Genomic DNA, 461,373 nt, shown 5'->3' on the forward strand with positions numbered 1-461,373 from the left:
AATGCTAACACTCAAGGCTCTAGAAAGGAGGTGTTCCAGCCGCACCTTCCGGTACGGCTACCTTGTTACGACTTAGCCCTAGTTACCAGTTTTACCCTAGGCAGCTCCTTGCGGTCACCGACTTCAGGCACCCCCAGCTTCCATGGCTTGACGGGCGGTGTGTACAAGGCCCGGGAACGTATTCACCGGATCATGGCTGATATCCGATTACTAGCGATTCCAGCTTCACGGAGTCGAGTTGCAGACTCCGATCCGAACTGTGACCGGCTTTATAGATTCGCTCCTGGTCACCCAGTGGCTGCTCTCTGTACCGGCCATTGTAGCACGTGTGTAGCCCAAGGCGTAAGGGCCGTGATGATTTGACGTCATCCCCACCTTCCTCACAGTTTGCACTGGCAGTCTTGTTAGAGTTCCCGACATCACTCGATGGCAACTAACAACAGGGGTTGCGCTCGTTATAGGACTTAACCTGACACCTCACGGCACGAGCTGACGACAACCATGCAGCACCTTGTAAATTGTCTTGCGAAAGATCTGTTTCCAAACCGGTCAATCTACATTTAAGCCTTGGTAAGGTTCCTCGCGTATCATCGAATTAAACCACATGCTCCACCGCTTGTGCGGGCCCCCGTCAATTCCTTTGAGTTTCATTCTTGCGAACGTACTCCCCAGGTGGGATACTTATCACTTTCGCTTAGCCACTGAAATTGCTCCCAACAGCTAGTATCCATCGTTTACGGCGTGGACTACCAGGGTATCTAATCCTGTTCGCTACCCACGCTTTCGTCCATCAGCGTCAATCCATTAGTAGTAACCTGCCTTCGCAATTGGTATTCCATGTAATCTCTAAGCATTTCACCGCTACACTACATATTCTAGTTACTTCCTAATAATTCAAGTCTAGCAGTATCAATGGCCGTTCCACCGTTGAGCGATGGGCTTTCACCACTGACTTACTAAACCGCCTACGGACCCTTTAAACCCAATGATTCCGGATAACGCTTGGATCCTCCGTATTACCGCGGCTGCTGGCACGGAGTTAGCCGATCCTTATTCTTACGATACCGTCAAGCTACTTCACGAAGTAGTGTTTCTTCTCGTACAAAAGCAGTTTACAATCCATAGGACCGTCATCCTGCACGCGGCATGGCTGGATCAGGCTTGCGCCCATTGTCCAATATTCCTCACTGCTGCCTCCCGTAGGAGTCTGGTCCGTGTCTCAGTACCAGTGTGGGGGATCTCCCTCTCAGGACCCCTACCCATCGTAGCCTTGGTAAGCCGTTACCTTACCAACTAGCTAATGGGACGCATGCTCATCTTTTACCGTTGTGACTTTAATAGTGGCTTCATGCGAAGCTGCTATGCTATGAGGTATTAATCCAAATTTCTCTGGGCTATCCCTCTGTAAAAGGTAGATTGCATACGCGTTACGCACCCGTGCGCCGGTCTCTAGCACCGAAGTGCTATACCCCTCGACTTGCATGTGTTAAGCCTGCCGCTAGCGTTCATCCTGAGCCAGGATCAAACTCTTCATCGTATATTTTTTATATTATATTGCGATGTGTTCTCTAGTGGTTCTTTTCGAATCTCTCGATTCTATTACTCTTATTTTTTCTGTTTCTTAAGATCACTCTTAAAAAACGGCTGTCAATTCAATATGTCTACGAACGTGTATTTCTTATTTTCGCTTGTCTCTCAAAGCGGGTGCAAAACTACATCTTTATTTTTAACTGGCAAGAGTTTTTTGAAGTTTTTTTTTAGAAATTTTCGTTTCCAATTTTCTTCTTCTCTCAACCAATCTCTCAATGAACTTGCGCATTTTGCGGGGTGCAAAGGTAAGCAGCGTTTTCAAATCTCACAAGCTTTTTTGAATCTTTTTTTTTAATTACTTAAAATTTTTAATTCTTATTTTCTTGTCAGTATTTCAGCGAACGTCTGCGTTGTTGCGGGTGCAAAAGTAGTTTCTTTATTCGCATTCGCAAGCTTTTTTTCAATGTTTTTTGAATCTTTTTTTTGGGGTTTTCTTAATGTGTTGATAGTCGTGTTTTTAGGAGGTTTAGACTTTTGTTGTTTTTAGGATTTTTCTTGCTTTTGATGGTTTTGCTGAAGCGATTGCTCTTGCGCAGGGTCTTCGGCTACGCTCAGACTGACTATAGTTTTTTTAATTACTTTATGATATACCTTATTATATACAACAAACCCGACAGGTTTTGAAAACCTGTCGGGTTGTGGGGTAGTAAAAATACACTTCTAGATTATAATATCTGATTTAGAGAATCTACAACTTCTTTTGTAAACTGAATACTCTTTAGTTTAGCCTGATGATCATATATAGGACTTGTTACCATTAGTTCATCAATTCTTGAGTAGTCTATAAACTTTTTTAAATCGACAGCTAGTTCTTTTGGACTTCCGGCAAATGTACAGGCAGTCATTTGATTGACATGGAAACGTTCTTCTTCACTCATAATATCGTCTAAAGACGGAACCGGTGGCTGTAAACCTTTACGGTCATTGCGGATCAGATTTAAAAACATCTGATACAAACTGGTCGACAACAACTCTGCTTCTTCATCGGTGTCTGCAGCAATAATGTTTACACAAGCCATTGTTTTAGGTTTATCTAAAACGGCAGATGCCTGGAAGTTCTCCCTATAGAATTCAAAAGCTTGTATCATTTGACGTGGCGCAAAATGTCCTGCAAATGCATATGGCAAGCCATAGGCTGCAGCAAGGGCAGCACTTTCCATACTTGAACCCAAAATCCAGATAGGGACATTTGTACCTTCTGCAGGAAATGCTCTCACTTTTGCAGTACTATTTTCTTCGGAAAAATAATCCTGAAGTTTGCTTACATTTTGCGGAAATCGCTGTGCTTGTTCAAAAAAGTCCTTTCGAATTGCTTCAGCAGTTGGTTGATCTGTTCCCGGTGCCCTTCCCAAACCTAAATCAATTCTGTTTGGGTAAAGTGTTTCTAAAGTCCCGAATTGCTCGGCAACTATTAAAGGAGAATGATTCGGCAACATGATTCCACCGGAACCTACACGGATATTCTGCGTGTGACTGGCGACATAGCCTATTAAAACAACTGTTGCCGAACTAGCCACGTGAGCCATATTGTGATGTTCAGCAAGCCAGAATCGCTTATAGCCTAAACGATCTGCCAATTGTGCGATGTCTTTTGTTTTCTGAAATGTTTCCGGAGCGTTACTATTCTGAGTAATTATAGCGAGTTCTAATATGGAGACTGAAATTGATTTTTTCATTTAAATAATTGCTTTTTCACAAAATTACTTCATTTCTGTGAAGCCGTTTATTTTCTAATGTTAATAGAATTATAATCTTTTCTCGCACAAACTCAAACTGTCAATTGAATAATTTTTCAATAATTAATTATTGTTTTACGATAATTAATTATACATTTGTAATAATAAATCAAATTTCAATTCTAATGAAAACCACACATATCGTTTCAAAAATACTCTTTTACATCACCCGCTTTTTAGCTGTTCTCTATTTTTCATTAGCAACTTATTCTGCATTGACCTTAACAACCGGATGGTTTTTAAACTTTAAAGAGAATGGCAAATACTTTCAAATTTGCTACCCTTTTACTGACCACCCACTTATGTTAGGCGACTTTAATATACCTTATATCATTTTTGAATTTTTATCTCCGTTGAGTCTTTATGGTCTTTTCTTTTTATTGAGCAGCAATGTATTTAAAGTATTTTTTCAACCTAAATTATTCACTCAGAATGGAATATCTCATTTGAGGCGATTTTATTTAGCGAATCTATTTATACCCGGGATTATTATCTTTTTAGCCTCCATTTTTGTATCACTCGATAATGAAGTTGCCATTTTTATTGTGTTACATTTTATGTTGGGTATTTTTGCCTATTTTTTAGCTGCAATTTTCAAACAAGGATTAAACCTTCAGAACGAACAAGACTTATTTATATAATCATGCCAATAATTGTAAATGTTGATGTTATGCTTGCCAAACGCAAGATGCAAAGTAAAGAGTTGGCTGAGAAATTAGGAATTACTCCTGCCAATTTATCTATTCTTAAAACCGGAAAAGCCAAAGGAATCCGATTTGACACTTTAGAATCCATTTGCAAAATATTAGAATGCCAACCTGGTGACATTTTAGAGTACGTAAGCGAATAACATTTTTTTTTAAATCTTCATTAAAAAATCGGCTCCCCGAAGTCGACCGGAATACTATTGCCTATTTCTTTCGAAATAAATGATCACAATCAATCATCTAAATCAATCAAAAAATGAACAGTCTATCAATCAAAAACCTCAACAAAACGTATGAGAACGGTACAGCAGCTCTAACTGATGTATCTCTGGAAATTAAAAACGGAATGTTTGGCTTATTAGGACCAAACGGAGCCGGGAAGTCAACCTTAATGCGAACCATTGCTACTTTACAGGAACCAAGTTCCGGTGCTGTACTATTTAATGGTATTGATATTATTGAGGATCCGATGTTTATTAGGGAAAACTTGGGCTATCTGCCGCAGGAATTTGGTGTCTATCCTAAGATCTCAACTTATCGGTTGCTGGATCATCTGGCAATTTTAAAAGGAATTGTTTCAAAAAAAGAGAGACACGAACAAATTTTATATCTCTTACAGCAAACCAATTTGTTGCAACATAAAGATAAAGCCGTTCACTCTTTCTCCGGTGGAATGCGTCAAAGATTCGGAATCGCACAGGCTTTACTTGGCAATCCGAAAATCATTATTGTTGATGAACCAACTGCCGGTCTTGATCCTGAGGAACGAAATCGCTTCAACAACCTGCTAAGCGAGATTGGCGAAAATATCATTGTAATTTTATCGACTCATATTGTTGAAGACGTTCGGGATTTATGCACCAAAATGGCGATTATCTCAAATGGAAAATTGATTCTGGAAGGAAATCCTGAAAAAGAAATCCATTCCCTGAAAGACAAAATCTGGATGAAAGCCATCTCCAAAACGGAATTACAGGAATACAAAGACAATTTCAACATCATTTCTTCGAATTTAAATTCCGGGAAACTTCACATTCACGTTTTTTCTGAACAACAGCCTGATAACGGTTTCCACTTAACATCACCTGATTTGAGTGATGTCTACTTTAGTATTTTATCTCAAGATCAACTTAAAAAATAAAGTTATGCTGTCAAAATTAATACAATTCGAATGGCATACTTCTACTCGAAACCGTAGCTTTTATGCCACCTTTTTAATCTATTTAGTTCTGGGCTTTTTTGCGGGGGCTTTTGCCAATTTTTCGTTCTCAGGTGCTTATAAAAACAGTCCTTTTGTTCTTACGTACGCCATTGGTTTACTTTCTTTAACCCTTATATTCTCGGTTACACTGCAAGTTGCACAACAGTTCCTTAAGGAATATGAAACCCGATTTGATTCGATTCTTTTTGCAACTCCTTTATCAAAATTGTCTTATCTGGGAAGCAGGTTTATTGTTGCTTTTGGAATTTCAGTTGTTTCACTTGGAGCTTTAATCATCGGATTGTTTATTGGTCATCAGATGCCATGGCTATCAGAAGATCAAATTGGGCCTTTTTCACTTCTAAATTATATCTGGCCGTATTTAATTCTAGTGATTCCAAACCTCTTTTTATGTCTAACTATTTTAACCTCTTTTGCTTGGTTAACCCGCAACAAACTACTGATCTATGTTGGTGGCTTTATGGTTTACATACTCTATATCGCAGGATCTTTGTTCTCTAACTCCCCTATTTTTGCCAATGCTTCTCCGTCATCAGCTTCGGCCATGTCGTTTGCCGCAAAAATAGATCCTTTTGGTCTGGCAGCTTTTTTAGAACAAACCCGATACTGGACAGCCCTTCAAAAAAACAACCATCTGATCGATTTGTCCGGCAATCTTTTATTTAACAGAGTACTCTGGATTGGTTTCTCTATTCTATTGCTGATCATTTCTTATCGATTATTTTCCTTTCGAAAAGCAAAAACAAAAAAAGTAAAATTGGAGCGAACAGTAAAAAACGAAACTCTTATTTTTTCAACTGAAACTCCAAAAAGCATTGAATACAGGACTTTAAAGCATAACTTATTGGTTCTTAAAAGTTATATCAAAATGGATGTTTCTTTGATTTTAAAAGGAATTCCATTTCTGTTGATCGTGCTTTTATTTTCCGGATTGCTTTTAATTGAAATATCCGATGAAATTGACGGCGGTATTCGCTTAGCGCAAAACATCACCAATACCGCTCTCATGATCAGTACAATTATGGATCGTTTGCCTTTTATTTTACTTCTAGTTTTACTTTTTTACAGTAATGAATTAGTGAATCGAGGCGAAACGGCACGTTTTGAAATGTTCGAAAACACTACCCCCTATCTGCAAACTATAGCTTTGCTTTCTAAAGTAATATCGCTTTTTAGCATTCCGTTTTTCCTTATCACGTGGAGTATTTTCATTGGTTGCACTTTTCAAATCATTCATGCAAATGCGCCAATAGAATTTGGACTTTATGCCTCCTTATATTATTTTCTTGGCCTTCCGGTCTTATTGCTTTCGATCCTGGTTATTTTTATCCAAATAATTATCTCCAATAAATATTTAGGACTTTCGATCGCAACAATTGTGACATTCTTAATTAGTTCGGGAATCGGAGAGCAATTAGGCATTTCGCATCCTTTATTCCGTTTTGGAGATGCGTTTAAAAGAGAATACTTTGATCTAAATGGCTTCGGAAAATACACCCTTCCCTTTCATGTTTCAATGGTTTACAATCTTGGATTAGCTTTGATTATGGTTGTGGCAACAGGTATTTTATGGAAAAGAAATTCTACTATCTTAAAATCAATTCAGAGACATTCCTTTAATCGCATTCAAAAAGTTGTTCTTTCATTGGGTATTCTGCTTTTTATAAGTTTCGGAGGTTATCTTTTTTATAAAACCAACATCGAATACCCTTATCTTACAGAGGATGATCAAAACAACTGGAGCGAACAATATGAATTACACTTAAAAAAATTCTCTTCCTTACCTCAACCTACAATTCTTTCCGTAAAAAGTGATGTGGCTTTATTTCCGGAAGAAAACAGATACGAGGTAAGTGGTACCTATCAGTTAATCAATCATTCAAAACAACCCATTGACAGTTTGCTCCTTTACTTGGATCAAAATTCAAAATTAAAATCGATTACAATTCCAAACTCTAAACCCATTGGCGATTTCTCTAAATTCCATCATTATTGGTATCTTTTAAAAAAACCATTGCAAGCGGGGCAAAAAATGAATATTTCTTTCTCCTTCGAATCTTCCTGGTCGCCATTTAAAGGTCATACTTCATTTAATTCGATAATCGAAAATGGTTCTTTTATGAAGATAAGTCGCTACTACCCTGCTTTTGGATATCAGGATTCTAATGAGATCAGCAGTAAAAAAGAACGTGCAAAAAGGCATTTAAAACCTCAGACTCCACTTAAAAAATTAGAAGATAAATCTAAAGCAGAATCTGATTTTATTGATTATGAAACCACCGTTTCTACTTCAAAAAACCAAACTGCCATTGGCGTGGGAGATTTGATTGCAAAATGGGAAAAAGACAATCGCAATTATTTTCACTATAAATCAAAGGGAAAAATTCCATTTCGATTTGCTTTTTCTTCTGCAGCCTATCAAGTTCAAAAAGTAAACTATAAAGGAATTTCGATCGAAGTTTATTACGACAAAAGGCATCCGCGAAATGTGACCAAGCTTATTAAAGATGTAAAGAATACACTGGATTACTGCCAAAAAAACTTTGGAAAATATCCTTATAAAACCATTCGATATGCAGAAGTAGCTGCTTTTGCTAATGGTTTTGCCGCAACTTCCTATCCGTCAACGGTATTTATGAAAGAAAATTTCGGTTTCTACAGTGATCTCTCTCATCACGATAAAGAAGATGTGATCAATCAATTGACGGCCCATGAATTGTCGCATGAATGGTGGGGAAATGCCCAGATTAGTCCGGAGCAAAAAGAAGGCAGTTGGATTTTAACCGAAACTTTGGCACAATACACCGAATTAATGCTTTACGAAAAAGAACATGGTTTAGAGAAAGCCCTAGAAACCTTAAAAATTCATTTGGATTTGTATTTGAGCAGTCGAAGTTATGAGCCGGAAACACCACTTTACAAAACCAATTATGAAACACCGCATTTGCCTTACGATAAAGGAATGCTGATTATGCATCAGTTACGATTGTTAATTGGGGAAGAAAAAGTAAATCTTGCTTTGAAAAATTTCTTAAATCACTATCGCTATTCAAATCCCATTCCCGATTCTGAAAATTTACTAAACGAAATTTATTCCGTGACGGATAAAAAGTTACATCCTAAACTAGACGAAATGTTTAAGCAAATCATTACCTATTCTTCGAATATTACAAGTGTTGAAAGTCAAAAAAAGGATGAGTTTTATGAAGTTACTTTCCATGTCAATTCAAAGAAATATTCTGAAAATGCAACCGGAAAACAAACCTTACTTCCTAATGATCCCTCAATAGACATTGGTGTTTATGATGAAAAAGGGAAATTATCCAGTTATCCCTTTTTGATACAGAATAATAAGATCAGTGGTAAAATCAAACTCAAAAGCAAACCTCAACTTATTGTGGTTGATCCTTATCTGAAAAATATCGACACTTTTATAAAGGACAATGAAAAGGAAATTAATTAGACTTAAAGATACAATGAACCCGCAAGCTTTTACAGATAGGGTGCTGTTTTTGCTCGCAGAGGCGCAAAGTCGCAAAATTTTTCACGCAGATTTAGCAGATTATGCTGCTCTTTTTATTTTGTAGTTCCGACAAAAACAATCTAAATCAATCTGCTAAATCTGCGTGAAAAAAATACTCGGCAAACATAGGAGCACTCTGAGATTATTTTCAGAGTGCTTTTTTTTGCAAAATTTATCCGGAATCCAAATGTCAAATGATTTAAAACCTAAATTTGTATTTCGAAATTATCGATTCGATATAGCACCACTCCCAAATGACACATAAAATTTTAATTATAGACGACGAGGAAAAACTTAGAAGTCTGCTTGCCCGCATTGTAAAATCTGAAGGATTTGAAGTTCTCGAAGCCAAAGATTTAAAATCCGGTTTTAAAAAACTGGAACAAACCGATATTGATGTCGTTTTATGTGATGTAAAATTACCCGACGGAAATGGAGTTGACTTTGTGCAAAATATAAAAGGAAGCTTCCCTCTTACCGAAGTTATTTTATTGACGGCATTCGGGAATATTGCGGATGGTGTTCAGGCAATGAAAAACGGTGCTTTTGATTATATTGTTAAAGGTGATGACAATGACAAAATTATTCCGCTTCTCTATAAAGCTGTTGAAAAAGTACATTTACAGAAAAAAGTACAACAACTTGAGAAGCGCATAGGCGATAAATATTCTTTTGCGACGATTATAGGAAAATCAAAAGGCATCGAGCAGGTTATTGATCTGGCAAAAAAAGTCGCCAAAACAGATTCAACGGTTTTACTTACCGGGGAAACCGGAACGGGGAAAGAGGTTTTTGCTCAGGCCATTCACGAAAACAGTATGCGTGCCGGAAAATCTTTTGTAGCGTTAAACTGCAGTACTTTTAGCAAAGAAATTTTAGAAAGCGAACTTTTCGGCCATAAGCAAGGGGCTTTTACCGGTGCTTTAAAAGATAAAAAGGGTTTTATTGAAGAAGCTAACGGCGGAACTTTATTTTTGGATGAAATTGGTGAAATGCCAATTGAATTGCAGGCAAAGCTATTACGTGTTTTAGAAACCAGTGAATACATTCCGGTTGGAGATACGACTTCAAAAAAATCAAATTTCAGGTTAATTGCCGCAACAAACCGGGATTTAAAAACAGAGAGCGAAGCACATCGTTTTCGTTCTGATTTGTATTTCCGCTTAAACATCTTCGAGATTAACCTCCCTCCTTTGCGAGAAAGAGCCAAAGATATTGCAGCACTGACCCTTTCTTTTGTCAAACAGTTCTCTGAAAAAACGAATAAGAAAACGTTAACCATTTCTGATGACTTTCTTCAAAAATTAGAGAATTATTCCTGGCCCGGAAACATTCGGGAGCTTAAAAACATTATTGAACGTTCTGTTATTTTAAGTGATACTCTTTTAACAGCCGATGTACTTCCTTATGAAATGCAGCATCAACCTGAAAAAGCTTCTAAAACGATGTCGGCTTTTTCTATGCAGAGTATCGAAAAGCTACATATTCAGAAGGTTTTAAACTATACCAAAGGCAACAAAGCAGAAACAGCACGTTTACTCGAAATTGGAATCGCTACTTTGTACCGAAAGTTAGACGAGTACGGCATACAGTAATCTAACTTGTTGGCTGTGATTACTTAGTCAATTTGCTTCGCCCAGGTCGCAAAATTTATACTTAACACATAGAACAAACATAGATTTTACTTTTAAGAAGAGCGCAAAAAAAGGTACAAAAAAGAAATACATTTCTATCACATAGCCAAACCATAAACTCGATTGTTGAATAGTAACATCGGATCAGAAAAAAATCCTTTTAATCTGTGAAATCTGAGGCTATTCCTTTTTTGCCACAGATTGCACTGATTAAAGGGATTATTTCTTAGTTTAAAAAAATAATTCGCGAAAATTCGTGCCATTGCTTTGCCTGTTCGCTATCGCTCGAGTTGTGGCATGCTTTTTTTTTGTTACCAAAAACATAGATTAACCTATCATTTCAATAAAAGCTTATCATTTTGATAGGCTTTTTTTACGCCTGATTTTTGGCACACTACCTCAACACTTTTATTGACAAGGCCTTAGCTTATCTTGCCCTTTTTCGGAACAGCTTTTGGCATAAGAGGAGAGAACATTAAAATTCTTTCTAATGAAAAATCAAGTCAATACTATTTACAAACAAGCAGAGCGGTTTGCTGAGATTACCAAAAGATCTATTATTTCAGGTAATATCGTTCGGGCAAAAAAATGCTTAGCCCTTGCCGAGCGTCTGTTTGTGACCGGAAGTATAGAAACTAAAAACGCCATTTCGAATGTGTACGTTTTCTCGGTTTCTTCCTTTATGGAAATGCGTCACTGCAATATTTCACATCTTTTTCCTCAAACCCTTAAAGCCGAATATGTCAAACAAATTAATACTTCGGGGGTGTAGAGTTCTGAGTTGTGGGTTGTGGGTTGTGAGATGTAAAATGTGAGATGTAAGATGTGAATTATAAGACAACTTACAAATCTATTCATTTCATAACTAACTTTTTACAAACACATTTCACAAGTAACTTTTCGCAACTCAAAACTCACAACCCAAAACTCACAACCCAAAACCCAAAACCCACATCTCACAATTAAATCTAATACAATATGTTAACCACTACTCTCTTACTCGCATTGGCCGTTTTGCTATTTGCTATTTGTTTTAAATCAGTCGAATTTTTCGAAAAAATCTAAATCATGATCGCACTATTTATTGTCTCACTTGCCGTTTTCGCCTATTTGGTTTACGTCTTAATCAAACCCGAAAAATTTTAATAAAGTACAAATGTGAAATGGGGTTTTCAAAAAGTGAAATGTAAAATGTAAGATGTAAAAAACATTTCACTTCTTACTTATAACTTCTCACTTAGCGCCTCTCACATAAAAATAACAAACTATGAACACAGAATTATTTGGCATCATCAGTATTTTTATCGTTTCGATAGTTTTAGCAATTCCGATAGGAAGGTATATTGCTAAAGTTTATTCAAATGATAAAACATTTCTTGATCCTATTTTCAATCCGATTGAAAAATTTATTTTTAAAATTAGTGGTATTAATTCCACCGAAGAAATGAACTGGAAACAACATCTGAAAGCACTTCTAAGTGTTAATATGGTTTGGTTCTTTCTTTGCTTTTTCATTTTATTGTTTCAGGGGTCTTTGTTTTTAAATCCCGATAACAATCCATCAATGACACCCGACTTAGCTTTTAATACCGCTATTTCGTTTGTTGTCAATTGCAATTTACAGCATTATTCAGGCGAAACCGGAGTTTCTTATTTGTCCCAGATGTTCCTGATGTTTTTGCAATTTGTTTCTGCCGGTGTCGGAATGGCTGCCGCAGCAATGATTTTTACAGCAATGAAAGAAAGAGCTACGGATAAATTGGGTAATTTCTACAATTATTTCATCAAAAGCTGTACTCGTGTTTTGTTACCACTTTCAACTATCGTAGCTGTAGCGTTATTATTTAGCGGTACACCAATGACTTTTGAAGGAAAAGATGCGATTACTACTTTACAAGGTGATGGTATTGAAATTTCTCGTGGACCGGCTGCTGCTTTTGTTGCCATTAAACATATTGGTACAAATGGTGGAGGTTTTTTTGGAACCAATTCGGCACATCCGTTAGAGAATCCAACTTATTTTACGAATGCTGTTGAGTTGTGGGCACAATTAATAGTTCCGTTTGCCATGATTTTTGCCTTAGGTTTTTACTTAAAGAAAAGAAAATTATCCTACGTAATTTTTGGAGTAATGACCATTGGTTTTTTATTACTGGTTGTTCCGACCGTTATAAGCGAAATGAACGGAAATCCGGCTATCGAAAAAATGGGAATTGCCCAAACTACGGGAGCTATGGAAGGAAAAGAAGTTCGGTTTGGGCCTGCTATTTCAGGTTTCTGGAGTATTGCAACAACCGTAATTTCTACAGGTTCAGTAAACAGTATGCACGATAGTTCAATGCCGGTTTCCGGAGCTATGGAATTGCTTGCTATGATGATTAATGCTTTTTATGGCGGTTGTGGTGTTGGAATTCTAAACTTCTATGTTTTCATTATTCTTGCGGTATTCATCTCCGGATTAATGGTGGGACGAACTCCTGAGTTTTTAGGAAAGAAAATCGAAGCCCGGGAAGTTAAAATTGCCGCATTTATTGCTATTCTACACCCGCTATTGATCTTATCTGGAACAGCTTTAGCTTCTTATTTTGCAGCAAATGATACGGCAATGGGATGGTGGTTTAGCGGAAATGCTACCGGCTGGTTAAACAATCCGGGACATCATGGATTCTCCGAAATGTTATACGAATATACTTCGAGTGCTGCCAACAACGGTTCGGGTTTTGAAGGTTTGGGTGATAACAACCCATTTTGGAATATTACAACAGGAATTGTATTGCTATTGAGTCGTTTTATTCCAATCGTCGGTCCATTGGCAATTGCAGGATTATTGGCGAGTAAAAAATACATTCCGGAAAGTTCAGGAACTTTAAAAACAGACACTTCTATTTTTGGTGTAATGGTTTTTGCCGTGATCGCAATTATTGCTGCTTTATCTTTCTTTCCGGCGTTGGCACTTGGTCCTTTAGCGGAATATTTTACACTAAAATAACAATTCATTTCTCAATGCTGAGCAATACATTTTAACACATAGAAACATAGATCCCAAAATCAAAATAGACCATTAAAGAAAACTCGTTTTTTCACATAGCTATATGCATATGCAGCTATGCAAAGTGAAACGTCTTAGTCTCAAAGTAAAAATTCTATGTTTCTATGTGTTTAAAAAAAGTTTAGCTAAACAAAATAATATACTAAAATGACAACTAATAAATCCAATTCATTATTTGAAAGTAAGCAGGTAAAAGAGGCTCTCGTGCAATCTTTTGTGAAGCTGAATCCAAAAATGATGATCAAAAATCCGGTAATGTTTACCGTAGAAATTGGAACTGCCATCATGTTTGCTGTTTGCGTTTCCATTTTACTTGGCGCACAGGATCAAGGTAGTTTTATCTATAATTTAATCGTATTTCTAATTTTACTGGCCACGCTTTTGTTTGCCAATTTTGCCGAAGCTATTGCTGAAGCCAGAGGAAAAGCGCAAGCCGACAGTTTAAGAAAAACACGCGAGGAAACCCCGGCAAGACAGATTTTGCCTAACGGAGAAATTAAAAATATCAGTTCTTCCGAATTAAAAAAAGGCGATATCTTCATTTGTGAGTCAGGCGATTTAATTGCTACTGATGGTGAAATCATCGAAGGTCTGGCTACAATTGACGAAAGCGCCATTACGGGAGAAAGTGCTCCTGTGATTCGGGAGGCCGGCGGTGACAAGTCATCTGTAACCGGAGGAACAAAAGTACTTTCGGATAAAATTAAAGTAGTTGTAACCTCTGAGCCCGGCGAAAGTTTCCTTGATAAAATGATTGCTTTGGTTGAAGGAGCAAGTCGTCAGAAAACACCAAACGAAATTGCCTTAACCATTTTATTGGCTGCCTTTACCTTAATCTTCGTAATTGTTTGCGTTACGCTAAAACCATTTGCTGATTATGCCAATGCTCCCATAACCATTGCGGCTTTTATTGCACTATTTGTTTGTTTGATTCCAACCACAATTGGCGGATTACTTTCTGCAATTGGAATCGCAGGAATGGACAGAGCTTTGCGTGCCAACGTCATTACAAAATCAGGAAAAGCAGTCGAAACTGCCGGAGATATTGATGTCTTGCTTTTAGACAAAACAGGAACAATCACAATTGGAAACAGAAAAGCAACCAATTTTTATCCTGCAGAAGGCATTGTTGCTGAGGATTTTATTAAATCAGCGGTACTAAGTTCGCTGGCAGATGATACGCCGGAAGGAAAAAGTATTATTGAACTCAGTAAAACCTTAGATATAAATGGTAAAATACAGTCCGAAATTTCACTGCTTACAGACAACATTTCACATACCATAAAATTTACGGCCGAAACCAGAACTTCCGGAGTAGTTTTAAAAGACGGAACCAATATTAGAAAAGGGGCTCAGGATGCGGCAAAAAACATTGCACTTCAGGCCGGGAATAATTTCCCTGAAGATACTGCTCAAAGAGTAATTGCTATTTCATCTAAAGGAGGAACTCCATTGGTGGTCATTAAAAACAGCCAGGTTCAGGGTGTTATCGAATTGCAGGACATCATTAAAACGGGTATGAGAGAACGTTTTGAACGCTTGCATAAAATGGGAGTAAAAACGGTTATGGTTACCGGTGACAATCCGCTCACGGCACAATTTATTGCCGAAGCTGCCGGTGTAGATGACTTTATTGCCGAGGCGAAACCTGAGGACAAAATGAACTACATTAAAAACGAACAAAATCAAGGAAAACTTGTTGCCATGATGGGTGACGGTACCAATGATGCTCCGGCACTTGCCCAGGCGAATGTAGGTGTTGCGATGAACAGCGGAACACAAGCTGCCAAAGAAGCAGGAAACATGGTTGACCTTGATAATGACCCAACAAAATTAATTGAGATCATCGAAATTGGAAAACAATTATTAATGACCAGAGGAACGCTTACCACCTTCTCTATCGCCAATGACGTCGCTAAATATTTTGCTATTGTTCCGGCTCTTTTTATTACTGCGATTCCGGCTCTTGAAGGTTTGAATATTATGCGTCTGCATAGTCCTGAAAGTGCTATTTTATCGGCTGTAATTTTTAATGCGGTTATCATTCCAATATTAATTCCGTTAGCGTTGAGAGGGGTTGATTACAAACCAATTGGTGCAAGCGCCATCTTAAAAAGAAACCTGCTGATTTATGGTTTAGGTGGTTTGATTGTTCCTTTTATCGGAATTAAGTTAATCGATTTACTGGTAGCGCTATTTATGTAATTTAATAAAAAAAGGTTCTGAGTTGCTAAGTCTCTGAGATCCCAAATCTACAGATACTTTCTAAAACTCTGAGAAACTCAGCCTCTTAGAACCTTTAAAAAAAATAAAAAACTAAGCCTCTGAGTTCCTAAGTCTCTAAGTCCCCAAATCTATATGTCCAATCTAAAAATCTTAGAAACTTAGAAACTCAGTCCCTTAGAATCTTAAAAAAAAAGCTCTGAGGTTCTAAGTTGCTAAGTCACTAAGGCCCCGAATCGAAAAGTACTTTCTAAAAATCTTAGAAACTTAGAAACTCAATCGCTTAGAATCTTAAAAAAATAAAAAAACTCAAAATGAAAAATACATTTTCAATCGTAAAATTCACTCTTTTAATGGTGGTTTTATTAGCTGTTGTTTACCCCCTGGCTGTTTACGGAATAGCTCAATTTGCTCCAAATCAAGGAAAAGGAGAAACGGTTTCGGTTAACGGAAAAGTGGTTGGCTATCAAAAAATAGGTCAGAAATTCGATAAGTCAAACTACTTCTGGGGAAGACCTTCGGCTGTAGATTATAATGCCGCAGGAAGTGGCGCAAGTAACAAAGGAGCCAATAACAAAGAATACCTGGATTTGGTTCAAAAAAGAATTGATACTTTTTTGATTGTACATCCCTACTTAAAAAAATCCGAAATTCCTGCTGATCTGGTAACGGCCTCCGGAAGCGGACTGGATCCGAATATTTCTCCACAAGCTGCTTTGGTTCAGGTGAAACGTGTTGCCAAAGAAAGAAAATTATCCGAAGATAAAGTAAAGGCTTTGGTTGAATCTAAAATTAATACCCCTACTGTAATGGGAACTGCTACCGTAAATGTTCTGGAATTGAATGTGGCTTTGGATGCTTTAAAATAAAAACAACTTAATAAAACCGGACAGGTTTTGAAAACCTGTCCGGTTTGAATATCGAAATAATAAATTCTCTCAAAGTTCTAAAAAACACAAATACCAAATAAAAATACAAAAGAACAGGTTTTGAAAACCTGTCCGGTTTGAATATCGAAATAATAAATTCTCCCAAAGTTTTAAAAAACACGAATACCAAATAAAAATACAAAAGAACAGGTTTTGGAAACCTGTCCGGTTTGAATATCGAAATAATAAATTCCCCCAAAGTTTTAAAAAACACGAATACCAAATAAAAATACAAAATGAAAAAAATAATACTTACCGCTTTAATTGCTTTTGGCTTTACCAATTTACACGCTCAGGAAGAATCTAAAAGTCCGTTTACATTTTCCGGCTATGTTGATGTCTATTATAGTTATGATTTTGCAAAACCAAAAGATCATACACGCCCCGGTTTTATTTACAATTACAACAGAAGTAATGAAGTAAACCTCAATTTAGGTTTAGCAAAAGTAAATTACAGCAAAGATAATGTTCGTGGAAATTTTGCCTTGATGGCCGGAACATATGCACAATATAATCTGTCGGGCGAGCAGGATTTACTAAAAAACGTATACGAAGCCAATGTAGGTGTAAAAATTTCTAAAAGTCATGACTTATGGATTGATGCCGGAATTATGCCTTCACATCTTGGTTTTGAAAGTGCCATCGGAAAAGATTGTGCCAACTTAACGAGAAGTATTCTGGCTGAAAACTCTCCTTATTATGAAGGGGGTGTAAAAATTGGTTATACCTCAGCCTCTGGAAAATGGTATTTGGCCGGAATGTACCTGAACGGATGGCAAAGGATTCAGAAAATAGAGGGAAATCAAACGCCGGCTTTCGGAACACAGATTACCTACAAACCATCGGACAGAACAACCCTAAACTGGAGTACTTATGTGGGAAATGAACAACCTGATACCGATAAAAAATGGCGCTATTTTAATAACTTTTACGGACAATTTAAAATCACTAATAAAACAAACATAACAGCCGGTATTGATGTAGGTTCTCAACAATCGGCTAAAAACAGTAACAAATACGATACTTGGTTTGCTCCTATTGTAATTCTACAGTACAAACCAACCGATAAAATTCAATTGGCAGCAAGAGGCGAATATTACAGCGATGAAAAAGGAGTTATCATCTCAACCAAAACTCCAAACGGTTTTAAAACTTATGGATTTTCAGCTAACTTTGATTATCTGGTTACTGATAATGTAATGTTTAGAATAGAAGCCAGAAATCTTTCCAGTAAGGATGAAATTTTTACAAAAAATGACCTCCCAACGGATACGAATACATTTGTAACGACTTCGCTGGCAATCAGTTTCTAATATAGTGAAATGTAAAATGTGAGATGTGAAATGCATCTCACATTTTACATCTTACATCTTACATCTTACATTCTAGAGCAAACAGAAATGGAAAAAGAAAATAATGCACAGCACTTTCTCGATTTAATTCAGAAGTCACGAAAAGGAAAGTTTAAAGTCTATATTGGGATGAGCGCCGGTGTGGGTAAAACTTACCGGATGCTACAGGAAGCCCATTCGTTGTTGAAGAACGGAATTGATGTCAAAATTGGCTATATAGAAACACATCTCCGAAAGGAAACCCATGAGTTATTGTTTGGTCTGCCCGTGATTCCGAGGCGGACTATTTTCTATAAAGGCAAAGAGCTCGAAGAACTCGATGTACAGGCCATCATCAATCTCAGACCGGAAGTTGTAATTGTAGATGAACTGGCCCACACCAATGTAGAAGGAAGCAAAAATGAAAAACGCTGGCAGGATGTTTTAGAGATTCTCGAAGCAGGGATCAATGTAATATCGGCCGTTAATATTCAGCATATTGAGAGCTTAAACGAAGATGTAAAACGTATTACGGGTATTGACGTTCAGGAACGAATTCCGGACAATGTTCTGCGAATTGCCGATGAAGTTGTTAATATCGACTTGACTTCAGAGGATTTAATTGCGCGGCTGAAAGAAGGAAAAATTTATACGGCAGATAAAATTCAGACTGCTTTGACAAACTTCTTTAAATCCGAACAGATTTTACAATTACGTGAATTGGCTTTGAAAGAAGTAGCGAGTCAGGTCGTCCGAAAAGTAGAGAATGAAGTACCGCAGTTGCAAGCTTTAAAACATGAAAAGCTTTTGGCCTGTATTAGCAGTAATGATAAAACAGCCAAAATTGTAATCCGAAAGGCAGCACGTTTGGCGGGTTATTACAACGGAAGCTGGTATGTAATGTATGTAGAAACACCCAAGGAAAGCAGCATAAAAATTGCTTTAGACAAACAGCGTCATTTAATTAATAATTTTAAACTGGCCACACAATTAGGCGCAGAAGTAATTAAGATTGAACATAAAAATATTGCCGATGCGATTCTAATGACAGTCGAAGAAAAAAACATTACAACGGTCTGCATCGGAAAACCGCATTTGAATTTATTTAAAGTAATTTTGTCAACAACGATTTTCAGACGTTTACTAAACAGTCTGTCTTTATCGAATGTTGACCTTGTTATTTTATCTTAATTGTGAGATGGCGTTGTGTGAAATGTAAAAATGTTTTTTGTGAAATGTTTTTTCGCTTCACATCTTACAAACAACATTTTACATATAACAAATAACATTTTACACAAATAAAAAAGTCATGAGAATTAAAACCAAATTGAATTTAGGAGTTGGATTGTTATTTTTAATGATCATTATCCTTTCCTTAGTGAGTGCTTACTCTGTTTTTTTGATTAAGCAGGACACTGAGAACATTCTAAAAGCCAATTATAATACACTAGAATATTCCAGAAATATGATTTTGTCTTTAGATGAAATAACAACAGGTTCCGATAAAACACTTTTGGTTTTTAAAGAAAATCTTCAAAAACAAACTCAAAATATCACGGAACCCGGAGAAAAAGAAGCAACCTATAATCTAAAAAAGAACTTTGCTCTTTTAGAAAAAAACCATTCCGACAAGGCGATCCGGAAACAAATCAGACAGGATATCTTTATGATTATGAAACTGAATCTGAATTCGATTAAGTTAAAAAGCGATATCGCCAAACATACCGCTGAAAATGCCAATCTACTAATCGCTGTTGTAGGTACTTTATGCTTTTTGATTGCCTTTAATTTACTGATTAATTTACCAAACAATATTGCGAACCCAATTAAAGAATTAACCTTAAGCATCAGGGAAATTGCCAATAAAAATTACTCTGAGCGTGTTCATTTTACCAATCACAACGAATATGGTGATCTTGCCAAGTCATTTAATACAATGGCACAAAAACTCGAAGAATACAATAACAGTAGCTTATACACCCTTTTCTTTGAGAAAAAACGACTCGAAACGCTTATCAATAATATGCATGATCCCATTATTGGTCTGGATAACGAAGGAATTATTCTCTTTGCCAATGATGAAGCACTAAAAATTATCAATTTAAAATCGGAGGATATTATCGGAAAATCAGCTGCTGCTTTGGCTTTGTCAAATGATTTGGTGCGCTCTTTAATTCTTAAGGAGACCAATGATAATTCGAAGAAACTGCCGATGAAGATTTTCGCCAATGCTAAAGAAAGTTATTTTGACAAGGAAACGATCAATATTACAATAACGCCAACGGGTGAAGAAACACCAATTAATATTGGAGATGTGATCATTTTGCGAAATATTACCCTTTTTAAAGAGCTTGATTTTGCTAAAACAAATTTTATTGCCACCGTCTCACATGAGTTAAAAACACCAATTGCTTCTATAAAAATGAGTTTACAGTTACTTGAAAATCAAAAAACAGGTGATATAAACGACGATCAGAAACAATTAATCGAAAGCATAAAAGAAGACAGTCAGCGCTTATTGAAAATTACAGGAGAATTACTCAATTTATCACAATTAGAAACCGGAAATATTCAGCTGAATATCGAAAAAAGCAATCCGTACGCTATTGTACATTATGCTACAGAAGCTGTAAAAGTTCAGGCCGAGCAAAAACAAATTAAATTAGTGATTGATGCTGCCGAGAATTTACACGATGTAAAAGCCGACAGCGAAAAAACGGGCTGGGTTCTGATCAATTATTTATCAAATGCCATTACGTATTCTTCTGAAAAAAGTACCATTGTTATTCGCTTAAAAGAAGAAAACAACCAAATTATGTTTCAGGTCATCGACACCGGAAAAGGAATTGATGCAAGATACCAAGACAAGGTTTTCGATAAATACTTCCAGATCCCGGGAAGTCAGAAATCAGGAACAGGATTAGGCTTAGCCATCAGCAAGGAATTTATCGAAGCTCAAAACGGAACTATCGGCGTAGAGAGTAATTTAGGATTAGGAAGTACCTTTTGGTTTTCTTTAAACGTGTAGTTCTTGTTTTCTGCTATTGTCTGTCTGAGCGAAGTCGAAGACGTTTTAGGTACACCCTTCGACTCCGCTCAGGGGGACACTCGTTTATTATTTACCCTTAGTCAAACTAAACACTGTCAGTCTGAACGAAGCCGAAGACCTACCTTCGACTTCGCTCAGGAGGATACTCATCTATTACTTTCTCTACTTTTTTTGGCCTTAGAAAATACAATCTCATATTCAGTACATTTCTCTTTTTTATCCTTTTTAAAAATCAGAGAATCATTCCTTAAATAAAATTTTGCCCTTTTAAAATTTACAAATTCTTCGTCGTTTTTAACCTCGCAGCCTGCTTTTACTTTGGCAGATATACTATTTTCAATTTCTTCTCTGGAAATACACATTTTTCCAAATTCACTTAAATTCACACATTCTCCGGGAAATCCGCTATCCAAAATTAAAGTGTCTTTTTTTTCGATCCATTTGCCTTCTGAATTAAAACGAGCTGTACAAGCTCCACCAATAAATTTAAAAGTATGATCCTTGTTTATTGTTAGCCTTGCGGCATAAGGAATTACCATTTCTGTATCGTACCAGGTTTTTATAAAAGCAGATTTAGGCGCTATAGTTTCCTTTTTACAGCTTGAAAGTGAAATAAAAATTAAAAAAAGATAGATATACTGTGTTAATTTCATTGAATGTCTTTATTATTTTAAGCTAATATAAAACTAATTTCAGTACAACTAATTAAATTTCTCACCACTAAACTTCTGCCGAAACTCAGCATAAATACTCATAAAACACTACTAATCAAAACATTCAAAAACAAATCAACTAAAAAAATATTCAAAATTATTTGTGTAACTCAAAAGTTACATATAAATTTACGTAACCTTAAAGTTACCTAATTATGAAAACTGAAATTAAACACAAATGGTTTTACAACCAATCTCCCGAAGAAATCTGGCTTTACCTCACCGATGCCGATTTAATTGCACAATGGATTATGCCAAATGATTTTAAACTTGCTTTAGGGCATGACTTTACATTTCGCACAAATCCGATTCCGAGTTTAGATCTTGATGGCATTATGCACTGTAAAGTTTTAGAAATTATACCTCATAAAAAACTGGTTTACAGCTGGACAGCCGGCCCCGGAAATAAGGTAATCACGCTTGATACCATTGTAGAATGGACATTGGAAAAGAAAGATAACGGAACCGAGTTACACCTTCTTCATACCGGATTTAAAGAAGCCAATATCTCAATCCTTACCGGAATGACTGACGGATGGCTTAAAATCATGGAAAAATTGGTTAATGCTTTAAATACGAAATAATGGCACTACCTAATTTTGATGCTTTACAAGTAATTGCAGATCCAAGTCGCAGGCAAATTCTGCAATTGCTTACTAAAGAGAGTTACAACATAAATGCTCTGGCTGAAAATTTTAATATGAGTCGTCCTGCGGTTTCAAAACATATTAAAATATTACAGCAGGCCGGTTTTATTTCTATTCAGGAAGTCGGACGGGAACGTCATTGTATCTTAAATCAAAAAGGTTTTAATGATGTAAAAGCCCTCATTAGTCATTTTGATCAGTTCTGGGAAAACAAACTCAGTAAATTGGAGGCTATTTTAAACAAAAAGAAAGATTAAATTTAAAAATTACAATCATGCAAAAAGAAATTTTACTAGCTCTTTTAGATCAAAATCGATTTAATTGTCATGCTACATTTAAAAACATAACTCTCGAAAACAGCCATTTTAAACTGAACGAAAAAACAGCTTCGGTTGGATTCATCTACAGACATATAGGAGAAACTGCTATTATTTTAGGACAATCTTTTGGAATTGCAACAACTGTAGAAAACACAACCATAGGGCAATCAGACACAGGAAAAGAATACGATCTGCAAACAAGCCATGCGTATCTGGAACAAGGATTTAAAATACTTGAAGACACCATAAAGAATTCCTCGGATAGTGATTGGCTCGAAGAAACAGAAGCTCCTTTTTTAGGAACACTTTCCAGAATTAGATTATTCTCTATAATTCTGTTTCACAATTCGCATCATTGCGGACAAATTGCCTCTGCTATTGTAAAAGGTAATTAATTTAACAACCTGAATGCAATTATTAATCTAATGACCATAAATAAAAAAAGCTTGCCACAACTCGAGCGATAGCGAACAGGCGAAGCAATTGCACAAATTTCCACAAATTAAAATTTAAAATTTTAGAACTAATCCCTTTAATCTGTGAAATCTGTGGCAAAATGAAAAAAAAATAGTCACAGATTAAAAGGATTGTTTTTCTGATTTATAATTATTGTTCAACAATCTAGATCAGGTTAGAACATTATAAAGACCCGTTTAACTCCCGCTCAGCGTATTATTTTTAATTTCCAAAACCTCTCGTTTCACCTCTAAAAGTAAATCTTTCATACTTTGAGTTTCTGTTAAGGTATGGCGCTTATCGCTGCGGCCAATGTTGCATTCATACTCCCAGATTTCGAGAATATCAGAAGCTTTGACTTCATAATTAGGATAGAAACGATTATCGGATTCTAAAACCAAGGCGTTTTTTCTGTTTTTATTGAGACGTTTATAAACCATTCCTTCATTTTTAGTAATCAGGATATAGGTTCTTCCGTCCATCACCTGACCTAAACTTTCTACATAACGCCCAATAATAATGGAGCCATCTTCATGCGGCGGCATCGAATCGCCTTCTACCGGAAAGCCTCTGTGTTTTCCGGGACCTAAAAAAGGCAATGAAATCTGCTGCAAGTTTTCGATATATTCCGGATCTGAATAACCGTTCAGATAACCTGCTTTTGCTTTTTGGCTGACCACTTCAATAAAATTTTCTCCAAAGCGATCTACCTGAATGGGTAGAATAAGTCGGTTTCCCTCCAGCTCTATCAAATTTTCGATGTCTATTTTCCGTATGTCTACAGACAATAACAAATCGATGCTGGTATGAAAATACAAAGCTATCTTCTTTAAAATATCATATGGTGCTTCCGAGGTTCCGTCTTCGTACTTAACGTATCTTCCTCTTGTAATACTAAGGTTCTCAGCTAATTTCTCCTGCGATATTTTATGCTTAACCCTTAGTGCTCTGATGTTGTCTGAAAATAAGGACATAATTAATTTGTTATAATTTGGAACATCAAATATACAAAAAATTGTTATTATCTGTACTAATTTTGTTCTATACAAAAACAAAAAATGACACGGGCAATTGTACACATGGATTTGGACACCTTTTTTGTGTCCTGCGAAAGGCTCACCAATTCTCAATTAGAGGGTATTCCGTTAATTATCGGTGGTGGTGACCGTGGTGTGGTGGCTTCCTGCTCCTACGAAGCCCGTCGTTTTGGTGTTCGTTCTGCCATGCCTATTTATATGGCGATGAGACTATGTCCGCAAGCTAAAATTATTAAAGGCGATATGGAATTATATTCTCAATTGTCGCATGATGTTACTCAGGTTATTCAGGAAAGGGCGCCCATTATGGAAAAAGCCAGTATTGATGAATTTTATCTGGACATCACCGGCATGGATCGTTTTCATGGCAGTTATAAATGGACAAATGAGCTTGCACAAGCCATAAATAAAGAAACAGGACTCCCTATTAGTTTTTCTTTATCCATCAATAAAACCGTTTCTAAAATTGCAACCGGAGAAGGGAAACAAAAAGGAAATTTAGAAATTCCGGAACAGGATGTACAGGCTTTTTTAAATCCGTTATCGATTCAGAAAATACCAATGGTAGGCAATGTGACTTTTCAGCTCTTATCCCGAATCGGAATTCGTACGATACAAACACTTTCTGAAATGCCTGCCGAAGTACTTCAGCGTATGATCGGAAAAAATGGTCTGGACATCTGGAAAAAAGCAAATGGCATCGACAATACTCCCGTGGAGCCTTATTCTGAAAGAAAATCAATTTCTACCGAGCATACCTTTTCTCAGGATACTATCGACATTGCGAAATTAAAAAGAATCCTGATGGGAATGGTCGAAAAACTGGCTTTCCAACTCCGATCTGAGCAATGGTTAACCTCCACAATTACAGTCAAAATACGCTACGCCAATTTTGACACCGAAACCAAACAATGTAAAATCGGATATACTTCTGCAGATCATATTTTAAATAAAAATGTAAACGAATTATTCGACAAAGTATATCAGCGCCGTATGCGTCTTCGTTTAATCGGAATTCGCTTTAGCGGACTCGTTCGCGGTACCTATCAAATTGATCTTTTTGAAGACACTCAGGAAATGCTGTCTCTGTACGCCGCCATGGATAAAATGAAAAGCCGCTATGGTTTTGATGCCGTGATGCGCTGCGCCGGAGCGTCTATAAAACCCAATACTAAAAATGAAATTTTAAAACGTCATCCCTAATGTACCTCAACTGTCATTCTTTTCATTCGTTGCGTTACGGCACTATTTCTCTCGAGAAACTCCTTGAGCAGGCTGAAGAATGCCATGTAAAAGCGATGGCACTTACCGACATTAATACTGTTACCGGAATTTATGACTTTATAAAAGGATGTGAATTAAAAGGCATAAAACCCTTAATTGGTATCGAATTTCGTTCGGAACACCAATTGCGGTATATCGGTCTGGCCCAAAATACGGACGGACTTGCCGAAATGAACCGGTTTTTGACCGCACATAATTTCAATGGAACCGCTCTGCCTCAGATAGCACCTGAATTTGACGCTGTATTCCTTATATATCCCTTAGAAAATGCACCGGACATTCTTCGGGAAAATGAATTTATCGGAATTCGTCCGGAAGATTTACCAAAGCTGTTTCTTAAAGAATGGAAAAACAAAATCTCTAAAATGGTTGTCTTACAACCCGTAACTTTTCAAAGTAAAAAAGAATTCAATCTTCATAAAATTTTACGTGCAATAGATACTAACACCATTTTATCTAAACTTACGGAGGCTGATTATTGCAGAACTTCTGAAGTAATGCTCTCACTTCCGTCGCTTTTGTCAGCTTATGAAGATTATCCGGAAATCATTCTCAATACCCAAAAAATCATTGAAGAATGTAATTTTATATACGACTTTAAAGCTCCAAAAAATAAAAAGTTTTTTACCACCGATCGCAAAAGTGATTTTGCAAAATTAACCGAACTCGCACAAGAAGGCCTGATTTGGCGTTATGGCGAAAATCATATCGCGGCAAAAACACGTATCGAAAAAGAGCTCAAAATAATTGATGAACTGGAATTCAGCGGTTATTTTTTAATTACCTGGGATATTATCCGTTACAGCAATAGTCAGGGTTTTATGCATATAGGTCGTGGTAGTGGCGCCAATAGCATAATCGCTTATTGTTTAGGGATTACAGACATTTGCCCCATAGAATTGGATCTTTATTTTGAACGCTTTTTGAACCTCAACCGCAAAACTCCTCCCGATTTTGATATTGACTGGAGTTGGAAAGAACGCGACACCATTCTTCATTACATCTTCGACAAATACGGTCGCGATCATGTTGCTTTTTGTGGCATAAATGTCGAATTCAAATACCGCTCGATTTTTCGTGAGGTCGGTAAAGTCTTTGGTCTTCCAAAAGAAGAATTGGACAAATTGGCCAAAAATCCTATGAACCTGCACGAACCCAATTCAATTGTAAAACTCGTGCAGGAATACGGTACACTGCTCGAAAAATATCCCAATCAACGCAGCATGCACGCTTGCGGAATCATCATATCTGAAGAACCTATAACCAACTACACCCCTTTGGAAATGCCTCCAAAAGGATTCCCAATTGTGCTTTTTGACATGCACGTTGCCGAGGATATTGGCTTTGAAAAATTTGATATTTTAAGTCAGCGTGGCATTGGTCATATCGATGATAGTGTGAAACTTATTGAAAAAAACAGAGGCATTAAAGTTGATATTCGCAACACCTCAATTTCTAAAGACGAGGCGGTTTGCAATACCTATTTGGCTCAGGGAAAAACTATTGGTTGTTTTTATATCGAAAGTCCCGCCATGCGAGGTTTATTGCGACGTCTGAACTGCGATACTTATAAAATTCTGGTGGCAGCCTCTTCTATTATTCGTCCCGGTGTAGCACAATCCGGAATGATGAAAGAATATATTTTTCGTCACAATCATCCCAATCAGTTTGATTATTTTCATGATGTTTTTAAAGAACAGCTTGGAGAAACCTACGGCATCATGGTCTATCAGGAAGATGTGATTAAAATTGCCTTGCATTATGGAGGTCTTCCCGCCGCCGATGGTGATATCCTGCGACGTGCTATGTCCGGTAAAGGCAGATCTAAAACGGCATTACAGAAAGTAAAAGACAATTTCTTTGCCTGTTGTGCCCAAAAAGGACACCCTCAAGCGCTTAGTGAAGAAATTTACCGTCAGATCGAATCTTTTGCGGGTTATTCTTTTTGTAAAGCACACTCCGCATCTTATGCCGTAGAAAGTTACCAAAGTCTCTACTTAAAGGTAAATTACCCTATCGAATTTATGGTCGCGGTGATCAATAATCAGGGTGGTTTTTACAGAACCGAAGTCTACGTACACGAAACCCGTATGTCTGGGGCAACGATCGAGAATCCTTGTGTTAATAAAAGCGATTACCAAACTACATTATATGGTACCGCTGTTTATTTAGGTCTTATGCATCTGGAACGTTTAGAATCTAAAATAGCCTTACTTATAATTTCAGATCGTGATAAAAATGGGGATTTTGTTTCCTTGGAAGACTTTATCAATCGCATCCCAATTGGATTAGAGGGCATTAAAATTCTAATTTTTATTGGTGCTTTTCGTTTTACCGGAAAAACCAAAAATCAGCTTCTGGTTGTTGCCAGTTTGCTTTTAACCAATTTCAAACCCGAGAACAGAAACCTGATGCTCCTGCAGGAACCTGCCAAAGAATATAAACTTCCGACTCTGGAACGTTCCTTTTTTGAAGATGCTTTTGATGAAATAGAACTATTGAGTTTCCCCGTTTCCTGCACTCCATTCGAATTGTTACAAACCAAATATCGCGGAGACATCATGGCCAATGACCTTGTGAATCACCATAAAAAACAAGTCCGCATGCTGGCTTATCTAATTTCAAGAAAACATGTCCCTACTAAAAAAGGAGCCATGTATTTTGGAACCTGGGTTGATAATGAGGGGACTTATTTTGACACTGCACATTTCCCGGATAGTCTGGTGCAGCATCCTTTTCAGGGCGGTGGCTGTTATTTGTTATTAGGTACTGTAGAAGTCGATTATCACTTTCCGACTATTACTATTATGAAAATGGCCAAAATGCCTTTTATTCCGGATCCGCGTTACAGCAATTCAAACGAACATCAGTTTAAAACTCAAAATCAAATCAAGGAAGATGTAAGCAATACCCATCGAAAACCGTATCCGCAGGAACATGAAATCCATCTGCCCCGACATCGAATGAAATTTTAAAATAGAGCTATACACTTAAAAAAAGAATTATGACACTATTTAACGATACCGAATTATTTACCTCAGGTCTTCGCGGAAAAACCGTATTTGACCTGCCTGACTGCGAACTGATTTTGATTGATAATTTTTTCACCAAAGAAGAATCAGATCATTATTATGAAAAACTCCTTCATCAAACCAAATGGAGGGAATATGAAATGGAAATGTTTGACAAAACCGTTACGGCACCAAGAATGATCGCATGGTACGAAGATAAAGACAATATCGGAGCAGATCAAAACGGCCCCGATTGGACGTATGATCTGTTGAGCATTAGAAGCCGGGTAGAAAAAGAAACAGCACTTGATTTTAATAGTCTGTTGCTTAATTTCTACAGAAATGGTAAAGATAGCGTCGCCTGGCATAGTGATAAAGAGCACAATACAGGTGCAAATCCGATTATCGCCTCGGTGACTTTTGGAGAAACACGAATGTTTCGATTGCGTCATAAGTTTAGAAAAGACATTCCGCAGGTGGAAATTCCATTACATCATGGCTCTTTTTTATTGATGGCCGGAACAACAAATAGTTTCTGGCAACATCAGGTTCCGAAAACAGCCAAAAACGTATTGCCACGAATCAATCTGACTTTCAGAAGAACCTTCAGAAAGCGATGATTATGACCTTATAAAGTAAATAATACAGTTTTTAATTTGCGTCGTAGCGTAAGAGATACCTTCCTTCAAAAGTTAAAACACGCACTGTATGAAGCTTTTACTGGATAAAACCGATTTTTTTAGTACCTTTGCAACCCTTTTTTTATAAATACAATACCAAAATGGCTTATTCTAACAATGATTTAATGCGCTTTTTAGATGCGCAAAACAAACTTTATCTTACTGCTCTTTCTGAAATTAACAAAGGGAAAAAAGAAACCCACTGGATGTGGTTTATCTTTCCACAAATTAAAGGATTGGGTAAGAGTGATACTGCAAATTATTATGCCATTAACGACCTGAAAGAAGCTGCTGATTTTCTGGAGCATCCTATATTAGGAAAACATCTTATCGAAATTTCAGAACTGTTATTAACCTATAACAGAAAATCTGCCGAAGCTATTTTGGGAGACTTAGATGCTCGAAAATTGCGTTCCTGCATGACCCTTTTTTTCCTGGTAGAAAATACAAATCCTATATTTCAAAACGTATTGGATGCTTTTTTCTCCGGCGAATTAGATCCCTTTACTTTGTCTATTATTAATTCAACAATAAAATCGTCTGTTGAGCCTGAAGTAGTTTAAGCTGCTACAGCAATTGATCATTTGATTGAAACGACACTCTCTTTTTTAAGTAGTGTCGTTTTTTTTGTGCGCAGATTTTACATTAAATCATAGAGCCTGCAATTATTATTGCAAAAAAAAATGCCTTGTGGTGAACAAGGCATTTTATATTGTATTTTCTCGCAAAGACGCAAAGTTTTTTATTCACGCAGATTAAGCGGATATTTTTGTTCTAATATTTCGATAAAACAATCTGAATAAATCTGCCAAATCTGCGTGAGAAAATTGCTCGCAGAGTCGCAAAATCGCAAAGCTTTTTTTTGCACGCAGATTTAGCAGATTATGCTGATATTTTTGCTTTACAGTTCCGATAAAAAATAATCAGATTAAATCTGCTAAATCTGCGTGAGAAAATTGCTCGCAAAATCGCAAAGTTTTTCAACCTGAAACCTGAAACTTGAAACAAAAACCTCAGAATCTCAGCACCTCTACTAACTCTCTTTCGGCTTCGTTAAATAGTAAACCGGAATCCCGATTAACATAATTAAGATTCCCCAGCCACAGGTCGAGAATTTCGTGATTAACAACGAAATACAAATTGCGGTGGCGATCACAATATACAGCAATGGTAAAAACGGATATCCGAATGCTTTATAAGGTCGTTCTAAATCCGGCATTTTTCTACGCAAGATAAAGATTCCGTAAATTGTTAAAATGTAAAAAATTAAAACGATGATAATCACGAAGTCTAATAAATCCCCGTATTTCCCTGTCAGACACAAAGCCGAAGCCCAGAAACATTGAGCCCAAAGCGCCCATTCAGGAACGCTGGATTCGTTTAGAACAGCAGCTTTTTTAAAGAACAAACCATCATTTGCCATTGTATAATACACTCTTGCGCCGGCCATAATCAATCCGTTGTTGCAGGCAAAAGTCGAAATCATAATCATGATCGCGATGATTAATGTTCCAATGTCTCCAAAAATATAATCGGAAGCGACAACAGCCACACGATCTGATTTTGCTGTTGCAATTTCGTTAAGCGGAACTACAGCCAGATACATCAAATTGGTTAACACATAAATCGTCGTCACAATAAAAGTTCCCAGAAACAAACTTAAACCAACATTACGTTTTGGGTTTTTAATTTCTCCTGCAATAAAAGTCACACCATTCCAGGCATCACTAGAGAACAAAGATCCTACCATCGCAGCAGATATACCGGTAATCAAAGCCGTTCCACTAATCGGAAGCCATGAACCTGTTTCTGCATTATAGGAACGTGTTGTCCACGCATCTGCCCAGTTGGCATCCCAAATAGAAGCTTTCGCAGCCAGTGTTAATCCGAAAACGATTAAACCCAGCAATGATAAAATCTTGATAATCGTAAGTACCGTTTGCAGAATCTTTCCGTTTTTCACTCCACGACTATTGATATACGTCAATAAAATAATCGTAAAAATCGAAACAATCTGAGCAGCATTGAGTTTAAAAGCACCTAATGTAAACAATATGTTTTCGTCACTCAAAGGTTCATAAAGATAAGCTGCAAACTTAGAGAAAGCCACCCCTACTGCAGCAATTGTTCCGGTTTGTATTACCGCAAAAAAACTCCAGCCGTACAGAAACGCAATCAATTTGTTGTATGCTTCTTTTAGGTACACATACTGTCCACCTGCTTTTGGAAACATCGCACTTAATTCGCCATAACTCACCGCTGCAATAATTGTAATTAAACCTGAAAGGAGCCAGATCAATGTCAGCCATCCGGCAGATCCTACATGTCTGGTAATATCAGCACTTACTATAAAAATTCCTGAACCGATCATAGAACCTACCACAAGCATGGTTCCATCTAGTAATCCTAGTTCTCTTTTAAAATGTTCTTGGTTATCTTCTTGCATTATTTTAATTTTTGGTTGGTTAAAGATATACTTTTTTTAGAAATCTTATAATCTCATTGTGAAATTACAAATATTAATATGGACATACAGTTAAAGCCTCGTGTAAAAATGTAAAGTCTCAGTCTCAGTTTACAGTTTCGGTCTTAAACAGAACTTTAAAAAAACTTAGCAGCTTGGCGACTCCTATGTTTGCAGAGCAATTTTTTCACGCAGATCTGGCAGATTTATTCGAAATATTTTTTATCGAAATCAGAGAGTAAAAATATCAGCTTAATCTGCGTGCATAAAAAGAAACTTTGCGCTTTTGCGTCTTTGCGAGAGTATTTAACCGCAAAGAATTCTCAAAGTAGGGAATTATTTTTGCTCGCCAAGTCGCAGAGTCGCCAAGTTTTTTTTTAAAATTTTCAACAAAACAACTTTGCGTTTTAGCAACTTTGCCAACAAAAAAATAACCTCTCTTACACAAAACCCTGCGAGATTTGTGTTAAAAAAGTATATCCAACGAATTTTATATAATATGTTTTTGGTTTCAATAGTACTTTTCTTAGTACAATTTAATTCGTATTTTCGTTTAACAACTTAAATACAGCGTATCATGACCTGGGATCCAATCAAATACAATGAGTTTAAAGAAGACCGCTACAAACCCTTTGGGGATCTCACCAGCCATATCGTCGACAAACCCAATCTCAAAGTGATTGACCTGGGGTGCGGTACCGGCGAATTAACCCAAAAACTCTCTAATCAACTTACCAATCCTGTTGTGCTTGGTATTGACTCTTCTGCCGAAATGCTGGCAAAAGCACCCCAGCAGGAAAATATACAATTCAAGCAGGGATCAATTTCAGAACAATTGGAACAGGAAACCAAATGGGATTTGATATTTTCTAATGCAGCCTTGCAATGGGTCGATGATCATGAGACCCTTTTTCCCAAAATAATATCCCGTATTAATCCGGGTGGACAATTGGCTGTACAAATGCCACAGCAAACCGAAAATGTACTCAACAAAATTTTATTAGAATTGGTACAGGAAGAGCCTTATGCTTCTTATCTAAATAATTGGACACGTCCATCTCCTGTTTTGACTTTAGATCAATATGCCAAAATCCTTTTTGATAGCGGCGGAAATGATTTGGTTTTATATCAAAAAGTTTATCCGCTCGTTTCAACTCGCAAAGATTCTTTTTTTGACTTTATTTCGGGCTCTGCACTCACCGTATATCAGGAACGTCTGAATGACTCTGAATTTCAGGAATTATCGGATGAATTCAAAAAAAGAATTAATCACTATTTTCCAGTAGTACCTTCTATTTATGCATTTAAACGATTACTTATGTATGCCTCATTTTAATGAAATAATAGTACACTCTGCTACTATATTTCATTAAAAAAATATACTGTTTTTACATTCCTTTACTGTAAATTCGTACACTTTACAAAACCAATCCTAAAACTATTTAATTAAACCATGAAGAAATTACTTCTATTATTACTCGCTTCCTGCAGTATAACAACTGTTTTCGCACAAGATATCACCGGCCAGTGGAACGGAATCTTAAAAGTGCAGGGAGTTCAATTAACTGTTATTTTTAATGTAAACAAAAATGAAAACGGATTTAGTTCTACAATGGACAGTCCGGATCAAAAAGCATTCGGAATACCTACTACCTCAACCACCTATGAAAATTCAACTCTAAAAATTGCCTTAACAAATGCCCGAATTGAATATGAGGGTGTTTTAGGAAAAGACAATACAATTACAGGAACTTTTAAACAAGGCGGGCAATCTCTACCTTTAAATCTGTCAAAAGAAAAAATCGAAAAAGAAAAGCTGTTACGTCCGCAGGAACCTGTGAAACCATTCCCTTATTATACCGAAGATGTTGTTTTTGAGAACAAGTCAGCCGGAATAAATTTGGCAGGGACGCTGACGTTGCCGAAAAAAGAAGGAAATTTTCCTGTCGTAATTTTAATCAGTGGCAGCGGACCACAAAATAGAGATGAAGAATTACTGGGGCACAAACCTTTTCTGGTATTATCAGATTACTTAACCAAAAATGGCATTGCCGTTTTACGTTATGACGACAGAGGAACTGCTGCCTCAAAAGGAGACTTTAGATCGGCAACTTCTTTAGATTTTTCTGCAGATGTCGAAGCCGCGGTTCAATTCCTGCTTTCCAGAAAAGAAATAAATAAAAAGAAAATAGGGTTAGTCGGCCACAGTGAGGGTGGACTAATTGCCCCAATCGTAGCAAGTACATCTAAAAACATTGCTTTTATCGTGTTGATGGCGGGACCCGGATTACAAGGAGATCAGGTACTTTTATTACAACAGGAATTAATTGCAAGAGCCAATGGAGCTACTGATTCTGACATTCAAAAAACAAAAACCATCAATCAAAAAACTTTTGAGCTTGTAAATACATATAAGGATCCGCAAGAATTAAAAACTCAGCTAACAAATTATTTAACTGAAGTATCTAAAAACAATCCGGATATTTCTAAAAATTCAAGTCCGGAAGATTATATTAAATTGCAAATCGCCGGAACAACGAATCCATGGATGACTTATTTTATAAGATATAATCCACAGCCGGCATTAGAAAAAGTGAAGTGCCCCGTTTTAGCTGTAAACGGAGAGAAAGATTTACAGGTTGCTCCTAAAGAAAACTTAGACGCTATTCGAAAAGCACTCGTAAAAGGAGGCAATAAAAATGTAACGATAAAAGAGCTTCCAAACTTAAATCACCTGTTTCAGGAATGTCAATCGGGTTCTCCTGAAGAATATTCAAAAATCGAACAAACACTCTCCCCGACCGCAATGAATGAAATCCTGCAATGGATTAAAGTACAAACAAAATAACTTCCTCGACAAAAAACAAGAAAACTGCAACCTGAATAGTTGCAGTTTTTTTTTGACTATGCCTAAACAATAAAGCTATTTTTAAACAACGTAACCACTAATTAAAAAGATTAAACAAAAAAGCCCTAAATCAAGAATTTCTAAATATCTTCCTTTGCAGCAGTTTGCAATGCATCGCTCCTTCTTTAAATTCAAATTAAAACAAATAATTCATACACAAAACAAACCAAATCACTAAATACCAAACAATTACAAAATATACTTTTCATATAAATTTAACAAAAAAGAAATAATTCGTTATTTGTAAAACGTTTCTATTTTTTTACTAATTTTGAGAAGAGTGTCATAAAAGCCCTTAACCTTAAGATTTAATTAACAATTGTTTATTTCCATTTCAATAAACCACAAGCTTCAAAAAATTGTTAATAGAATGACAATGCCGTTAAATACTCATTAAAATTAGGTAACCGAATCAAGAACCTACAAATCACGAAATTATGTTGAAGGGCCAAGTTTTAAAGAATTTTCGTTTTCCAGATGTTTTTATACTGTTATTAATTGTGTTCATTTCGTGCGCTCTGTTAATTTGCACCAATTTTTTCACCATCAAAATACTATCTGCTAACAGAGCTTATGTCAACGGAGAATCTCATTATTCGAAAGGTCAGAAAGATGCTTCCCGCCACCTTATTACTTATCTCTATACCCGAGAACCTGAACAATGGAAATTATACAACGAAGAACTAAAAGTTCCGCAAGGAGATGGCATTGCCCGTGAAACACTTTTAAAATTAGGTGACGATACAGCCGCCCGAAATGGGTTTATAGTAGGTCGAAATCACAAAGAAGATATTGATGATATTGTGTGGTTGTTTATCAATTTTAAAGAAGTTCCTTTTTTAGCAAAAGCCATTCACGAATGGGAACAAGGCGATAAATTAATTGACGAATTGTTTATCATTGGAACAGAAATCAATGCCAAAATCAAGCGCAACATCCTTACTGTAGGGGATCAGCAAAAATACCTGAGTCAAATTAGCCAAATTAGCGACAAACTCACGATCAACGAACGCAACTTCTCGAATACACTTGGTGAAGGAACAAGGAAAATAAAAACACTTTTAACGATTACAAATATTTTTTTTATCCTCGTGATCATCTGTAGTGTGAGTTGCTACTATTCGATAATGGTCAGAAGGCTTCTTACCTCTAAAAAAGAAATCGAAGCTAAAAACGAAAATCTGCTGTTGGTAAATCATGAACTTGATCGTTTCGTTTATAGCGCATCGCACGATTTGAGATCTCCTATAACGTCACTACAGGGACTTATTGAAATTACACAATTAGAAGATAACATACACCAGATTAGAGGCTATCTAACTTTAATGCATCAAAGTCTCAGCCGACAAGACCAGTTTATTAGTGACATTATCGATTATTCTAAAAACAAACGCAAACTTGTTATTATTGAACCAGTAAGCCTTAGGGAATTGTTTAATGAAGCGATTGCACAATTAATGCATATCGAAAATGCCAACCGAATCAAAATCAAAAAAGAGCTCTTAATTGACCAAATTCAGAGTGATAGCTTACGCTTAAAAATTATTATTTCAAATTTACTTTCTAATGCAATAAAATATGCTGATAGCAGTAAACAGGAAATGTTTATCTCTATTAAAACCTATATTTCGGATGGTTATAATAAAATTGAAATCGCAGATAACGGAATCGGAATTAAAGATGAATTCAAAGAACATATCTTTGAGATGTACTTTGGAACTAATAAAAATAAAGGCTCCGGATTAGGGCTTTATATCGTAAAAGAAGCGGTCGAAAATATCAAAGGTACCATTTTTGTTTCCTCGGAAAATAGTATTGGAAGTAAATTTATTGTAACAATACCAAGCTCAAATGGAATGTAAACCTTTATTTTTATTAATCGAAGACAATTTGATCGATCAGCTGGTCATTAAGCAATTATTAAAAAAGTTTCTTGATGTGGCAGAGGTAAACATTACAAATAATGGTCTCGAAGCCATGCAATGGCTTTATAATCATGAAGACCTAAAGCAACCTCTGATTATTTTACTGGACATTCAAATGCCAATAATGAATGGCTTTGAATTTCTGGATGCGTACGATAAATTAAGCGCTGAATTAAAAAAAGAGATTCAAATTTATGTACTTTCATCTACCCTGGACCCCGATGAAATAAAAAGAATAAACAAAAACAATTATGTTAGCGGTTTTTTAAACAAACCATTACCGATTGAAGAATTCAAAAAAACAATTCAACTAAAGGTATAGACATAACAGTTATTACTATTTCAAAATACGGTTTACCTGTGAAAAATTTCTTCCGTAATAAGCCTCTTTAGTAGAAGAAATCATCACTCCGCCATGAGTTGCTGAGTGCACAAACTTAATTTCACCATCCGTGACTTCTACGACCATACCAACATGATTGATACGACGTCTGCCATTGGTTTTAAAGAAAATCAAATCTCCTCTTTGTGCCTCATCAGCACTGACTCTCATTCCGATACGTGACTGCTCAATAGAACTTCTCGGTAACTTAATATCAAAACCATTAAAAGTGGAGATCATTAAACCGGAGCAATCGTAACCTGCTCTGGTTGTTCCGCCTGAACGATACCGAATTCCGATATTCTGAGTAGCACTTTCAATTAACTGATTGATTAAATCAGAATGGTTACTAACTCTAATAACAGTCGATGTATCCTTTACAACAGTTGGATTTTCTGCAATCACCTCAGGAGTTGACGTTGGTTCTTTTAATTCCGGTGTTGTCTTTAAAGCCATTAATATCTCGGCTTTCTCTTTTGGAATACGCACTTTAAGCATCGAACCAACCTTTAATCTTTTTTTTATGGCCGGATTTTGTTTTTCTAATTCTTTAACAGAAATTCCGAATTCTTTGGCAATTGCATATTTAGTTTCTTTAGGCAAAACCTCTCTTACTACCTCTACTTCTTCCGGTTTCAGTTTTGCTTTTAGGTCCTCAATATTTTCAGCAGGTTTTGCCGACTCTGCAAGCGCCTTAGACGGGATATTAATTTGCTGCCCTTTTCTTAAATTTTCCGTATCCAAAATTGGATTTGCTTTTTTAAGATCATTAACCGAAACATTATACTTTTTAGCGATACCCCAAAATGTATCATTTGTCTCAACAACATACGATCCGGGAGCATTAGTTGCAGGGGTTTCCTTTTTTTTACTAGCGACTGCTTTCTGATTTTTATTTGGAATTAACAAAACCGATTTTAGTTTTAATATCTTCGGACTATTCGGATTTGCTTTGGTGATATCTTTAATTTTTACTCCGTATTTTTGTGCTATTATGGATATATTATCTCCCTCAGAAATAATATGTTTACTATACTTTTCCTGGGAAAAAACACTCAAACTAAAAAAAAATAATACAACAGTTAACCTAAAAATCATTATTTGGGGGATTTTTTATTCTCAATTTTGTGTTCCATTAGTAAAAAACACAATTCTATTACTTATAAGGCGAATTTAACTTTTTAAAACAAAAAAGCCTAGTTTTTAACTCTTGTTTTTACCAAAATTAACAATTCCGCAATAAAATCAATCTTACTCCTATTAAATTCACAAGAAATTTGAGTTTATTTAACCGCAAGGGACGCAAGGATTTTATCCTTTTAAAACACAAAGACGGAAAGTCTTTTGCACGCAGATTAAGCCGATATTTTTGCTTTGTTATTTCGATAAAACAATCTGAATAAGTATGCTACCCGAACAATAGCGAACTACTGAAGCAAATCTGCGTAAAAAAATTTCACTGCGAACTTCGCGTAAACCTTTGCGCTCCTTGCGGTTAAAAAAACTATACATTTCGGCATTAGAAAAACAAAAAGACTCTAGCCAAACCTTCAAAGAAGTTCGGCTAAAGCCTTTTTTTCACTACTCAATTCTTCCCCCTCGCTAAAACAAGAGGCAATTGATTATTTCTAGTATCTATTATGCTTTTCCGGCAGCAATTAAATTTAATGCAGAACCGGCAACAAACCATCCGATTTGTCCTTCGTTGTAGGTATGGTTTGCCAGAATAACATCTTTGATTCCATCGGCATGAACAAATTCTAATGACAATGGTTTTCCCGGAGCGAAATCAACTAAATCAATAAAATTAATCGTATCGTTCTCCTGAATTTTATCATAATCTGCTTCATTCGCAAATGTTAGTCCCAAAAGACCTTGTTTTTTAAGGTTTGTTTCATGAATACGGGCAAATGATTTCACCAGTACCGCTTTAACACCTAAGAAACGTGGCTCCATAGCAGCATGCTCACGTGAAGAACCTTCTCCGTAGTTGTGATCTCCTACAACAATAGACGGAACTCCGGCCGCTTTATAAGCACGGGCTACAGCAGGAACGGCATCGTATTCTCCGGTTAATTGATTTTTAACGGAGTTTGTTTTTTGATTGAATGCATTCACAGCACCAATCAACATATTGTTAGAAATATTATCTAAATGTCCACGGAAACGCAACCATGGTCCAGCCATAGAAATATGATCTGTAGTACATTTTCCGAATGCTTTGATCAACAATTTAGCCCCTGTGATATTTTTGCCATCCCAGGCATCAAACGGAGCCAGTAATTGCAAACGTTCCGATGTAGGATTTACCACTACCTGAACCCCTGAACCATCTGCTGCCGGAGCCTGAAAGCCCGGATCTTCTGCGTAAAATCCTTTAGAAGGCAACTCATCTCCTGTTGGAGCTTCAAGCATTACTTCTTCACCATCTTCGTTGATTAGTTTATCCGTTAGCGGATTAAAACTTAAATCTCCCGCGATAGCCATAGCAGTTACCAATTCCGGCGAACCAACAAAAGCTAAAGTATTTGGGTTACCATCTGCACGTTTTGAGAAGTTACGATTGAAAGAATGCACGATAGTGTTTCTTTCTTCTTTCTCTGCTCCTTCTCTGTCCCACATACCAATACAAGGTCCGCAAGCGTTAGCAAAAACGGTTGCTCCAATTTTATGAAAAGTTTCAATAAATCCATCTCTTTCAATAGTAGAACGCACTACCTCTGAACCCGGAGTAATGGTAAACTCGGCTTTCGTTTTTAAGTTTTTAGCAGAAACTTGTTCTGCTAAAGAGGCTGCACGCGCAATATCTTCGTAAGAGGAATTTGTACAGGAACCTATTAAACCAACCTGAATTTGCAATGGCCAGCCATTTTTGATTGCTTCCTCTTTCATTTTAGAAATCGGAGTCGCCAAATCCGGAGTAAACGGGCCGTTTAAATGCGGCTCTAATTCTGACAAGTTAATTTCGATTACCTGATCAAAATACTGTTCCGGGTTAGCGTATACTTCAGGATCTCCTGTTAAATAAGAAGCTACTTTATCTGCAGCATCCGCAACATCTGCTCTGTTTGTAGAACGCAAATAACGCCCCATAGAAGCATCATAACCAAAAGTTGAAGTTGTAGCTCCAATCTCGGCTCCCATATTACAGATAGTTCCTTTTCCGGTACAGGACATAGAAGTTGCCCCTTCACCAAAATATTCAACGATAGCACCGGTTCCACCTTTTACAGTAAGAATACCGGCCACTTTAAGAATAACATCTTTAGGAGCTGTCCAACCTGATAATTTACCGGTTAGCTTTACTCCAATTAGTTTAGGAAATTTCAATTCCCAGGCCATACCGGACATTACATCTACGGCATCAGCTCCACCAACACCAATGGCTACCATTCCTAAACCTCCTGCATTTACAGTATGGGAATCGGTACCAATCATCATTCCTCCGGGGAATGCATAGTTTTCAAGCACTACCTGGTGAATAATTCCGGCTCCCGGTTTCCAGAAACCAATTCCGTATTTATTAGAAACTGACGACAGAAAATCGAAAACTTCATTACTTTGTGTTTTTGCTCTGGCCAAATCGGTTGCAGCGTCTACTTTTGCCTGAATCAGGTGATCACAGTGTACCGTAGTAGGAACGGCTACTTTAGATTTACCGGCATGCATAAATTGCAATAATGCCATCTGAGCAGTTGCATCCTGACAAGCTACGCGATCGGGTGCAAAATCAACATAATCAACTCCTCTTCCAAACACCTTAGACGGAGTTCCGTCCCAAAGGTGATTGTACAAAATTTTCTCTGTTAAAGTAAGTGGATGACCAACAATCTTGCGTGCTGCATCAACACGACCCGGCATGTTGTCATACACTTTTTTTATCATTTCAATATCGAACGCCATAAGAATAATTGTTTTTTTGTTTTTTTTTGATCTCCACAAGATACAAAAAATAGAGTAGTTATAAAAGAAAAAGCCCGAGTTTATAACTCGGGCTTTTGAAGTATGATTAGCTAATCAGCTGCTTATTTTACCAATAGCTTGTGAGAAGGTGCAAATTGAGTTAAATTAATTCCTTGCACTGCCACTTTATATTCATCCATTGTTGGAGTTCTTCCCAAAATAGTAGACAAGACAACAACTGGTGTTGACGAAAGTAATGATTCCCCTTTTTTACCCTCAGCATCTTCAACAACTCTTCCTTGGAAAAGACGAGTAGAAGTTGCCATTACAGTATCTCCTTTAGCTGCTTTTTCCTGGTTCCCCATACATAGGTTACAACCCGGACGTTCCAAATACAAAATGTTTTCGTATCCGGTACGTGCTGCTGATTTAGGAGCATTATCGTCAAATTCGAAACCGGAATACTTTTGTAAAACTTCCCAGTCTCCTTCGGCTTTAAGTTCATCTACAATATTATAAGTAGGTGGCGCCACTACAAGTGGTGCTTTAAACTCAACCTTACCTTGCTGCGCATCGATGTTCTTAAGCATTTGAGAAAGAATTTTCAAATCGCCTTTATGAACCATACAAGACCCCACAAAACCAAGGTCTACTTTTTTCACTCCTCCATAAAAAGAAAGAGGTCTGATGGTATCGTGTGTATATCGTTTAGAAACGTCAGCATTGTTTACATCCGGATCTGCAATCATTGGCTCTGCAATCTGATCCAAATCAACAACAACCTCAGCGTAATACTTCGCATTTGCATCCGGAGTCAAAGCAGGTTTTTCTCCTGATCTAATCTCAGCGATTCTTTTGTTTGCTTTATTAATCAATCCTTGAAGAACGTGCTTGTCGTTATCCATACCTTTATCGATCATGATCTCGATTCTGCTTTTCGCAATCTCCAATGATTCGATCAAAGTATCATCTTCAGAAATACAAATAGACGCTTTTGCTTTCATCTCTGCAGTCCAGTCTGTAAATGTAAAGGCTTGATCTGCGGTAAGAGTTCCGATATGAACCTCAATGATTTTACCTTGAAATACATTCTCTCCTCCAAATTGCTGAAGCATCTGAGCCTGAGTAGCATGAACGACATCACGGAAATCCATATAGCCTTTCATATCTCCTTTGAAAGTCACTTTTACTGATTCCGGAATTGGCATTGAAGCCTCACCCGTAGCAAGCGCAAGAGCAACTGTTCCTGAGTCAGCACCAAAAGCAACCCCTTTAGACATTCTGGTATGAGAGTCACCACCAATAATGATAGCCCACTCGTCTACAGTAATATCATTCAAAACTTTATGAATTACATCGGTCATAGAATGGTAAACGCCTTTCGGGTCACGAGCTGTGATCAAACCAAAATCGTTCATAAATTTCATAAGTCTAGGGATATTAGCCTTAGATTTATTATCCCAAACTGAAGCCGTATGACAACCTGATTGGTAAGCACCGTCAACAATTGGAGAAATCACAGTAGCAGCCATAGACTCTAATTCCTGAGAAGTCATAAGTCCTGTTGTATCTTGTGAACCTACAATATTTACTTCTACACGAACATCTGACCCTGCATGTAAAACTTTACCCGGAGTAGTACCAACCGCGTTTTTATTAAATATTTTTTCTACTGCTGTTAAACCTTGTCCCTCAATAGAAACTTCTTTTGAAGGAGCAAATACAGGTACAACATCAACACCAAGTGTCTTAGAAGCTAATGTTTGAAGTTTTTTTCCAAAAACAATAGCATATGATCCACCGGCTTTTATAAATTCAACTTTCTGAGGAGTAAAGGCTTTAGCAATATCAATTAATTCCTCATCACCCTTATAAAGTTTCTTTTTCTTTGTATTAATAGTAAGAACAGTACCTGTAGCAACAGAGTACACTTCCTCTAAAATCGGATCACCACTTTCATTACGAAGAGGCTCACCATTTTCATCCAGTTTTTTTACCCAGTTTTTAAGGTCAAGACCAATACCACCTGTAACATCAACAGTTGTAAGGAAGATCGGAGAGATACCGTTTGTTCCTGCTACAATTGGAGCAATATTAATAAACGGAACATATGGACTTGCTTGTTTACCACTCCAAAGTGCCACATTGTTTACCCCTGACATTCTTGATGAACCTACACCCATCGTCCCTTTTTCAGCAATTAACATCACACTTTTATCAGGGTGCTGTGCTTGCAATGCTTTGATTTCCTCTTGTGCCTGAGGAGAAATCAAACATTTACCGTGAAGTTCACGATCTGATCTGGAGTGCGCCTGATTACCCGGAGAAAGTAAATCGGTTGAAATATCTCCTTCTCCCGCGATATAAGTAACTATTTTAATTTCTTCTGCTACGTCCGGAAGTTTTGTAAAGAACTCCGCCTTAGCATAACTTTCTAAAATTTCTTTTGCTGTTTCGTTACCACTTTTGAAAGCTTCCACTAAACGATCTGTATCTGCTTCGTAAAGGAAAACCTGAGTTTTAAGAACCTTTGCTGCTTCTTTTGCAATAGCAACATCGCTACCTAAAGCTAAATCAAGTAAGACCTTAATCGAAGGCCCACCTTTCATATGCGATAACAATTCAAATGCAAAAGCAGGTGTGATTTCTTTCACTACAGCTGTACCAAGAATAATTTCTTTTAAAAACTTAGCTTTCTCACCAGCTGCACTAGTAGTTCCGGGAACTGTATTATAAATAAAGAATTTAAGAGAATCCTCGCGATTGGCGTTATCCAAATCTTTAATTTGTGCGATGATTTCGCTTAGTAATTCAGCACCATCGATTGGCTTCGGGTGAAGTCCCTGACCTTTTCTTTCTTCGATCTCTTTAAGGTAATCGTTATACGTATTCATAATATATAGAAGTCTTTTTGTTTTTTTGTATGCAAATTTAAATATTAAAGACGAGAATTAAAAAAAATACAATAGAAGTCGGCTTTTCAAAAGTTATTATTGCTAAAAAACGATTTTGACTGCTGTTTTTTGCCGAAATTTCAATTTTGTATTAAAAAAATGATTTATTACTATTTTAAAATCCTTTCTTTATTAAAGTCGAAATCCGGTGTTACAGACTAAGGTCATTTTAGGGCCTTTTTAAGTAAAGAACCTTTCTAAATTAGCATTTACAACGTTATAGTTGGTTATTTAGCCCTCTCATTGTCTTTATTCTTCAAGGAGCAATACAGAAACTTTTGGAGGAATTAAAAACTCTTAGCTTTTCGTGTATTTAACCGCAAGGGGCGCGAAGGTTTTACGCTAAGGTCGCAAGGTTTTAATCATAGGATACTGTTTTTGCTAGCTGAGTTGTAAAGTTTTTGATCGTGTCATTTCGACGTAGGAGAAATCGCAACTGAAACTCCACAAAGAATGTCGCTAATCTATGTCGAATACTGGATGTGATTTCTCCTGTGTTGAAATGACAATTACAAAGGCAATTAAATAACAATTAAAAACAATATGCTCGCAGAGTCGCAAAGTTTCTCTCGCAGATCTAGCAGATTTATTCAAATTATTTATATCGAAATAACAAAACAAAAAAATCAGCATAATCTGCTAAATCTGCGTGCAAAAGACTTTTCTTTGCGCTTAAAAAAAAGCCCAAACCGGAAGTACTTATCAGTTTGGGCTTTTAGCTATTTTACAACTAAATTACATTAGTTTTTTTATAATTATCTCTTCTGTGATTCCTTCGGCATCAGCTTTGTAGTTTTTAATGATACGATGTCTTAGAATTCCGGTTGCGACCGCTTTTACATCTTCAATATCCGGAGAAAATTTACCATTAAAAGCAGCATGTGCTTTCGCAGCCAAAATTAGATTTTGAGAGGCTCTTGGTCCTGCTCCCCAATCCAGATAATTTTTCACAAAATCATTTGACAAGGCGTTATCCGGTCTTGTTTTACTAACCAAAGTTACGGCATACTCCACCACATTGTCTGCTACAGGAATTCTGCGAATCAAATGTTGGAAATCGATAATTTCCTGTCCTGTAAACAACGGATTAATATCCGTTTTACTATCAGAGGTCGTGCGTTTTACCACCTGTACTTCTTCTTCGAAACTAGGATATTCTAATTTTATTGCAAACATAAAACGATCCAACTGCGCTTCCGGCAACGGATAGGTACCTTCCTGTTCAATTGGGTTTTGTGTTGCCAAAACAAAATAAGGCAAATCTAACTTATGATTTTCACCGGCAATCGTCACCGAACGTTCCTGCATCGCTTCAAGCAAAGCAGCCTGCGTTTTAGGCGGAGTTCTGTTAATCTCATCTGCCAGAATAATATTAGAGAAAATCGGACCTTTAATAAATTTAAACTTCCTGCTTTCATCTAAAATTTCACTTCCCAAAATATCCGAAGGCATTAAGTCAGGTGTAAATTGAATTCTTTTAAAATCTAAACCTAAAGCTTGCGACAAAGTATTAATCAATAATGTTTTTGCCAATCCCGGCACACCTATTAAAAGTGCGTGTCCACCGGAAAAAATACAGATCAAAATCTGATCGATAACCTCGTCCTGGCCTACAATAATTTTCGCTATTTCTATTTTTAATTCATTTCTTTTTTGAACTAAATTGTGAATTGCTGTTACGTCAGACATTTAAATATATTTTAAAATTAAAAAGAGTTAGTTCTATGAATTCATAAAACTAACTCTTTTTATTTATTTAATAAAAATTATTTTTTCAACCAATTGTTTGTGAAAGTACAATCTCTATATTCTCCAATAATCTTAATATAGGTGTCTTTAATTTTGGTATCAAACCATTTGGCAATCGCGCTGATTTGTTTTTCTTTTAATGCTAATTCTTTAATCTTCGTATAATCTTTAGCATAATCAGCTGTATGCTCGTCAATTCTATTGGTAACGGTAATCAGCTTGTATGTCTTTTTACCTTTATCGTCTGTATTTAAAAGTGGCTGAGAAATTTCATCGTCTTTCAAATTAGAAACCTGGCTATACAAAGTAGGATCCATTTTAGTCAATTCGAAACGAGTATCCTGTGTATTAGGGTTCACTAACGTTCCTCCATTTGCTCTGGTCTCTTTTTCGTCAGATTCTGTTCTTGCAGCATCAGCAAACGAAATTTCTTTATTGATTATTTTGTTTCTAACATTTGTAATTCGCTCTTTAGCTTCTTTTAAAGCATCCTCAGATACCGTTGGTGAAATCAAAATGTGTCTTAATTCTACTTCCTGACCTTTAATTTTATCCACCATGATAATATGAAAACCAAAAGTAGTTTCAAATGGTTCAGAGATTTCTCCCTGCTGCAAACTAAAAGCAACGTCCTTAAATTCTTTTACAAAAGGTGTTTTTCTGGTCATTTTATAATAACCTCCATTTGGTGAAGATCCCGGATCCTGCGAATACAAAACCGCTTTGGTAGCAAAACTGGAACCCTCTAAAACATCTTTTCTGATTGCATTTAATCTGTCTTTCACTTTTTGCTTATCTGCATCTGACACTTTAGGCTCTACAACAATTTGCGCCACTTCCATTTCAGCTCCAAAAGTTGGCAACTGATCTTTTGGTATTTTTTTGAAGAAATTACGAACCTCTTCCGGAGTAATTTCTACAGCATCAACAATTTTTTTGGTCATTTCTGACGCTAATTTTTGCTCTTTTAAGATATCCGCAAAATACGTTTTAAATTCTTCTACCGAATTTTTCTTGTAATACGCTACTACTTTATTAATATCACCAACTTGTTGGGTCATATAATTCAAACGCTCTTCCATCATACCTCTTATCTCGGCATCACTTACAATAATACTATCCTGAATAGCCTGATGTGCATACAATTTATCTTCTAACAGTTTACCAAGCATCTGGCATCTGGTAATATCTTTTACAGAACCACCCTGAGCACTGATTTCCAAAAATCCCTTGTCAATATCTGAGTCTAAAACAATATAATCTCCTACAGTAGCAATAATACCATCGATTTTTCGCTTCTGCCCTGAAGGCACTTCAGCTGGTTTTTCAGCCACAACATCTTTAATTATTTCCTGTGCAGTAATGACAGAGTTGAAAAAAAGTAAAAAACACATTGTTAACCCAAACCTGTAATCAATCGTTTTTAGCTGTAATTTTTTTAATAACATTATTTTAAATTTAATTTGAATGTAAAGATCTTGCTTTAAAATTTCATTTGTAAATCGAGCCGTAATTCAATATCTATTACCTGAATTCTCAGACAATAGCACCTAATCAGGAGCTGATTTCTTTTAACTTATAACGAACAAAAATAACAATTCAATTACATAATACAACTATCGGCTATACTATTAACAAAAAATTATATGATAACTCTTAAATCCGACAAATAAAGTGCTGTTTATGAATATAAAAACCTTTAAAAAAAGAGCGCAAAAATTACCAATTACGAAATAGGCTTATACTTTCATCCAAATTATCTTTAATAATCCATAATTAACTATTTATCAGTGAAATAAAAAAAAGTTTTCAACACTACAACGTTTTCGCGATACAGATATTTCCGGATACTTAAAATCGGAGCAAAAAACACCTACTTTAGATAGGTAATCGATAATTTATACGCTTAAAAATTGCGAATATTTCTGTTTTTAAATCCTATAAATTACAATTGCAACTTTATTAACGTAACCAAACCAAATCCTTAATTATGAAAAAACCAATCCCAAAAATTTATTCTTTTTTGGCTATTACAGCATTTTTGTATTCCTGCTCCTCAAATGAAGCCAATGAAATTGACACCAAAGCAGAAAGCCAACAATTTAAAATCATCAATGTTACCAATCACGACGGAAAGCCTTTTAGTACAGGCGATTCAAAAGCTTCACTCACCGGAAAGTATGTAGATAATCCGGGTGGCGGTGTTATGATGCAGGCCTTCTATTGGGATGTTCCCGCGGGCGGCACCTGGTGGGATACCGTAAACAGCAAAGTAACTGCCTGGTCGAATGCCGGAATTGGCTCTATATGGCTTCCTCCCGCATCTAAAGCACAAAATGGTGCTTTTTCAATGGGTTACGATCCAACGGATTATTTTGACTTTGGAGATTACAACCAAAATGGAAGTACCGAAACCCGATTCGGATCAAAAACAGAATTAGTAAGTCTGATTACAAAAGCGCATGCCGAAAACATGAAAGTATATGCCGATATTGTGATTAATCATAATAGCGGAGGCCAGTCAGAAGCTAATCCGTTTACAGGAACCAATACGTGGACAAACTTTAGCGGAGTTGCTTCAGGAAAATTCAAACGCTCCTACAATGACTTTTACAAAAACAGCTACGGCAATAATGACGAAGGTGCCTTCGGTGGATTTCCCGATTTATGTCATGCCAATCCTTATGTACAGGACTGGTTATGGCTTAGAGCAGACGGAGTTGGTAAATATTATAAAAACACCATGAAATTTGACGGCTGGAGATTTGACTATGTAAAAGGTTTTGGTGCCTGGGTAGTAAACTCCTGGAATGCCAATGTTGGCGGTTTTTCTGTAGGCGAATTATGGGACTCTAACGTAAACACGCTAAATGACTGGGCAAACAATGCTAATAGTTCTGTTTTTGATTTCGCCTGTTACTACAAAATGAATGATGCTTTTGACGGAAACAATCTGGCTCTTTTAAATGATGATATGATGTGGAAAAGAAATCCGTACAAAGCGGTAACTTTTGTATCCAATCATGACACTGATGAGATCTGGAGCAAACTCCTTGCCTACTCTTATATTTTGACTCATGAAGGCTACCCAACCATCTTTTACCGAGATTATGAAGAATGGCTTGACAAAAACAAATTAAACAATCTGATCTGGATTCACAATAACAAAGCAACAGGAACCACTTCTATTTTATACGCCGACAATGATGAATATATCGCCAGAAGAAATGGTTACAACGGAAATCCCGGCTTAGTGGTTTACATCAATAATTCTGATACTTGGCAGGAAAGATGGATTCAGACGAATTGGGCCAACACTCAGATTAAAGACTTTACAGGAAACTCGAGCTGGTATCCGACCACTCAGGGAGATAAATGGGTTAAGATTCAATGTCCGCCTAAAGGATATTCTATTTGGTCTATTAATCAATAATTCATTTTAAATACCACTTTAAGGCTGTTCTGAAAAAGCAGCCTTATTTTTTTTGATGTGAGTTGTGAGTTGTGAGTTGGCTCTGATTTTAACTGGAGATTATTTAAAAACACACACAAAGGCTTTAGTCGAACCTTCAAAGAGTTTGGCTAAAGCCTTTTTATGATTAATTAATTCTGGACCTTCAGTTAAAACTGAAGGCAATTGATCTGAGCTTATCCTAAATTCTAAAAAAAATTACTGAGAAGAATCCAAAATGATATTGGAAGTTATTAGTTGCACAACTATTAGTCGAGTTCGAGCTATTAATAAATCATATATCATGAAAACCACCAACCAGTCTTTCCCTTCTCACATTTCAAACTTTCACATTTCAAACTTTCACATCTCACATCTCACAACTCACAACTCACAACTCACAAACAAAGACTTTCTAATTTAAGAACTGAATATTTTTATTAAGCCGTAATTAATAGTACTTTTGCAACCTATTTATACGAAATATGAGCTTTTTAAAAGAAATACAACGCAGAAGAACGTTTGGAATTATATCACATCCCGATGCCGGTAAGACTACTTTAACAGAAAAATTACTATTGTTCGGAGGGGCTATTCAAGAGGCTGGTGCTGTAAAAAACAACAAAATTAAAAAAGGAGCAACGAGTGATTTCATGGAAATCGAACGCCAAAGAGGTATTTCGGTTTCAACCTCTGTACTTGCTTTTAATTATAAAGATAAAAAAATCAACATCCTTGATACCCCGGGTCACAAGGATTTTGCTGAAGATACTTTTAGAACTTTAACTGCTGTTGACAGTGTTATTGTTGTAATCGACGTTGCAAAAGGGGTTGAGGAACAAACGGAGAAATTAGTTGCCGTTTGTAGAATGCGAAACATTCCGATGATTGTTTTCATCAACAAATTAGACCGTGAAGGTAAAGATGCTTTTGACTTAATGGACGAAGTAGAACAAAAACTGGGTCTAAAAGTTACTCCTTTAAGTTTCCCAATCGGAATGGGTTATGATTTTCAGGGGATTTACAATTTATGGGAACAAAACATCAATCTGTTCAGTGGAGACAGCCGTAAAAACATTGAGGAAACCATTGCTTTCTCAGACGTTCAAAGCCCTGAACTGGAAAAAATAATCGGTCAGAAACCGGCCGACAAATTACGTGAAGAATTAGAATTGATTGACGAAGTTTACCCTAAATTCGACCGTCAGGATTATCTGGACGGAAAAATCCAACCTGTATTTTTTGGTTCTGCCTTAAATAATTTTGGAGTTCGTGAGCTTTTAGATTGTTTTGTTGCTATTGCACCATCTCCAAGACCAAAAGATTCCGAAACTCGTTTGGTTGACCCGAAAGAAGAAAAAATGTCAGGTTTTGTGTTTAAAATCCATGCTAATATGGATCCGAAACACCGTGATCGTCTGGCATTTATTAAAATCGTCTCCGGTACTTTCGAAAGAAACAAACCGTACTACCATGTTCGTCAGAAGAAAAATTTAAAATTCTCGAGTCCAAATGCATTTTTTGCTGAGAAAAAAGAAATTGTAGACATATCGTATCCGGGTGATATCGTAGGTCTGCACGATACAGGTAACTTTAAAATTGGTGATACTTTGACAGAAGGTGAAATCATGAGTTTTAAAGGAATTCCAAGTTTCTCTCCGGAACATTTCAGATACATCAATAATGCTGATCCGATGAAAGCCAAGCAGCTTGACAAAGGAGTTGATCAGTTAATGGATGAAGGGGTTGCACAGTTGTTTACCTTAGAAATGAACAATCGTAAAGTAATCGGAACCGTTGGAGCACTTCAATACGAGGTAATCCAGTACCGTTTAGAACACGAATATGGTGCAAAATGTACCTATGAAAACTTCCCGGTACACAAAGCTTGTTGGGTAAAACCTAATGATCCTAAAAATGAAGAGTTTAAAGAATTTAAGCGTATCAAACAAAAATTCCTGGCACATGATAAATATGGTCAACTGGTATTTTTAGCCGATTCGGACTTTACCATTCAAATGACACAGAGTAAATATCCAAGTGTAAAATTATTTTTTACATCTGAGTTTGATTAATCTCTAATCAAAGTAAATAAAAAAGGCAGTCTAATTTTGGACTGCCTTTTTTATTGCTTAACCTTCAATAAGATGCATTTAGCCACCGCCTCTCAACACGCCAACCTCTATAAAAACTTGGCGACTTGGCGACTTTGCGTGAAAATTTAACCACAAAGATCGCAAAGGCTTGCGCAACTGATGCTGTTTTTTTGCTCGCAAAGTCGCGAAGTCGCAAAGCTTTTTTATAAGTAAAAACTGCGAGAGTGAACGATAAATTTGCAACTCCATGACTCCGTGAGAAATAAACAATATACTCTTACCAATTCTAATAAACAAGACCTACTATTATTCCCCAACGAAGACACAGACCGCATAAGCTCCCCCAAAGCTTATTGAATTAATTTGTTATCTTTATTGGAATAATTAATCCCCAGACCTCCGGCTATATAAATTTTTAAAAATTCATCTGCCGAAATACTGATATCCTGCACCAATACCTTATTCTTAACCGAATTAAAAGCAAAAGGAATTGTTTTTGAAAGGAAATAATCTCCACCTTTAATCGTAACCTCAAGTGTTTTGTCTGTTTTTAAAACACGTATCGGAACAGAAAATGCACCCGTTTCAGGATTTACTTTTATTGCACTCTCGAAACCATTAATACTAATTGTCAAATTTGGATAGGTAGCACCATTAAACGGTTTGTTTGTTTTTGTTTCTGTTAGTTTTCCTTTTATCAGTATCGCAACTTCCTTTTCAGCAGTGTGATTAACAGCCACCTTACCAAGCATATGCACTGTTGGTTTTGGGCAATTCACCTCCGTTTTAACTGGTGTTTTTTCTTGCGCGACCATATTTGACGTCAACAAAACTGATGCGGCTACGGCGGCATATTTTAAATTATTGATTTTAGAAATTTCATTGTGCTCAAATTCTTCTTGTAATTGTGTCGTTTTTAGTCGCGCGCAAATGTTTTTATCTTTATTTCCTGCGATGAATTTAGCGACTTCCGAATTTGATTTATTGCTCAGATCAATTACATTTTTCATACAGGAATCACAAAATGAACCAGTTGCATTAACAGTCATTTTATCAAAATTTTCAGAACAAGGGCTCGCTATCTCTAAGGTGAATTTCTTTTTCATACTATACTTTTTTTAAGTTAAAGTGCTTCTCAAATAATCACTTACTTATATAGAGTATATTTTTGACAAAAAGGTTGGGAAGGAGATTAAAAATATTTTCAATCTGAACCAATTACAGGGTAAAAAATTATAGATTACAAAAAAATATTCCTCCACCTAAAACAATAATCAGCGAAATAAATTGCCTCCTGCTTTAGCTGGAGGTAATTCTAGAAAGATAAAAAGGCTTTAGCCGAACTCTCTTAAGCGTTCGGCTAAAGCCTATTTGTCAATAATCAATTCTTAACCTCCAGCTAAAGCAGGAGGCAATTAAAAAAGCTTAATACAACATAAAAAAAGCGCTAAATAAATAATCTAGCGCTTTTCTTTAATTTGAATTAAACCAACCTTTTTTAGTTTTTATCTTCTAAAAATTAAATCTTTTTTTATTAAGAATCGCAATTTAAAACAATAGAACCGTAACAAGAAATTTACTCGACAAACGTAATAAAAATCAGTTAAACTGCGCTGTCATAACTCTTGATCTATGGTATAAAAAAAGCCCCATTACTGGGGCTTTTAAAATTTATGCTTGTCCCGCAGGACCAAAATTAAGCGGTATTGGTGCTTGTTCCGTCTCTTTGATCTCGCCGTGGGCTGCTTCAAAACGATGAATATTTTCACCAATTGCTTTTAATAATCTTTTAGCATGTTGTGGTGTCAGTACAATTCTTGACTTTACCTTGGCTTTAGGAATACCTGGCATAATGCTCACAAAATCTAAAACAAACTCTGATGAAGAGTGATTTATAATCGCAAGATTGGAATAAATTCCTTCAGCGATTGTTTCATCTAACTCAATATTAATTTGCTCTTGTTGTTGATTCGAATTACTCATAGTTTCGTTTCCTAAATTAATAAATATATTCTTCTTTATTAGCCATCATTTCATTGTAATCGTCTTTAGAACCTACAATAGTATTATCGTATTCTCTCATACCGGTTCCGGCAGGGATTCTGTGTCCAACAATTACATTTTCTTTCAATCCTTCTAAATCATCTACCTTACCGGCAACAGCAGCCTCATTAAGTACTTTTGTTGTTTCCTGGAAAGAAGCAGCAGAGATGAATGATTTAGTTTGTAGCGAAGCTCTTGTAATACCTTGTAAAACTGGTGTTGCAGTTGCAGTAATTACATCTCTGGCTACAACCAGATTTTTATCATTTCGTTTAAGCAATGAGTTTTCATCACGTAATTCACGAGGTGTAATGATCTGACCTGGTTTCAATACAGCAGAATCTCCTGAATCTTCAACTACTTTCATACCGTATAATTTATCATTTTGAACGATAAAGTCTTTAGTGTGAATCAATTGATCTTCTAAGAATAAAGTATCTCCCGGATCTTGAACTCTTACTTTACGCATCATTTGACGAATAACTACCTCAAAGTGCTTGTCATTAATTTTTACCCCTTGTAAACGGTATACCTCCTGAATTTCATTTACCAAGTACTGTTGAACAGCAGCCGGTCCTTGAATTCTTAAAATATCATCCGGTGTAATTGCACCGTCAGACAATGGTACTCCTGCTCTTACGAAGTCATTTTCTTGTACTAAGATTTGGCTTGAAAGTTTAACTAAATACTTTTTAATCTCACCAAATTTAGATTCGATAACAATCTCACGGTTACCTCTTTTGATTTTTCCAAAAGAAACAACACCATCGATTTCAGAAACAACTGCCGGGTTAGAAGGGTTACGAGCCTCAAGCAACTCTGTAATTCTTGGAAGACCTCCTGTAATATCGCCTGCTTTAGAAGAACGACGTGGGATTTTTACCAATACTTTACCTGCTTTAATTTTCTCTCCGTTCTCAACCATTAAGTGTGCCCCTACTGGTAAGTTATACGAACGAATCAATTCACCTTCTTTACCGTAAACCAATAAAGTTGGAATTAATTTTTTATTTCTTGCCTCAGAAATTACTTTTTCCTGGAAACCTGTCTGCTCATCGATTTCAACCATGAACGATTGTCCTTGCTCTAAATCTTCGTAAGCAATCTTACCCGTAAATTCAGAAACAATTACACCGTTATATGGATCCCACTTACAGATTACAGTTCCTTTAGCAACAGCTTCACCATCCTTAACAAAAATACTAGATCCGTAAGGAATATTATGTGTATTTAAAACGATTCCGGTTTTCTCGTCAACTAATTTTAATTCTGTTGAACGTGATACCACGATATCAACTGAATTTCCTTCGCTGTCTTCTCCTTTAACCGTTTTTAAATCTTCAATTTCAAGTCTACCGTTGAATCTTGTAATAATACTAGACTCTTCAGAAATACCTCCTGCAACCCCTCCAACGTGGAACGTACGAAGTGTTAACTGTGTACCTGGCTCACCAATAGACTGAGCTGCAATAACTCCAACTGCTTCACCTCTTTGTGTCATCTTACCGGTAGCTAAGTTTCTACCGTAACATTTAGCACAAATACCTTTTAAAGCTTCACAAGTTAATGGAGATCTAACTTCTACTCTTTCGATTGGAGAAGCTTCGATCACTTTCATAATTGCTTCAGTGATTTGTTGACCTGATTCAACTATTACCTCATTAGTAAGAGGATTAATAACATCCTGCAATGCAACACGTCCTAAAATTCTTTCTCCTAAAGATTCAACGATTTCCTCATTTTTCTTCAAAGCAGATACTTCAACACCTCTTAAAGTTCCACAATCTTCGATGTTTACAATAACATCTTGAGAAACGTCATGAAGCCTTCTTGTTAAGTACCCGGCATCAGCTGTTTTAAGAGCCGTATCCGCAAGTCCTTTACGAGCACCGTGAGTAGAAATGAAGTATTCAAGGATCGAAAGACCTTCCTTAAAGTTAGAAAGAATCGGGTTTTCAATAATCTCACCACCACCGGCAGTAGATTTTTTAGGTTTAGCCATCAAACCACGCATACCTGTTAACTGACGAATCTGCTCCTTAGAACCCCTCGCCCCAGAGTCAAGCATCATATATACAGAGTTGAAACCTTGTTGGTCTTCTCTAATATTTTTCATTGCTAATTCTGTAAGCTGTGCATTCGCAGAAGTCCATACGTCAATAACCTGGTTGTAACGCTCGTTATTGGTAATAAGACCCATGTTATAGTTTGTTGAGATACCTTCAACTTGCTCTCTGGCATCTGCAATCAACTTCGTTTTTTGCTCCGGGATTCTAATATCACCTAAAGAGAATGATAAACCTCCTCTAAATGCAAATTTATACCCCATGTCTTTCATATTGTCCAAGAAAGCAGCTGTAGTAGGTACATCAGTCACACTTAAAATGTGTCCGATAATATCTCTAAGGTTTTTCTTAGTCAATACGTCATTGATATATCCGGCTGCTTCAGGAACTACTTCATTAAACAATACACGTCCGGCAGTTGTTTGGATAATTTTGTATACCAATTCTCCTTCGTCATTAAAATCTTTTGCTCTAATTTTCACACGAGCATTCAATTCTAATCTTCCTTCGTTTAATGCAATATTTACTTCTTCAGCAGAATAGAAAGTTAAATCCTGACCTAAAATAATGTGGTCTTCTGTAGAAATACGCTCTTTGGTCATATAATATAGACCCAAGACCATGTCCTGAGAAGGTACCGTAATTGGCGCTCCATTTGCAGGGTTAAGGATATTGTGAGAAGCCAACATTAATAATTGTGCCTCTAAAATAGCCTCTGGTCCTAATGGCAAGTGAACTGCCATCTGATCCCCGTCAAAATCCGCGTTGAAAGCCGTACATACTAATGGGTGCAATTGGATTGCTTTTCCTTCAATAAGTTTTGGCTGGAAAGCCTGAATACCAAGTCTGTGCAACGTAGGAGCACGGTTAAGTAATACCGGGTGTCCTTTAATTACATTTTCAAGAATATCCCAAACTACAGGCTCTTTTTTGTCTATAATTTTCTTAGCAGATTTTACTGTTTTAACAATACCTCTTTCAATCAATTTACGGATAACGAAAGGTTTGTATAACTCAGATGCCATATCTTTTGGCAATCCGCATTCGAATAATTTTAATTCAGGACCAACAACAATTACCGAACGAGCAGAATAATCCACACGTTTTCCAAGTAAGTTCTGACGGAAACGTCCTTGCTTACCTTTTAAGGAATCAGATAATGATTTTAATGGTCTGTTTGATTCTGTTTTAACAGCAGAAGCTTTACGCGTGTTATCAAATAATGAATCTACCGATTCCTGCAACATACGTTTTTCGTTTCTTAAGATTACTTCAGGAGCTTTGATCTCCATTAATCTTTTCAAACGGTTATTACGGATAATTACACGACGGTATAAGTCATTTAAATCTGAAGTTGCAAAACGACCTCCATCAAGTGGTACAAGCGGACGTAATTCCGGTGGAATAACAGGAACCACTTTCATAATCATCCATTCCGGACGGTTTTCGCGGTTTAAGTTAGATTCACGGAAAGACTCAACAACTTGTAATCTTTTTAATGCTTCTGTTTTACGTTGTTTAGATGTTTCGTTATTAGCACTGTGTCTTAGTTGGTAAGATAACTCATCTAAGTCAATACGAGCTAATAAATCCATAATACATTCTGCTCCCATTTTGGCAACAAATTTATTAGGATCCATATCATCTAAATATAGATTTTCTTGTGGAAGCGTATCTAAAATATTTAAATATTCTTCTTCAGTTAAGAAATCTAATCTTTGTAAAGATTCTCCATCTGCATTTTTAGCAATACCAGCCTGGATTACTACGTATCTTTCGTAGTAAATGATCATATCTAATTTCTTAGATGGAAGACCAAGGATATAACCAATTTTGTTTGGAAGAGAACGGAAATACCAGATATGAGCAATTGGCACAACAAGGTTGATGTGTCCTACTCTGTCACGACGTACTTTTTTCTCAGTAACTTCAACACCACAACGGTCACAGATGATCCCTTTGTAACGAATTCTTTTATATTTACCACAAGCACACTCAAAATCCTTTACAGGTCCGAAGATTCTTTCGCAGAAAAGTCCGTCTCTTTCCGGTTTGTGAGTTCTGTAGTTAATTGTTTCCGGCTTTAAAACCTCTCCTCTTGATTCTTTCAAGATAGATTCCGGTGAAGCCAATCCGATAGAGATTTTGTTAAATCTTTTTACCTGATTTTTATCTTTATTATTGTTTCTATTATTCATCATAGTTTTTACTATTGATTTATTTGCTGTTAAAAATTGATTTTATTTTAGTCTAAAGCTGAATGTCATACAGTTTTTAAAGTCACAAATGACTCTTTATTCCGGACTTTCAAACTTTCGACTTAAACGCTGCCTCGGGTTACTTCTCTAAACTTCAAAACCTAATTTGAAGCGCTAGTTATAAAATGCCTCGCATTTGTATAAAAAATCGGAACGGGTTACGGGTATAAATCTTAAAAACTTTTATAAATGAGTAATCAGTTTTCAGATATTGCTATCCGAAAACTGAAAACTGCTTAATACTTCTTATTCTTCTAATCGAAGATCTAGTCCCAGACCTTTCAATTCGTGCATTAATACGTTGAATGATTCCGGTAAACCTGGTTCCGGCATAGTCTCTCCCTTAACGATAGCTTCGTAAGTTTTAGCTCTACCAATAACGTCATCAGATTTAACCGTTAAGATTTCTCTAAGAGTACTTGATGCTCCATAAGCCTCAAGTGCCCAAACCTCCATCTCTCCAAAACGCTGACCTCCGAATTGCGCTTTACCTCCAAGAGGTTGTTGCGTAATCAATGAGTATGGTCCGATAGAACGTGCGTGCATCTTATCATCAACCATGTGTCCTAATTTAAGCATGTAAATTACACCCACAGTCGCTTTTTGTGCAAAACGCTCTCCAGTACCACCATCATAAAGGTGCGTATGTCCGAAACGTGGTACTCCCGCCTCATCAGTCAAAGCATTAATTTGATCAAGAGAAGCACCGTCAAAAATTGGAGTAGCAAATTTTCTACCCAAGTTCATACCGGCCCATCCAAGAACAGTTTCATAAATCTGACCAATGTTCATACGTGAAGGTACCCCAAGTGGATTCAATACGATATCTACCGGTGTTCCGTCTTCAAGGAAAGGCATATCTTCATGACGAACGATTCTTGCAACAATACCTTTGTTACCGTGACGTCCTGCCATCTTATCCCCAACTTTCAATTTACGTTTTTTAGCAATGTAAATCTTAGCTAATTTCAAGATTCCAGATGGTAATTCATCTCCAACTGTAATAGTGAATTTTTCTCTTCTTAAAGATCCTTGTAAGTCGTTTAACTTAATTTTATAGTTATGAATCAAATCATTAACCATTTTATTAGTAGCATCATCAGCAACCCATTGACCTTTGCTTAAGTGAGCAAAATCTTCTACTGCGTAAAGCATTTTTTGAGTATATTTTTTACCTTTTGGTAAAACTTCTTCACCCAAATCATTCATTACCCCTTGAGATGTTTTTCCGTTAACGATCAGGAATAATTTTTCAACCAATCTGTCTTTTAATTCAACAAATTTAGTTTCAAACTCCATTTCTAAAGCGCCTAAAGCATCTTTATCCTGAGTACGTTTACGTTTATCTTTTACGGCTCTTGCAAATAATTTTTTGTCAAGAACTACACCATGTAAAGATGGAGAAGCTTTTAATGAAGCATCTTTTACATCTCCCGCTTTATCCCCGAAGATTGCACGAAGCAATTTCTCTTCCGGAGTTGGATCAGATTCTCCTTTTGGTGTAATTTTTCCGATCAAAATGTCGCCAGGTTTAACCTCTGCTCCAATTCTGATCATACCGTTTTCATCTAAATCTTTAGTAGCTTCTTCAGAAACGTTAGGAATATCGTTTGTTAACTCTTCATTTCCTAACTTCGTATCTCTAACCTCTAATGAATAATCATCAACGTGGATAGAAGTAAAAATATCATCACGAACTACTTTTTCAGAAATTACAATCGCATCCTCAAAGTTATACCCTTTCCATGGCATGAACGCAACTTTTAAGTTTCTACCTAAAGCTAATTCACCATTTTGAGTAGCATATCCTTCTGATAATACCTGTCCAAGTGCTACTCTGTCTCCTTTTCTTACGATTGGTTTCAGGTTAATACTTGTACCTTGATTGGTTTTTCTAAATTTAATTAAGTTATACGTTTTCTCATCAGCATCAAAACTTACCATTCTTTCATCTTCAGTACGGTCGTATTTGATAGTAATGATGTTAGCATCTACGTATTCTACAGTTCCATCTCCCTCAGCATTAATCAATACTCTTGAATCTGAAGCTACCTGACGCTCTAAACCTGTACCAACAATTGGTGCTTCCGGACGGATCAAAGGAACCGCCTGACGCATCATGTTAGATCCCATCAACGCACGGTTCGCATCATCATGTTCCAAGAAAGGAATCAATGAAGCAGAAATCGAAGCAATCTGGTTAGGAGCAACGTCTGTATAATGAACTGAAGATGGCTCAACAACCGGGAAGTCACCCTCCTCACGAGCAATAACATTGCTTGCTGTAATTTTACCTGTAGCATCCATTTCAATGTTTGCCTGAGCAATCATTTTTCCTTCTTCTTCTTCAGCACTCAAATAAATTGGAGTACTATCTAAATCAACTACACCTTCAGTAACTTTACGGTAAGGAGTTTCGATGAAACCCATTCCGTTAACTTTTGCATAAACACCAAGAGAAGAGATCAAACCAATGTTTGGTCCCTCAGGAGTTTCAATCGGACATAAACGACCATAGTGTGTGTAGTGAACGTCACGAACCTCGAAACCGGCTCTCTCTCTCGAAAGTCCACCTGGTCCAAGTGCAGATAATCTTCTTTTGTGTGTAATCTCAGCTAGTGGATTCGTTTGATCCATAAATTGAGACAACTGGTTTGTTCCAAAGAAAGAGTTGATAACCGATGATAATGTTTTAGCATTGATCAAATCGATTGGTGTAAACACCTCGTTATCTCTAACGTTCATACGCTCTCTAATAGTTCTAGCCATACGTGCTAAACCTACACCGAATTGTTGAGACAATTGTTCTCCAACTGTTCTAACACGACGGTTAGATAAGTGATCAATATCGTCAATCTCTGCTTTAGAGTTGATCAATTCGATCAAATATTTTACGATTGTAATGATATCCTCTTTAGTAAGCACTTGCTTATCCATAGGGATATCTAAATCTAACTTTTTGTTCATTCTGTAACGACCTACTTCACCTAAGTTGTAACGTTGGTCAGAGAAGAACAATTTATCTATAATACCACGAGCCGTTTCCTCATCAGGCGGTTCAGCGTTACGCAACTGACGGTAAATGTGCTCAACAGCTTCTTTTTCAGAGTTTGTTGGATCTTTTTGTAACGTGTTGTGGATAATAGCATAGTCAGCCTGATTGTTATCCTCTTTGTGTAACAAAATAGATTTAACGTTAGAATCAATGATCTCTTCCACATTATCTTTGTCGATAATAGTATCACGATCAAGGATGATTTCGTTACGTTCGATAGAAACTACCTCACCGGTATCTTCATCAACGAAATCCTCATGCCATGTATTCAATACACGTGCAGCAAGTCTTCTTCCAATATACTTTTTGATACCTGTTTTAGAAACTTTAATTTCTTCAGCAAGGTCGAAAATCTCAAGGATATCCTTATCTCTTTCGAATCCGATTGCACGGAATAAAGTAGTTACCGGTAATTTTTTCTTTCTATCGATATACGCATACATTACGCTGTTGATATCGGTAGAAAATTCTATCCAAGATCCTTTAAAAGGAATTACTCTGGCAGAATATAATTTTGTTCCATTAGCATGGAATGATTGTCCAAAGAAAACCCCAGGAGAACGGTGTAGCTGAGATACTACTACACGCTCAGCACCATTAATTACAAAGGTACCACTTGGTGTCATGTAAGGAATTGTTCCAAGATAAACATCTTGTACAATAGTTTCAAAATCTTCGTGTTCCGGATCTGTACAGTATAGTTTTAACCTGGCTTTTAAAGGCACACTATACGTAAGTCCTCTCTCTATACATTCTTGAATTGTATAACGTGGCGGGTCTACAAAATAATCCAGGAACTCCAATACAAAGTTATTTCTTGTATCTGTAATTGGAAAGTTTTCCATGAAGGTGTTGTATAACCCTTCGTTGCCTCTTTCGTCAGATTTCGTTTCCAATTGGAAGAAATCTTTAAAAGATTTAACCTGTACATCTAGAAAATCCGGATAGTCAGGAATATTTTTTGTAGAGGCAAAATTCAATCTTTCAGTCTGATTTGTTATCATCAATGAACAAAATTTTGATTAAAAAAAAGTAGTTTTTTGTGTAAAACACACTGTTTAATGTATACTTTCTTATTGTAATCAACACATCTTTAAAAATAAACCAACAGAATGCGGTTGCATTTTTTTTCTTCGTATTGATCAAAAACTTTTTCGTATTTTAAACTATTTGATAATAAAACTTGATATATTTTATTATACGAAAAATGGTTTAGGCCTTTGAGTTTTGACTCAAGACCTAAACCTAGTTCTTAAAACCGAGTGAACTTATTTAAGTTCAACTACAGCTCCAGCTTCTTCTAATGATTTTTTAAGACCTTCAGCCTCTTCTTTAGAAACACCTTCTTTAACGTTACTTGGAGCACCGTCAACTACATCTTTAGCTTCTTTAAGACCTAAACCTGTAAGTTCTTTAACTAATTTTACAACAGCTAATTTAGAAGCTCCAGCTTCTTTTAATACTACTGTAAATTCAGTTTGTGCTTCTTCAGCAGCACCTTCTCCACCACCAGCAGCAACTACAACCGCTGCAGCAGCAGGTTCGATACCATACTCATCTTTTAATATTGTTGCTAATTCGTTAACTTCTTTAACTGTTAGGTTAACTAATTGTTCTGCGAATTGTTTCAAATCTGCCATTTTTTCTATCGTTTAAAATGATTTGTAAAATTATAATTTATTTGTGTGTGCGAATTTTAGGAACACAGAAGACAATAACTGTCTTTTGTATTACGCTTCTTCAGTTGCTGCTTCTTCTCCAGCAAATTTGTTTTGAAGAGCTGAAATAATTCTTTGAGCTGGTGATTGTAACAATCCGATAAGCTCTCCAAGAAGTTCTTCTTTAGATTTAATAGTTGCTAATGCATCTAATTGATCGTCTCCAATGTAAATTTCAGAATTGATGTAAGCTCCTTTTAATACAGGTTTAGCTGATTTTTTTCTGAAATCTTTAATTATTTTTCCAGGTGCATTTGCAACATCTGAAATAAAGATAGCGCTGTTACCAGTCAATACTGAAGGTAAATCACCATAGTCATTTGCAGAAGCTTCCATTGCTTTTGCAAGCAAAGTGTTTTTTACAACCTCTAATTTTATACCTGCTTTAAAACAAGCTCTTCTCAAGTTTGAAGTTGTTTCTGCATTTAATCCAGAAATATCAGATACATAAATAATATTTGTACCAGCTAACTGCGCAGTTAAATCTTCAATCGCGATTGATTTTTCTTCTCTAGTCATACTAAAAATTATTAACTACCAATTATACTGCTTTAGGGTCCAATGCAATTGCAGGACTCATAGTGCTTGTAAGGTGAATACCTTTAATATAGGTACCTTTAGCAGCAGTTGGTTTAAGTTTGATTAATGTTTGAATAATTTCGTGTGCATTGTCATAAATTTGCTCAGCTCCAAAAGAAACTTTACCAATTCCTGCATGTACGATACCAGTTTTGTCAACTTTAAAGTCAATTTTACCAGCTTTAACCTCTGCAACAGCTTTTGCAACATCCATAGTTACAGTACCTGTTTTAGGGTTTGGCATTAAACCTCTAGGTCCTAAAATACGACCTAATGGACCTAATTTACCCATAACAGCCGGTACAGTGATGATCACATCAACATCTGTCCAACCATCTTTAATTTTTTGTAAATAATCGTCAAGACCTACATAATCAGCTCCAGCTTCTTTAGCTTCCGCTTCTTTATCTGGAGTAACTAATGCTAATACTTTAACGTCTTTACCAGTTCCGTGAGGTAAAGTAACTACACCTCTAACCATTTGATTCGCTTTTCTTGGATCAACACCCAAACGAACTGCGATATCAACAGACTCATCAAATTTTGCAGAAGCAACAACTTTAATCAATGCAGCAGCATCTTTCAAAGTGTATAGCTTGTTCTTTTCAATTTTTGAAGCAGCCTCTTTTTGCTTTTTTGTTAATTTTGCCATTTCTTTCTCTTAATTAAAAAGGAGCATCTCCTGATACAGTTATACCCATAGACCTAGCAGTTCCAGCAATCATGCTCATTGCAGCTTCGATTGTGAATGCATTTAAGTCTACCATTTTATCTTCAGCAATTGCTTTGATAACGTCCCAAGTAACACTAGCTACTTTTTTACGATTTGGTTCACCTGATCCAGACTTTAGCTTTGCAGCTTCCAATAATTGGACAGCAGCTGGAGGAGTTTTTACAACAAAATCAAATGATTTGTCTTTATACACAGTAATTTGTACTGGGCATATTTTGCCAGGTTTATCTTGTGTTCTAGCATTGAACTGCTTACAGAACTCCATGATATTAACCCCAGCAGCTCCTAAAGCAGGTCCAACCGGTGGCGACGGGTTCGCAGCACCTCCCTTAACTTGTAGTTTAACTACCTTACTAATTTCTTTAGCCATTTTTTAAAAAATTTAACACTATAATCATTGGAAGCGATTATAGTGGTTATTATAGATGTAACAAAAATTATACTTTTTCAACTTGCATAAAACTCAATTCTAATGGTGTTTTTCTTCCGAAAATCTTAACCATTACTTCAAGTTTACGCTTTTCTTCGTTTATTTTCTCAACTGTACCGTTAAATCCGTTAAAAGGACCATCGATCACCTTAACAGTTTCTCCTAAGTTGAACGGAATTGCACGAGTATCTGTATTTACAGCAAGCTCATCTACTTTTCCTAACATACGATTTACTTCAGAAAGTCTCAACGGAACTGGCTCGCCCCCTTTGATCTCTCCTAAAAAACCAATTACACTAGTAATTGACTTAATAATATGAGGTATCTCACCAACCAAGTTAGCTTCGATCATAACATATCCAGGGAAATACACTTTATCCTTAGACATTTTCTTTCCTTCTTTTACAGTAACTACTTTTTCTGTAGGTACTAAAACTTGGGAAACATAATCACCCATACCTAATCTGGCAATCTCAGTTTCGATATAAGCTTTGACTTTATTTTCTTGTCCGCTTACCGCTCTAACTACATACCATTTTTTCACATTATTATCTGCCATCACAAAAAAATTATCCTTTTAACCAGTTAAAAAATCCAGCTAAAGCTTTTGCAAAAAATTCGTCTGTTCCCCATGTTGCCAAAGCAAACAGTATCGAAAATACAGCCACAACAATTGTCAATTTCTGAACCTCAGCCCAAGCCGGCCAAGTAACATTTGACTTTAACTCTTCGAAAGCCTCTGATAAATAATTCGTAACTTTTGTCATTTGATATATTTTTTTATTGCACGGGCGGAGGGATTCGAACCCCCATCAACGGTTTTGGAGACCGCTATTCTACCCTTGAACTACGCCCGTAATTAAAAGCCAGTGATATCAGTTAAGAAAATCAACTGGCTTTTCTTTTATTATAATAGAATTACTCTACAATTTCAGTAACCTGTCCAGCACCTACAGTTCTACCACCTTCACGGATAGCAAAACGTAAACCTACGTTCATAGCGATTGGGCTTAACAAAGCAACATTGATAGTCAAGTTGTCTCCTGGCATTACCATCTCTACTCCTTCTGGTAAAGTAATAACTCCTGTTACGTCAGTTGTACGTACGTAGAACTGTGGACGGTAGTTATTGTGGAATGGAGTATGACGTCCACCTTCTTCTTTTTTCAAGATATAAACCTCAGCTTTGAATTGAGCGTGTGGTTTTACTGAACCTGGCTTAATAATAACCATACCTCTTTTGATATCAGCTTTATCAATACCTCTTAACAATAAACCTACGTTATCTCCAGCTTCACCTCTATCAAGGATTTTACGGAACATCTCAACTCCTGTAATAGTAGAAGTTAATTTTTCAGCTCCCATACCAATGATTTCAACAGGATCTCCAGTGTTAGCAACTCCAGTTTCGATACGACCTGTAGCAACAGTTCCACGACCTGTAATTGTAAATACGTCCTCAACTGGCATCAAGAATGGCTTAGCTACGTCACGTACTGGCTCTTCGATCCAAGCATCAACAGCTTCCATTAATTCAATAATTTTAGGAACCCAGTTTGGATCATTGTTCAATCCACCTAAAGCAGAACCTTGAACAACAGGACCATTATCTCCATCATATTCGTAGAAAGATAATAAATCTCTAATTTCCATTTCAACAAGCTCTAACAACTCAGCATCATCAACCATATCCACTTTGTTCATGAAAACAACGATTCTTGGAATACCAACCTGACGACCTAAAAGGATGTGCTCACGAGTTTGTGGCATTGGACCATCTGTAGCAGCAACTACTAAGATAGCTCCGTCCATTTGAGCAGCTCCAGTAACCATGTTCTTTACGTAATCCGCGTGACCTGGACAGTCAACGTGAGCGTAGTGACGGTTAGCTGTTTCATACTCTACGTGTGATGTATTAATAGTAATACCTCTTTCTTTCTCCTCTGGAGCGTTATCGATTTGATCAAACGATTTAGCTTGACAGTAACCAGCGTCAGACAATACTTTTGTAATTGCTGCAGTTAATGTAGTTTTTCCGTGATCTACGTGTCCAATTGTACCTATGTTTAAGTGCGGTTTGGAACGATTAAAATTCTCCTTTGCCATTTTACTTAATTTTTAATCTTAGTTATATATTAATTTTCAATTTCCTACTTACTTGAGCCAACTACGGGATTTGAACCCGTGACCTCTTCCTTACCAAGGAAGCACTCTACCCCTGAGCTAAGTCGGCAGAGAGTTCTGATTTTAGATTTTTGAATTTAGATTTCAGATTTTTAAAATCCAAAACCTACAGCCCAAAACCTTAACTTCTTTTCTTGTGGGGAGAGCAGGATTCGAACCTGCGAAGTTCACACAGCAGATTTACAGTCTGCCCTCGTTGGCCGCTTGAGTATCTCCCCAAAACAATTTTAGATTTCAGATTATTGATTTTAGATTCCTCTAAAATCAATCAACAAATCTTAAAATTTTGTTTTTTATTCCATTCTTTAAAAGAACCTGTTTCAAATCGCATTTGAAACCTTTTTTTGAGCCGGCGGAGGGACTCGAACCCACGACCTGCTGATTACAAATCAGCTGCTCTAGCCAACTGAGCTACGCTGGCAAACTCATTAAAAAAGTCCGCTATTTCTAACGGACTGCAAATGTAGCTAAATTATCCTTTAATCAAAGCATTTTTTGAAAAAATTTTCAATTATATATGTGTTCTTATTTTTTCTTTCCTTTTTACAAGCAATCGCTCTAAAGATTCCGCCGAAAGCTCAACCGCTTCTTCAAACGTTTTACACTGTTTTTTAACCAAAAAATCATCCCCAGGAACATTAATCTTTATCTCCACCACCTTATTCTCCTTATCACTTGTTCTTTCCACTTTTAAAAAAACATCTGCCGAAACCACTCGATCGTAGTATTTTTCCAACTTATCCATTCTTTCCTGAATAAAATCTACCAATTTTCTGTCAACAGTGAAGTTAACTGCATGAACATCTACCTTCATAATATAAATTTTAGGGTTAAACACTTAAGAACTACTATTTATTTCTCGGATGCGCTTCGCCATACATTTTTTTTAACTCTGCCAAACTGTTATGAGTATAAACCTGCGTAGACGCCAAACTAGAATGCCCTAATAATTCTTTAACTGAATTCAAATCTGCTCCGTTATTTAATAAGTGAGTCGCGAAAGTATGCCTGAGGACATGTGGACTTTTTTTCACCTTTTCAGAGACCCTACTAAAGTATGAATTTATTAAACGATACACAAAAGATTCACTCAATTTTAACCCTTTCCTCGAAATAAAAAAATAATCTTTATCCACTATTCCCTCAACAGAAGATCTTTCCTTCAAATACACCTCAAACTGTTCTAAAACAACAGGAATAATCGGAATTATACGTTCTTTATTTCTTTTTCCCAAAACCTTAACCACACCCGAAGACAAATCAACATTATAAATCCTCAAATTAATCAGTTCCGCCCTTCTGATTCCAGTCGCATAAAACATCTCCACAACAAGCTTATCCCTCACCTCTTCAAAACCAATCGGACTCCCCACCTCCTGCATCAAATCAACCAATTCTTTTTCCGAAAACGGAATTTGAACAATTTTAGGCGTCTTCAAAGCCTTATGCTTCAACATCGGATTCACCTCTATTTGTTTTGTCTTTAAAAGAAACCTATAAAAAGCCCTCAAAGAAGCCATCTTCCTATTGACAGAAACATTAGAAACACCCTCATCCACCAGAGAAACGATCCAACTCCTGATTTGACTATAATTAACCTGCTCCACACCCTCTTGCTCAAAGTGAAATTTATTAAACGTTTCAAAAAACAAAATATCACTCAAATAAGCATTAACCGTATGAAGAGAATACTTCTTCTCTAATTGCAGATAATCCCGAAATGCTTCTTTATTTGTTTTCATAAAAAATCAATTTACTCCCCACCAAAACCAAACTAAAACTTAAAATCCCAAATTTAAAAATCCCAAATTCCAAAAACGCAAATCAACACCCAATGTCATCCTAAGCGAAGCCGAAGGACAACCCTCATTGTCACTCTGAGCGAAGTCGAAGAGCAACATCCAATGTCATCCTAAGCGAAGCCGAAGGACAAATTCCAAAAAATGCAAATCAATACTCAATGTCATCCTGAACAAAGCCGAAAAACAACCCTCATTGTCACCCTGAGCGAAGCCGAAGGAGACCTCAAAATTAGGCATAAAAAAAAAACCGTTAGCATCAAAAATACAATTTTTGATCGCTAACGGTAATTATTTTAACAAGCTACTACTAACTTTCTAAACTATCTTTCATGTTTTGAATGTAAGCCGCTTTTTGAATTTGAGCTCTTTTGATTACAGAAGGCTTAATAAAAGCAGTACGTGCTCTTAATTGACGAACAGTTCCTGTTTTATCAAATTTTCTTTTATAGCGCTTTAATGCTCTATCGATATTTTCTCCGTCTTTAATTGGTATAATTAACATAATATTGACACCTCCTCTCGTTAAGGCTGCAAAAGTAATTATTATTTTTTAAATAAAGACTATAGAATTACATTTTTTTTATCAAAATGTGAAATGTGAAATGTGAAATGTGAAATGTGAGATGTAAAAAAACAAGACCTAGTCCAATCACATTTTACTTTTTACTTTTTACAATCTACATTTTACAATCTACATTTTACAGTTACCACGTTACTCTTTCAACAAGTTTCTTGAAATTACTACTTTCTGAATTTCGGTAGTTCCTTCTCCTATCGTACATAATTTAGAGTCACGATAGAATTTCTCAACAGGAAAATCTTTCGTGTAGCCGTAGCCCCCGTGAATCTGCACGGCTTCGTTTGCGATTTTCACACAAGCTTCCGATGCATACATTTTTGCCATAGCTCCACTTGTAGTAACCGGTTTGTGCTGCTGCTTTAAGAAAGCTGCTTTATGCAACAACAATTCCGAAGCTTCAATTTCTGTTGCCATATCAGCTAATTTAAACGATATGCCCTGAAAACTACTAATAGGTTGCCCAAACTGCTGTCTTTCTTTTGAATATTTTAATGCCGCTTCATAAGCTCCTTTCGAAATCCCAAGAGATAAAGCTCCGATAGAAATTCTACCGCCATCTAATATTTTCATTGCCTGAATAAAACCCTGTCCAACTTCTCCTAATCTGTTGGCATCGGGAACACGACAATTATCAAAAACCAGTTCAGCTGTCTCACTGGCACGCATTCCTAATTTATTTTCTTTTTTACCGGATGTAAATCCAGGCATTCCTTTTTCAAAGACAAAAGCTGTCATTCCTTTTGAATCGCCTTTTTCTCCGGTGCGAACAATCACAACGGCAACATCTCCTGAAATAGCATGTGTGATAAAGTTTTTAGCACCATTTACTACCCAAAAATCTCCATCTTTGACCGCAGTGGTATTCATTCCTCCGGCATCAGAACCCGTATTGTGTTCTGTTAAACCCCAGGCACCGATAAATTCTGCAGTTGCCAGTTTTGGCAACCATTTTTTCTTTTGCTCTTCATTCCCAAAAGTTAGAATATGATTTGTGCATAAAGAATTATGAGCGGCAACGGATAAGCCAATAGAAGGATCTACTTTTGAAATTTCCTCTACCACGGTAATATACTCATGATACCCTAAGCCACTTCCTCCGTACTCTTCGGGAACTAAAACGCCCATAAATCCCATTTCTCCTAATTCTTTAAATAAGGCAACAGGAAAAATTTGCGATTCATCCCATTCCATTATGTTTGGCCTGATCTTTTTGTCCGCAAATTCTTTTATCGATTGCGCAATCATTAATTGTGTTTCGTTATAATCAAAGTTCATTGTTGGTTAGTTTATTTTTAGAACTCCAAATATAAACTAATTATTTTTGCTTTATCAACAGGAAAACCTTTAATTTTTGCTAAATCCTCAATATTCTTAAAATCTCCATTCATACTCCTATAGGTAATGACTTGTTTTGCCAATGCATATTTAAAATAAGGAAACCGGGATAATTCTTTTAAAGTAGCCTCATTTATTGCAATCTTTTTAAAATTCGGGAGTTCGAAAATCTTAAAATGCGCATTCAATTCATAAATAACCTCCGGCGAAAGTCCCCAAACCTCCTTTAATTGTTCCATTGAAACAAAACCGCCTAAGATTTCTTTATGCTTGAGTATTCGCAGTGACAATGCTTCACCCACTCCGTAAATCTTAACTAAATCTTCCTGAGTCGCTACATTAATATCCATTACAATATTCTTCTCTTTTTTAACAAAAGATAGATTGGCCGTTTTTTTATTCGCTTTAAAGTCATACTTATTCTCAGCAACTCTTTTTTTATTGTTCGTCCATTCCGGAAATTTAAAAAGTGGCGAAATACTATTTAATAATGAATCCGATATTTTGGTGACCTGCTGAAACTCTTCGGCAGAGTTTACATATTTGTTTTCTTTTCGAAAAGCTATTAATCTATCGATCTCCTGAACCGACATACCCAATTTATAACCTTTATAATCTGAGATATAATTAGGATTGAACAAATAAACTTGTCGTTTATTCTTGAATCTTTCCTTTTTTAAAGAATCAATTTCAGTCTGCAAAGACATCCATTGTTCTTTTTCCGGAAGTATATTTTCAACTGCAGTGAAGTTCACCAAAAAGTAAATCAGCTGTAATCCTATAATCACCAAAAAAAGCAACAAAAAACCGGTTCGCTGCCGATTTGTAAACTTAAAATGTCTTTTTAACGCCATAAAATTTCAATTCAAATAAAACTTTATACTCTATTATTAGTTTAAATCAATTAAAAAACATTAAATTTATAAAGAAAAATCATACAAAATAAATTTTTCCTTCTTTTTCTGCTTAAACGACTCTGAGGAATTAATTACTGATTTCAAGCATTAACGGTTAGTTTAAGCCCATTTTATATAAATAGTGAAGATTTTACCACTAAATATTACATAATTGTTTTTATTTTTTATAAAAAACGATACATTTGGAACTTAATAACAATAAACCACGATAATAGTTATGTCAATTATGCGAGTTAAACCAATATCAGCTTTTGAAGCCGATATGAAGAAAAGTGATTTAAAAAGGGTCTTAGGAAAATGGAGCCTTACTGCCATTGGAGTTGGAGCCATTATTGGTGGAGGAATATTTGTTCTTACCGGTACCGGAGCTTACTATCATGCAGGTCCAGCCTTAGCCGTTTCTTTCATTATTGCAGGTATAGCCTGTGTTTTTGCAGCTCTTTGTTATTCTGAGTTTGCTTCTATTTTACCTGTTGAAGGTTCTGCTTATGCATATGCCTATGGTACAATTGGAGAAATTTTTGCCTGGATTATAGGATGGGGACTTATCCTCGAATATGCCATGGGATCAATGACGGTCGCCGTTTCCTGGTCAGGCTATTTTAATAAGTTACTTAAAATGTTTCATATTCATCTCCCTGAATGGCTTACTACAGATCCTGCCAGCTATACAGGAGAAGGTTTTTCTATGAATCTTCCAGCTTTCTGCATTGTTCTTTTTGTTATTTCTATACTTATTAAAGGTACAAAAGGTGCAGCAAAAGCAAATAATATGATTGTTATCCTTAAAGTTTCTGCTGTAGTGTTTGTAATTATTGCCGGACTTTTCTTTATTAATACTGCAAACTGGGATCCGTTTATTCCTGCAGCTACACAAATTATTGAAAAAGAAACCACACATAATGCCTACGGAATTGGAGGAATCGTATCCGGAGCAGCAGCAATTTTCTTTGCTTATGTTGGTTTTGATGCCGTTTCTACTCAGGCAGGTGAGGCTATCAATCCTAAAAAGGATGTTCCGTTTGCCATTATTGCTTCCCTATTAATATGTACCATCTTATATATTCTTGTTTCTCTGGTATTAACCGGAATGATGAATTACAAAGATTTTAACCCGCTAGGAAAATACCCTGAAGCGATAAAAGCTCCTGTTGCTTATGCATTTGATATTGCAGGACAAGGTTGGGCCGGTTTTATCATTACAATTGCTGCAACCGTTGGTTTGGTTTCTGTATTAATGGTAATGATTATGGGACAATCAAGAATTTTCCTTGGAATGTCTAAAGATGGTTTAATTCCTCCTGTATTCTCAAAAGTTAATCCAATTTCAGGAACTCCAAAAACCAATTTAATGATTCTTGGTGGTATTATTGCTATTGTTGCGGCTTTTACACCAATCAACAAATTAGCAGATATGACTAGTTTCGGTACTTTATTTGCTTTTACAATGGTTTGTATTGCGGTTTGGATTCTGAGAGTAAAACAACCTCAGTTAACCAGAACTTTTAAAGTTCCTGCTTTACCTATAATTGCTATTTTTGGTATTTCGATTAATACTTATTTAATGATCAATCTAAGCTTAGATGCACAATTACTTTCATTAGGATGGTTGGCTATCGGTATACTGGTTTATTTCGGATATAGTAAAGGAAGATCAAAACTGAACAAAACAGAATAATCTTCGACACCATATTTCATAAAAAAACTCCAAATCTAATTTGGAGTTTTTTTATGCTTTATAAAATCAATATAACAAAGTCAATCGTGACCCAGATTTAGGGCTATTATTTCTAAATTTACCTATAAATCAAAAACGGAAGTTCGTTTGGCTCTGATTAAATCTTTCAGCCTTATCCAAAAGGCCAAGGTCAGATAAACTCCAAAACCCAGTCCCACGGTTACAAACGAAATGTAGATAAAAAACAATCGCACACTTGTTACACGCATCCCTAATTTATCCGCCAATCTTGAAGAGACATGAAAACCATATTTTTCAAAAAAGAACTTGAGTTTTACTATTGCAGACATATTTAATTGTTGATTTTAGATTGCTGATTTTAGATTGCTGATTTTGGGCTTCCTGCCTAAACAGTACACTAAAATCTTTTAACTTTCGACTTTCGACTTTCGACTTTTGACTTTTGACTTTCGACTTTTGACTTTCGACTTTTGACTTTCGACTTCCCACAAAAATACAAAAATATCTAATGAACCTGTTTTCTATTTGCCTTTTAATAATTCCAATCCTATTGCGCATTTCAAACAGGCATTCTGATTACAGTATTCCTTTTTGAGCTGCAATAAGGCTTGTGTATCAAAAGCACTGCTTGAAACTACCCCAAAAGATTCAAACTTATCGATAATCGAGTTTTTCTCGGGACCTACTTCATTCATAAAATCAATTAGATCTTCTGAAATAAACTCCCCTTTCATTTGTACATAAGCAAACTGAAGCGGAATTATCGTATTGAGAATTATTAAATCGAGGAATGATTTTGATACTTCTTTTGACTTTTTTCGGCTTTTTTTATCAAACTGGTAATGGTTCTGCCAGTACAAACCACAGGAAACAGTAAGCAAGTCATAAACCTTCTTAACTGATTTAACTTCAATCAACTCTGTAAATAAATTTTGATGTTTATGGTACAATGCTGCCAATTGCGAAAGCCGAATGGTCGGAAAATTATCCGGGCGAAGTTTAAAAAACTGAAGTGGGTCAACGTACACTTTCGACAACTGATACTTATTTAAGAAGTAAAAGTATCTAATTTTTAAATCGATAAAATAAATGTCTTCTTTGTCCGCATCCAGTAAACCCGAAATCCCAAAAAATAAAGCTTCCAGATTTTCCGTTTCAAAACTTTCTTTTCTAATAATTGAAAACGGAATTGATTTGGCGATTTGAAAAAAAGCTTCCCCATTTACATTCAAACCAAAATTTTTAGCCAATAGACAAAACAAAGTGGCTTCCCAATCCTGATTCGTTTCTTCCAATAAACTAAAAATAAATTTAGATTTACGTTCCAAACGCTCAAAAAAAAGTCGTTCTAACCAATTTTTAAAAACAAAGTCATCAATGTGAGCAATATCTCTTTCACAGGGAATCCATGACTTAGTTTTTGTTAAGGAATAGTAATTATTTATTATCTCCTCCGAAACATACTCTTTTAATACCAAAACAGAAATTTCGGTATTATCTGCCCTAAATATTGCATTGTCATGCTCCCACACTACATGCAAAATTACATTTTCGTACGCAACATCTTTTTCATGTCCATGGGCATACCAATCTGATGATTTTAGATGGATTTCGACATTTCCAGCCCATTTTTGATTTCCAATTACAATTTGGGCATTAAAGAAATCAGGCCCGGAAAGCCCTAAATAGTCCCCTGACTTAATAATTACAACAGGCTCGTTTTGAGTTGTCTTTAAGTTCAAGGTTTCAAATTTCTTAAACTTCCACAGGTAATGAAGAAACTCTTCTTTCATTTTTAAGTCTTTATATTAATTGATAAACAGACTTAAAAATAAATAAAAATTAGTATTAATCTTACAAAAATGATTTAAATTATTTCAACAGATATAATTTAGCACAGGCACGTGCATCAGAAAGTGCTTCGTGATGTTGCAGTTGAATATTCATTTCCCGGCAACAATCACTTAATTTGGTTGGTTTTATTCCTTTTGCTTTATAAATTTTTACCGTGCATTCCCAACGTGTAGCAATATTGAGATCTTCATAATGCAAACCATAAAGCGCCATCGATTTGATTAAAACATTGCGATCGAAACTTTCGTTATGTGCTACAACTACTCTGTTTTTTAATCTTCTTTCAATTTCGGGATAGACCTGCAAAAAAGATTTTGCATTTACAGTATCGCGCGGATAAATTCCATGCACACGAATCGTAAACGGATTGTATTCGTTATTTGGAGGTTTTATCAAAGTGACAAACTCATCTACAATTATCCCGTTTTGTACCGTTACAATTCCAACAGAACACGGATGATAAGCAGTTGCCGTTTCAAAATCTATGGCAGTAAAATTCATATTTTTATTATTTTAACTCAGGTTCGTGAATAGAGAATAGAAAGATTCTAAGGCTCTAAGATTCAAGAATAATAAACTTCAAAAAATGAATGTTTAAGAATAAAACTTAGAAGCTTAGCATCTCTCTACCATTCCTTTTCATTTAACTTAACTACCGAAACCCTGATACATAATTTGGAATTAAAACTAAAAAATCCATAAATCTAATCTTTACAAATTAGATCTATGGATTACAAAGTTACGAACTACGTTCTTATTTTATAGATCCAATAATATCGTATTTGGTAATAATATGGTGATTGCCGTTTCCTAAATCAATCAAAACCGCATCATTTTCTTTGGTAAACAATCTGGAAACTTCCTCAATTGGAGTCCCTAATTTTACGATCGGAAATGGTTTACCCATTACTTCTTTAATTGGTTTTTCGGCAACATTTTTGTCCGCCACATAACTTCTGAACAAATCTGTTTCGTCGACAGAACCTACAAAACCATTAATATCTACAACTGGAATTTGCGAAATTTTGTACTTACGCATACGTTCAATAGCATGAGAAACCAATTCTTCGGTACGCACAACGATTAATTCCTTATCGATATGATCCTTGATAACATCTTCTGCTTTTGTTACATTTTCTTCCAAAAAGCCACGCTCGCGCATCCAGTCATCATTAAACATCTTTCCTACGTAACGACTTCCTGAATCATGGAAAAGCACCACAACTACATCATCCGGTTTAAAATGTTCTTTAAGTTGCAACAATCCTTTTATACAAGCCCCGGCAGAATTCCCCACGAAGATAGCTTCCTCAAGTGCAATTCTTCTGGTATAAACAGCTGCATCTTTATCTGTTACTTTAGTGAATCCGTCAATTAAAGAGAAGTCCACATTTTTAGGCAAAATATCTTCCCCTATTCCTTCTGTGATATACGAATAGATTTCGTTTTCATCAAAAATGCCGGTTTCGTGGTATTTTTTAAAAACAGATCCATAAGTATCAATTCCCCAAATTTTGATGTTCGGGTTTTTCTCTTTTAAGTATTTACCCACTCCCGAAATAGTACCACCTGTTCCAACTCCAACCACAAAATGCGTGATCTTACCATCGGTTTGCTTCCAGATTTCAGGTCCGGTTTGCTCATAATGTGCCAAAGCATTTGACATATTGTCGTATTGGTTTACGTACCAGGAGTTAGGGGTTTCTTCTGCTAAACGTTTAGAAACCGAGTAATAAGAACGTGGATCGGTAGGCTCTACATCTGTAGGACAAACTACTACTTTTGCGCCAACAGCCCTAAGAATATCCATCTTTTCTTTTGACTGTTTGTCTGACATCACACAAATTAGTTTATATCCTTTAATAATTGCTACAAGAGCAAGTCCCATTCCGGTATTTCCGGAAGTACCTTCAATAATTGTTCCTCCCGGTTTTAAGCGACCATCAGCCTCAGCATCTTCAATCATTTTTACGGCCATTCTGTCTTTAACAGAGTTCCCCGGATTAAAAGTTTCGACTTTTGCCAATACTAACGCATCAATTTCAGCAACAATTTTGTTGAGTTTTACCAATGGCGTATTACCAATTGTCTCTAAAATATTTTTTGAAAAGTCCATTTCTATTTAAATTTTATATTTGGTTTTAAAGTTGACACAGCGTCCTAAATACTATTGGAAGAAATTCCAAACTAAACCAAATCGGATTGTAAAATCACGGTATGGATTATTAGGTGCTGAATAATAATTACTCTGAGCAAATGAAGCATTAAAATGTTCTGCTTTCAAATAAAATCTCGTTTGACGAATTCTGGCGTTTACAAAAAAATCAAAGTTGGCATAATTTCCAATCTTTTTATTTTGCTGAACAAAAAATTCACCGATAACCGGATTATAACTATTACCGTAATACTCAGTAAAATAATTAAATGTAATTCCGGTCTGCATAAATAATGCTTTCTTGAAAAAATGTCTTGAATAATAAAATGTATTTCTGGTTACAAAATCAGGAACATTTAAAATTAAATCAGATTGTTCTACTTTTTGATACAATAAAGTATTGTCCAAGGCAAACGGTCCGAACTTAAACTCACGGCTGGCCTTTACAGACAAATAATTAATTGCGTTACCATATTGACCCGGTTCCACAATCTGAGTTTGAGCAGCGATTTCGGCAGCATTAGAAACATCTTTAAAATACAAATGATCTTTTAATACCGAATATTGCACCTCGGCATTTAACCACGGTGTAAAAACATTAGCACTAAGTGAATTTATTTTTTCGTTTTTAAAGTTATTAGACCAGTTGTATTTTATAAAACTACTTTGATACAAGTCATAGTTGTTATTAGGCAGTTTATTAATATTCTGATATCTAAAATCAAACTTAATTTTTTCATTTAAATCATATCTTAATTTGGCATCTAAATTAGAAAGTGACTGATTAGTGATCGATCTTGAATATAAAAAACGACCGTTCCATTTGTTTTTCTGATACTCGTACTGGCCTCCAACATTATTAATCTGTCTGTAAAGATTATTTGGAATTGCAATAACTCCCGTTTTATCAAGGATAACTCTGTTGTATTCATAATTTGAACGATAATCGTCAATAAAAAAATTAAATTTTCCTAAAAGCGAATTCTCATAAGCAAGGCCTACCTTATTGTATAATTTTTCAAAACGTGTCTGGTCTTTTACACCGCTTGTCACATATGACTCTCCAAATCTGTTCACAGGTCTGTTATCAACAGTAGAGGTAACACTTGCCTGATTGTATTCGTAAAATTTGTTTTCGTAATTAAACTGATGTGTCAGATAGGCATTATTATTTCCCTCCTTTGGATTAATTCTAAAAGCATGGTCAAAAAACAATCTTCTTCCTTTCAGAAAGGACTCCGCATCTAGCAAATAAACCTGCAATCTTTGACGGTTCTTGAAATTATTATCGCCACTTTCAAAATTTTCGGGAGTTGTGATTCCTCCATTTTCTTCATTCAAAATATCCTGATAGGTATAATGTGCATTTAAAACATATCTTTTATCAGTTGTAAAATAGCTGGTCGTAAATCTAAAGTTCCCTGTACTGGCTAATTGATTTATATAATTTCCTTCTGAACGCAATCCTCTGTAGGCAATAGAAAAATTAAGATTTTTTGAAGTATTTAATGTGATAAAGGAATCTACGTTCTGACCTTTATTAATAGTTGTATTAAAAAACAGTTCCGTTAATGGAGTTGCTACCGAATAATATTTAATTTGATTGGCTTCTAAAAAATTAAAATGTTTAGCCTTAAATCCAAATTCAGGATAAGGCGAAAAATCGGTTAAACTGTATTGCAAAGTATTATAAGTCTGTCCGATATTAGCAAATGGCAGGAGTCCAAAATTATCCTTTCTCAGGTAATTTTGTTTGTAGGCATTTTTTAAGGTTAAAGAAGTATCTGCATAAGTCGTATCATGCTCAATAGTAATAATCTGATACTGATCTATGGTAGCAATTTTAGCTTTTTTCTTTTTTACGGTATCGGTAATACTTGAATACTGGGTATTCATATCCAAATTGCTTTTGGAAACAGGTTTCGTCTGAGAAAACAATAATGCAGGTACAACTGACAGATACAGAAAAAAGAATATTCTCATTGGATAACTTTATAAATAATTATTTAGGCAAAAATTTGTGGAGCAAAGGTAAAAGATAAAACCGTATAAATAAAAAAACACTTGAAATTATAGTAATACATTAATAAAGAGAACAGAAAAAAAATCCAATTTTTTAAATTCCAAATTCCAAAAGTCAAGAAAGGTAGATCAACACTTGATATCATCCTGAGCGAAGCCGAAGGGCAATATTACCTTGAACGAAATATCAAAACTAATCAGATCAAAAAAAATCATTTGATCTGGCTTTGTCAACTAAAATTTAAAACATTTTACTTTTATACTTTAACAATAAAAAATTCCACAGCTCAACCTACCACAAAAAAAAACTGCCCAAAATAATTTGGGCAGTTCTTATTATAATCATTAAAACGGATTAACGTTCGTTTTGTTTAACTAATGGGTTTGCATTAATCTCCGCGATTGGGATAAGCCATTGCCATCTTTTATCTCCTGCAGGTACTGATAAAACACCTCCGGTAATTGTTGAATTATGATTTGCTCCGGTTCTGTCTAAAGCAGAATTAGTTCTCTTTAAATCCAAGAATCTAAATCCTTCTCCCCATAATTCAATTCTTCTTTGGAACCAAATTTCATCAACTAAAGCCTGACCTGTTTTTGTAGATAATACGTAAGCAGGATCTCTTTCTTTTACAAGACTGAATAAAACTGAAGCAGCATCTGCCTGTCCTAATCTTGCTTTTGCTTCAGCTTCGATCAAATACATCTCAGCTACACGCATATAAGGAACATCAACTCTACTGTCTGAAGCACTTACAGATAAAAACTTTTGACTTGTGTAAGGAAATTTAGCAAAAGAAGAAGCCAGTTTTAATGCTGTATGCGCTCCTGTTTTATCAAACAACAATGAACGTACGTCTGTCGTTGGAATCTGATCGTATAATTTACTGTTGATTGCTTTAGGGCAAGATCTGATTACAGTAGAATTAAAATTACGAGACATATAACCTCCGAAGTTTGCAAAAAGTTCAGTCTGTACTTCTACGATATGGCTACCCCACATCCACTCTTTGTTCTCATAATCATTAAATCCTTTCGTATAATCTTCTCTAGCCATTAACGATTTCCCTGCTCTTGCTTTCACAGCAAAATCTGAAGCAAGCTGCCAATTTCCTTGAACTAAATTAACACGTGCTTTCAATCCGTTAGCCACTGATAAATCTAAATGAGAATTATTAGGTCTGCCATAACCATTTAGCAATACGATAGCTTTATCAAGATCTGCATGTATTTGTTTGTAAACATCCTCTACAGAAGATCTTCCTACTCTGTCAACAGAATTAAGTATAATTGGCACACCATCTTGACTGTTTACTACTCCGTTTACATATCTTTTTGCGTAAACCTGAACTAATTGAAAATGAGCGAAAGCTCTATAAAGAAGCGCCTGACCTTTTACAATATCTTTATCTTCCTGATTCCCTACTGCAGCATCAGCATTGTTTATAATTGCATTTGCATTTCTAACCAATCTGTAAAACGTTCTGTATGGAAATCTAATCTCTGTCGCATTTTCGTTTGCAGGTCCTTGCCAGTTATAGATAGACAAATACCATCCATTACTTGCCGGATAAACCAAATCTTCTCCTGCAACATCCATTAATTGCATAAAACCTCCACCAATACCAGTCTCACCCTGATCTTCGAATCTGATATACATCGAACGGTGCATACCATTCACAGCACCATAAAGCGCCTGAGTAGTAGACAAAGCATCTTTCTCATTTACATACTGAGTCGGATCCTGATCTAAGAAATCACTTGAGCATGACCCTAACAGTACCATTGCAAAAGCTGCTACTATATATTTTGAAATATTAATTTTCATATTTTTTTAATTAAAAGTTTAAATTAAGTCCTAAAGAAACTGTTCTTGCAGGAGAAAATCTGTTTTGAGTTGTTCCGTTAAAGTTTTGTGTCGGATCCATTCCTTTTTTCTTAGTGAAAAGCATTAAATTCTCACCATTTACAAAAAATCTCATATTATCAACACCTAACTTATCAACTAAAAGCTTAGGGATATTGTATCCTAAAGTCACTTGTCTGAACGATAAGTAGTCTGAATCTACTAACCATCTGTCAGACGCAGCAGAAGATTGTGTATTTCTGTTCACATCTAATCTTGGAACATCAGTAACATCTCCTGGTTTCTGCCATCTTCTTAAGATATCAGTACTTAATGCTGATCCGTACTGATTACCTGTGTGCATTAACGCTGCATAGTTACTATCGTATGTTTTACCTCCTAATTGGTAAGTAAACAATAAACTTAACTCTAATCCTTTATATTTAAAAGTATTATTAAAACTACCAAACAAATCAGGTAAAGCAGAACCTGCATAGTGGTATAATGCTTTTGTTTGACTCGTTGTTACTCTATCACCGTTTACTACACGCTCATCAGTAGCACCAGGAACACTTAATTTCGGGTCCAAAGTATACAATGCAAAACCGTCTGTTGGATCTACACCATACCAGTCTCTTAACCAATAATCAAAAGCAGAACTTCCTACAGAATATTTCTTTGTTCCGTTAATAATTTCTTGTTGTGGTAAAGCAGTAATCTCATTTTTAATAGTAGAGGCATTAATATTAAGATCCCAAGAAAAATCTGCCGTTTTGATCAAAGTTCCATTTAACGAAACCTCAATACCACTATTGTACATAGATCCAATATTTTCAACCTTATTGTCTAAACCAAGAGACAATGGAAGTGGGTTTTCGAAAATAAGACCATCTGTTTTACGGTGGTAGTATTCAACACTACCACTGAATCTGTTTTTGAACAAAGCAAATTCAACAGCTACGTCTGACTGAGCATTCTTTTCCCATTTCAAACCTGGCGCACCAACAGAGTTAGCTATAAAACCTCCCTCACTAGCATTATCAAAACCTAAAGAATAAAGTGGTTGATTGATGTAAAAATTAAGACCATCATTACTAGTATGAGAATCGTTACCTACTTCACCATAAGACCCTCTAAGTCTTAAATCATTAATCCATGAACTGTTTGCTAAGAAACTCTCTTTTGAGATATTCCATGCAAGACCAGCTGACCAGAAATTACCCCAACGTGTATCTTTAGAAAATTTTGAAGATGCATCTCTACGGAATGAAGCCGACGCAATATATCTTCCATCATAATCATATCCTACTCTTGAGAAATAAGCCTCTGTAGTATATCCTCTATTGTAAGATGTTAAACCTGAAACAGTTACAAAGTTAATCAATTCTGTATTTAAACCAACATTTTGTTGTCTTTTGTCTCCAGAAGTAAATGAAGTTTTATACTCAAAACTTTCATGTCCTAACATTGCTGTTACATTGTGTAATCCAAAAGATTTTGAATAATCAAAAATTTGATTGAAAGTAACTCCAGTGAAAACTGTATTCTCTTTACCGGCTGCTCCTGCTCCTGCAGCATCACCAATAAGTCCATTTTGATAAGATGAATTATTTAAAGTACGCTTATCAATAGCATAATTAGTTGTAAACTTAAGATCTTTTGAAAGTTTAAACTCTGCAAAAGTTCTTGCATTTAAAGATACTGCCTCGTCACGATCCTGATTGTATAATGTTTCATATACAATATTACGTCCGTTTGATGCACCTGCACCTCTAAAAGTAGAATATATTTGGTTTCCTTGTTCATCTAACATATAAGAACCGTCTGCATTGTGATCAAATATTGGGTTAATTGGCCCCATGTATCTGATTGTTCTAAATGGGTTATTAAAAGATGATGTGTTATCAACTCCGTTAACAGCCTGCTTAGAATCAGTCAAAGCTCCAGATAAATTCAAACCTGTTTTAAACCATTCTTTGAATTTTGAATTAACATTAATACGAGCAGTAGTTCTTTCGAAATCAGAATTAATGATATTTCCTTGCTCATTTAAGTGGCTTAAAGACACAAAATAGTTAGAAGTTTCACTTCTTCCCTGATAAGAGAAATCAATATTTTTTCTTACACCAGCTCTAGTAACCGCTTTCTCCCAATCTAAATCCTCAGGATACAATAATTTAGCATCAGGATTTAGCTGACCATCAACTCCAACAACTTTATTGTTAGCTACGTTAAATGGGTTTATAACTAAGAAACGTGCTACGTTATCTGTAGCATATTGATTTGCAGCAGCAATCTGAGCTGGAGTTCCCATAGCTCTACTGTTTCTGATAGCTTCCCATTCTAAAGGATAGTATTGGTGAGCATTTACTCTGTCGTACTCAGGAATAGATCTGTTTGAAATACCAGTACTAATGTTTAATGTAAATTTGTCTTTTTTAGATTTACCGCTTTTAGTAGTAATAATAACTACCCCGTTTGCTGCTTTTGATCCGTACAAAGAAGTAGAAGCAGCATCTTTTAAGATACTCATACTTTCAACATCTGTACTATTGATTGTACTGATATCTCCCGAAAAAGGAACACCATCTACAATATATAGAGGTGTATTTGATCCGTTGATAGAACTAAATCCTCTAATTCTCACTTGTGGAGCTGAACCCGGCTGCCCCGCAGAACTTTGAATCTGGATTCCAGATGTAGCACCATCTAAACCAGATAAAACGTTCGTTAAAGCACGATCTTCTAATGCCTCTGCTTTTACAGAAGAAACAGATCCTGTGTAGCTTCCTTTTTTCGCTTTACCGTAAGCTACAACTACAACCTCGTTCATTACTTGAGCCTCTGACTCTAAACTAACATTCAAAGTATTTGAAGTTCCAACAGTAATTTGTTTGTTGCTCAAACCTACGTATGAGAAAACCAAAACATCTCCTGTTTTTGCTTTTATGGAATAACTTCCGTCAAAATCAGTATAAGTACTTGCTTTACTTCCTTTAACAATAACATTCACCCCCGGAATGACACCTGTATGGTCAGACACCTTTCCAGACACAGTTCTCTCTTGTGCGAAAGAAAACTGCATAGACAACGCTAGTAGCAGCGTAAAAATCCATTGTAATTTTAATTTCATTTCAATTTGTTTTGAATTAGTATGGCGCAAACATCTTAATTATTTCTTAAAATAGCAAAACATTTTTGACAAAAATTAACTACATCGTTTAACAATACAACAATATTGACCATAAAAAAAGCCCATTATACATACTTTTCACAAGATTATACCCTAAATATTAACATTATTTCATTTATAAAAAAACAAAAATTAACAATTTAAAAACACGTTCTATAGTGCTGTATTAAAAACCATCACTTATACACTACTCAAAACCAACAACTTACACTTTTGCCCTTTTTACCAAATCCCAACATTACTTGTAAAAGATTTTTTAAAAAAAATTGCAATATTTGCCATAGAAAAAAAATATCAAAATGCTTGAAAAAAATTTCTCAGGATTTACTTTCGAAACCGGTACAGACGAAGCCGGAAGAGGTTGTTTGGCTGGTCCCGTAACTGCTGCTGCTGTAATTTTACCTCTTGACTTTACTAATTCTGTTTTAAATGACAGTAAGCAATTATCTGAAAAAATCAGAGAAAAACTAAAACCTATTATAGAACAACAAGCCATTTGTTTTTCTGTAACACATTTACACCCGAAAGAGATTGATGAAATAAACATTCTGAATGCTTCGATGAAAGGCATGCAGGAATGCATCTTAAAATTAAATCAGACTCCTGAATTTATTATTGTCGATGGTAATCGTGCTCTGAATGCCAAACTGGGTTTAAAAAACAATTTCGGAAAACAATTTTCTAAAACGGAGATCGAATTGTTGAAATCAATTCCAAATCAAAGTATAATAAAAGGAGATTCTAAATTCTTAAGTATCGCTGCCGCCTCTGTGTTGGCCAAAACCTATCGCGACGAATATATGGATCAGATTCATGAAGAGTTCCCGATGTACAATTGGAAAAAGAACAGAGGGTATCCGACTAAAGAACACCGCGAAGCCATTAAAAAATACGGCCCAACCAAATACCATCGAATGTCTTTCAGATTACTGCCCGATCAATTGGAACTGTTTTAAGAACAGAACCTTTACCAGTCCGTATAGCAAGTGCAAGAACTTAAGCAAAAACATTGCTCAAAAAAGCTCAAAAAAAATAGAAAGACAGCAAACACCCTTAACACTAACTAACACTTTACTAAATAATTACATCATAAAAACAGCAAATTTAAAGCCTTATATTTTTGTTAAAATCTGATCGGTTTAGTATATTTGATTTTCAAAAAACGAACCAATATGAAAATCAAAACCTTAACCTTAGCCCTAATTGCCTGCATAACCCTTGCCTGCAATTCCAACAAAAAACAGAATGACACGACAGACAACACAGATTCTCTGGTCGCTGCCCCAACCTCTCCCGAAGCTGCTGTAAAAACTTCGGCCAGTAAATTCGATATTAATTCGGTTCCCATTTCTGACCGAACTCTTGGTGCCTTTCCTTATTTCAATCTGCCTGAAAATTACGAAGGCACTCCCAAAAACAATACCGCTGATTTTGACGTTGCTTATTTTTGGGTAAAAGACCATTTTGAAAAACCGGAAGGAAAAATCTTTTATGCCCGAATTACTGCCAAAGAAGGAAAATCATATAGCGATCTTGAAGTAGCACGAAATTTAGAAGAGATCATTAAAAGTGTGGATGGTGTAAAAGTATCTGAAATGAAAGTTCCTGTAGATTCCTCTCATACACTTCCAGAAAACAACCGTATAAAATATATGAACGGTTATGGCTTTATAGCAAATGCCGTCACCACAACTTATCTGATTCGTCGTGCTGACAAAAATATTTGGGTACAACTAACTCCGGGTGATGATGCTGTTTCGGCCGGATGGATGATTCTGGAAACAAAACCATTTAAAATGACCGCTTCTCTTATCAAAGCAGATGCAATAAAAAAAGAACTTGAGACAAAAGGTCATATCGCATTGTACATTAATTTCGACACGGATAAAGCCACTATAAAAACAGAATCGTTATCAATTGTCGATGAAATCCAGAAATTATTAACGAGCAATCCCAATCTCAAAATTGCTATTGAAGGTCATACCGACAACAGCGGTGTTCCTGCACGCAATAAAAAACTTTCCGAAGACAGAGCAAATGCAGTAAAAACAGCATTAACTTCTAAAGGAATAAGTGCAGCAAGATTACAAACAAAAGGCTGGGGAGCTGATAAACCTATTGCCGATAATACCAGTGAAGAAAACAAAGCAAAAAATCGCAGAGTTGAAATTGTAAAACTTTAAAATTATTAACCGTTGGGTACAATTAATAAAATTATACTTAACACATAGAAACATAGGCTATATCTATAAAAAAGAGTACAAAAAGAGAAACACATTTCTATCACATAGTTAATCTATGAGGTTTTAAATAAGTGAAATGCCTTTTTTCGCTCTCAAAACTATATTTCTATGTGTTAAAAAAAAATTACATCCAACAGCTGACTATCCCTAAAACTAAAAATGGAAGCAAAAAAGTTTTTGCTTCCATTTTTTTATACCTGCTAAAAAATTTTAAAATTGAAATTTATATCCGAAATCCGGTGAAAATCCAATTTGATCTTTTTGATTAACACTATTGGTCAATCGGTTGTATTCTTTAGTAAAAATATTGGTATGATTGGTTACGTTTTGAAAATCGATATAGAACTGATGAAACCTTTTTTTCGTTTTGCTGTTGAATTTGATTCCAAACTTAATATCCAACCTCAAATACGGATCGTACTGTTTGCTAAAGGCATGAGCATCATCTCTGATTTCATAACCCGCATCGTTTGATGCTACTAAATCGACCGGTGTATAATAACGTCCGCCTGCAGTGGTAAACTTGGTATCAATTGAGAAAACATTTTTCTTCGCCTTTCCAATTCTAAATTCTTTTCCGCCTAAAAGATTAATTACATAACCATTATTAAACGGAGAATTTCGCTCGATGCCATCACTGCCTTTATATTTGCTCTCAAAAAACGAGCTGGTAAATAAAGCATAATATCCTTCACTAAAGAATTTTTCGACCGTAAATTCGATTCCCTGATTGTGTCCTTTTCCTCTACTGATCAGCGAAGTTTTATCAATTGAATAACCAAAGTCTGCTCCTTCCGTTAAGGAAGAATAACTACTTGGAAAAGACTGTACAGCCGCTTTATTAATATCCTGATAATACACCTCTACTTTTCCTCTCCATTTTTTAGCCAATCGCACATCGTAGCCTAAGACATAATGTTTACTCTCTACTAAATCCAGATTTTTATTTGTCTGTACCTGATTTCCACCTACAAATTCATTCAGGAACAAAATAGGAGCCGGCACACTTTGGTGATGTATTCCAAAACCAAAACTAAATGTGTTTCGGGGATTTACTGCATAAGATAAAGCTGTTCTGGGCTCAAAAGCAAATTCTTTATTGATCGAAAAATACTGCCCGTGAATACCTGCATTAAAAGTCAGCTTTTCGGTCAATCGAAACTGCCCTTGAGCAAAAGGCTGAATAATATTGTAACTGCCATTATTATCGATAACCTGAACAAAATCAGCATATCCATCCCCATCTGAATCTTGCTGCCTGTCGCGGGAAGCCATTTTGGCATCGAGATTATAATGTTCAAAAAGCAAACCCGCTCTGAATGTTGTTTTCTTGTTTATTTTAGAATTAAACAAAGTTGAAAACGTAACTCTGTTTTCGGAATTCTTGATGTCTGTGAAGCGCAATTTGTTTTCATTAGGCGTTTGAAAACCATAATAGCGGTCATTTCGGTAGGAGTTCTCGGCATTAGACGCGCCAATAATCGTTTTTAAATAGGATCGTTCTCCAAGTTCTAAATTATGTTTTACTCCCAAAGAGGCGAATCCGGACTTCACAAAAGCATCCTCATCCTGCGCTGCAAAAGGGTCTTCCTTATCTATTTTACTCCCTAAAAAATCAATATCTGAAGTCCCGTAAATTCCGAAAACAGAAAAGTTTCCAATTTTGCTTTTCCCCAAATCAACATTAAAACTAATATCCTGATAATTAGGTTGCGCATCTGTTCCTGCCAATCCCAAAACACCTACAAAACCATATCTGGCCGAAGCCAAAAATGAACCTCCCTTTTTTCCTAATGGCCCCTCGGCCATAAACTCTACACCGGGATAAGCCCCTGCACTAATCATATACTCATAATTATCGGGATTCCCTTTTCGGAAACTAAGATCAAAAACACCACTGATCGCGTTACCATACTCAGCGGGAAAAGCTGAAGTCAGAAAGTCAGAATTAGCTAAAAGATTGGGATTTAATGCCGAAATTGGACCTCCGGTTGTTCCCAAGGTCGAAAAGTGATTTGGACTCGGAACGGGCATACCTTCTATTCGCCACAACATTCCCGACGGGGAATTTCCGCGAACTACAATATCGTTTCGACTATCATCTCCTGTAGAAACTCCGGCAAAATTAGAAACCAGACGGGCAACATCGCTTCTTCCTCCGGCATATCGATTTACCTCTTCGGTAGTAAATTGTTTGGTTGAAACTAATGCCATTTTGTTGATTGCTTTGGCTTTGCCGGAACCTGAAGAGACCACGATTTCGTCTAGCGTATTAAACTTTTCAGTCATCGAGATAGTCAGCAAATTATCTTTTCCGGTAGTTACATCAAGATCCGAAACGGAAGTATTTTCGTAACCCGTAAAACTGATTGTCAGATTTTGTCTTCCAATCGGAATATTCAATAATTTAAAGTTACCATTACTATCCGTTACCGCTTCAATACTTTCATTTCCAACTAAAGAAACAACAGCTCCAACTAAAGGTTTTTCAGATTGTTTGTCAATTATTTTTCCTTTTACAGCTCCGGTTTGAGCATAAGAAACAAGGCCAAAAAGACCAAAAATAATCAGGAATATACGTTTCATTTTTATTTTGCTTTACAGTTATTAAAGCAAAAATAGAGCGGCGAAATTTCTTAAAAATTGACTTAAGTTAAGATTTTACTATTAAGTGTTAATCGGGTTCTGATCCGGCTTAAACTCTCGGGTTTTATCCCCAAATAACTGGCAATATGCTTTAAAGAAACTCTCTCTACCACTTTGGGGCAATATTTAATAAATTTCAAGTAACGCTCCTCATGCGACAACAATGACATCGCCATATTCCTTCCTGTTAACCCTTTTATCGTTCTTTCCATCATGACACGCAAAAAAGAATTAAAAACCGGATATTCTGCTACCAATTTCTCAAAATCATGTTTGTATGCCAAATAAAACACACAATCTTCCAGAGCCTCAATATTTATTCTCGATGGTTTACCGTATAAAAAACTTTCAAAATCCGAATACCAATCATTCTCAAAGAAAAAATTTCCTGTAGATTCTACTCCATCAACCAAATAATAATAACGAATACAACCTTCCGCGACAAAAACTCCGAAATTACAAACTTCGCCTTCCACTAAAAGATGCTGGTTTTTTTTAACTTTTTTTAGTCTAAGTATATTTCTAAAAGCGATACTTTCTGTCTCATTAAACTCCATAAATCGCGATAGATCTGTGATTACATTTTGCATACTTTCTTAGGTTTTAGAAATAATAATTGGTTTTTAGGTCTCTAAAAAAGATAACTAAAATTATTTAAAAAAATTGTCTTAAATCACTATTAAACAGAAATATAACAAATTAGACTGCTATTGTATTTTCTATTAAAAGAGATTTTAACTGACTCTCCCATTCCGCAACATTCTCCAAAGTGGCTCTGTCTGATTTATCAAAATAAAAATGTTGTTGAATTTCAAGTCCGCAATACGTAAAAACCCCTGTATCAGAAGTTAAGGCCAAAGCTTTATCCATTCCTATTGCCTCATACTCTGCTTTCGATTTTCCATGTGAATTTACAATAATTGCCTTCTTCCCGGTAAACAATCCCTTCTGAACTCCCTGATCGTATCGGTAAGCAAATCCATAACTAAAAACGCGATCAATATATCCTTTCATTATTGCCGGCATTCCCGCCCACCAAATCGGATAAACAAAAATGATCTGATCTGCCCAGCTTATAAAATCCTGCTCTTTTTGCACTTCTAAGGCCACTTTCCCTGTTCGTTGTCCCTTTATGTCTTCTAAAGAAAGAACGGGGTTAAAATCGATCTGATTTAAATCGCGAACCTCAACCTCCTGCCCTGATTCCTGAAGACTTTCGACAATAACCTGTTTAAAAAAATGATTTAAACTATCTGAATTTGGATGTGCATAAATGATTAAATTTCTCATGTTTTCTATGTTTTTAAGATTGAACATGACAAATGTAGAGGAGAAGAAGGAGTACCAATTGTAAGAAAACGAAAAGCGGAATTTGATAAAAATTATTTGGCCTTAAAACCGCAAATATCCTGCTGGAATTTTAAGAATTTTGTTGGCGAAATATTCATATAATATTTAAAATCATGAATAAGCTGACTTTGATCGTAATAGCTACATTCTTCTACAATGGCAAGCCAGTCTACTTTTTCGGTAGTCTCCCCACTTTTTTGAATGTGCTCAACCGCTTTTAAAAAACGTTCGTAACGATTGATTTCTTTGATAGTATAACCAAAAGATTTCTTTTGATTGAGCTGAATGTTACGTTCTGTCTGATTGGTTTTGGATGCAATTGCTTTTATTGGGTTTAATGCCTGCTCTTTAAAATCAGCTAAAAGCATCGCAATTTCATTTTGTTTTTTTAAGTAAGGTTTGCAAAACGCCAAGATATAAGTTACACGATCTTTCACATCGGGAATTCGCTGCAACTCTTCCCATAAAACGGTAAAACAATTGTCGGAAATTAAAACATCCGGATGTATGGGCGAAGAATTTTTCGCAAGCACTTTTCCGAAGAATCTATAAAATGCATCTTCTTTAAAATTGGCAACAAGAATCTCAGAATCTGGAGCCAAAGTATAATCAAAAGCCTGTTTTATAGGTCCTAAAACAAGACATTTTTCGGTTTCAAGAGTATTATTTTGCTGTGACTTTAAAGAGACTTTTGCACCGAAAATAAACACCAGTATAGTCTGAAAGCCGGGCATTAAAGTTTTCGTTACAGGATGCTCTGTTTTGTTTTCTGCAAAATAAAAATGAGAAAAAACAGATTGAAATTCTGAAGGAACAGCCATTTTATAATTGTTGTTTTCTTCAGAATTTCTCATCTTTTTTTCTCTTTAAAATAGTATAGTATTAAATAAATTCGGTTTCAAACAAAGTAGTCAGATGTTTTAAGATTTTCGCTTTCACTTCCGCTTCATCGACTTTCTCCACGCCTAATTCTACGTTTAAAGAAGTGACCCCTTTTCCGCGAATTCCACATGGAATAATATTATCAAAATACCCTAAATCCACATTGACATTTAAGGCAAATCCGTGCATGGTAACCCAACGTGAAGCGCGCACACCAAGTGCACAAATTTTTCGCGCAAACGGAGTTCCAACATCTAACCAGACTCCGGTTTCTCCATCACTGCGCCCGGATTTCAAACCATATTCTGCCAATGTCAAAATAACAGATTCCTCCAGAAAACGCAAGTATTTATGGATATCGGAAAAGAAATTCTCCAGATCTAAAATCGGATAACCCACAATCTGACCGGGTCCGTGATAGGTGATGTCACCACCACGATTGATTTTGTAAAACGTTGCTCCTTTAGCTTCCAATTGTTTTTCGTTTAGCAGCAAATTTTCAAAATCGCCACTTTTACCCAAAGTGTACACATGCGGGTGCTCTACAAAAAGCAAATAATTTGGCGTCGGCAAATCGAGTTCTTCCCTTCTGTTTCTGATCTTTAAATCGACAATACCTTTAAAAAGCTCTTCCTGATATTCCCAAGTCGCTTTATAATCTTTGCTTCCTAAATCTTGAAGTTGAATTTTTTTATTCATTTTATATTATTTTTCAAACTCAACCTCGAAGTTCAGTTTTTCAGGATTCTCCATATAATCCGTAAAAGGGTATTGAATGGTAATTGTTTTTCGATCTTCACTAAATAAGGCATCCGGATTGGATACTTTTTTAATCTTTTTCGGAAAATGATATTTTAAAATGTAATTAGAGGATGAGAAAATCATTTTAGACATGTCTGTAGCACTGTCTTTTACTACTGCTGCTAATTTTTGCTTATCGATTATAGCTTTACGAATAAACTTTTTCCCGTCGTAAGAATAACTTAATTTACTGTTATTGTTCCCAAAATCACTTCCAAAAGGAGTTGCAGCGGCTCCGCCTTTCTCTAACTTCTGAAAGGTTCCTAACGTTTGTAATATATCCTGTAACTCACTTACATTTTTGAAATCATTCGAAAATGTCATCAAAAACTCTTTTTTTTCCGGGCTCATTTTAGTGCGAACTACAAAATTTTCTAATTTTTTCAACTCTTTCTGCGTTTCCGGAGAAAGCTTCGCAATACTGTCTTTTTTAGCTTCAAATAACTGTTTGAAAGTAAAGGAAGAATCGATCTCTTTTTTAGCCTCCGCTCCCATTTGACTTCCTATTTGATCACCTGCCATAGCCATTAAAGAAGAACCGTCGAGATCTACAGAAAATTTCCCGGTGCCATTGTCATTTACATAAATATTTTCTGTGAAAGTACAACTTGTAAGTGTTGCCAATAAAAAAGAAAAACTAAGTAATTTGTATAATTTCATTGTGGTTTATTTTTTATCAAAGATACGAAGTCTAATTTGAATTGCTCTGTCGTTTAATTCTTGATTTTTTTATCGGTTTTAAAGCGAAAGCTATTGTTCGAATTCGACTTTAAAGCCAAAATCTGCGCTGCTGTTTTGAGGGTCCTGTAACGGAATTTCAACAACAAAACTTTTTCTGTCCTGCGCTATTACGGCATTTTTAATTGAAATTGTTTTAATTTTTTTCGGAAAATGATATTCGGCAACATATTTACACTCTTTAAACATATCTTCCATTTTTTTTGAGAACGGATCATCTGCTTTTTCTTTCTTTTTTTCTTTTTTCTTCTTATTATTTTTACTCTCTTTAGATGGAGTAACTGTTTTAATAAAAACCTTACCGTCATAAAAAACAGTCGTGTTAGATTTCTCTTCCGGTTTAGGCACAGCACTCAGAGCTCCCAATCTTTTTTTATCTGTCAATGCCAGGGCTTCTAATCCTTCAGCAGGAGAGGTAAGATTCTGAAAACCGCTCATACTTGGAAAATCAAATGCCAAGGTATATTCGAACTGCTTTTTTTCTTCGTTAATATTGATACTAACTTTAAAATTCTCCAATACTTTAAGTTGCTCTTTTTCTTTCTTCAGAGCCTCGATTTTTTCTTTGTCCGCAGTGGGTGATTTGGCAATACTGTCTTCTATTTTATTTAGTACGTCTTTGAAAGTAAAAGAGGTGTCGACTACTTTTTGAACTTTTGTTGAATCCGTCTTTTTTAGCCCCATTTTAAACATGGGAGACATATCGAATCCGTACGAAAAAGTTCCTGAACCATCTTCATTCATAACCATTTTTTCCTTAAGCGTACAACTCGTCATAGCGAAAACGACAAATAAACAAATCACAATTTTTCTCATATTCTTATTCTATATATTTATTAAATTAATTTTATTTTTCAATGACTATTTCAAGATTTGACAGTTCAGGATTTTGCAGACAATCCGAAAGCTGTAAAACCAGCTTTAATGACTTTTTATCAGGGCTGACAATTGCCTTTTCATTAGAAACCGATTTTATTTCCCGGGGAAAATGATACTCCAGCGTATAGGTTTGTACTAATTTAAAACCGGAATTTTTTGTTTTAAACTTCTCAACCTGCTCTTGTTTTTTCTTTAACTCCTCCGGGTTTGTAATTTTTACAACTCTTTTAAAAGTAGTCCCGTCAAAAGTAAAACTCACATGGTAATAATGTTCCTCAGCACTTAATGCATAGTTATGTTTCAAATCATCAGCATATTCAGTCGTTTTATGTAAATCCGGAATAGCTTCTACTTTGCTAAAATTATAGGTAAATGTGTTTTTGACTTCTTTCTCGAAAGAACTTTCTTTGAGATGTACTTTAACCCCCTTGTACTGATTAAAAATAGCTTTTTCAGAAGCAGGAAGTTTAGCAAAATTCTCAGCATATTTTGTGATATAATCCTGAAAAACATAAGTAGTATCCCGAAATATTTCTTCTTTTGAATACTGTTCACCTGCCAATTGCATATAACTGTGCTCGTCACGAATTGCTGTGGTTTCTATCGTACCGCTTCCGTCCTGGTTTAGATTTATGGTTTCGGTAATCTGGCAACTTAAAAGAAGAAATAGTCCCAAAAAGGCAAGTAATTTTGTCATTTTTTTTAAAAGGCTCTGAGGTTTTGAGGTGCTAAGGTACTGAGTTTTTTAGTTGAATTCTTTTCAATTGTTTTATATTTTGTTTATGACATAAGTAACTAAATTTCTGGTTTAGCCCCGATAGCAGCGGCATCCTTTTTCCGGCTTCTTTAGCCGGGAAAAGATACAGCGAATAGCGGGACAAAAGGCTCTGAAAAACCGGATTATGCTGCTTCTGAAAAAACTGGAATTATTTTCAAAATTTGAAAGTGTCATTTTTTCAAAATTAACTATCTTTGCACACTTAAAAAACAGTATATAATGGCCTTATCTGAACAAGAAATCATCCGAAGAGAAAAACTTCAAAACTTACGCAACTTAGGAATCAATCCTTATCCTGCTAATCTTTTTCCTGTAAATCATACTTCAAAGCAAATAAAGGAGTCATTTGAAGAAGGTAAAAAGGTGATCGTTGCCGGACGTTTGATGAGTGTGAGAGATCAGGGAAAAGCTTGTTTTGCCGAATTGCAGGATAGCGAAGGACGTATACAATTGTACGTAAATCGTGATGTTTTATGCGAAGGTGACGACAAAACTTTATACAATACGGTTTTTAAAAAATTGACCGATTTGGGAGATTTTATTGGTATTGAAGGAGAATTGTTTACTACTAAAGTGGGTGCGCAATGTATTCGTGTAGACGGATTTACTTTTTTGAGTAAAACATTACGTCCGCTTCCTTTACCAAAAACAGATGAAGACGGAAATGTACACGATGCTTTTAATGATGCTGAATTGCGTTATAGAATGCGTTACGTAGATTTGACGGTAAACCAAAATGTAAAAGAAACTTTTGTAAAACGTACGAAATTGTTTAACGCAATGCGTGACTTTTTTAACGGTGCGGGTTATCTTGAGGTTGAAACTCCGGTTTTACAACCCATTGCCGGTGGTGCTGCGGCTCGTCCGTTTATCACACACCATAATTCGCTTGACATTCCGCTTTACATGCGTATTGCAAACGAATTGTATTTAAAAAGATTAATCGTTGGTGGATTTGAAGGTGTTTATGAGTTTTCTAAAAACTTCCGTAACGAAGGAATGGACAGAACACATAACCCGGAATTTACCGCTATGGAAATATATGTAGCCTACAAAGACTACAACTGGATGATGAACTTTGCCGAAGATCTTCTGGAGCATTGTGCTGTTGCTGTTAATGGCAGCTCTGACGTAGTTTTTGGAGAACATACCATTAACTTTAAAGCGCCTTATGCTCGTGTTACCATGACTGATTCTATCAAACATTTTACCGGTTTTGATATTTCGGGTAAATCGGAAGAGGAACTTTACGAGGCTGCAAGAGGAATGGGGATTGACGTTGATAAAACAATGGGGAAAGGAAAATTGATTGATGAAATTTTTGGAGCAAAATGTGAAGGAAATTACATCCAACCAACTTTCATTACTGATTATCCTAAAGAAATGTCTCCGTTGTGTAAAGAACACCGCGACAATCCTGAGTTAACAGAGCGTTTTGAGTTAATGATTTGTGGTAAAGAAGTAGCAAATGCTTATTCTGAATTAAACGATCCAATTGATCAAAGAGAGCGTTTTGAAGACCAAATGCGTTTGTCTGAAAAAGGAGATGACGAAGCAAACGGAATTATCGATGAAGATTTCTTAAGAGCTCTTGAATATGGTATGCCACCAACTTCAGGAATGGGAATTGGAATGGACCGTTTGATGATGTATCTGACTAATAATGTGTCTATTCAGGAGGTTTTATTGTTCCCGCAGATGCGTCCGGAGAAAAAACTGGCTCAGATTGAATTATCTGATGAAGAAAAAGTGATTATTACTTTATTAAAAGGTAACGAGAATAAAATGGAATTAGCCCAACTTAAAGTTGCTGCCAATTTAAGCGGTAAAAAATGGGATGCCTCCATGAAAAATTTATCTAAACATAGTTTGACCAAAGTTGCCGTTGAAGGTGAATTTAAAATGGTGGAATTGGTAGAATAGTTTTTTATTTAAATATAAATTCAAACCCGACAGGTTTTAAAAATCTGTCGGGTTTTTTATTAATTTTATCTACCTTTGATTATTCAAAATCAAATCGTTATGAACACTTCAGAGATTAAACTTGAAATATTTAACAAGTTAAAAAACATCGAAGATATATGTCTACTGGAAAAGATCAGAAATATTCTAAAAAGCGCAGATCCTTCCGAAACCTATCAGCTCGAAGACTATGAAATTGATATGCTGAATGAAAGTGAAGAAGATTTAAAATACAACAGAGTCATATCACAAGAAGATTTGGACAAAGAAGATTTAGAGTGGCTCTCAAAATAAAATGGACTGCTACTGCTGTCCTTCAAAGAAGAAAAATATTAATTTATTGGACTAAAAGAAACAAATCAACTTCTTACTCGAGAAAACTAATTGTAGAAATTTCGAACAGGACACTTTTTCTCGCTAATAACCCCGAGACTTTTATTCAAACGACTATTTCTGATATTCGAACATCAACTTTGGGGCATTACAATATTTTCTACAAAACAACTTCGGATGAATTGATTATAATGGCTTTTTGGGATAATCGTCAAAATCCGAAAGTACTAAAAAAACTTTTAAAATAATTTTTTATACGATTTAAACCGACAGGTTTTAAAAACCTGTCGGGTTTATTTTTTATTTTAAAACGAATATTTCTCCAACTTCCCGGAGTCAATATCCAAAATTTTATAAGCGCCTTCTGGAGTTTTTCCTTTCCAAACTTCCTGAACTGAAGGATTTGAAGGGTATTTACCGTTTTTCATTTTTACGAGATGAACTGCATTGCCACTGCTAACGATAAGATCCTGAAATTTTTCTGAAGAAGTCGATGCTGTAACAATTGGATAATTCGTTACTGTAAAATAGGTAATTACACTTCCGTCATTATTCAGAATATAACCCGAACAACCACCACTCCCACAAAAATAAGAATTGGAAAAACCAACAAAGTACTCGTTCTTCTTATCGTTATTTAAATCAAAAGCATCGTAATAAAAGAATCTATCCTCTTTTGTCATCACGTTAAGATCTTTTTTCAATAAGACCAAAAGTTGCTTTCTGATCATTTCAACTGCTTTATCATCTTTCGCAGGAACATCTCCCACAGCAGCAGAACCCGTTGCCGTTTTTGATAATGTATCTTCTGCAATTGTTTTAACGATATTTTCCTTCACTTGTTTTTCTTTATTCTGACAAGAATACAGCACCAGAATCGTACAGGCAATTAAGATTTTATTTCTCATATCTATATTTTTAAATTAACAATACTCGATTAAAAGCCAGTAAATACTAGATTTTAAATCTTAAAAACGACCATATTCTTGTTATTATTTCAAGCAACCTCAAAAATTATTTTGTTACCACTTAAACATTCTGGCATCAATCTATTGTTTATTTACAATCATAAATTTAATAATTAATCCCGTACTTTCTCAAAACATCCCCTTAAATCAATAAACCCTAACTTGTTAAATAAACCCTAATTATTTGCATTCCATTAAACCTAATAAATCTTATAAAGTCTAATGGGTATAACCTTTAAAAAACAAATTATGAAAAAATTACTTATCGCAGCTTTATTATTCGTCGGAATGATAAGCTTTGCACAAGATGCGGATCAATCGTCTAAGCCACAAAGAGAAAAAATGACTCCTGAACAACGTAACGACAAACAGTTAAAAAAACTAACATCGGAACTGAATCTGGATGCGAATCAACAAACTCAGGTAAAACAACTTTTAGCAGACAGAAGTGCCAAAGCACAAAGTTTTAAAGAAGAACGCCAGGCAAAAAAAGACAGCAACATGAAACGGACAGCAGAAGAAAAAGCCGCTTTCAGAAAACAAATGAAAGACGAAGTTGATGCCAATGACGCCAAAATGAAATCGATTCTAAACGCCGACCAATACTCCAAATGGAAAGCAATACAAGAAGAAAACAAGGAAAAATTTAAAGAAAAAAGAAAAGAAAGAAGAGAGAATCAATAATAAAAAAAGAGGCTTAAAAGCCTCTTTTTTTGTTCTCAAATCTATTTTACTGGATTAAATATCAAATCAATTCTTTTGATACAATCTTCATAATGATATTTTGTTTCTGTATTCCCAGCTGTTGCTTTTGCTACCGAAAGCGTTTTTCTTAACGCACTTAATTCACCACGAACTAAAGACCTAAGATCAGACTGAGACACATTATAGTATACTGTTGATCTATCTGTTGGTTTAATTTCTTCGGTCATCAAATACCCCATTCGGTCAATGAAAGCACGTTGTAAATTTCTTCTGTAAATCGTTACATTAGCTGCTGTACCCGCTTCTTTCCAAATTCCTTTGCGCATGTCTTTAAAAAAGTCTAAAGCCTTGTAAGTATCGGCACCCAGGATTTCATTGTCCATTAACCTTCCGATACGTCCTAAACTAAGCAAACTGTTCAACTGTCTAACCTGTATCCCTCTAAATCTTTCTGTATAACCTGCAAAATCTGTATTTTTAAGCGTATTTACATTTACAATCCATGTTGGAGAAGCAAAAGCGTTTGCCTGAAGCCAGTTCATTGCTTCTATTTGTTTTGCTTTTGGAACTACCTCATAAACATTCCCTGACTGATTTGGATTTTTAGTATTCTCATAAACACCTCCAACATTGGTAACCACATGCCCTACATAACGACTCCAAACATCTAACAATTCTTTATACAATTCATCTAAATCATCATAATTATTAGTAACAGTACTGGTCCATTCATTCAAATGAGCTGCCACAAATTCCAGGTTTTTCATTCCGTACGTGCTTGCTTTCATCGAATTGTTACCCACATCTTCTGTCTGGGAAGAAGGGTCGAATGAACTGCTTTGTTTCCCGTACTTATAAACCGGATTTCCTGCTTTTTCCAGAATCCATTTGTCTAAGGTAGGTAGTTCCGCTTCTGATGTTTTTGCATTAGGAATGACTCTGTACCCCCAATTTAATGCATAGTGATCGTAATCTCCCATTTTACGGATAAAACGAATATTTTTATCTCCCGGTTGCGCAATATAGTTGTAACGAGCATAATCCATTATACTTGCTGCAATACCATTTTTCTGTGTAAAATCTCCATTTCTGTAGCTTTCGGTATCATAAGCACAACTTGCTCCCATATTATGCGGAAAACCTAATGCATGTCCTACTTCGTGCGCAATAACCATTCGCATCATTTCTCCCATTTCCTCATCACTCGTTTGCAATGTTCGTGCCGATGGGTTTGCAGCTCCTGTTTCAAGCAAATATCTGTTTCTGTACGAACGCAAATGATTGTGATACCAAATAACATCACTCTCTATTATTTCTCCCGTTCTAGGGTCTGAAACGCTTGGCCCTACCGCATTTCTTGTTGTACTGGCCACATAACGTATTACAGAATATCGAATATCTTCAGGGCTGAAATCGGGATCTTCCTCTTTTGTTGGAGCATCTTTGGCTATAATAGCATTTTTAAACCCGGCCGTTTCAAATGGTTTTTGCCATTCTTCGATTCCTTGTTTAATGTATTTTCTAAGTTTTTCCGGAGTTGCCGGATCCAAATAATATACAATTGGTTTTACCGGTTCAACCAATTCTCCTCTTGCATACGCTTCAGGGTCTTTAGGCTCCATTCTCCAACGACGAATGTAGGTTTTAAGATCTGATTTTAGTTCGTTGCTGCCGTAATCGTATTGACTCATAGTAAACCATCCCACTCTCGGATCTGCCAATCTTGGTTTCATTGGAACTTCCGGCAACAAAATCATAGATTGATTCATCTGAACACTAATCGATTCTGTTTCTTCCAGCATGGATGGCTTAGATGCATTATAAGTCATATCCTGAACCACCTCGATATTCATCGGAAAGCTCTTCATTGTGTTCACAAAACTTCTCGATTCGTCTAATCCTTTTACTTTGTAGGTTTCTCTCATTTCCGGAGATATACCACTAATTGCTTTTACATCAGTGCTGTAAAATTTAGTCACATCAATAACTACATTAGCTGAATCTTTGCTAAAAGAAACAATGTCAAAGGCAAATAAAGTAGGATTATAATTGTTTGCTTTAACCGAAATACTTATCGGTAAACTGTCGTTTGCAACAGCATTGTAAGACTTTGATTTAATCAAAATCTTATCCTGAAAACGTTGCCAAACGATAAGCTGTTCATTTGTTTCTGAACCGGCATTTACATAACCACCGCCCAAATTAGAAGGCATTTTAGACAACCTGCTTACTAAGAGCATGTCTTTATCTAAGTATTTATTCGGAATCTCAAAGTAGTATTTCTTATCGACTTTATGTACTGTAAAAAGCCCTTCATCAGAAACGGCATCTTTAGTAATGACTTTACTATACTCTTTAATAGTTGATTCCGACTTTTTTTCCGGTGGAGCAACTGCCGCTTCGCCTTTCTTAGATTTCTCTTTTTTGGATTGCGCAAATTGGCTTACAGGAAACAGTAAAAATACTGTTGTTGCAGCAAAAATGTAAAATTTCTTCATTAATGGTAAATTTAATAGTGATTTGATAAACAAAAATAATTTTTGATGATAATATTTAAGAATTAATATTTAGTTTAACTTTTAATTAACTGTTAAAAAATAAAATGTCATTCCAAAAAAAAGGCTTGACTTTAATTAAAAAGCCAAGCCTTATGGTATATTTCACTTCTAATACTATGGTTTAGAACGTCTTTGAAACCTTATCAATTGCCTGAATCGTAAAATCTAAATCCTCATAGGTTAAAGCATCGGTAATAAACCAGGTTTCATAAGCAGATGGCGCAATATAAACACCTTCCTGCACTAATCCATGGAAGAATTTTTTGAAAGTCTCGTTATCTCCCTTTGCTGCTGTTTGAAAATCCGTCACAGGGTTTGCATCAAAATGAACAGAGATCATTGATCCCACTCTGTTGATGGTAAACACTACATTATTAGCCTTTAAAACCTTATCGATTCCTGCTTCCAAATAAGCCGTTTTTTCTTCTAAACGATCAAAGATAGCACGATCATTATTTAATGACTGTAACATGGCCAATCCTGCAGCCATCGCCAAAGGATTTCCTGATAATGTTCCTGCCTGATAAACCGGACCAAGTGGCGCCAGATAATTCATAATTTCTTCACGTGCAGCGAAAGCCCCAACAGGCAAACCACCACCAATTACTTTTCCGAAAGTTACGATATCAGCATCGACCTTAAACAATTCCTGAACACCACCACGAGCCAAACGGAAGCCCGTCATCACCTCATCAAAAATTAATAAGATTCCGTTTGCGGTACATAACTCTCTCAAACCTTGCAAGAAACCATTTTGAGGAGGAATACATCCCATATTTCCGGCAACCGGCTCGATAATAATAGCTGCAATTTCGTTCTTATTGGCTTCGATTAAAGTCTTTACATTCTCTAAATCATTGTATTTTGCCAACAAAGTATCTTTTGCAGTTCCTTCTGTAACACCCGGACTATTTGGAGAACCAAAAGTCACAGCACCACTTCCGGCCTGAATCAAAAACGAGTCAGAGTGCCCGTGATAGCAACCCGCAAATTTTATAATTTTATCTCTTTTTGTAAATCCACGAGCCAGACGAATAGCACTCATACAAGCCTCTGTTCCGGAGTTTACAAAACGAATTTTATCAATATTCGGAACCATTGAAACAGCCAAAGCAGCAATTTCTGTTTCTAATTCAGTTGGCATTCCGAATGAAGTTCCTAATTTAGCTTTTTCAATTACGGCATCCACAACAGGCTGATGCGCATGACCTAAAATCATTGGCCCCCATGAATTGATATAATCGATTAATTTATTTCCATCCTCATCATACAAATAAGCACCTTTGGCACTTTTAACAAAAATTGGAGTTCCCCCAACGGCTTTAAAAGCGCGCACTGGCGAATTTACCCCTCCGGGAATTACTTTTTCTGCTTCAGCAAAAAGCTGACTACTTCTTTTATAAATCATATTTTAGATTTCTGAATTTAGATTTTAGATTGTTTTTTTGACTGTTCTTATAAACTTAAACTTTGCTCTTTTATAAACTCATCAAAATAATTTTGTTCGATTTGTTCTTCTTCTGAAAGTTCTTCAATTTTCCTATCTGACATTCCTAAAGGAGAATAAAACTTCCATTTCCAAGTTGGGCGATGTTTTATAAAAAAGTGATTCTCTGCAAATTCATCATGATTATAAACTCCGCAAAATAATCGTATACTTAAAATTAAGGCAAAAATAAAAACTGCAACTGAAATTTTCACTTTGATTGACAATTATTTCACTTTCAACTTCTGCCCTATCGAAAGCGCATTATCAGTAAGATTATTTTTTTGTTTTAAATCCTCAACCAATAAGTTGAATTTTTTGGAAATCGAATACAAAGTATCGCCTTTTTGCACTTCATATAAGGAAGGATCATTGGAGTTTGACCCCGAATTTGTATTGGAGTTTGCCGTAGAAGAAGAATTTCTCACCGGAGCCGATTTATTAAAAGGAGTATAGGCCTTACCGGTAACCTGACAATCGTATTGATGCAGATTGTAACGCTCGATATAACTGATTAATTTATCGGGATAATTAGGATCTGTAGCATAACCTGCTGCGCGTAATCCTTTTGCCCAGGCTTTATAATCGTCTTTTTCGTAAGTAAACAACGTAGCATATCTGTTTTTCCCAACTAAAAACAAAGCATGATCCCGATACGATTCTGAAGGTTCTGTATATTTTCTGAAACATTCCTGAGCCGAATCATCGTCATGACGAACACTGTCTCCCACCCAGTCTTTGTGACATTTTATTCCGAAATGATTATTTGCTTCCAAAGCCAGATCTCCCCTTCCTGCACCCGATTCTAAAATTCCCTGTGCCAGAATAATACTTGCCGGAATACCATATTTCTGCATATTACCTACCGCAATATCTTTGTATTGCAATACATAATTATTGATTAAATCGCTGGTGACAACAGTTTTTGAAGTAGACTGAATGACTTCGCTTGTGTTATTTTTGGAAAGGTTTTTCGCAATTGGTCTGGAACTAGGCGTTTTTCTTGTCGATGCCGTTCTCGGTCTTTGAATTTCTGCTGCTTTTTTAGTTGTTGCAATAACAGGTTTGCTGGAAGAACAGCTTGCCAACGCAGCAATCAGGAAGAGTATTATTATTTTCTTAAACATTCGTTTTTAGTATTGGTAATTTTTTCTGCTTTAATTTTAAATTCATTCCATCAATTCCCTGTAATCCTCCGGTGTGAATAAGCAAAATTTTTGAATGTGCGGGAAAATAGTTTTTATGAATTAAATCTATAACGCCAAAAACCATCTTTCCTGTATAAACCGGATCTAAAGGCACTTTATTTTCTTCAAAAAAAGCATTAATAAATTCAATTAACTCCAAATTTATCTTGCCATATCCTCCAAAATGATAGTCAGAAATTAAATCCCAGTTCTCATTTTTGACAAAAATACGAATTTCATCCTTTAAAAAATCACCTTTTAACGCCGGAAAGCCTAAAATTTTCTGATTCGGGGATGCACTATTTATCAATCCCGAAATAGTTCCGCCTGTCCCAACGGCACAACAAACATAATTAAAAGCAGTATCATCGGCAGTTAAAATCTCTTCACAGCCTTTTACAGCCAGCTCATTTGTACCTCCTTCCGGCACCAGATAGAAATCTCCAAATTGCTGTTTTAGGTTTTCTAAAAACAAAATTTCATTTTTATTCCGATAGTCTTCTCTGGAAACAAATTCAAATTGCATTCCGTTTTCCTGAGCAAATTTTAACGTTGGATTTTCTTCGATTTTATCCAAAAGTTCTTCTCCCCGAATAACTCCGATTGTTTTAAAACCCTGCTCTTTTCCGGCATAAGCAACCGCTGCAATATGATTGGAAAAAGCACCGCCAAAAGTCAATACTGTTCCTTGACCTTCAGCTTTTGCCTGAAGCAAATTGTATTTTAGTTTTCTAAATTTATTACCGGAAACAAACGGGTGTAGCAAATCTTCTCTTTTTATGGTCAAAGAAATACTATTTGGAAAATCGATATGAATTTGTTGATTCAAAAGCTATTTTTGTTTTAAAGTTAAGTAGTGCCAATATTGAAAAAAGGAACGGCTTTTTAAATAATTTAAGTCTGCTTCGTTTGCATAAGCCTCTCTTTCAAAACTAATATTCAAATACGCTTTTTCTGCATTTTTATATTGAATGAAACGCACCAGATATTCTAAAAAATACCAGACAAAAAAAGGAATTACCAACATTTCGAGTTGTTGTCGCAAATGAATTTTTTCGTGATTTAAAAAAACTTTGTTTCCTTTATCCCCGTCATATTTAACAAAAACGAATGGAAATACGGTCATTCCACGGTATCCATTCGGAATTAAATATTTAGCAACAATCAGAAACATTAGCTGTAAAATTTATAAATTTGTAAAGGCAAAATTGTTTGTTTTCATTAAAACCATAATCAAAAATAATGGTTTAAAACAAACATCGCACCCAAAAAGGATTATGAAAGAGCAAAGTAATGAAAATAAATTAACCGAAGGAGAAGATTTTTATTATACCCCCGAAGGTTACAAATGCTTTACCGAAAAACACCACCTAAAACGTGGTTATTGCTGTAAAAGCGGCTGCCGTCATTGTCCTTACGGATATGACAAGCGAACAGGCGAAATTAAAAAAACGAGATAATGCGTTAATTTGAGAATGTCTCAATTTGATAATTCAATCTAAAATCAAAAATAAAAATATGGATATTCTCTTGCGAAAATTTAGGATTAAGATCCACAAATCCTATCACAGGTCGGATATTCGGTATCCCTAGTCGGCAATTTTAATCAGGAAATGTGCCAATTTGATTAGTAGATAATTCAAATCTAAAATCAAAAATCAGAAATCTAAAATAATAAAATTAATGACTTTTCAAGAACAAATACAACAAGGAATTCCCTCTATATTACCATTAAAAAAAGAATACGATTTAGCGATTAATCACGCGCCAAAACGAAAAGAAATTCTTTCTGCCGAAGAAAAAAAACTGGCCCTGAAAAACGCATTGCGTTATTTTGATTCCAAACATCACGCCGAATTAATTCCTGAATTCTCAGAAGAATTAGAAACTTATGGTCGTATTTATATGTACCGTCTGCGTCCGGATTACAGAATGTACGCCAGACCCATTGACGAATATCCGGGAAAATCAGTACAAGCAAAAGCGATTATGCATATGATTCAGAACAATCTGGATTATGCTGTTGCGCAACATCCGCATGAACTTATTACCTATGGCGGTAACGGAGCTGTTTTTCAGAACTGGGCGCAATATTTATTGACCATGCAATACTTGTCTGAAATGACAGACGAACAAACTTTAACCATGTACTCAGGTCACCCAATGGGATTATTTCCTTCGCATGCAGAAGCACCAAGAGTTGTGGTTACCAACGGAATGGTAATTCCGAATTATTCGAAACCTGACGATTGGGAAAAAATGAATGCCTTAGGGGTTTCACAATACGGACAAATGACAGCCGGAAGTTATATGTACATTGGACCACAAGGAATTGTACACGGAACAACCATTACCGTTTTAAATGGTTTTAGAAAAATAAAACAAAATCCGGAAGGCAGTTTATTTGTAACATCCGGTCTTGGAGGAATGAGTGGTGCACAGCCAAAAGCAGGAAACATTGCCGGTTGTATCACTGTTTGTGCCGAAGTAAATCCTAAAATCACTAAAATCCGTCACGAACAAGGCTGGATCAATGAAATAGTAACTTCTACCGAAGAATTGGTAAAACGTGTTCATACTGCAAAAGCGAATAAAGAAGTGGTTTCTATTGCTTATTTAGGAAATGTGGTTGATGTTTGGGAGTGTTTCGACAAAGAAAACATCAAAGTTGACTTAGGTTCAGACCAGACTTCACTTCACAATCCCTGGGCAGGTGGTTATTATCCGGTTGGAATTTCGTTTGAAGATGCTAACGAAATGATGGCTAATAATCCTGAGTTATTCAAAGAAAAAGTTCAGGAAACCTTACGTCGCCATGCAGCAGCAATCAACAAACACACTGCAAAAGGAACTTACTTTTTTGACTACGGAAATGCATTCTTGCTAGAAGCTTCCCGTGCCGGTGCCGATGTGATGGCTGAAAACAATATCGATTTTAAGTATCCGAGTTATGTTCAGGATATCATGGGACCTATGTGTTTTGATTACGGATTCGGACCTTTTAGATGGGTTTGTACCTCCGGAAAACCTGAAGATTTACAAAAAACAGATACCATAGCTTCTCAGGTTTTAGAAGAAATGGCAAAAACTGCTCCCAATGAAATTCAGCAGCAAATGCAGGATAACATCAAATGGATCAAAGGGGCGCAGGAAAACAAATTGGTAGTAGGTTCTCAGGCTCGTATTTTATATGCAGATGCCGAAGGACGTATTAAAATTGCTGAAGCATTTAATCAGGCGATTGCTAAAGGCGAAATCGGCACTGTCGTTTTAGGACGTGATCATCATGACGTTTCAGGAACTGATTCTCCTTACCGTGAAACTTCAAATATTTACGATGGTTCTCGTTTTACAGCCGATATGGCCATTCATAATGTGATCGGAGACAGCTTTAGAGGTGCCACTTGGGTTTCTATACACAACGGTGGTGGTGTTGGCTGGGGAGAGGTTATAAATGGTGGATTTGGTATGGTTCTTGATGGTTCTAAAGAGGCTTCAAAACGTTTGGCATCAATGCTTTTTTGGGATGTAAACAACGGTATTTCAAGACGAAGCTGGGCTCGAAATGACGAGGCTATTTTTGCTATAAAAAGAGCCATGGAAGTACAGCCTTTATTAAAAGTTACTTTACCTAATATTGTTGACGAAAGTTTGCTTTAATCTAGAGTTTCTTATTTTAAAATCAGAACATCAAAATTTTATAAATATGAAAACATTCAAATTAGTACCGATTTTTCTGCTTTTAATACTAACCTCCTGTAGTACTGTTAGTGTTTATTCTGATTATGATAAAAACGTAGATTTTGCACCTTATAAAACTTATGCTTTCTTTAAGCCCGGAATTGATAAGGTTGAAATATCTGATTTGGATAAAAGACGTATACTGCGTGCCATAGATGAGCAACTGCAAGCCAAAGGTTTTACAAAAAGTGACACCCCTGACTTGTTAGTAAACATTTTCACTAAAGCAAGAGAACAAGTAAATGTAAACCAATTTAGCGCCGGATGGGGCTATGGTTGGGGTTGGGGATGGAATCCATACATGATGTACGGAGGACAAACTACGGTTTCTACTTCTACTGAAGGAACTTTATACATTGATCTGATTGATGCCAAAAAGAAAGAAATGATCTGGCAAGGTGAAGGAATTGGAACACTGACTAAAAACGTAGACAAAAAAGACGAAAAGGTAGCCGAATTTGTCTCTAAAATTTTAGCTCAGTACCCACCGGTTAAAAAATAATTAATACATTTGTTTTTCAAACAACAAAAAATGAACAATTTAAATAACATTATTATCGCCATTAGCATTATTGCAATTACGCAATGATGGCGAGGTGTTATATAAATACGTAAACAAATACAATTTTATGAAACCTCCCAAATCGGGAGGTTTTTTATTTTAATAACGAATTAAAAGTCGCTACGAATTACACAAATTAGCACGAATTATTTTTCTTTTAACACTAAAAATTAGCGCCAATTCACGGAATTCGTGGCAAAAAACAACTATTATGAACATATTTAACGAAGTACTTGTTGCAAAAAAGCAACTCGAAAATGTAGTTGCTCCTACGCCACTAACGCAGAATCTGAATCTTTCGGAAGAGTTTAAATCAACTATATTATTAAAAAGAGAAGATTTACAAATTGTCCGGTCGTACAAAATCAGAGGTGCCTACAACAAGATTTCTTCGTTAAACGATCCCGAAAAAGCAGCAGGAATTGTATGTGCCAGTGCCGGAAATCATGCACAAGGTGTTGCCTACTCCTGCAATTTATTGCATATAAAAGGCAAAATTTACATGCCAAAAACAACCCCAAAGCAAAAAGTAAAACAGGTACAACTATTCGGGAAATCGTTTGTTGAAATTGTTCTTACCGGTGATACTTTTGATGATGCCTATGCCTCTGCTACTGCAGATGCTCTGGAAAGTCACAAAACCTTCATTCATCCTTTTGATGATTTAAAAGTCATTGCAGGTCAAGGAACAGTCGGACTGGAAATTCTGGACCATTACAAAAATCCTATAGATTATGTCTTCGTTCCAATTGGCGGTGGCGGACTAGCTTCGGGTTTGTCAGAAGTTTTTAAACATTTGAGCCCTGACACTAAAATTATTGGTGTTGAACCTCAGGGAGCCCCATCAATGAAAAATTCTATACAGGAAGGAAAAAACACGGCATTAAAAACCATTGATAAGTTTGTTGACGGAGCAGCTGTCAAACAAGTTGGCGATCAGACTTTTGATATTTGCCGTAAAAATCTGGACGATATCATTCTTGTTCCAGAAGGAAAAGTGTGTACTACAATTTTGAGATTGTACAATGAAGAAGCAATGGTTGTTGAACCCGCAGGTGCTTTGACAATCGCTGCCTTAGATTTTTATAAAGACAAAATAAAAAACAAAAATGTAGTCTGTGTGGTAAGCGGAAGCAATAACGACATCGAAAGAACGGCAGAAATTAAAGAACGTTCTTTACTTTACGAAGGATTGATGCATTATTTTATGATTCAGTTCCCACAACGACCAGGTGCTTTAAAAGAGTTTGTAAATAATATTCTTGGTCCCGATGATGACATCACTTATTTTCAGTTTCACAAGAAAAACAATCGCGAAGTTGGGTCTGTCGTTGTTGGTTTAGAATTAAAGAACAAAAAAGACATCAAGTCAATCCAATTGAATATGACCAAAAATGGTTTCGAATTTCAATATCTGAATGACAATCAGGATTTATTTACACAGCTGATAGGTTAAAAATAACGTTAAATGATAAATATCAGAAAGCAAACCCTTAGTTATACTGTATTTTTGCAAGCAAATTTTACTTTTACACCTATGGCAACTCAAGATATTTCAAGTTTAGGCGACATCAAACTTTTGGTTAATACTTTTTATGCAAAAGTGCAGGATGATGATTTAATTGGTCCCATTTTTAATCAAAAAATGTTAGGAAGATGGCCGGAGCATCTGGAAAAAATGTACTCCTTTTGGCAAACTATTTTATTGGAGGAACATACCTATTCCGGAAGCCCTTTTCCGCCACACAAACAACTACCGATAGATCAGGTTCATTTTGATCGCTGGATGGAAATTTTCACAACAACTGTCGATTTTTTATTTGTTGGAAAATTAGCCGAAGAAGCCAAAGCCCGTGCAGCCAATATGGCTTATATGTTCAACTACAAAATAGAATACTTTAGAAATTTAGAAGAACAGCAAAAAAAACAGCCCTAACGCAATGAAGATGTATGGACGAAACTTTATTAAAAGAAATCGTCCGTACGCTCCTGAGTGACGTAACACATAAATTGCGATAAACCTAATTAAAAAGATTTTTTAGGTAAAAATTTTGAGGCAAATACCAAAAAACGCATTCTAAATTCGTAATTTTACCATTCAAACTACAACGTTTTCGAAATGAACCCAACTATTGAAACAAATCCTTTATTAGAGCGATTGCCTAAACACTTAAGGCAATTCATTAAACCTCAAGACTATAGTGATTACACACCAATTAATCAGGCAGTTTGGCGTTATGTGATGCGTAAAAATGTAGATTATTTGTCTAAAGTAGCACATCATTCGTATTTAGACGGACTAAGAAAAACGGGAATCGAAGTAGATTCCATTCCAAGTATGTATGGAATGAATCGCATTCTGACCGAAATTGGATGGGCTGCAGTTGCGGTTGACGGATTTATTCCGCCAAATGCTTTTATGGAATTTCAAGCGTATAACGTTTTAGTTATTGCATCAGACATCAGACAATTAGAACATATAGAATATACACCTGCTCCGGATATCATTCACGAAGGTGCCGGCCATGCTCCTATTATTGCAAATCCGGAATATGCAGAGTACCTGCGTCGTTTTGGAGAAATTGGCTGTAAAGCGATCTCTTCTCATAAAGATTATCAAATGTATGAAGCGATTCGACTGCTTTCGATTTTGAAAGAAGCCGAAGATACGCCTCAGGAAAAAATCGACGAAGCCGAAAAAGCAGTAGCCGATTTACAAAACAATATGGGCGAATTATCTGAAATGGCCCAAATCAGAAACCTGCATTGGTGGACAGTTGAATATGGTTTGATTGGAACCGTAGAAGATCCAAAAATATATGGTGCGGGATTACTTTCTTCAATCGGAGAAAGTGCCTGGTGCATGACAGATAATGTAAAGAAAATCCCTTACGATATTTCAGCAGCCAACCAAAATTTTGACATTACACAATTACAACCGCAATTGTATGTAACCCCTAATTTCTCGCATTTAAGTTTGATTTTAGAGGAATTTGCCAATAAAATGGCTTTGCGTACGGGAGGTCTTTCGGGAATCAACAAGCTGATCCATTCGAATGCCTTAGGTACAATCGAATTAAGTACCGGCTTGCAGATTTCGGGTGTTTTCACTAAAGTAATTGAAGATGAAGGAAAACCGGTTTACATTCAGGCTACCGGAAAAACAGCTTTATCCTACCGCGAAAAAGAACTGGTAGGTCACGGAACACTGACGCATCCTGATGGATTCGGAAGTCCAATCGGGAAACTAAAAGGCTTTAATTTAGCTATTGAAGATATGAGTCCAAAGGACTTACAAGCTTATAGTATCGTTGAAAATGAAGCTGTAAGACTTGAATTTGAAGGCAATATCATTGTTGAGGGTGAAATCATTACCGGCTCCAGAAATTTACATGGAGAAATTATTTTAATCAGTTTTAGAAACTGCACCGTAACTCACGGAGAGGAGATTTTATTCCGTCCGGAATGGGGTAATTACGATATGGCAATTGGTAAAAAAGTCGTTTCGGCATTTTCCGGTCCGGCAGACGTAAACAGTTTTGATCTGATTAATAATGTTCCAAAAACAACTACTATTAAAGCGCTACATACTGACGAACGCGACGATCTGGAAGCTTTATATCAGACTGTACGTACGATTAGAGAGAACAAAACTTCTAAATCAGAACTAAAATCTGTGTTTGAGAGAGTAAAAGAAAACCATCCAAACGATTGGTTGCTTTCTGTTGAAATTGTGGAACTTTTGAAAGATTCACAAGAAACACAGTTATTACAAGAGGTTTTAGTACACTTAGATCAGTTGAAAACAAAACGTGCAGAAGTTGCACATTTGATTTCCGGCGGTTTAGATTTAATTTTTGACAAAGAAGCGGTTTAACTGCTTCTTTGTCATTTCGACTTTAGGAGAAATCGCACTAGTAATTCGACAAAGATTAACGACATTCTTTGCGGAGTTTCTGTCGTGATTCTTCATTCTTCGGAATGACAATTGGTTGTTCGACAAAGATTAGTGACATTCTTTGCGGAGTTTCTGGTGTGATTCCTCATTCTTCGGAATGACAATTGGTCGTTCGACAAAGATTAGTGACATTCTTTGCGGAGTTTCTGGTGTGATTCCTCATTCTTCGGAATGACAAAATCATTATAGATGATTTTGTAAACAGTTCTACAAAAAAAACTCTGTGCCTTTGCACCTTTGTACCTTTGCACCTCTCCCCCTAAAACTACAGCTTCAAATCCCGATTAAAATCTTTATCAGACTCAATCGTTTTTCCATTGTATTGCAGTTTCCATCCCATTGAATTTGTTAGAATTAAAATCTTTGATAATTCACTGATCAATCTGTTTTGGGCATTGGTTTTTAAAGATGATTTTTCGATTTTTTTGGCCAGATTTGCTTTTACCGATTTATTAATCTTATTGTAATCATCACCCGTAAACGGATTCAGTTTACTTTGTTCTACATCATAAAACTGAATGTCCGGATTGATTGTGATTTCTTCTTTTGGAATATTCAGAATCGTGATTGTTTTGTTCTTTTCATCTATATCGTATTTCATTTGATGCAAATCATACGCTACCGTAACATTTGCATTTACTACAATAAGCGCTTTTTTCTCAAAAGAAATCATGTCCATCAAATACTTCTGCTGGTTTTTATAGGTGATCACTTCAGAGAAATGCCCCTCGGTAACTACCAATTTCCCAACGTTTAAGATTTGTTGCTGGATTAAATTGGTATTGTACTCGATCGCAGAATCGTCTCCTTTTTTAAATTCGCAATATTTAAAAGCCAAAATCACAGCGACCACAGTCACCGTTAGCACCAAAATTCTTTTTATCAGGTTTTGCATTCTATTAAATTATTTAGACCAATTTACTGGTTTTTTTGCCACGAATTGCGCGAATTAACACGAATTATTTTTTTTAATCTGTTACGAAATAAAAAAACTGCCACAGATTGCACTGATTAAAAGGATTTGCTTCTGAATCAACAACATTATTAAGCAATCTAATTCAGGCTTTTAAATTGAATTTATCAAATCAAAAAATTAAACAATATACGCAAAAAACATATTCGTAAAATTGCTTCGCCTGTTCGCTATCGCTCGGGTCGTGGCAAAAAAACTTCTAAAACGGATATCCAATAGCGATATTAAAAATCAGATTGTCTTTTCTCCAGGAACCGCTTCCGAAATTGATATCGTCGATTACCCATCTTTGGCCTTCCGGCAGATATGGGATTCTTAACGGGAAAGCCAGGTCCATTCTTAAAACTAAAAACGACAAATCAAAACGTAATCCGGCTCCGGCTCCTACTGCGATTTGCTTCATAAAATCTTTGGTGATCTCTGCATTGGGTCTGTTCGGATCGGCGTGCAAAAGCCAAATATTACCTGCATCAACAAAAACTGCCCCTCTCACAATACTAAAAAGCTTTGCCCGATATTCGGTATTAAATTCCAGTTTTAAATCGGCAGACTGATCGGGTACATATGCACTTGAAGTTACTTCGGCTTTATAACTTCCTGGGCCTAGGGATCTTGCCCTAAAAGCTCTAATACTATTGGTTCCTCCCACGACAAATTGTTTGGATGTAGGCAGTGTATTTGAATTGCCATAGGCAAATCCGGCACCGAGAATGATTCGGCTTGCCAATTCACTTTCTTTCCCTAACTTTAAATAATGCCTGAAATCTGTTTTGATTTTTACGTATTGACTAAACGGAACATCAAATATTTTTATCGTATCGTTTTTCTTGATATTAGCTCCGGTTACTAAACCGGTAATATTCCCCGCCAAATCTAATTCTCCATTAAAATAGAATGTATTCTTTTTACGCTTCTGCATGGTATTGGTGTAGGTATACGAATAGGTCGGACCAAAAATCAATTGCTTTTCAATTACTCTTCCTAAGGATTGATCTTCTTTTATATCCTCCAGATATTCCGGTGTCACATTATTTGGACTTACATAGGTAATATCAACTATATTGAGCTGATGTTCTTTACGAATATTTTCTTTCCATAAATATCCGAACGATGTATTAAACGAATTCAAGGCATATAATTGTGTTCTTTTTTGATATTCGTATCGCAAAGTGGCTTTTGTTCTGGGAACAAATTCACTGTTTCCTTCTATATGAAATGGCGTTATAAATCTTGGCCAGGTCAAACTGGTTTCTGTTCCCAGTTTATAAATGTTTTTTCCGCTGTTTTGCCCTGAAAGCTGGAAATCCGCACCACCAAAAATTGATACAGTAAACAGTTCAGCACCACGAAAAAAGTTCCTGTTGTTCCAATTGGCATTAATTTCTGTTCCGGTGTAACTCGCCGAATTGGTTTTACCCAAAACCTCAACCCGAATAAACTTTTTAGGCAAAAGCGTCAGATAATAATACGAGTCTAAAGCGTTTTTTATACTGTCTGATTCTTTAAATTCATTTTTCACAAAATTAAAAGTCCCCAGATTCACAAAACGATTCAGTGTAAGATTATGATCTTTTCTGTTGTATAAATCGCCTTTTTTGAAATAGATCGTCCGATCAAAAACTCTTGGTTTAAAAGTATCTGCTGTATCAATAATGGTAAAATCGTTGTATTGTTTGCGGTCTTTTGCACGATACACCACGCTATCGTTTGATAAGGAATAATTAGGGTACACCAATATCTTATCTATTTTGTAAGCCACAGTAGCTTTAGCAGGGGTTTCTTCTTTGATTTTCAATCTAATTTTGACCTCATGATCGCCTTTGCTGCTATCTACCTGAGCCAAAATATAATCCGGATTAAAATAATAATATCCTTTTTCTTTTAGTCGGGCATCAATTCGTTCTCTTTCTGCTTTTATAACATCCAAATCATACGGATTACCAACTTTCAGCAAGCTTCTGCGACTTGTTCTACTCATCACTTTTGCAATTTCGGAGGAGTCTTCGGGAAAAGTAACGCTTTTAATTTTATATTGTTTTTTAGGAATAACGGTATACTCAGCCGTTACTCTTTTATCACTAACGGTAGAGTCGCTGCTGACTCTCGTCTTAAAATAACCTCTGTTTTCTGCAAAATTTCGCAAAACCGACGCATTGTACTCTAAATCTACTTTGCTGAAAAGTACGGGAGCTTCCCCTACTTTGTTCCTGAGCCAATATCTGATTCCTTTCTGTTTTTTAGGCTCACCGGCCATATTATAAAACCATAATTTAGGTCTTAGTCCCAGAATTTGTTTGTTTGGTTTAGGACGTAATAAAGCTTCTAATTCACTCTCCAGCGCTTTTCGTTCCTTCTTATTAAGTATAGTGTCTTTTACAGTCACAGATCCTCCCGTGTACAGCAAATCACCTTCGGGCAGGTATTTTGTATTACTGCATCCGAAAACAAAGAATAAGGACAGCATAATACAACACTTCATGTAGTATGTTTTGATATGGCTATGTTTTTTGCTCATTTCCCTCAATTTGGTTTTTCCCTTTCTCCTTATCTTCTTTTTCTTTTTGTTTCCTTTTCTCTTTACGGGCTTTTTCTTCTTTAAGTAATTTTTTTTCAGCCTCAGTACGATGGAAGAGTTCACGGAATTTATTATAACTCATGGTAATAACAAAAGCGACTCCCGTCTCTATCACCTGGCCTTCAACGGCTACCTGATATTGGTTTTTTCGATACGCCCGAACCATATAACGTCCGTCTGTGGTAAGTTGATAATCTAAAGCAACATCTCCGGCGATATTGGTACTTTCTTCATTGGCACGCTCCTGTCCTTCTACGCCAAAACTGCTTCCAACTGTGACCTTCAATCTGTCGTTTAGCAATTTCTTAGAAACCGCAACATTCAGATCGGTTCTGTTTTGCATGGTTCCGGAAGTATAATCTTCTGTAGATTCTAAACCAAATTCTAATTGAACACCTGTTATCAATTCACCCGCAAGATCGTTTAATTGCTGTGACAGAATTTTACTCACACTTTGTCTTGCCAGTGTTCCGGCATTTGTACCGCCGCTTTCGCTTGCAAACGGGTTTTCACCCACAAATCGATTCAATAATAAAAGGGCGAAAACCTGTTTGTTTAATTCTGCAGGTTCTTGTTGCAACTGTTTCAGTTTAGTTTGCGTAAGCGATACGACATCGGAAGAAACATCATAATTGCCGTCCGGCAGTTCAATACCAAAAGAGATTTCCGGCTTCATCAGTTCTCCATTCATCTTTAATAAAGTCTGAAAAGGAAGCTTTTGCTTATAGGTGTTTTTTTCTGCTGCCGTTTTGCCGGACAATTGATTTCCTAATAAGTCTATTGGTGCCGTATTTACTTTATAAATAGCTGTAATATTCAGGTCGGCCATTGTTGGTTCTCCATTCCAGACGATATAACTTCCTTTTTTGATATCAAACTTTCGTCGGATTCCGTTAAAATTCATTTCATAAGCGCCCTCATTGAACTCATATTTACCCGTGAGTGTTGTTTTTCCGGATGGATCAATTCCACCGACTAACTGCGCCTCTCCTTTCAATTTCAAATAATCCCCATTTCCTTTGTCGATGACCAAAGTCAGTGCTGCTTCTTTGTCTACGGTAATTGCAACACTTACATCCATGCCTTTTAACTCCGATTGATTCAGCTTCTGCTGCATGGCAATTGTTTGTTTCAGGTATTTATTATCTTCATCAACAAACTCCACCACTCCTTCTCTGTCGGCAATTGAAGGGTCAGATTGTGGCATGACAGCCGTAAATTTTGTTTCTTTATTTATTTTGATCGTTCCGTTAACCACCGGGCTATCCAGATTTCCTTTGATGTTTAATTTGGTATCTAAAAATAAATCCCCATAGAATAACTCATTATCGATTTCTTTTGAATGGATGGCCCTAAAATCATTTGCCTGCACTACCAATGCGAAATCAAAATTCCTGAAATCAGCAGATTTGATGTTTCCGTCTACAAATAATTCATTGTCATTTTCATCAAATAGCGAGAATTTATCAAATGAAATAGTTTCGTTATTAAAAGTAATTTTCTCGTTGTTTGTTTTAAAATAAGAATTCAACTGGGGCACTCTGAATCCGGTATCGTTAAAATTCAGTTCTCCGTTAACTCTTGGTGCAGCAGCATTTCCGGTAATTTTAAAATTCCCTGTTAAAAAACCGGTTCCGTCTTTGATATTCCCCATGCTGAACCCTTGAATGCTTTTTAAATACAGTTTAGTAAGCACTACATCAAAATCAAAACTGCCTTCCTCTATTTTATAATCACCGCTAAGGTTTACGTCATTTCCTTCTCCGGTTAGATTTACATTTGCGTTTAAGGTGTTTTCGGTCTTGTTGTCCACTTTAACGGTAATATCACCAACCGGCTCTCCTTTAAAAGCAAAATCATCAATTTTTAAGTCAGAGGTAAAAGTGGGTTTGGTCATTACATTCTCGGCGAGCACAGATCCATTGATTAAACCCTGCATCAATAATTCCTCTTTTTTGACCATATTCAGTATCGTCTCGATCTTGAAGTTTACAAACTCCAATTTTAAAGGCGCATTATTCCGAGTCCCTTCCGATTGTATTTTGAGTTCGTTCCCGGCATTTTCCAGATAAAACTTATTCACATACAGTTTCTTGTCTCCAAATTCTATCACATTTTCCGGGTCGATATTCCACTTATCATAATTTAGGACAAAATTATCGGCATCAAATTTCAATACATTTTTATCCTTATCATGATGCAATTCTCCGGCAATAAAATACTGTTGTTTTTCTTTCGGGTCTTTTACTTCGAGTGCATAGGACAGTATATTATTCTCTACTTTTCCTGCCAAACCGGTAAACGGAATTTTTAATGAAGTACTTTCTACTCCTGCTACAGAAATTTGATATTCTAAAGCATTTTCTTTGGCTTCAATATTAATTCTTCCATCAGAAATGGTGTTTTCTGCATATACAATTCTTGGAAAAGTTCCTTTTATTTCTAATGAATCAACAACATTGTTGTACTTTCCGGTGATTCTAACAGGTTCTAAGCTGGTCAGATTAGGAACCAATTGAAACAGAATCGGGTCATTTTCTACACTCAGGTTAAATGTTATATTTTGCTCGTCTAAAACCGCTTTTGATTTTGGCGTTTGCAGATCAATGTATTTTGAAAGTGACTTTTTCAGACTGTTAGAAAGAGTCGTCAACCTGTACTTCCCATCCATTTCAGCCTTCAGGAACTGAGACGAAATTTTAATGGTATTATGATTCTCATCTGCAACTGCTATTATTTTGATAGAATCCAAAACAATTGGCGCTGCCTTTTGCAGAATTTGGATGTTCGATAAGAAAACTTTACCATTCAAGAAATCAGGATTACTATTGGCAATATCGGCATCAACATTTCCTCTAAGCTTCATTGGCCCGGCATGCAGATTCAATTTTTCAAGATCGGCAATATCAAGGTTTAATTTTATCTGTCCGGTTGGATATTTGTCTTTAGTACTTCCGTTGGCCACCAATTCAAAATTCAGGTTGGGATCTTTCATTCCGGATTTAACTACAAATGCGCCTTTTTTAATTTCACCATTTAAGGCTAAATCACGATACGTATATTTATTGAATACTGCTTTTTGAATAATTCCATCTAAATGTGCCTGTGCCGTTTTGGGATCTAAACCTTTTCCTTTGACTTTCGCTTTAAGCGTAATTCTGCCAACCGAATCATTTTTGATTAATCGACCTAAATTGAAATCCAACAAGTAAATCGAAGCATCATATTTCTCTGCTTTCTTTATCCTTTGATCAAACAGCGCATCTACCTTAGCATTTCCGTAACTACTGTTTAAAGTCAGATTTGTTTTGAAATTCTGAACAGCCCCTTTAAATTTCCCCTGAACATTAAATTGAGGAGGTAATTGAATGTTATTCGGAATTGTTCCTTTCGGTACAAAAGAGGCAATGTCTTTAGAAGAACTTGACATTTTTTTGATATTCAGATCAAAATAAGCTTTGTCTGTATTGGGCATTCCTTTGATTTTCCCGGAAAGCGAAACTTTGGTTGTTCCCAGTCCGCTCATCTCAAATTGATTGATAGTAAGGTCATTTACTTCTCCGTTCAGACGGGCATTCAAAAGTAAAACCGCATTTGGATTACTTTTAAAAATAGGCTGCTTTTGCAAATCCGGAACAAACAATAGAATGTCTTTAAAAGCCAATTTGGATTGATTCAGATGGGCATCCAAACTAAGCGTTTCGATATTTTTAGAGACTTTTGCAATTGATGGATATTGCACTTTTATCCCGTCTTTTAAAAGGGTATACGGAGTTTTCACATACAACTTATTCAAATAAGCCGCCGTGGGGCCGTAAAAGAAATCGGTTTTAAAAGACTGAAGTTCTAAACCACTTTTTTCGCTTACTGTAAACGTTTTTATATTTCCCGAAATGGTATCACTTGTATAATACAATTTCTCTGCTTTAAAATTTAATTTACTCAGATCAAGGTGACTATAATCGATTCCTTTCAAAATAGGTTTTGACTGCAAATCATCATATTTAAAAGCTACATTACGGATATCGATATGCTGTAACTTTGCTGTCCAGCCCTTCTGAGCAATAGCAGTTGTGTCTAAATCGGGGGTTTTTATTTGCTTCTCTTTTACTCCTAACTGCAAATTCCCCTTTAGATTTTTTAATTCAAAAGTTTCAAAATCTAACAGTTGATTTTGCATATCGATTTTGTTCACTTTCAGATCGAGATTTCCTAAACTCAATCCGGATGCTAATTTTGAATCTTTATTATCGTACAAAACATCAATTTTTGACAAACTGATTTTGTTTAATTTTAAATTAAAATCGTTTCGTTTTGCAATCGTGTCCGCTGTCTTGACAGAAACCTCAGCAATTTTTTCTACTAAATCCTGATTCAGTACTAGTTTAAATCCGTTTAAGTTGATATTAGGGATATCAAAATCCATTTTATCTAAATCGAATTTCTTGAATTTAGTATCAAAATGAGTAAGTTTTATGCTGACATCATTTTTAGAAAAATCATCTTTAAAATTAAACTTAACATTATCAAGATTTACTTTTACAACAGCAATTTTAAAAGGTTCGGCATTAGGATCTGCGGGTTTTTCGTCCTTTGATTCGAATGCTTTTAAAATATAATCAAAATTAAAAACACCTTCTTTACTTCTTGAAATATTAGCGGTCGTATTTTTTAGAGAAACGGCGTTTATCTCGAGCTCACTGCTAATCAGTTTAAATAAGTTAATATCGAGTTCGAGGCTTTTGCCGCTCAATAAAGTGTCTTTCTTTTGGTCTTCAAAATAAAAACCTTCCAGAACCACTTCTTTAGGGAAATTAATCGCAATCCGATCCAGCGAAACTTTGGTTTTTATCTTTTTATGCAGATAGGTAATCGCTTTCTCTTTTGCATAATTCTGAACGGATGGAATCTGAATTAAAATAGTAAGAAGCAACAACAATGCAATGATAGAAACCATGCACCAAAGAAGTACACGCAGTGTTTTTTTTAGAAAATGAATGGGTTTCTTATTCATACGTCAATAAAACACGTTAGGCAAAAGTGCTACAAAATTTGTTGTCTTATATAGTTTACAAAATTGCGAAAAAAACACCCCAACAATTTACACAATTACTGGCAATTATTTTAAAATTTCGGTGATAAATAATTATTTCGAAATAATCTCTTTAATTCAAATTACCAGTTGTGAAATGTAAATTGTGAAATGTCAAATGTCAAATGTCAAATGTGAAACTGAAGAGCGATACGTTTTGTTTAATTGACTTTACTTACAAACATTAAGTATGATAGGATTTACATAAATCACCGAAGCTAGAAACTAATGACTAAAGACTAAGGACTAATTACTTAAAACTTGACACAAGGTACTTTCTCCTCTAAACCTGCTATTTTCTGACGTAGTTTTAGCAAAAAAGCCTGATGCTGTTCTGATTCGGGGTTAAAACTTCTGTGGGTTAATCCTTTTTGAATTTCTGAAACTTCTTTCATTATTGGAAGACTATTCTCCGTTATGAAATTTTCACTAAATCGTTTCCAGATATAATCAATTGCCACCTGATTTGGATGCAACATATCTTCATTGTAAAAACGATAATCACGGAGTTCATCCATCATGATTTCGTACGAAGGAAAATAATCTGATTGTAGCTTGTAGCTAGCAGTTTGCAGTTTTTTGTAGAGCGCTGTAAATAAATGCGATTTACTCAATTGATTTTCTGCAAAACCATCTTTTATGTGACGCACGGGCGAAATGGTAAAAATGAATTTCACATTTGGATTTAAAGTCAGAATCAGATCGATTGTATTTTGAATACTTTGCTGCATCACTTCAACCGATAGTAATTCTTTTGAAAACTGCTTTTGCGGTACTTTATGACAGTTGGCAACAATTTCGCTGCTCTCATTATAACGATATACCCAGGAAGTCCCGTAAGTAATGATGATGTGCGTGGATTCGGTTAGTCGCTGCTTTGTTGATTGGAGCATCTGATTTAAATTTTCCAGTAATTGTTCTTTATTAGAAGCACTTAAATCCGAATGAATCTCAAAACAATGCCAGCGTTCGTTGTGGAAGAAAATATCCTTTTCGCTAAACAATTCCTGTTCTGCTACCCTTTTTAGCAATCTCTCAATCGAAACGGGATTGAATATAATCCCAAATGGGTTACAACTGTTATCAAACTTAAAATAGTCCAATTTCTCCGCCATATTCACCGCAAAACAAGACCCTAAAGAAATAATTTTGGAGTTATAATCAATTGGATTGTTTGTTTGCGAAATTGGAATCTGGGTTCTGAATTGCATCTGCTTTTAATTTAAACACGAATTTCACTAATTTTCACCAATAAAAAAACCAAATACAGAAGTATTTGGTTTTCTATTAAAGTTTTAAAGCTAATATTCATATTCTATTTCATATTCTATTGTCTTACCATTACCAGTTAGTGATGTACTCTTAATTGGATATCCCTTATCATTGTAAATATGATTTGTTAGGAAAATTGCAGGATTAGGAAAACCATCTCGTTCTAAAATTGTTTTTATTACATTATTTTTTCCAAAATCCCCGATTTCGTCCAGTAATAGATTAAACCCTAAAATATTCTTAAGAGGATTAATTTTTGTATCATATTCATAAGATCTGCTTTCTGACGAGTTACTTCCGCCACCAAAGGCACCACCAACTTGTGTCCTTTTTATCAGATTACCATCTTTATAGGTTAAAATTCCTGTACTCCTCTTTTTTTCTACATTCGTATCCACATCGACGGAAGAAAAAACATAGGAAATCTGAGCATCAGTCTCATGTGCATAAACTGTTTTGTACATGTATTGCCCTTGAGGATAATCACTTGAAAATATCTCTTTCATGATTCTTGTTTTTAACTTCCCATTTTCATAGGTATATAAAACTTCAATACTTTTTGACTGATTCCCTTGAGCGTCTATCTTAAATTTTTCTTGTTTTATTATTCTATTCCCATCGTAAGTGTATACTATCTTTGATTTTTCGTCAATACTAGTAACAATTTTGTTTCCATTATATGTCATTTTATCTTTACTATTATCCCCTGGAAATTCCGGATAAGTATAAGAAACTGTTTTAGGAAAAATTAAATTATTTCCATCAGGTAAATTATCGTCAGAGGCGCAAGAAGAAAGTAGTAGTGCAAAAACACCGAAAAGAAATAAAATTTTTCTCATTTTAGGGAATTAAATTAATCAATTAAGTTTTCAAATGTACTTTAATTAAAAGCTTCAATCAAAACAAAATATTAATTTCTTCTTCAACATTTCGTGAGGACTTTTAATTAAAACACGAATTTCACCAATTTTTTCCAATAAAAAAACCAAATACAGCGGTACTTGGTTTCTTTACTCATTTTATAATTTTAGTTCCTCGTAACCAAATTCTACAGTCTTATCTATTGATTCATCTTTAACTCCCAATAGTATACTCACCACAGGATATTATATGATTCATTTTATCTTTTAAGACAGCTGCAGGTTAAACAACAGGTTCAAATCTCTTAATAAAAATACTTTGTTGTTTGATATACATTTCCTTTATCATCAAAATGTTTAGCAACTGTTGGAAAATTATTTTCATCATATTCATAAACATAAGAAACACTCCAAGGAGAACTATAAATACCATTGGTAGTCAATTTTGATACATTATTCACTGAAAAATCAGAATCATAATAGCCTAACACTAAGTTAAGGCCTATAATATTTTTAAAAGGATTGTTTTTTGTATCGTAATCAAGAGTCATAGATAAATATCCTGTAGGATCATCAAAACGCTGATCTTTTACCATATTACCATTAACATAAGTTAGTCTTCCTGTTCTCGAAGATAGAATTTCATGGGTATCTTTATCAATCTCATCAATTACAAAAGAAACTGATCCGTCAAGATTATAGGTATAAGTCTTCTTTTGTATGTAGGGTAACCCTGTAAGTATATAATTTCTATTTCCATACAAGGTTTTCAATTTACCTTTTTCATAGGTTAAATCAGTTACAAAAGTACTTTTTGGCCCCCAGATCATTTCATACCTAGTGATTAAATCTCCCGTATAATAAAATCTTTTGGTGTAATTAAAGTATCCCGAACCTTTTTGTTCCACTAACTTCTTTCCATCGTAAGTAAAATTAATTTCAGTAGTACCTTCCTTAATGCTTTCTATTATGATTTTTTTTATTAGCACATTTGAAGAATCGGAAGGATTTGCAGGCGAATCATCATTAGAACAAGATGTAAGTACTACCATTAAAGCACTTAACAGGAATAAAAGTTTTTTCATATTTAATAGGTATATTTAACATAGAGTGATGGTGAGCCGGCTCCAGAAAATCCTTCTGTTTTTGATATTGCATACCCTTTATCATCATAAGCATATTTAGTTGGAACAATTACCGATCCTGAATGTTCTGGATTCCAAACAGTTGTTCTTATAATGTTATTTCTTGAAAATTGACCATATTTACTAAGAATCAAACTATATCCTAGAATGTTTTTGAAGGGATTATTTTTAGTATCATATTCAAAAGTATAAATTTCTGTGATTATAGTTCCTGTATTTAAAATTAAACGAAAATGCTCGCTTCTTATAAGATTTCCATCTTTATATGTCAAAATACCTTCAGCTATTTTTGTCACTATTTTTGTATCTTCATTAGTTGAATAATCCACATAAGTATACACATTATCAGAGGTGGGCGTGTACACTGTTTTTACATTTACTTTCCCCTGAGGATAATCCGGAGTGAATTCTCCTCTCCAAGTACTGGATTTTAATTTCCCCTTTTCATAAGCATATAAAATTTCGAAAACTTTCTTTTCTTTTCCATTAAAATCTACAGAAAATCTCACTTCATTTACTATAGTATTTCCCTCATAGGTATACAATGATTTTGAATTGTCTCCAACCATACTTACTATTTTATTCCCGGAATAAGTAAAAGTAGTTTTCCATTTTGAAGAGTACATAGATATTCCATTTTCCTCTTTAGGTAAAATAAAATTGTCCTCGGGAGCAGCGTTAGAATTATCATCATTAGAGCAAGATGTAAGTATCACCATTAAAGCACTTAACAGGAATAAAAGTTTTTTCATTTTAACAGGTTATATAGTAATAATAGCTGCAAATATATTGGATTCAAATAATTGCCTGCAATTAATACATCTTCTATTTTTTAATACCGAAAAACTGAATGTTGCAATTCGCAAATCGGATCGGATTGTAATAAAAACTAACCCTCTAAAAAACAAACTTTTGAAAAATAAAAGCACCTTCACCTATCTCTGAATTTAAAAAGATCCACCTACTTCCATTACTAAAAAACAAGTAGGATTATTCGTTATTTAAGAATTTACATTGTATTAATTTCCACTTCTAAAAAAAAGCAAAATCAAAAAATAACTTTTTAATATATTTAATTAAGTTTAGTAAATCTATCTATTCCTTACTTTTGCATCTGTCTAAATTCAAATCAAACTATGAAATTACTGTATTCTTATATAATCAAACACAAACTACTTTTATTCTTCGCTTTAATTATGGCGACCATAAACATTTGCTTCAGTTTATCTGACTCTATCATTACCGGTAAATTAATGCAGGATTGCGGAGTTGGATTGGCTAAATACAAAGGAAACGAAATTGGTTTTATAAAATCGTTGTCCTTTTGGTTAGCTCTTTCACTTGGGGCAGCCATGATCTCAAGAATCACCAAAAACTTTCAGGATTACTTCACCAATGTTGTTATTCAGAGAACCGGAGCGCAAATGTATACAGACGGTATTAAAAAATCACTCGATTTGCCTTATGCCGAATTCGAAGATCAGCGAAGTGGCGAAACCTTAAGTAAACTAACCAAAGTACGTTCTGATTCTGAGAAATTAATTACGCTTTCGATTTCTTTAATCTTTCAGACTATTATTGGTTTTGTTTTTGTAATTCTCTACATATCCCGAATTGATTACCGCATTTCTCTAATTTTTCTGGTTACAGCCCCAATTATTGCTTTAGTCAGTTCATATTTGGGTAAAAAAATCAAAATCGTTTCTAAGAAAATTGTAACGCAAACCAATGCATTGGCCGGCTCTACGACTGAAAGTTTAAGAAACATTGAACTTGTAAAAAGTCTTGGACTAACCTACCAGGAAGAAAAACGTCTGAACTTAAATACCTTCAAAATCCTTCAACTTGAACTGGAAAAAGTTCGTTTCATCAGAAGTTTAAGTTTTATTCAGGGTACTACGGTTCACTTTTTAAGAACCTGCGTTGTTTTCACACTCTATTACTTCTTATTTGGAGGAAAAATTATAGTGGGAGATCTATTGACTATGGTCTTTTTTACGTTCTTTATCTTTGGTCCGCTTCAGGAATTGGGGAACTTTATCATTGCCCTTAATGAAACAAAAGTCTCTATGGAAAATTTCCGAGTGCTTTTAAATGCTCCGAAAGAATTCCGTCCAAAAACACCAAAACATGTGGGAGTTATTCAGTCCTTACTTTTTTCTAATGTAAGTTTCAAACATAAAACAGCAAAATTCAAAGCGGTAGAGAACATTACTTTTGACATCAAACAAGGGCAAACTGTTGCTTTTGTCGGCCCATCCGGCTCCGGAAAGACTACTTTGGTGAAGTTATTAGTTGGACTGTATGTTCCCGCAGAAGGTCAGGTACTTTACAATGATATCGACTCAACCGAAATTGATTTGTTGGATTTAAGAAAACAATTGGGTTTTGTAACTCAGGATGCACAACTATTCTCCGGAACAATTCGTGAGAATTTATTGTTTGTGAAACCATCAGCAACAGACGAAGACTTATACGATGCCTTAAAAAGAGCGAGCTGTGAAAAACTTCTAAAACGTGCCGAAGATGGTCTGAACACCACAATTGGCGAAGGCGGAATCAAAGTTTCCGGTGGAGAAAAACAACGTTTATCAATCGCCCGCGCTATTTTAAGAAACCCGAATTTATTGATCTTTGATGAGGCAACCTCGGCTTTAGATTCTATAACCGAAGAAGAAATCAATGCCACAATCCGAAACATCTCAGACAAAAACAGAATCACGGTTTTAATCGCACACCGACTGTCTACGGTTATGCATGCGGATAAAATATTCGTTTTAGAACAAGGTAAAATTATCGAACAGGGTAAACACGAAGATTTAATTACCGAGAAAGGTTTGTATTATGCCATGTGGCGTCAGCAAATTGGGGAGCGTAAGTAAACTGTTTATGGAAAGAGAATCTCGCAAAGTTATTTGTTTGAAAATTAAAAAAACTTGGCGACTCTGCGACTTTGCGAGAAAAAATAATCCACTACTTTGAGAATTCTTTGCGATTAAATGCTCTCGCAAAGTCGCGAAAGCGCAAAGTTGTTTAGTTTAAAACTCAAAAAAAAAACTTGGCGACTCTGCGACTTTGCGAGAAAAAACAATCCACTACTTTGAGAATTCTTTGCGATTAAATGCTCTCGCAAAGTCGCGAAAGCGCAAAGTTTTTTTTCTTTATGCTTACTTTTCTAATTTTTAAAGATTGGATACCACTCTTTTAATACCAAACTTGATTATTGGAACATTGAAATTTATCAACAGTCCCAATTTCATTTTTGTGATTTTGAGATATGTCAAAATCTGTTTTGCATGAATATCCGAAATTTCTGCGATTGATTTGATTTCCAAAATCACCTTATTTTCAACTATTAAATCAGCTCTAAAACCAATATCCAGTGTGATCTTATCCCAAATCACAGGCAGTGGTTTCTGTCTTTCAACATTTAATCCTCTTTTCATTAGCTCATGATAGAGAATTGCTTCATAAACAGACTCTAACAGTCCCGGCCCAAGTTTAACGTGAATTTTATAACAAACATCTACTACAACCGCTGAAATTTCATTTTCTGTCATCTTGTATTTTTTTACAAAATTAAAGAAAAAACCTACATTTTTAGTATTTAAATAAAAAAATCTCGCAAAACCGCAGAATCACAAAGTTTAAAAAATAATAAAGAAAACTTTGCGACTTCGCGACTTTGCGAGAAATATATTTAGCAGCTATAAACCCTTACTTCACAAACTCAATTGCCTTAGCCAGAGCCTCTGCGATTCCGTCAGCATTTTTACCACCGGCAGTTGCAAAAAACGGTTGTCCTCCGCCTCCACCTTGGATGTATTTCCCTAATTCACGAACTACTTGTCCGGCATTTAGGTTTTTAGCAGCCACTAATTCTTTAGAGACATAACACGTTAACATTGGTTTTCCTTCTTCGGCTGTAGCCAAAACTAAAAACAAATTATTTGCTGTGTTTCCAAGTTCATAAACCAGATCTTTTGCACCTTCAGCGTTCAAATCAACTTGTTTGGCAAGGAATTGTACTCCGTTTATTTCTTGTAGCTCCTTAGCCAATTCTCCTTTCATGTTTTTAGCTTTGTCTTTCAATAAAACTTCCAATTGTTTTTTCAATTGAATGTTCTCCTCTTGCAAAGACTGAATGGCTTTAACAGGGTCCTGAGCATTTTTTAAGGTCTCTTTAATTTCATAAAAAGAATGCAATTGAGACTCGAAATAATCTTTTGCAGCATCACTTGTAATCGCTTCGATCCTTCTGATACCTGAAGCAACAGCTCCTTCAGAAACAATTTTAAAATGCCAGATATCTGAAGTGTTCTGTACGTGAGTTCCTCCGCATAATTCGACAGAATCACCAAACTTAATCATACGAACCAAATCACCGTATTTTTCTCCAAACAAAGCAATAGCTCCTTCTTCAAGTGCCTGCTCTTTTGGAATTGCTCTTTTTTCGATTAATGGCAAACTTTCGCGGATTCTTGCGTTTACAAAATTCTCTACTTCTTTTAACTCTTCATCTGTAACTTTAGAGAAATGAGAAAAGTCAAAACGCAAAGAAGCATTACGAACCATCGATCCTTTTTGCTCAATATGAGTTCCTAAAATCTTACGCAAACCTTGGTGAAGCAAATGCGTCGCCGTGTGATTTGATGACGTTTTAGCTCTTTGATTCGCATCAACAACAGCGTTGAAAGTTCCCGTTAAGTTGTCCGGCAATGATTTTGCCAAATGTATTGTTTGGTTGTTCTCTTTTTTGGTATCAATAATATAAATAATATCACCATTTTGAGATTCTAAATATCCTTTGTCTCCCGTTTGTCCTCCACTCTCTCCGTAAAAAGGAGTTGCATTGAAAACCAATTGGTAGATTTCACCGTCTTTTGCACTGTCTACTCTACGGTATTTTGTAATTTTTACCTGGTGTGCCAATCTGTCGTAACCAACAAATTCCTGAATATCATCTTCCACAATTACATTCCAGTCTCCGGCTGTAACTTTCGACGCAGCACGTGAACGTTCTTTTTGCAATTGCAATTGTTCCTGAAACCCTTTTTCATCTAATTTCAATGCTTTTTCAGAAAGAATCAAAGCCGTTAAATCGATTGGAAAACCATAGGTATCATACAATTCAAATGCTTTTTTACCATCAATGGTATCACCTGCATTATTTAAAATTACAGCATCTAAAAGTACTAATCCCTGATCTAATGTACGTAAGAAAGAATTCTCTTCTTCACGAATTACATTAGAACAAAGCGCTTTTTGTGTTCTGATTTCCGGGAAAGAATCTCCCATTTGTTGGCTTAATGTGTCTACCAGTTTATAAATAAATGGCTCTTTGATATCTAAGAAAGTAAAGCCGTAACGAATAGCACGACGTAAAATTCTACGAATTACATACCCTGCTCCCGTGTTAGAAGGCAACTGACCATCGGCAATAGCAAAAGCTACCGCACGAACGTGATCTGCAATAACACGAATCGCAATATTTACTTTCTCTTCTGCCTCATTAGCAGCTTTAATAGTGTATTTAGTTCCGGTAATTGTTTCGATTTCTCTAATTAGCGGTGTAAAAACATCTGTATCGTAATTAGATTGTACGTTTTGTAAAACCATACACAAACGCTCAAATCCCATTCCGGTATCTACGTGCTGTGCAGGCAGCTTCTCCAGAGAACCATCGGCTTTACGATTGAACTCCATAAATACGTTATTCCAGATCTCTACTACATGAGGATGGTCATTGTTTACCAAATCTTTCCCCGGAGTTAGTGCTTTTTCTTCAGCAGAACGAATATCTACGTGAATTTCAGAACATGGTCCGCATGGCCCCTGATCTCCCATTTCCCAGAAATTGTCTTTTTTATTTCCAAGCAAAATTCGGTCTTCAGAAATTAAAGTTTTCCAGATATCGTAAGCTTCCTGGTCAAATGGAACATTCTCTTCTTCACTTCCTTCAAAAACAGTTACATACAAAATATCTTTATCGATTTTGTATACTTCTGTCAATAATTCCCAAGCCCAATTGATGGCTTCTTTTTTAAAATAATCACCAAAAGACCAGTTTCCTAACATCTCAAACATGGTGTGGTGGTACGTATCGATCCCCACTTCTTCAAGATCATTATGTTTTCCTGAAACACGAAGACATTTTTGAGTATCGGCAATTCTTGGGCTTTTTGGAGTTCCGTTTCCTAAAAAGTATTCTTTAAACTGGGCCATCCCCGAGTTGTTAAACATAAGGGTTGGATCGTCTTTAAGTACAATAGGCGCAGATGGCACTATGGTGTGTCCTTTACTTTCAAAAAAGTCTAAAAATTGTTTACGTACGTCTTGTGATTTCATATTTTAATTAGAAATGTGATAATTTTATAATTCGAAAATGTGTCAATGAGATAATTAATCAATCTGAAAATAGGACAATTAAATAATTCTTAAACAAAAACTTAAAGTCTAAAACAATAAATTTCACTTTAAATACATTATCTAATTATCAAACTGACACATTATCTAATCTTTTTAATTCTTGAAAAAAAGCTGGAAACAACTGAAACATTTATTAAATTTGTTCCACTAACTATTTTACAAGCTGCAAAAATAGGGTATTTTAAAATATGGCGAAAGTAAAATATTATTACGACTCAGAAAATCTGGCTTATACAAAAATAAAAACCAGAAAGAGGATCAAAATTGGTTATGCATTATTGTTTTTGTTGGCCTCAGCGCTGTTTGGATTTCTAATTTTTGTTCTTTTAATCAACACTCCTTACTTTGAAACTCCAAAAGATCGCTTACAGGCACGTGAAATTGAGAATCTAAAACTGCATTATTCGATTCTGAATAAAAAAATGGATCAGATTAATGAAGTAACAGAAGCCTTGGAAGATAGAGACAATAACATTTACAGAGTCTATTTTAACAAAGCAGAAATCCCGGATTCTATACGAAAATCAGGTTTTAGAGATTTAAACAGATACAAAGAATTAGAAGGTTACAACAATTCGCAATTGGTACTGAATACAACCAAACGAATGGATAAACTGTCCAAACAATTGGCAATTCAGTCCAAGTCATTAGATGAGATTTTAAAATTGGCTAGTGTCAAAGGAAACCTGTTATTGGCAATTCCTGCCATTCAGCCAGTTCGGAATGAGAATTTGAAACGTATTGCTTCGGGTTTTGGTTATCGAATTGACCCGTTCACAAAGGTGCGAAAAATGCATAACGGTATGGATTTCACCGCCAATACGGGAGCGCCAGTTTATGCAACGGGCGATGGCGTGATAGCCAGAGCTGACAATACCGCGTCAGGTTTTGGAAATCATGTAGTCATCAGGCACGGTTTTGGATATGAGAGTTTGTATGCCCATTTAAGCAAATACAACTGCAGACCCGGACAACATGTGAAGAGAGGCGATATTATTGGTTACGTTGGAAGCACCGGAAGGTCTGAAGGACCACATTGTCATTATGAAGTACATAAAGATGGGAAAGTCGTTAATCCATTAAATTTTTATTACGGAAATATTTCAGCAGTAGAATACATTGCCATTTCACATATGGCCAATCAGGAAAACCAGTCATTAGATTAATACTACAAAATGTAGTAAGTTTGAAGTAAAATCAGAAAAATATAAATCATGCATATTGAGCTTTCTAAAGATAAAAGATATTTCAGCATTGGCGAGGTTGCCAAAGCTTTTAATGTCAATGCCTCTTTGATCCGATTTTGGGATAGCGAATTTGATATTCTGAAACCCAAAAAGAATGCGAAAGGCAACAGAATGTTTACTCCGGAAGATATTACCAATTTACAATTGATTTATCATTTGGTAAAAGAACGTGGTTTTACACTCGAAGGAGCCAAAACCCATTTAAAAGAAGGACAAAAGAAAACATTAGATAAATTCGAAATAATACGTAAATTAGAGTCCATAAAAACACAATTAACAGAAATCAAGAACGAATTATAACATCATTTTAAAATTACAAACAAATTTAAATCGAAACAAATATGAAAAAATGGTTAATCCCCGTAGGAATTATTGTAGTACTGGTTGCTATTATAGCTTTCTGGTCAATTGGAATTAAAAATACCGGATTAAAATACAGCCAGGCTGTAAACAAAGAGTGGGGAAATGTAAATACAGCCTACCAAAGAAGAAATGACCTTATCGGAAATTTAGTAAACACTGTAAAAGGTGCTGCTGATTTTGAAAAATCAACTTTAACAGCGGTTATTGAAGCTCGTGCAAAAGCTACATCAGTAACAATTGATCCTAGTAATGTTACTCCGGAGCAATTGTCTCAATTCAATCAGGCTCAAAGTGGTGTTTCTTCTTCTTTATCAAGATTATTGGTTTCTGTAGAACAATATCCAACATTAAAAGCAAATGAAAATTTCTTGAAATTACAAGATGAATTAGCTAGTACGGAAAACCAAATTTTAACAGCCAGAACACGTTTTAATGAAGGTGTACAGGAGTATAATGGTTATATCTTATCTATTCCGAACAAATGGTTCTTAGGTGAATACAAAGAAAAACCATACTTCGAAGCGGTTGCAGGTGCTGAAAAACCGGTTGAAGTAAAATTCTAAAAAAATCACTATTTTGATTATGGGTTCCAGACAACAATTACATCTGCAATCAACAATCTAAACTCTAAACTAATTCAAATGTCACAAGTAGAAGATTTTTTATCCAGAAATGAAGAACAAGAAATTGTTGCAGCTATTGGTATGGCTGAAAATAATACTTCGGGCGAAATTAGAGTACATATAGAACAAACTACTTCTAAAGTTCCTTTTGACAGGGCTTTAGAAGTTTTTCATGAATTAAGAATGGATGAAACTCAGCTTAAAAACGGAGTTTTATTCTACTTTGCTGTGGCAGATAAAAATTTTGTCATCTGTGGAGACAAAGGCATAAATGATCTTGTTGCTACAGACTTTTGGGATTCGACCAAAGACATTATGGTCGCTCAATTTAAATCCGGAAACTTCAAACAAGGCATCGTTGATGGTATTCTAAGTGCCGGAGAACAATTAAAAAAATATTTCCCAAAGTTGGCTGAAGATACTAACGAATTATCAAACGAAATCTCAAAAGGATAAACAATGAAAATTTCCAAAAACAAAACCTCTAATGCTAAAGGAATCTTTCATTTATCCTTTCTGTTAATCGCTTTTTTTACTGTTAATTGTGCTTTTGCCCAATTTACTATTCCCGAAAAACCAAGTTTTCAAACTTCTGTTTACGATTATGCAAACGTACTTAGTGCTGCTGAAAAAACACAGTTGGAACAAAAGCTGATTCGGTATTCGGATTCTACCACTACGCAAATTGTAGTGATTACAATAGAGAGTTTACAAAATGAAGATGTGAGTCAACTTGCTACCAAATGGGGGCAAACCTGGGGAATTGGAGGAACAGCAAAAGACGATAATGGTGTTGTTATTTTATTGGCCAAAAAAGAAAGAAAAATTGCCATTAATCCCGGTTATGGTTTAGAAGATCGTTTGACGGCAGGAATTGGTGGTGAAATTATCCGAAATATTATTATTCCCGAATTTAAAGCCGGAAGTTATTATAATGGACTTGACAAGGGAACAGACGCTTTATTTGATGTTTTTAAAGGAAAATACAAAGGCGAGCGTAAGCAACAATCAAAAGGAAAAGATTTTCCTTTACTCCCTTTTATTGTTATTGCAGTAATTGTAGTAATTTTGATTTCCCGAAACAAAAGAGGCGGTGGAGGAAATTCAGGCCACAATAGCGGTGGAGGCCCTAGCCTTATGGATATTATTATTCTGAGTAGTTTAGGCCGCAGCGGAGGAGGCAGTGGTTTTGGAGGAGGCTTCGGCGGCGGATCATCCGGTGGCGGAGGAGGCTTCGGCGGTGGATTTGGAGGCGGAGGTTTCTCCGGTGGAGGTTCCAGCGGAGGCTGGTAAGTGTTTAGATTGGTTGTTTCAAGTTTCAAGTTTCAAGTTTCAAGTTACATCTAACATTTTACATCTGACATTTCACATTTCACCCAAATTAAAAGTTATATTTACAATTCATAATTCAATTTAAATGTTATCACATAAAGCAAAATACGCCCTTAAGGCCTTACTTTATTTAGCAGAACAAGACGAAAATCACATTTCTAAAACAATAGAAATCGCTGATGGCGCCAATATTCCTAAAAAGTTTTTAGAACAGATTTTATTAGATCTGAAACGTGGCCGTTTTGTAAGCAGTAAGCAGGGGAAATTTGGCGGATATTATCTGATAAAATCTAAAAATGATATTACTTTGGCCGAAATTCACCGTTTATTTGACGGTGCAATTGCTCTTTTGCCTTGTGCTTCCCTAAACTTTTACGAACCCTGTTCTGATTGCAAAACAGAGTCAGAATGCAGCTTACATCACGGTTTAGTCCTTATTAGAGACAAAACTTTGAAAGCTATGGAAGGGATCACTATCGCTTCATTGGTGAAGTCATAAAAAAATATTTCTTAAATTCTACTATATTTATAGAATTTATATATATTTGCAAAAAAAATTAACAAACCAGTCCAAAATTAAAACCTTATGAAAGTACATTCCAAACGATCAGGTGGATCAAGAAGTTTTTTGCAAAAAAATAAAAACAGTCAATTCACAGCAGTGAAAAACAGTTCTAGTATGATGTGTATGTGTTGGTAAAAAAAATTTAATTTAAATTCTACTAATCACATATACTTAATATAAAAATGAAAACATCTATAAAAAATATATTTACAATACTTTCTTTTTTAACTTTCTCTATCTCTTTCGCACAAAATATAGAAGGTGTCGTAACAACCGATGAAAACATCCCTTTGGAAGCCGCCAATGTGGTGATAAAAGGAACAACTTTTAATACCACTACCGATGCCAGCGGAAAATTCAGCATCGATACTCAGGGAAAACTTCCTTTAACGCTATTGATTCAATATGTAGGTTATACTACTGCTGAGTTTGCGATCACAACACTACCCTCATCTCCTCTACTCGTAACACTAAACGAAGAAAACAAACTTATAGAAGTTGTGGTTTCGTCAAGACGCCGTATCGAAAAAGTGCAGGATGTACCGATTGCCGTTTCGGTAATTACCGGTAAACAAGCCGAGCAAACAGGTGCTTTTAATGTGAATCGTATCAAAGAACTCGTACCTTCTGTACAATTATACTCTTCAAACCCAAGAAATACAGGAATCAACATCAGAAGTTTAGGTTCTCCATTTGGACTTACCAATGACGGAATTGATCCGGGAGTTGGTTTTTATGTTGATGGTGTTTATTATGCACGTCCTGCAGCAACAACTCTTGATTTTATCGACGTAGAGCAAATTGAAGTATTACGCGGACCACAAGGATCTTTGTTTGGTAAAAACACCACTTCAGGAGCTTTTAACATTACAACTCGCAAACCAAGTTTTACTTCAGGTGCAAACTTTGAAGTTAGTTATGGAAATTATTCTTTTTTACAGGCCAAAGCCTCTGTAACCGGAGCTTTGAGTCAAAAATTAGCCGGTCGTTTATCTTTTTCAGGTACATCACGCGACGGATTAATTGACAATGTTGCCACAGGAAGAGCGACAAATACTTTAAACAACCAAGGAATTAGAGGGCAATTGCTTTATACACCAACTGCCAACACCAATATTACATTTGCAGCAGATATCACAACACAACGCCCGGACGGATATGCACAGGTTGTAGCAGGTGTTGCTCCTACTCAAAGAGCAGCATACCGTCAATTTAATGCTATCATTGCCGACTTAAACTATCAGCTTCCGAGTCAAAACGCATTTGATCGTAGAATCGACCAGGACACTCCTTGGCGTTCTAATCAGGATTTAGGTGGTGTTTCGCTTAATATTGATACCAAAATCGGAGGCGGAACGCTTACCTCAACTACGGCTTGGCGTTTCTGGAACTGGGATCCGTCAAATGACAGGGATTTTACAGGACTACAAGTACTTGCTAAATCACAAAACCCAACCAGACAGACCCAATTTACGCAAGAAATACGTTATGCTGGTCAGCTTAGTTCAAAATTGAGCGGTGTTGTAGGTGTGTTTTTTATCGATCAGACTTCAAAAACCAATGGTACTGAAGAATCCGGAAATGCACAATGGAGATTTTCGCAAAGCTCGACAAGTTCGTTATGGAAAACTCCGGGTCTTTTTGAAGGCTACGGTATCAAAACAGATGCTCGCATAAGATCATCCAGTGCTGCTATCTTTGGACAATTGGACTGGGTGATAACAGATAAATTACACGTACTACCTGGTTTACGTTATAACTTTGATAAAAAAGATGCTGATTACAGCCGTACCACTTACGGAGGACTTCAGACTACTGACCCTGCCTTACTTGCCTTGAAAAAACAAGTTTACAGCGATCAGGCTTTTACATCAGACACAGATGATACCGATTTCTCAGGAAATATAACCGTGTCCTATAAAGCTACAGACAAAATCAATGCTTATGCTACTTTTGCAAAAAGTTACAAACCGGTTGGGGTGAATGTTGCAGGACTTCCAACAAATTCAGCCGGTCAGCCTTTGCTTAACCTTTCTGTAATTAAACCGGAAGAGGTAAATCACTATGAGTTTGGTATAAAAACGTCTCCCTTTAAAAACTCTATTTTTAATCTGACTTTCTTCAATACCGATATCAGAAACTTCCAAACTAATGTTCAGGCAGCTGAATTAGGAGTAAACAGAGGTTATCTTGCCAATGCCGATAAAGTTCGTGTGAGAGGTTTTGAACTGGATGCCAGTTTTGTAATAAATCAAAACTTAACCATAAATGGAGCTGCAACTTATACAGACGGTAAATATGTTAAGTTTACCAATGCACCACTTCCACTAGAGGAAACCGGAGCTTCTGTAGCTTATATAGATGTGTCCGGAACTGATCTGCCGGGCGCATCGAGATGGGCTGGATCTTTAGGTGGTGAGCTTTCTGACCATGCTAAATTCTTCGGAAATGCCGGTAAAGTATTTTTAGCTATCGATTCTTATGCTCGCTCTGAATTTTCATCAAGTCCTTCTGCTTCAAAATATTTAGTGGTACAGGGTTATGCTATTTTTAATGCTCGTTTAGGCTTCCGCGCTACCGAAGGTTTGTCTGTACATTTCTGGGGACGCAACCTTTTAAACAAAGATTATTATGAGCAATTATTACCTGCAGGAGGAAATACAGGACAATATGCGGGCGTATTAGGCGACCAAAGAACCTATGGAATCACCTTAAAATATTCTTTATAAAAAACTACTATTTAATTAAATAATTCAAGTTCCTAGTTGATGACTTTGTTTATTTATAATCCGAATAAAAATTGCACAAGTTTTATTTGAATTGCCTCCAGTTTTAACCGGAGATCACTAAAAAAGACACAAAGCAAAGGCTTTAGCCAAACCTTCAAAGAGTTTGGCTAAAGCCTCTTTATTATCAATTAATTCTTCATCTCCAGTTAAAACTGGAGGCAATTGATATAGGTCAGTCAAAAAATCAGAAAAGGCCTTGCAATTTTGAAATAATTTATACAAAAGTATCCTTCTCTTATTTGCTTAGTTGTGGCAAACTAAAATTCTCACTTTTGTTGTTTACTTTTTATCTAACAACTTGAATTAAATAAACACTGAAACGAGACACACTATCTAAAGCATGTCTCGTTTTTTATATCAAAAAAGAATTCCCGAAAATCACAAAATTACGCTCAAAACAGATTTAAAAATCAATCTCTGTTTCAACAAATTAGTCCCGATTTGCCTATATTCGCAGCCTGAATTTAGACAGATTAGATGAAAATCCTTCAAATAGTATTCTTTTTAAGCCTTACAAGTCCATTTTTACAGGCTCAGACAAAAACGGATCAACAAACCCTAACCTGGATTCGATACTATAATATTTTCCCTTTAAGCGAAAAATGGTCTATACATTCTGAACTGGACAACAGAAGTTTTGTCAATCCCATACATGAAAATCTTTTTGTTCTTCGCATGCAGGGGCGTTACAGAACCAATAAAATAATCGATTTAGGCGGAGGATTTGCCTATTTTAATGTCAATACACAAGATCCGCATTTTGATCCAAATTTTTCGGTTCCGGAATACAGAGGTCAACAGGATATTACTTTTATCAATGATATTGCAAAAATCACTTTTCACAATCGCTTTCAGATTGAGGAACGTTTTATGCAAAAGGCCAATAAAACAGAATTACTCGATGATTTCTCTTTCTCATGGCGCTTTAGATACAGACTACAATCTACCTTTACTCTTTGGGAAAAAGAAAAACGCAGCCTAAAAGGGACTATTTCAGACGAAATCTTACTCAATTACGGAAAAGACAACAAAAGAAATACTTTTGATCAAAACCGAATTTACGCAGCCTTACGTTATCATTTCAACCCCAATATCGGATTGGAACTGGGGTATATGAAAAGTTTTCAGAGACGTGCCAGTGGTGTCGATTTTTATGACCGGGATATTATCCGATTTACGATTTATCATCGGATTAACCGTAAAACAAAAGCTTAATCTCTTTCTCTTCTTCGGGATTTTTTTTCTTTAGCTGCAAAATTCCCAATTTTATAGGCTACCGAAAACATCAAATAGCGTTTTAAAACCGTATTTTCTTCATCTCGAATCGAGGTTGCCGAAATGGTTCTTATCGCACTCTGATTCTGATTTAAAACATCGTATACTTTTACTTTCAGGTATAATTTTTTCTCCAAAAAACCATAGGATAAACTGGTGTTCCAAAGAAAAAAGTCTTTCTTGAAATCATCCGAAATATTCGAATTATAAGTATATCCGAAGTCATTTCCAAAAATCAAATTGGCAGGCCAATATGCCGTGGTCTGCAAATTAATTTTATGAATTACGTTTGAAGTAGCATCTCTGGAATAGTTCTTATATTTTGTTTCATTATAAGTCAAATCATAAGATGGAGCAATAGTCAATAAATCTCCATATTCGTAACTTAAATATACTTTTGGTGTTATTCCGGTTGCTCTTGCTTCGTACATCACCGCATCTGTAAACCCTTTATCAAACGAATAGCTCGCATTTAATCCTAAACCATAGCGTAGAACACTGGCGTCTTTTTTTACAGATTGATTCCAATTGGCACCAAAAGAAGTCATATACGTTCCCGAAATATTGGCGTAAGTGGTGTTTCTTTTACCACTGTCATCATAAAGAGAAGTTGAAACCACATCATTGTTGTAATAATCTGTTTTAGCAAACACACTATAACCGGAACGCGTACGGAAATCAAAATTCCTGAAATTAATACTTACACTATTTTTTTCTATCGGATTCAGATTTGGGTTACCAATAATACTATTCAATGGGTTTGACAAATCGAGTACCGGCAATAATTGAGTTGCGGTCGGCAATGCATTGGAATAATCGTATCTGAAAGTCAGATTTTTAGAACGACCAAACTTATACCTAAGCTGTAAATTACCCATTGGTAATGCATATTTTTTGTTTAAATCAGTCTCCTTATTTAGATATAACGAATGATTATCATAATCGACAAGTGCCGTCTGCGAATTTAAATTAAGAGTAAATTTTCTTTTTTGCCAGGTAATACCAAATTTAGGACTAATACTGTTCTGACGTGAAGAAATATAATTTGTTAAAGACAAATCCTGATCTGAATAGGAATCTGTACCTGCATTATAATTAAAGGTATTCTTATCGTTTACAGTCTTTTCCCAATCAAAATCGGAACCAAACCTAATTCTCAGGGAATCCGTTATCGGCTCTGTATACTCAATATCTATCGTATAAGAATCCGAAGCAACCCTATTTTTACTGTTTTGATTTCGCTCATCATTTGGTTTGCTACCCTGATAAAAAACAGTTTCAGAACGATTTAAAGCATCCGAATCAGTTCTGGTATTACTATTATTAAAAACCAAACTGAAATTACGTGCCTGCTTTTCAAAGGTTTTATTAAAATTAATACTGTTAGAAAAACTGGTGTTTGTATTTTCACTATTTGATTCCGAGTTACTGCTATTTAAAGTCTGACCGTCTTCATCTTCGGAATGACTTGAAGAACCCGAACGATTGTTAGAGCGTGTTTGATTTAATCTTGGAGCAACAATAACCTGCATCGTGGGGTTGATTTTGTATTCTATTTGAAAGTTGGCTTTATTACCCGTATTTGCATTTCTTGTTACAGCATCCGATGAAGTCCGAATAGTTCCATTCGGCAAAAAACTGATCTGATCTGCTTTACTGTTATTGTTCGTAACTGAATTAGAGAAATCATAACTTCCCATTGTCAGCAATTCTTTAGACCAATCATTAGAATAGTTTATTCCAACCAGATTAGACTGGGTAATTCCTTTACTGGTATTGCCGGAACTGTTGCCTGTATTTCTTCCGTTACTGTTTCTTCCTCCTCCCATAGTATCAAAAACATCATCCATAGAAAATCCGGTAGCATTAATATTATTCGAAGAAGCCAAAACACTAATTTTCTGTTTATTATCGAAAAAATTCATCATCAGGCTACTTTCGTAACGCTCATCAGAACCGTATCCTCCAAGTATTTTCCCAAAGTATCCTTTATTCTTTTTCTCGTCGATTGTCAAATTAATACTTGAATAATCTGAAGTAGCTTCTTGTTTTGACAATTCTTCTTTTTTAGTTTTAAAATCCGAAACCTGAACCTTTTTTATAATTTCTGCCGGTAGATTTTTCAAAGCAATGGCTCCGTCTTTATCAAAAAAAGTTTTTCCGTTAACCAAAAACTGCGTTACTTCTTTTCCGTTGACGGTCACTTTCCCGTCGTTGTTTACATCAAAACCGGGTAATTGTTTCAATAATGTTTCTACATTAGAATCTGGGCGGACTTTAAAAGAAGTAGCATTAAATTCCAACGTATCTTTTTTGATGGTGATTGGGGCCGCTTCACTTTTTACCACCACATTATTAAGTGCATTTACACTTTCGAGCATATACAGTTTCCCAAAGTCTTTACTCTCTGTAAGCCCTTTATGTTCCTCCAAATAAGTTTGGTATCCGATATAATTCACCTTTAAAAAAACCGGTTTATCGTATTTTTTAATGTTCAGGCTAAAGAAACCGTTTTTATCTGTCGTAGTATATTCAATTACCGCAGAATCTCTAACAGTCGTAAAATAAACCGTAGCTAATTCCATCGGTAGCTGTGTATTGATGTCAATAACAGTTCCTTTCACAACAATATCGCTCTGTGCGCTGGCAGTATAACAGAAAAACAAGAGCAGAAAAAAAGAATACAATTTGGTCATAGGGCAATTACTTATAACAATAAGACCTCAAAAATAGCAAAAGGTTTATTTGCAATTCGGTACGTTTTATCAAAAAAACACAAAAAAAGGGGAAATATCCCCCTTCAAAAACGGTCTTTATCCTGACTTCTTTTACATGTAAATATGAAACCTTTGTAGTATGTAATTAGAAAAACAAAAGGAATTCAGAAAATCCTAAAAAGAGTTTGACAGAAAAACCAAAAATCGATTAGCATAAGCAATTTAAAACGAATTATCATGAAAAATATTTTTAAAGGTTCCTTAAGAGGATTTATATGTGAAGATTGTCTGGAGTCTATCTCTGACGTTGAAATTTTACTGTATCATCCGTACAGAAAACAAACAGTTGCAGAAAATGCAAACCTAAAAGACACATTCCGTTATGTTTCTAAAGAAGAGGCAAAACAAAGAGAGCAATTGTTTATTACCAGAAAAACAACAGACAAGGATGGGAATTTTGAAATTGAATTGGATGAAAGATTGACCATTGGGGATTATGATATTGATTTTGTTTGCGGCACTGTACCTTTCAAATTTCCAAAACCAAAACGAAATGAAACGCTTCAATTTCACCTTACCTCTATTTCAATGCCATCTGAGCTTGAAAGACAGGAAAAAGACCAAAATTACAGATGGAGATACACCATTGCACACAAATGGTGGTGTTATATACGAGGACACTTTTTTGACGCCTGGACAATCTGTGGTCATTTGATGAACTGCAAAACCAATACACCAATTGCCAATGCAAAAGTAACGGCAATGGATGCCGATTTCCTGACCGACGATACTTTAGGAACCGCAACAACCGATTCACACGGGCACTTTAGAATTGATTATTCATCAGCCGATTTTAAGAAAACCTTTTTATCTCCGTGGATCAATATCGAAACTGACCCTTCATTTCTCTCTTTCCAGAGCGGACCGGATGTTTATTTTAAAGCAGAATTAAGCGGAACAGTATTAGTAAATGAAACCAAATCGGATGCACGAAAAAATGTCGGACATTGTTTGTGTGTCAAATTATGTTCTGATATTATCGTAACCGACCCGGACAATCCTTTTCCTAGTTCATGGACAGGAATCGGATCTCAATTCAGCGCTTCTTACGGTTTAGGTGTTCACGATTTTGATGCCAATGGTTTTGCAGGTTCGGGGAAAAATGTACTCTATTCTGTTATAAGATTAACAGGACAGGCGGCCTTAAAATCTGTGGCAGGAAACCCGATTGAATATCGTTTCAGAATTAGTGAAACAACGGCGTTAAACAATACACCTCCTTTAGATGAATCAAATTTCACTAAAACTGTCGGCAAAACAGATAATAACTTATTTGTTCCAAGTACCGTTTCTAAACTATCCCGAAAAATTCCTATTCTATATCTTGATGATCTTTATGTAGACAGTGCTCAAAGTGATTTTGATTCCGATGGCTGGTTTGATGTCAACCACGCTATTGAGCGAACTTTAATCGCTAATGGTTTAACTCTTGCTGATTTACCTTTATATAATGTTATTGAAGAAGATACCCTGATTTCGATAAATACAACTGAATTAACCAACGCCGCAGATGTTCCGAATATCTTTAGTGCCGGGCAAGCCATTCCGCCAGCAAACGATATTCCGCTTGAAAAATTTGCTATTCGTTTTGAAATCAGAGAGGTAATCAATAAAGCCTTAAATCAATTTGGCACCGTTGGCGGAGACGGAAAAACACTTAATTCTGTTGTCATGAACAACAATCCGATTTATCGAAAACTGGCCATTAAAGAGCTGGAAGAAAGTACGCTTTGCAGCCCGATTAATGGTACGATACACGCTAAGTATACGCTGTATCATCCGTATTTAGCTTCCGGTAGTCTGCATTTAAATAATAACAGTCTTACGATAAGCAGATACATTTCTGATGGTATAATCGATTCAGCCTTACTAAAAAGGATAAACAATAATTCACCACTTAACGCACCACCGGATAACAACCTGACACGTTGTACCTATACGCTAAAATTGGCTTCTTCAACCCGAAAACACAACGGGGACACTCCAGATCCCGACGGAACTTCAGCTTTAGAACAACTGTTCTTCTATGATCAGAACCAACCTTAAAACATACTTTTTGAATTAAACTAAAAAAGCAACATTTCGAAATTTGAAATGTTGCTTTTTTTATTGTTTGAATAGAAATTATTACTTCTCTCTGATATAGATATCGATTGGCACTCCTGTGAAATCCCAATTTTCTCTGACCACTCTATACATAAAAAACATCCTTTTAACCAATTAAATCTGTTTTACAGTTGGTTCTAGTGATTTAAAATCCGGAACTAATATTGTTGCTTGCAATTTATTAGCCGCAGGTATTTTATCTGAATGAATTGTATATATAGTATTAACACTTTCGCCTTTTATTGCATTTATCGCAACAGCATACTCAGCAACTTTTACTCCCTTATCATTAAAAATAGCAATAATATGCTTTAGTGGCGCAGTAGGAATAACGTCATAACCATCAAGATTAGTTATAGCATTACGGCTTTTATTAACATCTATCGGTCCCGTACTATTTCCTCCTTCAGCTAATGTTCGCACTTTTGCGCTATAATTCCAAGCCTTTAATTCATCCGATAGTTGAAATACTGATAGTACACGTCCATTCATTGGATTTAAAATAAATGAAAGTGGTGTATTTACTCCCGCTATTACATCTATTATCTGATTATTAGCTCCGTAATTAACAGCGACAGGCTTCTGTTCCCACTTTATAAACAAATCATTCACGGACAATGTACTAGATTCTCCCAGCCAAGAGCCGTAAACATATTCTTCATCCGAAGTCCCAGAATTAGCAAAAACTTGAAAACTTGAAATTCCTGTACTAAAATTTCTTATTTCAAATCCATCAGCCGCACTAACATTATCATTAGAAACAATACCGAACTTAAAAATACTTGCAAGTCTAGTATAATCAGGCGCCCCTAATCCATCATAGCCTGCAGGATCCCAAGGCTGAACTTTTATTGTGACATTATTAACAGTAACAGGGAGCGTTCCGCGTTTTACATCTTTTCCTGTGATATTTGTCTTTTGCGAATTAAGATGAATATTCATCGACGTTTCCTGGCTAACCACCTTATCCTGTTCTACATCACTTTCCGAGCAACTTATTGCACTAAACAATACTAAACCTACTAATATAATTTTCTTCATATTTATTTATTTTCAGTGCAAATCTCAAATAAAATAACAGTAATTACAACTTACAAAGTTTAATTTTTGCACTATTAGTATCTTTTTTTTCTATGAAGAATCAATAAGTAATATAGTCATACCAAAGTCTTCAAAAGCTTATGATTTTAAAAACAGCTAGTTTTATAAAAACAAAAATCGCTCATCTCTGAGCGATTTAATTCTATTGGTTTGAAGATTACCTTCTCAGCTTGACCTTTTACTTTTGAAGTTAAGTTGTCAATACTGAATTATCATCTTTCTATTTCTCTCTAATATAAATATCGATTGGCACTCCCGCGAAATCCCAATTTTCTCTGATCTTATTTTCAAGGTATCTCTTGTATGGTTCTTTAACATATTGTGGCATGTTAGCAAAAAACACAAACTGAGGTGTTAAAGTTGGTAACTGCATGCAATATTTAATTTTCACATACTTTCCTTTAGTTGCCGGTGGCGGATAAGCCTCGATAACTTTCAACATATATTCGTTGAATTTTGAAGTTGCAATTCTTTGTTTTCTATTTTCAAAAACCTGAACTGTCGCTTCCAGTGCTTTCAATAAACGTTGTTTCGTTAAAGCAGAAACAAACAAAATAGGCACATCAGTAAAAGGCATTAATTCTTTTTTGATTTTCTCTTCGTAATCTCTTGTAGACATCGTATCTTTTTCTACTAAATCCCATTTGTTTACCAAGATCACAACTCCTTTACGGTTTTTCTCTGCCAACCAGAAAATACTCTGATCCTGACCTTCAAATCCACGGGTTGCATCAATAACCAAGATACAGATATCGGCATGCTCAATCGCACGAACCGAACGCATTACAGAATAAAATTCTAAATCTTCTTTAACTTTTGCCTTACGACGGATACCCGCAGTGTCAACCAAGTTAAACTCGAAACCAAAACGGTCAAATTTTGTATCAATAGCGTCACGTGTAGTTCCCGCAATATCAGTTACTATATAACGATCCTGACCAATTAAAGCGTTGATAAAACTGGATTTACCAGCATTTGGACGTCCTACAACAGCAAAACGAGGTAAATCTTCTTTAACCTCAACAACAGGTTTCTCCGGAAATGCCTCAATTAAAGCATCTAACAAATCTCCTGTTCCACTACCTGAAATACTGGCGAAAGTAAAATAATCTCCTAAACCAAGATTATAAAACTCAATCGCATCTTTCTCACGCATCGCGTTATCTACTTTGTTTACAGCCAATAAAACCGGTTTTGTTACTTTACGCAACAATTTAGCCACCGTTTCATCCATTGGTGTAATACCTTCTTCAACATCTACCACAAAAATAATAACATCGGCTTCATCAATAGCAAGCTCTACTTGTTTACGGATCTCCCCTTCAAATACGTCATCACTTCCGCGAACGTATCCACCGGTATCAATTACAGAAAACTCTTTTCCGTTCCACTCGCTTTTACCGTAGTTTCTGTCTCTGGTAACCCCGGAAACTGAATCTACAATAGCTTCTCTTCTTTGTATCAGCCTATTAAAAAGGGTTGATTTCCCTACATTAGGTCTTCCTACTATCGCAACAATGTTATTCATTTTTTTCTATTTTAGATTTCAGATTTTTAGATTTCAGATTCCGGTTTCCCAAAATCGTGACTCTTATAAATCAAAAATACTGTATTTTAATTTTTTGCAAAGGTAGGTAAAAAAGTGACTAAGTCGCTAAGTTTCTAAGTACCTAAGATTTTTAGTGTTTTTAGGAGTTGTTTCAGGTTTCAAGTTTCACGTTGTAGAACCGAACCTGAAACTTGAAACAAAAGAAACTCCCCTACTGGTTGTATCCGAAACGCTTCAACATATTCGCGTTGCTTCTCCAATTCTTATTCACCTTAACATAAAGTTCAATGTGAATTTGTTTTCCGAAAAACTTCTCTAGATCAGTACGGGAATCCATACCTACTTTTTTCAAAGCAGCACCTTTATGTCCGATGATAATTCCTTTTTGTGTATCACGCTCTACCATAATTACGGAACGGATACGGATAATATTTTCATCTTCAAGGAATTCTTCCGTCACAATTTCTACGGCATATGGAATCTCTTTACTGTAATTCAATAAGATTTTCTCACGGATGGTTTCGTTTACAAAAAAACGTTCCGGTTTATCGGTCAATTGATCTTTTGGATAATAAGCAGGGGATTCAGGAAGTAACTCAATAATTCTGGAGAAAACTTCCGGTACATTGAAATTCTGCAAAGCCGAAATTGGGAAGATTTCCGCATTTGGCACTTTTGCTGTCCAAAATGCTACTTGTTCTTCTAATTGTTCCTGGTTTGAATTGTCAATTTTATTCAACAATAATAAAACCGGAATTTTAGCGTGGATGATTTTATTGAAAAAGGCTTCGTCTTTTAAGTCCTGCTCTCCTATTTCGACCATATAAACCAAAATATCTGCATCTTCAAAAGCCGATTTCACGAAGTTCATCATCGACTCCTGCATTTCGTAAGCCGGTTTGATGATCCCGGGAGTATCTGACAATACCAATTGAAAATCTTCACCATTTACGATTCCAAGAATACGATGACGTGTTGTTTGTGCTTTTGATGTAATGATGGATAATCTTTCTCCAACAAAGGCGTTCATCAATGTTGATTTCCCAACGTTTGGATTCCCGATGATGTTTACAAAACCTGCTTTATGTGACATTTGTGTATTATTTAATTTTACTGCGTACAGTTTGACCTATTGGTCTCGAGTGCAAAGGTAGTCATATCAACTCAATACAGAAAATAAAACATTTTTTTAAGTTTTCGTTGTTTTTCTCAAAAATCGGCGTATCTTTGCACCCGAAACATCGCGGGATAGAGCAGTAGGCAGCTCGTCGGGCTCATAACCCGAAGGTCACAGGTTCGAGTCCTGTTCCCGCTACTAAAGTAAAAGCTTCAGATTTCTCTGAAGCTTTTTTGTTTTAATCCAACAGAGTGTAAAATTCCAATTTTTCTAAAAACATTTATTAGAAATATAACTTATAGCATGGAGGGCTCATATCCGCCGCGGCGGACACAGGTTCGAGTCCTGTTCCCGCTACTAAAACAAAAGCTTCAGAGAAATCTGAGGCTTTTTTGTTTTTAATCCAACAGAGTGTAAAATTCCAAATTTTTTAAATTCCAAATTCCAACTTTTCTAAAAGTGTTTATTGGAAATCTAACTTATCGCATGGAGGGCTCATATCCGCCGCGGCGGACACAGGTTCGAGCCTTGTTCCCGCTACTAAAATAAAGCCTCAGAAAAAATCTGAGGTTTTTTGTTTATATTTACTTTTGATTCTCTTTGCGGGCACAGATTACAAATCTGCGCGATCGTTGTCTACATATCGGAGCGATCGGATTCGGGTCCTGTTCCCGCAACTAAAATAAAGCTTCAGAGAAATCTGAGGCTTTTTGTTTATATTTACTTTTGATTCTCTTTGCGGGCACAGATTACAAATCTGCGCGATCGTTGTCTACATATCGGAGCGATCGGATTCGGGTCCTGTTCCCGCAACTAAAATAAAGCTTCAGAGAAATCTGAGGCTTTTTGTTTATATTTACTTTTGATTCTCTTTGCGGGCACAGATTACAAATCTGCGCGATCGTTGTCTACATATCGGAGCGATCGGATAAAAAAGTGTCAGCACACTGCCGACACTTTTAAGTTTTGAATTTGTGTCAGCAGACTTAACACAATTAGAAAATATCGATAATAAAAAGCAATAGTATCTAAACAGAGAACTCAATTGAGACCTGTTAGCGCAGATTTGTATTCATAAGTATTCGAAACCTTACCATTATATAAAACAAAAGGCCCAACTAAAAAAGTTGGGCCTCCATTATAACAAACAATAAAACCATTATTTATTGATTAATTTTTCAAACCTTTGCATCATTTCATCTTTCTCTTTCAGCATTCGTTTTTACTAATTCTCTATCTTGTCAATTTCTTTTACAATTTCTCTGGCTTCCTTAATCGCTTTTTCATAAGATTTTTGATTGTATTTGGTAAAATTATCAATACCCGACAAAATAATCTTTGTTCTCTTTTTCATTAAATTCGTATAGATATCTTCATCCTCTTTTCCACCTATCAACAAATCTACATATCTTGAAGTAATTTCTTTGTATGATTGTTCAACAAGTCCTATCTGTGGAATAGTTTGCTGATAATAACTCAAAATCATATTCCTTATGTTTTGATTTTCTATAGTGTTTATTTTACCACTAGATTTAAAGCCTTCATACCTACCATTGTTTACCAATGTATTAATGAAATTTGTACCTGAATTAATCTGTTTGTGATTCGCTTTAATACTGTCTATTTGTTGTTGCGTAAGATGTAAAGCAAATGAGATTTGTTGTTGCGTTTTATGAAATGTTTTTTTCGTGTCTTCCAGGTTTGCAATATCTTTTTGTAAATCTTCTTTCAATCCAACTAAAAATGTTTGCGCATCCTTCTGCTGATGTTTTTCTTCGCTCCAAGAGTGAAGCCAAATAGAAAGTGAAACAGCAAATACAATAATTAAAATTTCAACAAGTACTTCTTTTACTTTTTCTTTGAAAGAATGGTTTTTATTGTTCATCTCGGAGTATATTTTTTTTGAGTGTTTAATTATTTCGTCTTGCATATTTTGTTTTGTAATTTTAACTTTAGGTCCCTGTGGCAGTTTATTTTAGTACGTTATTTAATTCAACGAGCTCAAAGTCGTCGTTATTCTGTAGTAAATGTTTTAATATAGGAATATGTCCTTGTCCAAAAATTAAAATAACATATTTGTCCGAAGGCCCAACTTGATTTATAATATTTGAATAAATAGCCAGATTTCTCAAATACCAATCCGATACAGACTGTGCTCCTGCATAATTTTTACCTGCTCCAATCTTTGCTACAAATTTTAAATAAAGTGATAAATTTCTTTTTAATTCTTCGGGCTTATTTAAGTATTTTAAAACTTCGGTTATCGTGCCTTTTTTCACTTTATTACCATAATCACTCATCATTCCATTCGCCACAGCCCCCAGATCTTTTAACAAATAAAACTGATTATTTTCTTTTGCAGTCACCCCCACTAAGCTATCGTGTACCATTCCGTAGAATTTATCGATACAGTTTACTTGCTTTAATTTTAATTTCTTAGCTAATCTAAAACCAATTTGCTCTCTTTCTGAAACTGTAAGTTTATATTGATCTGCTAAATATAAATTATACAAACTATCTATAGAACGTTGGTTTTCAACCGGTCTTTCAATCATCACTTTAGACGCTTTTGTTTGAGACAGTACATTAGCTAAGTCTTCTAATTCATTTTGTCGCTTAGCACTAAAAAAATCATCTACTTTTAGTTCAAATTCATCTTTATGCGGAGTTTCAAAATGAATAGTTCCAATTAATAAAATTTTTGTTTTCTGAGTCTGGCCGAATGTTATAAGGCCAAAATTCAAAACAAAAATTAACATTATTCTTTTCATATAATTTATTCTGTTTTGGTTGTTTCTTTTTTGGTTCTGAGGTATTAATAGTCGCTAATTCATTCATATGTGTGATAATTATTACACATTATTTATTTTCAAATATATACTTTTTTCAATATAAATCATCAAGAAGATTATTATTGCGATGGATGTTTTTGGTACTTACATAGAATGCGTATATGCAAACAAGTAGAAGAGAAAAAGTTAAGCTGTATTTTTGTAATTAGTGAGCTTATTTTTTTCTAAATAGTTTTATATCTAATAAAGAGAACTTTACTATTCTTCAAAAAAGTTATTGCAATATTTCAAAATTAAATTTTAAGATTCATATTCAACAATACTATAATAATCCTCACCAATCTGGTTAGCTATTTGAATGGTTCCCGCCACTGAGTAAAAGCTTCGGAGATATCTGAAGCTTTTTTTATTTTACAAAGTTTCACTCATAAAGTCGGAGACTTTTGAAACATTTATAATTCTTATATAAACAAAAAGCGCAAAGTCAGAATAGAGACATTTGCGCAGCTTTTCATAAACCCCTTTCAGAGTACCGGGATTCAACTTTGATCAAAAAGCTAAATCCTAATCTTTAAACTTTCACTCTTCCGGTACAGTGTTTTTCATCGTTTATTTTCAAGCTTTTCTAAGCGTTTGTTTTGTTCCAAAATAAGATTACCTTGTTCTAAAATAAAAGCTTTTAATTTATCCGATTTCTTCTCTTGTTCAATCACATACAGCGTAAGCTCCTCTATTTTCTGAAGCAGTTTTGAATTCATCTCTCCAAGATTAATTCCGTTTTTCATAACTTCTTCTTCACTTGGAATATTTTCTAAATACCCTTTTTCAGCAATATGTTTTTCGACTTCTTTTAAAGTTGGCAGTTTGTAGTCTTTTTTGAAAACAAAATCTGACCAACCGGTTGCTTGTACTTTTATTTCCCTTGCACCGATTGATCCTTCGACTGCCAGTTTATGACTTCCCGTAGTTGTCGTACCAATTCCAACATTTCCTGCCGCCAATATAGTTAAAAGTGGAGTTGTAAAATTGTAAACACCTAAAATTGGCCTATTTGCCACCATTGTAATTCCTGCAAAAGCATTACTACCTGCTCCTGATGCCTCAAGTTTTATTATTGGCTCATTTCCTGTATCTGATAAAGGAACAGTTAATGCTCTGGTACCTGTTGACTCAAGTGGATTCCTCATATACCCAAGTACATTGTTCCCAAATGTTCCATTAGTACCATTTCCAAACGGAACGGTTGATAAAGTAAGCCCTGGACCACTCGCAATTCCCGGTGTAATAATTGCATCTTCCCTATTAATTTCTAAAAGCCTAACTGCCCCAGAACCACTTAAATTTAACTTAGAAGTTCCAAAAGAAGTACTACTATTTAACCAAGTTCGAGAAGTACTAAGCCCAATAACAGTATTACCATTTCGCATAACATCCATTAACACAGTAGCAAATCTGGCAAACCTAAAAGCAGGAGTTGTCAATGTTGTAAAATCAGTACCGTCATTTTTACGAGCATTAAACATTATATCACCACTAGCATTGAAGTCATTAACCCCTGCTTGTAATTGTAGCCCAACATTATTGTTACTTCTCCCAAGTATTGTAGGAACTGCTGTTGACGCACTTCCGTTTCCAAACGAAATTGTACCATTTGGTATCAGGTTTACATCAACTGTACCTCCGGAAAGTCCCGTATTTATATCTAACTTACCAATCGGCGTAGTTGTTCCAATACCCACACTTCCTGTCTCCGGAAATGGAAATGTATTTTGAGCAAAATTTGTTTGTGAAACAAATATGACAAACAATAAAAAAAACTTTTTCATAATTTAAAATTTTAAAAGAGGGAAATAGTAATATATACTTTCATATGAAAGCTAAAAAAATGTTATCAAAATAAAGATTTGATTCTCTGCAACAGCATCTCTAGAAGCTATTTTTTACTGTGCTATTAAAAATGGAAAGACATTCTTAAGAATACAATGGAAAGGTCAGACCTAAATAATAATCTTTAATTACAAACATTTGTTAAAAAAATGCAAAATAAAATAAAACAAAATGGCAATACAACTCTTTAATGTTAAAATTGAATTATAAACTTATTAGCGGAATGTCCAATAAAATTGACTATTAGCCAAATCGTCTTATACCAAAGTAAGATCATGTTTTTTTCTAATAACTCTGTTAAACAACGGGAAAAAGTTAAGCTGTATTTTTGTAATTAGTTTCTTTTCTAATCCTTTCAATAATTTTATATTTCAAAAACAGAGAGGCTTTTTTGATTTTTAATCCTAACATAGTGTGAAATTCCAAATTAGCCGATTATACGGATTTGTTTTTCTAATCTAAAAATAAAAACACCTCTAAAATCTAAAGTTAAAAAGGAAGTTCAATGAAAAATTCCGTAAAAAACCATACGTATATTCTTTCAAAACAAACTTTTCTAAATTTTATTAAAAATTATTTATCCTAATAAAAAGAAGAAAAAAACATATTTACACCTCCCTTACGCCCAAAACAAATTGCTACCAATCAAACAAATACAAAACACTTAACCAAATACTTTTTACAATTACTCATTCCTAAACGGGGCATTTCATGAAAAACTAAAAAAATAAATTTCAAAAATATCATTGCGTATCTCAAAAACAGTTGTACATTTGCACCCGCAACAACAAAGCAGGCCCGTTCGTCTATCGGTTAGGACGCATGGTTTTCATCCATGTAAGAGCGGTTCGATTCCGCTACGGGCTACTAAAATAGAGCTTCAGAGAAATCTGAAGCTTTTTTGTTTTTAGTAGTTTTTATAAATTAAATCTATTTTTTTTTTTAAGGTAAAAATTCTCACGCAGATTTAGCAGATTACAGATCAAGCTCAAAAGATTACGCTACTATTTTTATTTTGTAACAAGTTTAATTTACGTGTCGATTCCAAAAATTTAGGTAGACAATTAAAATAAATACAAGTACACGCTAGGCCACTAACACAAATCTTCCGAGAAATCCTCATTTTTTTTGCTTAAAGTCTTCTTTTTAATACGCCAGAAATGCAAATTTTCTACCCTAAAATTCAAAACAATTCTTAACAATTAAATAATATAGTATTCTTAATAATTGAGTTTGTATTAATAAATGTTTTTATAAATTTGCGCACTTCAAACAACAACCTACATTACCAACCCAAAACACTGATTTACAATACAATAAAACAAAAACAACAACCTACAACCTTATTTAAAATTAAATTAACACACAACTAAATCCAAATGTTTAAGAAAAACAAATCCCAAATTCTAATTTTTACTCTTTTAAATTTACTTTTTTCCATTAACTCATTTGCTCAAAAAAATGTTTATGCCGGAATTGAAATCGGACGAAGAGCTATAAAAGTCTCTGTTCTGGAAATAAATAACATTAAAAAAGCTGATTACAAAATTCTTTACTTTGCGGAAGAAAGAATTTCATTTGCCGACCATATTGCCGCTACCGGTGAAATCCCTCAGGATGATATCAACAGAACCAGTATTACAGTTGTGGATCAGTTAAAAAAAATAAAAACTGAATTTAAACTTTTAGAACAAAATATTTTTATAGTGGCTGCCAACGCTTTTGCTTCTGCCCGTAATATTGACGTTTTAAAAAACAAAATCACTACACTAACTGACAAAAATCTTGATGTACTAAATTCAGAAGAAGAAGAAGCCAGAATGTTAGTAAAAGGCGCCATCCCACCTGTTGATTACCCTAACGCCTTACTACTGGATATTGGCGCTCAAAGAACTAAAGGCGGGTACATTGATGAACTTGAAGATGACAAACTGGAATTCATCCCTTTAGAGCTTAACTTTGGTACAATGACACTTACTGATGCCGTAAAAAAAACGGTTGCCAATCAAAATCAGGTTAACGATATGTCGACCTATCAGCAAAAATCTTTTGATTATACTACTGTACTGCGCAAAAAGATAAAAGAAATGCTGGATACCAATCCGCTGTTATTAAAAAAGGAAAAAATTTATCTATCGGGTGGAGCAGTTTGGGCCTTTGCCACTCTATACTACAATGAGAGCACTAAAGAACATTATGTTCCCTTAACCCTTGAAGACGTAATCAATTACGACGCAATCCTAAAGAATAATTTCAACAAATACAATTCGCTTGCTAAAACCAACCCGGATGCTGCCAGAGTTCTAAACACCTACAATCAAACTTATCTTATCTCGGCCAATAATATCCTGACGAGCTGTCTGGAAAGCATTCCAAATTTAGAAACAAAGAAAATTTTCTTTGTAAAGGAAGGAACAATAACCTGGCTGCTCTCGTATATTGTAGATCGTTCTAAAAAAGTAAATACTAATTTTTAAAGTATTTCTATTCGTCTGACAGCATTATCGGCTTATTCGATTAATTTATCAGACGAAGAATAAAAAATTGCTACTTAGTTTGTCATTCCAAATAATAAGGAATAACAAACTAAGTATTTTTTTTTTACCTAAACGCAACTAAAACATTATTAACTAAAATCCCGGTCTTTCTAAACCACTCCTCACCAAGTCTTATTCTTTTTTCTTTAGCCGAAGACTATCCTTTTTTATAGAATCTTTTTGCTGTTCTGTACTTTCTACTTTATTATTAATTTCATGTTCATTTATTGTATCGGTAGTACTTATTGCCGGCTCTCCATCTATGACTGCTTTTCCCATGCAGCTTGTTAAAGTGAAAACAAAACTCAATGCAAACAACGCCATTATTTTAATTGGCTTTACTCTAATTTGATTAAATCTGTTTCTTAAATTATTGTATTTAATACTTTCTGCCGTTTCAACTTGATTCGATTTAAAATGTCCGCAAATAGATTCTTTATTTGAATTTTCAACGAAATATTGCTGAATTTCCAGAGTATTCATTTTCGTAAAATCAATAACTGTTTTACTGCAAGAATCACAAAATCTGCCTTTACTATTAGGTGTCATTGAATTCCAGTTTTCACTACAAGGCTTTGGTATATTTATTTTATTTTCCATATTGTTTCTAATTGACAAACCATTTAATTTGACTAAAATTATTCTGTATTATTTAAATTTTGGAATCTCAATAAAACAATCATTGTGCCACTTAATTTCTAATGGTTTCTTTACCGTTAATTTTTAAATACTTCTCAAATTCTTCTTCTGAAAAGCTTTTAAGAAAAGTAAATTTAAATTCAAGCAAAACCTTTATTGCATGCTTTTTTTACACTTCAATTTGATAAATTCTTGACTCTTCTTCCCAGGGATGATAACCTTGTCCGATATACTTAAATCCATATTTTTCATAATAACCTATATGGTCAGTACATAAATTTAAGTGCTTAAATCCGAATGTTTTTGTATCTTCTTTAGCCTTTTCTATCAATAATGCTCCGTAAGCATTCCCTCTGTATTTCTCGTCAATATAAATAGCACAAATCCAAGGATACAAATCCATTCTACTTACAAAATCGTTTGTTATTAACCCTGCACAGCCAATTATTTCCTCATTTAACTCTAAAAGATACCATTGTGGTAAAGGCTGTGTTGCCTGAATGCTATGTGAAATACAATTTTCATAAATCACAGGGGAAATTTCAGACCAACTTTCTTGTAAATACATTACAGCTTTTTCTTTATATTCCGGATTTTGCCTAACCGATATTATTCTCATTTAATTTAATTTATTTTTTTTACTGTATCCTTTTCCCAAAAAGAAACATTACGTCCGGCGGTTTTAAACTAGTTGGAAAATTGAAGCAAATTATTTCTTACTGCCCGAACGTAACAAATATAATAAAACTAACCACTTATATTCTGAAACTTCCTACTTTCTGAATCCTAGAAAAACCTGAAACCAAATTATTTTACCCCGTTAGGTGTACTTATTTTTGAACATATAAAAACATCGTTTTGAGAACGAAAAAAGGCGTTTCACTTATTTAAATCCTCATAGTTTGACTATTTGATAGAAATAAATTTCTCTTTTAAACTCTTTTATACTCTTTTATAAGCAAAGCCTATGTTTCTATTTGCTCAAAAATAACTACACCCAATAGCTTTAACTATTTAGAGAATAACATCACTTATTTAAAATCCGTAGCGGTAGTTTAGAATCCAATCTCCATATATAACCAATTTGGAAATTCCCTGAGGCCAAACCAATACTATTACCATTACTGCCAGTATTACCCGAGGTATTACCCGAGAAAGAAGAAAATATCAGATTATTGATGTAGTACAACCCAAGAGACCATTTTTCTTTATTGTATCCTAAAGACATTCTGGGGAAAAAAGTAGGATAGATTTCTATCTTTTCTTTTCCAAAATCATTTATTCTTTCGGTGCCAAAGTTGACTCCCATTGTTGCCGACCCGCTGGCAAACCATCTTTTGCTGATGGCCCAGGTATACGCATACCCTGCGCTTACACCAAACTGAAAGTTGCGCAAGGAGTTTCTAGATTTGTGTACAAAAGAGCTGTCGGAGCCTATTTTTGTAAAATAAACGCCCCCTCCCGCCAAAAAACTTCCGGCAGATTTTAATTGCCTTTCGTTTTGATTAAAAGCAGCTTTGTAAGAGAACTTTTTATTGTTAAAAATATATTGCCCAAAAGCTCCATACTGCTGAATATTCAGATCAGGATATAATTGTATGTTTTTATCGGACTTATCTGCGCTATAAAAGCCTCGGTATTTTTGAATGAAAAGATCCACCGTAAACTTACGCCCATAGTGATGAATCTGAAAATCGAAGGCTTTTGTTCTTCCTTTTTTATCATCTTTCAGAAAACCCAAACCATAACCGTAACTAAAATTGATTATGGTATTGTGTATCGAAACTCCCAAGCCCAGATTCATTGGGATATTGGGCATGAATTTTTTCATTTCTCCATCGGTTTCCTGTTCCAGTGAAATAAATTTCATAGACAGATAGGACGTCACAGAAAGGGTATTATCGTAGGGTTTAATATAGGTCGTATCAATTTGTGCATTGCAAAAAAGAGGAACCATTAAAAGCAATAAAAAAGAAAAATAGGATTTCATTATGTTGTCAGACAGAAAATAATTGTGGCTATTACTTCGGGCATTACTGTTAAAACAAAAATATAAGTAAAAACAGAAGAAACCTCTTTTGATGAGTAGTTTTTTGTACGGTTATTATTTTATATATTCGTTCAGCACATAAAAAACTACTTTAAAAATCAAAATCAACTAATAATCAGTTAGTTAATTTTAAAACTAACACAAAAACTAAATTAAGTACTACAATGAAACTAGCATCGATAGATAACAACACCAGAGACGGAGAATTGGTTGTTGTAAATAAAGAACTGACAAAAGCCATTCGGGTTCCTGAAATTGCTTCAACTATGCAACAAGCGATCGATAATTGGACCGCTAATGAAAACAAACTTCAAACTATTTACGAGCAATTAAACTCAGGTAAACTGACAGACGGTATCTTCGATTTTGACTCTGTACGTGTTTTAGCTCCAATTCCAAGAGCGTATCACTGGGCAGACGGAAGCGCTTATGTAACCCATGTTGAACTTGTTCGAAAAGCAAGAAACGCAGAGCTTCCGGAATCTTTTTGGACAGATCCTTTAATGTATATGGGAGCTTCAGATGCTTTTATTGGAGCTCATGATGCGATAGAAATTGAAAATGAAGAATGGGGAATTGATTTTGAATCGGAAGTTGCTGTGATCACAGATGATGTTCCGGCTGGTGTAAGTGCTGCAGAAGCCTTAAATCACATTAAATTTGTAACCATCATTAACGATGTTTCGTTAAGAAATCTAATTCCAAACGAACTATCTAAACAATTCGGATTCTATCAATCTAAACCTTGGACTTCTTTTGCTCCGGTTATCGTTTCTGTAGACGAATTGAAAGACGAATTTATCGACGGTAAACTGCATTTACCATTGATATCCACATTAAACGGTGAAATTATCGGGACTCCAAATGCGGGTATCGATATGACATTTGGTTTTGGAGAATTAATCGCTCACGCAGCAAAAACCCGTTCATTGATGGCCGGTACCGTTATTGGTTCGGGAACAGTGGCCAATCAGGGAAGCCCGACAGGGTCCAGCTGTATTGCAGAAATCAGATGTCTGGAAACCATAAAAGACGGAAAACCTTCTACTCCTTTTATGAAATTCGGAGACCAAATTGAAATCGAAATGAAAAACGCTGCCGGTGCTTCTTTGTTTGGTAAAATCAATCAAAAAGTAAAAAAATACGAAAAGAAATAATTTACAATTACAGTATTTAACATTAATGAGCCCTATTTGATTTATTCAGATAGGGCTTATTTTTTTACATCTTTCTTTAAATGGCACTATACTTCAGTAATTCTATTGCAATTCACCTTCGGATTATTTGATTTTATTGCTTTTAAATTTGGTTTCTTTTTTTGTTTTCAAAACTATGTTTCTATGTGTTAAAAAATAATTACGTTCAATAAGTTAAAACTTAATATATTAGCTTAACATTCTAGACACTGATTCAAAATCATTTATCTAAAAAACCAACAACCAAAGAAACCAAACTCCCATGACTAAAAAGACAATTATTTTAATTGGGTTCATAATTCTAAAATTTGTTTTGCAATATGTTTTACTAAGTCCGGAGTATGACTTACAACGTGACGAATACCTCCATCTCGATCAGGCACATCATTTGGCCTGGGGTTATTTATCGGTTCCGCCTGTAACTTCCTGGTTTTCTTATATCATCTTTTTACTCGGAAATACCGTTTTCTGGGTAAAGTTTTTCCCTGCTCTGTTTGGTGTTTTAACGCTTGTCGTAGTCTGGAAAACGATCGAAACTCTAAAAGGGAACTTATACGCCTTACTTTTAGGTGCTACTTGTATTTTATTTTCGTCATTATTGCGAATCAATATGTTGTATCAGCCTAATTCGTTAGATGTATTGTGTTGGACTGCATTTTATTATGTTGTCATTCTGTACATCACCACCGAAAACAGTAAATGGTTTTATATTGGTGCTATTGTATTTGCTTTTGGGTTCTTAAACAAATACAATATTCTCTTCCTGCTAATCGGTCTCTTGCCTGCTCTTTTGCTTTCACATCAAAGACGAATTTTGACACAGAAAAAACTTTACTTTGCCCTGATTCTTGGATTGCTTCTGATTCTGCCCAATCTTTTATGGCAATACAACAATCAGTTTCCCATTATCCATCATATGAAAGAACTAGCCGAAACACAGCTGGTCAATGTGGATCGTATCGGATTTTTGAAAGAACAATTGCTGTTTTTTATCGGCGCTTTTCCCGTGATTCTTTTTGCTTTATATGCCTTGCTATTTTATAAGCCGTTCGTAAAATATAAACTCTTCTTTACCTCTATAATTTTCACTCTTATCGTTTTCCTATACTTCAAAGCCAAAGCCTATTATGCCATTGGTCTCTATCCTATTTATATTGCTTTTGGAGCTGTTTTTCTTTCGGACATACTGAAATCAGGATGGAAACGGTATTTACAACCTCTGTTTATTCTAATTCCGCTATTGTTTTTTATACCAATGTACGATTTGGCTTTTCCGAATAAGAGCCCGGAATATATCGTAAAACACTCCGAAAAATATAAAAAACTGGGCATGCTGCGTTGGGAAGACGGAAAAGATCATGCGCTACCCCAGGATTTTGCCGATATGTTAGGCTGGAAAGAACTCGCCCACAAAACCGATTCGGTATACACCACTTTAGCAAACCAAAAAGAAACGCTTGTCCTATGTGACAACTACGGACAGGCCGGAGCGATTAATTATTACTCCAAAAAAGGAATCAAAGCCGTTTCTTTTAATGCCGATTATGTCAATTGGTTTAATCTTGACATAAAGTATAAAAACCTCATCAGAGTGAAAGAATACGAAGAAGATAATAACGAGTTTAAAGAAACCGGTCCGTATTTTAAGACATCACAGATTGCGGGTAAGATAACCAATCCATATGCTCGTGAGTACGGAACCACTATTTTTGTATTTACTGCCGCAAAAGTCAATATCAACAAAAGAATAGAACAGGAAATTAAAGAGGAGAAAGATTATAGTAAGTAAAACACTAATAACCGCCAATAATCAACATTTATAAACCGCTAAAGACTAATCAACTATCTCTTTTCTCCAAATAAAAACAAAAAAAAGCACTAATTCCTTTGCATAACTGTATTTAGTGTGTATCTTTGCACCCGAAACATCGCGGGATAGAGCAGTAGGCAGCTCGTCGGGCTCATAACCCGAAGGTCACAGGTTCGAGTCCTGTTCCCGCTACTAAGAAAAACACCACTTTATAAGTTGGTGTTTTTTCGTTTATAACACTTTTTACTATGGAAAATTTTGTTGTTTACATTCTTTATTCTGAAAAATTCAATAAAAGTTACACGGGTTTTACATCTAATTTAATTCAAAGATTTAAATCTCATAATCTTCTTGAAACAAAAGGATACACTCTAAAATTCAGGCCTTGGAAAGTAATCTATGTTGAATTTTTCAATTCCAAAGTTGAAGCAATGAAAAAAGAAAAGTATTTAAAATCAGGTATAGGAAGAGAATTTGTTAAAAATTTAATTCAAAACTTATAGACCGGAGGGCTCATATCCGCCGCGGCGGACACAGGTTCGAGTCCTGTTCCCGCTACTAAGAAAAACACCACTTTATAAGTTGGTGTTTTTTCGTTTATAACACTTTTTACTATGGAAAATTTTGTTGTTTACATTCTTTATTCTGAAAAATTCAATAAAAGTTACACGGGTTTTACATCTAATTTAATTCAAAGATTTAAATCTCATAATCTTCTTGAAACAAAAGGATACACTCTAAAATTTAGGCCTTGGAAAGTAATCTATGTTGAATTTTTCAATTCCAAAGTTGAAGCAATGAAAAGAGAAAAGTATTTAAAATCAGGTATAGGAAGAGAATTTGTTAAAAATTTAATTCAAAACTTATAGTCCGGAGGGCTCATATCCGCCGCGGCGGACACAGGTTCGAGTCCTGTTCCCGCTACTAAAAGTAAAGCTTCAGAGAAATCTGAGGCTTTTTTTTTACTATAGTTTGATTGTCAAAAATCACAAACTTTTTAGAAATTCATGTTTCTGCGGAACTAAAACAAAATTACGCAAAGTCAGAGACATTTGCAGGTTTTTCAAAATACAGATCATGGGTATATCATGGAAACAGAAGATTGAATTACTATTAAAAGAAAAAAAAAAATTGCTTATTGTTATTTGAAAATCTAATATTACATAATTTATTATAAACTCATTAAAATAAACTTATGAATTTGAACTGTACTCTTCTAAAAATAACTAATAATGCCAAATACAATGTGTATTTTTTGTTTTTTTTCTTGCTTTACAGCAATATGCAATGTTGTGCTCAAACTTTTGACAATGGAGAACTAATTAATGGACCTGGTTTCGGATTTGGTCAAGTTAAAACTTTTGATGCTGACAGAGATGGAGATTTGGACCTATTAGCTTTTCCATACTTATATTTCAATGATGGGCATGGTAAAAAACAAAAAATGGTGATTATTGGAGATAGCAAAAAAGAGCATGAACACTATAGCATTGAAGATATTGATGGCGATAAAGATTTAGATATTGTCGTACTATATAAAAGTGCTGAAATAGCTATTTTTATTAATAGCCCGAAAGGTTTTTCTAAAAAAGAGCAAAAAAACAAAATTACCTATTCACCTTCTGAGTATGCAAAATTGTATTTGTACGATGCCAATTCTGATGGTGTTTGTGATATCATTATCTCTGGCTTAAGAGGGGTGCCAGTCGCTTACACAGGAAATAAAACACAACAATTCAGTTATTTCAAACCCTTTAATGATAACTTCCGGGATTTAAATTTTGTTTTAGGAATTGATATCAACAAGGATAAGATTCAAGAGCTACTTGTGCCAAGTTATTCAAATAAAAATGAAGAGAAACGCTCTTTAAAAATTTATTCTTTCAAAGGAAATAAATATGTTTTAATAGATACTATCGTTCTTACAACTTCCGGAATGGACAATATAAAATTAATGGATATGGATAAAGATGGTGATCTGGATTTAGTATATTCCGAAAGCTACAGAAATCCAGGTATATATTGGTTAGAGAGAAATAGTAAGGGTGGTTTCGGAAAAACACATACATTAATTAGTTCACTTGAATTGCAGAATTTTCAACTTGAAGATTTTGATTCAGACGGCGATCTTGACATCGCTTATTTTACACAACAAAACCAATACACTTTTATCAACTGGGCGGAAAATAAAGGGAGTAATGTTTTTATTAAAAATCAGAAAAGTCTCCTACCAAATAGCAGCGAATCTAAATCATTCTTTTTTGAAGATTTTGATGGTGATAAAATAAAAGATGTATTGTTTTACGATGATGATAAAGAACAAATAAGACCAAGATACACAATGGTGTTACAGCAAAAAGATGGAAAAGTAAAAGATAAGAACAATTGGGTTGTTAAATCAGACTGTTCTGGCTTTCTTTTTACAGATTTGAATAATAACGGTACTAAAGACATTGTAGGCTATTATAACAATGAATTATTCTATACTTTGATAGACAGTAAAGGAAAATATTCTGAAACATTAGAACTTGCACGAAGTCCTTTTAAAATTAAAAACCTAAAATGTGCCGATATTGATAATGATGGAAAAGACGATTTAGTACTATGTTCAGATGATAGCGAAAATGGAAAATTAGGATGGTTTAAAAATGAAGGAAATATAAAATTTAATCATTTTACCGTTATACATGACGAAAGGCAAAGACTTATAAATTATGAAATTATTGACTATGATCATGATGGAAATAAGGATCTAGCTGTAAATTACTGGACAGATGAAATACGAGGTTTTTATATCTACAAGAATAATGGAAATGGCGTTTTCAACAAAACAAGAACTATAGTTACAGAAACTAAAGATTCATACCCTAATATTGCTTTATGGGATGTGGATGGAAATAAAAAAGACGATTTAGTTGACTTGTCTTCAAAAACTTGGTTTAACTATCTCGGGAGTGAAAAATGGGAAAAAAAGACAAGTCCTTTTGAGGATCAATTTATTAAGGACATTTATAAAGCAAAAGTAGATGACAACAATTCGTCTGACTGTATAATGCTTTCCAGTGGAAATCCCAAATGGTTGAAGTATAACAATGGACAATGGCAAAGTAAAATCATTCCTGTTGATTTTGGCATCGATATGATAAAAGTTGGGGATATTAATGGAGATGGTTATGACGATATTATATGCATGGCTAATAAATATGATTTGGCTGAAGGATTTAATCAAGATCTTGCTTTTAGCTACAAATATTCTATAATCTGCCTATTAAACGACAAATCGGGCAATTTTACCTCTAAAACATTGTGTCCAGTTCCAGATTTAAACTCCATTGAACTACAGGATATTGATAATGATGGTGATCTTGACGTTTTGGCTTCTGTCAAATGGGGAAAAGCTGGCATTGAAGTATGGAAAAATTTACGCAATAATTAATAGTACGATTTGTATTTACACAATTATTTGTGAACCTGACGGGATTTAAACCAAGTCATATATTAGTTTTTTTTAATTATTACTTTAAGATCCTAATGCAAAAATCGCATAATAATCTGCAATAATCTGGTTAGATATTTGAATGCTTCCCGCTACTAAAATAAAACACCTCTTCAACAAGTAGTGTTTTATTTTAGTAAAAAAATTCAGTTATGTTAGTCTCATTTCCGCCGCGGCGGACACAGGTTCGAGTCCTGTTCCCGCTACTACATGGGATAAAGAAGAAAAAGTCTTCTTTGTCCCTTTTTTATTTGTTGATATTCTATTATTAATCAAGTAGATAACTTGCAAAACTTCATTGATTCTTGTGGTTCGAAACTGATTTTCTAAAATCGTGAAATTCTCAGGATAAATCGAACCAATCAAATCTCTTGATTGAGACCAATCCCCACTATCATAGTATTCATTGAGCTTCAAGAGGTTTTCTACACCGACTTTTAATATTTCATCAATATCTTGATCATCTACATTAATACCTTCTAATTTTAACTCCAGTCTGCTAATTACTGCCCCATAATCAGATTTCATATCTCTATAATCTGAAGCATCGATTTGCTGTGTTGCTAATAAATCTCTTGCGTGCGAAAGTCTCTTTTCATAATCTTTGAGCTGAGCTATTATTTTAAGCTTTTCTTCATATATTTCTTTGGTCTGCTCTCTATAACATTCTGATAAAACTGTGATATAAAGATTTTTTATCTCCGGTATGGGAACATACTGTTTTAAATTCTTTATAAATACCTCGTTAGCCGTATCAGAATTTATTCTGTATTTACAGCCTGCACTACAATGATAATAAGGATAATATTTAGTACGACCTTTGGAAATACTTGCCGTTAATATCTTTGCGCATTCTGGACAAGTAAAAAATCCACGCAATGGAAACGGCTTAGTAGTAATTGCTTTTGGCAAATATGTTTTTGATCTTCCGTCAAGTATGTCCTGCACTTTATAGAATAGAGTCTGCGATATTAAAGGTTCATGCTGGCCTGTTACATAGGTGAGATCTTCATCTTTATATTTTGGAATCACGATCTTACCACAATAAAGAGGATTACGAATAGCTCTCCAAAAATTATTTTTGCTTGCTTTAAGCCCTTTTTCTTTTGCCATGCAAAGAACTTGCTCTGTATTAAAAATCCCTTTTGAAAGCTCTTCAAAAGCCCATTTCAAAATAGATGCCTCAGGCTGGTCAAATGCAATATACTTAGTCCCATCTTCTTTAACCCTGTTAACATATCCCGCTGGAGCATATCCCATATACCTTCCCTCTTTCCTTGCTCTACGCATACCATGAAAAGTATTAAGTGCCCTTCTGTCATTCTCTACCTCAGGAGCAGCAAGATAAAAAGCGAGCATCATTTTATTCTCAGGAATAGTCAAATCAAGTGGCTGTTCAATACCTTGCGGCTCTACACCAAGTTTCCTGAGGATATTTATCATTTGATAAGCATCTCCAGCATTACGGCTGAACCTATCCCATTTAGTGAATAAAACAAGATCAATTTTGTTTTTGTACTTTTTTAAATTTTGCAAAAGCTTATTCCATTTGGGTCTGTTAAAGGTCTTTGCCGAGTGATCTTCATAAATCACGTCCCTTATCTCAATGGAGTTAATTTCACAATATTTACGCAGTACTTCTTCCTGATTTCTTTGGGAATATCCCCTATCTGCCTGTTCGTCGGTACTCACTCTTACATATAAGTCTGCTATCATTTTCATCCTCTTCTTTTTAAATACTTAGTTACTGTAATATTTGCTAATTTACGCAAAAAATCCAAAATATTCTTAGCTTGTTCAAGCGTTACATCCAGTCCTTCAGACCTTAACATTTCCAAGGCTTTCTCCGGAGTAATTCTTCTCTTCTCATTTATCTCTTCATTAACTTCTTTATTTCCCATACTGCTTTCTTTAATGTTCACCATCCTTTATCATTCGCTAGTAACTTTCATAATGCTAAGATAATAAAATGTTTTTATAATTTTATATTTTATAAAAACTTTATCTATATTTGTACCGCTTTTAAGTATATTATATCCACTATCCGATCAAAGAATTCCGTAAAACAATATGAACAAACTATCTAAAATAAGCTATAAAACTTATTTCAACGAAAAACTGAAACAAGTTCCATTGGGCAAAATCATGACACAACCTTTGTATGTGCAGGTTACTTTTGAAAGAAAGACGCTATTTTTTAAAAGCAATTTTTTTGAATTGTTTTCCAAACCAAAATACATTATAGCTGTTGCGGGACTCGTAGGAAGCCCTTCTCTTGAAAAGATTATTGCATTAGAAATGGAAGTAATTGAATTCATCGAAAATAAGCATTCCAGTAATTTTTCGCTAGAACTATTCAAAGAAGAATATGCTTTTTACAGCCAGGATCTCTGTGATATCATGGAAGAGGAATTTCGCAATTATCTTTATACTTTTTTTCAGGACAAAAGTATGTGTGTCTTCGCAACAGCAATTCGCGAAGGCAGCAAACAGCGTATGCCTTATGAAATTATTAGAGATCTAAAAAAGGCTTTTACAAAACCTTTCTATGATGAACTTATTGAGAATTCATTGTATTACGGACCTCCCTATTTTGCATTATATGAATTTATGCAACAGACCAAAAAATGGCCAATGCTTTATCTTAGTGTTATGGAATGGGAAACGGGTAATACTAAAACAGAATTTTTTGAATATGTAAAAAAACACTATCCAAAACATAATGCAGTTGAAATAAAAAATGAAGTAGAAAAATGGATCAGTTATATAAAAAATAAAACTATTTAAAAACATTACTCTTTAAATAACACTGTAAAATAGACTCTTATGAAAATGAAGTAGTTGTTTTACCTGCTCCATTGCATCCGGCAATTATATAAAGATTTTTACTCATCATTACAAAGATAATAAATTACACTTTTAGTTTACTCTTCAAATAATCCGACAATAAAGATTAAATCAATTTACACTTTTCAATGCAACTGCCACCTTAATATGTTTCTAGATTATGGAAAACCGTAAAAGCAACATTACTTTAAAGTCGAACTTTACATATCTGAGTGCAGCCAACAGCCATTAGTAATTTCAAATTAATCTTATGCTAAAACGAACTATTTTAATTGAAAATAAAATTTCAATAACGACAAAAAATAATCAGCTAGTACTAAAATCAGAAGTAAAGGAGAGTTCTGTTCCAATTGAGGATATTGGTTTTCTTGTTCTAGATCATAATGAAATCTACCTCAGCATTCCTGCTATGAATTTACTTGTTGATAATAATACTTCTATTGTTATCTGCGGAAAGAATCATCTTCCTAATGGGATGTTGTTAAACCTTAACAGCCATCATATTCAGCAGGAAATATTCAAAAATCAAATTGAAGCTTCTATACCATTAAAAAAGCAATTATGGCAGCAAACAATAATTGAAAAAATCAAAAACCAAGGACAACTACTCGAAAAAATAACTGATTCAAAAAATAGTTTTGTTTTTCTAGCCAGTAAAGTATTAAGTGGAGATTCATCTAATATGGAAGGAGTTGCAGCGCAACAATATTGGAAATATTTTCCTCAACCTAATCTAGAATTTGATGGAATTAAACGAGAAAGATATGGCGACTATCCTAATAATTTCTTGAATTATGGATATGCAATTTTAAGAGCCGCAACTGCAAGAGCTCTTTCCGGAAGTGGCTTACTCAATACATTAGGAATTCACCATAAAAGTAAGTACAATGCTTTTGCACTTGCTGATGATATCATGGAACCGTTTCGTCCCATTGTGGATGAAAAAGTATTTGAAATTATGCAGCATTTTGATGAACAAGAATTAAACACTGTTATTAAGGCTGAATTATTACAAATATTAACTAGAACGGTTTATTTTAAAGATGAGAAAAGTCCTTTAATGATAGCTCTACAAAAGACTGCAAGTTCTCTCCAGCAATGCTTCACAGGAAATCGAAAAAAAATTAAATATCCTGTATTATGGAGCTTAACGGATATCGAATAATGTGGCTATTTGTTTTTTTTGATCTCCCCACAGAAACAAAAAAAGATAGACGAAATGCATCTGGATTTAGAAACAATTTATTAAAAGATGGATTTTCTATGATGCAATATTCTGTTTATGTACGACATTGCGCAAGTAGTGAAAGCGCAGATGTTCATGAAAAAAGAATCCACAAACTACTACCTCCTTTAGGAAAAGTAAGCATACTTCGAATAACCGATAAACAATTTGGTCATATTTTAAATTTTTGGGGAAAAGCGGCCTTACCATCAGCACCTCAACCCACGCAACTAGAATTATTTTAATACTTCTGTATTTATAATTATCAGTAACATTTCAACGCCCAAAACCTTATATTACAAACCGTACGATAGAAAAAATGCCGCAATTATGGGTTATCAAACCATAAAAGAGGCATTTTTCTGAACGATATTCACATCTAAATCCTTATATATCAGAAGGAAACAAGCCAACTAATATCGTGTTTTCTAATCTTTAATCAAACCACAACATTAATTGATTATAGTACGATATTCGAACAAATATCGTGTTTTCTAATCTTTAATCAAACCACAACATATTATAATTTAGATATCAGGGCTTTTGAAATATCGTGTTTTCTAATCTTTAATCAAACCACAACAAAAAGCCTTAAAGAGACTCAGGAAAAAGAATATCGTGTTTTCTAATCTTTAATCAAACCACAACATAGGCGCTGTGCCCACCAAACAAATAACTAATATCGTGTTTTCTAATCTTTAATCAAACCACAACCAAATGGAAAGTATATTTTGATTCAATTGAATATCGTGTTTTCTAATCTTTAATCAAACCACAACATGTCAATGATTATCTGCTCGGCTCTCATAAATATCGTGTTTTCTAATCTTTAATCAAACCACAACAGCTTTGTCAATGATAACTTGCATTTCCTCAATATCGTGTTTTCTAATCTTTAATCAAACCACAACATTTAGATCCTGGGGTTGCTGAAATGGAAAAATATCGTGTTTTCTAATCTTTAATCAAACCACAACATAGCAAGTTTAACAACTGAATTAGAAAGAAATATCGTGTTTTCTAATCTTTAATCAAACCACAACATTTCACACTCGTGTTCATTTCCTATAACAATATCGTGTTTTCTAATCTTTAATCAAACCACAACTATACGGGTGAAGACAATGAAATTTATATCAATATCGTGTTTTCTAATCTTTAATCAAACCACAACTAGGTATCAGCCTCCCATGCTTGCGAAAATAATATCGTGTTTTCTAATCTTTAATCAAACCACAACTATGAGCAAAGCTATCGACCCAGTAGCGTAAATATCGTGTTTTCTAATCTTTAATCAAACCACAACTTACCGCCCTCCTATCCAAACCCAAATAAAAATATCGTGTTTTCTAATCTTTAATCAAACCACAACTGATAGTATTTCGGCTGTTTATGGACATAAAATATCGTGTTTTCTAATCTTTAATCAAACCACAACCACAGCAGAGCATTATAGAAACAAAATATTAATATCGTGTTTTCTAATCTTTAATCAAACCACAACCATAGAAATAGAGTAGGAAAAGAATGTCCGAATATCGTGTTTTCTAATCTTTAATCAAACCACAACAATAGTGGTGCGTTATACGTTCAAGATACCAATATCGTGTTTTCTAATCTTTAATCAAACCACAACTATTCTTGCTGACTCCATAGCATTACGATTAAATATCGTGTTTTCTAATCTTTAATCAAACCACAACAAAGGAAGTATTGACAACGATTCTATTCAAATATCGTGTTTTCTAATCTTTAATCAAACCACAACACTAAGCAGCTTTTTGATGTTCCAATGTTTAATATCGTGTTTTCTAATCTTTAATCAAACCACAACTATGCTGAAATAACTTATTTGATTGCCATAAATATCGTGTTTTCTAATCTTTAATCAAACCACAACACTTAACTTCTTAAAAACAGCATAATGAAAAATATCGTGTTTTCTAATCTTTAATCAAACCACAACTATTTGTATTTCAGTATCTTCATAGTATAAAATATCGTGTTTTCTAATCTTTAATCAAACCACAACCCTAGCAATTCTTTTGATTTTTGTTCGTCAAATATCGTGTTTTCTAATCTTTAATCAAACCACAACTGATTTATTGTGATGTTTTCAGGCAAAACTAATATCGTGTTTTCTAATCTTTAATCAAACCACAACTTGCAACGTATGCATTACTGGTATGCTGCAATATCGTGTTTTCTAATCTTTAATCAAACCACAACTATATGCGATTCACTATCCCAAAAACTGTGAATATCGTGTTTTCTAATCTTTAATCAAACCACAACTTACAGAGAACCTATAAGAACTCAATTAATAATATCGTGTTTTCTAATCTTTAATCAAACCACAACTTAGATTCATTCAAACCTTCAATAGTTTCAAATATCGTGTTTTCTAATCTTTAATCAAACCACAACCAAACATACCTTACAGTGATAACTTAAGAAAATATCGTGTTTTCTAATCTTTAATCAAACCACAACAGTCAAAGCTTCATTACTTATTAAACCTAAAATATCGTGTTTTCTAATCTTTAATCAAACCACAACCCGTGGTCGGTTGACATGATTTCATTTGTTAATATCGTGTTTTCTAATCTTTAATCAAACCACAACGAATTCCACTTGAAGGAAATGATACCAAGTAATATCGTGTTTTCTAATCTTTAATCAAACCACAACCCTATTCACAGAATAGTTAGTATTCTAAGAAATATCGTGTTTTCTAATCTTTAATCAAACCACAACACTTCTCCAACAATTCATACTTTGGAAAAAAATATCGTGTTTTCTAATCTTTAATCAAACCACAACCCTACAAACATCTTCGCGTATTCTGCTGCTAATATCGTGTTTTCTAATCTTTAATCAAACCACAACATCAACTTCCTGTTGCGCTCTTCTTAATCTAATATCGTGTTTTCTAATCTTTAATCAAACCACAACTCGTCCGGCATAATTCTTTTAGCTATTTCAATATCGTGTTTTCTAATCTTTAATCAAACCACAACTGTTTGGAAAAGATAGCGACGGTAAATCGCAATATCGTGTTTTCTAATCTTTAATCAAACCACAACTTAAACGTTAATACATCGTTTATACAATCAAATATCGTGTTTTCTAATCTTTAATCAAACCACAACCACTCCAAATAGAATTATTAGCTTCTTTTTAATATCGTGTTTTCTAATCTTTAATCAAACCACAACTATTAGACCCTGTAGGCGGACCAAGTCAATAATATCGTGTTTTCTAATCTTTAATCAAACCACAACAATGCTAATGGAACATCCTCTATAAACTATAATATCGTGTTTTCTAATCTTTAATCAAACCACAACTGAAAGCTACTGCATTCCTGCTGGGCGAATGCCATACCTTTCAGTTGTGGTTTGGATGTTTAAGATTGAATGGCTTATGTCAAAGAACTGCTATCAAAATCTTGCCTTCCAATAATGGTAATAATCTCTATCCTCTTATGTCCATTGATTCGATAGTAAATAGTATCAACACCACAAACACAATACCGATATCCTTTCTTGATGTGGTCGGCAGATGGAAATAAAAAAGGATTCCCCTCTATTCTATCAAAACAATCATAAAACATATTAAAATATTTATCAGCTTGATCAATGCCAAACTTTTCAAAATAGAATTACATTTTAGAAATTTTTCCAGTTGAAGAAATTTTAAAATCGAATCCTTCAACTATTACATTTAATGCTGATTTTGAAAGCCTTAACTTCTCTTTAGCAATCTCAAAATTAATTTCCGATGATTTTTCTAATTGTCCATCAGGTTTTGAAGTTGAATGCAATCTAAACTGAATCCTGCCATCCGCTTCAATAGCGACCGTTTTATACAATCTTTTCGCTAAATCTAAATTATCTAATTCCCATATTTCATCTTTAAAATTTTTATAAAACAAGACTAAAGTTCCTGTTTTTAATAGAAATTTTAACTCTAATACATTTTTGTTTTTATCTTCTACATTAAACTCTAATGGAAATTTGTGTGTATTAGCTTTTGAATTATAATATTTTCCTGCTTCATAATTATTCACAACTTTATATTCCGTAATAAATTTATCTTTTTTATCTTTTCCTTCATATATTGCAAAACAATAATTCCCATCATTCTTTGCAAAATAATGTTGTTTATGTTCGTGTCTTGATACATCTCTATGCTTTTTTATCAATAATGGATTACTTACATCATTAGTAAAATAGCGTATTTTTTTTATTGGAACTGGAGAGCCGTTTTGATTCGGTAAAACATACAATTCATTTTTTATTTTGCTTTCAAGAAGTTGTATAGCGACTTTAAATTGCTGCTCTTCCTCTTCTTTTACGTTTTTCATTTGCTTTTTCAACTCCTCAATGTCTTTCTTGATTTGTTTTTCTTGTTCTCTACCTTTCTCAACAATCTCTTTTATTTTATCATCTACTATGTTTTTTAAATCGGTATCTTTAAACAAATCAATAGATTGACGTTTTACATATTTTACAACTTCTTCCGTTTTCCCTGTTTTTTTATCCAACTCTTCTCTTAAAATTGCACCATAAAAACTTTCTTTATGCAATGCTCCACGAACACTATCTCCCCGCTTGTATTTGATTTCACCCTTTTCGTTTCGCTGAATTATACCTCTTTTTCTAATGGCTTTTTTACTTTGCGTCGAAAAAACATCTGGCGTATGATGACTTATTAATATATTTTTATCAAACTCTTTTACATCATCATTAAATCCTTTCCATGGAATTCTATGAGAGAATGATGGTTTTGGCTTTCCGTAAAATTCAAACTGTTCTAAATCATGATAATAATTTGCTAAAGCATCATTTATATCTCTTGTACAACATGCGACCACAACTGCATCTTTTGCATGATGGGCGTGATTATCCCTTGTTTTTTCTTCCAATCCCCACATTTGTCTCAAATTGGCTGTGGTTTTTCCTTTTACTGCATATACTTTACTAAACGCTGTTTTTAAAAATAAATTCCCATATTTGCTAATAATACCAATATCTACAGATTGACTATTTTTAAATCCTTCTGGAATTTCTTCAATAGTAAACGACTTATATTTTTTATAATAATAAGTATGCTCAAATTTTAATTTCGTTCTTTTAATTATATTTTTATCTCTATTTTCTTTGGTTGAAGCTACTTTTATTTTTTTAGAAACATCTTTAATTTGATCTTCCAATCCTTTATATTTAGCATACCAATGACTAATCCTTAATAAAATTTCATCATTATTTCCGCACTCGAAAGGAATTTTATCTTTTTTTACTTCTCTATTGTAAATCGAACAACATAATGTTTTATTGGTTTGAGAATTGTCTAAACTTCTACTTCTAGGAATAGTATGCTCTATATCAAATTTAGGATTGCTTCCTATAAAATCTGACAAACAAATAGTTTTACCCGTGTAAAGACAAACTTTATCTTGTTCAATCCATAACTGGTATTTTAAAATATCATTTTCAGTTGGCTCATATTCTAAACTTTTAACATCACTACAGTCATCCGTTTTAATATCACCTCTAAAAATTGATTTAATTTCTTCAGCATATTTATTCCTTCTGTTTTTTAATTCTTCTTGCCATTGTCGTATTGACACTCTTTCATTAGCAGAATTTAATTCTCTTGGCATTTCGATATGAATTACCGTTTCTTCATCAATTAAATCATCTTTAATCAATTGATTTACTACTTTTTTCAATTGATGTAAAGAACGCATAGCCATTGGATTTTTGATAGAAGAAATTAATGGACTTCCTAAATATAACTTCCCATCATCTTCACTTCTTTTTGCTTTTTTATAAACTTCAATAGCTGATGGATGGTATAGCTTTTTTAAACCTCCCTCATCTACATTAAAATTATCATTCAAAAATTGTTTTAAAATCTCATCAATTGTTTTCTTCTTTGCGAATTCTCCTCTTCCTGATTTCAATTGCATCTGAGTTGAAAAAAGTTCAAAACATTCTTTCAAAATTGATGCTTGATATGCTATTGGTGTTTCATTCCATTTTTTGGTGCCAACAAAATCTTTGACTTGTTTTTCTAAATCCTTTTTATAAATCTCAGCAACAAATTTATTGTCTGAACTCCAAGTCCCATTCTCTTTTTTAATGTTATTAATTAATCCATTAACAATCTCTATATTATTACTGTAAACTTTATAGTTTTCTAAAATAGAATTAATTTCATTATTGATTACCCTTTTATTTTCTTCATTATTCCAAATTTCAGCTGGCAAAATATTTTTCATATTTGCAAGAAAAACGGAATGAGAATAAATTAAATTTTCTCTTAAGTAAGGCAAAATATTACGAATAGCCTTTAAACTCAAGGATCCATAATCTTGTTTTAACTTTATTTTAGAGAACTTATTGGCCGTTTTTTCATCACAACTAAGATTATCAATAGCAAATTGCTTCAAAAGTTCTTCTTTATCAAAACGAAACAAAACGTGCCATATATCCTCAATTATATCTTCTTCTGTCTTTCTAACTACTTTGTTATTTTCGGTTTTAGTATTTTTCAAGAAATTAGAAGATAAATATACCTTCCAATCTTTACCAAAAACCTCTCTAAGATTTGCAATTGTTGGACAACCAGCTACATTGCTGCCTAAATTATAATTAAATAAAACATCATACTCTTTGCTGTTTTTGTCTTTGTAGTATCCTGGTTTTAAGTTTTTAGGAGTTAGTTTTTTTGCTATTTCGGCAAAGTCAAAATTAGCTTTTGATTTTCTGTAAAATAAAAAATCTATTTGTTCTCTTTCATCAGCAGTTAGCACTCGAAGTTTATCGTCATTTAAAGTTTTTATTTTAATATTATTCAAATAACTATACAATCTAAATTCTTCATAATCCGGATGCGAAATAGGAACACATGCCTTTCTATTCTCTAAAGGACATTTAGCAACCAATCCTTTTTGGGTTTTTAAAGGTCTTTGAAAAAATATTGCTTCTTTAATTTTATCTTTTAACTCACTTGCAATATTCTGCCTACTACAAATAGTTTCAAACTCTTTCAAGTAATGATCTTCTCTGTGAGTATATTCTCCTCTAATTTTTTCTCCTTTTTCATATAAGGTGTAAAAATATTCTCCAAGTGTTAAGCATTTTGCATCTTCAATTTTTTCAGATAAATCGCTTATAGCTCTCTTTACCGGACCAAGAAATTCTTTCTTATTCAAACGTTCTATTAACTTTTCTTTTAATTCATTATAAACCAATGTAGAATTATCCTTAATTATTGTATTAAATGCCCTTGATAACGTAAATAAAGGTTTATCAAGAGCCTCATCCTTATCGAATAAAGAGAGAAAATCAATAAATAATTCGGAAAATTCAGAGATTGAATGAGATTCATTAATTATAGAATTTATGTCAAATTTCTTTTCTTCAATAATTGAATTATCAGAACTATCTAGTCTATTACTCAAAAAACCTCTCCTTTGAGCAATATGGTAAAAAGCTCTTCCTACATAATATCTATCTAGTTTATTACTTAGATTAAGTGAGTTTTTAACCGAAATGAATCTAAAATAATAGGGATTATCTTTTTGCTTTTTTCTTTCATTTTCATTATCCTGATTATCCGTACTTAACCATCTTCTAAATTCATCATTTTGAGGGTAAATCTTTTTGTAACGCCAATCAGATAATTCTCTATCAGATAATTTTGGGCACAAATTATTATCTGACAAAATTTTAAGCAAATCAATCTTTCTAACTTTTCTTCTATATTTTAGTTTTCTAGCACTTCTATAACCTGTTCTTTGAGCTGCCTTTGAACTTTCACTATTTGTTTTTGCTTCAATATTTACACCTTCAGAAAATATCCGAACTCCTTTATCTACAAGAGAAAAATTGTTATTATCTTTCTTTACAATTGCCCATCCAATCGAGTTAGTTCCTAAATCTAATCCTAAAATCTTTGCCATATTTATTAAATTTAATCTGCATGGAATTTACTATAAAAAAAATTAAGACAATTACGGTTTTCCTTTTTCTAATCATAATGTTTTTTCTATATATTTGTGACTGATTAAAATTTCTAATCTTTAATCTTATCACAATAAGGCTATATGCCGTAGATGAAAATCTTTAGTCCTGCTTCGGTGGGACTTTTTTATTTACATTTTGAAGAGAACAATAATTATAAAAGCTTCTGTTCTCAGAAAACTATAAAAAAGCCTTCGTATGAGAGCTTGTAGTATGATATTAATTAAGGTTAAATTGCTTCAACTAAATTACGGTAATCATATTTTTATTGACTTTAATATTGACTTCTTCCCTCTCCAGTTTAATCATTTCATTTTTCAGCTGAAACTTAAGAATAAATAACAAGAATTGGATCTCTGTTTTACACCTGTGTTCTTTTGTACATACTTCCCTTTATACTCACGCTCATGTATGATTGCGCTAAGTCCTACATACCTATATTTTTACATACCTGCGTCCCTGAGTACATTCCTTTATACTCAGTTACATGCGTGCGTTTTTGTACGACGATAACTGTTATAATCCTGAAATAAAAAGAACTTATTATCGTAGTGGTTAGTTTTTAAAGTTAGTTATAGAATTACATTTAAACTCAATGCTTTAATAATTCAGCTTTTTACACTGTAAATGGATTTTTCAAATTGTTTTATTATCAGCACACCTCTACAAATCCAGCAAAAAATAAAACAGCATAAAGCTGTTTTTTCCTATTAACCTTAATCCGCCTGAAAAGGCGAATTCTTATATTCGCAAAATATTACCACAAAGGTAATGGCAAGATACTATTATGAAAACCTAATTTTTTTCTCATTTTTTTTAGCAGCCAGACCATTAACACCCATTTTGTTTGTCAGAGGTCTTAAATGACATCAGAAGGCACTCTTTGGCAAGACTTCATATTACAATATTCTTACTTTCTCGCCTTTACTTTGTAAAAGATTTTATTCCGTTTTTAATATGTTTTGAAAAAAGCAAGCGGGAGTTGGGCAGAGCCCTACTCGCTTGCCCCTTTGCTGGGGCTTCGGGGGATTTAGGTATACTCCGAGTATACTAATAGTCTTTGAGGCTGTCTGCAGTAAGACATAAGGTATACTGCCCGGTATATCGGTATTTAAAAAATGAGTGATGTTGAGTTAAAAATATGATGTTATGAAACCCAGAGATACCAACAGTATCCGTTATCCCAAAGAAACAGATGACAAAATGGAGAAACTGGCTAAAGCCCTTAAGCGCAGTAAGAAAGAGCTGTTCTGCCAGATGGCGGATTACTTTTACCGAAGTAAAAAAGATCCGGCAGACCCCGGTGATGAAATACTCAAACGCGAACTGTCTTCCGGTATCAGCCGTATTCTGTCTTTTATCCGCCAGCAGGAGAAGGATTTTCTCCTGCCGCTGTTTACCGCTACCGGTAACTTGAAAACCATTTCTTCCAGGCAGATGGAAATTCTCGAAGGAATAGGCAGGCATCTTTTAGCTGAAAGTGATAAAACTGCTATTCTTGCCAAACGGAGTGATCAGCTTATAAATGGCATTAAACACTTGCTTTCAAAGCAGAAAGAGAAAGAACTGCTCAAAGAACAGTTCAGCCAATTGTTGGACTATTACATTGCCCAGCGTGAAGAAATGGGCTGGACTACAGCTGGCACAAAGAAAGAAGAACTTATCGCACACGTAAAACAGTCACTCAAAAACCTATAGTATCATGTACATCAATCTTACCGATTCTGAGACTGGGAATAATAAAGGAAGCTCCGGAAAACTGGTAAACTATCTGGAAAAAGAGAATCGGGTTGCGCCTGAAGAAAACCATGTAAAGGAATTATGGTTCAATACTGAAAACAGGGAGATCATGCCACAAGAAGTCAGGGTAAGAATAGATAACAATATAGCTAAGATGGGCCGCCGTGATGCGAAGTTCTTCCTTGTCAACATAAGTCCCAGCCAAAAAGAAATTGTTTTTCTAAAAGAACGTTTTGGGGCCCAGGGTGCAGAAGAAAAACTAAAACAATACGCTGTCTCGGTAATGGATGCCTATGCCCGTAATTTTAAGCGCCCCGGCATCCAGAACAGTAAAGATCTTTTATGGTACGGCAAGCTCGAACATTACCGTTATTACAGCTTTAGTGATCCGGAGGTAGAACAAGGAACTGTAAAAGCAGGAGAACCAAAGACAGGGGAACAGATGCATATACAGATCATTGTCAGCAGAAAAGACATCTCCAACAAAATCAAGCTCAGTCCCATGAACAATTCCAGAGGCAGCAACAAGGAGCATTCCCAGAGACTTGGCCAGTTCGACAGGGTTTCTTTTAAAAATTCAGGGGAACTGATTTTTGATCAGACGTTCGGTTTTGACCGATCATTAAAAGACACAATTAACTATGCCCTGACCATGAAAAATGGTACTGTAGAGCAGAAACGGGCAATTAATTTACTGGATCAGCTCCAAAGCAGACTAACCGATCCAGATACGCAAGGTTTTCCTGATACAGCAAAGGATATTTTCCAAAGCCAGAGTTCAGAACCCGAACAACTCATCGGTGGCATTGGTTTCTCCTCAGCAGGTCTATTAAATATTCTTTCTTCTCCAGATCCTTTGATGTATGAGAATATGGAAGATCAGATTACTGGCTTCAATAAGAAAAAAAAGAAAAAAAGACGTCCGCCCGGAGGATGTTTTTTATTAATCTTTGGTATAATTATTTTATATAATCAATCTTCAGTACCTCTGAACTCAAAACTCTAGTTCCGCTTTCATTCATAGTTTGCTTTACGGTTACTTTAATTTTATCATATTGAGGAGTAGGGAACTTCATCAGGTCTGAAATATTTTTATACCCGAAAGCCTTCGCCAATAGTGCAATATGTCGAGTTGAGTATTTGTGTCGTTGAGTAAATGATTCAACATTACTTACAAAACTTTTGGCGACTCCCATTTTTAAACTGAGCTCATCTTGTGACCATTTTTTATCTCCACGTAAATTTTTTACGTGATTTATTAAGTCAAAATCAAATTGAGTAGTATCGAAAATAATATTTTTTATCATAATCCACAAAAATTAACAACCCAATAGGTTGGGTTGTAAATAGTTTTTATTATATTTGTTCAAGCGAATTGATTATAAGCCTCAAATAAGGTATAATTAAACGATGTTTTCTCGTTCCGTAAAGTCCTATTTAGCAAACGAGAGTATCGTGGAATCGCTCCATGTCAAAAAGTTTTTTACTTTTGCAACGGCATGCGAGCGGTTCTCACATATGCTTTCAATTGCAAACAATAATTATTAATTATTGATAAGGGTCGTAGGACACCCACGGATTGAAAGTGTGAGGCCGCTCCTTGCTTTTTTCTGCAAGAACCCTTTATACCTAGAAATACATCGTTCCATAACCATAAACTTATGAGAACGTTTTTTTTATATATAACCGTTACCAAACCACCTTAGTGATCTGCTAAAAGTGAGCTACCTTTTGTTGTTCCAAAACTAGACAACCATTATGTTAGGATAGGGAAATACCTAGAAGTACTCTTATCACAGACACTTCTACCGTCAGAATTTTAACTCTACCTTGATATAAAAAGGAATTATAAAATATAATATCCTGTATATCTAACCGCACCCCAAACCTAAAATGCTTTTGGCACTTATATTTAAGCTTTTTCTCTTTAAACTCGCACTTTAAAGGTATTGCCTTTATTTCTATTTTCCAAAAGGCATATTAAAATTTTTAGAGTTTGTTTGGGAAAGATAATCAAGATGAGTTTTTTAACACCTAAATCCAAGCATCTATGATATAGTAAAAAACATCATCCCTAAAGACTTTCAATCTGATGTCTTTAAGACTAAAAAAAGCCCTCTAACTGGCGATCAAACAAGTATAGAGAGCTGAATTAATAAAAACTTTCGTTTCAAATTAACTAACCCCAAAATTATGAAAACTATTTCATTAAGCAATGGGTTGGTGGCACTTTGGTACCCGTTTATTTTCGGTTTCTACCTCTTTTGCACACCAGCCTTAGCACGGAACACATTGACTTTTTTCCCTACACAACAAACACAAATCACCGGTATCGTCACCGATGGTACACTTCCACTTTCCGGAGTCAGTATTTCGGTAAAAAACCAGAAAAATACTGTACTAACCGACTTTGATGGCAAATTTTCCATAACAGTATCATCTGATGCGAATCTTATTTTTACATATCTCGGTTTTAAAACAGTTGAAATTCCTATTGCTGGGCGGTTGACAATCAATGTTAAGATGCAGCAAGACGCAACAACACTTCAGGAAGTAAAAATCAATGCTGGTTATTATTCAGTAAAAGAAAGCCAGCGTACTGGCAGTATAGCCAAAATCACAGCAAAAGATATCGACAACCAACCCGTTACGAACGTTCTCTCCGCCATGCAAGGTCGCATGGCTGGAGTCACAATTACCCAAACTACCGGCGTACCTGGAGGTGGATTTGATGTACAGATAAGAGGAACTAATAGTTTACGCGCTGATGGAAACCAGCCTCTTTACATTATAGACGGAGTTCCTTATGCTTCAAATTCTATATCTAACAATAATATTTCCTCCATTATAATCCCAAGTGCAAATGTAAGCCCTTTAAGTGCCATCAATCCTTCTGATATTGAAAGTATTGAAGTACTCAAAGATGCCGATGCCACCGCCATTTACGGATCTCGTGGTGCCAATGGAGTTGTACTGATCAGTACCAAAAAAGGCAAAGAGGGAAAAACAAGATTTACCATTAATACCAATACAGCTCTTGGAAATGTAACCCGCTTTATGGATTTAATGCATAACGATGACTACCTGCAAATGCGAAAAGAAGCCTTTGCAAATGATGGAATTGTAAAATATCCCGCAGCTGCATATGATGTAAATGGCACTTGGGATCAAAATCGATATACCGATTGGCAAAAAGTACTCACTGGAGGCACAGCTCAAATAAGCGATGTTCAGGCATCCATAACCGGCGGATCAGCTCAGACGCAGTTTCTTATCAGCGGTAACTACCACAATGAAACAACCGTTTTCCCCGGTGATTATAAATATAAAAGAGGCGGGGCAACCTTTAATCTCAACCATCAGTCAGCAGATAATACCTTTAAGATAAATTTCTCTGCTTCCTACTCTTCTCAAAATAATAATTTACCCGGAACTGATTTTACAAGAGAATCAAGATCACTCGCTCCTAACGCCCCTGCTATTTATGATTCGAAAGGAAACCTAAATTGGGAAAACGGAACATTTAATAATCCTCTGCGTAACCTTGAGGCTATTTACAAAGCCAAAACAGGTAATCTTATTGCCAATACAATTTTATCCTATCAAATAATACCCGATTTAGAAATAAAAACAAGTATCGGATTTACCAATCTACATTATGATGAGACCAGAACCTCGCCTTCTACAATATACAATCCTTCGCTTGGTCTTGGGAGCGAATCCTCATCACTTTTTATCAATAATAGCACGAGAGAATCTTGGATCATTGAACCTCAGATCAACTGGAATAAAAAAATAGGGAAAGGTAAAATTGAACTATTAGCCGGAGCTACATTCCAACAACAAAAAACAGGGCAACTCGTGCAGGAAGCAGACGGCTTTACAAGTAATAATCTAATTTATGACTTAGCTTCAGCCACTTACCTTTATGTATTTACAAATCAGCAGACACAATATAAATATCAGGCATTCTTTGGTCGTGCCAACTTTAGTTGGAAAGAGCGTTATATTGTAAATCTTACAGGTCGCAGGGATGGCTCAAGCCGATTTGGTCCGGGAAATCAATTTGCCAATTTTGGTGCCATTGGAGTGGCTTGGTTATTTTCAAAAGAGCCACTGCTAGAGAATAAAATCATAAATTTTGGAAAGCTCAGAGGTAGTTACGGAACTACCGGAAATGATCAAATTGGAGACTACAACTTTCTGGATACCTATAGTTCTGCCGGTAATAATTATCAAGGGGTAGTTGGTTTGCAGCCAAACCGTTTATATAATCCAAATTTTGGATGGGAAACCAATAGAAAAATTGAATTAGCATTAGAATTAGGCTTTCTTCAGGATCGCATTTTTCTAACCACTGCCTATTACCGCAACCGGTCTTCCAATCAATTAGTAGGCGTTCCATTACCGGGCACAACAGGATTCAATTCGATCCTAGCCAATCTAAATGCAACAGTAGAAAATACAGGGTTTGAAGCTACCCTTAGAACTGTAAACATTCAGAAACCAAATTTCAAATGGATAACCAATCTGAATTTAACTGTTCCGAAAAATAAATTGATTGCTTTTCCACAATTAGAGAACTCAACCTACGTCAATCAGTATGTAATTGGAAAATCCATTAACATTCAAAAGGTGTACAACTATACCGGTCTTAATAACCAAACCGGAATCTATCAATTTGAAGATGTCAATAAAGACGGAAAAATTTCATTTCCGGATGACCGTCAGGCTGTCAAAGATTTCAGTCCAAGATATTACACAGGCCTGCAAAATCAAATCAACTTTAAAAGATGGCAGCTTGATTTTTTATTCCAATACGTTAAACAGGATAATTGGAATTCCATAAATATGCTGGGACTACCCGGTGGCATGGCTAATAAAACGGTTGAAGTTTTAAACCGCTGGCAGAACCCCGGAGATTCAGGTCCTTATCAAATGTACAGTTCGGGAACAAACTCTTCGGTCGTAAGTGCCAATAGCTGGTATACAACCAGCACTGCAGCCATAACTGACGCATCCTACCTCAGGCTTAAAAACATTTCAATATCCTATGATCTCCCCCAGAACAGCCTAAAAAATATGAAATGCCGTATCTCGCTTCAAGGTCAAAACATACTAACATTCACTTCTTATAAAGGAGCCGACCCTGAGTTTATTGCATCAGGTTTTTTACCTCCGCTGAAAATATATGCGCTGGGAATTCAACTTAGTTTTTAACACTAAAAAATAGATCATGAAAAATCATGTACAACAACTGAGGCTTCTTTTTTTTAAAGATAAAAAAATGAAATTAACCTATAACTTCATTCCTCTGAGCGTGCTTTGTTTGATAATGTGCGGCTGTGATAGTTTTGTAGAAGTAGACTTACCTACTTCCCAATTAACAGGAAACACCATCTTTGACGATAAAAACACAGCCAATGCTGCGCTGGCCAATATTTATGCCCAGATAAGGGATAACGGACTTATGACCGGAAAATCAAACGGAATATCCAATCTGTTAGGAAATTACGCCGACGAATTAACCTTTTATGGTGCAGATGGCAATTCTGCCAAAGATTTTTATAACAACACTATCATACCATCCAATACCACCGTTACAGGATGGTGGAATAATAGCTATAAGCAAATATATGCCTCTAATGCTATTATTGAAGGTGTTTCCAATACTACAAAACTGGCAGAATCAGACAAAAATCAGTTATTAGGCGAGGCTCTTTTTATCCGGGCATTACTTCATTTTTATCTGGTAAATCTCTTTGATAATATTCCTTATATAACTACAACTTCCTACGAGGTAAATGCTGTTGTTTCTAAAAAGTCTGTCCCTGAGGTATATGCTGCTATCATCACTGATTTACAAAATGCAATAACACTACTGCCTGATAATTACATTAGTTCGGGTCGTGTTCGTCCCAATAATTCTACAGCAAATGCTTTACTGGCAAGAGTTTATTTACAAAACAATCAGTGGGATGCCGCGGAACAAACTGCCACTTTGGTGATTAAAAACACTAATTTATACCCTTTAGAAAATAATATCGATAAAGTCTTTCTAAAAGAAAGCACTTCAACAATTTGGCAGTTAATGCCTTCAACAGCCGGTAAAAACACCGATGAAGGAACTGTTTTTATTTTTAACAGTGGACCGCCAACACTTGTCGCTTTAAATACTGATTTGGTTACTGCTTTCACTACTGATGACTTGCGCAGAACCCATTGGATAAAAGCAATTACCAGTGGTACTTCAACTTGGTATCACGCCAGTAAATACAAACAAAGAATTCCAAGCGGAACTTCCCTTGAGTATTCAATTGTGATGCGCATAGAAGAGCAGTATTTAATTCGCGCCGAAGCCAGAGCACACTTAAACAAATTAACAGAAGCCAAAGAAGATTTAAACAAAATTAGAAAACGTGCAGGTCTTCAAAATACAACTGCTAATACAACATCTGAAATACTTGAAGATATTCTCGGCGAGAGAAAACTTGAATTCTTTACCGAACACGGGCACCGTTTTTTTGATCTCAAAAGAACAGGTAATCTGGACAATATACTCTCGGGTAAAAAATCCGGATGGAACACCGCTGACAGGCTTTTTCCGATTCCCGATTCAGAATTAAGAGTAAACCCAAACCTATTGCCCCAAAATGAGGGATATTAAAAACCACATATACTTTCAAATGAAAATCTATAACACAAGACTAATACTGGCCCAGTCATTTTTAGCCCGTATTCTATTTTTAATTTTTGTTTTAGTAGCCTGCCCTTTAACGGGGCAGGTAAAACAAAAGAAGACCCTTCAGCAGTCTGACTATCATCTCTGGCAAACCCTGCAATCCGATAAGATTTCTGAAAATGGAAATTGGATCAGTTATAAACTAGCTTATCCAAATGGACAAGACACTCTATTTATTAAAAATACACAAACCCATAAACAATATGTTTTTCCACGGGGCACTAACGGGAATTTTAATGCCGAAGAAAGCTTTGCTTGTATTAACCCCAAAAAAGGACTGCAAATGCTTACGTTAAAAACAGGTGAGATAAAAACTATTACCGGGGTCACACAATATCAATACACAAAGAATAAGAAATATATTATCACCTACAGCAAAACAGCTGATCCTATTCTGGAAATAAAAAACACTTCAGGGGAAACGCTAATAAAGATCAATAATGTTCAGCAGTACAAAATAGCCCCACAGGAAAACACTGTTCTTTTTAGTGCTGATCATAATATCGGACTTATCTCTTTAAATAAAAAAGTGCAGAAAACCATGATTATTGAAAATGCTTCAGCACCGTTTTATAATCTAATTTGGCGAAACAACGGCAATGCAGTTGCTTTTTTGCAAAAAGGTACGGATTCTCCTCAGAATAATTTATTTTTTTATCAGCTCAATGACAACAAACTTTTCAAATTTGAGCCTGAAAATTTTTCAAATTTTCCTGCTGATTTCACAATTAGTCCTACTGTATCAACTAAACTATCGATTTCTGATGATGGGCAGAGCGTTTTTTTTGGGATAAAAAAAAGAGAATCTAATGAGAAGGCAATAGATACAACTGGGGTACAGGTATGGAATGCCTCCGATAAATTGTTATACCCCCAACAGGAAGAAATTGGACAATGGGAAAAAGTAGCCAAGCTGGCTCTTTGGAAGCCTTTTGAAAATAAATTTAAGCAAATAACAAATAACCAGCTTCCAAAAGTGATCTTGGCAGGCGAACAAAAATTTGCCCTTACCTTTAATCCGGCACAATATGAACCCCAATATAAACAACAAGGGGATAGGGATCTTTACTTAGTAAACCTTACAACAGGAGATTCTACCAGAATACTCACCAAACATTCCGGAAATAAAAATCATACCGTTATCTCCCCAACAGGGAATTTTGTAACCTATTTTAAAGATCAAAAATGGTGGGTATACGATATAAGAAAAAAAGCGCACTTTAACTGCTCTGCAAACATACATCAGCCCCTATTGGATCAGAACTTTAACGCGGCAGGTGAAGTTCCACCTTATGGTTTTTTAGGCTGGACAAAAAACGATGATTCATTCTTGTTGTATGACCGGTTTGATATTTGGGAAGTCTCCCCTGATGGAAAAAAAGCCAATCGATTAACTCATGGGAGAGAGAAAAACATACAATTTAGAGTAGCCAAACAATTCTATGATATTGTAAAAACAGCCTCCTACGATGGTTTTTATGCCTTCGAGATTGATCTTTCCAATGACCTTTTCTTAGAGGCAAATAATGACGATGAAAGTGGTTATTTCATTTGGAACAAAACCAGTGGAGAAAAACCTATGGTTTTTAATACGATGCGAAATAATTATCTTATGAAGTCCGAGCAAGGTGAGAGTTATGCTTTTCAACAGCAGCATTATGATAAACCGCCTTCGCTTTGGTTCAAAAAAGATAAAAATAACAAGGCGAAATTAATTGTTCAAAGCAACAAACAGCAGGAAGATTTTTACTGGGGTAATGCTGAAAAAATTCAGTATTCTAATGCCAAAGGCATACCCTTAACGGGAACCCTTTTTTATCCTGCCAATTATAAGTCTTCTAAAAAATATCCGATGATAGTAAAGATATATGAGTTAAAATTGTACGAGTCGAATCAATACATTAATCCATCATTGTATGATGAAACAGGATTTAATGTAACCAGTTATACTTCTGAGGGCTATTTTGTTTTGTGTCCTGATATTATCTATGAAATTGGCAATCCCGGAATTTCGGCAACTAATTGTGTGGTGGCAGCAACACAATGTGTAATCGAAAAGGGTATTGTACAAAAAGATAAAATTGGTCTTATTGGGCATTCTTTCGGAGGCTACGAAGTTAATTTCATCATTACACAGACCAATTTGTTTGCCACAGCGGTATCGAGCGCCGGTGTAGCAGATTTGACAAGCTGGTATTTAACAATGGGATGGAACACCGGTACCGCGGAGATCTGGCGTTTTGAAAATCAGCAATGGCGTATGGGCAAATCACTTTTTGAAGATAAGGCAGCCTACAACCGAAACTCTCCACTGGAATATGTAACCAATATCCAAACTCCGTTACTCTCCTGGACTGGTAAAGAAGACCGGCAGGTACACTGGTACCAAAGTATAGAATTTTATTTGGCGCTGCGAAGATTGAATAAAGAACATATTATGCTCGTATATCCGCAGGAAAAACATACAATTATGAATCCGAAAAATCAAAAAAACCTAAGTGAACATATCAAACAGTGGTTTGACTATTACCTTCAAAATCATAATGCACCTTCCTGGGTTACTACTGATTTAAAATCATTATAAACAAAAACAATGCAGTTCCAATTATAAAATCCGGAACTGCATTGTAAATGAACCCAGCACTCTGGCGTAAGTTCTTTAAATTAATTCAATTTGTACAATACTCTGTTACAAGTAGTACCACTGGCATTCAAACCAAAAACTTGCTCATTTGTACTTTCAATGGTACAAATTACATCTCCTTGATTATCACATTCAACAGATTCAGTACATGGATCCGGATTATGAATATATCCTTGTTCAGGAGCACTCACATTTGCTGTTTTGCCATTTGGATTTGAGGCAAAAGCACCTACAATTGCTAAAGCAAACGCAGCCGTTGGCAAAAGCATTTTTACATTTGATCTTTTCATTGTAATAAAAATTAAATTTAAAAAAAATATCTACTTTTTTCTACAGGTGTTCGATTACATTCCTGATACCCGGGCCCTGGTATATTATCATCATAATTCACTCTTATAATGTTCCCAAAGTGAATTACTAAACTCGTAACAAACAATATGATTGCCAATAAGGGCATAGAGATAATTCTCATGCACCAGTATGCTTCTTATTTTATCATCTCCAATGTTATAGACATAAAAGCTTGAGACATACGAAGCATCATTCAAATTATAAACGTCAACAGTACTTGCCTGGCTCCACAGATCTTTGGGCTCATATAAGCCATGAGCCGGCGAATGAATAAAAAGTAAATTTTTATAAACAATACTGGTTTTATTAACGATAAGCGGTGGCGCTGACATTTTCTTTTGATTGCGATCTGAGAGATAGGAAACTTTAATTTGAGCCTTGTTTGTAGTATCAATAGTTTTTCCTATATATTTTAAATCAAGCGAATCATTAGCCACTACAAATTCATTGCGGTATAAATAAACATAAACAATACGTTTTAGACCCAAACTGTAATGCAGCATCCCATCAGTATCAAAAACACCATCAATTTGTTTTTGTAACAAATCCGGGTTTAATTTTACATTTACAGTTTTCCCAACTGCAATAGATCCAATAATATTTTCATTGTTATTTACAGCTTGTCCCCTAAAGGCAAGCCTGCTGGAATCCATTGGTGTGATCCGTGAAAAATAAGCTTTATCATGCATAAAAAGTGAGGCTTTCCAATTGGATAGTTCCCCTCTAAACAAACAGGGAACATTCCCGTCAGCAACAAAAAAGTAGGGTGGCAAAATACTAATGGTAACCGCTTTAAATCCAAAACTATTTTTGTCCAATTCTATTTGGAATATCTTCTTGTTTTTTAATATGCTATCGAGTGTCACAATATGTAATGGCGCTGTAGTATTCCCTAAATACAAATTTCCGTTTGCTGCCCCGGCAAAATAGTATGAATTATACCGTAAATCAACTTCGCTTATTTTTACTGCCTGATGATGTGGAAAACGGCGTATAAAACTATTGCGATGATGCATGATATCCTCTGATAAAATAAACATTACTACAACAATTCCAATACTAAAAAGAACGCTTCCCGAAAAGGAACTGACAAGAACAGCGGGTTTTGAAATCAGGGATACCTTTGGCATCCCACCGGCCAATATCAGGATACCCGCTGCTGCCAGCATTATGAAAACAAAATTAAAAAAAAGATGTTCCTTCCATCCCATTTTCTCCAGGATTCCTCCACAGGAACACGGAACAAAGGAGCTGTAATTTAAAATAATATAGATATATGTCGTAAACATAACCATCAAACTAAAGGCTGCAAAAAGACCACTTAATCTGCATTTTTTAAAAATAATAAGTACGGCTATGAGTAATTCAAGTGTCGGTACAATCCATGCAATTGATCCTGCAAAAGCGCTCAGTAGCGGGGATTGTCCAAGCTGCACACGAAAGTTCTCAAAATCAAGTAATTTACTCAGCGCCGCATATACAAATAGAATTACATACAACAGGCAAATTATCTCCAGAATTGCATTTTTGATTTTTATATTTAGCTTCATGTTTTCTAATCTTTAAATTGATTGAATTATGAAATATCAAATCATATATAATTAGTATGGAAATTTTTATTTCAGTTTTCAATTTTTGCTATTATTCAAATAGTAAATTGTACTCACTAAATCAAATTCCATTAAACTCAAAAAGAAAAACATTTTAATCCTTTTTCTTTTTTTTTAGAGTTAGATCAAAACAAAACTACAATAGATTGTTTTACAAAGTGTTGGCAAAATCCTTCCAAAGTTTTTACTTTTCCTGCCATTTTTATTGCCAATAATTAAAAAGAAATATTTTTTCTTATAAAAAATATTATAAGTTAAATTGTATCCAATTAGTGTTTTAAAAAACATTCTTATTTCTAACTTTTTTAGATACCGATACAATAATTTTAATGCCTTTTTTTAAATTCTATTTGCGATTGCTGCTGAAACAAAATTACAACAGGCTCTTTGATTGCTTGTTATCCAAAACGGAGTAAAACTTGTCAAAAAAGATTTTTTTTAGTTATAGTTTGTAAAAGATGGAATTCAAAATGTCTGAGGTTCGTGTTTTGAAAAAAAACAGACTATTTTTTTCTATTTTATTATACAATAGATTTCGACATCCAATTCAAATTACATTTAATAAAAAAGTTTTTTATTGCTCATTTAATTATTTATAATTCTGATGAAACAAAATTACAGTAGCCTTTTTGATAACATGTTATCAAAATCCGGCATCAATTTGTCAAAATCCGATATTTTAGTTAAAGTTTTCAAAAAAACATTCTTAAAGTAGAACTGAGCATCAATATGTTCAATAAAAAAATGACTAAGTACTAGGTTTAATTTCTGATAAGTACCTCGCAATTATGATCTTGCCTCTAATGAAAAAACAAACTGAAATAGTAAAAAAAGATGTTGTAGTTTCAGTTAATAAAAGAACAAAAATTGATCCTCTGCTTATCTAGGACGCAAGTTGATGGACACAAACAGACTTTCTGTCTCTTTTTTGTTTTGGAATACTATTTGATTTACACCAAAGAACTACCAAAAACTGACACCATGGATAAAACTATAAAACTCCGAGTAAAAAAAGAAATTGACAGAAGTAACGAGCTTAAAGTATTGAAACTGAAAGGCTCTTTAATCACAAAAGGCTACACTGAAATTATTCACATTGCAGATGAAAATGAAGATTTTTATCTCAACTCCTTTTCGACTTCTGTTGAACATAAAAAAGAAGCGGAAGATTTTGTATTGGATTATATCTCTGTTAATAATCTAACTGACACAATTACTTTACTGTAAAGAGATAATTTCAGATTGTATTTATGTTTTCAGAACACCCACAAAAACCTTCATAAAAGCATTCAGAATTTTGCGGATTATAAAAGTGTTATGGTTTGAAAAAGTACACTTCTTCTTTTGTTATTTTTTGATTGGTTTTAAGAAGCGTACACTTTCAAAAGACTTTTTAAAACTTTTCAAAAAAGAATAAAAAGCAAGCGAATTTATTGGACATCGGCAAAGGAAGTGCGCATAATGACACGCCTCGTTCCTCGCCATGTCACCCTTCGGGACTTATAGCACTTCCTTTGCCTGGCTGTCCCATTTTTAGATTGCTTTCTTTTTTTTCGTTTTTTTCTTTTGAAATGTAAATTTAATCTTCAATTTTAAAAAACATCTACTTTAAAACACTTGAATTTAACACCATAAAACTTTAAATTTAAAGCAATAAATAAGAACCTTTCTTCCGGAAATACAAGTTCGTTAAAAAGTAACGCAAAAGAAATAAACGCAACAAATTAGAATGATTAAAAAAGTCCCATACAAAGTAAAGATAATTCGTTTATAACGACGATCAATTTTAGCCAACTCAAAACTTAATTTGGCTTTTTCCCTATCGACTATATTTTGGTATCTGTCTTTCATTATTCCAAAGATATTAAACTTGCAAAAGATATTCTTACGGATTCCCGTACCACATCCTTTTTATTTATATCACATAGATTTCCTTTTGAATTATTTAATTTTTCGAAGTAAAATTTAGCTACGCTAATAGATGATTTTTTCCTTGATCAATTCTTTCTTTTAAAGAAAAAAACTAAATATGACCTTAGCTTTTTTCCAACTATCAATAGATGTCATGGTCAAAATATGTCCATGTTGGTCTAGTTCCAAATATTCTATTTAATTTAGTGCTTACCTTTTAAAAGTCTAAAATACTGCCATGTTCCTGCAGTCAGCAAGATGTATGGTTGTCGGACAACCACCTATCTTGCCACCTATTACCTCGGAACTCGGTGGTGGAGACACTAAAAAGAAAAAGAGTTTGATAACAATGAAAAGGAAAGATGATGGAAAGAGAAAATTCAAACAGAACACGCAAAATTACTTTGCGACTGACAACAGAAGAATATGCAAAAATTGAGCAGAAATACAAAGCCAGTACCTGCCGTAAGTTAAGTGATTATCTTCGCAAGAACCTATTCGACAAGAATATTACCACCACTTACAGAAATCAGTCGTTAGATGATTTTACAGAAGAAACAACACTACTTCGCAAAGAATTAAATACTATTGGAAGCAACCTGAATCAGGTCGTGAAAAAACTGCATACCCTGCAACAAATTCCGGAATTTAGAGTATGGATTATCAGTTTTGAAATAGATAGAAAAATCATAAATGATAAGATAGAGGGCATTAAAAATCACACCTGTAAAATTACCGACAAATGGTTGCAATCATAAAATCAAGCCATTCAATCCGTAGTATTTTTTACTATAATGAGAACAAAGTAAAGGCAGGTACCGCAGAGTGTATTGCAGCTGGTAATTATCCTGTAGACATCGATAAAATGACTGATATTATGAAGCTAAATCGGTTCGTAAAACGAGCAGAATTAAACGAAAATGTAAAATGCAATGCGCTACACATTTCCCTTAATTTTGACCCATCGGAAAAACATTCCAAAGAAAAACTAATTGCCATTGCGGATACTTATATGGAGAAAATCGGCTTCGGTGAACAACCTTATTTGGTGTATCAACATCACGATGCCGGACACGAACACCTACACGTGATTTCAGTGAATATAGAAAAGGACGGCAAACGTATTGACCTGCACAATATTGGTTTGAGAAAATCAGAACCTGCAAGAAAGGAGATTGAAGAGCAATTTGGACTGGTAAAAGCAGAAGGAAGAAAAAAGGAAGAAAAATTTAGTTTAGAGCCTATTTCAATGGGCAAGGTTCAATATGGAAAGATTGAATCGAAGAAAGCTATATTTAATGTTCTGAATACTGTTCTGAACCATTACAAGTACGATAGCTTTGCTGAGCTTAATGCCGTTCTCAAACAGTACAATGTCATTGCAGACCGTGGCAGTGAGAATTCAAAAATGTTTTTAGCAAAAGGATTGGTATATCATATATTAGATGCAGAAGGCAAACCAATAGGTGTTCCAATTAAATCCAGCAGTTTTTACAACAAACCGACTTTGAAGTTTTTAGAGGAAAAATTCAAGAGTAACCAGGTTAGAGCACCTCGTGATAAAACACGAGTGAAAAATGCCATTGATATGGCATTATTAAGAGAGCGATCAATGCCGATAACCGAACTTGCAAGACGATTGGAAAAAGAGGGCATCAGCACCATTTTTAGAAAAAGTGATGAAGGTTTACTCTATGGCATTACCTATATTGACCATACAACAAAAAATGTTTTTAATGGCAGTAGCTTGGGTAAACAATACAGTGCAAAAGCTATCGAAGAACGATGCGGATTAAAGGTTACTGGTGAAGAAAAAAGAAATCAGATTTATGAAAAGCTTCGTTCTAAAGAATCACTAATTACTATTTTGCAACAACAGAAGAACACATTCACTATTCCTGATATAGTAAAAATATTGGATGTGCTTACGTTTGAAGGGAAACAATACTTTGAAATGTTACCAAAATTAGATAAGATTATTGATAATTTAATGCAGGCTGAACAGACAATTGATTATTTACCATATCAATTGAAAAACAAAAAAAAGAAACAAAGGAGAAGAGGATTCTCAATGTAAAATGTAATTACTCACTAATATTAATTGGAATTTTACAGATTTCTCTCAGCAGCGCTGAGAGAAATTACTAAGACCATCATTCTTACTAAAAGATAAGGATTTTGTTCCAACGGTCTTACTAATATAAAAACACTTTTATTACAAATAACAATTTAAATTACAACGAGTTATCTTCTGAAGGTGTATTATTTTGCAATAATTACGTTGAAGCAAGTTTCTTTAAATAGTGTGAAAATGGTTCGTAAACGGTTCCGTCTGGACCTCCATTTTATTATTGATTTCGTGGTCGATGAGGAATTCGAATCTTACTAGAAATTGTTTTACCTAAACCTGTTCGAAAATACTCTTGAACTGATATAGAATTCTCTCGAGTAAGCGTAAATCCTCGGTTACAATCTCAGCACTTCCTTTCATTTCTTGCTGGAATACAATTTGTTTTTTATATGAGGTTTGTAATCCGTTTGGCAGAGCAACATCCAATAATAAATTTCCATCTTTGTCAGGAACTAAAGAAATATTCTGAATTTTACCGTACAATACACCAAATTCCCTGTCAGGAAAATTTGCCAAGCGGATATTCACTTTTTGCCCCACTTTTATTTTTCCAGAATTTAATGCCGGAGCTTTTACTTTACCAATAAAACCATTTTTAGCATCCGGAATAATCGAAAAAACATTATCTCCTGTATTTATCGTTTGATTTTCTGTCCAAACCTGCAAAAAAGTTACAACGCCACTAACGGAAGATTTCAAAGTATAATTTAGTTCCCAGTCTTTTATCACTTTTTTAAGCTGATAAAATGATTGCGCCATGTTGCGTCCTAAATTAACTTCTTCTTTAGTGCTGTTTATGTGGGAATTCTGACTAGATTTTGTATTATCAATCAAAGACGACCTTAATTGAGAAATAGAAGATAATAGACTCTTATAATTTTTCTGTGCCTGAAGATAACTCAGTTTTTTAGCTTCCATTTCCTGAGTGGAAACAATTCCCTTATTAAATAGTGTTTCAAAACGGGTAACTTCATTTTTTTGAAGTTGCAGTTCGCTTTCGTTAATTACTTTTTGCTGTTGCAAAATATCCAATCGTTCTTTGATTTGAATATTTTCAGAATTCTGAGCTCTGTTTTCTACTTCAAAAGGCTGTAAATTCTTGTTTAATTCCTGTGCCTGATAATCTTTTTGAAAAATAGCAAATGCGCTTTCAATTTCTCCAAATTGCGTATTTTTTAGTAAAGCAAACGGGAAATCTTTTTTTGAATCATTTATATTATAACCCTCAACTATACTTTTTAATAAAAATACATCTTTGTAATTCGCCGTATTTTCAATAATAGCCAATGTCGTATTCTTTTCTATTATTGATTTATTTTTTACCAAAATCGCTTCGATTCTACCGGAGGATTTCGAAACTATTTTCTCTGGAGGAATATTCGTTGTAATCACTATTTCAGTATTTACAACATCCGGATATTTAATAAACCACGACACAAAAAAGAGCATAAAGAGAATTACGAAAATCAAAACTGTTCCCCAACGGATCATCCAGTGTGGTACTTTAGTGAGAATATCTTGAACTTCTTCACTTCTTAATTCGAATGTAGTATTATCTTCAGCCATGATTAATTTCCTAATTGTAATTGATTCTTAACCAATTCAAAATAATTTCCTTTTTGTTCTACTAAAGATGAATGTGATCCTATTTCGATAATTTTTCCTTTATCCAAAACGACAATCTGATCTGCATTCATAACCGTACTTAATCTGTGCGCAATAACAACAACAGTTTTATTTTTAAAAAAAATATCGAGTTTTTGCATAATTTCTTTTTCGTTATTTGCATCCAAAGCGGATGTTGCCTCATCAAAAAACAATATTTCAGGGTTTTTATAAACTGCCCTTGCAATGAGTAGTCTTTGTTTTTGTCCCGTACTCATTCCTAGTCCTTCAGAACCTATCTTTGTGTTATATCCAAGAGGTAAACCGCTTATATATTCTTTAATATTAGCGACATCAGCAGCATAAGCCAATCTTTCTTTATCAACCTTATCAACACCAATAGCTATATTATTAGCAATAGTATCACTAAAAATAAAACCCTCCTGCATTACTGTTCCAATGTTTGATCGCCAAGCTTTTTGGGAAATATTTTTTAGTTTTGTGTTCCCAATATTAACTTCTCCGCTGTTTGGTTCGTAAAATTTAAGAAGCAATTTCATCAGCGTTGTCTTTCCACTGCCACTCGTCCCTACAATTGCTGTTATTTTCTTGGCTGGAATTATTAAACTAAGATCTTTGAGAACAGGAATATCAGAACCTAAATAACGATACGAAATATTTTCAATCTTAATGGCATCATTAAAAGGTACATCATTGGTTTGCAGAAATTCTTGATCCGTTTCATCTTCTTTATCATGAATCTCAGATAATCTGGACAATGCTATTTTGGCATCCTGAAGCTCTCTGACAAACTCTATAATTTGTATAATTGGGCCATTTAAACTTCCTACAATCGAGCTGATAGCCAGCATCATCCCCAGCGTAATTTCACCTTCAATAACCAATTTAGCCGAAAGAAAAATTATTAAAATATTTTTCAATTCATTAATGACAGACGAGCCAATAGTCTGAGTCTGCTCTAAAATCAAACCTTTTATCGAAACCCTAAAAAGCCTAGCCTGCACATATTCCCAGCCCCAGCGCTTTTGTTTTTCAGCATTATGCAATTTGATCTCCTGCATTCCATTAATAAGTTCCATAACTTTGCTTTGTTCTTCTGAAACTTGCGAAAATCGCTTGTAATCTAAATCCTTTCTCTTCTCTAAAAATAAAAGAATCCAACCGAAATATAGAATACTCCCTGCAAAAAAAACAAAAAATATTTTAAGATTATAATAAGCCAAAACACCACCCATAACGAACATATTAATTACAGAGAACAAAACATTTAAGGATGACGAAGTAAGAATCTTCTCAATCCTACGATGATCATTAATGCGCTGCATAATATCTCCTGTCATTCGGACATCAAAAAACGAAATGGGCAAATTCATTAATTTAATGAAGAAATCAGAAATCAAAGAAATATTTATTCTTGTGGAAAGGTGTAATAATATCCAACTACGGATAAGTTCCAAACCAGTCCTTCCCGCAAAAAGAAATAATTGTGCGAAAAGAATTAAATAAATAAAATTTATGTTTTGATTCTGTATTCCAATATCAACAATACTTTGGGTTAAAAATGGAATAATTAATTGTAAAACACTACTAGCAAACAACCCGATACCTAATTGCACTAAGAATGATTTGTATCGCAAGACATATTTCGACAATATTTCAAATCCGAAGCCTTTACGATCTTGTTCAAACTCTGATTCAAAAAATTTTGGCGTGGATTCAATTAATAAAGCGATTCCTTCTTGGGTAAAATCAGTAGCATTATTTCCAATCCAAGATTTGGTAAAATCTTCTTTATTATATTCCAGTAAACCACGTCCGGGATCTGAAACTTTAAATACCTGACCTGACGACAAATCAAATTTAAAGCCAATCCTACCTAACTTTTTTTTGATTTTTTCAAATTTCGGCTTCTTTACTTCATATAAAACTACATAGTGACTATTGTTCCAATGTAAAATGCAAGGCATTGGCATTTCATCAAGTTCAGCTACTGATAATTTAGCTCCCAAAGTTCTAAATCCAATCTTCTCTGCAGCATCACTTAGCAGTAGCAAATTACTACCCTCTCGGGTAGTCTCACTGTAGTCCCTCAATTCCTGAATGTTTACATTTTTACCATAGTACTTGGAAATTATTTTTAAACAAGTTGGACCACAATCCTTAGAATCTGCCTGAATAAAATTTGGAAATTTATTTAACATATCTTATAAATGATGCCTTCTTGTAATAATAAATAAAGTAATTCTTCAGATAATTCTTCTTCAAAATGAACTTTCATATTTTCTAAGTTAAGAGTAGTATTAGTATTGACAAACAGCTTTAAATTAGAAAAATCACCTTCAATTTCAACTTTTTTAGTTCCATATTGAATTAAACTTGTTCCCTCAGAATAATTAATCTCTGCATATTTTCTAAACTTAAAATCCGTTTTCTTAAAATCAATTTCTTCAAAAATACTATTTATAATATTCTTGTATTCGTAAAGTTCACTATATCTATTTTTACTGGCTAATGTTTCTAAAAAAAGCGTTAGTTGAGTTTGATCTAAACTATCTGTAAATAATTTTTTGATCTCCGATACAGAAGTCTGTTTAGTAATATTTTTACGAAAATTACTATCATTATTTTTGAGCGTTGTATGCAGTAATTCAAAGAGATCTACGAAAGTCTGAGGAAACAAACTAATAGTAAGATGGAGTGAGGGTTCATCATTTGTATATACTTTGTGAGATACACCCCGAGGCATGTAAATCATATCTCCGGGCTGTAAGGTAATTTTACTGCCTGAAGTGTTTTCCGGAAGGCTATGATTTATAGAATTCTTCAAAGGATAAACTTCTTTAGAATACTCATATAACTCCCATGTTTTGGTTCCCGCTAATTGAATAATAAAGATTTCGGAAGTGTCATAATGGAGAGGGAAAGCCTGACAATCTGAAGGCGTGAGGTATAAATTTGATGAAATGTTTTTAATATAGCCTATTTTTTTGCTAATCTCTATTTCAAGATCGAGGATGTTACGACTGAACTTGGATATGTTATCAATAATAACGGAAGCCCCATCATTGAAAAGTTCCATCACCTTACCGATATTAATTTGATCCTCATTGTAAAATTCATCATGGACACTGTATTCTTTCTTAAAAATCTGTTTATCAATTTTGGAAACTCTCAAATTCTTTTCAGTCAAAATAGAAGATGTCAAAATTTCATCTAAAATTGAAGCAGATATTATCGAATCATAATAGCTACTGTTATTTCTTTCAATGTGCAGTGTCTTTTTGCCATAATAGTTCTCCATAAAATCCTGTAAACTAGACGGACTTATAATTTTTTCTAACAAATTATCGTTTATCATTGCTGTATGTTTATAGTTGTATGTTTTAATTGGTTTAAATAACATTTTGCTAAATAGTATATTTTAAATTCATGAAATCTTTGATTCTCATTAAAGACCCTGTTCATAGACATATGCATAATAGCTGAGACGTAACTGTATCTTACCAGATAACTATTATCCAGAGCATTGTTAAGAACTGTTTTGAATTCTGAATCATGTAAGAAGTTCTTATAATTAAACAGATCTATTTCGGATTTAATTTTAGAAAAGTCTTTATTAAAAGATTTTCTCATCTCTGCATTTAAATTAAACTCACTAGAAAAATAGAGTATATTACTCTCACAAAACAATATCATTTCCTCCATGCTAAGATCAAAAAACTCCAGATAATATTTTAGTTTCAGTACTGAGAAAATAAATATTCCTTGTATCTCTAAATCTACCTTTAAAACATTTTCCATAGTATCTATACTATCGAGAGTAAAAATTTTCTCAGTAAGCAACATTAAACCAGTTCCACCATACCTGTAAAGTTCCTGCTGGTACGGGAGTATCTGATATTTAAGAATCCAATTCTGAATTTTTAATTGATCCATTTTTGAGATAATGAATTTCTTTACTGCTGTTGATTTAGTTTTAAATCGTACTCTTAAATGATTGTCAGGATTATTATAACGAACAAAAAAGAATTGATCCACTTTATTTTTCGAAATGATGTGATCATATATATAATTTAAGATTTCATTTTCTGCATAGGTATTGCAATACAACTCAAAATACAGCCAATCTGCTAAAATTGGAGTATTATTAAACTCTGATACATCTTCTGAAAAATTCAGCTTTGAATCTTTATTTACGTATCGAGTATTTTTAACACTCACCATAAGTTCATGTGAAAAATTATCATTATCTCTAGTAACAGCAGGAACAAACGAATCATACAGAAATTCTGTAACGTATAATTTTCCAGTCTCTTTTAACCTTTCGAATAATAAGACCGCATTATCTTCCCTTTCTAAGTCTATGATTATATTTCCTTTTGAGTCCTGCAGACTTACTTTTGAACTAAATGAATATCTTTCAATTAAGGCTGATAAATAGTCTTTAAATTCTTCAAGATTCCAATTATCATAAACAAGCAGAATTTGGGCAGGATGCATTAGTATATCATCCTGTAGATATATCCTGGGAACATATTGCAATAATGAATCTTTGTACAAATTGAAATCAAAACAAACAGAATAAACCTCACTATCCTGTGATCTTAACTCATTTAAAAATTTATAAATTTCAGAAGACGATGTTTTGTGGTTAATTGCCGATGTAACTCTAGGAATAATCTCCTTCTCGTATTTTTTTGAGATAAGGATAAACTTTTTTCCATCAAAACGTATAAAGATATCAGACAAAGGAATACTATTTGAGTTTACAGTACCAGAGGTGTTTAAAGGTATATTATAATCATAATACTGTCGTTCTGCAAAAAGATTAATACTCCTTGAATTAGAAATCATATTAACCTCTGCAATAATTTTCCCTTCATTAATTTTTTTTTCATAATTAACAATATCTTCAATCACCTTATCAGTAACGTGACCAAATCTTGCTATTAAATTTATTGCAGAAGCTTCACCTAAGTGTTTAAAATAAATTATTTCTTTTCCTGTTTCCTTACAATACAGAACTTCAAAAACAACTGTACAAGTTGCAGGTAGCCTTATTCTGTTGTTTTCTATTTCTTCGCTAGATTTTTTTGGTAATGAGAGGTGAACCCCATCGGTATTGGCTAGAATAATTTTAGTAAGTAATTCCGAATTTAAAGTTTTATTTTTTTTATTTTTAATTGAACTGTAAGTTAGACCTGAATATGGATTAAATACCTTACTCAGGGGAACAAAACCATCATTAAAATTATGATAAAATACACTGCCAAACTCAGCCAGATGTTCATTAATTGTATTACTTGCATTATAATGGAGACAAAAATCAATGTAGTTTTTTATTTTATTTTTTATTTTTGAATCCAACTGTCCCAAATTTTCTTCAAAAGAGGTTACATTATGCAATTGAGATCCTATATTATCTTCTTTTAAATCAGCATCCTGCTCCTTTACATATTCTTGAATAAAATCATCAAGATCATTAGGCATTTTCAAATGATGAACATTTTCACTGATTAAGGCAGAATTTACTCCCTTGAAATTAATTTTTAATTTCTTGTTATATGGAAAATAACTCACTTCATTAATTATAAGACCAGCATTAATTATTTCTAAAAGGAAATCATCTATCTCAGATTCTAAGAAACCGTTTTCTAAAAGATCTATTACAACTTCTGTTATTTTAGCTCCTAGTTCAAATTTATTTATTAACCATTCTATATTTTCATCATAATCAATTTCAACAAAACTGGACTCAAAAAGTCCATTTGATTTAATCTCATATTTATAGAAACTGATCTTGGACTCGCTTAAAAAGTGAATAGAAGGATTAGTGAAAAAAGAGTAGTTTCTCCAGTCCTCTTTTAAGGAATTCTGAACCTTCTTTAAATAATAAAAATTATCAAAATCAACCTTTAATGAAAGAAAATCAGATTTGGTGATATTTGTATTATCACCCCAACTCAAACAGCTAACGCTACTAAAAGTACCGAAAGGGACTGGATTAAAATGCGCTCTGGAAAAATATTTCCCAAGTGTGGATTTAATCTTAGTTGTTTTATTTTTTTTAATGTCTTCGTATAATGTTCTGGAAGAAACCAAAAGGGATAGATGAAACAATTTATTTTCAGAGAAAAATTTAATCAAATCATCTCTATTTTTTTCATAAGACTGAATTGGTAAAGACACTGCCCTTATAATTATGTGATCGAAAAACTGCATTTATATTGATTACTGATTTATAATGATTTTGTGTCAATGGTTTCTCCATGATAAAATACTACAAAGGAATGTTTAAAAAATATCCTTATTTTCATCAGTAGAGATTTAAACAGTTGAGCCAATCCGGTTTTATTTTATCTTCCAATGAGAGTAAAACCAGACCTAGTCCAGCTGATCCCTCTAATATATTGGTCTCCACTGCGTAACCTTTATGATTCATAGCAAGAAAACTGCTAAAATCATTGGTTTGATCTCGTAAAATATCAAGCCATATACTGATGACACCTTGGTAATCTGACTCACTTCTTTTACCAGCCAGATAATACTGCATTATAATTCCAGTAGCTCCATGGCAGATCCCAAAATCTTTAACACCTGAATCGCTTAAGGAGATTTTTTTTGTAAATTCAATTAATTCAGCACCTTCAATCTGCAATTTTACATCTTTAAAAAACAACCCTGCATTATATAGTGCATTTCCTATTCCAAGATCTCCTTGGCACCAAGATAGTCGAGATTGAGCAAAAGTTTTATTTTCTGTCAGGTAATGATTCGGATAAAATTGTTTTGATTTATCATTATAGTTTTTGAACTTATTTAAATAATCGATACATGTTCTAATTGACTCATCAAAATTATTTATTTGGACATCTAAATTTTGTTTGATATAAAGCAATATATTTATTACTCCTGCAACACCATGTGCTATACCAAAATAAATATAATGACACTTGTCTACACCATCCTCTCTAATCAATACTCCTTCTAAATTTGCAGATATTTTTCCAATTAATTCTGTAATGTAATCAGTCAAAATCCCTTTTATACTCTCATCTTTTGTTTGTTTAAATCTTTCAATAAAGTACATAGAAATCCCTAAAGACCCATGCAGAAAATCATAGTCATCTTCATTAGCCTGTCCTGTCAATTCCTCTAGCAAAATTTCATCAAGCGACAAAAAGTAATCTTCATCTATATCGATTATCTCCTTATTGATTCTTAACAAAATCCATCCGTAACCTGCTAACCCTGAACAGAAAGATGGCAGACAGACGTTCTCTGAGACGATATCATTAATCCTTTCGATAATTATTATTAATTTTTCCTGAAACTCTTTACTATTATCAATTTCTAAAAGTGAATTATAAAATAATGCAATCCCTGAAAGACCATTAAGTATACCTATTCTGTTCTCTTTAGGTACTGTTGCCCAAATTTGTTTTTCAATATCAAAAACTATATTCTGCATTTCTTTATAAATGTTAAATATTAATTATATACCTAAAACTTGATATCTCCATCTTCCAAAAGAAAATTATTATAATTCAAATACTCGGAATTATCTTTGATTTCAGCATCTAATTTCAGACGGTCAATCGGGCGGGAAATTATCTCAACATTATCTGTTGTTATATCGACCGACATCAAATCATAGTTAGTATTCAATTCGCTCAAAAATTTCTTATCTTTTTTGGATAAATATTTATTTTCTACTTTTTCATTACAGTAATTAATAAAATATTTTCCATTCACTAATTTAAATGTCTCGGTAATCTTATGTGTTGATTCTATTATCACATTTTCCTGATCATTAGGTTGATCCGGATGTAATACCACAAAATGTTCGAATTTCAATATAGCGAAGGATATTACATCTATATAAATATATCCTGTAGCTGACTTAGGGGGAGGGTTTCCAAAGCCAGTTGAAAATACGTCGGGAGCTTTATTGATAAAGCTAATTACATAAACTTTTCTACCATTGTATTCTATGATTTTTTCCTTTTGCAGATCAAAAGAAGACGTTTTATAAAGTACATTTTGGTTGCTTAATAAGATACTTCTAAAAACCATTACTCCTAAATAACCTATTCCTTTCCAATTTTCCTTTGATTCATTATTTGCAATATTCTTGTATTGAAGTATCTCTCCAAAATAATTACTTGCAGGATCTTGCGAGACTTTAAAGCCATTTGGATTATAGGTATTTATAAAAGCTATTTCATTAAAAGTGAGATCGGTTTCTTTTCTAGTTTGAGCCCTAAAAAAGAATTTTTGATTAAAAGGTAGCTGGTAATAATTATCCTGAATAGCCGATTTTGCTCTTTTTAAGATTGCCTTAGCGGATAAAGTATTCATTTTCTTTTTTGCAGACGAAATCAACACCTCATTTAAAGAAAATCCTACATCCGTTTCTTTCTTGAGCTTAATTTTCAATAATTCCTTATTGGATTTTTCTAACTGTGAAACCGATAGTGTATCAGAATAATAACCCATTGCTGAAATAATCAGTTTATCATTAAAACTACTTTTTGGTATAGTAAAACGGAACATCCCTTTGTCATTGCCCACTACACTTTTATTACAATTCATTAGGTAGATATCAGCATTTGGAATAATTTTATCACTTACAAATTCTGAAATTTCACCAGAGATCGAAAAATTCTGACTATCAGCAGAAGAAATGTCTTGGCTTTTATATGAGTTTAATGGTGGAGCAAATGCTGTTTTTATAAAAAACAAACCATCAAAAATGGAATTCCAATTTGCTTTTAAAGGCATATTCCCAAGTGCGGAACAATAATATTTCCCCATAAATTTTTTATCAAAATCAAGAAAGACTTTATTGTTGTTACCCTGAGCAAGTGTTTGCTCTATACTATTTGATGGTGGTGTTAAAATAGGGAAAGACTTGCCTGCAGCAATTCCGTATTCCCCTTCAAAACTCGAAAAGGCAATGCTGTATATTTTACTTTTGAAATGATCCTTTAAAATTTCACCCATCGGATGTGCATCTCCCAGCATTTTTACATCTTCAAAAGTCGAGATAGAATTAACTGAATTTGTTTGCTCCAATGCTAATTGTCTCTTTAAATAATCTTCGGTTATATCTGTATAATCAAAATCCTTGATACGATTTGAAAAATGGTAAGAAGCTCCCCAACAAACCATTTTTTCGTTGGGATATAACTCCGTTAAAAATATAAGATTTTTTGCCATTTGCGCATCTCTGGGATTTTGAAAAGCAATTTTCTGCCCCTGTAAAATCTTGATATCAAAATCAACTTGTGCAATCTGACTCAGTACCACCTGCTTGATCATTTTCTCATCTGTACTAAGATTATGCATCCTCTGAAATGAACTTAAAAGCAATTCATATAGTTGATATAAATAAATAGAATCTTTTTTATTAGCAGCAAATTCTTTCAAATTCTTATCAACAAAAACTTTTTCAATTGTGTTATATGTTTGATCATCAATAATGATTTTACGATCATTAAACGTTTTTTTTAAATCATCAATAAAATATTTCTTAAACAATTCTCCTTTCTCCTGACAATCAAAACCAATAATTTTAATTGTATCTTTTAGAATCGCTTTTCGATCAATATGATCTAATAATTTTTGAAAGGATTGCGTTGTTGACCATAATGAATAAATACTTTCATTATAAATTGATGAAGTTGCCTTCCCTGCCGCATATAACTTCCAAGCCTTATAATTTTCATACATCCCGCTTTCAAAAACAATCGTATTAAATTTTAATTTATTTGTAAGGTATTTTACAATTTTTACTTTTTCTTCGAAAGTAGCACCATCACCATGAGTTTGTTCTCCCAATAAAACAACTCTCTTATTTTCTAGAATTTTTGCTAAAAAAGAATAGTCATTTTTTTCACTCATCGCATATGATTTGGCACCAAAAGACTCTTGGGAAAACATAAATGTTGAATTCATCACAATAACTGTATAAATCATAAAAAGCCTCATACAAAAAGTATATGGCAAAACCAATCTAATTTTCTGCCATAAATTAGTACCGAAACAAAGAATATTCATAGAGAGAACTTTAAATAAAGTATTTATAAATAAAGAAACTACCTAATTAAAGGTAGTTCCAATAAATAATCAGGTTTTTTATATGTAATTGCTTTATTTACAAAACATTAATAAAAAAATTAATTAGTCTGCTTGCTCTATATCACAACTTGAACAAGATAATGTAACTGTTTTTTCGTTCCAACATTGAGTAGAATCACTACAGCTCCATAAAGATAGAAAACCACCTTTAACCGCTTTTTGCTCTTCTTTAGAAACTTTTTTAACTTTTAAATTTTTTAATGCTAATTTTTTCATCGTTACTTTTTTAGATGATTAATAAATAATTTACATTTCTAAAATATTCACATTTTTTATCCAATTTTGATCACGTGCACTTGATTATTATTAGGAAGACTAAAGTGAGATTATTTTTACCAAAAGTAAAATTATAAATTACATAAAAAAATTTTCCAGAATAAAAATTTTAAGAAAATACACTATATTTTCTTAAAATCAAGAAAAAAATCATTTTTTTTAAATAAAAACTTAATAATCAATAAGTTGTATAAAAAAACCTTGCAATTACATTTTAACAAAAAAATGAAATATTCATAAGTTTTAAATTGCTCTAACAGTAGTTAAGATGAAACATTAAAAACTTTAGACTTTAATCTTATTATTTAATCCCGAAAAATCTTAATTACATTAAATTGGGATAAAAATATTTTCGGGAAAAAGCAAAACAAAAAACCCACAAATACCTGTTATATTTCTAGTTTTGAACTAATAAAAAAGTGCTAATAAAATATAAATGATATGGAAATCTAAATAAACTTTATAATCTTACCCTAAAAATTAAATCCCTTATTCATACCGTTGAATTTAAGAAAAACGATCACATATAGATTAAAAAAGATAGTACCTCTATCATATTAAGGTATATGTAAGATTAAATATTATCCCTTTAAATATTTACATAATTTAACTTTTTATAAATGCATAAAAATAATTTGAAATGAAACTTAAAATTGAGAACTGGATTTCTGATAATAATTTTTCAGAAGATGTGAACGTGCTTTTCGTGGATGCCGTAACCTGCTACAAGGCTGGTGCAAACAGGGCTTCTTTACTTTTTTCCTATGTTGCTTTTCTGACTATCCTTAAAGAAAGAATAATCAGCGGTACCAAACCAAGCTTATTCCCTCAGGGTGAATGGGACAATTTAACCGCAAAACTGCAAAATGAAAACCTTTGGGAAGCATTAGTTTTTGAATCGGTATTACGCCAAGAAAAAATTGATCAGACAACCAAAACAAGAACAAAAGATCCAATATTCAACATTAACGAAAACCTCAGACAGCAGATTAGATACTGGAAAGACAGAAGAAATGACTGTGCACATTACAAAGACAATATTATTGATAATTCGCACGTTGAGTCATTTTGGTCTTTTATTGAGAGTAATTTATCCAAAATAACAATTGAAGGTGGTATGCAGTCGCTGCTTAATAAAATCATAAATCATTTTAATCCTACAGTCACCCCTCCTGACAAAGATATAACTCCGCTTATCCAGCAAATTGAATTTTCAGTTGAAAGGACAAAATTACAAGAATTTTGGAATAAACTTTTAAGTGACGGACCGTACTCTTACAGCCTATCTTCAAATAAACAAAAACTGATCAGCAGAAGTTTAGAGGTTAATAAAAGTTTTATAAACACAAATCTAATTTCCATTATAAAAGAAAATAAATTTTATCTAAGAGAATTTTTTTCCGGCAATCCTGATAAGGTTTTGACATTTAATTTTTCTGCGGAAGAGGTTAGAAAATTTTGGATGACGGAATTAGATTCATGTAGTAATAAAGCAGTACTGCTTGCATCTTTTTTAAGAAATGGTTTGATACCTCCTAATGAAATAACTGAAGTGTTAAAATTATTGATAGGCAATTTAAATGATTATCCGACTTCATATATCGATCACCATATTTTAAAAGAAAATGGTTTCTTTAATATTTTTAAAGAAGAAATCATAGAAAATTCACGTTTTATTAAGGGAAATTCATATTTATGGGTAAATGGAAAAGCGGATATTATCGCAGGAGTAATAAAAAATTACCCTGCTGATGAAGATTTAATTATGAAATTGGTTGAACATTACAATCAGCAGGATAATTCAAACTGGCTACTTGAAAGATTTAATAGTATTTTTACACCCGCTACTCCCCTAACTCTTGAATATAAAAAAATCCTACAGAAGAAAGGTGTCGCAGTACCTGCGAAACTGCAAAGTTATTTCTCATAGAATATCAATTAAAAAGACCAAATTATTTTAGCATTTTCTGTTCTTTATATAATTCAAACTGTACTTAATTTATTTAAATCCTCATGAAAACGGTTCGAGAATTGTCCTGTTAGGGCTACTAAAAATAAAGCTTCAGAGAAATCTGAGGCTTTTTTTGTTTTTAAGCTAACTTGTGGGAAATTCCAAATTTTTAAAACTGCTTCGCCTGTTCGCTATCGCTCGAGTCCAAATTACGACTTTTTATAAAAACATTTATTTTTTTAACTCGGGAGGCTCGTATTGTTTTATATTAACATCGCTTTATATACAACTTTTGAAATTAAAATCTAATTTTGAAAAAGTAATCTTATTTTGAACATGAAAGCTGAATTAAACATACAAAGCAAAAAGCTAGAACTTATTCAATGGTTGTCAACTATTGAGGATTTAGCTATTCTCAATAAAATTATCGATTTAAAAAAAGAAGAAAATAAAAAATGGTGGGATTCAATTTCTGAAAACGAAAAACAATCTATTGAAAAAGGATTACAGGATGCTGAAGCCGGAAAATTAAATTCACATTCGATAGCAAAACAACTTTATGACAAATGGTTATAAAATACTGTAGACAGATTTTGCTTTAAGTGAATTAAAAAACACAATCGAATATCTCCAAGAAAACTGGGCAAACAGAGAGTTAAAAAATCTTGCATTAGAGATTGAAAAGACCGTAAACTTACTTTCTCACGACCCAAATTTATTTCAAGCTTCAGATACTAAAAATGAAATCCGCAGAGTTATTGTTGCAAAACACAATACTTTATACTACCAAGTGAAAGACAATACAATTGAAATTATATCATTCTTTTCAAATCGTCAAAGTCCAAAAAAGAGGAAGTTAAAGTAGACCTAAATATCTAATTTAAATTATTTACTTTCTTCGATTTAATTAAATCTCCTTGAAAATGGTTCGAGAATACCACGTTATAAATACAAAGACAAAGCTTCAGAAAAATCTGAAGCTTTGTCTTTGTATTTACTTTTTTGATTCTCTTTGATTTCCAATAGAAACACAATTGAATATTATTTTTGTTGAGCATTTGAACAAATTGTTCTTCCAAATAATATTAAGGACAACTATTTTTTCGTAGTTGTTATTTTAATTTTTGCTCGATTTGAGATAATCTATCAAGAATAGATTTAATGGCTTTGTTTTCTTTTTTTAACATTTCAATTTCTAAACTTTGGTGATTATTTTTTTGTTCTTGTTGAATAGTATAAAGTGTTAATTCCTCAATTTTCTGCAAAAGCTTTATATTCATTTCTGATAAATTAATTCCGTCTTTTTTCATTTCATCAGCAGAAGCAATTTCTGGCAAATGTTTGTTTTCTTTGATGTATCTGTTAACCGAGTCCAAAGACGGCAAATTGTAATTGTTTTCAAAAACAAAATCAGCACCTGCATCTACGCTTACTTTAACCTCGCGTGAGTTAATGTTACCGGCAACTGTAAACAGAGAAGTAGGATTCATTGTTCCTATACCTACATTTCCAGAAGTATTAATATAAATATCAGGAGTGGTTCCTGATAATTGGGCGCTAATTAATAATGGTTTTGGAGTTACCGGGGCAACTGCTGTTGACTTAAGTCTATTATAAGTAGCATTTACTCCATCAAAGAAAATTCCACCATTTGTGTCAACAATATGAAATTTTGCTATTGGTAACGAAGTTCCAATCCCAACATTACTATTTGTAGACGTTTGAACTAAACCACCTGGGACGTAAATTTGAGCATTTACAGAGATTACAAAGAGAAAAAAAAACAACAATAGTGACTTAACTTGCATAATAATTTTAATTTAATTTTTTTGATAGTCTTTCAAATAGTAATTTGAAATTTTCATTTTTTAATTTAGTGCGCGAAATTAAGCTTTTAATTTGTTATGTAATTATAGTTTACCACATTTAGCTTAAACATCACAACAATAACAAAAATATCCTCCATTTTTAAATTATTTCTTATTATTAAAAAATTCATTTGCCATGTTCTTTAAAAGATTCTATGTAATATCAATACTATTGAAATTTTAGTCTATTCTCTCCTAAAGAACAAAAACACTTTACTAATTTAATTCAAATCAATTAAAAAATGATTGAGAATTACCTGCTTCAGACTACAAACGAAAAAAGCTTCAGATTTCTCTGAAGCTTTTTTCGTTTATTTTAATTTTATAAAACATCTAATCTGAAACACTTCTTTTTCTCAATTTCTTTATTTCAGAGAAAAGATAGCTATCGAGTATAATTTAAATCACAATTTAATACATACCCGGCACCAGAAAAAGTCCCTTTGATATAACCTCCTTCTGTCTGATATGCAGTCCATTTTTGACCATCGACATTTCTAAGTGTACTACCGGTACCTGAAGGATATTGCAGAATAAAGGCAAAATCTGCTAATGGATTATCTCCACTTTGTGAAAACCCCGCTATAGAGTTTTCTGTTACTGTATAAGTAGTCGGGGTTGCTACATGCCCTTGAAGAGGATCCATATAATATGCTTTAAATTCAGTAAAATATCTAAAAAAAGTACGGCCAAAAGTATCTTTATGCTTTTGCCTTCCAGCTACATAAACAACTTGAAAACGCCAATCTGGCGAAAGTGCTGCTTGGCCTTCCTTGACTAATTCATCATTCAAATATCTTCCTGTCTGGCTTCCGTTTTCTGATTTTTTTAAATCAACAATTTGTCCATTAATTAAAATTTTCCCATTTTCATTTATTACATTAGATGTTTCATTTTTAAAAATAGTTGTAACTTCAAATTTATCTCGGGTTAAGAATTCTTTATGTGCAGTAAATAATTCATTTGATTTAAGTGGATTAATAAGTTTCAAAGAATTTATTTCATCCGCAATACTTTGTATACTAACAAAATTAAGTTTTTTTCTTAACGAGTAAATATCATTTATACGATCAGTATGATACTTTTTCAGATTGATTAATATTGAACCTCCTGATTTATCTATTTTGTTGGAATATCCTACAGAAGTATACTTACTTGCCGTATTTGTCTCCATTTCTCTTTTAAGTAAAGATATTTCGCCTATCTTTTCATCCATTTTTTCATATGAAACGAAATTAAGAATTTCTCTTTTTTCGCTTCCCGCTTGCTTTTTTTCTACAGCTGTTTCGTCTTCGCTACAAGAGATAAATGCCATGCAAATCATAGCAACTACTAAATAAGTTTTTTTCATTATATCAGGTTTTAAGTATTACTTCTTTGACGTTTATATAGTGACAGTTGAAAATATCAGAAATCACTTTTGATAAAAAGTAATACAAATAAATGTGTTTTTTTGAGTTTATTCTTTAAATTTTACTTTTAATTAATTAAAACTAAAGTTTTTTTGTAATACATTGCTGTCAAATAAATAAACTATGACTTTAGGAACTAAATTGCTGAAATTAAGAATGAACAAAAAAATATCCCAAAAAAAAATTTCACATATTTTAGAAGTCTCTCAAACAATATATGGGAAATGGGAAAGTGATATTTTCTATCCGACTTATAAAAATTTAAAAAAAATTGCCGCTTTTTATAATATGGATGTAGAAAGCCTGACTACAAACAATGTGAATAATAGCACCAATAATTTCAATAATCAGATTTCAAATTTTCCATCATCAAAAAAAATAATAACGTTGCTGGAGAAAATTGAAATACTAATATTTGAAGTTAGAAAAGAAACGGAAATTTTAGAACAAAAAATAGAAATTAATTCAAGTTGTAAAATGTAAACCGTAAGTCTGAAAGGTCTTGCGGTTTGTTTAATTGCTACTCATACTTACAAGACACTATCATATCTGTAAGCGATTGGCTACTATAAACAAAACTTATCCGTTAGCGCAGATTTGTAATCTGTTCCCGTAAAGATTAGTAATTTCAAAATCTCTTAAAAACATAAAAAACTGTGCTTTTAAAATTCAAATATTACAAAAATTTTTGTGGGCACAGATTACAAATCACAAGTGTTCGAAACCTAAATATCGGTCAGAACAAACAAAAAAAGCCGTCTCAGTTCTAATTCTTTAAGACGGCTTTTTAATGATTCTGCGTATTCTTTTTTTACATTTCCGCAGCTTTTCACAACAACACTATGGAAATCTAATATATTACCAAATTGTAATTCTATCTTTCTTTGGTAAAAACATTTTATCTCCTGGTTGTACATTAAAGGCTTCGTAAAAAGGTGTCGTATTCATTAGTGGACCATTAACACGCCAATTTGGTGGAGAATGCGGATTATTGTTTATCCACAAACGCAGGAACTCGTCTTTCATTTTTACTCTCCATATTTTAGCTATAGAGATAAAAAAGCGTTGGTCCGGGGTAAAACCGTCAATTTTTGTATTTCCTTGTCCTTCTTTGGTCATTTTAAAAGCATCATAGGCAACTGCTATTCCGGCAATATCTGCTGTGTTTTCACCAACTGTCATTGCGCCATTAATGTGCAGATCACCTAAAACGGTAAAGGTACTGTACAAATTGGTAACCTGTTGTATTCTTGACTTAAACTGTGCATAGTCCTCTTTTGTCCACCAGTTTTTTAAGTTGCCATCTTTATCATATTGAGCACCTTGATCATCAAAAGTATGGGTTATTTCGTGACCGATAACCATTCCTATACCTCCATAATTAAGCGCATCATCTGCATTATTATCAAAATATGGGGGTTGTAAAATACCCGCAGGAAAAACAATTTCATTTGCTGTAGGGTTATTATATGCCGTAACGGTTGGAACTGTAGTATACCATTCTGATTTATCGACCGGTTTACCCAATTTTGCCAATTGAAATTGGTATGCGGCTGTAGCGGCCGAAACCATATTCTCAAAATAGGTATTTCTGGCTATGTGTACATTCTTATAGTCTTTCCATTTATCCGGATATCCTATTTTCTTAGTAATTGCAAACAATTTTTCTTTGGCTTTTTGTTTCGTACCGGGACTCATCCATTCCAGTTTATCAATTCTTTTGGCATAGGCTTTTTGCAGATTATTCACGAGGATTAACATTCGTTTTTTAGCATCTTCCGAAAAATATTTCTTTACATACAATTCACCCAACGCTTCGCCTAAGTAATTGTCAACGACATTAGCCATTTTTTCGCCACGAGATTTTTGAACAGCCTGACCCGAAAGCACTTTGGTATACTCAAATGAAGCATCTACAAAAGGTTTGCTTAAATCGTCTGCATATCTTTTTATAGAATTTGCCTTCAGGTAAATTTTCCAATTATTAATCGGTATGGTTTTTAAGAGTTTATTTAGGGCATCATAATAAGCAGGTTGAGATACATTAATAGAATCGGTTTTAGCACCTAATTTATTCAAAAAAGTATTCCAGTCTATGTTGGGATGTCTTTTTACAAGATCAGTTACAGCCGTTTTATTATAATTTGCCTGCACATCCCGAAGTTCAACTTTTGTTTTATGCGAGGTGGCGAGTTGTTTGTCAATATCGTAAACCAAATTAGCATTCTTTTTAGCCTCTATGGCATTGCTACCGGTTTGTTGAAATAATGTCGTAAGGTATTTTTTGTACGATTCCTGTATGGCAACAGTTGATGAATCTGATTTGAAATAATAGTCCCTGTCTGGCAAACCAATACCCGTTTGATAGATTAGAGCAATGTTCATACTGCTGTTTTTTTCATCGGATGACACTCCAAAACCTATGATAGAGGAATTGTCCACTTTTACTTCGTTAACTACAAAGTTCATTAAGGACTTTAAATCGCTAATTGCCTCAATTTTGGTAAGCAAAGGTTTGATAGGTGCATAACCGCGTTTGTCAATGGTTACAGTATCCATACCTGATGCATAGAAATCACCTACCTTTTGCGCTATACTTCCTGCCGGATTCTTGCTTTGCGAAATACTGTCCAATATTCCTTGAAGACGTATTCGTTGTGGGTAATTCATAAACATATAAACACCAACTCCGGCTTGAGATGCAGGTATTGACACAGAATCATACCATTTGCCATTTACATATTTAAAAAAATCATTCCCAGGTCGTAATGTGGAATCTATTCCGGTGATAGCAGTATTCTTTTTTCCTTCCTGTTTTGAACACGCTGTAAAAGCTAAGAATGCAATGAAGAGTATTAATATTTTTTTCATAAGCTGGACTATTTCTATTAAAATGAACTGAAAAACGTTTAAAGACAACTATTTTAAAATGTACATGCTTGGTATAGCTAATTTTAGCAGAACAATATACGAATTCAGTTTTTAATTTTAACATTTTTGTTAGAATTACTGCTTATAAAAATCAGAAATATTAGCGGTTATTTGTTGTTGATGTAATAACTACTTCTGTTACTAAGACAAATCTTTAGAGAGGTCTGAGGCTTTTTTGCTTTATATTTACTTTTTTTAATTCTCTTTGTGGGCGCTATCGGGAGTATTTCATTCTTAAACCATATTAATGAAACAACAAAAACCAAATGAAAATAAAAAATAAAGAAATTTTAAAGTTGCTATTTTTTTCAATAGCAACATCAATAGTAGTCAGATATATTTCCATATTCGTTATTTTGGAAGGTATGAAAATTACCAACAATGATTTTCATAAAAATCTAATAACCTTAAATACATATCAGCAAAAGACAGTTGAAAATCTATATCTTCAAATAGTCACTCTGTTTGTTTTACCCTATATTGCCGCAATACTATTTTATTTTTTTATAAAAATTAATCTAAGACCAAAAAATAATTTCTTAGTGTTTATATCTGCATTTACACTATTATTTTTTTCATCGTTTATTTTAATCGGTTACAGTTATAAATTTTTAAAATAAATCCCTGACAACCAGAATATTCACTTAAAGTTACTACAATAAATATCTCTGGCTTTAAACTCTAAAAATAATATTCCATCTATAAAAATAATACTCATGGGTTTACAGTAGCACATAGACGAAGTAAATCGTACACTAAGCTCCGTAAAAAAATTCCCAATCTTTGTCGAATTACTGGTGTGATTTCTCCTTCGTCGAAATGACAGCAAAACGTTCGTGATTTCTCCTTGCGTCGAAATGACATGCAAACCCCGCTCCACAAAAAGTCCTTCACAATAAGCAAATTCCTTTTCCAAATCATGACTTGTGTTACTAGCTGGGATCATCACACAAAAAAAGGAGCAGAAAAATTTGGTCCCCACTCCTTTTCATCAACAATTAAATCTTAAAAGACTCTATCGGTACTCTCCAATCAAAAAATTGCAGTGCTGATTGTCATTACAACCTTAGCTTACAAGTCTATACTTCCAAAGCTGACAACTGTTATTTCCCTTTTTTAACTAATTCTACTTTAGCACTCAAGCTACCTCTTGTTAAGATTACAACGGTTGGTTTTCCTTCACTGAAATCGAATTTTAAGCCGTTAGGATAATCTGTAATCTTAAATGATCCATCTTTTAGATAGCACAACTCATTATCATTTTTTCCTTTAAAAAATTCCAGAAGTTGAGATTCAACATACAGACGATTATTCCTTTCTACAATTTTAGTTTCCATTTCCTGTCCGTAAAGGAAATCGTCATAAGTCCCGATTAGTTTTTCTTTTAAAATTGCCGGTATTTCCTGAGTGTCTTCATTAGCTATTTTGTTGTCCCAATTCATCAATGTCAGAATCTTTTCTCGCGTATGGTTCATTACAGGAAAACGATTTGGTTTTTCGCCGTTGGCAAGATAGATAATACCATTTCCATCTGTCATAGTAGCAAGGACATTACCTCCAACTCCGGTATTAGAGCCATTACAGGAAAACCAATCGTAGTTGTTGTACCCAAACGTTTTTTGCCAGCCATAACTCCAACCTCCAACGGCATTTTTTAAAGCAGTAACTTCCGTTACTTTTTTTGCAAGGTTATGAGAAAACACTTTGTTGTTTTTATTGCGCAGGGCATTTTGCATTTCAATAGCAAGTTTAGCCAAATCTGTCGGTGTCGACCACATCCCGGAAGGCGCAACCTGTGGTGTGATAGGCAATCCTGTTCTGATCACTTTTCCGTCTTTATCATGAACTAAAGCCACATTGGATAGAAATCCCTTTTCATTGGGCTGAATCATAGTAGTGTTTTTCATATCAAGTGGAGAAAAAATATACTCTTGTGCCAGTGCTGCAATAGATTTATTAAAAGTATCTTCTAATGCCATTTGAATAATTACATAACCGCCACCGCTATATTGCCAATTGGTTCCCGGCGTAAACAAGAAGTCGATTTCTTTATCATATCTTGGTATTTGCCCTAAAAGACTTTGTTTTATTGTCGGAATCGTATCTCCTTCATAATAATCTTCAAATCCTCCTTGAGTGGTACCAGCGGTATGGTTTAGGAGTTGTTTCCAAGTTGGACTATTGTTTTCAATAAACTTACTTTTTGGTAAATGCCAACGTTTTAAATATTGGTCTATTGGATCATCTAAATTTATTAATCCTTTTTCTTCAAGCATAAAACAAAGAATTGCCGTTATTGGTTTTGAAATTGATGCGGTAGAAAAAGCAGTGCTCTGATCGATCTTTTCTTTAGAATTTGCTGATTTCACTCCAAATTGATTGGAATATACAATTTTGTAGTTTTCAAAAACAACAAGGCTAAATCCCGGTAGTTTATGCTTTTCTAATTGTTGTTCTATATTTAAACTGTCAGTAAGAAAACTATAGTCTCTTTGGCTTGTCAGTACTTTATTGCTTGTTTGACAACTTGAAATTAGTACTGTAAAAATTAATAAATAGATAGTGGTTTTCATTGTATCGTGTTTTAGGTTAAAACTTATTTCGATACAAATATGCGAATGACACAAACCCTATGCGACCGAATAAAAACACTCGAACGCATTTGTTATGAAAAATAAGTACGAGTAATAAAAACAACGCGTACGAGTAATTACAAATTACTACATTACAAATACTTAACACACTAAAAATATATTTCCTGTGCGCTTTTCAAACTGCACCAAACTTATTTTTATTAAAAAAAAGAGACCGCTATTAAACGGTCTCAACAAAGTAAAATTAGTTAGAAGTAATCCATTGAGTACAATTCTTAAAATTATACCTAACACATAGAAACATAAATTTTATCTAAAAAAGAACGCAAAAGAAAAACTCATTTCTATTACATAGATAAACTACCAGGTCTTCGACTTCGCCCAGACTGACAATTTAAATTTTAAATAAGTGAATCGTCTTTTTACAGTTTCAAAACTATGTTTCTATGTGTTAAAAACAAGTGCTTCTAATGGATTTAGAATTAATATTTTATAAAATGAAATCTATCAACAAACATAAGTCCAATAAAAGGTATTGGTTTTCTTTTTTGGTTTATCGCATTTAATACGCCAAAAATCAAAACGATTAGGATCCCTGCACTTAATATAGTAAAAATCGTTGAAATTAAAGGATCTATCGGAATTATTGGAATGAACATAAGCCCTAATGCCACACCCAAAATCCCCAATCCAAAAGACTGTTTTAAATGGTACTGTGCAAATGAGGATCTTCCTCCATTGTGGTAAATAATAAAAGATATTAACCAGCCTACGATAGTCAGGTAGCTGATAAGTGAAATCGTTTTTTTGTTCATTTTGGTTTTCTTTTGGATTAATTATTTGTTCTTTTCTACAAGTGACTTGCAAAAAAAATTACATAGAAGTAATAATAAATTCACTTCTTCTGTTTGCCTGGTGCTCCTCCTCGGTACATTTTACACCATCTGAGCAACGGTTAATTAGCTGGGTTTCTCCGTAACCTTTGCCTGTTAGTCTTTTTGCAGAAATACCATTCTTAACCAACCACTGTAGCGTAGATTGAGCTCTTCTATTAGATAATCTTTCATTATACTCGTGCGTTTGTCTGCTATCGGTATGCGAACGAATGTCCAGAGTCATTGTCGGATACTGCTTTAATACATCTAATATTTTTTCTAAGTCTAAAGCCGCTTCTGTACGAATGTCAGCTTTATCCAAATCAAAATAAATCATTTTGATACCAAAACATTTCCCTAAATCATCTCCTACCGCTACTTGACAAGTTGTCTTATCTAAAGCAATTGGCAAATCTGTTTTACCATTTTGTGATGCAATAGTGATACTGACTTCCTTGGTTGTATAATCTGTTTTCTCAGCTCTTACCTGATACATTTTAGCACATTCTACAGGAAAACTATAATATCCGTTTGGGTCAGATATAGTAATGCTTATTAAAACCTGTTCTTTAGTATACAAAGAAACTTTTGCTCCATTAAGAATAGCACCCGTCTGGCTATCCGAGATTATACCGCTTAATTCCTGAATGCATTGAAGTTTTCTGGTTTCTAAAAACTTGTAAATATCGTCAGATCCCATACCTCCCTCTTTATTTGAAGAAAAAAAGCCTCTTCTTGATGCCGTATCAATTACATAGGCGAAATCATCTGCGGGTGAATTGACATCTGCTCCTACATTTTGAATATTATTAACACCGTTCTCCTCTATTTTGCCCACAAAAACATCTAAACCTCCAAGCCCGGGATGCCCGTCTGAAGCAAAATAAATTTCATTTTCGGCAGTAATAAACGGAAAGGTTTCTTTTCCTTCTGTATTAATTGTTGGCCCCAAATTTTCGGGAGTTCCATACCCACGACCATTATTATTGATGCTGACTTTATAAATATCAGACTGTCCGATTGTACCCGGCATATCAGAAGCAAAATACAATGTTTTCTCGTCGGGACTTAGTGCGGGATGCGCTGTGCTGTAAGTATCACTATTAAATGGCAGCTCTGTTATGTTGTCCCACTTTTCATTTTCAAACTCCGCTTTATAAATTTTAACTAAAGTAGTTTTGTTACCATCTTTTCCTTTTTTACCATCAATAAAGTTATTTCGCGTAAAGTACATTGTCTTTCCGTCTTTTGTAACTATTGGAGTCGATTCGTTAAATTTAGAATTGATTTTAGATTTGATCTTTTTGGGTTTGTTGGGAACGAAATCCTGATCTAATTCAGACTCATAAAGATTGGTAAAATGTTCTCCTGTCCATTTATGGATTCGTTTTGTGAAATTACCTGTATCTCTTGCCGAAGTAAAAACGATTTTATTCTGATAAAATGAAGTTCCATAGTCCGAGAATTTACTGTTTATTCCTGCATCTTCAATCTTGTAACGACCTGAATTTGCTTTGATTTCTTCGAGGTAATTTCGATCAGATACATAAAGTCGGGCTCTTGAATCATTTTTAGTTTTTTGATTAAATAGATCCAGAATTTGATTGGCTTTTACTAAATCTCCTGTTGATTTTAATGCTTGTGCATACCTGTAATAATATTCGGAATCTTGTTCTTTATTCATAGCAAATAACTCTCCATACCATTTTGCCGCCTGATCAAATTTAGAGTTGAAGTAAAAGGAATTCCCCAATTTTCTGAACATATCTTCAGATTTGTATCCCTTTTCAGCTATCCTCTCATAGGTTTGAATAGCATCTATATACGCATAATTGTTGTATTTTTTATCTGCAGATGATGTTTTCTGTGAATAGCCATTAAATGAAAACACACTTATTAGTATGCTAAAGAGTATATATTTTTTCATCATCAATATTTTTAGAAGAAACGAGGAGTTGTAATTTTACCGTAGTTTTTTAAGAATTCGTATCTCAGAAATATTTCGTGAGATCCTGAATTATATTGTCTTAGGCGAGTAGTTTCGTGATCATAACTGTACCCCATATAAAGACCATCTGTTATTTGAAATCCAACTGTCGCGCTTAAGGCAGCACTCCATCTGTAAGAAACACCAACAACAAATTTATCATTAAACATAAAGTTAGCTGAAGCATCTACCTGCAATGGCGCCCCCTCAACCATTTTAGCAAGTACCGCAGGCTTAAACTTGAGGTATTGATAATGGTCTAAATTGAATACATAACCCGCAATTAAATAATAGTTGATTTTGTCTCTATAAATAGCGATATCATCACCATTAACCCGATTGGTTTCGATAAAATTTGGAACCGACAGCCCTACATAGGCTTTATCAGAATGCAAATAAATCCCCGCTCCTATATTTGGAGAAAATTTATTACGCAGGTCTTGAAATTGAGGGTCACCCTGATTTTCCGGATTTAATTTATTCATATCTAAATTGAATAAATTGGCCGTTCCTTTAATACCAAATGAAAGTTTATATTCTGCCGATGTTTGGATGGTATAGGAAAGATCTGCTGAGAAATTATTTTCATTTGTTGGACCAATTTTATCATTTACCAATGAAACACCGATTCCTAAATTACTGCCGTTTATTGGTGTGTTAACAGAAAAACTGCTTGTTTCCGGTGCTCCGTCAAGTCCAACCCATTGCGTTCTATAGAGACCAAAAACACTTAATGCTCCTCTTGATCCCGCATAAGCAGGGTTAATAGTTATCGTATTGTACATGTATTGTGTGAACTGAGCATCTTGTTGTGCAGAACACAAATACCCTGTAAGAAATATAAATAGGGTCAAAAAATTTATTCTCATGTTTATATTTTTAATTATAAATAATCGACAGCATGTTGGAAAAAAATCGTTTTTATGCTGTTTTATTTTTAGGTTATTCTTAAAATTAAAGCCCTCCTAAAAAGATTAATCCCTGCTTAAATACAGGTACCCGGATTTTTTTACCGTCTGAGTTTTAGTTCCCGGATATTTGAAGTTTAAAATGTAAAAATAAGTTCCGCTTGGTAGCATTTTGTCTTTTGAAACCGTCACCCTGCCTTCAGAATAACCTCTGAAAACATTTCCCTTAGAATCATAATTACTGGTTTCAAAAACCTTTACTCCCCATCGGTTATAGATTTCCACTGTGTTATCTGCCGAACATTCTGTTAAACCGTCGATTTTGAAGTAATCGTTTTTATCGTCTCCATTTGGAGATACGGCGTTGTAAACTGTTAAAGTGGTACAGGCCAATACAATTCCGTCATCAACTCTTGCCGTCGTAAATACTCCATATCCCGCAACATTTACAGGTGTAGTGACTGTTTTTCTATTGCTGTCTACAACACCTCCTTCATCAATCCAAAGTTGCTGCTTATCATCCCAGCGTACTATATGTATCGAACTTTGCGGCGATACCAGCACGTCTGCCGGAGTAGTTGATGTTTCATCCCAGCTTAGAGTCAGCATTACATCGGAACTTCCACCGGTTTTATCCAGTGTCCAGTATTCCTGATTGTTTATGAGCTTTATTTCAGCTGCTTTTTGGCTGTGTGAATATAATGCATCCGAATTTTCATAAAAGTATTTCCCCGTAAAACTGCTCAATACCTCAGTTGGTGCTGAAATCCCTGCAAATCGGTATTTGTTTTGATCTCCAATAGGATAGATAAAATCTTCTTTCCCATTCTTTTTCACTTTTCCGTCAGCATGACTGTTATCGCTTACATTAACTGCTTTAGAGCCACTTTCGAAAACTAACAAACCGCCGAAATTATCATTATCTATAATTCCGTTTTGAAAATCAGCTGTACCGTTAATAGTCACTTCGTTAGAAAGATGAAACGCAGGTTGTATAGTACCGTTTTTAAACTCAACATGATTCCATTGCATTGGTAATGTTCCTGATATTTGTTGAGCCCCGGTTATTCCGTTCATTCGTGTTATTCCCGTCTGTGTGCCAGGAGAAAAAGTTACCAGTCCATCATTATTGTAATGACTGTATAAATAAAACTCCCCATCATTAAAAAGGTTACCACTACTTTGATTATCCATCGCACCAACAGTAGACATAATGGTTCCTGAAGTAATATACAGGTCTCCAACATTTACTGTTTGTGCTGCTACTATTCCACTACCGAATAACAAAAGAGTTCCTAAAATATTTTGCTTTTTAAATTTCATATGCTTTGTTTTTTAGTCCGATTTTATAACTAAACGTTTGAGATGAAACATCTAAAAATCTTTTTTTTAATATTTAGCATTAATCTTTGACGGCAGCATTGGATTAGTGATTACCTGACATTTTTTCACATCAACAGAAATCACTGCTTTTGTTGAACGAAATCCCTCATCTCCATAAGGCTGAAAAGTTCCTGCCGGATATGTTTTACCTTTTATATTGTAGGAGATTTCAGCCTTACCTGTAAATCCTTGTACCGGTTTAAAGGTTACAATTCCGGAAGTCGAGTTGTATGAAAAAGTCCCTTGACTATTGGTAACCAAAAAAGGATTACTCGCTGTGGTTCCGTCACTATTAAGAAATCGAAATTGGCTGAAATCAATATTGCTGGATGATGCTGTTGGTGTTCCAAAAGTTGGTCCGCTGTACGCAACATCATTTTCATAAGGATTAATAGTAACCGAATTGTTTTTACAAATTGTTGCGTTATCCGGTAAAGCTTCAGCAGCATAAGGCAAAATTACCTGCAAGCCCCATATTTTATGTACATCATTTAGACCTCCTGTAGAAGCTCCGAAACCAACTTTAAAACTGTTAGGAATAGTCGTATTTAAAGTATGAGTTGTTGTATTTCCCTCAGCGTTCGCTGTATTGAAATCTGTAACAAGAGGATTTGAATTTTCAGTATAAACAATCGTTGGCTGATACCAATAATTATCAATTATCGTTGTAACGGTATTTTGATGCTGTATTTTTACGGTAACATTATAACCTCCAAGGGCATTTGGAAAAAGATCAATAAATGCTTTTCGATAGGCACTATTATTAGGATCCGTAGTAAAAGCCCCTGATCGAAGATTAAAATTATCTGCGATACCCTTACTAAAAGTATATCCTCCCAAAGCAGTAAGCGTTCCTCCTCCGTTTGATGTTGCTAATGGAGTCAAAGTACTTTGTGTTTTAAGTACTGGGAATCCGGAGAATCCTGCCGACTTACCATTAGAATCTAAAAACCCTCCTGCAGCTCCTCTTAATGTAACGTGGCTGGATCCTGAATTTGCCCAACCTCCTGAAGGGGCATCAATTCCGTTAACCCTTGCATCGGTCTGAAAGGGGCTCCCTTTAAAGTTACCGTAAACATCTAACGCAATACCCAAATAGGCTCCCGAAAGACCTTGTTTTCTAAGTGAGGCATAGGTGTCATTGGCTCTTAAATAGGAATATCCCATTCCTCTACCTTTAGCTCCAATTACCGGAGTAACGGCTGCATCAAATAAAAATACACTTATACCATCTGCTCCTGTTCCTCCATAAATGGAATATTCAAATGAAATTTTTATCCCAACTGCACTATTAAATTTTTTATTATCAATAATGATAGCTCCAAACTGGCTGTTAGTTGCCGGTGTTAATTCTACTCCTGTTGTTGTAAATACAGCTGCATTTGTCCCTGAACCTGTTGGCAATATTACTTCTGCTGGTTTGGTAGTAGAAGTAAAACTTTGACTGTATGGAAAATCACCATATAATTGTGCACTTACTGTCTGAATAAACAGTAGAGGCAATAAAAAGGTTAGTTTCGAACAGACTTTCAATACTATATTTTTCATATTTAGTCTTTTACTTTAAATACAATATTCATAAACGAAGCTTCCGTAGGAACGGCAGTAGATTTAACTGTGTACGTAATTACCCCGGCTGCTGAAACAGTTACGGTATTGAATACATTTGTATCAAAATAAGTTACAAAATAATCTAAATCAGCTGCCGACAGTACCGGTAATGATGATGATGAATTACTTCTGGCCTGCCCTGCTGCAGCGTTAAATCCGAATTGTTGTGTGTAAAAAGTATAAATATTTAAAGTCTGAGATCCTGCTAATACAACTCCTGACGAATTGTGAGTTGGAACTACAACAGATGGTGCATAAAAGAATTTTGGCATTGCTGCTTTTACTTGTTTTAGCATACCCGTTGATGGATCAGCCACTACAATACGATCTGCTGTTGATGTATAAGTACTTCCATTAAAAATGTTGGTGTTATTACCCGTTTGCAAACCTGCTACTGCCAACGTATTGGCAGCGGTTGTAGTAACAGTTGTTGCTTTGATTAATGACCCGCCCAATTGTACATTACCACTAGTCATTGTTAAACCATTGTCTGCTGTTATCAAACTAGTGATTGCCGGAGCCAAATCTAAAGCTGTACCTGAGATTCCATTTACAGTTGTTGTTAGTTTAGTTCCACTCAATCCGTTTGCCACTGTATTTACTGCCGGTGCACTAACACTTACTCCATTTACAACTGAAGTAATTGTATTAACCGGATTTGAGAATGTATGAGTAGTTGCCGGTATGATCGCATTTACTACATACGGGCTTGCTGTACTTCCAGCTCCAGTTATAGAAATATTAGTACCTGCTGTAGTAACACCTCCTTGGCCTGCTGGTCCCGTTGCACCAGTTGCTCCCTGGGCACCTGTAGCTCCTGCAGGTCCTTGTGCACCTGTTAACCCAATTGGTCCCTGAGCACCAGTAGCTCCCTGAGCACCTGTTAATCCAGTTGATCCTTGCGCACCAGTAGCACCTTTTGGTCCTGTTAAGTCAGAAGTTACAAAAGTGGTTCCGTCTGTGTAAGTAATTGTAAATGTACCGTTACCGTTATTGGTTGTACTGGTAATTCCTTTTCCATCAGCTCCTTTGGCTCCCGTTGCCCCTTGTGCACCTGTTAATCCTATTGGTCCCTGAGCACCTGTAGCTCCTTGAGCGCCTGTTAATCCAGTTGGTCCTTGTGCTCCAGTATCACCTTTTGGTCCTGTTAAGTCAGAAGTTACAAAAGTGGTTCCGTCTGTGTAGGTAATTGTAAATGTACCGTTACCGTTATTGGTTGTACTGGTAATTCCTTTTCCATCAGCTCCTTTGGCTCCCGTTACCCCTTGTGCACCTGTTAATCCTATTGGTCCCTGAGCACCGGTAGCTCCTTGAGCGCCTGTTAATCCAGTTGGTCCTTGTGCTCCAGTGTCACCTTTTGGCCCTGTTAAGTCAGAAGTTACGAAAGTTGTTCCGTCTGTGTAGGTAATTGTAAATGTACCGTTACCGTTATTTACTGTGCTGGTAATTCCTTTTCCATCAGCTCCATTGGTTCCGTTAGTACCATTGGTTCCTGCAATTCCTTGTGGTCCTGTTAGGTCAGAAGTTACGAAGGTAGTTCCGTCTGTGTAAGTAATGCTAAATGTACCGTTACCATTATTGGTTGTGCTGGTAATTCCTTTTCCGTCTGCTCCGTTGGTTCCGTTAGTACCATTGGTACCTGCAGTTCCTTGTGGTCCTGTTAGATCAGAAGTTACGAAAGTGGTTCCATCTGTATAAGTAATGGTGAATGTACCGTTACCGTTATTCACCGTATTGGTAATTCCTTTTCCATCGGCTCCATTAGTACCGTTGGTACCTGCAGTTCCTTGTGGACCTGTTAAATCAGAAGTTACGAAAGTGGTTCCGTCTGTGTAAGTAATCGTAAATGTACCATTACCGTTATTCACTGTGCTGGTAATTCCTTTTCCATCGGCTCCGTCGGCTCCATTGGTTCCGTTAGTACCATTGGTACCTGCAATTCCTTGCGGTCCGGTTAAATCAGAAGTTACGAAAGTGGTTCCGTCTGTGTAGGTAATCGTAAATGTACCATTACCGTTATTCACTGTACTAGTGATTCCTTTTCCATCAGCTCCATTAGCTCCGTTAGTACCTGCAGCTCCTTGTGGTCCTGTTAGATCAGAAGTTACAAAAGTGGTTCCGTCTGTGTAAGTAATCGTAAATGTCCCGTTATCGTTATTTACTGTGCTGGTAATTCCTTTTCCGTCGGCTCCATTAGTTCCGTTAGTACCATTAGTACCTGCAGTTCCTTGTGGACCTGTTAAATCAGAAGTTACGAAAGTGGTTCCGTCTGTATAAGTAATCGTAAATGTACCGTTACCGTTATTTACTGTGCTGGTAATTCCTTTTCCATCGGCTCCGTTAGTACCATTGGTACCTGCAATTCCTTGTGGTCCTGTTAGATCAGAAGTTACGAAAGTGGTTCCATCTGTATAAGTAATGGTGAATGTACCGTTACCGTTATTTACTGTACTGGTGATTCCTTTTCCGTCTGCTCCATTGGTTCCTGCAATCCCTTGTGGTCCTGTTAGATCAGAAGTTACAAAAGTTGTTCCGTCTGTATAAGTAATGGTGAATGTACCGTTACCGTTATTTACTGTACTGGTAATTCCTTTTCCATCAACTCCATTGGTTCCATTAGTACCGTTGGTACCTGCAGTTCCTTGTGGTCCTGTTAGATCAGAAGTTACAAAAGTGGTTCCGTCTGTATAAGTAATGGTGAATGTACCGTTACCGTTATTTACTGTGCTGGTAATTCCTTTTCCATCGGCTCCATTCGTTCCGTTAGTACCATTGGTACCTGCAGTCCCTTGTGGTCCTGTTAGGTCTGAAGTTACGAAAGTAGTTCCGTCTGTGTAAGTAATGGTAAATGTACCATTACCGTTATTTACTGTGCTGGTAATTCCTTTTCCATCAGCTCCGTTAGTACCATTAGTTCCTGCAATTCCTTGTGGTCCTGTTAAATCAGAAGTTACAAAAGTGGTTCCATCTGTATAAGTAATGGTGAATGTACCGTTACCGTTATTTACTGTGCTGGTAATTCCTTTTCCGTCGGCTCCATTAGTACCATTGGTTCCTGCAATTCCTTGTGGACCTGTTAGATCAGAAGTTACGAAAGTGGTTCCGTCTGTGTAAGTAATTGTGAATGTACCGTTACCGTTATTCACTGTACTGGTAATTCCTTTTCCATCGGCTCCATTAGTTCCTGCAGTTCCTTGTGGTCCTGTTAGATCAGAAGTTACGAAAGTTGTTCCGTCTGTATAAGTAATCGTAAATGTACCGTTACCGTTATTCACTGTGCTGGTAATTCCTTTTCCATCAGCTCCATTGGTTCCGTTAGTACCATTAGTGCCTGCAGTTCCTTGTGGACCTGTTAAATCAGAAGTTACGAAGGTAGTTCCGTCTGTGTAAGTAATGGTAAATGTACCGTTACCGTTATTTACTGTGCTGGTAATTCCTTTTCCATCAGCTCCATTGGTTCCGTTAGTACCATTAGTTCCTGCAGTTCCTTGTGGCCCTGTTAAATCAGAAGTTACAAAAGTGGTTCCGTCTGTGTAAGTAATGGTGAATGTACCGTTACCGTTATTTACTGTGCTGGTAATTCCTTTTCCATCTGCTCCATTGGTTCCGTTAGTACCATTAGTTCCTGCAGTTCCTTGTGGTCCTGTTAGATCAGAAGTTACGAAAGTGGTTCCGTCTGTGTAAGTAATTGTGAATGTACCGTTACCGTTATTTACTGTACTGGTAATTCCTTTTCCATCTGCTCCATTGGTTCCGTTAGTACCATTAGTTCCTGCAGTTCCTTGTGGACCTGTTAAATCAGAAGTTACGAAAGTGGTTCCGTCTGTGTAAGTAATCGTAAATGTACCGTTACCGTTATTTACTGTGCTGCTAATTCCTTTTCCATCAGCTCCATTGGTTCCGTTAGTACCGTTGGTTCCTGCAGTTCCTTGTGGTCCTGTTAGGTCAGAAGTTACGAAAGTGGTTCCGTCTGTATAAGTAATGGTGAATGTACCATTACCGTTATTTACTGTGCTGGTAATTCCTTTTCCATCTGCTCCATTGGTTCCGTTAGTACCATTAGTTCCTGCAGTTCCTTGTGGTCCTGTTAAATCAGAAGTTACAAAAGTGGTTCCGTCTGTATAAGTAATCGTAAATGTACCGTTACCGTTATTTACTGTACTAGTGATTCCTTTTCCATCGGCTCCGTTAGTACCATTGGTACCTGCAGTTCCTTGTGGACCTGTTAAATCAGAAGTTACAAAAGTTGTTCCGTCTGTATAAGTAATGGTAAATGTACCGTTACCGTTATTCACTGTGCTGGTGATTCCTTTTCCGTCTGCTCCGTTGGTTCCGTTAGTACCATTAGTACCTGCAATTCCTTGTGGTCCTGTTAAATCAGAAGTTACGAAAGTGGTTCCGTCTGTGTAAGTAATGGTGAATGTACCATTACCGTTATTTACTGTGCTGGTAATTCCTTTTCCATCTGCTCCATTGGTTCCTGCAGTTCCTTGTGGTCCTGTTAGATCAGAAGTTACGAAAGTGGTTCCGTCTGTGTAAGTAATCGTAAATGTACCGTTACCGTTATTCACTGTGCTGGTAATTCCTTTTCCATCAGCTCCATTGGTTCCGTTAGTACCATTAGTTCCTGCAGTTCCTTGTGGTCCTGTTAGGTCAGAAGTTACGAAAGTTGTTCCGTCTGTATAAGTGATGGTAAATGTACCGTTACCGTTATTTACTGTGCTGGTAATTCCTTTTCCGTCGGCTCCATTAGTACCATTTGTTCCTGACAAACCTGTTTCTCCTTTTAATGCTGCTAAATATTCTGTAACTGTAGCAGTAGTATTGTTAGTCGTTTCTTTCCAGATTTCGAATGCTGATTTTCCATCAACTCCATTGGTTCCTGCTGTTCCATTAGTACCATTAGTACCTGGTAAACCTGTTTCTCCTTTTAATGCTGCTAAATATTCTGTAACTGTAGCAGTGGTATTGTTGGTTGTTTCTTTCCAGATTTCAAATGCTGATTTCCCATCAACTCCATTGGTTCCGTTGGTTCCAGCAATTCCTTGTGGTCCTTGTGGTCCTTGTGTTCCTGAAGCTAAATTTATGGTTACCGGTATCCCTTTTTCGTTTGTATACGTAATAGTACCGTTATTATTATCTACTAAAGTCGTAATAGTTTCAGTTTGAGCTGAACCCATTCTAAACCATTTATCAACATACCAATAGTAGTAACCTGGCATGATGTCATTAATGGTCTGTGTATTAAAAACCAAAAGACTATTTACATTTCCCTGTGTAATAGTTGTCTTATCTGTAGTACTTGTTAATGAAACTCTAGGTATAAGTATACCTTTGTTTGTAGCAGTAATGTCAAGCTGACTTGACGCGTTGGGCATTGGGGTTCCCACACCAACCTGAGCATAACTCCAAAAACTAAATCCTGTTAAAAAAAGCAGTAAGTAATAATTTTTCATACAAAATGTTTTAAAAAAAATTAATTTTAATAGAGATGGATTATCCAAATTTAAAATGAATAAATTCTCGATTCCAAGAACTTTAAGCAGCTAAGTTTGTGTTAGATTTGGGAGTCTGTAAAAAAAAGCTTTAGTAATCCTCGATAATTAATTTGACGGGCAAATGTAAAGTACTCAAAATCAAAAACATGTAGAATATCTGACGGTCGTTTGTAGAACTTGTTCTACAAAATACGCTGTTTTCATTTTTGCTAAAAGTGAATAATATGTCTTGTTAAAATGTACTAATAAGCCTCTATAATTTATAAAAGAGCATAGAATTGGTAAACCTTTACACAGGATATGACAGGATAATAGGCTTAAACATTATAAAATATAATTAGTCTCAATATTTTATCTAAGCTTATTTCTAAACCGCAATACCATAAGAAGTTGGCATGTATAACATTTTAATTGATTGTCTCGATCTGTCTTCAATTACAGCACCGGGAGCTTTTTTTCTCAGGGAATCTATTCCTTTATCACGCGAAAATCTGTCTTTAAACATTTTACTTATTCCGATAATTTTACCATTGAAGGCTTTTAGTTTAAAATACATTTCATCGTTTAAAGTGGTCTTTCTAAAAAACTTTACATCGTCCTGCGAATTACGTTTCACAGATTCAATTCCTTTCAAACACATTAATTTTCTTGTATATCCTCCACTGCTCAAAATAATCTTCCCTCTTTTATCTCTAAAATCAAATTGAAATTCTCCATTTGCCTTTTTATTAATTACAAATTTTTCCATTTTAAAATTTATTGTTTTGTAAATTGATATTATATAGATTGTTAATGATGGCCCTCTAATCGTTAAAAATGATTTTAAAAGTCGTTCCTTTTCCTACCTGGCTTTCTACGGTAACATAACCGTTCATAGATTCAATCTGATTTTTTGTAATATATAGTCCAATGCCATTTGCCCTCTCATGTTTATGAAATGTCTTGTACATTCCAAATACCAAATGGCCATATTTCTTGAGATCAATCCCCAAACCGTTATCTTTTATTGTCAATACCTTTTTCCCTTTTTCGAGGAAAAAATTAAATTCAATTATTAAAAACTTTTTCGGGTTGGCATATTTTATTGCATTTGTACATAAATTCTGCAAGACACTTTCGAGATAAGCGGGATTAAAATTAATAGTCGCTTCCTGCGGTATATTATTGATAATAGTCGCATTATTTTCATGACTGTAAGCACTTATTATATTGAGAACCCGACTTAAATAAACATTCAAATTCAATGGTTCAACAATAATGTCTGTATTGTTTTCGATGTTTACAATCTGTGATAAATCTTCAATTGTTTTATTGAGATCGTTAGAAACAGTTCTTAAATACTTCATTGTTTCCCGATTTTCAGCAAAATTTTCTTCTAAATCAATCATATCCAGCAGCAGTTTAAAATTTCCTGCATGCGAATTTAAATTGTGGGATACGATATGGGAAAAATTCAGTAATCTGCTATTTTTTTTACTGTATACTTCCATCTTTCTGATCAATTCAAGCTCTTTTTCCTTTTGAACTGAAACATCAGTATGCGTTCCTATTACTTTTAAAGGTTTTCCGTTAGTATCACGTTCTATTACTTTTCCTCTGTTAAGAACCCATTTGTACTTTTTATTTATGGTTAACACACGGTGGAAATTTTCGTAAAAAGCCGTTTTATTCTCAAAATGAGCATAAAGTCCCTCATAATATTTTTCCAGATCATCCGGGTGAATAATCTCGTTCCAACGCTCCGGAGAATCTAGAGAAGAAGAAACATCCAATTCTAATATTTTTAAAGATTGTGGCGAATAATACACTTTATTCTTCTTCAAATCCCAATCCCAAACACCTGAATTTGAAGCCTCTAAAACAAACCTAAAACGTTCCTCTGAAATTTTAAGTTGCAGTTCTTGCGCCTTTAACTCCGATACATCCGTAATTCGACCGTAAAACGAAATACTTCCATCTAAGTTCACTTCTCTCTTAGATTTTATCTGAAACCAACGCAATCCTTTCATTGGCAAATACGCCCTGAAAGTGGTATTCCATTTTTTTCCTTTTTTTATTGAATTAACTAAAGATTGTTTGACGCTACTTTTATCTTCCTGATCAATTCGGCTGTAAACAGAAAGTATGGTATTGGTGAACATTTCATCCGACAAAACTTCAAACATTTTATATGCTGCATCATTTATAAAAGGTACATCGTAATCATTGTTGGCCGATATTGTCAATACAAAAAGTGCATCCTGAATTTCATCAAACAATTTGGCTTTCAAATTATCGATGGTATTGTCTTTTGTTGGGTTATAAAAACTGAATTCCATACTCTTATTTTTTACAACTTTTTTATTAATTTAGGATATAAATGAGGTCAAAACCCGGGCGAAGTCTTTTTGTAATCTGTCGTGTTCCATAATGGAATGCTAGGGACCGCTTCTTGAAAATAAAAATGCAACTGATTTAATATTTCTGATCGGATTTTCGAAGTGTCCAATAAAAAAATACCATCCAAATCACTCAAAACTTCTACTATTCTATTATTAAAAGCGCAAACCACAAGCGGAACACCGCTACCGTATATTTTAAAAAAATCAAGCAGATTGTCTTCTGTATAAATCACAAATACTATTACAGAATAGGTATCAAATTCACCATTTAAACATTTAAAGTCTTTACAAACATCAAATGTAAATTCTCGATTAAATTTGCATTTTAAATATTTCGAAAAGCATTTTTGATTGCCGTATATGAGTGCTCTTTTCTTCATCATCTTCCATTTTACAATCAAACCTTTATTGCTAAAAGTTACTTCAGCGCTAAAAAGGTTTTGTTTTCTATAAATTATAAAGGAGAGATTCCATAAAATGCACTATACTAAATCTCAATTCAAACATTCTCTCTCCTTTTTTTTAACCCCCACGGTTTTAGTAAAAACAAAAACTTTTTTGCTGATCAGACGGCCACTTCAAAGAAAATTGACACGGCATATATAAAATCCAAAAACACATACTAAAGCCGTCTGTAACAACAAAAAATCAAATAGAAAATCATCCTTTAATAATCTTAAATTAAGTTCTTCTCTTTTGACATTTCAAAAATACTACCAATAAAATCAATACTTTATAGAACATCAGACCTTCTTATGTAGAATTATTTCTACATAAAATTCCAAATTTTTTAAACCCCAAATTCCAAAAATAAACGGATCTATACGAAAACGGATCAGGTGTAAAAATCTTCGCAAGTATTGTGTTTGTTTAACCGCAAGGGTCGCAAAAGTTCTGCGCAAGATTCGCCAAGATAAAAAATAACAGTTCCGATAAAAGCTTTGCGGGCTCCTATGTTTGCGAGGTATTTTTTCACGCAGATTTAGCAAGATTGTTTTATCGGAATTACAGAATAAAAATATCTGCTGAATCTGCGTGAAAAACTTTGCGCACTTTGCGATCAGTAAAAACAAAATTCTTTGCGAACTCTTTGCGATAGCAGCTAACAAAAAATCCCTGCGCTCCTTGCGGTTAAACAAACTGCACATTTTGACATAAAAGCCAGTCTTTAAAAAAAAAGCCCACAACTTTTGAGCTTAATCTCATAAAATAGACCGAAAAACGAAACGTTTATTACAAAAAAAACAGGAACCTATAGATTCCTGTTTTTAGTATACAACTCTTAAATGCCAATTATCAGTCTGAGCGAAGTCGAAGATGTCATAGTTTGACTATGGGATAAAAATGTGTTTCATTTTTATACACTTTTTTAGAAGTAAAATCTATATTTCTACGTGTTAAGTATATTTTTTACCCGTTGCTCTCAAAAATTTAATCATAATACAATTGAAAAAATTTAATTAAATCGGCGAGGTTATTTATTTCCAGCTTTTCAAAAATTCTGCTTTTATAAGTACTAACCGTAGTTTTTTTAATACTCAACATCTCTATAATTTCCAGATTCCCGTAACCTTTAATCAATAATTGCGCAACTTCAATTTCTCTATTTGATAATAGACTTAAAGGATTTGTTGGCTTTTTTGTAATATAAGAATCTAAAATTTGATCTTTTACATTTTGAGTAATATATTTCCCAGATGAAATCATCGTACTAATGGCATTCTTCATTTCATCTTCTGTCGTTTCTTTAGTTAAATAACCTGAAGCTCCGGCATTTAAATAGCGCATCGCATAGATATTTTCATCATACGCTGAGAAGATTAATATTTTAAGATCGGGCTGAATTGCCTTTATTTCTGCCAGGAAATTAATACTGTTCCCGTCGGGAAAATTCACATCTAAAATTAATAAATCAAATTTTACTTCTCTTAATAATTGAAATGTATCTTTAAAATTCCCTGCCATATAAATCGAAGCATTCGCGAAAAGTTGCTTTATAATTAAAGAAACGCCTTGTCGCACTACGCTGTGATCATCGGCAATTAAAAAACTATAGTTGGTTGATGATTTCATTTGCATTTAAATAAATTAAAATTATTATAAATCGTTATTTAACTTATTCCCCTTTTGGATTCTCGAAGAATTAGTCCCCAATTAACACGATTGCTGTTTTAAACTAAATTTAAAAACAAATTAAAGGCAATCTTTGTACCATTCCCTTCTTTACTTTCAACATTTATTTGTCCGCCAAATAACTCTACTATTTCTTTACAGAGATTCAGCCCTAATCCAACGCCCAGATCGTTAACTTTTCCGGAAACTTCTCCCTGGTAATACAACTCAAATATGTTTTTCAGGTCGTGTTCTGAAATCCCGATTCCGCTATCCCGAATCTCTACTTTTAAATTTAACTGCTTATTTGTAACTTTTTCATGATTAATTACAATCGATATTAACCCGTTTGTAGTAAATTTATTAGCGTTACCTATAATATTGTAAAAAAGCTGATGAATTTTTATTGCATCAGAGTTCACCTCAACATTTGAAAGCAGACTGGAATTCATCTCAATTTTATTCCCTTTACTTTCTACCAGTGAACGCATCGAAGAAATAATTTCATTGATTTCTCCTTTCAGCTCAAATTCGTGGCTTTTTAATTTAGGCGAACGATTTTCGTCTTTAGAATAGTCCAGGATCTGATTAGCCAAAAGAAGCAACGAATTTGTTGTAAACTGAATTGACTTAAAGGTCTCTTTTATTTCAAGATCTTTAATCGAAGAGCTGATCATTTTACTGTAAATAGAAATTATACTTAGCGGTGATCTGATTTCATGACTTATCATCCCCATAATTCTATTTTTGAAATTCAGATTTTGACGAATTTGATTTTGAGCCACGATCAGTCTCTTCTCATATTCAAAAGCCATTCTTGTAAAACTTAAAATGATAACAGATATGAAAAGCATCACTACAATTAAAATTGCTATTGTATAATTTCTTGCCGCTTTACTTGAAATATATTGATTTTGAATTTTTTTCTGATCATCGCTTTGAAGCGCACTTATAGAATTATTATAAGTAGGAATTATTTCTGCTTCTAATTCTAAAAGCTTATTATTAAGATTCGTTAGTTTTGAGTCCTGTTCTCTTAAACTGATAAAAGAATTTTTCAGGGTTTTAAACTGATTTTCGTAGTACTTATTAGTTGTCTTAACTAAATTAGCCATCTGATCTTCGATACTTCCCGAAACTATTTTATCGTTGTATTTCATCGTTACAGTTACATTCAACTGCTCTTTCTGCACATCCATTCTTCCGGCTAATGCATCTCCTAGTCTCGAAAACAATCCTTTTTTAGATACACTGTCTACTTTAATATAAGAATCCGTTTTTACATCATCTAAAATCTTTTTATATTCAAATCTGTTAAGTTTAAAATCTTCTGAAATTTTGGTATTATTTGTATTTAGCTGTGCATTAATAATAGAATCAATACTCGATTTTAATGCTAAAATTTTTAATTCCGACTGATTCTTTTCTTCCAGAATCTTAACAAAATCTTTATTACCTCTGCTAATTAAGCTCAGGCTGTCAATTAAATCACTTATTTCATTTAAAGAAGCCGTGTATTTAGCAAGCGAAATCGAATCCTTATTACTTGTATAAGCATTGAAATTGCGTTGTGAATCAATAAATGAATTGTTTATTTTACCTGTAAAATGTGCTATTTTATTCAATGAATTCAAAGAATCCAGCGTTTTCGAAATTTCAGATTCTTGGGCCGATTGCCTGTACCAGATAATAATTACAAGTAGCTGTAGCACTATTACAGCAGCTATTAAGGTATACTGAATAATTTTTCGATACTTGAGTTTTAGATCTAAGTCATTGGACTTATTACTCATTAAATATTTTCTAATCAAAATTTTACAATTTAAGATGATAAAAAATAATGAGTTATAAATTACTAACCCATTAATTGTTTTTAAATAGGTATACAGTATTATCACAAATGATGTACTACAATTCAAATAAGTATTTTTTTTAGCTAGTTAATTAGATTAAACTAATTAAAATCTAAAACGGAAAAGTTACTTATAGTTTAAAAAAACAAAAGCAGCTTACATAACTTAATGAAGCTCAGCCCTTGTAAAACCAAAAGTAACTATATCGACAATACCTATTTAAACGAGATTTGGGGGAATCTTTTTAGTCGAGTAAAATGCCTCTAACAATTTACATATTATAATTCATTTTTTGAAATATATTTTTATTTTATTTAAAGGAGCAGCGAAAATACCTACCTTATGCAAAATATCATGTAGAACAATAAAAAATCAAGTGTAGAACTTGTTCTACAAAATACCTTTTTTTATTTCAACTGACATTTCGAAAAAATAAATTAATTCACAACTATTTTTCCATCAAAATAAGGCCGGCAACCAATTAATTATAGAAGTTTAACATTTCCGAAAAAGTAAAAACACAAACAATTAATTTCCAAATAGTTGCCATTAAAAACTTACTAATACTTCCTGTCAGTTGGTCCTCTAAAATACCACAATTAATTACTGCCCATTTTTTTGATGAATCATTGTCTGCTAGTTTTGCCAAAAATTTTAAACATTAATAAAATGAAAAAATTCATAATTACATTAGTTTTTGCTTCGGCGGTATCTGCCATAAATGCTCAGGTAAAAAATGAAAAAAGTACAAAAACAACCGACTACAACAAATGGTCTATCGAATTGGCTGGTGGAGTAAACAAACCTCAAAAACCAATGACTTCTGGTTATTTTACCTCTACGCCAAGCCCGTATGTTGTTGATTTGGGAGTTAGATACATGTTTAATAACAAATTTGGTTTGAAAGTTGACGCTGGTTACAATAGTTTTACAGACAAAAACAACTCTAAAAGTTTTGACACCAGATATTACAGAGCAGATCTTCAGGCAGTTGCTAACTTAGGACGCATCATGAATTTTGAAACATGGACTAACACAATTAATGTTTTAGGTCATGCCGGTTTTGGATTAGCACAGTTAGAAGATCAAAATTCTGCTTTAAAAGACAGAATGGGTAATTTTATTGCTGGTGTAACCGGACAAATTAAATTATCGAATCGACTTGTTTTAACAGGTGACTTTACAACTATTGTAAATTCAAACCAAAATGTAGCTTTTGATGGTGCAAGTGCGGTAGAATCAAGAGGATTTTCGGGAGTTGTCTTTAATGGTACAGTAGGTTTGACTGTTTATTTAGGTAAAAACCAAAAACATGCTGACTGGGTTATCGATAACGGAAATGAAATTGATGATTTGAAAAAAAGAATCAATGACATTGAAAATTCTATGTTAGATACTGACAAAGATGGTGTTCCGGATTATTTAGATGAAGAACCAAACACTATTTCTGGTGTAATGGTAAATACAAAAGGAAAATCTATCGACTTAAACAACAACAATGTTCCTGACGAATTAGAAAGCTATTTGTTAAAAACTTACGGAAGTAATACCGATAAATCTCCTGTATTAAACAACAATGAGTTGATCAAAAATCTAATCAACGGTGGTTATGTGTGTACTTATTTTGATTTTGGAAAATCTACACCAACAAATGTTTCTACAGAAGGTATTGACTTTATCTTAAACTACTTAAGAAACAATCCAAATGCTTCAGTAGATATTATTGGTCACGCTGACGAAATTGGTAAATCTGCTTACAATGACAAATTATCTGCTTCAAGAGCCAATAGTGTTAAGAATGTTTTAGTGAAAGCTAACATAAAAGCATCTCGCTTAAATATTGTAGCTGATGGTGAAGATAATTCAGTTGAAAAAGATTCAGATGCTGCTCGTAAATTAGTACGTAAAGTAACCTTTAGAGTTAAATAAAAGCAACTTATAGAATTCTAATAGTAAAAAAGCTTCGGAGAAATCCGGAGCTTTTTGTTTTAATACTACTTATGTTAAATTCCAAACTTTTTAAATTCCAAATTCCAATTTTAAATTGCTTCGCCTGTTCGCTATCGCTCACGACGAAAATCTAAATTTCTAAAAACGCTTTTTTTGGAGGTTGCTTTGGTATTTTTTCAAAGTATATTATCTTATTCTCGTACCCTGCGGTCCTGGAAAACGAATGTCTAAATGAGAATACAAATTTCTCACTTTACTACGCCAGTCTATCTTTGAAACTGCCCACTGTTTGCTCCCTTCAACTATATGTATAGTATCGTGAGAATGAGACGGAAGTTTTATTGTACTCTGGACTGCGTCAAATTTTAAAAACAACTGGGGATTGTTGATTGGTGAAAGATGTTTATCTAAATCAAAAATAGTTCTGTCATTTTCGCTGCTAAACTTAGACATTTTAACTTTTAATTCTTCATAAAGTTTAACCAAAGAAATTTCATTAGTTATAAAATCAAGGTCATAAATATCTTTCTTTGTTGTCCGATTCGCCGCACTTACTAATTTAAACAAACCGATATCTATTTTAGATAAAAGACGAATATTTTCTTTCATTTCAATCGGGTAAAGGTTCTTCATATTTTGTAGCAGTTCAACTTTTACAACTAATTCTTTAGAAATAACAACGAAAAACCTTAAGAAAACAAACTGGTCATTAATATCACACGGCCTATCAAATCTAATAGCTTTATCTCCATAATACTCAACAACTTCTTCTGCTATTTTTCTGAAGCCCTCCCGTCCAATTATATCAGGAGAAAACAAATCAATATCATCAGAAATTCTGTGATTAAACTGCAAAGCAAGATTAGTCCCTCCTCCCAATGCAAATCCTGAGAGAGAAGGCAAGTTCTGTAATTCTGAGATCACTTTTAATATTTCAGGAGATACAGCACTCATAAAATTAAACCCTTTGGTTAGTAAATCTACAAAGCAAAACGACTGAAAGCCTCTACATTATACCTTTTGGCAACACTTTTACAGACATTATTACTAATGTTCTCTGTAGTTTGTTTTAAATATTTTATAATATCCGAAGAAGAATAGAGACTTTCTAAAAGCACAATATCTGATTCAAATGTATCAGGTGTAGTTGCATAGAGTGCCCTTGGAATTATGACGGCCTTATCTTTTATAATATCAAGCTTATTATAATCCATGTCCCAAAATAAATATTTAGGAAAAATGTCCGCTATATTAACTTTTTGTCTCATACTGCAAAGATACAATTAATAAGACTGCCATTCTTCTTTTTAATTTTACTTTATTAACTACTAACACTTTATAACAAAGTTTACTTGTTTTTAACAATATCTATTTTACTTTAAAAATAAGAGCAATGTTATCAAGATAAAGCTTCGGAGAAATCCGGGGCTTTTTTGTTTTTAATACTACTTATGTTAAATTCCAAAATTTAAATTGTTTCGCCAGTTTGCTATCACTCGGGTAGCAGATTGGTTCAGATTACTTTTATCAGATCACAAAACAAAAAAATCAGCCTAATCTGCAACCCGAGGGATAGCGAGCTGGCGGAGCAGATCTGCGTGAATAAAAAAAACTTGTCAAACCTATAAGTAACATAGAGATTTGACAAGTTTCATGAATTATTCCCGACAAATTAAACAGGTATCAATTTGTCTTTCTTAAACTATTCCGGACAAATAAACGGATAGTGTTTTTCATCGATAATAGGTTCGATACCAAAAAAGTCATTCAGAACAGATTCGGCAGTACAAAAAGCACCTTCCACCCATGCCTGATCGTTTGAGTAGGTCTCGCCAACGATAAAAATATCGCAATCTGTTTTCGGAATAAGCTGTGATGGCTTTCTGATCTTTCTTTGCACATCGCCTAAGTCATAGTGTGATTTATAGGCATGATAACCGGCATTAAAAGGAGGCAACGACCAATCCATATATTTCGTTTCTAAAGGCTCCGGCACGGCAGAATAATCGGTTTGTGGTCCGAAATGCAATGACGCTAATTGCGAGCGAAGCATTTTTACCATAACAGGTGTGGCAGTTCTTGGCCCTATAAGCGGTTGACAATCTCTGGACTCCGGAATCTTACGTGTCGCTTTTGGGCCTAATTCTAAAGCTTTCCAAAAGGTTGTATATTGAATATCATCGTAACTGGCCAGAATACCATATACTTTTTCTCCTTTTTCTTTTAGGGCATTATCTCCAAAATAAACCACTTGTCGGATCGGCATATCGGTAATACTTGGACCAATAGTGTCTAATTCGGCCACTGTTGAGATTTGACTTTCCTGTTTATACGTTAGACGCTCTTGTATGGCATTTTCTACAGCAGCTATAAAACTACCTTTATCGTTGAACGAATTACCAATAATCTCCGGATTTTTAGATTCTTCTATTCCTTTAAGATATTCAGGAGGGAAACCTTCTTTTTTTAATTTTACTATTCCTTCTTGTGTCAAAAAGTAACTCGTTAGTTTAGCCGGATACGTTGGACCTCCCTCGGGCGTTTCTCTCCACCATGGTGTCTTGAAAAACATTCCTATTTTGTATGAAGGTTCCATAATTACAGATTCCAGATACAATTGTACTTTTTCGTGATTTAATACATCCAGGCCATCTTTGTCGCTGTATCGGCTTGCCTGAGCTACCAAATCTATAGCCGCTCTTGGCATAGCAAGAAAGGCTGCATCACATGTTTTACTTTCTGCCAGTTTATCCGGTGCCAGACGTGTTGCTGTCGTAAAATGTATTTTGGACTTGATATGCACAATAGAACGCAGTCTGATATTTGGGAAATAACTCAACGTAATCCCTTTCTGTTTCGCCAGTTTTTCGACTTCATTAAACAGAGCATCAAATAAACTGGAATATCCTTTTATCAAAGTTTTGTATTGTGTTCCGGGTGTAAATTCGTCATTGACATTAAACGACTGGGCGCTGTTGCTGTTTACTACGTTTGAGCTATAGCCATTTCCATCAGACAAATAACTAAAACCTTCCTGTCCAAGCATATCATAACCCAAATTCCAATATCCGATTTCTTTTAGTAAATCTCCTTTTTTAAAGATCGAACTCTCCGGCATTTCAATATTGATTCTTCCATCATCATAAAACTTACACCATTCTCTTCGGGTGGTAGGCCCTGATGTCTGTGTAATCGCTACCGATTGTATGGTTGTAAACCCATCATCCGGCGGAGCATCTTCGGCGTAATTGTTTGCTGCATAAGGTGCGGGCTGATTAGAATTGACACTGGAGACATACATGTTTTTGGCACGCAAAGACATTAAGGGATCAGCCGACTCATTAAAGGAAATAGAATCTTTTTGCAGATCCAGTTTTTCTATCGTTTTAGTCACTACACGATGTCCGGCTCCCATTGGAGTGCCGTTCCAGTAGGAATATCTCATACCTCCCAATTCCAGATACGAATTGTCTTTATTGTCCTTATAGTGCCAAGTACAAACACGTGCTCCCGGTGCTCTTGTACCCGGATCTTTTTTAGAAAAATCGTATTGTCCCCAATCATAGAGTTCTAATACATCGCCTTTCACAAGCATTTTTTCGTTTTTTTTGTCTTTGGAAGTTCCATCAAGCAACCTCCATGCCGTATAAAGTCCGGCAGCACCTGCTCCAAAAATAGAATATGTTTTCTTTGCCATGATTTATGTTTTTAAAGTTTTTTATTTGTTTGTTGAGGAATTGTTTTTATTCACTACCGAGTCTTTTCATTTGTCGGGCGAGGTCTTTTTGCGGAATTACAATTTCTACCAAAGTCGGAAGAGTTGTTTTTTTCTTAAGTTTCAGAAGTACTTCATCCAGCTCACTAACAGTTTCAGCTCGATAGCTGTTTGCTCCAAACGCTTTGGCAAGTGCCTGATAGTCCCATTTTGGAAGAATGTCAAATTCATCAAACTTATGAGTAGGTCCGGGTTCAAAGGCGTCCATATCTACATATACTTGCTCTATGGCATAAACTCCATTGCTCATCACGAATATCACAGAATTGATATTGTATCTCGCAAGAGTCGAAAGTGATTGTGCAATCATCATAAAACCTCCATCGCCGGCTACTGTCCAAGCCTGTTTACCACTTCCCAACTGAGCGCCTGAAGCGGCACCGGTTTCAAAACCAATACACTGCCAGGCAGCCGAAGAGATATAGGCATTTTGTGATAAACCATAAATATTAGTCGCCACATACATAGACGTACTTACACCAAAAGTCATCACAATATTGTCCAGCATTTTCTGCTTTTCCAAAAAAGATACGGTATGCTCAAAAAAGCGGTTAAAGGTTATAACCTCCGGGGTTTTATCATATTTCGGATCAGAGTTGGACTTCCAGGGCTCCGGAAATTTAGGTTGCGCCGGTGCTGTCACTTTTAAAGGATATCCCGTCGTTTTTTTGAAACGTTCTGTTAGTGCTTCAATAAAATCTTTCAGAGTAACTCCACTATAGGTAAAATAACCCGCTCGCATTTCCTGCGTCGTGGACAAAATCATGTCTGAAAATTTGTTTTCTACCAACCACAAATAATCATCGGTAATGATCGTTCCTAAAGAAATTATACAATCAGAGGCTTCCACCAGTTTGATTACTTCCGGAATCGAGGCCTGATCAGAGTATGTTCCTATAAATTTATCTCCTTTTTCATCCAGTACCGTTTTTCCTAGAGAAGTTGTCGTGTACAACATTCCACTCTCTTTAATAAGTGCCTCTAATTGCTTGGTTAAATCATGCCGCAAAAGCTCTACACCTGCCAAAATCAAAGGGGATTTGGCCTGAGTAATCTGACTCCAGGCTTGAGAAACTGCATTCTCAAGAGCCAACGGTTCACTCTTCGGTATTTCAGCTTTTAGTTTTTTAGCAGGAGGTTTAGGACACGGTTCACCCCAAACCTCTTTGTAACAGGCGATATACACAGGGCGTTGGTATGTAAGTGCCGCAATGAGTAACTTATCGATTTTTTCGGGAGCATCTACCGAGCTGCTCAACGTCTCTGCCGCTACAGTTACTCGTTCATACACTTCCTGATCTGTGTTGAGGTTTCCCGTAGAGTGATGGTACAGTACATTGTACATACTTCCAATTTGTCGGGCATCTGATCCCGGAGTAGCACTAATAACAACCACGGGGCTACGCTCTACATAAGCTCCGGCAATAGCATTTAATGCACTAAAAGTACTCACTCCATATTGCAAAGACACTGCCGATAAACCTCGGGTACGGGCATAAGCATCCGCTGCATAGGAAGCATCGAGTTCGTTAGTCGTTCCAATAGTTTTAATCCCTTCAAAGTCTTCCAAGGCTTGTGTAAAATGTTTTACATAATCTCCCGGGATCTGAAAAACTTCCGTAACATTTAATTGTTTGAGTCGGGTGAGCAGATAATCTGCAACTGTAAATTCTTTTGTAGGTTTCATATTTTATAGTCTAGGTTAGAAATTGTTTATCAAGCTAAAAGCAGTTCAAAAAGCTTTTAATACTCTATAAAATTACAAGGGCGTAAAAGTTTAAATTAGAAAAAAGGTATGAGTAACTATTTTTTGTGCATGGGGAACCAAAACAATGATATAAGATTATTTTTTGCATTTTAAGCAGCAGAGCTTACTTGAAAATAAGCTGTTTATTTGCAAAATGCCTTCTAAAGTATACATCAAAAGCAAAAACAAACAAAACACTAACTATCAATTACTTATATCAAAAATCAAATATAAACGAAACAGTAAATATGACACTAAGTATAATTACCTGTTTCCTTTGAAAGAAGCTTGCAACCAATTGCACGAATTCTCACGAATTAAAATTTTAGAGATAATCGATTTAATCTGTGACATAATGAAAAAAAAAAATGCCACAGATTTCACTGATTAAAGGGATTTGCTTTTGATTTATAAGTATTCAGCAATCGAGCAGGAATAAAAGTAGCTTACCGCAAATTGCAAATCCGTGATTCACCCCGAAGTACATCCTTAAAAATGAACACTTTAGATTTTTTATTGCTTTATTTTTTAACGCTTATTTTAAATTCTGGCGTTTATTTTTTTACAAAAATTAAATTAAAAATCCACAACAAAACATAATTTACTGATTATCAGTATTTTACTTAAATATAATTAAACAAAAAAAGGGTAAAAATACCCTTTTTTGATACCCTTTATTTTTTCTAACTTCGATATAACTATCAGCCATACAATTCGTTACAAGTTTAAAACAAAACCAAAAGTCACTCCTTTTATTTTTCTGTCTACAACTTAGAACGCGTTCATTTTAACCAGATTATATATCGTATTAGCATAAACGAAAGGCCGTAAAAAAAGCCAAAAAACACTTATTTGATTTCTAAAATAAGGGAGAAAATCAAAGAGTAGAACATCATTATATCTAAAAAAAGCAGAGTCAGGATGTGCATATAAACACTGCTTTTAAAAAAACAAAACAGGAATCATACTTTACTTAAAGTAGGTTTATGCAGAAGGCAATCAAATTAGCAATACTGTAGAATGTATTAAATTTTATCCCAAGATGATTTTTGAAGTTATTCAGATAATTACGGAACAAGTTAACAGCTATCTCGAGGAAATTGGACTGGAGAAAACGATTGTGGCCGAAAATATCGCTTTTTTAGAGTCTCAAAACGAAAGCATAGCCACAAATTTAGACGATAAGGTCGCACTTACCTTAATTAATCTCGACGAGGAGACTACTTTAAAAAACGTTCCCAATCATACTATTGAAAATACCAAAACCATCTATAAAAACAGCACCATCAATTTAAATCTGTATTTGCTTTTTAGTGCCAACAGAACGAAATACATCAACTCCCTTAATGATATTTCGAAAATCATCGCCTTTTTTCAGGGAAAAAAACTATTCACACAAGCCAATACGATTTACAACCGAAATAATGTAGCCATGGCCAATATTGACAATTTCAAATTTACGGTCGAACTCTACACCCCCACTTTTGAAGAGCTAAATTATATCTGGGGAACCTTGGGTGGCAAACAACTTCCATCGGCTTTGTACAAAGTGAGCATGATACAAATTGAACGCAATATTGCGCAAGGCGAAGGAGAACTGATCAGCAGAATTAAAGGTATAACCAAAACAAGCGAGCCATCATGAGTTTTCTCCTTACATATGGATTGTTGTTTGAAGTAACTGTTTTACACAATTATTTTCTGAATAACGGCGAAGAAACCTTTGCAAGCATGTCAACCGATGATAAAGAAAAAATGCTGCAAAAATACAACACCAGCGCTTTTATGAACTTGGTGCCTACTTTGGAAACCGAAACCCTACTCAAAAACTACAAAATGGTATTCAAAAAAACCACTGCAGGTTTTAGAGTATATATTAAAGTCAAAGAATTAGATGAAACCGATCCGTTTATAGCAACTCCTATTGCTTTAAACTTAAACTTTTTAATCACTACCAACGACTATCAATTTGAGAATTACACCGATCTGGACTTTGCCTTTAATCAGGTATTCTTATTTAGCAATGTTAAGCCTGCAAGCGAGCCGGTTACATTTGAATACTTACCCAAAATAAATGACAACAAGTTAATTACAAATGATTATTTAGTATCCGAAGAGACCACTATAGATTTAATTTCGACACTGCATCCATCAGAGAAACAAGGTGTCTTTGGACTTGTTTCACTGACCCTGCAAGGCGACAATAGTCCGGAAAATATTGTAGACAATTTTGGCAAACTCTTAAGCCCAAATTATAAAATTCATTTCGACAATCGAAAAACGCTTTGGAAATACATCAACCGGAAAGCAGCAACCGAAATTGAAACCAATACAGCAAAACCCTTAACACGTTCGGGTTTTGTTGAAATTGACCCACTTACCGATTTTACACCGGCGGAACCGGTTAACAGCCACTATCCTAACCCATCTGTAAGATCTATAACAAAAAGCAATGGTGATTACTATTCGGAAATATTTATTTAATAATTAAAAACAATTAATCATGGCAACAACTTACAAAACACCTGGGGTATATGTTGAGGAAATCGTAAAATTTCCTCCTTCCGTTGCCCAGGTAGAAACAGCGATTCCCGCTTTTATTGGCTATACTGAAAAAGCTACGAACAAGATTAATGGAGATTTGAAATTAAAACCGACAAGAATAACATCTCTCTTAGAATACGAACGCTTTTTCGGCTTTGCAAAACCGGAAACAACCATTAGTGTTACCATTAATGATGTTTCGACTGATAGTGGTGACACCAGATCTATTATTGTGGACCAACCAACTTCAAAACAACCTTTCCTGATGTATTATTCAATGCAGTTGTTTTTTGCAAATGGCGGCGGTCCTTGCTACGTTGTTTCGGTAGGTCGTTATGGAAATGATTTAGATGATGCCGACACTCCTGTTGTCGCAATCAACAATAGCGTAGCGCTGAATGCCGGGTTATTGGAATTAGAAAAAGTAGACGAGCCAACACTAATACTCTTTCCTGATGCAACAAAAGTAAGCGGAATAACCATCACTGATTTCTACGGATTATACAACAATGCCTTAACGCAATGTCAAAATCTGCAAGACCGTTTTACCATAATTGATACGCTGAATTATGATGAAACAAGTCCAACAGATACAAATATAGACGATTTAAGAAATAAAATCAGTTCTGAAAAAGACACTGTTAAATATGGAGCAGCTTATTATCCGCACTTGGAAACAATTCTGGATTATGCTTTTGATACCAGCAAAATCATATTAAAACATTACTCTTATACCGCAAAAGCCTATGATAAAATTGCGGCAGGACTGGTACCTATTGAAGCGCCTGTTACCGGAATTAATGCAACCGTAACCAAACTGGTTAACGAACCTATTGCAGGAGATATCGCCGGACAAATAAGCAATATGTTTTTACAGATGTACAGCAACAATGCGACCGGTTTTGATTTGGGCGGAACCTTTGTCAGCAACGCCACAAAAAAAACTGCTTTCTTAAACAATCTGAATCTTGTGCTTGCTACTTTAGAGGAATTATCGCTTTTGAGAGATGCACTAAACGATGAGGCAAATGCAGCTATCAGCACAATATCTGATGAGGATATGGTCATTGCAGGTACAATTTCAAGTACTTTGACTGCATTTAATCTGCTTTTTACAGCCAACAATAAAATTGATTCTGTCTATAAAAACTTAAAAACATTAAAGAAAAAAATACAGGATGAGAATGCTACACCTAAGCTTCTTAAAATTGTACAAACCGACAGTGTAAGTTTTGACAAAGAATTAAAAAAACTGGTAACCTATACCCCATTAAATGCTCAGACCGGAATTACCGGACTTGTTAACAACTTTTCCGGCATTGCTGCAGCGCTGACTGCACTTTTAAATGCCATTAAATCTGTAGATGGAAAAGATGTGAATAATGGAGAATTAAACGGAAGAAAACTAAGTGCTTTAGAAAGTGTTGACAACGCTACTTACAATAAAATCCTAACAGAGATTTATAACCTGCCAATAACACTTCCGCCAAGTTCTGCTATTGCCGGAGTGTATGCCAGAGTTGACAAAGACAGAGGGGTGTGGAAAGCTCCTGCAAATGTTAGTTTGAACTATGTTATAAAACCTACCGTTAAAATCACAAACACGATTCAGGACAATCTAAATGTTGATACCGTTGCCGGAAAATCCATAAACGCCATCAGAAGTTTTACAGGAAAAGGAACCTTGATTTGGGGATCAAGAACCTTGGCTGGTAACGATAATGAATGGCGTTATGTACCGGTACGACGTTTCTTTAATATGGCCGAAGAATCCATCAAAAAAGCATCCGAACAGTTTGTATTTGAGCCTAACGATGCTAATACCTGGATCAGAGTGAGAGCCATGATCGAGAATTTCTTAATCCTTCAATGGAGAGCCGGAGCATTGGCGGGGGCAAAACCCGAACAAGCCTTTTATGTTAGAGTCGGACTCGGACAAACCATGTCAGCCATAGACATTCTCGAAGGTCGAATGATAATCGAAATCGGAATGGCAGTAGTGCGTCCGGCAGAATTCATCATTCTACGTTTCTCTCACAAAATGCAGGAATCTTAATTAATAATCAACATTAAAAAAATATAGATCATGAGTTATCCGCTACCAAAGTTTCATTTCTCAGTTGACTGGGGTGGAACAAAAATAGGATTTACAGAAGTTTCTGGACTAGATGTAGAAACAGAAGTTATTGAGTACCGCCAAGGAGCGAGTCCTGAATACAGTAAGATCAAAATGCCCGGCATGCAAAAATTCTCGAACATCACACTAAAACGAGGAACCTTTGCAAGCGACAATGAATATTACGCCTGGTGGAATACCGTAAAACTAAACACCATAGAAAGAAGAGATATTACGATCAAATTACTGAACGAAGAACACGCTCCTGTGATTATCTGGAAAGTAAAAAATGCATGGCCAACCAAAATTCAATCGACTGATTTAAAAGCCGACGGAAATGAAGTGGCTATAGAATCTATGGAATTGGTACACGAAGGTTTATCCATTCAAAATGACTAGTCATGGCTAACTATTATCCACCTGTCGGTTTTCATTTTTTAGTTGAATTTGAAGGTCTTGGTTCGAAAGAAAAAGACCATCAGTTTCAATCGGTGTCCGGCTTGTCTGTTGACATTGAAACCGAAGAGATTGCCGAAGGTGGAGAAAATAGGTTCAAGCACAAACTTCCCGTAAAGACAAAATATCCAAACCTGACTTTAAAGAGAGGAATGCTGATTGATTCTGTGGTGATTGACTGGTGCAGAGATGCTATAGAAAATTTTTCTTTCAAACCCGTCAACCTGACCATCAAATTGCTCAATCCAGAACATCAGCCTTTGATATCCTGGAATGTGGTGCATGCCTATCCGGTAAAATGGTCGGTGGAAGATTTTAATGCGCAAGAAAGCAAGCTCGTTGTGGAAAGCTTTGAGCTTACCTACAATTATTTCACCTTAATCAAAAGTTAGTCATGCCCATAGAAATAAAAGAGCTTCACATTAAAATAAACGTGAACGAAGGAGCATCAAAACCATCAACTTCTGCAAGTACTCCAAAAAGTACAGATGAAGATGCGGTAGCCGAATGTGTAGAACAAGTACTGAAAATCATCGAACGTAAAAAAGAACGCTAAGTCATGGCAGGGGAATTAGAAAAACTAAAAGTCGTTGCTTATAGTGACCCGGAATTTAACAACAAAATTTCCGATGGTACATTTTCTACGCTTATGAATCCGGAAAAGTACACCTATCACTATAAAATTGAAACCAATAAAACGCAGGCTTCGGGAACGAGCAGTGTTTCGCCAAAGTTCAGCAAAAAGTTGCCTGAAAATCTGGAACTCGATTTTGTTTTTGACCGATCCGGAGTAATCAACGGTTTCGAAAGTTCTGACGATGGCATCATTGATGACATAGAGAAATTTAAAAAAGTCGTTTTAAATTACAACGGAGACAAACACAAACCCAATTATCTGGTGATTTCCTGGGGAACATTGCTTTTTAAAGGAGCCCTGACCGAAATGGATGTAGAATTCAAACTCTTTAAACCCGACGGTACTCCAATCAGGGCAATTGCAAAAGTAAAATTTCAGGGTTTTGTTGAAGACAATTTAAGAGCTGCACAAGAAAACAATAAGTCGCCCGATTTGACCCATTACAGAACGGTAAAAGATGGCGATACATTAGCCTTGATGTCTTATCAGATCTACGGCGATTCCAAATATTATCTGGAAGTCGCCAAAGCCAATAACATTGTCAATTTCAGAAAATTAAAAACCGGGCAAAAACTATTTTTCCCTCCTTTACAAAAACAATCCTGATGAACAATAGCGGAGTCATACAAACCAGTAAAAGTGCCGATTTAGTAACACTTAAAATTTTAATTGAAGGGGAAGAATTATCTAAAACCTATCAGGTAAAAAGTATAGTGGTACAAAATGAGGTCAATCGGATTCCTATGGCTCAAATTGTTCTGGTAGACGGAGAAGCCTCTGAAAGAGAATTTAAACTGAGTAATGAAGATTTATTGATTCCGGGCAAAAAAATCGAAATACAGGCCGGTTATCACAGTGATGAAGAAACCATATACAAAGGAATCATCATCAAACATTCGATCAAGATAAAAAGCAGTGCTTCTTTACTGATTATCGAATGTAAAGACGAAGCCGTAAAACTCACTATTGGAAGAAAGAGCAAGTATTTTTATGAGGTAAAAGACAGTGAAGCATTTGAATCAATTATTGGCACCTATGGATTAGAAAAAGACGTTGAAGCAACTAATTTCAGCCATAAAGAAATCGTGCAATACAATACTTCCGATTGGGATTTTATCGTTTCGAGAGCGCAGGCCAATGGCAAACTGTGTTTTGTCGAAAATGGAAAAATTACGATCAGCAAACCCAACGTATCGGCAGCTTCTGTTGAGACCATTACTTTTGGAGCCACTTTACTTGATTTTGATGCCGAAATCGACGCTCGAAATCAATTTGCCAAAGTGTCTTCCTACAGCTGGGATTATACCAATCAGGAGTTAGTTGAAATTGAAGCCAGTGATCCGGCAGTAAGCCTGAACGGCAATCTTTCTGCCTCTGATTTGTCTGAAATTATCCAACTTGAAAACCTGGAATTGCGTCATGGCGGTACCATTACCGAAACGGAACTTCAGGATTGGGCCGATGCCAAATTACTGTTTCAACAATTGTCAAAAATCCGTGGAAGAGCTAAATTTCAAGGCATTCCTGCCGTGAAACCTAATACCATCATTACACTTGAAGGTGTTGGGGATCGATTCAACGGAGACGCTTATGTCACCGGTGTTTTTCATGAACTGACAGAAGGAAACTGGACAATCGATGCACAATTCGGATTAAATCCCGAATGGTTCTCTGAAACGTTCGACATTCATACGCCGACCGGCTCCGGAATCATCCCGGCCATAAAAGGTTTACACGTTGGAATTGTCACCCAATTAGAGGGAGATCCCAATGGTGAAGATCGCATTTTGGTAAAAATTCCCATCATCAATAACGAAGAACAAGGCATTTGGTGTCGTGTTGCTTCACCCGATGCAGGGGAAAACAGAGGTGTTTTTTTCAGACCTGAAATAGAAGATGAGGTGATTATTGGTTTTGTCAATGAAGACCCAAACAATGCCATCGTTTTAGGAATGCTTCACAGCAGCGGAAAACCCGCTCCGATTCCCGCTTCCGATGACAACCATCAGAAAGGAATTGTAACCCGAAGCGAAATGAAGGTTTTATTTGACGATGAAAAAAAATCCATCGGAATTGAAACCCCCGCCGGAAAAAAAATAACAATCGATGAAGACAAGGGTGTGATTGTAATCGAAGACGAAAATTCGAACGTAATCACCATTGACAGCAAAGGAATAAAAATGGAAAGTGCCGGAAACATTGAGTTAATCGCATCAGGTGATGTAACTATTGAAGGCACGAATGTTTCTTTAAAAGCAAAAGCGCAATATAAAGCAGAAGGAAACGCCGGTGCCGAAATGTCATCGAGCGCCGTTGCTATTGTAAAAGGAAGTATCGTACAAATAAACTAAGACTATGGGAGCACCAGCCGCCAGAATTACAGACATGCATGTTTGCCCGATGGTTACCGGAACGGTTCCTCATGTGGGCGGTCCGATTTTACCTCCCGGCGCCCCAACAGTATTAATTGGTGGAGTTCCGGCTGCCTGTGTAGGCGATATGGCAACTTGCACCGGGCCACCCGATACGATCGCTGCAGGTTCTTCAACAGTTTTAATTGGTGGCAAACCCGCCGCACGAATGGGGGATTCAACCGCACATGGCGGTACAATAGTAGCCGGATTAACAACGGTATTAATTGGTTAATTATGGAAACGGAACAAGATTTTTTAGGTATTGGATGGAGTTTCCCTCCTGAATTTAACGTAGGCAGCAAAACAGTAACCATGCTAAGCGATGAAAACGACATCAAAAGCAGCCTGGAGATTTTGCTTTCCACCAAAATTGGCGAACGCATCATGCAACCCAAATATGGTTGTAATATGGATGAACTGTTGTTTAATCCATTGAATCAAACTTTAAAAACGTTTGTTTCCGAACTTATCAGAACGGCCATTCTTTACCATGAACCAAGAATTGACGTTGAAAAAATTGACATTACAAAAGGCGACGATTTGAGTGGAGAATTATTAGTACTGATTGATTTTAAAGTACGCGCTACCAATTCGAGAATAAATATGGTTTATCCATTTTACAAACAAGAAGGAACCGACTTATAAATTGTTAAAAGATGAGTAATTGTACCACTATAGTGAGTGTTTTGACTTCTAATGGCAGCGACCAAAAGCAGCGCTATATCAATGCGTTGCAACCTGAAAACATTCGTCTTAATGATTTTGAACTGACCGACTGGGTTTTGTTTGCTTATAATTTTTCTGAATATGTAAATTATTTTGACACTGCCAATCCCAAAAAACCTTCAAGCGACTGGAAGCCTTTTTTCGATTTTTTTAATTTGAATGGTCAAAAACCATCCGTAGAAAATCAATTGAAACTCGACCGTATTAAAAAAGAACTGGTTGATCTGATTGCAGAAACAACGCAAGAATCTGCCATTACTCCTCATTTGACATTATTCCTTACTTTTTTGATGTTGTTAGAAAACAGCAAAAAAAGATACAATACACTCACAAAACGTCATCTTGATTTTTATTACAATCAAGTATTACAGATTGACAAATTACCTGCCACACCGGATAAGGTGTATCTTATTTTTGAACTGGCCAAAAATGCTGTTCAGGAAAAAATTGACGCCAAAACCGGTTTCGACGGAGGCAAAGATGCTACTGGAAAAACACTAATCTATTCCTCAAACAACGAATTGATCGCCAATAAAACGGTCGTTTCTTCCTTGAAAAATGTCTATAACGACGTCCTTTCAAAAAAGATAACAGCCAGTCCAATCGCTAATTCTTATGACGGTTTAGGAAAAGCATTTCCGGATAAAAACAACACCCAATGGTGGCCTTTTGGTTACACCAACGCCGATGGCTTTCCTATTGCATTGCCCGATGCGACTCTGGGATTTGCAGTGGCCTCACCTATTCTTTTTTTAGCAGAAGGAAGACGAGCCATTCAGATGATTTTTACCTTTCAAAACAACATCACTCCTATTACTTATACTATTCTCAAAGACTGTTTAAGCCTTCAGTTAACCACGGCAAAAAAATGGCTTGAAATTGATAAAATTTCAGAAACAGTATCCATAAAAACAGGCGACCCTTACAAAACTTCCGTTAGCGGAAAAATCATGAAAGTTGCTTTTCTGCTGGATGAAAACACAGACGCCATTACGGGCTATATCCCCAAAATACACGGCGACGAATTTGCTACTGATTTGCCTCTAGCCAAATTCTATCTGGATACTACAAAGGCCAATGGATATGACCTGTACAAATCATTCGCTCAAAACAAATTAGAAAACATTACCATAAATATAGATGTACAAAACATTCGCAATGCTGTTTTAGAGAACGATCATGGCACTATCAATGCTACAAAACCATTTTTCCCTTTTTCGACACAACCTGTTGAGGGTTCTAATTTTTACATCAGATACAACGAAGCTTTTATCAAAAAATGGAGCGGCTTTAACATTGATATTCTTTGGAAAAATATCCCTTCTAATCTGGTAGAATATTACAAAGCCTACAAATCGTCTGCTCTAAATACCATCAGCCTGACCGAATTTGAAACCAGTATTGTAAAAGATAACGGAACCTTTAATCCCGCGCTGCCCATTGTAGACGCTAACGAGTATTTTAAATATAAATTAGCCGTTTTGTCTAATAATGTCTGGAAGGATTATGGTCTTGAAGCATCGCTTTTTACTACTGCAAATGTACTTAAGACCAACTTTACCGTAAGCAATACCGATTTCGTTACGAATAAAAACGGCAATCTGAAACTCACATTGACCAAACCATTTCTGCATAATTTGTATCCCAAAATATATGCGTTGGCGCTTTCCAGCAAAAACAAAAATGTAGTAGTCCCAAATGCGCCTTACACACCACTGGTTGAAAGTGTTACCCTGAATTATACCGCCTCAGAAACGACTCGTTTTATCACTTCGGGAGTGCAGACAATTGAAGGGGTTTATAATCAAAACGTGGCCAAATTATTCCATATACACCCTTTCGGATATGCAGAAGAACACTCTTATCTAAAATCGAAGCTGGATTATGTAGAAAATAAAAATTCGTATCTGCTTCCTACCTATTGCAAAGGAGGAGAATTGTTTATTGGTCTTGAAAATGTGCAGGAATTGCAGCAAATTACCTTGCTTTTTCAGGTGTTGGAAGGAAGTGAGAATCCAACGATACCCTCCTTTACCGGAAAACAAAAAATAGAATGGTCTGTTTTGGGGAATAATGAATGGCGTATTCTTAACTATTCTGATATTTTACTGAATGAAACCGACAACTTATTACAATCGGGCATTCTGAAATTCAACTTACCAAAAGAAGCCACTCAAAACAACACCAAACTCCCTAAGAATTATATCTGGCTTAAAGCCAAAATGCATAAAAAATACGATGTGGTTTGCAAAATGATCGGCATTCATTCGCAAGCCGTTCTGGCAACTTTTCAAAACAACGCTAATGAACTGTCGCATCTAAAAACCGGATTAGAGGCCGAAACCATTTCCAAACTAATTCAGAGACTCAGTAATGTAAAATCGGTTACCCAACCTTACAACAGTTTTGATCATAAACCTGAAGAGTCCAACGAAGATTATTACAGAAGAATCAGCGAACGCCTTAGACATAAAAACAGAGCAATTACCATGTGGGATTACGAACATATCGTCCTGCAGAAATTTCCGGAGTTGTACAAGGTAAAATGCCTCAATCATACTTCTGAAACTTCCTATCAATCACCCGGTAATGTGACTCTCGTAGTGATTCCGGACACGGTAAACAAAAACGTATTTGACATTTACCAGCCACGAGTGAGCACGGCGACCCTTAACAAGGTCAAAAAACATATTGATCAATTGAACTCGCTGCACGTAACTACTTTTGTGATCAATCCAAATTATGAAGAAGTCAAGGTTGATTTGAAAGTAAAATTCAAGCCCGGTTTTGATGAAAATTTCTACTCGCAGCAACTCAATATCGATATTATCAAATTTTTATCACCCTGGGCACTCGACAAAAATAGTCCGATCACATTTGGAGTCAGTATTCACTCCAGTCTGCTCATCAATTACATCGAAAAACTAGGTTATGTTGATTATCTGCAAGATGTGAAACTATTAAAAAATGGAGCCTTGTCTGATAAAGTCGCAGTTCCATCTAATCCGAAATCGATTTTAGTTTCAGCCAAAAGTCATTTCATCAGCACCGACATCAAACCATGTACTGTTAAAACCATAGAACCCAAAGAAGAATGTCAACTGTAAACCAACATATCAGCATCCCGAAAAACGTCAGTTCCAATGATGACATGAGTTTTGACTTCCTTCGAAAAAAGGGAATCGAGTACATTGAATCGTTAGGAAGCCAGTTTTGGACCGACTACAACACGCACGATCCCGGAATTACAATTCTGGAAGTGCTTTGTTATGCGATTACCGATTTGGGTATGAGAATCAATTTGCCTATTGAGGATTTGCTAAGCAATGCTTCCAACCCCATAGACGAACAATTTTTTACCGCCGCAGAAATTCTGCCAACGCAAGCGGTTACAGCTCTTGATTACCGAAAAATTATAATTGATATTGATCCCGCAAAAATCAAAAATTGCTGGCTTCAAAAAACAACCAAAAAATTATTTATCAATTGTAAAAAAGGGAAAATCTCGCTCAAAAAAGAAGATTTTGCCGACACCTTACCCACTTTTATTAAAGAGTCTGAAATTAAAGGTTACTACAATATATTAGTTGATTTTGAAGAAAGTACAGTTGCCGAGAAAAAGCTGCTTAAAACTAAAATCATCGAAAAATTTCATGAGAACAGAAACCTTTGCGAAGATGTTTTAGGAGTACAGGAAGTAGAAATTCAGCCCATAGCGGTTTGTGCTTTAATTGAAATTGTTCCCGAAGCCAATGAAGAATACGTTCATGCCGCCATCACTTTAGAACTCGAAAAATACTTCTCGCCAACCATCCGATATTATTCATTGGCCGAAATGTTTGAGAAAGGATATACAAGCGATGAAATTTATGAGGGGCCTTTTCTGGATAACGGATTTATTGATACTACCGAATTAGAAAACTCTTCTTTAAAAACCGAAGTACGCCTTTCAGACATTATGCAAATCATCATGAATGTAGAAGGTGTATCGGTAATCAAAGACATCTCTTTAAACAATTGTGACGCTATAGAAGCCGAAGGAAGCGTTTGGAACATCTGTATTCCTGCCAATAAAAAACCAAATCTTTGCTCCAAAAGCACGCTGAACTTCAGCAAAGGGGTTTTGCCTGTTACCGTCAACAAAGTAAAAGCAAAAAAATACTTAGACGACTTAAAAGAAGATCTTGCCTATTCGCAAAAAAAAGCGGCTAAAAACAGAGAACTAAAAATACCTCAGGGCAGAATTGTAGAGTCTGATTTTTATACTAGTGTTACCAATAATTTTCCTGAAAATTATGGTATTGGCGAAATCGGCCTGTCAGATTCCGCCAGTGTAGAACGAAAAGCCAAAGCCAAACAGCTCAAAGGCTATCTGCTGTTTTTTGATCAGATTCTGGCCAGTTATTTCAAACATCTGAGCAATATCAAAGAATTGCTTTCGATCAACAATAGCTTACCCAATACCTATTTTACTCAGGCTATTTCGGATATGACGGGTTTTAAAGAAATTGTAAATCCAACGTATCTGTCTTCAAGTGAAGAGAAACTGGACGAATCTTTGTTTGGTCATTTAGACGATGCTATTAAAAGACAAAACGAAATAAAAGACCATCTTATCGCACGATTTGCAGAACGATTTGCAGAATATGCTTTTTTAATGAAATCATTGTACGGCTCCTCTTCCGAGGAAATTGTATTGCAAAACAAATCCGATTTTTTAATCAATTACAATACCATAAGCGGTCAACGAGGCAGCGGGTTTAATTACTTTAATCAGCCGGTGGCGAATTTATGGAATACGTTTAATGTAACAGGATTAGAAAACCGAATTGCCGGTTTGTTAGGAATTAAAGGCGATAGAAATCCTTACACAAACAAAAGAGGAATCAGAAGAAAAAACATCTCTAATTTATTTGTTCAGATTTATGATCCGAGTCCGGCTGTGCTTCCGAATCTTTTTAGATGGAGAATCAGAAACAGTGCCAATAAAATAATCCTGACGGCAACCGAAGATTATACGAATCAATCGACTGCTGTGAAGGAAATGTATTTTTCAATTCTTAAAATTTACGAAACCAGTGAGAAAGAAATTGAGAAAGCATTTGAGAATCTTATAAAAGACAGAGAGAATGGAGTTCCATTTAAAGATACCGTTATCGATACTTTTGAGGTGATTGAATCGGATACGCATAAATATTCGTTTCACATTATCAATCCGGAATTTGTTGATGACCCCGACAATCCCGACAGAATCATAGCCCGTCAGTACAAATTGTATCTGACTTTAGAAGACGTAAGAGCAGCGATGCTTGATTTACTGATTTTCTTTAAAGAAGAATTCAGCGATGAAGGTATTTTCCTTGTAGAACACATTCTTCTGGTTCCCGATCCAACCAAGGTAATTGACGAAAGTTATTATATGCCCATCTGCATAGAAGACTGTTCAGAGGATTGTTGTATCCCCAATCCCTATTCGTTTAAAATCAGTGTGGTTTTACCGGGTTACACCTATCGTTTTGCAGATGTTGACTTTAGAAACTTTGCCGAAAATGTAATTCGGCAAGAAATTCCGTCCCATATTTTAGGCAAAATCTGCTGGATTGGGTACCGGAAAGATCATATTACCCCCAAAGACAATGATTTACTTGATTTTGAAAGAGATTTCAAAAATTTTCTAACCGATAAAACACAAACCAAACAAGATGCTTTACCGGACTTCATTAAATCATTATCAAAATTAAATTCTATTTATCCAACAGGAACCTTATACAACTGTGTCGACGAAGAAGAAGAGATTTCAGGAAAAATAGTTTTAGGAAGAACAAATTTAGGAACATTATAAAAATACAAGGTCATGGCAACAAAACTTACCACCATTACAGGGCATTATCATAGTTACGTAGAAGATCAGGTGTTAACCCACTATCAGCTCAACGAAACTATTGATTATTTTGATGACCAAAATCGATTAGACAGAATCTTTCTTACCGGTACAGGAATTGTTTGTGGCTTTAAGATTTCAGCCGATGCTGCCTTTTCTACCGTAACCATAACGCAAGGAAACGGAATTACAACCGACGGCGATCTGATAAAATTAAAAAAAGAGATTGATAAACCTTTATCAACCCTCCTTAAACAAAAATTGTTTACGATTGATTTTGCCCAGATCAATTATAAATCCTATCGACTGTTTGATAATGACAAAGGCAAATATGCTCCTTTTAAAGACATCAACAATGTGATTCTGCCAATATGGGAATTACTGCCTGAAAAACCAATCGGAACGCCTTTGGAAAGTGGAGAAGCGCTGTTGACAAGTTTTGTTAATCTAAAGGATTATGTTGTGATACTGTATCTGGAGAACTATACTAAAGATGCCTCTTTATGCGATGAAATTGATTGTTCCAACAAAGGTGGTGAAGAAATTTTCAATTTACGTGTACTTGTAACAACTCAGGCAACGGCTAATATCATTATTGACAAAACCGGTTCTCCGGGAAGAGATCCGCTTTACAAGAAATATGATGTATTTCAAAAATACAGTGCACTGGAGGAATTGGGTGTAAGAAAAGTAATTCCAACCTTCAACAGTACTTCAACAGCCATTAAAACCAAACAACTTTTCAATACGGTTGTCAGTGATGTTACGTTTAAATCTGAATTACTTCTCAATTTAGCGACTGTCCTTATCCCTTTTGGTTATATAACACATATTTCAGATATAAACGATCGTTTCAATGCCTTGTTTACCATTGACCCAAACAATATCCCATCTGATATTCATTATCGATATGATTTGTTAAAAGATGTTGTGGCAACTTACAAAGAGTTGAAAGATCTTTTCATACAGCTCAAATCAGAATGTAATCCGCCTATTAATTCATTTCCAAAACATCTGTTGTTAGGCGTTCTGGGAGATCCGAATCGTTTTAAAAACTACAGACATCAATTTTACAAAGCGGCAACTTTAGATCAGAATAAAACGTTTCATCATTTTGACTCTTTGGTAAGAAGACTTAAAGGCATTTTAGATAACTATCTGATAAGTGCCAACAGCATTAAAATTACGCCATCTAAAACAATGGGAAAATTAGGTGCCAAATCGGTTCCTTACTATTATAATGTCGATGACAATTTATTGCATGCCTGGGACTTTGAAAAAAGCAGTCTTTATATCCACCAAGCCAATTTCAGCTACCACACCACAAATCTGTTGAATGACGACTACATCAAAGCACCACTAAATTATTGCCTGGACGATTACGATTTTTACCGAATAGAAGGGTATCTAAACGATAGTATAGATGATGTAAAAACGTTTTTGAACGCTAAAAAAATAGAATACGGATTGGATTTTGATTTTTATATCCTGGATATCCTTGACAATGCGGCCGATTTAAAAGTTTTATTCAATACCAATTATTCGTTTGAGCATAAAGCCGGTGTAAAAAAGGGAGGTACTTTATTACTGCTAAAATCAGACAACGTTTTTATAACCGATTTCGCCATTGACGGAAAAATAAGTCCCGACAGCGGATTGGGCTGCTGCACCATTACAGAATGTCTGTATCCTTGGATCAGCTCTTTAAAATACATCAATAATTTATCCCGAAGCCTTAAAGGTACGCAAAGTAACATCAAAGCGATGCCAACGCATTATATTCTTAATGTTCGAAAATACAGCATCAATGGAGTTAACCTCATCAACGCCCCTGTTATTATCCGGGTTCCATTGACTGAGGTATTCTTGCGTCGACTTCATGTAGTGATGCAAACCCTCAATACACAATTCCCAACCGGTCTTTTGTTTGATTTTATCGAAGAAGAAAAGAAACTCAAAATCATGAAATTAGACAAGGATAAATTTGAATTTGAAATACAGGACATCACTCAAAAATCGACCAGCCCTGTCTATAAATTTACAGAAACCGGAATTACAAGAAATGGCAGAATATATCGTGCCACGGGTATTACCTGCTCTATCCTTAACGCGCACAATCAGAATGTGTATCGCAAAATTCACAATAATTACGATCCGATCAATAAAGACGATGACAACTTTGGCAGATTTGATGAAGACTGGAGAAAATGGGAGATCCTGAAAAAACGATTAATCCATCATGAAACCACATCTAATTTCCGCAGGTTTATTGACAATTTTGAACAGTTTGAAAATATTCCAAGTGCCGAAATTAATAAAAGTGTAGGACAGGAATTACGCGAAATTTCCCGTGCCATCCGTGCTGCAGATTCCAGACTTACCGATATTTATATTGGAGGCGACTGGACCAACGGAAACTGGGTAAACAGTACCATGTGCAATTACTTTAACACCAAATCATGGAGCACCAATGATGATGTGGTTTTATTCATCAATCTTAGAAAAAAATTACACAATGAAGATCGTGTCAGCAAATACATGATTCATATCAATACCAGTCTAAACATCAATGTAAGTCAGTTAGCAGGAATAATCAGTCAGTATGCAACAAAAGCGGAGTTTTATTTTCAGAAACCGGCAGAAGGAAATTTCATCAAGATACCGTAATAAAAAAGATAAGCTTCAGACCTAATAAAGCTAGCGGGTCTGAAGCTTATAAGGGGCGGGCCATCGAAAACACATGAAAGAGACGAGATAAAAGGTATACTGCTACACCACACGAAACCAACACAGAAACAACAGACAATTTGCCCAGTATTCCCACTCGGGAATAGTAAAGGTAGAAAAAAAAATTAAATAACCAAATAAAAATGAATAAAAATAAACATAGCATCCAAAAAGTTTTTTTAGAGATAGATACTCCTTCTATGGGGATGGCTAATTCTATTAAAAACAATCTTGCTGTGTTTATAGAAAATGAGTTGGTTCCTATCTTAGAAAAACAATTTGAGTATATTGAAAACAATGACAATCAGATCATTCAAATAGAAAAACTGGAAATTTCTATACAGTCTGATACCGGAAAAAATGATGTTTCCTTTTTCAATAGCGAGACAAAAAACGATATAAAAAACCGAATCGAAAAAGAGATTCAAAAGGCTTTACAGGAAGTGCAAAAAACTTCTGAAAACAAAATCGGAGAAGAACCGGAAATACGCACCCTTTCTTCAGAAGATAAACAAATCAAAACCTTGCTTTATTTTATAGAAAACGGAAGCATGCCCTGGTGGACTAGCAGTGAAGAAGAAAAAGTGTTTTTTGAAATACTGAATTCCAATACGCTTCAAAACAATACTTTTAAACGTTCTTTTCAGCAATTAATTCATCAAAAAAAAGTTCAAAAACGAATTATTAATCAATTCTCAAATTATGAAATTGCGCTTTTGAGTGCTCGTTTTTTAAGTCCGGAAGTGAGTCAAAAAACAATTTCAGAAAACAGTTTATTAAAAGTACTCCTAAAGCAGTCACACGAATTTAAAGCTTCGTTCTGGCAATTGATTTTTAAGATTTGGACAGACAAAAAAGAAGCTTCCCTTATTCCGTTTTATTACCAGAAGCAAGCTCTTTTTTTATCAGAGAGCATCTCTCTTGCCCTTTTTATTCAAAGTATAAAAGCCTTCTTTCCGCTTGATCTGAATGACGAAGAGCTTATAGAAATGAATACAGCTTATTTGATTTCTGAAAAAACTAAACCGGTTATAAAACCTGAGGCTTCAAAAACCGATAAAGAAAAAAACATTCGTGACGTAAAAGGAGAAACAAAAGAAACAGAGCAGTCTTATTCTGATCCCAATAAAGAAGATCCTTTAGAAGTAATACCAAAGTCGGAACCGGAAATTCCGTTACTGAAAGAGGAATTAATAATTGAAAAGGAGGAAGATGATTTACAGGAAGATCCTATCAATTTCAAATCGTGTTATGTTCAAAATGCAGGTTTAATTCTTTTGCATCCTTTTTTAAAAGAAATGCTCAAAAGCTGTCATTTAATAGAAGACAACAACACGCTTTTAGACAGAGAACAGGCAGCACATATTTTGCACTATGCCGCTACAAAAAGAGAAAATGACTACGAACATACAATGCTTTTTGAAAAGTTTTTATGCGGAATCCCGTTGCAGCAGTCGATACGGAGGGAAGTCAAAATTAGTGATGAACACAAACAACAGGTAGAAGAAATGTTAGACTCCGTTGTCTATCATTGGTCGGCTTTAAAAAATACTTCTACCGCTGTTGTAAGAAGCGAATTTCTTCAAAGAGAAGGCAAATTAGATTGGAGTGAATCGAATCCAAAATTGACTATCGAACGAAAAACGCAGGATCTTTTACTCGAAAAAATTCCGTGGAACATTAGCATTGTCAAAATTCCATGGATAGAAAAATTAATCTATACCCAATGGTAAAAATTTATAGTTATGAGAGCATTTGAAAAACGAAAAAAAGATATCCCCTCCAGCACTACTTTTTTTAGCTCTAAAATTCAGAAAAAGCTAAAAACAGGAACGCCAGGAGACCAATTTGAGGTGGAAGCAGATAAAGTAGCGGATAAAGTGGTAAACAAAAATTCTTCTGACGGTGGTCTTTTACAGTCGAAAGAAGAAGTACAGCAAAAATCTGTTTCAGAAACCATTTCTTCTGTTCAAAGCAAAGAAATGAAAGAAGAACCGGTACAGAAGAAAGCAGAGGAAAAAGAAGAACCTGTTCAGAAGAAAGCGGAAGAGAAAGAAGAACCTGTACAGAAAAAAGCTGAAGAAAAGGAAGAACCTGTTCAGAAGAAGGCAGAAGAGAAAGAGGAACCTGTTCAAAAGAAAGCGGAGGAAAAAGAAGAACCGGTACAGAAAAAAGCTGAAGAAAAAGAAGAACCTGTTCAGAAGAAGGCAGAAGAGAAAGAAGAACCCGTTCAAAAGAAAGCAGAAGAAAAAGAAGAACCTGTACAGAAAAAGACAGAAGAGAAAGAAGAACCGGTTCAAAAGAAAGCTGAGGAAAAAGAGGAGAAAAAACCGGCATCCCACGTTGAAAATAATCTGAAAAAAGGAGGTGGAAATCCATTAGGAAAGGACATCAGACTGGAAATGGAGAATGCGTTTGGGGTTGATTTTAGCGCCATAAGGATACATACGGACGAAAATGCCGCTAACATGTGCCAAAAAATGGGCGCACAGGCCTTTACCAATGGAGCCAACATCTATTTTAATAAAGGAAAATACAACCCAAACTCCGGCGAAGGCAAAAAACTGTTGGCTCACGAACTCACTCATACCATTCAGCAAGGAGCAACACGCCAAAAGAAAAAATAAACAACAAAATGTACTGATCATGAATTCCTTTTCCAAAAGAAATAGTTCTTTCTCCAATCGCGCCGTTCCGGCAAAGGAACAGGGTGAGGAATCTTTTTTTGGAGTTCAGGCAAAACTGAACATTGGGAAATCAAATGATAAATACGAAGTTGAAGCCGATGCTGCTGCTGACCGCATAGTTTCAAACAGAGAAAGCCAATCTAAAGGATTCTTTCCTCCTACCCAAACCTCTTTTGTTCAGAAAAAAACAGCGAAAGAAGATAAAGAAGTACAAACAAAAGAAGAAAAGGAAGAAAAAGAACCCGTTCAGAAAAGTGCCACAACAGATGCCACTGCAGCAGACACAACCAACTTAGAAAGTAAACTCCAAAGCAGTAAAGGTGGCGGTTCTCCATTGGAAAATAAAACAAAAAAAGAAATGGAATCGGGTTTTGGGGCCGATTTCAGCGATGTAAAAATCCATAACGACGCTACTGCTGTCCAAATGAATAAAGAATTAGGGGCACAGGCTTTTGCCAGCGGAAACGATGTTTACTTCAACGAGGGAAAATACAATCCCGATTCACAAAGTGGTAAACACTTACTCGCTCATGAGCTTACCCATACCTTACAGCAAGGCAATAAACCCAACATTCAAAAACAGGATTTGCCCAACCATTTAAATCGTTTAAATGAAATGCTGGATCGTTTTGATGTGCCCGAAGAGGAGGTTATAGCAATCTGTGGGCAACTTAATACATCAGAAAAAGCAACTGTTTTAAGCGATCCTACTTATAAAAGCAGAATGGCCAGTGCTCTTGACGTACCCCAAATGATCCGAGCAGTCAACAACTTAGGATGGACTCTGGATAAAAAACTGGAGTGGGTAAAAGCCGCTACCTACTTCGGAACTTTCTTTTTGGCCTACAGTGAGATTAAGGCCATGATAACCTCGGCAGATCAGCCTCAGAGGGAGGCTTTAAAAACCAATACCTGGAAAAACTTTTTTATTGAAGTTTGTACCGATGCCACTATCGTTGAGGCTTTAAACGATCTACAATTTGATCTGGTAACCAAATTAACCTGGCTTAAAGAAGAAGTGAGCATTACAGGCTGGGAAATCAGTTATAGCACCATAAAACCCTGGATTACTCATGCCAACACCACTCAGACTGAAAGAGATTCACTAAAAACAAACAGTACTGTTGGTATGAACTTCTTTATTGATGTCTGTGATAATACCACTATGATTGAGGCATTAGATGACCTGCATTTTGATCTCATCACAAAATTAACCTGGCTTAATGCAGAAGTACACATCACCAGTTGGGAACTCAATTATGCTACTATTAAACCCTGGATCATTCATACCAATACCTCTCAGGCTGAAAGAAATTTGTTACTGACAAATACGACTGTAGGCATGAATTTCTTTGTGAGTGTCTGTGATAATACCACAATGGTTGAGGCATTAAACGACCTCCAATTTGATCTGGTAACCAAATTAACCTGGCTAAACGCCGAAATGACCGTAACCAGTTGGGAGCTTAATTATGCCACTATAAAGCCTTGGATCATTCATGCCAGTACCACGCAGGTACAAAGAGACGTTTTAAAAAACAATACGTGGAGAGATTTCTTTACAGCTGTCTGTACAAAAGACAACATCATAGAGGCTGTAACCGATTTAAATTTCGACGTCCCGACCCAATTGGCATGGATTAATGCAGAAGGAGGTGTTGATTTTGTGATTAAACTTACCTGGATTCTGAATCATACCACCGATTACGATACCATCCGAAATGAAATTACGAGTGCTACTATTACCGAAAGGCAAACTGCACTGGCCGATACTTCTATTCGAACTTTAATAAATACGCGACTAACGGCACCTGTTTCGGTGGCTGTTTTCTCGCATCTTCTTTTAAATTCAATGTTTTGGACAAACCCTCCGGGCAATGATTTTTTTGCTCACTTTGTCACCAGCGGCGGAAGTGCACCACTGCCACCAGCAGCCTCAATGAATTGTTGGGAAAGTATTATTTATGCAGCATTTTTAGCCAATAAAGTCAATGCTGCATGGATTCAAAATTTTTACAATACTGCTTTTGGTGGCGGTAATCCAAATGCACTGATATGGAGTCAATTGGGCTGGAATAGCGCCTTGCCTACCTATCCGGGTACTACACCAACAGTAGGGCAATTGATTTTTTATACCGATGCCGGCGAACCTTATCCGGGACACGTAGCTATGGCAATTGATAGTACCCATGCCATAAGTCTTTGGTCTCAGCCTCATAATGATTATTTTATACAACGAATAAACATCACCGATCTGACTGCAACATTCATTCAGATTTCAAACCCGCCATGGTAAAATAATCCATCATGAAAAAGACATTGTTATTATTCTTATTTTTAATATTTACTAAATGCATAAAACCCGATAAAATGAATATTCAAGCCAAAAATGAACTTACTTTTCAAATTGTCTACCACCAACAGGCAAAAGCAATTCCGGTCTTATCCAAAGACAATTCCGGGGCTGCAAATGGCATTGAATATTCCCGAATCGACATCCCTAATCCCGGGCTTTCATTTCCAAAAACCTATCTCGAACTCTTTGGTTCTACTGATCGTCTTATTGGCCGTTATGCTTCTGAAAACGGTAAAAAAGACAGTCGCTTTTTCTCTGTTTCCGATAGCGAATTTAAGTATGCTGTAACCGATTCTGAAATTATTGATGTATTGGTAACTGAAACAGGAGATTGTTTGAAATTAACTCCTGACTTTATTACTATTGAAAAAAAGGATGCTTCCAAAATTCAATATTCGCTAAAAGGAATGAAAATCATTCCGTCTGAGAATAAAGACATTTGGGTAATTGGTTTAGACCATGCCTGGCTAATCGATGCTGATTTTAAAACTATAAAAAACTTTGAATGGACGGGTGGCATAAACACCATTTCGTACAACAATACTCTTATTTGCTTTACCAAATCCCGAGATGCTATTCTGTCACTGGACAAAAATGGTGTAACAAAAACAACGAAAACGATCACCAATTATGGCTTTTTTGAAAATTTAGTCGCTTACTGGGGAGCCCAATATATCACTTTAGAAGGCACTACTTTCAGATGGTATGAAGGTGCAGAACTAAAAGGAGAACTTCCATTGCAATCCGCCGGTGTTTTGAATAATGGTGATGTTTTTATTTCCTATACTAAAGACAAAACCACCTATTTAATTTCGAACTCACTATCACAAAAATGGGCACTCCCGGAAAATTTCAACAATCACATTCTCCCTATCGTTTTTGAAAAAGAGAATGCCTATTTCGGATACAATTTAGACCGATATTGTGAATTCAATAAAGAAGCAACAACAGCGGAGCAAATAGAAACGATTAATGAAAATGAATACAAAAAGAGTATAGCGCCTTTCAGATGGAAAATTGGACAAAATCATTATTTCAAAATCGCTACTTACAACAGGCTAATTCTATCACTGACAGGTCCTGAAGAAATCATTTTGGTTGAAATAAACAACTCTTTTTAGATTATGAATTAAAAAATGAACAGCAAAACTTATGAGCGTCTTTCCAAAAAAGCTAAATTCTAATTTAAAACATTCCCCTTCGACAGAAGAGAGCGGAAAAGAATCCTTTTTTGGTGTACAGGCAAAGCTCAACATTGGAAAATCAAATGATAAATTTGAAACTGAAGCTGATGCTACTGCTGATAAAATAGTCTCTAATAAAGAACCCCGTTCCGGAGGGTTCTTCCCTCCTACCCAACCCGCTTTAGTTCAAAAACAAACAGCCAAAGAAGATAAAGAAGTACAGACAAAAGAAGAAAAGGAGGAACAAGTTCAAAAAAGTGAAACCGTTGATACCACACCCACAAATACATCAGCATTAGAAAGCAAACTTCAAAGTAGTAAAGGCGGTGGTTCTCCAATGGCAAACCGTACAAAAGAAGAAATGGAATCGGGTTTTGGAACCGATTTCAGCGATGTGAAAATCCACAGCGATTCTAATGCCATTCAAATGAATAAAGAATTGGGGGCACAGGCTTTTGCCAACGGAAACGATGTTTATTTTAATGAAGGAAAATACAATCCTGATTCGCAAAGCGGCAAACATTTACTGGCTCATGAACTTACACACACTTTACAGCAAGGTGCTAAACCCAACATTCAGAAACAAGATCCTCCGAACCATTTAGACAGTTTAAATGAAATGCTCGATAGCTTTAATGTTCCTGAAGATGAGGTTATCCTGATTTGCGGGCAACTTGAAGAATCAGAAAGAGCAACTGTACTGGCCGATGGCAGTTACAAAAGACGTATGGCCAATGCGCTAAATGTCGCAGAAATGACCAGCGCTGTCAACAATTTAGGGTTTAATCTGAATACCAAACTGGAATGGGTAAATGCTGCCGCTACTTTCGGAACCTTCTTTATGACTTATAGCGAGATTAAAGCTATGGTCATTGCAGCAGACCAACCCCAAAGAGATGCTTTAAAAACCGATACCTGGAAAAGTTTTTTTGTCGGCGTTTGCGACAATACCACTATGGTTGAGGCTTTAGACGATTTACAATTTGATCTCATCACAAAACTAACCTGGCTTAAGGCAGAAATGACCATAACCAGTTGGGAACTCGATTACACCACCATAAAACCGTGGATTACACATGCCAATACCACCCAAGCAGAACGGGATTCCTTAAAAACAAATACTGATGTTGGTATGTCTTTCTTTGTGGATGTCTGTACCAATATTACTATCGTTGAGGCATTAGACGATTTACAATTTGATCTCATCACAAAATTAACCTGGCTTAAAGCAGAAATGACTATAACCAGTTGGGAATTGGACTATGTCACTATAAAACCCTGGATAATTCACACCAACACCACACAAGCTGAAAGAGATTCTCTAAAAACACATGCTGATCTGGGCATGAGTTTCTTTGTAGCAGTCTGTACCAATGCCACCATGGTTGAAGCATTAGACGACCTGCAATTTGATCTGATCACAAAATTAACCTGGTTACACGCCGAAATGACGATAACCAGCTGGGAACTCCATTATGCTACCATAAAACCATGGATCATACATACCAACACCACACAAATTGAGAGAGATTTACTGAAAACAGAAGAATGGAAAGCCTTTTTTGGAAGCGTTTGTACTAATGTGACGATCATTGAAGCCCTAACCGATTTGCAATTTGATTTAAAAACTAAAATCGAATGGACGCGAACAGAAGCCGGTCTAGAGGAAGTCAAACAGATTATCGAACTGGCTACAAAAGCAGACCGTGATTTGGTCTGGAATGATGCCGCCTACCTTGCCTCCCTTCGTTCAGAAGTTGGAGACGACTATTATTTATGGGTCATCATCAAGTTAAGAATGCTGTTTGTTGGAAGTATAGCACATACTTCTGCCGTAGATGCAGATGCAGCCATTCAAACACATCTGTCTTCATATGTGGCCACGGCTGTTGCCGCAGGACGCCAGATGGAAGGATTCGTAGCCGTTGTAGACACCCTAAACTGGAACATCGCCGGAGAAAACCATTATGGTGCATCGGTATGGGCCACGAAAAGTTTAAGCGGTTTTGTAGATGACGCACGCAGAGTGTGGATCGAACAGGATAGCGGTAATGCAGGCACGATGGTACATGAGGCGACACACAAATATTCTTCACCGGGATTAAGAGGCCTCAGCCAACCGTTAAATGAAGGAGTAACCGAATATTTTACCCGAATGGTTTGCAACGCAGCCGGAATTAACATTGCAGGAAGAACAAATTATCAGGACAATTGGACTACAGCAACAAAATTAGTCACCTTAGTAGGAGAAGCTGTTGTGGCTTCTGCCTATTTCGATGGAGATACAGCCACCTTAGAAAGTACTTTTATTACTTCCGGAGGCGGTTCAAACTGGAGTAATTTCATAAGTGAAACAGAAAATCAAAACTGGGCTGCTGCTGATGCGTATTTATAAAAAAATAGGGATTTATGGACTTGTGGGTTTACTACTAGCTACCTGTTCACAAAGAGATAACACAATTAATAACCAATTAAAAACAACTGGCATGTCAGATTATTTAGAGCGTGAAAAAAATAAAATAGATCGTTTAATGCAATCCTTTTCGAAGCCGCTTCAAAAGATTTCCCCGGCTCCAACGGCAAAGGAAGCTGCTGCTTTTTACGCAGTAGGTTATAAAGTTGTTGACGAAAACGTTGACTGTATGATCTATATTTATGAAAATCAGCAAAAACATGAAGCCGCTCGAAAATACTTTACCGATAACCCAAATGTCAATCTGAAGAATTCATTATTCAGTTCTAATGGACGACTCTTTTTTTGGGGATATCAAAAAACAGACGATCCAAAAGAAAGATACACTTTAAATGCCTTAGCATCAGCTTTTGCAGGTGAAGAATAAATAATCACAGACAATACGATAAGGTTCATGGGAGCATTTCACCAAAAAGCAAAAGCAAATCCTTCAAACTCTTCCGGATTGAATTCCAGAAAGAGCGAGGATTTTTTTGGTGTACAGGCAAAACTCAACATCGGAAAATCGAACGATAAGTTTGAAGCTGAAGCGGATAGTGTAGCCGAAAAAGTGGTGTCTAATACAGAAAAAAATGCTTCGGCAGAACCTTTTTTCAGCCCATCCCCTATTGCTCAGAAAAAATTAAATGACGTTCAGAAAAAAGAAGAAACGGAAAATACTGCTCCAGAGAAAATAGTCCCAGAAAAGGCAGTCGCAGAGAAAACGGTTGCAGAAAGTATTAGTCCGGTTACTCAGTTAAAATCAGAGAAAGAAGAAACTATTCAAAACAAAACGGAGGTTCCAACTCCGGAAGTAACCCCGGCTATTGAAAGCAGTCCTTCTATAGTCCCTCCGGCATTAGAGAAAGAGGAAACTGTTCAGAACAACACCGAAGTTGCAGCTCCCGAAACAACCTCAACTTCTGAAAACAGTACTTCTCTTATTCATTCGAGATCAGAAAAAGAAGAAACCGCTACAAACAAAACCGAAATTGCAGCTCCGGAAATAACTCCGGCTGTTGAAAACGTATCAACTCTAAAACCGTTGATTCAACAAAAGAAAAACGAAGAAGAAACGCAGTCCAAAGAAGAAGAGGAAACACAATCTAAAGAAGAAGAAAGTGAACTCCAGATGAGCGCGGGGGCTGATGCAGATCCAACCGACAATTCTGATCTTGAAAACGATTTAAACAACAGCAAAGGCGGTGGTTCTCCTCTGCCGGAAAATACCAAAACCGAAATGGAATCGGGCTTTGGAGCCGATTTCAGCGATGTAAAAATTCACAACGATTCTTCTGCTGTTCAGATGAATCAGCAACTGGGATCTCAGGCATTTGCCAACGGAAATGATATTTATTTTAACGAAGGAAAATTCAATCCGGATTCTCAAAGTGGAAAACAGCTGCTCGCCCACGAACTGACGCATACCATTCAACAAGGCGCATCGGCTCCTGCTGTTCAAAAAAAGGAGGAAGAACCCAATTCTTCTACCACAGAGAATACAAGCAAGGACAATTCAGGAACCCAAAACAGTTCTTCTGCAGACAGTTCTTCCGGAAATACTTCCTCTGAGCAAAATCAATCTTCCCAATCCGATACGGGAAGTTCAACTTCTGATAGCACCGCAGCCAATCAAAGTACAGCGAATACCGATTCGACTGCGCAATCAAGTACACAATCGAGTACTGAACCAAATAGTAGTCAAAATCAATCGACAACAGGGACAAACTCAGATTCAACCAACCAGTCCACCTCAAACGCAGGAGGAAATCAGGAAGCCAACCAATCGACCGATACGGGAACAGGAGGTCAAAACAACCAATCAACCAGCAGTGACTCTTCGGGTGGTGGTACGGATTCAACTTCTTCTGAAGCTACCTCGACTACTTCATCCGGAGGTGCGGAAACAGGCGGCGGTTTTGCCAGTTATGATTTGTTTCTTGCTTTTGTAGAAGAGAAAAAACAAGCTTCTATTACTTATTTCACAGACAAAAAGAAAGAACTCACCGATGGTATCAACGAGGAAAAAAGAAAAACAAAAGAGGCTGTTCAAACAGAAATCGACCGACTAAAAGAAACCAAAAGAGCCACTCTTGAAAAAATCGATAAGTCGTACGAACAGGCAAGCAATGCCATTAAAGAAAAACGAGACACCGAAATACAACAAGCAAAAGATACAGCCACTGAAGAAATTGCAAGGGTTGATGATGTAATCTTAACCAAAAAAGAACTACTGACTTCTATAGCCGAGGACAAAGCAACGAGTGTGATTTCCAGCGGAACGGAAGAATCTACCAATGCGCTTAAAACTACTTCTGCCAACATCAGGCAAGTGGACGCCATTATTCAGCAAAAACAAAGTCAATACAGCGGCAAAGACAATGCCAGTGACATTGTTGAAGCTGCTTGGGCCAGTAAGCCCGATACCATTCAGAAAATTCAGGAAGCGGGTGATGTTATTTCCTCCGAAGTTATTGCGCATTCTTTAAAATTAGCAGGTAATTATCGCGAAGATGCAACGAATGTTTGCTCCGAGTTTGGTAACAAAAAAGAGGAAGCGATAAAGGCCATCAATGACAAAAAAGACGAAATCATCAAGGCCGTAACTGAATCTGCAGAAAAATCACTTACTTCTTTAACCGAAGAAACAACCAAATTAAAAACCGAATTAGGAACCAGTATAACTTCTCAACTTGCCGTATTAGAACTGATCCCGGCAAAAATAGATACAGAATTAGACGATATCTTAAAAACCGGAATTTCAAACACAGATAAAAATCAAACTACCACATTAGAGGAAATTGATAAATTCAAAACCGATATCAGCGAAATTTACTGGTACAACGAAGAAGTAACCGAAGCACAAAATGATTTAGGCAAAGCTATTGACGAACATCATAAAGACGTAGACAAATACATTAAAGACGTCATCAAAAAAGTGTCTGATGTTACAACCGAATTCAAAACGAAATTTATTTCAACTCAGGATACCATTAATACTTCTTTATCTGAAACAGCAGGCGGATATGAGGAATCTGCAGACAAGCTAAAATCAGATACCGTAAAAGAAATTAACGGAAGCGCCAGAGAAGCCGAAACCGATACCAAAACCGTGGCAGATGATTTAGGCTCCGGTTTACAGGAACAAATTGACAAAAGCGAAACAAAATGGAACAGTCAGCTTACCGATGACGTCTCTAACATGCACGAAACGGTAAGCAAAGGTCTGGAACAACAAACAGAAATACTAAACCAGTTTACCGCCAATCTCGACAGAGAATTCAATCGTTCCAGCTCCTGGTGGGATACCTTCACTGATTTTATCTCCGGAATGGCAAAAGGTTTTGTAGAAGGTTTTACCACTCTAATCACTACCATAGGAAAGGCAATGGGAACTTTAATTTTCTGGATCATTGTGGCTATTATCGTAATCATAATCCTTGTCCTGATCTTTAAATTCGGAATTGCTTTGGCAGTCATTCTGAAAGTGTTGTTAATTGCCGGAATTGTTATAGCAGCTCTTTTTGCCATTTATTACATCTACAAAGCAGTCACTACAGAAGGTTTAAGTCCATACGAAAGAGGGCGATTATTCGGAAGAGCTCTTTTTGAAATTGCTTTAGCCCTGATCGGAGCCGGTGTTTATTCCCGATTGGTCGGCTGGTTGGCACGAATCGCAAGAATATCGGCAATTATTGCAAGAGTTGGAGGTCTGGCACGATTCCTCAGAATTGTAGTTTTAGTGGGAGATGTAAAAGCCTTTATTGCCCTGATCGACAGCATGGCCAATATTGAAAGATTGCTGATCTTAATGGAAAAAATTAAAGACGTTACCGGACTGATTAAACTATTGAGCGGCGCCGATGATGTAGCGCGAATAATTGAGGCATTACTCGCCGTTGGAAAAGCTGACGAATTGCTTAGTATACTCACCAAGGCAGATGATATAGGCCGGGTTTTAGCTCTAGTTGAAAGAGGAATCGTAGCCGGTCGTGCCGAAAGTCTGATAACCGTATTAAGCAAAGCAAAAGAATTAGCCAAATTAATCACTGTACTGGAACGTTCGGGCGATGACATCGGAAGGGTTATAAGAGTATTGGACAAAGCAGTTGACATGGACAAAATGATCATTGCTATGGAACGTGTCGGAACATCCAATTTAGGAAGGTTAATCACTTTGATTGAAACAGCCGATGATACTGCTGCATTACTCCGAATTGTGACTAAAGCAGCTGATTTTGCTACCTTACTAAGAATCGTAGAAGAAGCAACCGAAGTAAATAAAATAGTAGCGTTATTTGACAAAGTGGCCGAATTGGATAAATTGGTTATCGCCTTTGATCGATTTGCAGACACCGATCGCTTATTGGCTGTATTCAACGGGGTAACCGAGTTCGACAAGTTAGTTACGCTACTGGGAAGAAGCACAGCCCTGGATCGTTTGGTTCCTTTCTTGGAAGGATTATCAGATATCAACAAAGCGATACCAAAACTGAATGGCTTAGCTAATGAACTGGACGATTTTGTACGATTCCTCGATGAACCGGGAATGACAATTGCCAAACTGGAAAGAATCCTCCATATGGAGAATCTAACCGTAGCAAAATTAAGAAATCTACTCACTCAAGCCGGTGGTGTTGTAGACGATTTGATGAAGGTACTAGATGAAATTAAGGATTTTGATAAAGTTGCCAACTACATCACTCATTTCGGAAACTTCCCTGATGTCAAAATATTAGTTGATAAAGCAGTCGATTGCGGTTTATCGGGCTCCCCTATTATTGTTGAATTCTTTGAAGACTGTGTTTCATTAGGATACAAATCAAAAACACTACTTCTGGAATTCTTTGATATGGTAAACTCAAGTGGTGCTGCGGGAAGTAAATGGAAAGATGCCTTACAATATGGAAGAAACTTTGTTGCGGAAAGTATCGGTAATATGACAAAAGCCAATCCAAGAGGTGTAGCCGGTACCGGACAGGTAGGCCGAAAAGTATTTACAATAGCCGACGGCTCAAGTGTAACGGTTACCATTGAAAACTCAGACATCGCCCACGTTGCAAGCGGACATACCTGGAAATATTTTTACATGACCAAAGGAAATGCGGCTTCTCCTACCGTGAGTATGTTTGATCTTGGTACCGAGGTCGCTGACTTGGAAAATCTTGCCCGTTCTATCCTAAATTCAACCGAAGTGGAAACTTTAATAAACTCATTAACCCGTGCTGATGTCAACAAAGGCACTATGGCACTTGGAAATAAGGCATGGATAAGCTTAAACAGTATTGACGGGTTACTTTCATTCTACCCGCAAGGAGCACTTGGAATACAAATCGAGAAAAAAATCATGAAAGGAGCCATACTTTTATGGCAGAGTTTATAATTAACCTAAAAAAACTATTTTTACTAATCAAAACTGCTTAGTTGCAATTAAACCTCTTTTACAAATGTTAACATTCTATATTTACGATCCGGATGATGATGATGGTGATTTTTTACCATCAACCGCTATGACCTTAAAAGAGTATCTTCAAAACCCGCCATCGTGGAAACCGCAAATTGAAAACACCATACTTACTTTTAGCGGACTGCCCATGTTGATTAATGACGACATTAATAATTTTGGAATATTGCCTCATATTTTGTCTCAATTGGAAGAAGTAAAAAAAAGACTTTTGGAAGATCAATTTGCGTTATTGAAAACATCGAATTACAATGAATCGCTATTTTTCATCTTTGAACCAAAGGAAGATAACACTTATTTTTCGTTATTGGGTCTTTTGCCAAGTCCATACTCGGCGTATTATCCAATAAGTGACTCACCGTTTTATTTCAAGGATATCGATCAGCAAAAAGAATTGTACACTTTTATTGAGACAACAACTGAATTCAACTGGGCCGATAATTTAATCGGGAACCTCCAAAAAATCAAAAACATTGAATACAACACAGCACAACTCGTTTCCTCCATCGAGGAACAAGTAACACTGGGAAATGAATTAATTGAATTTTTAAGATAACCGTCATGAGAACACTATTTGAGATTCTAAAAAACCAATTTATCTTTCAGCTTGACACTCTTTTTCAGGTTGAAAATCCAACGGAGAAATTTGTTATCGGAGAACCCGACTCTATAGGATTTGTAAACGAATTTATTATCGAAAATAATGTATCCGAAACCGATACCCTGTTACTGGCCTTGGCCTTGGTTCCCAATATTCATCCCGATTTTTTAAGTTCCATCATGGCCGAATACCTGCCTAATGGTGGCGAATTACCCGAATTTGGCGGAATAAAAGCAAAGAACCATCGTGGAATTTTGCCAACTGGCGAAACGGCTCAGTTTTTAATTGCCGGAAACAATCTTAATGACCGAATCTCCTTTTACAATTACCTGCACAATGAATCTTTTCTTTATCAAAAAGGAATCATCAAAATAGACACGGTTAGCAATGGCGAACCTAAACTGAGTGGTTTGCTTATTCTGGACGATGAGTATGTCGAAAAATTCATTACCGGAAAAATTCTCAAACCTCAGCTCAGCAGCATTTTCCCCGCACAATTAATCGAAACTCAATTGGAATGGGATGACTTAATACTCAATGCTACTACTTTAAATAACATAAAGGAAATAGAAACCTGGTTGAAATTCAACGACATCATCCTCCACGAATGGAATATGAAGTCCAAAATAAAACCGGGCTACCGGGTCATGTTTTACGGCGCACCCGGAACCGGAAAAACGCTCACCGCTTCACTCCTCGGAAAATACACCAAAAGAGATGTTTATCGAATTGATTTATCGATGGTAGTTTCAAAATACATCGGAGAAACCGAAAAGAACCTTTCCTCCTTATTTGATAAAGCCGCCGACAAAGACTGGATTCTCTTCTTTGACGAAGCCGATGCCGTTTTCGGAAAACGAACCAACGTACGCGATGCCCACGACAAATACGCCAATCAGGAAGTTTCGTATCTGCTACAACGCATCGAAAACCATCCTGGACTGGTGATTCTAGCCTCTAATTTTAAAGCCAACATTGATACGGCCTTCACCCGAAGATTTCAATCTATAATCGAATTTGAAGTTCCTTCCTACAACGAACGCCTACTGCTTTGGAAAAATAACCTTCCCAAAGGAATCCAAATTGCCGAAGATGTAAACCTCAACGAACTTTCAAAAAAATACGATATTACCGGTGCTAACATTGTCAACATCATTCAGTATGCCTGTCTCAAAACACTGGAGGATGAAAACGAAAGTATTAACCTTAACCATCTTCTTCAGGGAATTAAAAAGGAATATGCTAAGGAAGGGAAGATGATGTGAGTTAGGCTGGTACGGGAATGAAATTTCCTTATGAAAGTTGCACGAATAAGACATTTACGCAGCGACTTTGATAGAATACTTTAAAGAGCAGAGAAGTAAAAAAGTTACCGAACAATTTAATAAAGATAATGGATTATAAGAATTTAATTTATGGCATTTTACTTGCAATAGCAGCATTCAGTTATTATAAAATACATAAATGGTGGTTAAAAGGAAGAGATAGTGATACACTCAATTATAAACCTGATACTAGTCTTAGAACTTTTAAAAACTGGGTTATAATTATTGGATTAGCTATAACATCAATTGTTTTTTTTCTAAAAGCATTATAAATATGTAATCGTTCTGCAAAAAGTTCTTTTATAAAAACTGCGCAAATGTCTCCGACTTTGCGCTTTTTTATTCCCTTAATAATTCAATACGTTATAAAAGTCTCCCGGCTTTTTACATTCATACCTTTTAAAAGTAAGTAAAAACTTATATTTTTGTAAGAAATTTAAGTCATATGAAAGAAGGATATGTTATAAGAGATCAAACAATACCACACTTTTTGACGTCAACAGTCGTAGATTGGATTGATGTTTTTACACGTCAAAATTATCGTGATATAATAATCGAATCTTTAGATTATTGCATCAAAAATAAAGGAATGATTTTGTACGGCTATGCAATTATGAGTAATCATATACACCTGATTGTGCAGTCTAAAGACGGTAAATTATCAGATTTGATACGGGATTTTAAAAAATTTACGGCTAAATTAATTTTAGAGAAGATCCAGAATAGTCCGGAAAGCAGAAGAGAGTGGATGTTGGAACGCTTCAAATTAGCATCAGAACAGCATTCAAGAAATAAAGTTTTTCAGTTTTGGCAATACGGAAATCACGCTGAAGAAATTTATACAAACAAATTTATGTGGTCCAAACTTCATTATATACATTTAAATCCTGTAAAAGCCGGGTTAGTCAACAAAGCTTCAGATTATATTTATTCAAGTGCATCCAATTATGTTAAAGATTGTGGTTTATTGGATATTGAAAAAGCCGAAAATCCTATTGTAAATGTTTTAGATTCAAAATCATTTTTTAGATTTGATCTTTATTAGTATTGTTTAAAGTCGGAGACTTTTGAGAAGTAAACGTTACTAAGAGACTATAATTTAAAAAAGCGCAAAGTCGGAGACATTTGCGTAGCGGTTAAATACAAAAATATGATTACTGAAATAGAACAACAATCTTTAGATATTGATTGGTTTTTTACAGATGGGAAATACGTAGCATTTGTTGCTTCAGGTGGTGGAAGACTACCTAAATCAATTTCAGAATCACTCGATTATAATTTGCTATCTTCCTATTTTAGAAACTTAGCTGAAAAATCTGAGATAGAAATTAATGGCAATTTAAGTGATGTGTTAAAAATGGAGCCAGATGAAAGATACTTGGAAGATTTTACTTTGATGGCGAAAAGAGGACTTTATTCATTTGACAAAACTATATTAAATAATTTTTTAGAACTAAATTATCATTTAGTAGCCTCTCCTCTCACTCCGTTAAAATTATCAGATTTACCTCCGGAAATTATTATTATATTACAAAAAACTAAATATAACAATGGTTTACATTTGATGTTAAATATCGATACGTCTAATATTTCATAAAAGTATATTATATAAACTTGCCCCGCAGTTCCGCAAAGAGTTCTAATGAAAAGCTGCAAATGTCTCATTTGCGCAGCGGAACCGAAAATTGAATTCTAATAATACTTTTTATTTTATTATTATTGTATTGCCTTTTTTAATTTACAATTATGAAATCACATGAAATTCTTCGTCTATTGCTGCCAATTATGTTGATCGTTTTGGGTACTTACGCCCGGAATAGTAATAGTAAATTAGCCAAAGATTCGCCTGGAATTCATAAGAGATGGTACTTTCTTGTGCTATTAGGAGTTCTATTATTGTTATTTAGATTACGAAAACATATTTAGTTAAAAACTAAGTAGCAACAGCACCCCCGCTCCGCAAAGAGTCCCTCATGAAAAGCTGCGCAAATGTCTCCTACTTTGCGCTTTTTTATTCCATACATAAAAAAATCTCCCAACTTCCTCCTATTTACCCCCTTAAAAACAACAAGCAAAAAATTACAATTTCACAAACAAATAAAAAACACATTTCCATACATACCGATCGGTATTTACTTCGTATATTTGCTCCTAGTATTATTCTCAAAGTCAACAGTCCCATGAATACTTCAGAATTTATATTAGATAAAATTGCGCCTCTTTTTAACAAACAGGGCTATATCGGAACCAGTTTGTCGGATATTACAAATGCAACCGGTCTTACCAAAGGAGCTATTTATTGTAACTTTTCGAACAAAGAAGATTTGGCTTTGCAGGCATTTAAACTCAATGTGGATATTGCTATAATACCGTTGTTTAAGTTGGTTGCGACCGAAGAGGGGGCTATAAATAAACTGCATACCATAACCCGGTACCATCGTTCTTATTATGATTTGGTCAAAGACAGAGGTGGGTGTCCGATGTTACGGGTTTCTGTGGATACAAAATTTGTGAATCCTCTATTGTTTGAAGCCGCCGAGAAATTATCTCAAAAGTTCATTAACGGACTAACCGATATTATCAAAGAAGGAATCCACAAGGACGAAATCAAACCCGATACCGACGTAGATAAATACGCCCAGCTTATTCTAACTATGATCGAAGGTAGCTCTCTTTTGGCATTTACACACAATGACAGCTCCTATATTACTCATGCAATGGATTTTATAGATGACATATTAATTAAAAACATAAAAAAGTAAAAAAAATTTAATCACACATATACCAATCGGTATGTACTAATTGAACTCAAATGGAAAAAGTATTAAAAACAAAAAGAAAAATCAGATTTCAGGATTGCGATCCTTTTAATCACTTAAACAATTCGAAATACCTCGAATATTTCATTAACACCCGCGAAGACCAAATTGCAGAACACTACAATCTTGATATTTTTAAACTGATGAAAACAACGGCACTGAGCTGGGTTGTGGCCTCTAATCAGATTAGTTATTTGAGACCGGCCTCTACAATGGAAACAGTCGTAATTGAGTCTCAATTGATTCAATACACTGATAATGTACTATTAGTAGAAATGAAAATGTGGAACGAAGATGAAACAGAACTAAAAGCATTGCTTTGGATAAAATTCATTCATTATAGTCTTCAGGCCAAGAAAGTTGCCAATCACTCCAATGAATTGATGCAATTATTCCAAGCGGTTGTTGTTCCTGTTGAGCAAACGGTCTTCGAAAATCGCTATATGGAGATTGTTCAGAAAATAAAAAGTTACGATTAATCTGGAAATTATTAAGTAGTTTGTCTGCTATTAGCAGCATAGCAAATACAAGTAAGAATCAATAAATAAATCCTTTAAATCTGTGAAATCTGTGGCCATTTTTTCCGCCACAGATTAAATGGATTTAAAGGATTTATTTTGAGTTTGAAAAATAGCCCTCTTTAATTCATTCTGGCACTATTAATGCATATGTATTGGTCATTCAATTAGTTATAGAAAAACTCTAATTTTCGACCAAAAAACGTCCACCCATGAAAGAAACTATTTTTAAAAACTTAGTTTTATCGTTAATTTCAACTAATATTTGGACAATTTGCGCTTTCTTTATTTACTTTTTTAAATCTCCTGGCTGGTTTGGTGGATTTGAAGTTTTAATATTTTATATGTATAGTTGTTACATTTCTGGTGGAATAGGGATAATTCTAATACTATTAAGGTTATTCTATTTTAAAAAAGACAAGAAAAACAAATTGTGTTTAAGCTTTACTTATTCCTGCATCGCAACATTTAATCTGCTTTTATTCATAATTTTTTTAATATTAATCTTTTCTCAAATTGCGAAGGGAGGCTTTTTAGAGTTATTCTTCTTTATCAACCCAATTATTGCAGCTTTCACTTGCGTTGATATTTTTAAAACTACAAGACAAGTAGCTATTCAACCAAACAAATAACAAACGTAGTCTTGCCATCCTGATTTCTAAAATCCAGATAACCGCCATGAGCTTCGATAATGCTTTTGGAGAGTGTTAACCCGATTCCTGCACCTTCTTTGCGGGTGGTAAAAAACGGAAGGAATATTTTGTTTTCTATTTGTTTTTCAATACCGTTTCCGCTGTCGGTGATTTTTATAAAAATTCTGTTTTCTATGGCCTCGGCGGTAATCAGAATTTGCTTCTCCTCTACTTCCTCAAGCGCATGCATGCTGTTGGTTAAAAGATTAATCAACACTTGCTCGATTTGCTGATGGTCTACCAACAACCAATGATCTAAAGTAATTGTATTAACGACTTCGATTTGTTTTTCTTTGAATAAAGGATTCATGATCTCAAAACAATTCCGAATCAGTTGCTGCAATTCTATTTTTTCTTTTTTGGGAGACGGCAGCATTGCCAGTTTTCGGTATCCTTCTACAAACTTCTGCAAAAGATCACTTCGCCTTAACATTGTTCCTACACCACTTTTAATATCTTCTAAATCTTCAGCCGAAATAGCATCCTGTTCGACCAGTTCCTGCAAATTCTGAGAGATAGACCGAATGGGGGTTATCGAATTTAAAAGCTCATGAGAAATAACTTTCATCAAATTAACCCAGGCCTCTTTTTCTTTTTTCTCGACTACATTCTGAATCGAATCGAGTAAAACAATAAAATAATCCAATTCGCAGATTTCTGTTCTCGAGGTCTGCATGACAAAAGTTTGTGCATTTTGCTGGTTGACACGTATTTCCAATGCCGTTTTGATTTCCTGAAAATCCTGCTCTTCAATAACCTCACATAACGATGGAAGCTGGTTTCTAAGCAATTTCCATTTTGAAACTTTGGGCACATCAAAGTGTTTAGAGAAATAATCATTCATCAAAAAAACATTCCAATCGTTGTCTTCTTTTTTGAGGATAATGATTCCGATTTCGATGTTGTTTAAAATAGAAGTGTAAATAATATCTCTTGAAACCTGCTCGTTCTGTTTGTTCTTTAAGATATCATACAATTGAAACAGATCATTCTGATTGGATTTATGCTTTGAAAAATCGGAAGTAAAATCATTTTGTACAATCGACGCAATTGTTTTATCGTACACCAAAATGACACTTTTCACATACAAATACAATTCGATAATCAGAAAAAAAACAATCAAAAAACCAAAAACAGGCGCGAATACAAATTTGACTTTGTTCAGATAAATTGAAAATTCAATTCCAGCCACAATCAAAATTAATCGCAGAAAAATAAGGTTATAGGTCTTTAACGATTTGAGCATATTAATTGGTGCTAATGTTATATTTCTCTAAACGTCGGTATAAAGAACCTCTCGACAGCCCAAGTTCTTCAGCAGTTTTACTGATATTGTTGTTATGCTTCAGCAATGCTTTCTCGACTGTTGCTTTCTCAACTGAAGAAAGCTGAATGTCATCCGGATTTTCTTCATACAACGTAATTTGATCCAAGTCTAAATCTGACACTGTAATGGTATTGTTTTCGCAAAGGATAACAGCTCTTTCGATTTTGTTTTCCATTTCGCGAATATTTCCATTCCAGGCGTGTTTTTCGATTTGTTCCGCTACCTTTTTATCAAAAGAAATGGTATCTCTTCCGTACTTTTCTATCATTCTTTCAAGAAGATATTCCGCCAACGGAATTTTATCCTCGTAGCGCTCCCGTAGCGGAGGCAAAACAATCTCCATGGTATTGATACGGTAATACAAATCTTCTCTAAAATTTTTATCGGCAACTTCCTCTTTCAGGCTTAAATTGGTCGCTGTAATAATGCGAACATTCAGAGGTCTTGGTTTTGATTCTCCTAACCTTGTAACCGTTTTACTCTGAATAACCTGCAACAGTTTAGATTGCAAATGCAACGGAACATTTCCGATTTCATCTAAAAAAATAGTACCATTTTGCGCCATTTCAAAACGCCCCGGAGTATCTGCTTTAGCATCTGTAAAAGCGCCTTTTGCATAACCGAATAATTCGCTTTCAAAAATATTAGCGTTGAGAGAACCTAAATCAACTGCAATAAAAGGCTGATTTTTCCTTTCTGACTGTGCATAAATATGATGCGCCAAAACAAACTTTCCTGTTCCGTTTTCCCCTAAAATCAAAACATTTGCATCTGTTTTTGCCACTTTATCTGCCAGCGCATACGCTTTTTTTATAATCTCGGAATTGCCGATAAAAAATGCCTCTTTAACTACAACATCTTTACTCTTTCTTTGCTCCTTACGGCTTTTGTCGACAGCCTCTTTTACCGATTCGAGTAACTTTGTATTTTCCCATGGTTTTAGGATATAATCAAAAGCGCCATTTTTTAAACCTTCAACAGCCGTTTCTAGTTTTCCGAAAGCTGTCATTAAGATCACAACTGTTTTCGGCGAAAGCGTTTTTATTTCCCTCAGGACATACAAGCCTTCCCTCCCATCTTCGAAACCTATTCTGTAATTCATATCGAGCAAAACAACATCTATGGTGTTTTTCGCCAATAATTCGACTATGTTTTTGGGATTTGTGAGCGTATAAATATGCTCAAAATACTTTTTCAGATACAATTTCGACGCAAAAAGAATGTCTTCCTGATCGTCTATGATTAATATGGAGGCATTTGTCTTTTTCATTTTTGTTCGGTTTTGGACGAAAGCTGTCCAATTATGGACAGTATAACTTTTCTTTAAAAAATAAAAATGTAGAAACCAGTCAGTTATAATTTTTAAATTTTCGGCACGGAAATCACATTAGTACCAGTAAATCATTAATTATTTAACACCTTTCGAAAGTAAAAATAGCAAAATAAATAGCGCTGACACATTGTTAATTATCTTAATTTTCGGTTGTGTTTCTTTTACTTCGAAAACTAAAATCAATCAAAGAAAATCAATCAACATCAAAAAACAACAATCATGATTACCATTAAAAAACTTTCGAAAATTTTCAGAACAGAAGACATAGAAACCAACGCACTGGCCGAAATCTCACTTACCATCAAACAAGGCGACTTTGTCTCTATTATGGGACCATCCGGCAGCGGAAAATCGACTTTATTAAATATCGTGGGATTGCTGGACAGCGCTTCGAGCGGAAGTTATCTCCTATTGGATCAGGAAATGATCGGACTAAAAGAGAAAGCAAAAGCAAAAGCCCGAAAAGAAAATATCGGATTCATTTTTCAGAATTTCAATTTAATTGATGAATTATCGGTTTATGACAATATCGAATTGCCTTTGATTTACAACAATGTTCCTCCTTCCGAAAGAAAAATAAGAATTCAGGAAATCGCTGCTAAGCTAAATATTACGCATCGTCTGAAACATTATCCGCAACAGCTTTCGGGAGGTCAGCAGCAACGTGTGGCTGTGGCAAGAGCATTGATCAACAATCCGAAAATAATTCTTGCCGATGAGCCTACAGGAAACCTGGACAGTAAAAATGGCAATGAAGTAATGGAATTATTAACCAATCTGCATGCCAACGGAGCAACAATTCTAATGGTAACCCATTCTGATTATGATGCTTCTTTCTCTCAAAAAACAATTTTGATGAAAGACGGAATTATCCTTTCTGAAAAATTGAATCACAGAAATGTAGATGTTTTAGTAACTACTTCTAACAACTAGGATCATGCTAAAGAACTGGATCAACATATTTATATACCATATCAAAAACAACAAATTCTTTACGACTTTGAATGTTTTAGGATTGAGTATTGGGATAGCGGGATTAATTTTTGCCATCTTGTATTGGAATGAGGAGCATTCTTACGACGAATGGAATCCTGAAAAAGAGAAGATTTACGTTGTCATGAATGACCTTGGAGGCGGTAATGTCTGGGCTACAAATTCACCGGTAACCGGCCCTGACTTAAAAGCCAATACTTCTTATCTCGAAAATTATTGTTATTTAAACCCTTATTACACTAAAGAGAATATTGAATATAAGGGCAAAGCACAATTGATAGACCATATTTTTTCGGCGCAAAGTGATTTCTTTTCCTTTTTCCCATTTGAATTTATCCGTGGAAACGGTAAAACAGCCATTCAGGATCGCAATAGCATCGCACTATCAGAAGAAACGGTTTCACTACTGTTTAAAGACGAAAATCCGATGGGGAAACAGGTCAAATACGCCGACAAAATCTTCGTAGTACGAGGTGTATACCGTTTATCTCAAAAGTCAGCGGTAATGCCAGCAGCGGTAACCAGCAGTATTCAGGAAGATCTGGAAAAAAGAAGAGAAGACTGGGGTTTTAGTTATGGTTTAATGGTAAAACTAAAAAGACAAAGTGATACTACTGCCGTCATTAAAAATCTGGACGAGATTTTTATGGAGAAGAACTATAAGAAACAGGCAAAAGAGGAAGGTTTATCGCTAAAAGCGTTTACAAAACTTTACGGAGAGCCGGTTAAAGCTAAACTACTGCCATTTGCCGGATCAAGACTTTCCACGGGAAATTATCCTTTTCCGGAAGGAACAGGAAACCTTCAATTCTTGCGAATCCTAATGGGGTTATCAATACTTATTCTGCTACTGTCTATTGCAAATTATATTAATCTCGCTACTGCAAATGCCATTAAACGAGCAAAAGAAGTGGGGATCCGAAAAATTATTGGTGCCTCAAAACTGCAAATCATTACTCAGTTTGTATTTGAGACTACTCTCATTACGCTTTTCTCTGTCTTTCTTGCATTGGTAATCGTAGAAATATCATTGCCAGCTTATAACCAGTTTCTAAATAAAAATCTGATTATGGTTGGTACGCAATTTTATGTGCAACTCATTTTTATCTTTTTCCTTGTTGTTATCGTTGCAGGCGTTTTTCCGGCCATTTACATTTCAAATTTTGAAGTTTTGAAAGTGCTGAAGGGAAATTTTTCCAGAAGCAAAAATGGGGTCTGGCTCCGCAATGGAATGCTGATTTTACAGTTTGCCATCGCTACCTTTTTTATAATTGGCTCTTTTATAGTTTACAAACAAGTAAATTATATGTCAAACAAAGATTTAGGCTTTAAAGGAGCACAGGTTATTGATATTACCTTTAAACCGAAAAAAGGTCAGAATCAGTTTGAAAGATATCAGACCATTAAACAGGAAGTCTCCAAAATAAAAGGAGTAGAAGCGGTTTCTTCGGGTTTATTTTCGATAGGAAGCAATGATAATTCCTGGTCCGGATTACACTACAAATCAAACAAAGAAGTCATCACGCAGCAAATGGGTATTGATTTTGGATTATTGGATCTTTTAGGAATAAAAATAGTTAAAGGACGAAATTTAACCGAAAAAATGGCATCAGACAGTATCTCAAATGTTTTACTGAATGAAACCGCTGCAAAAGCATTGATGGAAAAAGATCCGCTCAACAAAGAAGTAACGTTCAACAACAGAAAACTTAAGGTAGTCGGTATTGTAAAAGACTTCAATTATGTGGGACTGCAATTTAAAGTTGCCCCTATGATTTTCTTTCACATCAAAAGTGAACAATGGATGAAAGACAATATGCGTTATATTTCGATTAAAGTAGCACCACAGAACATCCCCGAAACAATAGCTGCTCTGGACAAATTCTGGAAAACCAAAGTCGATTCAGAGTATCCGTTTGAATATGATTTTGTCGATAAAAATTTCGCCAGAACGTATAAAAATTATAAAGACCAAAGTAAGTTGTTTTCTCTTTTGAACGCAGTAGTTGTTTTGATCGCCATTTTTGGACTATTTGCCTTGGCGTCATATTCTATGGAAAGAAGACTGCGTGAGATTGCTATCAGAAAAACACTTGGCGCAGAAACGACTCTTTTGCTACGGGAATTATCCAAACAGTATCTGTTGTTTTGTGTGCTGGGTTTTGCAATCGGAATTATTCCGGCCTATCTGTTATTGCAAAAATGGCTTGAAAACTTTGCCTACCGTATCGAAATTCCGGTTCTGCCATTTGTCATTGCTTTTGTGTCTTTATTATTTCTCACACTAACAATAGTTTTAGCCAAAGCCTATCAGGTAACAAAAGTTGACATTTTGCGCTATTTAAAATATGAATAAACCACTTGCGTGTAATTCGCAGCAAGTTTTTTTGCCACGAATTGCACGAATTTTTACGAATTGTTTTTTTTTTAAATCTGAACTCGATTGTTGCATGGTTACTATTGAATCAGAAAAAAAATCCCATAAATCTGTGAAATCTGTGGCTACTTTTTTTTTTGCCACAGATTAAAAGGATTAAATTGATTATTTCTTAGTTTTAAAAAATAATTGAGTAAAATAATTCAAATCATATATAGTTCAAAAAAAAGAGGCTGTCCCGGACAGCCTCTTTTTTCATATTACAAACGAAGGTTTTTGATACCCTCGATTAATTTAAACAGATAAATAATATTTGAAATCTAATAAACAAAAACCATCAACTGAAAAGCTTCCATACGTCTGCTTTCACCAGTAGTACCGGCTATCTGATCACCGCTAACCCACGGCAACCAACCGTAATCTGCCACATGAGCTCTGTAATAATTTGGAGTAGCTAACTTAATGGCCTCCATTCTTCGGCCTAAACCAACAGTTCCTAACAATCTGGAACATCCCTGATCGTACCAACCATATCCTTCTACATGTGCCGTTCCAACTCTGCAAATCGGACTAGGTATGCCTCCAAATTCAATAGCCTCCAATTGTCTGCCTTCTCCGGTTGTTCCTATTGCCGCTCCATACGATGTCCATGGCAGCCAGCCTTTTCCTGCCACATGCGCTCTGTATCCGTTTATTGCGGCTGTTTTACCAGTTAGTTTTTTTTCTGCAGCCAGTTCTTCCAATTTTTTAAAGTAAGCATCACTTCCTGCAGCTTCTTTAGTTAGATTTCCTGTTTCAAAATCATAGGAATTTTTAAGAATTTCGATTTCACTTTTTTTATTCGCTACTTCAAACTTCTTTACCATTAAGTTTAGAATTTCGGGTGGTATGTTTTGTAAAATCTTCCCATCGGGATCGACAGCAAATTTTAATTCTTTGTTTTGCTCTGCCGTTGATGGCTTCTGAGCAAACTCATCTGTTTGACAAGAAATAAAAAGGGATACTAAAAAAGCAACTAAAATAATTTTTGTTTTCATAATAATAGGTTGTTAATTAATGGTTTATAATAAGGATTTGTTCTACTGAATTTTACAAAAGCGCACTCTTTATATATTTTTAACCAACCTCTTAACTGTGTAACTAATACAAACATTACACTGCTAAAAGAAACCAATTTATGCCCCGTTGGGGTAATTACTTCGTCAATTCACTTCGCTCGGGTCGTAAAAACTATACTTAACACATCGCTCATATGAGGTTTTAAGTAAGTGAAATGTCTTTTGCGTTTTCAAAACCATGTTTCTCCTATGTTTGCGTAGAATTTTTTCACGCAGATTTATTCAGATTGTTTTATCCAGCCAAAAAAATATCTGCCTAATCTGCATGCATAAAACGAATTTTTTGCGACTTCGCAACTTTGCGTGAGAATTTAACCGCTAGACTCGCAAAGTATTATGCAAGGTTCACAAAGATTTTAAAAGAACATTTTTTAGATAAAGCTTTACGAATTATATGTGAAGAATAATTATAGCCAACGAATTATTCATAATCATTATACTATATCAAATGTATATAAATAATTTTAACATCATGAGAAAATTCGTGTTATAAAAAACTCAAAAAGAAAGTTTTTTGTACAATTTATCTGAATGGATCATAATAAGAATTAAAAAAAGTATCTGTCTTTTTTCTGAAATTAATCCTCGAAGCATCGAAGAGTTTATTTACATTTGTACTCGCAATGGTTGAGCTTCATTTTTCGGTGTAGCTGATTAAAAGGGAATTAGGTGTAAATCCTGAACAAGCCCGTTACTGTAAGTTTCATACAACATTTTGACAGATTGTGGTCGATTTTTTAAACTTCCAAAATCTAATCTTTTACCACTGCATTTTTTAGAAATGTGGGAAGGTTGTTCAAAATGGGAACAAGTCAGGAGACCTGCCACTGCTTAATAGTTTAAAGTTTTCGTGGACCAAAACTTTAAGGTCGGACATCAAATTTAAATTCGGCTTTCGCTTTTTAAGCAAACAAGAATAAAAAATAATACGCTTTCGTTTATGAATAAAATTTTATTTGCATTAGCCACAACGATATTCCTCTCCGGATGCTCCAGTGATGACGCCCCTAGCGAAGTAATCTTACCAGAAGTAACAATTACAGAACCTGCAAATGGTTTTACAATTGATAAAATGCAATGGTTTCACCTCGAACCTAAAGTAAAAAACACAACCGACGTGACGTACACCTGGTTGATAAACGGAAAAATAGTTGCCACCACAGCAGATTTACTGCACGTTTTTGCGCAAGCCGGAACCTATACAATTGATTATAGAGCAAAAAACAATTCCGGTGAAATCTATAAAAAACTCACCCTTGTTGTTACGGAAAAAACCTATCTGAACGGAGTTAAAAATGTATTTGAATTCTTTCCTGCACCCGGTCAATTTACAAATGCCTTACCCGAAGCAACTGCAAAAGACACTGACGAAACCATGCGAAAAAAAGCAGAAACGGCTCTTACAACAGGAAGCCTGGTAAGCCTTGGCGGATTTGGCGGCTATATCGTAATGGGATTTGACCACACCATCATCAATAAAGAAGGTAAAGATTTTATTGTTCTTGGAAACGCATTCAGTAATTGGTCCGAACCCGGTATCATTATGGTGTCCTCCGATACAAACAAAAATGGAAAACCAGATGATGAGTGGTACGAAATCGCAGGCTCAGAACACAATAAACCGACCACTATTAAAAATTACGAACTGACATATTACCAACCCAAAAACGAACCTGAAAACCCATCGGAACCCAATTATATTCGTTGGACCGACAATCAGGGACAAACGGGTTATATCTCTAAAAATGCTTTTCACAGCAACTCTTTCTATCCAACCTGGAAAGGCGCCAGCATTACCTTAAAAGGAACCTTTTTAAAAGCCAACATATTCGATCAATCCGGAACCGGTACCTATTGGGTAAACCCTGCCTATGACTGGGGTTATGCAGACAACTGGCCCAATGCCGACGAGAAAGCACAAATCGATATCAGCTGGGCTGTAGACAAAAAAGGAAGCCCCGTAAAACTACAAGGAATTAACTTCATCAAAGTCTACAATTCAAACCGCGCCGAAGGCGGATGGCTAGGAGAAGTTTCTACCGAAGTTTCCGGTTTTAAGGATTTGAATTTATAAAAACACCCGTTTATTCTGTCACTCCGATAATCCTAAACGACAAATCTGACAGGTTTTAAAAACCTGTCAGATTTAATTTTAGTAGAAATTAATGTATTTTAAGTACGAACAGCTATTTACACAATATTGTTAATTCCGAAGAATGGCAAATTGCCACTTAATTCATTCAGCGTGTAATTTCGACGTAAGGAGGAATCACACACGCAATTCAACAAAGATTCGTCGCATTCTGTGCGGAGTTCCTTGTGTGATTCCTCATTCTTCGGAATGACAAATTGCTGCTTATCTGCGGTTAAACCCGCTCCTACAAGTAGCCAAAAAAAAGACCGCTCAATTAAGAACAGTCTTCTATACTATTAAAAAACAAAAATACCTAAGCCATAAACAAAGCATACTTATTGTAGTTGTACAAAACCTTATCATAAGGCACTAATTTCGGATTTATTTCTTCTGAAGAAGCATCAAATACAATCCCGTTATGTTTTCTAAACAAGTAAATTTCTTTCAGACAATTAGATAAACTCTGGTGAATTGAAGTCGTAAAAGTGGGTAATTGTTTATCGCCCACTAATAAATCTATCTGATAATTAGAACTGCTTTTAGAAAGGTTATTTCCAATGATTCTTATCGTAAACTGTGTCGCTTTTCCGTATTGTTCGCCTTTATATTGTATGACCATAATTTTATAATTAAAAGGGTTAAAGTAAGATTTTATTCCGTTTTATTTTTCATTTCGATATTGATAATTTAAAGTTATGAAAAAAAGCCACAAATTGCACGAATTTGCACGAATTTATTAGTGGAGATCGTGTAATTCCTAACATAAAAAAACCGCAACTAGTTACAGTTTTCAACAATTAACTGCATATAAAGCCACAAATTGCACAAATTCACACGAATTAATTAGTGGAAATTCGTGCAATTCGCGGCATAAAAAAAACCGTAACGAATTACGGTTTTCGACAATTAACTAAATATATTTAATCAACTTGTTAACGAGAGTAAAATTCATTCATAAGCACGATTAATTTGGGGTTACAATTGTGTTTCTTTTTCAGTATTGATTTCTAACAAAACAGGATCTCCGTTTTCGTCAAACATAGTCATATTCAGTGCGTCTAATAACACCAGGTTTTTAGAAACGGTTCCTTCAAATTTATTATAGGAGAGATTCATTTCAGATAATTTATGCAGTTTTTCCAGTTCTTTTGGAACTTCACCTCCAAAACTATTATCAAACAAACTTAAATTTTCAAGAGCAGTAAAATTAAGTATTTCATTACTGAGATTACCGGACATCTTATTATTATTCAACAGCAACACTTTCAATGTTTGAATTTTATATAAAGAACCCGGCAATTGCCCTTCCAGTTCATTATTAAACAATGACAGTATTTCTAACTGATTTAATTTCCCAATCTCTATTGGTAATTCTCCTGAAATTTTATTGGCATAAAGCTCCAGATTTTTCAGCTTTTTTAGCTCGCAAATCGAAGCCGGTAAAGTACCCGATAGCTCATTTAAGGAGACATCCAAAACTTCAAGCTCTTTCAGGTTTTGAATCGCAACGGGAAGTTGTCCTTTCAGATCGTTTTCGTGTAGATCAACAGCAACCAGATTTACTAAATCGTAAAACTCAACGGGTAATTCTCCCTTCAAATTATTGTTGGACAAATTAAGTCCGACAACTTTTCCATTTTCAGCTGTTACTCCATACCATGTAGCTACCGATAACGACAAATCCCATTTTATTTTCCATTGTGATCCATTGGTAGCATGGTACAATTTAATAAGGGCATCTTTTTCTTTGTCCGAAACAGTATCTGCAAAAATATTTAGAGAAAAAACAAATGCTAAAAAAAGAGTAATATAACTTTTCATAACAGATTTGGGGGTTTGTTTTCGGCAATAAAATTATACATTTTACTGCTATAAAGCACAGAATGTCGATAAAGTGTTAATAAATAATTTATTAACGTTATTTATACTACTTATTACAAATTAACAAACGTTTTACTTTTTTGCTTAAATTTGATTAACTAATCATAAAAACCTCATATTATGGAAATTAACTTTATTGCATTGCTACTTGCGGCTATTGTGCCTCTTGTAGTTGGTTTTATCTGGTATCATCCCAATCTTTTCGGAAATGCATGGATGAAAGAAAGTAATCTGACTAAAGAGCAGCTTCAAACCGGAAATATGCTTAAAATCTTTGGTTTAACGTATCTTTTTTCTCTCATGATTGCTATGATCCTAATGGCATTGACGATACATCAGTCCGGAGCAGTAGGAATGATTGGCGGTCCTCCAAATATAAACGGTGCAAAACCTTCCTTTGCCGCTTTTATGGCAGATTACGGGACAGCTTATCGTACTTTTAAACATGGTGCGCTGCACGGTTTTATGTCGGGCTTGTTTTTTGCTTTACCAATAATCGGAATCAATTCTCTATTCGAAAGAAAATCATGGAAATACATTTTGATTCACACCGGATTCTGGCTCATCACACTGACCATAATGGGCGGAATTGTTTGTGCCTACGCCTAATACTATAAAATACAAAACCCGTTTGAAATTAAATCTCAAACGGGTTTTTCTTAATAATTACTTAAACCGAAATTGGTTCTTCTAAATATTATCTAATTTTGACAAAATTAGCTTCCACTTTTGAGTACAACTTATTCTTTCCAGATTTACAATAGCGCTTCATTACTGCCTTTAGAATGGGATGCGCTTACCACCGAAAATATCTTTTTGACACGGAAATATCTCGAAGTACTCGAAAAATCTTCTCCGGTGAATATGTTATGCCATTTTATCGGGCTTTTTAAAAATGATACCCTAATCGGAATTGCTTTAACTCAATTTATTTTCGCAGAAAAACTGGAATCTTTTGGCGAGCGGGATCAATGCTTAAAAACATCTGTTCGCAATTTTGCGTTCAAGAATTTTGCTTCACACGTTTTATTTGTCGGGAACAATATGCTTACAGGTCAAAATGCTTTTTCAATTTCAGAAAATGCCAATCAGGCCAAAGCGATTAAAACACTCCATAAAGCCATCACTGAACTTAAAAAAGATTTTAAAGCAAAGGGCAGAAAAGTTCATATTACCAGCATAAAAGACTTTACAGAAAGTGAAATAGAACCTTTGAAAAGTGAATTCAAGAATAATTTTACCTTCTCCACACAGCCCAATATGGTTTTTGAGATCAATTGCGACTGGAAAACGGAACAGGATTATATTGATGCCCTTTCTAAAAAATATCGGGACCAATACAAACGTGCCCGCAAAAAAGCGGAGGGAATTGAAAAACAAAAAATGTCGCTTGATGAAATCATAAAATATGAAGATGTTATATATGACCTCTATTTTCATGTGGCAAAAAATGCTCCTTTCAATACTTTTTTCCTGGCCAAAAATCACTTCCGGACTTTTAAAGAAATCATGAAAGAAGATTTTCTTTTTTATGGTTATTTTTTAGATGGAAAGTTAATCGGGTTCAATACTTTGATTCAAAATGGTGCCGTAATGGACACTTATTTCCTAGGGTATGACGAAAGTATTCAGCGCGATAAAATGTTATACCTCAACATGCTTTACGACATGATAGCCTATTCTATCAATCATGGCTTTTCGGAAGTTATATTTGCAAGGACTGCCCTCGAAATAAAAAGTTCTGTAGGGGCAAAACCGGTAAAAATGTATGGTTTAATCACCCATAGCAATGCTTTAATCAATAAAAAAATAGGTAAACTGTTTGATTACCTAGAACCTAAAACGGAATGGAAGGAAAGAAATCCGTTTAAGTTGTGAGTTCTCAGTTGTGGGTTTTGAGTTATGAGTTATGGTCCGTTTTTGTTAAAAATTACTAAGGCAAATTCAGAAATAAAAGTCCGAAACCTAGGTTATCATTGACTTTGTACTATTCTGAATGTATCTGGCAATTCTGTTATTTCTAATTATGAATTACAAAAAAAACTTCATTCTGAATGCCGCCATTAGTTGTCGAAATACTTGTGTGACTTCTCCTTCGTCGAAGTGACAAAGAAAGTAATTATTTCTTATTTTTAGTATGAGACTCGAGCGATAGACAATAGGCAAAGTAAATCACATACGCAATTCGGTAAATATTAACAACATAAAGTATTGAGCTTATAGTGTGACTGCACTTATACAGCATTCACAATTCATACAAATTCTTTGATACTATATACCTAAAAAAATGACCCAAAAATCAATCAAACAAAACACACCGATTTCCTGACTCACATTTTACATTTTACAACTCACATCTCACAACCCACAACTGAGAACTCACAACTCAGAACTGGCAACCTGAATTAAAAAGTCTAAGGAATCGCTATCTTCATCTGTTTGTGCAAAATATGGATATCCAAAGAAGTCTGTGCGCCACAATACTCCCCATCAATCTGAAAATTAACCGGGTAATTGGTTTTAATCGTGGCTTTATCTGTTGAGATAATCACAATATCATCGGAATCAATGGGCATATTTCCGGTAATAATTTTCCCGAGTAATAATAAATCCAGGCTTTTAAGAATTACCAATTCAAATTTACCATCGTTCATGGCTCCATTAGGATTGATTGTAACACCTGTTCCGTATTTCTGAGAGTTTGCAATAACAATCATTCTTGCCGTATGTTCGACTGTTTCTTTATTAGCGGTGATTGTAGCAACAAATGGATCACTGGAATCAACCAGCGTCGTGTAGGCCTGCAAAGCATAACCCCAAATCCCACGCCAGTTGCTTTCTTCGTAGTTTTTTACCAAATCGGCATTGATTCCGATATCACTCAAATGGATGCTTTTTTTCCCGTTAATAGAAATCATATCTATTTCAATATAAGGACGCAAAAAAGCTATGTTTAGGTTCTCCTCTATTGAATCCGGCAAATTCAAATCAACAGACAGTCCGTTGGCAGAACCTGCGGGTAAAATACCAATAACAATATCATACTGTTCCATTGCTTCGGCTACCATTTTTATGGTTCCGTCTCCACCGGCAACAACAATTCTTTGTGGACTGCATTCTTCATAAAGCGCTTGTATTGCTTTAACATCAGACTCACCTGTTGTTTCATACACTACTAAATTAAAGTTATTTACATCCGAAAACTCATAAACAGCATCCATTAAATCTGATTTGTCCAGATCTCCGGAAATAGGATTTACAACAAAAACGATATTCTTTTTCAAAATTTAATTTCTAAAACCGATTAAAAATAATTAATTTACAACTTCATATAAAAGTACACAATTAATGAAGCCAATTCTACAATTATATCGGGGTTATGCCAATGATCAGGAACTAATCGTGATGGGACATGTCTTTAAAACCTTGTATAATTATGATTTTCAGAAGAAAAACTTCAAAAACGCTACTTCTATTGTCAACTTATTTCGAATAAAAACCATTCGAAATTTTGATGTTTACCTAAAATTCGGTCATCAGGAAATTCATTCGAAAACGATGGATGACGGTTATTTCAAATTTTGTATTCCACTTCAGGACGAACCCAATTTTGGGTGGATGGAATATGAAGTCAGCATCAAATACAAATCTGAAACCTTAACCGCAAAAGGCAGTTTTATAAGACCTCACGAAGGAAATCTCGGTATCATATCCGACATTGATGATACTTTTCTGATTTCGCACACCCGAAATGTCTTCCGGAAAATATATATCCTTTTATTTAAAAATGTAAATGACCGAAAGGTTTTTAATGATGTCGTAACGCACTATCAGGCTTTAAGTTCTGCCGGAAGAAACAATAAAGAAGAAAAAAATGCCTTTTTCTTTGTTTCGAGCAGTGAATGGAATTTGTACAATTTTATTGTAAAGTTTACTAAAATACATCATCTTCCCAGAGCTGTTATCTTATTGAAGGATATCAAAACCGGAATTACTGATTTTTTCATGAGCGGCAGTGGCAATCACGATCACAAATTTGAAAAGATAAAACATGTTTTGCAATTCTATCCCAATCTTCAGTACGTTTTGTTGGGAGATGACTCGCAACAGGATCCCATTTTGTACGAACGGATTTGTAAAATATTCCCAATGACTGTAAAGGCTGTTTATATCAGGCAAACCGGTAAACATCAAAAAGAAACTACCAAAGCCATTCTCAAAAACCTGGAAGATTTAAACATCCCTGTTTGTTATTTTAAGGACAGCAGCAAAGCTATCATGCATTCTAAGTCTATTGGGATTATTAGATGATACTGTTGCGTTGTTGTTGCGTTGAATTAACCGCAAGGGGCGCAAAGTATTACGCAAGGGGGCGCTATTTTTGCTTGGGGAGCTTATGGTTTTCTCTCGCAAAGTCGCGAAGTCGCTAAGTTTTTTTTTGCGTAAAGCTGATTATTTGTTTCGCTATAATCAAGATTATTGAAGTTCTTTTATCCTGTGTCAACAACAAAAAAATCAATTTCTTTGCGACTTCGCGTCTTTGCGAGAAAATCTACCTGCAAAGATTGTAAATAATTTTTGCGCGTTTTTTTGCTTTCTCTTGTAAAGACGCAAAGTTTTTTTTAGCTGATGTTTCAATAAAAATATAGGAGTACAAGCACTTTCTCTTTTACCCCAAAATGATCAGATTTTCTATACTACAGCCAAAAGAACCATAATAGAGAAAATCTGAAAACTAAGACCAAGACTGAGACTAAAAACTGCGACTAAAAAAACTAGACACTAAAATTATCAATCTCTTCCTGAACGATTTCCCAATCTAATAGTAACTGATCCAGATCTTCTTTCTTTTTATTATAAGCTGTAAAAAAGGAAGCGTCTTCTATATGTTTGTCATAATTAGAAGCCAGCATCTTATCGTCGTGCTGAATGTCTTTTTCTAATTGGCTGATCTGACTTTCGATTTTACTCAATCTGTTTTGCAGTGCTTTTCCTTTTTTCTGATCTTCGTAAGAAGTTTTATTGGTTTCTTTTGGAGCTGTTACTTTTGCAACGTCTTTTTTCTCAACTTCACGCATGTTTTCAAGATTGCGTTGTTCTAAGAAATAATTGATGTCTCCGAGATATTCTTTGATTTTCTGATCTTTAAATTCGTAAACAATATTCGACATTCCCTGAAGAAAATCTCTATCGTGAGAAACCAATAATAAAGTTCCGCCGAACTTTTGAAGTGCCGCTTTCAGAACATTTTTAGACTTGATGTCTAAGTGATTCGTTGGCTCATCCATCAACAAAACATTGATTGGCTGTAACAGTAATTTACAAAGAGCCAAACGGTTACGCTCACCTCCTGAAAGTACCTTTACTTTTTTCTCCACATCATCGCCACGGAATAAAAAAGAACCTAACATATCACGAACCTTAGAACGATTACTGTCCATTGCTGCATCTTCCATGGTTTGCAGTAAAGTAATCTCACCATCCAGGTATTCTGCCTGATTTTGGGCGAAATAGCCTAATTGAACATTGTGTCCTAACTTAATTGTTCCCTGATATTCAAACTCGTCTACAATCGCCTTGATAAAAGTCGATTTTCCCTGACCATTCTGACCCACAAAAGCAATTTTGCTTCCGCGTTCCACCAATAAGTTAATGTCTTTTAAGATCACCTTCTCGTCATAGGCTTTGGTCACATTTTCGGCTTCTACCACTACTCGTCCCGGTTCTTTTGATACCGGGAAAGAAATATTCATAACCGAATTGTCGTCTTCATCCACTTCAATTCGCTCTACTTTATCTAATTTTTTAATCAACGATTGCGCCATCGAAGCTTTTGAGGCTTTCGCACGGAATTTCTCAATTAATTTTTCTGTCTCTTCAATCTTTTTGGCCTGATTCTTTTGTGTTGCCAATTGCTTCTCACGGATTTCATGACGCAACTCCAAATACTCTGAATAAGGTTTATTAAAATCGTATGCTTTTCCTAAGGAAATTTCAATGGTACGATTGGTCACATTATCTAAAAACATTTTATCGTGCGATACAATTACCACAACTCCCGGATAATTACGAAGGAAGTTTTCTAACCAAATGATACTCTCGATATCTAAGTGGTTGGTAGGCTCATCCAGCAACAATACATCATTGGACTGCAATAACAACTTAGCCAATTCGATACGCATTCTCCAACCACCCGAAAAGGTTTCCGTCTGGTTATTGAACACTTCTCTCTTGAAACCTAAACCTAATAGAATTTTTTCGGTATCTCCCACATAATTGTAACCCCCTAAAAGATCAAAACGATGAGTGTAATCCGATAAATCTTCAATAATCTGGCTGTATTCTTCACTTTCATAATCGGTTCTGGTCACCAATTGATGATTGATCTGCTCTAATTTTTTCTCAACAATTTTAATGTCTGTAAAAGCTTCATAGGCTTCTTCCAAAACGGTTCTTCCCTGCTCAAAATCAATATCCTGACGCAAAAATCCCATTCTGACTTCTTTTTCAGTAGCAATTTGTCCTGAATCCGGTTTAAAATCTCCGGCAAGGATTTTTAACATGGTCGACTTTCCTGCACCATTTTTCCCCACAAGTCCAACACGGTCTCCCGCGCCTAAACGAAAAGTAACTTCTTCAAATAAATATGTTCCTCCAAAAGAAACCGACAAATTGTGTATATTAAGCATAATGTATGACTATTGCTGTACGCGATAATGGTTTACGAGACCATTGTTATTTATTAAATTAACGTGTAAACGGGCAAAAAACAGCCCTTTTCACTGTACGTTTTGAAAGTGCAAAAGTATAACAATTAATTGAAGTTTCTATGCTGAAAAACAATAGCTTCTGCAATATTCTCCGATACAAAAAAACGGATTGAAAATTACATGTAATTTCCAATCCGTTTTATTTATCAGCTTAAGCCGTTGGAGGCAATTATTTTTTAACACATAGGAACATAGTTTTGAAAACGAAAAAAGGCGTTTCACTTATCTCAAATTTCAATTGTCAGTCTGAGCGAAGTCGAAGACCTCATAGTTGGACTATGTGACAGAAACGAGTTTCTTTTTTAGACTCTTTTTCATAAATAAAGCCTATGTTTCTATGTGTTAAGTATAATTATGCACAACCGGTTAAGCTTGTGCTTTTTGCGGTTTTAAAAACCTCTTCTTTAAATTAAGCTTCTTTAACTTCCGGCATCATGATAGAAGCCACAACTGAAATTACAAGAACGCTTCCAATTACCAATAAAGAATAAACAGAATCTACGTGGTAGAATGGAGAAATGATCATTTTTACTCCGATAAAAGATAAAATGATTGCCAAACCGTATTGTAATTTACTGAATAAGTGAATAAAATTATCCAATAAGAAAAACAATGCTCTAAGTCCTAAAATAGCAAAAATGTTTGATGTATAAAGAATAAACGGATCATTTGAAATAGCAAAAATTGCCGGTATAGAATCTACTGCAAACAATAAATCGGTAAACTCAATTACGGCTACCACTACTAAAAGCGGTGTTGCTAATTTTTTTCCGTTTTCATAAGTGAAGAATTTATCTCCGTCGTATTTATCACTCACGCTGAAAAACTTTCTGATAAGTCTTGCTCCTCTGGTATTGTTGTAATCTTCATCCTCATCCTCATCTCCTGAAGACCATGATTTGATCCCTGCATAAACCAAAAACAATCCGAAAGCTGTCATGATTAGGTTAATATCGTATTTAAATCCTGGGATTCCGGCAAAACTTAAAAGTTTATTCAAATACGTAAGTTCGATTAAGAAAGCTCCTGAGAATATAAAGATGGCTCTTAAAACCAAGGCTCCAACAATTCCCCAAAACAAAACTTTATGTTTATTTTGATTGGCCACATCAAAAAACTTGAATACTAAAATGAAAACAAAAAGATTATCAACAGAAAGTGCTTTTTCGATCCAGTAGGCAGATTGAAATTCATAGAATTTTGCCGATCCGGCGAAGTGGTACACTAAACCACTAAAAATCATCGCTAAACTAATCCATACTAAAGACCATGTTACGGCTTCTTTATTGGTTACTACGTGACTTTTTTTATTGAAGATTCCTAAATCCAGCAATAGCATGATAAGTACTGCTACGGCAAAAACGATAACCAGACCAGGATGTTCTGAAAAAATTGGGTGTTGATTCATTTTAGATATTAATTAAGTTAAATTTTAAAATTATGTATTAGCCATTGTTATTACGATTACTCTTCCTCCTTCTTCATTAGAAAGGAGTATTTTTTTCCCATTGGTAAGTTCTACCATAGTACCTATTGGTATTTCCTTATCTTCTGTCAAATCTTTCAACGAATTTAACTTCTGATTGACCAATACCCACTGCCCTTTGAAAAAAGTAAAATACCCCACCGGTACCTTTTGTTCGGGGGTCAATTTCTCATTTCTGGCAATATTACGATTAACGTGCCATAGAAACAAATATTGATCCTTATAAACCATCAATCTATGATTCTCGGGCTTCCAGACGGTATCCTGAAATTGATAGTACAAATCTAAAACCGGAAGTGTGCCTTCATGAGCTGTTCCGCAAAACGGACATTTTGGACGATTTGTATTGTCAAAAACATACCATTTTTGTTCGCAGGCCGTGTTATGGCATTTCTGCATTAAATCGGTTGTTTTTAACAAGGCAATTTCCCATTCTTCTGCATTAGGTCTTTGCATCGGATTATGCAATCCGTCTATAAAAACTTTATCGAACAGTGCTTTCAAATAAGGTCCCGTGATGGCATACGGCAATTTAGCAATATCAGCCCATGGCAAATCCCATTTTGAAACCTGATCAAGTTTGGGTCTGTTTGTAGCATCTGTTGGATGCTCGATAAACATTGCCTTCTCTCCCATTGACAACAGATCGTCTTTTTCGGTATCTAAGTCGTGTACTTTTCCACCTTTTAATGGATGCCTGTGTAGCAAAAACATATAAATAAGAACCGGCAGTGCATGCAGATCCGTTAGCCTGTTTGGCAATTTTCGGTTTGGATCTGCTTTGTCCAGATGTTTGGTCGCAAGCACTTCGGGTGCAATAAATTCTGCAGTACCAATTACTTCGGCCTGAAAAACACCCGGTACGACTAATCCGTCCAGATCAATCATACAGGCCGATCTTTCTACAGGATCTATCAGCACATTGTTATAAGACAAATCAGAATGCGCCAATCCCATAGCGTGCATCTTTTTTACACCACGTGAGAGATTTACACAAACCTGAAAATAACTCAGCCAATCTCCCAACTCGGAATTGGCTACTCGTAGCGGAAAATGAGGGTTTCGGAACTTAGGCCCTGCAAACCATTTTCCGTTTTTTTCTTTTCCTTGAATTAAGTCACTTGTCTGATAGCCTTTCCTAAAGAAAAACTTCGAATGGTAAACCGGAACAATTATGCCTGTTAAACTCTTATATTCAATAACATCTGTAGGCCATCTGAAAACTTCATTTAAATAATAATCAGCCGCTTCTCCATTTTTGATTTGAGCAAAATATTTATTCGTTATTCTTTGCAATCTTTCTTTTTGATTCGCATCTAACTTATCTCTAAAAATAGCGACCACATATTTTTTGTCGGGACTAAAATAAACGTCTTTTACGCCACCACGCATGGGTTCTCCGCTATCCACAAACTGATAGGAATTGGCAGGGTCATTGATTGATCTTACGGTGACTATACTCATATCTGGTAAATTATAGCAAGCGTTCTGTCGTCATGATTTCCGGGACTCCAAAAATCCATCCAGTTAGAGAGCTGTGCTGCAATAGCGGTATTATCTTTCTCAAAATCGACTTTGGCTTTTTCTTCATTATTTCCTTGCAGATCGGATAGAAATTCAATCCATTTTTCTGTTTTTTCCAGATTAGCCTCCACTTCAAATTTGGGATCGTAGATGCCATCGGTCATCAACATCAGATAAGCGAAATCATCTACTAATTTGAATCCGAATCGGGAAGAAAATTTCTCGTTTTGAAAGATTTCGGGCATCGTTATAAATCGTGTGCCGCCACCAAACTCTCCTGCATCTATATGATTCATTAAGCTTACCTCCATCAAATCTTTACTGACTAAACCTATCGGACAATCTCCAACTCCAAAGCTCAAAATTGCATAACCAAAATCATATTTTTTAACTAAGGCAAAAATTAAAGTAGCATGAAAACTTTTCAGTTCTTCGCCCTGCTCTGTGGCAAATTCTTCTATTTTTTGATGGGCATAATGAGCCGCTTTCGACAAATTATTACAAACAAAATCGTTTATTTTTTGAGTTGATTCAGAATCTGTTTTAGCATAGTGCTTTACTGCCAGCGTATCAAATTCGTTCCAAATTTCAGTATCTAAATTGGTTTCAAAATATTCAATTACGGTTTCACAGGCTAATTTTGATCCTTTTCTCGACAACGATGCAGAACCGGCACCATCGGAAACAGCCAAAATACTCCATCCGTTTGATTTGAAATTTTTAAATGCAAAATCATCCTCTCTAAAAGATCCCACATTAGCATGACTGCGTCCTCTTTTAGACGCTACTACAATATTTTTATCTAAAAACACATCAGAAACCGCTATATGATCTTCTTTGCTGAAAAGAGCATTTTTATCGCTTTCTATGTTTTTCCATAATGACTTTGGATCAGGATTTATGATGACCGTAAATACCTTTTCATTCAATTGTGTTTCTTGTGGTTCTCCTTCTACTTTAAAACGCAATTTTATTTTTAAGTCTCCACTTATTTTTGGGAACCCAAAAAGCTTTTTTTCGTTAGAGTCAAAATAAAGCCCTGTCTCTTCTGAAATTTCAAACTCGTAAAAATTAATAGTATCCCAATCCAGCTTCATAAAGTCCATTTTTAATTCGTATGCTTTATTCACCGTACCGTTGGGCAAGAAAGAAGCGTGCTGCATAATATCGTCAATTCTATTCTTTAACATCCAATTATCCATAATCAACTGCTGCTTTTCTTTTATTATTTTTACTGCTGCATTATTTGTTTCATCACTAATAAAATCCTCAAAAAGCGATTCTTTACTTTTTGGAATATCGATTTTATGCTGAAATAAAAAAGACTGAAGATATCTTTTGGTCTCTTCCATAGGTATTATCCTTGCGTTCTGTTTACATCAAAACCACTGTCACCGTAACCATAAGATCCTTGATTATTACACCACGGACAAGTACTGATATCTTCGTCACCAATACAATGTATTTTATCGCAAATACAAACGGCAAAAGCAATTTGATTGCCACAGCAAGGGCAAGTCGGACTACCAATAAGCTCTTCTGTATTTACTTTAGTTGTGAAAGTGGTATCGTCTGCCAATTCAAAATAAGCGTTATCAACCTGATAAGCGCCCACCAGTCTGTAATTTTTTGAAGCCAACTCAACCCCTGCATAAATTGATGGTGCAAGTGTTTTGCGGTATTTCATTAAATAAGGCCTTTTTGAATTTTGACATTTACCGCTCAGCACGACAAAATTATCATCAACATATTGTTTAATAGGCTCTGCTTTTGTCAGATCTATTTTAGAAAGTGTTTCCCCATCTAATTTTGCCAATTCAAAACCTGATGCATTATTTTCTACACTAATACTACTTGTTTTGATAGAATCTGTAACCCATCTGAAAAATTCTTTATACGATTGTACATTTGTATTTTTAAAATGCAGCACATTTTCGGTCAACTCTCCCAATAGTTTTGTATCGGTTTCATTGCCAAAAGAAACGGCAATCAAATTGGCTGTTCGCTGCCAATTTTCTTTCCATTCTTTTATTGCGGCCTGACTGTCATCTGTTGGAACTCCATCTGTAAATAGAAATACAATTGGTTTCCAGTCTCCTTTTACTTCATAAGTCGTTTTTACAATATTATTTCTTAATTCGAACATTAAATGTCCTAACCCCTTACTCAATGATGTTCCGCTTCCTACCGGAAATTTAGGAGGATAAAAACTCGCTATTTCCTGCAGAGGCACCAATGTTTTGGGCTGACCTGCAAAAACGATAATCGAGACAAAAACTGTTTCCAATGCATAGGGATCTGTTTTTAAGGCCTGGATTATGGTCGCTAACCCTTCTTCAACCTGCTGGATGGGTTCTCCAACCATTGATTCCGAGATGTCAATCAAAAAATATATAGGTAATCTTCTCATTTTAAAGGGATTTTAATAACATTAAAAAATAATTACAAGTACACATTGTATCCTAATCACCGATCAATCCAACGCCAACCCTAAATAGATTTGATAAGGATTTAAAAAAAATAAAGAGTAGCAAAAACATACCGTTTAAAAAATAAAAAAATCCCTTTAATCAGTGAAATCTGTGGCTGATCCTTTTTTTAGTTTACCACAGATTAAAGGGATTAAACTGATTATTTCTAAATTTTTAGAATTCAATTCGTGTGAATTTTTGCCGCGAATTGCTCGAATTTGCACGAATTATTATTAAAAATCAGGTCAGGCAAATCAGATTGATACGAACTAAATGACTACTGTTATTTCGCTTGGCGGTGGGGGCAATAGCACACTTTCTCCTGTTCCCTGGCTTTTGTTGCCTTGTTCGATCGTTTCAGAAACCCATTTGAAAAATTGCTTTAAAGTCGAACTGTCTGCTGAAGCTAAATGAACCACATTGGGAGTAAGTTCTTTAAGAATACTGTCATCTGCCATATGACCGGCTGCACAGCCTACAACTGCACCAAAATTTAATGCTTTAATCTCTTGTATTTTTTCTCTGTAGAATTGAATATCTGAAGGTTTTCCATCGGTAAAAACAAAAAGCAAAGGTTTCCAGTCTCCTTTTTGAGTTGCCGAACCTTTTATCACTTCTGCATTTACTTTCCGGATTACAAAATCTAATCCGGCTCCTGTATTGGTAGGGCCACTTTGAGGGCAGCTAATCTCCGGAAGCTGAAAATGAACCAGCTCGGTTAAGGGCACAATTTCCTTTACTTCCCTGTCAAAAGTTACAATACTGATCCAAAGCGAATCCAAGGCTTGTGCATCTGAACGCAGGTTATTAATCATTCCGTTCAGTGCATTATTTAAAGCCTGAATTGGTTCGCCGTACATTGATCCGGACGTATCTAATAAAAAATATACTGGTAATCGTCTCATCGTACTATTTTATTTATACTGGAATACTATAGGCCTGTGTTTCTGCCATGTTTGCATCTGCAATAGAACTGATACTGTGGTTCCATTACAACTACTGTATGAACCTCATTTAAGAAACACTTAGCCTGATTTTTGATTTTGTACTATAGGTAAGAGGCTACAATTTTGTGAATCGTCTGTCCTAAAAAAGTATCGTTTGTCGGATCACCAATGGCACTAAATTTCCATTCGTTATTTCTTTTGTATAGCTTACCCATTATGATCGAACGTTTGTTTACGTATTGCGAATCGGCAGCAACGTTATAAGAAGCAAACTCAGAAGCAACTCTTGTTGGTGTTCCTTCGTACATTCTGATTTTAGCATAAGGAATCTGAGAAAAATCCTCATTCCCGGCATTATTCAGGAAGAAAAATATCTGATTTACATTTGAATTCACTTTTGATAAATCTACTGTGATAATTTCGTTATCAAGGCCATCATCTCCTCCGGTATCTCCGGCAAGATCATCACCGGTATGTTTTAAAGCCCCGTCAGAAGTTAATAATTTACCTTGTGGCAAACCAAATTGCTGCAAAGCTTCTATTCTGTATAAAGGAGAATACAAATGGTCACAAACTTTATTCTGGTCGTCAATAAGTACACAACTTAAATCTAAATCGACCTCTTTTACGTTTTTAGATAAACCTAAAAACCCTTTGGTCTCAATAGCTCCCCAGTTTACTCCAACACAGAAATTAGTTAGTGTTTCACCGCTTGATTTTCTTAAATCAATTTTTTGTCCTTTGGTTAAGTTAATTGCCATGCTTGTAAATACGGTTTAGTTATATTTATTTAAGTAATCTTGCAAACCACCTTTCATTCCGATTCCAACTGCTTCAAACTTCCACTCTTCGTTTCTTTTGTAAATTCTTCCAAATTCAACTGCTGTTTCGATAGAGAAATCCTCATCAAGCTCGTATTTAACCAACTCCACATTAGATTGATCTAAAATTCTAATAAACGAATTTCTGATCTGTCCAAAATTCTGTCTTTTTGTATCTGCGTGATGAATGGTAACCACAAAAGAAATTTCGTGAACATCCGGCGAAATTTTAGACAAGTCTATTTGTATTTTTTCATCATCACCATCTCCGGCACCCGTTAGGTTATCTCCAACATGAACAACAGCCTGATCCGGTGACTTTAAGTTATTGTAATAAACAAAATGATTGTCATTTGGAATTTTTCCATTTGCACCAACTAAAAATACTGAAGCATCCAAATCAAAACTTGTCCCGGTATTGCTTGAATTACTATCCCATCCCAAACCTACAGTAAATTTAGGAGCACCAATACTTTGTCTTTGTCCTTTCTCTAAGTTAATTGCCATTTTATTTTTTTAATTAATATTAATATTCAACATTGTTTTTAAAATATTTGTTTGCTCATCAACATTCTGTAATTCGTCCAGAAAATCTACTGATGAAATTTTTTCGTGGTAATCTTTCAGTACCTCCAAAACCGTTTCGGGCAGCGTTGTTTTTATGGTGCTGAGTTCTTTCTTCAACTCGGCATTTTTAGTTTTCAAATCTCTCAAAATACTTTCTTTGGCAGAACCATTTTTCGAAATATCAACTCCCAACGTCACTTCTTCATTCCAGAAATAAAACGATTTTTCGTTCGTGACAAAAACAAATTTATCGTTAGAGTCCCTAAACTCGTAAATTTCTATGGTCTCGTTGTTACAGACCAATCCACACAAAAACTTAATTTTAAAATTCAGGATATTCAATCGTCCTAAAAGTTTCTTTTCAAATTTAGCATGTGCATTTTCGTATACACTTTTATTAAACTGCGAAAGCTTTTCATACTGTTCAATTGTAATTTCTCTGTAGTATTCGGCCTGAATACTTTGCGAAAAAGTCACTATCTCATTCCAGCTAAAAAAACTGTCTGTCTCTGAAGCAAACAACTGATAGAGCTCTTCTATCTTTTTAGACATGTTTTGTGAGTGAACCTGCATTTGTTTGGCAAACTTCGTCTCACCGATTTCTAATTTTAATTTTGATACAATATCATCATTAATATAAATCTCGTCCGTAATTAAAAGATATTGTTGCTCTTTTGATTTTTTAATTTTTTGAAACAAATCGATAAGACTGTTTGTAAACTGAATATGAAACAATTCCAGTTTATTAATGTCCAGTATCCGATTGTTCTGAAAAAGAGTATGAATGATTTTCGTTCTTACCAAAACCCCAACAAGATCCTTGTGATTAAAGAAATTGGATAACAATTCTAAAATCACAAGTTTTCTGTTACTGTCTTTTATTATTTGAAGATATCTCTCCTCTTCCTCCTGCATTTATCTAATTTCAAATATTCAATTCTCTAGCTTATTACGCCTTTTTTCAATTCTTGCTCCAGGCTTTGTAAACCGGCATCCAATTGTCTTCTGGTTTCTGTACCTTGATCGTGTATTTGTTTTACTTCTGTCAGGGTATCGATCAAAGATTTTGTCGTCATTTTAAGTGTTTCAAGAGAAACGATAGTATTCTCGTTTTCTCTGGCCACTTCAATACTGTTTTGTTTCAGCATTTCTGCATTCTTCTGTAAAATAGTATTGGTCGTTTCAGATACTCTTCTTTGAATTTCAATGTTCTGTTTTTGTCTTTGTAAAGCAACTGCCAATGTAAGCTGGTTTTTCCAAACCGGCATAGTAGTCGTCAAAATAGACTGTGCTTTTTCTGCAATAGAAGTGTTGTTGTTCTGAACTACTCTAATTTGCGCCAAAGATTGCAACATAATAAAACGCACGATTTTCATATCGGCAAGACGTTTGTCTAATCGATTAATGAAAGTTCTCTTATCCGAAATTTGATAATCCTGATAATCCGCACTTTTTCCTTCCATTACAGCAAGCTCTTCGTTCAGTTCTTTAAAACGAATCTGTCCCGCAATAATGTGTTTTTCCATTTCTTTGATCAGATTCACATTACCATCAAACATCGTTTGAAGTGCGCTGTTATCTTTCACAGAATTGATCATTCCCGCTTTTACTTTATTACTGATTTTATCAATATTTACAGTAATTCTGTCGTACTCCTGGAATAATTTTTTTACATCTGTAATCAATTTATTCAACACCGGAATTTTAGACAAAAATCTTTTAAACGGCCCCTGATCTAACTGATCTACGTCTACATAATTTAATTCTGTAAGCAAATCATTAATCAAAGTTCCTACCTCACCTGAATTGTACGTTCTGACATTGGTTAAGAAATTATCACTTTGCTTAGCGATCGAATTTTGAATTTCGGCACCATAATTCAGAATCGAATTGGCATCGTTTTCATTCAATTGATTAGAGATAGACTTGTAATTATTTACATCTGCTTCTGTAATTGAAGCCAAATTTACATTTCCGTCTTTGTCAATTAAAGCTGTATTCTCCTGAGTAACTAATTGGTTTTCCAGCATGATTTTATAAATGGTTCTGTTGAATGGTAACTATCGTTTGCTCCAGTTTTTTATCGTTTGTTGGTACACCAACTGCGCTAAATTTCCAGTCGTCATTTCTTTTGTAAAAAACACCTAAAACCATAGATACATTTCCGGCAAAAGAAGCATCGTTTGCGATATCGTAACGTGCGAATTCTTCACTTACTCTGGTTGGAGTTCCTTCGTAAATTCTGATAGAAGCAAAAGGAATATCTTTAAAATCCTGACCTCTGAAACTGTTTATAAAAAAGGCAACGTGGTTTGCAGCCGGTGATAATTGAGAGAAATCCAAAGTAATTACTTCGTTATCTAATCCGTCATCGCCATTTAAATCTCCTGTTAAATCGTCTCCACTGTGTTTTACAGCACGATCATTAGAAATTAGTTTTCTAAAGTTTACAGAATCAATGTGATTTTTTTTATCGTCGTAAATAGCACAGCTGGCATCTAAATCTACCGCTTCTTTTTTAGAGCCAAAAAATCCTTTTTTCTCGATTGCTCCCCAGTTTACACCTACGCAAATGTTTTGCAATTTTGTACCGTTACTTTTTTCAAGATTAATACGTTGTCCTTTTTCTAAATTAATTGCCATATCTTAGTTATATTTATTTAAGTAATCTTCTAATCCGCCTTTCATTCCAACACCCTTCGCTTCAAATTTCCATTGACCGTCTTTGTTGTAAATTCTTCCAAATTCAACTGCCGTTTCAATAGAAAAATCTTCTTCTAATTCGTACTTAACAATTTCAGTAGCATTAGAATCATCTACAATACGAATGAATGAATTACGCACCTGACCGAAATTTTGCTTTCTGTTGTGCGCATCATGAATGGTTACAACAACACAAATTTCTTTTGCCGTTGTATTAATTTTGGTTAAATCTATTTTTATCTGCTCATCATCTCCGTCTCCGTCTCCTGTCAGGTTATCTCCTGTGTGAATAACCGCTTCATCCGGAGATTTTAAATTATTATAGAATATAAAATGAGAGTCTGATAATATTTTACCACTATCACCTAGAATAAAAACAGAAGCGTCAAGATCAAAACCCGAACCTGTACTGCTGTTGTTTGTATCCCATCCTAAACCAATTGTAAATTTTGGCGCATTTATATTTTCTCTTTGTCCTTTTTGCAAATTGATAGCCATAGTTTAATCTATTTTTATTACGTTAATATTGCTTTTATATTCTAAAATTTGATGATAGTTATTACTGATTGCCAGGTGAAATAATTCGTTACTTTTTGCAGTCGGAATATTGGCCGCTAGAAAAGCAAACTGCTCTTCATTCAGGCTTAAAATAAATTTCACAATTCTGGTATTGTACTGAAAATGCTCACTGTTTATAATAGAGACAATATCTTCTACATTATGAACAGCAAAATAATTATAATGATTTTCGATATTGGGATGAATGTCTTTGTTTATTAATTCTGCGAAATAAACAAACACAAAATCGCCTTTAACATCGTATTGGTTCAGAATCTTTTTAACCGTGTGTTCGTGACTACCGGTTATCTTGATGTCATCAACAAAAATGCAAAGTTTGCCTTCGATAAAATTGCGATCGATGTAGTACGTATCGTTTGATATTAATTTGACTCTCTGCTCAAAATCTAAATTCCCATAATCGGTAACATAAGTTTGATTTCTGTAAATTTTAGATTCAATACAGGATTTTTTACCATTTTTAAACAAAAAACCATTAAGTTCTTTCTTAAAATAGTAGCATAAAAAATTGGATGCGGTTGGAATTGACAAATAAGGACTTGGTAAAATGACAATCTCTGTATTAGACAAGATCAGATCTTTAAATTGAACAGCAAATCCTTCAAACAATTCTTTTGCAAATCGCTCTGCATAGAATTTATCTCCAAATTTAAATCTGCTATAGGCCGCTTCCTCAAAAGGGCAGTTGTCTCTTTCTGTTATTTTGTGTAAGCTGTAACTTTTATTCACTTTTAATTTTTTAATAAATGTGCACTAAAACCAAACTTTAATGCGCCATCGTAATCGGCAATGCTGTTATCTCCGATATGTAAAACCTCTTTTTTTTCTATTTTTTTATAGGTACTAATTTCATCCAACACCAATTGAAAAATCTCCTGGTTTGGTTTTGAGAAGCCTACTTCGTCAGAATAAATCTGAAATTTAAAATAATCGATCAGCTCGTAATGCTGCAATACCTTTCTTAACGTTCGTCCTTTAATAAAAGCCGTGTTACTCAAGATATTAATCGATTTACCCTGATCGGTAACGTCTTTAAACATTTTTTGTATCTCCGGATAAATCAAAACCGGTTTGTACTCCAAAAACAATTCTTCTGTATGATCATAAAACTGAGACAGGCGATCTGTTCCGTTTTTATCCATATCTACATCTAAAGCGCTTAAAATTAAATAATAAATTTCGTATGTATCTAAATTTAAACCTGTTTTTTCGTTAATATTATTACAGAGAACATCATAATATCGAACTACTTCATTTACTTTTTCAATTCCGTGATTAATTTCAAAGAAATCCTTAAATAATAAGTTTCTTCTTTGTTTGAATTCCGGATTTGACTTTATTAAAGTCAGCCACAAATCAAAAGAAAGGTGGCTGTAATTTTCATAATTTATATTCAAAAGTCTTTATTTTAAAATGCATACTATAAACTGCATCGTTTACTCAATCAACACCATAATCGATTCACTCAGAATCAGCGTTTTTATTTAATTATTTCTCCTGAGTAATATTTCTCCAGAAAAAAACCTAAATCGGCTCTGTAACCGATACCTGAAGCTTCAAATCTCCAATTGCCATTTCGTTTATACAACCTGCCAAATTCTACTCCCGTTTCTATCGAAAAATCTTCATCTAATTCGTACTTGGCAATTTCCTGACCGTTTGCATCATCTACAATTCTAATATAAGAATTTCTCACCTGTCCGAAATTTTGCTTTCTGCGTTCAAAATCTTCAATAGTCACTACAAAAAGAATTTCTTCAACGGCAGCATCAATTTTACTCAGGTCAACTTTTATTGCTTCGTCATCATCGCCATCGCTATTCCCTCCTGTCGGATCATCTCCTGTGTGTTCTAATGCTCCGTCCGGAGAGTTCAGATTATTATAAAAAACAAAATATTCTTCTCCTAAAAGTTTGCGGCTGGCATTAATCATAATAGCCGAAGCATCTAAGTCAAAATTGTGTCCTGTTCCTTCATTCGGGTCCCATCCTAACCCAATTGTAATCTTAAACAAGCCAATATCTATCTTTTGCCCTTTTTGTAAATTTATAGCCATTACGATATTTTAATTAGAATTTGATAAACTATACAATGATACAAAAAAGCCCATCATGAAAAATGTGGGAGTACGTAAAAAGCGAAATATTTATCAACAAAATCAACAAATATCATGCAAAACAGAACTATTCCGAATATTCTTGCACAAACATATTCAGAGCCAAAGCACTACGAAAAAGAACACAAAACGCGAACAAACGAGATTCTCAAATCATTTAAAAAGAAAAACTTTATTAGTATATTTACAATAAATTCGAAGCAATCAAAAAATGATTATGCCTTGCGGAATTAATAAAACCCTAAATCAAATCTCTACTTTTCACTAATACTGCTCGTACCAAATGTTTAAAAAAGGATCCAAAATAAAAAGTATTTTCACAGGAAGTTGTCCAAAATGTCAAAATGAAAGCATGTATTCAGACAGTAACCCGCTTCATTTGACCAAAGTTCTTAAAATGAATGAGAATTGCAGCCATTGCGGGTTTAAATACCTAATTGAACCTTCTTTTTTCTATGGCGCTATGTATGTGAGCTACGGATTGAATGTTGCGGTCGGAATTGCCGCTTTTATCATTTCATTCGTCTTTTTTGACTGCAGCATCGAAGAATCTTTTCTGGCTATAATTATTACATTAGTACTATTGTTCCCTTACGTATTGCGTCTTTCAAGAAACATTTACATCAATATGTTTGTTTCTTATGACCCGGAAGCAGATCCAAAAGCAAAAAAGAAATAAAGGAGCTTATCTTCTTTTTTTATAAAAACGATAAATATCTATAACCGGATCTAAAGATGTTTGGTCTTCAATATAGGCAAACAGATCTTTTGCCATAGCGGGTCCAAGCATTACACCTCGTGTTCCCAGACCATTTAAAATGTGCAAAGATTTATGCACATTATGAGTCCCAATAATAGGCCTTCTGTCTTTTACGGTTGGCCTTACTCCGCCAAAATGTGATACGATCTCAAAATCGCAATTAATGATTTCCTGTATACGTTCTGTTAACTCTGCCCTTCCTTCTTCTGTTGGAGCAGCTGTTTTGTCCTGCCAGTTGTAAGTAGCCCCGACTTTATACAAATCGTCTCCCAGAGGTAAAATAAACACGCTGGTGTTTACAATAACATCTAAATCAAGATCCGGCGCTTTTATAATAAACAGTTCTCCTTTTGTACCATCAAGAGGTAAATCCTGAAAAAACGGATTGGCATGCAAACCAAAGCCTTCTGCAAAAATTACGTTTCGCGCCTGAATACCTTTGTATGTAACCAAATCATCCCCAACAATCAATTTATCATATTCAAATGACTCCTGAAGCAGCCATTTGTTTTGAATTAAATACTCCTGATATTTATCCAATAATAATCCTGTATCGACATAGCCGGTATGCAATACTTCGCCATAATCAAAAGGGGAATCAATTCCTGTGTATTTTTTAAAAATCAACTTTGTAGAAAGGAAATTAGTCAATAGGGGTTTATCAGAAGCTGAGAACCAATTGTTCTGCTCTTCGATAGAAAAAAACTTCCTTAAAATAGGCAGTCTAAAATTAAACTTCGTTTGCAGTTTAGTTTCCACCTGATTGTAGAATTTATCCATCAAATCTAATTGCTCTTGTGCTTTCCAGACTTCACTAAACCTCTTTAAAATAACCGGATTGTACAATCCTCCGGCAACTCTGGATGATATCTGTGATTTATCATCAATTACTAAAATGGTTTTATGGTTTGTAAGTGCCAGTTCAGCAAACGAAATTCCTGCTAATCCCGATCCGATAATCAAATAATCAATCATATATATTGTGGTAGATAAAAAAAACTCTTACTACAAATATAGTAAGAGTTTCTCTAAAATTTAATTCGGGAATCTTAGTAATTCCACATATCTTGCTCCAAATTACGAATCTTCTCTTTTACTCTTTCAGATTCTAACAACTGATTCTGTGCATTGTCTTTCATGTATTGTTTGATCTCACGATCTCCGTATACGTTTTCGTCTTTGTAGATAACAGCATTAAAACGTCTTGAGTTCAAAATCTGATCAAATGAAATTGGAACAGCCGAGTTATTATCATTAAAAGCTTTTGCTTCGTTCAATGTTTCTCTTGCATCCGGAAAAAAGACCCAAAACAACTCAATATAATCCTTTTCATCACTGTTCATGGTATAAACATCAGGAGTTACCGGGCAGATACCGATAAGACGGTACTTTAACTCACTCACACGCCTGTCAAAATACCAATAGCCTTTTATTCTATATTCACTGACATCTGCAGCTGTAAGATCCTGTTTTAAGATATATTCTGCAGGGAGAGTTCTCGTAGGTCCTACAGTTTCGTTAACATAAGTTACTACTTTCTTTTTACCTTTACCTGTAACCACTTTTTTCTTCACAACACGTGATCTGTAGTCGTCCGGATATTGATTAATTAACTCTCTACCGGCATCAGTTGTATCGACACGTAATAATGATCCTTGAATGTCTTTTAGAGATTTTTTGGTATTAAAATAGCTGTCCGTGTAAACCTCTGTAATTTTCCCCTTTCTGATCGCTTTGGCTAAAACATCATAAAGTGAACGCCTGTCAGAACCAATATTAACTGAATCAACCGGAAAATACAACGGAAAGTTGATTTTTTCAGTTAGATCAATAATCTCCCAAACCGTCTTCCCCATCAAGACATCTCCATCATCAATATACCCATAGGCCAGAGGCTTATCATTGTCCGAAATCTGCTGTGCCGCACTCTTTAGCCCAATCTGATCTGCTGCTTTTGCATTCAATAAATTAGATTGAGCATTAGAAACAAAGCCTACAGCGACAAAAACAATAACTACTAAAAAAAAACTTTTTCTCATCACAATACTTTTTATAGGAAATTTAACGCATAAAAAATACTTATATTGTCATGCTTACAATATTTTCTTACAATATTTCTCAATAAAAAAATATAAGTGCTACTAAAAAGCATGAAATAAAAATCCCTTACTGTAAAATACAGTAAGGGATTTTAAATTATTGTGTAATGTAACACCTTAGTAGTTCCACATATCTTGTTCTAAGTTACGAATCTTCTCTTTTACTCTTTCAGATTCTAACAATTGATTCTGCGCATTGTCTTTCATATATTGTTTGATCTCACGATCTCCATATACGTTTTCTTCTTTGTAGATAACAGCATTAAAACGCCTTGAGTTCAAAATCTGATCGAATGAAATTGGAACAGCCGAGTTATTATCATTAAACGCTTTTGCTTCGTTCAATGTTTCTCTTGCGTCCGGAAAAAAGACCCAAAACAACTCAATATAATCCTTTTCATCACTGTTCATGGTATAAACATCAGGAGTTACCGGGCAAATTCCCAATAAGCGATATTTCAAGTCGCTTTGACGTTTGTCAAAATACCAGTATCCTTTAATTTTATATTGTGTAACATCAGCAGCGGTAAGATCTTGCTTCAAAATATATTCTGCAGGGACAGTTCGTGTTGGTCCAACTGTCTGCTCCACATACGAGACAACTTTCTTTTTACCAGTACCGCTAACTACTTTTTTCTTCACAACACGTGATCTGTAGTCGTCCGGATATTGATTAATCAACTCTCTACCGGCATCAGTTGTATCAACTCGTGATAATGATCCCTGGATGTCTTTCAGAGATTTTTTAGTATTAAAATAGCTGTCTGTGTAAACCTCAGTAATTTTTCCCTTTCTAATCGCTTTGGCTAAAACATCATAAAGCGAACGTCTGTCAGAACCAATATTAACAGAATCAACGGGATAATACAACGGAAAATTAATCTTTTCATTCAAATCAATAATCTCCCAAACCATTTTCCCCATCAAAACATCTCTATCGTCAATATACCCATAAGCCAAAGGCTTATCATTGTCCGAAATCAGCTGTGCCGCACTCTTTAGTCCAATCTCATCTGCTGTTTTTGCATTCAATAAATTAGATTGAGCGTTAGAAACAAAGCCTACAGTGATAAAAACAATAACTACTAAAAAAATTTTCACTTTCATAATAATATATTTTCTAGTAAATATAACGAATTTAAATCGATTTTGTTGTGATTTTCCTACACTGTTTTTCCAATCAGGCAATAGTCGGTAAAATAAAAAGCCCTTACTGCAAATACAGTAAGGGCTTTCTGATTATTATGTAAGGTAGTACCTTAGTAGTTCCACATATCTTGTTCGAAGTTACGAATCTTCTCTTTTACTCTTTCAGATTCTAACAACTGATTCTGTGCGTTGTCTTTCATGTATTCTTTGATCTCACGATCTCCGTACAAGTTTTCTTCTTTGTACAAAACAGCGTTAAAACGTCTTGAGTTCAAAATCTGATCAAAAGAAATTGGAAGAGCTGAGTTATTATCATTGAAAGCTTTTGCTTCATGCAATGCTTCCCTTGCGTTTGGATAGAAAATCCAGAATAACTCAATATAATCCTTTTCGTCACTGTTCATTGTAAAAACGTCAGGAGTTATAGGGCAAATTCCCAATAAACGATATTTCAATTCACTTTGACGTTTATCAAAATACCAGTATCCTTTAATTTTATACTGTGTTACATCTGCAGAAGTAAGATCTTGCTTCAAAATATATTCAGCAGGAACAGTTCTTGTAGGTCCTACAGTTTCGTCAACATAAGTTACTACTTTCTTTTTACCTGTACCGGTAACTACTTTTTTCTTCACCACACGTGATTTGTAGTCGTCCGGGTATTGGTTAATTAACTCTCTACCTGCATCAGTTGTATCGATACGTGATAATGATCCTTGGATGTCTTTCAGAGATTTTTTAGTATTAAAATAGCTATCTGAATATACTTCAGTTATTTTGCCATTTTTCATAGCTTTAGTCAAAGCGTCATAAAGAGAACGTCTGTCAGGGCCAATATTAGCCGTATCTACCGGAAAGTACAATGGAAAGTTAATTTTTTCATTTAAATCAATGATTTCCCAAGTAGTTTTCCCCATCAATACATCTCTGTCATCAACATATCCATAAGCTAATGGTTTGTCATTGTCGGAGATAAGCTGCGCAGGAGTCTTAAGTCCTATCTGCTCCGGTGTTTTTGCATTAAGCAAATTCGATTGCGCATTAGAAGCAAAACCTCCAGCGATAGAAACAATAGCTATTAAAAAATTTCTTACTTTCATCATGATACCATTATAAGATATTGAACGTAGTCTTACCTACTTTATTATTGTATTTCGTAAATTACCGGAGCAGTTCTTGGTAATAAATAACTACCAGCTCCAACAAGTTTAGTTTTAATTTCAGAAATAGTAACTTGATCTCCTTTACCTGCTCTTGAAAGAATTTGTTTGCATTGTGCATTTAATCTGTTACCACTAACAACAACTGTAGGTTGTCCGGTAATTTTTAAATTAAATCCAACAACATCTAAACCAACTTCAAAATCAAAATCAAGTAATTTAGCACCAATAGTAGCAATTTCTAAGTTAGATTTAGGTCCTTTAACAACACCCATCTCACCTCTAATTGTTCCTGTTGGTCCAGGAATACCTTTAATTCTGAATGTTTTCTTATCTGTTACTTTATCACCGTTTGGTAATGTTCCTGTAACAGAAATAGTAGCTTCAGTACCTTGACCCGGGCTCATGTTATATTTACCTGGTTTACCAGCAGAAACTAATCCTGGAGCACTTGCAACAATTTTGTTAGCATCAACACCAGCGAATGATACAGAGATTGGGTTAACAACTCCTCTATAAACCACATTCATTTTATCTGCAGAAATAGTAGCAGCATTTGGTCTTGGAACTACAACATACTTCCCGGCAAATTTAAGCGGAATGTTTTTTCCGTCTTCCAAGAAAGTAAATTGACCATTAATATCTTGTTCTCCAACACCACCGGCAGTTAACGAAATAACCGCTTGTCCGTTAACGATTTGCCCAGGACCTTGGAATGAAGTTGGTTTTGTGTTTTCGTCATAACGACCTAAAACTACTTTACCTGTAACTTTTTCTCCTTGGAAGTAAGCATTTTTGTCCAAAACAACAATTGCTTGGTAGTTACTGTAAGAAGCAGCAGCAACAGCCGCTTTTCCTAAAGCACTATTGTAAACATCTGTTTCCAATTTTGTAACGTCATTCTGCCAAGCTGAAAGTTTAGCAGCAGATGCAATTGCAGGGAAACCTTTAAAATGATAAGCTAAGTATTTTTCTTTTATACCGTCTTTGTTTTTAACATCAGAAACATCAAATTTTTGATCGATCTCTGAAATAATGTTAGCGTATTTTTTATCTGTTCCTAAAGCAGCTTTAATGTCTGCTTTGTACTTTTGAATTTTTGCGATAATCTCATTTCCTTTAGCAGTATATCCGTCTCCTGTAAACCAGTCGTCGATATTATCTCCTCTGTCCATAGACTCGTAAGGCAATTTTCCAGTTTCTTTATCAGCTTCAAATCCTTTTACAGATTGTGCTTTTAAAGTCCCGATGTAAGCGTAAAAATCTTTCGAAATTGCTTCAATTTTATGAGCTGTAACTGCAGCAATAGCAAATTCTCCTTTTGCCTCAGCTGCTTTTTGATCTAAAGCGGTTAATAAAGAGGTATTATTTGTAGTTGCTGTAGCGTTAGAAGCTTCAAATTTTTCGTTAAATAAACCAAAACCTGATATTACTTCTTTCGACACGTTCATTGCTAACATTGCGATGAAAACCAGGTACATCAGGTTAATCATCTTCTGTCTAGGGGTTAATTTTCCTCCTGCCATTTTTCTCTAATTAGTTCTTATTAATAATTTTAATATAGTAGTTAAAAACTAATTATCCTTTGTTACTCATTGCAGAAAGCATACCACCGTAAACATTGTTTAAAGAAGCAATGTTTGCAGTCATTGATTGCATTTGTTCTTTTAATTTAGATGCATTGTCAGCGATTTCTTTGTTAGCATCTGCATTTCTTGCAGCGCTTTCTAATTGTACTTTGTATAAGCTGTTTAATGATTCCATTTGTGCAGCAGCCATAGACAATTCTTCGCTGTATTTTTTAGTAGAAGCGATAGAATCTACAGTAGGAGCAATTCCTTTAGCAGCTGATTCGAAATTTTTGATGCTGTTTCCTAAACTTGACATTAATTCACCGTCAATTTTAGCTTCTTTCAACATAACGTCTAACTTTTGAGACAACAATCCTTGGGCATCAGAAGGAGTTTCAACTTTATCCGCTTTTTTTCTAGCTTGTCCATTAGCTAATTCAGGGTAAACAAGAGTCCAGTCCAACTCTTCGTCAACAGGTTCGAAAGCAGAAAGTGCAAAAATTAACGCCTCAGTTAACAAACCAATTGATAACATTAGTGTTCCTGTTAATGGCCCAATCTCAAAGTGAGTAATTTTGAATAATGCTCCAACGATTACTACTGCCGCTCCCATACCATAAGCGAAATTCATTGCTTTTTTACTTAATAATGCCATAATACTTTTTTTTAGGTTTTAATTTGAAATAGATTTGATTTGGATATTTAATTTAAAAAAATTACTTCTTTTTGCCGGTTACTTGAGTTCCCATATAATCTTGAACTGTTCTGAAACCAATATAACTTCTGGCTGAATCCGCATATTCGTGATCACGAGTACTTACCTGTAGGAAGTAAGCAACATCTTTCCATGATCCACCGCGAACTACTTTTCTTTGATTGTTTCCGTCAATAACGTTAGGGTTCATTGTAGAAACATACTCGTATGCATTTGGATTGTAAGCTGAATCTGTCCACTCTGAAACGTTTCCTGCCATATTGTACAAGCCGTAACCGTTTACTTCGTAAGATTTAGCCTCAACTGTATACAAAGCTTCATCAGCTGCATAATCTCCTCTGCTTGGTTTGAAGTTTGCTAAGAAACAACCTCTGTCACTCTTAGTATAAGGACCTCCCCATGGGTATGTAGCAGATTCCAGACCTCCTCTTGCAGCATACTCCCATTCTGCCTCTGTTGGCAATCTGAATGCATTTACTAAGTCACGTCCTTTTTTCTTAGATTTAATATAACTGTTTTTGTTCAATGTTCTCCAAGCACAAAATGCTTTTGCTTGTTTCCAGGTAACACCTACTACCGGATAATCTCCATAAGCTTTGTGCCAGAAATAATCATTGTGCATTGGCTCATTATAAGAATAAGCAAAATCTTTAATCCAAACTGTAGTATCCGGATAAACGCTTACTTGTTCTGTTTTAACGAAATCTTTCCTTTTTCCAACTTTAGCTTTTGCAGCAGCCTGAATATCCATCCATGAGTAACGGAATTTCAATTTATTTACATCAATTGTTCTTAAACCATTGTAAGACTCTTCGATTGGTAAATACATAGAATCCATTACTTCAGTGTAATACTCATCCGGATACGCTTTAGTATCTTTAATTAATTTTACTTTTTTGTTCAGCTTTCTACCAGCATAAGGATCATCTTTTGTTCCTACGCTGTAGTAATTATCATACATATACTTATCGTAAGCTGTCATTTTTTCAGGATCAGAGTCATTAAATGCATAATCAGCAATACTACCTGCTTTTTTACCTTTACCGTCTCCTGCACCTTTTTGACCTGTTTCGTCAGCCAAAATAGCCAAACGAACTCTCATTGTAGAGTCTTTTACCCACTCTACAAACTGACGGTACTCACTGTTGGTAATTTCAGTTTCGTCCATATAAAACGAACGGACTGTCACTGTTTTAGTTGGAGCATCTTCCACATTAGCCAAATCAGCATCTGATTTACCCATAATAAAAGACCCACCTGGAACCAATGTCATTCCATAAGGTTTCTCAGGATGCCATTTTCCTCCTGTAACACCAACTAACTCACCTTTATCACCTGATTTTCCACAGCCGACAACTAGGGTTAATATTGTTGCAAATGCAATAAACTTCTTCATATAAATTTGGGATTATCTATTCATTATTATAAGTCCGTAAACGTATTTATTATTTAGCTAAAAAACAATACTAGTCACGAAATTTATTTCAGCGTTCAAAAATAATGTTAAATAAAATAAAAAAAAAATATTTCATCGATAAACTAACGCAAAAAACCGACGTAAAACGTTCTTTTTTATAGTGTATAACTTTTTTCCTACTAATGTTTCTTAATTCTTTTTCAATAACTTTAAAAAGTTATTATTTTAATTAAAATTTCCGTCTACAAAGCGTTTTTTCGTTGCGCTTTCCACCATCTTTCCGGCAATTCCTGATTACAAGCAAGCAAATATTCGTCATAAGAACAGGGTAATAACGTATTTCTTTTTAGTTTATTGTGCCCGTTAGATTCGTACGGAATCTCAATCCACCAACGATCTGTTTTGTCACTTTTATAAAAGATCAACTCTTCCTCCTCTAAAGGAACAATATACTTTAAATAATTCGCCCTGCTTCCAAACGGGTACTCTTTGGAACGGTAATGATACCCCTCAATAAAATACCAAACGATCTGACCAATAATAGCCGCTTCCTGTACCGTACTATTATGATTAAAGACTCCAAAAGAAGAGACCTTATCACTAATTCCGGCATATCTCGCCAAAGCACAAATCTCTTTTCCATTAAAACCATTAGGCTCAAAAGAAACCATATTCCCTGAAGCTGATGATTTTACCGAATTTAAATCGATACTAACCAAATCTGCGTCTCTGAAAACAGGTTCAGCCAAAGCAATTTTATTTGAAATCTCACCCAAACGGTAAGCGTCAAAAAACAGTTTTTCAATTAAATCAATTTCTTCCTGAGAATTGTAATACGTCTGAAATCCAATATTACAATAATTAAAGAGATTATTAGGCTCATCAATAATAATTTTTGTCAAATATGAGTTAGCAGAAACCGCTTCGTCGTCTTTACCAAAATCAAATTTATTATCTACCGAAACCATATTTACCATCTGCTCTAAATCGTCATAAGCACGATACATAGCATAGGTTAAATCCTGTGAACCTCCTAAAACTATCGGAATCACTTTATTCTTAATTAAAGCTGATGTTACTTTCTTAAGTGCGAAGTAGGTATCCTCTACAGAATCTCCTGCAAGAATATCTCCTAAATCTGCTATAGATGCATCCCAATTACCAGGAAACATGCCATAAAATTTCTTTCGAATAGCTGTCAGATTTACCTCATTAATGACTCCACTCTTACGGCGATCTTCTAAAACACCAACAATAGCAATACTAACTTTACTAATATCGGGAAACTGATCCTGAGTGTGAAAAACAACCTTACTGCCTAATTCCTGAGAAGACAACGAACTAATGAATTTTAATATTCCGTCATTAACCGGTTCTAGAAAATCAAATTCCATTTTTTATTTCTTTTTAGCAACTGGTTTTTTAGCCGGTGCTTTTTTTGTTGCTGTTGCTTTTTTAGTTGTTGTCGCTTTTTTAGCCGGTGTTTTCTTTGCCGGTGTTTTTTTGGCAATCATTTCCTGAACCTCAGCCAATGTAAGCTTTGTAGCATCAACATCTTTGCTTAATTCAATTTTAATCTTACCTTTTGTGATCACCGAGCGACCCCAACGTGCTTTTTCAACTAAAATTCCTTCATCCTCCCAATTATGAAGAACTTTATCTATATTTTTCTGTAATTTATCTTCAATCAGTTCTTCAACATCTGCTTGTGATAAATTATCAAAGTTGTATTTTTTATTCACGTTAACAAAAAGACCGTTCCATTTAATGAAAGGACCAAAACGCCCCACCCCTTTCTGAACAGATTCTCCTTTGTAAACAGCAATCGGTGCATCAGCAAGTGCTTTTTCATCAATCAATTCCTGAGCTCTTTCTTTAGAAACCCCCAAAGGATCTTCTCCTCTTGGCAAAGAGATAAAAACACTTCCGTGACGTACGTAAGGTCCATAACGTCCATTACTCACCTCTACTTCTTCTCCTTTGTATTCTCCTAAGTTTTTAGGCAATAAAAACAAGTTAAGTGCCTCTTCTAATGTGATGTTTCCGATATTTTGATCCGACATCAAACTGGCGAATTTTTTATCTTCATCGTCCGCTTCTCCGATCTGAGCCATTGGGCCAAATTTTCCTAAACGAACAGAAACCTGTCTTCCGTCTGCATCTTTTCCTAAAATTCTTTCTCCGCTTTCACGTTCCGCATTCGCCTCCACTTCTTTTACATTCGGGTGAAATTTATCGTAGAACTCCTTCATCATGATCGCCCAGTCAATATTTCCTTCAGCAATCTCATCAAAATCCTGCTCTACTTTTGCGGTAAAATTATAATCAAGGATATTTCCAAAATTCTTAACAAGGAAATCCGTTACAATAGTTCCGATATCTGTAGGAACTAATTTTCCTTTATCAGAACCTGTATTTTCTTTTAACAACTTTTCACCAACTTTACTGTTTTGCAAAGTAAGTTGTGTATAATTACGTTCCTGACCCTCAAGAGTTCCTTTTTCAACATAATTTCTGTTGATAATAGTCGAAATAGTTGGCGCATACGTAGACGGACGTCCGATTCCTAATTCTTCCAGTTTTTTCACCAACGATGCTTCCGTATAACGTGCCGGTGGTCTTGAATATCTTTCGGTAGCGGTAATATAATTGTTTGCTAACTTCTCGTTTACTTTTAATGCCGGAAGCATACCTTCCTGCTCTTCCTCATCGTCATCATGTCCTTCTAAGTACACTTTTAAGAAACCTTCAAAAAGTAAAACTTCTCCTGAAGCTGTAAAAATTTCGCCATGATTATCGGCTTCGATTTTTACGTTTGTTCTTTCCAGTTGTGCATCGCTCATTTGAGATGCCAATGTTCTTTTCCAGATCAAATCGTACAAACGAGCCTGATCACGATCAATATTTACGGTATGACGTGACATATCTGTCGGACGAATTGCCTCGTGCGCCTCTTGTGCTCCTTTGCTTTTAGTTGCAAAAGTTCGTGGCTTAGAGAATTCTTTTCCGTATGATTTTATAATTTCTGCTTCTGCAGCATCCATCGCATCTTTAGAAAGATTTACGCTATCGGTTCTCATATACGTAATAAGTCCCGCTTCGTATAAACGCTGTGCTAATTGCATGGTAATACCAACCGGTAAATACAACTTTCTGGCCGCTTCTTGTTGTAAAGTCGAAGTTGTAAAAGGTGCTGCCGGTGATTTTTTGGTAGGTTTAGTTTCTAAATCCGCTACCTTATATATAGAACCGATATTCTGTTTTAAGAAATCTTCGGCTTCTTTTTTCGTATTGAAATTTTTTGGCAGTTTTGCTTTGAATGCTTTTCCGGCTTCATTAACAAATTCTGCTACTACGGAGTAACTTGCTACGGCGCTAAAATTCTGAATCTCGCGTTCTCTCTCAACGATCAAACGAACAGAAACAGACTGTACACGACCGGCAGACAGCCCTCCTTTAATTTTTCTCCATAAAACCGGTGATAATTCATACCCCACCAAACGGTCTAAAACACGACGCGCCTGTTGAGCATTTACTAAATTATAATCAATTTCTCTTGGATTGTCAATTGCCTTAAGAATGGCACCTTTGGTAATCTCGTGAAAAACAATTCGCTTTGTCTTTTTGGTATCCAGTTTCAGTTCTTCCGCAAGATGCCATGAAATAGCTTCCCCTTCGCGGTCCTCATCACTCGCTAACCAAACCATTTCGGCATTTTTAGATAGTGTTTTCAGTTTACTTACTAAAGCTTTTTTATCAGAAGAAACTTCATATTTAGGTTTAAATCCATTTTCTACATCTACCCCTATTTCCTTTGATGGTAAGTCGGCTATGTGCCCATAACTTGACTCTACCTGAAAATCACTTCCTAGAAATTTCTCTATCGTTTTCGCCTTTGCAGGTGATTCCACTATTACTAAATTCTTTGCCATTGCTCTATTTTTCTGCAACAAAAGTATCTATTTTTTTTAAATATTAACCTTGCTTATTGATTTTTGAAGTATTTTAATAATATGTTTCTAAAAATTACAGATTTATCTGTAAACATCACGATTACATATATAGGTATAAGTTTTAAGAGTTTATACTCCAAAAATGTGTGATTTTTAACACCAAAAATCTCATAACTCTTATCAAAACTGCGGTAATTCTTAACCAGTCCTTAGCAAAAATCACATTGCTCTCCATTTTCTCCAGCTTCATTTGGTTTCGTTATATTTGTTATTCACAATGACCCTAAAAAAGAGTAGCATGAAACGAACAGAACAGCTAACCAAACTAAAACAAACCCCGCAATGGGATGTTATCGTGATTGGAGGTGGCGCAAGCGGACTCGGGACTGCCCTTGATGCCGCAAGCAGAGGGTACAAAACCGTTTTGGTTGAAGCAGTAGATTTTGCAAAAGGCACTTCCAGCAGGAGCACTAAATTAGTTCATGGTGGTGTTCGTTATCTCGAGCAAGGCAATATTCCTTTGGTACATGAAGCTTTAAAAGAAAGAGGTTTACTGGCGCAAAATGCAGGTCATTTAGTCAAAAACCAGTCCTTTGTTATACCCAATTACAATTGGTGGGGTGGTTATTTCTATACCATCGGTCTTACGATTTATGATCTGCTGGCCGGCAGACTAAGTTTAGGACGCTCTAAATACCTCTCAAAGGAAAAAACCGTAGCATTGCTTCCTACGGTAGAACCAAAAAGTCTCAAAAGTGGCGTTATTTACCAAGACGGACAATTTGATGATTCTCGTCTGGCCATAAATATTGCACAAACTGCCGTAGAACAAGGAGCCTGCGTTCTCAATTATTTTAAAGTCATGAATCTGCTAAAAGACGATAACAATCAGGTCACAGGTGTTCAGGCGATTGACCATGAAACGGGTGACAAATACAATATAAAAGGCACAGCGGTCATAAACGCAACCGGTGTTTTTACCAATGCGATCATGAAACTAAACGATACCGTGTACAAAAAATACATTGTTCCAAGTCAGGGAATTCATTTAGTATTTGATCATTCCTTTTTACCGGGCGATCAGGCATTAATGATTCCAAAAACAAGTGACGGCAGAGTATTGTTCGCAGTGCCCTGGCACAATAAAATAGTAGTAGGAACCACCGATACTTTAATTAGAAAACACAGTCTGGAGCCCATTGCACTGGAAACAGAAATCGAATTTATTTTAGAAACCGCGCAACGCTTTTTAACAAAAAAACCAACACGCGCAGATGTCCTCTCTGTTTTTGCAGGGCTAAGACCATTGGCCGCACCAAAGGAAGAAGGAAAAAGTACCAAAGAAGTATCCAGAAGTCACAAGATCATTGTCTCTGAAACCGGATTGATAACCATAACGGGAGGAAAATGGACTACTTACAGAAAAATAGCAGAAGACATTATAAACAAAGCCATCGCCGTACATCGTTTACCTAAAAAGAAATGCAAAACAGAACAACTCTCCATTCACGGAAATTTAAAAACAGATTCAACAGCGAGAGCCAATCATTTATACATCTACGGAACTGACATTCCTAAAATAGCAGAATTACAAAATAACGAGCCTGAACTAAAAGAAAAACTACATCCGAATTACGACTATACTATAGCAGAAGTTGCCTGGGCTGTTCGTTACGAAATGGCCAGAACGGTAGATGATGTACTGGCAAGAAGAGTTCGTTTGTTATTTTTAGACGCAAGGGCAGCCATTAGCTGCTGCGAAAAAGTAGCTCAATTACTGGCAAAAGAACTTGGTCATGACGAAAAATGGATTCATAGGCAAATAGCCGAGTTTAAACATCTTGCCAACGGATTCTTATTGTCCGAATTTCACGAAAAACAAACCTAACTGACTTAAATTACCAACTGTAAAATGTAAAATGTAAAATGTGAAATGTGAAATGTGAAAAGCAAAATGTAAAATGTGAAAAGCGATAAGTTTTGTTTAATTGATTACTATCTTGCATTGTACGAACATATAGTTGTGTCATATCGCTGAAATACAGTAACAATACACTTAAATTCTAACGCTTCGCTTAAAAACAAGAAAATCAGTTAATTAAATTATTTATCCTTTCAAACTAGCATATCACATTTTACATTTTACAATATACATTTTACAATATACATTTTACAACTAGCAACTTAAATTAACCACATACCAACCACTATGCAAAATAAACTAATCTTAACATTGGATCAGGGAACCACCTCCTCGAGAGCGATCGTATTTAATCATGATGGCGAAATTGTGAGCATTTCTCAAAAATCCTACGAACAAATTTTTCCAAAACCGGGATGGGTAGAACACGATCCTAATGAGATCTGGTATTCGCAAATCAGTGTTGCAGCCGAAGTTATTGCAAAAGTGGGAATTTCAGGAAGAGAAATCGCTGCAATCGGCATCACCAACCAACGCGAAACTACTATTGTTTGGGACCGGGAAACCAGCGAACCCTTGTACAATGCCATTGTTTGGCAAGATCGCCGAACTGCCAAATATTGCGATGAACTAAAAGCACAAGGCCATTCTGATATGATTCAGAAAAAAACAGGTCTGATACTGGACGCCTACTTTTCAGGAACTAAGTTAAAATGGATTTTAGACAATGTTGAAGGGGCACGCGAAAAAGCAGAGCAAGGAAAACTGTGCTTTGGAACTGTAGACACCTGGCTCATCTGGAAACTAACCCGAGGTAAAATGTTTATGACAGATGTTTCTAATGCCAGCAGAACCTTACTCCTAAATATTCATACCCTGGAATGGGATCCCGAGTTATTGGAATTATTTGACATTCCAAGAGCCATGTTACCCGAAGTAAAACAAAGCAGCGAAATATACGGGGAAACGAGTACTACTCTATTTTCTACAAAAATTCCCATTTCGGGTGTAGCCGGAGATCAGCAGGCAGCACTTTTTGGACAATTATGCACCGAACCCGGAATGATGAAAAATACCTACGGAACGGGTTGTTTTATGTTAATGAACACCGGAGATCAACCTGTTTATTCTAAAAACAATCTACTGACTACAGTCGCCTGGAAAATAAACGGCAAAACAACTTATGCCCTGGAAGGAAGTGTTTTTGTAGGTGGAGCAGCGGTACAATGGCTACGAGACGGTGCAAAAATGATTAACTCCTCAGACGAAATCGAAGCCTTAGCGGCAAGTGTTCCGGACAATGGTGGTGTTTATTTTGTCCCTGCACTGACAGGATTAGGTGCCCCACATTGGGATCAATATGCCAGAGGAGCCATCTTAGGGATTACCCGTGGTACTACAAGCGCACATATAGCACGAGCCACTTTAGAAGGAATCGCTTATCAGGTATTTGATTTAGCAAAATCAATGGAAGCCGACTCCGGAAATGCAGGAAAAGAATTAAGAGTAGATGGCGGAGCGGTAGTAAACAATCTACTGTTGCAATTTCAATCGGATTTATTTGGCTTTAAAGTTATACGTCCCAAAACTTTGGAAACAACAGCCCTGGGCGCCGCCTATCTGGCCGGATTAGCTGTCGGGTATTGGGAAAGTGTAGACGAGTTACAAAAACAATGGTCTGTAGACAGAATATTTTCGCCTGAAATGCCAAAAACAGAAGTAGACCAACTTGTACACGATTGGAACAAAGCCGTCGGACGCACTACAAAATGGATTGAGGATTAGCTCATTAAGCACATTTTTTAACAAATAGAAACATCATTTTTAAAACTGCATAATAGGCGTTTCACTTGCCACGAAGATTTTTTTTTCACGCAGATTTAGCAGATTATGCGGATCTTTTTGTTTGCGGTAAAACTCTTCAAATAAATCTGCTGAATCTGCGTGAAAAACTTTACACACAACTATATATTAAATACAATTCAAAAGAATCTCCCTAAGTTTATTAACCTAAAACATACAAAAATGACTCCATTTACAGCTGAAATAATAGGAACCATGCTTCTTATATTACTAGGAAACGGCGTAGTTGCAAACGTAGTTTTAAAAAATACTAAAGGCAACAATTCAGGATGGATGGTAATTACTACAGCCTGGGCTTTAGCTGTTTTTGTTGGCGTTCAGGTTGCAGGCCCGGTTAGTGGCGCGCACTTAAATCCTGCCGTAACTGTTGGCTTGGCCATTGCCGGAAAATTTTCATGGGCTTTGGTCCCTTCATATATTATTGCTCAAATAATTGGTGCTATGGCGGGAGCGTTTTTGGTTTGGCTCTTTCACAAAGATCATTTTGCTGCCACAGAAGATGAGGGCGCCAAATTAGCTTGTTTTAGTACCAGTCCGGCAATCAGAAATCCATTTTCAAATCTTATCAGCGAAATAATCGGAACATTTGTACTTGTCTTTGTGATCTTTTATTTTTCCGATCCAAGCATTACACTGGCTGCCGATCCATCTGCAAAAATAGGATTAGGTTCAGCAGGTGCTATTCCTGTTACCTTTTTGGTTTGGGGTATCGGTTTGTCTTTGGGGGGTACCACAGGTTATGCAATTAATCCGGCTCGTGATTTAGGCCCACGAATTATACACACTCTTCTTCCAATCAAAGGAAGCAGCGACTGGAACTATGCCTGGATTCCCATTGCAGGACCGCTGTTAGGAGCCGCTTTAGCTGCCATTTTATATGGAGTTTTAAGCTAAAATTTGCCACTAATTGCACGAATTTTCACGAATTACTTTGTTTTTACTCCGAACCCGGTTGTTTAATTGCAATCAATTCAAATTGCTACTTGATCACTTTATTTAATTGCAATCCGAATACAAATAATAAAAGTCTTATTTGAATTGCCTCCAGTTTTTAACTGGTGGTTGTATAAGAAAGACACAAAGGCTTTAGCCGAACCTTCAAAGAATTTGGCTAAAGCCTATTTAATTATTGATCAATTCTCTACCTCCAGTTAAAAACTGGAGGCAATTGATATAGACCAATCAAAAAAAAATCTGTGAAATCTGTGAAATCTGTGGCTATTCTCTTTTTTGCCACAGATTAAAGAATTAAAGGGATTATTTATAAGTAAAAAAACAATTCGTGAAAATTCGTGCAATTGCTTCGCCTGTTCGCTATCGCTCGAGTCGCGGCAAGCATTTTTTGAGTCCAATTCACGAAAAGGCAGCTTGTTTTGCCTCCAGAAAAAACTCAAAAACAATGTTAAATCTTCATCTGACATCTTGTCATAATCATTCAAATAATTGTACCTTTGCCACCTTATTAAAATTCACTTCTGAAAGTGCTTATGGAAAAGATAATTGAAGAAAGCAAACAGGGCGAAAGTCTTGTTTTAGAAAATAAACCTGAGAATACTAAAAAACTTTTTATAGAGAGTTACGGTTGTGCGATGAATTTTTCGGACAGTGAAGTCGTAGCTTCCATTTTATCTGAAGGCGGATATAACACTACTTCTGTTTTAGAAGAGGCTGATTTGGTTTTAGTAAACACCTGCTCCATCAGAGACAAAGCAGAACAAACGATCCGCAAACGTCTGGAGAAATATAATGCTGTAAAACGTATTAATCCGAAAATGAAAGTAGGCGTTTTGGGCTGTATGGCGGAGCGTTTGAAAAGTCAGTTTCTGGAAGAAGAAAAAATAGTCGATCTTGTTGTTGGCCCGGATGCTTATAAAGATTTACCAAATCTATTATCTGAAGTTGAAGAAGGTCGTGACGCTATCAATGTCATTTTATCAAAAGAAGAAACGTACGGAGATATTTCACCCGTTCGTTTAATGAGCAACGGAATCACCGCTTTGGTTTCTATCACACGTGGTTGCGATAATATGTGTACCTTTTGCGTAGTACCTTTTACTCGTGGACGCGAGCGCAGCCGTGAACCGCAAAGTATCATGAAAGAAATTCAGGATCTATGGAACAATGGTTTTAAAGAAATTACTCTTTTAGGACAAAACGTTGACAGTTACCTTTGGTACGGCGGCGGTTTGAAAAAGGATTTTGTAAATGCCTCTGAAATGCAAAAAGCAACAGCCGTAGATTTTGATCAATTGCTTGAAATGGTTGCTGTTGGTTTTCCTAAAATGCGTATTCGTTTTTCGACTTCAAATCCGCAGGATATGCACGAAAGCATTTTGCACGTTATCGCAAAATACCCGAATATCTGTAAACACATTCACTTACCGGTTCAATCGGGAAGTAACCGAATTTTAAAAGAAATGAATCGTCTGCACACACGTGAAGAATACATGACTTTGATTGATAAAATCAGAGCAATTGTTCCGAATGCGTCGATTTCACAAGATATGATTGCCGGTTTCCCAACAGAAACGGAGCAAGATCACGAGGATACGATGAGCTTAATGGAATATGTGAAATATAATTTTGGTTATATGTATTCGTATTCTGAACGTCCGGGAACTTTGGCCGGAAGAAAAATGAAAGATGATGTTCCGGAAGAAACCAAAGCACGAAGATTACAAGAAATTGTCGATTTACAACAAAAACATGCCTGGTTCCGTTCTGAAGAGTTTATTGGTCAAACGGTAGAGGTTTTAGTCGAGAAAGTTTCTAAAAAGTCTAAAGAAGAGTTCTCAGGTAGAAACTCACAAAGTATCACGGTGGTTTTTCCAAAAGAGAATTATAAAATTGGAGATTTTGTGAATGTAAAAATCACAAACTGCACCAGCGGAACTCTAAAAGGGGAAGCTGTAGGATTGAGCAGCATGAATTAAAAAAGTTTCAAGTTTCAAGTTTTCTCTGTAAATTGAGGCCTTACTATTGGGTACATAAAAAATTATCTCGAGTCTTAAATTTCAAAATAGAAAATAAAAAAACATTTCAGATAAAAATTCATCAATCTCAATTACCCAAGAATACCTATAAAGTGATAAAAATATCGAATAAAAAAGAGTTTAAAAAGTTAAGTTTCTAAAGTACGTATAGTAAACCTGAAACAAATAAAAACTTGAAACAAAAAGCAAATGGAGACCGTTCAAGCAATAAAACAACGTTTTGAAATTATTGGAAATGATCCAAAATTAAACCGCGCTATCGAAAAAGCAATTCAGGTTGCTCCTACCGATATATCAGTAATGGTAACGGGAGAAAGTGGTGTTGGTAAAGAAAATATTCCGAGGATTATCCATTCGCTTTCACACCGAAAGCATGGTAAATATATTGCCGTAAACTGCGGAGCTATTCCGGAAGGAACAATTGACAGTGAACTTTTTGGACATGAAAAAGGTGCTTTTACAGGAGCAACCAGTACCCGTGAAGGCTATTTTGAAGTGGCTGACGGTGGAACAATTTTCCTCGATGAAGTAGGTGAATTACCCCTTACCACTCAGGTTAGGTTACTGCGTGTACTTGAAAACGGAGAATTTATAAAAGTAGGTTCTTCTCAGGTTCAAAAAACAAACGTGAGAATCGTTGCTGCAACAAATGTCAATTTATTTAATGCCATTGAAAAAGGAAAATTCCGCGAGGATTTGTACTATCGTCTGACAACTGTTGAAATTACTTTGCCGCCATTACGCGAAAGAAACGACGACATCCATTTGTTATTCAGAAAGTTTGTGGCCGATTTTGCACATAAATACAAAATGCCGCCTTTGAAACTGGATGATGATGCTGTTCAGCTTTTACAGAAATTCAGATGGAACGGGAACATTCGTCAGCTACGAAATGTAGCCGAACAAATTTCAGTTTTAGAGACCAATCGCGATATTTCCTTATCTACTTTACAATCTTATTTACCTGTGGAAGGGAGTAATTTGCCTTCCGTAATCAGCGATAAGAAAAAAGAAAGTGATTTCAGTACCGAGAGAGACATTCTGTACAAAGTCCTTTTTGACATGAAGAGCGACCTAAATGACCTGAAAAAGCTGACTTTAGAATTAATGAAAAACGGCAGTTCAAAAGTTCAGGATATCAATCCCAATTTAATTCAGAAAATATACGGTTCACAGGAAAATGAGAGCGAAATAGATTTTGAAGAAGAACCAAGAACAGCGGTCATGACACCTGCAGCCCGCGAAGAGAATTACCGCATACAAGATGACAACAATTATCTCGATGCCGAAACAATTGAAGAAGAGGAAATCTTGCGTCTGGAACAAAAAGAAATCGAAATGATCAAAAAATCATTAGAGAAAAACAAAGGAAAACGCAAAGCGGCTGCTGATGAACTTGGCATCTCAGAACGAACTTTATACCGAAAAATTAAACAATTCGATTTATAACAACAATAAATTCCAAAAAAAGAAAATCCCAAATTCCAAGTTTGGGGAGTTCGTTTTAAAAAACAAATTCCAAATTTCAAATTAGTATATTTGAAAAAATTTGGAATTTGGAATTTCAAAAAATTGGAATTTTTCAACTATTATTATGAAAAAAATATATTCTTTATTTGCCTTTATCAGCCTCTTTCTATTAAGTGGTTGTAGTGTTTACAACTTTACAGGAACAGGAAAAATTGATGCAGAAACTTTTCAGGTTAACTTTTTCCAGAATAATGCAGCTCTGATTGAACCGGGAATCGACAGGGATTTTACTTTGACTTTGCAGGATTTAATTCAAAACCAAACCAATCTAAACTTAGTCAGCACCGGTGGGGATTTGGTTTATGAAGGAGAAATTGTAGACTACAGAATAACTCCAATGACGGCTACCGCTGACCAACAGGCAGCTCAGAACCGTTTAACGATTCGTATTAATGTTCGATTCACTAACAAAAAGAAGGAAGCGGATGATTTTGAAAGAACATTTGAATTCTACAAAGACTATGCAGGAGATCAACAATTAATAGGTTCTGCTTTAAATTCTGCCATAAAAGAGATTTACGAGAGAATTACTCAGGATATTTTTAATGAGTCATTGGCCAAATGGTAATTTGTTAATCATCGAATCAACACAAAACTAAAGGATTAAACCAAAGCATAAAACAATGAATGTAACTGATTATACATACCTAATAAATAAACCCGATGCTATTACCGAAAAGCAAACGGAAGGATTAGGCAATGTTCTGAATGAATTTCCGTATTTTCAAAGTGCAAGAGCATTACGATTAAAAGGACTTTACAACCAGAATAGCTTTAAGTATAATTATGCTTTGAAAGTTACCGCAGCTCACACTACAGATCGCTCTGTACTGTTTGACTTTATCACTTCTGAGACTTTTGTCTCCATTCAAAATGACTATTACGATCAGAAACTACTGGACCTTTTGGACATTACTGTTTTTGAAAGTGAAATTGTTTTACCGGAAATCCAAAAAGTTCCCGAGATTAGAATCGATCCGATCGAACAATCTATACTAACTTCTATCAAACAAGCCACAACTGTTGTTTTTGAAGAGTCTATAAAAACAGAAGAAAAACCTGTTGCTCCTGTTATTATTCCGATAAAAATAGAACCTGAGGTCGTTTTTGAAGAAGTCATAAAAGCCAAGGAACAACCTGCCGACATTGTTACTGAACAACAACCTGTTGTTCTGCCTGCAAAAGAAGAAACAGAAGTTGTTTTTGAAGAATTAATCAAAACAGAAGAGCCTGTAACCGGCACTCCAATTGAACAAGCTTCTTCAACTTATATAAAGGAAGAAACCGAAGTTGTTTCGAAAGAACCAACAAAAGCCGAAGAACAAACCGTTGCTCCTATCACAGAACAACCTATTATTGTTCCTATAAAAGAAGAGGCAATTACTGCTTTTGAAAAACCAATACAAACAGTTGAGCAACCTGCTTTAACTTCTACACAAGAAGAAACACCAATTGTTGCTGAAAAAACAGTAACAACTCCTGACGTTCACATTGATCCTATTGAAGAATCAACTTTTACTTCTTTAAAAGAAGCTACATCGGTTGCTTTTGAAGAGGCAGCAATTACGACAGAGCCAAAAGAAACTGACACTCAGGACAACTTAAAAATTGCAGAAGAAAATCTGGAAATCGGAAAACCGCTGGATTTTTCTGTTAGTGAAAAACACTCGTTTCAGGAATGGTTACAATTGTCCAGAACAGAACCTATTGACCGAACGAATGAAGGCCCGCAAGAAAACACGGTAGCTGTAAACGAAGTTGAGAAGACTCCTGAACCTGTTATTGAAGCCATTGCTCCAATCGAGCTAACGAATGAAGCTCCGCAAGAAAATACGGAAGCTGTAATCGAAGTCGAGAAGACTCCTGAACCCGTTATGGAAGCCGTTGCTCCAATCGACGAAACAGAAGCAATAGAGGACGAAAAAAAGAAAAAAGCGGAACTAATTGATAAATTCATCGAAACAAATCCGAAAATCACACCGGTTAAGTCAGTCGCAGCAACTACCACAACTCAATTTGACATCAATAAAGAAGAGAATCCGTACTTGATGACAGAGACTTTAGCCAGAGTATATTTAGAACAAAAGAAATATACAAAAGCAATCCAGGCATATGAAATATTAATTTTGAAATATCCAGAAAAAATTAGTTTCTTTGCAGACCGCATATCGGATATAAAGATTTTACAACAAAATAACAATAACAATTAAACAATGAGCACATTTTCAATTTTTTTAGTTTTAATCACAATAGTTTGCTTTCTATTGATCGTAGTAATTATGGTACAGAACCCTAAAGGAGGCGGATTGTCTTCTACAATTAGCGGAACTCAAATGCTAGGTGGAGTACAAAAAACAACAGACTTTTTAGATAAAAGTACCTGGACGTTAGCTACTATTTTGATCGCTTTAATCTTACTTTCAAGCTTAAGCTTTACAGGATCATTAAGTGATACTGACTCTAAACTTATCGAAAAAACCGAAGCTCCGGCTGCTAAAACACCAGCTGCTCCGGCTCAACAAACTCCTGCTCCGGCAGCTCCTGCAACAAAATAATAATTTTGATATAAAATTGAAATGCCAGCCTGTCAAAGCTGGCATTTTTTTTAGGAAATAATGGCAGTTTTTTAAGCATGGCATAATTTCTGAAAGTTTCTGAACATTAAAAAAGTATAACCTAAAATATAAATAAAATTATGGCTTTAAATATTAAACCGCTTTCTGACCGCGTACTTATCGAGCCTGTTGCAGCTGAAACTAAAACTGCTTCAGGAATCTTTATTCCAGATACTGCCAAAGAGAAACCTCAAAAAGGGACTGTAGTTGCAGTTGGAAACGGATCTAAAGATCACACTATGACTGTAAAAGTGGGTGACACTGTTCTTTATGGTAAATATGCCGGAACAGAATTAAAACTGGAAGGCACCGATTATTTAATCATGCGTGAAGATGATATTCTTGCGATAATCTAAAAATAATTAAGTATTAAGTTATGTGTATTAAGAATTAAGACCCAATAACTTGAAACTAATCAAACTTTAAACAAAATTCAAAGAAATGGCAAAAGATATAAAATTTGATATTGAAGCACGTGACGGACTAAAACGTGGTGTTGATGCATTAGCAAATGCAGTAAAAGTAACTTTGGGACCAAAAGGTCGTAACGTAATTATCGGGAAATCATTTGGTGGACCAACTGTTACTAAAGACGGTGTTTCTGTTGCAAAAGAAATCGAATTAAAAGACCCATTAGAAAATATGGGCGCACAAATGGTTAAAGAAGTGGCTTCTAAAACCAATGATTTAGCAGGAGACGGAACTACAACGGCTACTGTTTTAGCTCAGGCTATCGTAAAAGAAGGTTTGAAAAACGTTGCTGCGGGAGCAAATCCAATGGACTTGAAACGCGGTATCGATAAAGCTGTTGAAGCTATCGTTGCTGACTTAGCAAAACAAGCTAAAGTAGTTGGAAGTGATTCTGATAAAATCAAACAAATTGCTTCTATCTCTGCAAACAATGACGAAGTAATTGGTGATTTGATCGCTACTGCTTTCGCTAAAGTAGGTAAAGAAGGTGTAATTACTGTTGAAGAAGCTAAAGGAACAGATACTTACGTTGATGTTGTAGAAGGAATGCAATTTGACAGAGGATATCTTTCTCCATATTTTGTTACCAATCCGGAGAAAATGGAAGTTGAATTAGACGCTCCATACATCTTATTATACGATAAAAAGGTATCTTCTTTAAAAGAATTATTACCTGTTTTAGAGCCGGTTGCACAATCAGGAAAACCATTATTGATTATTGCTGAAGATGTTGACGGAGAAGCTTTGTCTACTTTGGTAGTAAACAAATTACGCGGAGCCTTAAAAATTGCTGCTGTAAAAGCTCCTGGTTTTGGAGACAGAAGAAAAGCAATGTTAGAAGATATCGCTATCTTAACGGGTGGAACTGTAATTTCTGAAGAAAGAGGATATACACTTGAAAACACTACTATCGAAATGTTAGGAACTGCAAAAAGAGTTTCTATCGATAAAGACAACACTACCATTGTAAGTGGTGCCGGTGAAGCTGATATCATCAAAAACCGTGTGAACCAAATTAAAGGTCAGATGGAAACAACTACATCTGATTACGATAAAGAAAAATTGCAAGAGCGTTTGGCTAAATTAGCAGGTGGTGTTGCTGTTCTTTATGTTGGAGCTGCTTCTGAAGTAGAAATGAAAGAGAAAAAAGACAGAGTTGATGATGCTTTACATGCTACTCGTGCTGCTGTTGAAGAAGGAATCGTTGCCGGTGGTGGTGTAGCTTTATTGAGAGCTAAAACTGCTTTAGCTGACCTAAAAGCTGACAACGCTGACGAGGCTACAGGAATTCATATTGTTTCCCGCGCTGTTGAATCTCCATTAAGAACTATCGTTGAAAATGCAGGTCTTGAGGGGTCTGTAGTTGTAGCAAAAGTGGGCGAAGGTTCAGGTGATTTTGGATACAATGCAAAAACTGATGAGTATGTAGATATGCTAAAAGCAGGAATTATCGATCCTAAAAAAGTAACTCGTGTAGCACTTGAAAACGCTGCATCTGTTTCGGGAATGATCTTAACTACAGAATGTGCTTTAATTGACATTAAAGAAGAAAACGCTGGCGGAATGCCAATGGGTGGCGGTATGCCGGGAATGATGTAATCATTCTTAACTTCTTACGCTATAAAACGCCAGATAGAAATTTTCTATTTGGCGTTTTTTTTTGCCACAGATTTCACTGATTTAAAAGATTTTTTTGCCGCAACTCGAGCGATAACGAACAGGCGAAGCAATTGCGCGAATTACCACGAATTATTCTCTTTTAACTGAGAAATAATCATTTTAATTCTTTTAACCTGTGGCAAAATAAAAATGCTGCCACAGATTTTACTGATTTAAAAAAATTCTTTGCCATGACTCGAGCGATAGCGAACAGGCGAAGCAATTGCTCGATTTATCACGAATTATTTTCTGATTATTACCCGGACGCGGTTAATTGAAATTTTTATAATTCTTGAGAAGTTTTCCTTAGTTTAACATTGTGTTTTTCCTTTAAAAACTCTTTATTGATACCTTTGTAATGCTATAAAATTTACAAAATGAGAAAATTCACCGCCTACGTTTTATCTTTTACATGCTTACTTCTCACCTCTTTTTTACATTCACAGTCCAATAAGGACAATTATGTAGTATTGGTTTCTATGGACGGATTTCGTTGGGATTATGCCGAGCGGTATAAACTTCCGAATCTTGAAAAAATAGCACAACAAGGTGTTCATGCCAAATCAATGCGCCCCTCCTATCCCAGCAAAACTTTCCCTAATCACTATGCTATTGTTACGGGACTTTATCCCGATCATCACGGCATCATAAATAATGCTTTTTACGACAATACATTAAAAGAATCTTTTTCATTAGCAACAGCAGCAAAAAATGATTCTCGTTTTTATGGTGGCAACCCTATTTGGAATGTTGCCGAGCAGCAAGGGGTAAAAGCAGCTTCGTTTTTCTGGCCAGGATCCGATACAGATCAGAAAAGACCCGGTATTTATAAAAAGTACGATGCTAAAATCCCTTATGAAACCCGAATTGACACTGTACTAAAATGGCTGCAACTTCCGGAACAGCAACGCCCGCATCTCATTACTTTATATTTTGACGAACCTGATCATACAGGTCATAACTTTGGCCCCTCTTCTCCCGAAATTGAAAAGACAGTTCGAAGAATGGATGCTGTTATGGGACAATTGTCCACAAAGCTCGATCAATTACCAATTGGAAAACAAATTAACCTGATTATTGTCTCAGACCACGGAATGGCAAAAATCAGTGACGATAAAAAAGTAGTTCTTTTAGATTATCTCAAACCCGAATGGTTAGGCTACAAAGAGGTCATTAACCCGATTATGAGCTTACAGGCAAAACCGGGTTGCGCGGATTCTATTGCCCGTGCCTTAAAAAAAGTTCCCCATATTAAATTCTGGAAACCGGCCGATATCCCTAAAAGACTTCATTTTGGAACCAATCCAAGAGTGTTGGATTTTGTCATCGAGGCTAAAAAAGGATATAGTCTGGCAAAAAATAAAACACAAACTACTAATGGCGGAACACATGGTTACGATAACAGAAATAAAGACATGCAAGCCATCTTTTATGCAAAAGGCCCCGCTTTTAAAGTTGATAAAACAGTCGGATCGTTTCAGAACATTTCTGTTTATCCTTTAATTGCACATCTATTAAATTTAAAAATCGATGAAGTAGACGGGAAATTTAGCGAAGTAAAAAACATGCTGAAAAAATAAGCCACGAATTGCACGAATTTACACGAATGTATAATTTTGGGCCGCAATAATTTGTGTTAATTCGTGCAATTTGTGACAACTTTTTTAAAACCCAATTAACTCACTACCTTATAAGTTGGATCTTCGATTACATTTACTTTGATAACGGCATCTGCGTTTTTAAGTATTATTCTGCAGTCCTCACTTAAATGTTCTAACTGAATCACTTTACCTAATTCGCTGTATTTTCTAGTTAGATTATTTACTGCTTCAATCGCTGACATATCTGCAATACGGCTTTCTTTAAAGTCAACAATCACCTTATCGGGATCATTTTGTATATCGAACTTTTCCATAAAAAGCTTTGTAGAACCAAAAAATAAAGGACCGTAGATTTCATAATGTTTCACTCCTTCAGCGTCAATAAAATGTCTCACACGGATTCTTTTTGCACTTTCCCAGGCAAAAACCAAGGCCGAAACAATCACCCCAATCAATACCGCCAAGGCCAGATTGTGCAATAAAATAGTAATTACGGCGACCAGAATTCCAACAAAAATATCGTGTTTTGGCATCTTGTTTATAATCCTCAAACTGGACCATTCAAATGTTGTAATCGCCACCATCATCATAACCCCAACTAAGGCAGCCATTGGCAATTTTCCGATTATCGGAGCTCCAAAAAGAATGATTACTAAAATGGTTATCGCCGCAATGATTCCCGAAAGTCTGGCTCTGGAACCCGCCGAAAGATTTACCAAAGTCTGAGCAATCATGGGGCATCCTCCCATTCCGAAAAAGAAACCATTTAGAATATTAGAGCTTCCCTGTGCAATACATTCTCTATTGCTGTTACCACGTGTTCCGGTAATTTCGTCTACTAAATTAAGTGTTAACAAACCTTCTGTTAAACCCACCGCTGCAACGATTACTGAATAGGGAAATATCACTTTAAAAGTTTCAAAAGATAATGGAATAACCGGGATATGAAATGGCGGGAACCCTCCTTGAACAGAAGCAATATCCTGAACGGTTTTAGTTTCAATATTAAAAACTAAAACAAGGACAAAAACTACCAGTATTGCGATCAAAGAGGCCGGAACTGCTTTTGTAATTTTAGAAAACAGCAATACAATACCAACTGTAAGTGCCGTCAATCCTAACATAACATACAGAGAAGTTCCCTGAAGCCAGGTTACTTGTCCGTTTACAACCGTTTTAAATTGCTCTAACTGCGACATAAAAATAACTACCGCAAGACCATTTACAAAACCGAACATCACGGGCTGTGGAACCAGTCTGATAAATTTCCCGAATTTAAAAAGTCCAATACAAATTTGCACCACTCCCCCTAAGGCTACGGCTGCAAAAACATATTCTATCCCATGTGATTTCATCAAAGCGATCAAAACAATCACCGTAGCTCCTGCTCCGCCCGAAATCATTCCGGGTCTGCCACCAAAAACGGCTGTCACCAAACCTGCTATAAAAGCGGCATACAATCCGGCCAAAGGAGGAAATCCGGCAAGAATTGCAAAGGATAATGATTCTGGAATCATCGTCATCGCCACCGTTAAACCTGCTAAAATTTCGTTTTTATAATTAACCTTTTGCGAAAAGTCAAAGAGGGAGTGTTCTTTTTTCATAAGAGCACAAATTTAAAAAATTATGCACAGAAAAAGCAGAAACTCTTTCACAACAGAAAAGAGCCTCAAAAATTCACACTTAAGTCTGTCAGCCCTTTTTTAATTGAAAGCACAAACCTTAATAAGATCGTTCTTTTAGATGTTTAGATTTTTTTTCGAAGAAATAAAGTTGCGTTTTATCACCCTTTTCAAACTTAAAAATAATCCCCTTAATCCATTTAATCTGTGACAAAAAGCAGTCGCGGATTTCACTCAACAATCGAGTTCAACTACTCAATCTAACAGTACACAAATATATCCGAGACAATTTACATAATCTATTATGTTTTTGGGTTCTAATTCGACGCCCTCAACTCTTAATATTTTATCACAATCCTCCAGATCAAAATTGATCTTGTAATCCGGAAACTGAGTCTGGATCACCGCGATTATATAATTTTTGTCTGATTCTTTCTGAACATTTGTTTTAAAAACCTCAACAACCATAACGTTATTTTTAATAATAAAAAAACTGGAATTTTTAATTTTGCCGCGAATTACACTAATTCTTTATGCAGAGCGTTCTATCGTACATTCGCAAAAATTCGTATAATTCACGATAACTTTTTAATCGGAAACATTCGGTTGGTTCATTCACCTTTTACTGCCTTTGAAACAATACTGACATCGTTTTATTAGCTGAGGCGTAATTCGATATTCATACGCAACACCGGATTTAAAACTCCAGCGGATTTAACTTATAAATACCTTTTAAATTTGAGGTGTTTAAAGTTAAGAAAAAAAATCTCAGACTCCGATTCGGTTCCAAATTGTTTTTTTTTTTGCAAGGATCAAAAACCGAAAACAAATGCAAATGAGAAGCACTTATTACAATAGCATAATTAAACCAACGCCGTATCATTTACACCAATAGTGTTCGTATAATTCTTGTTCGACAAGCCGTTGTACATTATAATATTGATCTAATTTTGTCCTTATGACGATTCTCAAAATTTAGTGAACACGATCTATCTTTTATTACTACTAAAATTGCTTTAGTTTTTTTTAAATTAATACTAAGCTTGGTCATAAAAAAGCCTTTTTTCCGCTGAAATACTTACAATTAAATATTGTAATTTTGAAAACTAAGACAATTAAAACAATACTTCCATGGAAATTTTTAAAATTCTGAAATCCTATAAAACCCAATACGAGAATCCTATTGTTTTGCATTCAGGTGAAATTGTGAATCTGGGAGAAGAGGAAAAAGAAGAAAAATGGAAGGGTTGGATTTGGGCAGAAAGTAAAACCAATAAAGGCTGGATACCAATCCGGATACTTAAAATTTCAGATGATAAAAAGACCGGAAAAGTTTTAGAATATTACTCCGCTAAAGAACTTGATGTTGAACAAGGTGATCACATTGAAAAAATCAAACCTTTAAATGGCTGGACATGGTCCCGAAATATAAAAAACAATGCCGAAGGATGGATTCCCGACGAAATCATAGAATAAAATCATAGGATGCAAAACTTAAACATTTGCTTATAACCTTCCAATTATTTTATCCTAATAAACTTATAAATATATTTTTAAGGAGTTAGAAAAAATGTTTTTTTTACATTGTCAAATTGCTAATCACACAGTCCAAAAAATACTTCAACCCCTTAAATCTTTGTGACTAAAGAAAAACAAATACTGCTCAAAAAATTAATTTAGCACATTAGCTGCCTTTTTTCTTAAAAAAGTTAAGGAGCAAAAATGCCAACTATTAGTCGATTTTTATAGCTTTGTAAAATCACTTTTTTCCTAAAAAATAATTAGGGAGACAATTATAATTTTTTGAGAGAATGAAGTCTATTACTTTAACTTTTTTATTTTTCCTGTTTATTTGTTTCACTTCTTACTCACAAATGAGTTCAGATGAGATATTCGACAGCTTTAAACAGGGCGAACGTACAAACTGTTCCTCGATTGCCTTTATTAAAGCTTCTTTAAATGTTTATGGTCTTGATAACCTTTTTGTAACTGAAAAAGTAAACGATAATGGGTATAAAATAACATTAAAAAACAAGGCTTCCTTTACTTTAAAAAATGAAGAACTTGATAAAGCAAGTTTCTCTGCCGGTTTTGTGCTAATTAAAGAAAATGAGGAAACCATAAAAATAAAAGACTACGCCGTATTGACTTACGCGGTAATGGCAAAATACAAACAAATTATTGACAGGGAAGCAACTTTTGACAAAGCATTGGAGGATTTAGAAGATGGAGAGGTCTATACACCAACCATTTATAAATATTTAGGATTCGAAAAAGACAAACAAGTACTGCCTTTAAAGCGTTTATCAGGAAATGAATATTGTGGTGTTGTGGCATGGTCAACTGCGCATGCTGTTTTTGTTTGCGAAGAATATATGGACTATTATGGCAATAAAAAACACATATGGGGCAAATATCCCGGGCGTTTCAGAATCATTAATACGGATTCTATTTCCAAACACTTAGAAAAACCGGATAACGCAAACTTGTAATTCTACCAAAGAACGGCAAACGGTTTATCTTTAGTTCCGGAATTCCTTTTAATTGATTTTTTCGTTGCGTAAATTGTAATAATCAATCTCTCGCAAAGTCGCCAAGTCGCTAAGTTTTTTTTGCACGCAGATTTAGCAGATCGGGCTGATATTTTGGTTTTGCAATTAGATAAAAGTAATCTGCAAAATCTGCGTGAAAAAATTTCTCTGCAAAAAATAGGAGTCGCAAAGAATTAAAATTAGTCCCCATACAAAATACCTGATTCAAGCCATTTGCATAACCAACCCTACAAAATTGACCTAAAATAAATACTGAGATTAATACATTATTTTACAGTCAAAATACTTTGCACCTTTGTACCTTTGAACCTTTGCCACTAAAAAAAACTAAAGCTCCAAATTGAAATATGACACGAGAACATTATATTCCCTTCAACAAGGAATTCTTACTCGAGCAACAAATAAGTGCTTTCGCTGAAGACGAACAAAAAAAAGAGACTTTTAAAAAGTTGTTTGACATCGTCGAACATTATTATCATTACGAAGCCTTTAACCTAAACCGTAATCTAAAACAAAACTACGCTTTATTCGACCCCGATTTGAGTCCGAAAGAACGTGAAGCTTTTGTTGGCAAAAGTGATTTTTTGATTTTTAAAGAAACCCTTCATAAAGTTTTAGCGCATGGTAATTATACCCGTATAGATCAGGAAACTTTAGATCGGGCCTTTAAAGAATCGGACTTAATTGGTTTAAATCTTTCTATAGATTTTAACGCTTTTAAAGACTACGAATTATACGTTCGCGGACATCACCAAGCAACAGAAAAAGTTTCTAAATTTATTTTCTGGAAAAAGGAAATAGAAGTAGAATACTACGATCGTGTAATGATTTATCTGAATTACAACGAAGCCGATTATCTAAAAGAGAAAAAAGTCAAATTAGGAAAAATGCCCGTTGATCCGGGTTCTATTGGATTAAAAATCTTCAAACGCGTTCCTAAAAACGACCTTGAAACTATATTTCCGAATGCGATTCCGAGAATGTCAACACGGGATAAATTATTCTTTTGGGTACCGGGAATCGGTGGTGGTATTTCGTTGTTAAGCACAACGGTAATTCCGGCATTGATTGGCATGTACGCCGCCTATAAATCGGGAGAAACAATTGATTTGTTAAACAGTAAAGCTTCCTTAAATCAGGGGTTAATTGCATTGGGAATATTGTGTGCTTACTTGTTCCGTCAGTACAGCAACTTTATCAACAAAAAAATCAAATACGGAAAAATGCTTTCCGACAGTCTTTACTTTAAGAATCTCGGAAACAACAGTGGTGTTTTTTACTCGCTTCTGAACTCTTCTGAAGAAGAAGTCCTTAAAGAAACCATATTAGCCTACGCTTTTTTATACAGAAGTCCTGTTCCGCTAACAGAAGACGAACTCGATACTCAAATTGAATCCTGGTTCCTCACACAGCTCCATACCGATCTGGATTTTGATGTAAAAGATGCTTTAGAAAAATTACAAAATATTGGTCTTGGTATAGAAAAAAACGGAAAATGGGAAGTTATCGGACTGGATCATGCCCTTGTCAAAATCGACAAATTATGGGACAGTGTTTTTGAATACAATCAGGAAGTTAAAGAATATTAAATGCCGGATTTTAAACGTAATTCAATTTTGATTGCTCCATTGTATATAGGAAGTTTTATTTTATTACAGATATAATAAAGTTAACTAAACAAAAAAGAGGACGAAATTGTCCTCTTTTTAATTGTATAATTTTACAAGTAGATTCTTTTAAACTTCCATAAGATCGTCTACAGTCTCCCCCATGTCACCAACGGCAACCAATGCAGGTTTTGATGCTTTTAAGGTATTGAATCTTTCCAATTGCGCCATTTCTCCTTCTTCACCACTAAAGTACGGGAAAACGTCCATAATTGGCGATTCTGAAATAGCAGGAATGGTATAATCTCCCATAGTGTTTTTCATTACCGTAATCGTATTGTCGTAAGCTTCTTTTACATCATTTGCCTGAACCAAAAGATACATATTGGTTTTTCTTTCTTTACCGCTTTCTTCGTCATAAGCCATTAAAGTAACTTTTGATTTAAACCAACGGTCGGCATTTTCAAATGGGTGTATCTCGGCAAAATTTGCCACTTTTATATTCGTGATTTTAAATTCTTCACTAATGTAAGCAGCCATTTCTTCATTGATTCTGCTTTCTGCTTCTGTGTAAGATACCGCATCTACCAAATAAGGCTCCGAAGTCACTTTTTGCCCTCCGGTCTCATCCGTTTTTCTGTATTTTACTTTGCATTCGTACCAAATTGCGCTCATTTCTTCTGTTTTTAAGGATGCCAAAGATAGATTTTAAAGGGCATAAAAAGCGACATTTCAGAAAATAGATATTCACAATTTCAACTGCTCTTTGAACTTACTTTTTACTTTTCACAGATTACTATTTTCGAGACACTTAGAACCGATTATTCCTATTTTAAATTATAAAAAAATAAATAATATTTAATAGATTTGTTATATACCTAAATCCAAAACTATGAGAACATTAGAGCAATGGTTTGAAGAATATGCCGTAAGTCATCAGAACCCCAAAAACAAAGCAATACATTACGTCTGTGTTCCCGCAATCTACTTTTCGATTGTAGGTTTATTAATGAGTATTCCAAGCGATTTTATTGCGCGCACCTTGCAACTCAATGCTCCAATTGTAGAAAATTGGGCAGTGGTAGTATTACTTTTTGTACTGCTTTTTTACATTCGTTTGTCTGTCGCGATGGCATTTAAAATTGCTGTTTTCTCCACGCTTTGCCTAATCGCGAATTATTACATCGGACAGGTTTTACCCTTATGGTTGTTCTCGATCGGTGTGTTTGCAATCGCCTGGATCGGGCAATTCTACGGACATAATATCGAAGGTAAAAAGCCTTCTTTCTTAAAAGACCTTCAATTTTTAATGATTGGTCCTGCCTGGGTCGTGGAGAATTTGTTTTCGAGGAAATAGTTGTTTTTTTAGTCGCAGTTTTCAGTCTCAGTCTGAAACTGAAAACTGAAACTCAAAACCGAACAATACCTATAATTTTCAGCCTATTAACGTATCCAAGCTTATAGGCACGGGACAAATACGCGCTATCGTGGACTCCTTATTTTTACAATATTACTCATCAGATCTGGAATCGGATAGTGTCCCTCCTTTACCTTTAGTCAAAACTAACAGGACAATGATTTTAGATTCGTCATTTACTATAAAAGGTAGTATGATTTCTTTATTAAATTTAATATAATATAACCTCTCGTTGTTCTTAAGCTTTATCTCATTGTTATTCTTATCGTTCTGATATTCTTCAGCAGAATAAACGACTATTTCGTCCTTTTTTTTATATTGTTGTCTTATTGTATTCAAAACATAGAGACTGGTTTGTTTCCCTTTTTTGGTATATTTTACTGAACTTTCAACAATGCTATCGATAGAAATAGATTTATCTACTATTTGATTTGCGAAATCGTTAAGTAACTTTATATCACTTTTCACATGGTTATGAAAACATCCCCAACAAAAAAACAAAATTAAAGCAACCGCTATTATTTTTTTCATTTTTATTTCTTATTAATTACACGTTCCTCTATTACTTGCTGAATTTGCACCGGTAGTTTGTTTAGTGCCATTAACAGGAGTGGCCATATTTCGTATGTTTTCTCCCAATTGTCCGGGATTACTTCCTCCTCCTCCGGGCCATGTCCCATATGAATCATTTAAATTTAATCCGCCCAATCTAGCAACTGCAATACCAAAATCAGTACAATTATAGGTGTTTAAATTATAAGTCTTTGGCACTGTATTATTAGTATAGTTTATAATATTTGCTAACTGACTTGGATTAATACTAGTCGATATGCTCACGTCAAAATAATGGTTTTCATCATTACCAAAGGCTTTTGTATCACTAGGTGATGTTATTGGATGTACAGATGTGGCAGGCCAATACCCTATTACTCGTCTAATATTACCTTGCTGAATAGCTATAAAAGTATGCCCCACATCTCCTGTTAAAGTATAAGCATCTGGCTTATTGGGCTTAGGTTGATCAACATAAATTACTATTTCTGCACTTTTAGTCAGATCGAAGCATTTTAAATATTCTTTTATATTAGTTATTACTTTTGCAGGGCCAACGATAACTATTAAATTTGTCGAACTACCACCACCACTGCCACCACCGCCGGGTGAAGTATAACCGTCGGGAGTTGTACCGCCGCCACTTGTTGGCATTGGTATAACAGGACGCGGATTATATACAACCGGAGTTCCTTTACCTGGCCCCGTTATAATAACGGGTCTTAGCGGGATTGCAGGACCATCACCGTTTCCTAAACCACCACATCCACCATCACCAAAATCAGCGTAAACACAGGGAGGATCAGGTGGAGCTTTAGCGGTCTTATTTCTAGCAATCGAAAATTCGGCAACTCCTTCCTCAACCAACCGGTTATCTACAAATTTAGCGGCTCGCACCGGACCTCTTTTTAAGTCCCAAACCGTTATATAACCCGTAAAATCTCCTCCATCTACAGATCGACTCTCCGGTTTCACATTTTTATTGGAATAAGATTCAAACACAAGAGCTTTGTACTTGTTGTTGTCTAATTTATAAATATACAATTTTTGCTCCCACAATTCCCGCTCCTCTTTTTTGAGCTCCAAAACTGGTACAATAATAGTCGGCGTACCGTCTTCTGATTTTGTAAGTTTTGCTTCTTGCCAATCGTAATTTAAATTTTGAACTAATTCATAATTTTTGCCATTGGATTCATACTCCTTAAACCATGTTTTAGCTGATAAAAATGTTTTAGTCTGATCTGCTTGTTCATCAGGGGCTAACTTTTCGGTTTCACAACTGATCGTCAGGATAGTCACACTAAAAATAAAAGCAGCTATAATCGCATTTTCTCTTTTCATTGTTCTGCTTTTTACCATTTCATTTCGCATTTTGCCGGGCTGAATTGGATTTGGTTTATTCCCATCTTTCATTTAAAATCATCCATCCATTATTTTACTAATGCAATTGCTCAACAAATTCTTTAATTTTAAATAATTACTCATTGTTATTTGTTTTTCGCAAGCTTATCGTTTTATGTAGTGCTTTCTGTAGTAATAAATATATAAGTTTTTTCTTACTTTTAAGCAAATGTATGCATTTTTTTCAATTGAAAGTAATTGTAAGATTTTTTTAACACAAAAAAAAACAGACTTAAGTAGGTTCTAAAACAAGAGAGCTTTACCCCATTGCAGAACTTTGACCCCGATAGCGCAGATTTCCTGACAATTAAATAGAAATTTCAGCCAAATACTAATTCCATAAACTGTTTTATCCTACACTATTTTTATAAATTAGCCATTTAAAAAAACTTCCGAATCTCCTTTAAAACCTTTTATATACACATAAGTATATTATAAAAACATATTACTGGAAATATCGAATATAGAATTACTTAAAAACAGAAAAAAAACTAAATGAAAATATATTCTGCAATACAAATTGGAGATTATCATAAAAATAATTGCGAAGATCATTTGTACGTTGGAGAATACGGGAAAAACAAAATTCTTTGTGCCGTTATGGATGGCTGTACAACCGCACTGGAAAGTCATTTCGCTTCAACATTAGTTGGAAAAATTCTAAAGAAGATTTGTATTGAAAAAGGGTATAAAGAATTCATTGAAAAAAATGAGATTCAACTAAATATCGAAGACCACTTAAAATCAATTCTACAAGAATTAATGGTTGAGCTCAAGACGGTAAAAAATCTATTAATGCTTGACACTAAAGAACTATTAACGACTTTAATTATCATGCTGCTCGACAAGAGTACTGAACAAGGAATCATTCTGGCAATTGGCGATGGATTTGTAAATATTAATGGCAAAATAACTGAGTTCGAACAAGACAACAAACCCGATTATCTGGGTTTTCATTTAGCAGAAGATTTTGAACTATTTTACAATTCTCTGGAGCAGAAAATAGCGTTTAACAAAATAGAGGATTTGAGTATTTCGACCGATGGAATATTTACTTTTGAAAAATTGGTCCTGGCAAAATCTAAAGAAGAAATCAACGTATCGGAGTTTTTAACCACAGAAAAAACATTTTGCGAGACAGACGAAATGCTTAACCTAAAACTAAAGAAATTAGAAAATGATTTTGGATTAAAACCTACTGATGATCTTTCCATGATTAGAATTATCAAATAAAAATCAAACTACCCCAAAAAAACTATCGCACGGATTTGAAATCCGCGGGATCGGGGGCATAAAAAGCAATTTTAAATTTATTACAATCTTTTTCTTTACCTACAGAATCTTTACGTTAGTGGTTCACAGTACTCTTTATTTACTACTTTATCTCTTAGGACAGCTTTGTTGTTAAAGTTTCGTGTAATATTCCTTACGATTTCACTATAGTTATCGTCATTTTCTCTTTTATGATAGAATGGTTTTATTGAGACACAATGTTTATGCTCAAAGAGGGTACTTAGAAGCGTTCTATCTGAATTCCCGCAGGAATGCCCAAAAATAAATATTTGGTAATCATCACTATTTAAAAATTCTAACAGTTTTTTATAATTATCCGTTTCCAAATATTTAATTGATTTTATATTTTCAAGGTAAATATTGTCATTTAGATTTTCAATTGATTTGTAATCTTCATCCAGTTCATCCCCAAATCCAAAAATAACATTGTTATTATCTTTCTGGTCTGTAGTTCCATGAATGTGAATTACACTTCTTTCAAGATTTTTGTTATTTATAATATTCCTTGAAAGGTCAAGCCATGCAAGATTAGAATACAGTCCTTCAGTAAATGTATAGTTGAAATTCAAAAATAAAATCTCAGATGGTTGCAAATCATAGTAATTAGAAGCCGAATCGGAAAGCAATCTTTTTCTTATTTCATTTGGAGATTTGTTTTTCTCCATTGATTTAGAAACTAGTGCATCCCTCTTCTCCTTTGTATGCCATATTTTATAATCCAAAGAATTCATGCTTTTATCAAGCACATCCTTAATTTCCTGATACTCAAGTTCAACTTTTTTATTAATCGATTCTTCGCTAAAATCTTTGAACTTAAAATTAGAATAAACTTTATGAACGATTGCTTCTTTTAGATTGCTATCCCTAGTATTCTTACCAAAGTCATTTTTGAAATTGCTTTCTATTTTTTCCAAATATTTTTCTAATAGTCTTTGTATTTCAGTAAAGTCAGAATTTAGTTGAGAAATTTTATATTCACATTTTTTATCTTTAAATGATTCTTTTAAAAGTAAGTAATACTCATTTTCAATGTCAACCCAATTTTGAGTTTGCTTTTTTTTATTTATTTTTTCAAGAAATTTATTTTTAAAAGTCAGTGTACCTCCTCTCGATTCTATTATGTCATATAATTCCTCAAATTTAGTGATTGAGATAAAGAATGCGTTTAGAGGCTTTTGAGTAATTTTAAGTTCTGAATTTTCAAATGAACTTCCAGCGCTTTTCTTAATATCTGATATTATGTTGAGCCAATAATCGTTGATGAAATCACTATAGCTTGTTTTCATGCCATGAGCTAAATCAAAGCCATTCCCAATAAGTATTATTCGATTCATTCTTTTCCTTTTTAATCAAATATATAGATTATTTTGTAGAGTAAGAAAATCCAGAGCAAAGGATCTGATTGACAAAAATCTACAATTATTGTTTAGCAAATTGGCTATTACTTTAATCACGAGTAATAAATTTTAATAGAAAACTTGTTCTTTAAATTTATTATCGTAATATTGCGATATAATTTAGTTGAAATGGGAGCAACCAAGACAGAACATTTTACGGATGCACAAAACCAAATAGCAAAAATTGCTAAAGCATTGGGACATCCTGCAAGAATTGCTATTATTGAGTATTTAATGAAAACTAATGAATGTATCTGCGGTGATATTGTTAATGAGCTTCCTCTGGCTCAGCCAACAGTTTCACAACATCTAAAAGAACTTAAAAATGCCGGGATCATAAAGGGAAGCATTTCCGGAAATGCAATCTGCTATTGTATCGATGAGAAAACAATTGAAATCTTAAACTCCTATTTCTTAAAAATCATCCAAACCACTTCTAAATCAAAATGTTGTTAAAACATTTTTTTTGAGTATTTATATCGCAATATTGCATTAAACAAATAAACTAAACGCTATGAAATTATCGGAAATAAAACAAATTTTGCCAACATTAGAAAATGTTGAATTTCAACTAGAAAATGGGGCTTTTGTGCCGGAACATTTTCATGTTACCGAAGTTGGAATAATAACCAAGCATTTTATTGATTGCGGAGGAGTAATTAGAGATGAAAAAGTTGTAAACTTTCAACTTTGGAATGCTAATGATTTTGAACATCGCCTGAAACCAACCAAATTATTACATATCATCAAACTCTCTGAAGAGAAATTAAAAATCGAAGATTTAGTGATTGAGGTAGAATATCAAAATGAAACAATCGGAAAATACGATTTGGAATTTAATGGTAAAAATTTTGTTCTTCATAATAAAACAACTGCATGTTTGGCGCAGGACTCTTGTGGGATTCCAACTGAGAAACAAAAAATTAATCTTGTTGAATTAACTAGTGATTCCTCTTCTAGCTGTGCCCCAAATTCAGGATGTTGTTAAAGCAAAAGAAAGAATCATAAAACACAAAAAAACAATTATCATAACAACCTCTGTTATTTTGTTACAGTTAATTTTTGGCTATGAACCAAAATTCTGCATTATAAATATTACTTGGTTATTCGTTTAAGATATGAAAAAGAAAATATTAATACTTTGCACGGGTAACAGTTGCAGGAGTCAAATTGCAGAAGGTTACTTGAGATATTTTACAGATAACAAAGCCGACGTTTACAGTGCAGGAGTAGAAACTCATGGTGTCAATCCAAAAGCTATTTCGATAATGCAGGAGGATAGTATAGACATTTCAAATCACACATCCAATAACATTGATGAATATAAGAATATTGATTTTGAATATGTAATAACAGTCTGTGACAATGCCAAAGAGCGATGTCCTTTTTTTCCGACAAAGGCACTTAAGTTTCATCACAATTTTCCCGACCCTGCAAAAGCAACAGGAACAGAACTTGAAATAAACGAACAATTTAGGAATGTAAGACAGTTAATAAAGGATTATTGCAGAAAATTTGTTACAGAAAATTTAATTAAATAATCCGTTTCTATAAATTTTAAATTCAAATCAAGGCATTAAACTGAATCGTTCGTAAGTGTTAAAACATTTACTATTCGTTTTGATTTAATGCTTTTTTGATTTTTATCCGATCGTGCAGGTTTACAATCCGTCTTCACAATGTCTGTAAATTTCAACTTATTATTGTGTTCAATCTTTATGGGCATGGATTGCAAATCCATGCAATCGGGTTTAGACACTACTTTATCTATCCTTTTTTCGTAGCCGGTCCACAATATAACATAAATTTTCGCGACAAATTTCTAATCCAGTATTTTTTGCTTCCAACATTTTTGTTAAATAATTCTTCATTAACTATTTTGATTTCAAATAAATAATATTTTTGTTCAGATATTTTTAAGTCCCAAATTTTATCGGGGTTAAAAACACCATCTTGGGGATAATCATGACAAATGTCCATGGCATAAATTCTTTTCCCAAACCTTTTGATATCAACATCGTTAATTACCTCAAATTCTGCGACAAAACCTATCCGTTTAGAATTTGTTGTATCACTACATAGTATTTTATTAAAGTCCGATTTTATTGCCCTTACTTTGATTTCATAATCTTCAAGAATAAAAGGCTTATCCTGAGCATAATTTATATAGGAAAATAAAGAAAGAATCAGCACTAAAAAAATATTTTTCATAATTGTGGTTACTATTAAGTTTATAAAGGTGAATATTCTTTTCATCTGTTATACCATATTAAGTGATACCTAAAAACAACTGCTTCAAAATTAAATTCTGAAGCAGTTTATTTCTTTTTATTGTTTTACCATAATATATTCACCAGCCCTAATAACTCCATCCTTCGGCATTGGATCGCCTTTTTTAACGGCAATATATCTATACCAAATTTTTACAATAATTGCATCTTTACCGCCTACTGTTGTTTTTCTAATATCAATTTCTCCTCCGTTAGGAGATGTCGCATCTGAAAAACCAAGTCTTAATCTTTTTTCATCAGGTCTACAATCTTTACAACCCAATTTTGCACCTGTTAAAACTCTTGATCCTCTTATATTATTTAAATTGCTTGTGGAAGTTAATTGGTTTAAGGTATTTACTTTTTCAACTCCATTTTCCATTAACTGATATTCTCCTACGATCAAGTCCTCATAATAAGCACCATTCATAGAAGTCATAACATTTTTTTGCAATTTTATTTTAAATAACGTCGTGCCACTGGTATAAACGTAAGTACCATCATACCCATTTAAGATATTTTTGGTATCTTTATAATAAGCACCACTCGTACCAAGAAACCCTTCTTTTGGTGTTGATATGTCAATTATTGGACTTTGTGCTACACAGCTGTTTAAAAGAATAAAAAATACAGCGAAATTAATATAGTTTTTCATCGTTATTTGTTATTTAAGTACAAGGTACTGTAGTTTTTGTTTGTGTTGTTTTGTCAATTTCTATTTTTTCCCATTTATTTATTGATTCATCAACTTCGTAAAGGGCAATCCCAAAAGAAGCAAATTGTTGAAGGAAAGTCTTCTCTAAATCTGAGCTATTCTCATATTCTCGCCCTTGTTCAATATGAATTATATCAAGCTTTGTTTTTTCGCCCAGACCGCTAAGTTTTTGATCATTCCAGACTGCGTTTACTTTAGCGTTTAAGGCGTTGATGTCATTTACTTTTATAGCGTAAGTGTGTACTTTGTCATTATCATCTTTAACCACTATCATTGTGAAAACATCTGCTTTTATCTCAGGGTTTGCTTCATTATAAGATTGACTTAGTAATCTTACATCCTGAAAAGAAAACATTGCATAACCATCTTCCGGATGTGAATGTGCAGTACCAATAATATTGCCGCCGTAATTCAAATTAACTGAAAATTTGTCTTCCGACGATTTCTGAGTGAATTCGAGTCTATAAGTCTCATCGTAATTCATTTTTCTTTCTACTTCTACACCGTGCTCGACCTCATTAACAGAAGCCATCACTTTTCCTTTTAACCAAGCAATAGAGAGCATCATATTCCCAGTCTTTTTAGTGTCTAAAAGGACTTTTAACTTTTCACAAGGATTTGTAGCAGTAGGTGGAGGTGTTCCGCCATTGCTGCTACCACCACCCGGATTTGTATAACCGCCCGGAGTCGTACCGCCACCCGTCGGTGTTGGTATAGTAGGACGCGGATTATAGATCACCGGAGTTCCTGTACTTGGCCCCGTTATAATAACTGGTCTTAACGGAATTGCGGGGCCATCGCCATTTCCTAAACCACCACACCCGCCATCGCCAAAATCAGCGTAAACACATGGAGGATCAGGCGGAGCTTTACCTGTCTTATTCCTATCAATCGAAAATTCCGCAAAACCATTCTCTACTAACTGATTGTTTAAAAATTTAGCGGCTCTCACAGGACCCGTTTTTAAATCCCAAACCGTCATATAACCCGTAAAATCTCCTCCGTCTACAACTTGACTCTCCGGTTTTACATTTTTATTGGAATAGGCTTCAAATACAAGAGCTTTAAACTTGTTATCATCTAATTTATAAATATACAATTTTTGTTCCCAAAATTCTCGCTCATCTTTTTTGAGTTCCAAAACTGGTACAATAATAGTGGGTGTACCATCTTCTGATTTTGTAAAGCTTGCTTCTGCCCAATCGTAATTTAAGTTTTGGACTAATTCATAATTTTTACCATCAGATTCATACTCCTTAAACCATTTTTTAGCTGATAAGATCGTTTTAGTTTGATGTGCAGATTCATCCATTGCCAACTTTTCGGTTTCGCAATTGACCGTGAGCATTGCAATACTAAAAATAAAAACAGCTTTAATCGCATTTTTAATTTTCATTCTTGTGCTTTTTTACCATTTCATTTCGCTTTTTGCAGGGCTGAATTGGATTTGGTTAGTTCCCGTTTTTAATTCAAAATCATCCGTAAATTATTTTACTAATGTAATTATTCAACAAATTCTTTTATTTTAAATAATTACTCATTACTACTTGCTTTTTTTCAAGCTTGTAGTATTAAGTACTATTTTCTGCAACGGACGGGGCACTACATTACAGTTTTTTCTTAAAAAATGACGAAAATATATATTTTATCCTACGAAAACAATTGTAAGAAGATTTTTATTTAAAAATAGTAGACTTTGTATATAAATAACAATTTCAATTATGAACTTCATTAAAAAGCTATTAGAAAATCAAACAGAAAAACAAAGGGTAGGTAGAAGCTCTTTGTATGGGTATAGAAAGGCTATTGCAGATGAGTGTAGAATATGGTGTAACCGCACTGTTCCAAATCTATCAAGATCCGGAATTGAAAACATACAAGCTTATTGCTTGAGCTGTGGCCATTATTGGCACAATTAAAATACCAATAAAATCAATACCTGAGTTTACTTTCTCCACAGGCGTGGAAACAAAAAAAGCTGCCCAAATACGAGCAGCATTTTTTTAGTTTTATAAGGCATTATCTTTTTTTAGGTAAAATCCGGGAAATTGAGTAATTATACGCGTTTGTATTTGAAAGTAAATTGCCCATCATATCCGTCAGAAAATGAGACTACCCAAAGGCCGTCTTTGTCTATTTCTAGTGGAAAAATATAAACATATGGGATTGCAATTACTTGACTGCTGTCTGTGCTTCCGCCATAAAGCGTAAAGCTGATGCCTATTTTGCCTTCTGCTATTTGATAAGTAGCATTATTAACAGCAGTTAAATAAGTGGTATTAAAAGATACTTTGTCACTACTGGTAAAGTTAAAAAAGTCTTTAGATGCGCTGTAAGATTTGACAGCTCCCGTTTTTGTATTAACTCTTTCAGAGCTTACATTTACCCATTTCCCAATCATATCAACGGATGGCTTTGTGGTGGTGGTAGTGGTGGTTGGATCGGCAGGCTTTGCTTTAACTACAATAGCCTCTTCTTCTTTTGGTGGTATTTCTGAATCACTTGAACAACCAGCCAAAGTAATTACACTAAATAGTGTCATAAGTAAAATTGTTTTCTTCATGGTAAAAAATTAAATAGTTATACAAAAATTTCATAGTTATTACCACTAAAACAATTGAAATTCAATTCTCCCTACTTTTATAAATCAATTTTATTTTATAACGAGCAAAATAGTTGTTAAAAGGATGAATGCAGTATAAGACATACTCTACGCCATCAACCCAAATCTAAGCTTTTCCTAAAAAAGTTTCTGCTTATTTGTTTCAAAGACGGGCTTAATTTTTGATTTGCTGTTTTTAAAAAAAGGCGACTAGCTTATGGTAAATACCATAGACTAATCGCCTTTTTAATATTCTAGTTTGTGACCGCGGAGGGGTTCGAACCCCCAACCCTCAGAGCCGAAATCTGATATTCTATCCAGTTGAACTACGCGGTCGGTATTATTTTAGATTGTTGATTTTAGAGTTTAGATTGAATCTAAAATCAACAATCTGAACTCTAAAATTATTTATGACAATAGTTTCTTCACTATTGTAGAAATCGTTTTTCCTTCAGCAGTTCCGCCTAATTGTGCAGAAGCTAATCCCATAACTTTACCCATTGAAGCGATTCCTGACGCTCCGGTTTCAGCGATAATTTTAGCCACTACAGCTTCTACTTCTTCTTCGCTTAATTGTGCCGGTAAGAATTTCTCGATTACCGCTACTTGTGCTAATTCAGGCTCAGCCAAATCAGGACGGTTTTGCTCTGTGAAAATTCTCGCGCTTTCTTTACGGGTTTTAACTAATCTCTGAAGTAATTTTATTTCATCATCTGCTGATAATGCTTCACCTGATCCGGATGTTGCAGCCAATAACAGTTCAGATTTAATTGCTCTTAATGATTCTAATGCTACTGTATCTTTTGCTTTCATGGCCGTTTTGATCTCGTCCATGATTTGTGCTTGTAAACTCATCTTATTTTTTTATTTGAATAAGCTATGCTTATATATTGCTGTTTAGGTCTGAAAATTTAACTCTTCAGGAAATTCAAAATTCTTTTATAACCCCAAAAGAAAGTCAAATTTCTAAATTCTGTGCGAAGATAAAAAAAATAACCCGAAAATTAAATCCAATTTTCGGGTTATCCTATTTATTGTGATTATAAAATTAATCTACGTTGTCGTGCAGGAATGAATTATTCGAACGCAACTGCAAATCATTATTACTATCTGTACCAACAGAAATCCTTGAATTGGTTGTATTTGACTGAGTATTTGAAAGATCGATCCCTAATCTCTTATAAGCAGGCTCTTTTTCAAGTTCATCAATTCTTGCAACGTTATTATGGAATTTATAATTAAATTCTTTTAATTTTTTTCTTCTTTCTTCGGCTCTCATGCGCAACGTTTCCTCAATTGTCAATTCCATCGGAGAAACAGAGTCTGTTGTTGTGAACGCTTGCTCCTGAGCAAAATCAACTCTTGGTTTCAACGTGATATTCAACTCTTCAGGAACAACCTCTTCAACTGCTTTTTGTGCTGTTTTTGAAGCTGCCAAATCGTTTTCCATCTCCATGTATTCTTCTAAAGAATATTTGATAATACCGTTATCTGACAATTCTGTTACCGGAACAAATTGTACCGGCTCGGTAACTTTCATGTTACGTGTCTCATTTGTTAACTCAAACAAGATCTTATTATCCTCTACAACCGGCTCTCTTCTTACTTCCGGCTCTGCTCTGAAAAGAGGCAAATCAAAGGAGAAAGTCGTTTGTTCTTCTTTTTCGATACTTCTTTGCTGAACAGGTTTTATTTCCTGAAAAGCCTGAGTTTGCGGACTAGTAATCGTAAAATCGATGTCTGTAATTGGCGAAACAATTTCGAAAGTTACATCCAGATTTTTGATAAATTCTGACATGACCACCAATTCTTCCTGATTGATTGCCGGAGCTACCGGAGTAGCTGCAACGGGTGTAGGCATTACGGGAGCAACCGTATCCTCCATCAAATCAAAAATAATTTTTTCTTCTGTTTTAGGTGTAACTGTTTCCGCATTTACATCAAAAGAAGTAAGTGGTTTATTCGTTAAATTATGAACACTTCTTTGCTCATCTTCTAACGTATGAATGATTTTTTTAGGTTCTGTATTTACAATTTCATTTTGTTGTTCCACATCAAAACCAGTCGCAATGATTGTAACAGCAATAGCCTCACCAAGAGTTTCGTCTTCACCAACTCCCATGATAATATTGGCATTAAATCCGGCTTCTGCCTGAATGTGATCATTGATTTCTCCAATCTCATCAAGTGTAATCTCATTTGACCCAGAAACGATAAGCAACAATACGTTTTTGGCACCTGTAATTTTGTTGTCGTTTAACAACGGAGAATCTAATGCGGCAATAATAGCGTCTTTTGCTCTGTTCTCCCCTTCGGCAACAGAAGACCCCATAATAGCTGTTCCACTGTTTGATAAAACAGTTTTAGCATCACGTAAATCGATATTTTGAGTATAGTGGTGCGTAATTACTTCGGCAATACCTCTTGAGGCTGTTGCCAAAACTTCATCCGCTTTAGAGAATCCGGCTTTAAAACCAAGATTTCCGTACACTTCTCTTAACTTATTATTATTAATTACAATTAATGAATCGACCTGCTTACGCAATTTTTCGATTCCTAAAAGCGCTTGCTCCTGACGTACTTTCCCTTCAAATTGAAAAGGAATTGTTACGATACCTACAGTCAGGATCTCTCTTTCTTTTGCCAATTGCGCAATAACCGGAGCGGCTCCCGTACCTGTTCCTCCACCCATACCGGCGGTAATAAACACCATTTTAGTACCACGATCCAACACTTTTTCAATTTCAGAGATACTTTCGATAGCAGACTGTTGTCCTACATCAGGATTTGCACCTGCCCCAAGACCTTCTGTTAAATTTACTCCTAATTGGATTTTAGTTGGTACGCCACTATTTTGAAGTGCTTGTGAGTCTGTATTACAAACGATAAAATCTACCCCTTTAATACCTTGCTTAAACATGTGGTTTATAGCATTACTTCCGCCTCCACCTACACCTATTACTTTGATTACATTTGACTGATTTTTTGGTAAATCAAATGAAATACTTCCAAATTCTGAGTTGCTCATCATCTTTTTGGTTTTGAAATTCTTATTAAATACATTTTTTACTTCTTGACTTGGGGCAAAAAGTAATTCCTCTTCTTTTTATTACTCTGCGTTGTCTAAAAAATCCTTGATTTTATCGACATATCGGTCAAAAAATGATCTTCTTATTTTTGTCTCTGTAGACTCTTCTTTAGCTACGTTATTTCTGATCTCTTTTGGTTCCTCAAAAGTTTCTTCTCTATCAACGTAATTCTCTTCTACTTCGTATCGTTGTTGTACCTGCTGTTGCACTTGTTGTTGTACCTGAGGAGCTACATTTCTGTAAACTACCTTTGGCTGCTCATTAACTAATTCCATTCTAACGGCACTTTGCGTACTGTTTTCAATGCTGTTCATTACCAAACCTACCGCAGTAGCAAACAATGGACTTGAAATTTCTTCTCCTGAATTTCCTGCTAAATGTTCGTTAGGATATCCGATTCTGGTATCCATTCCGGTAATGTACTCTACTAACTGCTTGATGTGTTTTAGTTGAGCTCCACCACCTGTAAGAACAATTCCTGCGATCAATTTTTTACGGGGATCTTCGTGTCCGTATGCTTTAATTTCTGCAAAAACCTGTTCTACAATTTCCACCACACGTGCATGAATAATTTTAGATAAGTTTTTAAGCGAAATCTCTTTTGGTTCTCTGCCTCTTAATCCCGGAATAGAAACAATTTCATTGTCTTTATTTTCTCCCGGCCAGGCCGATCCGAATTTTATTTTTAAAAGCTCTGCCTGTTTTTCGATAATCGAACAACCTTCTTTGATGTCTTCTGTAATTACATTTCCTCCGAAAGGAATTACGGCAGTATGACGAATGATTCCGTCTTTAAAAATCGCTAAATCTGTTGTTCCGCCACCAATATCAATAAGAGCTACACCTGCTTCTTTTTCTTCCTGACTTAAAACGGCATCTGCAGAAGCCAGGGGCTCTAAAGTCAATCCTGACAATTCTATCCCTGAGCTCTGAATACATCTTCCAACGTTTCTGATAGATGAGGCCTGTCCTACTACTACGTGAAAACTGGATTCCAGTCTTCCGCCGTACATTCCGATTGGTTCTTTTATTTCGGACTGTCCGTCAATTTTAAATTCTTGTGGCAAAACATGAATGATTTCTTCTCCCGGTAACATGGCCAGTTTATTAACCTGATCAATCAAAAGCTGAATATCATTTTCGCCAATTACTTCTTCCGGATTATTACGGCTGATGTAATCTGTATGTTGAATACTTCTGATGTGTTGTCCTGCAATACCGACCACCACATCATTAATTTTATAACCTGAATTATTCTCTGCTTCAACTATCGCTTGCTGGATAGACTGAATGGTTTGTGTAATGTTGTTGACAACACCTCGGGCAACACCCAGACTTTTGGATTTTCCAATACCCAAAATTTCCAGTTTACCATACTCGTTCTTCTTGCCTATCATGGCAACTATCTTTGTCGTTCCAATATCTAGACCTACTGCAATGTTATCTTTTTCCATTTTCTATTATTTTGTGCAAACTACTTGTTCCGTAAACCTAAGGTCAATCTTTTTGTATTTGTATAACGAACTATCTAAAACTGCTTTTTGAAAAAAGGCTTTATAGTTTCTGAATTTTTTATCAACATTCATCGTTCTGCCAAAATCGATGAAGTAATTGTAATTTCTATTAAACATTTTTAAGCTACCATTAGGCATAATTTGTATTGCAATGATGTTTTTTTTCAAAAACGCATCGTCATAAATTGTGCGAAATAGGGTAGCTAAATCTTCGTTATTTTTTTCATTAATTGCCCCGGAAACAAGCGGAACATGCGCTGTAAAATTGTCCGACAAAGGCATTTTATTTCCCTCATAGTCAATATAAAAAGACCTCTCACCATCGTAAATACGGGCAATCGGGGTCTTCTGTTTTACTACCGCTTTCAGAACGCCATCGATACTCACAAAAACATCTGACTTCTCAATCATGTCTTGCGCATCAAGGTTTTTCTCTATCTTATTCAAATCTACTTCATCTTTTCGGATACTGGAAGCATCTTTTTTATTTTCTATCAACAATTTATTAACCGCCTCAGGCCTTATAAACAGTGTGTTTTCTCCTACAAAAACAACAGTAGATTTCTTTAAATTTCTATTCTCATTTCGATGCTGCGCGAACGAATACAAAAAAAGTACCAGTCCTAAAATGAGAATTAACCGAATATCTATCCAATTAAATCGTTTCATTTAGCATTTTTTTGATTGATGGAACCATTTCACCAATATCACCAGCTCCTATTGTTACAATTATTGGCGCATCACTGGATTTGATTAACGCTAATAGTTCCTCTTTTGCAACAATTCTTTTGTTCGAATTCGTCATTTTACCCAACAACCATTCTGACGTAACTCCCTCCATAGGAAGCTCTCTGGCCGGGTAAATATCCATCAAAAACACTTCATCAAAAGCCGATAAACTTTCAGCAAATCCATCAGCAAAATCTTTAGTTCTACTGAATAAATGAGGCTGAAAAACGGCCAAAACTTTACGACCGGGATACAACTCCCTAACGGCCTGATGCACTGCATTTATCTCAGTTGGATGATGTGCATAATCGTCTATATAAACCAATTGATCGGTTTTGATCTGATACGAAAAACGTCTTCTTATTCCGTTGAATGAGCCAATGGCTTTTGCAATGGAGTCGGTCGGGGTGCCAAACGTTTTAGCCATTGCAATAGCCATCAATCCATTCATTAAATTGTGTTTTCCGGGCAATCCGAAACGTAAATCCTTCATTGTTTCTGTTGGCGTCTGCACATCAAAAACATAACTTGCATTTTCTATACGAATATTAAACGCCTTGTATACAGCCTCTTCATTTATAGCACATTGAACTCCGTCAAGAGGCAATTCTTTGGTTATAAACAAATTATTCTTATTCTCTACCTTATCCGCAAATTCTACAAAAGAAGCCTCAATAGCTTCACTTGTCCCGTAAATATCCAGATGATCCGCATCCATAGAGGTTACGCAGGCAATATCCGGGTGCAAATGCAGAAACGATCTGTCAAATTCATCTGCTTCAACTACAGTTACCGTTTTTCCGTTTCCAATTAAATTAGAGTTGTAGTTTTCTACAATCCCTCCCACAAAAGCTGTAACATCAGCACCACTTTCGTATAAAATATGTCCTAAGATACTAGACGTTGTTGTTTTACCGTGCGTTCCAGCAACAGCAAAACAAAAAGTATCTTTGGTAATAATTCCTAAAACTTCAGCACGTTTTTTAATCACATACTGTCTTTCTGAAAAATAATTCCATTCTGCATGTGATTTAGGCACAGCCGGTGTAAAAATCACCAAAGTATTCTCTACATAATAATCACTTGGAATCAAATTAATATTATCTTCAAAATGAATGTCAATACCACTTTCAATCAACTCATTTGTTAGTATTGACGGGGTTTTATCGTAACCTGAAACCTGTTTCCCGATGTATTTAAAATAGCGGGCCAGAGCACTCATTCCGATGCCTCCAATACCAATAAAATAAACGTTTTGTATTTGATTTAAATTCATTTTCTTATACTATAACTGTTCCTACTACCTGATTAACTTAATAATCTCCGCTACGATTGCCTGTGTTGCTTTTGGCATTGCCAATCGTTTTATATTTACACTCAATTGTTTTTGTTTTCCTTCGTCTTTTAGTAAAGCTTCAAAAACAATACTAAACTGACTGTCTAATTCTGATTCTTTTAATAAAATAGCGCCTTTTGCATCTACAATCGCCTGAGCATTTTTGGTCTGGTGATCCTCGGCTACATTGGGTGACGGAATAAAAATTACCGGTTTCCCAACAATACACAATTCCGAAACGGATGATGCTCCTGCTCTTGAAATAATCACATCGGCTGCCGCGTACACAAAATCCATTCTTTCAATAAAATCAACCACTTTTACACGGGGCTGATTGTACTTTTTATAATCCTCAAAATATAACTTTCCACATTGCCAGATCACCTGAACATCTTGCGAAAGCATACTTACTAATTCTTTCTCAATTAACTGATTGACTCTTCTCGCCCCCAGACTTCCACCCAAAACCAACAACGTCTTTTTGTTCGGATCTAAACCATAGAAAGCGATTGCTTCGTCTCTCTTACTTTGAATATCAATTAAATCCTGACGAACCGGATTACCGGTCAGAACAATTTTTTCTTTAGGAAAAAAGCGCTCTAAATTTTCATAGGCCACACAAATTGCATTCGCTTTTTTACTCAGTAATTTATTAGTTATTCCGGGAAATGAATTCTGCTCCTGAATAACCGTCGGGATTCCCGCTGAACCCGCCGCCTGTAATAAAGGCCCACTGGCAAAACCGCCAGTTCCGATTACCACATTTGGTTTGAACTTTTTTATAATCTTTCTTGACTCTAACAAACTTGTTGCCAATTTTAAAGGAAACAACATATTTTGCAAAGTCAGCTTTCGTTGCAATCCGGCAATCCAAAGCCCTTTTATTTCGTAACCCGCCTGAGGTACTTTTTGCATTTCCATTTTGTCTTTAGCACCAACAAAAAGAAATTCAGCATCAGGAAATTGTAACTTTAACTCATTTGCAATCGCAATTGCAGGATAAATATGTCCTCCAGTCCCACCACCACTTAGTATGAATTTATACTTTGTCATATTTTTTTAAAAGTTACAACGCTTTAAAAACTATTCTATTTTACTTACTTATCTGTTTAATACGGCATTCATCGGATTCTTAGAATTATCTTCTATTGAATACATTGGTTCTCCACCGTACATTTCTTCACTTTCATCCGCAACTGCATTTTCTTCAGCCAATTGTTTGTCTATTAGTCTCTGCAAGGCTTCTTTTCTTCTTTCTTTTTCCTCCTGAACCTCGGCAACTTCTTCTTCTTTCTTCGTCACACTGATAATAATTCCAAGAGAAAAACAAGTCATCCAAATCGAACTACCTCCACTACTAATCAACGGTAATGTTTGTCCTGTTACTGGTAATAATTCAACGGCAACCGCCATATTGATCATCGCCTGAAAGATCATCGGAAAACCAAGCCCGACGACGACTAATTTTCCAAATAAGGTAGTCGCTTTATGAGAGGCGATAACAAATCGGAACAACAGCAACAAATACAAAATCACTATCGAAACGCCACCCACCAAACCATATTCTTCTACTACAATAGCATAAATAAAATCTGAAGAAGACTGCGGTAAAAAGTTTTTCTGAACACTTTTACCAGGGCCTAGACCTCCAAATCTTCCGGATGCAATTGCAATTTTTGCTTTCTCAATCTGATAATCATCTTCATCAGGTTTATCTGTCGTAAAGTTTTCGATACGACTTCCCCATGTTCCTACCCTGCTAAAGAATCTTGATTCCGGAAAGGCTTTTGCTATCAAAAGGAAAAACAATAACATCGCAATCCCCGAGCCTATAATAAATGCAATATATTTAATTGGATACTTCCCAATAAAAGTCAACATAATTACCATTGAAAAAATCAAGGCCGTTGTTGAAAAGTTGGCCGGTAAAATTAATGCCAGCGTAATAAAGACCGGAATCCATAATTGTATAAATGAAACCTGAAAAGGTTCGCTTTCGTCTCTCGTTTTAGACAAATAACGTGCCACATAGATAAACAATACAATAGATGCTAATGTTGATGTCTGAAATGTAATTCCGATAAACGGCACCTGAATCCATCGACTTGCATTCGCTCCTGCAATAACTGTTCCTTTCAACAAAGTATAAAGCAACAAAATCCAGACTACCGGCAGCGCTATCTTAGAAATGGCTCTAAAATAATGATACGGTACTCTGTGAACCCAATAGATAATCAAAAATCCGATACAAATGTGCGCCAAATGTTTAACCAAATACCCCAAAGTATTTCCGGTTCCATGACCTATATACGCCAGATTACTACTCGCACTAAAAACAGGCATAAACGAAAACAACGCCAATAAAGCCACGAATGACCATATTACCCTATCTCCTTTTAATTTGTTAACCAGCTCTTTCATAATCAATATTTTACTTTTAACGTTTTTTTTGTTTCAAGTTTCACGTTACAAAACCTGAAACCTGGAACTTGAAACTGATAACTTTTACAAGTTATGTACTGCTTGCTTAAACTGCCTTCCTCTGTCTTCGTAGCTTTCGAATAAATCGAAACTTGCACAGGCCGGAGATAATAAAACAGCATCTCCTTTTTCAGTCAAACGTTGTGCTGTTTTTACAGCATCGTTCATGGTGTTTACTTCAACCATGATGTCTACAACATTTCCGAAAGCTTCTATAATTTTTCTGTTGTCAATTCCCAAACAGATAATAGCTTTTACTTTCTCACGAACCAATGACATCAATTCGTTATAATCATTTCCTTTATCTACTCCACCAACAATCCAAACTGTTGGAACAGTCATACTGTCTAAAGCAAAAAAAGTAGCATTTACATTAGTTGCTTTTGAATCGTTGATATATTGAACGTTCTGAATTTTTAATACTTTTTCTAAACGGTGTTCAACACCCTGAAAATTAGATAAACTTTCGCGAATCGTTGCATTTCTTATTTGCATCAATTTCGCTACAGAGCTTGCTGCCATTGCGTTTTTCATATTATGTTTTCCTTCTAACGCAATGTGTTCTGTTTCCATTGTAAACTCTTCTTGGTTAATCTTTATCTCCATTTTGTTGTTATTTATAGAAGCTCCTTCGTCCACTTTTTTAGTCAATGAAAAAGGAATTAATTTTGCTTTTGTTGTATTGTTCTTTAACCATTCTGTTATTGCCTCATCGTCTGCATCGTAAATAAGGTAATCGCTTTCGGTTTGATTCATTGTTATTCGAAACTTCGAATTGATATAATTCTCATACTTGTATTCGTAACGATCTAAATGATCAGGACTAATATTTGTAATTATGGCTATATCGGGCCTGTAATCTATAATTCCGTCCAACTGAAAACTACTTAACTCAAGCACGTAAGCATCAAACTTATTCTCGGCTACCTGCCAGGCAAAACTTTTTCCGATGTTACCGCCTAAACCAACATTTAAACCAGCTGACTTAAGCAGATGATGTGTTAACATTGTTGTGGTGGTCTTCCCGTTACTTCCCGTAATCCCTATCGTTAAGGCTTCCGTAAAAGGTTTTGCAAATTCAATTTCCGAAATCACTTTAACTCCTGCTTCAACAAGCTTTTTTACGATCGGCGATTTCTCCGGAATTCCCGGACTTTTCATAACCACATCGGCATTCAAAATCAGGTCTTCTGTATGTTTCTCCTCTTCCCAGGCAATTCCATTAATGACAAGAACTTCTTTATAACTTTCTTTTATCTTTCCAAAATCAGATACAAAAACCTCGTATCCTTTTTTCTTACCCAGAATAGCAGTGCCGACACCACTTTCTCCTCCTCCTAATACTACCAGTCTCATCTATCTTAATTTTAAAGTAACGATTGATAATATGGCCAACATAATCGCAACAATCCAGAATCGGGTCACAATTTTACTCTCGTGATATCCTTTTTTCTGATAATGATGATGCAAAGGCGACATCAGAAAAATTCTTCGTCCTTCGCCGAAACGTTTTTTCGTATATTTAAAATAAGTTACCTGTAGAATTACCGAAGCACTTTCTGCAAGGAAGATTCCGCAGAATAAAACAATCAATATTTCTTTACGAACAGCAATTGCCAAAACAGCAATGATTCCACCAATCGTTAAACTCCCTGTATCTCCCATAAACACAGATGCGGGAAAAGAATTGTACCACAGAAATCCAATTAACGCCCCCACAAAAGCAGAAATGAAAACCGTCATTTCTCCCGAATTAGGGATATACATAATATTGAGGTAATTGGAGAAAATAATATTACCCGAAACAAACGTAAATATTCCGAGCGCGAGCACGGATATTGCCGAGGTTCCTGCTGCGAGTCCGTCGATACCGTCGGTTAGATTGGCACCGTTTGAAACTGCGGTGATAATAAAAATTACAACCGGAATAAAAATAAGCCAAGCCCATTTTTCATATCCGTCACCCATAAAAGACAATACTTCAGCATAGTCAAACTCATTGTTTTTAACAAAAGGAATTGTTGTCGCTGTTGATTTCTCTTCAACCGGACTTGGTAAAACTACCGTCGAACTCACATTCTTGTAGATATCAGTTCTTCCGGTATCGGTTCGCACAGTTACTGCAGGATTAAAATACAAAACCGCTCCTACAATAATACCTAAACCAACCTGTCCGATCACTTTAAAAATTCCCTTTAGCCCTTGTTTGTCTTTTTTGAATATTTTAATATAATCATCGACAAAACCAATTGTACCCATCCAAAGTGTCGTTACAATAAGCAATACGATGTAAATATTATGCAAACGTGCAAACAACAAAACCGGAACAAGTGTTGCAAAAATGATAATCAGTCCCCCCATTGTCGGAGTTCCCGCTTTTTCATTCTGACCTGCAAGACCTAACTCACGAACAGTTTCACCTACTTGCTGATTACGTAAAAAATTAATAATTCTTTTTCCGTAAATCGTGGACAAAAGCAATGAAAGCATCAATGCCAAAGCCGATCTAAAAGTGATGTACTGGAAGACTCCCGTTCCCGGTATGTCTAACGTTTTGTCTAAATATTCAAATAAATAGTACAGCATATGTTTTTGTTTTATTTTCTAATTTTCAAATCCTTCTTTGGTAACATGGTATTTGGATTTTAAAAATTCGTTGTTATTTATTTAATTGAACCAGAATTTCTTTTACAGTCTCCATATCATCAAAATGATGGCGTACACCATTTATCTCCTGATAGGTCTCATGCCCTTTTCCTGCAATCAGAATAATATCGTTTGGCTGTGCCAATTGACAAGCGGTTTTAATGGCTTGTTTACGATCTGTAATTCTTAATATTTTTTTATAATTATGACCTTCAACCCCTTTTTCCATCTCATCCAAAATCACTTCCGGATCTTCATTTCTTGGGTTATCTGACGTTAAAATTGCTTTATCACTAAGATCCGCAGCAATTTTAGCCATAATAGGTCTCTTTGTTTTATCTCTGTTTCCGCCGCAACCCACAACTGTAATCAGCTGTTCGTTTTTAGTACGGATATCGTCAATGGTTTTTAAAACATTTTCTAAGGCATCCGGCGTATGTGCATAATCTACCACTGCCGTAATATTCGTCTCAGAAACAATATACTGAAAACGCCCCGAAACACTTTCTAAATCAGACAGTAAGCGTAACGCTTCAAGACTATCCATTCCCAATTCTATCGCAGTTCCGTAAATCGCTAAAACATTATAGGCATTAAAAGTTCCGATTAGTTTTACCCAAACTTCATTGTCGTTTACTTTTAACAGCAAACCGGACAATTGACTTTCTAAAATCTGTGCTTTAAAATCAGCATACGATTTTAAGGCATAGGTCAACTTTCTCGCCACTGTATTCTGTAACATTACAGATCCGTTTTTATCATCTATATTAGATAAAGCAAAAGCTGTTTTAGGCAACGAATCAAAAAATGATTTTTTTACGTCTCTGTATTCAGCAAAAGTCGGATGGTAATCTAAATGATCGTGTGACAAATTGGTAAAGATTCCTCCAACAAAATGCAACGCCTCTGTACGCTTTTGGTGAATTCCGTGTGAACTAACCTCCATAAAACAATGTGTCACACCAGCTTCTGCCATTTCATTCAAATAATGATTAATGGTAATAGAATCCGGAGTGGTATGCGTTGCTTTATACTCTGTTTTGTCAACCATGATTTTTACAGTTGACAATAAACCAACTTTAAAACCGGCTTTTTCAAACAATTGAAACAATAACGAAGCAATCGTGGTTTTTCCGTTAGTACCGGTTACTCCGACTAATTTTAACTTTGCAGAAGGATCTCCAAAATAATTAGCTGCCATAAAAGCCAGTGCCGTATTTGTGTCGGGCACTTTTATATACGTAATTCCTTTATGAGGATGCTCCGGCAATTCGTCACAAATAATCGCAACAGCACCTAATTCAATAGCTTTTTCAATAAAATCATGCCCGTTAGACAATGATCCGCGAATCGCCACAAAAACATCGTTTTGTTCAATTTTCCTTGAATCAAACTCGATTTTATGTATATCAATTTCTGTCGAACCTGTTACAGATTCGATAGCCACTTTATATAATATGTCTTTCAGTATTTTCACGATAATTCTAATACTATTGTTTCGTTTCTACTAATATTCTTTCCAGCCTGTAAAGACTGTTTTTTTACTTTTCCTACACCATTTACTTTTACTTTCAAACCTAAGTTTTCCAACAAAGCAATGGCATCCATGCCCGGCATTCCTTTTAAATCGGGAATTTGTTTTATTTTCTTCTCCGCTTTTGCGTAATACTCATTATAACTGTTATCCTGTTTTGGAATTCCGGAATCCAGTTTTTTGATTTTATTTGTTGAAGGCGCGTCTGTAAATATTTTTTGGGCAATTCGTGTAAAAACCGGCCCCGCAACATCTGCTCCGTAATAATTATTTCTTGATGTATTGGGTTTATGCACTACCACAATACAGGAATACTTAGGATGATCTGCCGGAAAATAACCCACAAATGAAGAAGCATAATACATTCCTTCTCTTCCTGCATTACCATAATTTACCATCGCAGTTCCTGTTTTTCCTGCCATCGAAAAATCTTTGGAGTACAACTTAGAACCTGTTCCTCTTTTAACCACATTCTGCAAAACTGCTTTTACTTTTTTTAGCGTTCCCTCAGAACATACTTTTGGATTGATTACTTCTGTATCAAATGTTTTTATCGTTTTATTCCATTCTTTAATTTCAGAAACAAATTGTGGTTTTACCATCACACCATTATTGGCAACGGAATTATAAAAAGTCAAAGTCTGCATTGGTGTAACTGAAACGCTATAACCAAAAGCCATCCATGGAAGTGTAACTCCTGACCAACTTTTATCTCCCGGATGTGGGATAATTGGTCTTCCTTCTCCTTTAAAATGTAATCCTAAAGTTTTATCCAATCCCCAACCTCTAATATGATTCACAAATTTTGACGGATTGCTTTTGTAATTTTCATAAACCGCCTGAACCATAACCGTATTTGAAGAAAGTTCGAATCCACGGGCCAGAGACACTTTCCCATAACCTCCTCTGTGTGAGTCACGAACGCTACGCCCGTAATATTTTATTACTCCTCCATGGCTGTCATAAACGGTACTGGTATCTGCTACTTTATCTTCTAAAATGGCCATTAAATCTACCAGTTTAAAAGTAGAACCAGGTTCATGAGATTCAGCTACCGCATAATTAATTGTTTCATTATAAGTACCATCTTCTTGTCTTCCTAAATTTGAAATCGCCTTAATATGACCGGTTTTGGTTTCCATAACCACCACACAACCATGATCTGCTTCATAATCTTCCAGCTGTTTCAATAAAGCATGGTGCGCGATATCCTGAATAAAAACGTCTATTGTTGAAATCACATCATAACCGTCAATTGGATCCACTTCGTTGATATCACGAATTGGTTTCCATTGTCCTTTTGCAATTTTTTGTTTTAAAATTTTACCGTCTTTTCCGTTCAGGTAACTCTTAAAAGCCCACTCGATTCCTTTACCAACCTCTATTCCTGTTGCCGGATCAATTCGGTCGTAACCAATTGTTCTTTCCGCGATTTTTCCGATTGGGTGTTTTCGTACGGTTTCCTGTTCAACAATAATTCCACCTTTAAAGGCTCCCAAATTAAACAACGGAAATCCTTTTATCTTTACGTACTCTGTATAACTCAAATTACGTGCAACCAAATAATACCTGTTTTTATTGGATCTGGCTTTTCTTAATTCTTTTTCAAAATAGCTGCCCGGCTTCCCTAAAATAGTTGCCAAAGAATCCGACAATGCCTTTACATGCTTTTCAAAAGTTTCTGCCTTTGGTGTTTTTGCATCAAATCTGATCTCGTAATTAGGAATTGATGTTGCCAACAAACTTCCGTCTGCCGAATAAATATTTCCTTTATTCGCCGGAATTACAAAATTTCTAACCGTACGCTGCTTGGCTAACTTTCTATAATAATCGCCCTCAACCCATTGAATATTGGTTAATTTAACAACAATAGCAATCGCCATCAAAAAGATGAAAACTGCTACGAGGTAAATTCTGTAGGATATATGTTTATCGTCTACTGCCATATTCTTTTAAGGAAACTTTTTTCTTCTTCTTTTTTAACTTCTATTTTCACAGGAGGAACCGTTGATGGAAAAATTTGCTTTTCGAGCATTTTATTCGATATCGTTGACTCCATTTTCAACTTCATTAATTCGGAACGGCGATCTACAAATTCTGATCGCAATTCTTTTACATCGTTATTGAGCTTCGCAATCTCAAAAACCTTCTGTTCGTATCGTTGCGTATTCGCAATCATTATTATGGCAAGCAGTATAATAAAGACAATGAACCTCCAGTTTTTTATGGCATCATCATTTATAAGAAACCTTGCTTTTAATATGCTAAATACTCCACCTCTCATTCTACCTATATATTATATCTTTTCAGCGATTCTCAATTTCGCGCTTCTTGCTCTGTTATTCACTTTAATTTCAGCATCATCAGGAACAATCAATTTTCCGATTGTTTTAAACGGAACTGAAAAATTTCCGTAAAAATCACGTTCCGGTTCTCCTTCAAACATTCCGTTTTTGATAAACCTTTTTACCAGCCTGTCTTCCAGTGAATGATAAGAGATTACCGAAAATCTACCCCCCGGATTTAAAATTTCCAACGACTGCTCGATAAACTCTTTCAAGACATCCATTTCCTGATTTACCTCGATTCGAATCGCCTGATACATTTGAGCCAAAATTTTGTGACTCTTATGTGCCGGTAGAAATCTGCCTAAAACAAATTTCAATTGTTCTGTATTTTTAATCGGCTCCATTTCTCTTGCCTCCACAATAGTTCTGGCAATCGCAGGAGCATTTTTCAATTCTCCGTAATCATAAAAAACACGACGCAAGTCCTGTTCATCATATTCATTTACCACCCGATACGCGTTCAAATCATTTTTCTGACTCATTCTCATATCCAGTTCAGCATCAAAACGTGTTGAGAAACCTCTTTCCGGAACATCGAACTGATGTGACGAAACTCCTAAATCTGCCAAAATCCCATCCACTCCTTTAACACCATGAAAACGCAAAAACCTTTTTATAAATCTAAAGTTCTCATTAATTAAGGTAAACCTTTCGTCCGGCAATGCATTTGCAAGCGCATCTTCATCCTGATCGAAAGCAAATAATTTTCCGTTAGGCCCGAGTCTTTTCAAAATTTCTTTTGAATGACCACCACCACCAAACGTAACATCCACATAAATACCATCAGGTTTAATATTTAAACCATCAACTGTCGGATGAAGCAAAACCGGATTATGATATTCCATTGTCGTCGTCATTAATATTTCCCATTACTTCTTCGGCCAGATCTGCAAAATCCATATCTTCGCCGCTTATTGATTTTTCGTATAAATCTTTATCCCAAATCTCCACTATATTAACCGCCGATGAGAACACTACATCTTTAGAAATACTTGAAAAAGCTACCAAATCCTTTGGAACCAGCAACCTACCCAATGCGTCAATTTCTACCACTTTAACTCCGGCTGTAAATCTTCTGATGAAATCATTGTTCTTTTTTACGAAACGATTCAGTTTGTTGATTTTTTTCATCATCAAATCCCACTCTTCCATCGGATACAACTCTAAACACGGCTGAAAAACAGAGCGCTTCAAAACGAACCCGTCCTGAAGAGAAGAAGCCAATTGCTTTTTTAAAGGAGCAGGCATCATTAGCCTACCTTTTGCATCGACTTTACACTCATATGTTCCTACGATTGTGTTCAAAAAAAATACTCACTATAGTTATACAGCAAAAATATAAAAAAAAATACCACATTCTACCACTTTGTACCACTTTGTTAATAAGTTTAACCACTTTCACCCCCCGACAATTAATCGATAGACAATCAATACGTTAGATATAAAATATTTTACAGACGCTATTGTTTAACAATTACAAAAAATACATAGTCTTTATCTTAAAAAACTAATTATTCTGCAAAGATTTCAGAATTCGACTACCTCCCCAAAAACACCTCTAAAAGCTGGTTCTTAGTCACTTAATAATCCGACAAAAATTATCTAGTTAAAAAAGGCTGGCAAAAATCCATATTTATTTATTTAACCCTATATTTGTCCAAATTGAAATTGGCATTAGATTAAATGGACAAAAACTACAAAAAAGAAGGCAAGTACAGCTATTATGAAGCTGGAGAAGGAACTCCTATCGTTATTTTACATGGTTTAATGGGAGGCCTAAGTAACTTTGATGCTGTAGCGCAATATTTTCCAACAAAAGGATACAAAGTTGTTATCCCTGATTTGCCAATATACACGCAGAGTATCTTAAAAACCAACGTAAAAAGTTTTGCGAAATACGTAAAAGACTTTATTACTTTTAAAGGTTTTGAAGAAGTTATCTTGTTAGGTAATTCGCTGGGAGGGCATATCGCACTTTACCACACCAAATTATATCCTGAAAAAGTTAAAGGGCTTGTAATTACCGGAAGTTCGGGACTTTATGAAAGTGCCATGGGCGACAGTTACCCCAAAAGAGGCGACTACGAATACATCAAAAAGAAAGCTGAAGATGTATTTTACGACCCGAAAATAGCTACGCCGGAGTTAATTGATGAAGTATATGCTACCGTAAACGATCGCATCAAACTGATCAAAACGCTTACCATTGCCAAAAGCGCCATTCGTCATAATATGGCAAAAGATTTACCAAAAATGACTACGGAAACCTGTATCATCTGGGGTAAAAATGACGCTGTAACACCTCCAAATGTAGCCGAAGAATTTGACAAATTATTGCCTAATTCAAGCTTGTATTGGATAGACAAATGTGGACATGCCGCTATGATGGAACACCCTCAGGAATTTAATGTAATTCTTGAAGAATGGCTTGTAAAAAAGAATTTATAGCACTCGACTTTCGACTTAAAAAGAGGTTTTAAAACCAAACAACATGAAAATTAATACCGCCGAATTTATTGTCAGTAATTCTGATGTTACAAAATGTCCTCAGGATTTTTTGCCGGAATATGCTTTTATCGGCAGATCAAACGTTGGTAAATCATCTTTGATTAACATGATTACCAATCATAAAAACTTAGCCAAAACATCAGGAAGACCGGGAAAAACGCAATTAATTAATCACTTTAAGATTAACAACAATTGGTTCCTTGTCGATTTACCGGGTTATGGTTATGCTAAAGTATCTAAAAAAACAAAATCGGTCTTTCAGCAATTTATAACAGACTACTTTGAAACGAGAGAACAACTGGTTTGTGCCTTTGTTTTAATTGATATTCGCCATGAGGCTCAAAACATCGATATTGAATTTATGTCTTATATGGGTGAAAGCGAAATTCCGTTTTGCATCATCTTTACCAAGGCAGACAAAATCAGTAAAGTAAAAATTGATTCTCATGTCGCCGCATACAAAAAGCAAATGTTCGCCAACAACTGGGCCGAAATGCCACAGTATTTTGTGACCTCTTCTACAGAAGCTATCGGAAAAGAAGAACTTTTATCTTATATAGACGAAGTAAATCAGGAAGTTTTCAAAAGCAATAACGGGTTTTTGAATTCCTTTTAAAATTACAAATCACTTTTAGAAAATTCCAATACAAAAATTCCAAATTCCAACCTTAAATTGGAATTTGGAATTTTTGTATTGGGATTTATTCCCCTTCCTCTCAAATCCCCTCGGGATCATCAATTGAATCAAGCGATTCTGTTTCTTTGATTTTTATTTTATCATTTAAAGATCTCCATTCTTTAAATATTAAAAACTGATACAAAATATAAAACAAAGAATTAAAGAACCACAAATCAAGTACAAATGGCTCGGTAAAAATTACGGAATCGGTATTGCCACTCAAAAAAATACTCAGGCTACTGGCCAGATAAATTACCAGTCCATTACAGAAATACAAATAATTATGTCTTTCGGATTTAAAATTCTTAATGAGAAAAATTAGCGAATATATAATTAGCAATAGTGACGTAGAACCAATTTCAAACAAATTAAACTCCCAATAAAGACCAGGCCTCTTATAATATTGTACACTTAGCGAAATCAAAACCACTATCAGAAAAAACAGTATTACTCTCTTTAAAATCACACTCGAGAATAAAGTATAAAAAAACATACTTAAACCAATAAACTGAAAAATAAAATAATAGTGAGAAAGAAAGAAATTAGATCCCGGGGCAGAAAAACCAATAATATTACAGCATAATTCCTGCACAAACAAAAGAATCAAATAAAACGTAATTATACGATATAACACATCCTTATTCTTTCGTGTCCTGTAAAAAAGAATACTGTTTACCAATAAAAAAAACAATCCTACAAGGCTTACAATAAATGGAAATAGCATACTCTTAAAGTTTTCTTTGACTAATCAACTATACCAACTGCAAACTAAATATATTATAAAGTTACTATTAAAATTCCAAATTTCAAATCCCAAATTCCAAGTTCCAAATCAACAACCGATGTCATCCTGAGCGAAGCCGAAGGACAAATTCCAAATCAACAACTAATGTCATCCTGAGCGAAGCCGAAGGACAAACTCCAAATCAACAACCAATGTCATCCTGAGCGAAGCCGAAGGACAAATTCCAAATCAACAACCAATGTCATCCTGAGCGAAGCCGAAGGACAAACTCCAAATAAGCAAAAATCCCAAATTCCAACCTTAAATTTTAATTTTAGGATTGGAATTTGGGATTTAAATTTTGGAATTTTAAGCTTTCCTTATTTCGTCAGATCCAGTTTTTCTGCAAAATAATCACAGAAATCTTTCATTGTATCTGCCATTTTCTCGTCATCTGTAGCACGTTTAAAAGTATCCGACATAGCAACCAAAGTCTGGTGAAAGAAAATTTTCATTTCATCAACCGGCATATCTTTGGTCCATAAATCGATTCGCATGGTTTCTTTGGCCTTACTGTCCCAAATAGACAACATAATCGCTTTAGCTTCTTCTGCCTGAACACCACCGTCCTGAGCGCTCCATGTTAATCTTTCCGGAACACGGTTTTCGTCTAATTCTATATTGAATTTAATTTCTGAGTTTATTGTATTTGACATTATTTCTTAGGTTTATATTTTGACTTTTCGAAAATTTCTTTTGCATTTATTTTTAATAATTCCGGCAGTGTCGTTTTATTGTTTTTCATATAAGAACGCACCATTTGCCAGCCGATCCAGGCTCCCACTCTTCCCGGTGAATCATTATCGATTTCAAGAAAGAATTTTGAAAACGGAGCCGGTGCAATAAAACGGGTATTTAGTTTCGGATCATCACTGTAGAGCACTTCATTTTCTATAAAATAACGCCACATATAACTTTCGTTTTCTTCACACCATTTTATTTGTTCGGGTGTATACCCCATTTTTTCCGCATCTGTGTAGTTTGGCAAAAGCAGATCTTTTGCATACAGTTGTTTTCCTTCAAAAATCATCTGAGCAAGCAAACTGCGATCCGGTGAAGATGGAATTTTTCTGAAAGCAAAACTGGAAACCACGTCCGGCATAATTTGTCTTTCTTCGAAATTCTGTTTCAGATAATTTGGAAATTCATAAAACTTATGTTCTTTTCCCAAATACAGCTCCAAAGACACTATAACCAGACTATCAGCATAAATTGCTTTGGCTGTATAATCCATTTCTGCAATTACAGTGATTACTTTAGGCGTTTTGACTTCAGGAAAATAATACTTTATATGCTGAAACAAACCATTAAACTCTTCTCGTACCGGTTCAAAATTGGCGTATTTTTTCTGCACTTCCGTATATACTTCTCTCCAAATCGGATCCTGCATCTTTTTCAACCATACAGCATCTTCGTTACCGGGAGGAAAAAAGAAAGGATACTGTCTTTTTACTTTAGCTAAATCCTCAGGTTTGGTTTCAAAAAATACTTTATCAAAACGCTCTACTTTGATATCAACAGGAATTTCTTCAACTTCTTTTTCGACTTTACTTTTTTGATCACAAGACAAAAAAAACAAGCACAGAAGTAGGACAAAGCGATAAATTTTCATTTTATTTTAATTAGATTTGTGTTGCTGGACTTCAAGCATTATTCATACTTAAAAATAATGCTGCAAATATACTCCTGTATCTTAAAACTTGACCTAATTATGACTAAAAAAAGCACTATTCAGACAGAAAAAGTAAATACTTATATTGTAGAGTGGCTAAAAGATTACGCTAATAAAGCAAAAGTAAACGGATTTGTAATTGGAATTTCCGGTGGAGTGGATTCTGCGGTTACTTCTACCTTATGTGCTCAGACAGGTTTGAAGGTTTTATGTGTTGAAATGCCAATTCATCAGGCAGAGAGTCAAGTTTCAAGAGGAAGAGAGCATATTGAACAATTAAAAAAACGTTTCCCAAACGTCTCCAGCACCCAAACAGATCTGACAGCAGCTTTTGAATCTTTTAAAAATGCTGTTCCTAAAACAGAAGATGAAGCCAAAGTAAACTTATCATTAGCCAATACACGTGCTCGTTTGCGCATGACCTCTCTGTATTATTTAGCAGGAATTCACGGACTTTTAGTTGCCGGAACAGGAAACAAAGTAGAGGATTTTGGCGTAGGATTTTATACCAAATATGGCGATGGAGGAGTCGATTTAAGTCCAATTGCCGACCTAATGAAGTCTGATGTTTACGCTCTTGGAGCATTTTTAGCAATTCCGGAGTCAATTTTAACAGCTGCACCAACAGATGGATTATTTGGCGATAATAGAACAGATGAAGACCAATTAGGAGCCAGTTACGATGAACTCGAATGGGCGATGTTGGCCTCCGAGTCAGGAAATACGGCAGCTGACTTCACAGGGAGGGAAAAAACCGTGTTTGAAATTTATAAACGTTTAAACACCAGCAACAAGCATAAAATGGATCCAATTCCGGTTTGTTTAGTGCCAAAAACGTTAAAATAAAACTTTTTAACATTTAGCATCAATTAATTACAGAATTTATTTATTAATTTTACCGTTCCAAAAAACATGAACAATTCTAAAAAGGTAAAATTATGATTAAAGTATGTCTAGCAGACAATCATCCTGTTACGCACTTTGGCGTTAAGTCTTATTTCAAAGACCACGATCAAATTTCAATTGTTGCCAATGTCGGCAATTTTTCAATGGTTAGAGATATTCTTCAAACGAAGGAGATTGACATTCTAATTCTGGATTTAGAATTAGAAGGACTTTCAAGCATCTTTGAGGTAAAATCTATCCTGAAAAATTTCCCAAAGACAAAAATTGTGATTTTCAGCGATCTGGCTGAACAAATGTATGCTCCAAATGCTATTAAAGCAGGAGTTTCCGGTTATGTACACAAAACAGAAAAACTTGAAACATTAGGTCTTTCTATTATTAAAGTACAAGAAGGAAAAATTATTATCAACGAAACAGTTCGCAAAAACATGGCACTTATTGCTAAACAAAGCAAAAGCGAACGTCTTTACAGAAAACTTTCGAATCGTGAAATTGAGGTTTTACGTTACTTAAGTGATGGTAAGAAAAACAATGAAATCTCTAAAATCTTAAATCTGAACGAAAAAACGATCAGTACTTACAAACTGAGATTATTGACAAAATTAAATGTCACTAATCTGGTTGACTTAGTCAATAAGGCTAAGACTTTAGAAATCATTTAATGGTATCGCGACATTACTCTTCCCAATTTTTTCGAAAAAGAATGAACTAATTTTGAGTAATCAACGATCGCTGACAAAAGCTCTGTATTATCTGAATTTTCAGGTCGTATAGAGCTTTTTAATTCTTCGATAATACGATCAACCAGATACCATCTCATTGACATGATCGTTTCCGTAACATATTGCTCGATACTGGCTTGTTTCTCTTTGGCAAAAATATTCTGCCCCTCCCAATTGTGCAACGTTACTTTTTCGTCTTCCATCAGAATATCTGTTACTTCCTGTGCAAATTCGGGTTTTAATCGCATTAAATATTGCTCTAAACTAAACTTATCGTTCTGATTGTAAAAAGCAATCAGGTCAGTAAAAATATTTTGGAATAACACATTCGAAAGCTCTACCTCATCTTCCTGCAGACTCAGATAAATTCGCTCGAATACCTTATACTGTCTCTTTTCAGAAACCGTTACAATCTCACCTTCCTCGTTACTTTTCAAGTGAACATCTTCAAACAATTCCGTTTTATCTCCGTAAAGCAACAGGATTTCAATTACTTTTCGCTCTAAACGATACAAAATATCGACTTTACCGGAGGATAGAGATGGCGGCTGTTCCATATCTCCCGGAAAAGTAGGATCGTCGTAATATCTGGGATCATCAGGCGGATAATCATTTCGATGAACCTCAAAAGCTTTTTGCTCTTGTTTTTGTTTTTTATTGGTATCCGAAATTTCTTTTTGAGTAATCTGCGCAAGCGTACTCACCAGTACCTGCTCCGAAATATCCATAATTCTGGCACATTCCTGCGTATAAACTTCACGCTGAATACGATCCGGAATTTTAGAAATACTAGTCACCATATCCCGAATCAAATCGGCTTTTTTTATAGGATCGTTTTTAGCATCTTTCATCAGAAGCGATGCCTTAAACTGTATAAAATCTTTGCTGTTTTCCTCTAAATAAGCCACTAACTCAGCATGCGAATTTTTTCTGGCAAAACTGTCCGGGTCTTCCCCATCAGGAAAACCACACACCCTAACATTCATTCCTTCTTCCAGAATCAAATCGATTCCACGAATAGAAGCTCGTAATCCGGCAGCATCTCCATCAAAAAGAACCGTAATATTTCTGGTCAGACGATTGATTAATCTAATCTGATCCGGTGTTAAAGCCGTTCCCGAAGAAGCAACAACATTTTCGATTCCGGCCTGATTGAACTGAATTACATCTGTATATCCTTCAACCAAATAACAATTGTTTTGTTTGGCTATAGCTTGCTTTGCCTGAAAAATTCCGTAAAGGACTTTACTTTTATGGTAAATATCACTTTCCGGTGAGTTCAAATATTTAGCGGCTTTTTTATCGTTGGTTAAGATACGTCCGCCAAAACCCAAAACACGCCCTGACATGCTCTCAATAGGAAACATTACACGCCCTTTAAAACGATCAAATGGACGATCTTCTCTCGGAATTGTCAAACCGGTACTCTCAAGAAATTCGAGTTTGTATCCTTTCCCCAAAGCTTCTTTGGTCAAGGCATCCCAGGTTTCCGGCGAATAGCCCAGACTAAACTTTTTGATCGTTTCATCGGTAAAACCTCTTTCTTTAAAATACGAAAGTCCAATTGCTTTACCTTCTTCTGAGTTTAAAAGTGTTTTATGAAAATATCCTTTGGCAAATTCTGAAACCAAATACATGCTTTCACGAACATCCGTAATTGCTTTTTCGGCATCACTTTGCTCGGTTTCTTCAATTTCTATATTGTACTTTCTGGCCAGATATCGAATAGCTTCCGGATAGGTAAACTGAGAATGTTCCATCAGAAATTTAACCGAATTCCCTCCTTTTCCGGTACTAAAATCTTTCCAGATTCCTTTTGCAGGCGACACCATAAACGACGGAGAGCGCTCATCTGAGAAAGGGCTCAGTCCTTTAAAATTACTTCCTGCCCGTTTTAAATTAACAAAATCGCCAATAACCTCCTCTACACGAGCAGTTTCAAAAACAGTATCAATTGTATTTTGTGAAATCAAAACGTAATATATTTTAAAAATTTGAAGTCAGTAAAAGTACATAAATCAATCTTTAAATTTGAGGAATTTCCATAAAAAAAGCGCCTCTTTTAAGGCGCTTTCCGATTACGAAACTTAATCACATACTTAATTCAAATCAAAACGTAATCCTAGTGAGATATTATTCTCTTTCACTAAATTGTCTCTAAATAAAGGATTCAAATCGTATTTCAGATACAAACTTATATCGCGATATCCGATGTAAGAACTTAAACCGTAAATAAAATTATTAACATTATAATCTCCTTTTATAGTCGTTTTATATTTTAAATCTTCTTCCTCAAATTTTAGAATCTGTTTCGATTTTACATTAATTCCTGCGTAACCTCCAACACCAAATCGGAAACTTTTGTGGGTTCTGAAATAGGTTTTCCCATCTTTGACTTTTGGTCTGCTAAAATCAAATTCTAAATGTACCGGCAAAACGATATAGACATTTCTAAAACGGGATTCTCTCAAATTTATCGCATTAACTTCCAGATTAGTCTGATCTCCGTCTACTACAAAACTATTATTCTTTGTCGGACGAATGTTATTATACATCAAAGACAAACCGTATTTAGCATGCAATAAATTATCGTTTTTCATTAGCCTTGTGTTATAAGTAAAACCCCATTCGTAAAAATGTGAGCCTCCAAAGTTGTACTTATCATCCTGAAGCTTCCCGTCAACCATCATATTATTTAAACCCGCCGCAAATACAAACTGAGAAGTTGTTCTTTTCTCACCGCGAATCGAATCACGATCCTTCTTTTTAGGATCCCAACGAATCACATAAATATGCGACGAATCCTGCTCTTTGATTTTACCGTCTACTTTTTGCTGTACTAAATCGTTAAGTTCACTCTGCGCCAAAGTCACTTTTTCTTCAATGATAACCGCTCTAGCTTCTGCCAATTCTTTTTTGCGCTTATCCGCCTGTTCCTGTGTGATCTTCCCTTCAGACAACTGAACGTTTACAACTTCAACTTCTTCTTTTAGAAGTGCCTTTTGTTCTTTGGTAATCTTTTCTATTTTTCTGGCAATACTTGCCGCTTTAGACTCAAAAGTCTCCTGCCCCAGTACTTTACTTACGAATAAGAAAACCAGGATAACGAGGTAAAGGGTAAAATTTTTCATGATTGTTTTTTTAGTGATTGATTGATTTTTGATTGATGATTGTTGATCGCTCCGCCAGTTAGGGCAAAGCAATCGTAAGATGATTTGTTTATTCCTGTTGATTTCGATTTGCCAAAGCCACTTTTACAGTTTGATAGTTTTTATTCACTTTCGTAATTACTTTTTCTCTAAACGAAAGTTCCAATTCACCATCGACCTGATGAAGTAAATCATCTGCATTGATTTTTATTTTGGCTTTTGGTTTAGTTGAATTCTCGGCAACAACTGTTTTTTCTGCAGAAATTAACAGCTCTTCTGCCGTTTGTCCTTTCGGCATTTCTTTAGCAAATCTTTGATGATTGATTGATTCTGATTGTTGATTGATGATTGAAGACTCCGCTATTTGATTTGACTCCTTTTTAATGGTTTTATTTGAAATTTGATTTTGCTCTTTTTCTTCTTTATTTACCGTTTCTTTCTGAGTTTCTTCAGCAACAACCGCTTCTGTTTTTAATGGCTCGACAGTATTTGGAACAGACTTATCAATCGAATCCTTTTTAATTTCTTTTTCGACAACTACTGTTTTTGGCGTTTTAATTGTCTTTTGATTAAAAAAGAACATTCCCACCAAAAGAAATCCAACAACACTTGCTGCAACATACAGTCCTTTTCTGTTTTTCTTTACTGATTTCTTTTCTTCAGCCACACTCAACATCGCATCCAATCGATCCCAGGCTTTGTCGCTTGGTTCAATTTTGCGTTGATTTAGTTTCTCACGGAAATCCTTTTCAAAATTATTCGGTTCCATTGTCTTGTTTTTTTACTTTCTTAATTTGTGTTTGCAGCATTTTTCTGGCATGCGATAATTGCGATTTCGATGTCCCTTCATTAATCCCTAACATCTTCGCAATTTCATGGTGTTTGTACCCTTCGATTGCATATAAATTGAAAACCATTTTATAACCATCCGGTAAAGCGTCTATTAAAAACTGGATCTGATCTATTGAAAACTGACTGTCTATGGCATTAAAACTTTCTTCCACATAAATTTCGTCCTCAACAAATTTTACTTTTTTCTGAACTCTTAAATACGAAATACATTCGTTGACCATAATCCGGCGAATCCAGCCTTCAAAACTTCCTTTGTGCTCAAATTTGTTCAGATTGGTAAACACTTTCATAAAAGCGGTAATCATTACATCTTCTGCCAACTGAATGTCTTTTATATATTGTCTGCAGACACTTAGCATTTTTGGAGAAAACCGACTGTAAATCTGCTGCTGTGCTTGTCGATTATTTTCGACAGCCAACTTTATGATTTTGGTTTCTTCCTGATGTAACTGAATAATTTTCATTTATAAGCGTTCCGGTTTTGTTTTGAAATAGTCTTCTATTAGCATAGACGACTGAAGTTGTAAAATGGTTGCACAGAGGTAAAAAAAATTAAATTCCAAATTGTTTAAATCTCAAATTCTAACCTTATATTGCTTATTTTCAAAGGAATAAGCATTATAAAAAAATCTAATTTTTTTTTCTTTACTACCATAATTCACTCCCAAAGTTAGTCTTAGAATTGTAAACTACTTCATAATTTGGTATTTTTGAGTAAAATCCTCACTCTTCTTCTGTAAAAGATGAGAACGTTTGTTAATCTTCAAAAAGAAATACTTCTAGATCCTATGAAAAATAGTACCATTCAAAAAGTAACACTGGACGATATTGATCCATTACAGAAAATTGGAAAACAAACTTTTTCTGAAACCTTTTCCGGAGACAACTCTGAAGAAGACATGACTAAATATTTAGAGGAACATTTTTCAATAGAGAAATTAACCGACGAATTGAACAACAAAGATTCTGAATTTTATTTCGCTATTCTTGACGGTACTGTAATTGGTTATTTAAAACTAAACTTTGGCGAATCTCAGACCGAGTTAAAAGATTCTAAAGCGTTAGAAATTGAAAGAATTTATGTGACGAAAGAATTTCACGGACAAAGTGTGGGACAACTATTATATGAGAAAGCTATTGAAATCGCAAAACAAAAAGAAGTCGATTATATCTGGTTGGGGGTTTGGGAAGAAAACAAAAGAGCGCTTAGCTTCTATACCAAAAATGGTTTTATAGCATTTGACAAACATCTTTTTGTTTTAGGAAATGATGAGCAAACAGATATTATGATGAAATTAAATTTAAAAAAATAACTACAGAACAATTATCTGATTAATTCAAGGTATCGGTTGTAGGGTGTGAAATGTGAGATGTGAGATGTAAGTCTAAAAAAGTAATTACAGAAACAATTATCTAATTAAAAAACTTATTTCTTTCTCTCAATAACATAATTCACCATCAAAGTCAAAGCGGCTTTGTATTCGGAGTCTTCAAAATTTTGGAGTAATGCCAATGCTTCCTGTTGAAATTCGACCATTTTGTTTTCGGCGTAAGCCAACCCATTATGCTCTTTTACAAAAGCAATTACTTCCTTAACGCGTTTTTTATCTTTGTTGTGGTTTTTGATTGAGTTTATCACCCACTTTTTTTCCTGCGGTGTACAATTATTTAGCACATGAATTAAAGGCAAGGTCATTTTTTGTTCTTTAATATCAATTCCGGTAGGTTTTCCGATAGCTTCTTCGCTATAATCAAATAAATCGTCTTTGATTTGAAAAGCCATACCGATAAGCTCCCCAAACTTGCGCATATTTTCTACCTGGACATCGTCTTCAATTACCGATTTTGCACCAAGAGCACAACAAGCTGCAATAAGTGTTGCGGTCTTCTTTCGGATAATTTCGTAATAAACATCTTCGGTAATATCGAGTCTTCGGGCTTTTTCGATTTGAAGTAATTCTCCTTCACTCATTTCGCGAACCGCAACAGAAATAATTCGAAGTAAATCAAAATCACCATGATCAATAGAAAGCAGTAATCCTTTTGAGAGTAAATAATCCCCCACTAAAACAGCAATTTTGTTTTTCCAAAGCGCATTGATAGAGAAAAATCCACGACGGCGATTACTGTCATCCACCACATCATCATGTACCAAAGTCGCTGTATGAATAAGTTCTATTACCGATGCTCCGCGATACGTTCTCTCGTTTACGGTACCTCCGGAAACCATTTTTGCGGTCAGAAAAACAAACATAGGGCGCATTTGCTTTCCTTTGCGGTTTACGATATAATACGTAATACGGTTCAGTAATGCGACCTTTGAAGTCATCGATTCATGGAACTTTTTTTCAAAAAGTTCCATCTCGTTAAAAATGGGCTGTTTTATTTGAGAAGTAATATTCATTTCGATTCCAAATATACTATTTTAAACCCGTTGGTTGCAATTATTTTTTAACACATAGATATATTTTGAAAACAAAGCTTGCCACAACTCGAGCGATAGCGAACAGGTGAAGCAATTGCACGAATTTTCACGAATTATTTTTTATACTAAGAAACAATCACTTTAATTCTTTTAATCTGTGGCTAAAAAAATTGCCCCTGATTGTACTGATTTAAGGGATTTTTTTTCTAATTCAATAATCGTGTACTGGTTCATAGTTTAGCTATGCGATAGAAATGTGTTTCTTTTTTACACTCTTTGTATAAATAAAATCAACAGTTCTATATGTTAAGTCTAATCTTTACGACCCAAGCGAAGAGAATTAGGGAAGTGATTTCCCTTAACAGCTTATTTAAATAAAAAACGCACTATACTTAAAACTTGTATATCAACATTTTATATACTACTTTTAGAATTCACAAAAGTAAACCCGACAACATTCTGTATTCGGAATACCTTTTGAGCACAGATTATTAATCTGTCTGAATTCCCCCATAGTAAAATCAAAACCTTTTTGCCCAAAAAAAGCATTAAAAACAGATCTGAATCTCGTCTTTAATGCTTTTATTTTATATCGCTAAAAAACTATCCTTCTTTATTGGCCAATTGTCCGCAGGCGGCATCAATATCTTTTCCTCTGCTTCGACGTACTTTTACTACTACTCCGATATTCTCCAATGCTTTTATATAAGCTACTATAGATTCTTCTGAAGCCTGTTGAAATTCTCCATCGTCTATTGGATTATATTCAATTAAATTTACCTTACACGGCACATATTTACAAAACTTAACCAAGGCATCAACTGAGGCTTTGTTGTCGTTGATTCCTTTCCAAACGACATATTCGTACGAAATTTTGCTTTTGGTCTTTCTGTACCAATATTCTAAAGCTTCACGCAAATCTGCCAGAGGGAAATTTTTACTAAAAGGCATGATTTTGGCGCGAATTTCATCAATAGCGGAGTGCAAGGAAACTGCTAATTTGAATTTCACATCGTCATCGGCCATTTTTTTAATCATTTTCGGGATTCCGGATGTCGAAACCATGATACGTTTTGGCGACATTCCCAGACCTTCTGTAGAAGTAATCATATCGATTGCTTTAATGACATTGTTGTAATTCATTAAAGGCTCTCCCATTCCCATAAAGACAATATTCGACAGGGGATGATTGTAATACAAACGACTTTCTTTATCGATAGCCAAAACCTGATCGTAGATTTCTCCCGGTTCCAGATTTCGCATTCTTTTTAATCTTGCTGTAGCACAAAAATTGCAATCTAAACTGCAACCCACCTGGCTCGAGACACAGGCTGTTGTTCGGGTTTCGGTAGGAATCAAAACCGATTCTACCACCAAGCCATCGTGTAAACGAACTGCATTTTTTACGGTTCCGTCGCTACTGCGTTGCATGGTATCTACCTTAATGTGGTTGATCACAAAATTATTCTCCAACATTGCCCTTGTGGGTTTTGCCACATTGGTCATATCCTCAAAACTGTGTGCTCCTTTGCTCCATAACCATTCATAGACCTGGTTGCCACGGAAAGCTTTGTCATTATTAGCGACAAAAAAATCCCGTAATTGCTCTTTTGATAAGGCTCGTATGTCTTTTTTCTCGATTTGCATGGTGCAAATTTAAGCACTTTTTTTCATTTTACATTTTACATTTCACATTTTACATTTCACAACTAGCAGCCTGAGTTTATTATATGACTTTAATACTGTTTTAACCATGACTTTTATCATGCCCGTTTTTATGCTTTCCCAATACATTTGATCAAAGAAATAAGGGCAGCTTTTGATTCTGCAAAACCAAATCAAATTGTTGATTTCCTTATTCACAAAGATTAACCAATACATTATAAAAATGGAAACAATTAAATCAATTTTATTGACAGTACTTTTTACAACAGTATCATTACAGCTTAATGCACAGAAAAACTATACTATACTAAAATCTTCTTTTGAAGTTGCCGGAACTTCAACCGTGCACGATTGGGTAATGAAATCTACACAAGGAAGCGGTATCGTAAACTTAACCGTTAAGGATTCTAAACTAACCGACATTAACAACATAGTCATTACCGTAGCTGCCGAGAGTCTAAAAAGCCCTAAGACAAGTATGGATGAAATCGCCTATGAAACCTTAGACACCAAAACATACAAAAATATCAGATATGTATTAAAGTCAGCAAATCAAATAGGCGAAGCAAGCTGGGAATTAATTGGAACTTATACCATTGCTGGCGTGAGTAGAGACTATAAAACCCAGATAAGTACAACAAGCAATAATGGAAATATTACTTTACAAGGATCTAACCAAATTAGTTTTGCCGATTTTGAAATGGCTCCTCCACAAGCTGCACTAGGAATTGTTAAAGCAGGAAAAAATGTAACCATAATGTTCCGTATTACGCTAAGCCAGGAAGGTCATTTGACTACATCCGGTTATTTGACACAAACAAAATAACTACAAAAACGTTTACAGCATGCAGCACAAGTAAAACATACAATTATAATCAGGTTTAGCCCGCGGATCAATTATTACTCATCAAAAAAAGCTTTTATAGAATTTTTAATAAATTTAAAACTTTGGCACAAGAATTGTCTTGCAGTTAAAAAGAAAGATAATCGTACAAAGAGCTCAATTATTTTAAAATTTGTACTTTTATTTTTCGGCTTTATAATCTTTATAATTTATCCATTTAAAAAAACGAATTGATCATGAAAAAACAAATTTTAAGTTTAGCTGTTATTGCATTATTAGCATTTGCTGTACAATCTTGCGGAGACAAAAAAGAAACCAAACCTGAAGAAGAATTAACACTTGGAAACAAGGTAGATTCGTTAACAACTGATCTTGAAGAAGTGAAAGACAGCGCTGTCAGCAAAACAGAAGATGCTGCTCAGGACGTAAAAGATGCCACCAAAAAAGCAACTGAAGATGTAAAAGACGCTACCAAAAAAGCAGCTGAAGACGTAAAAGATGCTACTAAAAAAGGAGCTGAAAAAGTAGAAGCCGCTGCAAAAGCAGCCAAAGACGGGACTGTAAAAACAGCCAAAGAGGTAGATGCTGCTCTAAAAAAATAACAGCTCTTTAAATTCATTACTAAAAGCCATTCGCAACAACGAATGGTTTTTTTATGCGAAAAAGTGACTCAATTTTTTTTGTATTTTTGTGCTTCAACCTTAGAACATCATCATATGCATTTTATATCACAGGAATTAGAGGATTACATCGAACAACATTCTGAAAACGAACCGGAATTATTAGCGAAATTAAACAAGGAAACCTACCAGAAAATACTTTTGCCGCGAATGTTGAGCGGACATTTTCAAGGTCGTGTTCTAAGCATGTTGTCTAAATTGATTCGCCCGGTAAACATTCTTGAAATTGGAACTTACACCGGTTATGCTGCCTTATGTTTATGTGAAGGAATGCAGGAAAACGGACAACTGCATACGATTGATATTAAAGAGGAATTAATTGATTTTCAAAGGAAATATTTTGATGCATCGCCTTGGGGAGCACAAATTTTTCAACATTTGGGAGAAGCCGTTTCTATTATCCCCACTTTGGATATTAAATTTGATTTGGTTTTTATAGATGCAGACAAAGAAAATTACCTGAATTATTGGGAAATGATTGTTCCAAAAATGAATAAAGGCGGTATTATTTTATCTGACAATGTATTATGGAGCGGAAAAGTCCTTGAACCACTGCATCCGAACGACATTAGTACAAAAGTTCTTTTAGAATACAATACACTACTAAAAAACGATTCGAGAGTAGAAACGGTTTTACTGCCTATTCGTGATGGCCTTACCGTTAGCAGAGTATTATAAAAAAGGCGCTAAGGCTCTGAGCCACTAAGATTCTAAATTTTCTTCCGATCGAAAATAAGCAGAAGTCTTTACCTCTTTTTACTTTACTAGTATGTATCATTTCGGCGAAAGAGCAATTACATATATTGTATTATGAACACTGCTCATAATTACCTGTCCCAGACAAATTAACGTTAGTCCGGTCTGCTATTTTTTTCGCATTTCAAGTAATACTACATTTAAATTATTAACAACCCCATCATTAAAAAATAATAAGGTGATCTTTTATTAAGATCACCTCATTATTTTCATCATTCTTTAATAAATCGATCAGCAATGTTTTTGATCCTTATAACATAGATGCCATCAGGTAAAGTTCTAACATTAATCTGTCCGGTTTGAGTTATGCCGGACAACTTTTCCTGCCCACTGATATTAAAAATTTTATATTCTTCGTTTTCTACATTGTGAACATTCAATATCTCTTTTACAGGATTAGGATATATACTAATACTTTGAGACTTTTCCGGCTCTTCTCCAACAGCGATGCTCCTAAGCTCTCTTTTAAGTAGCCTCAAATCTTCCACCGTGACGTTGGGTACTATATCAATTTTGTCATCTGTTAACGTTTGAATGGTATATAAATCTTCAAAATCAGTTTTGATTGTATTTCTAATTACTCTGGCCTGACCCGGGGTAAACATAAATTGGCAACTTATATTAACATCCATTATATTCTCTATTTGTCTTCTCACCCCATTACACTGAATAGGAGCATTACAATCTTTATAATCTGGTATATCAACCGTTTCCCCAGGCGGCGCCAAGGCCGCCGGGGGAGTATCGCTAATTCTATCGTTCGAACCTGTACAACCACCTAAAAAAGTGTGATCCAGGCCAAAATAATGCCCCAACTCATGTGCATTAGTGGATACCATACCATCAGCCAGAACAAAAGCAGACTCACTATAAGGTACTATCATCATCTTCTTCATAATAGTCATCATATCATTAATTTCAAAATTTCTGCCAAGCATTACACCTCCAATATCTTTGCCAGACCCAGTCGTAATAGCCGATACATATTTAATAAGCACTTCATTCTTATTTACATCCGAAAAATCAACATCATCATCTTTGCCATAATTAGATATTTTACTAAAGTCATATGTCCCTTTTGATCCTTTGCGAATAGTAACATTAATATCTCTGAAAACTACTCTGGGATTACCAATTTTTGTACCTGCATTTAGCGCCCCTTCCGATAAAGTTCTACCAGTCTTGGCGGTATATATCTTATTTGTCCAATCAAATGATTTTGTTATCAGATCTTCGTAAAAACTAACCGGCTTATTATGTTCCGGTGCTTCATAAACCTGAACATTTACTTTATTGATAATCAAATAATCATACTGTTGTCTTGCTATTTTTTTCAGGTTACTGTTTTCGTCCAGTGCAGGTACTCGTAAATCTATCAAAGTAGCATCTTTCATTGTAATTTTCACCACAACAGGATGATGCTCTGCATTAACCAATATATCCTTGTCTATTTCCTGAGAACAGGATGAACTTGCAAGACCCCAAGACTGGAGCCAGGTCCAGGCCCAGCCTCCGCAATTCAATGTAAACGCATTCATCGATCTGGCTCCCATTGTTTTGATATCATCGGAAGGAATTATAAAATTCTTTAATTCCCCCTCATTGTAGTAATAGAAAGCCAAATCTCTTACGCTTTTTGAAAACGAGTCTGGTGAACTTTGCGTAATCTCGACTTCATAGATGACTCTGGGCTGCCATGTTTCACGATCAACCCTCACTGACTGTAATCCGTTCAGACGTTTACCGTCATAGGCAAAAACTTCAATTTTGATGTAACCTCCTGATTTATCTATGATTCCCTTAATGCCGCTCTCATAACTGTTTTTCCAACTATAAAGTCCTTTGTAATATACTGTCGATAGATCAGTATCATTACTATTGTCTGTCATAGGATTTGCAGACCAGAAAATCTTCTCTCCGACTACTTTAATATCGTTTCCCGGATAACTGACAACACCACTGCCTTCTATGCGTTGCGCATATACACTACTGCAAAAACAATATATCAATATAAAAACCTTTCTTGCCATAATTTATGATTGATTAAAATTCTTAAAGTCTGTAATAACTCTTAGTCTATCTAGAGTAAAAATCAAACTGAAAGCTTATTAAAAAAGTTATTCAAAAGCATTATTTATTTTCTTTAATAAATCGATTTATTTTTCTAATGCTTCTATCCTCTTATTCAATTTTTCTATTTCTTTATTTTGGTCAATGATATGAAGAGGCAACTCTTCAACATTTTGCAAAAGACCTTCATTAAAAGCATGTATTTTATATCCCTTTTCATTTACTTCTTTCTCCCAAGCTATACCGGGAAGGTGTTTATTCTCTTTACTAAAATCTTCTAAAACATTTAAATCCATTTTTTTTATCATCACTTTCAAAAACAACATCCTTCCAACTGGATTTAGGAATAAGATTCAAATCAGCTGCTAAAATTTGTTTTTCAACAAACAGGGAGCATTCACTTTTAATATCATTTCCTAATTTCGGTATGTCCCTCTATATTTTTAGATTCACCAATATAGGTTTTACTACCAATTGTTAAAACAAATCTGTTTACCGGATTATCTGCATTTATTGCCTCCTGCGCCAGATCGAAAGCCCATATCCATTATAAGCGGAAACATCATCATCAATCCAGTGAGCCTCAATATTATAATACGTATGGTCATGCCGAACATCTGTAACTAAAGTTCCATAATTGAAATACTCCTCCTGACTGTAGCCTAAATTAACCGATAATAATACTGCCATAAAAAGGATTAGTTTGGTCCCGGATAGTTTTCCATAATTTTCTAATACATAATTTACATTTTTCATACTATTAATTTTTATTAATTAAACCTCTTTGTAAACCATCTGTCGCTTGGCCTTTAAAATAACTTTTAACTTACATTTACTACAAAATTAATAAAAAAAAACTTATAAAAATTATTTTTGCATTCTAAATTATAACTAAACCCAAAATCTTTTACTAAACAACATCTAATCGATTTATTGCGTATTAACTTCTTTATATGGTAGTCAATTACATCAAATAAAATCCAGGGCACCAAATTAAAATGTGTTAACCCGATTGTCATCATCCGGAACAACCCTACGACAAAAAAATCTACTATCTATTCGTGACAGATTGAAGGCTAGCGGAGAATGAATTACCACCAACTTTAGCTAGGGAAATATATTTTAAGAAATATAAAGAGGCTTTTGCCAAATTATCCGGTAGTTTAATTCGGCTAAAACCTTATCTTTAACTCCATTTTACCCTTCAGCTAAAGCTGAAAGCAATTCAACAATAAAAATGCAACCAATCCTAAACCAAATCTTCTCCAATAAAAAACTTAGTGCCTTAGTATCTTAGAACCTCCAATACTATTTTACCGACAACTAAAGACAGAGAAAATTCAAGCATAATTTTTAAAGATGAACTACAATACCGAAATAAATTCTGAAGGCTTTGCAATCATAAACAATGTTTACAATGAATTTGAAATCGAAAAATTAATTTCATTAATTGAAAATGTGACCGGAAATAATTTTGAAAATGCCACTTTTAGAAAATCTCAGGATTTATTTGCCATTAGACAATTTCATAAAGAGATTCCGGAAACCTTAGAATTTATCTTTAATCAAAACTTAAAGAATATTATCGAAAGTACTTTCGGAGAAGGCTTTTTTATAACCAAATCAATCTATTTTGACAAACCCGAAAAATCGAACTGGTTTGTTGCTTATCATCAGGATTTAACTATTTCTGTTAACAAAAAAATAGAGATCGAAAATTTCGAAAACTGGACTGTAAAACAAAATCAGTTTGCTGTTCAGCCTCCTAAAGAGATCCTTGAGAATAACTTTACGATAAGAATTCATATCAACAAAACCACAAAAGAAAATGGTGCTTTGAAAGTGATAAGAAACTCGCACTCTAAAGGCATTCTAAGAACCGAAAATATAAAAGTGGAAGACGAAACGATTTGTGAAGTTGAAAAAGGCGGTATTATGATCATGAAACCTTTACTTTTTCATGCTTCAAACAAAACAACAAATAACGAAAGAAGACGAGTTATTCATATCGAATTCAGCAATCAACAGCTTCCGGATGGTTTGGAATGGAGTGAGAAAGGTTTAGTAAACAACTAAATTTTCTTTAGAATCTTTTGAGCTTAGCCAACAATCATCTATCTGAATTTTATACCTCTGTTGAAACAAGAAACTATTCGCAATTGCATCATCATTCTAAATGATATTCCTTTGTTTATACACAGAAAACAGGCTCTATTAATTGCCTCCTGCTTCAGTTGGAGGTATTTGATAAGAGAATAAGGAAAAAGGCTTTAGCCAAATTAGCTGAATGTTTTGGCTAAAGCCTTTAATTATGGAATTTCATTTTCCCTCCCGCTGAAGCAGGAGGCAATTGATAAAAGAGAATAATTCTGAACTTAGTTTTATAATGCATTTTTCCGGGTGCTGAAATATAAAAAAGCTTTTTTACCCATACAAAACAAAATATCAACAAGTTAACAAACACCAAAATAAAACAACTTTAAAATTTCTCCCATTTGAACATGCAAAATTCAATTACCATTAGCTTCACCCAAAACTCTTTCCGCTTGCGCGATGTGCCTTTGGTTATGGTAAATTACAATTCTAAATGTATCTCCCAGTTTCAAGCGTATCCCTTTTGAGATACTGATCGCTGTTTTTGTTTTAGCAAGGCTCACCACTCTGGCTTGATTCAGTAATTCAAGCATCTCAATTTGTTGATTGATAAAATCGTCAATAACAACTTTATCAAGTTTACTGTTTATAGGATTCATGCTCTTAAAAGTTTTCATTTTATTGAGCTTCTCTTTGGGCAGCATACTTTTTGCAAAATAATTTCCGAGCCAGCCACTTTTAAAATAATCTTCCTGCTTTGAATTGTTTTTCTGTATTTGCCCGGTAATTTCAGGAAGGTAAAACCTACCATATAAATTAAGATGCTCCAAACATTCCAGAATACTCCAGCTTTTAGAATTTATTCTGTAATTAAGCACTTCATTACTTTCTGCTTTCAGAGCCTCAGCTTTGCTCATAATCTGGTGTGTACACCCTATTAGATCCTTTATTAAATCCTCCGATTTTATAGTCATATCGCTAATTTTTGACAAAGTTCCACAACTTTTGATTGGAAAGTATTGATTGAAATCAACGTTTTTTTAGTCTCGACAACGTTTCGGGACTCATCCTTAAATAATTTGCAATATGCTTGTTTGGAATTTCCTGAAACAGCTGTGGACTTCTTTTTAGCACTCGCTCAAAACGTTCTTTGGGTGAACTGGTCAGGATGTCTTTCTCCCGCTCTATTTGCTGAAGAACAAGATCTTCCATAATTTTAACCCAAAGCCTGAGATTCTCTTCGTTCCGGTTAACAAAATCCATAAATCCTTTTTTTGGAATAACCTTTACCACCGTCTTTTTTATCGCCTGAATATAAAAATCCGATGGACTCTCAGACAAAAACGAATCTATCGAAACCACTATATTGTTTTTATATCCAAAACGAATGATTCGCTCTACAGCATCATCAAGCACAAAAATTCGCAGACTGCCTTCTTCTATATAATAAATATTAGTATCAACGCTTCCTTTAACTTTCAGGAATTCATTGCGTTCAATGGTAATTGTTTTTTCAACCAGATTGTTTTGTTGTATCAAATGTATGAGATCACCGGTTTTCATAGATAGTAACACTGTTTAGCAGGATCAATGTAGTTCTTTTTATTTATACAAAAACCCAATGCACCTAATTAATTCAAGTTGCTAGTTGCAATAGTATAAAAAAAGCAAAGACACAAAGGCTTTAGCCGAAGCTGCAAGAAGTTTAGCTAAAGCCTCTTTATTATTAATCAATTCTCTACCTCCAATTAAAATTGCAGATAATTCAAATAAATTCCCTGCATACAGACAACCTTAGCCTTTCAGATTTTGTGTTAAATTTCTTTCAATTGAAATATTTTTTTGTAGTTTTAATGTGTAAATACCACACATATAGTTTCCAATTAAACGAATAACAGTAAAAAACATTTCATTTTTTACATTTATCCCACCTACCCACACATCAAACTTACATTAATTAATACTACTTTAAATATGTTTTCAACTCCATTTTTATTTAGACTCGCCAAAGTAATTTCTGCCGGAGCAATTGGAATTATGTCATTATTTGTTTTTATTGGAAATACAACAGACTATTGTACCAACTACCTGTTTGTAGAACATGTCCTCAAAATGGACACTATTTCTCCTAATAGTGCGCTACAGTACAGAAGCATCAATAGTGTTCCGATATACCATACGGCATACATTATCATTATTATCCTCGAAGCCTGTATGACGTTCTGTTGTCTGAAAGGAGTGTTTTTACTTTTAAAAAACCTGAGAAGCAACACTGAAATATTTCATGCCAGCAAAAATTGGGTAATTGCCGGTATAATTATAGGTATTATCATCTGGTTCCTTGGATTTGAAGTAATTGGTGGCGAATGGTTTGCCATGTGGCAAAGCCACAGTTGGAACGGTCTAAATGCCGCAGAAAGAATTGTGACCTTTTTGACTCTGGCGCTTATACTGTTACAGTTCAAAGAAGAATAATAATGTGAGGTTGTTAAACAAAAAAAAACATTTCCATTACACCTAGCCAGACTATGAGGGCTTAAGTAAGTGAAACGTCTTTTTTTATTTTCAAAGCTATGTCCTGTGCGTTAAAAAAATTACGCCCAACAGACTAACAACTTAGAATCTCAGCATCTAAGAAACTTAACTACTCTTCGTAATTAACCCGGAAAATACCTGGGTTTCAGTTTTCGATATCCCAAATAAATCAAGGATCCAAAAACAGCTCCAACGAAATAGCCCGTAAGAATGTCTCCCGGATAATGCAATCCCAGATAAATTCGGCTATAAGCGAAAACTAACGGCCATAAAAACAGGAAACCCAAATATTTAAAATGGCGTTTTAAAACCAAATATAAAAAAGTCGCTACAGCCATTGTATTGGCAGCATGACCAGAGAAAAAACTAAATGATTTTCTAACCTGAACAACACGAATAAACGAGTTGATATCAGGATTGTTACAAGGGCGTAAACGCTGAACGGTATTTTTAACCAAATTCGTAGTCTGATCTGTAAACGCGATTAAAACCGCTATAAAAAGAAGTAAATACAAAGTTTGTTTTCCTCCTATCTTTTTATAAATAAGATAAAAAATAAGCAGAAAAAGAGGAGTCCAATTTAATTGGTTGGTGATAATCAACCATAACTTATCAAATGTTTCAGAGCCTAAACCATTCAGATACACAAAGAGATTGGTATCTAATTCTTGTATTTTTTCGAGCATTATCTTTGGCGTTTTACAGGTCCTGAGATAGAATCAATATCTTCTTTTACTTTTTCGATTTCATTGGTTGTATCGCCAAGTAAAGTATTGGTATCTCCCAATAAATTAGTTTTCGCATTGTTGATTTCAGCATTGATATTTCCGGTGATATCCGTCAAAGATTTTGCATCAAGACCATTGGCCTCTGCTCCTTTTTGAATTTCACTTTTAATGTCATTTGTAGCATTTTTTAATTGCGCCATTGCTTTACCCATTGTACGAGCGATTTCGGGCACTTTATCTGAACCAAAAAGCATTAGTACTATAAACAGTATGAAAATTAATTCTCCTCCACCTATACCAAACATATCTTTTATTTTTGTGTGGCTACAAAGATATTAAAATTTGCAGCTAAGCGTTTTAAAATTTACTTAAAAAAGAACACTTGAGTATTCTTTATTTTAACCGCAAGGTGAGCAAAGTTTTTGTTTGCCTTAAACGCAAAGGAGTTTGAAACGCTTTAGACGTAGGGCACTATTTTTGCTTGCAGAGACGCAAAGGCGCAAAGTTCTTTTTTATACACGCAGATCTAGCAGATTAAGCCGATATTTTTGCTCTGTGATTTCGATAAAAACGATCTAAATAAATCTGCTAGATCTGCGTAAAAAAATTTCTCTGCCAACATCGGTAGCGTAAAGTTTCTCTCGCAGATTTGCTTCACCTGTACGCTATATCGCTCGGGTAGCAAATTACGCTGCTATTTTTGCTTTGTGGTCCCACTAAAACAATCTAAAAAAATCTGCCAGATCTGCGTGAAAAAAAATCACTTCGAACACAAGAGTCTGCAAAGAAACTTCTTCGTCTAAAACGCAAGGTTCGCAAAGCTTTTTTATAAAATCTTTGCGAACCTTGCGTAAATCTTTGCGCCCTTTGCGGTTAAACTTTTTAGTTCTTAATCAAATTTTGATTTTACCTCTACTTTTGGCCAGGAGTTATTGCTTACATCAATATCAGCGGTCATTAATTTTGGATCGATCTGTATACTTTTGATTGCTTTTTCTGTTGCATATACTTTTTTAGCAGTATCATTATTCTTTCTCCAGATTTGAGCCGGATATTGGAAATTTTGTTTTGAACCATCTTCATAAGTGATTTCAACCAAAATAGGCATAATCATTCCGCCCGGTTTATTAAACTCTACTTCGTAAAAATACTTAGGCGTTTTTAAACCTGCTTTTTCCTCTGCGGTAAAAGTCTGATCTACATAATCTGCCAATAGTTTTACTTCTTCTACTTTTAAAGCTTTTTTCTTAGAGGCACTTACCTCGGCATTATCGCCTGCTACCAGGTAAACAAACGGTCCTTTCTCAAATCCGAAACGGCCTTTTCTCACTTTTACATCTTTGATATCTGCTGTTGGAGTATCAGAAACATAATATTGTTTTACCTCATTAATTCCGATATCTACAAAATCAGTTGAATAAAACCATCCTCTGAAAAACCAATCTAAATCAACTGCAGAAGCATCTTCCATCGTTCTGAAAAAATCTTCAGGAGTCGGGTGTTTGAACTTCCATCTGTTGGCATAGGTTTTAAAAGCATAATCAAACAACTCTCTTCCCATCACTACTTCTCTTAAGATATTAAGTCCTGTAGCCGGTTTTCCGTAAGCATTATTACCAAATTGATGAATCGTTTCAGAATTAGACATAATAGGCTCTAAAAACTTCTGATCTCCACTCATATAAGGAATGATATTTTTTGCAGGACCACGTCTGGAAGGAAATTTAGGATCCAGTTCCTGTTCTGCCATATATTGCATAAAGGAATTCAAACCTTCATCCATCCAGCTCCATTGGCGCTCATCTGAATTCACAATCATTGGGAAAAAGTTATGGCCTACTTCGTGAATTACGACCCCAATCATTCCGTTTCTAACCTCTTTGCTTACTACGCCATTTTCATCAGGACGACCATAGTTCCAGCAAATCATCGGATATTCCATACCCTGATCTTCTGCCGAAACAGAAACCGCTTTTGGATAAGGATAATCAAAAGTATGAGCAGAATAACTCTTTAAGGTATGTGCAACAGTTACCGTAGAAGTTTCCCCCCAAAATGGATTTGCTTCTTTTGGATATACTGATTCTGCCATTACCACTTTATTATTTAATTGTACAGCCATGGCATCGTAAATGAATTTTCTCGACGAAGCAATTCCAAAATCACGTACATTTTTTGCGCTGAATCTCCATGTTTTTTTCTTTTCAGAAAACCCTTTTTCCGCAGCTTCTGCCTCAGCTTGTGTGACAATTACAACCGGCTTATCAAATGATTTTTGAGCCTGTTCGTAACGCTTCACTTGTTCTGCAGTAAAAACTTCACTTCTGTTCATTAACTCTCCTGTTGCGTTGATCACATGATCTGCAGGAACTGTAATATTCACATCAAAGTTTCCGAAAGGCAAAGCAAACTCTCCACCACCCCAGAACTGCATATTCTGCCAACCCTCTACATCATTGTAAACAGCCATTCTTGGATAAAACTGAGCAATTACATATAATTTGTTTCCGTCTTTTTCAAATAATTCATAACCGGAACGACCTCCTCCTTCTTTACGGTAGTTATTGATATTATACCACCATTTTATTGCAAACGAAATTTTCTCTCTCGGTTTTAAAGGAGTAGCCAGATTAATACGCATCATCGTTTCGTTGATCGTATACGACATTGCGTTTCCTTTCGCATCTTTAACCTGCTCGATGTTGAAACCACGCTCTAAATCTTTCTTTAAATACTTGCTCGAAAAACCATCAAGTGGTAGTACCTGATTTATTTTTTCGCTTTCCGCCAAAGAAGTCTGCGTATTAGCTTTAGCCTGATTCTGATCTAACTGAATCCATAAATATTCTAAAGTGTCCGGAGAGTTATTAGAATACGTAATAATTTCAGAGCCTGTTAATTTTGATTTTTTATCATCTAATTCTACATCAATTTTGTAGTCTGCCTGTTGCTGATAATAAGCCGGTCCCGGTGCTCCGGAAGCGGTACGAAACATATTGGGTGTAGCCAATAAATCGTACATTTGGCTAAATTTGTTCGTATCGTATTTACCTTGTTGTTTTGGAGCAACCGTTGTTGTTTTTTCCTGCGCTATCAACATAGCCGGAAAAAGCAATAATACCGAAAGTTTTTTCATAAATGTTTTTGGTTTTCTTTGAGATTGTGAAAATAACAATTAATCTAATAATTACTTCTTTTTCACTAGTATTTTAACACTTCTTTCCTTGAGGATTCTGTAAAAAGAACGCTTCTTTTGGTGCCGAATGCTGAAACATGTGTAATATTTTGCTGCTCAGAATTCCAATCAACCAAAATAGTATTCGAAATTTCAATGGTCTTAAATTTATCAATGTCTTTTATACGGCAATAACAAACCAAGACATCAGCCGCTTCTACTTCTTTGGACAAAAAAGCAATTGCTTTTGACTGACCATTTATTTTTATTGAAAAATGTTCTGCAAGATATTTTTTCAACAACTCAACATCAGCCTGTGTTTCCTTTTCTGTACCAACAAAAGTTTTTTTGTGGTACTGCTTTTCGAGACCATTGTTTAAATCATCAATAAAAATGCGGGAAGTAATCTGAATCATTTTTTTTTCGGCCGCATAATTGACCTGAAAAACACCCACATAAAACTTATGAAAAGTAAAAGCGGAAAGGGATAAAAACAATATCCCGATTAAAGGATAAATCAATCTGTTTTTCATTCTTGAATAACCGAAGCTTTTTTAAACTCTTTATTTTTATTAACCATAAAATCCATTAGAATAAATTTATCTTCCGGTTTCAGGTATTTCTTAGACTCCCCATCGTTTGAACAGAACATTAAAAAAAGCTCCACTTCGTCCGGTTTTAACCCCAGTGTCTGACTGAAAAATTCAGGTTTAAAATTATCTTTAGCATATGCAACAAAAGCGATGTCAGAAATCACATCATCTTTTACATCTTCTTTTTTACGAAGAAGCTTTTTAACATCTTTAAAAATACGAACAAAGTTCATCCCATATTTTATGGTCTGATCAGAATACATGGCGTTATTTTTTGCAGTCGACTGTTTGTCGTCTTCAAATTGCATGTCTACAAATTTCTGTGAACCGCCATCAAGTGATTTTACTTTTAAATCCTTGTGAACTATAACTTCTTTTAATTGGTTATTCACCAAATCTAATTTTACTACGAAAAGGATTTGAGCACAATCTTTCTCGGTTAAAACAACTTTTTTGGATTGAAATGCTAATCCTGAAAATAATAAAGTGTCTTTAGGTTTTGCCAAAATATCAAACAATCCGCCAGAACCGATAAATGTTCTAACATTTGCATTAACATTCATTACATAACCACTTTCGATGGCAAGAAAATCATTTATTATCTGCCCATGTAGCGGTTTTCTGGAATTGGTTTGCCCTAAAACGATTTGACAAAATAAGCATGCAATAAGTAGTCCTAATTTATTTTTCATTTTCTAGAATTATTAAATATTTTCTGGCTAGTTCGGTTATCAAAAACATACTCAGCGTTTTGTTTTTTGTATCCAAAGATACAGCAAATTCGCCATCATCCACGCAATATAATTGAAATCCTTTAATGTATTCAGGTGAAATTTTTAATCTTTCTGTATAATAATTATCATCAAACATATACTCCATCTTTCTAAAAAGCGCTTCTTTTTTCTCGACGTTGATCTCTTTTTTCAACATAGCAGTCCGACCCGAAATTTTATTCAGCAATTTATCGATAGAAGTAGACGTTGCGGTATACACTTTTCGTTCTGCGGGGGTATACTTTTTCTGACCGTACGGAATAATTCCCAGATTCTCAGCGGTAAGCCCTGCATTTTCATTTACAACAACCTCCTTAAGCTGAACTTCCTTTACCGTCATTTTTACAGTAATTGAATTCAAACTCAAATCCTCAGCCGTAATCCTATGCTTTAGAGGCTCTAAATTAACGGATGAAAAAACCAAAACATCTCCCTCCTTAACCACAATCGAAAACATTCCGTTTACATCTGAAACAGTAGCGAGCTGCGTGGTGTTATTGATAATATTAACCCCTTCAATTGTTGTAGAGCGCTCTAAAACCTGACCATTAATTTCTTTTGACACAGCCGTCTGACCAAAAGTTAATCCGGTAAGTAATAAAAATAACGCCAGTAAGATATTATTTGTTTTCAATCGCAAGTATTTCTTTATATTTTACTGCCAGTTCTCCCAGCAAAAATTCGGTAGCTGTCTTATTATTAGAGTTCAAAATAACAGTAAACTTATCATTATCAACCACATAATATTCAAATCCTTTTACATATTCGGCAGGAATTTTCAATCTGTTCACAAAGTGATCCAAACTAAACATTTTCTCCAAAAGCTTCATATAAAATTCTTTTTTCTCTACCGCAACTTCTTTCTTCAGCATAGCTGTCCGACCGGACAAAAAATTAAATAGTGGGTCTGCTGAAATCGATCCTCCCGCCATTGTTCCTGCATTTGCCGTAGCATTTAAAGCCGTTGCAGTATGCAATTTCCTTTCTGCTTCTGTATATTTTTTTTGTCCCTCAGGAATAATCCCCAAAGAAACAGCATTAATACCATTGTAATTCCGGACAACAACCTCTTGCAAATGGTACATTACCAAATTTAATCTTACCGTAAAATTGAGATCGGAAAAATTTTCAGGAACCAGCATAACTCTGCTTTCCTTAAATTGTATGGACGAAAAAACAAGTGTATCCCCTGCCTTAGCCTGGATTGAAAAACTACCATCGCCACTTGTTGTAGTCATAGCTTCTGTTTGAGCGTTTACCACATAAACTCCTTCCAAATCATTGGTATTGGAGGCTATTTTTCCATTAATAGCTATACGCTCCTGATTCTGCCCCAATACCGATTGGCTCAAAACAAAAATCAAAACACATAAAAACTTATCGCTCAAAATACAAAAATTAAAATTATTCCTAAAAACCTGTCGGTGCATATTTTTTAGACATATTTTAGAAGCATAGTTCTGAAAACAAAAAACAAAAAAGACATTTCAATTTCAATTGTCAGTCTGAGCGAAGCCGAAGACCCCCATAACCAAATTATGCAACAGACTACACTTTTCTCTTTACCCTCTTTTAACAAATAAAATTTACGCTTCTATGCATCAAATCCACATTTCATAAATCACATCCAACAGATTACTCTTAAAAATGTAAAAATATCTTAATGTCTTCTAAATTTAATATTAACGGCTTGGTAAAAATATGTTAATTAAACTCTGAATTTCCAGAATCGAAAAGGAGTTTTTAATATCTTTAACGGAATCAATTTGAGTCCATTTTTTTTATGAAAAGCATTATCATTGCCAGCACTTCCACGGTACACGGAGGCAGCTATTTAGAGTATTTATTACCTACATTACAACAACATTTTAAAAACTGCAAAAGCATCTTATTTATTCCATTTGCCAGATCAGGCGGAATTACACACGACGAATACACTGCAAAAGTAGCACAGGCCTTTGCAACAATTAACATTGCTGTAAAAGGAATCCACGAATTTGAAAATGCAGAAAACGCTATAAAAAATGCAGAAGGTATTTTTACAGGAGGCGGAAACACCTTTTTGCTAGTAACGCAATTGTACCAACAGAACATCATGCAAATTCTTTCTGAAACTGTAAAAAACGGAACGCCTTATTTAGGAACCAGCGCCGGAAGTAACATTTGCGGCCTATCGATGCAAACAACGAATGACATGCCAATTGTTTACCCTCCAAGTTTTCAAACTTTAAGACTTATTCCTTTTAACCTAAACCCACATTATTTAGATCCTGACACAAACTCTACCCACATGGGAGAAACCCGCGAAACCAGAATTAAAGAGTTCCATGCGTTCAACTCTATACCGGTATTAGGACTAAGAGAAGGAAGCTGGCTGGAAGTAAAAGGAAACAAAATCACTTTAAAAGGAGATTTATCTGCTCGTTTGTTTTTAAAAAATCAAACTCCTGAAGAATTAGAAACAGAAACAGACTTAAGTAATCTAAAATAAAAAAGCCGAAACAATTAAGTTTCGGCTTTTTAAAGAGCGAAAGACGAGGCTCGAACTCGCGACAACCAGCTTGGAAGGCTGGAGCTCTACCAACTGAGCTACTTTCGCATTAACAGGGTGCAAATATAAATAATTAAATCAATTAAAAAAATAAAAATCAAAAATTATTTAATTTTGTTAAAAGAACCGAAACGATTAAATTTCGGTTCCTTTAGAGCGAAAGACGAGGCTCGAACTCGCGACAACCAGCTTGGAAGGCTGGAGCTCTACCAACTGAGCTACTTTCGCATTACTGTGGTGCAAAGATAGAGAATAATTCAAGTTAAAAACAAGCTTTTTCGCAAAAAAAATCAATAAAAAACAACATTAATTTATAACTTATTTAAACTTAAAAAGTTACACACCCATTTATTTTTCAAAAATTATGAATCTTATTAAAGAAATACCATCAAAAGAAACTTATGTCGTACGTCAACCGGTTTTAAGAAAAGGCAAGCCAATAGAAAGCTGCGTCTTTGAAGGAGACGATTTAGACACCACACATCATTTTGGCCTATACGCAGACAAAGATTTAATAGGAATTATTTCCTTATTCACAAAAATCAACACTACCTTTGCCGAAAAAAATCAGGCTCAAATTCGTGGGATGGCCGTTTTAGATACCCATCAAAAGAAAGGAATTGGGGAAGCTTTGGTCAAACATTGCGAAAGATATTGCCTTGAAAATGGCACTGATTTAATCTGGTTTAACGCAAGAACTGCAGCCGTTGGTTTTTATAAAAAAATGAACTATCAAACTGTTGGAGAAGCATTTGACATCAAAGATGTCGGAGAACACTATTTAATGTATAAAACAATTATAAAATGAAAAAGCTTTACTTTTTATTAGTACTATGTATACTACTAAGCTGCAAAAAGGAAACCCCAAAAGTTCCGGTAAAAAAAGTGGTTCCACCTCCTGCGCTTATACTTACTGATGAAAGAAAAGTTCAAATTGACACTGCCACTCTAAACGCTTTCAAAAGCGAAACCCTTATTCAGTTTTATCTTTCATCAGACAATAAAACAGTTTGGGGAAATTTAAAAAAGAGATCTCATGTTTTATCCTTACTAAAAAAATCCGATGAACTGGGCTTAAATCCAGATGATTACAAAATAGATGCCTTAGAAAAATTCGAAAAAAAAATAGGTTCTTTAAGTGATGCTGATTTAGCAAATTACGATACCTTACTTACTTATAATTTCGAATTGTATTTAACTCATTTGTACAAAGGAAAATTAGATCCTAAAAAATTATATACCGATTGGGATCTGGAAGAGAAAACATTTGATGTCAATAATGCGCTTGTAAAAGCTTTCAACAAAGACAAATTAGACAGTCTGGCCGAAAATTGTCAGTCTAAATCATACACCTACAAACAGCTATTAGCAGCACTTAAAATCATCAATACTTTTCCGGATGATAGTGAGATCAAAAAAATAGAGTCTCTTGATAAAACAAAAATTACATTAAATGATACGAGTAGCGCCATAATTAACATAAAAAAAAGGCTTTTATACTGGAAAGACATGTCGGGAAGAAAAGACAGCCTGACCGAAATCTACGATCAAAAAACATTTGAGTCTGTCAAAAAATTTCAGGAAAGACATGGTTTGGCTGCCGATGGCGTTATTGGAGCGGGAACGATAAGCGCTTTGAACTTTTCTAAAAACAAAAGAAAGGAACAAATTATCGCTAATTTAGAACGATGGAGATGGTATACTAATGAACTAGCAGAAAACTATTTTATTATCAATATCCCCAATTACAGTTTGAATGTTGTTGAAAAGCTGGACACTACTTTAGTACGTAATATTGTAGTGGGAACCAGCAAAAGAAAAACACCCATTATAACATCGAAACTCAAAACAATTGTTTTTAACCCTACCTGGACAGTTCCTCCTACTATATTAAAGGAAGATGTGGTTCCGGCCATGAAACGCAACAGAAATTACCTCAGCAAAAAAAACATTACTATATACGACAGTGCAGGAAATACAGTAGAACCTGCTGCATGGAACGAAAATAACCCAGGAAAATACCGCTATGTACAAAGTCCGGGTTACAATAACTCATTGGGATTAATGAAAATTTTATTTCCAAATCACCATAGTGTGTATTTACACGATACGAATCATCGCAATTATTTTGGAAGAAATAATCGTTCGTTGAGTTCGGGTTGTGTTCGTATTGAAAATCCTTTGGAATTGGCACAACATGTTTTAGACACTTCAGATGTCGCCCTGAGCTGGCCCAAAGAAAAAATTGACTCTATTATTGAGACTAAAAAAACAACCAATGTCAGAATCAGAAAAAAATATGCCTTGTACCAATGGTACTGGACGGCTTGGAGCAAAAAAAATCAGCTCATTTTCAGAGCTGATATTTATAATTTAGATTCGGATTTGTATAATAAGCTACGAAATTAACTTCTCTTCCATCGAGAATCCTCTTGATGGATGATAAATATACAAACACGATTTATCTTTTATCGTTTGAATTATTTCGTAGTTCAATTCAACCGGAAGAGCAGGACAACCCTGACTTCTTCCCAATCTTTTATTGTTTCTGATGAACGATTCCGAAACATAATTGGCACCATGAACCACGACTCCTCTTTCGCGGGCATTATCGTTAACTCCTTTTTCCAAACCATCTAAACGCAATGAAGCACCGTGTTTTCCCTGGTAAATTTCGCCTGTGGCATAAAACCCTAAACTACTTTTGAAGGAAGAATTTGAATTTGAAAATACGGATGCAAATTCTTCTCCGGTATTCCTGCCATGCGCCACCAACGACTGAAATAAAATCGTATTCGTACTCATATCAATCACCCAAAGGCGTTTGACATTGGAAGACAAACTAAAATCAATTAAGGTTAAAATATCTTTTTGAACAATACCTTTTTCCTTCAACAGATAAAAACCTTTTAAAGCTTCTGTAAAAGTTCGGAGTTCGGGCAACGAAAAATTGTTCGGCTTTAAGGCGTGGTACACGGTTTCAATTTTAGCATCAACTGTCAGTTTTGCAACTTTAGCGATACTTTTTGAGGTTACCTTTTTTAATTCGGTTGTGTTTTTAGAATCTTTACCAAAAGACAATAGCAAAAACACCAGTAATGGATAAATCTTATAAATCATTGAATTCCTTTAGGTTATTAAAAAATTTGGGTATGGCAAATGTATAAAAAAAACGTAGCCAGCAAAATAAAACTCTGTTAATCAAGGCTATTTTGTTTAAATTTTAACAATTCTAAAAGAAAAAATTAGCGTGGAAGACTAAAAAAATTAATTTTACAAAGAATTTACCTGTAACAAGCACTTTTTTTGACCCGGTAGTTAAAATCTTATATTTTTAGCACCATCTGATTCAAAACTGCCATAATTACAACAAAATAATATCTTTACATAAATCAATTATTACATGTACTCTCTTAAAGGTTCCATGAAAAATTTAGTTTTTTTTACTCTTCTTCTATCCTCTTCTTGGATTTACAGCCAAAAGAAAACTCTGCAGGCACAACAAATTTCGCAAAGTATTTCTATTGACGGAAAACTGGATGAGCCTGCCTGGGAAACCGCAGCCGTTGCTTCTGATTTTATCATGTTTGAACCTGATAACGGAAAACCAATTCCTGATACCAAAAAAACAGAAATCAAAGTCCTATATAATAACGACGCTCTTTATATAGGTGCTGTTATGCACGACGATGAACCTAATAAAATACTAAAGGAGATTTCACAAAGGGATGATTTTGGAACGGCCGATATATTTGGTGTTTTTATAAATGGTTTTAATGACGGTCAGCAGAATTTTGAGTTTTTTGTGTCGGCTGCAGACGTTCAGGGAGATTGTATTATGACAGATTCAAACGGTGAAGATTATTCCTGGGATGCTATCTGGATCAGTAAAGCGGTACTTACCGATAAAGGATGGGTTGTCGAAATGAAGATTCCCTATGCAGCTTTGCGTTTTTCAGAGGAAAAAAAACAAACTTGGGGAATTAACTTTTTCAGAGAAATAAAACGCGAACGCAAAAAATATACCTGGACTTTGATCAATACCAAAATAGGCACTTTTACACAACAAAACGGTAATCTGGAAGGAATTGAAAACATCAAACCTCCTACCCGATTGTTCTTTATGCCCTATGCTTCTTATTACTTAAATGCGGCAGGTGATCAAAAAACATATGGGACGATGAAAGGCGGAATGGATATTAAATACGGCATAAACGACGCTTTTACTCTTGATGCTATTTTGGTTCCCGATTTCGGACAGGCAAAATACGACGATCAGATTCTGAATCTGGGACCGTTTGAACAACAATTTAATGAAAACAGAGCCTTTTTTACAGAAGGAACAGATCTGTTTAACAAAGGAGAATTGTTTTATTCGAGAAGAATTGGGGGCAAACCTACTATCGATATCGACCTGAATGACAATGAAAAAATAATTGAAGACCCGCAGAATGTGAATCTGATCAATGCGCTTAAAATTTCAGGAAGAACAAAAAAAGGCCTTGGTGTTGGAATTTTAAATGCGGTAACAGAAAAAACATTCGCCACCATAAAAGACACCATCACTGGCGAAACCAGACGTGAGATTGCAGAACCCTTAATGAATTATAATGTACTGATTTTAGACCAGCGTTTTCGTAAAAATTCATCCGTTACCTTCATCAATACAAATGTGATTCGAAATGGTTATTTTAGAGACTCCAATGTTTCGGCTTTGGCCTGGGATTTAAATACCAAAGCCAATACGTATAATTTATCCGGAAATTTCAAATACAGCACCATCCATGATACGAAAGATAAAAACGGAATATACGCCACACTTGGTTTTGCAGAAACCAGTGGTAACTACCGCTATAGTGTAGGCTCTGATTTTGTAACTAAAGGCTTTGATCCAAATGATTTAGGAATTAATTTTTATACCAATTATTACAACTTTTACGGAAATGCCAATTACAGAATCCTGAATCCGACGAAACTCTTTAATACTTTTAAACTCAACTTTAATACCTATACCGAATTTAACAAAGAATCCGGAAAAATTCAGGAGAGTAACGTTGCGGTAAATACAAATCTGACCACCGTAAAAAACAATTTTTACGGTATGAATATTGCCTTCTATCCTTTCGAATCTTATGATTATTACGAACCCAGAGCAACAAACAGATACGTTGTTATGCCAAGAAGATTTGAATCGTCTGCAAGTGTTTCTACCAATTACAATCATAAATTTGCTATAGATTTCAATCCGTCCATTGCCATTATGGATGAACCCGGAAGAATTAATTACGGCTTCGATATTGGTCCGAGATATCGTTTTAGCGATAAACTTTTACTGAATTATACTTTTAGCTTTTTCAGAAGAAACAACAACAAAGGATACATAGACAGTACCGACGACGACGATGATGACAGCACTCCGAAGACTATTGTTTTTGCCAACAGAAATGTAATTACCTATTTTAATACATTAGGCGGAAAGTATGCTATAAACAGCACCATGACCATCAATCTGGCAGTTCGTCAATATTGGTCTTATGCGGAGAATAAAGAGATTCTGCAACTTGAATCTAATGGAATTTTGACGCCAAATCCGGAATACACAAAAAATAAAAATTCGAGTTTTTATTCCTGGAATGCCGATTTATCGTACTCCTGGTGGTTTGCACCCGGAAGTCAGCTTTCTGTTTTGTACCGAAACAATGCCTCTAAATTTGAACGTGTTATTGACAAAGAGTACAGATCTAATGTTACCAACTTACTGAACAATGACGCATTAAAACACATTTTTTCTGTAAGTGTCAAATATTTTATTGACTACAATGCCGTTAAAAACAAACTTAGAAACAGAGCCTAGTCTGAATTAATTTTAAAAAACAAAGGCTTCTTTGATTAAATTATTATTTTTCAATACGGTTCATTTTATTAACTGTAATTGTAACAATGCTTCCTTGCTCCTTTTATAAATGGTTTATCTTTGTAAAAAACAAAAATGATGAACAAGAAAGTAATACTAATGATTTTAGACGGGTGGGGAAAATCTCCCGATCCTAAAGTTTCTGCAATAGACAATGCAAATGTTCCTTTTATAAACAGTCTTTACCAAAACTACCCGAGTGCCCAACTTAGAACCGATGGTTTAAACGTTGGTTTGCCGGAAGGTCAGATGGGAAACAGCGAAGTTGGTCACATGAATCTTGGTGCAGGAAGAATTGTATACCAGGATTTAGCCAAAATAAATCTGGCAGTAGCGCATAAAACGCTTGCCAAAGAACAAGTACTTATTGATGCTTTTACTTATGCTAAAGAAAACAACAAAAAAGTACACTTTTTAGGATTAGTTTCTGACGGTGGTGTACACTCTCATACTTCTCATTTACGCGGATTAATAGATGCTTCTCAGGAATATGGTTTGCAAAATGTTTTTGTTCACGCTTTCACAGACGGTCGTGATGTAGATCCTAAATCAGGAGCAAAATACATTCAGGATTTAGAAGGGCATATTAAAGATACTCCGGTAAAAATTGCCTCTATCGTAGGCCGTTATTACGCTATGGATCGTGACAAACGTTGGGAACGTGTCAAATTAGCTTATGACTTACTTGTAAATGCAAAAGGAACACCTTCTCAAAATGCCGTTGCGAGTATTCTTGACAGTTATGCCAACAATATAACCGACGAATTTATTGAGCCAATCGTATTGGTTGATGAACAACAAAAACCATTGGCCACTATCGCCGATGATGATGTGGTGATCTTCTTCAATTTCAGAACAGACCGAGGACGTGAACTTACTGAAGCGCTTTCGCAACAAGACTTTCACGAACAAAACATGCACAAGCTAAACTTGTATTATGTTACACTTACCAACTACGACGAAACGTATCAGAACGTAAAAGTGGTTTACAACAAAGACAACATCACCGAAACTCTTGGGGAAGTTTTAGAAAAAGCAGGTAAAAAACAGATCCGTATAGCTGAAACGGAGAAATACCCACACGTAACCTTTTTCTTCTCAGGAGGAAGAGAAACTCCTTTTGAAGGAGAATCAAGAATTTTAAGAAACTCTCCAAAAGTAGCTACTTACGACCTGCAACCGGAAATGAGTGCTTACGAACTTAAAGATGCTCTTGTTCCGGAATTAAACAAAGGCGAAGTTGATTTTGTATGCCTAAATTTTGCCAATGGCGACATGGTGGGACATACCGGAATCATGAGTGCTGCAATTTTGGCTTGTGAAGCTGTTGATGCCTGTGTAAAAGGGGTTATCGAAGCGGCTTTGGCAAATGATTATACTACTATCGTAATTGCCGATCACGGAAATTGCGAAACAATGATTAATCCTGACGGAAGCCCTAATACGGCCCACACCACAAATCCGGTGCCTATTATTTTAGTTGACAAAGAACTGAAAAACATCAATGATGGTGTCTTGGGAGATATTGCCCCTACCATTTTAGAGCTAATGGGAGTTCAGCAACCGGCAGCTATGACATGTCATTCGTTACTGTAGCAACTGCTTTTTGAAACATACAGTTTTTTTTATATACTTAATGCGCGGGTAACCATATAAGTGATGTAAGCTCATTTAATTAGGGTGGCGCAAAAAAAGGGAGTGAAGATCTAATGCGCGGGTAACCATATAAGTGATGTAAGTTCATTTAATTGGGGCGCAAAAAAAGGAAGTGAGGATCTAAATAGATTTTCACTCCTTTTTTTGTATGCTGTAAAAGCTGTAGAAAACTTATTTGACAATACCTTGTCTATAAAAACGCATTGGGCGTATTTGTTTTTAACACATAGAAACATCCTTTTGAAAATGAAAAAAGACGTTTCATTTATTTAAAATTTCAATTGTCAATCTGAGCGAAGTCGAAGACCTCATAGTTCGGGTAAGTGATAAGAATAAACTTCGTCTTTGTTTCCCGAACATTTTGTTTCACGCAGATTTTGCAGATCGAGCAGATTTATTGAGATTGTTTTCATAGGAAACCAAAAACAAAATAAATCTGCTAAATCTGCGTGCATAAAAAACTATGCGACTCTTAAATGTTAAAAACAATTTCCACGAACCAAAACCATCGAACCAACAAAAAACTAAAAAGAACTTTTTCAACGCCCCTCTAATTAAATGAACTTACATCACTTATATGGTTTAAAAAAATCACATAATACTGTAATGGTACACCCACTCAACCCCATAAATAACCAGTCCGATCAAACCTCCGACTAAAGTACCGTTGATTCTGATGTATTGAAGATCTTTTCCGATCTCTAATTCCAATTTTTCGGAAACCTCTTTTCCATCCCAGCTTTTCACGGTTGAGGCTATTAAATCCCCGATTACTTTTTTATTATTCAGAAGTACCGTCAGCAAATCGTTCTTGATGAAATTATTGATCTTATCGATCATTACGGTATCCTCTTTAAGTCCATTTCCGAAACTTTGAACCAACGTTTTGATATTATCTTTAATAGACGATTGATCCCCTTTTTCTAAATCATTCGTTATGGATGCTTTTATCTCGTCCCAAATTCCATTGATATAATCCTGAACTTCTTTTTTCCCTGCAAAGTCAAGAATCATGGAATTGATTTTCACCCTCATCTCTTCTGAATTTTTAACCTTATCCAGAAAATCATATACATATTCGTCTATTTTCAGTCTGATCGCACTTCCGGGATGTTTGGCTTCGTTTAAAAAATCCTGCAAGCCATTAAAAACCCCTTCCGTAATGCTTTTATCCGCTAAACCGAAACTCAAAAAAGGAGTTGATGCTTTTACTTTCTTGCGGATTAAGTCTTTATTGTTACTCAATTCCGCACTCATAAGCTCCAAAAGATTGGTGAGTAATCGATCTTTAACATCCCCTTTCTGCAAAGGTTCTAAAGCCAAGGCAACCCAATCTCCAAAATTAATTCCGACCAGTCTCTCTTTAAACTGAACCTGAATGAACCTTTTTATGTCTTCGTCCTTTATCGCTTTTAAAATCCCAGGAATTACATTTACCACTACCAAATCGGCAATTTTATTTGCATTGGCTTCTTGCGATAACCAATCGGAGGCTTTTTCTGCGAAGTTGAATTCTGCCAACTTAACTTCTAGTTTTTCGCGATTCAGAAATTCTTCCGAGACAAAATTCCCCAGATTTTCCCCAATCTCATTTTTTTTGGTTGAAATAATAGCGGTATGCCAAATCGGAATTCCCAGCGGATGCCGAAACAAAGCCACAACCGCAAACCAATCGGCTATTCCTCCTACCATTGCTGCCTCACTAAAAGCCTGTAACATCGGAATCTTAAAATATACAGCCACTACAAACAAAAGCACAGCCACTCCTAAAAGTGCCAAAGCATTTCTTTTCATGCGCTTTAATGCTTTTTTCTTTGCTCTATTTTCCTGATCTGCAACTGACTCCATAACCGCTAAAATGTTTGACAGGCTAATTTAAGCTTTTTTATCCAGATATAAATTAGAGCCTTTTTCTTCCTTTTTTATTTTTTCAAATAAACTAAAAACCAGCAAACAAAGGCCATGACAAAGATTTAATTGATTAAATAAAAGTTAAAGTTTCATAATTAAAAGTATTACTATTATCTTTGCATAAAACAATATCGACTTATGAATGCAATATTTTCAAATATAAAAATTCAGGTTAATGAAAAATTATACGTAAAAGATCCTGAAACCTCTGATTTAGGGAAGAAGATTGTAGGGAACAGTATTCTTTTAATCGATCAGATCGGTATTGAACATTTTACTTTCAAAAAATTGGGAGAACAAATAGGTTCAAATGAAAGCTCTATTTACCGCTACTTCGAGAACAAACACAAACTGGTCGTGTATTTATCGTCCTGGTATTGGGGATGGATGGAATACAAATTGGTTTTTGCCACCAACAACATTACCAATCCAACTGAAAAGCTGCAAAAAGCCATCACGATTGTAACAGAGAAAATAACAAACAATCCTGTCACCACACATATTGACGAGGCAATTCTGAACAAAATCATCATTTCAGAATTTACCAAAACAATCTACACAAAAGAGGTGGATGATGACAATAAAGAAGGTTTTTTTCTGGTTTATAAAAGAGTAATAAACCGAATTATCAGCATCGTGCAGGAAGTAAACCCTGATTATCCTTTTGCAAAAAGTTTGGTATCAAGCATCGTAGAAGGAAGTCTGCATCAGCATTTTTTAAACGAACATTTGAAAACCATAACAGATTGTAACGAACCTGTAACTGTAACATCCTTTTATCTGGATTTAGTTGACCGTATTCTTTCAAAATAAAAAACAAATCATAATACCATTTTATTTATGACACCCTTAAAGAGATTTTATAACTTACTCGCATTAGACAAAAAAGATATTGTACAAATTTTTTTCTATGCTATTTTCGCAGGACTTATCAGTTTATCTCTGCCGTTAGGTATTCAGGCCATTATTAACTTTATACAATCGGGTCGCGTGAGTGCCTCATGGATTGTTTTGATCCTGTTGGTAGTCGTAGGAGTTGCCCTAGTCGGCATCCTGTCTCTAATGCAACTTAGAATTACAGAAAATCTGCAGCAAAAAATATTTGTGCGTTCTTCTTTTGAATTCGCAACCCGTCTGCCTAAAATAAAATTTGAAGCGCTTTACGCCAACTATCCGCCGGAATTAGCGAATCGTTTTTTTGATACGCTAACGATTCAAAAAGGAACTTCGAAATTACTGATTGATTTCTCGGCTGCTTTATTACAGATTGCCTTCGGAATTATTCTGTTGTCGCTGTATCATCCGTTTTTTATCATATTTGGTATTTTATTGTTCTTTTTGTTGTTTTTCATTTTCAAGTTTTCGTACCGCACCGGTTTAGAAACTAGTTTAAAAGAATCAAAATTCAAATACAAAGTGGCCAGCTGGTTGCAGGAAATTGCACGTAATAATTTCAGTTTCAGAAATGAATTGAACTATGAGTATGCGCTACAAAAAAATGACAATCTGGTTAATGATTATCTTACTTACAGAGAAAAGCATTTTAACATTATCAAAAGACAGTTTATACAATTAATCATTTTCAAAATATTAATCACTGCCAGTTTATTAGTAATTGGTGGTTATCTGGTATTGTCACAAGAAATGAACATCGGGCAGTTTGTGGCAGCAGAGATTATTATTTTGCTAGTGATTACTTCTGTTGAAAAAATTATAGTTGGTCTGGAAACTTTTTACGACGTTTTGACTTCTGTTGAAAAAATTGGTCAGGTAACCGATATGGAACTTGAAGAAGAAAGCGGTGATTCTAATGACAGCGGTTATACGAATATTAGCCTTGAAACCAACAATCTGACTTTCAAATTTCCAAATACCAAACAAAATACATTGCGCACCATCAACCTGAAAATTGAGCAGGGGGAACATATTTTTGTCGATGGAATAAATGGTTCAGGAAAAACGACTTTGATTCGCATACTATCGGGATTATTGCAACCAACTACCGGTTCATTTTACATTAATGATGATACTTTCAAAAAAATCAATTTGAAACAATACCGTTCGCAAATTGGTAGTATCATTTATGGAGAGACCCTTTTTGAAGGCAGTATTCTAGACAATATCACATTTAAAGACAAATCGATTACTCAGGAAGACTTAAAATGGGCTATCAATGGGGTACAACTGACTAATTACATCAAATCGCTTCCAAAAAGTTTAGACACGCTTATTTTTCCGGAAGGAAAACAATTATCGTCTTCTAATATTCAAAAGATATTACTGGTGAGAAGTATTATCCATAAGCCAAAAATTCTTTTTTATGAAGACCCGACAGACACCATGGATGAAAACGTAGCCAATGAAATTATTGATTTCATTACTGCCAAAGAACACTCTTGGACCATCATAGTATCGTCCAAAAACCCATATTGGAAAACCAAAAGTAATCGTGTGATTACCATGCAAGACGGTAAAATAATACTAGATTCTAAAAATTAAAAAGATGTTACATATTTCAGAAAACAATAAACCGGATCATTCTTTAGCGCGTTTCAAAACGGTACAAACGCTAATGAATAAAAAGCACTATAAAATTTTAAATAAAATTATCATAGGCTTTTCTATTTTGGGCTTTGGACTTCTTTTTTTACCGTGGACTCAAAACATTTCAGGTAAAGGAGCAGTGACTACTTTAAAACCAAATCAACGTCCTCAATCGATACAAAGCGTTATTTCGGGAAGGATCGAAAAATGGTATGTACAAGAAGGTGATTTTGTAAAAAAGGGCGATACTATTTTATACATTTCAGAGATCAAAGAAGATTATATGGACCCGAATTTGGTCGGCAACACCAAAAATCAGGTGGAAGCCAAAAAGCAAGCCGTACAATCTTACGAGTCTAAAGTAAGCAGTCTGGACAATCAATTAAGAGCCATAGAAGCCGAGAAAAAATTAAAACTCGAACAAGCCCAGAATAAAATCAAACAAGCCCGTCTAAAAATTAAAAGTGACAGCATTGATTTGATTGCCGTTAACACACAACTAAAAATCGCCAACACACAGTACAACCGTTCGGTACAATTAAACAAAGAAGGTTTAAAACCATTGACGGATGTTGAGGAAAAGCGTTTAAAACTGCAGGATGCAGAGGCAAAAATCATCAATCAGGAGAACAAATTATTAAGCAGCAAAAATGATTTTATCAACGCAAAAGTAGAGATCAATCGTATCGTTGCCGAATATTCTGAGAAAGTAGCCAAATCTCAAAGCGATCAGTTTACAGCCAAAAGTAGCCAATATGATGCCGCAGCGCAGGTAAACAAACTCGAAAATCAATATGCCAATTACAGCATCCGTAACAATATGTACTATATCAGAGCAGCGCAAAACGGATACATCAACAGAGCATTACAATCGGGAATTGGTGAAACAATAAAAGAAGGAACTGCTATCGCAACCATTATGCCTTCTAACTATGATATTGCCGTAGAAACCTATGTTAACCCAATTGATTTGCCTTTAATTCGCAAGGGTGAAAAAGTCAGAGTCTGGTTTGACGGATGGCCAACTATTGTTTTCTCCGGATGGCCGGACGTTTCGTATGGTACATTTGGTGGCAGAATTGTTGCCATTGAAAATTTCATCAGCGATAACGGAAAATACAGAGTTTTAATCGCCCCTGATCAGGACGAAGCGAAATGGCCGAAACAATTGAGTATTGGATCAGGAGCTCAAACACTGGCTTTATTAAACACCGTTCCTCTGTGGTTTGAAATATGGAGAACCTTAAATGGATTCCCTCCTGATTATTATAAAAAAGACACAAAACCAACTAAAGAAAAGAAATAATGAAACGACTTTTCTACATACTACTATTTTTTTCGGTTGTTGTAAAAGGACAGGAGACCATTTCAAAAGAGTTAAGTTATAATGAGTTTTTGGGTTATGTAAAAAAATACCATCCTTTGGTTAAAAATGCACAACTTGAACTCAATAAAGCCCAAGCTGAGTTAATGATGGCCCGTGGTAGTTTTGACCCAAAAATTGAAGTGGATTATTCTAAAAAGCAATTCAAAGACAAAGAATATTATTCGCTTTTAAACAGCAGCTTCAAAATTCCAACCTGGTATGGAGTTGAAATTAAAGCGGGTTTTGACAATAACGAAGGTTATTACCTGAATCCGGAAAACACTACTCCGAATCAAGGTTTGACCTCTTTGGGAATCAGTGTACCGTTAGGACAAGGTTTATGGATCAACAAAAGAATGGCCGATTTACGAAAAGCCAAAATGCAAATAGAATTGAGCAAATCTGAAGTAAAACTCGAGGCCATTACTGTTTTGTATGATGCGTCATTAGCCTACTTTAACTGGAAAAAAAATTATGAAGAGGTAAAATTATATGAGAATTACAGCACGAATGCCAAAAAACGAAACAGCGGCATTCAATCTTTAATTCAACAAGGAGACAAACCGGCAATCGATAGTATTGAGGCGGGAATTGCTTTAAAAAACAGACTTTTGAGCTTAGAGGATTCCAGACTTAAGCTGGCTAAAGCCAAATTAGAATTGTCAAATTTTTTATGGTTGGATAATGCCGTTCCAATGGAAATTGCAGACGGTATAATTCCGGAAACACAACTCGAAAACACCATTCAGGAAACTCTACAGACCAATAATTTGACAGCTGGCGGTTTTTCAATTGAAAATCACCCTAAGATAAATGCATTACAACGCAAAATCGACATTTTGAATGTGGAACGAAAACTGAATGCTAACGAATTACTTCCAAAAATAGACGTTGGTTATTCTTATTTGTCAGAACCCAAATATTTTAACGATTACAAAACAGATGATTATAAAATTGGTTTAGATTTTTCATTCCCTTTGTTTTTAAGAAAAGAACGCGGAAAACTAAAACTGACGAAATACAAAATTCAGGAAACGGAATATATTTTAGATGTAGAAAAAATGCAGCTTGCCAATAAAATTGAAGCGCAGAACACAGAAATCCTGTCACTTTCTAAGCAGCTAAAATTAATTAAGGATTTATCAAAAGACAATCAGACTATGTTACAATCGGAAGAACGTTTGTTTTCTTTTGGAGAAAGTTCCTTGTTTTTAATCAACACTCGTGAGAACAATCTGATCAGTGCGCAACTAGCACAAATCAATCTGGCGAATCGATTTTACATTTCCAACTCCGAACTGTTTAAAATTATGGCCAATCCAAATTAGATCATAACAACTGTTCAACGACCAGAAACAAATCAATTCGCGGAAATTCGCGTAATTCGTGGTAAAAAATAGCAGCCGCGAATTGCACAAATTTCCACAAATTATTTTTTTTTAGCTACGAATTAATCATTATAATTCTTCTAATCTGTAGCTAAAAAAAAACTGCCACAGATTTCACAGATTTAAAGGATTTTTTTCTAATTCAATATTAGTATTAAATAATCGATCAGATTAGGAACAAAAACAATTCGTGAAAATTCATGCAATTCGTGGCAAAATAAAAAAAGCAACTACCTATTTCAGTCCATAAATCGATTTTTTTTACGATTTATAATTACTATCCAACAATCGAGTTCAGGTTTATATTAAAAATTGTACTTTTGCGAACTGAAAATCCGAAATTATGATTATTGTAAAATCACGTGAAGAAATCGAATTAATGCGCGAAAGTGCTTTAATCGTATCTAAAACATTAGGAATGATTGCTTCTGAAATCAAAGAAGGAGTTACCACTTTATATCTGGACAAGTTAGCCGAAGAATTCATTCGTGATCATGGTGCAACGCCAAGTTTCTTAGGCTTGTACGATTTCCCAAACTCACTTTGTATGAGTCCGAATGCACAGGTTGTACACGGAATCCCGAATAATACTCCGCTAAAAAACGGTGATGTTATTTCTGTAGATTGTGGTGCTTTTAAAAACGGATATCACGGAGATCACGCTTACAGTTTTGAAATTGGAGAAGTTGCTCCCGAGGTTAAAAAACTCTTAAGAGTTACTAAAGAATCTCTTTATGTAGGTATCAGAGAATTTAAAGCCGGAAATCGCGTGGAAGATGTTGGAAACGCTATTCAAAAATATACTGAAGCTCATGGTTACGGAGTGGTTCGTGAATTGGTTGGTCATGGTTTAGGACAAAAAATGCACGAAGAACCGGAAATGCCAAACTACGGAAAACGCGGTCGCGGAAAACTTTTTGTAGAAGGAATGGTTGTAGCAATCGAACCTATGATCAATCTTGGAACAAGAAACATCAAACAACTAAAAGACGGCTGGACAATCCTTACCGCCGACGGAAAACCAAGTGCGCATTTTGAGCACGATGTTGCCCTAGTCGACGGAAAACCAGAGATCTTATCGACTTTTGCTTATATCTACAAAGCTCTAGGTATCGAAAGCAATGAAGAAGATGAGTTCAGACAGGTGCCTTTAGTGTTATAACATATATAACACGAATTTCACGAATTAGCACGAAATACTATTTTGCTGAAATTTCACTAAATAAATAATGACGAATGATGATGATGAGTGATTTATATTTAAAAGAGGAATCCTATACAATTATCGGAATCTGTATGGAAGCTCATAAAATTTTAGGGAAAGGACATAGTGAGAAAGTGTATGGTGATGCGTTAGAATATGAATTTCAAAGAAATGAAATTCCTTATAGCCGAGAGTTAAAATACAATATTGCATATAAAGACATTGTATTACCAAGCTATTATTTCGCTGACTTTGTCGTTTTCGATGAGATTATTTTAGAGTTAAAAGCAATTACAGTACTTTCGACAAGTGAAATTAAACAAACATTAAATTATCTGGCTGCATCAAAAAACAAACTTGGTTTATTAATCAATTTTGGCGAAGACAGTCTTAAATACAAAAGAATAATACTTTAACCCAAATCAAGGTTCGTGAAATTTCAACACCAAATTAATCCGTGTTAATTAGTGAAATTCGTGTTCAAATCTATTTACCGTGAAGAAACTTTTTAAATTAGTATTAAATACCATCCCAAGACCTTTATTAATTCGTTTGAGTTATGTGGCTCGTCCTGTTTTAGCGCTTTCTTTAAAAGGAAGCAAATACACTGATCCTATTGACGGAAGGAGTTTCAGATCGTTTTTACCTTACGGATACGGGAAACAACGCAACAATGTGCTTTCGCCAAGTACGCTTTCATTAGAGAGACACCGTTTGCTTTGGTTGTACTTAAATGATCAGACCGATTTTTTTACGGCACCCAAAAAAGTATTACACTTTGCTCCGGAACAGGCTTTTTACAAAAGATTCCGCAAGCAAAAAAATCTTGATTATACTACTACTGATTTACTTTCGCCTTTGGCAGATGTAAAAGCCGATATTTGCAATTTGCCTTTTAAAGACAACGAATACGATGTGATTTTATGCAATCACGTTTTAGAACATATTCCGGATGACACAAAAGCCATGCAGGAATTATACCGTGTGTTAAAACCAGGCGGAATGGCAATTCTTCAGATACCTCAGGATCTGTCAAGAGCCATTACTTTTGCCGATGATTCGATTACCGATGAGAAAGAGCGCGCCAAAATATTCGGACAATACGACCACGTTCGTGTGTACGGCCGCGATTATTTTGACAAATTAAGAAACATTGGTTTTATCGTAATCGAAGAAGATTACACCAATAAAATTGCGCCTGAATTGGTTGAAAAATATTGTTTGGCAAAAGGCGAAATTATTCCGCTTTGCTTTAAACAGGAAAACTAAATTGATTTTCCAAGGGGTTCTTTAACCATACGAATCCCTTTTACCATACGAGTTATTTTTAAACCATATAAGTGATATAAGTTCATTTTAAAGGCTTTATGATAAATGCTAATTTGAAAAATAGATTTTTCTGTTTTCGAATTAGCATTTGTTTTTGTTCTTTTTTGAATTAAACTAACTTCGCGAACCCAAACCGCATAAAACCTATACCTTGGATCTTTCAAAATCATTTCAATTTTGCTTTGACATCAGTCTTGAAAAAAACCTGAATGTTTATATCCCAACTGCCTATATCGTTGAGAATAGCCCTGATATTAAATACCTCGACAAAAAAGCAAGTGCGGACGTACTTGATAGTTTCGGAATTGTTTTTGAAAATTTAGATTCCAATACAAAAAAAATACTAACGGCTTGTGAATCTTTAAAACCTGAATTTATCTTCAAAAAATTCAGTGTCAAAATCAAATCGGCCAAAACAATTGCCGATTTACAAAAAGATTCCAAAATTGACTTTGCCATTCGCCAGCATTTAAAATTTCATTTAAGTTCTTTTTACGATTTAATTGTAAAGGAGCAGTTTCCTTTATGTTTGAATTTAGGACCCGAAAAGGATTTTTATCGCTCCAAAGTCAATACCGAAACTCGTGATTTTGAACCTCAAATTCAATTTGACAAACATACCGAAGGCATTACCTATACCCTATCTTTAAAAGAAAATGAAACTACTTTTTCGCCGATGAACAGTAGTGTCGAAATTCTTTTAGATGAGCCGGGCTGGTTAGTTATCGATAAAAAATTAGGACAATTAAAAGAACTCAATTCTAAAAAACTAACTCCTTTTTTAAAGAAGAAGTCAATCGAAATTCCGTCAAAATTAGTCGATACCTATTTCAAAAGTTTTATTCCAGAAATAGCCAAGAAAATCGACATTGACGCAAATGGTTTTGAAGTTGAACTTCGGGACAAAATACTTTCGTGTACCCTTCAACCGGTTTATGATTTTTTTAAAAACTGTTATTATCTAAATCTTTATTTTGATTATAACGGCTATACTTTTGATGTTTCTAAAACTAAAAAAACACATTCGTTTGTAGATTTCAGCATCGCTAACGAACCTAAAATAATTCAGTTTAAACGAAGTACAGCCGAAACTTCATACACTGATAAGCTACTTGAAATTGGTTTAGTAAAAATCAAAAACGAATTATTTGGGCTGAATTCCGACACAGAAATTAATGATCCTTACCTCAATATTCAATTGATTATTGACCATAAAGAAAAGCTCGAAGATTTAGGATTTACCATTGAGAATCTAAAACTCGAGAGCAAAGAGATTATTACAGAAAATCATACTGTCTCGGCTTCACAAGCCACAAAAGAAGATTGGTTTGATATCAGAATAATTATTACGATTGGGAATTACACGATTAATTTCAGCGAAATTATTCCGAACGTTAAAAGCAAAGAAAGACTGTTTTTATTACCTGACGGAAATTATTTCCTGATTCCTCTAGAATGGTTTAGTAAATACAGTTCGCTTGCAAAACTCGCCAGAATAGAAAACGGAAATCTTCTTTTGCGCAAAAGTAATTTTACTGCTCTGGACTCGATTCCGGAACTCAAAAGTGAAGCAAATCCTGTTCAGGAAGCAGAGTACGTTAAATCTGATCTGGTAAAAGCAACTTTAAGACCCTATCAAATAGAAGGTGTAAAATGGCTTTTAGGTCATTTTAACTCCAATCTGGGCGCTTGTCTGGCCGATGATATGGGACTTGGAAAAACGCTACAGACTTTGTCAGTCCTTGTTGCCGTTCAGGAACAACTCGGATTTACCACTAAAACCACCAATTTTGATTTGTTTCAGAACGAAACCACGATTGAAAGAGAGCCCTTAAAAACGTTAATTGTTTTACCATCTTCGTTGATTTTTAACTGGTATAACGAAGCAGGGAAATTTACACCTCACTTTTCGAGAATTCAATATGTGGGTAACGACAGAAAACAACTGGTAAGCAGATTAGAATCTTCTGATCTGATTTTTACCAGTTATAGTATTGTTCATCGTGATATTTCCATTTTAGAAAAATACAATTTCCGCTATTTAATTCTGGACGAAAGTCAGTACATTAAAAACAAAAGTTCTAAGATCTTTAAAGCGATCAACAAAATAAATACCGTTCATAAAATTGCCCTGAGTGGTACGCCTATCGAAAACTCACTGGACGACCTATGGTCGCAAATGGAGTTTATAAATCCGGATATTCTGGGCAGTTATACTTTTTTCGCAGAAAACTTTAAAATTCCGATTGAGAAAAAGCAGGACGAAAATAGTTTATTGGAGTTAAAAAATCTTATTCAACCCTATATCTTAAGAAGAACTAAAGAACAGGTTTTAAAAGATTTACCCGAATTGTCCGAACAGATTTACTATTGCAACATGGATCCTGAGCAGGAGAAATTGTATGAAAAAGAAAAATCAAAAGCCCGAAATTTTTTACTCAAAACAGACGGGTCCTGTCCTGACAAAATCAGTATCATCAATACTCTTATGAAATTAAGACAGCTGAGCAATCATCCGAAAATGATCGATCAGGAGTCGGAAATTGATTCCGGAAAATATATTGCTGCCACTAATTATCTCGAGAACTTAGTAAAAGGGAAACAAAAGACCATAATTTTTAGCTCGTTTGTTACGAATTTAAATTTTTATACCAGCTGGTGTAAGGAAAACAAAATTGAGTTTTGTGAGATTACAGGCGAAACACCTGCCCAAAAAAGAGAACAACAGGTAAATCTCTTTCAGGAAAAAGAAACTCCTCTGTTGTTTTTTATTTCGCTTAAAGCGGGAGGTGTTGGTCTTAATATCACCAAAGCATCTTATGTTTTGTTTTTAGATCCGTGGTGGAATCCTTTTGCCGAAAAACAGGGAGTAGGAAGAGCACACCGAATTGGACAGTTAAATAAAGTAAATGTGATTCGTTTTATCTCGAAAAATACGGTCGAAGAAAAAATAATCAAACTGCAGGAAAACAAAAAACTGTTGTCTGATTCTCTTTTAGAAGAAAGTTTTATCAACAACGAACTCGAAGCCAATCTGGATTTTATTCTGAATTCTTAATAGATTGTTTTTAAAACCAATAGAACAGACTATTTTTCGTACTATAAAATTGCTATATTTACCTCGTTGGCTGTACTTATTTTTTTAACACATAGAAATAATTTATACGAAGTACACTCAACGGGTTATATTTACAATCTTACAACCTAATAAGATGGCAAAATTTTTAGTTCAGTACTTTCTTTTGTTTTTTATTTTTACTTCGGCAACAGCCCAGGTGGTACAAAACGAAGTACCACCACCCTACAATATAAAAACGGTAACTTTTGTTCAAAATGGCGCCAATGTGATCCCTATATTCGAGTTGGGTTCTAGTTTTGAATTACAATTTGATGATTTATTTGGCAATGAAGCCAATTATTATTTTGATATCACACACTGCGACTACAATTGGAAACCAACCGATATTCCTAAAGCAGATTACATCCGTGGTTTAGATAATCAAAGAATTATGGATTACTCCAATTCTTTCAATACCCTTCAGATCTATTCTCATTACAGACTTCCGTTTCCGAACCAGTTTACCAATCAATTAAGACTCTCGGGTAATTACATCCTGAAAATTCTGAACGAAGATAAAGAAGTTGTTTTTTCGAGAAAATTTATTCTCTACGAAGAACAGTCGACCGTAACCGTTCAGGTAAAAAGAAGCCGAAACCTCAGCAATATCGATTACAAACAAAACCTTGACTTTGCCATAATGTCAAACGATATTGTTTTTCAGACCCCTCTACAAAATGTAAGAGTACTGCTCTTGCAAAATGGAGATTTTAGTACCAGTATTAAAAACATAATCCCACAATACACCCTCGGAAATCAATTGGTGTATAAGTACGATAAAGAGACTCAATTTTGGGCAGGAAATGAGTTTTTGTATTTTGAAAACAAAGACATTCGTGCCGCAAACAATAACGTTGGAAAAGTGGGTTCCGGCGGTGATATTTACAATTCTTTTCTGTACACCAATCAGGCAAGAGCCAATCAGATTTATACTTTATATCAGGATGTAAACGGGAACTTTGTCGTTAAAAACATAAACGGCTCCAATAATGAAATTGAAGCCGATTATGCCTGGGTTTATTTTACGCTCTCTGCTCCTACATTCAGATCCAATAATAAAGATATTTATGTAACCGGAATGTTCAATAACTACAGCCTGACTCCCGAATACAAAATGGATTACAACACCGACAAAGGCGTTTTTGAAAAAGCGATCATGATCAAACAGGGCTTTACCAATTTTGAGTATAAAATTGCCGATAAAAAAGGTACTATTGATTATGAAAATGCGATTGACGGAAACTTCTACCAAACCGAAAACGACTACATTATACTGGTCTATTACAAACAAAGTTCTGATCGTTATGAGCGTGTTATCGGAAAAGGAAACGCTAACTCCATCAATATCACCAATTAAAAACATTGTTAAAGGATTTCAAACAAAGGATTTTTTTTTGTAAGTTTGCACGTATAACACACACATATATACTACGTTAGTATGGTTTCTCAGATTACACGAGGCATAAAAATATCTGTTTTAACTAGTTTTGAAGGTACCTACTTCAAGAACTATAAGATTCACTTTGCCTTTAGTTATGTAATTACAATTGAAAATCACAGTAAAGATTCTGTTCAGTTAACGTCTCGCCACTGGGAGATTTTCGATTCTCTTAACGACATTGAATTTGTTGACGGAGAAGGTGTTATTGGAAAAAAACCTGTTCTGAAACCCGGAGAGAACCACACTTATAGTTCGGGTTGTTTATTATCCTCTCCTTATGGTGCCATGAAAGGTTATTTTAACATGATTAATTTCACAACTACAAAAACATTCAAAGTAATTGTTCCTACTTTCAGAATGTGTGCCCCTTTTGCTTTAAATTAATTCTTTACTAAAACTATATTTCTTATAGTTATCTTATTCATAAAATTACCAAATTATTAATTTATCCTTTGTACTTTTGTGCAGCGTTAGATTATTCGTAACAAATCAAATTCTCTAACCCTTAAATTGTCTAATTATCTAATTTTAAATAACATGCTAAAAGGATTCTTTCACGTACCAAAAGCGGTAAACGAACCGGTAAAAGGATACGCACCAAACTCACCGGAAAGAGCAGCTGTTCAGGCCGCTTACACTAAAATGTGGAACGCACAAATTGATGTTCCGTTATACATTGGAAGTGAAGAAATTAAAACCGGAAATACCAGAACAATGTCAGCTCCTCACGATCACAAACATATCGTAGGAACTTATCACTTAGCTGAAAAGCAACATATTGAAAAAGCAATTGCTAATGCTCTTGAATCAAGAACTGCATGGGCAAACATGGCATGGGAACAACGTGCTGCTATTTTCTTAAAAGCAGCTGAACTTATTGCAGGACCTTACAGAGCTCGCATTAATGCTGCTACTATGATTGGTCAATCCAAAAATATACACCAGGCAGAAATTGATGCTGCTTGTGAATTAATCGACTTTTTACGTTACAACGTAGAATTTATGACACAAATTTACAACGATCAGCCAAAATCTGATTCTTCAACATGGAACCGTTTAGAGTACAGACCTCTTGAAGGTTTTGTTTACGCAATCACTCCTTTTAACTTTACTGCTATTGCTGCAAATCTTCCTGCAAGTGCTGCTATGATGGGTAACGTTGTAATCTGGAAACCAAGTGACAGCCAGGTATTTTCTACAAAAATCATTATCGAAGTATTCAAAGAAGCGGGAGTTCCTGATGGCGTTATCAACGTAGTTTTTGGAGATGCTTTAATGATTACTGATACTGTTTTAGCAAGTCGTGATTTTGCAGGAGTTCACTTTACAGGTTCAACTCACGTATTCAAAGACATCTGGGCTAAAATTGGAGCAAACATTCACCACTACAAAACATACCCAAGAATTGTTGGTGAAACCGGTGGTAAAGATTTTATCATTGCACACCCAAGCGCTAATGTAAAACAAGTAAGTACCGGAATTACTCGTGGTGCTTTCGAATTTCAAGGGCAAAAATGTTCTGCAGCTTCAAGAGCTTATATTCCACAAAGTTTATGGCCAGCTGTAAAAGAGCAAATAATTACTGATGTAAAATCAATGAAAATGGGTTCTCCGGAAGATTTTGGAAACTTCATTACAGCGGTAATTCACGAAGGTTCTTTTGATAAATTGGCGAGTTATATTGACCAGGCTAAAAAAGATGCTGACGCTGAAATCATCGTTGGAGGAAATTATGATAAATCGGTAGGATACTTTATCGAACCAACCGTTATTGTAACGACAAATCCAAAATACACTACAATGGAAACCGAACTATTCGGACCAGTAATTACTATTTATGTATACGAAGATGCAAAATGGGAAGAAACTTTAGAATTAGTAGACACTACTTCTGAGTATGCTTTAACCGGAGCTGTATTCAGCCAGGATCGTTATGCTATTGAAGTAGCAACTACCAAATTGCAAAATGCAGCCGGTAACTTCTACATCAATGACAAACCAACCGGAGCTGTTGTAGGCATGCAACCATTTGGTGGAGCAAGAGCATCAGGAACTAATGACAAGGCAGGTTCTGCACTAAACTTATTGCGTTGGGCTTCTCCTAGAACAATCAAAGAAACTTTTGTTACTCCGGAAGATTACAGATATCCATTTTTAGGATAATTTGCACCTACTGTCGTAACGACATTATATCTAAAATCCGAATCTTACATATAAGATTCGGATTTTTTTTTTGCTTCTTTTTTAAAATTATCTACAAAATCAATTCTCTTTTTTTTAGCCTATAGTGTGTTATGCAATAGGCAATTCGTCCCTTGATAATGACTCCCGATCGTTAACGATTAACTCTCGCCTTACAAATATTAATTGATTTATCGTTTTTACTGTTTTTCTTTTCTCCTTTGGAATATAATTTATAATGATAACCCGTTCGGGTGTAATTAAAAAGTAAGATTTAGTAAACATATAGAATGCTAAAATTAGAAATTAATATAGTGAGGGGTCCTAATCAAATTCTAATTTTCCTGCGTAGTCTAATGCAATTTATTTAAGGTAAGATTTCTTTTTTTCAGACTACGCAAAACAAAAATATATGTCTCAAAAACAATTACACCCAACGAGTTATTACAATGTTATCTCTTTGAAGATGTATTTATTCTAAAAAAGCAGATAAAAACAACTTATAATGATTTATGAATCTACGCCATTTACAACATGAAGTTAACTTTACTCTAATGCACATGAAAAACTTACAAAAACCACCGAAAACAATCAAAAAGTCCCAGAGCATTGGCCATGAAATTGATTACAAATGGAATGATAAAATTCTATCAAACCTTTTAGATCCTACTATAAACAACATTCATCTTGACAAAACATTAAACAAAATTGGTCATAAGGCCTCTTTAGGTCTTACCGCATCATTGTTGGAATGGGTATACTGGCGTTTTAAAGGACACTCTGCAATGTCTGATGAAATACACCAACGTATCGAAACTCTTTGGTTTTCAATTAAAAACCCCAAAAAGGCCAAACCGTTAGACTTTGACACTGATCTGAATTTTCCCATATCCGGTTTTATTAATGGTCCAATCTGGGTTGCCCTCATGAATGTAAGAATGATTGATGTGTTAAACAGAAAAGGTTCTTCTTTAATTCAAAGCGAATTAACGGGCCTCGTTTTAACAGTACGCCATCTTACTCCAAAGAAAAAAACATTTGACAAATGGTTTGAGGAAACAATCTCTAAACTTGTTGTCCAATTTCCAAATCAGAATAAGCAAATTGAATATTCTGAAGATGCTTTTTATGATGCATCGTCTGAGCCTGTAATTTGTCGCGAATATTTCTTTTCATCTTCATTTAAGTACAACCCCGATTCTGCTAAAAAAGCATTAAATAATTTTATTTCGGATATAGACTATACAACAAATACATTTTGCAGCATGAACAAAATCAATTAGAGCACCAAAATAATCTAACCGTAAAACCATAGATACAGATTATTAACCTAAACCCGATCGTTAAACAGTACTATTGAATCAGAAAAAAAATCCTCTCGATCAGTGGCAGCTATTTTTTAGTTTGCCACAGATTAAAAGGATTAAAATGATTACTTCTTTGTTGAAAAATAATTCGTGGAAATTCGTGCAATTTGTGGCAAGCTTTCTCTAGTTTGCCACAGATTAAAAGGATTAAAATGATTACTTCTTAGTTAAAAAAACAGTCTTATGGCTTTTATATTTTAAAGTTTGGAATTTGGACCCGAGCGCTAGCGAACTGGCGAAGCAATTTCAAAAATTGGAATTTTCACAAAACTATCCGTATACCATTTCACCTGCAGTGGCACTTTTGCATCTTTTATAGATTCCTCTGCTACTAGTTTTCCCGTTCCGTAATTCAGTTCAGAAAAAGGATTTTTATTTACATTTAACACCACCACCAAACGACTTCCTTTGCTCAATTGTTTACTGACCAAATGCGTATTCGAAAAAGGAATTGATTCTATGCTGTTCGGTTTTAATAATTCTCTTTTCGTACTATCTTTAGCATAACTGGCACGGCCTATATGATATGACAAATGAAAATACTCACCATTTGGCATTAGTTCATAAAGCGTAACACCAATATCCATATCTTTTTTATTGATACTTGCTTTTATTTCACCTGAAAACGAACCATTAATCAACACAGGCTCTTTTAGTACATCACTTATAAAAACAAACCCATTACTCGTATCAATTTCTTTTCTGATAATTGGATCCGGATAATACTCATTGTTTTGCGTTTGCCTGTCTGCAAAATCAACTTCCTGGTACAAATATTTCTTTTCAGTTGTTTTTTTATCCTTTAAAGCATAAAAATCCCCCGATTTACTGTCTGTTAGATAAAACTGCAGGAAACCATTGCTCATTTTATCGAGAGAAGGAGCGCTGCGCCACTCATTTGCCCCCATTACTTCATAGTTGATTTTATCTTTCAACATTTCGGGTTTAGGACCATTTTTCAGAATATAATCAAACCATTGGTAGGTTATTTTGCTCGTGCTGATGATTGCAGTTGGGTCAACCTTATAATCCCTCAAATCAGCCTGCCCTCCCACCTGAGCTCCAAAATGATCGTAAGGCCCTAAAATCATGTAAATCGGGGTTTTCGGATTGTATTTGCGGAGTTCCTTCGCATAGTATAAACTTGAATTCTGAGAATCATTATAATAACCGTCAAAAATCAAAACAGGAATATCTATTTGCTCAAAATCTTTGCCATATGGAATCATTTTCTGCCAGTATGCATCAAATGAAGGATGTTGCAACCATTTTTGCAAAAATTTGTTTGGTGTACCATCAATACTGTCTATTTTTTTATAAGAAACTCCCGTTTCATACCATTTAAAAGTCATTTTCCTGAAACGCTCTCTGTCAGCCCCTACAACAGTATCTAGGTACTTGTTATTGCCTACATAAAATGCCCATTCATAATTGGGATTTATAAAGATATTATTTTCCATAGGCAGTCCCTTTCCGGGTATACTTGCTACATAAGGCACTATTGTTTTAAGAGCGGGATGCTTTTTTTTACAAGCCGCCCATTGCGTATAGCCATTGTAACTGCCTCCGTACATGCCAACGCTTCCATTGCACCATTTTTGTTTGCTTATCCAATCAATAACATCATAAACGTCATTAGCTTCATTTTCATAAGGTGTAATTGCATCCGGGCTAAATCGTTTGCCCCGCGAATAGGAAATGATACCAACATAACCCCGATCTGCTGCTTTTTTCAGTGATTTCAACGCTCTTGCTTTCCCCTCGACATAAATAGTATGCTGCAATATAACCGGCAGTGGGGCAGAACTCTCTTTTTTTCGCACCACAATAGCTGATATAAGGGCGCCGTCTCTGGTTTTAATCATCACGCTATCCTGAATATCATAGGCACTTTTTATATCTTCCGATCTGGTTGTACTTGTCTGCTGCGAAAAAACATTCGACAGCATGAAAATAAAAAATACAAAATTTAAAATGGGTTTCATTGCTTGAGTTTTTAAATGTGAGTTTTAAATTTGGCACAAGGCAATAACAGTCCTTAACGATAGCTATGGATTCGTTTACCTCTATTGTGTCTGTAATGTTTGAATTTTGAAGCTTGCTTTTTTTGCTGTAAATAGTTAAAAACAAAAGCTTCTATTTAGTACTAAATCCTGTTGCTGCTTTTGAATTTAGCCGATTGGCGGTTTGAAACCTCTAATAATTCTCCGGTTTTTAGCTTTATTTCTAACCTGCCACTACTTGTTTTGTTTACTTCCCGGATGTATTTAATATTTACAATTTCGGTTCTGTTTATTCTAAAAAAAACAGTCTCATCCAATAGCTCTTCCCATTGACGGAGAGAGCGTCTTTGCAATGCTTTGTTACCTTGAAAATAAAGTCTGGTATAATTTTCCAGTGATTCAATTAAATAGATTTCATCCAATTGAATAAAGAATCGTTTTTCTCCATCCTTAATGAAAATTTTTTGATCTTTTGTTACAGCATTAGATAAATCGGATTTCTGTTTTATAGTATTCCTTATTTTTTCAATTGCTTTTGCAAAACGTTCTTCCCGTATGGGTTTCAACAGATAGTCTAAGGCATTTACTTCAAAGGCCTGCACAGCATATTCATTGTAAGCGGTAGTAAACAATACTTCGGGTGCTTTATCTAAAGATTCCAGTAAATCAAAACCGGATTTTTCGGGCATCTGAATATCTAAAAAAATTAAATCGGGCATTTCTGTTTCAATCAGATCCTTAGCGGTATCGGCATTTTCAGCTTCGCCTACAAGAATAAAGTCTTCGTAAAACTTCAATGCTCTTTTTAGCTCTTCTCTTGATGAACGTTCATCATCGACGATTACAACTTTTATCTTTTTCATTTCGACCGTATTAAAATAGTGGCTAAAACCGTTTCGTCATCCAGCTCTTTAATTTCAAAAGAAGCATTTCCGTTATAGTGCAAAAGCAATCTTTCTTTCAGATTGTTTAGTCCAATCCCCAAATTTTTTGTTTCATAAAACAGCTTTCCAGAATTTTGAACACTGATTTTTATGAAATTATTTTCCTCCTCTGTTTTTACACTGATAAATCCGCCGTGTTTTCTTTTTTCAATTCCGTGTTTTATTGCATTTTCAACCAGCGACTGAATACTCATAGGCAGAATTAAACAGTTAGACACAGCGGCACTTGTCACAATTTCTATTTGCAAACGCTCTTCAAATCGCATCTTTTCAAGCTCCAGATAATCTTTCACAAGATTCATTTCGTCATTTAAAGTTACTAATTCCCCAGTAGTACTACTTAAAGAACTCCTTAACAACTCAGACAAAAGATCAATTGCCCTCCTGGCCGAATATGGATTTTCTAATACGAGAAATTTAATCGTATTCAATGCATTAAAAAAGAAATGCGGATTAAGCTGTGCACTAAGAGTATTGAGCTGTGCTTCTTTTATTAATAGAGACAATCGGGCATTTTCCTTTACCCTTTCAATTTCAAGCCTTGAATAATGATACAAATGATAAGCCAGCACCCAAATAGACATTAATCTTGTTCCTGTTATAAAAACGGACAATTGCCTGTCTTTAAAAAACGCCATAAAAGAAATCCCAATATATTTTAAAGTAAACAAACGCACCAGATAAAGTTTACCAACAATCAAAAACAGATACAATACAGAAAGAATCAAAATACTAAGGACCATTTTCGGAACCAACCTTTTTAAAGTTAATTTATTCCAGCCTCTTTTTAAAGCAAAATTCCTGTAAAGATGGGTGAGTAAAATACCAATAGAGACATCCAATAGTAAGTCTGCAAGGCCTATTTTCCAAATAAAATTCCCGGTAAAAAAGGCCAGGCCACCCCAATACAAGGAAGTAATACTCCATGCAATAAGCTGAATTTTCCAATAAACCGATATTCTTGTAACTGTTTTCAAAATAAAAAGGATTCTTACAGTAGTAAAGATATCCCTATGCTACAGATTGAGCAAATAAAAGTATAGGAGCGAAAAATAATCGTAGATAAACGACATTAATTCTATTAACCGGAAAGTAAAAACCACAAATAACTATAATGAAGTTACTTGTGGTTTTGTTCTAAATCTTATTTTAAACCCTCCAGATCAAAACTGGAAATTGTATGAAAAGCGTCAATTTCAGTGTTTTTTATTCCTTTAAAGGTATCATAATTCACAACTAATAATTTCCCCTTATAAATAATGGTTTCACAGGGATTATCCAGTTGTCCGTCGGCACCATCTGCATTTTCGTTTTCCCAGATCAAAGAAAGAATATTAGTATCCAGGTTTAATTGGTGCACACTATTGTAATCATAATTTGCAATAAAAATAGAATTTCTTTTCTCGTCATAAAAAAAACCGTCACTGCATTTTAACTGATCTGAACTAAAGACAACTTTTTTAGATTTTACTTTTCCGTCTTTAAAAAACTCTATTTTAGTAATCACACCATCTCCAAAACTTCCTCCGTATAAATTCCCTTCTTTATCAAATGCAATTCCGTCAATTCCAAGCGAGTGCTTCTCAGTTCCCGGTTTCAAAGTAAACGTACTGAGAACATACTGCTGTTTATTTTCGGCATTCAAAGTAATTTTAGATTTGTTTAACTCATCAAGTGAAAAACTGTAAATAGCACTTTCTATATCCCAGTTTAATGAAGCATCTGTAATATAAATACGATTTTTGGACCAACGAAGTCCATCTGAAAAATTGAATCCTTCAACCAAAACCTCAGCATTAACCGGCTTACCCTCTTTGACCATAACCCTAATTAATCTTGAAATATTCGTTTTTCCCGCAAAACACTGATTGTCTACTACATATAAATTTCCGTCGGGACCAAACTCCATTCCCATCGGATGTACTCTTTGGGTCAGGGGATGTAACGGCAGTTGATCAAACCAGGTTATTGGTTTATCGTTTTTATCGAAGACCAGAATTTTACTCCCGAACTTTTCAAATGAAGTCGGATTGGTAACCGACAAATACAAATTTCCTTTTTTATCCAGAGCCATACCGTCCGGAGTGGTACAGGTTTCCCCTAAGTCGGCAAACAAAGTTGGTTTTATTAATTTTGAAGTTTCACTGTATACTATTTCTTGTTTCGTTTTCGCTTCAGCCAAGCCGCGTGAAGGTTCACCATATACAATGTCTTTTTTGGTCTTTTGAGCAATTAAATTTGGCGTACTGGTCAAAATCAAAAGACCAATTGCGACTTTACTAATTTTCTTCATTTTATTTTAGGTTTAATTATTTTTCAACATTCTGTATTTCATTTCAGTCTGTCTCCCAGAAATAAGACTAACAGCAAAATAATTTTGATCATCATTTATTATTTTTAAGCGAATATAATTTCAAAAACCGCTCTTATTTTTCACAGCTACAGAAACACGGTTTTAGCATCCAAATACTAACTTTCACCCGAATACCCGATTCGTATGCCAAAAGGCTATTTTCAGGAGCTAAATGTTATTATTCATCTTAACAACTCATACCCGATTTTATATTTTAGTATCTTGTCACCATTTAGAACAGTATATGACCTTTTTGAAAAATCTTGATGTAAAAAGAATCCTCCTGCATGTTGCCTACTGGATTTCATTTTTGCTTTTATACATGTCTTCCAAGCCCGAAGAAGACACTTATTATGTTTTTACATTTGTTTATGCATGGAAAATTCTGGCAGAGGTAACTGCCGCCTACGGATTGATTTACTGGATTATTCCGCAGACCCTTAATAAAAAAAAGTACCTTCTCTTTTTAGCCTGCGCAACAGCTTGGCTTTATTTTGTTTTTGCGCTTTTAATGACTTTTAAATACTATTACCTCCAACCCAAATTCCCTGCTTTCTTTGATGGCTGGCTTGGTCAGAAAATGTCTGTTCCCGAAAGATTAACTTCTTTTAAATTGATATTCAGAGAATTTTCTTTTATTACCTATCCTATTTTAATCTTAGGGTTTATCAGTTTTAACCGCAAACAACAACGTCTTTTAAAACTGGAAGAAGAAAAAAAATCAATGGAACTCAAGTTTCTGAAAAACCAACTGAACCCTCACTTTCTTTTCAATACGTTAAATAACTTATACGTTTTAACGCTAAAAAAAGATGATAAAGCGCCCGAAGTAATTGCAAAATTATCTGAGATTTTAGATTTTGTTTTATACCGTTGCAACGAAGATTATGTTTCAATAAATAAAGAAATTACTTTAATCGAAAACTATATTACTCTGGAGAAACTTCGTTACAACGAAAACAGGTTAAACATTTCCTTTATCAAAGACATTTCCGAAAACAATACCATTTCTCCGTTAATTCTACTGACTTTTATCGAAAATGCCTTCAAACACGGAGTGGTAAATGAAACTGAAAAAGCAAAAATTCAGCTGACCTTAGAAAGCAGAAAGAATCAGATTGTTTTTAGCATCGAAAACACAAAACCTCAAAACGAGCTGACCCCAGTTTCAGACAAATCTCAAATCGGATTAGTGAATGTTCAAAAGCAACTCGATTTGTTGTATCCCAAAAAACACCAACTAAAAATAGAAGAATCGCAAACCGATTTTAAAGTTGTGCTCTATCTGACGCCTTAACATTTTGAAGATCATAAATAAACAGCGTTGCGAATTAATACAAATAAAATGCAACAATAGACAACATAAAACCGCTACATTAGATTTCCGAAAATCTCAAAAACACTTATCCTTTTTTGAATGAAATACAAATGCATCATTGTTGACGACGAACCCTTAGCCAGAGAACTAATCGCTTCTCATCTGGTGAATTTTGAAAATTTCGAATTAACCGATTCGTTTGAGAATGCACTAAAAGCCTATACCTTTCTGGAAACAAATACGGTCGACTTAATTTTTTTGGATATCGAAATGCCCTTATTAAAAGGAAATGATTTTTTGAAGAAACTCAAAAATCCTCCCAAAGTAATTTTTACCACTGCTTACAGAGAATATGCTATAGAAGGTTATGAACTTAACGTGATTGATTATCTTTTAAAGCCTATTACGTTTGATCGTTTTTTTGTTTCGATAGAAAAATTCAAGCAATTGCAGCTTCCTAAAAAAGAAATAAAAGCAGTTGCTGAAAATCACATTTTTGTCGCCAACGGAAGTAAAAACATCAAAATTGTACTGGATGAAATTTTGTATATCGAAAGCCTCAAAGATTATATCACCATACATCTTGAAAATAAAAAATCGCATCACATCAAACAGAATATCTCAGCTTTTGAAAAACTGTTAGACATAAATTTTATCCGGATCCACCGTTCTTATATTATTCAAACCACTAAACTAACCGCTTATTCTAAAAATGAAGTTGAGATAAATGGTACAGAAATCCCAATAGGAAACAGCTACAAAGAAAATTGGCAAAACTATTTAGACATCAGTATACTGAAATAAAAAAATCCGGATCTTAAAAAAATCCGGATTTTCGTTAAACTTGAAACTGTAAACCTGAAACTAAAAAAGCCTAAGCCTTAAACTTCAGCGGCAAGTGCACCACTTTTTTAGTTTCAAAAAATTCATCTTCAAAAACAGTAGACAAATCATATAAAGTAGCAGCCGGAAAATCTTTCAGTTCTTCGGTCAAATCTCCTCCTTTTAGATAAAGGATACCGTTTTTTAGACTGTGTTTGTGTTGCTTTTTGATTTTATCTTTAATCCAGGAAACAAAATCCGGCATATTGGTTACCGCACGGCTCACAATAAAATCGAAATCTCCTTTTGCATTTTCAGCACGTAATTGTTCTGCTTTTACATTTTTTAATTCTAAGGCATCTACTACACCCTGAACTACTTTTATTTTTTTTGCGATAACGTCAATTAAATAAAAACGGGTTTCCGGAAAAAGAATCGCCAATGGAATTCCGGGAAATCCACCTCCGGTTCCAACATCCAGAACAGTTGTTCCGGGCTCAAACTTCATGATTTTTGCAATTCCAAGCGAATGCAAAACGTGTTTTGTATATAAGGCATCAATATCTTTACGCGAAATAACATTGATTTTTTCATTCCAATCGTGGTATAAAAAATCTAATTTTTGAAATTGTTCGATTTGAATGTCGGTCAAATCAGGAAAATATTTCAGAATCTCATCCATTGCTCTAATTTTTTAACAAAAGTAATACTTTACGATTGAAATATTTAACTCAATTTTGTAAATTGAAAATTTATAATAATTACCTTTGAAGACTATTTAAAACAATTATGAATAACACTGCGCCTACTTTTGCAAGACAAGACAATCTGAAATTTTTCAGAACGCTTAACTCTCGGGTTAACAACTACTTCAAAGACAACAATATTCAAAAAACCGGAAACTGGAAGCTGCACTTAAAAGCGGTTATTCTCTTTGCTGTATTCCTTACACCGTATTTTTTGATCCTTACACTTAATATGCCTTTTTGGGTAATGCTTCTTCTATCCATCGTAATTGGAATTGGAATGGCGGGTGTTGGAATGAACGTCATGCACGATGGAAATCACGGTTCGTACTCCAATAAAAACTGGATTAATAAATTCATGGGGGGAACTATTTACGTACTGGCAGGTAATGTTTACAACTGGCAGGTACAACACAATGTACTGCACCATACATACACCAATATTCCCGGACACGACGAAGATTTAGATGCAGGAAGAATCATTCGTTTTACCAAAGATGCTAAATGGCATAGTTTTCACCGTTTTCAACATTATTACTCTGTTTTCTTATATGGTTTATTGACTTTCAATTGGGCCATCACTACCGATTTTAAGCAAATGAGACGTTACCTTAAAAGAAAATTATCTTACGGAGAACTTAAAAGTCCTAAAATCCTTTGGACTACTTTAATTATTACCAAAGTTATTTATCTTTCTATCTGGATTGTTTTACCTATCGTAATCGGAATTAGCTGGTGGAAAGTTTTAATCGGTTTCTTTGTAATGCACTACACAGCCGGATTAATTTTGAGTATTATTTTTCAGTTAGCGCATGTTGTAGAAGAAACTACAAATCCTTCTCCAAATGAATTGGGAGAAATGGACAATACCTGGGCTATTCACCAATTGTTTACCACTACCAATTTTGCCCCTAAAAACGCAATCGTAAATTGGTATACCGGCGGATTAAACCATCAGATCGAACATCATATTTTTCCAAATATCAGTCACATTCACTACGGTAAAATTGCAAAAATTGTAAAAGAGACTGCAAAAGAATGCAACTTGCCTTATTACGAGTACAAAACAATGACCAGTGCCATTGTAGCTCATTTTAAGCATTTACGTGATCTTGGTATGAAACCTGAATTATCCGTTTAAAACTAAAAAAATCTATTAATAATTAACCTTCCTTAATTAAAGTTGAAATTAGGGACATCCAAAAATTTTATAATGAATCATATTCTTTCAGACAGAATCAACAACTTAGCGACATCACAAACCTTAGCAATGGCTGCTTTAGCACGTGAATTAAAAGCACAAGGAAAAGACATTATCAGTTTAAGTTTAGGTGAACCGGACTTTAATACGCCGGACTTTATTAAAGAAGCCGTTAAAAAAGCAGTAGACGAAAACTACAGCACCTATTCTCCGGTAGAGGGTTATTTAGAATTAAGAGAAGCAATCTGCAAAAAATTCAAAAGAGATAATGATTTAGATTACAAGCCATCTCAAATCGTGGTCTCTACAGGAGCAAAACAATCTTTATACAATATTGCACAAGTAATGTTAAACGATGGTGACGAGGTTATTTTACCTGCGCCTTACTGGGTTTCTTACTTCGAAATCGTAAAACTTTCAGGAGGAGTTCCTGTTGAAGTTCCAACCTCTGTAGATACTGATTTCAAAATTACACCGGCACAATTAGAAGCTGCCATCACACCAAAAACAAAAATGATGTGGTTCAGTTCTCCTTGTAACCCATCCGGATCTGTTTACAGCAGAGAAGAATTAACTGCTCTTGCAAAAGTGCTGGAAAAACATCCAAATATTTATGTAGTTGCTGACGAAATTTACGAGCACATCAATTTCTCAGGAACTTTCTGCAGTATCGGTTCTATTCCGGGAATGTTAGAAAGAACAATCACTGTAAACGGAGTTGCAAAAGCATTCGCCATGACAGGATACAGAATTGGTTATATCGGAGCTCCTGAGTTTATCGCAAAAGCGTGTGTAAAAATTCAGGGACAAGTAACTTCTGGAGCAAATTCTGTAGCGCAACGCGCGACAATTACAGCTGTAGAAGCTGATCCAAGCGTATTAAACCATATGGTTCAGGCTTTCCACACCCGTAGAGATTTAGTGGTTGGATTACTAAAAGAAATCCCAGGGATAAAAATCAACGTTCCCGAAGGTGCTTTCTATGTTTTCCCAGACGTTTCTTCTTTCTTCGGTAAAACATTAAAAGGAACGGAAATTAAAGATGCAAACGATGTTTCGATGTACCTTTTATCAGAAGCAAACGTAGCAACTGTTACCGGAGACGCCTTTGGAAATCCAAATTGTATTCGTTTCTCTTATGCGACAAGCGATGACATTCTAACAGAAGCATTACGCAGAATCAAAGAAGCTTTAGCAGCTTAATCACGATTCTAAACTATATCAATTGAAGCCTCAGGAAAATTTTTCTGAGGCTTTTTTTGTTAACATTTCATTTGAAAATTCGTCAAAAATATATCCCTATATTTGAAAACATCAAAGGAGAACATTCGTTAATCTAATTAACTCAAGTTGTGAAATGTGAGATGTGAGATGTGAGATGTGAGATGTGAGTCTGAGAAATTATCCGTTTTTGTACAACAACCAAATGAATTAGCAACCGATCAATGACGTGTAAAACTAAAAAACACTTACCAAATAAAACCAACTCAACCGAATATGAAACACTCCCTTATTTGTTCTATTTTATTTTTAATCACTAATTGTATTTTCGGGCAAACGAAACAAGACAGCCTGGAAATAAAAAGAGCCGCTCTGGACTATATTGAATCACAACATGTCCCAAATCCGGGTCAAATGGAACGGGCTCTACACCCAAGAATGGTAAAACGAACTTTTTGGACAGATAAAACAACCAATAAAGATTATGTTCGCGAAACCACAACAGAATCTATGGTTATACTTGCCGAAAGCTATAATAAAAAGGGAGACAAGTTTCCGCCTTCTCCAAAAAAAGAAGTCAAATTTCTTGATGTATCCGAGCGAACAGCTTCTTTAAAACTAATTGCTGATGAATGGATTGATTATATGCACCTTACCAAACTGAATGGTTCATGGAAAATTATCAATGTCCTTTGGCAGTTTAATGATGTCAACAAACACAAATAAACTATACGTTTTCAAAGCAAACGATAATTGGTTTTTTAATCCCGTGAAAATCCAAATCACATCAATTATAGCCTCAGGAAAATTTCTTGGGGCTTTTTTTAGAGGCAACGTACTTTGGCCTCACATGTAAACGGGAAACTCATTCTGAATCAAACTCAAAAATTGTGGGCTTTTTATAAAAACCTGTTCTTATGTTAAACAGCACAGTTTGTTTAACCGCAAGGACCGCAAGGATTTTTGTTAACTTTTATCGCAAAGAGCCCGCAAAGTATTAACACAAAGCAAAGTCTTTTACACGCAGATTTTGCAGATTAAGCTGATATTTGTTTTGTGCTCAGATAAAAACAATCTGAATAAATCTGCTACCCGAACGATAGCGAACTGGCGAAGCAAATCTGCGTGAAAAAATTTCACTACAAACATAGGAGCCCGCAAAGCTTTTATCGAAACTGCTATTTTTTATCTTAGCAACCTTGCCAAAACCTTTGCGGCCCTCGCGGTTAAATAAACACAATACTCTAGAAGATTTTTATCTCTTCACAGTTTTTCGTGTTGACCCCTTATTCTTTTAGCAGGAAAATAGAAAATAAATCTTACTTTCGTGCCATCAAATTTTAATCATAAAACCAACCAAATGATCACAAACTTTCGTGCTCTTTTCAGCATTTGTTCCTTAACAATTCTCTCTTTCAACCCAATCAAAGCCCAAACAACCGGCAACGCTATTAAAGCTTCTATAGGTTACGGGTCAAGCAGCAGTTATTACATCGAAAATTATGGAAGTCAAAAGGAAGTAGATGTTATGGGAGGCGGACTTTATCTTCAAGGCGAGTATATTATAGGAGTAAAATCATGGTTTAGTATAAGACCATATGCCGGTGCTATTTTTGAATCTGTCCCTAAAGATCAAAACATTCAAAATCAACCTCAATATAAAGTAACAACTAATGCTTTTTTAGTGGGAGGTAAAGTTCGTTTTTGTGCACCAATACCATGGGTTGCACCATTTGTTGAAGGTGGTATCGGAGCTTCAGCAGGTAAATTCGAAACCTTTACACCCAATATTAATTTTAATAAAAGTGACGTTTTACTACATATCCCATTTGGCTTTGGATTAGCTCTGGGAAGAAATAACAATTTCGAAATCGGTATTTCCGGCTACTTTCATCCAGCCGCAAAACAGTCCACCGGGGTATTTGCTCTTGGATATACTTTCCCACTTGACTGATAACACAAAAACTAATATTCTATGAAAAAAGTAATTCTAGACTTAGCCGTAACCTTAGATGGATTTATTGAAGGACCAAATGGAGAAATTGATTGGTGCATCATGGATGACGACATGGATTTTGATAGCTTTTTAGCAAGCATAGACACTATCTTTTATGGCAGAGTCAGCTATGACAGTTGGGGTAATTTTCAACCGGACACAGACACTAGCCTAGCTGAAAAAACACTTTGGAAAGGAGTACATTCAAAAAAGAAGTATGTTTTCTCCAGCCAAAATAGACAAGACAACAATGCCACTTTTATAAACTCTGACATAACAGCTAAGGTAAATGAAATTAAAAACCAGCCCGGAAATGATATTTGGCTATACGGCGGAGCAAGTCTTATAAAAACTTTTATTCAATTTAATCTTATCGATACTTACAGAATATCAGTTCACCCCATAGTTTTAGGAAATGGCAAACCTTTATTTGAAGACTTAAAAGATCGAATAGAATTAAAATTAATTACTACCAAGGCTTTTAAATCGGGGGTTGTACAACTTATCTATGAATTGGTGAGATAAAAACAAAATTTTTAAAAAGGATAATTCAAAAAGCTAAAGGCACCTACAAAAATGCCGGTGAAATAATAGTAAACCATTTTCCCAATACTAGGAAAATGGTTTAGCATGGTTCTAAATTTCAAAAAAAATCACCTCAGCACTAGCAATCTCGAATATTTTATAAGACCTTTGCACACTTTTTTTCGTGAATATCACAATAGCTAAAGTTTTAAAAATGAAGAAGAAGATTGAAATATTAGCGCCAGCCAGGGATTTAATTGGCGGAATGGCAGCCATTAACAGTGGTGCCGATGCTGTATATATTGGTGCACCTCAATTTGGTGCACGCTCTAACGCCAACAATTCTATTGAAGATGTTGCGGCCTTAGTAAAATATGCACACTTATTTAACGCTCAGGTTTTTGTAGTAATGAATACCATTTTGTACGACAACGAATTAGATACGTGTCGCGCAATGATTTGGCAATTATACGACATTGGCGTTGACGCTTTAATTATTCAGGACATGGCGATTATGGAAATGGACTTACCTCCTATCGTACTTCATGCCAGCACACAAGCCAATAATCGTGACGCCGATAAAATAAAATTCTTAAAAGACGCCGGAATCAAACGTGTGGTTTTAGCACGTGAATTAAACCTGCATCAGATTAAACAAATCTATGATGAAGCAGATGTTGAATTAGAATTTTTCGTAACCGGTGCGCTTTGTGTTTCTTTCAGTGGAAACTGTTATATGAGTGTTGCCAACGGAGAACGTAGCGCCAACCGTGGTTCTTGCGCGCAAAACTGTCGTTTACCTTATAACCTAATCGACGGGAACGGAGAAACTTTAATCAGAAACAGCCACTTGCTTTCTATTAAAGATTTAGACGTGTCAGATCAGATTCCAAATTTAATTGAAGCCGGAATTGTATCTTTTAAAATTGAAGGCCGATTAAAAGACGTTGCTTATGTTAAAAACAACGTATCCTATCTTCGTCAGAAATTAGACAGCTATTTAGAAGGAAGTGACAAATACATCAAAGCTTCTTCCGGAAAATGTACTTATACTTTTGACTCTACTTTAAACAGAACCTTCAATCGTGGTTATACGGATTATTTCGTAAACGAAAGACACAGCAGTATTGGTTCTTGGGAAAGTCCAAAATCAAAAGGTCAATATATTGGAAAATTAATTAGAACCGTTGGAAATGCTTACGAAATCGAAAACGGTGAATTACTAAACAACGGCGACGGACTTTGTTTCATCAACGAAAATAACGAAGCAGACGGGATTTATGTCAACAAAGCCGAAAACGGAAAAGTATATCCAAACGTTTTAAAGGAAATCAAAGACGGAACTTTTATCTACCGTAATAATGACACCGCTTTCATTAAAATTGTTGAAAGAGAAGACAGTGCCATCCGTAAAATAGGAACTACTTTATTGCTAACCGAAAACGAAAATGGTTTCGAATTAATCGCAACCGACGAAGACGGGAATGTAAGTATCGTAAAACTGGATCACGCAAAAGAACAAACGAAAAACAACGAATCAATCGCCGAAAATTTCAAAACACAACTGGCCAAAACAGGTTTTACACCTTACAGCGCCGATGAAATTGATGTCGTATTTTCTCAAAACTGGTTCCTTCCTATTTCTAAAATCAACGAAATGCGAAGAAATGTTTTCGATCAATTGACCGAAATTCGTTTAGCAAATTACAAACGTGAAGAGCACCAATTGGTAAAAACGTCACATCCATATCCGGAAACCAAATTGGATTTTATGTACAACGTTTCGAACAAAACAGCTCGTAAATTCTACGAACGTCACGGTGTTACCGAAATCGAAAAAGCATTCGAATTACAATGGGATCCTGGAAAATCTCGTGTAATGACAACGAAATATTGCATTAAATACGAATTAAAAAAATGTCCAATTCACCAAAAAGACATAGTAGGAACTAAAGTCAAAGAACCATTGGTATTAAAACAAGGCGAATTAGAATACAAACTAAAATTCAACTGCAAACCTTGTGAAATGGAAATCTGGGAAAAAGACGCTGAATTTGAAATTGAAGAAGATCATTTTCATTAGAAGTATAGCTTTTTAACCGCAAGGGACGCAAAGAGTTACGCAAGGTTCGCAAAGATTTTAAAATAAATCTTTGCGAACCTTTTTTTTATACCAATCCATAAAAAAGACTTTGCGATCTTAGCGAATGCACATGTTTGCTGAGAAATTTTCTCACGCAGATTTAGCAGATTTATTCAGATTGTTTTTATCAAAACATTAAAACAAAAATATCGGCTTACTCTGTGACCCGAGCAATAGCGAGCTGGCGAAACAAATCTGCACGTATAAAAAGAAACTTTGCGATTCTGCGACTTTGCGTGAAAATTCAACAGCAAAACTCGCTAAGATTAAAAAAAAATTAAATCCCCCGAATCTGCAAAATCTGCGAGAAAACAAATTACATTTTACATATCTTTACTTTTTAAATCAATTCCTATGGAACCCAAAAACAATATCACAAAACACTCCGTTATTGCAGGGTTTCTGATAGGTGCTATTTTTCCATTATTAATTTTCTCAGATACCTACTTTATTTTTTTATGCATCGAAATATGCGATTTCGGTCTGTTTTGGAATCCAATATTTTGGGGAATTCTGTTTCCTTTATTCCTTGTTTTTCTTTTTTCGCATTCCGCAAAAAAGCTTAGCTATTCACTAAATCAAATTTCATATTTTAAAGCCTGCTCTCAATTTTCTTTTGGAGTAAGCTTAAGACTTATACAGGCACTTTTTGCAATTTACATAATCGGAATATTTATTAACGGAATATCGGTGGCACTGCGAATACAAATTTATGACAAGATTTTATTCTCACTATTAATGATTCTATTTCTCTCTTTTATATTGATGATTCTAACCTTTTTAAGCAGTTTACTACTTATAAAAGGAAATCATAACCCCCAAACTTTAAACGAAACAAAATGAAAATACTACTTTTAGGTTCAGGCGAATTAGGAAAAGAATTCACGATTGCCGCACAACGAATCGGACAAACTATAATTGCGGTTGACAGTTACGAAAATGCTCCCGCCATGCAGGTTGCACATGGTTTTGAAGTGATTAATATGCTGGACGGTGATGCACTGGACCGCATAGTAGCCAAACACCAACCCGATTTTATAGTTCCCGAAATAGAAGCCATCAGAACCGAGCGTTTTTACGATTACGAAAAACAAGGCATCACGGTTGTTCCTTCAGCGAAAGCAGCCAATTTTACCATGAATCGCAAAGCAATCCGTGATTTGGCAGCAAAAGAATTAGGCTTAAAAACAGCCAAATACCAATACGCAACTTCTGCTGAAGAATTACAAAAAGCCGTTCAGGAAGTAGGAATTCCATGCGTAGTAAAACCCTTAATGTCCTCTTCAGGTAAAGGACAATCGACAATTAAAAATCAGGAAGATATTCTTAAGGCCTGGGAATATGCAGTTGCCGGATCCCGAGGTGATGTTATCGAAGTTATCGTTGAAGCATTTGTTGATTTTAATTCTGAAATTACCCTACTTACGATTACTCAAAACAACAATCCGACACTTTTCTGCGCACCAATTGGTCACCGACAAGAACGTGGCGACTATCAGGAAAGTTGGCAGCCTGCAATGGTTTCGGATAAAGACTTATACGAGGCACAAGACATGGCCGAAAAAATTACCGAAGCTCTTGGCGGTGCCGGACTTTTTGGTGTTGAATTTTTCCTTGCCAATGATGGTGTTTATTTTTCAGAACTCTCTCCACGTCCGCACGATACCGGAATGGTAACTTTAGCGGGGACTCAAAATTTTAACGAATTCGAATTGCATTTACGCGCTATTTTAAGCCTTCCCATTTTCGAAATTACCTTAGAAAAAGCAGGCGCAAGTGCCGTAATTTTAGCTTCTGAAGATTCCGCAAATCCAACTTTCACCGGAATCGAAAAAGTAGCCGCCTTAGCCAAAACCGATTTCAGGATTTTTGGGAAACCAACCTCAAGACCCTACCGCAGAATGGGAGTTGTTTTAAGTCATGATACTTTAGTCACACCAATCGAAGAAATAGTAGAACGCGCTAAGGCAAGTTCAAAATTAATAACCGTAAATTCTTAAAAAATGAAAAAAATAGTATTCCTAGCCTTATTCCTTACCGGTCTTAACATGCAAGCCCAAGACAAAGAAAAAACCGAAAAGCCTCAAATTGTAGAAACCGCTTGCGGCGAATGCCAATTCGGAATGAAAGGTGACGCTTGTGATCTGGCAGTGCGCATTGACGGAAAAACCTACTTCGTTGACGGAACCACTATCGACGAACATGGCGACGCTCATGCAAAAGACGGTTTTTGCAATGCAATCCGTAAAGCTTCTGTAACGGGAAAAGTGGAAAACAATCGTTTTAAAGTAACTACGTTTACTTTACTAAAAAACAAATAATGGCACTGATTCTGGACAATATTGCCAAACATGTTTCTCTGACTCCCGAAGAGCAGTCTCTTTTTTTATCCAAAACAGAAACACAAACCTATAAAGCTAAGACCATTTTACTAAATGCCGGCGATATTTGTAAACATTCTTATTTTGTGAATTCCGGAATTCTTAGAAACTTTACTATCAATGACAATATTGTAGAACATGTTTTAGGCTTTTCCTGTCAAGGCTGGTGGATGAGCGACATCTACAGTCTACTAACTCAAAAGCCCGGAAATTTATTCATCGAAGTTCTCGAGGATGCTGAAGTGGTTTTATTATCTAAAGAAAATCAGGAGCTATTGTATGAGGAAATTCCAAAACTGGAACGCTTCTTTAGAATTCTAACTCAGAATGCTCTAATAGCCAATCAGGAGCGCTTAATGGATAATTTAAGTTTATCCGCCGAAGAACGCTTTGAAAAATTCTGCACCAAATACCCCACACTGATCCAGAAAGTCCCTCAAAAACAGATCGCTTCCTTTATTGGTGTTACACCAGAGTTTTTCAGTAAAATGAAAGCAAAACTATTAAAGAATAAATAATAATAATGCCACAGATTAAAAAGATTCATTAAAAACGTTTCAAAAAAAATCATTTTAATCTGTGAAATCTGTGGCAAAAAAAATAAAACACGGCTCAACTTAAGAACCGTGTTTTTTTATGAATTAAAATTGCTCAACCTCTGTAGAATGTTTCATTGCCGTAGTAGTTGATTTACCAATAGTCACCGTATTTTGCACCGCATCAAAATAAGAAGTTCCCACAAAGGCCTGATGTTTTACAGCTCTGAATCCATTTTTCTGTAAAGCAAACTCTCTCTCCTGCAATTCAGAATAACCAGCCATTCCGCGCTCTTTATACGCCTTAGAAAGTTCAAACATACTGGTATTCAAAGCATGGAAACCGGCCAAAGTAATAAACTGAAATTTATACCCCATAGCAGCCAGATCTTCTCTGAAAGTCTCCATTTCTGCTACCGTTAATTTTGCAGCCCAGTTAAAAGAAGGCGAACAGTTGTATGCCAACATTTTATCCGGAAATTCTTTTTTCAAGGCATCAGCAAATTTTTTCGCATAAGCCAAATCAGGATTACTGGTTTCCATCCAGATCAAATCAGCATAGGGCGCATAACTCAATCCTCTTGCGATTCCCTGATCGATACCGCAGTTTACATAAAAGAAACCTTCATTGGTTTTTTCACCCGTAATAAACTTAGCATCTCTCGGATCTGCATCGCTCGTTAGCAAATTAGCCGCATCTGCATCGGTTCTCGCTACGATAAGTGTAGAAACCCCCATAACATCTGATGCTAATCGAGCCGCAATTAATTTGTTAATCGCTTCCTGAGTCGGCACCAAAACCTTCCCTCCCAAATGCCCGCATTTTTTAGCAGAACTCAACTGATCTTCAAAATGAACTCCTGAAGCCCCAGCCTCAATCATAGATTTCATTAATTCAAAAGCATTTAAATTTCCACCAAAACCTGCTTCGGCATCCGCCACAATTGGCACTAAATAATCTATTTTATCTTCCACTTTATTCACTACCTGAATCTGATCAGCGCGCAATAAAGCACTATTAATTTTTTTAACAACCATTGGTACACTATTTACCGGATAAAGCGATTGGTCCGGATACATTTCTCCGGCCAGATTCGCATCAGCAGCTACTTGCCAACCGCTTAAATAAATCGCTTCCAAACCTGCATCAACTTCCTGAATTGCCTGATTCCCTGTTAAAGCTCCCAATCCGGCTACATAATCCTGGCTTTTTAACTTTCTCCATAATTTCTGCGCTCCCATCTTAGCAATAGAGTGCTCAATTTGGTAAGACCCCTGAAGCGTCACTACTTCGCTAGCCGTATACGGACGTTCAACTCCTTTCCATCTTGGGTTCGTGATCCAATCGTTAATCAATTCCTGAATTCTGTCTTCTGTCGTTTTCATAAATAATATAGTTAAGTTGGTTAGTAAGTCATTGTAAAAAAATCATCCATTTTTTAACACCTGAAATAGGCGAAAAAGAAAAATGCAAAGCAATATTTCGATTCCCATAGCTTATGTTCATTTCAATAAGTGAAACGACTTATTAAGATCCCAACAAACTATGTTTCTATGTGTTAAAAAGCCAATTGATTTTATAAATATTTATAACATGGAATAGTCAAAAAGTCAACAAAATCTGTATTCACGACTAATCTTTCCAGTACTTTTTCAGCCAAGGGAAATTGTCGTTCCTCATAGTTTTCTTCTCCTAATTCTGTTTTTATTTTTTGAAATTCCTCCAAAGCCAATTCGTGATAATAAGCCAGATTCAACTGTCTGTCGTTATCCAAAACCACTTTATTCTGAAGCCATTGCCACAATTGTGATCTCGAAATTTCGGCCGTTGCAGCATCTTCCATCAAATTATGCAACGCTGCTGCTCCCTGACCATTTAGCCACGAAGCCAAATACAAAACGCCGACATTGATATTTTTTCGAACGCCATTTTCAGTAATGATTCCAATTGGTGGTTCAATTAGATCCGCTTCCGTTATTTTGCGATGTTCTCTTTTGATATGAATCTGATTTGGCGTTGGCATTCCGGCATCAAAAACCGCTTTCGCCAGCGTTACCAAATCCGGATGTGCGACCCAGGTTCCGTCATGACCGTTTCGAACTTCACGCTCTTTATCTGTTTTTACTTTTGCAAAAGCAACAGCATTGGCTTCCTCATTATTTTTAATCGGAATCTGCGCTGCCATTCCTCCAATAGCATGAATCCCTCTTTTATGACATCTCTCAATTACCAAATTCGAATACGCATTCATAAAAGGTGAAGCCATATTTACCTGATCACGATCCGGAACGATAAACTTCGAATTCTTGCGGAATTTTTTAATGTACGAAAAGATATAATCCCAGCGACCACAATTCAATCCCACAATATGTTCTCTCAATTCGTAGATAATTTCATCCAATTGAAAACTGGCCGTGATGGTTTCTATCAATACTGTTACCTTGATCGTTCCTCTGGTTAGTTTTAAATAATCTTCGGTAAAATCAATCACTGTGTTCCACCAACGGGCTTCTAAATAATGTTCTAATTTTGGAATATAGAAATAGGGTCCGGAATTATTCTCAAGTAATTGTTTATGATTGTGAAAAACATACAGACCAAAATCTACCAAAGACCCCGAAACCATCTCTCCTTCTATCTGAAGGTGTTTTTCTAAAAGATGTAACCCTCTTGGACGAACAATCAGCGTGGCTATTTTTTCATTTAGCTCATAGGTTTTATTTTTCGCAAGATCTGTATGCAAAATTGTTTTGTTGACAGCATCAATTAAATTAACCTGACCTTCCATTAAATTTTGCCAGGTTGGAGACGTACTGTCTTCAAAATCGGCCATAAATGTTTTTGCTCCCGAATTCAGCGCATTAATAATCATTTTGCGATCAACAGGCCCCGTAATTTCTACTCTTCTGTCCAATAAATCTTTTGGAATTTCACCGGCAGTCCAATTGCTTTCTCTAATCTCTTTAGTCTCTAAAGGAAAAACCGGCATCATGCCCTGATCAAAACCGACTTGCGCTTGGTCTCGTTGCAACAAAAGCAATTTTCGTTGTGATTCGAATTTCTTATGCAATTCTGTTATAAAAACAATTGCATCAGCTGTCCAAATACTTGGATAAGAAAGCTTTTTTTCGGCTAAAAATTCCATTGCCGTTTCGGTAATCTCAAATTGGTTTTTCATAGCTGTGGATTTTATTTTTAAATAGTCAAATGCGATATCGCCGGAACTGATTCATGCTTTTAAAAAACATTTCACAAACAATATTTCACATCTAACTTGTTTTACACTACAATGTTAGGAAAAAGTTTTTTACAAAACAAGCGAACGTTCGCTAAATGTTTAAAATATTTTTTTGGCGATTATTTTTATATTGGTTACATTTGATATTATGGATATCGAAAAAGACTATATAAAGCTGATTTTTGGGCTAAAACTCAAGCAAGTCCGCACTCAGAAAAATCTTTCTCTTTTTGGCCTGGCCAAATTGACCAATCTTTCAAAATCGTATCTTAACGAAATTGAAAAGGGTAAAAAATATCCCAAAACCGATAAAATTTTACTTCTATGTGAGCATCTCGATGTTTCTTACGACCAAATGGTCTCCTTAAAACTCGACAACAACCTTGCTCCGATTGGTGAAATTTTAAAATCAGGCATCCTAAAAGAGATCCCTTTAGAACTTTTTGGAATTCAGGAAGCCGATTTAATTGATATTATTGCGAATGCTCCGGCAAAAGTCAATGCCTTTATCAGCACCATTATTGAAATTGCTCAACATTATAATCTGAGCAGAGAAAGTTTCTTTTTAGCTGCTTTACGTTCGTATCAGGAAGCACACAGCAACTACTTTGAAGATTTAGAAAATAAGGTAATTGCCTTCTCCAAATCCTTTCAAATCAATTTAGATTCTAAAATCAGTGTCGAAGAACTGGAAGCCATTCTAAAAGAAGAATACGAATACACCATAAAAGAGATTGCATTTACCGATCAGGAAGCTTTGGGGGATTTACGCTCCATTTATGTTCCTAAAAGCAAAACATTATTACTCTCTACTGAAATTGACGATCCGCAAAAGGCTTTTATTCTAGCTAAGGAAATTGCTTATAATTACCTGGATCTATCAGACAGACTGCTGACTTTCAGCTGGATTAAATTTGATAATTTCGATCAGGTTTTACACAATTTTTATGCTTCCTATTTTGCGGGAGCCTTATTATTGCCTAGACAATTAGTTGTCGATAAGATCAATTCATTCTTAACTAATGAACAGCCAAAACCGGAGCAATTTGTTGCTTTAATCGAAAGTTTCGAAGTATCACCGGAGTCTTTTTATCAGAGACTAACCAATTTATTACCGAAAGATTTTCACTTGAAAAATCTATTCTTTTTAAGATTATCACATAAAATTGGTTCCGATTATTATCAGATAAAAAAAGAATTGCATATCACCAATCAGCAGGAACCACATGCAAACGAAACCAACGAACATTATTGCAGAAGATGGGTTTCGGTAAAAACGATAGACGAAGCGATCAGACAAAACAAACCTCACTTTTTTGATGCACAGATTTCAAGCTACGCGAACAGCGGGAATGAATATTTGGTTTTTTCGTCAGCAACAAAAGATCCGTTTGTAGAGAATTGCATCAGAAGTATCTCGGTTGGCATTTTAATCAATCCAACGATGAAAAAGAAATTCAAATTCATCGACGGAAGACCAATTACCAAACAAATCGTTGGTGTCACCTGTGAGACCTGCGCCGTAAAAGATTGCCTGGAGCGAGCTTCTCCTCCTATAGCTTTAGAGAAAAAGAAGCGCCACGAAGATACAGATGCCGTTGTACAGCAGTACATAACGCAATACAGCTAGCCTAGTATTTTAGATTGATGATTTTAGATTTTAGATTGCTTTCTCTCTGTTTTCTATAAATCGCAACAACCTAATTATCTCTCGCAAAGACGCAAAAGCGCAAAGTTTATTTTATGCACGCAGATTTTGCAGATTGCGCAGATATTTTTTTGCTTTGCAATTTCTATAAAGCAATCTGAATAAATCTGCTACCCTAACAATAGCAAACAGTTGAGGCAAATCTGCGGGAAAAATTTTCTTTTCAAAAATAGAAGTCACAAAGTTCTCCACATTTAAACCTCTGTACCTTTGTACCTCTGTACCTTTGTACCTTTGCAACTCTGAACCTCTGAACCTCTCAAAAAAACTTCTTAATCTACATTAAGTGCGTTTCGTTCCTGTTGATCGTAAATTTGTACTATAAAAATAACAAAACATATAGTATCATGGAAAATATAGTAATACACAAGGCAGAAACAAGAGGAAATGCAAACCACGGATGGCTAAACGCTTACCACAGTTTTAGTTTTGCAAGCTGGTACAATCCGGAAAGAATTCAGTTTGGAGCCCTTCGTGTTTTGAACGATGACACAATTGCAGGCGGAATGGGTTTTGGAACTCACCCACACGATAACATGGAGATTATCACTATTCCGTTGGAAGGTGATTTGGCACACAAAGACAGCATGGGTAATACCGAAATCATCAAAAATGGTGATATCCAGGTAATGAGTGCCGGAACCGGGGTACAACACAGTGAATTCAACCCAAATGCCGATCAGCAGACTAAATTATTACAAATCTGGTTGTTTCCAAACAAAAGAAATGTCGATCCTCGTTACCAACAAATCTCTTTGAATATTGAGGACAGACACAACAAATTACAACAAATCTTATCCCCAAATGCAGATGATGCGGGAGTTTGGATTCATCAGGATGCCTGGTTTCATATGGCCAATTTTGATGCCGGAATTGCAACAGAATATCAATTGAAAAAAGAAGGAAATGGCGTTTATGCTTTTATCCTAAAAGGAAATGTAACCATCAACGGACAGGAATTAAATTCCCGTGACGCTCTTGGAATCTCTGATTTTGAGACTTTAAATATAAAAGCAAATACAGATGCTGAGTTTCTTTTAATGGAAATTCCGATGAATTATTAATTCAAATAAACAACAAGCAATCAAAAAGAGGTAATATTTTGAATTTCAATTTATTACCTCTTTCTTTTTATTCTAAATCTTCGCAAACCACAGAAAGAAATAGTAACTTTATAAAAGAAACTGATCCGACTTCAACACAGCATAAATAACCACTCAAAAACTTTCAATTATGGATCCAAATGACCTTACAAAAGAATATACCAACGGTGAAGTAACTATCGTATGGCAATCCGGAAAATGCATTCATTCGGCCAATTGTGTAAAGAACAATCCTGACGTTTTTCATCCAAAAGAAAAACCCTGGATACAAACTAAAAATTCAACTACAGAAAAAATTATTAAAGCTGTAAACAAATGCCCCTCCGGTGCATTGACATTCTATCTAAACAACAAGGAATAATAATCACCTCCCCCTACTAAAAACAGCACTTTATCTCAGCCACAAATTACACGAATTCACACGAATTAATTTTTGCTTTTTTTTACGCGCAAAAATTAGTGGAAATTGGTGTGATTCATGGCTAAAAAAAATCAATCCGTGTAATTCATGTAATTCGTGTTTAAAATTAACGTACCATATCACTCCTAAACACTGTCGGAGAAAATCCGGTTTGTTTTTTGAACACTCTGGAGAAATAAGAGTAATCTTCATAACCAACAGCATACGCCACTTCATTTACCGCTAATTGTTTATCAATCAACATTCTTTTTGTTTCCAGAATTACACGATCCATAATTACCTCTGTTGCCGTTTTTTGCAAAATCTCGTTACATATTCGATTCAAATGCTTTAAAGTAATATGCAATTGATCCGCATAAAAAGAAGGTAGTTTTTGAGTTTTAAAGTACTTTTCCAAAAGCTCCTCGAAAGCGTTGATTTTGATATTATACGAATGTGTCTGTCGTGAATACGTTTCACCATATTTGCGGGCAATTTCAATATGAATACAATCCAACAAATTGAGCATCTTGTCTAGTTGTAATTTATTTTTTTGACTGTTTTCCTCAATCAGCAGATTAAAATAAGGCAGAATATCAGAGGCTTCCTCACTTTCAAAAAGAACTTCCGGCTGATTTAGAATCGAACTGTAAAAATTGTAGTCGTTTATTTTTTTCTGACCGAAATACAAATTGTAAAGTTCCTGTGAAAAAATAATTACATAACCTTCAATATCCTCAGATAAGTTCCAATAATGCATTTGACCGGGTTGCAAAACAAACAAACTTCCTTTTTTTATTTCGAAACGATCAAAGTCAACTACATGAATTCCGGAGCCATTCGTAAAAAAAACCATTAAATAGGAATCGTGACGATGGGGTTCTTCTACAAAACTGTGACTTTTTAGATGTTCTTTGAAAGTATTCACATAAAAATCGCGATGAATATCGTTACAATTAAAATTCTGAACACTATAAACCGGGTATTTTTTCATAACAAATGTCTTTATTGTGCTATAAGTAGCGAAGATATAAAAAAGGATTCAATAGAATCCGGAATACCTTTGTATAAATAAAAAACAACAAAGTTATGTCAAGTACACTAATCCATATTTTAAAAAATGAATGTCCGAATTGTCATAAAGGAAAAGTATTCAAAGACAAAAACATATTCCTTAATTTCGGCTTCCCAAAAATGAATGAACACTGTAGTCACTGTGATTATAAATTTCAAAAAGAGCCCGGCTACTTTTTTGGTGCAATGTATGTAAATTACGGACTAACCGTTGCACAAGGAATTGCTACTTACTGTGTTGCACAGTTTTTCTTTGAAAATACATTTGACCTGAGAATTATTCCAATCATTGCTGTTGTGATTACCTGTTTAACTTTTTTCAACCTCCGTTTTTCCAGATTATTATGGATTTACATGTTTAAGGATGTTTAAAGATTATACAAGCTAAAAAAATGTTATTTTTGCCTTTCAATTGAAACTAATTTTCAATTCCAAAATAATTCAATCTTTAAATTAGACAAATGAAAGCATACGTATTTCCGGGTCAGGGTGCACAATTTACAGGAATGGGCAAAGACTTATATGAAACATCGGCTTTAGCCAAAGAATTATTCGAAAAAGCTAATGAAATTTTAGGTTTTAGAATTACAGATATCATGTTTGAAGGTACTGCCGAAGAACTGAAAGAAACAAAAGTTACGCAACCTGCCGTTTTTTTACACTCGGTTATTTTAGCAAAAACTTTAGGAGAAGAGTTTAAACCGGAAATGGTTGCAGGACATTCTTTAGGAGAATTCTCCGCACTGGTTGCCAATGGAACCTTATCTTTTGAGGACGGACTTAAATTGGTTTCTCAACGTGCTTTGGCTATGCAAAAAGCATGCGAAATTACTCCATCTACAATGGCTGCTGTTTTAGGCTTAGCTGATAATGTAGTTGAAGAAGTTTGTGCTTCAATTGACGGCATTGTCGTTGCTGCAAATTACAACTGTCCTGGACAATTGGTAATTTCAGGGGAAACCGGAGCTGTTGAAAAAGCTTGTGAAGCGATGAAAGCTGCAGGAGCAAAACGCGCTTTGATTTTACCTGTTGGAGGAGCATTCCACTCTCCAATGATGGAACCGGCAAGAGAAGAATTAGCGGCTGCTATTGAAGCAACAGCATTCGCAACGCCTATTTGCCCGGTATACCAGAATGTACCGGCAAGTGCTGTTTCTGATGCAAATGAAATCAAAAAGAACCTAATCATACAATTGACTGCTCCGGTAAAATGGACGCAATCTGTACAACAAATGATCGCTGACGGCGCTACTTTATTTACTGAAGTTGGTCCGGGAAAAGTACTAGCCGGCTTAATTACTAAAATTGACAAAGAAGCGGTTACTGCTAATGCATAATTTTCAGCCTTCAACTTGAAATAAAAATTAAAAAATCCCAAATTATCAAATGATAGTTTGGGATTTTATATTTCTCAGGTTCTTTCCTTTTTAATCCACACAAAACCGATTATTTTATGAAAAAAGCACTTTTAACCGTTGCCTTATTACTTTCTGGCACAATAAGCTTCTCTCAGACACCTAAATTCGAAGCTCCAAATTACACCAAAATAGAATCGAATATAAAAGACAAAAAATCAGACTACTATTATCCTAATTTGCTCGAAAAATTCAATGCTTCTGACTCCACAATGACACTGGAACAAAAAAGACATTTGTTTTACGGTTTTGTTTTTCAGGAAAAATACAGTCCTTATAATTTTTCCGACCATTCAAAATCTTTAGGAACTTTAATCAACAAAGAAAATCTCACCAATCAGGACTTCGAAAAAATACTCGAACTGTCCGATTTGATTTTACAAGAAAATCCATTTGATTTAAGAACATTAAATTATAAATCCTATTCGCTTAGTAAATTGAATAAAAAAGCTGAATTAAAGAAAAATGAAATCAAAACCAACATTATAATGGAAGTCCTTTTTAGTAGTGGAGACGGAACCAGTAAAGAATCTGCTTTTTATGTAATTAACACCTCTAACGAATACGACTTGATTAACATGATTGGTTTTCAATTTGGAGGAGAACAAAGTTTAATTGAACATTATGATTATCTCAAATTAGCAGAGAACAAATACAATATCCCCGGTTTCTATTTTGACATTACCCCTTGCCTAAATCACCTTAACAAAAAAGGTTTTAAATAATATAAAAAATCCCAAATGGTCAATTGATCGTTTGAGATCTTTTTATACTACTAAAGCTCTCTTGCTTCAATAGAATAATTATTCAGAATACCAGTAATCAAATAATTTTGATTTCTTTTCTCAAAAAAGACATACCAAGTTGTTCGTGAATTGATTTTATAAAAAACATACTCTGAACCCAAATATTGAAGTGTATCAGGAGTCTTTTTATGTAAACTTGTTTGAATTCTTTTCGGAACAGCATCATAGATACCGGAAACATATGTCTCAGCCGCACCCCTAAAACCAAAATATCCTTTTTCATACAATACAATTACCAGACTATCAAGGTATCGGATAACGTCTTGCGTAAAAACAACTTCTATTTCACCCACCACTCCTTTATTCTCTTAATCGATTCTGCCTTAGCCTCCTCGGAAGCCAATCCTTTTTCAAACTCAGCATCAAAATCAAAAGTTTCTCTTTCTATTCCTCTAAATTCAGGTTTTTGAATTTCATATTCAACCTCTGGCTCTTCTACCTTACTTTTTTCGGTGTGTTTTTTCTTCGCGTTCATGATCATCCTTATTTATATAATAAATTTACAACAAACTGACCGAATCATAAGATCTCGTTTTATAAATGATTGATTTTAAGACACATTCGTTATTATATAAAATAGAGACGCACTGCAGTGCGTCTCTACGGTGCGTCTCTACACACGACATGTCTTTATTTAATATTTTTCTCTTTCCTCTTATAATTAATAATAAAAACCCCCAGAATAATTAACACTGTGGCAATAATAAAATCAACTGTTATTTTCTCATCTAATAGCAGCCAACCCAAAAAAACAGCTATAATTGTATTGATGTAAGACAAAATAGAAACCTGTATAGCTGTAACACGTTTTAGAGCATAATTATAACAAAGAAAAGCAATTACAGATCCAAAAACAGACAGATATAAAGAAGCAAAAATACTTCTTGAACTCCACGAACTTACATCGGGATTTGGTGAAAAAATAAAAGCTAATACCAATTGTATACAAGAAGCCATCATAAACTGATAAAACAAATTAAGTGCAATATTATCAGTTTTATAAGCGTGTGTTTTGGTATAAATCGTTCCGGCTGCCCAAGCTAAAATTGCCAGTCCCATAAACATAACTCCTATTTTATAATCCGCATCCAGAAATGACCCGAGTCCATCTTTAAATATAAAAACCACTCCCGAAAATCCGATTATAACTCCTACAAGCCCTCTTAAACTTGCTTTTTGCAGTCCAAACAAAATACTACCTATAAAAATAAGTATTGGCGACATCGCACTTATCACAGAGGCCAGTCCGCTTGGTAAAGTCTGTTCCGCGACTGTTGTAAATCCGTTTGCAATTACAATCATTAATATAGATGGAACCAACTGGTGTTTTAAATTTTTCCAGCCAATCCATTTTAGTTGGTTTTTAAATAATAAGACCACCATAAGCATCAATCCTGCTAATCCCTGACGAATAGAGGTTACAAACCAGGGCGGAATAGTCTCTACAGCAACCCTTATTCCTAAAAATGTGGTACCCCAAACAACACCAACCGTTGCTAAGGCAAAAATTAATTTATAATCTAAACTTTGCTTCATGATATTTTAATTTATTGAATAAAAAAAAATCCCAAATTATACTTCGATAATTTGGGATTTTTTTAGAGACACACTGCAGTGCGTCTCTACATTACACGATTACGATCGTACTTTTTGTTCCCATTTCCAGGCACTTGCCAAAGCTTCATCTAACGTTAGCTGTGCTTTCCATCCTAAAACATTATTTGCTTTATCTGTATTTGCATAAGCCTCAGTGATATCACCTTCGCGGCGTGGCATAATCTTATAAGGTAATTTTTTATCGCTCACTTTTTCAAAGCTATTAATCACTTCAAGAACAGAGCTTCCTTTTCCTGTTCCCAGATTAAAAGTCTCTACCTTAGACAGATTCTTCTTATTGAATAAACGCTGTAAGGCAATGACGTGCGCTTTTGCTAAATCGACAACGTGAATATAATCCCGAACCGCTGTTCCGTCTGTTGTTGGATAATCATCTCCAAAAACAGATAATTCCTGACGCAATCCGATACCGGTTTGCGTAATAAAAGGCACTAAATTTTGAGGGACTCCAATTGGTAACTCGCCAATCTCTGTTGAGGCGTGCGCTCCAACCGGATTAAAATAACGCAGCAAAATAGCGCTGATATTCGTTACTTTAGCTGTATCTGTTATGATCTCTTCTCCTATTTGTTTGGTATTTCCATAAGGAGACATTGCTGTTTGCACAGGAGCATCTTCAGTAATAGGCATTTTTTCGGCTTGGCCGTAAACCGTACAAGAGGAACTAAAAATAAAACTTGCCTCCGGTTTTTCCTGTAATTGCTGCAACAAATACACCAAAGTACTTATATTGTTTTCGTAATACAATAACGGATTCTCAACACTTTCACCAACCGCTTTTGAAGCCGCAAAATGAATAACTCCGGTAACGTCATTATGTTTTGTAAAGAAATCCCGAACTTTGGCTTTCTCTCTTAAATCTATTTTTTCAAACAGCGGAAGTTTTCCCGTAATCTTCTCTATTCCTTTTAAAACATCTTCTGAGGAATTAGAAAGATCATCAATTATTACAACTTCAAAGCCTTCATTTTGCAATTCGACTACAGTATGTGAACCGATAAATCCTAATCCTCCCGTTACTAATACTTTCATTTTGTGGTTATTTTATATGGCTAATAATATGGTTTACTTTATTTCAAAAATTCAATAACACTATCAGTAATAAATTTAATCTGTTCGTCATCTAATTCTGTGTGCATTGGTAACGCAATTACTTCCTGTACTAATTGATTCGTAACCGGAAACTGCTCCTCTTTATAACGTACATCTGTATATGCTTTTTGCGAATGCAAAGGAATTGGATAATAAATCGCACAAGGAATTCCTTTATCCAGCAAATGCTGCATTAAACCATTGCGGTCAGCATCTACAATTCTTAAAACATACTGATGAAAAACGTGATCGTTTTGACTTGCATCAAATTCAGGCGTAATAATATTTTTATTCCCTGCAAAAGCAGCGTTGTATTTTGTTGCAGCCAAACGGCGTGCTGTATTGTATTCGTCCAACAAAGGTAATTTTGCATTTAAAACACCTGCCTGAATACTATCTAAACGTGAATTCACCCCTACAACATCGTGATGGTAACGCTCGTACATTCCGTGATTTACAATTCCGCGGATGATGTGGGCTAATTTATCATCATTTGTAAAAATCGCTCCTCCATCTCCATAACAACCTAAGTTTTTAGACGGGAAGAACGATGTAGCAGCCACATGACCAATTACTCCTACTTTACTTTTTACTCCTGATTTCGAAATATAATCAGCTCCAATTGCTTGTGCATTATCTTCGATCACATACAAATTGTGCTCGGCAGCAATCTCCATAATTGCATCCATATTAGCTGCACGCCCAAATAAATGTACCGGAACAATTGCTTTTGTTTTTGGGGTAATTGCTTTTTTAAGCGCTTCGATATCGATGTTCATGTTTTTCATATCAACATCAACCAAAACCGGCGTTAATTGCAACAAAGCAATTACCTCAACCGTAGCTGCAAAGGTAAAATCTGCCGTAATAACCTCATCTCCGGGTTTAAGATCTAATCCCATCATGGCAATTTGCAACGCATCGGTTCCGTTTGCACAAGGAATTACATGTTTTGCACCTAAATAGTCTTCCAGATTTTTTTGAAACTGATGAACCAACGGCCCATTTATATAAGTATTTGTATCTAAAACTTCTTGAATCGAAGCATCAACAGTAGTTTTTATTTTCTCGTATTGACTCTTTAAGTCAACCATTTGAATTTTTTTCATTTATCTCTCTCTATTATTTAAAACTTAAGATTTGTTTTTGGAATTCAATCTTCAAAACGAAGAACAAAAATAGTTATTTAATACCTTCGAACAATGAAAATAATGGAAAGAAACGTATTTTAGCAGCAAAATTACATCCATGCTTTTTCTATACAATTTAGTCGTTTATCTTGCTGCGTTTTTTCTGAAAATTGTCTCTTTATTTAGTCCGAAAATTAAGCTTTTTACTGAGGGAAGAAAAAATGTATTCCATATATTAGAAGAAAAGATAAAACCCACAGACAGAACCATCTGGTTTCACTCCGCTTCCCTTGGAGAATACGAGCAAGGCCTGCCTGTTATTGAAAAAATTAAAGAAAAATACCCTTCTCACAAAATCATTGTTACCTTTTTTTCTCCTTCCGGATACGAAGTACGCAAAAACAATACAGTAGCTGACGTTACGCTGTACCTGCCTTTAGACACCAAAAGTAACGCCAGACAATTTTTAAAACTCGCACATCCTGAACTGGTATTTTTTATCAAATATGAATTTTGGCTTAATTACTTAAAAGAACTCAAAGAAAACAAAACACCAACCTATTTAGTTTCCGGAATTTTTAGAGACAGTCAGATGTTCTTTAAGTGGTATGGCGGCTTTTATCGCGAAGCCTTAAAAACATTTACCTACTTCTTTGTACAAAATGAAAGTTCAAAAGAAAAAATCGAAGGACTTGGCTTCACTAATGTAATCGTTTCCGGCGACACCCGTTTTGATCGCGTAAATGCAATCTTAGAAAGAGACAACACCCTTGATTTTATTAAAAACTTCAAAAACAACCAAACCACAATTGTAATTGGAAGTTCGTGGCCAAAAGACGAAACCTTATTAGCCGAATACATCAATCAGGCTCCCGAAAATATAAAATTCATCATTGCGCCGCACAATATAAAAGCAGATCAAATCTCAAACCTTAGCGCTCAAATTACAAAGTCAACTGTTTTATTTTCCGAGAAAGGAGATATTGACTTATCTGACTACAAAGTCCTAATTATTGACACCATTGGTTTACTAACTAAAATCTATAGTTACGGAACGATCGCCTATGTAGGAGGCGGATTTGGAAATCCAGGAATTCATAATATTCTGGAACCGGCAACTTTTGGCATTCCGATTGTGATTGGCCCTAACTACTCCAATTTTGCCGAAGCGGTAGAACTGGTCGCACTTGGAGGCTGCACCGTTATTAACAACAATGAGGAACTAAAACAAAATTTGGATCGTTTGATCTCTGATGAAAGCTTTTTTAAAGAAAAAGCGCAAATCTGTCGATCGTTTATTCAGGACAATAAAGGAGCAACAGATAGCATCATGAAAATCGTTTCCTGACAACTTCAAATCACAAAAACTAAGTTTTGCGTCGCAAATCACAAAAAACACTTTTAAAAAAGAAGATCACAATTTTATCGAGTTACAGAATAAGTAACAAAAAGCAAAACAAACCTTAACCGATACCCCCAAAAGACCTCTTTTCTTTATTGAATATTCAGAAATAGCTAATTTATACAAAAGATACAACAATACAGCACGATTTAACATTTTTGGCATATTCTTTGATAATTAAGATAATCGTGAGCAATGAAAATATTTTAAAAAAAAAATAAAAAAATATTTTACATATTAAAAAATTTATATCTTTGCCACGAATTAATAATTAACCTTTTATAATAAAGTAAGATGAAAAAAGTATTTTTAAGTTTAGCTGTTGTTGCTGTTTTAACTGTTGTATCTTGTAAAAA

Annotated in this window: 356 protein-coding genes, 10 tRNA genes, 1 rRNA gene, 2 pseudogenes, 1 CRISPR repeat array and 1 riboswitch (1 of these 371 running past the window's edge); of the genes and pseudogenes, 173 read left to right on the forward strand and 196 right to left on the reverse strand. The window is 35.1% G+C overall.

What is annotated here, in order from left to right; genetic code table 11:
• Positions 1–23: 23 nt before the first annotated feature.
• Together G3A47_RS01950 and G3A47_RS01955 are read right to left on the reverse strand one after the other, a co-directional pair.
• Positions 24–1,537: ribosomal RNA gene (locus G3A47_RS01950) — 16S ribosomal RNA — on the reverse strand.
• Positions 1,538–2,255: 718 nt separating this feature from the next.
• A complete protein-coding gene (locus tag G3A47_RS01955; RefSeq protein WP_166919899.1) occupies positions 2,256–3,266 on the reverse strand; it encodes an LLM class flavin-dependent oxidoreductase in 1,011 nt (336 codons plus the stop codon).
• 185 nt (positions 3,267–3,451) lie between these two features.
• On the opposite strand from G3A47_RS01955, the gene G3A47_RS01960 reads away from it, so the two are divergent.
• From G3A47_RS01960 to G3A47_RS02020, 13 genes are all read left to right on the forward strand, one after another.
• Positions 3,452–3,967, forward strand: a complete 516-nt coding sequence (locus G3A47_RS01960; RefSeq protein WP_166919901.1) for a DUF2975 domain-containing protein — start codon at positions 3,452–3,454, stop codon at positions 3,965–3,967.
• Between the two features lie 2 nt (positions 3,968–3,969).
• Positions 3,970–4,176, forward strand: a complete 207-nt coding sequence (locus tag G3A47_RS01965; RefSeq protein ID WP_166919903.1) for a helix-turn-helix domain-containing protein — start codon at positions 3,970–3,972, stop codon at positions 4,174–4,176.
• Positions 4,177–4,289: 113 nt separating this feature from the next.
• Positions 4,290–5,174, forward strand: coding sequence for an ABC transporter ATP-binding protein (locus G3A47_RS01970; RefSeq protein ID WP_166919905.1), 885 nt, complete (start codon positions 4,290–4,292; stop codon positions 5,172–5,174).
• A 4-nt stretch (positions 5,175–5,178) separates the two neighbouring features.
• Positions 5,179–8,718: an ABC transporter permease/M1 family aminopeptidase gene (locus G3A47_RS01975; RefSeq protein ID WP_166919907.1), complete on the forward strand. Its 3,540-nt coding sequence runs from the start codon at positions 5,179–5,181 to the stop codon at positions 8,716–8,718.
• A gap of 314 nt (positions 8,719–9,032) precedes the next feature.
• Positions 9,033–10,373 carry a sigma-54-dependent transcriptional regulator gene (locus G3A47_RS01980; RefSeq protein WP_166919909.1) on the forward strand — a complete coding sequence of 447 codons (1,341 nt, stop codon included), beginning with the start codon at positions 9,033–9,035 and terminating at the stop codon, positions 10,371–10,373.
• Positions 10,374–10,902: 529 nt separating this feature from the next.
• Positions 10,903–11,184, forward strand: a complete 282-nt coding sequence (locus G3A47_RS01985) for a DUF7674 family protein (RefSeq protein ID WP_166919911.1) — start codon at positions 10,903–10,905, stop codon at positions 11,182–11,184.
• Positions 11,185–11,480: 296 nt separating this feature from the next.
• Positions 11,481–11,558: a K(+)-transporting ATPase subunit F gene (gene kdpF / locus G3A47_RS01990; protein WP_208328340.1), complete on the forward strand. Its 78-nt coding sequence runs from the start codon at positions 11,481–11,483 to the stop codon at positions 11,556–11,558.
• A gap of 121 nt (positions 11,559–11,679) precedes the next feature.
• Complete coding sequence (kdpA, locus tag G3A47_RS01995; RefSeq protein ID WP_166919913.1) at positions 11,680–13,401, forward strand: potassium-transporting ATPase subunit KdpA; 1,722 nt, start codon at positions 11,680–11,682, stop codon at positions 13,399–13,401.
• Between the two features lie 207 nt (positions 13,402–13,608).
• Positions 13,609–15,666 (forward strand): potassium-transporting ATPase subunit KdpB, encoded by a 2,058-nt coding sequence (gene kdpB, locus G3A47_RS02000; protein WP_166919915.1) that lies wholly within the window; start codon positions 13,609–13,611, stop codon positions 15,664–15,666.
• Positions 15,667–15,998: 332 nt separating this feature from the next.
• On the forward strand, positions 15,999–16,553 hold the full coding sequence (locus tag G3A47_RS02005) for a K(+)-transporting ATPase subunit C (RefSeq protein WP_166919917.1): 555 nt from the start codon (positions 15,999–16,001) through the stop codon (positions 16,551–16,553).
• A 296-nt stretch (positions 16,554–16,849) separates the two neighbouring features.
• Positions 16,850–17,926: a porin gene (locus G3A47_RS02010; protein WP_166919919.1), complete on the forward strand. Its 1,077-nt coding sequence runs from the start codon at positions 16,850–16,852 to the stop codon at positions 17,924–17,926.
• 87 nt (positions 17,927–18,013) lie between these two features.
• Positions 18,014–19,135 (forward strand): sensor protein KdpD, encoded by a 1,122-nt coding sequence (locus G3A47_RS02015; RefSeq protein WP_166919921.1) that lies wholly within the window; start codon positions 18,014–18,016, stop codon positions 19,133–19,135.
• A 118-nt stretch (positions 19,136–19,253) separates the two neighbouring features.
• The gene (locus tag G3A47_RS02020) at positions 19,254–20,972 is read left to right on the forward strand and encodes an ATP-binding protein (protein ID WP_166919923.1); all 1,719 of its coding nucleotides are present in this window, start codon (positions 19,254–19,256) and stop codon (positions 20,970–20,972) included.
• 167 nt (positions 20,973–21,139) lie between these two features.
• Here the strand turns inward: G3A47_RS02020 and G3A47_RS02025 are convergent, their stop codons facing one another.
• On the reverse strand, positions 21,140–21,646 hold the full coding sequence (locus G3A47_RS02025) for a hypothetical protein (protein ID WP_166919925.1): 507 nt from the start codon (positions 21,644–21,646) through the stop codon (positions 21,140–21,142).
• Positions 21,647–21,861: 215 nt separating this feature from the next.
• On the opposite strand from G3A47_RS02025, the gene G3A47_RS02030 reads away from it, so the two are divergent.
• The 3 genes from G3A47_RS02030 to G3A47_RS02040 are packed head-to-tail and all read left to right on the forward strand — an operon-like array spanning position 21,862 to position 23,068.
• Positions 21,862–22,290, forward strand: a complete 429-nt coding sequence (locus tag G3A47_RS02030; protein ID WP_166919927.1) for an SRPBCC family protein — start codon at positions 21,862–21,864, stop codon at positions 22,288–22,290.
• Entirely contained in the window at positions 22,290–22,610 is a 321-nt protein-coding gene (locus G3A47_RS02035; RefSeq protein WP_166919929.1) for an ArsR/SmtB family transcription factor, read from the forward strand. Before G3A47_RS02030 ends, G3A47_RS02035 begins: the two co-directional genes overlap by 1 nt.
• Positions 22,611–22,627: 17 nt before the next feature.
• Positions 22,628–23,068, forward strand: coding sequence for a DinB family protein (locus tag G3A47_RS02040; protein ID WP_166919931.1), 441 nt, complete (start codon positions 22,628–22,630; stop codon positions 23,066–23,068).
• A 258-nt stretch (positions 23,069–23,326) separates the two neighbouring features.
• On the opposite strand, the gene G3A47_RS02045 is transcribed toward G3A47_RS02040, so the two are convergent.
• A complete protein-coding gene (locus tag G3A47_RS02045; protein ID WP_166919933.1) occupies positions 23,327–24,103 on the reverse strand; it encodes an XRE family transcriptional regulator in 777 nt (258 codons plus the stop codon).
• 84 nt (positions 24,104–24,187) lie between these two features.
• Here G3A47_RS02045 and dinB point away from each other — a divergent pair, with 84 nt between their 5' ends.
• The 4 genes from dinB to G3A47_RS02065 all read left to right on the forward strand — a co-directional run bounded on the left by dinB (position 24,188) and on the right by G3A47_RS02065 (position 29,704).
• Complete coding sequence (dinB, locus tag G3A47_RS02050; protein ID WP_166919935.1) at positions 24,188–25,369, forward strand: DNA polymerase IV; 1,182 nt, start codon at positions 24,188–24,190, stop codon at positions 25,367–25,369.
• Complete coding sequence (locus tag G3A47_RS02055; protein WP_166919937.1) at positions 25,369–28,425, forward strand: DNA polymerase III subunit alpha; 3,057 nt, start codon at positions 25,369–25,371, stop codon at positions 28,423–28,425. The genes dinB and G3A47_RS02055 overlap by 1 nt, the downstream gene beginning before the upstream one ends.
• Before the next feature lie 29 nt (positions 28,426–28,454).
• A complete protein-coding gene (locus G3A47_RS02060; protein WP_166919939.1) occupies positions 28,455–29,081 on the forward strand; it encodes an alpha-ketoglutarate-dependent dioxygenase AlkB family protein in 627 nt (208 codons plus the stop codon).
• A 161-nt stretch (positions 29,082–29,242) separates the two neighbouring features.
• Positions 29,243–29,704, forward strand: a complete 462-nt coding sequence (locus tag G3A47_RS02065) for a DUF1810 domain-containing protein (protein WP_166919941.1) — start codon at positions 29,243–29,245, stop codon at positions 29,702–29,704.
• A 470-nt stretch (positions 29,705–30,174) separates the two neighbouring features.
• Here G3A47_RS02065 and G3A47_RS02070 read toward each other — a convergent pair whose 3' ends face one another.
• Positions 30,175–31,587 carry an APC family permease gene (locus G3A47_RS02070; RefSeq protein ID WP_166919943.1) on the reverse strand — a complete coding sequence of 471 codons (1,413 nt, stop codon included), beginning with the start codon at positions 31,585–31,587 and terminating at the stop codon, positions 30,175–30,177.
• Between the two features lie 595 nt (positions 31,588–32,182).
• On the opposite strand from G3A47_RS02070, the gene G3A47_RS02075 reads away from it, so the two are divergent.
• The 4 genes from G3A47_RS02075 (at position 32,183) to G3A47_RS02090 (ending at position 36,760) form a co-directional block, all read left to right on the forward strand.
• Positions 32,183–32,941 (forward strand): methyltransferase domain-containing protein, encoded by a 759-nt coding sequence (locus tag G3A47_RS02075; protein ID WP_166919945.1) that lies wholly within the window; start codon positions 32,183–32,185, stop codon positions 32,939–32,941.
• A 117-nt stretch (positions 32,942–33,058) separates the two neighbouring features.
• Complete coding sequence (locus tag G3A47_RS02080; protein ID WP_166919947.1) at positions 33,059–34,453, forward strand: alpha/beta hydrolase family protein; 1,395 nt, start codon at positions 33,059–33,061, stop codon at positions 34,451–34,453.
• A gap of 497 nt (positions 34,454–34,950) precedes the next feature.
• Complete coding sequence (locus tag G3A47_RS02085) at positions 34,951–36,375, forward strand: sensor histidine kinase (protein WP_166919949.1); 1,425 nt, start codon at positions 34,951–34,953, stop codon at positions 36,373–36,375.
• Complete coding sequence (locus tag G3A47_RS02090) at positions 36,365–36,760, forward strand: response regulator (protein ID WP_166919951.1); 396 nt, start codon at positions 36,365–36,367, stop codon at positions 36,758–36,760. Before G3A47_RS02085 ends, G3A47_RS02090 begins: the two co-directional genes overlap by 11 nt.
• A gap of 15 nt (positions 36,761–36,775) precedes the next feature.
• On the opposite strand, the gene G3A47_RS02095 is transcribed toward G3A47_RS02090, so the two are convergent.
• From G3A47_RS02095 to G3A47_RS02115, 5 genes are all read right to left on the reverse strand, one after another.
• A complete protein-coding gene (locus G3A47_RS02095) occupies positions 36,776–37,879 on the reverse strand; it encodes a C40 family peptidase (RefSeq protein ID WP_243860371.1) in 1,104 nt (367 codons plus the stop codon).
• Positions 37,880–38,458: 579 nt separating this feature from the next.
• Complete coding sequence (locus G3A47_RS02100) at positions 38,459–40,723, reverse strand: aconitate hydratase (protein ID WP_166919955.1); 2,265 nt, start codon at positions 40,721–40,723, stop codon at positions 38,459–38,461.
• A 122-nt stretch (positions 40,724–40,845) separates the two neighbouring features.
• Positions 40,846–43,617, reverse strand: a complete 2,772-nt coding sequence (locus G3A47_RS02105; protein ID WP_166919957.1) for a bifunctional aconitate hydratase 2/2-methylisocitrate dehydratase — start codon at positions 43,615–43,617, stop codon at positions 40,846–40,848.
• 795 nt (positions 43,618–44,412) lie between these two features.
• Entirely contained in the window at positions 44,413–45,366 is a 954-nt protein-coding gene (locus G3A47_RS02110; protein WP_166919959.1) for an AAA family ATPase, read from the reverse strand.
• A gap of 77 nt (positions 45,367–45,443) precedes the next feature.
• On the reverse strand, positions 45,444–46,874 hold the full coding sequence (locus G3A47_RS02115) for a peptidylprolyl isomerase (protein ID WP_166919961.1): 1,431 nt from the start codon (positions 46,872–46,874) through the stop codon (positions 45,444–45,446).
• Between the two features lie 542 nt (positions 46,875–47,416).
• On the opposite strand from G3A47_RS02115, the gene G3A47_RS02120 reads away from it, so the two are divergent.
• A complete protein-coding gene (locus G3A47_RS02120) occupies positions 47,417–48,859 on the forward strand; it encodes an alpha-amylase (protein ID WP_166919963.1) in 1,443 nt (480 codons plus the stop codon).
• Positions 48,860–49,362: 503 nt separating this feature from the next.
• The gene (locus G3A47_RS02125) at positions 49,363–50,952 is read left to right on the forward strand and encodes a peptide chain release factor 3 (RefSeq protein WP_166919965.1); all 1,590 of its coding nucleotides are present in this window, start codon (positions 49,363–49,365) and stop codon (positions 50,950–50,952) included.
• Between the two features lie 371 nt (positions 50,953–51,323).
• Here the strand turns inward: G3A47_RS02125 and G3A47_RS02130 are convergent, their stop codons facing one another.
• From G3A47_RS02130 to G3A47_RS02225, 20 genes are all read right to left on the reverse strand, one after another.
• Positions 51,324–52,079 (reverse strand): hypothetical protein, encoded by a 756-nt coding sequence (locus G3A47_RS02130; RefSeq protein ID WP_166919967.1) that lies wholly within the window; start codon positions 52,077–52,079, stop codon positions 51,324–51,326.
• A 565-nt stretch (positions 52,080–52,644) separates the two neighbouring features.
• The gene (locus G3A47_RS02135) at positions 52,645–52,956 is read right to left on the reverse strand and encodes a DUF3467 domain-containing protein (protein WP_166919969.1); all 312 of its coding nucleotides are present in this window, start codon (positions 52,954–52,956) and stop codon (positions 52,645–52,647) included.
• A 16-nt stretch (positions 52,957–52,972) separates the two neighbouring features.
• Complete coding sequence (gene rpoC, locus G3A47_RS02140; protein ID WP_166919971.1) at positions 52,973–57,283, reverse strand: DNA-directed RNA polymerase subunit beta'; 4,311 nt, start codon at positions 57,281–57,283, stop codon at positions 52,973–52,975.
• Between the two features lie 303 nt (positions 57,284–57,586).
• Positions 57,587–61,399, reverse strand: a complete 3,813-nt coding sequence (rpoB, locus tag G3A47_RS02145) for a DNA-directed RNA polymerase subunit beta (protein ID WP_166919973.1) — start codon at positions 61,397–61,399, stop codon at positions 57,587–57,589.
• A 264-nt stretch (positions 61,400–61,663) separates the two neighbouring features.
• On the reverse strand, positions 61,664–62,035 hold the full coding sequence (rplL, locus tag G3A47_RS02150; protein WP_007807437.1) for a 50S ribosomal protein L7/L12: 372 nt from the start codon (positions 62,033–62,035) through the stop codon (positions 61,664–61,666).
• Positions 62,036–62,125: 90 nt separating this feature from the next.
• Positions 62,126–62,632: a 50S ribosomal protein L10 gene (gene rplJ / locus G3A47_RS02155; protein ID WP_166919975.1), complete on the reverse strand. Its 507-nt coding sequence runs from the start codon at positions 62,630–62,632 to the stop codon at positions 62,126–62,128.
• A 22-nt stretch (positions 62,633–62,654) separates the two neighbouring features.
• Positions 62,655–63,344, reverse strand: coding sequence for a 50S ribosomal protein L1 (gene rplA, locus G3A47_RS02160; RefSeq protein ID WP_166919977.1), 690 nt, complete (start codon positions 63,342–63,344; stop codon positions 62,655–62,657).
• A gap of 13 nt (positions 63,345–63,357) precedes the next feature.
• Positions 63,358–63,795 carry a 50S ribosomal protein L11 gene (rplK, locus tag G3A47_RS02165; protein WP_166919979.1) on the reverse strand — a complete coding sequence of 146 codons (438 nt, stop codon included), beginning with the start codon at positions 63,793–63,795 and terminating at the stop codon, positions 63,358–63,360.
• Between the two features lie 67 nt (positions 63,796–63,862).
• A complete protein-coding gene (gene nusG / locus G3A47_RS02170) occupies positions 63,863–64,414 on the reverse strand; it encodes a transcription termination/antitermination protein NusG (protein ID WP_029273444.1) in 552 nt (183 codons plus the stop codon).
• 10 nt (positions 64,415–64,424) lie between these two features.
• Complete coding sequence (gene secE / locus G3A47_RS02175; RefSeq protein WP_047777913.1) at positions 64,425–64,622, reverse strand: preprotein translocase subunit SecE; 198 nt, start codon at positions 64,620–64,622, stop codon at positions 64,425–64,427.
• Positions 64,623–64,641: 19 nt separating this feature from the next.
• Positions 64,642–64,712 (reverse strand) — tRNA-Trp (locus G3A47_RS02180).
• Between the two features lie 61 nt (positions 64,713–64,773).
• Positions 64,774–65,961: an elongation factor Tu gene (gene tuf, locus G3A47_RS02185; RefSeq protein WP_166919981.1), complete on the reverse strand. Its 1,188-nt coding sequence runs from the start codon at positions 65,959–65,961 to the stop codon at positions 64,774–64,776.
• 55 nt (positions 65,962–66,016) lie between these two features.
• A tRNA-Thr gene (locus tag G3A47_RS02190) sits at positions 66,017–66,088 on the reverse strand.
• An 88-nt stretch (positions 66,089–66,176) separates the two neighbouring features.
• Positions 66,177–66,257, reverse strand: a tRNA-Tyr gene (locus G3A47_RS02195).
• Positions 66,258–66,386: 129 nt separating this feature from the next.
• Positions 66,387–66,460, reverse strand: a tRNA-Thr gene (locus G3A47_RS02200).
• Between the two features lie 90 nt (positions 66,461–66,550).
• A complete protein-coding gene (hpf, locus tag G3A47_RS02205) occupies positions 66,551–66,853 on the reverse strand; it encodes a ribosome hibernation-promoting factor, HPF/YfiA family (RefSeq protein WP_166919983.1) in 303 nt (100 codons plus the stop codon).
• Positions 66,854–66,887: 34 nt separating this feature from the next.
• Positions 66,888–67,781 carry a tyrosine-type recombinase/integrase gene (locus G3A47_RS02210; protein ID WP_166919985.1) on the reverse strand — a complete coding sequence of 298 codons (894 nt, stop codon included), beginning with the start codon at positions 67,779–67,781 and terminating at the stop codon, positions 66,888–66,890.
• 367 nt (positions 67,782–68,148) lie between these two features.
• Positions 68,149–68,343, reverse strand: coding sequence for a 30S ribosomal protein S21 (gene rpsU, locus G3A47_RS02215; RefSeq protein WP_166919987.1), 195 nt, complete (start codon positions 68,341–68,343; stop codon positions 68,149–68,151).
• Positions 68,344–68,553: 210 nt separating this feature from the next.
• Positions 68,554–69,696, reverse strand: coding sequence for an acyl-CoA dehydrogenase family protein (locus G3A47_RS02220; RefSeq protein WP_166919989.1), 1,143 nt, complete (start codon positions 69,694–69,696; stop codon positions 68,554–68,556).
• 17 nt (positions 69,697–69,713) lie between these two features.
• On the reverse strand, positions 69,714–70,610 hold the full coding sequence (locus tag G3A47_RS02225; protein ID WP_166919991.1) for a ComEA family DNA-binding protein: 897 nt from the start codon (positions 70,608–70,610) through the stop codon (positions 69,714–69,716).
• A gap of 280 nt (positions 70,611–70,890) precedes the next feature.
• Between G3A47_RS02225 and G3A47_RS02230 the strand changes: the two genes are divergently transcribed.
• Positions 70,891–72,351: an APC family permease gene (locus G3A47_RS02230; RefSeq protein WP_166919993.1), complete on the forward strand. Its 1,461-nt coding sequence runs from the start codon at positions 70,891–70,893 to the stop codon at positions 72,349–72,351.
• Between the two features lie 122 nt (positions 72,352–72,473).
• Here G3A47_RS02230 and G3A47_RS02235 read toward each other — a convergent pair whose 3' ends face one another.
• The 7 genes from G3A47_RS02235 to G3A47_RS02265 form a co-directional block, all read right to left on the reverse strand.
• Complete coding sequence (locus G3A47_RS02235; protein ID WP_047777924.1) at positions 72,474–72,701, reverse strand: PspC family transcriptional regulator; 228 nt, start codon at positions 72,699–72,701, stop codon at positions 72,474–72,476.
• Between the two features lie 192 nt (positions 72,702–72,893).
• Complete coding sequence (locus tag G3A47_RS02240; protein WP_166919994.1) at positions 72,894–74,165, reverse strand: DUF2851 family protein; 1,272 nt, start codon at positions 74,163–74,165, stop codon at positions 72,894–72,896.
• Positions 74,166–74,244: 79 nt separating this feature from the next.
• Positions 74,245–74,727, reverse strand: a complete 483-nt coding sequence (locus tag G3A47_RS02245; protein WP_166919996.1) for a 3'-5' exonuclease — start codon at positions 74,725–74,727, stop codon at positions 74,245–74,247.
• Between the two features lie 253 nt (positions 74,728–74,980).
• Positions 74,981–76,342 carry a pyridoxal-phosphate dependent enzyme gene (locus tag G3A47_RS02250; protein WP_166919998.1) on the reverse strand — a complete coding sequence of 454 codons (1,362 nt, stop codon included), beginning with the start codon at positions 76,340–76,342 and terminating at the stop codon, positions 74,981–74,983.
• A 51-nt stretch (positions 76,343–76,393) separates the two neighbouring features.
• Positions 76,394–78,364, reverse strand: coding sequence for a putative porin (locus G3A47_RS02255; RefSeq protein WP_166920000.1), 1,971 nt, complete (start codon positions 78,362–78,364; stop codon positions 76,394–76,396).
• Between the two features lie 394 nt (positions 78,365–78,758).
• The gene (locus G3A47_RS02260; RefSeq protein ID WP_166920002.1) at positions 78,759–80,231 is read right to left on the reverse strand and encodes a RagB/SusD family nutrient uptake outer membrane protein; all 1,473 of its coding nucleotides are present in this window, start codon (positions 80,229–80,231) and stop codon (positions 78,759–78,761) included.
• Positions 80,232–80,241: 10 nt separating this feature from the next.
• On the reverse strand, positions 80,242–83,382 hold the full coding sequence (locus G3A47_RS02265) for a SusC/RagA family TonB-linked outer membrane protein (RefSeq protein WP_166920004.1): 3,141 nt from the start codon (positions 83,380–83,382) through the stop codon (positions 80,242–80,244).
• A 359-nt stretch (positions 83,383–83,741) separates the two neighbouring features.
• Between G3A47_RS02265 and G3A47_RS02270 the strand changes: the two genes are divergently transcribed.
• Positions 83,742–84,398, forward strand: coding sequence for a ribonuclease HII (locus G3A47_RS02270; protein ID WP_166920006.1), 657 nt, complete (start codon positions 83,742–83,744; stop codon positions 84,396–84,398).
• Between the two features lie 216 nt (positions 84,399–84,614).
• A complete protein-coding gene (locus G3A47_RS02275) occupies positions 84,615–85,625 on the forward strand; it encodes an OmpA family protein (RefSeq protein ID WP_166920008.1) in 1,011 nt (336 codons plus the stop codon).
• Between the two features lie 270 nt (positions 85,626–85,895).
• Here G3A47_RS02275 and G3A47_RS02280 read toward each other — a convergent pair whose 3' ends face one another.
• From G3A47_RS02280 to G3A47_RS02315, 8 genes are all read right to left on the reverse strand, one after another.
• Positions 85,896–88,271: a TonB-dependent receptor gene (locus G3A47_RS02280; protein WP_166920010.1), complete on the reverse strand. Its 2,376-nt coding sequence runs from the start codon at positions 88,269–88,271 to the stop codon at positions 85,896–85,898.
• A 62-nt stretch (positions 88,272–88,333) separates the two neighbouring features.
• Entirely contained in the window at positions 88,334–88,921 is a 588-nt protein-coding gene (locus G3A47_RS02285; RefSeq protein WP_166920012.1) for a Crp/Fnr family transcriptional regulator, read from the reverse strand.
• Positions 88,922–89,030: 109 nt separating this feature from the next.
• Entirely contained in the window at positions 89,031–89,621 is a 591-nt protein-coding gene (locus G3A47_RS02290) for an NAD(P)H-dependent oxidoreductase (protein WP_166920014.1), read from the reverse strand.
• Between the two features lie 92 nt (positions 89,622–89,713).
• Positions 89,714–90,535, reverse strand: coding sequence for a helix-turn-helix transcriptional regulator (locus G3A47_RS02295; protein WP_166920016.1), 822 nt, complete (start codon positions 90,533–90,535; stop codon positions 89,714–89,716).
• 28 nt (positions 90,536–90,563) lie between these two features.
• Positions 90,564–91,262 carry a lipoyl(octanoyl) transferase LipB gene (lipB, locus tag G3A47_RS02300; RefSeq protein ID WP_166920018.1) on the reverse strand — a complete coding sequence of 233 codons (699 nt, stop codon included), beginning with the start codon at positions 91,260–91,262 and terminating at the stop codon, positions 90,564–90,566.
• Positions 91,263–91,268: 6 nt separating this feature from the next.
• Positions 91,269–92,024 (reverse strand): hypothetical protein, encoded by a 756-nt coding sequence (locus G3A47_RS02305; RefSeq protein WP_166920020.1) that lies wholly within the window; start codon positions 92,022–92,024, stop codon positions 91,269–91,271.
• Between the two features lie 90 nt (positions 92,025–92,114).
• A complete protein-coding gene (locus G3A47_RS02310; protein WP_166920022.1) occupies positions 92,115–92,918 on the reverse strand; it encodes a hypothetical protein in 804 nt (267 codons plus the stop codon).
• 31 nt (positions 92,919–92,949) lie between these two features.
• Positions 92,950–93,678 (reverse strand): hypothetical protein, encoded by a 729-nt coding sequence (locus G3A47_RS02315; protein ID WP_166920024.1) that lies wholly within the window; start codon positions 93,676–93,678, stop codon positions 92,950–92,952.
• A 300-nt stretch (positions 93,679–93,978) separates the two neighbouring features.
• On the opposite strand from G3A47_RS02315, the gene lysS reads away from it, so the two are divergent.
• From lysS to G3A47_RS02330, 3 genes are all read left to right on the forward strand, one after another.
• Positions 93,979–95,682 (forward strand): lysine--tRNA ligase, encoded by a 1,704-nt coding sequence (gene lysS, locus G3A47_RS02320; protein WP_166920026.1) that lies wholly within the window; start codon positions 93,979–93,981, stop codon positions 95,680–95,682.
• Between the two features lie 99 nt (positions 95,683–95,781).
• Complete coding sequence (locus G3A47_RS02325) at positions 95,782–96,015, forward strand: hypothetical protein (RefSeq protein ID WP_166920028.1); 234 nt, start codon at positions 95,782–95,784, stop codon at positions 96,013–96,015.
• Complete coding sequence (locus G3A47_RS02330; protein WP_166920029.1) at positions 96,000–96,302, forward strand: type II toxin-antitoxin system RelE/ParE family toxin; 303 nt, start codon at positions 96,000–96,002, stop codon at positions 96,300–96,302. The genes G3A47_RS02325 and G3A47_RS02330 overlap by 16 nt, the downstream gene beginning before the upstream one ends.
• 57 nt (positions 96,303–96,359) lie before the next feature.
• On the opposite strand, the gene G3A47_RS02335 is transcribed toward G3A47_RS02330, so the two are convergent.
• The gene (locus tag G3A47_RS02335) at positions 96,360–96,962 is read right to left on the reverse strand and encodes a hypothetical protein (protein ID WP_166920031.1); all 603 of its coding nucleotides are present in this window, start codon (positions 96,960–96,962) and stop codon (positions 96,360–96,362) included.
• Positions 96,963–97,271: 309 nt separating this feature from the next.
• Here G3A47_RS02335 and G3A47_RS02340 point away from each other — a divergent pair, with 309 nt between their 5' ends.
• A complete protein-coding gene (locus G3A47_RS02340; protein ID WP_166920033.1) occupies positions 97,272–97,706 on the forward strand; it encodes a hypothetical protein in 435 nt (144 codons plus the stop codon).
• A 41-nt stretch (positions 97,707–97,747) separates the two neighbouring features.
• Here G3A47_RS02340 and G3A47_RS02345 read toward each other — a convergent pair whose 3' ends face one another.
• The 6 genes from G3A47_RS02345 to G3A47_RS02370 form a co-directional block, all read right to left on the reverse strand.
• The gene (locus G3A47_RS02345; RefSeq protein WP_166920035.1) at positions 97,748–100,225 is read right to left on the reverse strand and encodes a zinc-dependent metalloprotease; all 2,478 of its coding nucleotides are present in this window, start codon (positions 100,223–100,225) and stop codon (positions 97,748–97,750) included.
• Positions 100,226–100,406: 181 nt separating this feature from the next.
• On the reverse strand, positions 100,407–101,693 hold the full coding sequence (hemL, locus tag G3A47_RS02350; RefSeq protein ID WP_166920037.1) for a glutamate-1-semialdehyde 2,1-aminomutase: 1,287 nt from the start codon (positions 101,691–101,693) through the stop codon (positions 100,407–100,409).
• 47 nt (positions 101,694–101,740) lie between these two features.
• Positions 101,741–101,998, reverse strand: coding sequence for a hypothetical protein (locus G3A47_RS02355; protein ID WP_166920039.1), 258 nt, complete (start codon positions 101,996–101,998; stop codon positions 101,741–101,743).
• The gene (locus G3A47_RS02360) at positions 101,999–102,898 is read right to left on the reverse strand and encodes a glucosaminidase domain-containing protein (protein WP_166920041.1); all 900 of its coding nucleotides are present in this window, start codon (positions 102,896–102,898) and stop codon (positions 101,999–102,001) included.
• On the reverse strand, positions 102,891–103,787 hold the full coding sequence (locus G3A47_RS02365) for a 1-aminocyclopropane-1-carboxylate deaminase/D-cysteine desulfhydrase (protein ID WP_166920043.1): 897 nt from the start codon (positions 103,785–103,787) through the stop codon (positions 102,891–102,893). The genes G3A47_RS02360 and G3A47_RS02365 overlap by 8 nt, the downstream gene beginning before the upstream one ends.
• 3 nt (positions 103,788–103,790) lie before the next feature.
• Positions 103,791–104,132, reverse strand: coding sequence for a hypothetical protein (locus G3A47_RS02370; protein ID WP_166920045.1), 342 nt, complete (start codon positions 104,130–104,132; stop codon positions 103,791–103,793).
• A gap of 103 nt (positions 104,133–104,235) precedes the next feature.
• On the opposite strand from G3A47_RS02370, the gene G3A47_RS02375 reads away from it, so the two are divergent.
• From G3A47_RS02375 to G3A47_RS02400, 6 genes are all read left to right on the forward strand, one after another.
• Positions 104,236–104,418 carry a DUF5522 domain-containing protein gene (locus G3A47_RS02375; protein ID WP_166920047.1) on the forward strand — a complete coding sequence of 61 codons (183 nt, stop codon included), beginning with the start codon at positions 104,236–104,238 and terminating at the stop codon, positions 104,416–104,418.
• A 223-nt stretch (positions 104,419–104,641) separates the two neighbouring features.
• Entirely contained in the window at positions 104,642–106,618 is a 1,977-nt protein-coding gene (locus tag G3A47_RS02380) for a urocanate hydratase (RefSeq protein WP_166920049.1), read from the forward strand.
• Between the two features lie 46 nt (positions 106,619–106,664).
• A complete protein-coding gene (locus G3A47_RS02385; RefSeq protein WP_166920051.1) occupies positions 106,665–107,201 on the forward strand; it encodes a DUF4136 domain-containing protein in 537 nt (178 codons plus the stop codon).
• Positions 107,202–107,472: 271 nt separating this feature from the next.
• Complete coding sequence (gene ilvA, locus G3A47_RS02390) at positions 107,473–108,717, forward strand: threonine ammonia-lyase IlvA (protein WP_166920053.1); 1,245 nt, start codon at positions 107,473–107,475, stop codon at positions 108,715–108,717.
• 81 nt (positions 108,718–108,798) lie between these two features.
• On the forward strand, positions 108,799–109,197 hold the full coding sequence (locus tag G3A47_RS02395; protein WP_166921002.1) for a group III truncated hemoglobin: 399 nt from the start codon (positions 108,799–108,801) through the stop codon (positions 109,195–109,197).
• Between the two features lie 183 nt (positions 109,198–109,380).
• On the forward strand, positions 109,381–111,138 hold the full coding sequence (locus G3A47_RS02400; RefSeq protein ID WP_166920055.1) for an aromatic amino acid hydroxylase: 1,758 nt from the start codon (positions 109,381–109,383) through the stop codon (positions 111,136–111,138).
• A gap of 346 nt (positions 111,139–111,484) precedes the next feature.
• Here G3A47_RS02400 and G3A47_RS02405 read toward each other — a convergent pair whose 3' ends face one another.
• From G3A47_RS02405 to G3A47_RS02435, 7 genes are all read right to left on the reverse strand, one after another.
• On the reverse strand, positions 111,485–112,114 hold the full coding sequence (locus G3A47_RS02405) for a DUF4230 domain-containing protein (RefSeq protein WP_166920056.1): 630 nt from the start codon (positions 112,112–112,114) through the stop codon (positions 111,485–111,487).
• Positions 112,115–112,391: 277 nt separating this feature from the next.
• Entirely contained in the window at positions 112,392–114,707 is a 2,316-nt protein-coding gene (tamL, locus tag G3A47_RS02410; RefSeq protein ID WP_166920058.1) for a translocation and assembly module lipoprotein TamL, read from the reverse strand.
• Positions 114,691–119,781 (reverse strand): translocation/assembly module TamB domain-containing protein, encoded by a 5,091-nt coding sequence (locus tag G3A47_RS02415; protein ID WP_166920060.1) that lies wholly within the window; start codon positions 119,779–119,781, stop codon positions 114,691–114,693. Before G3A47_RS02415 ends, tamL begins: the two co-directional genes overlap by 17 nt.
• A 332-nt stretch (positions 119,782–120,113) precedes the next feature.
• Positions 120,114–121,070 carry a GSCFA domain-containing protein gene (locus tag G3A47_RS02420; protein ID WP_166920061.1) on the reverse strand — a complete coding sequence of 319 codons (957 nt, stop codon included), beginning with the start codon at positions 121,068–121,070 and terminating at the stop codon, positions 120,114–120,116.
• A 90-nt stretch (positions 121,071–121,160) separates the two neighbouring features.
• A complete protein-coding gene (locus G3A47_RS02425; protein WP_166920063.1) occupies positions 121,161–121,970 on the reverse strand; it encodes a hypothetical protein in 810 nt (269 codons plus the stop codon).
• A gap of 326 nt (positions 121,971–122,296) precedes the next feature.
• Positions 122,297–123,076, reverse strand: a complete 780-nt coding sequence (locus G3A47_RS02430; RefSeq protein WP_166920065.1) for a hypothetical protein — start codon at positions 123,074–123,076, stop codon at positions 122,297–122,299.
• A gap of 2 nt (positions 123,077–123,078) precedes the next feature.
• The gene (locus G3A47_RS02435; protein ID WP_166920067.1) at positions 123,079–123,888 is read right to left on the reverse strand and encodes a hypothetical protein; all 810 of its coding nucleotides are present in this window, start codon (positions 123,886–123,888) and stop codon (positions 123,079–123,081) included.
• Between the two features lie 384 nt (positions 123,889–124,272).
• Between G3A47_RS02435 and G3A47_RS02440 the strand changes: the two genes are divergently transcribed.
• Positions 124,273–126,018: an ABC transporter ATP-binding protein gene (locus G3A47_RS02440; RefSeq protein ID WP_166920069.1), complete on the forward strand. Its 1,746-nt coding sequence runs from the start codon at positions 124,273–124,275 to the stop codon at positions 126,016–126,018.
• A 300-nt stretch (positions 126,019–126,318) separates the two neighbouring features.
• On the opposite strand, the gene G3A47_RS02445 is transcribed toward G3A47_RS02440, so the two are convergent.
• Both G3A47_RS02445 and alaS read right to left on the reverse strand, forming a co-directional pair.
• Entirely contained in the window at positions 126,319–126,696 is a 378-nt protein-coding gene (locus G3A47_RS02445; protein WP_166920070.1) for a GxxExxY protein, read from the reverse strand.
• Between the two features lie 157 nt (positions 126,697–126,853).
• The gene (alaS, locus tag G3A47_RS02450; protein ID WP_166920072.1) at positions 126,854–129,484 is read right to left on the reverse strand and encodes an alanine--tRNA ligase; all 2,631 of its coding nucleotides are present in this window, start codon (positions 129,482–129,484) and stop codon (positions 126,854–126,856) included.
• 269 nt (positions 129,485–129,753) lie between these two features.
• Between alaS and G3A47_RS02455 the strand changes: the two genes are divergently transcribed.
• From G3A47_RS02455 to G3A47_RS02485, 7 genes are all read left to right on the forward strand, one after another.
• Complete coding sequence (locus G3A47_RS02455; protein ID WP_166920074.1) at positions 129,754–130,731, forward strand: M23 family metallopeptidase; 978 nt, start codon at positions 129,754–129,756, stop codon at positions 130,729–130,731.
• A gap of 48 nt (positions 130,732–130,779) precedes the next feature.
• The gene (locus G3A47_RS02460; RefSeq protein WP_166920075.1) at positions 130,780–131,112 is read left to right on the forward strand and encodes a MerR family transcriptional regulator; all 333 of its coding nucleotides are present in this window, start codon (positions 130,780–130,782) and stop codon (positions 131,110–131,112) included.
• Positions 131,113–131,153: 41 nt separating this feature from the next.
• Positions 131,154–131,738, forward strand: a complete 585-nt coding sequence (locus G3A47_RS02465) for a LemA family protein (RefSeq protein ID WP_166920077.1) — start codon at positions 131,154–131,156, stop codon at positions 131,736–131,738.
• A gap of 78 nt (positions 131,739–131,816) precedes the next feature.
• Positions 131,817–132,254: a TPM domain-containing protein gene (locus G3A47_RS02470; protein ID WP_166920078.1), complete on the forward strand. Its 438-nt coding sequence runs from the start codon at positions 131,817–131,819 to the stop codon at positions 132,252–132,254.
• A gap of 3 nt (positions 132,255–132,257) precedes the next feature.
• On the forward strand, positions 132,258–133,091 hold the full coding sequence (locus tag G3A47_RS02475) for a TPM domain-containing protein (RefSeq protein WP_166920080.1): 834 nt from the start codon (positions 132,258–132,260) through the stop codon (positions 133,089–133,091).
• A gap of 124 nt (positions 133,092–133,215) precedes the next feature.
• Positions 133,216–133,629: an RrF2 family transcriptional regulator gene (locus G3A47_RS02480; RefSeq protein ID WP_166920082.1), complete on the forward strand. Its 414-nt coding sequence runs from the start codon at positions 133,216–133,218 to the stop codon at positions 133,627–133,629.
• Between the two features lie 248 nt (positions 133,630–133,877).
• Entirely contained in the window at positions 133,878–136,424 is a 2,547-nt protein-coding gene (locus tag G3A47_RS02485) for a TonB-dependent receptor (protein ID WP_166920083.1), read from the forward strand.
• 117 nt (positions 136,425–136,541) lie between these two features.
• Here G3A47_RS02485 and G3A47_RS02490 read toward each other — a convergent pair whose 3' ends face one another.
• The gene (locus tag G3A47_RS02490) at positions 136,542–136,706 is read right to left on the reverse strand and encodes a hypothetical protein (RefSeq protein ID WP_166920085.1); all 165 of its coding nucleotides are present in this window, start codon (positions 136,704–136,706) and stop codon (positions 136,542–136,544) included.
• A 255-nt stretch (positions 136,707–136,961) separates the two neighbouring features.
• On the opposite strand from G3A47_RS02490, the gene G3A47_RS02495 reads away from it, so the two are divergent.
• Positions 136,962–137,699, forward strand: a complete 738-nt coding sequence (locus tag G3A47_RS02495; RefSeq protein WP_166920087.1) for a DUF2490 domain-containing protein — start codon at positions 136,962–136,964, stop codon at positions 137,697–137,699.
• On the opposite strand, the gene G3A47_RS02500 is transcribed toward G3A47_RS02495, so the two are convergent.
• Positions 137,696–140,455, reverse strand: a complete 2,760-nt coding sequence (locus G3A47_RS02500; RefSeq protein ID WP_166920088.1) for an outer membrane beta-barrel protein — start codon at positions 140,453–140,455, stop codon at positions 137,696–137,698. The two genes, G3A47_RS02495 and G3A47_RS02500, sit on opposite strands and share 4 nt — an antisense overlap.
• Before the next feature lie 258 nt (positions 140,456–140,713).
• Between G3A47_RS02500 and G3A47_RS02505 the strand changes: the two genes are divergently transcribed.
• Positions 140,714–142,582: a transthyretin-like family protein gene (locus tag G3A47_RS02505; RefSeq protein ID WP_166920090.1), complete on the forward strand. Its 1,869-nt coding sequence runs from the start codon at positions 140,714–140,716 to the stop codon at positions 142,580–142,582.
• 174 nt (positions 142,583–142,756) lie between these two features.
• Here G3A47_RS02505 and G3A47_RS02510 read toward each other — a convergent pair whose 3' ends face one another.
• The 3 genes from G3A47_RS02510 to era all read right to left on the reverse strand — a co-directional run bounded on the left by G3A47_RS02510 (position 142,757) and on the right by era (position 146,385).
• Complete coding sequence (locus G3A47_RS02510; RefSeq protein WP_166920092.1) at positions 142,757–143,683, reverse strand: hypothetical protein; 927 nt, start codon at positions 143,681–143,683, stop codon at positions 142,757–142,759.
• Between the two features lie 280 nt (positions 143,684–143,963).
• On the reverse strand, positions 143,964–145,271 hold the full coding sequence (gene der, locus G3A47_RS02515; protein ID WP_166920094.1) for a ribosome biogenesis GTPase Der: 1,308 nt from the start codon (positions 145,269–145,271) through the stop codon (positions 143,964–143,966).
• A gap of 232 nt (positions 145,272–145,503) precedes the next feature.
• The gene (gene era / locus G3A47_RS02520; protein ID WP_166920096.1) at positions 145,504–146,385 is read right to left on the reverse strand and encodes a GTPase Era; all 882 of its coding nucleotides are present in this window, start codon (positions 146,383–146,385) and stop codon (positions 145,504–145,506) included.
• Positions 146,386–146,534: 149 nt separating this feature from the next.
• On the opposite strand from era, the gene G3A47_RS02525 reads away from it, so the two are divergent.
• Positions 146,535–146,607 (forward strand) — tRNA-Met (locus G3A47_RS02525).
• Between the two features lie 1,027 nt (positions 146,608–147,634).
• Here the strand turns inward: G3A47_RS02525 and G3A47_RS02530 are convergent.
• The 3 genes from G3A47_RS02530 to G3A47_RS02540 form a co-directional block, all read right to left on the reverse strand.
• Positions 147,635–148,294 carry a DUF6090 family protein gene (locus tag G3A47_RS02530; protein WP_166920098.1) on the reverse strand — a complete coding sequence of 220 codons (660 nt, stop codon included), beginning with the start codon at positions 148,292–148,294 and terminating at the stop codon, positions 147,635–147,637.
• An 85-nt stretch (positions 148,295–148,379) separates the two neighbouring features.
• A complete protein-coding gene (locus G3A47_RS02535; RefSeq protein WP_166920100.1) occupies positions 148,380–149,180 on the reverse strand; it encodes a DUF5694 domain-containing protein in 801 nt (266 codons plus the stop codon).
• 623 nt (positions 149,181–149,803) lie between these two features.
• Complete coding sequence (locus tag G3A47_RS02540) at positions 149,804–151,027, reverse strand: TMF family protein (protein WP_166920102.1); 1,224 nt, start codon at positions 151,025–151,027, stop codon at positions 149,804–149,806.
• Between the two features lie 856 nt (positions 151,028–151,883).
• Between G3A47_RS02540 and G3A47_RS02545 the strand changes: the two genes are divergently transcribed.
• Positions 151,884–151,955: transfer RNA gene (locus G3A47_RS02545), tRNA-Glu, on the forward strand.
• 512 nt (positions 151,956–152,467) lie between these two features.
• Positions 152,468–153,565, forward strand: a complete 1,098-nt coding sequence (locus G3A47_RS02550; protein WP_166920104.1) for a Ppx/GppA phosphatase family protein — start codon at positions 152,468–152,470, stop codon at positions 153,563–153,565.
• A gap of 192 nt (positions 153,566–153,757) precedes the next feature.
• Here G3A47_RS02550 and G3A47_RS02555 read toward each other — a convergent pair whose 3' ends face one another.
• The 3 genes from G3A47_RS02555 to G3A47_RS02565 all read right to left on the reverse strand — a co-directional run bounded on the left by G3A47_RS02555 (position 153,758) and on the right by G3A47_RS02565 (position 156,254).
• Positions 153,758–154,225, reverse strand: a complete 468-nt coding sequence (locus tag G3A47_RS02555; RefSeq protein ID WP_166920106.1) for a hypothetical protein — start codon at positions 154,223–154,225, stop codon at positions 153,758–153,760.
• 208 nt (positions 154,226–154,433) lie between these two features.
• A complete protein-coding gene (locus tag G3A47_RS02560; RefSeq protein WP_166920108.1) occupies positions 154,434–154,883 on the reverse strand; it encodes a GNAT family N-acetyltransferase in 450 nt (149 codons plus the stop codon).
• Positions 154,884–155,291: 408 nt separating this feature from the next.
• Positions 155,292–156,254: a DUF4421 family protein gene (locus G3A47_RS02565; RefSeq protein WP_166920110.1), complete on the reverse strand. Its 963-nt coding sequence runs from the start codon at positions 156,252–156,254 to the stop codon at positions 155,292–155,294.
• Positions 156,255–156,478: 224 nt separating this feature from the next.
• Here G3A47_RS02565 and G3A47_RS02570 point away from each other — a divergent pair, with 224 nt between their 5' ends.
• The 6 genes from G3A47_RS02570 (at position 156,479) to G3A47_RS02595 (ending at position 162,756) form a co-directional block, all read left to right on the forward strand.
• Positions 156,479–157,471: a fumarylacetoacetate hydrolase family protein gene (locus G3A47_RS02570; protein ID WP_166920112.1), complete on the forward strand. Its 993-nt coding sequence runs from the start codon at positions 156,479–156,481 to the stop codon at positions 157,469–157,471.
• Positions 157,472–157,772: 301 nt separating this feature from the next.
• Entirely contained in the window at positions 157,773–159,299 is a 1,527-nt protein-coding gene (locus G3A47_RS02575; protein ID WP_166920114.1) for an ArnT family glycosyltransferase, read from the forward strand.
• A 140-nt stretch (positions 159,300–159,439) separates the two neighbouring features.
• Positions 159,440–159,512, forward strand: a tRNA-Met gene (locus tag G3A47_RS02580).
• Positions 159,513–159,568: 56 nt separating this feature from the next.
• Positions 159,569–159,823, forward strand: coding sequence for a GIY-YIG nuclease family protein (locus G3A47_RS02585; RefSeq protein ID WP_166920116.1), 255 nt, complete (start codon positions 159,569–159,571; stop codon positions 159,821–159,823).
• Positions 159,824–159,934: 111 nt separating this feature from the next.
• A complete protein-coding gene (locus G3A47_RS02590; protein WP_166920118.1) occupies positions 159,935–160,189 on the forward strand; it encodes a GIY-YIG nuclease family protein in 255 nt (84 codons plus the stop codon).
• Between the two features lie 326 nt (positions 160,190–160,515).
• Positions 160,516–162,756 carry an FG-GAP repeat domain-containing protein gene (locus tag G3A47_RS02595; protein ID WP_166920120.1) on the forward strand — a complete coding sequence of 747 codons (2,241 nt, stop codon included), beginning with the start codon at positions 160,516–160,518 and terminating at the stop codon, positions 162,754–162,756.
• A gap of 210 nt (positions 162,757–162,966) precedes the next feature.
• On the opposite strand, the gene G3A47_RS02600 is transcribed toward G3A47_RS02595, so the two are convergent.
• Together G3A47_RS02600 and G3A47_RS02605 are read right to left on the reverse strand one after the other, a co-directional pair.
• A complete protein-coding gene (locus G3A47_RS02600; protein WP_166920123.1) occupies positions 162,967–164,538 on the reverse strand; it encodes a recombinase family protein in 1,572 nt (523 codons plus the stop codon).
• A complete protein-coding gene (locus tag G3A47_RS02605) occupies positions 164,535–164,717 on the reverse strand; it encodes a hypothetical protein (RefSeq protein ID WP_166920125.1) in 183 nt (60 codons plus the stop codon). Before G3A47_RS02605 ends, G3A47_RS02600 begins: the two co-directional genes overlap by 4 nt.
• Before the next feature lie 169 nt (positions 164,718–164,886).
• Here G3A47_RS02605 and G3A47_RS02610 point away from each other — a divergent pair, with 169 nt between their 5' ends.
• The 3 genes from G3A47_RS02610 to cas2 all read left to right on the forward strand — a co-directional run bounded on the left by G3A47_RS02610 (position 164,887) and on the right by cas2 (position 167,133).
• Entirely contained in the window at positions 164,887–165,603 is a 717-nt protein-coding gene (locus G3A47_RS02610; protein ID WP_166920127.1) for a hypothetical protein, read from the forward strand.
• Between the two features lie 310 nt (positions 165,604–165,913).
• Positions 165,914–166,828, forward strand: a complete 915-nt coding sequence (cas1, locus tag G3A47_RS02615; RefSeq protein WP_166920129.1) for a type II CRISPR-associated endonuclease Cas1 — start codon at positions 165,914–165,916, stop codon at positions 166,826–166,828.
• Entirely contained in the window at positions 166,804–167,133 is a 330-nt protein-coding gene (cas2, locus tag G3A47_RS02620; protein WP_166920131.1) for a CRISPR-associated endonuclease Cas2, read from the forward strand. The genes cas1 and cas2 overlap by 25 nt, the downstream gene beginning before the upstream one ends.
• 170 nt (positions 167,134–167,303) lie before the next feature.
• Positions 167,304–170,238: direct repeats of the CRISPR family, unit length 36 nt; unit sequence AATATCGTGTTTTCTAATCTTTAATCAAACCACAAC.
• A 314-nt stretch (positions 170,239–170,552) separates the two neighbouring features.
• Here cas2 and cas9 read toward each other — a convergent pair.
• Complete coding sequence (cas9, locus tag G3A47_RS02625) at positions 170,553–174,863, reverse strand: type II CRISPR RNA-guided endonuclease Cas9 (protein WP_166920133.1); 4,311 nt, start codon at positions 174,861–174,863, stop codon at positions 170,553–170,555.
• A gap of 1,210 nt (positions 174,864–176,073) precedes the next feature.
• On the opposite strand from cas9, the gene G3A47_RS02630 reads away from it, so the two are divergent.
• Both G3A47_RS02630 and G3A47_RS02635 read left to right on the forward strand, forming a co-directional pair.
• Positions 176,074–176,622: a BfmA/BtgA family mobilization protein gene (locus tag G3A47_RS02630; protein WP_166920135.1), complete on the forward strand. Its 549-nt coding sequence runs from the start codon at positions 176,074–176,076 to the stop codon at positions 176,620–176,622.
• A gap of 4 nt (positions 176,623–176,626) precedes the next feature.
• Positions 176,627–177,670 (forward strand): DUF5712 family protein, encoded by a 1,044-nt coding sequence (locus tag G3A47_RS02635; protein WP_208328333.1) that lies wholly within the window; start codon positions 176,627–176,629, stop codon positions 177,668–177,670.
• Here the strand turns inward: G3A47_RS02635 and G3A47_RS02640 are convergent.
• Positions 177,624–177,971, reverse strand: a complete 348-nt coding sequence (locus G3A47_RS02640; RefSeq protein ID WP_166920137.1) for a helix-turn-helix domain-containing protein — start codon at positions 177,969–177,971, stop codon at positions 177,624–177,626. The two genes, G3A47_RS02635 and G3A47_RS02640, sit on opposite strands and share 47 nt — an antisense overlap.
• Positions 177,972–178,857: 886 nt before the next feature.
• Between G3A47_RS02640 and G3A47_RS02645 the strand changes: the two genes are divergently transcribed.
• The 3 genes from G3A47_RS02645 (at position 178,858) to G3A47_RS02655 (ending at position 185,990) form a co-directional block, all read left to right on the forward strand.
• Positions 178,858–181,884 (forward strand): SusC/RagA family TonB-linked outer membrane protein, encoded by a 3,027-nt coding sequence (locus tag G3A47_RS02645; RefSeq protein WP_166920139.1) that lies wholly within the window; start codon positions 178,858–178,860, stop codon positions 181,882–181,884.
• A 67-nt stretch (positions 181,885–181,951) separates the two neighbouring features.
• Positions 181,952–183,331: a RagB/SusD family nutrient uptake outer membrane protein gene (locus G3A47_RS02650; protein ID WP_243860373.1), complete on the forward strand. Its 1,380-nt coding sequence runs from the start codon at positions 181,952–181,954 to the stop codon at positions 183,329–183,331.
• Positions 183,332–183,350: 19 nt separating this feature from the next.
• The gene (locus G3A47_RS02655) at positions 183,351–185,990 is read left to right on the forward strand and encodes a S9 family peptidase (RefSeq protein WP_166920143.1); all 2,640 of its coding nucleotides are present in this window, start codon (positions 183,351–183,353) and stop codon (positions 185,988–185,990) included.
• A gap of 80 nt (positions 185,991–186,070) precedes the next feature.
• Here G3A47_RS02655 and G3A47_RS02660 read toward each other — a convergent pair whose 3' ends face one another.
• On the reverse strand, positions 186,071–186,340 hold the full coding sequence (locus G3A47_RS02660; protein WP_166920144.1) for a DUF6520 family protein: 270 nt from the start codon (positions 186,338–186,340) through the stop codon (positions 186,071–186,073).
• Between the two features lie 90 nt (positions 186,341–186,430).
• The gene (locus tag G3A47_RS02665; protein WP_166920146.1) at positions 186,431–187,951 is read right to left on the reverse strand and encodes a DoxX family protein; all 1,521 of its coding nucleotides are present in this window, start codon (positions 187,949–187,951) and stop codon (positions 186,431–186,433) included.
• A 1,041-nt stretch (positions 187,952–188,992) separates the two neighbouring features.
• On the opposite strand from G3A47_RS02665, the gene G3A47_RS02670 reads away from it, so the two are divergent.
• The 3 genes from G3A47_RS02670 to G3A47_RS02680 all read left to right on the forward strand — a co-directional run bounded on the left by G3A47_RS02670 (position 188,993) and on the right by G3A47_RS02680 (position 191,999).
• Positions 188,993–189,238: a hypothetical protein gene (locus tag G3A47_RS02670; RefSeq protein ID WP_166920148.1), complete on the forward strand. Its 246-nt coding sequence runs from the start codon at positions 188,993–188,995 to the stop codon at positions 189,236–189,238.
• A gap of 1,046 nt (positions 189,239–190,284) precedes the next feature.
• Positions 190,285–190,680 carry a plasmid mobilization protein gene (locus G3A47_RS02675; RefSeq protein ID WP_208328334.1) on the forward strand — a complete coding sequence of 132 codons (396 nt, stop codon included), beginning with the start codon at positions 190,285–190,287 and terminating at the stop codon, positions 190,678–190,680.
• Positions 190,665–191,999, forward strand: a complete 1,335-nt coding sequence (locus tag G3A47_RS02680) for a relaxase/mobilization nuclease domain-containing protein (protein WP_166920150.1) — start codon at positions 190,665–190,667, stop codon at positions 191,997–191,999. Before G3A47_RS02675 ends, G3A47_RS02680 begins: the two co-directional genes overlap by 16 nt.
• A gap of 324 nt (positions 192,000–192,323) precedes the next feature.
• On the opposite strand, the gene G3A47_RS02685 is transcribed toward G3A47_RS02680, so the two are convergent.
• From G3A47_RS02685 to G3A47_RS02715, 7 genes are all read right to left on the reverse strand, one after another.
• On the reverse strand, positions 192,324–193,619 hold the full coding sequence (locus G3A47_RS02685; RefSeq protein ID WP_166920152.1) for an HlyD family secretion protein: 1,296 nt from the start codon (positions 193,617–193,619) through the stop codon (positions 192,324–192,326).
• Positions 193,620–193,621: 2 nt separating this feature from the next.
• Positions 193,622–195,880, reverse strand: coding sequence for a peptidase domain-containing ABC transporter (locus G3A47_RS02690; RefSeq protein WP_166920154.1), 2,259 nt, complete (start codon positions 195,878–195,880; stop codon positions 193,622–193,624).
• Positions 195,874–197,037 (reverse strand): JmjC domain-containing protein, encoded by a 1,164-nt coding sequence (locus G3A47_RS02695; RefSeq protein WP_166920156.1) that lies wholly within the window; start codon positions 197,035–197,037, stop codon positions 195,874–195,876. The genes G3A47_RS02690 and G3A47_RS02695 overlap by 7 nt, the downstream gene beginning before the upstream one ends.
• Positions 197,034–199,868: a lantibiotic dehydratase gene (locus G3A47_RS02700; protein ID WP_166920157.1), complete on the reverse strand. Its 2,835-nt coding sequence runs from the start codon at positions 199,866–199,868 to the stop codon at positions 197,034–197,036. The genes G3A47_RS02695 and G3A47_RS02700 overlap by 4 nt, the downstream gene beginning before the upstream one ends.
• A 127-nt stretch (positions 199,869–199,995) precedes the next feature.
• Positions 199,996–201,150 carry a lanthionine synthetase LanC family protein gene (locus tag G3A47_RS02705; RefSeq protein ID WP_166920159.1) on the reverse strand — a complete coding sequence of 385 codons (1,155 nt, stop codon included), beginning with the start codon at positions 201,148–201,150 and terminating at the stop codon, positions 199,996–199,998.
• Positions 201,151–201,182: 32 nt separating this feature from the next.
• Positions 201,183–203,741, reverse strand: coding sequence for an erythromycin esterase family protein (locus G3A47_RS02710; RefSeq protein ID WP_166920161.1), 2,559 nt, complete (start codon positions 203,739–203,741; stop codon positions 201,183–201,185).
• Positions 203,742–203,864: 123 nt separating this feature from the next.
• Positions 203,865–204,038 carry a hypothetical protein gene (locus G3A47_RS02715; protein ID WP_166920163.1) on the reverse strand — a complete coding sequence of 58 codons (174 nt, stop codon included), beginning with the start codon at positions 204,036–204,038 and terminating at the stop codon, positions 203,865–203,867.
• A gap of 700 nt (positions 204,039–204,738) precedes the next feature.
• Here G3A47_RS02715 and G3A47_RS02720 point away from each other — a divergent pair.
• From G3A47_RS02720 to G3A47_RS24000, 3 genes and pseudogenes are all read left to right on the forward strand, one after another.
• Positions 204,739–206,028, forward strand: a complete 1,290-nt coding sequence (locus G3A47_RS02720) for a hypothetical protein (RefSeq protein WP_166920165.1) — start codon at positions 204,739–204,741, stop codon at positions 206,026–206,028.
• Between the two features lie 357 nt (positions 206,029–206,385).
• Positions 206,386–206,625 (forward strand): hypothetical protein, encoded by a 240-nt coding sequence (locus G3A47_RS02725; protein ID WP_166920167.1) that lies wholly within the window; start codon positions 206,386–206,388, stop codon positions 206,623–206,625.
• Positions 206,626–206,656: 31 nt separating this feature from the next.
• Positions 206,657–206,914: pseudogene (locus G3A47_RS24000) on the forward strand (type II toxin-antitoxin system RelE/ParE family toxin); the annotation flags it as partial.
• 247 nt (positions 206,915–207,161) lie between these two features.
• Here the strand turns inward: G3A47_RS24000 and G3A47_RS02730 are convergent.
• Together G3A47_RS02730 and G3A47_RS02735 are read right to left on the reverse strand one after the other, a co-directional pair.
• Positions 207,162–207,857 carry a hypothetical protein gene (locus tag G3A47_RS02730; RefSeq protein WP_166920169.1) on the reverse strand — a complete coding sequence of 232 codons (696 nt, stop codon included), beginning with the start codon at positions 207,855–207,857 and terminating at the stop codon, positions 207,162–207,164.
• A gap of 445 nt (positions 207,858–208,302) precedes the next feature.
• A complete protein-coding gene (locus G3A47_RS02735; RefSeq protein ID WP_166920171.1) occupies positions 208,303–209,268 on the reverse strand; it encodes a hypothetical protein in 966 nt (321 codons plus the stop codon).
• A gap of 184 nt (positions 209,269–209,452) precedes the next feature.
• On the opposite strand from G3A47_RS02735, the gene G3A47_RS02740 reads away from it, so the two are divergent.
• On the forward strand, positions 209,453–209,812 hold the full coding sequence (locus G3A47_RS02740) for a helix-turn-helix domain-containing protein (RefSeq protein WP_166920173.1): 360 nt from the start codon (positions 209,453–209,455) through the stop codon (positions 209,810–209,812).
• Positions 209,813–210,187: 375 nt separating this feature from the next.
• On the opposite strand, the gene G3A47_RS02745 is transcribed toward G3A47_RS02740, so the two are convergent.
• From G3A47_RS02745 to G3A47_RS23645, 13 genes are all read right to left on the reverse strand, one after another.
• On the reverse strand, positions 210,188–212,200 hold the full coding sequence (locus G3A47_RS02745) for a M13 family metallopeptidase (protein ID WP_166920175.1): 2,013 nt from the start codon (positions 212,198–212,200) through the stop codon (positions 210,188–210,190).
• Between the two features lie 1,163 nt (positions 212,201–213,363).
• A complete protein-coding gene (locus tag G3A47_RS02750; RefSeq protein ID WP_166920177.1) occupies positions 213,364–214,833 on the reverse strand; it encodes a serine hydrolase domain-containing protein in 1,470 nt (489 codons plus the stop codon).
• A gap of 503 nt (positions 214,834–215,336) precedes the next feature.
• The gene (locus tag G3A47_RS02755) at positions 215,337–215,669 is read right to left on the reverse strand and encodes a DUF4870 domain-containing protein (RefSeq protein ID WP_166920179.1); all 333 of its coding nucleotides are present in this window, start codon (positions 215,667–215,669) and stop codon (positions 215,337–215,339) included.
• Between the two features lie 58 nt (positions 215,670–215,727).
• On the reverse strand, positions 215,728–217,656 hold the full coding sequence (locus G3A47_RS02760; RefSeq protein ID WP_166920181.1) for an OmpA family protein: 1,929 nt from the start codon (positions 217,654–217,656) through the stop codon (positions 215,728–215,730).
• An 11-nt stretch (positions 217,657–217,667) separates the two neighbouring features.
• Positions 217,668–218,585 (reverse strand): PorP/SprF family type IX secretion system membrane protein, encoded by a 918-nt coding sequence (locus tag G3A47_RS02765; RefSeq protein WP_166920183.1) that lies wholly within the window; start codon positions 218,583–218,585, stop codon positions 217,668–217,670.
• 105 nt (positions 218,586–218,690) lie between these two features.
• Positions 218,691–219,947, reverse strand: a complete 1,257-nt coding sequence (locus tag G3A47_RS02770; protein ID WP_166920185.1) for a gliding motility-associated C-terminal domain-containing protein — start codon at positions 219,945–219,947, stop codon at positions 218,691–218,693.
• Between the two features lie 66 nt (positions 219,948–220,013).
• Complete coding sequence (locus tag G3A47_RS02775) at positions 220,014–221,555, reverse strand: hypothetical protein (protein WP_166920187.1); 1,542 nt, start codon at positions 221,553–221,555, stop codon at positions 220,014–220,016.
• Positions 221,556–221,557: 2 nt separating this feature from the next.
• On the reverse strand, positions 221,558–227,074 hold the full coding sequence (locus tag G3A47_RS02780; protein ID WP_166920189.1) for a beta strand repeat-containing protein: 5,517 nt from the start codon (positions 227,072–227,074) through the stop codon (positions 221,558–221,560).
• Between the two features lie 409 nt (positions 227,075–227,483).
• Positions 227,484–227,864: a YegP family protein gene (locus G3A47_RS02785; RefSeq protein ID WP_166920191.1), complete on the reverse strand. Its 381-nt coding sequence runs from the start codon at positions 227,862–227,864 to the stop codon at positions 227,484–227,486.
• A gap of 55 nt (positions 227,865–227,919) precedes the next feature.
• The gene (locus tag G3A47_RS02790) at positions 227,920–229,434 is read right to left on the reverse strand and encodes a PAS domain-containing sensor histidine kinase (RefSeq protein WP_166920193.1); all 1,515 of its coding nucleotides are present in this window, start codon (positions 229,432–229,434) and stop codon (positions 227,920–227,922) included.
• Positions 229,435–230,928: 1,494 nt separating this feature from the next.
• Positions 230,929–231,570, reverse strand: a complete 642-nt coding sequence (locus G3A47_RS02795; protein ID WP_166920195.1) for a response regulator transcription factor — start codon at positions 231,568–231,570, stop codon at positions 230,929–230,931.
• A 98-nt stretch (positions 231,571–231,668) separates the two neighbouring features.
• Positions 231,669–233,402, reverse strand: a complete 1,734-nt coding sequence (locus G3A47_RS02800; RefSeq protein ID WP_166920197.1) for a sensor histidine kinase — start codon at positions 233,400–233,402, stop codon at positions 231,669–231,671.
• Between the two features lie 541 nt (positions 233,403–233,943).
• Positions 233,944–234,111 (reverse strand): hypothetical protein, encoded by a 168-nt coding sequence (locus tag G3A47_RS23645; RefSeq protein ID WP_208328335.1) that lies wholly within the window; start codon positions 234,109–234,111, stop codon positions 233,944–233,946.
• Between the two features lie 20 nt (positions 234,112–234,131).
• Here G3A47_RS23645 and G3A47_RS02805 point away from each other — a divergent pair, with 20 nt between their 5' ends.
• The gene (locus G3A47_RS02805) at positions 234,132–235,391 is read left to right on the forward strand and encodes an OmpA family protein (protein ID WP_166920199.1); all 1,260 of its coding nucleotides are present in this window, start codon (positions 234,132–234,134) and stop codon (positions 235,389–235,391) included.
• A 207-nt stretch (positions 235,392–235,598) separates the two neighbouring features.
• Here the strand turns inward: G3A47_RS02805 and G3A47_RS02810 are convergent, their stop codons facing one another.
• The 4 genes from G3A47_RS02810 to G3A47_RS02825 all read right to left on the reverse strand — a co-directional run bounded on the left by G3A47_RS02810 (position 235,599) and on the right by G3A47_RS02825 (position 240,874).
• Complete coding sequence (locus G3A47_RS02810) at positions 235,599–236,366, reverse strand: nucleotidyl transferase AbiEii/AbiGii toxin family protein (RefSeq protein WP_166920201.1); 768 nt, start codon at positions 236,364–236,366, stop codon at positions 235,599–235,601.
• Between the two features lie 26 nt (positions 236,367–236,392).
• Positions 236,393–236,680 carry a DUF6922 domain-containing protein gene (locus G3A47_RS02815; protein ID WP_166920203.1) on the reverse strand — a complete coding sequence of 96 codons (288 nt, stop codon included), beginning with the start codon at positions 236,678–236,680 and terminating at the stop codon, positions 236,393–236,395.
• 434 nt (positions 236,681–237,114) lie between these two features.
• Positions 237,115–239,109 carry an FAD-dependent oxidoreductase gene (locus G3A47_RS02820; RefSeq protein WP_166920205.1) on the reverse strand — a complete coding sequence of 665 codons (1,995 nt, stop codon included), beginning with the start codon at positions 239,107–239,109 and terminating at the stop codon, positions 237,115–237,117.
• A gap of 46 nt (positions 239,110–239,155) precedes the next feature.
• Positions 239,156–240,874 (reverse strand): alpha-keto acid decarboxylase family protein, encoded by a 1,719-nt coding sequence (locus tag G3A47_RS02825; protein ID WP_166920207.1) that lies wholly within the window; start codon positions 240,872–240,874, stop codon positions 239,156–239,158.
• A 1,102-nt stretch (positions 240,875–241,976) separates the two neighbouring features.
• On the opposite strand from G3A47_RS02825, the gene G3A47_RS02830 reads away from it, so the two are divergent.
• The 27 genes from G3A47_RS02830 (at position 241,977) to G3A47_RS02960 (ending at position 278,473) form a co-directional block, all read left to right on the forward strand.
• The gene (locus tag G3A47_RS02830) at positions 241,977–242,579 is read left to right on the forward strand and encodes a DUF4255 domain-containing protein (RefSeq protein WP_166920209.1); all 603 of its coding nucleotides are present in this window, start codon (positions 241,977–241,979) and stop codon (positions 242,577–242,579) included.
• Entirely contained in the window at positions 242,576–243,418 is an 843-nt protein-coding gene (locus G3A47_RS02835; protein WP_166920211.1) for a hypothetical protein, read from the forward strand. The genes G3A47_RS02830 and G3A47_RS02835 overlap by 4 nt, the downstream gene beginning before the upstream one ends.
• 19 nt (positions 243,419–243,437) lie before the next feature.
• Positions 243,438–245,534 carry a phage tail sheath C-terminal domain-containing protein gene (locus G3A47_RS02840; protein ID WP_166920213.1) on the forward strand — a complete coding sequence of 699 codons (2,097 nt, stop codon included), beginning with the start codon at positions 243,438–243,440 and terminating at the stop codon, positions 245,532–245,534.
• Between the two features lie 30 nt (positions 245,535–245,564).
• The gene (locus G3A47_RS02845; RefSeq protein WP_166920215.1) at positions 245,565–245,993 is read left to right on the forward strand and encodes a phage tail protein; all 429 of its coding nucleotides are present in this window, start codon (positions 245,565–245,567) and stop codon (positions 245,991–245,993) included.
• A 2-nt stretch (positions 245,994–245,995) separates the two neighbouring features.
• A complete protein-coding gene (locus G3A47_RS02850; protein WP_166920217.1) occupies positions 245,996–246,442 on the forward strand; it encodes a phage tail protein in 447 nt (148 codons plus the stop codon).
• Between the two features lie 2 nt (positions 246,443–246,444).
• On the forward strand, positions 246,445–246,606 hold the full coding sequence (locus tag G3A47_RS02855; protein WP_166920219.1) for a DUF5908 family protein: 162 nt from the start codon (positions 246,445–246,447) through the stop codon (positions 246,604–246,606).
• 3 nt (positions 246,607–246,609) lie between these two features.
• Entirely contained in the window at positions 246,610–247,293 is a 684-nt protein-coding gene (locus G3A47_RS02860; RefSeq protein WP_166920221.1) for a CIS tube protein, read from the forward strand.
• The gene (gene vgrG / locus G3A47_RS02865; protein WP_166920223.1) at positions 247,293–249,038 is read left to right on the forward strand and encodes a type VI secretion system tip protein VgrG; all 1,746 of its coding nucleotides are present in this window, start codon (positions 247,293–247,295) and stop codon (positions 249,036–249,038) included. Before G3A47_RS02860 ends, vgrG begins: the two co-directional genes overlap by 1 nt.
• Positions 249,039–249,042: 4 nt before the next feature.
• The gene (locus G3A47_RS02870; protein WP_166920225.1) at positions 249,043–249,333 is read left to right on the forward strand and encodes a PAAR domain-containing protein; all 291 of its coding nucleotides are present in this window, start codon (positions 249,043–249,045) and stop codon (positions 249,331–249,333) included.
• 2 nt (positions 249,334–249,335) lie between these two features.
• A complete protein-coding gene (locus G3A47_RS02875) occupies positions 249,336–249,746 on the forward strand; it encodes a GPW/gp25 family protein (protein ID WP_166920227.1) in 411 nt (136 codons plus the stop codon).
• An 11-nt stretch (positions 249,747–249,757) separates the two neighbouring features.
• The gene (locus tag G3A47_RS02880; protein WP_166920229.1) at positions 249,758–252,934 is read left to right on the forward strand and encodes a baseplate J/gp47 family protein; all 3,177 of its coding nucleotides are present in this window, start codon (positions 249,758–249,760) and stop codon (positions 252,932–252,934) included.
• Positions 252,922–255,669 carry a hypothetical protein gene (locus G3A47_RS02885; RefSeq protein ID WP_166920231.1) on the forward strand — a complete coding sequence of 916 codons (2,748 nt, stop codon included), beginning with the start codon at positions 252,922–252,924 and terminating at the stop codon, positions 255,667–255,669. Before G3A47_RS02880 ends, G3A47_RS02885 begins: the two co-directional genes overlap by 13 nt.
• 12 nt (positions 255,670–255,681) lie before the next feature.
• Positions 255,682–258,375: a hypothetical protein gene (locus G3A47_RS02890; RefSeq protein ID WP_166920233.1), complete on the forward strand. Its 2,694-nt coding sequence runs from the start codon at positions 255,682–255,684 to the stop codon at positions 258,373–258,375.
• A gap of 203 nt (positions 258,376–258,578) precedes the next feature.
• Positions 258,579–260,168, forward strand: a complete 1,590-nt coding sequence (locus tag G3A47_RS02895; protein ID WP_166920235.1) for a contractile injection system tape measure protein — start codon at positions 258,579–258,581, stop codon at positions 260,166–260,168.
• A gap of 12 nt (positions 260,169–260,180) precedes the next feature.
• Positions 260,181–261,062, forward strand: a complete 882-nt coding sequence (locus G3A47_RS02900; protein ID WP_166920237.1) for an eCIS core domain-containing protein — start codon at positions 260,181–260,183, stop codon at positions 261,060–261,062.
• Positions 261,063–261,081: 19 nt separating this feature from the next.
• Positions 261,082–263,418: an eCIS core domain-containing protein gene (locus G3A47_RS02905; RefSeq protein WP_166920238.1), complete on the forward strand. Its 2,337-nt coding sequence runs from the start codon at positions 261,082–261,084 to the stop codon at positions 263,416–263,418.
• A 74-nt stretch (positions 263,419–263,492) separates the two neighbouring features.
• Positions 263,493–264,599, forward strand: a complete 1,107-nt coding sequence (locus tag G3A47_RS02910) for a hypothetical protein (protein WP_166920239.1) — start codon at positions 263,493–263,495, stop codon at positions 264,597–264,599.
• A 31-nt stretch (positions 264,600–264,630) separates the two neighbouring features.
• Complete coding sequence (locus G3A47_RS02915) at positions 264,631–267,057, forward strand: eCIS core domain-containing protein (protein ID WP_166920241.1); 2,427 nt, start codon at positions 264,631–264,633, stop codon at positions 267,055–267,057.
• Positions 267,058–267,148: 91 nt separating this feature from the next.
• Complete coding sequence (locus tag G3A47_RS02920) at positions 267,149–267,502, forward strand: hypothetical protein (protein WP_166920243.1); 354 nt, start codon at positions 267,149–267,151, stop codon at positions 267,500–267,502.
• A 27-nt stretch (positions 267,503–267,529) separates the two neighbouring features.
• A complete protein-coding gene (locus G3A47_RS02925) occupies positions 267,530–272,497 on the forward strand; it encodes an eCIS core domain-containing protein (RefSeq protein WP_166920245.1) in 4,968 nt (1,655 codons plus the stop codon).
• A 64-nt stretch (positions 272,498–272,561) separates the two neighbouring features.
• Positions 272,562–273,134: a hypothetical protein gene (locus G3A47_RS02930; RefSeq protein WP_166920247.1), complete on the forward strand. Its 573-nt coding sequence runs from the start codon at positions 272,562–272,564 to the stop codon at positions 273,132–273,134.
• 5 nt (positions 273,135–273,139) lie between these two features.
• Positions 273,140–274,444 carry an ATP-binding protein gene (locus G3A47_RS02935; RefSeq protein ID WP_166920249.1) on the forward strand — a complete coding sequence of 435 codons (1,305 nt, stop codon included), beginning with the start codon at positions 273,140–273,142 and terminating at the stop codon, positions 274,442–274,444.
• A 505-nt stretch (positions 274,445–274,949) separates the two neighbouring features.
• A complete protein-coding gene (locus G3A47_RS02940) occupies positions 274,950–275,549 on the forward strand; it encodes an REP-associated tyrosine transposase (protein ID WP_166920251.1) in 600 nt (199 codons plus the stop codon).
• Between the two features lie 105 nt (positions 275,550–275,654).
• On the forward strand, positions 275,655–276,101 hold the full coding sequence (locus G3A47_RS02945) for a hypothetical protein (protein ID WP_166920253.1): 447 nt from the start codon (positions 275,655–275,657) through the stop codon (positions 276,099–276,101).
• Between the two features lie 583 nt (positions 276,102–276,684).
• Positions 276,685–277,266, forward strand: a complete 582-nt coding sequence (locus G3A47_RS02950) for a TetR/AcrR family transcriptional regulator (protein ID WP_166920255.1) — start codon at positions 276,685–276,687, stop codon at positions 277,264–277,266.
• 50 nt (positions 277,267–277,316) lie between these two features.
• Positions 277,317–277,802 (forward strand): acyl-CoA thioesterase, encoded by a 486-nt coding sequence (locus tag G3A47_RS02955; RefSeq protein WP_166920257.1) that lies wholly within the window; start codon positions 277,317–277,319, stop codon positions 277,800–277,802.
• Between the two features lie 251 nt (positions 277,803–278,053).
• Positions 278,054–278,473: a hypothetical protein gene (locus G3A47_RS02960; RefSeq protein WP_166920258.1), complete on the forward strand. Its 420-nt coding sequence runs from the start codon at positions 278,054–278,056 to the stop codon at positions 278,471–278,473.
• Here G3A47_RS02960 and G3A47_RS02965 read toward each other — a convergent pair.
• Complete coding sequence (locus tag G3A47_RS02965) at positions 278,454–279,617, reverse strand: sensor histidine kinase (RefSeq protein ID WP_306783608.1); 1,164 nt, start codon at positions 279,615–279,617, stop codon at positions 278,454–278,456. The two genes, G3A47_RS02960 and G3A47_RS02965, sit on opposite strands and share 20 nt — an antisense overlap.
• Positions 279,618–279,780: 163 nt before the next feature.
• On the reverse strand, positions 279,781–281,130 hold the full coding sequence (locus tag G3A47_RS02970; RefSeq protein ID WP_166920262.1) for a sigma-54-dependent transcriptional regulator: 1,350 nt from the start codon (positions 281,128–281,130) through the stop codon (positions 279,781–279,783).
• A 282-nt stretch (positions 281,131–281,412) separates the two neighbouring features.
• On the opposite strand from G3A47_RS02970, the gene G3A47_RS02975 reads away from it, so the two are divergent.
• Together G3A47_RS02975 and G3A47_RS02980 are read left to right on the forward strand one after the other, a co-directional pair.
• Positions 281,413–282,126, forward strand: a complete 714-nt coding sequence (locus G3A47_RS02975; RefSeq protein ID WP_166920264.1) for an ABC transporter ATP-binding protein — start codon at positions 281,413–281,415, stop codon at positions 282,124–282,126.
• Between the two features lie 4 nt (positions 282,127–282,130).
• Positions 282,131–284,542: an ABC transporter permease gene (locus tag G3A47_RS02980; RefSeq protein ID WP_166920266.1), complete on the forward strand. Its 2,412-nt coding sequence runs from the start codon at positions 282,131–282,133 to the stop codon at positions 284,540–284,542.
• A gap of 341 nt (positions 284,543–284,883) precedes the next feature.
• Here G3A47_RS02980 and G3A47_RS02985 read toward each other — a convergent pair whose 3' ends face one another.
• The gene (locus G3A47_RS02985) at positions 284,884–285,600 is read right to left on the reverse strand and encodes a hypothetical protein (RefSeq protein WP_166920268.1); all 717 of its coding nucleotides are present in this window, start codon (positions 285,598–285,600) and stop codon (positions 284,884–284,886) included.
• 688 nt (positions 285,601–286,288) lie between these two features.
• A riboswitch (cobalamin riboswitch) is annotated at positions 286,289–286,524 on the forward strand.
• Positions 286,525–286,621: 97 nt separating this feature from the next.
• On the opposite strand from G3A47_RS02985, the gene G3A47_RS02990 reads away from it, so the two are divergent.
• The gene (locus G3A47_RS02990; RefSeq protein ID WP_166920270.1) at positions 286,622–287,755 is read left to right on the forward strand and encodes a PKD-like domain-containing protein; all 1,134 of its coding nucleotides are present in this window, start codon (positions 286,622–286,624) and stop codon (positions 287,753–287,755) included.
• Positions 287,756–288,128: 373 nt separating this feature from the next.
• Here G3A47_RS02990 and G3A47_RS02995 read toward each other — a convergent pair whose 3' ends face one another.
• Both G3A47_RS02995 and G3A47_RS03000 read right to left on the reverse strand, forming a co-directional pair.
• Entirely contained in the window at positions 288,129–288,434 is a 306-nt protein-coding gene (locus tag G3A47_RS02995) for a hypothetical protein (RefSeq protein ID WP_166920272.1), read from the reverse strand.
• Between the two features lie 356 nt (positions 288,435–288,790).
• Positions 288,791–289,636, reverse strand: coding sequence for a leucine-rich repeat domain-containing protein (locus tag G3A47_RS03000; protein WP_166920274.1), 846 nt, complete (start codon positions 289,634–289,636; stop codon positions 288,791–288,793).
• Between the two features lie 180 nt (positions 289,637–289,816).
• On the opposite strand from G3A47_RS03000, the gene G3A47_RS03005 reads away from it, so the two are divergent.
• Complete coding sequence (locus tag G3A47_RS03005; protein WP_166920276.1) at positions 289,817–290,305, forward strand: DUF1761 domain-containing protein; 489 nt, start codon at positions 289,817–289,819, stop codon at positions 290,303–290,305.
• A 120-nt stretch (positions 290,306–290,425) separates the two neighbouring features.
• Positions 290,426–291,574 carry a peptidogalycan biosysnthesis protein gene (locus G3A47_RS03010; protein WP_166920278.1) on the forward strand — a complete coding sequence of 383 codons (1,149 nt, stop codon included), beginning with the start codon at positions 290,426–290,428 and terminating at the stop codon, positions 291,572–291,574.
• Positions 291,575–292,110: 536 nt separating this feature from the next.
• Here G3A47_RS03010 and G3A47_RS03015 read toward each other — a convergent pair.
• Positions 292,111–292,980 carry a diacylglycerol/lipid kinase family protein gene (locus G3A47_RS03015; RefSeq protein WP_166920280.1) on the reverse strand — a complete coding sequence of 290 codons (870 nt, stop codon included), beginning with the start codon at positions 292,978–292,980 and terminating at the stop codon, positions 292,111–292,113.
• 64 nt (positions 292,981–293,044) lie between these two features.
• On the opposite strand from G3A47_RS03015, the gene G3A47_RS03020 reads away from it, so the two are divergent.
• Complete coding sequence (locus G3A47_RS03020) at positions 293,045–294,007, forward strand: App1 family protein (protein ID WP_166920282.1); 963 nt, start codon at positions 293,045–293,047, stop codon at positions 294,005–294,007.
• A 464-nt stretch (positions 294,008–294,471) separates the two neighbouring features.
• On the opposite strand, the gene G3A47_RS03025 is transcribed toward G3A47_RS03020, so the two are convergent.
• From G3A47_RS03025 to G3A47_RS03095, 15 genes are all read right to left on the reverse strand, one after another.
• Positions 294,472–296,385 carry an ABC-F family ATP-binding cassette domain-containing protein gene (locus G3A47_RS03025; protein WP_166920284.1) on the reverse strand — a complete coding sequence of 638 codons (1,914 nt, stop codon included), beginning with the start codon at positions 296,383–296,385 and terminating at the stop codon, positions 294,472–294,474.
• 490 nt (positions 296,386–296,875) lie between these two features.
• Positions 296,876–297,874, reverse strand: a complete 999-nt coding sequence (locus G3A47_RS03030) for a TerC/Alx family metal homeostasis membrane protein (RefSeq protein WP_166920286.1) — start codon at positions 297,872–297,874, stop codon at positions 296,876–296,878.
• Between the two features lie 30 nt (positions 297,875–297,904).
• Positions 297,905–299,416: a helix-hairpin-helix domain-containing protein gene (locus tag G3A47_RS03035; protein WP_166920288.1), complete on the reverse strand. Its 1,512-nt coding sequence runs from the start codon at positions 299,414–299,416 to the stop codon at positions 297,905–297,907.
• A complete protein-coding gene (locus G3A47_RS03040; RefSeq protein ID WP_166920290.1) occupies positions 299,413–300,828 on the reverse strand; it encodes a PP2C family serine/threonine-protein phosphatase in 1,416 nt (471 codons plus the stop codon). Before G3A47_RS03040 ends, G3A47_RS03035 begins: the two co-directional genes overlap by 4 nt.
• A 5-nt stretch (positions 300,829–300,833) precedes the next feature.
• Positions 300,834–301,886: a TerY-C metal binding domain-containing protein gene (locus G3A47_RS03045; protein WP_166920292.1), complete on the reverse strand. Its 1,053-nt coding sequence runs from the start codon at positions 301,884–301,886 to the stop codon at positions 300,834–300,836.
• A gap of 330 nt (positions 301,887–302,216) precedes the next feature.
• The gene (locus G3A47_RS03050) at positions 302,217–302,852 is read right to left on the reverse strand and encodes a vWA domain-containing protein (RefSeq protein ID WP_166920294.1); all 636 of its coding nucleotides are present in this window, start codon (positions 302,850–302,852) and stop codon (positions 302,217–302,219) included.
• 143 nt (positions 302,853–302,995) lie between these two features.
• Positions 302,996–303,655, reverse strand: coding sequence for a TerD family protein (locus G3A47_RS03055; protein WP_166920296.1), 660 nt, complete (start codon positions 303,653–303,655; stop codon positions 302,996–302,998).
• 15 nt (positions 303,656–303,670) lie between these two features.
• Complete coding sequence (locus G3A47_RS03060) at positions 303,671–304,222, reverse strand: TerD family protein (protein WP_166920298.1); 552 nt, start codon at positions 304,220–304,222, stop codon at positions 303,671–303,673.
• A gap of 9 nt (positions 304,223–304,231) precedes the next feature.
• The gene (locus G3A47_RS03065) at positions 304,232–305,197 is read right to left on the reverse strand and encodes a hypothetical protein (protein ID WP_166920300.1); all 966 of its coding nucleotides are present in this window, start codon (positions 305,195–305,197) and stop codon (positions 304,232–304,234) included.
• Between the two features lie 26 nt (positions 305,198–305,223).
• Positions 305,224–306,312 (reverse strand): toxic anion resistance protein, encoded by a 1,089-nt coding sequence (locus G3A47_RS03070; protein ID WP_166920302.1) that lies wholly within the window; start codon positions 306,310–306,312, stop codon positions 305,224–305,226.
• 4 nt (positions 306,313–306,316) lie between these two features.
• Complete coding sequence (locus G3A47_RS03075) at positions 306,317–306,925, reverse strand: TerD family protein (protein ID WP_166920304.1); 609 nt, start codon at positions 306,923–306,925, stop codon at positions 306,317–306,319.
• A gap of 3 nt (positions 306,926–306,928) precedes the next feature.
• A complete protein-coding gene (locus G3A47_RS03080; RefSeq protein ID WP_166920306.1) occupies positions 306,929–307,483 on the reverse strand; it encodes a TerD family protein in 555 nt (184 codons plus the stop codon).
• Positions 307,484–307,486: 3 nt separating this feature from the next.
• The gene (locus G3A47_RS03085) at positions 307,487–308,293 is read right to left on the reverse strand and encodes a phosphoribosyltransferase family protein (RefSeq protein ID WP_166920308.1); all 807 of its coding nucleotides are present in this window, start codon (positions 308,291–308,293) and stop codon (positions 307,487–307,489) included.
• A 2-nt stretch (positions 308,294–308,295) separates the two neighbouring features.
• Entirely contained in the window at positions 308,296–308,961 is a 666-nt protein-coding gene (locus tag G3A47_RS03090; RefSeq protein ID WP_166920310.1) for an HAD family hydrolase, read from the reverse strand.
• 83 nt (positions 308,962–309,044) lie between these two features.
• Positions 309,045–309,620, reverse strand: a complete 576-nt coding sequence (locus tag G3A47_RS03095; RefSeq protein ID WP_166920312.1) for a TerD family protein — start codon at positions 309,618–309,620, stop codon at positions 309,045–309,047.
• Between the two features lie 343 nt (positions 309,621–309,963).
• Here G3A47_RS03095 and G3A47_RS03100 point away from each other — a divergent pair, with 343 nt between their 5' ends.
• On the forward strand, positions 309,964–310,359 hold the full coding sequence (locus tag G3A47_RS03100; protein WP_166920314.1) for a DUF983 domain-containing protein: 396 nt from the start codon (positions 309,964–309,966) through the stop codon (positions 310,357–310,359).
• Between the two features lie 6 nt (positions 310,360–310,365).
• Here the strand turns inward: G3A47_RS03100 and G3A47_RS03105 are convergent, their stop codons facing one another.
• From G3A47_RS03105 to topA, 9 genes are all read right to left on the reverse strand, one after another.
• Positions 310,366–311,415, reverse strand: coding sequence for an NAD(P)/FAD-dependent oxidoreductase (locus G3A47_RS03105; protein ID WP_166920316.1), 1,050 nt, complete (start codon positions 311,413–311,415; stop codon positions 310,366–310,368).
• Positions 311,416–311,489: 74 nt separating this feature from the next.
• Positions 311,490–312,479, reverse strand: a complete 990-nt coding sequence (porN, locus tag G3A47_RS03110; RefSeq protein WP_166920318.1) for a type IX secretion system ring subunit PorN/GldN — start codon at positions 312,477–312,479, stop codon at positions 311,490–311,492.
• Between the two features lie 177 nt (positions 312,480–312,656).
• Positions 312,657–313,646 (reverse strand): type IX secretion system ring subunit PorN/GldN, encoded by a 990-nt coding sequence (porN, locus tag G3A47_RS03115; protein WP_166920320.1) that lies wholly within the window; start codon positions 313,644–313,646, stop codon positions 312,657–312,659.
• A gap of 152 nt (positions 313,647–313,798) precedes the next feature.
• Positions 313,799–314,788, reverse strand: coding sequence for a type IX secretion system ring subunit PorN/GldN (gene porN / locus G3A47_RS03120; RefSeq protein ID WP_166921006.1), 990 nt, complete (start codon positions 314,786–314,788; stop codon positions 313,799–313,801).
• Positions 314,789–314,832: 44 nt separating this feature from the next.
• Positions 314,833–316,374 (reverse strand): type IX secretion system motor protein PorM/GldM, encoded by a 1,542-nt coding sequence (gene porM / locus G3A47_RS03125; RefSeq protein ID WP_166920322.1) that lies wholly within the window; start codon positions 316,372–316,374, stop codon positions 314,833–314,835.
• A 52-nt stretch (positions 316,375–316,426) separates the two neighbouring features.
• A complete protein-coding gene (porL, locus tag G3A47_RS03130) occupies positions 316,427–317,074 on the reverse strand; it encodes a type IX secretion system motor protein PorL/GldL (protein ID WP_047778528.1) in 648 nt (215 codons plus the stop codon).
• Positions 317,075–317,135: 61 nt separating this feature from the next.
• Positions 317,136–318,530 (reverse strand): T9SS ring complex lipoprotein PorK/GldK, encoded by a 1,395-nt coding sequence (gene porK / locus G3A47_RS03135; protein WP_166920324.1) that lies wholly within the window; start codon positions 318,528–318,530, stop codon positions 317,136–317,138.
• Between the two features lie 263 nt (positions 318,531–318,793).
• On the reverse strand, positions 318,794–319,945 hold the full coding sequence (locus tag G3A47_RS03140) for a formimidoylglutamase (RefSeq protein WP_166920326.1): 1,152 nt from the start codon (positions 319,943–319,945) through the stop codon (positions 318,794–318,796).
• Positions 319,946–319,948: 3 nt separating this feature from the next.
• A complete protein-coding gene (topA, locus tag G3A47_RS03145) occupies positions 319,949–322,483 on the reverse strand; it encodes a type I DNA topoisomerase (RefSeq protein WP_166920328.1) in 2,535 nt (844 codons plus the stop codon).
• Positions 322,484–322,802: 319 nt separating this feature from the next.
• Here topA and G3A47_RS03150 point away from each other — a divergent pair, with 319 nt between their 5' ends.
• The 11 genes and pseudogenes from G3A47_RS03150 (at position 322,803) to G3A47_RS03200 (ending at position 337,136) form a co-directional block, all read left to right on the forward strand.
• Positions 322,803–324,392: a glycerol-3-phosphate dehydrogenase/oxidase gene (locus tag G3A47_RS03150; protein ID WP_166920330.1), complete on the forward strand. Its 1,590-nt coding sequence runs from the start codon at positions 322,803–322,805 to the stop codon at positions 324,390–324,392.
• 321 nt (positions 324,393–324,713) lie between these two features.
• Positions 324,714–326,210, forward strand: coding sequence for a glycerol kinase GlpK (gene glpK, locus G3A47_RS03155; RefSeq protein WP_166920332.1), 1,497 nt, complete (start codon positions 324,714–324,716; stop codon positions 326,208–326,210).
• Between the two features lie 240 nt (positions 326,211–326,450).
• Positions 326,451–327,182, forward strand: coding sequence for an MIP/aquaporin family protein (locus G3A47_RS03160; RefSeq protein ID WP_166920334.1), 732 nt, complete (start codon positions 326,451–326,453; stop codon positions 327,180–327,182).
• A 593-nt stretch (positions 327,183–327,775) separates the two neighbouring features.
• Positions 327,776–329,221 (forward strand): tRNA (N6-isopentenyl adenosine(37)-C2)-methylthiotransferase MiaB, encoded by a 1,446-nt coding sequence (gene miaB, locus G3A47_RS03165; RefSeq protein WP_166920336.1) that lies wholly within the window; start codon positions 327,776–327,778, stop codon positions 329,219–329,221.
• Between the two features lie 249 nt (positions 329,222–329,470).
• Positions 329,471–330,730, forward strand: a complete 1,260-nt coding sequence (locus G3A47_RS03170; protein ID WP_166920338.1) for a sigma-54 interaction domain-containing protein — start codon at positions 329,471–329,473, stop codon at positions 330,728–330,730.
• Positions 330,731–330,875: 145 nt separating this feature from the next.
• Positions 330,876–331,379, forward strand: a complete 504-nt coding sequence (locus G3A47_RS03175) for an LptE family protein (protein ID WP_166920340.1) — start codon at positions 330,876–330,878, stop codon at positions 331,377–331,379.
• Positions 331,380–332,424: 1,045 nt separating this feature from the next.
• Positions 332,425–333,021: pseudogene (locus G3A47_RS24730) on the forward strand (tetratricopeptide repeat protein); the annotation flags it as partial.
• A gap of 3 nt (positions 333,022–333,024) precedes the next feature.
• The gene (gene secG / locus G3A47_RS03185; protein WP_047778410.1) at positions 333,025–333,366 is read left to right on the forward strand and encodes a preprotein translocase subunit SecG; all 342 of its coding nucleotides are present in this window, start codon (positions 333,025–333,027) and stop codon (positions 333,364–333,366) included.
• Between the two features lie 140 nt (positions 333,367–333,506).
• Complete coding sequence (locus tag G3A47_RS03190) at positions 333,507–333,782, forward strand: co-chaperone GroES (protein ID WP_012023920.1); 276 nt, start codon at positions 333,507–333,509, stop codon at positions 333,780–333,782.
• Positions 333,783–333,867: 85 nt separating this feature from the next.
• Entirely contained in the window at positions 333,868–335,496 is a 1,629-nt protein-coding gene (gene groL, locus G3A47_RS03195) for a chaperonin GroEL (protein ID WP_166920344.1), read from the forward strand.
• A 437-nt stretch (positions 335,497–335,933) separates the two neighbouring features.
• Entirely contained in the window at positions 335,934–337,136 is a 1,203-nt protein-coding gene (locus G3A47_RS03200) for an alkaline phosphatase family protein (protein ID WP_166920346.1), read from the forward strand.
• 95 nt (positions 337,137–337,231) lie between these two features.
• Here the strand turns inward: G3A47_RS03200 and G3A47_RS03205 are convergent, their stop codons facing one another.
• Both G3A47_RS03205 and G3A47_RS03210 read right to left on the reverse strand, forming a co-directional pair.
• Positions 337,232–338,761, reverse strand: coding sequence for a SulP family inorganic anion transporter (locus G3A47_RS03205; protein ID WP_166920348.1), 1,530 nt, complete (start codon positions 338,759–338,761; stop codon positions 337,232–337,234).
• A 273-nt stretch (positions 338,762–339,034) separates the two neighbouring features.
• Positions 339,035–339,247 (reverse strand): hypothetical protein, encoded by a 213-nt coding sequence (locus tag G3A47_RS03210; protein WP_166920350.1) that lies wholly within the window; start codon positions 339,245–339,247, stop codon positions 339,035–339,037.
• A 663-nt stretch (positions 339,248–339,910) separates the two neighbouring features.
• On the opposite strand from G3A47_RS03210, the gene G3A47_RS03215 reads away from it, so the two are divergent.
• The 3 genes from G3A47_RS03215 to G3A47_RS03225 all read left to right on the forward strand — a co-directional run bounded on the left by G3A47_RS03215 (position 339,911) and on the right by G3A47_RS03225 (position 342,920).
• The gene (locus G3A47_RS03215; RefSeq protein WP_166920352.1) at positions 339,911–340,255 is read left to right on the forward strand and encodes an SH3 domain-containing protein; all 345 of its coding nucleotides are present in this window, start codon (positions 339,911–339,913) and stop codon (positions 340,253–340,255) included.
• A gap of 335 nt (positions 340,256–340,590) precedes the next feature.
• Positions 340,591–341,271 (forward strand): hypothetical protein, encoded by a 681-nt coding sequence (locus tag G3A47_RS03220; RefSeq protein WP_166920354.1) that lies wholly within the window; start codon positions 340,591–340,593, stop codon positions 341,269–341,271.
• A gap of 407 nt (positions 341,272–341,678) precedes the next feature.
• Positions 341,679–342,920 carry a TMEM143 family protein gene (locus G3A47_RS03225; RefSeq protein WP_166920356.1) on the forward strand — a complete coding sequence of 414 codons (1,242 nt, stop codon included), beginning with the start codon at positions 341,679–341,681 and terminating at the stop codon, positions 342,918–342,920.
• Between the two features lie 147 nt (positions 342,921–343,067).
• Here the strand turns inward: G3A47_RS03225 and G3A47_RS03230 are convergent, their stop codons facing one another.
• Positions 343,068–343,613, reverse strand: coding sequence for a DUF4494 domain-containing protein (locus G3A47_RS03230; RefSeq protein WP_166920358.1), 546 nt, complete (start codon positions 343,611–343,613; stop codon positions 343,068–343,070).
• 217 nt (positions 343,614–343,830) lie between these two features.
• Between G3A47_RS03230 and G3A47_RS03235 the strand changes: the two genes are divergently transcribed.
• Positions 343,831–344,295, forward strand: a complete 465-nt coding sequence (locus G3A47_RS03235; protein WP_166920360.1) for an Mpo1 family 2-hydroxy fatty acid dioxygenase — start codon at positions 343,831–343,833, stop codon at positions 344,293–344,295.
• Positions 344,296–344,448: 153 nt separating this feature from the next.
• Here G3A47_RS03235 and G3A47_RS03240 read toward each other — a convergent pair whose 3' ends face one another.
• Both G3A47_RS03240 and G3A47_RS03245 read right to left on the reverse strand, forming a co-directional pair.
• Positions 344,449–344,886: a hypothetical protein gene (locus G3A47_RS03240; protein ID WP_166920362.1), complete on the reverse strand. Its 438-nt coding sequence runs from the start codon at positions 344,884–344,886 to the stop codon at positions 344,449–344,451.
• A gap of 12 nt (positions 344,887–344,898) precedes the next feature.
• A complete protein-coding gene (locus tag G3A47_RS03245; protein ID WP_166920364.1) occupies positions 344,899–346,248 on the reverse strand; it encodes a hypothetical protein in 1,350 nt (449 codons plus the stop codon).
• 555 nt (positions 346,249–346,803) lie between these two features.
• Between G3A47_RS03245 and G3A47_RS03250 the strand changes: the two genes are divergently transcribed.
• On the forward strand, positions 346,804–347,541 hold the full coding sequence (locus tag G3A47_RS03250) for a protein phosphatase 2C domain-containing protein (protein ID WP_166920366.1): 738 nt from the start codon (positions 346,804–346,806) through the stop codon (positions 347,539–347,541).
• Positions 347,542–347,651: 110 nt separating this feature from the next.
• On the opposite strand, the gene G3A47_RS03255 is transcribed toward G3A47_RS03250, so the two are convergent.
• Positions 347,652–348,935, reverse strand: a complete 1,284-nt coding sequence (locus tag G3A47_RS03255) for an AbiH family protein (RefSeq protein WP_166920368.1) — start codon at positions 348,933–348,935, stop codon at positions 347,652–347,654.
• A gap of 192 nt (positions 348,936–349,127) precedes the next feature.
• Between G3A47_RS03255 and G3A47_RS03260 the strand changes: the two genes are divergently transcribed.
• The 3 genes from G3A47_RS03260 (at position 349,128) to G3A47_RS03270 (ending at position 350,539) form a co-directional block, all read left to right on the forward strand.
• Positions 349,128–349,454 (forward strand): ArsR/SmtB family transcription factor, encoded by a 327-nt coding sequence (locus G3A47_RS03260; protein WP_166920370.1) that lies wholly within the window; start codon positions 349,128–349,130, stop codon positions 349,452–349,454.
• Positions 349,455–349,512: 58 nt separating this feature from the next.
• Positions 349,513–349,986: a DUF6428 family protein gene (locus G3A47_RS03265; protein ID WP_166920372.1), complete on the forward strand. Its 474-nt coding sequence runs from the start codon at positions 349,513–349,515 to the stop codon at positions 349,984–349,986.
• Positions 349,987–350,116: 130 nt separating this feature from the next.
• Complete coding sequence (locus G3A47_RS03270) at positions 350,117–350,539, forward strand: arsenate reductase ArsC (RefSeq protein ID WP_166920374.1); 423 nt, start codon at positions 350,117–350,119, stop codon at positions 350,537–350,539.
• A gap of 226 nt (positions 350,540–350,765) precedes the next feature.
• Here G3A47_RS03270 and G3A47_RS03275 read toward each other — a convergent pair whose 3' ends face one another.
• From G3A47_RS03275 to G3A47_RS03365, 19 genes are all read right to left on the reverse strand, one after another.
• Entirely contained in the window at positions 350,766–351,209 is a 444-nt protein-coding gene (locus tag G3A47_RS03275) for a hypothetical protein (protein WP_166920376.1), read from the reverse strand.
• A gap of 117 nt (positions 351,210–351,326) precedes the next feature.
• Positions 351,327–351,923 carry a DUF6705 family protein gene (locus G3A47_RS03280; protein WP_166920379.1) on the reverse strand — a complete coding sequence of 199 codons (597 nt, stop codon included), beginning with the start codon at positions 351,921–351,923 and terminating at the stop codon, positions 351,327–351,329.
• Between the two features lie 13 nt (positions 351,924–351,936).
• Positions 351,937–353,379: a hypothetical protein gene (locus tag G3A47_RS03285; protein WP_166920381.1), complete on the reverse strand. Its 1,443-nt coding sequence runs from the start codon at positions 353,377–353,379 to the stop codon at positions 351,937–351,939.
• 660 nt (positions 353,380–354,039) lie between these two features.
• On the reverse strand, positions 354,040–354,546 hold the full coding sequence (locus G3A47_RS03290) for a YgdI/YgdR family lipoprotein (RefSeq protein WP_208328336.1): 507 nt from the start codon (positions 354,544–354,546) through the stop codon (positions 354,040–354,042).
• 301 nt (positions 354,547–354,847) lie between these two features.
• Positions 354,848–354,921 (reverse strand) — tRNA-Arg (locus G3A47_RS03295).
• Positions 354,922–354,993: 72 nt separating this feature from the next.
• Entirely contained in the window at positions 354,994–355,440 is a 447-nt protein-coding gene (locus G3A47_RS03300) for a GatB/YqeY domain-containing protein (RefSeq protein ID WP_166920385.1), read from the reverse strand.
• Positions 355,441–355,633: 193 nt separating this feature from the next.
• Complete coding sequence (gene ftsZ / locus G3A47_RS03305) at positions 355,634–357,616, reverse strand: cell division protein FtsZ (RefSeq protein ID WP_166920387.1); 1,983 nt, start codon at positions 357,614–357,616, stop codon at positions 355,634–355,636.
• A gap of 78 nt (positions 357,617–357,694) precedes the next feature.
• Positions 357,695–359,128, reverse strand: a complete 1,434-nt coding sequence (gene ftsA / locus G3A47_RS03310; protein WP_166920389.1) for a cell division protein FtsA — start codon at positions 359,126–359,128, stop codon at positions 357,695–357,697.
• A gap of 6 nt (positions 359,129–359,134) precedes the next feature.
• On the reverse strand, positions 359,135–359,857 hold the full coding sequence (locus tag G3A47_RS03315; protein WP_166920391.1) for a cell division protein FtsQ/DivIB: 723 nt from the start codon (positions 359,855–359,857) through the stop codon (positions 359,135–359,137).
• Positions 359,844–361,193: a UDP-N-acetylmuramate--L-alanine ligase gene (murC, locus tag G3A47_RS03320; protein ID WP_166920393.1), complete on the reverse strand. Its 1,350-nt coding sequence runs from the start codon at positions 361,191–361,193 to the stop codon at positions 359,844–359,846. The genes G3A47_RS03315 and murC overlap by 14 nt, the downstream gene beginning before the upstream one ends.
• 24 nt (positions 361,194–361,217) lie before the next feature.
• A complete protein-coding gene (gene murG / locus G3A47_RS03325) occupies positions 361,218–362,306 on the reverse strand; it encodes an undecaprenyldiphospho-muramoylpentapeptide beta-N-acetylglucosaminyltransferase (protein WP_166920395.1) in 1,089 nt (362 codons plus the stop codon).
• A 48-nt stretch (positions 362,307–362,354) separates the two neighbouring features.
• The gene (locus G3A47_RS03330; RefSeq protein WP_166920397.1) at positions 362,355–363,674 is read right to left on the reverse strand and encodes an FtsW/RodA/SpoVE family cell cycle protein; all 1,320 of its coding nucleotides are present in this window, start codon (positions 363,672–363,674) and stop codon (positions 362,355–362,357) included.
• A gap of 84 nt (positions 363,675–363,758) precedes the next feature.
• Positions 363,759–365,090, reverse strand: a complete 1,332-nt coding sequence (gene murD / locus G3A47_RS03335; RefSeq protein WP_166920399.1) for a UDP-N-acetylmuramoyl-L-alanine--D-glutamate ligase — start codon at positions 365,088–365,090, stop codon at positions 363,759–363,761.
• A complete protein-coding gene (gene mraY / locus G3A47_RS03340) occupies positions 365,091–366,320 on the reverse strand; it encodes a phospho-N-acetylmuramoyl-pentapeptide-transferase (protein WP_166920401.1) in 1,230 nt (409 codons plus the stop codon). It lies immediately after the preceding gene.
• Between the two features lie 73 nt (positions 366,321–366,393).
• Positions 366,394–367,857 (reverse strand): UDP-N-acetylmuramoyl-L-alanyl-D-glutamate--2,6-diaminopimelate ligase, encoded by a 1,464-nt coding sequence (locus tag G3A47_RS03345; protein WP_166920403.1) that lies wholly within the window; start codon positions 367,855–367,857, stop codon positions 366,394–366,396.
• Positions 367,854–369,860: a penicillin-binding protein gene (locus G3A47_RS03350; protein ID WP_166920405.1), complete on the reverse strand. Its 2,007-nt coding sequence runs from the start codon at positions 369,858–369,860 to the stop codon at positions 367,854–367,856. The genes G3A47_RS03345 and G3A47_RS03350 overlap by 4 nt, the downstream gene beginning before the upstream one ends.
• Positions 369,851–370,198 carry an FtsL-like putative cell division protein gene (locus G3A47_RS03355; RefSeq protein WP_166920406.1) on the reverse strand — a complete coding sequence of 116 codons (348 nt, stop codon included), beginning with the start codon at positions 370,196–370,198 and terminating at the stop codon, positions 369,851–369,853. The genes G3A47_RS03350 and G3A47_RS03355 overlap by 10 nt, the downstream gene beginning before the upstream one ends.
• 12 nt (positions 370,199–370,210) lie before the next feature.
• Positions 370,211–371,119, reverse strand: coding sequence for a 16S rRNA (cytosine(1402)-N(4))-methyltransferase RsmH (gene rsmH, locus G3A47_RS03360; RefSeq protein ID WP_208328337.1), 909 nt, complete (start codon positions 371,117–371,119; stop codon positions 370,211–370,213).
• Entirely contained in the window at positions 371,094–371,567 is a 474-nt protein-coding gene (locus tag G3A47_RS03365) for a division/cell wall cluster transcriptional repressor MraZ (protein ID WP_166920410.1), read from the reverse strand. The genes rsmH and G3A47_RS03365 overlap by 26 nt, the downstream gene beginning before the upstream one ends.
• A 378-nt stretch (positions 371,568–371,945) precedes the next feature.
• On the opposite strand from G3A47_RS03365, the gene G3A47_RS03370 reads away from it, so the two are divergent.
• Positions 371,946–372,710 carry an alpha/beta fold hydrolase gene (locus tag G3A47_RS03370; protein WP_166920411.1) on the forward strand — a complete coding sequence of 255 codons (765 nt, stop codon included), beginning with the start codon at positions 371,946–371,948 and terminating at the stop codon, positions 372,708–372,710.
• Positions 372,711–372,753: 43 nt separating this feature from the next.
• Positions 372,754–373,386: a ribosome biogenesis GTP-binding protein YihA/YsxC gene (gene yihA, locus G3A47_RS03375; RefSeq protein ID WP_166920413.1), complete on the forward strand. Its 633-nt coding sequence runs from the start codon at positions 372,754–372,756 to the stop codon at positions 373,384–373,386.
• A gap of 1,167 nt (positions 373,387–374,553) precedes the next feature.
• Here yihA and gldC read toward each other — a convergent pair.
• Both gldC and gldB read right to left on the reverse strand, forming a co-directional pair.
• Complete coding sequence (gene gldC / locus G3A47_RS03380; RefSeq protein ID WP_166920415.1) at positions 374,554–374,889, reverse strand: gliding motility protein GldC; 336 nt, start codon at positions 374,887–374,889, stop codon at positions 374,554–374,556.
• Positions 374,889–375,845: a gliding motility lipoprotein GldB gene (gene gldB / locus G3A47_RS03385; protein WP_166920416.1), complete on the reverse strand. Its 957-nt coding sequence runs from the start codon at positions 375,843–375,845 to the stop codon at positions 374,889–374,891. Before gldB ends, gldC begins: the two co-directional genes overlap by 1 nt.
• 99 nt (positions 375,846–375,944) lie before the next feature.
• Between gldB and nadE the strand changes: the two genes are divergently transcribed.
• Positions 375,945–376,751 (forward strand): NAD(+) synthase, encoded by an 807-nt coding sequence (nadE, locus tag G3A47_RS03390; RefSeq protein WP_166920418.1) that lies wholly within the window; start codon positions 375,945–375,947, stop codon positions 376,749–376,751.
• Positions 376,752–376,843: 92 nt separating this feature from the next.
• A complete protein-coding gene (locus G3A47_RS03395) occupies positions 376,844–377,473 on the forward strand; it encodes a response regulator transcription factor (RefSeq protein ID WP_057123745.1) in 630 nt (209 codons plus the stop codon).
• Here G3A47_RS03395 and dnaG read toward each other — a convergent pair.
• From dnaG to G3A47_RS03415, 4 genes are all read right to left on the reverse strand, one after another.
• Positions 377,470–379,506, reverse strand: coding sequence for a DNA primase (gene dnaG / locus G3A47_RS03400; RefSeq protein ID WP_166920420.1), 2,037 nt, complete (start codon positions 379,504–379,506; stop codon positions 377,470–377,472). The genes G3A47_RS03395 and dnaG overlap by 4 nt on opposite strands.
• 126 nt (positions 379,507–379,632) lie before the next feature.
• On the reverse strand, positions 379,633–380,664 hold the full coding sequence (locus G3A47_RS03405) for a porin family protein (RefSeq protein ID WP_166920422.1): 1,032 nt from the start codon (positions 380,662–380,664) through the stop codon (positions 379,633–379,635).
• Positions 380,665–380,752: 88 nt separating this feature from the next.
• Positions 380,753–381,451, reverse strand: a complete 699-nt coding sequence (locus G3A47_RS03410) for a hypothetical protein (protein ID WP_166920424.1) — start codon at positions 381,449–381,451, stop codon at positions 380,753–380,755.
• Positions 381,438–381,998 (reverse strand): RNA polymerase sigma factor, encoded by a 561-nt coding sequence (locus G3A47_RS03415; protein WP_166920426.1) that lies wholly within the window; start codon positions 381,996–381,998, stop codon positions 381,438–381,440. Before G3A47_RS03415 ends, G3A47_RS03410 begins: the two co-directional genes overlap by 14 nt.
• 324 nt (positions 381,999–382,322) lie before the next feature.
• Here G3A47_RS03415 and G3A47_RS03420 point away from each other — a divergent pair, with 324 nt between their 5' ends.
• The gene (locus tag G3A47_RS03420) at positions 382,323–382,847 is read left to right on the forward strand and encodes a GNAT family N-acetyltransferase (protein WP_166921008.1); all 525 of its coding nucleotides are present in this window, start codon (positions 382,323–382,325) and stop codon (positions 382,845–382,847) included.
• A gap of 113 nt (positions 382,848–382,960) precedes the next feature.
• On the opposite strand, the gene G3A47_RS03425 is transcribed toward G3A47_RS03420, so the two are convergent.
• Positions 382,961–383,938 carry a polyprenyl synthetase family protein gene (locus G3A47_RS03425; RefSeq protein WP_166920427.1) on the reverse strand — a complete coding sequence of 326 codons (978 nt, stop codon included), beginning with the start codon at positions 383,936–383,938 and terminating at the stop codon, positions 382,961–382,963.
• Between the two features lie 624 nt (positions 383,939–384,562).
• Complete coding sequence (gene rlmN, locus G3A47_RS03430) at positions 384,563–385,606, reverse strand: 23S rRNA (adenine(2503)-C(2))-methyltransferase RlmN (protein WP_166920429.1); 1,044 nt, start codon at positions 385,604–385,606, stop codon at positions 384,563–384,565.
• A gap of 241 nt (positions 385,607–385,847) precedes the next feature.
• Here rlmN and G3A47_RS03435 point away from each other — a divergent pair, with 241 nt between their 5' ends.
• From G3A47_RS03435 to G3A47_RS03445, 3 genes are all read left to right on the forward strand, one after another.
• Entirely contained in the window at positions 385,848–386,450 is a 603-nt protein-coding gene (locus tag G3A47_RS03435) for a YceI family protein (RefSeq protein ID WP_166920431.1), read from the forward strand.
• Positions 386,451–386,704: 254 nt separating this feature from the next.
• A complete protein-coding gene (locus tag G3A47_RS03440) occupies positions 386,705–387,070 on the forward strand; it encodes a hypothetical protein (RefSeq protein ID WP_166920432.1) in 366 nt (121 codons plus the stop codon).
• A 114-nt stretch (positions 387,071–387,184) separates the two neighbouring features.
• Positions 387,185–387,826 carry an O-methyltransferase gene (locus G3A47_RS03445; RefSeq protein ID WP_166920434.1) on the forward strand — a complete coding sequence of 214 codons (642 nt, stop codon included), beginning with the start codon at positions 387,185–387,187 and terminating at the stop codon, positions 387,824–387,826.
• 290 nt (positions 387,827–388,116) lie between these two features.
• Here G3A47_RS03445 and G3A47_RS03450 read toward each other — a convergent pair whose 3' ends face one another.
• The 3 genes from G3A47_RS03450 to G3A47_RS03460 form a co-directional block, all read right to left on the reverse strand.
• Positions 388,117–389,934, reverse strand: a complete 1,818-nt coding sequence (locus tag G3A47_RS03450; RefSeq protein WP_166920436.1) for a zinc-dependent metalloprotease — start codon at positions 389,932–389,934, stop codon at positions 388,117–388,119.
• Positions 389,935–390,060: 126 nt separating this feature from the next.
• On the reverse strand, positions 390,061–390,270 hold the full coding sequence (locus G3A47_RS03455) for a hypothetical protein (RefSeq protein ID WP_166920437.1): 210 nt from the start codon (positions 390,268–390,270) through the stop codon (positions 390,061–390,063).
• A 214-nt stretch (positions 390,271–390,484) separates the two neighbouring features.
• A complete protein-coding gene (locus G3A47_RS03460; RefSeq protein WP_166920439.1) occupies positions 390,485–390,730 on the reverse strand; it encodes a hypothetical protein in 246 nt (81 codons plus the stop codon).
• 603 nt (positions 390,731–391,333) lie between these two features.
• Here G3A47_RS03460 and G3A47_RS03465 point away from each other — a divergent pair.
• On the forward strand, positions 391,334–392,050 hold the full coding sequence (locus G3A47_RS03465; protein WP_166920441.1) for a phytanoyl-CoA dioxygenase family protein: 717 nt from the start codon (positions 391,334–391,336) through the stop codon (positions 392,048–392,050).
• Positions 392,051–392,484: 434 nt separating this feature from the next.
• Here the strand turns inward: G3A47_RS03465 and G3A47_RS03470 are convergent, their stop codons facing one another.
• Complete coding sequence (locus G3A47_RS03470) at positions 392,485–393,042, reverse strand: DinB family protein (RefSeq protein ID WP_166920443.1); 558 nt, start codon at positions 393,040–393,042, stop codon at positions 392,485–392,487.
• A 55-nt stretch (positions 393,043–393,097) separates the two neighbouring features.
• Positions 393,098–393,631, reverse strand: coding sequence for a Crp/Fnr family transcriptional regulator (locus G3A47_RS03475; protein WP_166920445.1), 534 nt, complete (start codon positions 393,629–393,631; stop codon positions 393,098–393,100).
• Positions 393,632–394,042: 411 nt separating this feature from the next.
• On the opposite strand from G3A47_RS03475, the gene G3A47_RS03480 reads away from it, so the two are divergent.
• The gene (locus G3A47_RS03480; protein WP_166920447.1) at positions 394,043–394,543 is read left to right on the forward strand and encodes a DUF2165 family protein; all 501 of its coding nucleotides are present in this window, start codon (positions 394,043–394,045) and stop codon (positions 394,541–394,543) included.
• A 182-nt stretch (positions 394,544–394,725) separates the two neighbouring features.
• Here G3A47_RS03480 and G3A47_RS03485 read toward each other — a convergent pair whose 3' ends face one another.
• The 7 genes from G3A47_RS03485 to G3A47_RS03515 all read right to left on the reverse strand — a co-directional run bounded on the left by G3A47_RS03485 (position 394,726) and on the right by G3A47_RS03515 (position 401,260).
• Complete coding sequence (locus tag G3A47_RS03485; protein ID WP_166920448.1) at positions 394,726–395,289, reverse strand: phosphatase PAP2 family protein; 564 nt, start codon at positions 395,287–395,289, stop codon at positions 394,726–394,728.
• The gene (locus G3A47_RS03490; RefSeq protein WP_166920450.1) at positions 395,289–395,636 is read right to left on the reverse strand and encodes a Sec-independent protein translocase subunit TatA/TatB; all 348 of its coding nucleotides are present in this window, start codon (positions 395,634–395,636) and stop codon (positions 395,289–395,291) included. The genes G3A47_RS03485 and G3A47_RS03490 overlap by 1 nt, the downstream gene beginning before the upstream one ends.
• A gap of 584 nt (positions 395,637–396,220) precedes the next feature.
• The gene (locus G3A47_RS03495; protein WP_166920452.1) at positions 396,221–398,467 is read right to left on the reverse strand and encodes a M1 family metallopeptidase; all 2,247 of its coding nucleotides are present in this window, start codon (positions 398,465–398,467) and stop codon (positions 396,221–396,223) included.
• Positions 398,468–398,532: 65 nt separating this feature from the next.
• Positions 398,533–399,039 (reverse strand): DUF6702 family protein, encoded by a 507-nt coding sequence (locus G3A47_RS03500; RefSeq protein WP_166920454.1) that lies wholly within the window; start codon positions 399,037–399,039, stop codon positions 398,533–398,535.
• Positions 399,036–399,791, reverse strand: a complete 756-nt coding sequence (locus G3A47_RS03505) for a hypothetical protein (RefSeq protein WP_166920456.1) — start codon at positions 399,789–399,791, stop codon at positions 399,036–399,038. The genes G3A47_RS03500 and G3A47_RS03505 overlap by 4 nt, the downstream gene beginning before the upstream one ends.
• On the reverse strand, positions 399,781–400,506 hold the full coding sequence (locus G3A47_RS03510) for a carboxypeptidase-like regulatory domain-containing protein (RefSeq protein ID WP_166920458.1): 726 nt from the start codon (positions 400,504–400,506) through the stop codon (positions 399,781–399,783). The genes G3A47_RS03505 and G3A47_RS03510 overlap by 11 nt, the downstream gene beginning before the upstream one ends.
• On the reverse strand, positions 400,493–401,260 hold the full coding sequence (locus G3A47_RS03515; protein WP_166920460.1) for a carboxypeptidase-like regulatory domain-containing protein: 768 nt from the start codon (positions 401,258–401,260) through the stop codon (positions 400,493–400,495). Before G3A47_RS03515 ends, G3A47_RS03510 begins: the two co-directional genes overlap by 14 nt.
• Positions 401,261–401,655: 395 nt before the next feature.
• Between G3A47_RS03515 and pepE the strand changes: the two genes are divergently transcribed.
• Positions 401,656–402,363, forward strand: coding sequence for a dipeptidase PepE (pepE, locus tag G3A47_RS03520; protein ID WP_166920462.1), 708 nt, complete (start codon positions 401,656–401,658; stop codon positions 402,361–402,363).
• Positions 402,364–402,398: 35 nt separating this feature from the next.
• Here pepE and G3A47_RS03525 read toward each other — a convergent pair.
• Both G3A47_RS03525 and G3A47_RS03530 read right to left on the reverse strand, forming a co-directional pair.
• Positions 402,399–402,471, reverse strand: a tRNA-Gly gene (locus G3A47_RS03525).
• A gap of 107 nt (positions 402,472–402,578) precedes the next feature.
• Positions 402,579–402,651 (reverse strand) — tRNA-Gly (locus tag G3A47_RS03530).
• Positions 402,652–402,787: 136 nt separating this feature from the next.
• On the opposite strand from G3A47_RS03530, the gene G3A47_RS03535 reads away from it, so the two are divergent.
• Entirely contained in the window at positions 402,788–403,231 is a 444-nt protein-coding gene (locus G3A47_RS03535) for a GNAT family N-acetyltransferase (RefSeq protein WP_166920464.1), read from the forward strand.
• The gene (locus G3A47_RS03540; protein WP_166920466.1) at positions 403,228–404,832 is read left to right on the forward strand and encodes a L,D-transpeptidase family protein; all 1,605 of its coding nucleotides are present in this window, start codon (positions 403,228–403,230) and stop codon (positions 404,830–404,832) included. The genes G3A47_RS03535 and G3A47_RS03540 overlap by 4 nt, the downstream gene beginning before the upstream one ends.
• On the opposite strand, the gene G3A47_RS03545 is transcribed toward G3A47_RS03540, so the two are convergent.
• Entirely contained in the window at positions 404,821–405,543 is a 723-nt protein-coding gene (locus G3A47_RS03545; RefSeq protein ID WP_166920468.1) for a murein L,D-transpeptidase catalytic domain family protein, read from the reverse strand. The two genes, G3A47_RS03540 and G3A47_RS03545, sit on opposite strands and share 12 nt — an antisense overlap.
• Positions 405,544–405,847: 304 nt before the next feature.
• On the opposite strand from G3A47_RS03545, the gene G3A47_RS03550 reads away from it, so the two are divergent.
• Both G3A47_RS03550 and gpmI read left to right on the forward strand, forming a co-directional pair.
• Positions 405,848–408,277 (forward strand): DUF5916 domain-containing protein, encoded by a 2,430-nt coding sequence (locus G3A47_RS03550; RefSeq protein WP_166920470.1) that lies wholly within the window; start codon positions 405,848–405,850, stop codon positions 408,275–408,277.
• A 138-nt stretch (positions 408,278–408,415) separates the two neighbouring features.
• Positions 408,416–409,933 carry a 2,3-bisphosphoglycerate-independent phosphoglycerate mutase gene (gpmI, locus tag G3A47_RS03555; RefSeq protein WP_166920472.1) on the forward strand — a complete coding sequence of 506 codons (1,518 nt, stop codon included), beginning with the start codon at positions 408,416–408,418 and terminating at the stop codon, positions 409,931–409,933.
• A gap of 651 nt (positions 409,934–410,584) precedes the next feature.
• Here the strand turns inward: gpmI and G3A47_RS03560 are convergent.
• Positions 410,585–411,841 (reverse strand): DUF445 domain-containing protein, encoded by a 1,257-nt coding sequence (locus G3A47_RS03560; RefSeq protein ID WP_166920474.1) that lies wholly within the window; start codon positions 411,839–411,841, stop codon positions 410,585–410,587.
• Between the two features lie 201 nt (positions 411,842–412,042).
• On the opposite strand from G3A47_RS03560, the gene G3A47_RS03565 reads away from it, so the two are divergent.
• The 12 genes from G3A47_RS03565 (at position 412,043) to G3A47_RS03620 (ending at position 427,758) form a co-directional block, all read left to right on the forward strand.
• A complete protein-coding gene (locus tag G3A47_RS03565) occupies positions 412,043–412,717 on the forward strand; it encodes a TetR/AcrR family transcriptional regulator (protein WP_166920476.1) in 675 nt (224 codons plus the stop codon).
• A 27-nt stretch (positions 412,718–412,744) separates the two neighbouring features.
• The gene (locus G3A47_RS03570) at positions 412,745–414,403 is read left to right on the forward strand and encodes a peptidase domain-containing ABC transporter (RefSeq protein WP_166920478.1); all 1,659 of its coding nucleotides are present in this window, start codon (positions 412,745–412,747) and stop codon (positions 414,401–414,403) included.
• 4 nt (positions 414,404–414,407) lie between these two features.
• Positions 414,408–415,754, forward strand: a complete 1,347-nt coding sequence (locus tag G3A47_RS03575) for an HlyD family secretion protein (protein WP_166920480.1) — start codon at positions 414,408–414,410, stop codon at positions 415,752–415,754.
• Positions 415,754–417,142: a TolC family protein gene (locus G3A47_RS03580; protein WP_166920482.1), complete on the forward strand. Its 1,389-nt coding sequence runs from the start codon at positions 415,754–415,756 to the stop codon at positions 417,140–417,142. The genes G3A47_RS03575 and G3A47_RS03580 overlap by 1 nt, the downstream gene beginning before the upstream one ends.
• A 403-nt stretch (positions 417,143–417,545) precedes the next feature.
• Positions 417,546–418,364, forward strand: coding sequence for a type I methionyl aminopeptidase (gene map / locus G3A47_RS03585; protein ID WP_166920484.1), 819 nt, complete (start codon positions 417,546–417,548; stop codon positions 418,362–418,364).
• Between the two features lie 83 nt (positions 418,365–418,447).
• A complete protein-coding gene (locus G3A47_RS03590) occupies positions 418,448–418,822 on the forward strand; it encodes a GxxExxY protein (RefSeq protein ID WP_166921010.1) in 375 nt (124 codons plus the stop codon).
• Positions 418,823–418,901: 79 nt separating this feature from the next.
• On the forward strand, positions 418,902–419,675 hold the full coding sequence (locus G3A47_RS03595) for a class I SAM-dependent methyltransferase (protein WP_166920486.1): 774 nt from the start codon (positions 418,902–418,904) through the stop codon (positions 419,673–419,675).
• A gap of 211 nt (positions 419,676–419,886) precedes the next feature.
• Complete coding sequence (locus G3A47_RS03600) at positions 419,887–422,793, forward strand: DEAD/DEAH box helicase (protein WP_166920488.1); 2,907 nt, start codon at positions 419,887–419,889, stop codon at positions 422,791–422,793.
• A gap of 154 nt (positions 422,794–422,947) precedes the next feature.
• A complete protein-coding gene (locus G3A47_RS03605) occupies positions 422,948–424,210 on the forward strand; it encodes a type IX secretion system plug protein (RefSeq protein ID WP_166920490.1) in 1,263 nt (420 codons plus the stop codon).
• A gap of 81 nt (positions 424,211–424,291) precedes the next feature.
• Positions 424,292–424,678, forward strand: coding sequence for a Co2+/Mg2+ efflux protein ApaG (gene apaG, locus G3A47_RS03610; protein ID WP_047778341.1), 387 nt, complete (start codon positions 424,292–424,294; stop codon positions 424,676–424,678).
• A gap of 153 nt (positions 424,679–424,831) precedes the next feature.
• Positions 424,832–426,457, forward strand: a complete 1,626-nt coding sequence (gene pruA, locus G3A47_RS03615) for an L-glutamate gamma-semialdehyde dehydrogenase (protein WP_166920492.1) — start codon at positions 424,832–424,834, stop codon at positions 426,455–426,457.
• 578 nt (positions 426,458–427,035) lie between these two features.
• Positions 427,036–427,758: a hypothetical protein gene (locus tag G3A47_RS03620; protein ID WP_166920494.1), complete on the forward strand. Its 723-nt coding sequence runs from the start codon at positions 427,036–427,038 to the stop codon at positions 427,756–427,758.
• A gap of 308 nt (positions 427,759–428,066) precedes the next feature.
• Here G3A47_RS03620 and G3A47_RS03625 read toward each other — a convergent pair whose 3' ends face one another.
• The 4 genes from G3A47_RS03625 to G3A47_RS03640 all read right to left on the reverse strand — a co-directional run bounded on the left by G3A47_RS03625 (position 428,067) and on the right by G3A47_RS03640 (position 433,082).
• The gene (locus tag G3A47_RS03625) at positions 428,067–429,827 is read right to left on the reverse strand and encodes a CocE/NonD family hydrolase (RefSeq protein WP_166920496.1); all 1,761 of its coding nucleotides are present in this window, start codon (positions 429,825–429,827) and stop codon (positions 428,067–428,069) included.
• Positions 429,828–429,988: 161 nt separating this feature from the next.
• A complete protein-coding gene (locus G3A47_RS03630) occupies positions 429,989–430,708 on the reverse strand; it encodes a LytR/AlgR family response regulator transcription factor (RefSeq protein WP_166920498.1) in 720 nt (239 codons plus the stop codon).
• The gene (locus G3A47_RS03635) at positions 430,705–431,766 is read right to left on the reverse strand and encodes a sensor histidine kinase (RefSeq protein ID WP_166920500.1); all 1,062 of its coding nucleotides are present in this window, start codon (positions 431,764–431,766) and stop codon (positions 430,705–430,707) included. Before G3A47_RS03635 ends, G3A47_RS03630 begins: the two co-directional genes overlap by 4 nt.
• Positions 431,767–431,933: 167 nt before the next feature.
• The gene (locus tag G3A47_RS03640) at positions 431,934–433,082 is read right to left on the reverse strand and encodes an SMP-30/gluconolactonase/LRE family protein (RefSeq protein WP_166920501.1); all 1,149 of its coding nucleotides are present in this window, start codon (positions 433,080–433,082) and stop codon (positions 431,934–431,936) included.
• Positions 433,083–433,386: 304 nt separating this feature from the next.
• Between G3A47_RS03640 and G3A47_RS03645 the strand changes: the two genes are divergently transcribed.
• Entirely contained in the window at positions 433,387–434,439 is a 1,053-nt protein-coding gene (locus tag G3A47_RS03645) for a sensor histidine kinase (RefSeq protein WP_166920503.1), read from the forward strand.
• A 120-nt stretch (positions 434,440–434,559) separates the two neighbouring features.
• The gene (locus tag G3A47_RS03650) at positions 434,560–435,264 is read left to right on the forward strand and encodes a LytR/AlgR family response regulator transcription factor (protein ID WP_166920505.1); all 705 of its coding nucleotides are present in this window, start codon (positions 434,560–434,562) and stop codon (positions 435,262–435,264) included.
• Positions 435,265–435,334: 70 nt separating this feature from the next.
• On the opposite strand, the gene rsmG is transcribed toward G3A47_RS03650, so the two are convergent.
• Positions 435,335–435,964 (reverse strand): 16S rRNA (guanine(527)-N(7))-methyltransferase RsmG, encoded by a 630-nt coding sequence (rsmG, locus tag G3A47_RS03655; protein WP_166920507.1) that lies wholly within the window; start codon positions 435,962–435,964, stop codon positions 435,335–435,337.
• A gap of 107 nt (positions 435,965–436,071) precedes the next feature.
• Here rsmG and G3A47_RS03660 point away from each other — a divergent pair, with 107 nt between their 5' ends.
• The 9 genes from G3A47_RS03660 (at position 436,072) to G3A47_RS03700 (ending at position 446,013) form a co-directional block, all read left to right on the forward strand.
• On the forward strand, positions 436,072–437,169 hold the full coding sequence (locus G3A47_RS03660) for a fatty acid desaturase family protein (protein ID WP_166920509.1): 1,098 nt from the start codon (positions 436,072–436,074) through the stop codon (positions 437,167–437,169).
• A 72-nt stretch (positions 437,170–437,241) separates the two neighbouring features.
• Positions 437,242–438,432: a pyridoxal phosphate-dependent aminotransferase gene (locus G3A47_RS03665; protein WP_166920511.1), complete on the forward strand. Its 1,191-nt coding sequence runs from the start codon at positions 437,242–437,244 to the stop codon at positions 438,430–438,432.
• Between the two features lie 294 nt (positions 438,433–438,726).
• The gene (locus G3A47_RS03670; protein WP_166920513.1) at positions 438,727–439,176 is read left to right on the forward strand and encodes a nuclear transport factor 2 family protein; all 450 of its coding nucleotides are present in this window, start codon (positions 438,727–438,729) and stop codon (positions 439,174–439,176) included.
• Positions 439,177–439,810: 634 nt separating this feature from the next.
• Complete coding sequence (locus G3A47_RS03675) at positions 439,811–440,404, forward strand: hypothetical protein (protein WP_166920514.1); 594 nt, start codon at positions 439,811–439,813, stop codon at positions 440,402–440,404.
• 21 nt (positions 440,405–440,425) lie between these two features.
• Positions 440,426–440,971: a dihydrofolate reductase family protein gene (locus G3A47_RS03680; RefSeq protein WP_166920516.1), complete on the forward strand. Its 546-nt coding sequence runs from the start codon at positions 440,426–440,428 to the stop codon at positions 440,969–440,971.
• A 214-nt stretch (positions 440,972–441,185) separates the two neighbouring features.
• Complete coding sequence (locus G3A47_RS03685; RefSeq protein WP_166920518.1) at positions 441,186–443,054, forward strand: peptidase U32 family protein; 1,869 nt, start codon at positions 441,186–441,188, stop codon at positions 443,052–443,054.
• Positions 443,055–443,953: 899 nt separating this feature from the next.
• Entirely contained in the window at positions 443,954–445,114 is a 1,161-nt protein-coding gene (purT, locus tag G3A47_RS03690) for a formate-dependent phosphoribosylglycinamide formyltransferase (protein ID WP_166920520.1), read from the forward strand.
• 3 nt (positions 445,115–445,117) lie between these two features.
• Positions 445,118–445,435, forward strand: coding sequence for a DUF6370 family protein (locus G3A47_RS03695; protein WP_166920522.1), 318 nt, complete (start codon positions 445,118–445,120; stop codon positions 445,433–445,435).
• Positions 445,435–446,013, forward strand: coding sequence for a Crp/Fnr family transcriptional regulator (locus G3A47_RS03700; protein WP_166920524.1), 579 nt, complete (start codon positions 445,435–445,437; stop codon positions 446,011–446,013). The genes G3A47_RS03695 and G3A47_RS03700 overlap by 1 nt, the downstream gene beginning before the upstream one ends.
• Positions 446,014–446,136: 123 nt before the next feature.
• Here the strand turns inward: G3A47_RS03700 and aceA are convergent, their stop codons facing one another.
• Entirely contained in the window at positions 446,137–447,417 is a 1,281-nt protein-coding gene (gene aceA / locus G3A47_RS03705) for an isocitrate lyase (protein WP_166920526.1), read from the reverse strand.
• 191 nt (positions 447,418–447,608) lie between these two features.
• A complete protein-coding gene (aceB, locus tag G3A47_RS03710) occupies positions 447,609–449,210 on the reverse strand; it encodes a malate synthase A (protein ID WP_166920528.1) in 1,602 nt (533 codons plus the stop codon).
• Positions 449,211–449,418: 208 nt separating this feature from the next.
• Here aceB and G3A47_RS03715 point away from each other — a divergent pair, with 208 nt between their 5' ends.
• The 3 genes from G3A47_RS03715 to G3A47_RS03725 all read left to right on the forward strand — a co-directional run bounded on the left by G3A47_RS03715 (position 449,419) and on the right by G3A47_RS03725 (position 452,442).
• Positions 449,419–450,900, forward strand: coding sequence for a helix-turn-helix domain-containing protein (locus G3A47_RS03715; RefSeq protein WP_166921012.1), 1,482 nt, complete (start codon positions 449,419–449,421; stop codon positions 450,898–450,900).
• 425 nt (positions 450,901–451,325) lie between these two features.
• A complete protein-coding gene (locus G3A47_RS03720) occupies positions 451,326–452,042 on the forward strand; it encodes a pirin family protein (RefSeq protein ID WP_166920530.1) in 717 nt (238 codons plus the stop codon).
• A 169-nt stretch (positions 452,043–452,211) separates the two neighbouring features.
• On the forward strand, positions 452,212–452,442 hold the full coding sequence (locus G3A47_RS03725) for a (4Fe-4S)-binding protein (protein ID WP_166920532.1): 231 nt from the start codon (positions 452,212–452,214) through the stop codon (positions 452,440–452,442).
• Between the two features lie 166 nt (positions 452,443–452,608).
• Here the strand turns inward: G3A47_RS03725 and G3A47_RS03730 are convergent, their stop codons facing one another.
• Positions 452,609–453,475, reverse strand: a complete 867-nt coding sequence (locus tag G3A47_RS03730; protein ID WP_166920534.1) for an AraC family transcriptional regulator — start codon at positions 453,473–453,475, stop codon at positions 452,609–452,611.
• A 95-nt stretch (positions 453,476–453,570) separates the two neighbouring features.
• On the opposite strand from G3A47_RS03730, the gene G3A47_RS03735 reads away from it, so the two are divergent.
• From G3A47_RS03735 to G3A47_RS03745, 3 genes are all read left to right on the forward strand, one after another.
• Entirely contained in the window at positions 453,571–453,927 is a 357-nt protein-coding gene (locus G3A47_RS03735) for a DUF983 domain-containing protein (protein ID WP_166920537.1), read from the forward strand.
• A gap of 89 nt (positions 453,928–454,016) precedes the next feature.
• On the forward strand, positions 454,017–454,892 hold the full coding sequence (gene fabD / locus G3A47_RS03740) for an ACP S-malonyltransferase (RefSeq protein WP_166920539.1): 876 nt from the start codon (positions 454,017–454,019) through the stop codon (positions 454,890–454,892).
• Positions 454,893–455,008: 116 nt separating this feature from the next.
• Positions 455,009–455,695: a DUF4919 domain-containing protein gene (locus G3A47_RS03745; protein ID WP_166920541.1), complete on the forward strand. Its 687-nt coding sequence runs from the start codon at positions 455,009–455,011 to the stop codon at positions 455,693–455,695.
• A gap of 50 nt (positions 455,696–455,745) precedes the next feature.
• Here the strand turns inward: G3A47_RS03745 and G3A47_RS03750 are convergent, their stop codons facing one another.
• From G3A47_RS03750 to G3A47_RS03770, 5 genes are all read right to left on the reverse strand, one after another.
• A complete protein-coding gene (locus G3A47_RS03750; protein WP_166920543.1) occupies positions 455,746–456,072 on the reverse strand; it encodes a hypothetical protein in 327 nt (108 codons plus the stop codon).
• Positions 456,057–456,251, reverse strand: a complete 195-nt coding sequence (locus tag G3A47_RS03755) for a hypothetical protein (RefSeq protein ID WP_166920545.1) — start codon at positions 456,249–456,251, stop codon at positions 456,057–456,059. Before G3A47_RS03755 ends, G3A47_RS03750 begins: the two co-directional genes overlap by 16 nt.
• Positions 456,252–456,406: 155 nt before the next feature.
• Positions 456,407–457,312, reverse strand: coding sequence for a DMT family transporter (locus G3A47_RS03760; protein ID WP_166920547.1), 906 nt, complete (start codon positions 457,310–457,312; stop codon positions 456,407–456,409).
• A 99-nt stretch (positions 457,313–457,411) separates the two neighbouring features.
• Positions 457,412–458,425, reverse strand: coding sequence for a UDP-glucose 4-epimerase GalE (galE, locus tag G3A47_RS03765; protein ID WP_166920549.1), 1,014 nt, complete (start codon positions 458,423–458,425; stop codon positions 457,412–457,414).
• Positions 458,426–458,463: 38 nt separating this feature from the next.
• On the reverse strand, positions 458,464–459,594 hold the full coding sequence (locus G3A47_RS03770; RefSeq protein ID WP_166920551.1) for a DegT/DnrJ/EryC1/StrS family aminotransferase: 1,131 nt from the start codon (positions 459,592–459,594) through the stop codon (positions 458,464–458,466).
• 139 nt (positions 459,595–459,733) lie between these two features.
• Here G3A47_RS03770 and G3A47_RS03775 point away from each other — a divergent pair, with 139 nt between their 5' ends.
• On the forward strand, positions 459,734–460,963 hold the full coding sequence (locus G3A47_RS03775; protein ID WP_166920553.1) for a 3-deoxy-D-manno-octulosonic acid transferase: 1,230 nt from the start codon (positions 459,734–459,736) through the stop codon (positions 460,961–460,963).
• 348 nt (positions 460,964–461,311) lie between these two features.
• On the forward strand, positions 461,312–461,373 hold the 5' end (the start) of the coding sequence (locus tag G3A47_RS03780; protein ID WP_166920555.1) for a PG1828 family lipoprotein. 163 nt of this gene lie beyond the right edge of the window; the window shows 62 of its 225 coding nt (coding positions 1–62); it begins with the start codon at positions 461,312–461,314; its stop codon lies beyond the right edge, outside the window.

It is taken from the genome of Flavobacterium poyangense, assembly GCF_011751075.1.
Taxonomy (GTDB): Bacteria; Bacteroidota; Bacteroidia; order Flavobacteriales; family Flavobacteriaceae; genus Flavobacterium; species Flavobacterium poyangense.

Excerpts from the sequence above, each read along its gene's own strand:
- G3A47_RS01955 (WP_166919899.1), bottom strand. The coding sequence starts at position 3,266 with ATGAAAAAATCAATTTCAGTCTCCATATTAGAACTCGCTATAATTACT.
- G3A47_RS01960 (WP_166919901.1), top strand. The coding sequence starts at position 3,452 with ATGAAAACCACACATATCGTTTCAAAAATACTCTTTTACATCACCCGC.
- G3A47_RS01965 (WP_166919903.1), top strand. The coding sequence starts at position 3,970 with ATGCCAATAATTGTAAATGTTGATGTTATGCTTGCCAAACGCAAGATG.
- G3A47_RS01970 (WP_166919905.1), top strand. The coding sequence starts at position 4,290 with ATGAACAGTCTATCAATCAAAAACCTCAACAAAACGTATGAGAACGGT.
- G3A47_RS01975 (WP_166919907.1), top strand. The coding sequence starts at position 5,179 with ATGCTGTCAAAATTAATACAATTCGAATGGCATACTTCTACTCGAAAC.
- G3A47_RS01980 (WP_166919909.1), top strand. The coding sequence starts at position 9,033 with ATGACACATAAAATTTTAATTATAGACGACGAGGAAAAACTTAGAAGT.
- G3A47_RS01985 (WP_166919911.1), top strand. The coding sequence starts at position 10,903 with ATGAAAAATCAAGTCAATACTATTTACAAACAAGCAGAGCGGTTTGCT.
- kdpF (WP_208328340.1), top strand. The coding sequence starts at position 11,481 with ATGATCGCACTATTTATTGTCTCACTTGCCGTTTTCGCCTATTTGGTT.
- kdpA (WP_166919913.1), top strand. The coding sequence starts at position 11,680 with ATGAACACAGAATTATTTGGCATCATCAGTATTTTTATCGTTTCGATA.
- kdpB (WP_166919915.1), top strand. The coding sequence starts at position 13,609 with ATGACAACTAATAAATCCAATTCATTATTTGAAAGTAAGCAGGTAAAA.
- G3A47_RS02005 (WP_166919917.1), top strand. The coding sequence starts at position 15,999 with ATGAAAAATACATTTTCAATCGTAAAATTCACTCTTTTAATGGTGGTT.
- G3A47_RS02010 (WP_166919919.1), top strand. The coding sequence starts at position 16,850 with ATGAAAAAAATAATACTTACCGCTTTAATTGCTTTTGGCTTTACCAAT.
- G3A47_RS02015 (WP_166919921.1), top strand. The coding sequence starts at position 18,014 with ATGGAAAAAGAAAATAATGCACAGCACTTTCTCGATTTAATTCAGAAG.
- G3A47_RS02020 (WP_166919923.1), top strand. The coding sequence starts at position 19,254 with ATGAGAATTAAAACCAAATTGAATTTAGGAGTTGGATTGTTATTTTTA.
- G3A47_RS02025 (WP_166919925.1), bottom strand. The coding sequence starts at position 21,646 with ATGAAATTAACACAGTATATCTATCTTTTTTTAATTTTTATTTCACTT.
- G3A47_RS02030 (WP_166919927.1), top strand. The coding sequence starts at position 21,862 with ATGAAAACTGAAATTAAACACAAATGGTTTTACAACCAATCTCCCGAA.
- G3A47_RS02035 (WP_166919929.1), top strand. The coding sequence starts at position 22,290 with ATGGCACTACCTAATTTTGATGCTTTACAAGTAATTGCAGATCCAAGT.
- G3A47_RS02040 (WP_166919931.1), top strand. The coding sequence starts at position 22,628 with ATGCAAAAAGAAATTTTACTAGCTCTTTTAGATCAAAATCGATTTAAT.
- G3A47_RS02045 (WP_166919933.1), bottom strand. The coding sequence starts at position 24,103 with ATGTCCTTATTTTCAGACAACATCAGAGCACTAAGGGTTAAGCATAAA.
- dinB (WP_166919935.1), top strand. The coding sequence starts at position 24,188 with ATGACACGGGCAATTGTACACATGGATTTGGACACCTTTTTTGTGTCC.
- G3A47_RS02055 (WP_166919937.1), top strand. The coding sequence starts at position 25,369 with ATGTACCTCAACTGTCATTCTTTTCATTCGTTGCGTTACGGCACTATT.
- G3A47_RS02060 (WP_166919939.1), top strand. The coding sequence starts at position 28,455 with ATGACACTATTTAACGATACCGAATTATTTACCTCAGGTCTTCGCGGA.
- G3A47_RS02065 (WP_166919941.1), top strand. The coding sequence starts at position 29,243 with ATGGCTTATTCTAACAATGATTTAATGCGCTTTTTAGATGCGCAAAAC.
- G3A47_RS02070 (WP_166919943.1), bottom strand. The coding sequence starts at position 31,587 with ATGCAAGAAGATAACCAAGAACATTTTAAAAGAGAACTAGGATTACTA.
- G3A47_RS02075 (WP_166919945.1), top strand. The coding sequence starts at position 32,183 with ATGACCTGGGATCCAATCAAATACAATGAGTTTAAAGAAGACCGCTAC.
- G3A47_RS02080 (WP_166919947.1), top strand. The coding sequence starts at position 33,059 with ATGAAGAAATTACTTCTATTATTACTCGCTTCCTGCAGTATAACAACT.
- G3A47_RS02085 (WP_166919949.1), top strand. The coding sequence starts at position 34,951 with ATGTTGAAGGGCCAAGTTTTAAAGAATTTTCGTTTTCCAGATGTTTTT.
- G3A47_RS02090 (WP_166919951.1), top strand. The coding sequence starts at position 36,365 with ATGGAATGTAAACCTTTATTTTTATTAATCGAAGACAATTTGATCGAT.
- G3A47_RS02100 (WP_166919955.1), bottom strand. The coding sequence starts at position 40,723 with ATGGCGTTCGATATTGAAATGATAAAAAAAGTGTATGACAACATGCCG.
- G3A47_RS02105 (WP_166919957.1), bottom strand. The coding sequence starts at position 43,617 with ATGAATACGTATAACGATTACCTTAAAGAGATCGAAGAAAGAAAAGGT.
- G3A47_RS02110 (WP_166919959.1), bottom strand. The coding sequence starts at position 45,366 with ATGTCTGACGTAACAGCAATTCACAATTTAGTTCAAAAAAGAAATGAA.
- G3A47_RS02115 (WP_166919961.1), bottom strand. The coding sequence starts at position 46,874 with ATGTTATTAAAAAAATTACAGCTAAAAACGATTGATTACAGGTTTGGG.
- G3A47_RS02120 (WP_166919963.1), top strand. The coding sequence starts at position 47,417 with ATGAAAAAACCAATCCCAAAAATTTATTCTTTTTTGGCTATTACAGCA.
- G3A47_RS02125 (WP_166919965.1), top strand. The coding sequence starts at position 49,363 with ATGAGCTTTTTAAAAGAAATACAACGCAGAAGAACGTTTGGAATTATA.
- G3A47_RS02130 (WP_166919967.1), bottom strand. The coding sequence starts at position 52,079 with ATGAAAAAGAAATTCACCTTAGAGATAGCGAGCCCTTGTTCTGAAAAT.
- G3A47_RS02135 (WP_166919969.1), bottom strand. The coding sequence starts at position 52,956 with ATGAGTAATTCGAATCAACAACAAGAGCAAATTAATATTGAGTTAGAT.
- rpoC (WP_166919971.1), bottom strand. The coding sequence starts at position 57,283 with ATGATGAATAATAGAAACAATAATAAAGATAAAAATCAGGTAAAAAGA.
- rpoB (WP_166919973.1), bottom strand. The coding sequence starts at position 61,399 with ATGATAACAAATCAGACTGAAAGATTGAATTTTGCCTCTACAAAAAAT.
- rplL (WP_007807437.1), bottom strand. The coding sequence starts at position 62,035 with ATGGCAGATTTGAAACAATTCGCAGAACAATTAGTTAACCTAACAGTT.
- rplJ (WP_166919975.1), bottom strand. The coding sequence starts at position 62,632 with ATGACTAGAGAAGAAAAATCAATCGCGATTGAAGATTTAACTGCGCAG.
- rplA (WP_166919977.1), bottom strand. The coding sequence starts at position 63,344 with ATGGCAAAATTAACAAAAAAGCAAAAAGAGGCTGCTTCAAAAATTGAA.
- rplK (WP_166919979.1), bottom strand. The coding sequence starts at position 63,795 with ATGGCTAAAGAAATTAGTAAGGTAGTTAAACTACAAGTTAAGGGAGGT.
- nusG (WP_029273444.1), bottom strand. The coding sequence starts at position 64,414 with ATGGCAGATAATAATGTGAAAAAATGGTATGTAGTTAGAGCGGTAAGC.
- secE (WP_047777913.1), bottom strand. The coding sequence starts at position 64,622 with ATGACAAAAGTTACGAATTATTTATCAGAGGCTTTCGAAGAGTTAAAG.
- tuf (WP_166919981.1), bottom strand. The coding sequence starts at position 65,961 with ATGGCAAAGGAGAATTTTAATCGTTCCAAACCGCACTTAAACATAGGT.
- hpf (WP_166919983.1), bottom strand. The coding sequence starts at position 66,853 with ATGAAGGTAGATGTTCATGCAGTTAACTTCACTGTTGACAGAAAATTG.
- G3A47_RS02210 (WP_166919985.1), bottom strand. The coding sequence starts at position 67,781 with ATGAAAACAAATAAAGAAGCATTTCGGGATTATCTGCAATTAGAGAAG.
- rpsU (WP_166919987.1), bottom strand. The coding sequence starts at position 68,343 with ATGTTAATTATACCAATTAAAGACGGAGAAAATATCGATAGAGCATTA.
- G3A47_RS02220 (WP_166919989.1), bottom strand. The coding sequence starts at position 69,696 with ATGAACTTTGATTATAACGAAACACAATTAATGATTGCGCAATCGATA.
- G3A47_RS02225 (WP_166919991.1), bottom strand. The coding sequence starts at position 70,610 with ATGGCGTTAAAAAGACATTTTAAGTTTACAAATCGGCAGCGAACCGGT.
- G3A47_RS02230 (WP_166919993.1), top strand. The coding sequence starts at position 70,891 with ATGTCAATTATGCGAGTTAAACCAATATCAGCTTTTGAAGCCGATATG.
- G3A47_RS02235 (WP_047777924.1), bottom strand. The coding sequence starts at position 72,701 with ATGTCTGCAATAGTAAAACTCAAGTTCTTTTTTGAAAAATATGGTTTT.
- G3A47_RS02240 (WP_166919994.1), bottom strand. The coding sequence starts at position 74,165 with ATGAAAGAAGAGTTTCTTCATTACCTGTGGAAGTTTAAGAAATTTGAA.
- G3A47_RS02245 (WP_166919996.1), bottom strand. The coding sequence starts at position 74,727 with ATGAATTTTACTGCCATAGATTTTGAAACGGCAACTGCTTATCATCCG.
- G3A47_RS02250 (WP_166919998.1), bottom strand. The coding sequence starts at position 76,342 with ATGGACTTTTCAAAAAATATTTTAGAGACAATTGGTAATACGCCATTG.
- G3A47_RS02255 (WP_166920000.1), bottom strand. The coding sequence starts at position 78,364 with ATGAGAATATTCTTTTTTCTGTATCTGTCAGTTGTACCTGCATTATTG.
- G3A47_RS02260 (WP_166920002.1), bottom strand. The coding sequence starts at position 80,231 with ATGAAAATTAATATTTCAAAATATATAGTAGCAGCTTTTGCAATGGTA.
- G3A47_RS02265 (WP_166920004.1), bottom strand. The coding sequence starts at position 83,382 with ATGAAATTAAAATTACAATGGATTTTTACGCTGCTACTAGCGTTGTCT.
- G3A47_RS02270 (WP_166920006.1), top strand. The coding sequence starts at position 83,742 with ATGCTTGAAAAAAATTTCTCAGGATTTACTTTCGAAACCGGTACAGAC.
- G3A47_RS02275 (WP_166920008.1), top strand. The coding sequence starts at position 84,615 with ATGAAAATCAAAACCTTAACCTTAGCCCTAATTGCCTGCATAACCCTT.
- G3A47_RS02280 (WP_166920010.1), bottom strand. The coding sequence starts at position 88,271 with ATGAAACGTATATTCCTGATTATTTTTGGTCTTTTTGGCCTTGTTTCT.
- G3A47_RS02285 (WP_166920012.1), bottom strand. The coding sequence starts at position 88,921 with ATGCAAAATGTAATCACAGATCTATCGCGATTTATGGAGTTTAATGAG.
- G3A47_RS02290 (WP_166920014.1), bottom strand. The coding sequence starts at position 89,621 with ATGAGAAATTTAATCATTTATGCACATCCAAATTCAGATAGTTTAAAT.
- G3A47_RS02295 (WP_166920016.1), bottom strand. The coding sequence starts at position 90,535 with ATGAGAAATTCTGAAGAAAACAACAATTATAAAATGGCTGTTCCTTCA.
- lipB (WP_166920018.1), bottom strand. The coding sequence starts at position 91,262 with ATGAATAAAAAAATTCAACTTCAAGATTTAGGAAGCAAAGATTATAAA.
- G3A47_RS02305 (WP_166920020.1), bottom strand. The coding sequence starts at position 92,024 with ATGAAATTATACAAATTACTTAGTTTTTCTTTTTTATTGGCAACACTT.
- G3A47_RS02310 (WP_166920022.1), bottom strand. The coding sequence starts at position 92,918 with ATGAGAAAAATTGTGATTTGTTTATTTGTCGTTTTCGCTATGACGAGT.
- G3A47_RS02315 (WP_166920024.1), bottom strand. The coding sequence starts at position 93,678 with ATGACAAAATTACTTGCCTTTTTGGGACTATTTCTTCTTTTAAGTTGC.
- lysS (WP_166920026.1), top strand. The coding sequence starts at position 93,979 with ATGGCCTTATCTGAACAAGAAATCATCCGAAGAGAAAAACTTCAAAAC.
- G3A47_RS02325 (WP_166920028.1), top strand. The coding sequence starts at position 95,782 with ATGAACACTTCAGAGATTAAACTTGAAATATTTAACAAGTTAAAAAAC.
- G3A47_RS02335 (WP_166920031.1), bottom strand. The coding sequence starts at position 96,962 with ATGAGAAATAAAATCTTAATTGCCTGTACGATTCTGGTGCTGTATTCT.
- G3A47_RS02340 (WP_166920033.1), top strand. The coding sequence starts at position 97,272 with ATGAAAAAATTACTTATCGCAGCTTTATTATTCGTCGGAATGATAAGC.
- G3A47_RS02345 (WP_166920035.1), bottom strand. The coding sequence starts at position 100,225 with ATGAAGAAATTTTACATTTTTGCTGCAACAACAGTATTTTTACTGTTT.
- hemL (WP_166920037.1), bottom strand. The coding sequence starts at position 101,693 with ATGATTTATAAAAGAAGTAGTCAGCTTTTTGCTGAAGCAGAAAAAGTA.
- G3A47_RS02360 (WP_166920041.1), bottom strand. The coding sequence starts at position 102,898 with ATGTTTAAGAAAATAATAATACTCTTCCTGATTGCTGCGTTGGCAAGC.
- G3A47_RS02370 (WP_166920045.1), bottom strand. The coding sequence starts at position 104,132 with ATGTTTCTGATTGTTGCTAAATATTTAATTCCGAATGGATACCGTGGA.
- G3A47_RS02375 (WP_166920047.1), top strand. The coding sequence starts at position 104,236 with ATGAAAGAGCAAAGTAATGAAAATAAATTAACCGAAGGAGAAGATTTT.
- G3A47_RS02380 (WP_166920049.1), top strand. The coding sequence starts at position 104,642 with ATGACTTTTCAAGAACAAATACAACAAGGAATTCCCTCTATATTACCA.
- G3A47_RS02385 (WP_166920051.1), top strand. The coding sequence starts at position 106,665 with ATGAAAACATTCAAATTAGTACCGATTTTTCTGCTTTTAATACTAACC.
- ilvA (WP_166920053.1), top strand. The coding sequence starts at position 107,473 with ATGAACATATTTAACGAAGTACTTGTTGCAAAAAAGCAACTCGAAAAT.
- G3A47_RS02395 (WP_166921002.1), top strand. The coding sequence starts at position 108,799 with ATGGCAACTCAAGATATTTCAAGTTTAGGCGACATCAAACTTTTGGTT.
- G3A47_RS02400 (WP_166920055.1), top strand. The coding sequence starts at position 109,381 with ATGAACCCAACTATTGAAACAAATCCTTTATTAGAGCGATTGCCTAAA.
- G3A47_RS02405 (WP_166920056.1), bottom strand. The coding sequence starts at position 112,114 with ATGCAAAACCTGATAAAAAGAATTTTGGTGCTAACGGTGACTGTGGTC.
- tamL (WP_166920058.1), bottom strand. The coding sequence starts at position 114,707 with ATGAGCAAAAAACATAGCCATATCAAAACATACTACATGAAGTGTTGT.
- G3A47_RS02415 (WP_166920060.1), bottom strand. The coding sequence starts at position 119,781 with ATGAATAAGAAACCCATTCATTTTCTAAAAAAAACACTGCGTGTACTT.
- G3A47_RS02420 (WP_166920061.1), bottom strand. The coding sequence starts at position 121,070 with ATGCAATTCAGAACCCAGATTCCAATTTCGCAAACAAACAATCCAATT.
- G3A47_RS02425 (WP_166920063.1), bottom strand. The coding sequence starts at position 121,970 with ATGAGAAAAATTTTATTTCTTTTCGGTGTTTTTGCACTACTACTTTCT.
- G3A47_RS02430 (WP_166920065.1), bottom strand. The coding sequence starts at position 123,076 with ATGAAAAAACTTTTATTCCTGTTAAGTGCTTTAATGGTAGTACTTACA.
- G3A47_RS02435 (WP_166920067.1), bottom strand. The coding sequence starts at position 123,888 with ATGAAAAAACTTTTATTCCTGTTAAGTGCTTTAATGGTGATACTTACA.
- G3A47_RS02440 (WP_166920069.1), top strand. The coding sequence starts at position 124,273 with ATGAAATTACTGTATTCTTATATAATCAAACACAAACTACTTTTATTC.
- G3A47_RS02445 (WP_166920070.1), bottom strand. The coding sequence starts at position 126,696 with ATGACAGAAAATGAAATTTCAGCGGTTGTAGTAGATGTTTGTTATAAA.
- alaS (WP_166920072.1), bottom strand. The coding sequence starts at position 129,484 with ATGAAATCACAAGACGTACGTAAACAATTTTTAGACTTTTTTGAAAGT.
- G3A47_RS02455 (WP_166920074.1), top strand. The coding sequence starts at position 129,754 with ATGGCGAAAGTAAAATATTATTACGACTCAGAAAATCTGGCTTATACA.
- G3A47_RS02460 (WP_166920075.1), top strand. The coding sequence starts at position 130,780 with ATGCATATTGAGCTTTCTAAAGATAAAAGATATTTCAGCATTGGCGAG.
- G3A47_RS02465 (WP_166920077.1), top strand. The coding sequence starts at position 131,154 with ATGAAAAAATGGTTAATCCCCGTAGGAATTATTGTAGTACTGGTTGCT.
- G3A47_RS02470 (WP_166920078.1), top strand. The coding sequence starts at position 131,817 with ATGTCACAAGTAGAAGATTTTTTATCCAGAAATGAAGAACAAGAAATT.
- G3A47_RS02475 (WP_166920080.1), top strand. The coding sequence starts at position 132,258 with ATGAAAATTTCCAAAAACAAAACCTCTAATGCTAAAGGAATCTTTCAT.
- G3A47_RS02480 (WP_166920082.1), top strand. The coding sequence starts at position 133,216 with ATGTTATCACATAAAGCAAAATACGCCCTTAAGGCCTTACTTTATTTA.
- G3A47_RS02485 (WP_166920083.1), top strand. The coding sequence starts at position 133,878 with ATGAAAACATCTATAAAAAATATATTTACAATACTTTCTTTTTTAACT.
- G3A47_RS02495 (WP_166920087.1), top strand. The coding sequence starts at position 136,962 with ATGAAAATCCTTCAAATAGTATTCTTTTTAAGCCTTACAAGTCCATTT.
- G3A47_RS02500 (WP_166920088.1), bottom strand. The coding sequence starts at position 140,455 with ATGACCAAATTGTATTCTTTTTTTCTGCTCTTGTTTTTCTGTTATACT.
- G3A47_RS02505 (WP_166920090.1), top strand. The coding sequence starts at position 140,714 with ATGAAAAATATTTTTAAAGGTTCCTTAAGAGGATTTATATGTGAAGAT.
- G3A47_RS02510 (WP_166920092.1), bottom strand. The coding sequence starts at position 143,683 with ATGAAGAAAATTATATTAGTAGGTTTAGTATTGTTTAGTGCAATAAGT.
- der (WP_166920094.1), bottom strand. The coding sequence starts at position 145,271 with ATGAATAACATTGTTGCGATAGTAGGAAGACCTAATGTAGGGAAATCA.
- era (WP_166920096.1), bottom strand. The coding sequence starts at position 146,385 with ATGTCACATAAAGCAGGTTTTGTAAACATCATCGGGAATCCAAACGTT.
- G3A47_RS02530 (WP_166920098.1), bottom strand. The coding sequence starts at position 148,294 with ATGAACAATAAAAACCATTCTTTCAAAGAAAAAGTAAAAGAAGTACTT.
- G3A47_RS02535 (WP_166920100.1), bottom strand. The coding sequence starts at position 149,180 with ATGAAAAGAATAATGTTAATTTTTGTTTTGAATTTTGGCCTTATAACA.
- G3A47_RS02540 (WP_166920102.1), bottom strand. The coding sequence starts at position 151,027 with ATGAAAAAGTTTTTTTTATTGTTTGTCATATTTGTTTCACAAACAAAT.
- G3A47_RS02550 (WP_166920104.1), top strand. The coding sequence starts at position 152,468 with ATGTTTAAGAAAAACAAATCCCAAATTCTAATTTTTACTCTTTTAAAT.
- G3A47_RS02555 (WP_166920106.1), bottom strand. The coding sequence starts at position 154,225 with ATGGAAAATAAAATAAATATACCAAAGCCTTGTAGTGAAAACTGGAAT.
- G3A47_RS02560 (WP_166920108.1), bottom strand. The coding sequence starts at position 154,883 with ATGAGAATAATATCGGTTAGGCAAAATCCGGAATATAAAGAAAAAGCT.
- G3A47_RS02565 (WP_166920110.1), bottom strand. The coding sequence starts at position 156,254 with ATGAAATCCTATTTTTCTTTTTTATTGCTTTTAATGGTTCCTCTTTTT.
- G3A47_RS02570 (WP_166920112.1), top strand. The coding sequence starts at position 156,479 with ATGAAACTAGCATCGATAGATAACAACACCAGAGACGGAGAATTGGTT.
- G3A47_RS02575 (WP_166920114.1), top strand. The coding sequence starts at position 157,773 with ATGACTAAAAAGACAATTATTTTAATTGGGTTCATAATTCTAAAATTT.
- G3A47_RS02585 (WP_166920116.1), top strand. The coding sequence starts at position 159,569 with ATGGAAAATTTTGTTGTTTACATTCTTTATTCTGAAAAATTCAATAAA.
- G3A47_RS02590 (WP_166920118.1), top strand. The coding sequence starts at position 159,935 with ATGGAAAATTTTGTTGTTTACATTCTTTATTCTGAAAAATTCAATAAA.
- G3A47_RS02595 (WP_166920120.1), top strand. The coding sequence starts at position 160,516 with ATGAATTTGAACTGTACTCTTCTAAAAATAACTAATAATGCCAAATAC.
- G3A47_RS02600 (WP_166920123.1), bottom strand. The coding sequence starts at position 164,538 with ATGAAAATGATAGCAGACTTATATGTAAGAGTGAGTACCGACGAACAG.
- G3A47_RS02605 (WP_166920125.1), bottom strand. The coding sequence starts at position 164,717 with ATGGGAAATAAAGAAGTTAATGAAGAGATAAATGAGAAGAGAAGAATT.
- G3A47_RS02610 (WP_166920127.1), top strand. The coding sequence starts at position 164,887 with ATGAACAAACTATCTAAAATAAGCTATAAAACTTATTTCAACGAAAAA.
- cas1 (WP_166920129.1), top strand. The coding sequence starts at position 165,914 with ATGCTAAAACGAACTATTTTAATTGAAAATAAAATTTCAATAACGACA.
- cas2 (WP_166920131.1), top strand. The coding sequence starts at position 166,804 with ATGGAGCTTAACGGATATCGAATAATGTGGCTATTTGTTTTTTTTGAT.
- cas9 (WP_166920133.1), bottom strand. The coding sequence starts at position 174,863 with ATGGCAAAGATTTTAGGATTAGATTTAGGAACTAACTCGATTGGATGG.
- G3A47_RS02630 (WP_166920135.1), top strand. The coding sequence starts at position 176,074 with ATGAAACCCAGAGATACCAACAGTATCCGTTATCCCAAAGAAACAGAT.
- G3A47_RS02635 (WP_208328333.1), top strand. The coding sequence starts at position 176,627 with ATGTACATCAATCTTACCGATTCTGAGACTGGGAATAATAAAGGAAGC.
- G3A47_RS02640 (WP_166920137.1), bottom strand. The coding sequence starts at position 177,971 with ATGATAAAAAATATTATTTTCGATACTACTCAATTTGATTTTGACTTA.
- G3A47_RS02645 (WP_166920139.1), top strand. The coding sequence starts at position 178,858 with ATGAAAACTATTTCATTAAGCAATGGGTTGGTGGCACTTTGGTACCCG.
- G3A47_RS02650 (WP_243860373.1), top strand. The coding sequence starts at position 181,952 with ATGAAATTAACCTATAACTTCATTCCTCTGAGCGTGCTTTGTTTGATA.
- G3A47_RS02655 (WP_166920143.1), top strand. The coding sequence starts at position 183,351 with ATGAAAATCTATAACACAAGACTAATACTGGCCCAGTCATTTTTAGCC.
- G3A47_RS02660 (WP_166920144.1), bottom strand. The coding sequence starts at position 186,340 with ATGAAAAGATCAAATGTAAAAATGCTTTTGCCAACGGCTGCGTTTGCT.
- G3A47_RS02665 (WP_166920146.1), bottom strand. The coding sequence starts at position 187,951 with ATGAAGCTAAATATAAAAATCAAAAATGCAATTCTGGAGATAATTTGC.
- G3A47_RS02670 (WP_166920148.1), top strand. The coding sequence starts at position 188,993 with ATGGATAAAACTATAAAACTCCGAGTAAAAAAAGAAATTGACAGAAGT.
- G3A47_RS02675 (WP_208328334.1), top strand. The coding sequence starts at position 190,285 with ATGATGGAAAGAGAAAATTCAAACAGAACACGCAAAATTACTTTGCGA.
- G3A47_RS02680 (WP_166920150.1), top strand. The coding sequence starts at position 190,665 with ATGGTTGCAATCATAAAATCAAGCCATTCAATCCGTAGTATTTTTTAC.
- G3A47_RS02685 (WP_166920152.1), bottom strand. The coding sequence starts at position 193,619 with ATGGCTGAAGATAATACTACATTCGAATTAAGAAGTGAAGAAGTTCAA.
- G3A47_RS02690 (WP_166920154.1), bottom strand. The coding sequence starts at position 195,880 with ATGTTAAATAAATTTCCAAATTTTATTCAGGCAGATTCTAAGGATTGT.
- G3A47_RS02695 (WP_166920156.1), bottom strand. The coding sequence starts at position 197,037 with ATGATAAACGATAATTTGTTAGAAAAAATTATAAGTCCGTCTAGTTTA.
- G3A47_RS02705 (WP_166920159.1), bottom strand. The coding sequence starts at position 201,150 with ATGCAGAATATAGTTTTTGATATTGAAAAACAAATTTGGGCAACAGTA.
- G3A47_RS02710 (WP_166920161.1), bottom strand. The coding sequence starts at position 203,741 with ATGAATATTCTTTGTTTCGGTACTAATTTATGGCAGAAAATTAGATTG.
- G3A47_RS02715 (WP_166920163.1), bottom strand. The coding sequence starts at position 204,038 with ATGAAAAAATTAGCATTAAAAAATTTAAAAGTTAAAAAAGTTTCTAAA.
- G3A47_RS02720 (WP_166920165.1), top strand. The coding sequence starts at position 204,739 with ATGAAACTTAAAATTGAGAACTGGATTTCTGATAATAATTTTTCAGAA.
- G3A47_RS02725 (WP_166920167.1), top strand. The coding sequence starts at position 206,386 with ATGAAAGCTGAATTAAACATACAAAGCAAAAAGCTAGAACTTATTCAA.
- G3A47_RS02730 (WP_166920169.1), bottom strand. The coding sequence starts at position 207,857 with ATGCAAGTTAAGTCACTATTGTTGTTTTTTTTTCTCTTTGTAATCTCT.
- G3A47_RS02735 (WP_166920171.1), bottom strand. The coding sequence starts at position 209,268 with ATGAAAAAAACTTATTTAGTAGTTGCTATGATTTGCATGGCATTTATC.
- G3A47_RS02740 (WP_166920173.1), top strand. The coding sequence starts at position 209,453 with ATGACTTTAGGAACTAAATTGCTGAAATTAAGAATGAACAAAAAAATA.
- G3A47_RS02745 (WP_166920175.1), bottom strand. The coding sequence starts at position 212,200 with ATGAAAAAAATATTAATACTCTTCATTGCATTCTTAGCTTTTACAGCG.
- G3A47_RS02750 (WP_166920177.1), bottom strand. The coding sequence starts at position 214,833 with ATGAAAACCACTATCTATTTATTAATTTTTACAGTACTAATTTCAAGT.
- G3A47_RS02755 (WP_166920179.1), bottom strand. The coding sequence starts at position 215,669 with ATGAACAAAAAAACGATTTCACTTATCAGCTACCTGACTATCGTAGGC.
- G3A47_RS02760 (WP_166920181.1), bottom strand. The coding sequence starts at position 217,656 with ATGAAAAAATATATACTCTTTAGCATACTAATAAGTGTGTTTTCATTT.
- G3A47_RS02765 (WP_166920183.1), bottom strand. The coding sequence starts at position 218,585 with ATGAGAATAAATTTTTTGACCCTATTTATATTTCTTACAGGGTATTTG.
- G3A47_RS02770 (WP_166920185.1), bottom strand. The coding sequence starts at position 219,947 with ATGAAATTTAAAAAGCAAAATATTTTAGGAACTCTTTTGTTATTCGGT.
- G3A47_RS02775 (WP_166920187.1), bottom strand. The coding sequence starts at position 221,555 with ATGAAAAATATAGTATTGAAAGTCTGTTCGAAACTAACCTTTTTATTG.
- G3A47_RS02780 (WP_166920189.1), bottom strand. The coding sequence starts at position 227,074 with ATGAAAAATTATTACTTACTGCTTTTTTTAACAGGATTTAGTTTTTGG.
- G3A47_RS02785 (WP_166920191.1), bottom strand. The coding sequence starts at position 227,864 with ATGGAAAAATTTGTAATTAATAAAAAGGCAAATGGAGAATTTCAATTT.
- G3A47_RS02790 (WP_166920193.1), bottom strand. The coding sequence starts at position 229,434 with ATGGAATTCAGTTTTTATAACCCAACAAAAGACAATACCATCGATAAT.
- G3A47_RS02795 (WP_166920195.1), bottom strand. The coding sequence starts at position 231,570 with ATGAAATCATCAACCAACTATAGTTTTTTAATTGCCGATGATCACAGC.
- G3A47_RS02800 (WP_166920197.1), bottom strand. The coding sequence starts at position 233,402 with ATGAGTAATAAGTCCAATGACTTAGATCTAAAACTCAAGTATCGAAAA.
- G3A47_RS02805 (WP_166920199.1), top strand. The coding sequence starts at position 234,132 with ATGAAAAAATTCATAATTACATTAGTTTTTGCTTCGGCGGTATCTGCC.
- G3A47_RS02810 (WP_166920201.1), bottom strand. The coding sequence starts at position 236,366 with ATGAGTGCTGTATCTCCTGAAATATTAAAAGTGATCTCAGAATTACAG.
- G3A47_RS02815 (WP_166920203.1), bottom strand. The coding sequence starts at position 236,680 with ATGAGACAAAAAGTTAATATAGCGGACATTTTTCCTAAATATTTATTT.
- G3A47_RS02820 (WP_166920205.1), bottom strand. The coding sequence starts at position 239,109 with ATGGCAAAGAAAACATATTCTATTTTTGGAGCAGGTGCTGCCGGACTT.
- G3A47_RS02825 (WP_166920207.1), bottom strand. The coding sequence starts at position 240,874 with ATGAAACCTACAAAAGAATTTACAGTTGCAGATTATCTGCTCACCCGA.
- G3A47_RS02830 (WP_166920209.1), top strand. The coding sequence starts at position 241,977 with ATGATTTTTGAAGTTATTCAGATAATTACGGAACAAGTTAACAGCTAT.
- G3A47_RS02835 (WP_166920211.1), top strand. The coding sequence starts at position 242,576 with ATGAGTTTTCTCCTTACATATGGATTGTTGTTTGAAGTAACTGTTTTA.
- G3A47_RS02840 (WP_166920213.1), top strand. The coding sequence starts at position 243,438 with ATGGCAACAACTTACAAAACACCTGGGGTATATGTTGAGGAAATCGTA.
- G3A47_RS02845 (WP_166920215.1), top strand. The coding sequence starts at position 245,565 with ATGAGTTATCCGCTACCAAAGTTTCATTTCTCAGTTGACTGGGGTGGA.
- G3A47_RS02850 (WP_166920217.1), top strand. The coding sequence starts at position 245,996 with ATGGCTAACTATTATCCACCTGTCGGTTTTCATTTTTTAGTTGAATTT.
- G3A47_RS02855 (WP_166920219.1), top strand. The coding sequence starts at position 246,445 with ATGCCCATAGAAATAAAAGAGCTTCACATTAAAATAAACGTGAACGAA.
- G3A47_RS02860 (WP_166920221.1), top strand. The coding sequence starts at position 246,610 with ATGGCAGGGGAATTAGAAAAACTAAAAGTCGTTGCTTATAGTGACCCG.
- vgrG (WP_166920223.1), top strand. The coding sequence starts at position 247,293 with ATGAACAATAGCGGAGTCATACAAACCAGTAAAAGTGCCGATTTAGTA.
- G3A47_RS02870 (WP_166920225.1), top strand. The coding sequence starts at position 249,043 with ATGGGAGCACCAGCCGCCAGAATTACAGACATGCATGTTTGCCCGATG.
- G3A47_RS02875 (WP_166920227.1), top strand. The coding sequence starts at position 249,336 with ATGGAAACGGAACAAGATTTTTTAGGTATTGGATGGAGTTTCCCTCCT.
- G3A47_RS02880 (WP_166920229.1), top strand. The coding sequence starts at position 249,758 with ATGAGTAATTGTACCACTATAGTGAGTGTTTTGACTTCTAATGGCAGC.
- G3A47_RS02885 (WP_166920231.1), top strand. The coding sequence starts at position 252,922 with ATGTCAACTGTAAACCAACATATCAGCATCCCGAAAAACGTCAGTTCC.
- G3A47_RS02890 (WP_166920233.1), top strand. The coding sequence starts at position 255,682 with ATGGCAACAAAACTTACCACCATTACAGGGCATTATCATAGTTACGTA.
- G3A47_RS02895 (WP_166920235.1), top strand. The coding sequence starts at position 258,579 with ATGAATAAAAATAAACATAGCATCCAAAAAGTTTTTTTAGAGATAGAT.
- G3A47_RS02900 (WP_166920237.1), top strand. The coding sequence starts at position 260,181 with ATGAGAGCATTTGAAAAACGAAAAAAAGATATCCCCTCCAGCACTACT.
- G3A47_RS02905 (WP_166920238.1), top strand. The coding sequence starts at position 261,082 with ATGAATTCCTTTTCCAAAAGAAATAGTTCTTTCTCCAATCGCGCCGTT.
- G3A47_RS02910 (WP_166920239.1), top strand. The coding sequence starts at position 263,493 with ATGAATATTCAAGCCAAAAATGAACTTACTTTTCAAATTGTCTACCAC.
- G3A47_RS02915 (WP_166920241.1), top strand. The coding sequence starts at position 264,631 with ATGAGCGTCTTTCCAAAAAAGCTAAATTCTAATTTAAAACATTCCCCT.
- G3A47_RS02920 (WP_166920243.1), top strand. The coding sequence starts at position 267,149 with ATGTCAGATTATTTAGAGCGTGAAAAAAATAAAATAGATCGTTTAATG.
- G3A47_RS02925 (WP_166920245.1), top strand. The coding sequence starts at position 267,530 with ATGGGAGCATTTCACCAAAAAGCAAAAGCAAATCCTTCAAACTCTTCC.
- G3A47_RS02930 (WP_166920247.1), top strand. The coding sequence starts at position 272,562 with ATGTTAACATTCTATATTTACGATCCGGATGATGATGATGGTGATTTT.
- G3A47_RS02935 (WP_166920249.1), top strand. The coding sequence starts at position 273,140 with ATGAGAACACTATTTGAGATTCTAAAAAACCAATTTATCTTTCAGCTT.
- G3A47_RS02940 (WP_166920251.1), top strand. The coding sequence starts at position 274,950 with ATGAAAGAAGGATATGTTATAAGAGATCAAACAATACCACACTTTTTG.
- G3A47_RS02945 (WP_166920253.1), top strand. The coding sequence starts at position 275,655 with ATGATTACTGAAATAGAACAACAATCTTTAGATATTGATTGGTTTTTT.
- G3A47_RS02950 (WP_166920255.1), top strand. The coding sequence starts at position 276,685 with ATGAATACTTCAGAATTTATATTAGATAAAATTGCGCCTCTTTTTAAC.
- G3A47_RS02955 (WP_166920257.1), top strand. The coding sequence starts at position 277,317 with ATGGAAAAAGTATTAAAAACAAAAAGAAAAATCAGATTTCAGGATTGC.
- G3A47_RS02960 (WP_166920258.1), top strand. The coding sequence starts at position 278,054 with ATGAAAGAAACTATTTTTAAAAACTTAGTTTTATCGTTAATTTCAACT.
- G3A47_RS02970 (WP_166920262.1), bottom strand. The coding sequence starts at position 281,130 with ATGAAAAAGACAAATGCCTCCATATTAATCATAGACGATCAGGAAGAC.
- G3A47_RS02975 (WP_166920264.1), top strand. The coding sequence starts at position 281,413 with ATGATTACCATTAAAAAACTTTCGAAAATTTTCAGAACAGAAGACATA.
- G3A47_RS02980 (WP_166920266.1), top strand. The coding sequence starts at position 282,131 with ATGCTAAAGAACTGGATCAACATATTTATATACCATATCAAAAACAAC.
- G3A47_RS02985 (WP_166920268.1), bottom strand. The coding sequence starts at position 285,600 with ATGAAAACAAAAATTATTTTAGTTGCTTTTTTAGTATCCCTTTTTATT.
- G3A47_RS02990 (WP_166920270.1), top strand. The coding sequence starts at position 286,622 with ATGAATAAAATTTTATTTGCATTAGCCACAACGATATTCCTCTCCGGA.
- G3A47_RS02995 (WP_166920272.1), bottom strand. The coding sequence starts at position 288,434 with ATGGTCATACAATATAAAGGCGAACAATACGGAAAAGCGACACAGTTT.
- G3A47_RS03000 (WP_166920274.1), bottom strand. The coding sequence starts at position 289,636 with ATGAAAAGTTATATTACTCTTTTTTTAGCATTTGTTTTTTCTCTAAAT.
- G3A47_RS03005 (WP_166920276.1), top strand. The coding sequence starts at position 289,817 with ATGGAAATTAACTTTATTGCATTGCTACTTGCGGCTATTGTGCCTCTT.
- G3A47_RS03020 (WP_166920282.1), top strand. The coding sequence starts at position 293,045 with ATGAAGCCAATTCTACAATTATATCGGGGTTATGCCAATGATCAGGAA.
- G3A47_RS03025 (WP_166920284.1), bottom strand. The coding sequence starts at position 296,385 with ATGCTTAATATACACAATTTGTCGGTTTCTTTTGGAGGAACATATTTA.
- G3A47_RS03030 (WP_166920286.1), bottom strand. The coding sequence starts at position 297,874 with ATGAATCAACACCCAATTTTTTCAGAACATCCTGGTCTGGTTATCGTT.
- G3A47_RS03035 (WP_166920288.1), bottom strand. The coding sequence starts at position 299,416 with ATGAGTATAGTCACCGTAAGATCAATCAATGACCCTGCCAATTCCTAT.
- G3A47_RS03040 (WP_166920290.1), bottom strand. The coding sequence starts at position 300,828 with ATGGAAGAGACCAAAAGATATCTTCAGTCTTTTTTATTTCAGCATAAA.
- G3A47_RS03045 (WP_166920292.1), bottom strand. The coding sequence starts at position 301,886 with ATGAGAAGATTACCTATATATTTTTTGATTGACATCTCGGAATCAATG.
- G3A47_RS03050 (WP_166920294.1), bottom strand. The coding sequence starts at position 302,852 with ATGAGACGATTACCAGTATATTTTTTATTAGATACGTCCGGATCAATG.
- G3A47_RS03055 (WP_166920296.1), bottom strand. The coding sequence starts at position 303,655 with ATGGCAATTAACTTAACCAAAGGACAAAAAATTGATTTAAGAAAATCA.
- G3A47_RS03060 (WP_166920298.1), bottom strand. The coding sequence starts at position 304,222 with ATGGCAATTAACTTAGAGAAAGGACAAAGACAAAGTATTGGTGCTCCT.
- G3A47_RS03065 (WP_166920300.1), bottom strand. The coding sequence starts at position 305,197 with ATGCAGGAGGAAGAGGAGAGATATCTTCAAATAATAAAAGACAGTAAC.
- G3A47_RS03070 (WP_166920302.1), bottom strand. The coding sequence starts at position 306,312 with ATGCTGGAAAACCAATTAGTTACTCAGGAGAATACAGCTTTAATTGAC.
- G3A47_RS03075 (WP_166920304.1), bottom strand. The coding sequence starts at position 306,925 with ATGGCAATTAATTTAGAAAAAGGACAACGTATTAATCTTGAAAAAAGT.
- G3A47_RS03080 (WP_166920306.1), bottom strand. The coding sequence starts at position 307,483 with ATGGCTATCAATTTGCAAAAAGGACAAAGAGAAAATATAAATGCGCCA.
- G3A47_RS03095 (WP_166920312.1), bottom strand. The coding sequence starts at position 309,620 with ATGGCTATAAATTTACAAAAAGGGCAAAAGATAGATATTGGCTTGTTT.
- G3A47_RS03100 (WP_166920314.1), top strand. The coding sequence starts at position 309,964 with ATGTTTAAAAAAGGATCCAAAATAAAAAGTATTTTCACAGGAAGTTGT.
- G3A47_RS03105 (WP_166920316.1), bottom strand. The coding sequence starts at position 311,415 with ATGATTGATTATTTGATTATCGGATCGGGATTAGCAGGAATTTCGTTT.
- porN (WP_166920318.1), bottom strand. The coding sequence starts at position 312,479 with ATGAGAAAAAGTTTTTTTTTAGTAGTTATTGTTTTTGTCGCTGTAGGC.
- porN (WP_166920320.1), bottom strand. The coding sequence starts at position 313,646 with ATGAAAGTGAAAATTTTTTTAGTAGTTATTGTTTTTATCACTGTAGGC.
- porN (WP_166921006.1), bottom strand. The coding sequence starts at position 314,788 with ATGAAAGTAAGAAATTTTTTAATAGCTATTGTTTCTATCGCTGGAGGT.
- porM (WP_166920322.1), bottom strand. The coding sequence starts at position 316,374 with ATGGCAGGAGGAAAATTAACCCCTAGACAGAAGATGATTAACCTGATG.
- porL (WP_047778528.1), bottom strand. The coding sequence starts at position 317,074 with ATGGCATTATTAAGTAAAAAAGCAATGAATTTCGCTTATGGTATGGGA.
- porK (WP_166920324.1), bottom strand. The coding sequence starts at position 318,530 with ATGAAGAAGTTTATTGCATTTGCAACAATATTAACCCTAGTTGTCGGC.
- G3A47_RS03140 (WP_166920326.1), bottom strand. The coding sequence starts at position 319,945 with ATGGAATTTGATTTTCTAGAACCGGTTAATGACGGAATATTAAAATTC.
- topA (WP_166920328.1), bottom strand. The coding sequence starts at position 322,483 with ATGGCAAAGAATTTAGTAATAGTGGAATCACCTGCAAAGGCGAAAACG.
- G3A47_RS03150 (WP_166920330.1), top strand. The coding sequence starts at position 322,803 with ATGAAACGAACAGAACAGCTAACCAAACTAAAACAAACCCCGCAATGG.
- glpK (WP_166920332.1), top strand. The coding sequence starts at position 324,714 with ATGCAAAATAAACTAATCTTAACATTGGATCAGGGAACCACCTCCTCG.
- G3A47_RS03160 (WP_166920334.1), top strand. The coding sequence starts at position 326,451 with ATGACTCCATTTACAGCTGAAATAATAGGAACCATGCTTCTTATATTA.
- miaB (WP_166920336.1), top strand. The coding sequence starts at position 327,776 with ATGGAAAAGATAATTGAAGAAAGCAAACAGGGCGAAAGTCTTGTTTTA.
- G3A47_RS03170 (WP_166920338.1), top strand. The coding sequence starts at position 329,471 with ATGGAGACCGTTCAAGCAATAAAACAACGTTTTGAAATTATTGGAAAT.
- G3A47_RS03175 (WP_166920340.1), top strand. The coding sequence starts at position 330,876 with ATGAAAAAAATATATTCTTTATTTGCCTTTATCAGCCTCTTTCTATTA.
- secG (WP_047778410.1), top strand. The coding sequence starts at position 333,025 with ATGAGCACATTTTCAATTTTTTTAGTTTTAATCACAATAGTTTGCTTT.
- G3A47_RS03190 (WP_012023920.1), top strand. The coding sequence starts at position 333,507 with ATGGCTTTAAATATTAAACCGCTTTCTGACCGCGTACTTATCGAGCCT.
- groL (WP_166920344.1), top strand. The coding sequence starts at position 333,868 with ATGGCAAAAGATATAAAATTTGATATTGAAGCACGTGACGGACTAAAA.
- G3A47_RS03200 (WP_166920346.1), top strand. The coding sequence starts at position 335,934 with ATGAGAAAATTCACCGCCTACGTTTTATCTTTTACATGCTTACTTCTC.
- G3A47_RS03205 (WP_166920348.1), bottom strand. The coding sequence starts at position 338,761 with ATGAAAAAAGAACACTCCCTCTTTGACTTTTCGCAAAAGGTTAATTAT.
- G3A47_RS03210 (WP_166920350.1), bottom strand. The coding sequence starts at position 339,247 with ATGGTTGTTGAGGTTTTTAAAACAAATGTTCAGAAAGAATCAGACAAA.
- G3A47_RS03215 (WP_166920352.1), top strand. The coding sequence starts at position 339,911 with ATGGAAATTTTTAAAATTCTGAAATCCTATAAAACCCAATACGAGAAT.
- G3A47_RS03220 (WP_166920354.1), top strand. The coding sequence starts at position 340,591 with ATGAAGTCTATTACTTTAACTTTTTTATTTTTCCTGTTTATTTGTTTC.
- G3A47_RS03225 (WP_166920356.1), top strand. The coding sequence starts at position 341,679 with ATGACACGAGAACATTATATTCCCTTCAACAAGGAATTCTTACTCGAG.
- G3A47_RS03230 (WP_166920358.1), bottom strand. The coding sequence starts at position 343,613 with ATGAGCGCAATTTGGTACGAATGCAAAGTAAAATACAGAAAAACGGAT.
- G3A47_RS03235 (WP_166920360.1), top strand. The coding sequence starts at position 343,831 with ATGAGAACATTAGAGCAATGGTTTGAAGAATATGCCGTAAGTCATCAG.
- G3A47_RS03240 (WP_166920362.1), bottom strand. The coding sequence starts at position 344,886 with ATGAAAAAAATAATAGCGGTTGCTTTAATTTTGTTTTTTTGTTGGGGA.
- G3A47_RS03245 (WP_166920364.1), bottom strand. The coding sequence starts at position 346,248 with ATGAAAAGAGAAAATGCGATTATAGCTGCTTTTATTTTTAGTGTGACT.
- G3A47_RS03250 (WP_166920366.1), top strand. The coding sequence starts at position 346,804 with ATGAAAATATATTCTGCAATACAAATTGGAGATTATCATAAAAATAAT.
- G3A47_RS03255 (WP_166920368.1), bottom strand. The coding sequence starts at position 348,935 with ATGAATCGAATAATACTTATTGGGAATGGCTTTGATTTAGCTCATGGC.
- G3A47_RS03260 (WP_166920370.1), top strand. The coding sequence starts at position 349,128 with ATGGGAGCAACCAAGACAGAACATTTTACGGATGCACAAAACCAAATA.
- G3A47_RS03265 (WP_166920372.1), top strand. The coding sequence starts at position 349,513 with ATGAAATTATCGGAAATAAAACAAATTTTGCCAACATTAGAAAATGTT.
- G3A47_RS03270 (WP_166920374.1), top strand. The coding sequence starts at position 350,117 with ATGAAAAAGAAAATATTAATACTTTGCACGGGTAACAGTTGCAGGAGT.
- G3A47_RS03275 (WP_166920376.1), bottom strand. The coding sequence starts at position 351,209 with ATGAAAAATATTTTTTTAGTGCTGATTCTTTCTTTATTTTCCTATATA.
- G3A47_RS03280 (WP_166920379.1), bottom strand. The coding sequence starts at position 351,923 with ATGAAAAACTATATTAATTTCGCTGTATTTTTTATTCTTTTAAACAGC.
- G3A47_RS03285 (WP_166920381.1), bottom strand. The coding sequence starts at position 353,379 with ATGAAAATTAAAAATGCGATTAAAGCTGTTTTTATTTTTAGTATTGCA.
- G3A47_RS03290 (WP_208328336.1), bottom strand. The coding sequence starts at position 354,546 with ATGAAGAAAACAATTTTACTTATGACACTATTTAGTGTAATTACTTTG.
- G3A47_RS03300 (WP_166920385.1), bottom strand. The coding sequence starts at position 355,440 with ATGAGTTTACAAGCACAAATCATGGACGAGATCAAAACGGCCATGAAA.
- ftsZ (WP_166920387.1), bottom strand. The coding sequence starts at position 357,616 with ATGATGAGCAACTCAGAATTTGGAAGTATTTCATTTGATTTACCAAAA.
- ftsA (WP_166920389.1), bottom strand. The coding sequence starts at position 359,128 with ATGGAAAAAGATAACATTGCAGTAGGTCTAGATATTGGAACGACAAAG.
- G3A47_RS03315 (WP_166920391.1), bottom strand. The coding sequence starts at position 359,857 with ATGAAACGATTTAATTGGATAGATATTCGGTTAATTCTCATTTTAGGA.
- murC (WP_166920393.1), bottom strand. The coding sequence starts at position 361,193 with ATGAATTTAAATCAAATACAAAACGTTTATTTTATTGGTATTGGAGGC.
- murG (WP_166920395.1), bottom strand. The coding sequence starts at position 362,306 with ATGACAAAGTATAAATTCATACTAAGTGGTGGTGGGACTGGAGGACAT.
- G3A47_RS03330 (WP_166920397.1), bottom strand. The coding sequence starts at position 363,674 with ATGAAAGAGCTGGTTAACAAATTAAAAGGAGATAGGGTAATATGGTCA.
- murD (WP_166920399.1), bottom strand. The coding sequence starts at position 365,090 with ATGAGACTGGTAGTATTAGGAGGAGGAGAAAGTGGTGTCGGCACTGCT.
- mraY (WP_166920401.1), bottom strand. The coding sequence starts at position 366,320 with ATGCTGTACTATTTATTTGAATATTTAGACAAAACGTTAGACATACCG.
- G3A47_RS03350 (WP_166920405.1), bottom strand. The coding sequence starts at position 369,860 with ATGGCAGTAGACGATAAACATATATCCTACAGAATTTACCTCGTAGCA.
- G3A47_RS03355 (WP_166920406.1), bottom strand. The coding sequence starts at position 370,198 with ATGAGAGGTGGAGTATTTAGCATATTAAAAGCAAGGTTTCTTATAAAT.
- rsmH (WP_208328337.1), bottom strand. The coding sequence starts at position 371,119 with ATGACGACGACAATGGAATATCATAATCCGGTTTTGCTTCATCCGACA.
- G3A47_RS03370 (WP_166920411.1), top strand. The coding sequence starts at position 371,946 with ATGGACAAAAACTACAAAAAAGAAGGCAAGTACAGCTATTATGAAGCT.
- yihA (WP_166920413.1), top strand. The coding sequence starts at position 372,754 with ATGAAAATTAATACCGCCGAATTTATTGTCAGTAATTCTGATGTTACA.
- gldC (WP_166920415.1), bottom strand. The coding sequence starts at position 374,889 with ATGTCAAATACAATAAACTCAGAAATTAAATTCAATATAGAATTAGAC.
- gldB (WP_166920416.1), bottom strand. The coding sequence starts at position 375,845 with ATGAAAATTTATCGCTTTGTCCTACTTCTGTGCTTGTTTTTTTTGTCT.
- nadE (WP_166920418.1), top strand. The coding sequence starts at position 375,945 with ATGACTAAAAAAAGCACTATTCAGACAGAAAAAGTAAATACTTATATT.
- G3A47_RS03395 (WP_057123745.1), top strand. The coding sequence starts at position 376,844 with ATGATTAAAGTATGTCTAGCAGACAATCATCCTGTTACGCACTTTGGC.
- G3A47_RS03405 (WP_166920422.1), bottom strand. The coding sequence starts at position 380,664 with ATGAAAAATTTTACCCTTTACCTCGTTATCCTGGTTTTCTTATTCGTA.
- G3A47_RS03410 (WP_166920424.1), bottom strand. The coding sequence starts at position 381,451 with ATGGAACCGAATAATTTTGAAAAGGATTTCCGTGAGAAACTAAATCAA.
- G3A47_RS03415 (WP_166920426.1), bottom strand. The coding sequence starts at position 381,998 with ATGAAAATTATTCAGTTACATCAGGAAGAAACCAAAATCATAAAGTTG.
- G3A47_RS03420 (WP_166921008.1), top strand. The coding sequence starts at position 382,323 with ATGAAAAATAGTACCATTCAAAAAGTAACACTGGACGATATTGATCCA.
- G3A47_RS03425 (WP_166920427.1), bottom strand. The coding sequence starts at position 383,938 with ATGAATATTACTTCTCAAATAAAACAGCCCATTTTTAACGAGATGGAA.
- rlmN (WP_166920429.1), bottom strand. The coding sequence starts at position 385,606 with ATGCAAATCGAGAAAAAAGACATACGAGCCTTATCAAAAGAGCAATTA.
- G3A47_RS03435 (WP_166920431.1), top strand. The coding sequence starts at position 385,848 with ATGGAAACAATTAAATCAATTTTATTGACAGTACTTTTTACAACAGTA.
- G3A47_RS03440 (WP_166920432.1), top strand. The coding sequence starts at position 386,705 with ATGAAAAAACAAATTTTAAGTTTAGCTGTTATTGCATTATTAGCATTT.
- G3A47_RS03445 (WP_166920434.1), top strand. The coding sequence starts at position 387,185 with ATGCATTTTATATCACAGGAATTAGAGGATTACATCGAACAACATTCT.
- G3A47_RS03450 (WP_166920436.1), bottom strand. The coding sequence starts at position 389,934 with ATGGCAAGAAAGGTTTTTATATTGATATATTGTTTTTGCAGTAGTGTA.
- G3A47_RS03455 (WP_166920437.1), bottom strand. The coding sequence starts at position 390,270 with ATGGATTTAAATGTTTTAGAAGATTTTAGTAAAGAGAATAAACACCTT.
- G3A47_RS03460 (WP_166920439.1), bottom strand. The coding sequence starts at position 390,730 with ATGAAAAATGTAAATTATGTATTAGAAAATTATGGAAAACTATCCGGG.
- G3A47_RS03465 (WP_166920441.1), top strand. The coding sequence starts at position 391,334 with ATGAACTACAATACCGAAATAAATTCTGAAGGCTTTGCAATCATAAAC.
- G3A47_RS03470 (WP_166920443.1), bottom strand. The coding sequence starts at position 393,042 with ATGACTATAAAATCGGAGGATTTAATAAAGGATCTAATAGGGTGTACA.
- G3A47_RS03475 (WP_166920445.1), bottom strand. The coding sequence starts at position 393,631 with ATGAAAACCGGTGATCTCATACATTTGATACAACAAAACAATCTGGTT.
- G3A47_RS03480 (WP_166920447.1), top strand. The coding sequence starts at position 394,043 with ATGTTTTCAACTCCATTTTTATTTAGACTCGCCAAAGTAATTTCTGCC.
- G3A47_RS03485 (WP_166920448.1), bottom strand. The coding sequence starts at position 395,289 with ATGCTCGAAAAAATACAAGAATTAGATACCAATCTCTTTGTGTATCTG.
- G3A47_RS03490 (WP_166920450.1), bottom strand. The coding sequence starts at position 395,636 with ATGTTTGGTATAGGTGGAGGAGAATTAATTTTCATACTGTTTATAGTA.
- G3A47_RS03495 (WP_166920452.1), bottom strand. The coding sequence starts at position 398,467 with ATGAAAAAACTTTCGGTATTATTGCTTTTTCCGGCTATGTTGATAGCG.
- G3A47_RS03500 (WP_166920454.1), bottom strand. The coding sequence starts at position 399,039 with ATGAAAAACAGATTGATTTATCCTTTAATCGGGATATTGTTTTTATCC.
- G3A47_RS03505 (WP_166920456.1), bottom strand. The coding sequence starts at position 399,791 with ATGAAAAATAAATTAGGACTACTTATTGCATGCTTATTTTGTCAAATC.
- pepE (WP_166920462.1), top strand. The coding sequence starts at position 401,656 with ATGAAAAGCATTATCATTGCCAGCACTTCCACGGTACACGGAGGCAGC.
- G3A47_RS03535 (WP_166920464.1), top strand. The coding sequence starts at position 402,788 with ATGAATCTTATTAAAGAAATACCATCAAAAGAAACTTATGTCGTACGT.
- G3A47_RS03540 (WP_166920466.1), top strand. The coding sequence starts at position 403,228 with ATGAAAAAGCTTTACTTTTTATTAGTACTATGTATACTACTAAGCTGC.
- G3A47_RS03545 (WP_166920468.1), bottom strand. The coding sequence starts at position 405,543 with ATGATTTATAAGATTTATCCATTACTGGTGTTTTTGCTATTGTCTTTT.
- G3A47_RS03550 (WP_166920470.1), top strand. The coding sequence starts at position 405,848 with ATGAAAAATTTAGTTTTTTTTACTCTTCTTCTATCCTCTTCTTGGATT.
- gpmI (WP_166920472.1), top strand. The coding sequence starts at position 408,416 with ATGAACAAGAAAGTAATACTAATGATTTTAGACGGGTGGGGAAAATCT.
- G3A47_RS03560 (WP_166920474.1), bottom strand. The coding sequence starts at position 411,841 with ATGGAGTCAGTTGCAGATCAGGAAAATAGAGCAAAGAAAAAAGCATTA.
- G3A47_RS03565 (WP_166920476.1), top strand. The coding sequence starts at position 412,043 with ATGAATGCAATATTTTCAAATATAAAAATTCAGGTTAATGAAAAATTA.
- G3A47_RS03570 (WP_166920478.1), top strand. The coding sequence starts at position 412,745 with ATGACACCCTTAAAGAGATTTTATAACTTACTCGCATTAGACAAAAAA.
- G3A47_RS03575 (WP_166920480.1), top strand. The coding sequence starts at position 414,408 with ATGTTACATATTTCAGAAAACAATAAACCGGATCATTCTTTAGCGCGT.
- G3A47_RS03580 (WP_166920482.1), top strand. The coding sequence starts at position 415,754 with ATGAAACGACTTTTCTACATACTACTATTTTTTTCGGTTGTTGTAAAA.
- map (WP_166920484.1), top strand. The coding sequence starts at position 417,546 with ATGATTATTGTAAAATCACGTGAAGAAATCGAATTAATGCGCGAAAGT.
- G3A47_RS03590 (WP_166921010.1), top strand. The coding sequence starts at position 418,448 with ATGAGTGATTTATATTTAAAAGAGGAATCCTATACAATTATCGGAATC.
- G3A47_RS03605 (WP_166920490.1), top strand. The coding sequence starts at position 422,948 with ATGGCAAAATTTTTAGTTCAGTACTTTCTTTTGTTTTTTATTTTTACT.
- apaG (WP_047778341.1), top strand. The coding sequence starts at position 424,292 with ATGGTTTCTCAGATTACACGAGGCATAAAAATATCTGTTTTAACTAGT.
- pruA (WP_166920492.1), top strand. The coding sequence starts at position 424,832 with ATGCTAAAAGGATTCTTTCACGTACCAAAAGCGGTAAACGAACCGGTA.
- G3A47_RS03620 (WP_166920494.1), top strand. The coding sequence starts at position 427,036 with ATGAAAAACTTACAAAAACCACCGAAAACAATCAAAAAGTCCCAGAGC.
- G3A47_RS03625 (WP_166920496.1), bottom strand. The coding sequence starts at position 429,827 with ATGAAACCCATTTTAAATTTTGTATTTTTTATTTTCATGCTGTCGAAT.
- G3A47_RS03630 (WP_166920498.1), bottom strand. The coding sequence starts at position 430,708 with ATGAAAAAGATAAAAGTTGTAATCGTCGATGATGAACGTTCATCAAGA.
- G3A47_RS03640 (WP_166920501.1), bottom strand. The coding sequence starts at position 433,082 with ATGAAGAAAATTAGTAAAGTCGCAATTGGTCTTTTGATTTTGACCAGT.
- G3A47_RS03645 (WP_166920503.1), top strand. The coding sequence starts at position 433,387 with ATGACCTTTTTGAAAAATCTTGATGTAAAAAGAATCCTCCTGCATGTT.
- G3A47_RS03650 (WP_166920505.1), top strand. The coding sequence starts at position 434,560 with ATGAAATACAAATGCATCATTGTTGACGACGAACCCTTAGCCAGAGAA.
- rsmG (WP_166920507.1), bottom strand. The coding sequence starts at position 435,964 with ATGGATGAGATTCTGAAATATTTTCCTGATTTGACCGACATTCAAATC.
- G3A47_RS03660 (WP_166920509.1), top strand. The coding sequence starts at position 436,072 with ATGAATAACACTGCGCCTACTTTTGCAAGACAAGACAATCTGAAATTT.
- G3A47_RS03665 (WP_166920511.1), top strand. The coding sequence starts at position 437,242 with ATGAATCATATTCTTTCAGACAGAATCAACAACTTAGCGACATCACAA.
- G3A47_RS03670 (WP_166920513.1), top strand. The coding sequence starts at position 438,727 with ATGAAACACTCCCTTATTTGTTCTATTTTATTTTTAATCACTAATTGT.
- G3A47_RS03675 (WP_166920514.1), top strand. The coding sequence starts at position 439,811 with ATGATCACAAACTTTCGTGCTCTTTTCAGCATTTGTTCCTTAACAATT.
- G3A47_RS03680 (WP_166920516.1), top strand. The coding sequence starts at position 440,426 with ATGAAAAAAGTAATTCTAGACTTAGCCGTAACCTTAGATGGATTTATT.
- G3A47_RS03685 (WP_166920518.1), top strand. The coding sequence starts at position 441,186 with ATGAAGAAGAAGATTGAAATATTAGCGCCAGCCAGGGATTTAATTGGC.
- purT (WP_166920520.1), top strand. The coding sequence starts at position 443,954 with ATGAAAATACTACTTTTAGGTTCAGGCGAATTAGGAAAAGAATTCACG.
- G3A47_RS03695 (WP_166920522.1), top strand. The coding sequence starts at position 445,118 with ATGAAAAAAATAGTATTCCTAGCCTTATTCCTTACCGGTCTTAACATG.
- G3A47_RS03700 (WP_166920524.1), top strand. The coding sequence starts at position 445,435 with ATGGCACTGATTCTGGACAATATTGCCAAACATGTTTCTCTGACTCCC.
- aceA (WP_166920526.1), bottom strand. The coding sequence starts at position 447,417 with ATGAAAACGACAGAAGACAGAATTCAGGAATTGATTAACGATTGGATC.
- aceB (WP_166920528.1), bottom strand. The coding sequence starts at position 449,210 with ATGAAAAACCAATTTGAGATTACCGAAACGGCAATGGAATTTTTAGCC.
- G3A47_RS03715 (WP_166921012.1), top strand. The coding sequence starts at position 449,419 with ATGGATATCGAAAAAGACTATATAAAGCTGATTTTTGGGCTAAAACTC.
- G3A47_RS03720 (WP_166920530.1), top strand. The coding sequence starts at position 451,326 with ATGGAAAATATAGTAATACACAAGGCAGAAACAAGAGGAAATGCAAAC.
- G3A47_RS03725 (WP_166920532.1), top strand. The coding sequence starts at position 452,212 with ATGGATCCAAATGACCTTACAAAAGAATATACCAACGGTGAAGTAACT.
- G3A47_RS03730 (WP_166920534.1), bottom strand. The coding sequence starts at position 453,475 with ATGAAAAAATACCCGGTTTATAGTGTTCAGAATTTTAATTGTAACGAT.
- G3A47_RS03735 (WP_166920537.1), top strand. The coding sequence starts at position 453,571 with ATGTCAAGTACACTAATCCATATTTTAAAAAATGAATGTCCGAATTGT.
- fabD (WP_166920539.1), top strand. The coding sequence starts at position 454,017 with ATGAAAGCATACGTATTTCCGGGTCAGGGTGCACAATTTACAGGAATG.
- G3A47_RS03745 (WP_166920541.1), top strand. The coding sequence starts at position 455,009 with ATGAAAAAAGCACTTTTAACCGTTGCCTTATTACTTTCTGGCACAATA.
- G3A47_RS03755 (WP_166920545.1), bottom strand. The coding sequence starts at position 456,251 with ATGAACGCGAAGAAAAAACACACCGAAAAAAGTAAGGTAGAAGAGCCA.
- G3A47_RS03760 (WP_166920547.1), bottom strand. The coding sequence starts at position 457,312 with ATGAAGCAAAGTTTAGATTATAAATTAATTTTTGCCTTAGCAACGGTT.
- galE (WP_166920549.1), bottom strand. The coding sequence starts at position 458,425 with ATGAAAGTATTAGTAACGGGAGGATTAGGATTTATCGGTTCACATACT.
- G3A47_RS03770 (WP_166920551.1), bottom strand. The coding sequence starts at position 459,594 with ATGAAAAAAATTCAAATGGTTGACTTAAAGAGTCAATACGAGAAAATA.
- G3A47_RS03775 (WP_166920553.1), top strand. The coding sequence starts at position 459,734 with ATGCTTTTTCTATACAATTTAGTCGTTTATCTTGCTGCGTTTTTTCTG.